Source organism: Azospirillum agricola (genome assembly GCF_020005195.1).
GTDB lineage: Bacteria > Pseudomonadota > Alphaproteobacteria > Azospirillales > Azospirillaceae > Azospirillum > Azospirillum agricola.
The window spans coordinates 111,338-554,822 of the sequence record NZ_JAIFZR010000005.1; the positions used below are offsets into that span (position 1 = coordinate 111,338).

At 69.5% G+C, this 443,485-nt stretch carries 433 protein-coding genes, 7 tRNA genes, 2 other RNA genes and 1 pseudogene (1 of these 443 only partly in view); 204 read left to right on the forward strand and 239 right to left on the reverse strand.

Going from position 1 to position 443,485, the window contains the following annotated elements; translation table 11 throughout:
- Positions 1-36 precede the first annotated feature (36 nt).
- The 23 genes from proS to JN22_RS15445 form a co-directional block, all read right to left on the reverse strand.
- Complete coding sequence (gene proS / locus JN22_RS15335) at positions 37-1,350, reverse strand: proline--tRNA ligase (RefSeq protein ID WP_085554806.1); 1,314 nt, start codon at positions 1,348-1,350, stop codon at positions 37-39.
- Between the two features lie 125 nt (positions 1,351-1,475).
- Positions 1,476-1,913, reverse strand: coding sequence for a hypothetical protein (locus JN22_RS15340; protein WP_085554807.1), 438 nt, complete (start codon positions 1,911-1,913; stop codon positions 1,476-1,478).
- 12 nt (positions 1,914-1,925) lie between these two features.
- Entirely contained in the window at positions 1,926-2,825 is a 900-nt protein-coding gene (locus tag JN22_RS15345) for a hypothetical protein (RefSeq protein WP_085554808.1), read from the reverse strand.
- Between the two features lie 421 nt (positions 2,826-3,246).
- Entirely contained in the window at positions 3,247-3,816 is a 570-nt protein-coding gene (locus JN22_RS15350; RefSeq protein ID WP_085554809.1) for a DNA-3-methyladenine glycosylase I, read from the reverse strand.
- A 13-nt stretch (positions 3,817-3,829) separates the two neighbouring features.
- Positions 3,830-4,081: a DUF1467 family protein gene (locus tag JN22_RS15355; RefSeq protein WP_085554810.1), complete on the reverse strand. Its 252-nt coding sequence runs from the start codon at positions 4,079-4,081 to the stop codon at positions 3,830-3,832.
- A gap of 75 nt (positions 4,082-4,156) precedes the next feature.
- Positions 4,157-4,561: a methylmalonyl-CoA epimerase gene (gene mce, locus JN22_RS15360; RefSeq protein ID WP_085554811.1), complete on the reverse strand. Its 405-nt coding sequence runs from the start codon at positions 4,559-4,561 to the stop codon at positions 4,157-4,159.
- A gap of 90 nt (positions 4,562-4,651) precedes the next feature.
- Entirely contained in the window at positions 4,652-6,328 is a 1,677-nt protein-coding gene (locus JN22_RS15365) for a ribonuclease J (protein WP_223677746.1), read from the reverse strand.
- A gap of 35 nt (positions 6,329-6,363) precedes the next feature.
- Complete coding sequence (locus tag JN22_RS15370; protein ID WP_085554813.1) at positions 6,364-7,137, reverse strand: type III pantothenate kinase; 774 nt, start codon at positions 7,135-7,137, stop codon at positions 6,364-6,366.
- Between the two features lie 15 nt (positions 7,138-7,152).
- Positions 7,153-7,950 carry a biotin--[acetyl-CoA-carboxylase] ligase gene (locus JN22_RS15375; protein ID WP_085554814.1) on the reverse strand — a complete coding sequence of 266 codons (798 nt, stop codon included), beginning with the start codon at positions 7,948-7,950 and terminating at the stop codon, positions 7,153-7,155.
- Complete coding sequence (nuoN, locus tag JN22_RS15380) at positions 7,947-9,395, reverse strand: NADH-quinone oxidoreductase subunit NuoN (protein WP_085554815.1); 1,449 nt, start codon at positions 9,393-9,395, stop codon at positions 7,947-7,949. The genes JN22_RS15375 and nuoN overlap by 4 nt, the downstream gene beginning before the upstream one ends.
- A 13-nt stretch (positions 9,396-9,408) precedes the next feature.
- Positions 9,409-10,935, reverse strand: a complete 1,527-nt coding sequence (locus JN22_RS15385) for an NADH-quinone oxidoreductase subunit M (protein WP_085554816.1) — start codon at positions 10,933-10,935, stop codon at positions 9,409-9,411.
- Positions 10,936-10,958: 23 nt separating this feature from the next.
- Entirely contained in the window at positions 10,959-13,052 is a 2,094-nt protein-coding gene (nuoL, locus tag JN22_RS15390; RefSeq protein WP_085554817.1) for an NADH-quinone oxidoreductase subunit L, read from the reverse strand.
- Positions 13,053-13,061: 9 nt separating this feature from the next.
- Complete coding sequence (gene nuoK / locus JN22_RS15395; RefSeq protein WP_085554818.1) at positions 13,062-13,370, reverse strand: NADH-quinone oxidoreductase subunit NuoK; 309 nt, start codon at positions 13,368-13,370, stop codon at positions 13,062-13,064.
- Between the two features lies 1 nt (position 13,371).
- On the reverse strand, positions 13,372-13,986 hold the full coding sequence (locus JN22_RS15400) for an NADH-quinone oxidoreductase subunit J (protein WP_085554819.1): 615 nt from the start codon (positions 13,984-13,986) through the stop codon (positions 13,372-13,374).
- A gap of 18 nt (positions 13,987-14,004) precedes the next feature.
- Positions 14,005-14,493 carry an NADH-quinone oxidoreductase subunit NuoI gene (gene nuoI / locus JN22_RS15405; RefSeq protein WP_085554820.1) on the reverse strand — a complete coding sequence of 163 codons (489 nt, stop codon included), beginning with the start codon at positions 14,491-14,493 and terminating at the stop codon, positions 14,005-14,007.
- A 95-nt stretch (positions 14,494-14,588) separates the two neighbouring features.
- On the reverse strand, positions 14,589-15,599 hold the full coding sequence (gene nuoH, locus JN22_RS15410) for an NADH-quinone oxidoreductase subunit NuoH (protein WP_085554821.1): 1,011 nt from the start codon (positions 15,597-15,599) through the stop codon (positions 14,589-14,591).
- Positions 15,592-17,655, reverse strand: a complete 2,064-nt coding sequence (nuoG, locus tag JN22_RS15415; protein ID WP_085554822.1) for an NADH-quinone oxidoreductase subunit NuoG — start codon at positions 17,653-17,655, stop codon at positions 15,592-15,594. The genes nuoH and nuoG overlap by 8 nt, the downstream gene beginning before the upstream one ends.
- 15 nt (positions 17,656-17,670) lie before the next feature.
- Positions 17,671-18,960: an NADH-quinone oxidoreductase subunit NuoF gene (gene nuoF / locus JN22_RS15420; RefSeq protein ID WP_085554823.1), complete on the reverse strand. Its 1,290-nt coding sequence runs from the start codon at positions 18,958-18,960 to the stop codon at positions 17,671-17,673.
- A 14-nt stretch (positions 18,961-18,974) separates the two neighbouring features.
- Positions 18,975-19,610, reverse strand: a complete 636-nt coding sequence (gene nuoE / locus JN22_RS15425) for an NADH-quinone oxidoreductase subunit NuoE (protein WP_085554824.1) — start codon at positions 19,608-19,610, stop codon at positions 18,975-18,977.
- Positions 19,607-20,755, reverse strand: a complete 1,149-nt coding sequence (locus tag JN22_RS15430) for an NADH-quinone oxidoreductase subunit D (RefSeq protein ID WP_247877523.1) — start codon at positions 20,753-20,755, stop codon at positions 19,607-19,609. Before JN22_RS15430 ends, nuoE begins: the two co-directional genes overlap by 4 nt.
- Before the next feature lie 116 nt (positions 20,756-20,871).
- A complete protein-coding gene (locus JN22_RS15435; RefSeq protein ID WP_085554826.1) occupies positions 20,872-21,501 on the reverse strand; it encodes an NADH-quinone oxidoreductase subunit C in 630 nt (209 codons plus the stop codon).
- Between the two features lie 27 nt (positions 21,502-21,528).
- Positions 21,529-22,074 carry a NuoB/complex I 20 kDa subunit family protein gene (locus JN22_RS15440; RefSeq protein ID WP_179166169.1) on the reverse strand — a complete coding sequence of 182 codons (546 nt, stop codon included), beginning with the start codon at positions 22,072-22,074 and terminating at the stop codon, positions 21,529-21,531.
- Positions 22,065-22,433 carry an NADH-quinone oxidoreductase subunit A gene (locus JN22_RS15445; protein ID WP_085554828.1) on the reverse strand — a complete coding sequence of 123 codons (369 nt, stop codon included), beginning with the start codon at positions 22,431-22,433 and terminating at the stop codon, positions 22,065-22,067. Before JN22_RS15445 ends, JN22_RS15440 begins: the two co-directional genes overlap by 10 nt.
- A gap of 183 nt (positions 22,434-22,616) precedes the next feature.
- Here JN22_RS15445 and JN22_RS15450 point away from each other — a divergent pair, with 183 nt between their 5' ends.
- Positions 22,617-22,757 (forward strand): hypothetical protein, encoded by a 141-nt coding sequence (locus JN22_RS15450; protein WP_179166170.1) that lies wholly within the window; start codon positions 22,617-22,619, stop codon positions 22,755-22,757.
- Here the strand turns inward: JN22_RS15450 and JN22_RS15455 are convergent.
- A tRNA-Asp gene (locus JN22_RS15455) sits at positions 22,746-22,822 on the reverse strand. The two genes, JN22_RS15450 and JN22_RS15455, sit on opposite strands and share 12 nt — an antisense overlap.
- A 145-nt stretch (positions 22,823-22,967) precedes the next feature.
- Complete coding sequence (locus tag JN22_RS15460; RefSeq protein WP_223677747.1) at positions 22,968-23,252, reverse strand: hypothetical protein; 285 nt, start codon at positions 23,250-23,252, stop codon at positions 22,968-22,970.
- Positions 23,253-23,485: 233 nt separating this feature from the next.
- Between JN22_RS15460 and JN22_RS15465 the strand changes: the two genes are divergently transcribed.
- Positions 23,486-23,704, forward strand: coding sequence for a hypothetical protein (locus JN22_RS15465; RefSeq protein WP_085557180.1), 219 nt, complete (start codon positions 23,486-23,488; stop codon positions 23,702-23,704).
- 217 nt (positions 23,705-23,921) lie between these two features.
- Entirely contained in the window at positions 23,922-24,221 is a 300-nt protein-coding gene (locus JN22_RS15470) for a hypothetical protein (RefSeq protein ID WP_223677748.1), read from the forward strand.
- 30 nt (positions 24,222-24,251) lie between these two features.
- On the opposite strand, the gene JN22_RS15475 is transcribed toward JN22_RS15470, so the two are convergent.
- Entirely contained in the window at positions 24,252-24,734 is a 483-nt protein-coding gene (locus tag JN22_RS15475) for a hypothetical protein (protein WP_085554829.1), read from the reverse strand.
- A 138-nt stretch (positions 24,735-24,872) separates the two neighbouring features.
- Here JN22_RS15475 and JN22_RS15480 point away from each other — a divergent pair, with 138 nt between their 5' ends.
- Complete coding sequence (locus JN22_RS15480) at positions 24,873-25,526, forward strand: DsbA family oxidoreductase (protein WP_085554830.1); 654 nt, start codon at positions 24,873-24,875, stop codon at positions 25,524-25,526.
- 115 nt (positions 25,527-25,641) lie between these two features.
- Here JN22_RS15480 and JN22_RS15485 read toward each other — a convergent pair.
- The 4 genes from JN22_RS15485 to JN22_RS15500 form a co-directional block, all read right to left on the reverse strand.
- Positions 25,642-25,717, reverse strand: a tRNA-Glu gene (locus JN22_RS15485).
- Between the two features lie 103 nt (positions 25,718-25,820).
- On the reverse strand, positions 25,821-27,620 hold the full coding sequence (gene recJ / locus JN22_RS15490; protein WP_085554831.1) for a single-stranded-DNA-specific exonuclease RecJ: 1,800 nt from the start codon (positions 27,618-27,620) through the stop codon (positions 25,821-25,823).
- Between the two features lie 121 nt (positions 27,621-27,741).
- Positions 27,742-29,019, reverse strand: coding sequence for a DUF5666 domain-containing protein (locus tag JN22_RS15495; RefSeq protein ID WP_085554832.1), 1,278 nt, complete (start codon positions 29,017-29,019; stop codon positions 27,742-27,744).
- Complete coding sequence (locus JN22_RS15500) at positions 29,016-30,005, reverse strand: DUF6502 family protein (RefSeq protein WP_179166172.1); 990 nt, start codon at positions 30,003-30,005, stop codon at positions 29,016-29,018. The genes JN22_RS15495 and JN22_RS15500 overlap by 4 nt, the downstream gene beginning before the upstream one ends.
- Positions 30,006-30,191: 186 nt before the next feature.
- Here JN22_RS15500 and JN22_RS15505 point away from each other — a divergent pair, with 186 nt between their 5' ends.
- The gene (locus tag JN22_RS15505; protein ID WP_085554833.1) at positions 30,192-30,389 is read left to right on the forward strand and encodes a hypothetical protein; all 198 of its coding nucleotides are present in this window, start codon (positions 30,192-30,194) and stop codon (positions 30,387-30,389) included.
- 89 nt (positions 30,390-30,478) lie between these two features.
- Entirely contained in the window at positions 30,479-31,117 is a 639-nt protein-coding gene (locus JN22_RS15510) for a hypothetical protein (protein ID WP_085554834.1), read from the forward strand.
- A 10-nt stretch (positions 31,118-31,127) separates the two neighbouring features.
- Here JN22_RS15510 and JN22_RS15515 read toward each other — a convergent pair whose 3' ends face one another.
- The 6 genes from JN22_RS15515 to hflK form a co-directional block, all read right to left on the reverse strand.
- Entirely contained in the window at positions 31,128-31,898 is a 771-nt protein-coding gene (locus JN22_RS15515; protein WP_085554835.1) for a hypothetical protein, read from the reverse strand.
- Positions 31,899-32,038: 140 nt separating this feature from the next.
- Positions 32,039-32,530 carry a copper chaperone PCu(A)C gene (locus JN22_RS15520; protein ID WP_085554836.1) on the reverse strand — a complete coding sequence of 164 codons (492 nt, stop codon included), beginning with the start codon at positions 32,528-32,530 and terminating at the stop codon, positions 32,039-32,041.
- A gap of 79 nt (positions 32,531-32,609) precedes the next feature.
- Positions 32,610-33,017 carry a DUF2946 family protein gene (locus tag JN22_RS15525; protein ID WP_085554837.1) on the reverse strand — a complete coding sequence of 136 codons (408 nt, stop codon included), beginning with the start codon at positions 33,015-33,017 and terminating at the stop codon, positions 32,610-32,612.
- Between the two features lie 222 nt (positions 33,018-33,239).
- On the reverse strand, positions 33,240-34,814 hold the full coding sequence (locus JN22_RS15530; RefSeq protein WP_396021935.1) for a DegQ family serine endoprotease: 1,575 nt from the start codon (positions 34,812-34,814) through the stop codon (positions 33,240-33,242).
- Positions 34,815-35,021: 207 nt separating this feature from the next.
- The gene (gene hflC / locus JN22_RS15535; protein WP_085554838.1) at positions 35,022-35,897 is read right to left on the reverse strand and encodes a protease modulator HflC; all 876 of its coding nucleotides are present in this window, start codon (positions 35,895-35,897) and stop codon (positions 35,022-35,024) included.
- 13 nt (positions 35,898-35,910) lie between these two features.
- Positions 35,911-37,113 (reverse strand): FtsH protease activity modulator HflK, encoded by a 1,203-nt coding sequence (hflK, locus tag JN22_RS15540; protein WP_085554839.1) that lies wholly within the window; start codon positions 37,111-37,113, stop codon positions 35,911-35,913.
- A 166-nt stretch (positions 37,114-37,279) separates the two neighbouring features.
- Here hflK and apbC point away from each other — a divergent pair, with 166 nt between their 5' ends.
- Complete coding sequence (gene apbC / locus JN22_RS15545) at positions 37,280-38,449, forward strand: iron-sulfur cluster carrier protein ApbC (RefSeq protein ID WP_085554840.1); 1,170 nt, start codon at positions 37,280-37,282, stop codon at positions 38,447-38,449.
- 210 nt (positions 38,450-38,659) lie between these two features.
- Here the strand turns inward: apbC and JN22_RS15550 are convergent, their stop codons facing one another.
- Positions 38,660-39,037: a DUF983 domain-containing protein gene (locus JN22_RS15550; protein WP_085554841.1), complete on the reverse strand. Its 378-nt coding sequence runs from the start codon at positions 39,035-39,037 to the stop codon at positions 38,660-38,662.
- 187 nt (positions 39,038-39,224) lie between these two features.
- On the opposite strand from JN22_RS15550, the gene JN22_RS15555 reads away from it, so the two are divergent.
- Genes JN22_RS15555 through JN22_RS15565 form a run of 3 tightly spaced genes read left to right on the forward strand, consistent with a single transcriptional unit; the run spans position 39,225 to position 41,954 of the window.
- On the forward strand, positions 39,225-40,205 hold the full coding sequence (locus JN22_RS15555; protein WP_085554842.1) for an ABC transporter substrate-binding protein: 981 nt from the start codon (positions 39,225-39,227) through the stop codon (positions 40,203-40,205).
- A 31-nt stretch (positions 40,206-40,236) separates the two neighbouring features.
- Positions 40,237-41,160, forward strand: a complete 924-nt coding sequence (locus tag JN22_RS15560) for an ABC transporter permease (RefSeq protein WP_085554843.1) — start codon at positions 40,237-40,239, stop codon at positions 41,158-41,160.
- A complete protein-coding gene (locus tag JN22_RS15565) occupies positions 41,157-41,954 on the forward strand; it encodes an ABC transporter ATP-binding protein (protein WP_085554844.1) in 798 nt (265 codons plus the stop codon). Before JN22_RS15560 ends, JN22_RS15565 begins: the two co-directional genes overlap by 4 nt.
- A 15-nt stretch (positions 41,955-41,969) precedes the next feature.
- Here JN22_RS15565 and JN22_RS15570 read toward each other — a convergent pair whose 3' ends face one another.
- The 3 genes from JN22_RS15570 to thyX all read right to left on the reverse strand — a co-directional run bounded on the left by JN22_RS15570 (position 41,970) and on the right by thyX (position 46,478).
- Positions 41,970-43,745, reverse strand: coding sequence for a monovalent cation:proton antiporter-2 (CPA2) family protein (locus JN22_RS15570; RefSeq protein ID WP_223677749.1), 1,776 nt, complete (start codon positions 43,743-43,745; stop codon positions 41,970-41,972).
- A 79-nt stretch (positions 43,746-43,824) separates the two neighbouring features.
- Positions 43,825-45,504: an O-linked N-acetylglucosamine transferase, SPINDLY family protein gene (locus JN22_RS15575; protein ID WP_085554845.1), complete on the reverse strand. Its 1,680-nt coding sequence runs from the start codon at positions 45,502-45,504 to the stop codon at positions 43,825-43,827.
- A gap of 32 nt (positions 45,505-45,536) precedes the next feature.
- The gene (gene thyX, locus JN22_RS15580) at positions 45,537-46,478 is read right to left on the reverse strand and encodes an FAD-dependent thymidylate synthase (RefSeq protein WP_085554846.1); all 942 of its coding nucleotides are present in this window, start codon (positions 46,476-46,478) and stop codon (positions 45,537-45,539) included.
- Between the two features lie 96 nt (positions 46,479-46,574).
- On the opposite strand from thyX, the gene ssrA reads away from it, so the two are divergent.
- From ssrA to JN22_RS15595, 3 genes are all read left to right on the forward strand, one after another.
- Positions 46,575-46,935, forward strand: a transfer-messenger RNA (tmRNA) gene (ssrA, locus tag JN22_RS15585).
- A gap of 47 nt (positions 46,936-46,982) precedes the next feature.
- The gene (locus tag JN22_RS15590; protein WP_085554847.1) at positions 46,983-47,480 is read left to right on the forward strand and encodes an SspB family protein; all 498 of its coding nucleotides are present in this window, start codon (positions 46,983-46,985) and stop codon (positions 47,478-47,480) included.
- Between the two features lie 7 nt (positions 47,481-47,487).
- Complete coding sequence (locus tag JN22_RS15595) at positions 47,488-47,874, forward strand: TfoX/Sxy family protein (RefSeq protein ID WP_085554848.1); 387 nt, start codon at positions 47,488-47,490, stop codon at positions 47,872-47,874.
- 180 nt (positions 47,875-48,054) lie between these two features.
- Here JN22_RS15595 and JN22_RS15600 read toward each other — a convergent pair whose 3' ends face one another.
- Positions 48,055-48,762, reverse strand: coding sequence for a COQ9 family protein (locus JN22_RS15600; protein ID WP_085554849.1), 708 nt, complete (start codon positions 48,760-48,762; stop codon positions 48,055-48,057).
- 9 nt (positions 48,763-48,771) lie between these two features.
- A complete protein-coding gene (gene def / locus JN22_RS15605) occupies positions 48,772-49,299 on the reverse strand; it encodes a peptide deformylase (RefSeq protein WP_085554850.1) in 528 nt (175 codons plus the stop codon).
- 230 nt (positions 49,300-49,529) lie between these two features.
- Between def and rpsU the strand changes: the two genes are divergently transcribed.
- Positions 49,530-49,733 carry a 30S ribosomal protein S21 gene (gene rpsU, locus JN22_RS15610; RefSeq protein ID WP_012974546.1) on the forward strand — a complete coding sequence of 68 codons (204 nt, stop codon included), beginning with the start codon at positions 49,530-49,532 and terminating at the stop codon, positions 49,731-49,733.
- Positions 49,734-49,977: 244 nt separating this feature from the next.
- The gene (gene panB / locus JN22_RS15615; protein ID WP_085554851.1) at positions 49,978-50,814 is read left to right on the forward strand and encodes a 3-methyl-2-oxobutanoate hydroxymethyltransferase; all 837 of its coding nucleotides are present in this window, start codon (positions 49,978-49,980) and stop codon (positions 50,812-50,814) included.
- A 9-nt stretch (positions 50,815-50,823) separates the two neighbouring features.
- Here the strand turns inward: panB and JN22_RS15620 are convergent, their stop codons facing one another.
- From JN22_RS15620 to JN22_RS15635, 4 genes are all read right to left on the reverse strand, one after another.
- The gene (locus tag JN22_RS15620) at positions 50,824-50,997 is read right to left on the reverse strand and encodes a hypothetical protein (RefSeq protein ID WP_179166173.1); all 174 of its coding nucleotides are present in this window, start codon (positions 50,995-50,997) and stop codon (positions 50,824-50,826) included.
- Positions 50,998-51,250: 253 nt separating this feature from the next.
- Complete coding sequence (locus tag JN22_RS15625) at positions 51,251-52,645, reverse strand: NAD(P)(+) transhydrogenase (Re/Si-specific) subunit beta (protein ID WP_085554852.1); 1,395 nt, start codon at positions 52,643-52,645, stop codon at positions 51,251-51,253.
- 3 nt (positions 52,646-52,648) lie between these two features.
- Positions 52,649-53,068, reverse strand: a complete 420-nt coding sequence (locus JN22_RS15630) for an NAD(P) transhydrogenase subunit alpha (RefSeq protein ID WP_085554853.1) — start codon at positions 53,066-53,068, stop codon at positions 52,649-52,651.
- Positions 53,069-53,090: 22 nt separating this feature from the next.
- Positions 53,091-54,257 (reverse strand): Re/Si-specific NAD(P)(+) transhydrogenase subunit alpha, encoded by a 1,167-nt coding sequence (locus JN22_RS15635; RefSeq protein WP_085554854.1) that lies wholly within the window; start codon positions 54,255-54,257, stop codon positions 53,091-53,093.
- A gap of 373 nt (positions 54,258-54,630) precedes the next feature.
- Between JN22_RS15635 and JN22_RS15640 the strand changes: the two genes are divergently transcribed.
- Positions 54,631-54,879, forward strand: a complete 249-nt coding sequence (locus JN22_RS15640) for a DUF2312 domain-containing protein (RefSeq protein ID WP_085554855.1) — start codon at positions 54,631-54,633, stop codon at positions 54,877-54,879.
- Between the two features lie 59 nt (positions 54,880-54,938).
- Here the strand turns inward: JN22_RS15640 and JN22_RS15645 are convergent, their stop codons facing one another.
- The gene (locus tag JN22_RS15645; RefSeq protein ID WP_085554856.1) at positions 54,939-57,185 is read right to left on the reverse strand and encodes an anthranilate synthase; all 2,247 of its coding nucleotides are present in this window, start codon (positions 57,183-57,185) and stop codon (positions 54,939-54,941) included.
- 279 nt (positions 57,186-57,464) lie between these two features.
- A complete protein-coding gene (locus tag JN22_RS15650; protein ID WP_085554857.1) occupies positions 57,465-58,190 on the reverse strand; it encodes a hypothetical protein in 726 nt (241 codons plus the stop codon).
- A 331-nt stretch (positions 58,191-58,521) separates the two neighbouring features.
- Here JN22_RS15650 and JN22_RS15655 point away from each other — a divergent pair, with 331 nt between their 5' ends.
- On the forward strand, positions 58,522-59,496 hold the full coding sequence (locus JN22_RS15655) for a response regulator (RefSeq protein WP_085554858.1): 975 nt from the start codon (positions 58,522-58,524) through the stop codon (positions 59,494-59,496).
- 250 nt (positions 59,497-59,746) lie between these two features.
- On the forward strand, positions 59,747-63,247 hold the full coding sequence (locus tag JN22_RS15660; protein ID WP_085554859.1) for an indolepyruvate ferredoxin oxidoreductase family protein: 3,501 nt from the start codon (positions 59,747-59,749) through the stop codon (positions 63,245-63,247).
- A gap of 172 nt (positions 63,248-63,419) precedes the next feature.
- On the opposite strand, the gene JN22_RS15665 is transcribed toward JN22_RS15660, so the two are convergent.
- The 3 genes from JN22_RS15665 to JN22_RS15675 form a co-directional block, all read right to left on the reverse strand.
- Positions 63,420-64,541, reverse strand: a complete 1,122-nt coding sequence (locus JN22_RS15665) for a hypothetical protein (RefSeq protein WP_143268334.1) — start codon at positions 64,539-64,541, stop codon at positions 63,420-63,422.
- Between the two features lies 1 nt (position 64,542).
- Positions 64,543-66,063: an AAA family ATPase gene (locus JN22_RS15670; RefSeq protein WP_143268335.1), complete on the reverse strand. Its 1,521-nt coding sequence runs from the start codon at positions 66,061-66,063 to the stop codon at positions 64,543-64,545.
- Between the two features lie 145 nt (positions 66,064-66,208).
- Positions 66,209-66,430 carry a helix-turn-helix domain-containing protein gene (locus tag JN22_RS15675; RefSeq protein WP_085554861.1) on the reverse strand — a complete coding sequence of 74 codons (222 nt, stop codon included), beginning with the start codon at positions 66,428-66,430 and terminating at the stop codon, positions 66,209-66,211.
- Between the two features lie 260 nt (positions 66,431-66,690).
- Between JN22_RS15675 and JN22_RS15680 the strand changes: the two genes are divergently transcribed.
- Entirely contained in the window at positions 66,691-67,164 is a 474-nt protein-coding gene (locus JN22_RS15680; RefSeq protein WP_085554862.1) for a thermonuclease family protein, read from the forward strand.
- Between the two features lie 199 nt (positions 67,165-67,363).
- Positions 67,364-67,834: a hypothetical protein gene (locus JN22_RS15685; RefSeq protein ID WP_085557185.1), complete on the forward strand. Its 471-nt coding sequence runs from the start codon at positions 67,364-67,366 to the stop codon at positions 67,832-67,834.
- Positions 67,835-67,992: 158 nt separating this feature from the next.
- On the opposite strand, the gene JN22_RS15690 is transcribed toward JN22_RS15685, so the two are convergent.
- The 14 genes from JN22_RS15690 to JN22_RS15755 form a co-directional block, all read right to left on the reverse strand.
- Positions 67,993-71,109 (reverse strand): efflux RND transporter permease subunit, encoded by a 3,117-nt coding sequence (locus tag JN22_RS15690; RefSeq protein WP_085554863.1) that lies wholly within the window; start codon positions 71,107-71,109, stop codon positions 67,993-67,995.
- Positions 71,106-72,323, reverse strand: coding sequence for an efflux RND transporter periplasmic adaptor subunit (locus JN22_RS15695; protein ID WP_085554864.1), 1,218 nt, complete (start codon positions 72,321-72,323; stop codon positions 71,106-71,108). The genes JN22_RS15690 and JN22_RS15695 overlap by 4 nt, the downstream gene beginning before the upstream one ends.
- The gene (locus JN22_RS15700) at positions 72,320-73,000 is read right to left on the reverse strand and encodes a TetR/AcrR family transcriptional regulator (protein ID WP_085554865.1); all 681 of its coding nucleotides are present in this window, start codon (positions 72,998-73,000) and stop codon (positions 72,320-72,322) included. Before JN22_RS15700 ends, JN22_RS15695 begins: the two co-directional genes overlap by 4 nt.
- A 185-nt stretch (positions 73,001-73,185) precedes the next feature.
- Complete coding sequence (locus JN22_RS15705; RefSeq protein WP_085554866.1) at positions 73,186-74,430, reverse strand: BON domain-containing protein; 1,245 nt, start codon at positions 74,428-74,430, stop codon at positions 73,186-73,188.
- A 269-nt stretch (positions 74,431-74,699) separates the two neighbouring features.
- Entirely contained in the window at positions 74,700-75,095 is a 396-nt protein-coding gene (locus JN22_RS15710; protein ID WP_085554867.1) for a response regulator, read from the reverse strand.
- Between the two features lie 36 nt (positions 75,096-75,131).
- Positions 75,132-75,470: an STAS domain-containing protein gene (locus JN22_RS15715; RefSeq protein WP_085554868.1), complete on the reverse strand. Its 339-nt coding sequence runs from the start codon at positions 75,468-75,470 to the stop codon at positions 75,132-75,134.
- Between the two features lie 56 nt (positions 75,471-75,526).
- Positions 75,527-77,692, reverse strand: coding sequence for a PP2C family protein-serine/threonine phosphatase (locus tag JN22_RS15720; RefSeq protein WP_085554869.1), 2,166 nt, complete (start codon positions 77,690-77,692; stop codon positions 75,527-75,529).
- 12 nt (positions 77,693-77,704) lie between these two features.
- A complete protein-coding gene (locus JN22_RS15725; protein WP_085554870.1) occupies positions 77,705-79,129 on the reverse strand; it encodes a HAMP domain-containing protein in 1,425 nt (474 codons plus the stop codon).
- A complete protein-coding gene (locus JN22_RS15730; protein ID WP_085554871.1) occupies positions 79,126-79,926 on the reverse strand; it encodes a hypothetical protein in 801 nt (266 codons plus the stop codon). The genes JN22_RS15725 and JN22_RS15730 overlap by 4 nt, the downstream gene beginning before the upstream one ends.
- A gap of 148 nt (positions 79,927-80,074) precedes the next feature.
- Positions 80,075-80,857, reverse strand: a complete 783-nt coding sequence (locus JN22_RS15735; RefSeq protein ID WP_085554872.1) for a GNAT family N-acetyltransferase — start codon at positions 80,855-80,857, stop codon at positions 80,075-80,077.
- Positions 80,854-81,918: an ABC transporter substrate-binding protein gene (locus JN22_RS15740; protein ID WP_085554873.1), complete on the reverse strand. Its 1,065-nt coding sequence runs from the start codon at positions 81,916-81,918 to the stop codon at positions 80,854-80,856. Before JN22_RS15740 ends, JN22_RS15735 begins: the two co-directional genes overlap by 4 nt.
- 3 nt (positions 81,919-81,921) lie before the next feature.
- Positions 81,922-84,006 (reverse strand): MFS transporter, encoded by a 2,085-nt coding sequence (locus JN22_RS15745; protein ID WP_085554874.1) that lies wholly within the window; start codon positions 84,004-84,006, stop codon positions 81,922-81,924.
- Positions 84,003-84,767: a hypothetical protein gene (locus tag JN22_RS15750; protein ID WP_085554875.1), complete on the reverse strand. Its 765-nt coding sequence runs from the start codon at positions 84,765-84,767 to the stop codon at positions 84,003-84,005. The genes JN22_RS15745 and JN22_RS15750 overlap by 4 nt, the downstream gene beginning before the upstream one ends.
- A 196-nt stretch (positions 84,768-84,963) precedes the next feature.
- A complete protein-coding gene (locus JN22_RS15755) occupies positions 84,964-85,779 on the reverse strand; it encodes a tetratricopeptide repeat protein (RefSeq protein ID WP_085554876.1) in 816 nt (271 codons plus the stop codon).
- Between the two features lie 290 nt (positions 85,780-86,069).
- On the opposite strand from JN22_RS15755, the gene JN22_RS15760 reads away from it, so the two are divergent.
- From JN22_RS15760 to JN22_RS15770, 3 genes are all read left to right on the forward strand, one after another.
- On the forward strand, positions 86,070-86,501 hold the full coding sequence (locus tag JN22_RS15760; RefSeq protein WP_085554877.1) for an ATP-binding protein: 432 nt from the start codon (positions 86,070-86,072) through the stop codon (positions 86,499-86,501).
- On the forward strand, positions 86,498-87,652 hold the full coding sequence (locus tag JN22_RS15765) for a hypothetical protein (RefSeq protein WP_085554878.1): 1,155 nt from the start codon (positions 86,498-86,500) through the stop codon (positions 87,650-87,652). Before JN22_RS15760 ends, JN22_RS15765 begins: the two co-directional genes overlap by 4 nt.
- Positions 87,653-87,888: 236 nt before the next feature.
- A complete protein-coding gene (locus JN22_RS15770) occupies positions 87,889-88,074 on the forward strand; it encodes a hypothetical protein (protein ID WP_143268337.1) in 186 nt (61 codons plus the stop codon).
- Positions 88,075-88,168: 94 nt separating this feature from the next.
- On the opposite strand, the gene JN22_RS15775 is transcribed toward JN22_RS15770, so the two are convergent.
- The 7 genes from JN22_RS15775 to JN22_RS15805 form a co-directional block, all read right to left on the reverse strand.
- Entirely contained in the window at positions 88,169-88,618 is a 450-nt protein-coding gene (locus JN22_RS15775) for a MerR family transcriptional regulator (RefSeq protein ID WP_085554879.1), read from the reverse strand.
- Between the two features lie 86 nt (positions 88,619-88,704).
- Positions 88,705-89,052, reverse strand: coding sequence for an integration host factor subunit alpha (locus tag JN22_RS15780; RefSeq protein ID WP_085554880.1), 348 nt, complete (start codon positions 89,050-89,052; stop codon positions 88,705-88,707).
- A gap of 151 nt (positions 89,053-89,203) precedes the next feature.
- Positions 89,204-90,175 carry a beta-ketoacyl-ACP synthase III gene (locus JN22_RS15785; protein ID WP_085554881.1) on the reverse strand — a complete coding sequence of 324 codons (972 nt, stop codon included), beginning with the start codon at positions 90,173-90,175 and terminating at the stop codon, positions 89,204-89,206.
- A gap of 3 nt (positions 90,176-90,178) precedes the next feature.
- Positions 90,179-91,231 (reverse strand): phosphate acyltransferase PlsX, encoded by a 1,053-nt coding sequence (plsX, locus tag JN22_RS15790; protein WP_085554882.1) that lies wholly within the window; start codon positions 91,229-91,231, stop codon positions 90,179-90,181.
- A 55-nt stretch (positions 91,232-91,286) separates the two neighbouring features.
- Positions 91,287-91,475, reverse strand: coding sequence for a 50S ribosomal protein L32 (gene rpmF / locus JN22_RS15795; protein WP_085554883.1), 189 nt, complete (start codon positions 91,473-91,475; stop codon positions 91,287-91,289).
- 141 nt (positions 91,476-91,616) lie between these two features.
- Positions 91,617-92,213, reverse strand: a complete 597-nt coding sequence (locus JN22_RS15800; protein ID WP_085554884.1) for a YceD family protein — start codon at positions 92,211-92,213, stop codon at positions 91,617-91,619.
- 305 nt (positions 92,214-92,518) lie between these two features.
- Positions 92,519-93,112 (reverse strand): ubiquinol-cytochrome C chaperone family protein, encoded by a 594-nt coding sequence (locus JN22_RS15805; RefSeq protein ID WP_223677750.1) that lies wholly within the window; start codon positions 93,110-93,112, stop codon positions 92,519-92,521.
- Positions 93,113-93,242: 130 nt separating this feature from the next.
- Here JN22_RS15805 and JN22_RS15810 point away from each other — a divergent pair, with 130 nt between their 5' ends.
- Positions 93,243-93,728, forward strand: coding sequence for an outer membrane protein assembly factor BamE (locus JN22_RS15810; RefSeq protein WP_085554885.1), 486 nt, complete (start codon positions 93,243-93,245; stop codon positions 93,726-93,728).
- A gap of 78 nt (positions 93,729-93,806) precedes the next feature.
- On the opposite strand, the gene JN22_RS15815 is transcribed toward JN22_RS15810, so the two are convergent.
- From JN22_RS15815 to rpiB, 11 genes are all read right to left on the reverse strand, one after another.
- A complete protein-coding gene (locus JN22_RS15815) occupies positions 93,807-95,909 on the reverse strand; it encodes a sodium-translocating pyrophosphatase (protein WP_085554886.1) in 2,103 nt (700 codons plus the stop codon).
- Positions 95,910-96,125: 216 nt separating this feature from the next.
- Positions 96,126-96,584, reverse strand: a complete 459-nt coding sequence (locus JN22_RS15820; protein WP_085554887.1) for a hypothetical protein — start codon at positions 96,582-96,584, stop codon at positions 96,126-96,128.
- 63 nt (positions 96,585-96,647) lie between these two features.
- Positions 96,648-97,652 carry a thiamine-phosphate kinase gene (thiL, locus tag JN22_RS15825; RefSeq protein ID WP_085554888.1) on the reverse strand — a complete coding sequence of 335 codons (1,005 nt, stop codon included), beginning with the start codon at positions 97,650-97,652 and terminating at the stop codon, positions 96,648-96,650.
- A gap of 216 nt (positions 97,653-97,868) precedes the next feature.
- Complete coding sequence (gene nusB, locus JN22_RS15830) at positions 97,869-98,435, reverse strand: transcription antitermination factor NusB (protein WP_085554889.1); 567 nt, start codon at positions 98,433-98,435, stop codon at positions 97,869-97,871.
- Between the two features lie 36 nt (positions 98,436-98,471).
- A complete protein-coding gene (locus JN22_RS15835; RefSeq protein ID WP_085554890.1) occupies positions 98,472-98,936 on the reverse strand; it encodes a 6,7-dimethyl-8-ribityllumazine synthase in 465 nt (154 codons plus the stop codon).
- 19 nt (positions 98,937-98,955) lie between these two features.
- Positions 98,956-100,095: a 3,4-dihydroxy-2-butanone-4-phosphate synthase gene (gene ribB, locus JN22_RS15840; RefSeq protein WP_085554891.1), complete on the reverse strand. Its 1,140-nt coding sequence runs from the start codon at positions 100,093-100,095 to the stop codon at positions 98,956-98,958.
- The gene (locus JN22_RS15845; RefSeq protein ID WP_085554892.1) at positions 100,092-100,679 is read right to left on the reverse strand and encodes a riboflavin synthase; all 588 of its coding nucleotides are present in this window, start codon (positions 100,677-100,679) and stop codon (positions 100,092-100,094) included. Before JN22_RS15845 ends, ribB begins: the two co-directional genes overlap by 4 nt.
- Positions 100,680-100,951: 272 nt before the next feature.
- Complete coding sequence (ribD, locus tag JN22_RS15850; protein WP_223677751.1) at positions 100,952-102,055, reverse strand: bifunctional diaminohydroxyphosphoribosylaminopyrimidine deaminase/5-amino-6-(5-phosphoribosylamino)uracil reductase RibD; 1,104 nt, start codon at positions 102,053-102,055, stop codon at positions 100,952-100,954.
- A 1-nt stretch (position 102,056) separates the two neighbouring features.
- Positions 102,057-102,521, reverse strand: a complete 465-nt coding sequence (gene nrdR, locus JN22_RS15855; RefSeq protein ID WP_085554893.1) for a transcriptional regulator NrdR — start codon at positions 102,519-102,521, stop codon at positions 102,057-102,059.
- Positions 102,522-102,555: 34 nt separating this feature from the next.
- Positions 102,556-103,857: a serine hydroxymethyltransferase gene (gene glyA / locus JN22_RS15860; protein ID WP_085554894.1), complete on the reverse strand. Its 1,302-nt coding sequence runs from the start codon at positions 103,855-103,857 to the stop codon at positions 102,556-102,558.
- Between the two features lie 160 nt (positions 103,858-104,017).
- Positions 104,018-104,455, reverse strand: a complete 438-nt coding sequence (rpiB, locus tag JN22_RS15865; protein ID WP_085557188.1) for a ribose 5-phosphate isomerase B — start codon at positions 104,453-104,455, stop codon at positions 104,018-104,020.
- A gap of 534 nt (positions 104,456-104,989) precedes the next feature.
- On the opposite strand from rpiB, the gene JN22_RS15870 reads away from it, so the two are divergent.
- Complete coding sequence (locus JN22_RS15870; protein WP_085554895.1) at positions 104,990-105,433, forward strand: MucR family transcriptional regulator; 444 nt, start codon at positions 104,990-104,992, stop codon at positions 105,431-105,433.
- A 198-nt stretch (positions 105,434-105,631) separates the two neighbouring features.
- On the opposite strand, the gene JN22_RS15875 is transcribed toward JN22_RS15870, so the two are convergent.
- Positions 105,632-105,991, reverse strand: coding sequence for a hypothetical protein (locus JN22_RS15875; RefSeq protein WP_085554896.1), 360 nt, complete (start codon positions 105,989-105,991; stop codon positions 105,632-105,634).
- A gap of 304 nt (positions 105,992-106,295) precedes the next feature.
- Positions 106,296-106,508: a DUF6898 family protein gene (locus tag JN22_RS15880; protein ID WP_085554897.1), complete on the reverse strand. Its 213-nt coding sequence runs from the start codon at positions 106,506-106,508 to the stop codon at positions 106,296-106,298.
- Positions 106,509-106,735: 227 nt separating this feature from the next.
- Between JN22_RS15880 and JN22_RS15885 the strand changes: the two genes are divergently transcribed.
- The 5 genes from JN22_RS15885 (at position 106,736) to JN22_RS15905 (ending at position 109,284) form a co-directional block, all read left to right on the forward strand.
- The gene (locus tag JN22_RS15885) at positions 106,736-107,248 is read left to right on the forward strand and encodes a YciE/YciF ferroxidase family protein (RefSeq protein ID WP_085554898.1); all 513 of its coding nucleotides are present in this window, start codon (positions 106,736-106,738) and stop codon (positions 107,246-107,248) included.
- A 169-nt stretch (positions 107,249-107,417) separates the two neighbouring features.
- Entirely contained in the window at positions 107,418-107,834 is a 417-nt protein-coding gene (locus tag JN22_RS15890) for a hypothetical protein (protein ID WP_085554899.1), read from the forward strand.
- 62 nt (positions 107,835-107,896) lie between these two features.
- A complete protein-coding gene (locus tag JN22_RS15895) occupies positions 107,897-108,307 on the forward strand; it encodes a hypothetical protein (protein WP_085554900.1) in 411 nt (136 codons plus the stop codon).
- The gene (locus JN22_RS15900; protein WP_085554901.1) at positions 108,307-108,792 is read left to right on the forward strand and encodes a DUF488 domain-containing protein; all 486 of its coding nucleotides are present in this window, start codon (positions 108,307-108,309) and stop codon (positions 108,790-108,792) included. Before JN22_RS15895 ends, JN22_RS15900 begins: the two co-directional genes overlap by 1 nt.
- A 24-nt stretch (positions 108,793-108,816) precedes the next feature.
- Positions 108,817-109,284, forward strand: coding sequence for a GNAT family N-acetyltransferase (locus JN22_RS15905; protein ID WP_085554902.1), 468 nt, complete (start codon positions 108,817-108,819; stop codon positions 109,282-109,284).
- A gap of 27 nt (positions 109,285-109,311) precedes the next feature.
- Here the strand turns inward: JN22_RS15905 and JN22_RS15910 are convergent, their stop codons facing one another.
- Together JN22_RS15910 and JN22_RS15915 are read right to left on the reverse strand one after the other, a co-directional pair.
- Positions 109,312-110,196 carry an S-methyl-5'-thioadenosine phosphorylase gene (locus tag JN22_RS15910; RefSeq protein ID WP_085554903.1) on the reverse strand — a complete coding sequence of 295 codons (885 nt, stop codon included), beginning with the start codon at positions 110,194-110,196 and terminating at the stop codon, positions 109,312-109,314.
- Between the two features lie 79 nt (positions 110,197-110,275).
- Positions 110,276-110,932, reverse strand: coding sequence for a rhomboid family intramembrane serine protease (locus JN22_RS15915; RefSeq protein ID WP_085554904.1), 657 nt, complete (start codon positions 110,930-110,932; stop codon positions 110,276-110,278).
- A 205-nt stretch (positions 110,933-111,137) separates the two neighbouring features.
- Between JN22_RS15915 and JN22_RS15920 the strand changes: the two genes are divergently transcribed.
- The 3 genes from JN22_RS15920 (at position 111,138) to topA (ending at position 116,389) form a co-directional block, all read left to right on the forward strand.
- Complete coding sequence (locus JN22_RS15920; RefSeq protein WP_085554905.1) at positions 111,138-111,956, forward strand: oxepin-CoA hydrolase, alternative type; 819 nt, start codon at positions 111,138-111,140, stop codon at positions 111,954-111,956.
- 414 nt (positions 111,957-112,370) lie between these two features.
- On the forward strand, positions 112,371-113,492 hold the full coding sequence (dprA, locus tag JN22_RS15925) for a DNA-processing protein DprA (RefSeq protein WP_085554906.1): 1,122 nt from the start codon (positions 112,371-112,373) through the stop codon (positions 113,490-113,492).
- A gap of 47 nt (positions 113,493-113,539) precedes the next feature.
- The gene (gene topA, locus JN22_RS15930; RefSeq protein ID WP_085554907.1) at positions 113,540-116,389 is read left to right on the forward strand and encodes a type I DNA topoisomerase; all 2,850 of its coding nucleotides are present in this window, start codon (positions 113,540-113,542) and stop codon (positions 116,387-116,389) included.
- A 172-nt stretch (positions 116,390-116,561) separates the two neighbouring features.
- On the opposite strand, the gene lpdA is transcribed toward topA, so the two are convergent.
- Complete coding sequence (lpdA, locus tag JN22_RS15935) at positions 116,562-117,962, reverse strand: dihydrolipoyl dehydrogenase (RefSeq protein WP_085554908.1); 1,401 nt, start codon at positions 117,960-117,962, stop codon at positions 116,562-116,564.
- A 154-nt stretch (positions 117,963-118,116) separates the two neighbouring features.
- Positions 118,117-118,704 carry a Uma2 family endonuclease gene (locus JN22_RS15940; protein ID WP_085554910.1) on the reverse strand — a complete coding sequence of 196 codons (588 nt, stop codon included), beginning with the start codon at positions 118,702-118,704 and terminating at the stop codon, positions 118,117-118,119.
- Positions 118,705-118,868: 164 nt separating this feature from the next.
- On the opposite strand from JN22_RS15940, the gene JN22_RS15945 reads away from it, so the two are divergent.
- On the forward strand, positions 118,869-119,027 hold the full coding sequence (locus JN22_RS15945) for an entericidin A/B family lipoprotein (protein WP_085554911.1): 159 nt from the start codon (positions 118,869-118,871) through the stop codon (positions 119,025-119,027).
- Between the two features lie 25 nt (positions 119,028-119,052).
- Here the strand turns inward: JN22_RS15945 and rfaE1 are convergent, their stop codons facing one another.
- Together rfaE1 and JN22_RS15955 are read right to left on the reverse strand one after the other, a co-directional pair.
- The gene (gene rfaE1, locus JN22_RS15950; RefSeq protein ID WP_085554912.1) at positions 119,053-120,501 is read right to left on the reverse strand and encodes a D-glycero-beta-D-manno-heptose-7-phosphate kinase; all 1,449 of its coding nucleotides are present in this window, start codon (positions 120,499-120,501) and stop codon (positions 119,053-119,055) included.
- A gap of 79 nt (positions 120,502-120,580) precedes the next feature.
- On the reverse strand, positions 120,581-120,904 hold the full coding sequence (locus JN22_RS15955) for a hypothetical protein (RefSeq protein ID WP_085554913.1): 324 nt from the start codon (positions 120,902-120,904) through the stop codon (positions 120,581-120,583).
- 120 nt (positions 120,905-121,024) lie between these two features.
- Here JN22_RS15955 and JN22_RS15960 point away from each other — a divergent pair, with 120 nt between their 5' ends.
- Both JN22_RS15960 and JN22_RS15965 read left to right on the forward strand, forming a co-directional pair.
- Positions 121,025-122,485, forward strand: a complete 1,461-nt coding sequence (locus tag JN22_RS15960; RefSeq protein ID WP_085554914.1) for a sensor histidine kinase — start codon at positions 121,025-121,027, stop codon at positions 122,483-122,485.
- A gap of 124 nt (positions 122,486-122,609) precedes the next feature.
- On the forward strand, positions 122,610-122,798 hold the full coding sequence (locus tag JN22_RS15965; protein WP_085554915.1) for a hypothetical protein: 189 nt from the start codon (positions 122,610-122,612) through the stop codon (positions 122,796-122,798).
- Positions 122,799-122,971: 173 nt separating this feature from the next.
- Here the strand turns inward: JN22_RS15965 and JN22_RS15970 are convergent, their stop codons facing one another.
- A complete protein-coding gene (locus JN22_RS15970) occupies positions 122,972-123,595 on the reverse strand; it encodes a ParA family protein (protein WP_085554916.1) in 624 nt (207 codons plus the stop codon).
- Between the two features lie 10 nt (positions 123,596-123,605).
- Positions 123,606-125,213, reverse strand: a complete 1,608-nt coding sequence (locus tag JN22_RS15975) for a CYTH and CHAD domain-containing protein (protein ID WP_085554917.1) — start codon at positions 125,211-125,213, stop codon at positions 123,606-123,608.
- A 270-nt stretch (positions 125,214-125,483) separates the two neighbouring features.
- On the opposite strand from JN22_RS15975, the gene JN22_RS15980 reads away from it, so the two are divergent.
- The 5 genes from JN22_RS15980 to recR all read left to right on the forward strand — a co-directional run bounded on the left by JN22_RS15980 (position 125,484) and on the right by recR (position 130,422).
- Positions 125,484-126,677, forward strand: coding sequence for a phosphoglycerate kinase (locus JN22_RS15980; RefSeq protein WP_085554918.1), 1,194 nt, complete (start codon positions 125,484-125,486; stop codon positions 126,675-126,677).
- A 498-nt stretch (positions 126,678-127,175) separates the two neighbouring features.
- Positions 127,176-127,273: signal recognition particle sRNA small type (gene ffs, locus JN22_RS15985), an RNA gene on the forward strand.
- 120 nt (positions 127,274-127,393) lie between these two features.
- On the forward strand, positions 127,394-129,307 hold the full coding sequence (locus JN22_RS15990) for a DNA polymerase III subunit gamma/tau (RefSeq protein ID WP_085554919.1): 1,914 nt from the start codon (positions 127,394-127,396) through the stop codon (positions 129,305-129,307).
- A gap of 3 nt (positions 129,308-129,310) precedes the next feature.
- A complete protein-coding gene (locus tag JN22_RS15995; RefSeq protein WP_085554920.1) occupies positions 129,311-129,634 on the forward strand; it encodes a YbaB/EbfC family nucleoid-associated protein in 324 nt (107 codons plus the stop codon).
- 194 nt (positions 129,635-129,828) lie between these two features.
- Complete coding sequence (gene recR / locus JN22_RS16000; RefSeq protein WP_085554921.1) at positions 129,829-130,422, forward strand: recombination mediator RecR; 594 nt, start codon at positions 129,829-129,831, stop codon at positions 130,420-130,422.
- 114 nt (positions 130,423-130,536) lie between these two features.
- Here recR and JN22_RS16005 read toward each other — a convergent pair whose 3' ends face one another.
- A complete protein-coding gene (locus tag JN22_RS16005; RefSeq protein WP_085554922.1) occupies positions 130,537-131,079 on the reverse strand; it encodes a c-type cytochrome in 543 nt (180 codons plus the stop codon).
- Positions 131,080-131,289: 210 nt separating this feature from the next.
- Here JN22_RS16005 and JN22_RS16010 point away from each other — a divergent pair, with 210 nt between their 5' ends.
- Positions 131,290-132,081 (forward strand): 3-deoxy-manno-octulosonate cytidylyltransferase, encoded by a 792-nt coding sequence (locus JN22_RS16010; protein ID WP_085554923.1) that lies wholly within the window; start codon positions 131,290-131,292, stop codon positions 132,079-132,081.
- A 53-nt stretch (positions 132,082-132,134) separates the two neighbouring features.
- Positions 132,135-133,001 (forward strand): prephenate dehydratase, encoded by an 867-nt coding sequence (locus JN22_RS16015; RefSeq protein WP_085554924.1) that lies wholly within the window; start codon positions 132,135-132,137, stop codon positions 132,999-133,001.
- A 42-nt stretch (positions 133,002-133,043) separates the two neighbouring features.
- On the opposite strand, the gene nudC is transcribed toward JN22_RS16015, so the two are convergent.
- Positions 133,044-133,952 carry an NAD(+) diphosphatase gene (nudC, locus tag JN22_RS16020; protein ID WP_085554925.1) on the reverse strand — a complete coding sequence of 303 codons (909 nt, stop codon included), beginning with the start codon at positions 133,950-133,952 and terminating at the stop codon, positions 133,044-133,046.
- A gap of 182 nt (positions 133,953-134,134) precedes the next feature.
- Here nudC and hisN point away from each other — a divergent pair, with 182 nt between their 5' ends.
- From hisN to JN22_RS16055, 7 genes are all read left to right on the forward strand, one after another.
- Entirely contained in the window at positions 134,135-134,917 is a 783-nt protein-coding gene (hisN, locus tag JN22_RS16025) for a histidinol-phosphatase (protein WP_085554926.1), read from the forward strand.
- 30 nt (positions 134,918-134,947) lie between these two features.
- Positions 134,948-135,478, forward strand: a complete 531-nt coding sequence (locus JN22_RS16030; protein WP_085557189.1) for a hypothetical protein — start codon at positions 134,948-134,950, stop codon at positions 135,476-135,478.
- A gap of 87 nt (positions 135,479-135,565) precedes the next feature.
- The gene (locus JN22_RS16035) at positions 135,566-137,419 is read left to right on the forward strand and encodes an extracellular solute-binding protein (RefSeq protein ID WP_085554927.1); all 1,854 of its coding nucleotides are present in this window, start codon (positions 135,566-135,568) and stop codon (positions 137,417-137,419) included.
- Positions 137,420-137,480: 61 nt separating this feature from the next.
- Complete coding sequence (locus JN22_RS16040) at positions 137,481-139,340, forward strand: extracellular solute-binding protein (RefSeq protein WP_223677752.1); 1,860 nt, start codon at positions 137,481-137,483, stop codon at positions 139,338-139,340.
- A 37-nt stretch (positions 139,341-139,377) separates the two neighbouring features.
- Positions 139,378-140,490 carry a microcin C ABC transporter permease YejB gene (locus JN22_RS16045; protein WP_085554929.1) on the forward strand — a complete coding sequence of 371 codons (1,113 nt, stop codon included), beginning with the start codon at positions 139,378-139,380 and terminating at the stop codon, positions 140,488-140,490.
- Positions 140,490-141,578: an ABC transporter permease gene (locus JN22_RS16050; RefSeq protein WP_085554930.1), complete on the forward strand. Its 1,089-nt coding sequence runs from the start codon at positions 140,490-140,492 to the stop codon at positions 141,576-141,578. Before JN22_RS16045 ends, JN22_RS16050 begins: the two co-directional genes overlap by 1 nt.
- A gap of 58 nt (positions 141,579-141,636) precedes the next feature.
- The gene (locus tag JN22_RS16055) at positions 141,637-143,268 is read left to right on the forward strand and encodes an ABC transporter ATP-binding protein (RefSeq protein ID WP_085554931.1); all 1,632 of its coding nucleotides are present in this window, start codon (positions 141,637-141,639) and stop codon (positions 143,266-143,268) included.
- Here JN22_RS16055 and JN22_RS16060 read toward each other — a convergent pair.
- Positions 143,265-143,837 carry a pseudouridine synthase gene (locus JN22_RS16060; protein WP_085554932.1) on the reverse strand — a complete coding sequence of 191 codons (573 nt, stop codon included), beginning with the start codon at positions 143,835-143,837 and terminating at the stop codon, positions 143,265-143,267. The two genes, JN22_RS16055 and JN22_RS16060, sit on opposite strands and share 4 nt — an antisense overlap.
- Before the next feature lie 117 nt (positions 143,838-143,954).
- Between JN22_RS16060 and JN22_RS16065 the strand changes: the two genes are divergently transcribed.
- Positions 143,955-144,881 carry a 2-hydroxyacid dehydrogenase gene (locus JN22_RS16065; protein ID WP_085554933.1) on the forward strand — a complete coding sequence of 309 codons (927 nt, stop codon included), beginning with the start codon at positions 143,955-143,957 and terminating at the stop codon, positions 144,879-144,881.
- 37 nt (positions 144,882-144,918) lie between these two features.
- Here the strand turns inward: JN22_RS16065 and JN22_RS16070 are convergent, their stop codons facing one another.
- The 5 genes from JN22_RS16070 to JN22_RS16090 all read right to left on the reverse strand — a co-directional run bounded on the left by JN22_RS16070 (position 144,919) and on the right by JN22_RS16090 (position 148,681).
- A complete protein-coding gene (locus JN22_RS16070) occupies positions 144,919-145,395 on the reverse strand; it encodes a MarR family transcriptional regulator (protein ID WP_085554934.1) in 477 nt (158 codons plus the stop codon).
- 106 nt (positions 145,396-145,501) lie between these two features.
- Positions 145,502-145,783 (reverse strand): DUF2442 domain-containing protein, encoded by a 282-nt coding sequence (locus JN22_RS16075; RefSeq protein WP_085554935.1) that lies wholly within the window; start codon positions 145,781-145,783, stop codon positions 145,502-145,504.
- Positions 145,758-146,000 (reverse strand): DUF4160 domain-containing protein, encoded by a 243-nt coding sequence (locus JN22_RS16080; RefSeq protein WP_085554936.1) that lies wholly within the window; start codon positions 145,998-146,000, stop codon positions 145,758-145,760. The genes JN22_RS16075 and JN22_RS16080 overlap by 26 nt, the downstream gene beginning before the upstream one ends.
- A 108-nt stretch (positions 146,001-146,108) precedes the next feature.
- On the reverse strand, positions 146,109-147,131 hold the full coding sequence (gene fliG / locus JN22_RS16085) for a flagellar motor switch protein FliG (protein WP_085554937.1): 1,023 nt from the start codon (positions 147,129-147,131) through the stop codon (positions 146,109-146,111).
- Between the two features lie 173 nt (positions 147,132-147,304).
- Positions 147,305-148,681 (reverse strand): leucyl aminopeptidase family protein, encoded by a 1,377-nt coding sequence (locus JN22_RS16090; protein WP_085554938.1) that lies wholly within the window; start codon positions 148,679-148,681, stop codon positions 147,305-147,307.
- A gap of 161 nt (positions 148,682-148,842) precedes the next feature.
- Here JN22_RS16090 and JN22_RS16095 point away from each other — a divergent pair, with 161 nt between their 5' ends.
- Complete coding sequence (locus tag JN22_RS16095) at positions 148,843-149,487, forward strand: glutathione S-transferase family protein (RefSeq protein ID WP_085554939.1); 645 nt, start codon at positions 148,843-148,845, stop codon at positions 149,485-149,487.
- Between the two features lie 22 nt (positions 149,488-149,509).
- Here JN22_RS16095 and JN22_RS16100 read toward each other — a convergent pair whose 3' ends face one another.
- From JN22_RS16100 to JN22_RS16110, 3 genes are all read right to left on the reverse strand, one after another.
- Positions 149,510-150,571, reverse strand: a complete 1,062-nt coding sequence (locus tag JN22_RS16100) for a TAXI family TRAP transporter solute-binding subunit (RefSeq protein ID WP_143268338.1) — start codon at positions 150,569-150,571, stop codon at positions 149,510-149,512.
- 161 nt (positions 150,572-150,732) lie between these two features.
- A complete protein-coding gene (locus JN22_RS16105) occupies positions 150,733-151,227 on the reverse strand; it encodes a HupE/UreJ family protein (RefSeq protein ID WP_085557190.1) in 495 nt (164 codons plus the stop codon).
- Positions 151,228-151,348: 121 nt separating this feature from the next.
- On the reverse strand, positions 151,349-151,852 hold the full coding sequence (locus tag JN22_RS16110) for a hypothetical protein (protein WP_085554941.1): 504 nt from the start codon (positions 151,850-151,852) through the stop codon (positions 151,349-151,351).
- A gap of 162 nt (positions 151,853-152,014) precedes the next feature.
- Here JN22_RS16110 and JN22_RS16115 point away from each other — a divergent pair, with 162 nt between their 5' ends.
- Together JN22_RS16115 and JN22_RS16120 are read left to right on the forward strand one after the other, a co-directional pair.
- The gene (locus JN22_RS16115) at positions 152,015-153,592 is read left to right on the forward strand and encodes a Y-family DNA polymerase (protein WP_085554942.1); all 1,578 of its coding nucleotides are present in this window, start codon (positions 152,015-152,017) and stop codon (positions 153,590-153,592) included.
- A 46-nt stretch (positions 153,593-153,638) separates the two neighbouring features.
- A complete protein-coding gene (locus JN22_RS16120) occupies positions 153,639-156,836 on the forward strand; it encodes an error-prone DNA polymerase (RefSeq protein WP_085554943.1) in 3,198 nt (1,065 codons plus the stop codon).
- A gap of 8 nt (positions 156,837-156,844) precedes the next feature.
- On the opposite strand, the gene JN22_RS16125 is transcribed toward JN22_RS16120, so the two are convergent.
- On the reverse strand, positions 156,845-157,276 hold the full coding sequence (locus JN22_RS16125; protein WP_085554944.1) for a DUF29 domain-containing protein: 432 nt from the start codon (positions 157,274-157,276) through the stop codon (positions 156,845-156,847).
- Between the two features lie 58 nt (positions 157,277-157,334).
- Complete coding sequence (locus JN22_RS16130; RefSeq protein WP_085554945.1) at positions 157,335-158,072, reverse strand: SDR family NAD(P)-dependent oxidoreductase; 738 nt, start codon at positions 158,070-158,072, stop codon at positions 157,335-157,337.
- A 57-nt stretch (positions 158,073-158,129) separates the two neighbouring features.
- Between JN22_RS16130 and JN22_RS16135 the strand changes: the two genes are divergently transcribed.
- Together JN22_RS16135 and JN22_RS16140 are read left to right on the forward strand one after the other, a co-directional pair.
- Positions 158,130-158,366 (forward strand): hypothetical protein, encoded by a 237-nt coding sequence (locus JN22_RS16135; RefSeq protein ID WP_143268339.1) that lies wholly within the window; start codon positions 158,130-158,132, stop codon positions 158,364-158,366.
- A 222-nt stretch (positions 158,367-158,588) separates the two neighbouring features.
- A complete protein-coding gene (locus tag JN22_RS16140; protein WP_223677753.1) occupies positions 158,589-159,728 on the forward strand; it encodes a ChaN family lipoprotein in 1,140 nt (379 codons plus the stop codon).
- Positions 159,729-159,741: 13 nt separating this feature from the next.
- Here the strand turns inward: JN22_RS16140 and JN22_RS16145 are convergent, their stop codons facing one another.
- Entirely contained in the window at positions 159,742-160,305 is a 564-nt protein-coding gene (locus JN22_RS16145) for an NUDIX hydrolase (protein ID WP_085554946.1), read from the reverse strand.
- A 146-nt stretch (positions 160,306-160,451) separates the two neighbouring features.
- On the opposite strand from JN22_RS16145, the gene JN22_RS16150 reads away from it, so the two are divergent.
- From JN22_RS16150 to JN22_RS16165, 4 genes are all read left to right on the forward strand, one after another.
- Positions 160,452-161,942: a DNA recombination protein RmuC gene (locus JN22_RS16150; RefSeq protein WP_085554947.1), complete on the forward strand. Its 1,491-nt coding sequence runs from the start codon at positions 160,452-160,454 to the stop codon at positions 161,940-161,942.
- A 265-nt stretch (positions 161,943-162,207) separates the two neighbouring features.
- Positions 162,208-162,306, forward strand: a complete 99-nt coding sequence (locus JN22_RS35230; protein WP_396022001.1) for a helix-turn-helix domain-containing protein — start codon at positions 162,208-162,210, stop codon at positions 162,304-162,306.
- Positions 162,307-162,386: 80 nt separating this feature from the next.
- The gene (locus JN22_RS16160) at positions 162,387-162,560 is read left to right on the forward strand and encodes a hypothetical protein (protein WP_179166175.1); all 174 of its coding nucleotides are present in this window, start codon (positions 162,387-162,389) and stop codon (positions 162,558-162,560) included.
- Between the two features lie 153 nt (positions 162,561-162,713).
- Positions 162,714-162,917: a hypothetical protein gene (locus tag JN22_RS16165; protein WP_085554948.1), complete on the forward strand. Its 204-nt coding sequence runs from the start codon at positions 162,714-162,716 to the stop codon at positions 162,915-162,917.
- Positions 162,918-162,937: 20 nt separating this feature from the next.
- On the opposite strand, the gene JN22_RS16170 is transcribed toward JN22_RS16165, so the two are convergent.
- A complete protein-coding gene (locus tag JN22_RS16170) occupies positions 162,938-163,846 on the reverse strand; it encodes a dienelactone hydrolase family protein (protein ID WP_085554949.1) in 909 nt (302 codons plus the stop codon).
- 319 nt (positions 163,847-164,165) lie between these two features.
- Here JN22_RS16170 and chrA point away from each other — a divergent pair, with 319 nt between their 5' ends.
- Positions 164,166-165,452, forward strand: coding sequence for a chromate efflux transporter (gene chrA, locus JN22_RS16175; RefSeq protein WP_085554950.1), 1,287 nt, complete (start codon positions 164,166-164,168; stop codon positions 165,450-165,452).
- A gap of 4 nt (positions 165,453-165,456) precedes the next feature.
- Here the strand turns inward: chrA and JN22_RS16180 are convergent, their stop codons facing one another.
- Positions 165,457-166,017: an Lrp/AsnC family transcriptional regulator gene (locus JN22_RS16180; RefSeq protein ID WP_085554951.1), complete on the reverse strand. Its 561-nt coding sequence runs from the start codon at positions 166,015-166,017 to the stop codon at positions 165,457-165,459.
- A 146-nt stretch (positions 166,018-166,163) separates the two neighbouring features.
- Between JN22_RS16180 and JN22_RS16185 the strand changes: the two genes are divergently transcribed.
- The 3 genes from JN22_RS16185 (at position 166,164) to JN22_RS16195 (ending at position 168,643) form a co-directional block, all read left to right on the forward strand.
- Positions 166,164-167,144 (forward strand): mitochondrial fission ELM1 family protein, encoded by a 981-nt coding sequence (locus tag JN22_RS16185; RefSeq protein ID WP_143268340.1) that lies wholly within the window; start codon positions 166,164-166,166, stop codon positions 167,142-167,144.
- A gap of 151 nt (positions 167,145-167,295) precedes the next feature.
- Positions 167,296-167,952: a 2OG-Fe(II) oxygenase gene (locus JN22_RS16190; protein ID WP_085557193.1), complete on the forward strand. Its 657-nt coding sequence runs from the start codon at positions 167,296-167,298 to the stop codon at positions 167,950-167,952.
- Positions 167,953-168,010: 58 nt separating this feature from the next.
- Positions 168,011-168,643 (forward strand): 2OG-Fe(II) oxygenase, encoded by a 633-nt coding sequence (locus JN22_RS16195; protein ID WP_085554952.1) that lies wholly within the window; start codon positions 168,011-168,013, stop codon positions 168,641-168,643.
- Between the two features lie 93 nt (positions 168,644-168,736).
- Here JN22_RS16195 and JN22_RS16200 read toward each other — a convergent pair whose 3' ends face one another.
- On the reverse strand, positions 168,737-169,030 hold the full coding sequence (locus JN22_RS16200) for a DUF2218 domain-containing protein (protein ID WP_085557194.1): 294 nt from the start codon (positions 169,028-169,030) through the stop codon (positions 168,737-168,739).
- 35 nt (positions 169,031-169,065) lie between these two features.
- Positions 169,066-169,674, reverse strand: coding sequence for a PadR family transcriptional regulator (locus tag JN22_RS16205; RefSeq protein ID WP_085554953.1), 609 nt, complete (start codon positions 169,672-169,674; stop codon positions 169,066-169,068).
- 187 nt (positions 169,675-169,861) lie between these two features.
- Between JN22_RS16205 and JN22_RS16210 the strand changes: the two genes are divergently transcribed.
- The 3 genes from JN22_RS16210 to JN22_RS16220 all read left to right on the forward strand — a co-directional run bounded on the left by JN22_RS16210 (position 169,862) and on the right by JN22_RS16220 (position 173,151).
- Positions 169,862-171,772: a hypothetical protein gene (locus tag JN22_RS16210; protein ID WP_085554954.1), complete on the forward strand. Its 1,911-nt coding sequence runs from the start codon at positions 169,862-169,864 to the stop codon at positions 171,770-171,772.
- Between the two features lie 40 nt (positions 171,773-171,812).
- Positions 171,813-172,817, forward strand: a complete 1,005-nt coding sequence (gene trxB, locus JN22_RS16215; protein WP_179166176.1) for a thioredoxin-disulfide reductase — start codon at positions 171,813-171,815, stop codon at positions 172,815-172,817.
- Between the two features lie 64 nt (positions 172,818-172,881).
- On the forward strand, positions 172,882-173,151 hold the full coding sequence (locus JN22_RS16220; RefSeq protein WP_085554956.1) for a hypothetical protein: 270 nt from the start codon (positions 172,882-172,884) through the stop codon (positions 173,149-173,151).
- 15 nt (positions 173,152-173,166) lie between these two features.
- Here the strand turns inward: JN22_RS16220 and JN22_RS16225 are convergent, their stop codons facing one another.
- The 11 genes from JN22_RS16225 to JN22_RS16275 all read right to left on the reverse strand — a co-directional run bounded on the left by JN22_RS16225 (position 173,167) and on the right by JN22_RS16275 (position 188,518).
- The gene (locus JN22_RS16225) at positions 173,167-175,140 is read right to left on the reverse strand and encodes a molybdopterin biosynthesis protein (protein ID WP_085554957.1); all 1,974 of its coding nucleotides are present in this window, start codon (positions 175,138-175,140) and stop codon (positions 173,167-173,169) included.
- A 17-nt stretch (positions 175,141-175,157) separates the two neighbouring features.
- The gene (locus JN22_RS16230) at positions 175,158-176,420 is read right to left on the reverse strand and encodes a molybdopterin-binding protein (protein ID WP_085554958.1); all 1,263 of its coding nucleotides are present in this window, start codon (positions 176,418-176,420) and stop codon (positions 175,158-175,160) included.
- Complete coding sequence (locus JN22_RS16235; protein WP_085554959.1) at positions 176,417-177,334, reverse strand: diguanylate cyclase domain-containing protein; 918 nt, start codon at positions 177,332-177,334, stop codon at positions 176,417-176,419. The genes JN22_RS16230 and JN22_RS16235 overlap by 4 nt, the downstream gene beginning before the upstream one ends.
- A gap of 7 nt (positions 177,335-177,341) precedes the next feature.
- Complete coding sequence (locus JN22_RS16240) at positions 177,342-181,154, reverse strand: response regulator (RefSeq protein ID WP_085554960.1); 3,813 nt, start codon at positions 181,152-181,154, stop codon at positions 177,342-177,344.
- Between the two features lie 191 nt (positions 181,155-181,345).
- On the reverse strand, positions 181,346-181,642 hold the full coding sequence (gene cowN, locus JN22_RS16245) for a N(2)-fixation sustaining protein CowN (RefSeq protein WP_085554961.1): 297 nt from the start codon (positions 181,640-181,642) through the stop codon (positions 181,346-181,348).
- 155 nt (positions 181,643-181,797) lie between these two features.
- The gene (locus JN22_RS16250) at positions 181,798-182,508 is read right to left on the reverse strand and encodes a LytTR family DNA-binding domain-containing protein (RefSeq protein ID WP_085554962.1); all 711 of its coding nucleotides are present in this window, start codon (positions 182,506-182,508) and stop codon (positions 181,798-181,800) included.
- 93 nt (positions 182,509-182,601) lie between these two features.
- A complete protein-coding gene (locus JN22_RS16255) occupies positions 182,602-184,650 on the reverse strand; it encodes a BsuBI/PstI family type II restriction endonuclease (protein ID WP_085554963.1) in 2,049 nt (682 codons plus the stop codon).
- 130 nt (positions 184,651-184,780) lie between these two features.
- Complete coding sequence (locus JN22_RS16260; RefSeq protein ID WP_085554964.1) at positions 184,781-185,551, reverse strand: RNA methyltransferase; 771 nt, start codon at positions 185,549-185,551, stop codon at positions 184,781-184,783.
- A gap of 80 nt (positions 185,552-185,631) precedes the next feature.
- Positions 185,632-186,750: a UDP-3-O-(3-hydroxymyristoyl)glucosamine N-acyltransferase gene (gene lpxD, locus JN22_RS16265; protein WP_085554965.1), complete on the reverse strand. Its 1,119-nt coding sequence runs from the start codon at positions 186,748-186,750 to the stop codon at positions 185,632-185,634.
- A 90-nt stretch (positions 186,751-186,840) separates the two neighbouring features.
- A complete protein-coding gene (locus JN22_RS16270) occupies positions 186,841-187,695 on the reverse strand; it encodes an ABC transporter permease (protein ID WP_085554966.1) in 855 nt (284 codons plus the stop codon).
- The gene (locus tag JN22_RS16275) at positions 187,682-188,518 is read right to left on the reverse strand and encodes an ABC transporter ATP-binding protein (RefSeq protein WP_085554967.1); all 837 of its coding nucleotides are present in this window, start codon (positions 188,516-188,518) and stop codon (positions 187,682-187,684) included. Before JN22_RS16275 ends, JN22_RS16270 begins: the two co-directional genes overlap by 14 nt.
- Positions 188,519-188,632: 114 nt before the next feature.
- Here JN22_RS16275 and JN22_RS16280 point away from each other — a divergent pair, with 114 nt between their 5' ends.
- The 10 genes from JN22_RS16280 (at position 188,633) to JN22_RS16325 (ending at position 202,490) form a co-directional block, all read left to right on the forward strand.
- On the forward strand, positions 188,633-189,952 hold the full coding sequence (locus JN22_RS16280) for an ActS/PrrB/RegB family redox-sensitive histidine kinase (protein WP_223677754.1): 1,320 nt from the start codon (positions 188,633-188,635) through the stop codon (positions 189,950-189,952).
- A gap of 2 nt (positions 189,953-189,954) precedes the next feature.
- Positions 189,955-190,551 carry an ActR/PrrA/RegA family redox response regulator transcription factor gene (locus tag JN22_RS16285; RefSeq protein ID WP_085554968.1) on the forward strand — a complete coding sequence of 199 codons (597 nt, stop codon included), beginning with the start codon at positions 189,955-189,957 and terminating at the stop codon, positions 190,549-190,551.
- Positions 190,552-191,063: 512 nt separating this feature from the next.
- On the forward strand, positions 191,064-193,334 hold the full coding sequence (locus JN22_RS16290; protein ID WP_085554969.1) for a GumC family protein: 2,271 nt from the start codon (positions 191,064-191,066) through the stop codon (positions 193,332-193,334).
- A gap of 260 nt (positions 193,335-193,594) precedes the next feature.
- Positions 193,595-195,040, forward strand: coding sequence for a flippase (locus JN22_RS16295; RefSeq protein ID WP_085554970.1), 1,446 nt, complete (start codon positions 193,595-193,597; stop codon positions 195,038-195,040).
- 278 nt (positions 195,041-195,318) lie between these two features.
- Entirely contained in the window at positions 195,319-196,674 is a 1,356-nt protein-coding gene (locus tag JN22_RS16300) for a nucleotide sugar dehydrogenase (RefSeq protein WP_085554971.1), read from the forward strand.
- 54 nt (positions 196,675-196,728) lie between these two features.
- Entirely contained in the window at positions 196,729-197,730 is a 1,002-nt protein-coding gene (locus JN22_RS16305; protein WP_085554972.1) for an NAD-dependent epimerase/dehydratase family protein, read from the forward strand.
- Positions 197,731-197,887: 157 nt separating this feature from the next.
- A complete protein-coding gene (locus tag JN22_RS16310) occupies positions 197,888-198,856 on the forward strand; it encodes a GDP-L-fucose synthase family protein (protein WP_085554973.1) in 969 nt (322 codons plus the stop codon).
- 5 nt (positions 198,857-198,861) lie between these two features.
- On the forward strand, positions 198,862-200,118 hold the full coding sequence (locus JN22_RS16315; RefSeq protein WP_085554974.1) for a glycosyltransferase family 4 protein: 1,257 nt from the start codon (positions 198,862-198,864) through the stop codon (positions 200,116-200,118).
- Positions 200,119-200,121: 3 nt separating this feature from the next.
- The gene (locus JN22_RS16320) at positions 200,122-201,336 is read left to right on the forward strand and encodes a glycosyltransferase family 4 protein (RefSeq protein ID WP_085554975.1); all 1,215 of its coding nucleotides are present in this window, start codon (positions 200,122-200,124) and stop codon (positions 201,334-201,336) included.
- The gene (locus JN22_RS16325; protein WP_223677755.1) at positions 201,333-202,490 is read left to right on the forward strand and encodes a glycosyltransferase family 4 protein; all 1,158 of its coding nucleotides are present in this window, start codon (positions 201,333-201,335) and stop codon (positions 202,488-202,490) included. Before JN22_RS16320 ends, JN22_RS16325 begins: the two co-directional genes overlap by 4 nt.
- An 87-nt stretch (positions 202,491-202,577) precedes the next feature.
- Here JN22_RS16325 and JN22_RS16330 read toward each other — a convergent pair whose 3' ends face one another.
- Complete coding sequence (locus JN22_RS16330; protein ID WP_085554976.1) at positions 202,578-204,419, reverse strand: right-handed parallel beta-helix repeat-containing protein; 1,842 nt, start codon at positions 204,417-204,419, stop codon at positions 202,578-202,580.
- A 206-nt stretch (positions 204,420-204,625) separates the two neighbouring features.
- Here JN22_RS16330 and JN22_RS16335 point away from each other — a divergent pair, with 206 nt between their 5' ends.
- Entirely contained in the window at positions 204,626-206,023 is a 1,398-nt protein-coding gene (locus tag JN22_RS16335) for a hypothetical protein (protein ID WP_085554977.1), read from the forward strand.
- Positions 206,024-206,033: 10 nt separating this feature from the next.
- Entirely contained in the window at positions 206,034-206,984 is a 951-nt protein-coding gene (locus tag JN22_RS16340; RefSeq protein WP_085554978.1) for a glycosyltransferase family 2 protein, read from the forward strand.
- Here the strand turns inward: JN22_RS16340 and JN22_RS16345 are convergent.
- Both JN22_RS16345 and JN22_RS16350 read right to left on the reverse strand, forming a co-directional pair.
- A complete protein-coding gene (locus JN22_RS16345; RefSeq protein WP_085554979.1) occupies positions 206,938-207,465 on the reverse strand; it encodes an MAPEG family protein in 528 nt (175 codons plus the stop codon). The two genes, JN22_RS16340 and JN22_RS16345, sit on opposite strands and share 47 nt — an antisense overlap.
- Positions 207,466-207,495: 30 nt before the next feature.
- Entirely contained in the window at positions 207,496-208,452 is a 957-nt protein-coding gene (locus tag JN22_RS16350) for an acetyl-CoA carboxylase carboxyltransferase subunit alpha (RefSeq protein ID WP_085554980.1), read from the reverse strand.
- 156 nt (positions 208,453-208,608) lie between these two features.
- Here JN22_RS16350 and JN22_RS16355 point away from each other — a divergent pair, with 156 nt between their 5' ends.
- Positions 208,609-209,355 carry a class I SAM-dependent methyltransferase gene (locus JN22_RS16355; RefSeq protein ID WP_085554981.1) on the forward strand — a complete coding sequence of 249 codons (747 nt, stop codon included), beginning with the start codon at positions 208,609-208,611 and terminating at the stop codon, positions 209,353-209,355.
- An 18-nt stretch (positions 209,356-209,373) separates the two neighbouring features.
- Here the strand turns inward: JN22_RS16355 and JN22_RS16360 are convergent, their stop codons facing one another.
- The 5 genes from JN22_RS16360 to JN22_RS16380 all read right to left on the reverse strand — a co-directional run bounded on the left by JN22_RS16360 (position 209,374) and on the right by JN22_RS16380 (position 215,467).
- Positions 209,374-210,294, reverse strand: a complete 921-nt coding sequence (locus tag JN22_RS16360) for a DMT family transporter (protein ID WP_179166177.1) — start codon at positions 210,292-210,294, stop codon at positions 209,374-209,376.
- A 144-nt stretch (positions 210,295-210,438) separates the two neighbouring features.
- Complete coding sequence (gene aceB, locus JN22_RS16365; protein ID WP_085554983.1) at positions 210,439-212,043, reverse strand: malate synthase A; 1,605 nt, start codon at positions 212,041-212,043, stop codon at positions 210,439-210,441.
- A 302-nt stretch (positions 212,044-212,345) separates the two neighbouring features.
- On the reverse strand, positions 212,346-213,347 hold the full coding sequence (locus JN22_RS16370; RefSeq protein WP_085554984.1) for a site-specific tyrosine recombinase XerD: 1,002 nt from the start codon (positions 213,345-213,347) through the stop codon (positions 212,346-212,348).
- A gap of 4 nt (positions 213,348-213,351) precedes the next feature.
- Positions 213,352-215,346 carry a hypothetical protein gene (locus JN22_RS16375; RefSeq protein WP_085554985.1) on the reverse strand — a complete coding sequence of 665 codons (1,995 nt, stop codon included), beginning with the start codon at positions 215,344-215,346 and terminating at the stop codon, positions 213,352-213,354.
- Positions 215,327-215,467, reverse strand: coding sequence for a hypothetical protein (locus JN22_RS16380; RefSeq protein ID WP_179166178.1), 141 nt, complete (start codon positions 215,465-215,467; stop codon positions 215,327-215,329). The genes JN22_RS16375 and JN22_RS16380 overlap by 20 nt, the downstream gene beginning before the upstream one ends.
- Positions 215,468-215,839: 372 nt before the next feature.
- Between JN22_RS16380 and JN22_RS16385 the strand changes: the two genes are divergently transcribed.
- Positions 215,840-216,532: a shikimate kinase gene (locus tag JN22_RS16385; protein WP_085557197.1), complete on the forward strand. Its 693-nt coding sequence runs from the start codon at positions 215,840-215,842 to the stop codon at positions 216,530-216,532.
- Positions 216,532-217,656 (forward strand): 3-dehydroquinate synthase, encoded by a 1,125-nt coding sequence (aroB, locus tag JN22_RS16390; RefSeq protein ID WP_085554986.1) that lies wholly within the window; start codon positions 216,532-216,534, stop codon positions 217,654-217,656. Before JN22_RS16385 ends, aroB begins: the two co-directional genes overlap by 1 nt.
- Before the next feature lie 54 nt (positions 217,657-217,710).
- On the opposite strand, the pseudogene JN22_RS16395 reads toward aroB, so the two are convergent.
- Together JN22_RS16395 and JN22_RS16400 are read right to left on the reverse strand one after the other, a co-directional pair.
- Positions 217,711-217,923: pseudogene (locus tag JN22_RS16395) on the reverse strand (hypothetical protein); the annotation flags it as partial.
- 466 nt (positions 217,924-218,389) lie between these two features.
- A complete protein-coding gene (locus JN22_RS16400; RefSeq protein WP_143268341.1) occupies positions 218,390-219,538 on the reverse strand; it encodes a hypothetical protein in 1,149 nt (382 codons plus the stop codon).
- Positions 219,539-219,884: 346 nt separating this feature from the next.
- On the opposite strand from JN22_RS16400, the gene JN22_RS16405 reads away from it, so the two are divergent.
- From JN22_RS16405 to JN22_RS16415, 3 genes are all read left to right on the forward strand, one after another.
- Positions 219,885-220,370 carry an SRPBCC family protein gene (locus JN22_RS16405; protein ID WP_085554987.1) on the forward strand — a complete coding sequence of 162 codons (486 nt, stop codon included), beginning with the start codon at positions 219,885-219,887 and terminating at the stop codon, positions 220,368-220,370.
- Positions 220,371-220,526: 156 nt separating this feature from the next.
- The gene (locus JN22_RS16410) at positions 220,527-220,985 is read left to right on the forward strand and encodes a CBS domain-containing protein (protein ID WP_085554988.1); all 459 of its coding nucleotides are present in this window, start codon (positions 220,527-220,529) and stop codon (positions 220,983-220,985) included.
- A gap of 198 nt (positions 220,986-221,183) precedes the next feature.
- Positions 221,184-221,813: a DUF2889 domain-containing protein gene (locus JN22_RS16415; RefSeq protein WP_085554989.1), complete on the forward strand. Its 630-nt coding sequence runs from the start codon at positions 221,184-221,186 to the stop codon at positions 221,811-221,813.
- A 19-nt stretch (positions 221,814-221,832) separates the two neighbouring features.
- Here the strand turns inward: JN22_RS16415 and JN22_RS16420 are convergent, their stop codons facing one another.
- Together JN22_RS16420 and JN22_RS16425 are read right to left on the reverse strand one after the other, a co-directional pair.
- Positions 221,833-222,321, reverse strand: coding sequence for a ribbon-helix-helix domain-containing protein (locus JN22_RS16420; RefSeq protein WP_085554990.1), 489 nt, complete (start codon positions 222,319-222,321; stop codon positions 221,833-221,835).
- A 202-nt stretch (positions 222,322-222,523) separates the two neighbouring features.
- Positions 222,524-222,796, reverse strand: a complete 273-nt coding sequence (locus tag JN22_RS16425; protein WP_085554991.1) for a BolA family protein — start codon at positions 222,794-222,796, stop codon at positions 222,524-222,526.
- A gap of 166 nt (positions 222,797-222,962) precedes the next feature.
- Between JN22_RS16425 and JN22_RS16430 the strand changes: the two genes are divergently transcribed.
- The 8 genes from JN22_RS16430 (at position 222,963) to JN22_RS16465 (ending at position 233,100) form a co-directional block, all read left to right on the forward strand.
- Positions 222,963-223,547 carry a DnaJ domain-containing protein gene (locus tag JN22_RS16430; protein ID WP_085554992.1) on the forward strand — a complete coding sequence of 195 codons (585 nt, stop codon included), beginning with the start codon at positions 222,963-222,965 and terminating at the stop codon, positions 223,545-223,547.
- Between the two features lie 74 nt (positions 223,548-223,621).
- Positions 223,622-224,626 carry a cobaltochelatase subunit CobS gene (cobS, locus tag JN22_RS16435; RefSeq protein WP_085554993.1) on the forward strand — a complete coding sequence of 335 codons (1,005 nt, stop codon included), beginning with the start codon at positions 223,622-223,624 and terminating at the stop codon, positions 224,624-224,626.
- A 35-nt stretch (positions 224,627-224,661) separates the two neighbouring features.
- Positions 224,662-225,282 (forward strand): ribbon-helix-helix domain-containing protein, encoded by a 621-nt coding sequence (locus JN22_RS16440; protein WP_211099669.1) that lies wholly within the window; start codon positions 224,662-224,664, stop codon positions 225,280-225,282.
- Positions 225,279-225,689: a type II toxin-antitoxin system VapC family toxin gene (locus tag JN22_RS16445; RefSeq protein WP_085554994.1), complete on the forward strand. Its 411-nt coding sequence runs from the start codon at positions 225,279-225,281 to the stop codon at positions 225,687-225,689. The genes JN22_RS16440 and JN22_RS16445 overlap by 4 nt, the downstream gene beginning before the upstream one ends.
- On the forward strand, positions 225,686-227,554 hold the full coding sequence (cobT, locus tag JN22_RS16450) for a cobaltochelatase subunit CobT (RefSeq protein WP_085554995.1): 1,869 nt from the start codon (positions 225,686-225,688) through the stop codon (positions 227,552-227,554). Before JN22_RS16445 ends, cobT begins: the two co-directional genes overlap by 4 nt.
- A gap of 198 nt (positions 227,555-227,752) precedes the next feature.
- Positions 227,753-231,445 (forward strand): P-loop NTPase, encoded by a 3,693-nt coding sequence (locus tag JN22_RS16455; protein WP_085554996.1) that lies wholly within the window; start codon positions 227,753-227,755, stop codon positions 231,443-231,445.
- A gap of 141 nt (positions 231,446-231,586) precedes the next feature.
- Entirely contained in the window at positions 231,587-232,165 is a 579-nt protein-coding gene (locus JN22_RS16460; protein WP_085554997.1) for a YqaA family protein, read from the forward strand.
- Positions 232,166-232,290: 125 nt separating this feature from the next.
- Positions 232,291-233,100: a TrmH family RNA methyltransferase gene (locus JN22_RS16465; protein ID WP_085554998.1), complete on the forward strand. Its 810-nt coding sequence runs from the start codon at positions 232,291-232,293 to the stop codon at positions 233,098-233,100.
- A 21-nt stretch (positions 233,101-233,121) separates the two neighbouring features.
- Here JN22_RS16465 and JN22_RS16470 read toward each other — a convergent pair whose 3' ends face one another.
- Positions 233,122-233,586: an RNA polymerase sigma factor region1.1 domain-containing protein gene (locus JN22_RS16470; protein ID WP_085557199.1), complete on the reverse strand. Its 465-nt coding sequence runs from the start codon at positions 233,584-233,586 to the stop codon at positions 233,122-233,124.
- A gap of 163 nt (positions 233,587-233,749) precedes the next feature.
- On the opposite strand from JN22_RS16470, the gene msrA reads away from it, so the two are divergent.
- The 6 genes from msrA to JN22_RS16500 all read left to right on the forward strand — a co-directional run bounded on the left by msrA (position 233,750) and on the right by JN22_RS16500 (position 238,735).
- Positions 233,750-234,391, forward strand: coding sequence for a peptide-methionine (S)-S-oxide reductase MsrA (gene msrA, locus JN22_RS16475; protein WP_085554999.1), 642 nt, complete (start codon positions 233,750-233,752; stop codon positions 234,389-234,391).
- A gap of 184 nt (positions 234,392-234,575) precedes the next feature.
- Positions 234,576-235,193: a PAS domain-containing protein gene (locus JN22_RS16480; RefSeq protein ID WP_085555000.1), complete on the forward strand. Its 618-nt coding sequence runs from the start codon at positions 234,576-234,578 to the stop codon at positions 235,191-235,193.
- Entirely contained in the window at positions 235,190-237,205 is a 2,016-nt protein-coding gene (locus JN22_RS16485; protein WP_085555001.1) for a DNA translocase FtsK, read from the forward strand. Before JN22_RS16480 ends, JN22_RS16485 begins: the two co-directional genes overlap by 4 nt.
- Before the next feature lie 12 nt (positions 237,206-237,217).
- On the forward strand, positions 237,218-237,586 hold the full coding sequence (locus JN22_RS16490; protein WP_085555002.1) for a DUF1801 domain-containing protein: 369 nt from the start codon (positions 237,218-237,220) through the stop codon (positions 237,584-237,586).
- 22 nt (positions 237,587-237,608) lie between these two features.
- Positions 237,609-238,106 (forward strand): DinB family protein, encoded by a 498-nt coding sequence (locus JN22_RS16495; RefSeq protein ID WP_085555003.1) that lies wholly within the window; start codon positions 237,609-237,611, stop codon positions 238,104-238,106.
- Positions 238,107-238,120: 14 nt separating this feature from the next.
- A complete protein-coding gene (locus JN22_RS16500; RefSeq protein ID WP_085555004.1) occupies positions 238,121-238,735 on the forward strand; it encodes a pyridoxamine 5'-phosphate oxidase family protein in 615 nt (204 codons plus the stop codon).
- On the opposite strand, the gene JN22_RS16505 is transcribed toward JN22_RS16500, so the two are convergent.
- Positions 238,729-240,798 (reverse strand): sensor histidine kinase, encoded by a 2,070-nt coding sequence (locus tag JN22_RS16505; protein WP_085555005.1) that lies wholly within the window; start codon positions 240,796-240,798, stop codon positions 238,729-238,731. The genes JN22_RS16500 and JN22_RS16505 overlap by 7 nt on opposite strands.
- Before the next feature lie 102 nt (positions 240,799-240,900).
- The gene (locus tag JN22_RS16510; RefSeq protein ID WP_085555006.1) at positions 240,901-241,632 is read right to left on the reverse strand and encodes an MgtC/SapB family protein; all 732 of its coding nucleotides are present in this window, start codon (positions 241,630-241,632) and stop codon (positions 240,901-240,903) included.
- Positions 241,633-241,834: 202 nt separating this feature from the next.
- Between JN22_RS16510 and JN22_RS16515 the strand changes: the two genes are divergently transcribed.
- The 5 genes from JN22_RS16515 (at position 241,835) to JN22_RS16535 (ending at position 246,029) form a co-directional block, all read left to right on the forward strand.
- Positions 241,835-241,984: a periplasmic nitrate reductase, NapE protein gene (locus JN22_RS16515; RefSeq protein ID WP_085555007.1), complete on the forward strand. Its 150-nt coding sequence runs from the start codon at positions 241,835-241,837 to the stop codon at positions 241,982-241,984.
- A gap of 9 nt (positions 241,985-241,993) precedes the next feature.
- Positions 241,994-242,245 (forward strand): chaperone NapD, encoded by a 252-nt coding sequence (locus tag JN22_RS16520; RefSeq protein ID WP_085555008.1) that lies wholly within the window; start codon positions 241,994-241,996, stop codon positions 242,243-242,245.
- Positions 242,246-242,409: 164 nt separating this feature from the next.
- Entirely contained in the window at positions 242,410-244,911 is a 2,502-nt protein-coding gene (gene napA, locus JN22_RS16525) for a nitrate reductase catalytic subunit NapA (RefSeq protein ID WP_085555009.1), read from the forward strand.
- 14 nt (positions 244,912-244,925) lie between these two features.
- On the forward strand, positions 244,926-245,411 hold the full coding sequence (locus JN22_RS16530; protein ID WP_085555010.1) for a nitrate reductase cytochrome c-type subunit: 486 nt from the start codon (positions 244,926-244,928) through the stop codon (positions 245,409-245,411).
- Complete coding sequence (locus tag JN22_RS16535) at positions 245,412-246,029, forward strand: cytochrome c3 family protein (RefSeq protein ID WP_085555011.1); 618 nt, start codon at positions 245,412-245,414, stop codon at positions 246,027-246,029. It begins immediately after the preceding gene.
- A 148-nt stretch (positions 246,030-246,177) separates the two neighbouring features.
- Here JN22_RS16535 and greA read toward each other — a convergent pair whose 3' ends face one another.
- Complete coding sequence (greA, locus tag JN22_RS16540) at positions 246,178-246,636, reverse strand: transcription elongation factor GreA (protein ID WP_223677756.1); 459 nt, start codon at positions 246,634-246,636, stop codon at positions 246,178-246,180.
- On the opposite strand from greA, the gene JN22_RS16545 reads away from it, so the two are divergent.
- Entirely contained in the window at positions 246,535-246,753 is a 219-nt protein-coding gene (locus JN22_RS16545) for a hypothetical protein (RefSeq protein ID WP_223677962.1), read from the forward strand. The two genes, greA and JN22_RS16545, sit on opposite strands and share 102 nt — an antisense overlap.
- Here the strand turns inward: JN22_RS16545 and carB are convergent.
- Positions 246,750-249,995 carry a carbamoyl-phosphate synthase large subunit gene (gene carB, locus JN22_RS16550; protein ID WP_085555013.1) on the reverse strand — a complete coding sequence of 1,082 codons (3,246 nt, stop codon included), beginning with the start codon at positions 249,993-249,995 and terminating at the stop codon, positions 246,750-246,752. The two genes, JN22_RS16545 and carB, sit on opposite strands and share 4 nt — an antisense overlap.
- A gap of 243 nt (positions 249,996-250,238) precedes the next feature.
- On the opposite strand from carB, the gene JN22_RS16555 reads away from it, so the two are divergent.
- On the forward strand, positions 250,239-251,042 hold the full coding sequence (locus tag JN22_RS16555; protein ID WP_085555014.1) for a PAS domain-containing protein: 804 nt from the start codon (positions 250,239-250,241) through the stop codon (positions 251,040-251,042).
- Between the two features lie 34 nt (positions 251,043-251,076).
- A complete protein-coding gene (locus JN22_RS16560) occupies positions 251,077-251,451 on the forward strand; it encodes a hypothetical protein (RefSeq protein WP_085555015.1) in 375 nt (124 codons plus the stop codon).
- A 15-nt stretch (positions 251,452-251,466) separates the two neighbouring features.
- Here the strand turns inward: JN22_RS16560 and JN22_RS16565 are convergent, their stop codons facing one another.
- Positions 251,467-252,588, reverse strand: a complete 1,122-nt coding sequence (locus JN22_RS16565) for a response regulator (protein ID WP_223677757.1) — start codon at positions 252,586-252,588, stop codon at positions 251,467-251,469.
- 194 nt (positions 252,589-252,782) lie between these two features.
- On the opposite strand from JN22_RS16565, the gene JN22_RS16570 reads away from it, so the two are divergent.
- Together JN22_RS16570 and sppA are read left to right on the forward strand one after the other, a co-directional pair.
- Entirely contained in the window at positions 252,783-253,355 is a 573-nt protein-coding gene (locus JN22_RS16570) for a peroxidase-related enzyme (RefSeq protein ID WP_085555017.1), read from the forward strand.
- A gap of 36 nt (positions 253,356-253,391) precedes the next feature.
- Entirely contained in the window at positions 253,392-255,128 is a 1,737-nt protein-coding gene (sppA, locus tag JN22_RS16575) for a signal peptide peptidase SppA (RefSeq protein ID WP_085555018.1), read from the forward strand.
- A gap of 146 nt (positions 255,129-255,274) precedes the next feature.
- Here sppA and JN22_RS16580 read toward each other — a convergent pair whose 3' ends face one another.
- The 5 genes from JN22_RS16580 to JN22_RS16605 all read right to left on the reverse strand — a co-directional run bounded on the left by JN22_RS16580 (position 255,275) and on the right by JN22_RS16605 (position 259,600).
- The gene (locus tag JN22_RS16580) at positions 255,275-255,952 is read right to left on the reverse strand and encodes an MT-A70 family methyltransferase (protein ID WP_085555019.1); all 678 of its coding nucleotides are present in this window, start codon (positions 255,950-255,952) and stop codon (positions 255,275-255,277) included.
- Between the two features lie 187 nt (positions 255,953-256,139).
- A complete protein-coding gene (locus tag JN22_RS16585) occupies positions 256,140-256,868 on the reverse strand; it encodes a Crp/Fnr family transcriptional regulator (protein ID WP_085555020.1) in 729 nt (242 codons plus the stop codon).
- The gene (locus JN22_RS16590; protein WP_085555021.1) at positions 256,865-257,428 is read right to left on the reverse strand and encodes a YgjV family protein; all 564 of its coding nucleotides are present in this window, start codon (positions 257,426-257,428) and stop codon (positions 256,865-256,867) included. Before JN22_RS16590 ends, JN22_RS16585 begins: the two co-directional genes overlap by 4 nt.
- Before the next feature lie 272 nt (positions 257,429-257,700).
- Positions 257,701-258,282, reverse strand: a complete 582-nt coding sequence (locus JN22_RS34920) for a cold-shock protein (RefSeq protein ID WP_085555022.1) — start codon at positions 258,280-258,282, stop codon at positions 257,701-257,703.
- Positions 258,283-258,502: 220 nt separating this feature from the next.
- Positions 258,503-259,600, reverse strand: a complete 1,098-nt coding sequence (locus JN22_RS16605) for an alkene reductase (protein ID WP_085555023.1) — start codon at positions 259,598-259,600, stop codon at positions 258,503-258,505.
- 193 nt (positions 259,601-259,793) lie between these two features.
- Here JN22_RS16605 and JN22_RS16610 point away from each other — a divergent pair, with 193 nt between their 5' ends.
- Positions 259,794-260,558, forward strand: coding sequence for a histidine phosphatase family protein (locus tag JN22_RS16610; RefSeq protein ID WP_085555024.1), 765 nt, complete (start codon positions 259,794-259,796; stop codon positions 260,556-260,558).
- A gap of 11 nt (positions 260,559-260,569) precedes the next feature.
- Positions 260,570-261,469: an NAD(P)H-hydrate dehydratase gene (locus JN22_RS16615; RefSeq protein WP_085555025.1), complete on the forward strand. Its 900-nt coding sequence runs from the start codon at positions 260,570-260,572 to the stop codon at positions 261,467-261,469.
- 6 nt (positions 261,470-261,475) lie between these two features.
- Here JN22_RS16615 and JN22_RS16620 read toward each other — a convergent pair whose 3' ends face one another.
- Positions 261,476-262,222: a ribonuclease T2 family protein gene (locus tag JN22_RS16620; protein WP_085555026.1), complete on the reverse strand. Its 747-nt coding sequence runs from the start codon at positions 262,220-262,222 to the stop codon at positions 261,476-261,478.
- 138 nt (positions 262,223-262,360) lie between these two features.
- On the opposite strand from JN22_RS16620, the gene aat reads away from it, so the two are divergent.
- Positions 262,361-262,999 carry a leucyl/phenylalanyl-tRNA--protein transferase gene (aat, locus tag JN22_RS16625; RefSeq protein ID WP_085555027.1) on the forward strand — a complete coding sequence of 213 codons (639 nt, stop codon included), beginning with the start codon at positions 262,361-262,363 and terminating at the stop codon, positions 262,997-262,999.
- 19 nt (positions 263,000-263,018) lie between these two features.
- Here the strand turns inward: aat and JN22_RS16630 are convergent, their stop codons facing one another.
- From JN22_RS16630 to JN22_RS16645, 4 genes are all read right to left on the reverse strand, one after another.
- The gene (locus JN22_RS16630; protein ID WP_085557200.1) at positions 263,019-264,080 is read right to left on the reverse strand and encodes an anhydro-N-acetylmuramic acid kinase; all 1,062 of its coding nucleotides are present in this window, start codon (positions 264,078-264,080) and stop codon (positions 263,019-263,021) included.
- A gap of 238 nt (positions 264,081-264,318) precedes the next feature.
- Positions 264,319-264,747 (reverse strand): ArsC/Spx/MgsR family protein, encoded by a 429-nt coding sequence (locus tag JN22_RS16635; RefSeq protein WP_085555028.1) that lies wholly within the window; start codon positions 264,745-264,747, stop codon positions 264,319-264,321.
- 6 nt (positions 264,748-264,753) lie between these two features.
- On the reverse strand, positions 264,754-265,647 hold the full coding sequence (gene draG / locus JN22_RS16640; RefSeq protein WP_085555029.1) for an ADP-ribosyl-[dinitrogen reductase] hydrolase: 894 nt from the start codon (positions 265,645-265,647) through the stop codon (positions 264,754-264,756).
- An 86-nt stretch (positions 265,648-265,733) separates the two neighbouring features.
- Positions 265,734-266,615 (reverse strand): NAD(+)--dinitrogen-reductase ADP-D-ribosyltransferase, encoded by an 882-nt coding sequence (locus tag JN22_RS16645; protein ID WP_085555030.1) that lies wholly within the window; start codon positions 266,613-266,615, stop codon positions 265,734-265,736.
- A gap of 190 nt (positions 266,616-266,805) precedes the next feature.
- Here JN22_RS16645 and JN22_RS16650 point away from each other — a divergent pair, with 190 nt between their 5' ends.
- The 4 genes from JN22_RS16650 to nifK all read left to right on the forward strand — a co-directional run bounded on the left by JN22_RS16650 (position 266,806) and on the right by nifK (position 272,515).
- Positions 266,806-268,134 carry a hypothetical protein gene (locus JN22_RS16650; protein WP_085555031.1) on the forward strand — a complete coding sequence of 443 codons (1,329 nt, stop codon included), beginning with the start codon at positions 266,806-266,808 and terminating at the stop codon, positions 268,132-268,134.
- A 266-nt stretch (positions 268,135-268,400) separates the two neighbouring features.
- Positions 268,401-269,303, forward strand: coding sequence for a nitrogenase iron protein (gene nifH, locus JN22_RS16655; RefSeq protein ID WP_085555032.1), 903 nt, complete (start codon positions 268,401-268,403; stop codon positions 269,301-269,303).
- A 181-nt stretch (positions 269,304-269,484) separates the two neighbouring features.
- Entirely contained in the window at positions 269,485-270,924 is a 1,440-nt protein-coding gene (gene nifD, locus JN22_RS16660; RefSeq protein ID WP_085555033.1) for a nitrogenase molybdenum-iron protein alpha chain, read from the forward strand.
- A gap of 31 nt (positions 270,925-270,955) precedes the next feature.
- A complete protein-coding gene (nifK, locus tag JN22_RS16665) occupies positions 270,956-272,515 on the forward strand; it encodes a nitrogenase molybdenum-iron protein subunit beta (RefSeq protein WP_085555034.1) in 1,560 nt (519 codons plus the stop codon).
- A 325-nt stretch (positions 272,516-272,840) separates the two neighbouring features.
- On the opposite strand, the gene JN22_RS16670 is transcribed toward nifK, so the two are convergent.
- Positions 272,841-273,350: a hypothetical protein gene (locus JN22_RS16670; protein WP_143268342.1), complete on the reverse strand. Its 510-nt coding sequence runs from the start codon at positions 273,348-273,350 to the stop codon at positions 272,841-272,843.
- A 287-nt stretch (positions 273,351-273,637) separates the two neighbouring features.
- On the opposite strand from JN22_RS16670, the gene nifE reads away from it, so the two are divergent.
- The 6 genes from nifE to fdxB all read left to right on the forward strand — a co-directional run bounded on the left by nifE (position 273,638) and on the right by fdxB (position 277,948).
- Positions 273,638-275,047 (forward strand): nitrogenase iron-molybdenum cofactor biosynthesis protein NifE, encoded by a 1,410-nt coding sequence (gene nifE / locus JN22_RS16675; RefSeq protein WP_085555036.1) that lies wholly within the window; start codon positions 273,638-273,640, stop codon positions 275,045-275,047.
- A gap of 5 nt (positions 275,048-275,052) precedes the next feature.
- Positions 275,053-276,447 (forward strand): nitrogenase iron-molybdenum cofactor biosynthesis protein NifN, encoded by a 1,395-nt coding sequence (nifN, locus tag JN22_RS16680; RefSeq protein WP_085555037.1) that lies wholly within the window; start codon positions 275,053-275,055, stop codon positions 276,445-276,447.
- Complete coding sequence (gene nifX, locus JN22_RS16685) at positions 276,426-276,887, forward strand: nitrogen fixation protein NifX (RefSeq protein WP_223677758.1); 462 nt, start codon at positions 276,426-276,428, stop codon at positions 276,885-276,887. Before nifN ends, nifX begins: the two co-directional genes overlap by 22 nt.
- Before the next feature lie 3 nt (positions 276,888-276,890).
- Complete coding sequence (locus JN22_RS16690) at positions 276,891-277,361, forward strand: NifX-associated nitrogen fixation protein (protein WP_085555038.1); 471 nt, start codon at positions 276,891-276,893, stop codon at positions 277,359-277,361.
- A 16-nt stretch (positions 277,362-277,377) separates the two neighbouring features.
- Entirely contained in the window at positions 277,378-277,578 is a 201-nt protein-coding gene (locus JN22_RS16695; protein WP_085555039.1) for a CCE_0567 family metalloprotein, read from the forward strand.
- 76 nt (positions 277,579-277,654) lie between these two features.
- The gene (fdxB, locus tag JN22_RS16700) at positions 277,655-277,948 is read left to right on the forward strand and encodes a ferredoxin III, nif-specific (RefSeq protein ID WP_085555040.1); all 294 of its coding nucleotides are present in this window, start codon (positions 277,655-277,657) and stop codon (positions 277,946-277,948) included.
- A gap of 156 nt (positions 277,949-278,104) precedes the next feature.
- On the opposite strand, the gene JN22_RS16705 is transcribed toward fdxB, so the two are convergent.
- Positions 278,105-278,614: a hypothetical protein gene (locus JN22_RS16705; protein WP_223677759.1), complete on the reverse strand. Its 510-nt coding sequence runs from the start codon at positions 278,612-278,614 to the stop codon at positions 278,105-278,107.
- A 304-nt stretch (positions 278,615-278,918) separates the two neighbouring features.
- Between JN22_RS16705 and JN22_RS16710 the strand changes: the two genes are divergently transcribed.
- The 6 genes from JN22_RS16710 to nifW all read left to right on the forward strand — a co-directional run bounded on the left by JN22_RS16710 (position 278,919) and on the right by nifW (position 284,090).
- Entirely contained in the window at positions 278,919-279,305 is a 387-nt protein-coding gene (locus JN22_RS16710) for a HesB/IscA family protein (RefSeq protein WP_085555041.1), read from the forward strand.
- A 42-nt stretch (positions 279,306-279,347) separates the two neighbouring features.
- Entirely contained in the window at positions 279,348-280,292 is a 945-nt protein-coding gene (gene nifU / locus JN22_RS16715; protein WP_085555042.1) for a Fe-S cluster assembly protein NifU, read from the forward strand.
- Positions 280,293-280,306: 14 nt separating this feature from the next.
- Entirely contained in the window at positions 280,307-281,521 is a 1,215-nt protein-coding gene (gene nifS, locus JN22_RS16720) for a cysteine desulfurase NifS (protein WP_085555043.1), read from the forward strand.
- Positions 281,522-281,706: 185 nt separating this feature from the next.
- The gene (gene nifV / locus JN22_RS16725) at positions 281,707-282,834 is read left to right on the forward strand and encodes a homocitrate synthase (protein WP_085555044.1); all 1,128 of its coding nucleotides are present in this window, start codon (positions 281,707-281,709) and stop codon (positions 282,832-282,834) included.
- Positions 282,835-282,872: 38 nt separating this feature from the next.
- Positions 282,873-283,742 carry a serine O-acetyltransferase gene (cysE, locus tag JN22_RS16730; protein WP_179166179.1) on the forward strand — a complete coding sequence of 290 codons (870 nt, stop codon included), beginning with the start codon at positions 282,873-282,875 and terminating at the stop codon, positions 283,740-283,742.
- Between the two features lie 12 nt (positions 283,743-283,754).
- Complete coding sequence (gene nifW, locus JN22_RS16735) at positions 283,755-284,090, forward strand: nitrogenase-stabilizing/protective protein NifW (protein WP_085555045.1); 336 nt, start codon at positions 283,755-283,757, stop codon at positions 284,088-284,090.
- Positions 284,091-284,164: 74 nt separating this feature from the next.
- Here the strand turns inward: nifW and JN22_RS16740 are convergent, their stop codons facing one another.
- Complete coding sequence (locus JN22_RS16740; protein WP_085555046.1) at positions 284,165-284,464, reverse strand: hypothetical protein; 300 nt, start codon at positions 284,462-284,464, stop codon at positions 284,165-284,167.
- A gap of 212 nt (positions 284,465-284,676) precedes the next feature.
- Here JN22_RS16740 and JN22_RS16745 point away from each other — a divergent pair, with 212 nt between their 5' ends.
- Entirely contained in the window at positions 284,677-285,087 is a 411-nt protein-coding gene (locus tag JN22_RS16745; RefSeq protein WP_223677760.1) for a response regulator, read from the forward strand.
- Between the two features lie 85 nt (positions 285,088-285,172).
- Here JN22_RS16745 and JN22_RS16750 read toward each other — a convergent pair whose 3' ends face one another.
- From JN22_RS16750 to JN22_RS16770, 5 genes are all read right to left on the reverse strand, one after another.
- Positions 285,173-285,466 (reverse strand): ferredoxin family protein, encoded by a 294-nt coding sequence (locus tag JN22_RS16750; RefSeq protein WP_209780157.1) that lies wholly within the window; start codon positions 285,464-285,466, stop codon positions 285,173-285,175.
- The gene (locus JN22_RS16755) at positions 285,463-286,764 is read right to left on the reverse strand and encodes an FAD-dependent monooxygenase (RefSeq protein WP_085555047.1); all 1,302 of its coding nucleotides are present in this window, start codon (positions 286,762-286,764) and stop codon (positions 285,463-285,465) included. Before JN22_RS16755 ends, JN22_RS16750 begins: the two co-directional genes overlap by 4 nt.
- Positions 286,765-286,793: 29 nt before the next feature.
- Complete coding sequence (locus JN22_RS16760; RefSeq protein ID WP_085555048.1) at positions 286,794-287,873, reverse strand: electron transfer flavoprotein subunit alpha/FixB family protein; 1,080 nt, start codon at positions 287,871-287,873, stop codon at positions 286,794-286,796.
- A 25-nt stretch (positions 287,874-287,898) separates the two neighbouring features.
- Complete coding sequence (locus JN22_RS16765; RefSeq protein ID WP_085555049.1) at positions 287,899-288,750, reverse strand: electron transfer flavoprotein subunit beta/FixA family protein; 852 nt, start codon at positions 288,748-288,750, stop codon at positions 287,899-287,901.
- A gap of 238 nt (positions 288,751-288,988) precedes the next feature.
- Positions 288,989-291,991 (reverse strand): hybrid sensor histidine kinase/response regulator, encoded by a 3,003-nt coding sequence (locus JN22_RS16770; protein ID WP_085555050.1) that lies wholly within the window; start codon positions 291,989-291,991, stop codon positions 288,989-288,991.
- A 190-nt stretch (positions 291,992-292,181) separates the two neighbouring features.
- On the opposite strand from JN22_RS16770, the gene JN22_RS16775 reads away from it, so the two are divergent.
- A complete protein-coding gene (locus JN22_RS16775; protein WP_085557206.1) occupies positions 292,182-293,027 on the forward strand; it encodes a BglII/BstYI family type II restriction endonuclease in 846 nt (281 codons plus the stop codon).
- A gap of 489 nt (positions 293,028-293,516) precedes the next feature.
- Here JN22_RS16775 and JN22_RS16780 read toward each other — a convergent pair whose 3' ends face one another.
- The 3 genes from JN22_RS16780 to JN22_RS16790 all read right to left on the reverse strand — a co-directional run bounded on the left by JN22_RS16780 (position 293,517) and on the right by JN22_RS16790 (position 296,202).
- Positions 293,517-294,881, reverse strand: a complete 1,365-nt coding sequence (locus tag JN22_RS16780; RefSeq protein ID WP_085555051.1) for a glutamate--cysteine ligase — start codon at positions 294,879-294,881, stop codon at positions 293,517-293,519.
- A gap of 45 nt (positions 294,882-294,926) precedes the next feature.
- The gene (locus tag JN22_RS16785; RefSeq protein ID WP_085555052.1) at positions 294,927-295,715 is read right to left on the reverse strand and encodes a 16S rRNA (uracil(1498)-N(3))-methyltransferase; all 789 of its coding nucleotides are present in this window, start codon (positions 295,713-295,715) and stop codon (positions 294,927-294,929) included.
- An 85-nt stretch (positions 295,716-295,800) separates the two neighbouring features.
- Positions 295,801-296,202 (reverse strand): response regulator, encoded by a 402-nt coding sequence (locus tag JN22_RS16790; RefSeq protein WP_085555053.1) that lies wholly within the window; start codon positions 296,200-296,202, stop codon positions 295,801-295,803.
- A gap of 237 nt (positions 296,203-296,439) precedes the next feature.
- On the opposite strand from JN22_RS16790, the gene ubiA reads away from it, so the two are divergent.
- Positions 296,440-297,363 carry a 4-hydroxybenzoate octaprenyltransferase gene (gene ubiA, locus JN22_RS16795; protein ID WP_085555054.1) on the forward strand — a complete coding sequence of 308 codons (924 nt, stop codon included), beginning with the start codon at positions 296,440-296,442 and terminating at the stop codon, positions 297,361-297,363.
- Between the two features lie 234 nt (positions 297,364-297,597).
- On the opposite strand, the gene JN22_RS16800 is transcribed toward ubiA, so the two are convergent.
- Positions 297,598-298,365, reverse strand: coding sequence for a CHAP domain-containing protein (locus JN22_RS16800; protein WP_223677761.1), 768 nt, complete (start codon positions 298,363-298,365; stop codon positions 297,598-297,600).
- A 191-nt stretch (positions 298,366-298,556) separates the two neighbouring features.
- Between JN22_RS16800 and JN22_RS16805 the strand changes: the two genes are divergently transcribed.
- The 4 genes from JN22_RS16805 (at position 298,557) to JN22_RS16820 (ending at position 302,867) form a co-directional block, all read left to right on the forward strand.
- On the forward strand, positions 298,557-299,213 hold the full coding sequence (locus tag JN22_RS16805) for a class I SAM-dependent methyltransferase (protein WP_085555056.1): 657 nt from the start codon (positions 298,557-298,559) through the stop codon (positions 299,211-299,213).
- An 81-nt stretch (positions 299,214-299,294) separates the two neighbouring features.
- On the forward strand, positions 299,295-300,806 hold the full coding sequence (locus JN22_RS16810; RefSeq protein ID WP_085555057.1) for a UbiD family decarboxylase: 1,512 nt from the start codon (positions 299,295-299,297) through the stop codon (positions 300,804-300,806).
- Between the two features lie 133 nt (positions 300,807-300,939).
- The gene (locus tag JN22_RS16815) at positions 300,940-301,401 is read left to right on the forward strand and encodes a DoxX family protein (RefSeq protein WP_085555058.1); all 462 of its coding nucleotides are present in this window, start codon (positions 300,940-300,942) and stop codon (positions 301,399-301,401) included.
- 110 nt (positions 301,402-301,511) lie between these two features.
- Positions 301,512-302,867, forward strand: a complete 1,356-nt coding sequence (locus tag JN22_RS16820) for a TldD/PmbA family protein (protein ID WP_085555059.1) — start codon at positions 301,512-301,514, stop codon at positions 302,865-302,867.
- Positions 302,868-302,939: 72 nt separating this feature from the next.
- On the opposite strand, the gene JN22_RS16825 is transcribed toward JN22_RS16820, so the two are convergent.
- A complete protein-coding gene (locus JN22_RS16825; RefSeq protein WP_223677762.1) occupies positions 302,940-303,872 on the reverse strand; it encodes a diacylglycerol/lipid kinase family protein in 933 nt (310 codons plus the stop codon).
- 213 nt (positions 303,873-304,085) lie between these two features.
- Between JN22_RS16825 and JN22_RS16830 the strand changes: the two genes are divergently transcribed.
- Positions 304,086-305,003 (forward strand): UDP-2,3-diacylglucosamine diphosphatase, encoded by a 918-nt coding sequence (locus JN22_RS16830; RefSeq protein ID WP_223677763.1) that lies wholly within the window; start codon positions 304,086-304,088, stop codon positions 305,001-305,003.
- Positions 305,000-305,998 (forward strand): glycosyltransferase family 4 protein, encoded by a 999-nt coding sequence (locus JN22_RS16835; RefSeq protein WP_085555061.1) that lies wholly within the window; start codon positions 305,000-305,002, stop codon positions 305,996-305,998. The genes JN22_RS16830 and JN22_RS16835 overlap by 4 nt, the downstream gene beginning before the upstream one ends.
- A gap of 13 nt (positions 305,999-306,011) precedes the next feature.
- On the opposite strand, the gene JN22_RS16840 is transcribed toward JN22_RS16835, so the two are convergent.
- Entirely contained in the window at positions 306,012-306,626 is a 615-nt protein-coding gene (locus JN22_RS16840; RefSeq protein ID WP_085555062.1) for a DUF2239 family protein, read from the reverse strand.
- A 101-nt stretch (positions 306,627-306,727) separates the two neighbouring features.
- On the opposite strand from JN22_RS16840, the gene JN22_RS16845 reads away from it, so the two are divergent.
- The 11 genes from JN22_RS16845 (at position 306,728) to JN22_RS16895 (ending at position 314,986) form a co-directional block, all read left to right on the forward strand.
- Positions 306,728-307,063: a GIY-YIG nuclease family protein gene (locus JN22_RS16845; protein WP_085555063.1), complete on the forward strand. Its 336-nt coding sequence runs from the start codon at positions 306,728-306,730 to the stop codon at positions 307,061-307,063.
- Between the two features lie 120 nt (positions 307,064-307,183).
- Entirely contained in the window at positions 307,184-308,467 is a 1,284-nt protein-coding gene (locus JN22_RS16850) for a 3-deoxy-D-manno-octulosonic acid transferase (RefSeq protein ID WP_085555064.1), read from the forward strand.
- A gap of 40 nt (positions 308,468-308,507) precedes the next feature.
- Positions 308,508-309,530 carry a tetraacyldisaccharide 4'-kinase gene (gene lpxK / locus JN22_RS16855; protein ID WP_085555065.1) on the forward strand — a complete coding sequence of 341 codons (1,023 nt, stop codon included), beginning with the start codon at positions 308,508-308,510 and terminating at the stop codon, positions 309,528-309,530.
- The gene (locus JN22_RS16860; protein ID WP_085555066.1) at positions 309,514-310,410 is read left to right on the forward strand and encodes an LpxL/LpxP family acyltransferase; all 897 of its coding nucleotides are present in this window, start codon (positions 309,514-309,516) and stop codon (positions 310,408-310,410) included. Before lpxK ends, JN22_RS16860 begins: the two co-directional genes overlap by 17 nt.
- Before the next feature lie 38 nt (positions 310,411-310,448).
- On the forward strand, positions 310,449-311,111 hold the full coding sequence (locus tag JN22_RS16865) for a LysE family translocator (RefSeq protein ID WP_085555067.1): 663 nt from the start codon (positions 310,449-310,451) through the stop codon (positions 311,109-311,111).
- Positions 311,112-311,252: 141 nt separating this feature from the next.
- Complete coding sequence (locus JN22_RS16870; RefSeq protein ID WP_085555068.1) at positions 311,253-311,648, forward strand: NADH:ubiquinone oxidoreductase subunit NDUFA12; 396 nt, start codon at positions 311,253-311,255, stop codon at positions 311,646-311,648.
- Between the two features lie 29 nt (positions 311,649-311,677).
- Complete coding sequence (mlaD, locus tag JN22_RS16875; RefSeq protein ID WP_085555069.1) at positions 311,678-312,169, forward strand: outer membrane lipid asymmetry maintenance protein MlaD; 492 nt, start codon at positions 311,678-311,680, stop codon at positions 312,167-312,169.
- A gap of 127 nt (positions 312,170-312,296) precedes the next feature.
- A complete protein-coding gene (locus tag JN22_RS16880; protein ID WP_085555070.1) occupies positions 312,297-313,055 on the forward strand; it encodes a class I SAM-dependent methyltransferase in 759 nt (252 codons plus the stop codon).
- Between the two features lie 71 nt (positions 313,056-313,126).
- Positions 313,127-313,561 (forward strand): hypothetical protein, encoded by a 435-nt coding sequence (locus JN22_RS16885; protein WP_143268343.1) that lies wholly within the window; start codon positions 313,127-313,129, stop codon positions 313,559-313,561.
- Positions 313,562-313,634: 73 nt separating this feature from the next.
- The gene (locus JN22_RS16890; protein ID WP_223677764.1) at positions 313,635-314,087 is read left to right on the forward strand and encodes a DUF2155 domain-containing protein; all 453 of its coding nucleotides are present in this window, start codon (positions 313,635-313,637) and stop codon (positions 314,085-314,087) included.
- A 731-nt stretch (positions 314,088-314,818) separates the two neighbouring features.
- Positions 314,819-314,986 carry a hypothetical protein gene (locus JN22_RS16895; RefSeq protein ID WP_179166180.1) on the forward strand — a complete coding sequence of 56 codons (168 nt, stop codon included), beginning with the start codon at positions 314,819-314,821 and terminating at the stop codon, positions 314,984-314,986.
- Here the strand turns inward: JN22_RS16895 and JN22_RS16900 are convergent.
- Together JN22_RS16900 and JN22_RS16905 are read right to left on the reverse strand one after the other, a co-directional pair.
- Positions 314,983-315,228, reverse strand: a complete 246-nt coding sequence (locus JN22_RS16900; protein ID WP_085555071.1) for a hypothetical protein — start codon at positions 315,226-315,228, stop codon at positions 314,983-314,985. The genes JN22_RS16895 and JN22_RS16900 overlap by 4 nt on opposite strands.
- An 81-nt stretch (positions 315,229-315,309) precedes the next feature.
- A complete protein-coding gene (locus JN22_RS16905; protein ID WP_085555072.1) occupies positions 315,310-316,065 on the reverse strand; it encodes a competence/damage-inducible protein A in 756 nt (251 codons plus the stop codon).
- 57 nt (positions 316,066-316,122) lie between these two features.
- On the opposite strand from JN22_RS16905, the gene sfsA reads away from it, so the two are divergent.
- From sfsA to radC, 3 genes are all read left to right on the forward strand, one after another.
- Positions 316,123-316,845, forward strand: a complete 723-nt coding sequence (gene sfsA, locus JN22_RS16910; protein WP_085555073.1) for a DNA/RNA nuclease SfsA — start codon at positions 316,123-316,125, stop codon at positions 316,843-316,845.
- A gap of 64 nt (positions 316,846-316,909) precedes the next feature.
- Positions 316,910-317,725, forward strand: a complete 816-nt coding sequence (map, locus tag JN22_RS16915; protein ID WP_085555074.1) for a type I methionyl aminopeptidase — start codon at positions 316,910-316,912, stop codon at positions 317,723-317,725.
- Positions 317,726-317,816: 91 nt separating this feature from the next.
- Complete coding sequence (gene radC / locus JN22_RS16920; protein WP_085555075.1) at positions 317,817-318,662, forward strand: RadC family protein; 846 nt, start codon at positions 317,817-317,819, stop codon at positions 318,660-318,662.
- A gap of 33 nt (positions 318,663-318,695) precedes the next feature.
- On the opposite strand, the gene JN22_RS16925 is transcribed toward radC, so the two are convergent.
- Complete coding sequence (locus JN22_RS16925) at positions 318,696-321,938, reverse strand: bifunctional diguanylate cyclase/phosphodiesterase (RefSeq protein WP_085555076.1); 3,243 nt, start codon at positions 321,936-321,938, stop codon at positions 318,696-318,698.
- Between the two features lie 412 nt (positions 321,939-322,350).
- Here JN22_RS16925 and purB point away from each other — a divergent pair, with 412 nt between their 5' ends.
- Positions 322,351-323,646, forward strand: coding sequence for an adenylosuccinate lyase (gene purB, locus JN22_RS16930; protein ID WP_085555077.1), 1,296 nt, complete (start codon positions 322,351-322,353; stop codon positions 323,644-323,646).
- 160 nt (positions 323,647-323,806) lie between these two features.
- Here the strand turns inward: purB and JN22_RS16935 are convergent, their stop codons facing one another.
- Both JN22_RS16935 and JN22_RS16940 read right to left on the reverse strand, forming a co-directional pair.
- On the reverse strand, positions 323,807-324,094 hold the full coding sequence (locus JN22_RS16935) for a GIY-YIG nuclease family protein (protein WP_085555078.1): 288 nt from the start codon (positions 324,092-324,094) through the stop codon (positions 323,807-323,809).
- A 176-nt stretch (positions 324,095-324,270) separates the two neighbouring features.
- Positions 324,271-324,591 (reverse strand): DUF1476 domain-containing protein, encoded by a 321-nt coding sequence (locus JN22_RS16940; RefSeq protein ID WP_085555079.1) that lies wholly within the window; start codon positions 324,589-324,591, stop codon positions 324,271-324,273.
- A 166-nt stretch (positions 324,592-324,757) separates the two neighbouring features.
- On the opposite strand from JN22_RS16940, the gene JN22_RS16945 reads away from it, so the two are divergent.
- The 11 genes from JN22_RS16945 (at position 324,758) to rarD (ending at position 334,682) form a co-directional block, all read left to right on the forward strand.
- Positions 324,758-325,537 carry an NRDE family protein gene (locus tag JN22_RS16945; RefSeq protein WP_085555080.1) on the forward strand — a complete coding sequence of 260 codons (780 nt, stop codon included), beginning with the start codon at positions 324,758-324,760 and terminating at the stop codon, positions 325,535-325,537.
- Positions 325,538-325,659: 122 nt separating this feature from the next.
- Positions 325,660-326,424 carry a phosphoribosylaminoimidazolesuccinocarboxamide synthase gene (gene purC, locus JN22_RS16950; protein ID WP_085555081.1) on the forward strand — a complete coding sequence of 255 codons (765 nt, stop codon included), beginning with the start codon at positions 325,660-325,662 and terminating at the stop codon, positions 326,422-326,424.
- A gap of 47 nt (positions 326,425-326,471) precedes the next feature.
- Positions 326,472-326,714 carry a phosphoribosylformylglycinamidine synthase subunit PurS gene (gene purS / locus JN22_RS16955; protein WP_085555082.1) on the forward strand — a complete coding sequence of 81 codons (243 nt, stop codon included), beginning with the start codon at positions 326,472-326,474 and terminating at the stop codon, positions 326,712-326,714.
- 149 nt (positions 326,715-326,863) lie between these two features.
- Positions 326,864-327,490 (forward strand): DNA-3-methyladenine glycosylase family protein, encoded by a 627-nt coding sequence (locus JN22_RS16960; RefSeq protein WP_085555083.1) that lies wholly within the window; start codon positions 326,864-326,866, stop codon positions 327,488-327,490.
- Positions 327,487-328,176, forward strand: a complete 690-nt coding sequence (locus JN22_RS16965; RefSeq protein ID WP_085555084.1) for an MOSC domain-containing protein — start codon at positions 327,487-327,489, stop codon at positions 328,174-328,176. The genes JN22_RS16960 and JN22_RS16965 overlap by 4 nt, the downstream gene beginning before the upstream one ends.
- A 271-nt stretch (positions 328,177-328,447) precedes the next feature.
- Positions 328,448-329,674 carry an ammonium transporter gene (locus JN22_RS16970; RefSeq protein WP_085555085.1) on the forward strand — a complete coding sequence of 409 codons (1,227 nt, stop codon included), beginning with the start codon at positions 328,448-328,450 and terminating at the stop codon, positions 329,672-329,674.
- 111 nt (positions 329,675-329,785) lie between these two features.
- The gene (purQ, locus tag JN22_RS16975) at positions 329,786-330,475 is read left to right on the forward strand and encodes a phosphoribosylformylglycinamidine synthase subunit PurQ (RefSeq protein ID WP_085555086.1); all 690 of its coding nucleotides are present in this window, start codon (positions 329,786-329,788) and stop codon (positions 330,473-330,475) included.
- Positions 330,476-330,489: 14 nt separating this feature from the next.
- On the forward strand, positions 330,490-332,724 hold the full coding sequence (purL, locus tag JN22_RS16980; RefSeq protein WP_085555087.1) for a phosphoribosylformylglycinamidine synthase subunit PurL: 2,235 nt from the start codon (positions 330,490-330,492) through the stop codon (positions 332,722-332,724).
- A gap of 195 nt (positions 332,725-332,919) precedes the next feature.
- Complete coding sequence (locus tag JN22_RS16985; RefSeq protein ID WP_085555088.1) at positions 332,920-333,159, forward strand: BolA family protein; 240 nt, start codon at positions 332,920-332,922, stop codon at positions 333,157-333,159.
- A 69-nt stretch (positions 333,160-333,228) separates the two neighbouring features.
- Entirely contained in the window at positions 333,229-333,570 is a 342-nt protein-coding gene (grxD, locus tag JN22_RS16990) for a Grx4 family monothiol glutaredoxin (protein ID WP_085555089.1), read from the forward strand.
- Positions 333,571-333,761: 191 nt separating this feature from the next.
- Complete coding sequence (gene rarD / locus JN22_RS16995; RefSeq protein ID WP_085555090.1) at positions 333,762-334,682, forward strand: EamA family transporter RarD; 921 nt, start codon at positions 333,762-333,764, stop codon at positions 334,680-334,682.
- Between the two features lie 15 nt (positions 334,683-334,697).
- Here the strand turns inward: rarD and JN22_RS17000 are convergent, their stop codons facing one another.
- The gene (locus JN22_RS17000; protein WP_223677765.1) at positions 334,698-335,342 is read right to left on the reverse strand and encodes a TetR/AcrR family transcriptional regulator; all 645 of its coding nucleotides are present in this window, start codon (positions 335,340-335,342) and stop codon (positions 334,698-334,700) included.
- Positions 335,343-335,519: 177 nt separating this feature from the next.
- Here JN22_RS17000 and JN22_RS17005 point away from each other — a divergent pair, with 177 nt between their 5' ends.
- Positions 335,520-336,638, forward strand: coding sequence for an alkene reductase (locus JN22_RS17005; RefSeq protein ID WP_085555092.1), 1,119 nt, complete (start codon positions 335,520-335,522; stop codon positions 336,636-336,638).
- 93 nt (positions 336,639-336,731) lie between these two features.
- Here JN22_RS17005 and JN22_RS17010 read toward each other — a convergent pair whose 3' ends face one another.
- Positions 336,732-336,977, reverse strand: coding sequence for a hypothetical protein (locus tag JN22_RS17010; protein ID WP_085555093.1), 246 nt, complete (start codon positions 336,975-336,977; stop codon positions 336,732-336,734).
- 98 nt (positions 336,978-337,075) lie between these two features.
- The gene (locus JN22_RS17015) at positions 337,076-337,744 is read right to left on the reverse strand and encodes an XRE family transcriptional regulator (RefSeq protein WP_085555094.1); all 669 of its coding nucleotides are present in this window, start codon (positions 337,742-337,744) and stop codon (positions 337,076-337,078) included.
- 92 nt (positions 337,745-337,836) lie between these two features.
- Between JN22_RS17015 and JN22_RS17020 the strand changes: the two genes are divergently transcribed.
- Both JN22_RS17020 and JN22_RS17025 read left to right on the forward strand, forming a co-directional pair.
- Complete coding sequence (locus tag JN22_RS17020; protein ID WP_223677766.1) at positions 337,837-338,124, forward strand: helix-turn-helix domain-containing protein; 288 nt, start codon at positions 337,837-337,839, stop codon at positions 338,122-338,124.
- 32 nt (positions 338,125-338,156) lie between these two features.
- Complete coding sequence (locus tag JN22_RS17025; protein ID WP_223677767.1) at positions 338,157-338,981, forward strand: hypothetical protein; 825 nt, start codon at positions 338,157-338,159, stop codon at positions 338,979-338,981.
- A 99-nt stretch (positions 338,982-339,080) separates the two neighbouring features.
- Here JN22_RS17025 and JN22_RS17030 read toward each other — a convergent pair.
- Together JN22_RS17030 and JN22_RS17035 are read right to left on the reverse strand one after the other, a co-directional pair.
- Positions 339,081-339,157 (reverse strand) — tRNA-Pro (locus JN22_RS17030).
- Between the two features lie 110 nt (positions 339,158-339,267).
- A complete protein-coding gene (locus JN22_RS17035; protein ID WP_085557209.1) occupies positions 339,268-340,284 on the reverse strand; it encodes a polyprenyl synthetase family protein in 1,017 nt (338 codons plus the stop codon).
- A gap of 100 nt (positions 340,285-340,384) precedes the next feature.
- On the opposite strand from JN22_RS17035, the gene JN22_RS17040 reads away from it, so the two are divergent.
- From JN22_RS17040 to JN22_RS17065, 6 genes are all read left to right on the forward strand, one after another.
- Positions 340,385-340,591, forward strand: a complete 207-nt coding sequence (locus tag JN22_RS17040) for a putative signal transducing protein (protein ID WP_085555096.1) — start codon at positions 340,385-340,387, stop codon at positions 340,589-340,591.
- Positions 340,592-340,644: 53 nt separating this feature from the next.
- Positions 340,645-341,385, forward strand: a complete 741-nt coding sequence (locus JN22_RS17045) for a tRNA1(Val) (adenine(37)-N6)-methyltransferase (RefSeq protein WP_085557210.1) — start codon at positions 340,645-340,647, stop codon at positions 341,383-341,385.
- 32 nt (positions 341,386-341,417) lie between these two features.
- Positions 341,418-342,281, forward strand: coding sequence for a S49 family peptidase (locus tag JN22_RS17050; protein ID WP_085555097.1), 864 nt, complete (start codon positions 341,418-341,420; stop codon positions 342,279-342,281).
- Positions 342,282-342,360: 79 nt separating this feature from the next.
- Positions 342,361-343,152, forward strand: a complete 792-nt coding sequence (locus JN22_RS17055) for a sulfite exporter TauE/SafE family protein (RefSeq protein WP_085555098.1) — start codon at positions 342,361-342,363, stop codon at positions 343,150-343,152.
- Positions 343,153-343,425: 273 nt separating this feature from the next.
- Complete coding sequence (locus tag JN22_RS17060; RefSeq protein WP_143268344.1) at positions 343,426-344,160, forward strand: TorD/DmsD family molecular chaperone; 735 nt, start codon at positions 343,426-343,428, stop codon at positions 344,158-344,160.
- A 144-nt stretch (positions 344,161-344,304) separates the two neighbouring features.
- Entirely contained in the window at positions 344,305-346,473 is a 2,169-nt protein-coding gene (locus tag JN22_RS17065; protein WP_085555100.1) for a hybrid sensor histidine kinase/response regulator, read from the forward strand.
- Here the strand turns inward: JN22_RS17065 and JN22_RS17070 are convergent.
- A complete protein-coding gene (locus JN22_RS17070; RefSeq protein WP_085555101.1) occupies positions 346,457-346,693 on the reverse strand; it encodes a hypothetical protein in 237 nt (78 codons plus the stop codon). The genes JN22_RS17065 and JN22_RS17070 overlap by 17 nt on opposite strands.
- 125 nt (positions 346,694-346,818) lie before the next feature.
- A complete protein-coding gene (locus JN22_RS17075) occupies positions 346,819-347,052 on the reverse strand; it encodes an SMc00767 family acetate metabolism repressor (protein ID WP_085555102.1) in 234 nt (77 codons plus the stop codon).
- A gap of 201 nt (positions 347,053-347,253) precedes the next feature.
- On the opposite strand from JN22_RS17075, the gene JN22_RS17080 reads away from it, so the two are divergent.
- Positions 347,254-348,138, forward strand: a complete 885-nt coding sequence (locus tag JN22_RS17080; RefSeq protein WP_085555103.1) for an NAD(P)-dependent oxidoreductase — start codon at positions 347,254-347,256, stop codon at positions 348,136-348,138.
- Between the two features lie 25 nt (positions 348,139-348,163).
- On the opposite strand, the gene JN22_RS17085 is transcribed toward JN22_RS17080, so the two are convergent.
- Positions 348,164-349,975, reverse strand: a complete 1,812-nt coding sequence (locus JN22_RS17085) for an ABC transporter transmembrane domain-containing protein (protein WP_143268345.1) — start codon at positions 349,973-349,975, stop codon at positions 348,164-348,166.
- A 198-nt stretch (positions 349,976-350,173) separates the two neighbouring features.
- Between JN22_RS17085 and rpmE the strand changes: the two genes are divergently transcribed.
- The gene (rpmE, locus tag JN22_RS17090; protein ID WP_085555105.1) at positions 350,174-350,398 is read left to right on the forward strand and encodes a 50S ribosomal protein L31; all 225 of its coding nucleotides are present in this window, start codon (positions 350,174-350,176) and stop codon (positions 350,396-350,398) included.
- A gap of 85 nt (positions 350,399-350,483) precedes the next feature.
- On the opposite strand, the gene JN22_RS17095 is transcribed toward rpmE, so the two are convergent.
- Positions 350,484-350,915: a DUF1465 family protein gene (locus JN22_RS17095; RefSeq protein WP_085555106.1), complete on the reverse strand. Its 432-nt coding sequence runs from the start codon at positions 350,913-350,915 to the stop codon at positions 350,484-350,486.
- 269 nt (positions 350,916-351,184) lie between these two features.
- Between JN22_RS17095 and JN22_RS17100 the strand changes: the two genes are divergently transcribed.
- Complete coding sequence (locus tag JN22_RS17100) at positions 351,185-351,673, forward strand: Hsp20 family protein (RefSeq protein WP_085555107.1); 489 nt, start codon at positions 351,185-351,187, stop codon at positions 351,671-351,673.
- Between the two features lie 91 nt (positions 351,674-351,764).
- Here JN22_RS17100 and JN22_RS17105 read toward each other — a convergent pair whose 3' ends face one another.
- The 5 genes from JN22_RS17105 to JN22_RS17125 all read right to left on the reverse strand — a co-directional run bounded on the left by JN22_RS17105 (position 351,765) and on the right by JN22_RS17125 (position 358,249).
- Positions 351,765-353,693 carry a sensor histidine kinase gene (locus tag JN22_RS17105; RefSeq protein WP_223677768.1) on the reverse strand — a complete coding sequence of 643 codons (1,929 nt, stop codon included), beginning with the start codon at positions 353,691-353,693 and terminating at the stop codon, positions 351,765-351,767.
- A 163-nt stretch (positions 353,694-353,856) separates the two neighbouring features.
- Positions 353,857-354,660: an alpha/beta fold hydrolase gene (locus JN22_RS17110; RefSeq protein WP_085555109.1), complete on the reverse strand. Its 804-nt coding sequence runs from the start codon at positions 354,658-354,660 to the stop codon at positions 353,857-353,859.
- Positions 354,661-354,668: 8 nt separating this feature from the next.
- Positions 354,669-355,994, reverse strand: a complete 1,326-nt coding sequence (locus JN22_RS17115) for an O-acetylhomoserine aminocarboxypropyltransferase (protein ID WP_085555110.1) — start codon at positions 355,992-355,994, stop codon at positions 354,669-354,671.
- Positions 355,995-356,175: 181 nt separating this feature from the next.
- The gene (locus tag JN22_RS17120) at positions 356,176-357,327 is read right to left on the reverse strand and encodes a carboxylate-amine ligase (RefSeq protein ID WP_085555111.1); all 1,152 of its coding nucleotides are present in this window, start codon (positions 357,325-357,327) and stop codon (positions 356,176-356,178) included.
- Between the two features lie 4 nt (positions 357,328-357,331).
- Complete coding sequence (locus JN22_RS17125; protein WP_085555112.1) at positions 357,332-358,249, reverse strand: N-formylglutamate amidohydrolase; 918 nt, start codon at positions 358,247-358,249, stop codon at positions 357,332-357,334.
- Between the two features lie 106 nt (positions 358,250-358,355).
- Between JN22_RS17125 and JN22_RS17130 the strand changes: the two genes are divergently transcribed.
- Both JN22_RS17130 and JN22_RS35235 read left to right on the forward strand, forming a co-directional pair.
- The gene (locus tag JN22_RS17130; RefSeq protein ID WP_085555113.1) at positions 358,356-359,036 is read left to right on the forward strand and encodes an MBT domain-containing protein; all 681 of its coding nucleotides are present in this window, start codon (positions 358,356-358,358) and stop codon (positions 359,034-359,036) included.
- Between the two features lie 196 nt (positions 359,037-359,232).
- Positions 359,233-359,988: a FadR/GntR family transcriptional regulator gene (locus JN22_RS35235; RefSeq protein ID WP_085555114.1), complete on the forward strand. Its 756-nt coding sequence runs from the start codon at positions 359,233-359,235 to the stop codon at positions 359,986-359,988.
- A gap of 105 nt (positions 359,989-360,093) precedes the next feature.
- On the opposite strand, the gene JN22_RS17140 is transcribed toward JN22_RS35235, so the two are convergent.
- From JN22_RS17140 to JN22_RS17330, 39 genes are all read right to left on the reverse strand, one after another.
- The gene (locus JN22_RS17140; RefSeq protein WP_085555115.1) at positions 360,094-360,741 is read right to left on the reverse strand and encodes an adenylate kinase; all 648 of its coding nucleotides are present in this window, start codon (positions 360,739-360,741) and stop codon (positions 360,094-360,096) included.
- Entirely contained in the window at positions 360,741-362,081 is a 1,341-nt protein-coding gene (secY, locus tag JN22_RS17145; protein ID WP_085555116.1) for a preprotein translocase subunit SecY, read from the reverse strand. The genes JN22_RS17140 and secY overlap by 1 nt, the downstream gene beginning before the upstream one ends.
- A 138-nt stretch (positions 362,082-362,219) precedes the next feature.
- On the reverse strand, positions 362,220-362,708 hold the full coding sequence (gene rplO / locus JN22_RS17150) for a 50S ribosomal protein L15 (RefSeq protein WP_085555117.1): 489 nt from the start codon (positions 362,706-362,708) through the stop codon (positions 362,220-362,222).
- 4 nt (positions 362,709-362,712) lie between these two features.
- Positions 362,713-362,904 (reverse strand): 50S ribosomal protein L30, encoded by a 192-nt coding sequence (gene rpmD, locus JN22_RS17155; RefSeq protein WP_085555118.1) that lies wholly within the window; start codon positions 362,902-362,904, stop codon positions 362,713-362,715.
- Between the two features lie 2 nt (positions 362,905-362,906).
- Positions 362,907-363,476: a 30S ribosomal protein S5 gene (gene rpsE / locus JN22_RS17160; protein ID WP_085555119.1), complete on the reverse strand. Its 570-nt coding sequence runs from the start codon at positions 363,474-363,476 to the stop codon at positions 362,907-362,909.
- Positions 363,477-363,488: 12 nt separating this feature from the next.
- Complete coding sequence (gene rplR, locus JN22_RS17165) at positions 363,489-363,851, reverse strand: 50S ribosomal protein L18 (protein ID WP_085555120.1); 363 nt, start codon at positions 363,849-363,851, stop codon at positions 363,489-363,491.
- Between the two features lie 5 nt (positions 363,852-363,856).
- Positions 363,857-364,390 (reverse strand): 50S ribosomal protein L6, encoded by a 534-nt coding sequence (gene rplF / locus JN22_RS17170; RefSeq protein WP_085555121.1) that lies wholly within the window; start codon positions 364,388-364,390, stop codon positions 363,857-363,859.
- A 12-nt stretch (positions 364,391-364,402) separates the two neighbouring features.
- Entirely contained in the window at positions 364,403-364,801 is a 399-nt protein-coding gene (gene rpsH, locus JN22_RS17175; protein ID WP_085555122.1) for a 30S ribosomal protein S8, read from the reverse strand.
- 13 nt (positions 364,802-364,814) lie between these two features.
- Positions 364,815-365,120: a 30S ribosomal protein S14 gene (gene rpsN / locus JN22_RS17180; protein ID WP_085555123.1), complete on the reverse strand. Its 306-nt coding sequence runs from the start codon at positions 365,118-365,120 to the stop codon at positions 364,815-364,817.
- Between the two features lie 15 nt (positions 365,121-365,135).
- Positions 365,136-365,678, reverse strand: a complete 543-nt coding sequence (gene rplE, locus JN22_RS17185) for a 50S ribosomal protein L5 (protein WP_085555124.1) — start codon at positions 365,676-365,678, stop codon at positions 365,136-365,138.
- Positions 365,679-365,688: 10 nt separating this feature from the next.
- The gene (gene rplX, locus JN22_RS17190) at positions 365,689-366,006 is read right to left on the reverse strand and encodes a 50S ribosomal protein L24 (protein WP_085555125.1); all 318 of its coding nucleotides are present in this window, start codon (positions 366,004-366,006) and stop codon (positions 365,689-365,691) included.
- Entirely contained in the window at positions 366,006-366,374 is a 369-nt protein-coding gene (gene rplN / locus JN22_RS17195) for a 50S ribosomal protein L14 (RefSeq protein WP_085555126.1), read from the reverse strand. Before rplN ends, rplX begins: the two co-directional genes overlap by 1 nt.
- A 19-nt stretch (positions 366,375-366,393) precedes the next feature.
- Positions 366,394-366,648 carry a 30S ribosomal protein S17 gene (gene rpsQ / locus JN22_RS17200; protein ID WP_085555127.1) on the reverse strand — a complete coding sequence of 85 codons (255 nt, stop codon included), beginning with the start codon at positions 366,646-366,648 and terminating at the stop codon, positions 366,394-366,396.
- Between the two features lie 13 nt (positions 366,649-366,661).
- Positions 366,662-366,868, reverse strand: coding sequence for a 50S ribosomal protein L29 (gene rpmC / locus JN22_RS17205; RefSeq protein WP_085555128.1), 207 nt, complete (start codon positions 366,866-366,868; stop codon positions 366,662-366,664).
- Positions 366,865-367,296 (reverse strand): 50S ribosomal protein L16, encoded by a 432-nt coding sequence (gene rplP, locus JN22_RS17210; protein WP_085555129.1) that lies wholly within the window; start codon positions 367,294-367,296, stop codon positions 366,865-366,867. Before rplP ends, rpmC begins: the two co-directional genes overlap by 4 nt.
- Before the next feature lie 12 nt (positions 367,297-367,308).
- A complete protein-coding gene (gene rpsC, locus JN22_RS17215; protein WP_085555130.1) occupies positions 367,309-368,058 on the reverse strand; it encodes a 30S ribosomal protein S3 in 750 nt (249 codons plus the stop codon).
- Positions 368,058-368,453, reverse strand: coding sequence for a 50S ribosomal protein L22 (rplV, locus tag JN22_RS17220; protein WP_085555131.1), 396 nt, complete (start codon positions 368,451-368,453; stop codon positions 368,058-368,060). Before rplV ends, rpsC begins: the two co-directional genes overlap by 1 nt.
- A 3-nt stretch (positions 368,454-368,456) precedes the next feature.
- Positions 368,457-368,735: a 30S ribosomal protein S19 gene (gene rpsS / locus JN22_RS17225; RefSeq protein ID WP_012973209.1), complete on the reverse strand. Its 279-nt coding sequence runs from the start codon at positions 368,733-368,735 to the stop codon at positions 368,457-368,459.
- 12 nt (positions 368,736-368,747) lie between these two features.
- Positions 368,748-369,575: a 50S ribosomal protein L2 gene (gene rplB / locus JN22_RS17230; RefSeq protein ID WP_085555132.1), complete on the reverse strand. Its 828-nt coding sequence runs from the start codon at positions 369,573-369,575 to the stop codon at positions 368,748-368,750.
- 16 nt (positions 369,576-369,591) lie between these two features.
- Positions 369,592-369,909 (reverse strand): 50S ribosomal protein L23, encoded by a 318-nt coding sequence (locus JN22_RS17235; RefSeq protein ID WP_085555133.1) that lies wholly within the window; start codon positions 369,907-369,909, stop codon positions 369,592-369,594.
- On the reverse strand, positions 369,906-370,526 hold the full coding sequence (gene rplD, locus JN22_RS17240; RefSeq protein WP_085555134.1) for a 50S ribosomal protein L4: 621 nt from the start codon (positions 370,524-370,526) through the stop codon (positions 369,906-369,908). The genes JN22_RS17235 and rplD overlap by 4 nt, the downstream gene beginning before the upstream one ends.
- A 5-nt stretch (positions 370,527-370,531) precedes the next feature.
- Positions 370,532-371,242 carry a 50S ribosomal protein L3 gene (gene rplC / locus JN22_RS17245; RefSeq protein WP_085555135.1) on the reverse strand — a complete coding sequence of 237 codons (711 nt, stop codon included), beginning with the start codon at positions 371,240-371,242 and terminating at the stop codon, positions 370,532-370,534.
- 68 nt (positions 371,243-371,310) lie between these two features.
- A complete protein-coding gene (gene rpsJ, locus JN22_RS17250) occupies positions 371,311-371,619 on the reverse strand; it encodes a 30S ribosomal protein S10 (RefSeq protein WP_085555136.1) in 309 nt (102 codons plus the stop codon).
- Positions 371,620-372,093: 474 nt separating this feature from the next.
- Entirely contained in the window at positions 372,094-373,284 is a 1,191-nt protein-coding gene (gene tuf, locus JN22_RS17255) for an elongation factor Tu (RefSeq protein ID WP_085555137.1), read from the reverse strand.
- 37 nt (positions 373,285-373,321) lie between these two features.
- On the reverse strand, positions 373,322-375,400 hold the full coding sequence (gene fusA, locus JN22_RS17260) for an elongation factor G (RefSeq protein WP_085555138.1): 2,079 nt from the start codon (positions 375,398-375,400) through the stop codon (positions 373,322-373,324).
- A gap of 27 nt (positions 375,401-375,427) precedes the next feature.
- Positions 375,428-375,898, reverse strand: a complete 471-nt coding sequence (gene rpsG / locus JN22_RS17265) for a 30S ribosomal protein S7 (protein ID WP_085555139.1) — start codon at positions 375,896-375,898, stop codon at positions 375,428-375,430.
- A 12-nt stretch (positions 375,899-375,910) separates the two neighbouring features.
- A complete protein-coding gene (gene rpsL, locus JN22_RS17270) occupies positions 375,911-376,282 on the reverse strand; it encodes a 30S ribosomal protein S12 (protein ID WP_012973201.1) in 372 nt (123 codons plus the stop codon).
- 339 nt (positions 376,283-376,621) lie between these two features.
- Complete coding sequence (rpoC, locus tag JN22_RS17275) at positions 376,622-380,794, reverse strand: DNA-directed RNA polymerase subunit beta' (protein WP_085555140.1); 4,173 nt, start codon at positions 380,792-380,794, stop codon at positions 376,622-376,624.
- A gap of 100 nt (positions 380,795-380,894) precedes the next feature.
- Entirely contained in the window at positions 380,895-385,088 is a 4,194-nt protein-coding gene (gene rpoB / locus JN22_RS17280) for a DNA-directed RNA polymerase subunit beta (protein ID WP_085555141.1), read from the reverse strand.
- 247 nt (positions 385,089-385,335) lie between these two features.
- A complete protein-coding gene (rplL, locus tag JN22_RS17285) occupies positions 385,336-385,710 on the reverse strand; it encodes a 50S ribosomal protein L7/L12 (protein ID WP_085555142.1) in 375 nt (124 codons plus the stop codon).
- 73 nt (positions 385,711-385,783) lie between these two features.
- The gene (rplJ, locus tag JN22_RS17290) at positions 385,784-386,305 is read right to left on the reverse strand and encodes a 50S ribosomal protein L10 (protein WP_085555143.1); all 522 of its coding nucleotides are present in this window, start codon (positions 386,303-386,305) and stop codon (positions 385,784-385,786) included.
- A 276-nt stretch (positions 386,306-386,581) separates the two neighbouring features.
- Complete coding sequence (rplA, locus tag JN22_RS17295; RefSeq protein WP_085555144.1) at positions 386,582-387,295, reverse strand: 50S ribosomal protein L1; 714 nt, start codon at positions 387,293-387,295, stop codon at positions 386,582-386,584.
- A gap of 3 nt (positions 387,296-387,298) precedes the next feature.
- Complete coding sequence (gene rplK / locus JN22_RS17300) at positions 387,299-387,733, reverse strand: 50S ribosomal protein L11 (protein WP_085555145.1); 435 nt, start codon at positions 387,731-387,733, stop codon at positions 387,299-387,301.
- Between the two features lie 145 nt (positions 387,734-387,878).
- Positions 387,879-388,409, reverse strand: coding sequence for a transcription termination/antitermination protein NusG (gene nusG, locus JN22_RS17305; RefSeq protein WP_085555146.1), 531 nt, complete (start codon positions 388,407-388,409; stop codon positions 387,879-387,881).
- Positions 388,410-388,411: 2 nt separating this feature from the next.
- Positions 388,412-388,609 carry a preprotein translocase subunit SecE gene (gene secE / locus JN22_RS17310; protein WP_085555147.1) on the reverse strand — a complete coding sequence of 66 codons (198 nt, stop codon included), beginning with the start codon at positions 388,607-388,609 and terminating at the stop codon, positions 388,412-388,414.
- A gap of 70 nt (positions 388,610-388,679) precedes the next feature.
- A tRNA-Trp gene (locus JN22_RS17315) sits at positions 388,680-388,755 on the reverse strand.
- A gap of 126 nt (positions 388,756-388,881) precedes the next feature.
- Positions 388,882-390,072, reverse strand: a complete 1,191-nt coding sequence (tuf, locus tag JN22_RS17320; RefSeq protein ID WP_085555137.1) for an elongation factor Tu — start codon at positions 390,070-390,072, stop codon at positions 388,882-388,884.
- 80 nt (positions 390,073-390,152) lie between these two features.
- Positions 390,153-390,226 (reverse strand) — tRNA-Gly (locus tag JN22_RS17325).
- A 66-nt stretch (positions 390,227-390,292) separates the two neighbouring features.
- Positions 390,293-390,378: transfer RNA gene (locus tag JN22_RS17330), tRNA-Tyr, on the reverse strand.
- A gap of 140 nt (positions 390,379-390,518) precedes the next feature.
- Here JN22_RS17330 and rlmB point away from each other — a divergent pair.
- The 3 genes from rlmB (at position 390,519) to JN22_RS17345 (ending at position 391,901) form a co-directional block, all read left to right on the forward strand.
- Positions 390,519-391,370, forward strand: a complete 852-nt coding sequence (gene rlmB / locus JN22_RS17335) for a 23S rRNA (guanosine(2251)-2'-O)-methyltransferase RlmB (RefSeq protein ID WP_085555148.1) — start codon at positions 390,519-390,521, stop codon at positions 391,368-391,370.
- A gap of 69 nt (positions 391,371-391,439) precedes the next feature.
- Positions 391,440-391,514 (forward strand) — tRNA-Thr (locus JN22_RS17340).
- Between the two features lie 123 nt (positions 391,515-391,637).
- Positions 391,638-391,901, forward strand: a complete 264-nt coding sequence (locus JN22_RS17345) for a hypothetical protein (RefSeq protein WP_223677769.1) — start codon at positions 391,638-391,640, stop codon at positions 391,899-391,901.
- Between the two features lie 61 nt (positions 391,902-391,962).
- Here JN22_RS17345 and JN22_RS17350 read toward each other — a convergent pair whose 3' ends face one another.
- Both JN22_RS17350 and JN22_RS17355 read right to left on the reverse strand, forming a co-directional pair.
- On the reverse strand, positions 391,963-392,544 hold the full coding sequence (locus tag JN22_RS17350) for a polysaccharide biosynthesis/export family protein (protein WP_085555149.1): 582 nt from the start codon (positions 392,542-392,544) through the stop codon (positions 391,963-391,965).
- Positions 392,545-392,820: 276 nt separating this feature from the next.
- Entirely contained in the window at positions 392,821-394,098 is a 1,278-nt protein-coding gene (locus tag JN22_RS17355; protein WP_085557211.1) for an outer membrane beta-barrel protein, read from the reverse strand.
- Between the two features lie 919 nt (positions 394,099-395,017).
- Here JN22_RS17355 and JN22_RS17360 point away from each other — a divergent pair.
- The 5 genes from JN22_RS17360 to JN22_RS17380 all read left to right on the forward strand — a co-directional run bounded on the left by JN22_RS17360 (position 395,018) and on the right by JN22_RS17380 (position 400,248).
- Positions 395,018-395,461, forward strand: a complete 444-nt coding sequence (locus tag JN22_RS17360; protein WP_085555150.1) for a MarR family winged helix-turn-helix transcriptional regulator — start codon at positions 395,018-395,020, stop codon at positions 395,459-395,461.
- A gap of 183 nt (positions 395,462-395,644) precedes the next feature.
- Positions 395,645-396,886: an ABC transporter substrate-binding protein gene (locus JN22_RS17365; RefSeq protein ID WP_396021950.1), complete on the forward strand. Its 1,242-nt coding sequence runs from the start codon at positions 395,645-395,647 to the stop codon at positions 396,884-396,886.
- A gap of 43 nt (positions 396,887-396,929) precedes the next feature.
- Positions 396,930-398,774 carry an ABC transporter permease gene (locus JN22_RS17370; RefSeq protein WP_085555151.1) on the forward strand — a complete coding sequence of 615 codons (1,845 nt, stop codon included), beginning with the start codon at positions 396,930-396,932 and terminating at the stop codon, positions 398,772-398,774.
- Positions 398,771-399,523 (forward strand): ABC transporter ATP-binding protein, encoded by a 753-nt coding sequence (locus JN22_RS17375; protein ID WP_085555152.1) that lies wholly within the window; start codon positions 398,771-398,773, stop codon positions 399,521-399,523. Before JN22_RS17370 ends, JN22_RS17375 begins: the two co-directional genes overlap by 4 nt.
- Positions 399,520-400,248 carry an ABC transporter ATP-binding protein gene (locus JN22_RS17380; RefSeq protein ID WP_085555153.1) on the forward strand — a complete coding sequence of 243 codons (729 nt, stop codon included), beginning with the start codon at positions 399,520-399,522 and terminating at the stop codon, positions 400,246-400,248. The genes JN22_RS17375 and JN22_RS17380 overlap by 4 nt, the downstream gene beginning before the upstream one ends.
- 16 nt (positions 400,249-400,264) lie before the next feature.
- On the opposite strand, the gene JN22_RS17385 is transcribed toward JN22_RS17380, so the two are convergent.
- From JN22_RS17385 to JN22_RS17400, 4 genes are all read right to left on the reverse strand, one after another.
- Positions 400,265-400,504 (reverse strand): hypothetical protein, encoded by a 240-nt coding sequence (locus tag JN22_RS17385; RefSeq protein ID WP_085555154.1) that lies wholly within the window; start codon positions 400,502-400,504, stop codon positions 400,265-400,267.
- Positions 400,505-400,588: 84 nt separating this feature from the next.
- A complete protein-coding gene (gene otsB, locus JN22_RS17390; protein ID WP_085555155.1) occupies positions 400,589-401,383 on the reverse strand; it encodes a trehalose-phosphatase in 795 nt (264 codons plus the stop codon).
- A gap of 937 nt (positions 401,384-402,320) precedes the next feature.
- Positions 402,321-402,635: a hypothetical protein gene (locus JN22_RS17395; RefSeq protein WP_085555156.1), complete on the reverse strand. Its 315-nt coding sequence runs from the start codon at positions 402,633-402,635 to the stop codon at positions 402,321-402,323.
- 103 nt (positions 402,636-402,738) lie between these two features.
- Positions 402,739-403,629, reverse strand: coding sequence for an ROK family protein (locus tag JN22_RS17400; protein WP_085555157.1), 891 nt, complete (start codon positions 403,627-403,629; stop codon positions 402,739-402,741).
- Between the two features lie 235 nt (positions 403,630-403,864).
- Between JN22_RS17400 and JN22_RS17405 the strand changes: the two genes are divergently transcribed.
- Positions 403,865-406,285, forward strand: coding sequence for an ankyrin repeat domain-containing protein (locus JN22_RS17405; RefSeq protein ID WP_223677770.1), 2,421 nt, complete (start codon positions 403,865-403,867; stop codon positions 406,283-406,285).
- Positions 406,286-406,378: 93 nt separating this feature from the next.
- Here the strand turns inward: JN22_RS17405 and JN22_RS17410 are convergent, their stop codons facing one another.
- Positions 406,379-408,016, reverse strand: coding sequence for a caspase family protein (locus tag JN22_RS17410; protein WP_223677771.1), 1,638 nt, complete (start codon positions 408,014-408,016; stop codon positions 406,379-406,381).
- Between the two features lie 201 nt (positions 408,017-408,217).
- Between JN22_RS17410 and JN22_RS17415 the strand changes: the two genes are divergently transcribed.
- Positions 408,218-408,487 carry a DUF3126 family protein gene (locus JN22_RS17415; protein ID WP_085555160.1) on the forward strand — a complete coding sequence of 90 codons (270 nt, stop codon included), beginning with the start codon at positions 408,218-408,220 and terminating at the stop codon, positions 408,485-408,487.
- Positions 408,488-408,508: 21 nt separating this feature from the next.
- Here the strand turns inward: JN22_RS17415 and JN22_RS17420 are convergent, their stop codons facing one another.
- A complete protein-coding gene (locus tag JN22_RS17420) occupies positions 408,509-409,150 on the reverse strand; it encodes a hypothetical protein (RefSeq protein ID WP_085555161.1) in 642 nt (213 codons plus the stop codon).
- 211 nt (positions 409,151-409,361) lie between these two features.
- Between JN22_RS17420 and JN22_RS17425 the strand changes: the two genes are divergently transcribed.
- The 7 genes from JN22_RS17425 (at position 409,362) to JN22_RS17455 (ending at position 415,782) form a co-directional block, all read left to right on the forward strand.
- Positions 409,362-410,204 carry an ABC transporter ATP-binding protein gene (locus JN22_RS17425; protein ID WP_085555162.1) on the forward strand — a complete coding sequence of 281 codons (843 nt, stop codon included), beginning with the start codon at positions 409,362-409,364 and terminating at the stop codon, positions 410,202-410,204.
- Positions 410,194-411,072: an ABC transporter permease gene (locus tag JN22_RS17430; RefSeq protein ID WP_085555163.1), complete on the forward strand. Its 879-nt coding sequence runs from the start codon at positions 410,194-410,196 to the stop codon at positions 411,070-411,072. The genes JN22_RS17425 and JN22_RS17430 overlap by 11 nt, the downstream gene beginning before the upstream one ends.
- Positions 411,069-412,205: an ABC transporter permease gene (locus JN22_RS17435; protein ID WP_085555164.1), complete on the forward strand. Its 1,137-nt coding sequence runs from the start codon at positions 411,069-411,071 to the stop codon at positions 412,203-412,205. Before JN22_RS17430 ends, JN22_RS17435 begins: the two co-directional genes overlap by 4 nt.
- Before the next feature lie 337 nt (positions 412,206-412,542).
- Entirely contained in the window at positions 412,543-412,872 is a 330-nt protein-coding gene (locus JN22_RS17440) for a hypothetical protein (protein WP_085555165.1), read from the forward strand.
- A gap of 250 nt (positions 412,873-413,122) precedes the next feature.
- The gene (locus JN22_RS17445; protein WP_085555166.1) at positions 413,123-413,896 is read left to right on the forward strand and encodes an ABC transporter ATP-binding protein; all 774 of its coding nucleotides are present in this window, start codon (positions 413,123-413,125) and stop codon (positions 413,894-413,896) included.
- Complete coding sequence (locus JN22_RS17450) at positions 413,889-414,716, forward strand: ABC transporter permease (protein WP_085555167.1); 828 nt, start codon at positions 413,889-413,891, stop codon at positions 414,714-414,716. Before JN22_RS17445 ends, JN22_RS17450 begins: the two co-directional genes overlap by 8 nt.
- Positions 414,717-414,750: 34 nt before the next feature.
- Positions 414,751-415,782, forward strand: a complete 1,032-nt coding sequence (locus JN22_RS17455) for an ABC transporter substrate-binding protein (protein ID WP_085555168.1) — start codon at positions 414,751-414,753, stop codon at positions 415,780-415,782.
- Positions 415,783-415,821: 39 nt separating this feature from the next.
- Here the strand turns inward: JN22_RS17455 and JN22_RS17460 are convergent, their stop codons facing one another.
- Together JN22_RS17460 and prfB are read right to left on the reverse strand one after the other, a co-directional pair.
- Complete coding sequence (locus tag JN22_RS17460; RefSeq protein ID WP_085555169.1) at positions 415,822-416,130, reverse strand: peptidoglycan-binding domain-containing protein; 309 nt, start codon at positions 416,128-416,130, stop codon at positions 415,822-415,824.
- Between the two features lie 94 nt (positions 416,131-416,224).
- Positions 416,225-417,350, reverse strand: a protein-coding gene (gene prfB / locus JN22_RS17465; RefSeq protein WP_143268346.1) for a peptide chain release factor 2 whose coding sequence is annotated in 2 segments (ribosomal slippage) — positions 416,225-417,280 and positions 417,282-417,350 — 1,125 coding nt in all. Because the reading frame shifts where the segments join, the coding sequence is not laid out codon by codon here.
- A gap of 280 nt (positions 417,351-417,630) precedes the next feature.
- Between prfB and JN22_RS17470 the strand changes: the two genes are divergently transcribed.
- Both JN22_RS17470 and JN22_RS17475 read left to right on the forward strand, forming a co-directional pair.
- Entirely contained in the window at positions 417,631-419,067 is a 1,437-nt protein-coding gene (locus tag JN22_RS17470) for an MBOAT family O-acyltransferase (protein ID WP_085555172.1), read from the forward strand.
- Positions 419,068-419,083: 16 nt separating this feature from the next.
- Positions 419,084-420,037: a hypothetical protein gene (locus tag JN22_RS17475; RefSeq protein WP_085555173.1), complete on the forward strand. Its 954-nt coding sequence runs from the start codon at positions 419,084-419,086 to the stop codon at positions 420,035-420,037.
- A 166-nt stretch (positions 420,038-420,203) separates the two neighbouring features.
- Here JN22_RS17475 and JN22_RS17480 read toward each other — a convergent pair whose 3' ends face one another.
- Positions 420,204-422,699, reverse strand: coding sequence for a penicillin-binding protein 1A (locus tag JN22_RS17480; RefSeq protein ID WP_143268347.1), 2,496 nt, complete (start codon positions 422,697-422,699; stop codon positions 420,204-420,206).
- A gap of 151 nt (positions 422,700-422,850) precedes the next feature.
- Positions 422,851-424,200, reverse strand: a complete 1,350-nt coding sequence (locus JN22_RS17485; RefSeq protein WP_223677772.1) for an N-acetylmuramoyl-L-alanine amidase — start codon at positions 424,198-424,200, stop codon at positions 422,851-422,853.
- A 607-nt stretch (positions 424,201-424,807) separates the two neighbouring features.
- Between JN22_RS17485 and JN22_RS17490 the strand changes: the two genes are divergently transcribed.
- The 3 genes from JN22_RS17490 to greB all read left to right on the forward strand — a co-directional run bounded on the left by JN22_RS17490 (position 424,808) and on the right by greB (position 429,704).
- A complete protein-coding gene (locus tag JN22_RS17490; protein WP_085555175.1) occupies positions 424,808-427,861 on the forward strand; it encodes an Rne/Rng family ribonuclease in 3,054 nt (1,017 codons plus the stop codon).
- A 191-nt stretch (positions 427,862-428,052) separates the two neighbouring features.
- Entirely contained in the window at positions 428,053-429,006 is a 954-nt protein-coding gene (locus JN22_RS17495) for a hypothetical protein (protein WP_085555176.1), read from the forward strand.
- A gap of 146 nt (positions 429,007-429,152) precedes the next feature.
- Positions 429,153-429,704: a transcription elongation factor GreB gene (gene greB, locus JN22_RS17500; RefSeq protein WP_085557214.1), complete on the forward strand. Its 552-nt coding sequence runs from the start codon at positions 429,153-429,155 to the stop codon at positions 429,702-429,704.
- A gap of 43 nt (positions 429,705-429,747) precedes the next feature.
- Here the strand turns inward: greB and JN22_RS17505 are convergent, their stop codons facing one another.
- Positions 429,748-430,626 (reverse strand): N-formylglutamate amidohydrolase, encoded by an 879-nt coding sequence (locus JN22_RS17505; protein WP_085555177.1) that lies wholly within the window; start codon positions 430,624-430,626, stop codon positions 429,748-429,750.
- 252 nt (positions 430,627-430,878) lie between these two features.
- Between JN22_RS17505 and JN22_RS17510 the strand changes: the two genes are divergently transcribed.
- Positions 430,879-431,832 (forward strand): M14 family metallopeptidase, encoded by a 954-nt coding sequence (locus JN22_RS17510; RefSeq protein ID WP_085555178.1) that lies wholly within the window; start codon positions 430,879-430,881, stop codon positions 431,830-431,832.
- 36 nt (positions 431,833-431,868) lie between these two features.
- On the opposite strand, the gene JN22_RS17515 is transcribed toward JN22_RS17510, so the two are convergent.
- Positions 431,869-432,399 carry a CreA family protein gene (locus JN22_RS17515; RefSeq protein ID WP_085555179.1) on the reverse strand — a complete coding sequence of 177 codons (531 nt, stop codon included), beginning with the start codon at positions 432,397-432,399 and terminating at the stop codon, positions 431,869-431,871.
- Positions 432,400-432,521: 122 nt separating this feature from the next.
- On the opposite strand from JN22_RS17515, the gene JN22_RS17520 reads away from it, so the two are divergent.
- Complete coding sequence (locus tag JN22_RS17520; RefSeq protein WP_085555180.1) at positions 432,522-433,712, forward strand: AI-2E family transporter; 1,191 nt, start codon at positions 432,522-432,524, stop codon at positions 433,710-433,712.
- A 47-nt stretch (positions 433,713-433,759) separates the two neighbouring features.
- Here JN22_RS17520 and JN22_RS17525 read toward each other — a convergent pair whose 3' ends face one another.
- A complete protein-coding gene (locus JN22_RS17525) occupies positions 433,760-434,647 on the reverse strand; it encodes an alpha/beta fold hydrolase (protein ID WP_247877513.1) in 888 nt (295 codons plus the stop codon).
- A 219-nt stretch (positions 434,648-434,866) separates the two neighbouring features.
- Here JN22_RS17525 and JN22_RS17530 point away from each other — a divergent pair, with 219 nt between their 5' ends.
- From JN22_RS17530 to JN22_RS17540, 3 genes are all read left to right on the forward strand, one after another.
- A complete protein-coding gene (locus JN22_RS17530; protein ID WP_085555182.1) occupies positions 434,867-435,466 on the forward strand; it encodes a septal ring lytic transglycosylase RlpA family protein in 600 nt (199 codons plus the stop codon).
- 474 nt (positions 435,467-435,940) lie between these two features.
- Positions 435,941-436,390 (forward strand): MaoC family dehydratase, encoded by a 450-nt coding sequence (locus JN22_RS17535; RefSeq protein ID WP_085555183.1) that lies wholly within the window; start codon positions 435,941-435,943, stop codon positions 436,388-436,390.
- 159 nt (positions 436,391-436,549) lie between these two features.
- Positions 436,550-437,491, forward strand: a complete 942-nt coding sequence (locus tag JN22_RS17540; protein ID WP_085555184.1) for a bifunctional riboflavin kinase/FAD synthetase — start codon at positions 436,550-436,552, stop codon at positions 437,489-437,491.
- A gap of 122 nt (positions 437,492-437,613) precedes the next feature.
- Here the strand turns inward: JN22_RS17540 and JN22_RS17545 are convergent, their stop codons facing one another.
- The gene (locus tag JN22_RS17545) at positions 437,614-439,881 is read right to left on the reverse strand and encodes a putative bifunctional diguanylate cyclase/phosphodiesterase (protein ID WP_085555185.1); all 2,268 of its coding nucleotides are present in this window, start codon (positions 439,879-439,881) and stop codon (positions 437,614-437,616) included.
- A 232-nt stretch (positions 439,882-440,113) separates the two neighbouring features.
- Positions 440,114-443,485, reverse strand: partial view of a vitamin B12-dependent ribonucleotide reductase gene (locus JN22_RS17550; RefSeq protein WP_085555186.1) — the 3' portion only. It continues 387 nt past the right edge of the window; 3,372 of the gene's 3,759 nt are visible here — the last part of the coding sequence; its start codon lies off the right edge, out of view; it ends in the stop codon at positions 440,114-440,116.

Here is a 443,485-nt window from a genome sequence, read left to right on the forward strand (position 1 = left end):
GAGCCGGCGCTTTCTCCCGACTGGCGGATACGATCGTCAGGGCAGCAGCTTGGCCAGAGCGCTATCGACCGAAAGTTCCTCCTTCACGCCGGTGGCGCGGCGCTTCAGCTCGACGACGCCGCTCTTCAGCCCGCGCGGACCGACGACGAGCTGCCACGGCACGCCGATCAGGTCCATGTCGGCGAACTTGGCGCCCGGACGCTCGTCGCGGTCGTCGTAGGCGACGTCCAGCCCGGCGGCCTGGAGCTTGGCGTAGAGGTCCTGGCAGACCCGGTCGGTCTCGGCGTCGCCGACCTTCAGGTTGATCAGGCCGACGTTGAAGGGCGCCACGGAATCCGGCCAGACGATGCCGTTGTCGTCGTGGCTCGCCTCGATGATGGCGCCCATCAGGCGCGACACGCCGATGCCGTAGGAGCCCATCTCGACCGGCACCGATTCACCGTTGGGGCCGGCGACCACCGCGTTCATCGGCTTGGAATATTTGGTGCCGAAGTTGAAGATGTGGCCGACCTCGATGCCGCGCGCCGAGACCAGATCGGAGTCCGGCACCGGGCTGTTGGCCGGGTCGTGCTTCTCGTCGGTCGCGGCGTAGATGCCGGTGACGCGATCGAAGAAGGGCTGGAGGTCGTCGTCGAAGCCCGGCGCGTTCGTCAGGACGTCGAGGTTCATCCAGTCCTTGTGGCAGAAGACTCCGCTCTCGCCGGTCTCGGCCAGGATGATGAACTCGTGGCTGAGGTCGCCGCCGATCGGGCCGGTGTCGGCGCGCATCGGGATCGCCTTCAGGCCCATGCGGGCGAAGGTGCGCAGATAGGCCAGGAACATCTTCTGGTAGGCGCGGCGCGCGCTGGCCGGGTCGATGTCGAAGGAATAGGCGTCCTTCATCAGGAACTCGCGCCCGCGCATCACGCCGAAGCGCGGCCGGATCTCGTCCCGGAACTTCCACTGGATGTGGTAGAGGTTCAGCGGCAGTTGCCGGTAGCTCTTCACGAAGGTGCGGAAGATGTCGGTGATCATCTCCTCGTTCGTCGGGCCGAACAGCATGTCGCGGTCGTGGCGGTCGGTGATGCGCAGCATCTCCTTGCCGTAATCGTCGTAGCGGCCGCTCTCGCGCCACAGGTCGGCCGACTGGATGGTCGGCATCAGCAGTTCCTGGGCGCCCGCCGCGTTCTGCTCCTCGCGGACGATCTGCTCGATCTTCTTCAGCACCCGGTGGCCCAGCGGCAGCCAGGCGTAGATGCCGGCGCTGGTCTGGCGGATCATCCCGGCCCGCAGCATCAGGCGGTGCGAGACGATCTGCGCCTCGTTCGGGGTCTCCTTGAGGGTCGGCATGAAGAAGCTGGACAGCCGCATGGCTTGGATCTCGTGTGCGGGGTGTGCGGGGACGCGCCGCTCCGTCGGCGGAGCGGAGGCCCTGTCGGGAGTGCGACTTTAAGGAAGGACGCCCCGGCTTGTCCACCCGGCTTGTCCGCCGGCCCTCAGCGGGCCCGGCAATAGGCGTAGAGTTCGCCCTGGGCGGCGTCGCCGACCGGCTGGCCGTTGAAGAACAGGCGGTTGCCGTCCATCGTCAGCCAGCCGATCTGGGTGTCGCCGCGCAATCCCCCGGTGGGAACATGCAGCCCCATCCGCCTCGCCAGATTCAGGGTCACCGGAATGTCGAAGCGGTCGATGGCGGGAGCGGCCGAGCCCGGCAGGTCGGCCGGAGCCACCGGACGGCCGCGCACGTCGACCCCCGGCTTGTATTCGACGTCGGGCGCCGGGCGATGGCGGGTCAGCGTCTGGCAGGCCGACAGGTCGATGGGCGCCGGGCGCCCCTGCTGCATGCCTTGATGGCCCCCCTGCTGCGCCCCCTGCTGCGCCATGGCCGGTCCCGCCGTCGCCAGGATCAGGAAGGCCGCCGCCAAGGTCCCGCGCATCGCCGTCACTCCCTACAGGCTGTGCTGTTGCTGGACGATCACCGGATTCGACATCGCCTTCCAGTAGACCGACAGATAGGGCATGCCTTTCTCGGCCTCCTCCTGGGTGCGGGCGGACTGGCGGATGTACTTGCCGATGAAGGGCTTGGTCACATGCTCCAGATCGACCGCGGCCTTGATGACCAGGAACTCGCCGATCTTGTCCGGCAGGTTGTAATGCCATTTCTGCAGGCAGTCGGAGGTGACGCCGGGCTTCGCCTGCTCCTTCTCCGACAGGTAGAATTCCTGGTGATGGTACTGGGAAATCTCTTTCCAGGCCTGGGCCAGCCGCCCCGGCTTGACGCGGGGCATGCCCTTCAGGATGCGCACGTCGTCGTGGAACAGCGGCAGGAAACCGCGCCGCCCGGCCAGTTCGGTCAGCATGCTGTGCAGGCCGGCCATCACCCCGCCCTCACCCTCCTCCGCCGGACGGCTGTCCGGCTTGGGCGCGCTCTTGCGGCCGAACAGGGAGCTGAGGAACCCCTTCTTGGGCTTGGCGGCGTTCGCCGCCGCGCTGTCGGCGCCGACCTTGCGCTCGTCCCACAGGGAATCCCAGGCGTAGTCCCAGGCGGTGAACACGGCGTTGGAGCGGTCGTCGAGGACGGTCAGCAGATACTCGCGCCCCTCCCGGCTCCAGTCGACGTCGCCGACGATCGCCCGCACCGGCCGGCGGCTGAGCATGACCGGCAGGATGCCGACCCGCACCAGCTCGGCGTAGAATTCGACGAAGGAGGGTGTCTGGACAAAGGGCAGCCTGGAGCAGGGCTGCTGCTCCGGCGCCAGCAGCTCCATGCTTTTCCTGGTCCGCTCCAACAGTTCGGTCATCAGAACCGCGGCGAACTGATCGAACCGCTCGTTTTCGTTCGCGGCCATCGATGCCCCGACTGTCCTTCCTTCCGCACCCGACATGACCGAGGCGCCGCCGAAAACCGTCCGGCCATCCCGATATGTGGTAATGGAAGCAACATTACCAAGTAAACCGTTAACGCTTTTTGCAACGCGAACGAAAAGAACCGATCCCTTCCCCCGCGCCCTCCGCCCCGCCCTTCCCCGGCCGGCACAAAGAAAGGCCGCGCGGCGGATGCGGCGCGGCCTGACGAGTTTAGGGAGGAATCGCCACCAGGCGTCGGAAAAGGGGAACATGCATCCCCCTCGTCACACCAAAAGTCTGGACCCGCGCGGCGGCACTGGCAAGCCCAAAACACAGGCAACCAGGATGTCTGCTCAAAATTTTTGCTGTTTTGCCTGAAGCTTGGCCCTTTGCCCGCCGAAAAGGCGCTTCATTGCCTATTTCTTACTCATCGTATCCGGCGAAGCCGGCGTCCACGGCGCTCTTCCAGGGCGGCGCCTGGGCGATCACCACCCCGTGGACCGGGCAATCCGGCTGGTGGGCGCCGGGCAGATAGCCCAGACTCATCAGGAACTCGCCGACGATCTCGCCGCCGGTGAAGCGGAAGGTCTTGCGGAACAGCGCGACCCATTGCGCCTTGCCCAGCGGATGGTGGGCACGCAGCCAGCCGTCGAAGGATCCGTGGCTGTCCCGCAGGGCGACGATGCGCCGGGCGTTCTCGATGGCGGCGTCCACCTTCAGCCGGTTGCGCACGATGCCGGCGTCGGCCAGCAGGCGGGCGCGCTCCGCCTCGCCGTAGGCGGCGACGCGATCGACGTCGAAGCCGTCGAAGGCGGCGCGGAAGGCGTCGCGCTTCTTCAGGATGGTCAGCCAGGACAGGCCGGCCTGGTTGATCTCCAGCACCAGCCGCTCGAACAGCACGCGCTCGTCGGTGCTGGGAAAGCCGTATTCGGATTCGTGGTACGGCCCATGATAGGGATGGCCGGGGGCGGCCGCGCAGTAGGTCAGGCTCACCGGCTCGGCTCCCTCACATGTCCTTGATCATGTCGCGGAAGGACACCAGCCCGGACTGGGCGATGGCGTAGATCACCAGCCAGACGACCAGCGCGACGATGGAGGTGGCCACGAACTTGCGCAGGATGTGCGGTTCGACCGGCGCGCCGTTGGCCATGCCCGGCTCCGGATTCTCCGGCGTCCGCACGCCCCAGGGCAGCACCGCGAACAGCACCACCCACCAGACGATGATGTAGACGAAGATTCCCGTTACCCAACCGTCCATGACACCCTCCCAGCACCGGCCGTCCCGCCCTCACCCGATCCGCCCTATCGAATTTGGCCTATCGGATTTGGACGGTCACGCCTGTTCCAGCTCCACCAGCGTGCCGCAGAAATCCTTCGGGTGCAGGAACAGCACCGGCTTGTCGTGGGCGCCGATCTTCGGCTCGCCGTCGCCCAGCACGCGGGCGCCCTGCGCCTTCAGCTGGTCGCGGGCGGCCAGGATGTCCTCCACCTCGTAGCAGATGTGGTGGATGCCGCCGGACGGGTTCTTGGCGAGGAAGGGCGCGATGGTCGACCCTTCGCCGAAGGGATGCAGCAGCTCGATCTTGGTGTTGGGCAGGGTCACGAAGACCACGGTGACACCATGCGCCGGCAGATCGACCGGATCGGACACCGTGGCGCCCAGCGTGTCGCGGTAGAGCGCGGTCGCCGCCGGCAGATCCGGAACGACGATGGCGACATGGTTCAGCTTTCCGATCATGGTGTCCTCGCGATGCCTGGGAGACGGAATGTCCGTGGTCTCCGCCCTTATACACGGCCCCCGAACACGGGCAAGCCAGACGCGGACAAGCTAGACACGGACAAGGTGGACCTCCGTCACCGGCTTCTTGCCATGGGACGCGTTGAAGCAGCGGCGCACGGCGACGCGCGCCGCCTCCTTCACCTGGGCGTCGTCGGCCCGCGCCGTCCTGGACAGGCCGGCGACCGCCTCGCGCACGGCGTCGACCACGTCCAGCACCATGTCGCGGTCGGCGACCTCGTCGACCAGCCCCATCAGCGCCACCTGCGGCGCCGTCAGCAGCTCGCCGCGCGCGGACATCACCAGCGTGACCACGGAGGCGCCGTTGTTGACCATGCGGTTGCGCGTGCGCATCAGCCCGGCGTCGAGCGGCACCAGCCGCTTGCCGTCGAGCGCCATGCGGCCGGCCTTCACATGGGCGACGACCCGCGGCGGCGTGTCCGGACCGAGCCGGATCAGCTCGCCGTTGGCCGGGACGATCTGCTCGGGAATCTGGCAGTCCTGCGCCAGGGCGGCGTGGGCCTGCTGGTGGCGCTGCTCGCCATGCACCGGCACGGCGATGCGCGGGCGCACCCACTGGTACATGCGCACCAGCTCGTCGCGCGCCGGGTGGCCGGACACATGGACCGGAGCCTCGTCGGCGGTCACCAGCTCGACCCCCTGGGCGACGAGCTGGTTCTGCATGCGGCCGATGTCGCGCTCGTTGCCGGGGATCTCGCGGGAGGAAAAGACCACCACGTCGCCGCGCGCCAGCGTGATCTGCGGATGATCGTCGGCCGCGATGCGGGCGAGCGCCGAGCGCGGCTCGCCCTGGCTTCCGGTGCAGATCAGCACCAGCTTCTCGCGCGGCAGATAGGCCGCGTCATGCTCGGTCAGGAATTTCGGCACGTCGGCCAGGTAGCCGTTGGCCCGCGCCGCCTCGTTGATCCGCCACAGCGAGCGGCCGACCAGCGCCACATGGCGGTCGTGCGCCGCCGCGGCGACGGCGATGCTCTCCAGCCGGGCGACGTTGGTGGCGAAGCAGCTCACCGCGACCCGCACGTCGGGGTAGCGCCCGATCAGATCGATCAGCGTTTCGCGGACCGTCGCCTCCGACCCGGTGGTGCCCGGCACCAGCGCGTTGGTGCTGTCGCCGACCAGCGCCAGCACGCCCTCGTCGCCGATCTCGCGCAGCCGCTTCTCGTCGGCGACGCCGCCGACCTGCGGTTCGGGGTCGAGCTTCCAGTCGCCGGTGTGCAGCACGGTCCCGGCGGAGGTGCGGATGGCGAGCGCGTTCGGCTCCGGGATCGAATGGGTCATCGTGACGTATTCGACGGCGAAGGGACCGGCCTCCAGCGAGCCGCCGAGCGGCACCTCGTGGATCGGCACGACGCCGCTCAGGCCCCGCTCGTGCAGCTTGGCGCGCAGCACCGACGCGGTGAACGGCGTGCAGTAGACCGGGCAGCGCAGCTCCGGCCACAGATACTGGATGGCCCCCAGATGATCCTCGTGCGCGTGCGTCACCACCAGCCCGACCAGATCCGCCCGCCGCTCCACGATGAAGGCCGGGTCGGGCATGATCACGTCGAGTCCCGGCATCGAATCGTCGGCGAAGGAGATGCCGAGATCGACCATCAACCACTTGCCGCGATGGCCGTAGAGGTTGAGGTTCATGCCGATTTCGCCGGAGCCGCCAAGCGGCAGGAAATACAGCGCGTCATCCTCCGGAACGAAGGGGTCCGCCGGCATCGGTGCGGCTCCGGCGGCGGTCTTGGAGGATTGGGTCATTTGCTCGTGTTGCGCTTGTGGATCAGGAGGAGACCGCGAAGCGTCAGCTCGCCGTCGGTGTGTTCGATGACATGGGTCGCCTTGGCGAAAAGAACAGCCAGCCCGCCGGTGGCGACCACCGACATCGGCTCGCCATACTCAGCCTTGATGCGGGCGACCAGCCCCTCGATGAGGCCGACATAGCCCCAGAAGATGCCGGACTGCATGCAGGCCACCGTGTTGCGGCCGATCACGGCGGCCGGCGGCTGGATCTCGACGCGCGGCAGCTTGGAGGCCGCCATCTGCAACGCCTCCAGCGACAGGTTCAGGCCGGGCGCGATGACTCCGCCGCGGTAGTTGCCGTCGGAATCCACCACGTCGAAGGTGGTCGCGGTGCCGAAATCGATGACGATCAGCGGGGTCTTGTAGGTGGCCGCCGCCGCCACCGTGTTGACGAGGCGGTCGGCGCCGACCTCCTCCGGCCGGTCGACCAGCGCCTTGGTGCCGAGATCGACCTCGGGCTGGCCGACGATCACCGGCTCGCAGCCGAAATGGTCCTTGCACAGCCGCTTCAGGTTGAAGGTGGCGCCGGGAACCACGCTGGCGATGATGGTGCCGAGGATGTCGACCGGCTTCAGCCCCTTCAGCGCCATCAGGTGGGTCAGCCACACCATGTACTCGTCGGAGGTCCGCTTCGGGTCGCTGGCCGTGCGCCAGATGCCGCGCTGTCGGTCGCCGTCGTAGATGGCGAAGACCACGTTGGTGTTACCGGCGTCGATGGCGAGCAGCATGGGCTGGCGTCCGTGTCAGGAAGCGGGCGGAGGGGCGAAGAAGACGTCACCGGCGGCGATGCGCTGTCGCGGACCACCGTCCGCTGGATCAAGCAACAGAACGCCGTCGCTGTCCAGATCGGCGAAGGTTCCGGGGATGGTGCGGTCGGCCAGCCGAACCAGGATCGGCCCGCCGAGCCCGCGCGCCCGCGCCAGCCAGGCGTCGCGCACCGGGCCGAAGCCGAACGCGCGCCAGCGGCCGTACCAGGCCGCGAGATGCCCGGCGTAGATCTCCAGCAGGGCGGACGGCGCCATCACCGGGGCGCCCTCGGCGGTCAGCGAGGTTGCGGCGTAGCCGGCGTCGTCGGGGAAATGACGCAGGTTGATGCCGACGCCGAGCACGAGCCAGCCGACCGCGCCGTCCGCGCCGGGCTCCGACTCCAGCAGGATGCCGGAGAGCTTGCGGTCACGGACCAGGACGTCGTTGGGCCATTTGCAGCGCACGCCCGACGGGTCGGGCAGCACCGATTCGGCGGTTTCGGCGATGGCGAGCGCGGCGACGAACGAAATCTGCGCCGCCTCGGCCGGCGAGCCGCCGGGCCGCAGGATGGTCGAGCTGTAGAGGTTGCCCTCGGGCGAGGTCCAGGCCCGCCCGCGCCGGCCGCGCCCGCTCTCCTGCCGGCGCGCCCAGACGATGGTGCCTTCGCCTGCCCCCGCACGCGCCAAAGCCTTCGCCTCGTCGTTCGTGCTGCCGACGGAGGCGAAGGCTTTGACCTGGAAGCCCGGAGGCAGGCGCAGACGCGCCGCCTCCGACTCGGGTAACGCTGCGGTCATCCGGCGAAGAGTGCCGCGGCCGCGGCGGCGGCCCCGTTCAGGATCGGCGCCGGAGCCACGAAGAACAGCAGGGTGAACAGGCTGGTGGCGACCAGGATGCCCGTCATGCCGTCGTCATCGACCTTGTCGACCACCACCACCGGCTCGTCGAAATACATGATCTTGATGATGCGCAGGTAGTAGTAGGCGCCCACCACGCTGGTCAGCACGCCGATCACGGCGAGCGCGTAGTCCTGCGCGGCGACGGCGGCGAGGAAGACGTAGAGCTTGCCGAAGAAGCCGGCCATCGGCGGAATGCCGGCCATGGAGAACATGAAGATCGCCATGGTCGCCGCCAGCAGCGGGTTGGTCTTCGACAGGCCGGCGAAGTCCTTGATCTCCTCCAGCATGACGCCCTTGGCCTTCATCGACAGGATGACGGCGAAGGCGCCGATGTTCATGGCGATGTAGAGCGCCATGTAGATCAGCACGCCGCGCACGCCGTCCTGGGTTCCGGCGGCCAGACCGACCATCGCGTAGCCGATGTGGCCGATCGAGCTGTAGGCCATCAGCCGCTTGATGTTGGTCTGCATGATGGCGACGAAGGAACCGATGACCATCGACAGGATGGCCGTCGCCACCAGCACCTGGTGCCACTGGGCGGTCAGGTGGCCGAACGGCTCGATCAGCACGCGGGTGAACAGCGCGATGGCGGCCACCTTGGGTGCTGCGGCGAAGAAGGCGGTGACCGGGGTCGGCGCGCCCTCGTAGACGTCGGGCGTCCACATGTGGAAGGGGGCGGCCGACACCTTGAAGGCCAGGCCGGCCAGCACGAAGACCAGACCGATCACCACGCCCGTCGACACATGGGCGCCGCCGGCGAAGAGGGCGGCGATCTTGTCGAAGGAGGTCGTGCCGGCGAAGCCGTAGACCAGCGAGGCGCCGTACAGCAGCATGCCGGACGACAGGGCGCCGAGGACGAAATACTTCAGGCCGGCTTCCGACGACTTGGCGCTGTCGCGGCGGAAGGCCGCGATGACGTAGAGCGCCAGGCTCTGCGTCTCCAGACCGACATACAGAGAGATGAGATCGTTGGCCGAAATCATCATCAGCATGCCGAGCGTGGCGAGCAGCATCAGCACCGGGAACTCGAAGCGGGCCATCTCCTCCCGCTCGTTGAAGCCGAGCGAGAGGATGACCGAGGCGGCGGCGGCCACCAGCACCAGCACCTTCATGAAGACGCCGAAGGCGTCCATCACGAACAGGCCGTTGAAGGTGACGACGCGGCCGGTGCCGTAGCCCATCGTCAGGACGGCGGCCAGCAGCATGACCACGACGGTCAGGTAGGAGACGGGACGGGTGAAGCCGTCGCCGCGGAAGACGCCGAGCATCAGCAGGGCCATCGCCGCCGCCGCGAGGAAAATCTCCGGCAGGGCCGGCCAGATGTCGGGAAACACTGCGGTCATGTCGAGGAACCCCTTAGCGCGCGGCGACCGACAGGCCGGACGCGGCGTGCGACGCGGCCAGCTTGGTCTGGTAGGTCTGGATCAGCTGCTCGACCGACGCCGAGGTCACGTTCAGGAAGCTGCTCGGGTAGACGCCCATCCACAGCACCACCAGGACCAGCGGGATGAAGACCGCGATCTCGCGGGCGTTCATGTCGAACATCGCCTTGACGTCCGGCTTGACCAGCTTGCCGTACACGACGCGGCGGTACAGCCACAGCGCGTAGGCGGCGCCCAGCACCATGCCGGTGGCGGCCAGCGCCGCGACCCAGGTGTTGTCGCGGAAGACGCCGAGCAGCACCAGGAACTCGCCGACGAAGCCGGCGGTGCCCGGCAGGCCGACCGACGCCATGGTCATGAACAGGAAGACCACCGCGTATTTCGGCATGTTCTTCACCAGACCGCCGTAACGGGTGATCTCGCGGGTGTGCAGCCGGTCATAGACGACGCCGACGCAGAGGAACAAGGCGCCCGAGACGACGCCGTGCGACAGCATCTGGAAGATCGAGCCCTCGATGCCCTGCTGGTTCAGCGCGAACATGCCGATGGTGACGAAGCCCATGTGGGCGACCGAGGAGTAGGCGATCAGCTTCTTCATGTCCTCCTGGGCGAGAGCGACCAGCGAGGTGTAGATCACGGCGACGACCGACAGCGTGTAGATCAGCGGCGCGAAATACTCGGTGGCCTCCGGCAGGATCGGAATGTTGAAGCGCAGGAAGCCGTAGCCGCCCATCTTCAGCAGCACGCCGGCCAGGATGACCGACCCGGCGGTCGGCGCCTCGACGTGGGCGTCCGGCAACCAGGTGTGGACCGGCCACATCGGCACCTTCACGGCGAAGGAGGCGAAGAAGGCCAGCCACAGCCAGAGCTGCATGCCGCGCGGGAACTGGGTGGCGGTGATGGTCGGGATGTCGGTGGTGCCGGCCACATAGTACATGGCCAGGATCGCCAGCAGCATCAGCACCGAGCCGAGCAGCGTGTAGAGGAAGAACTTGAACGCCGCATAGACCCGGCGAGGACCGCCCCAGATGCCGATGATCAGGAACATCGGGATGAGGACGCCCTCGAAGAACATGTAGAACAGCACGAAGTCCAGCGCGCAGAACATCCCGATCATCAGGGTTTCCAGCGCGAGGAAGGCGATCATGTACTCCTTGACCCGGGTCTGCACCGACTCCCAGCCGGCCAGGATGCACAGCGGCATCAGGAAGCCGGAGAGCACGACGAACAGCACCGAGATGCCGTCGACGCCCATGTGGTAGGAGATGCCGAAATCGGGGATCCACGCCGCCTTCTCGACCATCTGGTAGCCGGGATTGCGCGGGTCGAAGTTGATCCAGATGAACAGCGTCAGCACGAAGGTGACGAGTGTCGTCCACAGCGCGATGTAGCGGACGTTCCGCACCACATCCGGCGACGTGCCCCTGCAAAAGAGCAGGATCAGCGCCACACCGACGAGCGGCAGGAAGGTCGTGAACGACAGGAGCGGCCAGCTAGCCATTTTTGTTGTTCCCCCTCAACCGCTCAACCGAAGGCCGCAAGCCAGGCGACGAGCAGGACGACCCCGATCACCATGGCGAAGGCGTAGTGATAGACATACCCCGACTGCAACCGGCTGGCGCGGGCCGCGACGTCGCGGGTCGCGGCGGCGACGCCGTCCGGACCGACGCCGTCGATCAGCGCGCCGTCACCCGACTTCCACAGCCCGTAGCCCAGCGACTTGGCGGGACGGGTGAAGAGGCGGTCGTACAGCTCGTCGAAGTACCATTTGTTGTAGAAGAAGGCGTGCAGGCGCGGCAGCGCCTTGGCCGCCTTGGCCGGCAGGCCGGGCATCTGGATGTAGGCGATGTAGGCGGCGGCGATGCCGAGCAGACCGACGACCAGCGGCGCCAGCTTCACCCAGCCGGGCGTGTGATGGTGCGCGGCCTCGATGCTGTCGGTGTCGTGCAGCGCCAGGATGGCCTTACCCCAGAACGCGGCGCGGTCGTGGCCGATGAACCACTCGTGGAAGCCGACGCCGGCGAACAGCGCGCCAAGCGCCAGGACGCCCAGCGGGATCAGCATGACGAAGGGCGATTCATGGGCGTGGTCGTAGACCGACTTCTCCATGCGCGGCTTGCCGTGGAAGGTCATGAACAGCAGACGCCAGGAGTAGAAGGCGGTCAGCAGGGCCGCGGCGATGCCGAGCGCGAAGGCGAAGCGGCCGATCGGGCTGGCCGAGGCGTAGGCCGCCTCCAGGATCATGTCCTTGGAGTAGTAGCCGGCGAAGAAGGGCAGACCGGCCAGCGCCAGGTTGCCGATCCACATCACCGCGTAGGTGAAGGGGATCTTGCGCCAGACGCCGCCCATGTTGCGCATGTCCTGCTCGTGATGCAGGGCATGGATCACCGAGCCGGCGGCAAGGAACAGCAGCGCCTTGAAGAAGGCGTGCGTGAACAGGTGGAACATGGCCGCGCCGTAGGCCGAGACGCCGGCGGCGAAGAACATGTAGCCGAGCTGCGACATCGTCGAATAGGCGATGACGCGCTTGATGTCGAACTGGGTGAAGCCGATGGTCGCGGCGACGAAGGCGGTCAGGGCGCCGACGACGGCCACCACCTCCAGCGCGGTCGGCGCGTATTCGAAGACCGGCGACAGGCGGCACAGCATGAACACGCCGGCGGTCACCATGGTGGCCGCGTGGATGAGCGCCGACACCGGGGTCGGGCCCTCCATGGCGTCCGGCAGCCAGGTGTGCAGGCCGAGCTGCGCCGACTTGCCCATGGCGCCCATGAACAGCAGCAGGCAGGCGATGGTCAGGCCGTTGAAGTCCCAGCTGAGGAAATGCAGCGACTGGCCGGTGATGGTCGGGGCCTTGGCGAAGATCGCGTCGAACTGGACCGAGCCGGTCAGCACGAAGATCGCGAAGATGCCGAGCGCGAAGCCGAAGTCGCCGACGCGGTTGACCAGGAAGGCCTTCATGGCGGCGGCGTTGGCCGACGGCTTCTCGTACCAGAAGTTGATCAGCAGGTAGGAGGCGAGACCGACGCCCTCCCAGCCGAAGAAGAGCTGCACGAGGTTGTCGGCCGTCACCAGCATCAGCATGGCGAAGGTGAACAGCGACAGGTAGCCCATGAAGCGCGGCTTCTGCGGGTCGTCGGCCATGTAGCCGATCGAGTAGAGATGCACGCAGGCCGAGACGGTGTTGACGACGATCAGCATCACCGCGGTGAGCTGGTCGACGCGCAGCGCCCACTTGACGTCGAGCGTGCCGCTCTGGATCCAGGTCATCAGCTCGACCGTGCGCGGGTGACCGCCGACGGCGACGTCGAAGAACAGGATCCAGGAGAGCAGCGCCGACACCAGGACGGCGCCGGTCGTCACGAACTGCGCCGCGCGGTCGCCCGCCGTCGGCGGCCCGGCGACCACATGGTGGTCGTCGTGCGCGTCGTCATGACCATGATCGTCATGGGCGTGGGCGTGGGCGGCGTGCGCATGATCGTCGTGACCGTGCGCATCGTGATGATGATCGTGTCCGTGACCGGCAGCCGCCGGCGCGGCCTTCGGCCCGCCGAACAGCGCGATCGATCCGGCGATGAGGAACGCCAGAAGCGGAAGGAATACGACAAGCACTTCCATGGCGCCGCCTCAACCCTTCATCATGTTGATGTCTTCGACTCGGATCGAGCCGCGATTGCGGAAGTAGACCACCAGGATGGCGAGGCCGATGGCCGCCTCGGCGGCCGCCACGGTCAGGATGATCATGGCGAAGATCTGGCCGACCAGATCGTGCAGATGCGTCGAGAAGGCCACCAGGTTCAGGTTCACCGCCAGCAGCATCATCTCGATCGACATCAGGATGATGATGACGTTCTTCCGGTTCAGGAAGATGCCGAGGACGCCGAGCGTGAAGACGATGGCCGAGACCGTCAGATAATGCCCGAGACCGATCTCCATATCACACGCCCTCCCCGGTCGTGACCTTGCGGATGACGACCACATCGTCCCGGTGACGGGCGATCTGGGCGCCGACATTCTGCTTCCGGACGCCGGCGCGGTGGCGCAGCGTCAGCACGATGGCGCCGATCATGGCGATCAGCAGGACGATGCCGCAGGCTTGGAACAGATAGACATACTGGGTGTACATCAGGCGGCCGAGCGCCTCGGTGTTCGACACGGCGTCGATCGCCGGGGTCGGCGCCGCGGCCAGCTTGTCGACGCCGGGGGCGACGATCCAGCCACCCAGCACCGCCGCCAGCTCGGCCAGCAGGATCAGCCCGATCAGCGCGCCGAGCGGCAGCACCTCCATGGCGCCCTGCCGCAGCTCGCGGAAGTTGATGTCCAGCATCATGACCACGAACAGGAACAGCACCGCGACCGCGCCGACATACACGATGACCAGGATCATCGCGACGAACTCGGCGCCCATCAGCAGGCACAGGCCGGCCGCCTGGAAGAAGGCGAGGATCAGATACAGGACCGAATGGACGGGGTTGCGCGCCGAGATGACCATCACACCGGAGGCCACCAGCAGCGCCGCGAACACGTAGAAGGCGATGCCTTGGATAATCATCGTTTTTCTCGCTTCCGCTTACCGGTAAGGAGCCTCGGCCGCGAGGTTCTGGGCGATCTCCGCCTCCCAGCGGTCGCCGTTCGCCAGCAGCTTCTGCTTGTTGTAGAAAAGCTCTTCACGGTTCTCGGTGGAGAACTCGAAGTTCGGCCCCATGACCACGGCGTCGACCGGGCAGGCCTCCTGGCACAGGCCGCAGTAGATGCACTTGGTCATGTCGATGTCGTAGCGCGTCGTGCGGCGGCTGCCGTCGTCGCGCGGTTCGGCCTCGATGGTGATGGCGAGCGCCGGGCACACCGCCTCGCAGAGCTTGCAGGCGATGCAGCGCTCCTCGCCGTTCGCGTAGCGGCGCAGCACGTGCTCGCCACGGAAGCGGGAGCTGATCGGCCCCTTCTCATACGGGTAGTTCAGCGTGACCTTGGGCTTGAACATGTAGCGCAGGGTCAGCGCAAGGCCGCCCACCAGCTCGGTCAGGAACAGGCTGCGCGCCGCGCGGTCGAGGAACGCCATGGCCTCTTCGTCTCCTTCCTTGCCGGCGGACCCCTCCTGGAGTCTCCGCCGGCGCTCTCAACGAAATTCAGTAATGGGCTTTCGGTTCGGACCGCTTACTTGGGCAGCCAGCCGAAGGTCACGAGCACGCCGGCCGTCAGCACGACCCAGAACAGCGAGAAGGGCAGGAACACCTTCCAGCCCAGCCGCATCAGCTGGTCGTAGCGGTAGCGCGGCATGGTGGCGCGGACCCAGACGAAGGTGAACAGGCACAGCGCGATCTTCAGGGCGAACCACACCACGCCCGGGATCCAGGTGAAGGGCGCGAAGGGCAGCGGCGACAGCCAGCCACCCAGGAACAGGATGGTGGTCATCGCGCTCATCAGGATCATGTTGGCGTATTCGCCAAGGAAGAAGAGCGCGAAGGGGGCCGAGCTGTATTCCACCATGAAGCCGGCAACCAGCTCCGACTCGCCTTCCGGAAGGTCGAAGGGCGAGCGGTTCGTCTCGGCCAGCGCCGAGATGAAGAACATGATGAACATCGGGAAGAGCGGAATGGCGAACCAGATGGTCTCCTGCGCCCGCACGATCTCCGTCAGGTTCAGCGAGCCGACGCAGAGCAGCACCGAGATGATGATGAGGCCCATCGAGACCTCGTAGGACACCATCTGCGCCGCCGAGCGCAGCGCGCCGAGGAAGGCGTAGCGCGAGTTCGACGCCCAGCCCGCCATCACGATGCCGTACACGCCCAGCGACGAGATCGCGAACAGGTACAGGACGCCGACGTTGATGTTCGACAGCACGACGCCGTAGTCGAACGGGATGACCGCCCAGGCGACCAGCGCCAGGAAGAAGGTGATCATCGGCGCGATGTAGAAGACGACGCGGTTGGCGCCCTCGGGAAGGATCTGCTCCTTGGCGAACAGCTTCAGGCCGTCGGCGAAGGGTTGCAGCAGGCCGAAGGGACCGACGATGGCCGGCCCCTGGCGGAGCTGCATCGCGCCCATGATCTTGCGCTCGGCGTAGGTCATGAAGGCCACGGCGACCAGCAGCGGCACCGTGATCGCCAGGATCTTCAGAACGATGATGATGAGCGGCAGCAGGAAGCCGCTGAAGAACTCAGCCATGGGTGCCAGTCCTCTCCTGGGCGGGGCCGACAAGCGCTTCCGTGCAGTTGGCCATCGTCACCGAAGCCCGGCTGATCGGGTCGGTCATGTAGAAGTTCGCGACCGGCGACACGAAGGGCGCCGCGTCGACCGGCCCCTGCGCGCCGAAGGGCGCCCAGGCGGCCGGGGTGGTCTGGCCGACCGCCGCGAAGATCGGGTTCGCCGCCATCAGGCGCTGGCGGAGCTGCGTCTGCGTGTCGTAGGGCAGCGTCGCGCCGACCGCTTCCGACAGGGCGCGGACGATCTTCCAGTCCTCGCGGGCCTCGCCCGGCGGGAAGGTCGCCAGACGGGCGAGCTGCGGACGGCCCTCGGTGTTGACGTAGACCGCGTTCTTCTCGGTGTAGGCGGCACCCGGCAGGATCACGTCGGCGCGGTGGGCGCCGGCGTCGCCATGGTGGCCCTGGTAGACCACGAAGGCCTTGCCGAGCTTGGCGGTGTCGATCTCGTCGGCGCCGAGCAGATAGACGAATTCGATCTCGCCCTTCGACGCGCCGTCGAGGATGCCGTGGATGTCGCGGCCGCCCTCGCCCGGCAGGAAGCCGGCCTCGATGCCGCCGACGCGGCCGGCGGCGGTGTGCAGCACGTTGAAGCCGGCCCAGTCGTCGCGGAACATGCCGTAGACCTCGCCGACGATGCGGGCGGCGGCCTGGACGGCGAGGCCGTCGGCGCGCTGGAAGGCGCCCATGCCGACGATGATCAGCGGGTTCTTGGCGTTGCGCAGCGTCTCGGCGAAGGCGTGGCTGCCGTCGCTGAGCTGCTGGAGCGTTTCCGGCCCCGTGCCGATGTGGGCGTAGGGGTAGGTCAGGTCCTTCTGCTCGCCGATCAGCGCGATCTTGACGTTGCCGGCCAGATAGCGCTTGCGGATGCGGGCGTTGACCAGCGTGCCTTCCCAGCGCGGGTTGGTGCCGACCAGCAGGATGACGTCGGCCTTCTCGATCCCGGCGATGCCGGAATTGAACAGGTAGCCGGCGCGCACCGAGGTGTCGAACCGCGCGCCGTCCTGGCGGCAATCGAGGTTCGCCGAGCCCAGGCGGCCCATCAGCTCCTTCAGCGCGAACTGCGCCTCGACGTCGGCCAGATCGCCGGAGATGGCGGCGACGCGGTTGCCGGGCAGGCCCTTCAGCTTGGCGGCGACGGCGGCGAACGCCTCGTGCCAGCTGACCGGAACCAGCTTGCCGTTCTTGCGGACATAGGGGCGGTCGAGGCGCTGGCGCTTCAGCCCGTCATAGGCGTAGCGGCTCTTGTCGCTCAGCCATTCCTCGTTGATGTCGTCGTTGACGCGCGGCAGGACGCGCATCACTTCCGACCCGCGCGTGTCGACGCGGATGTTGCAGCCGACGGCGTCGAGCACGTCGATCGTCTCGGTCTTGCGCAACTCCCACGGCCGCGCCGTAAAGGCGTAGGGCTTGTGGGTCAGGGCACCCACCGGGCAGACGTCGGCGAGGTTGCCCGACAATTCCGAGCCGATGGCCTTTTCGACGAAGGTGGTGATCTCCATATGCTCGCCACGGTTCACGGCGCCCACATCGGGGACGCCGGCCACCTCGTTGATGAAGCGGACGCAGCGGGTGCAATGGATGCAGCGGGTCATGATCGTCTTGATCACGGGACCCATATACTTGTCCTGGACGGCGCGCTTGTTCTCCAGGTAGCGGCCGCGGTCGAAGCCGTAGGCCATCGCCTGGTCCTGGAGGTCGCACTCGCCGCCCTGGTCGCAGATCGGGCAATCCAGCGGATGGTTGATCAGCAGGAATTCCATGACGCCCTTGCGGGCCTTGAGCACGGTCTCGCTGTTGGTCCTGACGACCATCCCGTCGCCGCAGGGCATGGCGCAGGAGGCGACCGGCTTGGGCGCGCGCTCCATCTCCACCAGGCACATGCGGCAGTTGGCCGGCACGCTGAGGCGCTCGTGGTAGCAGAAGCGCGGAATCTCGATCCCCAGCTGCTCGCAAGCCTGGAGGATCGAGGTGCCCGGCTCGACCTCGATCTCGATCCCGTCGATGGTGAGTTTCGGCATGGGAACGGGAACTCCTTACTCGGCCGCCAGCGGCGCAGCGTTGCGGTAGGCCTGGATGCGCCGCTCGACTTCCGGGCGGAAGTGGCGGAACAGGCCCTGGATGGGCCAGGCGGCGGCGTCGCCGAGCGCGCAGATGGTGTGGCCTTCGATCTGCTTGGTGACCTGGAGCAGGAGATCGATCTCCTCGACCCGGGCGTTGCCCGTCACCATGCGCTGCATGATGCGGCTCATCCAGCCGGTGCCCTCGCGGCACGGCGTGCACTGGCCGCAGGATTCATGCGCGTAGAAGCTCGACAGCCGGGCGATCGCCTTCACGACGTCGGTCGACTTGTCCATGACGATGACCGCCGCCGTGCCGAGGCCGGAGCGGACCTCGCGCAGGCTGTCGAAGTCCATCAGGACGGTGTCGCAGGTCTCCTTGGGCATCAGCGGCACCGAGGAGCCGCCGGGGATGACCGCCAGCAGGTTGTCCCAGCCGCCGCGCACGCCGCCGGCGTGACGCTCGATCAGTTCCCGGAGCGGGATGCCCATCTCCTCCTCGACGTTGCACGGCTTGTTGACGTGCCCGGAGATGCAGAAGAGCTTGGTGCCGGTGTTCTTCGGACGGCCGATGCCGGCGAACCAGCCGGCGCCGCGGCGCAGGATGGTCGGGACGACGGCGATCGACTCGACGTTGTTCACCGTGGTCGGGCAGGAGTAAAGGCCGGCCTGGGCCGGGAATGGCGGCTTGTTGCGCGGCTGGCCCTTCTTGCCCTCGATCGACTCGATGAGCGCGGTCTCCTCGCCGCAGATGTAGGCGCCCGCACCCCGGTGGATGTAGACGTCGTAGCTGTAGCCGGTGCCGCAGGCGTTCTTGCCGATCAGCCCCGCCGCGTACGCCTCGTCGATGGCGCGCTGGACGTTGGAGCCCTCGTTGTAGAACTCGCCGCGGATGTAGATGTAGCAGGCGCTCGCACCGATGGCGAAACCGGCGATCAGGCAGCCTTCGATCAGCTTGTGCGGATCGTGGCGCAGGATGTCGCGGTCCTTGCAGGTGCCCGGCTCGCCCTCGTCGGCGTTGATGACGAGGTAGACCGGCTTGTCGACGACGTTCTTCGGCATGAAGGACCACTTCATGCCGGTCGAGAAGCCGGCGCCGCCGCGCCCGCGCAGGCCCGATTCCTTGACCTGCTCGATGATCCATTCGCGGCCGTTCTGTAGGATGGCGGCCGTGTTGTCCCAGTCACCACGCTTGCGGGCGGCGTCAAGACCGAAGTCCTGGAACCCGTAGAGGTTGGTGAAGATGCGGTCCTCGTCGCGAAGCATCGCGGTCTCCCCCCTCAGTCGTCGGCTTGGGTCGTGGTGAAGGCGGCCAGCGTCGTCGGCCCGCCAACGGGCTCCGACGACCGGCGGCCGATCTGCGACCCTGGCTTGGGCGTCTCGCCGCGCTTCAGCGCCTCGACGATGCCGTCGATGTGCTCCGGCGCCACGTCCTCGTAGTAGTCGTCGCCGATCTGCACAACCGGCGCGTTGACGCAGGCGCCCGAGCATTCCACTTCGCCGAGCGTGAACTGGCCGTCCGCCGTCGTCTCGCCGAGCCCGATGCCGAGCTTGTTCTTGCAGGCGTGGACGATGTCGTCCGAGCCGCGCAGCCAGCAGGGGGTCGTCGTGCAGACCTGGATGTGGTGCTTGCCGACCGGATTCTTGTTGTACATCGTGTAGAAGGTCGCGACCTCGTACACGCGGATGCGCGGCATGCCCAGCAGGTCGGCCACGGCGTCCATGGCGACGCGCGGCAGCCAGCCGCCGTTCTGGCGCTGCGCCACGTCCAGCAGCGGCATGCAGGCGCTGGCCTGCTTGCCTTCCGGATATTTGGCGATGATCCGCTTGGCCAGCTCCAGGTTCTCCTGGGTGAAGGCGAAGCTGGTCGGCTCGTGGCCATGCTGGTGGCCGTGATCGGAAGCGGGCGCGCTCATCGATCGATCTCTCCGAAAACGATGTCCATCGAGGCGATGTTGGCGACGGCGTCGGCCAGCATGTAGCCCTTCGACATGAAGTCCAGGCCCTGAAGATGGGCGAAGCCCGGCGCGCGGATCTTGCAGCGGTAGGGCTTGTTGGTGCCGTCGGAGACCAGATACACGCCGAACTCGCCCTTGGGCGCCTCGATGGCGGTGTAGGTCTCGCCGGCCGGGACGTGGAAGCCCTCGGTGAAGAGCTTGAAATGGTGGATCAGCGCCTCCATCGAGCGCTTCATCTCGCCGCGCGGCGGCGGCGAGACCTTGCGGTCCTCGATCTTGTAGGGGCCGTCCGGCATCTCCTTGCAGCACTGGCGGATGATGCGCAGCGACTGCCGCATCTCCTCCATGCGGACCAGATAGCGCGCCCAGCAGTCGCCGGTCAGGCCGACCGGGACGTCGAAGTCCATGCGGTCGTAGACCTCGTAGGGCTGCGACTTGCGCAGGTCCCAGGCGACGCCGGAGCCGCGCAGCATCGGGCCGGTGAAGGCCCAGTCGTAGGCCTCCTCCTTCGTCACCACGCCGATGTCGACGGTCCGCTGCTTGAAGATGCGGTTGTCGGTCAGCAGGTTGTCGAGGTCTTCCATGAACTTGGGGAAGCGCTCGGTGAAGGCCCAGATGTCGTCGAGCAGGCCGGCCGGCAGGTCCCAGGCGACGCCGCCGGGACGGAAATAGTTGGCGTGCAGCCGGGCGCCCGACACGCGCTCGTAGAACTCCATGAGGATTTCGCGTTCCTCGAAGCCCCACAGCGCCGGCGTGATGGCGCCGACGTCGAGCGCGCCCGTCGTGATCGACAGGATGTGGTTGAGGATGCGCGTGATCTCGGAGAACAGGACGCGGATGTACTGGGCGCGCAGCGGCGCCTTGATCTGCAACAGGTTCTCGATGCCGAGCACATAGGCGTGCTCCATGCACATCGGGCTGACATAGTCGAGACGGTCGAAATAGGGGACCGCCTGGACGTAGGTCTTGTACTCGATCAGCTTCTCGGTGCCGCGGTGCAGCAGCCCGATGTGCGGGTCGCAGCGCTCCACCACCTCGCCGTTCAGCTCCATCACCAGACGGAGCACGCCGTGGGCGGCCGGGTGCTGCGGCCCGAAATTCATCGTGTAGGGCTTGATCTGCGTCTTGGTCGCAGGGCCCCCAACAGGATTGCTGGCGGGTCCGCCGGGGCCGGCCACGACGACGCCGGTCGCCGATTCGGTGGAAACGGTGGTCATGGTCACGGCGTCTTGCTCCCGTCCTGGAGGGCCGCCTTCTCGTCGCCCGGAAGCATGACGTTGGTCATGCCTTCCCACGGGCTGAGGAAGTCGAAGCTGCGGAAATCCTGCGTCAGGCGGACCGGCTCGTAGACCACGCGCTTCTGGTCCTCGTCGTAGCGGGCCTCGACATAGCCGGTCAGCGGGAAGTCCTTGCGGAAGGGGTGCCCCTCGAACCCATAGTCGGTCAGGATGCGGCGCAGGTCCGGATGACCGTCGAAGAACACGCCGTACAGGTCCCAGACCTCGCGCTCGAACCAGTTCGCCGCGCTGTAGGCGGGAACGGCCGACGGGACGGGCGTGTCCTCGTCGGTGGTCAGCTTCACGCGCATACGGCGGTTGTGGGTGTAGCTGAGCAGCTGGTAGATGACCTCGAAGCGCTCGACGCGCTCCGGGAAATCGACCGCCGTGACGTCGGTGAGCTGCTCGAACCGGAAGGCCGGCTCGTCGCGCAGCGCCGTCAGCACCGCGACGATGGCCGGACGCTTGACCGTCACCATCAGCTCGCCGAGCTTGACCTCGACCGTCAGGACGTCGCCGCCGAGCTTCGCGGCGATGGCGTCCCCAAGTTCCTTCAACGCCTGTTCGGACATGGGTGGGACTTGCCTTCCTACTCGTCTTTAGCGGGCGATGCGGTTGCCGCGCCGGATCTTCTTCTGGAGCTGGAGGATGCCGTAGACCAGCGCCTCCGCCGTCGGCGGGCAGCCCGGAACGTAGATGTCGACCGGAACGATCCGGTCGCAGCCACGCACGACCGCGTAGGAGTAATGGTAATAGCCGCCGCCGTTGGCGCAGGACCCCATCGAGATCACCCAGCGCGGCTCCGGCATCTGGTCGTAGACCTTGCGGAGCGCGGGGGCCATCTTGTTGGTCAGCGTGCCGGCGACGATCATGCAGTCGGACTGGCGCGGGCTGGGACGCGGAATGACGCCGAAACGGTCGAGATCGTAGCGGCTCATGTAGGCGTGGATCATCTCCACCGCGCAGCAGGCCAGACCGAAGGTCATCGGCCACAGCGACCCCGTGCGGGCCCAGGCGAGCAGATCCTCGTACTTGGCGAGAACGAAGCCCTTGTCCTGGATCTCATCGGAAACGGCGCGGATGTAGGCGTCCTGTTCCGGTCCGGGCGGAATCGGCGCCAGCGGCTTGGCCACCTCTACTCCCATTCCAGAGCTCCTTTCTTCCACTCGTAAATGAAGCCGATGGTCAGGATCCCGAGGAACAGCATCATCGACCAGAAGCCGAACAGCCCGATGTCGCCCAGGGCGACGGCCCACGGGAACAGGAAGGCGACCTCAAGGTCGAAGATGATGAAGAGGATCGAGACCAGGTAGAACCGCACGTCGAACTTGGTGCGGGCGTCCTCGAACGGCTCGAAGCCGCATTCGTAGGGGGAGACCTTTTCGGCGTCCGGGTTCTTCGGGCTGATGACGTAGGACGCGCCCACCATCACCACCGCCAGCGCGATACCGATCAGCAGGAACACCAGGATCGGAAGATACTCAATGATCAGCGGAGTCGACACCGCGTTCCTCCCATAAGCCCACGGCCACGGGCGCCGTTCCGGCCGGTAAATCGGCGGAAGCGCGAGCCGTGGCAGGTATGCCTTGGATTAGCCCATCAGACGGGCCGGAATATATGCCGACTGAGTGACCAAGGAAAGCGCTTTGAATCGCTTTCCACCAAGCGGAAGGACCTATTCAAACGCATGGCTAGCCTTGGTAATACCACGCTTTTAAAGCCGGTGGAAGCCAAGACGACTGCAAAGCAAAAAAGACCCGCAAAACGCGAGTCTTTGGTCGTTTTTGACGATCTTCAGCAAATTTCAAAAGGAAAGTGGCGCGAGTGACGGGACTTGAACCCGCGGCCTCCGGCGTGACAGGCCGGCGCTCTAACCAACTGAGCTACACCCGCGCAGAGCGACGTTTGAAACCGGCTAACACCTTGAGGCGCTTGTCGTTTTCGAGGTCCGTGTCGGCCCCCGTCGTTCGGTGGGCGGTTTGTAGTCGGCCAGGGCACCCCCTGTCAACAGCCATTTTTCAAAAAAAAGCGGAAGGGGCTATTTTCCCTGCCCGCCCTCCCCCGCCCCGCCCGCCGCCGGCACGGCCAGACCGGCCCCGGAGCGGTCGAGCGTGGTCCGCCGCAACGCTTCGAGCCGCTCGAAAGCGGTGACCATGCCGGCCGGCAACTGGCGGTGCTCGACCGCGCTGGGGCCGCCGAAGCGGGTGAGGGTCCCTTCCAGGGCGCGGGCGAGATGCTCGGCCACGTCGAGATGCTGCTGGTCCAGCGCCAGCTCCAGCGCGGACAGGATGCGGTCGCCCAACCGGCGCTCGTTCAAGCTCATGCCACCTCCAGGAATGTCGGCGTCTCGCCGGCGTCAGGATAGCAGATGACCGACCGTTCCGCCGGGGCTTTGCGAGGCTGCGACACTCTTGCGGCGTCATCGGACGGGGCGCCATCGAGCGGGATGCGTCCGGCGCGCCCGCGTGGCATAGTCGGGGCATGCACCGGCACCGATTCCCGACGCTCCTTCGCCTCCGGTCCCTTCCGTGGATCGTCCCGCCCCTGGTCGCCGCCATGGCGTCCCCTGCCCTCGGGGCCAGCGTCTCGGCCGGACAGGCCGAGGCCAAGGAGGTCGCGAAGTCGCAGGGCAACTGCACCCCGGCCAAGGTCGAGGTGATGCGCTACACGATGGGCCGCGAGGGGCAGACCGTCTTCAAGGTCGGCTGCACCGAGGACAAGGAGGCCTTCGTCCTGGTCCAGTGCCGCGCCCGGATCTGCACACTTCTCCGATAGGAGAATTCACCGGTTGTTAAGGACGTTGGCGCGCAATAGCCGGGATCGCGCGGCGGGCGGGATCGCGCATCGGCGCAGCCACAGGGGGCGGAACGTGAACGGGGCAACGGCAGGACACCGGCGAAACGCGGGGCGACCGTTCCGGTCGGCGCCGATTCTCGCTTTCGCCGCCCTCGCCGCCGTGGCGGTCGGCGGATGCTCCTCGCCGCCTCCCTTGGTGCCCTCCCTGATCGGCGCGGACATCATCACGCTCAACGCGACCAAGAAGACCATCGGCGACCACATCGTGTCGGCCGCCACCGGGCGCGACTGCTCGGTGATCTCCTTCACGGAAACCGGCGACTATTGCCCCGACAAGGTGGTGGTCGACCGTTCGCGCGTTTATTGTTACCGGACGCTGGCCGACGTGGAATGCCACCACATCCCCGACCCCTACAAGAACGGCCACACCGCGCTCGCCAGCCCACCGCCGGACATCCGGACGGTGCCCCGCAGGAAGGGCTGGTTCGACGAGTGAGGGCGGCCGCGCCGTCCTGCGGTTCCGGCGTCAGCGGACCTTCTTCGCCACGAACGCCTTGGCGATGGCCATCATCGCCTTCTCATGGGTGACGCCGCCCTGGCCACTCCCCTGCCCGCTCCCCTGACCACCGGAAGCGCGCGCGGCGCCGCCCGGCTGGGCCCCGGCCTGACGGGCGGCGGGCGCCTGCGGCGCGCCCCCGTCATCCTCGCGCCCCAGCCGGTCGAGCAGGCTTTCCAGCGCGTCGCGGCTGAGGCCGGAGGCCGACGGGCGGGCTCCACCCGCCGCGGCCCCGCCCCGAGCCCGCGAGGCTCCGCCGCCCGAAGCCGCCGGACGGGCCGCCCTCTCGATGGCGGCGGCGGCGATGGCTTTCAAAAAGGGCTGGGCGATGCCGCGCAGCAGGTCGGGATCCTCCGCCGCCCACGCCATCAGAAGCTTCTGCGCGTTGGTCCGGCTGCCCCTGGCCGCCATGATCGCCTCGCGCACCTTGCCGTCGACATAGGAATTGCTCATCGTCCGTCCGTCTCCGCCAAAAAGCCGCTTCACGAATCGCTGGAGGCCGCGAATCCGGCGCCGCGATCAAGGCGACTGTCCGTCCGTATCGGTTAACAAAGAGTTGCCCGAAAAAGATCCCTCGGAGATAGTGTGGGAATGCTGATCGAAACCTTCGCCGATCTGACCTGCCCCTGGTGCTACATCGGCAAGCGCCGGCTGGCCCGCGCGCTGGACCAGCGGCCGGGGCTTCGCGCCGACATCCGCTGGCAGCCCTTTCAGCTCAACCCGGACATGCCCCCCGGCGGCATGGCGCGCGCCGACTACCTCGCCGCCAAGTTCGGCGGCGCCGAGCGCGCCCGGCAGATCTACCGGGTGGTCGAGGAGACGGCGGAGCGCGACGGCCTGCCCCTGGCGCTCGACCGCATCCAGCGGACCCCCAACAGCTTCGACGCCCACCGGCTGATCCGCATCGCCGGACGGCGCGGCCTGGGCAACCCGATGGCCGACACGCTGTTCGCGGCCTACTTCATGGAAGGCGTGGACATCGGCGACCGCGACGCGCTGGCGGCGACGGCGGAACGGCTCGGGCTGGACGGCGCCGAGATCCGGCATCTGCTCGGCACCGACGCGGAGGCCGCGTCGGTCCACGCCGCCGACTCCCTGGCGCGCCAGATGGGGTTGCAGGCGGTGCCCTGCTACATCTTCAACCGGCGCTACGCCCTGTCGGGCGCGCAGGAGCCGGCGAGCTTCCTGCCGCTTCTCGACCTCGGCAACGAGGAACCGGAGAATCTGTCGGTGGTGGCCGGCTGAGGGCGGTCGCCTCCCCACGGCGGATCGGCGGGTGGATCGGCGAGTCGGGCTGCCGTCCCGGTGCCCGAAAACGACTAAGCCCCGCACGAGGCGGGGCTTAAGTCATTGTACCGGTTGGCGTCCCCGACGGGATTCGAACCCGTGTCGCCGCCGTGAAAGGGCGGTGTCCTAGGCCTCTAGACGACGGGGACGTCGTTCGCGGTGACGCGCTTTCTAAAGATCATGGCCCGGTCGCGCAAGCGCTTTTTTGCACGAACGGTTTCTTTTTTCGGCAGCCCGCCCGAACGCCTCCGGTCAGGCCGAGCGGGCCGGCGCCGCGTCGTCGATCAGGAGCTGGACGCCCTCCGATCCGTTCCAGCGGTCGATGCGCAGGATGCCGGCGATGTGGAACGGCGTGCCGCGCCCGTTCAGCAGCCCCTGCCCCAGCTCGTTGTCCAGCGCCCGGAAGGCGATGGCCTTCAGGCGGCCCCCGTCGTTGCCCTGGAGGATGCAGCGCACATGGTTGGCGCCCACCACGTCGGCCCGCACCACGCGGGCGTCGGCGATGGCGAAGCGCGGCTCGGCGTTGCCCGTCCCGTAGGGGCCGAGCGTGTTCAGCGTGCCCACCAGGGCGGGCGTCGCCGCCCCCACCGACAGCGCCCCGTCCAGCTCCAGCGTCGGGACCAGCGGCGCCGCCGCGAGCTGCTCGGCGACCCTTGCGGTCAGAAAGTCGCGCAGCGCTTCCAGCCGGTCGCCCGCCACGGTGAAGCCGGCCGCCATCCGGTGGCCGCCGCCGCCGATCAGCAGCCCCTCCTGCCGGGCGGCGATCACCGCCGCCCCGAGATCGACCCCGCGCACCGAACGGCCCGACGCCTTGCCGATCACCGTGCCGTCGGCCTGCTCCTCCAGCGCGACGACACAGGCCGGGCGGCTGTAACGCTCCTTCAGGCGGGCGGCGACGATGCCGATCACGCCGGGGTGCCACCCCTCCCCGGCGACGAAGACCAGTTCCGCCGCGCGGCCCGATTCCGCCGCCACCCGCTCCAGGGCGTCCTCCAGCACCGCCTGTTCGACGGCGCGGCGCTCGGCGTTGTGCGCCTCCAGCTTCTGGGCCAGTTCCATGGCCTCGATCGGGTCGTCGGTGGACAGCAGGCGGGCGCCGAGATCCGAGGCGCCGACCCGCCCGCCGGCGTTGACCCGTGGCCCCAGCACGAAGCCGGCCTGATAGGCGTCCGGCTTCTCCTTCACGCCCGCCACGTCGGCCAGCGCCGCGAGGCCGGGATTGCCGCGCCGCGCCATCACCTTCAGCCCCTGCGCCACCAGCGCGCGGTTCAGCCCGGTCAGCGGCACCACGTCGCACACCGTTCCCAGCGCCACGAGGTCCAGCCAGTCCATCAGCTTCGGTTCGTCCCGCCCCTGGTAGAAGCCGGACTGGCGCAGGGCGCGGTTCACCGCGACGATGGTGATGAAGGTGACCCCGGCGGCGCAGAGCGTGCGGTAGGCGCCGTCCTCGTCCAGCCGGTTGGGGTTGACCAGCGCCACCGCCGGGGGCAGGCGCGGCTCGGCGGCGTGGTGGTCGAGCACCACCACGTCGAGGCCCGCCCCGGCCGCCGCCTCCAGCGCCGCGAAGGCGGAAATGCCGCAATCGACCGTCACCGCCAGCCGGATGCCCTCCGCCTTCAGGCGCAGCAGGGCCGGCGCGTTGGGGCCGTAGCCCTCCTTGATGCGGTCGGGAACATAGACCCGCAACTCCGCCCCGACCGAACGGAAGAAGCGGCGCAGCAGCGCGGCGGAGGTGGCGCCGTCGACGTCGTAGTCGCCGAACACGGCGACCGGCTCCCCCGTGCGGATGGCGTGGGCGATGCGCTCCGCCGCCGGGTCCATGTCGCGGAAACGCGAGGGATCGGGCAGCAGCGCCTTCAGGGTCGGGTTGAGGAAACCGTCGCAGACCTCCTCCGTCACCCCGCGCGCGGTCAGAATGCGGCCGACGATCTCCGGCAGGCCGCGCGTCTGCGCCAGGGCCAGGGCCAGCCGTTCGTCGCAGGGCCGCGCCTGCCAGCGCTTGCCGGACAGGGAGTGGGCGACGTTCAGGAAAGCGGCGGCGGTGTCGGTCATGATCGGAGAGGACTCGGCTGCTTGAACGGCCCCAAGCCATAGCAGAGAAGCGCCCGCCGCGCCCAGCCCCGGGGGCGCCCGGCCAGCCCGGCGCGGGACAGCCACCCCTCCGCGCCACCTCTCAGCGGACGCCCCCGGCTCCGCCGCCCCGCCCACCCGGCGGGCCGCCGCCACGGGAACCGAAGCCCCTTCCGCCGCGCGGCCCGCCACCATGGCCCCAGCCGCTGGAAAGGCCCGGCCCCGCCGGGCCGCCGCGGGCGCCGTCACGGTCGCCCCCTCCCGCCGGTTTGCCGTGTCCGCCGCCAAGGGGAGCGCCAAAGGGCCCATCCGGCCCGCGCCCCATGCCGCGCGGCCCATCCCGGCGGTCCATGTCGCCCCAATTCGTTCCCTCCGGGGGTCCGAAGCCCGACACCCCGTTTCCTGGCGGACCATCCCGCCGCATGCCCTCGCGCGCCAGCCCGGCGGCGCGGGCGGACGGATCCGCTCCGGGCGCCGCGGTGCCGCCCAGGGCCGGGGCACGGAAGGACCGGGAGTCGCGCAGACCGCCGCCCGCCCCCACCCCGCTGTCGATCACCACGCGGCGGCCCTCCGACGCTCCCGCGCGCACCTCGTCCCCATCCCCGTCGGCCACGCGCCCGTCGTCGTCGACGAAGGTCTCGACCGACAGGGCGTCGACGCTGTCGCCGAAGGGATTGAAGGGATCCGGCGCGACCGACAGCGCCAGGGTGGGGACCGCGCCCGGCCCGGCAACGCGGACCATGCTGCCGGCGGGCGGCGGCGCGGCGTCCGTCACGGTCCGCGACAGGGTGAGCCCGGCGACCGTCAGCGCCGTCGGCGACACGGCGTCGAGCCGGCCGCGCAGCAGCCAGCCATGCGCGTCGCTCCAGCCGTCGACCCGGCTGGCGTCGATGGCACCGTCGGCCCGGCGCAGCCCCGACACGGCGACCCAGGCGCCGGGGCGCAGGGCGTCGCGCCCCTCCGCGTCCGCCGCGTCGATCCGCTGCCCGAGCACGGTGGCCGTCGTCCCCTCCAGCCGTTCGACCGGCCCGGCGACGGCGTAGCGCACGTCGAGGCTGCGCGCCTCCAGCCCCGTCGGCCCGCCGGCCGCCGCCTTCATCGCCACCAGATGGCCGATCCGGACGGCCGCCGTGTCCACCGCCCGCCCCTCGATCCTCACGACGGCGCCCGCCGGCAGATCGACCCGCAGGCCGTTGACCCACACGCTGCCGAAGGCGGTGACGGTGCCGACGATTCCGGTGCCGCCGATGCCGCGATCGCTCACCGCGATCCCGGTGCCGCCGATGCCGCGGTCGGCGAGGCCCGCCTCGCGGCCCCCGCCGGCGCAGGCCGCGATCAGCAGGAGAAGGGACAGGATCAGGGAGCGGCGGCCGGTGATCACGGCGCGGCCCCATCTTCCCCGCAACCATCTTCCCCGCCCCCATCTTCCCCGCCCTCGTCTTCCCCGCCCTCACCGGAACCGCCTTCGGGCGCGTGACGGGCGCCGGGGGGGGCGCCGGGGATGCCGTCCGGAGCGTCGTAGGCGTAGAGACCGGCGGTGAAACGGTGATGGGCGTCCGCCCTGCCCTCGTCGCGGTCGGCCAGTTCCATGGCGAAGCGGTTCAGACGGACCAGCATGTCCATCCCCGCCCGCTCCGCCTCGATCCGCAGGGCCGCCACCGATGCAGGGGTCAACCCGTCATGAAACATGGCCCGCTCCAGGAAGGGCGGCGCGCCGCCCGCCAGATTGTGCCCGGCCGCGGCGACATGGTCGGCCAGATTGCGGCCGAAATAATAAGCCAGCTTGTCGACATCGCCACGCGGCAAATGGGCCGACACCACAAGGTGCAGCAGCCCGTCGCTCCGCTCCTCCACCAGCCCCGCATGGAGCAGCTCGTCGAGCAGCGCGCGGGGTCGGATGTCCTTGCTGACCCCGGTCACCAGCGTCTCGAAAGCCGCCTCACCCTCCGCCGAACCGGCGCGCGGCAAGGGGCGCGGCCAGCCATCGGCGTCCCGGTAGCCGTCATGGCCGAGCCAGCGCCCGAGAACCTGGGCGCCCAGCGACGGCGACGACGAGGCCACGGATTCGGCCGACGGGGCCTTGCCGCGCAACTGGCTGACATCCTTGCGGTGGACCCCGGTCAACAGGGTGATGCGGCTGTCGGTCATCGGCTTGTCGGGCAGCGCGAAGTCGCGTTCCGCCACCTCGACATACACCCCCTTCATCAGACCCGACAGCATCGGCCACGGGATCCCGAAATGGATCAGCGCCCGCACCAGCGGCGCCAGCACCCGCCTGAGCGCCACCAACACCGTCGGCGGCGGCGACGCGAGCGGAGTGGCGCCCCTTCCGGACGGGCGGTGGAGATCGGGGCTGCGGGTCGGCACGAACCAGGCACTCCGGGCAGGCGCCACGGCGGCGATGACCGTGGGAGATTTGCCCACAATAACGCGGATCCCCCAAAAGTGAACGGCGATTCCGCTTGATGTGGGATTTTTTCCCACGCATCATGATCAAACAGACCGGGCCATGCCCCACGCCGCCTGAACAACCGAGTCCAAGGAGAAACCTGGATGGGCCGTGACGACACCGCCGTCCCGCCGGGCGCGCTTTCGCCCTGCGACGCCGCCGCGCCGACATCGACCGTGGCGCTGCTGCGCGACCGTCTGGGCGACCAGCTGGTGTCCCTGTCGGCCGACCGCGGCGTGGACGGGACGGCGCCGCGCCGGGCGGGCTTCGGAGGGACGGGATTCTCGTCGTTGCAGTCGTGAGGGCGGCGCCGAACCGCCGCGGGGCCGGACCGGCCGAAGCCACGTCCCCGCCCCGTTCTTCCCCTTCCACCGGACAGCGAGCCCTTGCCATGGCGCCGCAGCTTTCCCCCAAGGCCACGCCGTCGCCCCCTTTCCTGGCCGGGGCCGGCGCGGTCGGCGTGCTCGCCAACGGTCTGGTCCTCTGCGCCCCGCTCTACGCCGCGCCGATGTACGACTGGCTGCGCGAGGACCGGAGCAGCGCCGGCCCGCTGGTCCTCGCGGCGGCCACGCTGGGTCTCTTCGGCCTCCACACGCTGCTGAACGCCATGCGCGCGAGACGGGACGCGGCGTGGCGGTTCGATGCCCTGTGGATACCGCCCTATCTGCTGGCTCTCGCCATCCTCCACCCGATCCTGGGCGCGATGGCGGTGGCCGGCGTGGCCGCGCTCGCCGCGCTGATCGCGGCCGACGAACTGAGCGCCCCATCGCCCTGGAGCGCGGGCGGGCGGGAGAGCCGGCCATGGACCGCCGATCCCTTCGGTCCGGCCGACGCCTTCCACACCGGGCTGCGCTTCTGCGGCGTGGTGTATCAGGCCCTGATCCTGGGCGCCGGGGCGGCGCTGGTGCTCCACGACACGCTGGCACCCGGGCCGTTCGCCGGAGCCGCGCTGATCGCCGTCGCGACGATGCGGACCGCGGTGCGGGTGACCGCCGCGTGGCGGACCCGGCCGGCCGCCGGCACCGTCTGATCCGGCCCCGTCACAGGCATTTCGACAGGACCAGCGGCTTTTCCGGGGAATAGGGCGGGCGCTCCGCGCGGGTCAGGATGGCGTCGGTGAAACGGTCCTCCAGGAACAGGACCAGACCGTCGGACCGGAGCTGCGTCGAGGCCGAATCGCCAGACGGGCCCGTGTTGACCAGCAGCCGGTTGCCGACGGCGAGCACCCAGTTGACCGGCGAACCGAACAGGGTGCGCGGCCCCACCCGCATCAGGCGCCCGCCGCCGAGCCGCAAGGCGCTGCAATCCGCCGCCCAGTCGCCCTGGAACAGCCAGGGAATCTCCGGCTGGGACCGCGCCGCCACCCAGTCGCGCGGCAGGGTCCGCGAGGCCGGCGGCAACGCCGCCCCGGCGGCGGGCGGCGGAGCCGGGTTGGAGAACGGCGGCCGCGCCGCCGTCAGCGTGTGCAGACCGACCAGCGCCAGCCCCATCACCGGCAGGACCACCGCCGCAACGGCAAGCTTGGCCGCCATGGGAAGACGGCCCAGCTCCCGGCCCAGCGGCTTGAAGGCGGCGGGACCCGACGGCGAGGGCTGCGGACGCCCGGCGAAGCTCAGGAAATCCTTGCGTTCGTAAACATTCTTGATCGGGTCGTAGATCTCGACCGCGACCTTGACCTCTTCCCTGCCGCCGGCGATCCGCGCCACCACGGCGGCGGCGGCGGCCATCGACGGCAAGCCGACCGTCAGGCGCCAGCGGTTGTTCCGCACCTGGAGGGCGAAATCGAGAGGGGGGTCTTGCGGGTCGCTCACGGCGGCTTCGAGAAAGGATGCGACGCTTGCGGAACGCGCCCGGCACGGCGGCCGGGCGCGGGAGCGAGCCTACATCAGGAGGCGATTCGCCGGACACTCTTTTCCCCGGAGACAGCCGGGGAGGACGGCCGGATACGGCGTCACGGCTTGTGGCCGCCCGCATCCGGGGCGCGGTGGGCGGGGGCCGCCTCGCCGGCTCCCTGGACATCGACCTGCACCGTGGCCGCGCCGGCCTTCTCGAAGACGAGCGTCAACGGGAAGCTCCTGCCCTTGACCAGGGGCTGCTTCAGACCGAGCAGCATGACGTGGAGACCGCCGGGCGCCAGCGCGGCCGGCGAACCGGGCGTCACCTCGATGGCGTTCACCGGACGCATCTTCATGACCCCGTTGTCCATCAGGTGGGTGTGCAGTTCCGCCTTCTCGGCGACCGGGGTGGAGGCGGACAGCAGGCGGTCGCCGTCCGGGCCGACGCTGTTCAGCACGAAATAAGCGGCCCCGTTGGGCGCGGACGGAGCGGTGGCGCGCGCCCAGGGGTGGTCGATCGCGATGGGGCCGGCCTTGTAGTCGTGCGCCAGGGCGCCGCCGGTCCCGAACAGGAACAGGGCGGCGGTAACGCGAAGCAGGCGGTTCATGGTGTTTTCCTCGGATACGGATCTCGGACAGGCGCGGACAAGCCGGACGGGACGCCGATACCGGCGCCGGTCGGCACGGTCAGGCGGTTGCCGGAGGCGCCCGCGCCCGGAGCGTGAACAGGAACCGGCCGGTGGCCACCGGCTCGCCGCCCCGCTCCCCGGTCCCGCAAGACACGGGATCGGCCGGCACGGACAAGGCGGCCGGCGCCGCCACGGCCAGAGCGCCGGCCAGCGGGCAGAGCGAGCAGGACGGCGCCGCCCTGCCGGTCCCGGAATCGGTCGGATCGTGGGGAGCCTTGCGGCCGTCCAGCGCCACGCTCCGGAAGCCGTCCGGCGTGCAGATGACGATCTCGGCGGCGTCGGCGGTGGAAGGCGCCATCCAGACCGGCATCCAGGCCCAGGCGACGAGCTGGAGCAGCAGCGCGGCCGCACCGGCCAGAAGGCCGGCCGGGCGTGCCCGCCGCGTCGCGTTCCGATGCCCGACCATGCCGCCCCTCACCTCGCCACCGCCCGCCTTCCCGCCATCGCCCCGACGACGCGCCGGAGAATACCCCAGAGCCGCGCACGGAGAACGCGGCATTTTCACCGGCCCGCCACGCCGCGGAAGAAATATGCGGGCGTGAAAAGCGGGTGGTCATGGAAAGGGCGCCGGCGGAAGGACCGCCGGCGCCCCGTCACACCACTGCGGGTGGCACCCGCTCCCCGCCGATCAGCTCAGCGGGATCGCCACGAAGCGGAGGTCGCCCTTGCGGTCGACCAGCAGCAGCACCGACTTGCGGCTCTGCTCCTTGGCCTTCTGCACCTTGGCGGTCACGTCCTCGGGCTTGCGGACCTCTTCCTGGCCGACTTCGAGGATGACGTCGCCGGCCTTCAGGCCCTTCTCGGCGGCCGTGGAGTTGCCCGTCACCTCGGTGATGACCACGCCCTTCAGCTCGGGCTTGATCTCGTGCTGCTGGCGCAGCTCCGGGGTGATGTTGGTCAGCTTCATGCCCAGCGTCTCGGTCGGCTTCTGCGCCGGGGCCTTGTCCTTGGGAGCCTGCTTGTCCTCCGGACCGGCGGCGAGCAGCCCCTGCTCCTCGGCGGCCTCCAGCTCGCCGACCTTGACCTGGATGGTCTGGGTCTTGCCCTTGCGCCACACCTCGACCGGGACGGCCTTGTCGATGGAGGTCTCGGCGACGACGCGCGGCAGGCGGCGCATCTCGTTGATTTCCTTGCCGTCGAACTTGATGACCACATCGCCGGCCTGGATGCCCGACTTGGCGGCCGGGCCGTCCGGCGTGACCGAGGCGACGAGCGCGCCCTTGTGGGCCGGCAGGCCGAGGCTCTCGGCGATCTCCGGCGTCACCGCCTGGATGCGCACGCCCAGCCAGCCGCGGCGGGTCTTGCCGTACTCCTTGAGCTGCGCGACGACCTGCTTGGCGAGGTTCGACGGGATGGCGAAGCCGATGCCGACCGAGCCGCCCGACGGCGAGAAGATCGCCGTGTTGATGCCGATGACCTCGCCGTTCAGGTTGAACATCGGGCCGCCGGAATTGCCGCGGTTGATCGAGGCGTCGGTTTGCAGGAAATCGTCATACGGGCCGGCGTCGATGTTGCGCTGGCGGGCCGAGATGATGCCGGCCGTCACCGAGCCGCCCAGCCCGAACGGGTTGCCGATCGCCAGCACCCAGTCGCCGACGCGCATGGCGTCGCTGTCGCCGAAGGGGACGGCGACCAGCGGGTGGCTGGTCTTGATCTTCAGCAGGGCGAGGTCGGTCTTGGCGTCGCGGCCGACCAGCTCCGCCTTGATGTTGGTGTCGTCCTGGAGGATGACGGTGATCTCGTCGGCGTCCTGGACGACGTGGTTGTTGGTGACGACGTAGCCGTTCTTGGCGTCGATGACGAAGCCCGAGCCGAGCGAGGTCGCCTTGCGCTGCGGCTGGTCCTGCTGCTGCTGGCGGTCGAAGAAGTCGCGGAAGAAATCCTCGAAGGGCGAGCCGGGCGGGAACTGCGGCATCTCCGGACGCTGGCCCGGCTGGCGCTGCGGCGCCGCCTGGCTGGTCGAGATGTTGACGACCGCCGGCAGCAGCTTCTCCGCCAGATCGGCGAAGCTGCCGGGGGCGGAGCGCGGCGCCGCCGCCTGCGCCAGCGCCGCGGCGGGCGCGCCGGCCACCACGGTCGAGGCGGCGGTCACCGCCAGCAGGAGAGCGGCGATCATGGGACGGACGCCCGCCTTCCGGCCGCCCGCGCGACCGTGAGCGCGGTCGAAGGCCGCCGCGGCGGGTTCGGTGTTGTGGGTGCTCATCGACTCTGCTCTCCCTGCCGGATCGCCGGCCTTAGGCTTGGGCGGCGGAGTCCGGATCTGTGTAGACCGGTCCAGTGTTGGGCCAGGAGTATGGCCGCAAAATGGCGCGCCGGTCCAGACGACGCGTGAGGAACTTTTGGTCGCGGACGTCATAGGCCGGGCCATGCAGGCACCCTGTGCTGCATCGGCCCGGCCGAACGCTTCACATCAGCGGGCCGGCTGGGCCGCCGGCGCTCCGAAATAACGGAAGAACTCGCCGTTGGGCGACAGCACCATGGTGGTGTCGTCCTTGTTCAGCGCCTTCCGGTAGGCTTCCAGCGAGCGGTAGAACCCGTAGAACTCGGGGTCCGCCCCGGTCGCCTCGGCGATCAGCTTCAGCGCGGTGTTGTCGCCCTCGCCGCGCAGGATCTGCGCGTCGCGCTGCGCCTCGGCGACGATGACCGTGCGTTCGCGCTCGGCGCGCGAGCGGATCTGCTGCGCCTGCTCCTGACCCTGCGCGCGGGCCTCGGCGGCCTCGCGCTCGCGCTCGGAACGCATGCGGGAGAAGATCGACTGGCTGGTTTCCTCCGGCAGATCGGCGCGGCGGATGCGGACGTCGACGATCTCGATGCCGAAGCGCTGCGCCTCGCCGTTCACCTGCACCTTGATGTCGTTCATGATCTTGGCGCGCTCGTCGGACAGCACGGCCAGCACCGTGACGTTGCCGAGCACGCGGCGCAGCGCCGAGTTGACGGTGGCGTTCATGCGGGTCTCCGCAACCGCCTCCGTCCCCGCCGTCTGGTAGAAGCGCAGCGGGTCGTGGATGCGGTAGCGGGCGAAGGCGTCGACGTCGAGGCGCTTCTGGTCGGCCAGGATGACCTGCTCGACCGGCGGGTCGAGGTCGAGCACCCGGCGGTCGAGGATCCGGACCTCCTGGATGAAGGGGACCTTGAACTTCAGGCCGGGCTCGCGGATGACGCGGCGCGGCTCGCCGAACTGGAGGACCAGCGCCTGCTGCGCCTCGTTCACCGTGAAGACGGACGAGCTGATGAGGACGCCCAGGACGACGACGCCGAGGCCGATGGCGGTGAGAGTGCGGTTCATGGTGCGTCCCTCCTCACCGGTTGGTCTGCTGGGGGGCGGTCTGCGTCCCCGCCTGCGGGGCCGCCGGACGCGCCGGAACGGATTGGGCGGGAGCCGCCGGATTCGGGGTGAGCTGGTTCAGCGGCAGGTAGGGCACGACGCCCTGCGCCGCGCTGTCGACGATGATCTTGTTCCGGCCGCGCAGGATCTCCTCCATCGTCTCCAGATACATGCGCTTGGCGACGACGTCCTTGGACAGCGCGTAGGCCTCGTACACCTTGCGGAAGCGGTCGGCGTCGCCCTGGGCCAGGCTGACGACCTGCTCGCGGTAGGCGGAGGCTTCCTGCACCAGCCGCTCGACCTCGCCGCGGGCGCGCGGGATGATGTCGTTGCGGTAGGTCTCGGCCTCGTTGCGGGCGCGCTCGCGGTCGGCGCGGGCGCGCTGCACGTCGTTGAAGGCGTCGATGACCGGGGCCGGGGGGTCGGCCTTCTGCAACTGCACCTGGGTGATCTGGATGCCCGACTGGTACTCGTCCAGCATGGCCTGGAGGAGCTGGGTGGTCGAGGTCTCGATCTGCTGGCGCGCCTCGGTCAGGGCGGGTTGCAGGTCGGTGCGGCCGATCACCTCGCGCATCGCGCTCTCGGCGGCCTTCTTCACCGTCGATTCCGGATCGCGGATCTTGAACAGGAAGTTGCCGGCGTCCTTGATGACCCAGAAGACCGTGAAGTCGATGTCGACGATGTTCTCGTCGCCGGTCAGCATCAGCGATTCGTCGGGCACGTCGCGGTCGCCGCGGCGCCCGTCGCCGGCCGAGCGGTAGCCGACCTCGATGCGGTTGACGCGCGTCACCTTGGGCAGCAGCACCGTCTCGATCGGCGACGGCAGCCGGTAGCGCAGGCCGGGCTGCTCGGTGCGGGTCCATTCGCCGAAGCGCATGACGACGCCCTGCTCGTCGGCCTCGACGCGGTAGATGCCGCTGGCCAGCCAGATCAGCGCCAGCACGCCGACGACCAGCGCGACGCCGCGCCCGCTGCCGAAACCGCCGGGCATGGCGCGGCGCAGGCGGTCCTGGCTGCGCCGCAGCAGATCCTCAAGGTCGGGAGGCGTGGGGCCACCGCCGCCACCGCCGCCGCCGCCGGGGGGACGCCCCCAGGGGTTGTTCGGGCCGTTGTTGCCGCCCGGCGGAGGCCCCCAGGGGCCGCCACCGCCGCCCCCGCCTTGATTGTTCCACGGCATACGCTTCGATCCCCCTTATGTCGTGCTCACTGTTTCGGGATGCGGGATGCTAGGCCCCCTTCCCTTGTCCATTCTCGACGAACGGTCCTATAGTGCCCCTCCCTTCGGAGAGGATTCCACCATTGGATATCCGCCCAATATCGGGAAGGCAGCGGAGTTTTCAACCATGGCGCAGATCGGCGAAGCTCAAGTGATGGCGGCGCTGAAGTCCGTCATCGACCCCGACCGGGGCGGCGACATCGTCAGCCTCGGCATGTTGTCGGGTCTGGTGGTGCGCGACGGGCACGTCGCCTTTTCCATCGAGGTCGACCCCAGGCGCGGCGCCCAGGCCGAGCCGGTGCGCCACGCCGCCGAGAAGGCGGTGGAGGCCCTGCCCGGCGTCCTGTCGGTCACCGCCGTGCTCACCGCCCACCGCAGCGGCCCGCAGGCGGCGCCCAAGCCGGCGCCCCAGCAGGGCCACGGGCACAGCCACGGCCCCGGCGGTCACGGCCACGCCCATGGCGCGCCCCATGGCGCCCAGGAGCAGAAGCCGCTGGTCCCCGGCGTGAAGGCGATCGTCGCGGTCGCGTCCGGCAAGGGCGGCGTCGGCAAATCGACCACCTCGGTCAATCTGGCGCTGGCGCTGGCCGCCAACGGGCAGAAGGTCGGGCTGCTCGACGCCGACATCTACGGGCCGTCGATGCCGCGCATGATGGGCATCTCCGGCCGCCCCAACAGCCCGGACGGCAAGCGCCTGGAGCCGATGGAGAATTACGGCGTCAAGGTGATGTCCATGGGCTTCCTGGTCGCCGAGGACACGCCGATGATCTGGCGCGGGCCGATGGTGATGAGCGCGCTCCAGCAGATGCTGCGCGACGTGAACTGGGGCGATCTCGACGTGCTGGTGGTCGACATGCCGCCGGGCACCGGCGACGCGCAGCTCACCATGGCGCAGCAGGTGCCGCTGGCCGGCGCCGTGATCGTCTCGACGCCGCAGGACATCGCCCTGCTCGACGCCCGCAAGGGGCTGAACATGTTCCGCCGGGTCGACGTGCCGGTGCTCGGCATCATCGAGAACATGAGCTATTTCTGCTGCCCGAACTGCAACCACCGCACCGACATCTTCAGCCATGGCGGCGCCCGCAAGGAAGCGGCCGATCTGGGGATGGAGTTCCTCGGCGAGATGCCGCTGCACCTGTCGATCCGCGAGACCTCCGACCAGGGCCAGCCGATCGTCGTGTCGCAGCCCGATTCAGAGCACGCGCAGACCTACCGCCGCATCGCCGCCCGCCTGTGGGAGAAGATCGGCGGGCCGGGCGCCGGCGGCCGCGCCGCGCCGCGAATCGTGGTGCAGTGAGGGCAAGCGGCCGCTCCGCGTGCCCCTTGCATCAGGCACGCGGAGACGCCCCTCTCCCTCAGGGAGAGGGGTTGGGGTGAGGGGGCGAAGCAAACTCTTCCGCCTTCGGCGGAATCCCCCTCATCCCAACCCGCGAACCCATCGGACGCCTCTGGCGTCCTCCGGGATTCGCCCCGCAAGGGGAGAAGGGCTCTGAGCGGGCGTCTTTCCCTACCGCTCCGACCCCGGCGCCCCGGTGCTCCACAGCAGGCCCAGCACCAGCCCCTTGCAGCGCGGCAGCAGGACCAGCGTCATCAGCAGCGACAGCAGCGGCCAGACCGCCATGTGCACCCAGGTCGGCGGCTCGTAGGTCTGTTCGACGCTGAGCAGCGCCGGGATCACGACGTGGCCGACGATCAGGATCGTCATCCAGGGCGGCGCGTCGTCGGCGCGCAGGTGGCCGTAGGCCTCGCCGCAGGCCGAACACGCCTCCACCGGCTTCAGGTAGTTGCGCAGCAGGCGCCCCTGCCCGCAGTTGGGGCAGCGGCCAATCAGACCGCGCAGCGACGCGACGAATTTCGAGGGTGCCGGCGTGGTGCTCGCGATCATGCCCTATCCTTCCGTGTTGCCCGCAATATAGGCTCTTTCCAATCCGGCGCCAACCCGACGGGCCATTCGCCGCGGGCTTTCCTGCGCCGCACGACCTTTTCCTGCGCTGCGCGGCTGGCGCGCCGTTGACGGCGGCGCGGCCCCGGTCTAGGGGATGGCTTTGCCGTTCCGCAGGAGAGACGACGCCATGACCTTCCCCCGCCTGTTGTGCGCCGCGGTCGCGCTGGCCGCGCTCTCGGCCCCTGTCGCCGCCCCGACCGCCGCCTGGGCGCAGACCAGGACCGTCGCCATCACCGCCATCGTCCAGCATCCGGCGCTCGACGCCACCCGCGACGGCGTGGTCGAGGCGCTGAAGGCCGCCGGCTTCACCCCCGGCGAAAACCTGAAGGTCGAATACCAGAGCGCGCAGGGCAACCCGGCCACCGCCGCGCAGATCGCCCGCCAGTTCGCCGGATCGAAGCCGGACGTCATCGTGCCGATCTCCACCCCCTCGGCCCAGGCGGTGGCGGCTGCGACGCGCGACATCCCGGTGGTCTTCACCGCCGTGACCGACCCGGCCGGCGCGCAGCTCGTCAAGAACCTCGACAAGCCCGGCGGCAACATCACCGGCCTGTCCGACCTGTCGCCGATCGCCGCCCATGTCGGGCTGATCCGCGAGGTCCTGCCGGCGGCCAAGCGGCTCGGCGTGCTCTACAACCCCGGCGAACCGAACTCGGTGACGCTGGTCAAGCTGTTCAAGGAGGAGGCCGCCAAGGCCGGCTTCTCGGTGGTCGAGGCGTCGGTGCCGAAATCGTCCGACGCCCAGCCGGCGGCGCGCAGCCTCGTCGGCAAGGTGGACGCGGTCTACATCCCGCTCGACAACACGGTGGTGTCGGCGCTGGAGAGCGTGATCGCGGTCGGCCAGCAGGCCAAGCTGCCGGTCTTCTCGGGCGACACCGACAGCGTCGGGCGCGGCACGGCGGCGTCGATCGGTTTCGATTATCTCCAGGTCGGCAAGCAGACCGGCGAGATCGTCGCCCGCGTGCTGAAGGGCGAGAAGCCGGGCGACATCCCGGTCGGCAACGCCAAGGGCACCGATCTGGTGGTGAACCCGAAGTCGGCGGCGGCGATGGGGCTGACCCTGCCCGATGATCTGGTCAAGCGGGCGACGAAGGTCGTCGGGCAGTAACGTCAACCCCCACGCCAAGCGCCGCCCCCCCATGAGTGAAATCGCCCTCTTCGGCGCCGTCGAGATCGGACTCGTCTACGCGCTGGTCGCCATCGGCGTGTTCCTGTCCTTCCGCATCCTCGACTTCCCCGATCTGACCGTCGACGGCAGCTTCCCGCTGGGGGCCGCCGTCTGCGCCGTGCTGCTGATCGCCGGGGTCAACCCCTGGCTGGCCAGCCTCGCGGCGGCGCTGGCCGGGGCGGCGGCCGGGCTGGTCACGGCGCTGCTGAACGTGCGCTTCAAGATCCTGCACCTGCTCGCCAGCATCCTGACGATGATCGCGCTGTTCTCGGTCAACCTGCGGGTGATGGGGCGGCCGAACGTGGCGCTGCTGATGCAGGACACGGTGCTGACGCCCTTCTACGGGCTGGGAATCCCCGACCACGTCGTGCGGCCGCTGGTGGTGCTGGTCATCGTCGCGGTGGTGGCGGCACTGCTGGCCCGCTTCCTCGCCAGCGAGTTCGGGCTGGCGATGCGGGCGACCGGGGTCAACGCGCGGATGGCCCGCGCCCAGGGCATCGACACCGACGCCCATGTCTACGCCGGCATCGCGCTGTCCAACGCGCTGTGCGGGCTGGCCGGCGCGCTGTTCGCCCAGACCAACGGCTTCGCCGACGTCACCACCGGCATCGGCACCATCGTCGTCGGGCTGGCCGCCGTCATCGTCGGCGAGACGGTGCTGCCGGCCCGCAGGCTGGCGCTGATGCTGGTCGGCTGCGTCGCCGGCTCGATCCTCTACCGGCTGGCGGTGCAGTTCGCGCTGTCGGCCGACGCCATCGGGTTGCAGGCTTCCGACCTCAACCTCGTCACGGCGCTGCTGGTCGCCGTCGCGCTGATCCTGCCGCGCCTGAAAGCGAAGGCCGGCGCCCGGAAAACCGGCGGGAGCGTCGCGCCCAGCGGGAGGGCCGCAAAATGATCGCCGTCCAGGACATCCACGTCACCTTCGGGCGCGGCACGCCGCTGGAGAAGCACGCGCTGCGCGGCATCGACCTGACCATCCCGGAGGGCCAGTTCGTCACGGTGATCGGCTCCAACGGGGCGGGCAAATCGACCTTCCTCGGCGCGCTGGCCGGCGACGTGCTGGCCGAACAGGGCCGCATCGCCATCGACGACACCGACGTCACCCGCTGGGACACGCCGCGCCGCGCCGGGCTCGTCGCCCGTGTCTTCCAGGACCCGATGGCCGGAAGCTGCGCCGCGCTGACCATCGAGGAGAACATGGCGCTGGCCGCCGCGCGCGGGCGACGGCGCGGGCTGGCCCTGGCGCTGGGCGGCGACCGGCGGCGCGGCTTCCAGGAGCGCATCGCCGCGCTCGGGCTCGGGCTGGAGACCCGCTTGCAGGACCGCATGGGCCTGCTGTCGGGCGGGCAGCGGCAGGCGGTCAGCCTGCTGATGGCGGCGCTGGCCGGCTCGAAGATCCTGCTGCTCGACGAGCACACGGCGGCGCTCGACCCGGCCACCGCCGACTTCGTGCTCGACCTCACCCGGCGGATCGTCCGCGAGAGCCGGCTGACCACGCTGATGGTCACCCATTCGATGCGGCAGGCGCTCGATTACGGCGACCGCACGCTGATGCTGCACGAGGGCCGGATCGTGCTCGACGTGGCGGGGGAGGAGCGCGCCGGGCTCGACGTGCCGCATCTGCTGGCGCTGTTCGCCCGGCAGCGCGGCGGGGCGGAGATCAGCGACGACAGCCTGTTGATCGGCTGACCGCCGCGCGCCGGATCACCGCTCCGCGCGGTCGGCCTCGAAGAGGGATTGCAGTTCCTCGGCCGCCTGCCGCGTGGTCTGGATCAGGCGTCCCTCGTCGTGATGGACGGCGTGCTGACGGACCAGCGTGCGCTCGTCGTGGGCGCGGAAGGTGTCGATCGTCCGCGCCACCTCATCATCCGCCACGCCAAGCTCGCGCAGCACGTCGGCGGTCAGGCGCAGGCTCGAATCGAAGGTCTCGCGCACCGGGTTTTCGACGCCCCGGTCCATCAGCTGGTGGACGTGCCAGCGGTTGCGGGCGCGCACGAACAGGGTCAGGTTGGGGAAATGGCGCCGCGCCACCTCGACGACGCGCAGCGATTCCTCGGTCTCGGCCAGGGCGACGACCAGCACGCGCGCCTTCTCCGCCCCGGCGGCGCGCAGCAGTTCCACGCGGGTCGGGTCGCCGTAATAGACCTTGTTGCCGAACTTCCGCACGAAATCGACCTGGGCGGCGTTCTTCTCCAGCGCGGTGAAGGGGATGCCGCGCATCCGCAGCACGCGCCCGACCACCTGCCCGACCCGGCCGAAGCCGCAGATGATGACCGGCGAGCCGTCCTCGGCGATGGAATCGAAGGGCCGCCTGGGCTTGGCGAGCAGGCGCGGCACCAGCCAGCGCTCCGCCGCGGCGAAGACGAAGGGGGTGGCGATCATCGACAGCGTCACCACCAGCATCGCCGCCGACGCCTGCTCCTGCGCCATCGAGCCGCCGGCCACCGCCAGCCCGAACAGCACGAATCCGAACTCGCCGCCCTGGCTCAGCACCGCGCCCATGCGGATGGCGCCGGCGACCGGCACCCCGGCGATTCGCGCCAGCACCACCATCACCAGCGCCTTGGCCGCCATCACGCCGAGCGCCAGCGCGACGAAGCGCAGCGGCTGCGCCATCAGCGCCGGCAAATCCGCCCCCATCCCGACCGAGACGAAGAACAGCCCGAGCAGCAGCCCCTCGAAGGGCTGGATGTCGGCCTGCACCTCGTGCCGGTACTCCGAGTCGGAGAGCAGGACGCCGGCCATGAAGGCGCCGAGCGACATGGACAGCCCGGCCTCCTCGACCAGCACCGCCGTGCCGATGACGACCAGCAGGGCGGTCGCCGTGAAGATCTCCGGACTCCCGGCGCGGTCGACGACGCGGAACAGCGGCCGCAGCAGGAAGCGCCCGCCGACCAGCACGACGGCGACGGCCGCCGCCGCCTTGGCGACCGCGACCCAGGCGCCGTCGGCGTCGGGAACCGAACCGTTGCCGAGCAGCGGCAGCAGCGCCACCGCCGGGATGATCGCCAGATCCTGGAACAGCAGCACGGAGAAGGCGTTGCGCCCGGACTGGTTGGCGAGCAGCCCGCGCTCGGCCAGCATCGGCAGCGCCATGGCGGTGGAGGACAGCGCCAGCCCGAAGCCGATCACCAGGGCGGCGGGCACCGGCAGGCCGAGCAGCACGATCCCCAGCCCGGCGACCAGCGCCGCCGTGACGCCGACCTGCGCGCCACCCAGCCCCAGCACCGACTTGCGCATGACCCACAGGCGGGCCGGCCGCAGCTCCAGCCCGATCAGGAACAGCAGCATCACCACGCCGAGTTCGGAGGCGTGCCCGATGGCCTCGACGTTGGTGACCAGCCCGAGCCCCGCCGGCCCCACCGCCAGCCCGGCGGCGAGATAGCCGAGCGGCGCCCCGAATCCGAACCGCTTCGCCACCGGCACGGCGACGACCATCGCCACCAGCAGCACCACCACCGTCACCAGACCCGCCATCATCCCCCGCCCGACCCGGTTCTGTTCAGACTATGGACGGAAAGCGGAGACGGGCGGGAGGCTTTTCCGACGGATCGGCCGGTCAGCCGAGATCGAAGGAGAAGGAGGCGCGCCCCTGCCCGGCCGCCGCGCGCTGCCACATCGCGCCGAACGCCGCCTCCAACGCGCGGGTGAAGCGCACCCCGTCCAGAGCGGGAGAGGCCGTCAGCCGGTCGCGCAGCCCGGCGCGCAGCCCGGCGAGCGCCGTGGAATCGGAAACCAGCGCCGCCGCCATGGCGACGTAGGCGTCCTCGTCCTCAACCGCCAGGGCCGACAGCCCGGCCGAGGCGAGGTGCGTCGCCGCGCGGCGCGCGCCGAAGCGGTCGCCGGCCAGCGTCACCACCGGCACGCCCATCCACAGCGACTCCAGCGTCGCCACCCCGCCGGACCAGGGAAAGGGGTCGAGCGCCACATCGACCGCGCCATAACCGGCCAGGATGTCCTGGTGCGACTCCCCGCCCCGCAGGTCGAGTCGCGCCGGATCGAGTCCGGCGGCGGCGAACAGGGCGCCCGTGCGCGCCCGCTGCTCCACACCCTCCAGCCCCGCCGCGCGCAGCATCAGCCGCGCCCCCGGCACCGCCGCCAGCACGCGCGCCCACAGGGCGGCGACCGCCGGATTCAGCGAGGACAGCGCGTTGAAGGAGCCGAAGGTCGGATGGCCGCGCTCCAGCATGGGAAGCGGCGCCACCGCCGGCGCATCCTCCGGCGGCTCCCAGGGAACATGGGCGTCGGGCATGCGGACGATGCCCTCGATGGCCCAGCCGTCGGCGCCCTCGGGACTCAGCCGGTGGTCGGAGATCAGGTAGTCCATCGCCGGCAGGCCGGTGGTCCCGGCGTAGCCGGCCCAGGTCACCTGAACCGGCGCCGCGCGCCGGGCGAAGACTCCCAGCCGGTTGCCGGGGCCGTGACCGGCCATGTCGACGAGGATGTGGATGTTGTCAGCACGGATCCGCGCCAGCAGAGCGTCGTCGCCCATCCCGGCGGTTTCCACCCAGGCGTCGGCGTGCGCCTTCAATCGCTCGGTCGTTCCGCGCGGGTGGGCGACGTCGGCGTAGCACACGGTTTCCACCGCGTCGCGGTCGTGCGCGGCCAGCACCACGCCCAGCGGCTGTGCGGACCGGTTCGGCAGGACGTAGCCGATCCTCAGCTTCGGCGCCGGAGGCGTCACGGCGGGGGCCGGACGGTCGGGGTGGCGGGCTCCCCAGTCGGCGTGGGCCTGCGCCACCCGCGCCATGGTCGGGCCGGGATCGTGCTGCATCAGGAAAAGCCGCGCCCCATGCGGCGAATCGGCCTCGGGCTCCAGGCGCAAGGCGCGCTCCACCCCGGCCCGCGCCTCGGCCGGACGGCCCTGCGCCAGCAGCGCGCGGGTGGCGTGGAGGCACCAGACCTCCGCCCAGGCCGGATCGAGGACGAGCGCCCGCCGCAGGCAACCCTCGGCCAGCGCGGCGGGGGCGGCGTCGCACAGGCCGCGCAGCACCACGAGCAGCCCGTTTCCGGCGATCGCCAGCCCACCATCGAGATTCAGCGCCCCGGCGTAGGCCTGGACGGCTCCCAGCGCGTCGCCCGCGCTCTCCAGCACCAACCCGTAATGAGCCCACCATGCGGCGACTCCGGGACGGGCGGCGATCGCCTGGGCGATGAGGTCCAGCGCCTCGTCGAGACGCCCCGCCTGCGCCGCGATCAGGCCCTGGCGATGGCAGCCCTCGGCCTGTTCCGGCGTCATGGCGATGCTTCTCCGATCAGGATCAGGGCCGCTCAGGAATCGGCGCGGCCGAGCTGGTCCATCAGTTCGCGCCATTCGCGCTTGGTCAGGCCGCTGGTCTCCTGCGTCACCGGCTCGCCGGCCAACAGGCGCTTGACGACCTCCAGGCCGGTCTTCGACAGGTGGCCGCCGCCCAGCCGGTACTCGCTGAACGCCTCGTACACCGCCGGGACCCAGCGGCGGACGATGTCGAGCATCGCCTCGGCGTAGACGCGGATCTCGTACTGGGCGTGGCTGTCGGCGCGCAGCGACAGGAAATGCAGCAGATTCTGGAGGTCCACCTTCCAGTACCACTGGGTGTAGTAGTTCAGCGGCAGGTTCATGCGCGCCAGCTCGCGCGCCAGCCCCTGGCGGGACGGGTCGATGACGCTGCCGTCCTCGCGGTGGTTCAGCATCTCCTCGTAGCTGTCGTAGGCGCGCTCGGAATCGGCGCGCAGCAGCGCCAGCACCGAGGCGGCCTCCTCGCCCTCCAGCACGTCGCCCCGGCCCTGGCGGTTGACCACCGCCTGGGCGCCGAGCTGTTCCGGCGCCGGGATGTAGAACTCGCGGTCGAGGATCGAGTAGCGCGCCGAATACTCGTTCACGTTGGCCGTGCGGTGGCGGATCCACTGGCGGGCGACGAAGATCGGCAGCTTCACATGGAACTTGATCTCGCACATCTCGAACGGGGTCGAGTGGCGGTGGCGCATCAGGTACTTGATGAGGCCGGCGTCCTCGCTGACCTTCTTGGTGCCCTTGCCGTAGGAGACGCGCGCCGCCTGGACGACGGCGGAATCGTCGCCCATGTAGTCGATGACCCGGACGAAGCCATGGTCGAGAACCTCGACCGGCTGGTAGAGGATCTCCTCCAGCGCCGGAACGGTGGCGCGGCGGGTGGTGGCGGTGACGGCGCGCAGGCGATCGATTTCGTCGCGCTGCTCGGGCGTGATCGGCATGGTGACTCCGGGGCTTCGATGGCCGGCACTCTACCCCGTGGGCCTCGCCCGTTCCAAGCACGCTATGGTGACGCAATCGGCCGCATCGCCACACACCCCCTTCCCTTGCGGGCCGGGAGTGCCTATATTCCGTCCGTCGGTTCGCCGACTATGGCGATAAACGCCTTGTGGAATAAGCGTTGTGGACCCGGGGGCGGTACCCGGCGCCTCCACCAACCATCATCCGGACTCGTTGACCGGGGTCGTTGGGGGCGAAATAGGATCGACACGCGTGGTAAAGGCATGGTTTTCGCTCGGCATGGTTCCGCCGTTATCGGGCCGTTGCAATAGTTGCCAACGACAACGTTGCTCAGGCTCGCCTCGCTGCCTAACGGCGGCTGGTAGCCTAAACCTAATCCCCGATGGTTAGCGCCTGAGGGTGGGGCCGTGGGCCGCCTAGCAACAGAAGGCCCACACCTTATCTCTCCAAGCTTCACCAAGCGATTTCCAGGGACCCGCCCAAGCATGCCGAAAGAGCAGCTTCGCTATGACCGGATGGTCGAAACCGCGCTGCGCGGTGTCGTCCGCGACGCTCTGACCGATGTGGCCGAGCGTGGGCTTCCCGGAAACCACCATTTCTACCTGACCTTCCGCACCGGCTATCCGGGGATCGACATCCCGGACTACCTGACGGCGCAGTATCCCAACGAGATGACCATCGTCCTCCAGTTCCAGTATTACGGGCTGGAGGTGCACGACGATCATTTCGAGGTGACGCTGAGCTTCAACAACGTGCATGAGCGTCTGGTGATCCCCTTCGCCGCGATCACCACCTTCGCCGATCCGTCGGTGAATTTCGCCCTGCAATTCCAGCCGCTGGCGCCCGCCGAGTCGGGGGATGTCGCGGCGATGCCGGCCCGCCCGGTCATGGTCGAGCGCAAGGACGAGCCCAAGGACGCCGCTCCGGCCGAGGAGCCGAAGCGCGGCGAGGTCGTCGCCCTGGACGCCTTCCGCAAGAAGTGACCCCTCCATGCCCGCCCGCCCGCCGAGCGAGTTCGTCTCCAACATCTGCGAGACGCTGGCTCGGCTCGGCGATGTGCGGGCGCGCCGCATGTTCGGCGGCTACGGCATCAGCTGCGACGGGCTGACCTTCGCGCTGGTGGCCGACGAGACGCTTTATTTCAAGGTCGACGCCACCAACCGGGCCGCCCACGAGGCGCTCGGGCTGGAGCCCTTCCGTCCCTTCGCCGACAAGCCGACCGCCCTGTCCTACCGCCCTCCGCCCGACTCGGCGCTCGACGATCCCGACGAGCTGCTGGACTGGGCGCGCCCGGCGCTGGAGGCGGCGCTGCGGGCGGCGGCCGCCAAGCGGTCGAAGGGAAGGAAGAAAGCCGTCTCCGCCAGCCGAGCGGCGTGACCGGCGCGGGTCGGCTCTTCCGACACCCTACGGACCGCCCTCCCCTCCTGCCGTCATGCCCGGCCTTGTGACAGGCGCCCACGACGTGACAGGCGCCCACGGCCGCAAATCGCCGGGCGAAGGTCGCGCCGTGGATGACGGGTCAAGTCCGGTCATGACGAATGGCAGGCGCCGAAACCCTCAGATGTTCTCCGCCATGTGCGCGGCCGCCGCGTCGGTCCTGGCCTCCGCCTTGGCGTCGCCGGTGCGCCGCCGCACCTGACGCGCGAAGCGCACCGGGTTCGGCAGATAGGACAGCAGCGAGCCGACCTTGCCGAGCGACGCGGTCGCCTTGCCGACAGTCATCACGTCGGCCAGACGGCGGTCGACGAAGGCCCAGGTCTCCGCATGGTCCTCCGACTGGTCGTCGAGCCAGTAGAAGGTCGAGGAGCTGACCACCGCCGCCAGCAGGGCGCGCTTGGTGTAGTGGTTGTAGTCGGTCGAGGTGTCGCCGGCCGCGAACCACATCGAATCGACGGTGCGGTACAGCAGCTTCAGCCCCAGCCCGACATTCTGCGGCAGCGCCAGATAGGAGAGCTGCCGCCGCTTGGCCTCGCGGTGGGGGGCCAGCACCTCGAAATGGGTGCGGATGGCCAGCGCGATCTTCTCGCGGACCTTCATGGTCTCCAGCGGCTGGGTGTCCAGCCGGTTCAGCGTCTCGCGGTCGGTCCAGTCGGCGAAATGCCCGATGGCGTCGGCGACGCCGCCGGGAAAGGCGCGCAGCAGGGCCGACGGCTCATGCCCCGCCATGTCCGTGCCGTCGCGCAGCGCCTGGAGGCTCCAGCCGTCGAAGACGACGTTGGGCAGCGTCGCCAGGATAATCTCGTCGCGCAGCCGGTCGATGCTCATCGGTGTCTCCTACCCCTTGCGGGCGTCGGTGATGTGGTGGGCCTCATCGGTGAAGGCCAGAAGCGTCAGGTCGTCCATGCGGTCGATGTAGAGGACGCCGTCGAGATGGTCGATTTCGTGCTGGAGGACGCGGGCGTGGAAGCCGCTCGCCTCGCGTTCGATCGGCGCGCCGTCCAGCCCGATCCCACGGTAGCGGATGCGGCTGTGGCGCGGCACCAGCCCGCGCAGGCCGGGAATCGACAGGCAGCCCTCCCAGCCCAGTTCGGTCCCGCCGTCCAGCGGCTCGATCACCGGGTTGACCAGCACGGTGGTCGCCACCGTCTCGCCCTCCCCCCGGTCGGCGGGCACGCGGAAGACGACGATCCGCCGCGCCACGGCGACCTGCGGCGCCGCCAGCCCCACGCCGGGCGCGTCCATCATCGTCTCGATCATGTCGGCGGCCAGCCGCGCGACCTCGGGATCGGTCGGATCCGCGATCGGTTCGGCGACGGCGCGCAGCACCGGGTTGCCCATGCGGGCGATCGTCAACACAGCCATGGCTTATTATCTGTGACCGGACCGGGTCCCGGCAACCGTTTCACGGTCCGGACGGCGGCTTTCCCGGCGAAAGGCGTCCGCCCCGGAGGCATCGGGAGCAAACACAAGACTCCGCTTCACAAGAAGGACGCACCGTGCTACACACTCATCCACACAAGGGGTGCGCCCGCCGCGCATGCCTGCTTGTTGCTTAACTGCAACACGGCTCACTTGGAAGGGTGACGGTTAACGTGCAAGTTCTGGTCCGAGACAACAACGTCGATCAGGCCCTCCGCGCGCTCAAGAAGAAGATGCAGCGCGAGGGTATTTTCCGTGAAATGAAGCTGCGCCGCAATTACGAGAAGCCCTCGGAAAAGCGCGCTCGCGAGAAGGCGGAAGCGGTGCGTCGCACCCGCAAGCTCCTCCGCAAGCGGATGGAACGCGAGGGCTATTGATCGACGGGCGCCGTTCGGCGCCTGCGATTTCGGGCGCGCCCGGTTCCCGCCGGAAGACGCGCCCAAGACCCCTTTGTGTCTTGCACCCGACCGTCCCGTGATTTTTCGCGTGGGCGGTTTTGGTGTATCCGGACCTCCCTGCCCTGATTGTGCGTGGGGCGCGCGTATTGCTGCGCCACCGAAGCCTCGGGCCGAAGCCACGCGCCGAAGCCACGCGCCAACATCTTCCGGTGGAAGGATCGCCATGAGCGCCTCGAAATCCAACGCCCGCGTCTCGGTTCCGGCGCTCCGCGCCCGCAAGGGCGGCGATCCCATCGTCTGCCTGACCGCCTACACCGCCCCGGTCGCCCGCCTGCTCGACCCGCACGTCGACCTGCTGCTGGTCGGCGATTCGCTGGGCATGGTGGTCTATGGGCTGGACAGCACGCTGCCGGTCACGCTGGACATGATGATCGCCCATGGCGCCGCCGTGGTGCGCGCGTCGGAGCGGGCCTGCGTGGTGGTCGACCTGCCCTTCGGCAGCTACCAGGAGAGCCCGCAGGCCGCCTTCCGCGCCTCGGCCCGCGTGATGGCGGAGACCGGCGCCCAGGCGGTGAAGCTGGAGGGCGGGCTGGAGATGGCCGAGACGGTGGCCTTCCTCGCCGCGCGCGGCATCCCGGTGATGGGCCATGTCGGGCTGACGCCGCAGTCGGTCAACACGCTGGGCGGCTACAAGGCGGTCGGCCGCGACGCCGAGGCCGCCGAGCGGATCGCCGCCGACGCCCGCGCCATCGCCGAGGCCGGCGCCTTCTCGCTGGTGATCGAGGGCACGATGGAGTCGCTGGCCCGCCGCATCACGCAGGAGGTCGCCATCCCGACCATCGGCATCGGCGGTTCGCCGGCCTGCGACGGGCAGGTTCTGGTGACCGACGACATGCTCGGCCTGTTCGGCGCCTTCCAGCCGAAATTCGTCAAGCGCTACGCCGAGCTGGGCGCGGCGGTCGGCGAGGCCGCCGCCGCCTACGCCGCCGAGGTGAAGGCGCGCAGCTTCCCCGGTCCCGAGCATTGCTTCGGCGTCAAGAAGGCCACGGCGCCGGTCTGAGCGCTCCCCTCACGGCTCGGTCAGCGGATGGATCGAGGTGGCGCACAGCCGGAGCCCGGCGATGAGCAGACCGGCAAGATTTTTGCTCGGCGCTTGAAAGTCGTCGGCTGCTGCCTTTCGCGGGTTTCGATGGGCCGGCATCTCTCCTTTTTCGTCATGCCCGGCTTTATGCCGGGCATCCACGGCCGCAAATCATCATGGACAAGGTTGCAGGTGGATGACCGGGACGAGCCCGGTCATGACGAAAGGCGCGGCTGCTTCCTCACACCCCGTCGACGATGATCATGTCGAATAACGCTCGTAGGCGACGGTATCGGTCACCGCGACGTCGGCGATGACATAGGCGGTCATGGGTGGCCCCCTTGTTTTCCAGCATGGAAAAGGCGCGGGAAGCCTAGCTCCCCGCGCCCGTTCCATCAAACCGAACAAGAGCCTATCAGGCTTCCATCGCCTTCACGACCTCTTCGGTGACCTTCTTCGCGTCGCCGAACAGCATCATGGTGTTGGGGCGGAAGAACAGCTCGTTCTCGACGCCGGCGTAGCCGGCGGCCATGCCGCGCTTGATGAAGAACACCGTCTTGGCCTTCTCCACGTCCAGGATCGGCATGCCGTAGATCGGGCTGGCCGGGTCGGTCTTGGCCGCCGGGTTGGTCACGTCGTTGGCGCCGATGACGAAGGCGACGTCCGCCGTGCCGAAGTCGCGGTTGATGTCCTCCAGCTCGAACACCTCGTCGTAGGGCACGTTGGCCTCGGCCAGCAGCACGTTCATGTGGCCCGGCATGCGCCCCGCCACCGGGTGGATGGCGTACTTCACGTCGACGCCCTCGTGCTTGAGCGTGTCGGCCATCTCGCGCAGCGCGTGCTGCGCCTGCGCCACCGCCATGCCGTAGCCCGGCACGATGATCACCGACTGGGCGTTCTTCATGATGTAGGCGGCGTCCTCGGCCGAGCCGGCCTTCACCGAGCCCTGCGGACCCTTGGCCGCGCCGCCGGCCGCCGCCGCCTCGCCGCCGAAGCCGCCGAGGATGACGTTGAAGATCGAGCGGTTCATGCCCTTGCACATGATGTAGGACAGGATCGCGCCCGAGGAGCCGACCAAGGCACCCGTGATGATCAGCAGGTTGTTCTGGAGCGTGAAGCCGATGCCGCAGGCCGCCCAGCCCGAGTAGCTGTTCAGCATCGAGATGACCACCGGCATGTCGGCGCCGCCGATCGGCAGGATCAGCAGGAAGCCGAGCGCCAGCGCGACGATGACGATCAGCCACATCGCGGTGGTGGAGTTCGACTGCACCAGCCAGACGATCAGCAGCAGCGTCAGCACGCCGAGTGCCGCGTTGAGCGGGTGCTGCATCGGGAAGACCAGCGGCTTGCCGGTGACCAGCCCCTGGAGCTTGGCGAAGGCGACGATCGAGCCGGTGAAGGTGATGGCGCCGATGGCGGTGCCGAGCGCCATCTCGACCAGCGAGCCCTTGGCGATGGCGCCGGGCAGGCCGATGCCGTAGGCCGCGGGCGAGTAGAAGGCGGCGAGCGCCACGAAGACGGCGGCCAGACCGACCAGCGAGTGGAAGGCGGCGACGAGCTGCGGCAGGGCCGTCATCTCGATCTTCTTGGCGACGACGTAGCCGATGCCGCCGCCGATGGCGATGCCGAGCACGATCATCCAGTAGGACTGGACGATGGGCGAGGCCAGCGTGGTGAGGATGGCGATGGTCATGCCGACCATGCCGTAGATGTTGCCCTGGCGCGAGGTCTCCGGGCTGGACAGGCCGCGCAGCGCCATGACGAAGCAGACCGAGGCGACGAGGTAGAGAAGGGCGGACAAGGTTTCCATGGTTTACTTGCCCTTCTTCTTGAACATGGAGAGCATGCGCTGGGTCACCAGGAAGCCGCCGAAGATGTTGACGGAGGCGAGGATGACGGCGAGGAAGCCAAGGATCTTGGAGAAGTCGACGCCGGCCGGGCCGGCGGCGACCAGCGCGCCGACGATGATGACCGAGGAGACGGCGTTGGTGACGGCCATCAGCGGCGAGTGCAGGGCCGGCGTGACGCGCCAGACCACGTAGTAGCCGACGAAGCAGGCCAGCACGAGAACCGTCAGGCCGGTCACGAAGAAGCTGCCATGGCCGCCGGCGGCCTCGGCCGCCGGTTGCGCGCTGCTCGCCACCTGGGCGGCCAGCAGATCGGCCTGCTGGCCGAGGGCCGCGAGATTCGCCTTCAATTCGGCGATGCGGGCGGACAGTTGAGTCTGATCCATAAGGGGTCTCTCCTCGGGCGCGTCAGCCGGCGAAGGCGGGGTGGACGACGGCGCCGTCGCGGGTCAGCGCGATGGCCTTGACGATCTCGTCGTCCCAGTTGACCGCGACGCCCTTGTCCTTGTCGTGCAGCACCGTCAGCAGGGCCAGCAGGTTCTTGGCGTAGAGCAGCGAGGCGGACTCGGCGATGCGGCTCGGGTAGTTGGCGTGGCCGACGATCTTGACGCCGTTGGCGGTGACGACCACCTCGCCCAGCTTGGAGCCCTCGACGTTGCCGCCCTGCTCGACCGCCAGATCGATCAGCACCGAACCGGGCTTCATCGAGGCGACATGCTCGGCCGTCACCAGGATCGGCGCCTTGCGGCCGGGGATCAGCGCCGTGGTGATGACGATGTCCTGCTTCTTGATGTGCTCGGCCACCAGCGCCGCCTGCTGGCGCTTGTAGTCGTCGCTCATCTCCTTGGCGTAGCCGCCGGCGGTCTCGGCCTGCTTGAACTCGTCGTTCTCCACCGCGACGAAGCTGCCGCCGAGCGACTGCACCTGCTCCTTGACCGCCGGGCGCACGTCGGTGGCCGAGACGATGGCGCCCAGACGCTTGGCCGTCGCGATGGCCTGGAGGCCGGCGACGCCGACGCCCATGATGAAGGCGCGGGCCGGCGGCACGGTGCCGGCGGCGGTCATCATCATCGGGAAGGCGCGGCCGTACTCGCTGGCCGCGTCCACCACCGCCTTGTAGCCGGCGAGGTTCGCCTGGCTCGACAGCACGTCCATGACCTGGGCGCGGGTGATGCGCGGCATGAACTCCATGGCGAAGGCGTTCACGCCGGCCTCGGCGTAGGCCTTCACATGCTCCCGGCTGTTGTGCGGGTTCAGGATCGCGAACAGCAGCGCGCCCTTCTTCAGCAGCGCCAGCTCGTTCGTGTCACCGGCCGCCCCCGCCTGCCCTTCCCCCGAAAGGAGCGGACGCTGGACCTTCAGCACGATGTCGGCATCGCCGAGCGCCGACGCGGCGTCGGCCGCGATGGTCGCGCCGGCGGCCGCGAACGCGGCGTCGGGAATGCTCGAACCGAGACCGGCCCCGCTTTCCACCACCACGTCGAGGCCGAGCCCCTTCAGCTTCTTCACCGTCTCCGGTGACGCCGCAACGCGAAGTTCGCCCGCACGTCGCTCCTTGGGTATGGCGACTTTCATTGTTCCAACTCCCCTGCCTCAAAACACGCCGATCCCGCGAAATCGGCCTAGACGACACGGCATACATGCCGGATCCGTGTGACTTTGTGAAGCCAAACACATCGATGGTAATACCAGCCTGATCGCCGTGCCGCAACAAAGGGTATAGCAGCCCTGTTCGTTCGTATCATTGTTTCAGCGGAAACGAGAAAAGGCGAAACACATGAAACGGCGCCCGTTTCATGCGCCAGGACATGGGGCCCTGCCCGCGACGCTGCGCCGCAGGGGAAGGGCCGGCGGGGGCGCCGCCGCGCAACGGCCGCTTGCCATTCCCACCGCCCGCCGATATCGTCCGGCCCCGTTTCCGGTAGTCTGAAAGTTGCGAGGTTTCTTCATGTCCGATGTCGGCGGCATTGCGGCGGATCGCCTGAAATCCTTCGTCGAGCGCATCGAGCGCCTGGAGGAGGAGAAGAAGGGTCTCCAGGAGGACGTCAAGGAGGTCTACGCCGAAGCCAAGGGCACCGGTTTCGACACCAAGATCATCCGCCAGATCATCCGCCTGCGGAAGATGGACAAGGCCGACCGCCAGGAGCAGGAGGCCATCCTCGAGCTGTACAAGGAAGCCCTGGGGATGGTGGAGTAACGGCGCCCTCCCCTTGTCGAGGAAGGCGCCTTCTGATTTCTTGAACGTCCGGCCGGGGCTCACGCCGCCTCGGCCAGGGCCCGCCCGGCCAGCCGGGCCATGACGGTTCCGATCAGCGTCAGGCCGTGCCCCCCGTCGAGCGTCAGGATCGATTCGGGGTGGAACTGCACCGCCGCCAGCGGCAGGCTCCGGTGCTCCAGCGCCATCACCTGCCCGTCGTCGGTTTCCGCCGTGACCTGAAGCTCCGGCGGCAGGGAGTCGCGGCGGGCCACCAGCGAATGGTAGCGGCCGACGCGCAGGCGCTCGGGCAACCCGTCGAACAGCTCCCCTCCCAGCACGCGGATCTCCGACCCCTTGCCGTGCATCGGCTCCGGCAGCAGGCCAAGGCTGCCGCCGAAGCGTTCCGCCATGCCCTGCAAGCCCAGGCACACGCCGAACACCGGCACCCCCAGGGCCAGCGCCGCGTCGATGGTGCCGGCGACGTCGAAGTCGGCCGGCCTTCCCGGTCCCGGCGACAGCACCAGCAGGTCGGGCGGATCGGCCTGGAGGGCGGCGCGCGCGTGGACATGGCGCAGGGTCGTCACCACCGCCCCGGTCTGCCGGAAATAATCCCCCAGCGTGTGGACGAAGCTGTCGTCGTGATCGACCAGCAGGACCCGCTTGCCGCGTCCCGGCCGCGCCGCCGGCGCCACCCGCGCCGGATTCGGCGGCGCGACGCCCCGGATGGCGTCGCGGAAGGCGGCGGCCTTCAGCCGGCATTCGGCGTCCTCGGCGTCCGGGTCGCTGTCGGACAGCAGGGTCGCCCCGGCGCGGACGGTGGCGACGCCGTCCTTCAGGCGGATGGTGCGCAGGGTCAGCCCGGTGTCCATGCCGCCGTCGAAGCCGATGCGCCCGAAGGCACCGCCGTACCAGCGGCGCGGCGACTTCTCGGTGTCCTCCAGGAACTGCATGGCCCGGTGTTTCGGCGCGCCGGTGACGGTGACCGCCCAACTGTGGGTGAGGAAGGCGTCGAGCGCGTCGAAGCCGTCGCGCAGCCGGCCCTCGACATGATCCACCGTGTGGATGAGGCGGGAATACAGCTCGATCATCCGGCGGCCGGCGACGCGCACCGAGCCGGGCTCGCAGATCCGCGCCTTGTCGTTGCGGTCGACGTCGGTGCACATGGTCAGCTCCGCCGCGTCCTTGGCCGAGTTCAGCAGCGTCAGGATCTGCGCGGCGTCGCCCAGCGGGTCGGCCCCGCGCGCCACGGTGCCGGAGATCGGGCAGGTCTCGACCCGCCGCCCGCCCACCGGATGGCCAATGCCCGGATGCCCAATGCCCGGATGACCGCCGACGCGCACGTACATCTCCGGGCTGGCGGCGACCAGGAACTCTCCGTCGCCCAGGTTGATCAGCGCCTCGTAGGGGGCCGGGTTGGCCGCCCGCAGCCGGCGGAACACGGCCGACGGGCTGTCGGCGCAGGGCTCGGCGAAGGTCTGGCCGGGCACCACCTCGAACAGGTCGCCACGGCGGAAAGCGGCCTTGGCGGCCTCGACCACCTGCTGGTACTCGCCGGGAGCGTGGTCGCCCTCGGCCGCCGCGTTGGTGTCGGGGCGGTAGGGATGGGCGCGGCCGGTGCGGGGCATGCCGTCGGTGGTCCGGTCGCCAACGGTGAACTCATAGGTGAAGCGGCGCGCCACGCCGGCCGCCGGATCGACCGCGACGATCGCGTCCGGCACATAGAGAACGAGGTCGCGCTGGTCGTCCGGCCGTTCCAGCCGCCGCCGGACCGGCTCGAACTGGAAGGCGAGGTCGTAGGCGAAAGCGCCGTAGAGGCCGAGGAACGGGTCGCCGTCGGCCGCGAACAGGCCCATCAGCGCCCGCAGCACCGAAAAGACCGAGGGCTGACGGCTGCGCTCCTCCTCGGCGAAGACACGGCCGGGCCGGCACACCAGGGCGGTGACGCGGGACGGCGCGACCTCCAGCCCGGCCAGCGTGTCGAGGCCGCGCAGGGCTCCGGCCACCGCCGGCAGCAGCAGCCGGCCCCGCCGGTTCAGCGCGTCGATGCGCACCGTGCGCCCGCGCGCCGTCACCGCGAGCGGCGGATCGACGAAGCCGAGCGCGTAGCGGCGGTAACGGCCCGGCGCCTCGACTCCGCCGGCCAGCAGCAGCCCGCGCCGCTCGTCGAGGGCCGCGACCAACGGGTCGAGCGCGCTGTCCGGCGCCAGCGGCTGGGCGCTGCGGCGGATGGTCAGGCCGCCGCCGGTCCGCCGGTCCAGCGGATCGAGATGGCGGGGATCGGCGAGGAAGAAATCGGGGGGAAGCATCGGGGCGGTCTCCGGTCGGTCGGTTGTCGCCGTCCGGATGGTCCGCTCGCACCTTCGGTTTCCGCATGTCACGAAAAAGGCCGCTCCGGACGATCCGGGCGGCCTTCGATTCCTGGTGCGCTCAACGCGCGTCGCTTGGGCCAGCCCGATTTAAGCGGGCCACCACCAACGACGCGACAGGAGGAGCGACTGCGTGTTCATGACGGCCAGTCCGCCACAGGGAGGGCTGCCCTGTCAAGGCCCGCCTTCCACGCGCCGCGGAATGTCGCGCGGCATGCGTCAACGCGGCCGCGCCGCTCCCGGTCCGGCCGCCAGGGATGCCGCCCCCGTCCGCGCCGCCGCCCACGCATCGGGCAGCAGCGTCGCCGCCACCAGGGCCGCCACCGCCGCGTCAGGCCAACCCTGCCCCAGCACCGCGACGCCGGCCACGCCCAACAGGGCGGCGCCCAGCGGCAGCAGGTCGGCGCGGGAGCACAGCCAGACACTGCGCGGGGTCGGCCGGCCACGCCGCCCGGCGAACAGAAGGGTCGCCATCGCCAGGGTGACTCCACCCGCCAGCAGCAGGGCGAGCCCGGCCAGCGGCGCCTCGGGCACCCCACCCACCACCAGCACGCCATCCCCGAGCAGACCGCCATCGATCAGCCGGCGCCCGGCGGCAACGATCACCCACGCCACCCCGGCGCCGAGCAGCAGGCCCCGGAGCAGCGACAGCCCGGCGCGAGCCTCCAGGGAGCGCCCCGGCACCGGCGCCATCGGCCGCCGGGCCATCGGCTCTCCGGCCGTCCACAGCCCGACGCCATGGGTTGCCGCGCGGTTCAGGAAGAGAAGCGCGACGGCCCACAGCGCCACCGCCCGCGTCTCCGTTCCGGCGGACAGCAGCACAAAGCCCAGCAGGGCGTTGACCATCAGGCCGGTGCGCAAAATCCTCCGGTAATCCGACGGGCCGGAACCACCGCCGGAGCGCCCGCCACCGCCGCCACAGGCTCCGCCACCGCAACCGCTCATATCCCTCGCCCCCCTGCCCGGCCGCCCTTCGCGGCGGATCGCCATTGGTCCGATGATGCGGGATATAGGCCTCATCCTGTCCAGCGTCCATATGCATCAGGATTTTCTGATGGAAAACCCCGCCGTTTGATCGCGCAAACCGGGTGGATGCCTGCCTCGAACGGGGAAGCCAACCCCGGAACCACCCCCTTCGATCGGAAGGTCGGATGGGTCCCGCCTCTCCGGCCGGGGCAGCGGACCGGCCCATCGGGCGTTCCCCCTTCCCCGCGCCGTGAAAAGGGCACGGGCGGTGCGGATATCGGTAAGGCAGCCCACGAACCGGAAGCGGTCCATGACGAAGCGCCCCTCCTCCCAGATCAAAATCCTCATCGTCGACGACAACCCGCTGCTCCAGCGGGCGCTGAAGGACATGCTGGGCCTGTGGGGCGTCGGCCAGATCACCACCGTCGCCAACGGCCAGGACGCCAAGGAGGCGCTGCGCCGCGAGGCCTTCGACCTGATGGTCACCGACTGGGTGATGGAGCCGGTGGGCGGAGCCCAGTTGATCCAGTGGATCCGCCAGTCGCCGGGCTGCCTGCGCCCCGACCTGCCGATCATCGTGCTGACCGCCAACGCCGACCTGTCCACCGTCCGCTGCGCCTGGGATTCGGGGGCCGATTCCGTGCTTGCCAAGCCGGTGCCGGCGGCGACGCTCGCCCGCCGCATCGACGCGGTGCTGAACCGGCGCGACAGCGGCGTGAAGGCCGGCGGCCAGCAGCAGCGCCCCTCCACCACCGAAACGCCCGTCACTCCGCCCCAGCCCTCGGCCCAGCCCGCCACGGCGCCGCGACTGCCGCCCCCGGACACCCCCGCCTTCCCGCCGGCCTCCGCCCCGTCGGCGGCCCAGCGCGGCGGCGATCCGAAGCGGGTGCGGCTGATGCTGGCGCTCGACCGGCTGGAGGCGGCGATCGACCGCCCCGACCCCATCGGCAGCCGCTTGCGCCACGCCGTGTCCGACTTGCAGATCGTCACCAACGGCGAGCACGCCCTGTCCTCGATGGTCGCCTCGCTGTCGACCTGCGTCACCTGGGTCGAGCCCGACACCGAGGGCTTCGTCGACGCGCTCCAGGCCCACGCCGCCGCCCTGCGCTGGGCGGCGGGCAGCGACGGCAGCGCCCAGTCGATGGCGGTGGCGCTCTGCCTGATCCGCACGCTGCGGGCCACCGTCCGTTCGCTGGCGGCGCGCGGCCAGACCGATTTCGGCGGCTGGCCCGACAACGGGGCCGGAACCGCCCCGCCCCCGAAATCCCCCCTGCCGCCCCGCTGAGTCCCACCCCATATCCCTTCAAGAGCGGTGGGCGGCGAGACAGGACGGAGCGGGAATTTCCGCAAGGCGGACGATTCCATACGCTCCGTTACGGATCACCGCCGGTTGCCGGCCGTTCCTTGCTTTTTGCGGAACGGGCGGCGACCGGCGTTGCGATATACGGCAGCCATCATTACCTTTTCGTCCATCGAACAAAACGGCGATCCAGCAATAAAGCCCGACCGCCGGCGCTTTGGGGAGGATGGGACCGATGGCTCTCGCGACCGTTTCACTGGACGACAAATACGCGCTCGAACAGGGCCGCGTGTACCTCACCGGGACCCAGGCGCTGGTGCGCCTGCCGATGATGCAGCGCCAGCGCGACCTCGCCGCGGGGCTGAACACCGGCTGCTTCATCTCCGGCTACCGTGGGTCGCCGCTCGGCGGCTTCGACCAGAATCTGTGGAACGCCCGCAAGTTCCTGGAGAAGAACCACATCCAGTTCCAACCCGGCGTCAACGAGGAGCTGGGCGCCACCGCCGTCTGGGGCAGCCAGCAGGTCGGCATGTTCAAGGGCGCCAAATACGACGGCGTCTTCGCCATGTGGTACGGCAAGGGGCCGGGCGTCGACCGCTCCGGCGACGTCTTCAAGCACGCCAACGGCGCCGGCACCTCGAAGCACGGCGGCGTGCTGGTGCTGACCGGCGACGACCACAACTCCAAGTCCTCGACCTTCCCGCACCAGTCCGAACACGCCTACATGCACGCGATGATCCCGGTGCTGAACCCGTCGGGCGTGCAGGAGATCCTGGATTACGGCCTGATCGGCTGGGCGATGAGCCGCTATTCCGGCTGCTGGATCGCCATGAAGACGATCGCCGAGACGGTCGACACCTCGGCGTCGGTGTACATCGACCCGCACCGCGTCAGCCCGGTGATCCCGACCGACTTCCCGATGCCGCCCGGCGGCCTGAACATCCGCTGGCCCGACCCGCCGCTGGAGCAGGAACACCGGCTGATGAAGCACAAGCTCTACGCCGCCCTGGCGTTCGCGCGCGCGAACAAGCTGGACCAGGTGATCATGTCCAGCCCCCGCCCCCGCTTTGGCATCGTCACCACCGGCAAGAGCTACCTCGACGTCCGCCAGGCCTTCGACGAGCTGGGCATCACCGAGGAGATGGCGTCCGACTGGGGCATCACCGTCTACAAGGTCGGCATGCCCTGGCCGCTGGAGCGCGACGGCGTCCGCCACTTCGCCGAGGGTCTGGAGGAGATCGTCGTCGTCGAGGAGAAGCGCGCGGTCATCGAGAACCAGCTCAAGGAGCAGCTCTACAACTGGAATCCCGACGTCCGCCCCAAGGTCGTCGGCAAGTTCGACGAGCAGGGCGAGTGGATCCTCCCCTCGGCCGGCGAGCTCTCCCCCGCCCAGATCGCCGTGGTCATCGGCCGCCGGCTGGAGCGCTTCGTCGACAACGAGAACCTGAAGCGCCGCATCGCCTTCCTCGACGCGCAGGAGAAGCAGAAGGCCCACGTCGCCCGCGTCGTCCGCAAGCCGACCTTCTGCTCCGGCTGCCCGCACAACACCTCGACCGTGGTGCCGGAAGGCAGCCGCGCGCTGGGCGGCATCGGCTGCCACTACATGGCGACCTGGCTCGACCGCAGCACCGACACCTTCACCCAGATGGGCGGCGAGGGCGTTCCCTGGGTCGGCCAGGCCCCCTTCACCGACGAGACGCACATCTTCGCCAACCTCGGCGACGGCACCTACTTCCACTCCGGCATCCTGGCGATCCGCCAGTCGATCGCCGCCAAGGTGAACATCACCTACAAGATCCTGTTCAACGACGCCGTCGCCATGACCGGCGGCCAGCCCTTCGACGGCACCCAGACCGTGCAGTCGATCGCCCAGACCCTGCGCGCCGAGGGCGTCACCCGCATCACCGTCGTCACCGACGAGCCCGAAAAATACGGCATCAACAACGGCCTGCCGCAATTCACCACGGTGGAGCACCGCGACGACCTCGACCGCGTCCAGAAGGAGATGCGCGAGGTCACCGGCACCAGCGTCCTGATCTACGACCAGACCTGCGCCACCGAGAAGCGCCGCCGCCGCAAGCGCGGCAAGATGGTGGACCCGGCCAAGCGCGTCGTCATCAACGAGCTGGTCTGCGAGGGCTGCGGCGACTGCTCGGCCAAATCCTCCTGCGTCTCCGTCGTCCCGCAGGAGACCGAGTTCGGCCGCAAGCGCCAGATCGACCAGTCCTCCTGCAACAAGGACTATTCCTGCACCAAGGGCTTCTGCCCCAGCTTCGTGACCGTCGAGGGCGGCCAGCTCCGCAAGCCCAAGCCCGCCGCCGCCAAAGCGGTTGACGCCGCGCCGCTGCCCGCCCCCGCCCTGCCCGTCTTCGACAAGACCTGGGGCCTCTACGTCACCGGCGTCGGCGGCACCGGCGTGGTGACCATCGGCGCCCTGCTCGGCATGGCCGCCCACATCGAGGGCAAGGGGGTCGGCGTGCTCGACATGACCGGCCTCGCCCAGAAGGGCGGCGCCGTCACCAGCCACATCCGCATCGCCCACACGCCCGAGGACATCCACTCCGTCCGCATCGCGGCGGGCGGCGCCGACGCGGTGCTCGGCTGCGACATCGTCGTCGCGGCGGCCGGCGACGGGCTGTCCAAGATGCGCTCGGGCCACACCCGCGCCGTCATCAACACCCACGACGCCATCACCGCCGACTTCATCAAGAAGCCGGACATGGTGATCCCGGTCCGCGACCTCGTCGGCGACATCCGCCGGGCCTGCGGCGGCGAGGCGATGGTCGACGCGCTCGACGCCCACCGGCTCGCCACCGGGCTGCTCGGCGACAGCCTCTACGCCAACCCCTTCCTGATGGGCTATGCGTGGCAGAAGGGCCTGATCCCGCTGTCCGAGGAGTCGATCCTCAAGGCCATCGCGCTGAACGGCGTCGCCGTCACGCTCAACGCCGACGCCTTCCAGTGGGGCCGCCGCGCCGCCGTGGACCTCAAGGCCGTCGAGGCCGCCGCCACGCCCGCCACCCCGGTGGAGGCCGGCTCCAGCCTTCTGATCGACCAGCGCCGCCCGTCCGCCAGCCTGGAGGAGGTGATCGAGCGCCGCACCCGCTTCCTGACCGACTACCAGGACAGCGCCTACGCCGCCCGCTTCCACGCGCTGGTCGACTGGACCCGCCGGGTCGAGGGGCAGAAGATCCCCGGCTCCACCGCCCTGACCGAGGCCGTCGCCCGCGCCCTCTTCAAGCTGATGGCCTACAAGGACGAGTACGAGGTCGCCCGCCTCTACACCGACAGCGGCTTCGTCGAGAGCGTGTCGCGCATGTTCGAGGGCGACTGGAAGCTGACCTTCCACATGGCCCCGCCAGTGCTGGGCGAAACCGCCGAGGACGGCGGCGAGCCCAGGAAGAAGACCTTCGGCCCCTGGATGCTGCCGGTCCTGCGCCTGCTGGCCAAGGGGAAGCGCCTGCGCGGCACCCGCCTCGACCCGTTCGGCCGCACCGCCGAGCGCCGCCAGGAGCGCGCCCTGATCGCCGAGTACGAATCGGTGATGGGCGAGGTCCTGCACGGCCTGACCCGCGACACCCTCGCGCTCGCGCTGGAGATCGCCGCCTTGCCGATGGAGATGCGCGGCTACGGCCCGGTCAAGGCCCGCAACGTCGCCGCCGCCAAGGCGAAGGAGGCCACGCTGCTGGCCGCCTTCCGCGCCCCGGCCCAGCCGCAGCCGATGGCGGCAGAGTGAGGGTTCCGTGACGGACGGGTGCGAGAGGCGTCGCCTCTCGCGCTCTCCACCAAGGGCCGGTCGGCCCTTGGAACCCGCTTTGGGGATAGGTACGTCGGCACAGCTACTGCGGAAGGAAGGATCAATTTTCACTCAATAGCAGGGGAAAACAACCTTTCAATTGCTTTGCCATCTACGCAAAATTCATTTGAGAGTCCGCAGCCAAGGATATTAACGCTTGCCTAGCTAAGACATATACAGCCTTCTTATAAATTTCATTTTCCAGATCTCGCTCTAGCGCACCGACTAACGCTCGATGAAAGCGCCCCGCTCGAGAAAAACGAGCAATAAAAGGTATAACGCTTTCAGGAATCGAGAGAATAGAAAGCGCATCACATCTATCATTTATAATTTCTTCCCGAGAAAAACGTTCTTTCAGGCCTTGCCTTACGGAAAAAGGTAGCTGTCTCCCTGACTTTAAATTAATGGTCCACCACTCCTCCATTTCTTCGTTATTTAATTGAGGGAAATTCGGGAAAACGTCTATGAAGTTACCTCGCTGACCACAAGCCTCTTGATTATTATCAAAGAACACCTCCAACATATGAGGCCCAATATAATTCTCTACACCCCAACCTTCTGTAATATGAAAGTTGAAGAAAGGATTTCTTGCCTCACTAACTCCCTCTCTATTAACAACACGCATCCTGAAAAGCGCATCATGTGCCTTCTCACTCGTGCTATCTCGCACGAATGGAGGAACTATAGTTGCCACATCTCGGTCACAAATGCAGATGCCCTGAATTTTTTCACCCACGAGTTCTTCCATCACGGAACCAAGTGGATTCCCGCCTCCATGATAGCGTCGGACATATATATTATTAATTGAACCACCGAGCGCACCTACAGCACGGGACATTAGAAAAGTGTAAACCGCCCCATCAGATATAGCATTCTCTACATACAAAGCTGGTGGATGCTCTAACCACCAATGAAGCTCCTCTGAGCGCACATAGCATTCCGCTCCAAGTGGCGCTCTTTCATTTGAAGAAAGAGGTAAAACAACTAGATGCCGAGGGGATGCTCGCAAAGAAGCAGCATAATCTTGAGCACGCCGTAGAATGGTATCCAGTGTTCTGGCCGCCTGAGGCCCAAATTGAATTGAACGCCTTAGCTTGACCACCTCCGCGGGAGACAGGCAAAGTAAATGATTACGCTGAAGATGGACGTGCAGAAGCCTATCGATCAGCGCATCATGAGCCCGCAGATCTAATTCTGATAAATTAGAGAATTCTCTTGACAATCTAATATGCATGTCAAAGCGCCGAAAAGAAGCCAGACGGCCAGTCTAGAATTACACCATCTTCGTTAAATTTGACCTCTTGCAAATTTGATTGCCCAGTTATTTCATCTTTATTTACAAAATATATGGCAATATCATCTTGAGATACCTGCTTTTCAGCAATAAGTACGCCCAACTGAGAAACTAACGTTTCGCTATGTGTTTCAACCAATATTTTAGTCGAACGCCCACCTTTACTTCCCGATGTAACTGCCCCCACAAAAAGATCTGCCAAATTCGATTGCATAGCGGGGTGAAGGTGTAGCTCTGGCTGCTCCACTGCAAACAATGCCTCACCAGCACCAAAAAAATCGCCATTTGGATTACGCTCTCGCACAGCATGCAATTGAGCAATAACTGGTACAAGCTGAGAGAATCCAAATCCAACATCAGCAATATTTTCAAATTGATTCTGCCCCTGACGGCCAATCTTTACACTTACATGTCCTGGCCCTGATTCTTCCACTGAGATTGTATGACCACATGCGCGAACAAGAAGGTCGTTAAACGACCTTCTCTCTTCCTCATTCAGAGAATAAACATACATAGCAGTATTTTCACCGCTAGAATCAAGTCTATCCACAGCCAACTCTTGCAATCGAGCAAATCTTTTTCCGCTAGCACGCGAAGGGCCGATATAGGCTGATCCCAGAAAAATTGGTTCAACCACAAAACTTAAGTACCGTATCATTTGAGGAAGATCATTAATCATCGAAAGATTTGATATCAATCGAACACTCTCATCAGTCAATTTCTTTTGAACAACGTTAGGAAAACTCAACAACGCTTCCCGTGCCCTCTTTCTTGGCAAGAAAGGTATAGATCTGGCGAAAAAATCAATTTTCTCTGCTGCCGTACGCCCATGGATGATGCCAGCGAGCGCACCACGAATTGGTTCATAGAATACCGGACCTCTGCTAGAGCGCGCAATTTCCTCTTTTACCACAACTCTCGAAATTTCAGGAAAAAGAGATTTAGTATCAACTGAGTATGCAGCTCCACCCAATTCATAATTTCTCTTATCTATTCGCAAAGCGGTTAGCTGGCCAGCTTGATCCCAATCAACTTCTAGCGTCTGATCTCCATAACGAATTTCTATACCATTAAATTTTGTTCGAATCCCTTCTGCACTTAAGCGCATTATATATTCAAACTCAGCGTGCGCCTCATCAAATGACTGGAGAAACGTGTATCGCATTCTGCGTGAGAAATTATGAAAATGAGGCGCGACAACCCGAATACCTATTCGGAGTTCAGAGCCCACTCCGCTATGAGTCACCACATCGGATATGTTTCCAAGATCAACAGAATCTGAACTCCACAGAAGCGGAGACGAGCTTTGCCGCTCTAACGATTGCTGAAGCAGTGGAATCAGTCGGGTAAGCGAACTTTTCCCCGAGCTATTTTTCCCCAGAAGAATAGTCAACGGCCGAAACTGAAGCTTAGCTTCAGTACGGAAACTCCGATAGTTTTCAACTGTAATTGATTTCAGCATGTGATCTTCATAGTAAAATCCATCCGATGCCTATTATACTACACACTCGAAGAGTGCAGTTCTACAGATAATACAACATCAAGGCTGGAACGCCTAAACGAAATAGGCGAAAATCGAACAGCCAGAACATCAAAGCCATGACAGCTTATGGCCTCATACGTACCCCATCGTCACCCCGGTTGGAAAATTCCACACCAGCGGCTTCGAGCGCCTTCCGCACATTCTCAAGCGAACTCACGCGAATATCAATCCCGCCCTCCTCAATACGCCGGACGGTGCTGAGGGAGATGAGGGCGCGGTCGGCAAGCTCTTGCTTCGACCAGTCGAGCAAGGCACGCGCCGCACGGACTTGACGCGAGGTGATCATGTAGGACCACCTGTCGCATCGGGACAAAATCCGCTAGCAAATGAACATTATCGGTCTTAAAAGAGCAAAAAACGCTCTTTTCTGCGAACCGATGCGGGAGCTTCCTCGACGTCCCGCAAACGATGGTCATTGCAAGGGGATACACGATGGCGAGAAAGACGTGCCGTGCCTGTGATCCAAAATCCCGTTCCGCCAGACTCGGGGCATGGCCCCGGCATCCCGCCGGCTACGGCATACCAATCCTCGTGATAATCGCGTGCTTGAGCGGAGCGACCAGCGCCCCCGCCTTCCCCTCCGACAGCGTCACCGGCTTCGTCCAGTCCGTGGACACGGGCAGCCGCCTGACCATCGACGAGCAGCGGATCCGGCTGTGGGGGATCGACGCCCCCGACCGCGATCAAGCCTGTCTCGACGGCGAGGGGCAGGCGCAGCGCTGCGGCGAGATCGCGCGCATCGCGCTGGACGTCATCACCAGGGAGCGCCGGGTGACCTGCCATCCCGTCACCTCCGTGCTCACCGTCGATCCGGCGGAGGCGGCGCCGATGCGCTGCACGCTCGACGGCTACGATCTGAACGGGCGCATGGTGATGATCGGCTACGCCCTCAACCGGGCGGAAAGCGCCGGGCTCTACACCGCCACCGAGGCGCAGGCCAGGGACCGCCAGATGGGCCTGTGGGGCGGCGTGTTCGTGCCGCCCGCCGTCTGGCGCGAGCGCAAGCTCGGCCGCCGCTGAGCCGCCCCGCCCCCGCCCGCGCGGGCGGCCCTCCCGCGCGGCGGCTCCCCGGCGGCGGTGCCGGCGGAGCCCCGGTGGAGCCCCAGGGGAGGCGGGAGGACATTCGGCGGACATTTTAAGATTTCGGGAACGCTTGCCTTGCTAGGCTGTTCGGAATCGGGAATCCTCCGACCGTCCCCCCTTGGGTGTCCGTCCCGCCGTGTCCAGCATCTCCGCCCTTCCCGCACCGTCCAGCGCGCAGCCCCCCTCCGGGCTGGCGAAGCTGCGGCAGATGCTGGCGAGCGAGGCGGCGGCGATCCAGCCGATCCGCCGGATTCCGGGCGAGGAGGAGCGCAAGCGCTCCGAAGCCGAGGCAAAGCTCGACGCGACCGACGACGCGCTGAAGGGCAGCGGCCGGGCGGAAACCGACGAAACCCGCGCGCGGGCGCGCTCGGCCGGCCGCTCGGCGGGCGGCTTCTCGATCGGCGGCACGGCGGCGGACGGACGGCCCGTCACCGGCGCGCCGCTGCCGCAGACCGCCCTGCCCAACGCCGGCTTCGTCACCCAGAGCATCCACCAGGAAGCCATGGGCGACGGCCTGACCATCGAGCCCTGGTCCGACGCCATCGCCGCCTACCGCCGCGCCGACGCCGGGGTGAACACCCCGATGCTGACCCAGGTCGCGGTGTAGGAAGCCCCTCTGCCTTGCAGAGCCCCTCTCCCTGAGGGAGAGGGGTTGGGGTGAGGGGGCAACGCAAACCGATCTTTCGCCTGCGGCGAATCCCCCTTATCCCAACCCTTCTCCCTCAGGGAGAAGGGCTTTTCAGTAGGGGGAAAGGGCTTTGAGGCTCAATCCCCCTCCGCCGGCATGGTTCCGGCGGGGACGTCGTGCTTGCGGCCGTGGATCAGGCGGCCGACGGCGTTGCCCAGATCCTCCATGTACAGATACAGCGACGGCGTGATGTAGAGCGTCAGGATCTGCGAGACGCACAACCCGCCGACCACCGCGAGGCCGAGCGGCTGGCGCAGTTCCGCCGCAGCACCATGGGCCATGGCGATGGGCAGCGTGCCCATGATCGCCGCCATCGTCGTCATCATGATCGGGCGGAAGCGCAGCACGCAGGCCTGCTCGATGGCGTCGTGGGCGGTCATGCCGTTGCGCCGGGCATCGACCGCGAAGTCGATCATCATGATCGCGTTCTTCTTCACGATGCCGATCAGCATCAGGATGCCGATGATCGCGATGACGCTCAGCTCCTGGCCGAAGACCATCAGCGTCGCCAGCGCGCCGATCGCCGCCGAGGGCAGGCCCGACAGGATGGTCAGCGGGTGGACGAAGCTCTCGTACAGCACCCCCAGCACGATGTAGATCACCAGCACCGCCGCCGTCAGCAGCAGCGCCTGCCCCGCCTGGGCGTCCTGGAACACCTGCGCGGTGCCGGCGAAGCCGGTGCTCACGCTGGGCGGCAGCCCGAGCCGCAGCTCCGACGCATGGATGACCGACACCGCGTCGCCCAGCGAGGCGCCGGGCGCCACGTTGAAGGACAGGGTGACCGCCGGCAACTGCCCCTGGTGGTTGACCGCCAGCGGCCCGGCGGTGCGCTCCACCCGCGCGAAGGCGTCGAGCGGCACCAGCTTGCCCGAGGCGGAACGGACATAGATGCGCGACAGCGACGAATCGTCCTGCTGGAACTTCGGCAGCAGCTCGATCAGCACCTGATAGTCGTTGGTCGGCGTGTAGATGGTCGAGACCTGCCGCTGCCCGAAGGCGCTGTAGAGCGTCGAGCGCACCTGATCGACGCCGACGCCCAGCGTCGCCGCCTTCTCGCGGTCGATGTGGATGTAGGCCTGCGGGTTGTTGAGCTGGAGGTCGCTGGTGACGTCCTGGAGGATCGGCAGGCCGCGCAGCTCGGCCTCCAGCTTGCCGGCCCACTGGTACAGCTCGTCGGTGTCGATCGCCTGGATGGTGTACTGGTACTGGCTCTTGGACGAACGGCCGCCGATGCGCAGGTTCTGCACCGGCTGCATGTAGACCGCCATGCCGGGGATGTTGTTCACCTGCCGGCGGAGCTGCTGGATGATCTCGGGCGCCGGCGGGCGCTGGTCGCGCGGCTTCAGCACCAGGAACATGCGGCCCTGGTTGCCGGTGCTGCCGCCGACGCCGACCGAGGAGGTCACGTCCGCCACCGCCGGATGGGCCTGCATGATGGCGGCGACCCGCTGCTGGCGCTCGGCCATCGACGGGAAGGCGATGTCGGGCGACGCCTCGGTCGTCACCTGGATCTGGCCGATGTCCTCGGTCGGGAAGAAGCCCTTGGGGATCGCCTGGTAGAGCAGGACCGAGCCGACCACCGTGCCGATCATCACCAGCCCCATCAGCGGCCGGTGGCGCAGCGTCCAGCGCAGCGTGCGGGCGTAGCCGTTCAGCAGCGCGGAGAAGCCGCCCTCCAGCACGCGGCCGAACAGGTTCTCCTTCCCGCCATGGGCGTGGTGGGCGAGGAAGCGCGAGCACATCATCGGCGTCAGCGTCAGCGACACGAAGGCCGAGGCGGCGATCGCCATGGTGACGACCATCGCGAACTCGTGGAACAGCCGGCCGACGACGCCGCCCATCAGCAGGATCGGGATGAAGACCGCGACCAGCGACAGGGTGATCGACAGGATGGTGAAGCCGATCTCGCGGGCGCCCTTGATGGCGGCCTCGAAGGGCTTCATGCCCTCCTCGACGTAGCGGACGATGTTCTCCATCATCACGATGGCGTCGTCCACCACCAGACCCACCGCCAGCGTCAGCGCCATCAGCGAGATGTTGTCGATGGAGAAGTTCAGCAGATGCATGCCGCCGGCCGTCGCGATCAGCGAGATCGGCACGGCCAGCGCCGGGATCAGGGTTGCCGACAGCCGGCGCAGGAACAGGAAGATCACCATCACCACCAGCGCGATGGTGAGGCCCAGCGTGAACTGCACGTCCTCCACCGCCTCGCGGATCGAGGTCGAGCGGTCGTTGACGATCTTGATGGCCGCCGCCGCCGGAAGCTGCGCCTGGAAGGTCGGGATCAGGGCGCGGACACGGTCCACCACCTCCACCGTGTTGGCGTCGGGCTGGCGCTGGACCGCCAGCATGATGCTGCGGGTGCCGTTCAGCCAGCTCGCCGTGCGGTTGTTCTCGACGCTGTCCTGAACCTGCGCCACGTCGCCGAGCCGCACGGGTGCGTTGTTGCGGTAGGCGACGATCAGCTCGCGGAAGGCGGCGGCGTTGGGAAGCTGCGGGTTGGCGGCGATGACCAGCTGCTGGCGGTCGCCGGTCAGCGTGCCGACGGGCGTGTTGGCGTTGGCGGCGGCCATCGCCTTCTGAAGCTCGTCGATGCCGATGCCGCGCACCGCCAGCGCGTTGGGGTCGATCTGGGCGCGCACCGCGTATTTCTGCGAGCCGTAGATCTGCACCTGGGCGACGCCGGGCAGGGTCGCGACCTTGGGCTGGACGATGGTCTCGGCGATGTCGTTGAGCGCCGAGAGCTGGAGCGTCGGCGAGTTCAGCGAGATGAACAGGATCGGCTGGTCGGCCGGGTTGACCTTGCGGTAGCTGGGCGGCGTGGTCATCTCGGCCGGCAGGCGGCGCAGCGTGCGGGCGATGGCCGCCTGCACGTCGGCGGCGGCCGCGTCGATGTCGCGCTCCAGCACGAACTGGATGGTGATCGAGCTGTTGCCGAGCGTGCTCGACGAGGTCAGCGTGTCGATGCCGGCGATGGTGGAGAACTCGCGCTCCAGCGGGCTGGCGACCGAGGCGGCCATCGTCTCCGGCGAGGCGCCCGGCAGGGTGGCGGTGACGCTGACCACCGGAAAGTCGACGCGCGGCAGCGCCGCCGTGGGAAGCTGGCGGTAGGCCGCCAGACCGCCCAGCACCAGCGCCGCCGTCAGCAGGATGGTCATCACCGGACGGCGGATGCAGAGTTCGGAGAGGTTCATGAAGCGCCTCCGGCGGCGGTCGGGGCCGCGATGGCCGGCGCCTCGCTGCGCTTCCTCGTCGCCCCGGCCTCGCCCGGCGTGTCGGGCGCGCGCTCGGCCACCCTGGCGCCGGGATAGAGGCGCGACTGGCCATCGACCACCACCCGGTCGCCGGCGGCAACGCCCGACGCGATGACGCTCAGCCCATCCTGGCTGCGGGCGACCGAGACCGCGCGGATCTCCACCGTCTCGTCCGGCTTCACGACATAGACGAAGCGGCCCTGCTGGCCGATCTGCACCGCCGCCTCCGGCACCGTCACCGCGTGGGGATCGACCCGCAGGGTCAGCACCGTGTCGACGAACTGGCCCGGCCACAGGCGGGTGTCGGCGTTGGCGAACTCGCCCTTGACCAGGATGGTGCCGCTCTGCTGGTCGACCTGGCTGTCGACGAAGGTCAGGTGCCCCTCGGCGGGGGCGCCCGGCTGGCCGGGGATGCCGGCGGTGACCTTCAGCGTGCCCTCGCCCATCGCGCGGCGGATCACCGGCAGATGCTTCTCGGGCACGTTGAACGAGACGTTGATCGGGCGGAGCTGGGTCAGCGTCACCAGCGGCGTGGCGTCGGCGGCGCGCACCATGGTGCCGGGCTTGGCGTTGACGGTGCCGGTGCGGCCGTCCATCGGCGCCTCGATCCGGGTGAAGCTGAGCGACACCTTGGCCGCCTCGATGGCGGCGAGGTCGGCCTTGACCGTGCCCTCCAGCGCGTCGGCGGTGCCGACGGCGGCGTCGTACTGGGTGCGCGAGATGGCGCTGGTGCGGACCAGCTCCGCGTAGCGCTTGACGTCGTTCTTGGCCTTTTCCAGGCTGGCGCGGTCGCGCTCCAGGTTGGCCTGGGCCTGGCGGAGCTGGGCCTCCAGCGCGCGGGCGTCGAGGGTGAAGAGCGGATCGCCGGCCTTGACCTCCTGCCCCTCGGTGAAGTGGACGGTCTCGACCACCGTGTCGACGCGCGCCTTGATGGCGATGGCGGCGATCGGCTGGACCGAACCGATGGTGCCGATGCGCTCGGGCACGGCGCGGACCTCCACCGGGCGGGTCACCACCGGGATGCCGCGCGCCGCGGGCGGGGTCGCCGCCTTGGCGGTCTGCGCCTCGCCGCCGGCGCGCTGGGCGTACCAGTAGCCCCCGCCGCCAAGCGCGGCCAGAACCGGAAGCAGAAGGAGGATCCGTCTCGTCGTCACGTCGAACTCCCGGCGGGCACGAAGGAAGGGGCAGGCACGAAGGCGGAACGGGTGCTGGTGGAATGGGTGCTGGCGGGATGGCCCCGGGCGGGGGCCGTCGCCGTCAGCACCAGATCGAGAACGGCCTGCTCCAGCGCCTCGCGCGGGCGGTCGCCCAGCAGCATGATCCCGCCGCGCACCATGCCGATGATGAGCAGCGAGGTCATGTCGCCGTCGAGCGGCCGGAACTCGCCGGTGGCTACACCGTCATCCAGCACCTTGCGGAGCGCGACGGCGATGCGGGCGCTGCGGCGGCGCAGGATGCGGCGCATCCGGTCGGCCAGATCGGACTGGTCGCCGCCCAGCAGCTTCAGCGTCGGCAGCTGCTCGCTCAGCGTGTCGATCAGGGCGGACACCATGGCCGTCAATCGTGTCACCGCCGTGACGTCGGGGGCGAGATGCGCGTCGAGCCTCTGTTCCAAACCGCCGAGTGCGCGCTCCAGCGTTTCAAGATAGAGTTCTTCCTTGGACGGGAAATAGCGGTACAGGGTGGCCTTGCCGACCCCGGCCTTTTTCGCCACCTCGTCCACCTGCACATCGGCGTAATCGCGCCCGGCGAACAGGTCGGCGGCGGCGGTCAGGATCGTTTCCCGCCGCCTGGCCCGCCAGTCCGGCACGTCATCCAGATCAAGAGGCATGAATGGAACTCGTCGGTTTCAAAAACCGACCTTAACCGAGCGCCGTGCGCTGTCAAGCGGGAGCTTTCGTAGGCACATGATATGCCCACGAAACATCCTCCAGCAAAAAAGCCCCCTCCCGGATGGAAGGGGGCTTTCCGTGTCGCCCGGTCTCATTCCGGACGGCCGTCAGGCCGGGCGGCGCCTCAGGTCCGGCGGATGCCCGCGGCAGTTCCGGCGGCGGTCCCGGCGGCGGTCCCGGACGTCGTTCCGGCCGCCGTTCCGGACGTGGTCGCACCGACGCTGCCGGTTGCGCTGCCGCTGGTGCCCGTCATGGCGCCGCCGGTCCCGGTTCCGGCCCCGGCCATCGCCGAGGCGCCCGCCCCGGTGCTGCTGCCCATGCCGGTCCCGGTCTGCTGGCGGACCCGCAGGTTGTTCTGGACATGGGTCACGCCCGACACCGCCTCGGCGATGTCCTCGGCCCGGCGCTTGGCCGAGCGGTGGGTCACGGTGCCGGTCAGCGTCACCTCGCCCTTGCTCACCGACACGTCGATCTCGGACGCGTCGACGTAGGGGTCGTCGGTCAGGCGGTCGTTGACGTCCTCGCGCACCCGGTCGTCGGAGCGGCTGTAGCCGCGCGGGCCACGGCCACGGTTCTGGGCGGCGCGCATCTCGTCCTGGTGGCGGCGGCGCTCGGCGTCGTCATCGCCGAACCAGGAGGCGATCTCGTCGCCGGCCTGCTCCCAGAAGCCGCGCTCCTCCACCCGGCCGCGGCGGGCGTCGTAATGGCCCCAGTCGCGATGGCTCATGTCGCGGCTGCCCATGTCGCGATTGCCCATGTCGCGGCCGCGCCAATCCCCGGAGCCGCCATAGCCCCGCTCGCCATAGCCGGCGCCCTGGTTGCGGCCGGCGTCGCCGCCATACTCGCGGCGCTGGTCGCGCCCGTAATCCCGCCCATAGTCCCGCTGGGCCTGCTGGCTGCCGTAGTAATTGCGGCCGAGATCGCGCTCGCCATAGCCGGCGCCGTAGCCCCGGCTGTAATCGGCATCGTTCCAGTCGCCGCGCTCGTCGCGCCCGGTGCCGCCCTGGCCGCCGCCGCCGTAGCCCCCATAGCCGCTGGATCCCGACCGGCCGCCGTAACCGCCGCCGTACCCGCCGTAGCCGGAGCGGCTTTCGTCACGGCCGCCGCCGAAGGTCCGGCCATAGACCCGCTCCGACTCGCGCGCGGTGTCGCGGCCTTGGGTGTCGCGGCCGAAGCCGCCCGATTCGTTGCCGGTGTAGCCGCGATAGACCTCGCGGCCGCCCTGCCAGTCGGGACGCCCACCGGCCGAGCGCTCGCCGTACCCGTGATCGTCGCGGTCGCCACCGTAACGGCGGCCCTCGCCCCGCCAGCGATCCTCGTCCCGCCAGTCGCGACCCTCGTCCCTCCAACGGTTTTCGTACTGCGCCATGGTGGTCGGCTCCCTTGATCGATTTTGGGGCGGCGACGCCGACGCGCCGCCGCTGGTTCCCGATCAACAGGACTCGCCAGACCGCGTTCCCGATTTTCCCAAGGCCGCCGCCGACGGCCTCCAAGCATCGGAAGCACATCTTCCGCACATGGCACGAGATTTGCCAGGAAGGACGCGGTTGGTTCCACGCATCACTTGAGGCTCCGGCGTTCGCGCGCCGGAGCCTTTCTTTTTGACAGCCCTTTTCTTGGGCAAAAAGGCAGCGCCGCTCAATTCGGCGGCAGTCTTCCCAACAGACGCTCCACCGCCGCCTCCAGTTCCTCGTTGCGGAACGGCTTGTAGAGGATGGCGTCGGCGGCGAACATCTCGGTCATCTTCAGGAGGAAGCCGGCCGGCAGGCCCGGCGCCCCGCCGGACATCGCCAGGATCTTGGCCTCGGGCCGGCTGGCGCGCACCGCCTTGATCAGCTCGATCCCGTCCATCTCCGGCATCAGCACGTCGGTGACGATCAGGTCGAAGCCGCGCCGGTCGAGCGCGCGGACGGCGCCCCGGCCGTTCTCGGCCTCGGTCACCGAGAAGCCGCGGGATTCCAGAAAGGCGGCCACCGACAGGCGGATGGCGGCGGTGTCCTCGACCACCAGGATGCTCGGACGGCGAGCCGCCATGCGCGTACCTCCCGTGGAGTGGTGTCCCGCGTCCGCTCAGGCCCCGCCGAGCGCCGCGACCGCCGCGGCGGCGTCGCCGTGAATCTCGAACAGGGAGGAGAAGCCGCTGAGGTCGAAGACCTCGCGGATGTGCGGAGCCATCGCCGACAGGGCGATGCGGCCGCCGCTGGGGCGCGCCTTCTTGGCGGCGATCAGCAGCGAGCGCAGGCCGGCCGAGCTGATGTAGGAGAGCTTCGCCATGTCCACGACCAGCCGGTTGGACTCGCCGACCGCCTTGACGAGATGGCCTTCGAACTCGGCGGCGTTGCCGCTGTCGATGCGCCCTTCGGTCCGCAGGACGGTGACGCCGTTGACGGCTTCCTCGGTGATGTTCATCCCTGCCCTCATGGAACACGTTGCGGCGACGTGTATAGCATGGGTGGGGAGGAAGACTAAACCGCCGCCTCGACCATGCCCGGAGCAGCGTCCATGGAGGCGGCGTCCTTGGAGGCGGCAGCCGCCGAGGCGCCGTCCGGGGCCGCCCCGCGCCAGCGCAGGACCAGGCAGGTGATGTCGTCGGACTGCGGCGCCCCGGCGGTGAAGCCGGCGACGTCGGCCAGCACCCCGTCCAGCCCGCCGCGCGCCGTCGCCGACGCCTGCCGCCCCACCGCCTCGACCAGCCGGGCGTCGCCGTACATCGCCTCGCTGTCGTTGAACGCCTCGGTCACGCCGTCGGTGAACAGCACCACCATGTCGCCGGCCTCCAGCGCCAGCGAGCGCTCGGCGTAGGGCATGTCGGGCATCGCCGCCAGCGCCATGCCGGGAACCCGCTCCAATTCGCGCACCGACCCGTCGCGGGCGATGCGCAGCGGCGGGTTGTGGCCGCCGTTGGAGAAGGCCAGCACGCCGGTGCGCAGGTCCAGCTCGCCGTAAAAGACCGTGACGAACATCATCTGCTCGTTCTCGGCCGCCAGCAGGTTGTTGACCCGCCGCATCGTCTCGGCCGGGCCGACGCCGGATTCGGCGATGGCGCGCAGCATCGTCCGGGTGATCAGCATGAAGAAGGCGGCCGGAATGCCCTTGCCCGACACGTCGGCGATGACGAAGGCGACCTTGGTCTCCGAAATCGGGAAGAAGTCGTAGAAATCGCCGCCGACCTCTTTGGCCGGGATCATGCGCGCGGCGATGTCCAGCTCGGCCAGATCGGGGAAGACCTGCGGCAGGATGGTGAGCTGCATGGTGCGGGCGATCTCCAGCTCCTGCTGGAGGCTGATCAGCCGGCGCTTGTCGGCCAGCGCGTCGCGCAGGTCGCGCACCATCTGGGTCAGCTGCACCTGCTGGGTGCTGACCCGAGTCGCCAGCCGCGAGAAGCCCAGCGCCAGCAGCCCCAACTCGTCGCCGACGCCCTTCGACTGGGCGGACTGGGCGTCGTGGGTCTCCGCCTCGATCTGGCGCAGCTCGTCGAGCAGGCTCTGCCGCGCCTCCTCCTCCAGCGTGACGGCCAGCGCCTCCATCTGGCGGCGGATGAAGCGCTGCTGGCGGCGCAGGCGGCGCTCGCGCTGGCCGGCGCTGCGCTCGATGTCGCGCATGACGCCGCGGAAGACCTCCACCGCCCCGGCGATGCGGCCGATCTCGTCGTTGCCGGCGGGAAGCTCGACATAGCCCATGGCGCGCCCGCGCGCGAGATCCTGCAAGGCGCCGACCGCGCTGTCGAGCACGGCGAAGCTGCGCCGCAGATAGCCGTAGAGCAGCCCCAGCGCGCCCAGCAGCACCAGACCGACCGCCGCGATGTAGGCGACCGACCACAGGGTCCGCTCCTCCACCGCCTGGGTGACGTCGCTGGCGATCAGCACGGTGGCGACCCGTCCGCCGGCCAGATCGGCGACTGGCAGGCTGGCCAGCGCGTAGCGGTGTCCGGACGCCGTGAACTCGGCGATTCCGCGCTCCGCCGGCCGGACCAGCGGCGCCACCGCCGGCCACAGCGGATCCTGGATGTCGTTGGCGGCCCCGTCCAACGGCGCGCCGTCGCGCCCCACCGCGAAGACCCGGCCGCCGACGCTCTGCCGCAGCGCCTCCAGCGCCGCCGGGAAGCCGAGCCCGGCGACCGCCGCCCCGGCGACCTCGGCGCCGGCGTAGAGCGGCGCGCCGGTGACCACCAGCAGGCGCTGCCCGTCGACCAGCCGCACGCCGCGCGCCAGCCGCCGGCCCGACAGGATGGGGTCGAGAGCGGCGCGGCCGAGCAGCGGCGACGGATCGAGCGACGGGTCGGTGCTGAACAGCAGGTCGCCGTTGCCGGCGACCAGATTGAGATCGGTGATGCCGCCGTCCCCGCCGGTCAGCCCGAGCACGGCGACGCGGATGCCGAGCCCGCCGCGATCGCCGGCCGCCAGCGCCTGGGCGATCTCGGGATCGCCGGCCAGCCGCCCCAGGGTCCGGTCGATGCGGCCGGCGGCTCCGGCGACGGCGAGTTGCCACGCGGTGTCGAGCCGCGCCAGCTCAAGCTCGCGGGCGCGGTGGTCGGCGGCGTCCTCGCGCAGGCTGGAGAAGCCGGTCAGCAGACCGGCGACCACCGTCAGCGTGGCGAGGACGAACAGGATGATGCGGGTCTGAAGCTGCATGGAACCGGCCTCTCAGCGCCGCGGGACGACGAAGGAGCGGGCCATCGGCACCGCCAGCAGGGCCGGGACCAGCGCGGAGCCGGCGAGCGCCGCCGCGTCCCAGCCCAGCGCCGCCGACCACAGCAGCGCCGCCGCCACCCCGGTGGCGATCGAACGCAGGACGAGCGGAGTCCCCTCCCCCGCCTGACGGCGGGCGTAGGCCAGCGCCAGCCCGGCGGCCAACCCGCCGCAGAATCCGCCGACAAGCCCGCCGGACAGTCCGCCGGACAGGGGTTCCAGCCCGGCCGGACTCCCGCCGCCCAGCAGCGGCAGCGCGGCAAGGACCGTCGCGGCCGCCACCGCCAGGGCGGCCAGCCGCCGCCACCCCGCATCGACCCGGAAGGCAAGAGCCGAGCCGAGCAGAACCGGCAGGGCGGCCAGCGGCCCGACTCCACCGGCCAGCGTCAGCAGCGTGGCGGCGGCGGCCGCCAGGGCGGCGAAGGCGCGGGCGTCGACGGCGCGGGCGTCGGCCACCCGGCGCGGGGCGGTCTCCAGACCCGGCCCGAGGGCGGCCAGCGCGTCCCGCCGCGTGGTTTCGACGGCGCGGGCGACCTCCGGATCGAAGACGGCGGCGCGCACCTCCTCGGCGTGGGCGGCGAAACGCTGGCGGCGGTCGTGCAGACGGAACACGGCGGCGTTGAAGGCGAACAGCGCGCGGCCGAGCTGGTCGCGCGGGCGCCGGCCGATCAGCGTGCCGAAATCCCCGGCGGCGGCGGCCCGCATCACCCGCGCCAGCCGGTCGAGCGGCGCGCGGACGCTGGCCTGCGCCATCGCCCCGGCGATCTCGGCCAGCAGCAGCAGGATCGCGGCGCCCCCCATCCCGACCACCGCCAGTTCCCCGGCGATCTGCCCGCGCACCTGTTCGGGCTCGACGCCGACCAGCACATGGCCCACCACCGGCGCGGCCATGCCGGCCGCCGGGGCGGCGGCGCGCAGGGGGAGCCGCACGACCAGCCGGTCGTCGCGGGCGATGGGCTGGATCGCCGCCTCGCGGCTGGCGGGCGGGGCAAGGCCGCGCAGGCTGGCGGCCAGCGCGTCGAAGCGCGCCGCGTCCAGCCGGGAGGCGTCCGGCAGCGCGGCGTGCAGCCGCCCGCCGTCCGCCCCGGTGACGGCGAGGAAGCCGAGATCCGGGTTGCGGCCGGCGATGCCCTGGAGATAGGCGTCGACCCCCTCCATCCGGTCCAGCGGGATGCCGTGGCCGATGGCGCGTTGCAGATCATGCTGGACCGCCTCGGCGACGGCGGCGGCCTTGGCGGCGCGCGCCTCGCCCAACTGCTCCTGGGCCAGCAGGGTGCCGAGCAGACCGACCCCGGCCATGGTCAGCAGCGCGGCGAGCAGGAGCACGGCGGGCAGGCCGAGCGAGAACAGCCGGTCACGGCGCGGGGGCGAGGCGGTCATGCCAGCTCGTCCAGACGGGAGACGTCGCGCTCCGCCGCGTCGAGCAGGGCCAGCCGGTGGCGCACCGTGGCGGCGAAGGCCGACAGCGGCAGGCCGAAGGGATCGGCGGCGGGCCGGACCGGCGCAAGGGATGGGGCAAGGGATGGCGCGCGGGCCGCCGCGGGCCGGGAATCGTCCAGCTCCTCCAGCGCGTCGGCCAAGGCCGACAGCTCGCGGCGCGGCCCGCTGGCGAGGCGCAGCCCGGCCAGCCACGCCAGGACCCCCACCGGCGCGGCGATCAGCAGGGCGCCGATGCCGAGGCTCAACGCGTAGCGCCGAACCGGCTCCGCCATCGCGCCGGCGGGCAGGCGCAGCAGGATGGTGCCGGCCACGGTGTCGAAGCTGGTGGTCAGGCCGATGCCGTACACCCGCTCCCCCTCATGCGCGGCGGACCAGACGAGGCCGGACTCGCCTGGCGGAACCGGGATCCGCTCGCCGACCTCCACCGTGCTGGTCGAGAACAGGACCGTTCCGGCCTCGTCGAGCACGGCGACCGAGCGGATGGCGGGCAACGCGGCGCGCGCGGTGCCGAGCTGGTCGTCGACGCGCGGCAGGTCGGCCAGGGCGAGCCCGAGATTGAGCTGGGTCTCCAGCGCCGCCTTGGCCTCGCTCAGCACGAAATTGACCTGGGAGGCCACCGCCTCGTCGAGCCGGCGGGCCTGTTCGCGCGTCCACACGGTGACGGCCGCCAGCGCGGCGACGAACACCGTCACCGCGAGAAAGGCCCCCAGACGCGCTCCGAAACCGCCCGTTCCCATCCCCGACCTTTCCCCTTCTCCCGCGCCACGCCTCAGCATTTCCCGGCAACGTCACCCATGCAAGGCCGTGGACGCCCGGCACGGGGCCGGACATGACGATGCCTGGAAAAAGCACGCACCCCTTGTCAATTCCGCGTCAATTCCGTCCTCAAACCGGAAGGCCGCAGAGCGCGAACCAGCGCCGTTCCGCGCCCTCGCCCGCCGCGACGCGCGCCCACACCCGCCCGCCGCGCTCGAACAGGTCGGGCCGGCCGGCCAATTCCTCGACCGCGACCAGGGCGGCGGTGCCGGTGTCGAAGACCGGCGTCCGGGCGAGGTCGCGGTGCACCAGCAGCCGCACCAGATCGCCGCCCGCCCGCACCAGCCGGCGCGGGTGCAGCCCGTGACCGGCGAGATGCCCCCAGCTCCGGTGGTTGCGCGGGCTGACCGTGGTCAGCAGATGACGGCGGCCGAGCGCCTCGGCCACCTCCAGCCGCCAGCCGATCAGCCGGTGGTGCAGGCCGCGCCCGCGCTCGGCCGGATCGACCATGGCCGACGACATATGGGCGACCAGCGCCAGCGCGTCCTCCGGCAGGTCGAGGTCGCGCCCCCGGTTGGGATCCTCCGGCCCCGGCAGGCCGAGCGCGCCGTAGGCGACCAGCCGCCCGCCGTGGAAGATCCCGGCGGTGACGCCGCGCTCGCCCAGATGGTCGGCGACGAAGTTCCCGACCTCGCCGGCCATCCGGTAATGGTCGGGGTCGTCGAGCGTCGCCACCACGCGGACGCGGAAATCGGCCAGCCGGTCGTGGTCGTCGGGGTCCAGCATGCGGACGGTCAGATCGTCCGGCAGTTCCGCGGCGAGCGCCGGCAGCCGCGCCCCGGCGATGGCGCGGGCGGCGGCGCCCCGCGGCAGCGGGCCGGCGAGGACCATGGCGTGGGTGCTGTGGCTCATGACGGGGTGCCCTCGACGATTTCCGCGAAGTTCAGCAGGCCGACCGGCGGGTAATGCTCCAGCGCGCGGGCGGTCGCCATGTTGATGATGACGGAGAAGCGCTTCAGCGTTTCCACCGGGATGTCGGCCGGACGGACGCCGTCCAGCAGGATCTGCGCCGCCTTGAAGGCGGTGAAGCGGCCGATGCCGTAGGCGCTGCTCGCCAGCGCCAGCAGCGCCTTGTCGGTGCGCACGATCAGCTCGGTCGCCGAGAAGGTCGGCAGCCGGTGGCGCAGCGCCTCCGCCGCGACGACGCCGCGGTTGTGGAAGGCGATGAAGGTGTCGGGGCCGATGTAGAGCACCTCCGCCCCGCGCGCCGCGAGGCGGGCGATGCAGTCCGGCACGGCGGCGGCCACCGGCTCCCCCCGGTCGTCGAGCGGCACCGGCTCCTCCAGCAGCTCCAGCCCGCGCGGGCCGCACTCGGCGCGCAGCCCCTCCAGCGTCAGGATCGAGTTGCGTTCCCTGGGGTTGTAGGCGACGCCGACTCGCCGGACCGGCCGGTAGGCCAGGATGGTGTTGAGCTGCACCGCGATGGGGGCGATGTGGACGGTTCCCGTCACGTTGCGCCCCGGCCGCGCCAGATCGGGCACGATGCGGGCGTCGATCGGGGCGGCGACGAAGGTGAAGACGACCGGGATGTCGGTGACGTGGAGCCTCGGATCGGCCTCGTCGTAGGGGCCGACCAGCGCGCGGGTCTGCGGCGTGCCCCAGCTGTAGATCAGGTCGGGCCGGGTGTCCTTGATCTCCTCGACGATCGCCGGCAGCTTCGACACGTCGCCGCCGGTGTTGCGGATGGTGAAGTCCGCCCGCACGCCGCGCCGGGCCAGATAGTCCTTGAAGCCGAACTCGTTGTCGCTCTCGCCGCGGCCCAGCACCATGGTGATGCGGAAATTGCGGCCGGGCTCCGCCGCCAGCGCGCGCCCCGGCAGGACGGCGCCGGCGGCGGCCAGCTTCAGCAGCGTGCGGCGGTCCAGGGCGGGACGGCCAGGCATCGGACGAACGGACATCGGACGAACGGACATCGGTCAGGCCTCCTGCGGGCGGACGGCGGGGGCCGTTGGGCGCGCGGTGCGGAACAGGAACCAGAAGAGCAGCGCGCTCGCCCCGCACAGCAGGCCGATGCCGAGCATCGCCTCGCGGTAGGAGGTGACGACCGCGACCGCCATCGCCGCGACGGGGCCGAGCGCCCCGCCCAGCCGCTCGATCAGCCGGTACCAGCCGATCGCCGAGGTCTCCGGCAGGCCGCCCTCCCGCGCGATCTGCGAGACCAGTGTCAGCTGCGGGGCGCCGACCAGCGCCTGCGACAGGCCGAACAGGGCGATGGCCAGCGGCGGCCCCCACAGGGCGTGGGTCATCAGGATCGGCAGGCAGCTCGCCAGCGTGCCGATGCCGCCGAGCGCGATGAAGCCGCGCCGCGCCTGCCAGCGGTCGGACAGGCTGGCGGCCAGCGGCGACACCAGGATGAAGGCGACGAAATACATCATCTGCACCCGCCCGACCTCCGCCTTGCTGGCGCCGTCGGCGGTCAGCAGCAGCGGCACGAGGCAGAACAGGAAGGCGGTCGAGGCGATCTTGGTCGGCACGGCGCTGAGCAGCATCAGCGCGGAGAAGCGCGCGTCGCGGAACAGCGGCAAGGCGCCGCCCAGCGCCGGCCGCGCCGCCGGGGGAGCGTCGGCGGCGCGCGTCCGCAACAGCAGCAGCGACACCCCCAGCCCGGCGGCCAGCGCCAGCGCCGCCCCCAGCAGGAAGGTGGCGCGGAATCCCGCCTGGTCGGCGATGATGCCGCCGCTGACCGGCCCGCAGACCCCGGCGGCCAGCAGCGCGCCGATGAACATCGCCATGCCGCCGGCCCGGTTGCGCGGCGTCGTGTGGTCGACGACGATCCCCTGCGCGGTGATCAGCACCAGCCCGTAGCCGAGCGCGGTCAGGCAGCGCCACAGCATCAGGTCGAACAGCGAGGTGGCGAAGGCGGTCATGGCGAGGCTGAGCGAGCCGAGCAGCGCCCCGGCCATGAAGGCCCGTCCCCGCCCCCAGCGCTCGGAGAAGCGCGCGCCGCCCGGCTGCGACAGCGCCCAGATCAGCATGAACATGGTGATCGGCAGGCTGACCACGACGTCCGGCGTCAACCAGGGGATTTCGGTCGCGAAGGATTTGGCGTAGGCCGGCAGGAAGGGCCGCGACAGCTCCTCCGACAGGCAGAACAGGAAGACCGGCAGGCGCAGGAAGACGAGGTTGAGCGGCGCCGGCGGCGCCCCGGACGCATCGCGGAAGCGGAAGCGCCGGCCCAGCGCCGCCAGCCCCTGCTCCGCCCGCCGCACCGCCGCCTCTCCGGGGCCGTCGCCGGGCCTGAGCCGCGCGCGCAGCGCCGCCACCCGCGCCGACAGCGCCGCGTGGCGGGCGTTCACCCCGTCGAGGCGGGCGCGGATCGCCTCGTCGCCATCGGCCCCTTCCCCGGCCGGCAGCCCGGCGCGGAAATCGCCCTCCTCCGCGCGGTCGGCCAGCAGCCGCAGCGTCAGCCCCCGCCGCATCGCCAGATTCACGACGAGTTGCAGCACCTCGAAGACCAGCAGCACGGAGACGATGACGACCGACAGCACGTCCAGCATCAGGTCGGTGGAGGCCTTGGCGAGGAAGGCGCTGTCGACGCCGACATGCAGCCGCCCCGCCGGGCCGGCCGGGTCGCCGAGCGGCCGGTCGGTGTCGATGAAGCCGCGCGCCAGCCGTCCGTCGGCGCCGCCGCCCAGCCGTTCCGGCGCGACGGCGGCCAGCCCGGCGACGGGCGCCCCGGCCGAGGCGAGAATCCGGCCGGCCGGGTCGGTCAGCGCGACGTAGGCGATGTCCGGGTGGCGCCCGGCCTCGTCGGCGAACAGCCGCTCCAGCCCCGGCATGCGGTGCAGGGGGATGCCGACGCCGAGCCCCCGGTCGATCTGGGTCGCCAGCAGCTCGTTGACCGTCTGCGCCTTGCGCGCCAGCTCGGGCCTGAACAGCGGGTCGAAGCCGCGCAGCGACAGCCAGGACGCCGCCGCGGCCGCCAGCAGCAGGACGCCGACCGTGACGATGGTCAGCCGCAGGACCAGCGCGCCGATCGGGTCGCGGGCCGCCCGGCTCACGACGTCACCCCACGGGGGGAGCCGCCGGGGGAGAGGGCGTCGAGATCCCGCTCCAGCGCGTCGAACGCCGCGTCGGCCTCGCCGGCCGCCCGGTCGATGCGCTGGCGCGCCGCGCCCAGGGGCTCGGCGAGGGGCTCGGCGCCGGCGGCCAGACCATGACGGCCGCCGCCATGGCGCACCACCAGGAACACGGCGGCCATCGTCACCGCCGCCACGACGGCGAGCAGCAGCATGGTCCCGGCGGCGAGTTCGCTCTCCACCCGCGCGATGCGGCCGCGCAGGCCCCCGAGCGACGAGCGCAGGATCACCGCGCCCACCGGCTGGCCGAAACTGTCGCGCAGCCCGGCCGCCAGGATCAGGGCGTCGCCGGCCACCTGCTGGCGGATGCCGGTGACGGCCGGCGCCGTCGCGGCGTCCCAGCGCACGGGCGAGGGCCGGCCGACGGCGGCGCGGTCGGCGGCGAACAGCACGGTTCCGCGCTCGTCCACCACCTCGACCCCGAGAATCTCCTCGCCCGAGGCCGCGCGCTCGACCAGCGCCTGGACATCCACCAGCTCCGACAGGTCGAGCCCCAGCGTCAGGCCGAACTCGACCCGGCGGCGCAGCTCGTCGGCGACGACCGACAGGCGGGAGCTGGTGACGTCCCGCAATTTCTGTTCGAACTTCAGGCCGGACAGGACGACCGACAGCAGCACGGCCAGCGCCACCGTCGCGGCGACCACCGCGCCGGTGCGCAGGGCGAGCGCGCCGCCGACCCTCACGCCGTCACCGCGCGCGGAGCCGCCGCATCCGGAGGCATCGCGCCAGGAAACAGCGCCGTTGGACGTTGGGTCGAATCAGCCACGGACCGCCAAAGGCTCCATCACCACACGGGGGTAGTCCCCATACGATGAACAGAAACCATCGAGATGTTGCAAGCTGAATCCGGCGTGCCCCGCCCGGTCCCCACCGATGGTTTCAGCCGGGCGGCGCCCGGCCGGTGTCCACGGGCGGCGGGTCGAACACGAACGCGGCGGGCGCCTGCGACAGCGGCCAGCCCGAGTCCCAGCCGTCCACGCCATCCCCCCCGCTGCCATCCCCTTCGCCATCCCCCTCGCCGCCGCCCTTGGCCCCACCGCCGGACACCCCGTGCGGAGCGGAAGGCCGTCCCTCCACCGGCGGCGGCCCGCTCCGGCGCGGAGCCGCCAGCACCGCCTGCGCGTCGCGGTCGCCGCGCTCGGCCGCGGCCCGCAGCCACTCCTCCGCGGCGGCCGGATCGCGCTCGACGCCGACCCCCTCGCGCAGGCACAGGCCGAGCCGGAACTGGGCGGCGGGATGGTCGCGCATGGCGGCCTCGCCGAGCCAGCGCACCGCCTGCGCCTCGTCGCGCTCCACGCCGCGCCCGTCGAGCAGCAGCAGCGCCAGATTGACCTGCGCGGTGGCCGAGCCCTGGAGGGCCGCCAGCCGGTACCACAGCGCCGCCTTGGCGGCGTCGCGCTCGACGCCGGCCCCCTGCTCGTGCATGTAGCCCAGATTGTTCTGGGCGCCGACGTCGCCCTGCATGGCGGCGCGACGGTACCAGCCGATGGCGGCGCGCGGGTTGGCACGCACCCCGATTCCGTTGGCGAGCAGGAAGGCCAGCATCGTCTGCGCCGCGACATGGCCGCCGCGCGCGGCCCGGCGGTACCAGGGCACCGCCGCCGCGACGTCGGCGACGCGGAGGGTCTCGGCAAGCGCGTGCTGCGCCTCGACGTCCCCCATCTCGGCCTTCATCCGTGTCCAGAGAGTCGGCATCGCTGCCCCCTTTCCCGCTGCTCCGCCCCGCCGTTCACCGGCGTGAACACCTCGCCCCGTCCCATCATTCCACCGCCGCCGCCAGCGGGAGGGGGAAGTCTGTCGCGCTTCCGCTTTCCGTTCAACCGCCCCGGCGTCACCCGGGCCCCGGTCGAGGATTTGTCACTGTGCGCCGTTTCGGCGATGATGACCATCGATGCAAGCCCCATCCGTCACATCCCTTCCGGATGAGCCGGCCTGGGACACGGGCTTGGGACACGGGCTTGGGACGCGACGGAGGATGTCAGCGAATGGGCGACCGGCTCGATCTGGTTCTGCGCAACGATCTGGGCGAGTTGGAGCGGCTCGCCGCCGCCGTCGACGCTTTCGCCGAACGCAACGGCCTGTCCCCGGCCCTCGCCTTCGCGCTGAATCTCTGCCTCGACGAACTCGTCACCAACACGGTGTCCTATGGCTACGGCGCGGACGGCGCCGACGGGCGGCGCAGCATCCGCCTGCGGGTGGAGTGCGACGAGGCCGAGCTGCGGGCCGAGCTGGAGGACGACGCCGCCGCCTTCGATCCCTTCCACGAGGCGCCCCCGCCCGACCTGGAGGGCGACATCGACGAGCGCCGAGTCGGCGGGCTCGGCGTGTTCCTGGTCCGGCAGAGCATGGACCGCGTCGCCTACCGCCGCGCGGGCGACCGCAACATCGTCACCCTGGCGAAAGCCCGGACGGCATGAGCGGGGCGGCGTCCGCCACGGCCGGGGACGCCTCCCGGACCGCCGCCTTCGCCGCGCTGACGCGCGCCATCGACCGCGCCGCCACGGCGGGCGATGCCGCCGCCATCCGCGACCGCGCGGCGGCCCTGGGCTTGCCGCCCGGCCCGGAACCGCCCCTGCCGCCCGACGTGCTGGCCCGCTTCGCGCCCGCCGACCTGCGCGCCCATCTGTGGGCGCAGTTCGGCGCCGCGCTGGACGGCGCCGCCGCTCCGATCCTTTGCGACCATCTGCTGGCGGTGCTCGCCGACCCGGCGGCCGGGCCGCCCGACGCGGTGGCGGCGGCGGACACCCTGGCCGCCCTCGCCCGACGTCACGGCCCACGGCGCACCCCGCTGCACGAGCGGATCGACCGCACCGCCACCCGCCTGACCGATCAGGCGCGCCGCTCCACCGACCATCTGCGCGAACTGCTCGACGCCCCGGACTTTCCCGACCTGCGGGCCCTCTCGCTGGATCTGCTGCGGATCGAGGGGGCGCGCTGGGTGCTGGAGATCCTGGGCCACCGCCCCGCCCTGGCGGCGCTGTCCGACCATGGCCGCCGGTTGAGCCGGCTGACGTTGCGGCGGGCGGCGGCGAGCATCCGCGCCTTCATCGGCAAGCCCGACCTGCTGGCGCTCTACGACACCCTCGCCATCGTCTCGCAGACCGACAATCTGCTGACCGTCGCCGCACGCCTGCTCGACGCGCTGCGGGACGGCGAGGAGGAGCGCACCCATTTCGTGACGCCCGACGACGAATCGGCGCTGCGCGGCTTCGGCGCCGCGCTGACCGAACTGGCGGATCTGCTCGGCCGGATCGCCCTCAAGGCGGCGGGGCGCGCCGACGTCCCTCCCGCGCTGGCGGTGTCGGCGCTCGAACAGCTTCGCTTCCTGCACCGCTTCTCCAAGCGACTCGGCCCCGGCCGGCCGTCGGAATACATCGCCCTGGAGCGGATCCTGCAACGCCACGCCCTGGCCATCGCGGCGCGCTTCAAGGCCGGGGCGGACGCCGGCGCCAGCGCCGGCGCCGCGACGCCGGGAACGCCGCACCCCCTGGAACCGCAGGCCCGCGCCCTCTCGTCTTTGCTGGCCGCCCTGGAGCCGGATGGCCCGGCGGGGCCCATGTCACGCTGAGACGGGCCGCTTCCGAAGGAATGCGGCCGTTTATCCGAAAAATTCGATGCGCTTTCATAACTATGACGGCGGCTCAAGCCAGGGCACGCGCGAATGCAACAATCCGTCACATGACAAAGGGTGCGACTTTCTGCATTCTTGTCTTATGACCGGTGCTTGACGGTGGGCCGAACGCGATGATGCACAGCCTGTCGCCACACAGAATGGGAACCGCGCAAGCTGTGGAGTCGACGAGGATGACCGGGTCGCAGTGCCAAGCGGCACGTCTGCGCCTTGGCTGGTCGACACGGATGCTGGCGAGCAAGGCCGGTGTTCCGTGGTACGCCGTGATCAATTTCGATTACGGAACGGGCGAGGTCGACCCCGACGTGGTCGCCGCCCTCACCCGCACCTTCCGGCAGGCCGGGATCGAGCTGCGCTGAGCAGCGCCTCGAAGTCTCCCGAGATCTCCGCGTCCCCCGTTTGGCCCGGGTCCGGCCTCCCTCCGCAACATCACGCGGCAATTTGCAAGGCGCATTATCCGCCCTTTCTGCCAAACTGTCCAGACAGGCGCGACAACACGCCACGCAGGGACTTCAACTCGTCCAGCACCATCGTCAGTTCGTGGCGCAGGTCGCCGGGCAGACCGGCCGGTTCGGACAGATCGGCCTGATCCTCCAGCGCCGGCCCGCCCGGCGGCGTGTCCTCGTCCTCGGCATCCTCGGGAAGGGGCGGAGTCGGGTCGGCCGTGCGCCCCTCCTTCAGCAGGCGCTGGACACCCTTGATGGTGTAGCGCTCCTCGTAGAGCAGGGCCTGGATGCGGCGCAAAAGCTCGACGTCCTCGGGCCGGTAATAGCGCCGGCCGCCGCCGCGCTTGAGCGGCCTGATCTGGGGAAACTTGGATTCCCAGAAGCGCAGGACATGCTGCGGCACGTTCAGGTCGGTGGACACCTCGCTGATCGTGCGGAACGCCGTGGCCGACTTCATGGCACAGGCATCATGACCGCCGCGTCACGGCAGGTCGGCATCGGACACGGCGGCATCGCAGACGGCACGGCGACCGGGAACCGGCTTCAGGACGCCGCGCGGGCGTGGGCGGCGGCGGCCTCGGCGGCGTCGGCCGCGTCCTGGATCTCGTTGATGCGGTTCTTCAGCACATGGCTGGCGCGGAAGACCAGGACCCGGCGCGGCAGGATCGGCACCTCCTCCCCGGTCTTCGGGTTGCGGCCGATGCGCTCGCCCTTCTGGCGGACCTGGAAGCTGCCGAAGGAGGAGATCTTCACCATCTCCCCGCGCGCCAGCGCGTCGGAGATCTCATCCAGCACGGTTTCCACAAGATCGGCCGACTCGTTGCGCGACAGCCCAACCTCCTGATAGACGGCTTCGCTGAGCTGGGCGCGCGTGACGGTGTTCTGGGTCATGTTCGTCTTCCCCCCGCAACCATTGGGAAGACGGTAATCCGGCCGAAGAAGGTCCGTCAATTCAAAAGCTTGGCGGCGGCTTAGCAGCCGCCGACGCTGCACTGCGGCAATGCGCCGGCGTATGTTCGCGCTGCGGGAAAGCCTAGGCGGCTCACCAGCGGATCAGGGCGGACCCCCAGGTCAGGCCGCCGCCGATCGCCTCCATCAGGATCAGGTCGCCGCGCTTGACCCGGCCGTCGGCCACCGCCTCGCCCAGCGCCAGCGGGATCGAGGCGGCCGAGGTGTTGCCATGGCGGTCGACGGTCAGCACGACCTTCTCCGGAGCCAGCTTCATCTTGCGGGCCAGCCCGTCGATGATGCGGCGGTTCGCCTGGTGCGGCACCATCCAGTCGATGTCGGACGCCTCCAGCCCGTTGGCGGCCAGCGCCTCCTCGACCACCGAGGACAGCTTGCTGACGGCGTGGCGGAAGATCTCCTGGCCGTGCATCCGGACATGGCCGATGGTGCCGGTCGACGACGCGCCGCCGTCGACGTAGAGCAGGTCGTACTGGGTGCCGTCGGAATGCAGATGGGTGGACAGAACGCCACGGTCGTCCGAGTCGCCCTTGGCGTCGTAGCCCTCCAGCACCACGGCGCCGGCGCCGTCGCCGAACAGCACGCAGGTGGTGCGGTCGTTCCAGTCGAGCAGGCGCGAGAAGGTCTCGGCCCCGATCACCAGGGCGCGGCGGGCCTGGCCGGCGCGGATGAAGTTGTCGGCGACCGACAGACCGTAGACGAAGCCGGCGCAGACCGCCTGGATGTCCATGGCGAAGCCGGTGGTTCCCAGCGCCGCCTGCACCTTGGTGGCCGTGGCCGGGAAGGTGTTGTCCGGCGTGGTGGTCGCCAGCACGATGCAGTCGATGCTGGAGGCCGGGACGCCGGCATGCTCCAGCGCGCGGGTCGCCGCGGCGATGGCGAGGTCGGAGGTCTTCTCCCCCTCCGCCGCGATGTGGCGCGACAGGATGCCGGTGCGCTGGACGATCCACTCGTCGGTGGTGTCCACCCGCTGTTCCAGGTCACGGTTGGTGACGACGTTGGCCGGCAGGTAGGTGCCGCAGCCCAGAACTCGGGAACGCTTGACCATGATTCAGCCCGCCGCCGCCTTCGTGTCGGGAAGAGGGTTCGCATCGGCGATGCGGCTCATCTCTTCCTTGATGCGCTCGTTGAAACCGTGCGCCGCCAGATTGATCGCGACGGCGATGGCGTTGGCGAAGCCGACGGCGTCGGTGCCGCCATGGCTCTTCACGCAGACGCCGCGCAAGCCCAGGAACATCGCGCCGTTGTAGCGGCGCGGGTCGATGCGCTGCTTGAAGCGCTTGAACGCCCCGCGCGCCAGCAGGTAGCCGAGCCGCGCCAGGAAGGACGACTCGAAGGTGCGCCGCAGGAACTCGGCGAACAGCTTGGCGGTGCCCTCGGCGGTCTTCAGCGCGACGTTGCCGGTGAAGCCGTCGGTGACGATGACGTCCACCGTGCCGAGCCCGATGTCGTTGCCCTCCACGAAGCCGTGGAAGCGGCCGGGCAGCGGCATCTCGCGCAGGCTGGCCGCGGCGGCGCGCACCACCTCGTTGCCCTTCACGTCCTCCGAGCCGATGTTCAGCACGCCGATGGTCGGTTCCGGCAGCCCGAGGACGGCGCGGGCGAAGACCGCCCCCATCACCGCGAACTGGACGAGATTCTCCGGCTGGCATTCGGCGTTGGCGCCGAGATCCAGCATGATGCTCTCGCCGCGCTGGGTCGGGAAGAACGACGCGATCGCCGGCCGGTCGATGCCGGGCAGCGTCTTCAGCACGAACTTCGCCATCGCCATCAGGGCGCCGGTGTTGCCGGCCGAGACGACGCAGGCGGCCTCGCTGGCCGCCACCGCGTCGATGGCCAGCCGCATGCTGGACCGGCGTCCGGCCCGCAAGGCGACCGCCGGCTTGGCGTCGCCGGCGACCGCGTCGGGCGTGTGACGGATCTCCGCCACGGCCTTCAGCGCCGGCCGCCCGTTGAGCAGCGGCTCGATGCGCTGGGAGTCGCCGTACAGCAGGAAACGCACGTCGGGATGACGTTCCCGCGCGATGTCCGCCCCGGCGACCACCATGTCGGGACCGAGGTCCCCACCCATGGCGTCGAGGGCGATGGTCAGGCGCTGGCTCACCGCGAACAGGCTCCCCGGCTAGGACGGCGCGCGTCCCCGAACAACGAGAGGCGAATCAAGCGGTGGCGGTGCCGCTCTGGATCACTTCGCGCTTGTCGTACTGGCCGCAAGACCCGCAGATGTTGTGCGGACGCTTCAGCTCGCCGCAGCTCGGGCACTCGTTGTAGGCCGCGGTGGGCAGAGCGTGGTGCGAACGACGCATGTTGCGCCGCGACTTGGAGGTCTTCTTCTTCGGAACAGCCATGACCGTGAACTCTCTTGATTGTAAAAGGCGGCCCGAACAGGGGCCGCCCAACGCGAGCGGCATTCAATAAGGCAATTGCCCCCGGAGGGCAAGCCCGAACAGCCCTGTCGGCCATGATCGCGCCCCGCCCCGCCAAAAGGGTCACGAGCGGTTCTTCAACTGCCCGAGGACCGCGAAAGGGTTGGGCTTCTGCGGCTCCTCCGGCTCGGCGGCGGCGGCGCCCTCCGCTCCCTCGCCCCCGGCGTCCTCGTCATACCCCGCGAAATCGGCGCCCCCGGCGCGCGGGTAGGGATCGAGCCCGAGCGACAGGTGCTGCGCCGTCAGCTCACCGATGTCGATGCGGTTGTTGATCATCGGCTCCGGCGCGTCCTCGTCGGATTCGTAGGGGTCGATGTCGATCTCGGCGCCCGGATCCTCGATCAGCGATTCCGGGGCGAACAGCGCCTCGAAGCGTTCGTCGACATGGGCCGGCACCGGGTCGAGCGAGACGACGCAAGTCTGCACGACGTCGGCCTCCAGCCGGCCCGACACGCGGATCATCTGGCCGCCGCGCACCGCGCGCAGGCGGATGGTGGCGGTCAGCCGGTCGATCGACTCCAGCTCAAGCCGTTCGGCGAGCCTCCGCCGCTCCGATTCGGTCGCCTCGATGGTCTCGGTCAGGTCGGCGCGGCGCACCGCGTCGGCGCTGACGAAGCGCGAGAATTCCGGCGCGGGAAGGGAGCCGGGATGGTCGGTCATAACGAGTCGTCCTCAAGAAACATCGCAGAAAACATCGCCCAGGGCGCGCAGGGAATCACATGCAACCGGGCCGGCCAAAAGGCAAGGCCCTCCTCGATCCCTTCACAGCGGCTAGCGGAGCCATGGCATCCTGTCAGCCCGGAGGGTGGGATAATCTCGATGAAGAAATATCAGACACAGATGAACACAGATAGACACAGATGAACAACGATGCCCAATAGGCCGCAGCATGCCCGCCTACCGGCACGCTGACATCATAAATTCATCTGTGTTTATCTGTGTTCATCTGTGTCCGAGATCAACTCTTACCCCCGCCGAACCTCCGGAAGAGCCGCAAACGCGACCTCTCCCCGCAGCAACGCCTCCAACGGCTGCGCGTCGAGCGCATCGGCGCTGGCCCGGACATAGACGGTCAGCGCCGCCAGCGCCGCCGGATCGACGCCCTCCACCACCGTGCCGTAGACGTTGTTGTCGAGCGCCACCTCCAGCCGGCGGTCGTCGGGCTCGGCCAGCGCCTCGTCGTAGGCGCGGATGCGGCCGGCCAGCGCGCGGGCCATCGTCTTGACCCGCCGGCCGATGCCGCTGTCGCCGACGCCCATCTCCAGCAGCGACTTCTCGAAATTGTCGATCATCGTCTCGTAGAGCCGCCGCGACAGGGCGCCGGCCTCGGCCCCCCGCCCCTTCAGCCGGCGCATCACCAGGAAGCAATGCAGCGCCACCAGATCGAAACGGCCGTCGAGCGTGTCGGGCACGCCGAGGTCGCGGTAGAACACCGGCTCCCGCGCGCGGGTCACGACGGCGGTGTACAGGTCGCCGACCGGACCGGAGCCCAGGCGCCCGCCGGACAGCCGGGCGAACAGGCCCCCGGAAAACAGACGGCCAAGAAGATTGTCTGACACGGAAAGGTCACTCTCGCGAAATTCGGAGTCTCGTTGACAGGAAGAAGGCCCCAATGCGATTGTCCCGCACTGTGGAAGGGGGACCGCGCCTTTTGCGCCCCTTCGCTGGCTCCATCATAGCCCGAGCACCATGACGAGATCGATTCCTTCCGCGCTTCGCACCGTCGCCTTGCTGGGCGCCGTCCTGTCCACCGGGCTCGTCGCGGCGGGCTGCTCGCCGGTCGTCGCCACGCGCGGCAACCTGACCGATCCCGAGCTGGTGGCCGAGCTTCAGCCGGGCCAGAGCCGGCGCGACGACGTCGCCGCGGTCCTCGGCACGCCGACCTCGGTCGGCACCTTCGACCCGAACGTCTGGTACTACATCGGGCAGAAGACGGAGAAGACCGCCTTCTTCCAGCCGGAGGTCGTCGACCGCCGCGTCGTCATCGTCCGCTTCGACGAGGCCGGCACGGTGCGCGAGATCAGGAAGCTCGACCAGAGCAACGGCCAGGACATCGAGATGGTCGACCGCAGCACGCCGACCGCCGGCCGCGAGATGGGCTTCCTCGAACAGATGATGGGCAACGTCGGCCGCTTCTCGGCCAAGGACGCCAAGGGCAAGGGCCCCGGCTCCTGACCGCTTCCAGCGGTTCCGAATGACGAAGGGCGGGAACCGGACGGTCCCGCCCTTTTTCGTGCCGGGTCGCGGCCACTCCTACGAGAATTGCGCCAGGATCGCCAGCAGCAGGATCGCCACGATGTTGGTGATCTTGATCATCGGGTTGACCGCCGGGCCGGCGGTGTCCTTGTAGGGGTCGCCGACCGTGTCGCCGGTCACCGCCGCCTTGTGGGCGTCGGACCCCTTGCCGCCGTGGTTGCCCTCCTCGATGTATTTCTTGGCGTTGTCCCAGGCGCCGCCGCCCGAGGTCATCGAGATGGCGACGAAGATGCCGGTCACGATGGTGCCGAGCAACATGGCGCCGAGCGCCGCGAAGCCGGCCGCCTGCCCGCCGATGGCGGCGATGACCAGATAGAGCACCACCGGGGCCAGCACCGGCAGCAGCGACGGGATCACCATCTCGCGGATCGCCGCCTTGGTCAGCATGTCGACCGCGCGGCCGTAGTCGGGCTTGGCGGTGCCCTCCATGATGCCGGGGATCTCACGGAACTGGCGCCGCACCTCGACCACCACCGAGCCGGCGGCGCGGCCGACCGCGGTCATGCCCATCGAGCCGAACAGGTAGGGCAGCAGCCCGCCGATCAGCAGCCCGACGACGACGTAGGGGTCGTTCAGCCGGAACTCGACGGCGACGTTCGGGAAATAGTGCCCGAGATCCTGGACGTAGGCGGCGAACAGCACCAGCGCCGCCAGACCGGCCGAGCCGATGGCGTAGCCCTTGGTCACCGCCTTGGTGGTGTTGCCGACGGCGTCGAGCGCGTCGGTGGTGACGCGGATGTCCTTCGGCATCTCCGACATCTCGGCGATGCCGCCGGCGTTGTCGGTCACCGGCCCGTAGGCGTCGAGCGCCACCACCATGCCGGCCAACGCCAGCATCGTCGTCGCGGCGATGCCGATGCCGAAGATGCCAGCCTGCCCGTAGGCGATCAGGATGCCGGCGCAGATCACCAGCACCGGCAGGGCGGTCGCCTCCATCGACACCGCCAGCCCCTGGATGACGTTGGTGCCGTGCCCGGTCTCCGACGATTTGGCGATGCTGCGCACCGGCCGGAACGCCGTCGAGGTGTAGAACTCGGTGATCCACACCAGGAGCCCGGTGACGCCGAGCCCGACCAGCGAGGAGACGAACAGGTTCAGCCCGGTGATGGAAAGGCCGTTGGTCATCACCAGCGCGCGGTTGAAGCCGAACATGATGGCGGTGACGATCAGGATCAGCACCAGCGAGATGCCGGCGGTCGCCGCCAGCCCCTTGTAGAGCGCCGCCATGATGTTGTTGCTGGCGCCCAGCTTGACCGCGAAGGTCCCGGCGACCGAGGCGACGATGCACACCGCGCCGATCACCAGCGGGTAGACCAGCAGCAGCCGCACGACCTCGCCGGAAAAGAAAATCGCCGCCAGCAGCATGGTGGCGACGATGGTGACGGCGTAGGTCTCGAACAGGTCGGCGGCCATCCCGGCGCAGTCGCCGACGTTGTCGCCGACATTGTCGGCGATGACCGCCGGGTTGCGGGGATCGTCCTCCGGGATGCCGGCCTCGACCTTGCCGACCAGATCGGCGCCGACGTCGGCCCCCTTGGTGAAGATGCCGCCGCCGAGCCGCGCGAAGATCGAGATCAGCGAGGCGCCGAAGCTCAGCGCCACCAGCGCCTCCAGCACGGTGCGGACCTGCACCGGGTCGGTGACGCGGTAGATGGTGGTCAGGATCCCGTAATAGACGCCGACTCCGAGCAGCCCGAGCCCGACCACCAGCATGCCGGTGATGGCGCCGGCCTTGAAGGCGATGTCGAGCGCCGGGGCCAGCCCCTGGGTCGCCGCCTGCGCGGTGCGGACGTTGGCCCGCACCGACACGTTCATGCCGATGTAGCCGGCCGCCCCCGACAGCAGCGCGCCGATCAGGAAACCGACCGCCACCGGCAGCCCCAGGGTCAGTCCCAGGATCAGCAGCAGCACGACGCCGGCCACGGCGATGGTGGTGTACTGGCGGTTCAGGTAGGCGCGCGCGCCCTCCTGGACCGCGGCGGCGATGGCCTGCATCCGCTCCGACCCCGGCGACGCGGCCATGACCTCTTTTCCGGCACGATAACCGTAGGCCAGCGCAAGAAGCCCGCTGGCAATGATGACGATGAACGCTAAAGCCATCGCATCCCCCGATTTTTATGGGTCCGCCCGCGAAAGCCGACTCCCGAAAGTAAGGGGAGAAGTCGGGCGCAAGTATTCTCCACAAAAGCATGCCGAAGGATCAGCGGCTTGGCAACCGCCACCATGTCGCCGCCGGCGCGGCGAATTGGCCAAGCCTTTCTCCTTGGTCATAGCTGACTTTCGGCCAGACCCCATTTGATGCGGCGCGAAAGAGCGTCAAAGATTGCGCTGCGTCACCGCCTGGATCAGGACATTCTGCACCACGCCGGGGCCAAGAACCTTGGTGCCGGCCTCGGCGAGTTTTTCTTTTATGGCAGGGAGGTTGACCAAGCCGCCATTCATCATCGACTTGTCGGCGACCCCGCCATAGAGCGCCGTCAGGAAGGCGTCGGTCATGCGGGTCTGGTTGGCCTGGACCATCGGCTGCTTCTCCAGCAGCACCTCCACCGTCACGACGACGGTGACGAACTGCTCGACTCGGGAGGCGCCCAGCATCGGGACGACCAGCGGCGGCAGGCGCACGAAGCCGGTCGGCGGCTTGGGCGGCGGCTCGACCTTCTTCGGCTCGGCCCCCTCCTGGGGGACGAGGTACTTGTTGTAGACGAACCAGCCGCCGAAGCCGGCGCCGCCCAGCAGCACGATGCCCAGCACCAGCACGATCAGGGCCTTGACCATGGGCGGCGTCCTCGTGGGGGAAGGAAGGTCGGCGGTTGCGGCGGACGGGCGGAAATCAGGCGGTCAGAAATGGTCCCAGCCCGGCCGGCGGATCGGCAGAGGGTCGCCCTGCCCGTCCAGCACGGCGACGGTTCCGGCGGCGCCCTCGGTCAAACGGCCGATCGCGGTGATCGGCACGCCGGTGTCGCGCGCCAGCGCGGCCAGCGCCTCGCCCGCCGAATCGGGGGCGGAGAAGAGCAGCTCGTAATCGTCGCCGCCGGTCAGCGCCAGCACCAGCCGCTCGGGGTCGCCGTCGATGGCGCCGCGCGCGGCGTCGGACAGCGGCACCAGGGCCGACTCCAGAAGCGCGGCGCAGCCGGATTCCTCGCAGAGATGGCCGAGGTCGGCGACCAGCCCATCCGAGACGTCGAGCGCGCCGCCCGCCAGACCGATCAGGCGCGGGCCGATGGTGGTGCGCGGGTCCGGCCGGCGCAGGCGGCGCAGCAGGTGGCCGCGCGTGCCCTCGTCGGGAATGTCGAGCTTGCCGAGGGCGACCTGGAGGCCGAGCGCCGCGTCGCCGATGGAGCCGGTGACGTAGAGCCCGTCGCCGGGGCGCCCGCCCCAGCGCGGCAGCGCGCGGCCGGCCGGCACCAGGCCGAAGGCGGTCACCGACAGGGTGACCGGGCCGCTGGTGGACACCGAATCGCCGCCGGTCAGCGTGATGCCGAAACGCTCCTGGTCCTCGCCGAGGCTGGCCGCGAAGGCGGTCAGCCACGCCTCGTCGATGCCGCGCGGCAGGGCGGTGACCAGCGAATAGGCCAGCGGCTCGGCGCCCATGGCGGCGAGGTCGGACAGGTTGGTGCGCAGCAGCTTGGCGGCGATGTCGCCGGGATGGTCGTCGGGAAAGAAATGCACGCCGGCGACCAGGGCGTCGGTGGTGACGACCAGTTCGCGCCCCTGCGGCACCGCGAAGACGGCGGCGTCGTCGCGCAGCCCCCGCGCGCCGGGAAAGCCGGCGGCGAGCGGCTTGAAGAAACGGGTGATGCGGCCGAACTCGCCGAGCGGTCGGGAGGTGTCCGGGTTGGTCATTGGGCGCTTCCCCCGTCATTCCTCCCGGTAGGCCCCCTCTCCCCCCCGGGGAGAGGGTTGGGGTGAGGGGGATGCGGAGCGGAGCCTGCCGGGATGGCAGGGAACGCCCCGCCCAATCCCAATTCCCGCCGCCACGCGCCCCCCTCACCCCGGCCCTCTCCCCGCGGGGGAGAGGGGGAGAAATCCAGGGAGGGAGCAAGCGCGTCCGGCACGCCGTTACCCCTCGGAGGGGGTGCGGGACGGATCGGGCCTGGCCAGATCCTCGGCGCGCAGCGCGCGGGCGACATGATCCAGCACGCCGTTGACCATCGCCGGCTCGCGGCCGGCGAAGAAGGCGTGGGCGACGTCGACATACTCGCTGATCAGGATGCGCGGGTGGGTGTCGAGATGGACCGCGATCTCGTAGGCGCCGGCGCGCAGGATGGCGCGCAGCAGCAGCTCCAGCCGGTCGAGCGGGAAACGCGGGTCGAGCGCCGCCGTCAGCACGCTGTCGACCTCGGCCCGGCGGTGGATGGCGCCGCGCACGATGTCGGCGAAGAGCTGCGGGTCGCCGGCCACGAACTTGGCGCCGTCGATCTCCTCGCCCAGGCGATGGGCGACGAACTCGCCGACCACGGTTTCGACGGGGGTGCCGGTCAGGTCGATCTGGTACAGCGCCTGGACGGCGCCCAGACGGCCAGCCTTGCGCCGGGCCTTGGCGGACCCGCCGCCGGTCTTGCGGCCCCCGGATTTGCCGTTGGCGCGCTTGGGTTTCGCGGGGGGGGCCGCGTCGTCGTTGCTCATGGTCGTTTTGCAGTCGCTAAAGAGGAAATATCGGGATCAGCGCGGATAGAGGCGGAATTTGCGCTTCAGGTCAATCATGTCAAGGCAGGCCCGCGCCGCGACCCCGCCCATGTTCTTCGATCCGACGGTGGCGCGGACCCAGGCCTGCTCGCGATTCTCGACGGTCAGGATGCCGTTGCCGACCGCCAGGGCGTAGCGCAGCGCCAGCTCCTGGAGGCCGCGCGCGCTTTCCGCGCAGATGGTGTCGTAGCGCGTCGTCTCGCCGCGGATCACGCAGCCGAGCGCGACATAGCCGTCGAAACGCTTGCGCGCCGTGAAGAAATCCATCGAGCGGATGGCGTAGAGGATCGCCGCCGGAATCTCCAGACAGCCGGGCACGCCGTAGCGGATGTGGGTGGCGCCGGCGCGGTCCAGTTCCGCGACGGCGCCGCGCGCCAGCTCCTCGGCGATGTCCTCGTGGACGCGGGCGTCCACGACCATGATGTGGGGCGTGTCGGTCATCCGGCGGCGCGCGCGTCCATCAGTCGGCGCCCTTTTCGGCGCAGGCCGGGTGGATGGCGCGGTGGCCGACCACCGTCAGGCCGTAGCCCTCCAGCCCGATGATCGACTTCTTGCGGTTGGACAGCAGGACCATCGAGCGGACGCCGAGATCCAGCAGGATCTGCGCGCCGACCCCGTAGTCGCGCAGCTCGGGCGCGCTGCCCGCCTGCCCTTCCAGCCGGGCCTTGAGGACCGACGACAGGCCGTTCGGCTGCGGCTCGCGCAGCAGCACGATGACGCCGCGGTTCTCCTTGGCGATCAGCTCCATCGACGCCTGCAACTCGTCGGCGCGGCCGGAGTTGCGGTCGCCCAGCACGTCGTCGAGCACCGACAGGGCGTGCATGCGGACCAGCACCGGCTCGTCGCCGGAGATGTCGCCGCGCACCAGGGCGATGTGCTCCGCGTAATGGATCTTGTTGGTGTAGACGTAGGTCTGGAACCGGCCGCCGAAACGGCTGTCCAGCGTGCCGGCCAGACGCTGCTCGACGATGGTCTCGGTGCGGCGGCGGTAGGCGATCAGGTCGGCGATGGTGCCGACCTTCAGCCCGTGGAACTGGGCGAACTGCACGAGGTCCGGCAGGCGGGCCATGGTGCCGTCGTCGTTCATGATCTCGCAGATCACGGCGGCCGGGGAATGGCCGGACAGGCGGGCGATGTCGACCGACGCCTCGGTGTGGCCGGCGCGGACCAGCACGCCGCCGTCGCGCGCCAGCAGCGGGAAGATGTGGCCCGGCGTGGCGATGTCGTGTGGCCCGGATTTCGGGTCGATGGCGACCTCGATGGTGCGGGCGCGGTCGGCGGCCGAGATGCCGGTGGTGACACCCTCGCGCGCCTCGATCGAGACGGTGAAGGCGGTCTGGTGGCGGGACGCGTTCTGCTGGGCCATCAGCGGCAGGCGCAGCCGCTCGATGTTCGGCTGGTCCATGGTCAGGCAGATCAGGCCGCGCCCGTGCTTGGCCATGAAGTTGACCGCTTCCGGCGTGGCGCAGGAGGCGGGGATGACGAGGTCGCCCTCGTTCTCGCGGTCCTCGTCGTCGACCAGGATGAACATCCGGCCCTGCCGCGCCTCTTCGAGGATCTCCTCGGCCGACGACAGATACTTGTGGAATTCGGACGTCATTCCTGCCCCGCGAGCCGCGCGACGTAGCGCGCGAGCATGTCGATTTCCAGATTGACCGCGTCGCCTTCCCGCAGGCCACCGAAGGTGGTCGCGGTCTGGGTGTGCGGGATGATGTTCACGCCGAAGCGCGCGCCCTCGACCTCGTTGACGGTCAGCGACACGCCGTCGATGGCGACCGAGCCCTTGGAGGCGATGTATTTCGCCAGGCTTTCCGGCGCCTCGAAGGTCAGGCGGATGGACTCGCCCTCCGGCAGCAAGCCGACCAGCCGGCCGACGCCGTCGACATGGCCGGACACGATGTGCCCGCCCAGCTCGTCGCCGACCTTCAGCGCGCGCTCCAGGTTGACGCGGGTGCCGGCTTCCCAGCCGCCGAGCGTCGTCTTGGACAGCGTCTCGCCGGACGCCTGGATGACGTACCACCCCGGCCCCTTCTCGATGACCGTCAGGCAAACGCCGTTGTGGGCGATGGACGCCCCGATCGCGATCGTCTCCGTGTCGAAGGCGGTCTCGATGGTGAACCGGGTATCGCCCTGCCGTTCCACGGCTTGGACGCGCCCGACATCGGTGATGATTCCGGTGAACATGGCGGCGAATTTAGCAGGTTTCGCGCCGAGGGGAAGCGCGGACGACGACGCGGGCGCCGCAACGGACTGTTGCGCGGCATGCGGCCTTGGGTGATCGCAGGCGATTCACAGCCGAAGCCGTGTGAAAGAACCATGAGAGACACGGATGAACACGGATGGGATCGGATGAACACGGATACCCGTTCATCCCATCTCATCCGTGCGCGGGCGAAGCCCGCATCCGTGTTCATCCGTGTTCAGCCGCCCTCCGCAAGACGAAAAGGCGTGAGCGCTCAAAGGCGCCGGTAGCTCTCCGCCAGATCGCTCCCGGCGACGCGGACGGCGGTGCGCTCGAAGCGCGCCATGCCGTCGAGCCGGTCGACGCCGAAGCCGGCGACGGCCGACAGCCCGTCGCCGCCGATCAGCGAGGCGGTGCGGAACCATTCCAGCCGGTCGACCAGCCCGGCCCCCATCAGCGCGCCGGCCAGGGTGGCGCCGCCCTCGACCAGCAAACGGGTGACGCCGCGCCCGGCCAGAGCCGCCAGCGCGGCGGCCGGATCCGGACGGCCGGCGGGACCGGCGGTCACCGGCAGGATCTCGACGCCTTGGGCGGTGAGCGCTGCGGCCCTCGCCGGATCGTGATCGTCGCGCGTCACCACCCAGGTCGGCAGCGTCCGCGCCGTCGCCGCCAGCTTCGAGTCCGGGGACAGGCGCAGATGGCTGTCGAGCACGATCCGGACCGGGCTGCGCTCCTCCAGCCCCGGCAGGCGGCAGGTCAGTTCGGGATCGTCGGCCAAGGCGGTGCCGATCCCGACCATGATCGCGTCGTGGGTCGCCCGCAGCCGGTGTCCCCAGGCGCGCGCGGTCGGGCCGGTGATCCACTGCGAATGGCCGGTGCGCGTCGCGATGCGGCCGTCGAGCGTCGTCGCCAGCTTCAGCGTGACCAGCGGGCGGGCGTGCTGGATGCGGTTGAAGAAGCCTTCGTTGAGGGCAAGCGCCTCGGCCTCGCACACACCGAAGGTCACGGCGACGCCGGCATCCCTCAGACGCGCCAGCCCGCCGCCGGCGACGCGCGGGTCGGGGTCCTGGCAGGCGACGACGACGCGGGCGACCCCGGCGCCGATCAACGCAAGGCTGCAAGGCGGCGTCTTGCCGTAATGGTTGCAGGGTTCCAGCGTGACGTAGGCGGTGGCGCCCTTCGCCAGGGCGCCGGCGCGGGCGAGCGCCTCGGTCTCCGCGTGGGGCCGTCCGCCGGGCTGGGTCCAGCCGCGGCCGACCACGGCGCCGTCGCGCACCAGCGCGCAGCCGACCGCCGGGTTGGGCCAGGTCCGCCCGAGCCCGCGCGCGGCGAGCGACAGGGCGGCCCGCATGTGACGGAGGTCGCTGTCGCTGGTCATCTCAGCCCGGCTGGGCTTCCGGCGCCAGCTGTTCGACGAACTCGTTGAAGTCCGACGCCTCGCGGAAGTCCTTGTAGACCGAGGCGTAGCGGATGTAGGCGACCTGGTCGAGCGTCTGCAACGCCTCCATGATCCGCTCGCCGATCTGCTTGGAGGGGATCTCGCTCTCGCCGGAGGATTCGAGCTGGCGGACCAGGCTGTTCACCACCCGGTCGATGCGGTCGGCGTCGATCGGGCGCTTGCGCAGCGCGATCTTCATCGACCGCAGCAGCTTGTCGCGGTCGAAGGGCTCGCGCTGCCCGGTGCTCTTCACCACCGTCAGCTCGCGCAGCTGCACGCGCTCGAAGGTGGTGAAGCGCGCGCTGCAACTGGGACAGAAGCGCCGCCGCCGGATGGCCGAGTTGTCCTCCGTCGGTCGCGAGTCCTTGACCTGGGTGTCCTCGTTTCCACAGAACGGGCAGCGCATTCCTTGTCCCCTCCCCTTCTTCTTTAAGGGCGCGTCAGAGCGTCGGGTAGATCGGGAACTGGCGGCACAGGCCGCGCACGCGCTCGCGCATCGCCGCCTCCACCGCCGAATTGTCGCCCGAGTTGCTGGCGGCCAGACCGTCCAGCGTCTCGACGATCATCTCGCCGACCTGCTTGAACTCGGCGGTGCCGAAGCCACGCGTGGTCGCCGCCGGGCTGCCGAGGCGGACGCCCGAGGTGATCATCGGCTTCTGCGGGTCGAACGGCACGCCGTTCTTGTTGCAGGTCATGCCGGCGTGCTCCAGGCTGGCTTCCGCCGCCTTGCCGGTCAGGTTCTTCGGCCGCAGGTCGACCAGCACGATGTGGCTGTCGGTGCCGCCCGACACGATGTCGAGGCCGCCGTCGATCAGCGTCTTCGACAGCACGCGGGCGTTGTCGAGCACCGCCTGGGCGTAGGTCTTGAACTCCGGACGCAGCGCCTCGGCGAAGGCGACGGCCTTGGCGGCGATGACGTGCATCAGCGGGCCGCCCTGGAGGCCGGGGAAGACCGCCGAGTTGATCTTCTTGGCGATGTCCTCGCGGTTGGTCATCACCATGCCGCCGCGCGGGCCGCGCAGCGTCTTGTGGGTGGTGGTGGTGGCGACGTCGGCGTAGGGGAACGGGTTCGGGTAGACGCCGCCGGCGATCAGCCCGGCGTAGTGGGCGATGTCGACCATGAAGTAGGCGCCGACCTCGTCCGCGATGGCGCGGAAGCGCTCATAGTCGAGGACGCGCGGGTAGGCGGAGCCGCCGGCGATGATCAGCTTCGGCTTGTGCTCGCGGGCCAGCGCCTCGACCTGGTCGAAGTCGATCAGGTGGTCGTCCTTGCGCACGCCGTACTGCACGGACTTGAACCACTTGCCGGACATGTTGGGGGCGGCGCCGTGGGTCAGGTGGCCGCCGGCGGCCAGCGACATGCCGAGCACGCAGTCGCCCGGCTGGAGCAGGGCCAGCAGCACCGCCTGGTTGGCCTGGGAACCGGAGTTCGGCTGGACGTTGGCGAACTCGCAGCCGAACAGCTTGCAGGCGCGCTCGATGGCGAGATTCTCCGCCACGTCGACGAACTCGCAGCCGCCATAGTAGCGCTTGCCGGGATAGCCTTCCGCGTACTTGTTGGTGAGGACCGAGCCCTGGGCCTCCAGCACCGCCTGGGAGACGATGTTCTCGGAGGCGATCAGCTCGATCTGCTCCTGCTGGCGGACCAGCTCGTCGCGCACCGCGCGGGCCAGTTCGGGATCGGTCTCGGCGAGCGAGGCGGCGAAGAAGCGGCCGATCTCGGCGGCGTTGGTGCTGGTCATGGCGGAAGGCTCCTCAAATCGTCGAATGCTTGCTCGTCCGGCCGGAGACGGGACGGTCCCCGGCCGGCTGGCCTTGATCAGGCCCAATTCCTCGAAGGCCGCAGGCCTTCAGCCCATCCTGGGGCCGCAGGCCTTCAGCCCATCCTGGGGCCGCGGGCCTTCAGCCCATCTTGGCGATGCGGCGGCTGTGCCGCTCCCCGCCCTCGAACACCGTGTTCAGGAAGGTGGTCACGCAATCCTTGGCGATCTCCGGCCCGACGATGCGGGCGCCCAGCGCGATGACGTTGGCGTCGTTGTGCTCGCGGCTGAGGCGCGCGGTGGTCACGTCGTGGACCAGCGCCGCGCGGACGCCCGGATGGCGGTTGGCCGCGATGCTGATGCCGATGCCGCTGCCGCAGACCAGCACGCCGCGCTCGGCCCGGCCGTCGGTGACGGCGGCGGCGACGGCGGCGGCGAAGTCCGGATAGTCGACCGAGGCCGGACCGTCGGTGCCGAAATCGAGGACGGTGTAGCCGGCGTCCGCCAGCGACTTGGCGATCTGAGCCTTCAGCTCGTAACCGGCATGGTCGGAGGCGAGCGCTACGGTGCGGGCGGTCATGGCGACGGAAAACTCCAGTGCGGCGGAAAGCGGCCGCACCCTACCAGATATCGACGCCAGCCGCCACCACCACACCATGACGGGGACGCATGGCGTCCAGCGACGGAACGGGGCGGAGCCGCCGGGCCCGCCCCGGAATCCGTCCCCGCGCGGGGCGCGGGAATCGCAGCCTCACGTCGCGGCGCCCGCCGGAAACCCACCAAATGCTTGAAAGTTCGCGGGCGCATTTCGCCTCATCGTTGTCCTTTCCATCAAGCAAGGGAGTTAGCCGATTCGTTATAGGCGCCCGGCCCGGCGCAATTGCCGCAACCAAGTCCGACGTCGATTTAAAGCTGGACCTTACTAGACGATCCTTAAAGCCGGGTGTCGGCAGCAGCCTGGAAACGATTTTCAGCGTTGCCTGATTTAAGCCGGCGTCATCAGTTCTGACGGCCAAAAGCAACTAATTTGCTTCTTGCCGAAATTATATTGACACCCAAATCACGGTATGCAACTTGGTTGCTACGGACAAATGAAAAGCCAGGACACTGTGCAATGAGCGACCAGCTTCGCGCCGATGTACCCGACAACGCGCTGCTGCGGATGACGGCCGACATCGTATCGGCGTATGTCAGCAAGAATGTTTTGCCCGCTCAGCAAATCCCCGAGGTGATCAATACGGTCTACTCGTCGCTGACCGGACTTAACGGCCAGCCCCGCGAAACCCCGGCGGAGCCGCTGAAGCCGGCGGTGCCGATCCGCAAGTCGGTCACTCCCGAATACATCGTCTGCCTGGAAGACGGGAAGAAGTTGAAGATGCTCAAGCGGCACCTTCGCTCGACCTACAACATGTCGCCGGACGAATACCGGGCGCGCTGGGGCCTTCCGCCCGACTACCCGATGGTCGCACCGAACTACGCGGCGCAACGTTCTGAATTCGCCAAGCGAATCGGGCTGGGGCGCAGCTCCGGCCGGCAGACCCGCCGCAAGGTCGGTTGATCGCACAGTGTCCGTGGCGTAAAGCGGGCCGTCCCGAAGGGAGCCGGCCCGCGCGCGTTTCTTCGACGGACGACATTTCCTTTTGATTGCATGGCACGCCCCATGGTTGAAACCATCGGCGGCCGCCCGGCCCCTTCCGGTCCGGGCCCTCGCGTCAACCGGCCGCGCGCCGCGACCGGACCAGGCAGGCGCTGACGATCAGCAGCCCTTGCGCCCAGACAGTCGGCAGTTGAAACGCTCGACGTTGCGCGTCAGATCCTGCCCGGTCGCGATGTTCTCGTCGTTCAGGCATTTCAAATACGCCATCGTCTTGTCGACGTACTCCTTCACCTCGAACTGGCAGCCGGACATCTTGTCGGCGCTGACGAAGGTCGTCCCGTCGTCCATGCACAGCGGCACGCCCGGCTTGAAGCAGCCGGAGGCCGGGTTCGCCGGAACGCTCATCGGCGGCTGCCCGCCCGCTTGGGGCGAGGCCGGAGCGGCGGCCAGGACCGGCGTTCCCGCCAGGATGCCCAGGGCGGCGATGGCCGCGCGCAGGCAGGACGTCATACGAAACATGCTGCAATCCCCGATTGGGCGGCGGTTGCGATCCGCCGCGCTCTCCCGCCGGCGTCCCGGCCCGTCGTTCGTTCGTCGAGCGCGTTTCTACAAGCGTTACACCCCCTGCACCAGTGCCAACGGGCATGCATAGGTCTACAGTCCGGGTTGAGCGGTTCGCTCTACGACCGGCAGCCAGGCGTGCCGCAAGGCCGCCGGTCGGGCGTGCCAGCGCTCACCATCAGCAAAAGCCAGACTTCCGAGCGCGCCGCCGGCACTCCCCGACGGCGCGTTTTCTTGTCCGCCCCTCCCGCCGGGCGGCGCGTCAGCGGCCGGGCTTGGCGCCGGGCTTGGGCGCGTCGCGGGTCTGGACGTAGCGCAGCTTGTTCATCGCCGTGCGCTTGAGCAGCTCGACGCTGCCGCTGGCCGGGCCGGCCACCGACACCTCGACACCTGTCTGCGCGTCGATGGCCGTCACCTTCATGTAACTCCCGACGCGGTGGAACTCGAACAACACCTCGCCGCCAGGACCGGTCATGCGGCACCCCTCCCGATGATTGAACCCAAAGGATCGCGCATGGGACGCCGCGCGAACCGCCACCCGTTCCAGAGGGTCATCACCCTATGGCCAGGGCACGCGCCGTGGAACACCGGCGGCGCGCCCCTGTTCTGATGGGCACCGTTCCACTCTGCCCGGAACGCCATCGACATCCAACCGTCAAAACCACCCCAAAACCCATCGTGTGGAAGAAGGAAGCATCCATCATGGCTGCCAAGACGATGCAGGATCTGCTGGTCGAGGACATCCGCGACATCTACCACGCGGAAAAGCAGATCACGAAGGCCCTGCCCAAGCTGGCGAAGGCCGCCCATTCCCCCCAGCTCCGCCAGGCCTTCGAACGTCATCTGGAGGAGACCAACGGCCAGATCGAGCGGCTGGAGCAGGTCTTCGATGAGCTGGACGTGGTCAAGCGCGGCAAGCGCTGCGACGCGATGGAAGGGCTGATCAGCGAAGCCCACGAAATACTGGAGATGGGCCTCGCCCCCGAAGTCCAGGACGCCGCGCTCATCGCCGCCGCGCAGAAGGTGGAGCATTACGAGATCGCCAGCTACGGCACCGTGCACGCCTACGCCACGGCCTGCGGCCTGACCAAGGTCGCCCAGCTTCTGGAGGAGACCCTGAAGGAAGAGAAGGAGACCGACCTGAAGCTGAACCAGCTCGCCATCGGCGACGTGAACAAGAAGGCCATCGCCGCCAGCGGCCGCAAGGCGGCATAGCGGCCGGAGGCCGCAAGGCGGCGCAAGAGGCCGGCAAGGAAAGGCCGATGACGAACCCGGCGCCGTGACCGTTTCGGCACCCGGGTTTCCCCTGAGGGGGACAGTGTTGAAAGCACCGCGACGAACCGGGTAGGCTTCCCGTCCCGACCGGTTCTCGCGGTGTTCCTTCATGCGCGGCCCTTTGCTGGCACTCTGTCTTCTCGTCGGCCTCGCCATGGCCCATCCGGCCGCCGCGGCGGAAGGCGCGCCCGGCGCCCTGCCGCCCTCGGTCCGCATCCGGCCGCTGATGGTCCCGGTGGTGAACACCCAGGGCCGCATCGAGAAATACACGCAGATCGAGGTCAATCTGGAGGTCGGCGACGCCCTGCGGCTCGGCGAGGTGCAGCTCAGCATCCCCCGCCTGCACGACGCCATCCTGACCGCCGTCTACAAGGGCATCGACGAGGGCTGGATCGTCCGCGGCAACATCGCCAACATCCCGGCCCTGCGCCGGCGGATCGACGACGCCGCCAGCGCCCTGTTCGGCAAGAACGTCATCACCCGCATCCTGATCACGCCGCTGGCGCGCCAATCCTCGTTCCAATAGGCGCCCGCGTTCCGGTAGAGTCCCCCCGAAGGCTCCGTGCCGGCAGAGGGAGGGCAAGGCCGATGGCCGTGATCTATGTGGCGCGCAGCGCCGCCCTGACGAAATGGGCGTCCGACGTCGGGCAGGGCAAGCACACCTACAAGCTGGGCGTCGCCGATGACGCCGCCGCCGCGAAGGCCGCCGCCGAGGCCGGCTGGGGCGGCGAGACCGACTGGAAGCTGGTCCATTCCCAGGAGGTCGAGGGGCTGGACGAGGAACAGGCGCTGGCCCGGCTCGGCCGCCGCGAGAAGACCATCGACCCGACCTACTACCCCCGCCTGAAGGGCGCCGCCGGAATCTTCCGCATCGCCCTGACCAACGTGCAGAACAGCCTGCTGGTCGCCAAGGCGATGACCGCCGACGAGCCGCTGGTCGAGGTCAAGGTCAAGCCCAAGGACATCGCCGACTACATGATCCGCAACGCGGTCGCGTGATGACTCCGCCGCCCCGCACCGCGCCGCTCTTCACCATCGGCTACGAGCGCGCCTCGCTCGACGCGGTGATCGCGGCGCTGAGGGCGCGCGGCGTCGCCACCGTGCTGGACGTGCGCGAGCTGCCGCTGTCGCGGCGGGCCGGCTTTTCCAAGACGCCGCTGTCGGCCGGGCTGGCCGAGGCCGGGATCGGCTACGTCCATCTCAAGGGGCTCGGCACGCCCAAGGAGGGCCGGGTCGCCGCGCATCTCGGCCGGATGGACCGCTTCTGGACCATCGTCGCCGAGAAGATGGCGACGCCGGAGGCCGAGCATGATCTGGTGCGCGCCGCCGGGATCGCCGCCCCGGCGCCCGCTTGCCTGCTCTGCTTCGAGGCCGAGCCCCATGTCTGCCACCGCCTGCGCGTCGCCGAGGCGCTGACCGCCCGCTTCGGCTTCACGGTGGAGCATCTGCGCGCCGCGCCGCCCGGCGGCGCCGCTTCCTTCTGACACCCGTCCCGACGAGTCCATCCGATGCCGATCCGCCTTGCCCGCTTCGACGAACTGACGACCCGCGAGTTGCACGCCCTGCTCCACATGCGGCAGAGCGTGCTGATCGTCGAGCAGGCCTCGCCCTACCCCGACCTCGACGGCCGCGATCCCGAGGCGCTCCACCTGATCGCCACCCGGCCGGAGGATGCGAATTCGGAGCGCCCGGCGCCGGTCGGCTGCGCCCGCTGCTTCGGACCCGGCGCGGAGCCCGGCGCCACGACCGCCTTCGGCCGGCTGGCGGTTCTGCCCGCCGAACGCGGCACCGGCCTGGGCCGCGAACTGGTCGCCGCCTCGCTGGCCCTGCTGACCGAACGGTGGCCGGACCACGACGTCGTCATCGGCGCCCAGCTCTATCTGGAGCGTTTCTATGGAAGCTTCGGCTTCCGGCGGGACAGCGACGTCTACGACGACGTCGGCATCCCGCACATCGACATGCGGCTCAGCCGCTGAACGCGGCGGGGCAGCACCGCCGCGCCGTCAGCCCAGCACCCGCTTCACGATGACCTCCAGCTTGGCCAGCATCGCCGGGTCGCGGCGGTCCGGGGCGGTCATGATCGCGTTGTCCAGCGCGGTGTGGCAGCCCTGGGCGCAGGCGTCGCCGCGCCCGGCGACCTTCGGGGCCAGCGCCGACACCAGCGAGCGCGCCTTGCCGGCGTTGGCGACCACCACCTTGATGACCGCGTCCACCGTCACATGGGCGTGGTCGGTGTGCCAGCAGTCGTAGTCCGTCACCATGGCGACGGTCGCGTAGCAGATCTCCGCCTCGCGGGCGAGCTTGGCCTCCGGCATGTTGGTCATGCCGATGACGTCGCAGCCCCAGCTCCGGTACAGCTCGGACTCGGCGATGGTGGAGAATTGCGGGCCCTCCATCACCATGTAGGTGCCGCGCCGCCGGTGCGGGACGTCGAGTTCGCGCAGCGCCTCCTCGATTAGGTCGCCCAGCCGGTTGCACACCGGGTGGCCGAGTGCCACGTGCGCCACCAGCCCGGTCCCGAAGAAGCTCTTCTCGCGGGCGAAGGTGCGGTCGATGAACTGGTCGATCACCACGAAGGTGCCGGGCGGCAGATCCTCCTTCAGCGAGCCGACCGCCGACACCGACAGGATCTCGGTGACGCCGAGCTGCTTCAGCGCGTGGATGTTGGCGCGGAAGTTCAGCTCCGACGGCGGGATGCGGTGGCCGCGCCCATGACGCGGCAGGAAGACCAGCCTCTGCCCGTCGAGGTCGCCGGTCAGCAGCTGGTCCGACGGCTCGCCGAACGGGGTGTCGACCGTCACCCAGCGCTTGTTCGCCAACCCGTCGATGTCGTAGACGCCGCTGCCGCCGATCACGCCCAGCACCGCCGCCGTTCCGCCGCCCGCCATGTTCCGAAGCTCCGTTGCATAAAAACCGGCCGCAGTATCCCGGCGTCCCACGGCAAAGGCAACGCCCGTCGCCGGCGGGTCAGCGGCGCCGGGGGCGCCGGGGGCGCAGCAGCGGAGCCAGCAGCACCCCGGCGAGCAGCCCGCCGACATGGGCGCCCCAGCCGACCTCGGCCAAGGGCGAGTCCGGGGCCGGCGGCACCACCACCATCGCGAGGTTCAGCGCGGCGAACAGCGCCACCGCCACCCGCAGTGTCCGGTCCAGCCAGCGCCGCAGGGGCGAGCGCTCCGGCGGGCGCAGCCACAGCCAGGCCCCCATCAGGGCGCAGATCGCCCCGCTCGCCCCGACCAGCGGCGCCATGCGGTCGGCCGCCAGCGCGCCCTCGGTCAGGGCCCCGGCGACGGTCCCGGCAGCGAACAGCAGCGCGAAGCGTCCATGCCCGACCACCCGCTCCACCGAGGCGCCCAGCGGCCAGAGCACCGCCATGTTGGTCAGCAGATGCACGGGGTCGCCATGGATCAGCACATGGCCGAACAGCCCGCGCCACAGCGCCGATGTCGGCAGCGGCCCGGCCAGCTCGACCGTTCCGAAGAAGTAGGCCGGCACGAAGGCGAAGGATTCCGGCGGCAACTGAAAGACGAAGGCGAACACGCAGGCGAGGATCACCGCGCGGGTGACGTGGGCCGGCGCGCCGGCCACCGCCGTCCGCCCCCTTCCCTCTCCCAGCGCGAGCGCCATGCCGCCCCTTTCCCCGCGTCGATCCGTCCCACTCCAATGTGGGTGCGGCAATCCCCGAAGTCAGCCTTTTGAGCGTGCCCTATGCCCCTCGGACGGATTGGAGCGCAAGCCGGCGGCTGGCACACTGCCTCCACCATTCGGCGAGACTTCGCCCCACCGCACAACAAGGGGCGGCAGCCGAAACCTCCGGGGGAGCAAACGACCAATGACCGAATCCCAAAATACCGCCCACAACTCCGCCCAGGACACCCCCATGCGGGTCGAGCGGCAGGGCCGCGTGATGGTGATGACCATGAGCGACCCGGCGACCCGCAACGCGCTCAGCCTGCCGATGATGGCGCGCGGCCGCGACGCGCTCGACGAGGCCGTCCACGACAGCGGCATCGGCGCCATCGTGCTGGCCGGCGACGGCCGGGCCTTCAGCTCGGGCGGGCACCTGACCAACCTCTACCACCACGGCAGCAAGTCGCGCTCGGAGAACCGCGACGGGATCGAGCGCTTCCACGGCTGGGTGCGGGCGATGCGCGAATGCCCCAAGCCGATCGTCGCCGCCGTCGAGGGGCCGGCGGCCGGGGCCGGCTTCTCGCTGGCGCTGGCCTGCGACCTGATCGTCGCGGCGGAGGACGCCTCCTTCCTGACCGCCTACGTGAAGGTCGGCCTGACGGCCGATGGAGGCGCCTCGGCCTCGCTGGCCCGCGCGCTGCCGCCGCAGCTCTACGCCGAGCTGATGCTGACCGGCGGCCCGGTCGACCCGCAACGCCTGCACATGGCGGGCGTGGTGAACCGCGTGACCGCCCCCGGCCGGGCGCTGGCCGAGGCCGTCGCCTGGGCGCAGACCATCGCCGACGGCCCGAGCGGCGCCATGGGCCGGGCGAAGAAGCTGATGGAGCTGGCCTATGGCAGCTTCGCGACGCAGCTCGCCCGCGAAAGCGACCTGTTCGTCGAGGCCCTGCACCATGGCGAGGCCAAGGAGGGCATCACCGCCTTCTTCGACAAGCGCCCGCCGGTCTTCCACAAGCGTTGAGACAACTTTCGGCTGCGTCTTGATGAAGCGTTTTTGCCGCGGCGTGCAGCGCCACGCTTTCTTGAGCCCGTTCCGCGAATTTGCTGAATTGTCCGGGCGGTCGGGGCGGTGGAGAGGCCACCGCCCGCGCCGCATTACCGGAGGGCAAGAGGATGGACAAAATCCTCACTCTCCTGATCCTGGTGCTGGAGATCGTCAAGCGGCTGCTTGACCTTCTTCTGCGCTAGGATCGGGTGGGCGTGCCGAGGTGATCAGCCCTTGGCACGCCTTCCCCGAAGATAGGACACAACCGCCCTCCCGGCAACCACCCCGGATGCCCCGGAACCACCATGCCGGGCAGTCCCCCATCCTCACGCGCCCCGCCTACGATTGCGTGTTGAACAAAGATCGCCATCGGTTGTAAAACACTGCGGCATGACACAACCGCGCCGCATCCTTTCCGACGCCGAACGGCTCGACTGGCTTCGTCTGATCCGCACCGAGAATGTCGGGCCGATCACCTTCCACCGCCTGCTCGACCAGTATGGCGGCGCCCGCGAGGCGCTCGACATGCTGCCGGAGCTGGCCCGGCGCGGCGGGCGGGTCAAGCCGCTCCGCGTCGCCTCCAAGGCCGAGGCCGAGCGCGAGCTGGCGGCCAACCGCAGGCTCGGCGCCCGGCTGCTCTGCGCCTGCGAGCCCGACTATCCCGAACCGCTCGCCGCTGTGGACGACGCGCCGCCGGTCGTCTCGGTCCTCGGCCACGCGCATCTGCTCCAGAAGCGCGCCGTCGCCATCGTCGGGGCGCGCAACGCCTCGCTGAACGGCAAGAAATTCGCCGAATCGCTGGCCCGCGACCTGGGGGCCGCCGGGCTGCTGGTCGTCTCCGGGCTGGCGCGCGGCATCGACACCGCCGCCCACCGGGGATCGCTCGCCAGCGGCACCGCCGCCGTGGTGGCCGGCGGCATCGACGTCGTCTACCCGCCGGAGAACGAGGATCTGTACCGCGACATCGTGGCGCAGGGCGTGGTGGTGGCGGAAAGCCCGATCGGCACCCAGCCGCAGGCCCGGCATTTCCCGCGCCGCAACCGGCTGATCTCCGGCCTGTCGCTCGGCATCCTGGTGGTGGAGGCGGCGCTGCGGTCGGGCTCGCTGATCACCGCCCGCATGGCGCTGGAACAGGGGCGCGAGGTGATGGCGGTGCCGGGCTCGCCGCTCGACCCGCGCTGCCACGGCACCAACAACCTGATCCGCCAGGGCGCCGCGCTGGTGGAGAGCGCCGACGACGTGCTGCGCGCCCTGGAGAGCCTGCGCCCTCCCTCCCTGGCGGAGCGCCGGCGCGACCTGTTCGAGACCCGCAAGCCGGCCGAACCCGACGAATCCGACCTCGCCCGCGCCCGCGCCGTGGTTCTGGAAAACCTCGGCCCCTCCCCCGTCACCATTGACGAACTCGTCCGCGGGTGCCAATTGTCCGCTCCGGTGGTGCTGACCGTGGTGTTGGAACTCGAGCTTGCCGGCCGAGTCCAGCGGCATCCCGGTCATCAGGTCTCTCTCGCCTGATCGGCACATTCCGGTTTCGGGTATAGGCACACGCGAAGGGCAGTCTCTTGCCGGGCAGCAACGTCGTCATCGTCGAATCGCCGGCCAAGGCGAAGACCATCAACAAATACCTGGGCGACGATTACACCGTCATCGCCAGCTTCGGCCATGTGCGCGACCTTCCGGCGCGCGACGGGTCGGTGCGCCCCGACGAGGATTTCGCGATGGAGTGGGAGCTGGGCGACCGCTCCAAGCGCCACATCGACGAGATCGCCAAGGCGGTGAAGACGGCCGACCGCATCTACCTCGCAACCGATCCGGATCGCGAGGGGGAGGCCATCGCCTGGCATTTGTCCGAGCTGCTGCGCGAAAAGCATCTGTCCGACAACCGCGACGTCCAGCGCGTCACCTTCAACGAGATCACCAAGTCGGCCGTCCAGACCGCCATGGCCAACCCGCGCGCCGTGTCGCAGGAGCTGGTCGACGCCTATCTGGCGCGCCGGGCGCTCGACTATCTGGTCGGCTTCACCCTGTCGCCGGTGCTGTGGCGCAAGCTGCCGGGCTCCAAATCGGCCGGCCGCGTCCAGTCGGTGGCGCTGCGCCTGATCTGCGAGCGCGAATCCGAGATCGAGATCTTCAAGCCGCAGGAATACTGGTCGATCGGCGTCGGCTTCACCACGCCGGGCGGGGCCGCCTTCACCGCCTCGCTGACCCAGCTCGACGGCAAGAAGCTCGACAAGTTCGGCCTGCCGAACCGCGAGGCCGCCGAGGCCGCCGTCGCCCGGATCCGCCCGCAGGCCTTCGCCGTCGCCTCGGTCGAGCGCAAGCAGAGCCGCCGCAACCCGTCGCCGCCCTTCACCACCTCGACCCTCCAGCAGGAGGCCTCGCGCAAGCTGGGCTTCGGCGCCACCCGCACCATGCGCACCGCGCAGCGGCTGTACGAGGGCGTCGACATCGGCGGCGAGACGGTCGGCCTCATCACCTACATGCGTACCGACGGCGTCAGCCTGTCGCAGGAGGCCATCGAGTCGGCGCGCGGCCTGATCGGCTCGCATTACGGCGAGCGCTACGTGCCGGAGCAGCCGCGCGTCTACAAGACCGCCGCCAAGAACGCCCAGGAGGCCCACGAGGCCATCCGGCCGACCGACCTGCACCGCCGCCCGGAAAGCGTCGCCTCCCATCTGGAGCCGGACGAGCTACGGCTCTACGAGCTGGTCTGGAAGCGCACGCTGGCCAGCCAGATGGAAAGCGCCGTGCTGGATCAGGTCGCGGTCGACATCGCCAGCCCGTCGAAGGACGTGGTGCTGCGCGCCACCGGCTCGGTGGTCGTGTTCGACGGCTTCCTGAAGGTCTACCAGGAGGGGCGCGACGACGCCGAGGACGACCAGCAGGACCGCCGCCTCCCCGCCATGGAGGAAGGCAACGATCTCACCCAGGGCGAGATCGCGCCGGAGCAGCATTTCACACAGCCGCCGCCGCGCTACTCCGAAGCCAGCCTCGTCAAGCGGCTGGAGGAGCTGGGCATCGGCCGGCCCTCCACCTACGCCTCGATCCTCCAGGTGCTCCAGGACCGCAACTACGTGCGGCTCGACAAGCGGCGCTTCATTCCCGAGGATCGCGGCCGGCTGGTGACGGCCTTCCTGGAGAATTTCTTCCACCGCTACGTCGAGTACAACTTCACGGCCGAGCTTGAGAACCAGCTCGACGAGATCTCCGACGGCAAGATCGACTGGAAGACGGTGCTGCGCGACTTCTGGACCGCCTTCGACGTCGCCGTCAATGGCACCAAGGACCTGACGATCACCCAGGTGCTGACCACGCTGGACGAGGAACTCGGCTCCCACTTCTTCCCGGCGCCGGTCGAGGGCGGGCACGACCCGCGCGTCTGCCCGGTCTGCCGCGAGGGCCGGCTCGGGCTGAAGCTGGGCAAGATGGGCGCCTTCATCGGCTGCTCGCGCTACCCGGAATGCCGCTACACCCGTCCGCTCGCCGTCGCCAACGACGAGAACGGCGAGGTCCAGGAGGGCCCGCGCGAACTCGGCAACGATCCCGAGACCGGCCTGCCGGTGAGCGTGCGGCGCGGCCCCTACGGCGCCTACATCCAGCTCGGCCCGGCTCCGGCGACCGCCGCCCCGCCTCCCCCGCCGCCGGTCGAGGAACCGCCGGCTGACGATAAGGCTGGCGGCAAGAAGGCCAAGGCCAAGAAGAAGCCCAAGGACGACACGCCCAAGCCCAAGCGGGTGTCGCTGCCCAAGGGCATGGCGGCGGCCGACGTCGATCTCGACACCGCGCTGCGGCTGCTGGCGCTGCCGCGCGCCATCGGCAACCACCCGGAAACCAACGAGGAAATCAGCGCCGGCATCGGCCGCTTCGGTCCCTACCTGAAGCACGGCAGCGTCTACAAGTCGCTGACGCCCGACGACGACGTGCTGACCATCGGCATCAACCGGGCCGTCGACCTGCTGGCGGGTGCGGCCAAGAAGGCGTCGGCCCCGGCCAAGACGCTGGGCGACCACCCCAAGACCGGCAAGCCGATCACCATGGGCTCGGGCCGCTTCGGCCCCTACGTGAAGCACGGCAGCGTCTACGCCTCGATCCCCAAGGCGACCGAGCCGGACAGCGTGACGCTGGAGCAGGCGCTGGAGCTGATCGAGGCGAAGGTCGCCAAGGACGCCGCCAAGAAGGGCAAGGCCCCGAAGGAGGCCGAGCCGGCCGCCGCCGAGGCCGGCGACGACGCCGTGAAGGAGAAGAAGGCGCCGGCGAAGAAGACGGCCGCCAAGGCTCCGGCGAAGGCGGCCGCGACCAAGACCGCCGCCGCCGCCAAGTCCACCAAGACCACCAAGGCGAAGGACGCGGCCGAAGCCAAGGCGGAGGACGCCAAGCCGGAGAAGACCGCGGCGCGCAAGAAGGCGTCGTAAACCCTTCCGCAAGGCATCGCGCTGACATAAGCCCTTCTCCCGCAAGGGGAGAAGGGCTTATGTCAGCGCCTCGAACATCCTGATGCATCCCCGTTCGCTTCACAGCGACGAGCGCACGGCAAAACGCCGCCCCTTCCGGTCCGGAGGGGGCGGCGTTTTCTTGTTCAGGCGATCAGATGTGCAGCGGACGGCCGTCCACCGCCAGCGCCGCTTCCTTGGTCGCCTCCGACAGGGTCGGGTGGGCGTGGCAGGTGCGGGCGATGTCCTCGGCGGACGCGCTGAACTCCATGGCGAGCACCAGCTCGGCCACCATCTCCGACACGTTCGGACCCAGCAGATGGACGCCCAGCACCTTGTCGGTGGTGGCGTCGGCCAGGATCTTCACGAAGCCGTCGGTGGTGCCGCTGGCCCGCGCGCGGCCGTTGGCGGTGAAGGGGAACTTGCCGGTCTTGTAGGCGACGCCCGCGGCCTTCAGCTCCTCTTCCGTCTTGCCGACGGCGGCCACTTCCGGCCAGGTGTAGACGACGCCGGGGACGAGGTCGTAGTTGACGTGCCCCTTCTGGCCGGCCAGCAGCTCGGCCAGCGCGACGCCGTCCTCTTCCGCCTTGTGGGCCAGCATCGGGCCTTCGATCACGTCGCCGATGGCGTAGATGCCCGGCACGTTGGTCTCGAAACGATGGCCAACCTTGACCCGGCCGCGCTCGTCCAGCGCCACGCCGACCGCGTCGAGCCCGAGGCCCTGGGTGTAGGCGCGCCGCCCGATGGCGACCAGCACGACGTCGGCCTCCACCGTCTCGGCGGCGCCGCCGGCGGCGGGCTCGACCGACAGCGACACGCCGGTCTCCGAGACGTTGGCGCCGGTCACCTTGGCGCCCAGCTTGAAGGTCATGCCCTGCTTGGCGAAGATGCGCTGGGCCTGCTTGGAGATCTCGCCGTCCATCGTCGGCAGGACGCGGTCGAGATACTCGATCACCGTGACCTGGGCGCCCAGCCGGCCCCAGACCGAGCCCAGCTCCAGGCCGATGACGCCGCCGCCGATGACGACGAGGCGCTTGGGCACCTCCGGCAGCTCCAGGGCGCCGGTGGAGGAAACGACCCGCTTCTCGTCGATGGTCAGGCCGGGCAGCGGCGTGACGTCCGAGCCGGTGGCGATGACGATGGCCTTCGACGCGGTGACGGCGCCGACACCCTCGACCTCGACGGTGGTGCCGGAGGTGATGGTGCCGGCGCCCTTCAGCCAGGTGATCTTGTTCTTCTTGAACAGGAACTCGATGCCGCCGACGTTGTCTTTGACGACCTTGTCCTTGTGGGCGAGCATGCCCGGCAGGTCCAGTTCGACGTTGCCGACCTTGATGCCGAACTTGGCGAGGCCGTGCGCGGCCTCCTCGTACTTCTCCGACGCCGCCAGCAGGGCCTTGGAGGGGATGCAGCCGACGTTCAGGCAGGTGCCGCCGAGCGTGCCGCGCTTCTCCACGCAGGCGACCTTGAAGCCGAGCTGCGCCGCACGGATCGCGCAGACATACCCGCCGGGACCGCCGCCGACCACGACGACGTCAAAAGTGCTTTCAGCCATGAGAGGCTTTCCTTCCGCCATTCTTGCTCGTTGCCAAAAGCCGTCCCGTCCAGCGGGGAGGGCCGCGCGGCGATTTATGCCCGCGCTTCAGCCGGCTGGCAACGAGACACTTCGTCCGGACCGGGTTGCGGGCGGAGGGGCTTGCCGGCCGGGGTCAGAAGCCGAGATCGCGGTAGAGCCCGGCCAGCGGCAGCTCCAGCCCGGCCGTCTCCAGGGTGAGAACGGCGTCGCCCTCCAGCACCTGCGGGGCGGCCGGCCACCGATCGTCGGCGTCGCGGCGGTGCAGCTCGGCGCGGACGGTCCGCGAATCGAGGAACAGGATCTCCCGCACCGACGGCATGGCGGCGTAGACGTGCAGCTTGGCCCGCTGGGCCTTCTCCTCGGTCGGCGAGAGGATCTCGACCAGCAGGGACGGCGCCGTGGTGTAGGGGATGTCCGGGTCGAAGGGCTCGCAGGTCACCGCCAGATCGGCGACCCGGTAATTGTGCGTCGGGTCGAAATGCGGGCGGATGCCGGCCTCGGTCAGGGCGGCGCAGGACTGGCCGTTGCGCCGGTTCCGCTCCGCCAGCGCGTTGCCGAGGTGCCGGGCCAAGCTCCCCTGAAGGGTGCTGTGGGCACGGCTGGGATGCGCCTGGGCGACGACCTCGCCATCGACCAGCTCGTATTGACTGTCCCCGCCGAACGGCATGGCGAGGAATTCGTCCACCGTCACCATTGGCGTGATGCGCAGGGCCCGCGACATGACAACCTCCCGATCCGACCATCGCCCTGGAATGTAAGGGATGTGACCCCGCTTGCGAAGGGCACCCCTTTTGCGCAGCGCGAAATCCAACCGGGTTGGGAAACCTTCACGGCCCCGCTTGCGTTCTTTCAGCCATCGGACCGCACCGCAACGGGAGAGACCCAATGACCAGCATCAAGAAATTCGCCCTGTTCGCCATCCTCGGCACGCTGCTCGGCACCACCCTGACCGCCTGCAACACCTTCGAGGGCGCCGGCCAGGACGTGCAGGCCGGCGGCCGCGCCATCGAGCGTTCGGCCGACAACGTCCAGAAGAAGATGTGAGGCGCGGGGGGCCCTCCGGCCCCCGTCAGCCCTTCAAGCGCTTGATGGTGTTGGTCGTGCTCTGTCCCTGGACCAGCTCGGCCAGCACCACCTTGCCGCCGTAGCCCATCACGAACTCCGCCCCGACCACCGTCGCGACGGTGTAGTCGGCGCCCTTGACCAGCGTGTCGGGCCTGAGCGCGTGGATCAGCGTCTCCGGCGTGTCCTCGCCGAAGATCACCACCAGATCGACGCAGCCGAGCGACGCCAGCACCGTGGCGCGCGCCGTCTCGTTCTGCACCGGGCGGGAATCGCCCTTCAGCCGCTTCACCGATTCGTCGCTGTTCAGCCCGACCACCAGCACGTCGCACGCCGCGCGCGCCTGTTTCAGCAGCGCGATGTGGCCGGGGTGCAGCAGGTCGAAGCAGCCGTTGGTGAAGCCGACGCGCTTGCCGCGCAGCCGCCAGCGCTCCGCCCGCTCCGCCGCCTCGTCGCGGGTCGCGACCTTCTCCTCGCCGTGGCGCCACTCCTGCTCGTGCAGGGCCGACAGCAGCTCGGCGGTGCGGACGACGGCGGTGCCGACCTTCCCCACCACGATGCCGGCCGCGAGGTTGGCCAGCCGCGCCGCGTCGGCCAGCCCGACCCCGACCGCCAGCGCGGCGGCCAGAGTCGCCACCACGGTGTCGCCGGCGCCCGACACGTCGAACACCTCGCGCGCCTCGGCCGGCAGATGCACCACGCCGTCGCGGGTGACCACCGACAGGCCCTGCTCGCTGCGGGTGGCGACGACCGCGCCGATGCCGCAGCTTTCGATCAGGTGGCGGGCGGCGGTCACGACCTCCGCGTCGGTGCGGGCGGGAAGGCCGGTCGCCTCCATCAGCTCCTTGCGGTTGGGGGTGACGATGTCGGCGCCGCGGTAGCGGCGGTAGTCGCGCCCCTTGGGATCGACGACGACCGGCTTGCCGGCCGCGCTGGCCGCCGCGATGACCTGGGCGACCAGCTCGTCGGTCAGCACGCCCTTGCCATAGTCGGACAGGATGACGCCGCCGACCTCGGGCAGGTCGCGGCGGACCTGCTCCAGCACGCGCCCGGCGACGGTGATCGGCGCGACCGTCTCGACGTCGGTGCGCAGAAGCTGCTGCTGGCCGGCGATGAAGCGGGTCTTGACCGTGGTCTGGCGCCCGGCCTCGACAACGATGGAGGCGCCGTCGCTGACCCCCTCCCGCTTCAGCAGGGCCAGCAGGTCGTTGCCCACCCCGTCGCCGCCGACCACCGAAACGAAGCGGCAGGCGGCGTCGAGCGCCACCAGATTGGCCGCCACGTTGCCGGCGCCGCCCAGCTTGGGAAGCTCGCGCTCGATGCGCAGCACGGGGATCGGCGCCTCGGGCGACACCCGTTCCACCGAGCCATAGACGAAACGGTCAAGCATCACGTCGCCAAGGCACAGCACGTTGGCGCGGGACAGGGTGTCGATGTGACGGGCAAGGTCGCTCATGGCGCCTGTCATACCAATCCGCGTGCGTGGACGCCAGAGCCCAGAGCCCAGGGCCGGCGGCCGGCCCTGCGCCGGAGGCTCAGGAAAAGGCCGGCACCGCCCGGCGCAGGTCGCCGGTTCCCCGGCTGAAGGTCAGCGTGAGCTGGCCGGACAGTTCCGCGCCGGAGACCGCCGCCACCGACGCGACCGGCGGGTCCAGGACCAGGCCGGCGGCGGCGAGCGCGCGGCCGAGATCGCCGAGCCGGTCGCCGGGCAGGGAAAAGCGGACCACCGCCATGACGTCCGAAAACAGGGTGTGGTCCTCGATCCAGCCGCCCGACGCGCCGAGCGCGTCGGCGACCGCCATCAGGGCCTGGTTGCGATCCGTCGCGACGACGGCGTCGAATCTGACAAACGAGCGCATGGGACCTCCGGGCAACGTCCGACGCCCCATCCTAGAGGATCCGTAGGCAACCCGCACTGCGGCGGATAAGCTGTCCGTCCGCTCCTCCGCCCTTCCGCCCCTCCCTCCGCCCGCCGCGAGATGCCCGTCCCCGCCATCGTCCCCTCCGCCGCGAACAGCCTGTCGGCCAAGCTGCTGGTGCTCACGATCCTGTTCGTGCTGCTGGCCGAGGTGCTGATCTACACGCCCTCCATCGCGCGCTTCCGCATGACCTACCTGGAGGAGCGGCTGGCCGCCGCCCACATCGCGGCGCTGTCGGTGGAGGCCGCCCCCGACCTCATGGTCACCAGGCAGCTCCAGGCCAAGCTGCTGGCCTACGCCGGCGCCCACGTCATCGACCTGATCCAGCCCGACGCGCGGGTCTACATGCTGTCGCGGCCGATGCCGCCGGAGGTGGACGAGACCTTCGACCTGCGCGCCGCCGGCAACTGGGCGCTGGTGCGCGACGCCTTCCGCGCGCTGACCGAGCCGCGCGACCGGGTGATCCGCGTCATCGACCGCTCGCCCAAGGACCGCGCCCAGCGGGTCGAGGTGACGATGGACGAGCGGCCGATGATCGACGCGATGCTGGATTTCTCGCGCAGCATCCTGGCGGTGTCGGTGGCGATCTCGCTGATCGCCGCCGGGCTGGTGTTCGTGACGCTGCACGCCCTTCTGGTCCGCCCGATGCGGCGGCTGACCGCCGGGGTCGTCGCCTTCCGCCGCGACCCCGACGGCGCCCCGCCGCTGGTGCCGGAGACGCGCGGCGACGAGATCGGCGTCGCCGGGCGCGAGCTGGCCGCCATGCAGGGCACCGTGCGCGCCGCGCTGCGCCAGCGCGAGCGGCTGGCGGCCTTGGGCACCGCCGTCGCCAAGATCAACCACGACCTGCGCGGCATCCTGTCCACCGCGTCGCTGCTGTCGGAGCGGTTGGGCGAGAGCGCCGACCCGGAGGTGCGGCGGGTGACGCCGCGCCTGATGGCCTCGCTCGACCGCGCGGTCGAGCTGTGCGGGCAGACCCTGTCCTTCACCCGCGACGGCGCCCTGCCCCTGCGGCTCGGCCCAATCGACCTGCGCGCCCTCGCCGAGGAGGCCGGCGCGCAGGCGCTCGACACGCTGCGGCCGGACGGCGAGCGCGTCGAGGCGCGCTGGATCAACGACGTTCCGGCGGGGACCGTCGTCCAGGCCGACGCCGTGCAACTGTCGCGCGCCTTGGCCAATCTCACCCGGAACGCCGTGCAGGCCGGGGCCGACGAGCTGCGGATCGCCATCGCGCCGCGCGCCGGAACGGCGGACGCCCCGCTGACCGTCACCGTCGCCGACAACGGACCGGGCCTGCCGCCACGGGCGCGCGACCATCTGTTCCAACCCTTCGCCGGGTCGGCGCGGGCCGGCGGCATCGGACTCGGACTCGCCATCGCGCGCGAGGTGCTGCGCGCCCATGGCGGCGAGCTGCGGCTGGTGGAGAGCACCGGCGAGGGCAGCGTCTTCGCCCTCGACCTGCCCGTGGCGGGTCCCGGCGCGACGTCCCCGGCACCGCGAAAGTCATTCGTGCCGCATTGATCTGCCGCATTGATTTTCACGCTGCGCTGCCGCAAAGTCCCGGCAAATCGCAAGCGTTTGTCCTATCCCGTTCGGAATAGCCCGGAGCGCTTGGCGCGGCTTTCTTTTCGAAAGGACCTTTGACGTGAAAGCACTCGGCAACTGGACGTCGCCCATCCTCGCCGGAATCATGGCCTTCATCGGGCTGCTCGCCTCCTCGCGCGCCGCCGACAGCGCCTTCGAGGTGGGCGGGCTGCTCGTGTTCCTGGGCTGCGTCGTCTACATCTTCGCGGCCATCGGCCGTCATTTCGACCAGGCGGGCGCCACCCACTGAGGACCGGCGCGGCGGCCGTTGCGCCGCCGACGTCCTTCGTCATGACCGGGCTTGGCCCGGCCATCCATGTGGAACCTTGAGATTCGCCCGTGGATGCCCGTGCCGAGCACGGGCATGACGAAGAGACAGCCCGACAGGGAAAGGAAAAGCCGCTTCCTGCGCCGCGTCGATGCCTATACAGCGTCGATGTAGGCGAGCAGCGGCGCCCAGTCGCCGCGATGCTCGCCGGCACGCTTGCCGGGCATGTCGAACAGACTGAGGCCGGTCGCCGCCGCGTCGGCGTAGATCTGGCTGTCGCGCAGCCGCGTCACCACCCGGTGCCCGATCCCGCCCAGGAACTGGTCCAGCCGGTCGGCCGCCTTGGTGCGCGCCCGCATCCGGTTGCCGACCACCGCCACCGCCTTCCGGTGCCTGGCGATCGACTTCAGCTCCTCCAGCTTGCCGAGGAAGCGCTGGGTCGCCTGCTCGTCGAAGGCGCCGGGCAGCACCGGCAGGACGACGACGTCCGCCATCTTCACCAGATCCTCGATCTGCTTCGTCTTCAGGGCGGCCGGCGCGTCGATCACCAGCCGCTTGGTGCCGCGCGGCGCGCTGTCGAACTCCTTCGCCCAATCCATGCCGATCAGCGACGGCGCCTTTTCCGGACGCCGCTCCAGCCAGCCGAGCGACGAGCGCTGGCGGTCGACGTCGGCGAGGACGGTGGGCAGCCCGGCCACGGCGGAGGCGGCGGCAAGGTGGGTGGCGATCGTGGTCTTGCCACAACCGCCCTTGATGTTGGCGACGAGGATCGTGAGCATGCGGTCGAGTCTACACCACGCCGTCGTGCTTCGACCAGAAGCGCTTGGTGTCGAGGAAATCGTGCCAGCGGGCGACGAGATCCGCCTCGCCGTCCGACACGCCGCGGGCGTGCCAGCCGATGACGATGCCGGCGGCGCGCGGCTCGCCGGGGGCGGAACGGCTGCCGTCCTCGTGCAGCTCGTGCAGCAGCCGGGTCGCCGTCGCCACGTCGTTCAGATGGCCGAGCGCGTCCTGGAAACCCGCCAGCTCCTGAAGATAGCGGCGCACCGGCTTGTCGTCGTAGAGGCTGCGGAAGAACTCGGCGGCGTAGCGCAGCTTCTTCAGGGCGATGCGGAGCTGGTGGCGCTGCGCCACCGGCAGATGGGCGAAGCCGTGGCCGGCCCGTCTGGCCTTCTTGTGGCGCTTCTCCAGCAGATGGTCGGCCAGGCCGGTGACCGGCCCGAACAGCCGCACCGAATCCTCGCTGACCGGCTGGTCGCGCCAGCCGCGCTTCTCCACCCAGGCGCCGAGCCCGAGCAGGAAGGCGGTGTAGCGCTCCGACCCGATGGCGGCGCGGACGGTCTCGTAGGCGCGCAGGCGGCGCGCCTCGGCGGCGGCGGCCAGCGCGTCGATGTCCTCGACCGCCGAGCGGCCGTGCCCGTCGGCGCGGTGGAAGGCGTCGCGCACCGGGGCCAGCAGCTCGGTCGCGAAGACGTCCCAGTCGCGCGCCGGCCCGAGGCTGCCGGCCAGCCATTTGATCTCGCCGACCAGCCAGAGATACTGCGGGCCCGGCACGAAGGGCCGGAACAGCGCGATGGCCGAGCGCAGGCGGCGCAGCGCCACCCGCATCTGATGAACGCCTTCGGGATCGTCGCCGTTCAGCGTCGCCGCCTCGTTGGCGGCGAGGTGGGCGAGGCAGGCGCGCATGATGCGGCCGACCGCGCCCTCGACCGTTGTGTCGGAATCGAGCCGCAGCTTGTCGGCCTTCACCGCCGCGTCGGCCCCCCCGGCGGCCAGCGCGTAGCCGCGCGCCGCCTTGGTCCTGATCTCCAGCCGCAGCGGCGCCAGCTTCGCCAATTCCAGCGCCAGATCGTAGAGGGCGGCGGGCGAACCGCTCTTCAGTTCGAGCTCGACCTCCGACAGCGGGGTGGTGGCGCCGCCGCCGGGCAGCCGCACCTCGCCCCGGTCGAAGGCGATCTCGATGGAGGAGGCGCCGTCGCCCTCGCCGAACGCGACGTCGAGGCTGGTGCGCTCGACGACCGAGGTGAAGACCGGCCGCAGCTCCGATTCGGTGAGCGGGCCGAGCAGATCCAGCGCCTCGCCGTCGGTGATCAGCGTCAGGTCGGGTTCGGCGGCGGTCACCGCGCATTCCCATTCGCCACGGCCGAGCCCGTCGCCGTCCGGCGCCGACTTCACGGTCTGGACGAATCCGTCGCCGGTCCGGCGCACCCGCAGGGTGACGCGGCGGTCGGCCAGACGCCCATCCTCCGTGTCGTAATAGGTGCTTTCCAGGGTCCGCGTCACCGCCGGGGCGGTGGCCCGCGCGGCGATGGACGGGGCGGCACGCAGGGTTTCCAGATCCTCCGGCCTCGCGGCCAGCTTCAGTTCCGTCTCGCGGTTGGTGTCCGCCTCAGCCATCGCTTGCGCCTCGAACCCCCGTTCCACGGCCACACAGGCCCACAAGGTGGGTGTTTGCACAGCCCCCCACCAGGGTCAAGTTACGGTAAAAAGACTATCATTGCGGTTGTGGAACCCGGACGGAGCGCGACCGGCCCGCCTATGGCCGATTCGCCGCTGCCCCCACCCGGTTGGAGGCGTTGCAAAGCGGCAGGCGCTGTGCTTGGGTGCGCTCAAAATCTCCACACCCTGCCAAAGCATTGGCTTGTCATACATTGGGGAAGCGCGACGATGACCGATTTCAACACGATCGACGACCTTGAGGTGAGCGGGAAGACGGTGCTGGTGCGCGCCGACCTGAACGTGCCGATGCAGGATGGCAAGGTGTCCGACACCACCCGCATCGACCGTCTGGCCCCGACTCTGAAGGAGCTGTCGCAGAAGGGCGCCAAGGTCGTCGTGCTGTCGCATTTCGGCCGCCCGAAGAACGGTCCGGACGCCAAGAACTCGCTGCGCAACGTGCTGGACGCGCTGAGCGCCGCCGTCGGCCAGAAGGTCGCCTTCGCCGAGGATTGCGTCGGCCAGCCCGCCAAGGACGCCATCGCCAAGGTGCATGAGGGCGCCATCGTCCTGCTGGAGAACACCCGTTTCCACGCGGAGGAGGAGAAGAACGACCCCGCCTTCGCGAAGCGGATCGCCGAGCTGGGCGACCTCTACGTCAACGACGCCTTCTCCGCCGCGCACCGCGCCCACGCCTCGACCGAGGGCGTCGCCCGGCTGCTGCCCAGCGCCGCCGGCCGCCTGATGGAGGCCGAGTTGAAGGCGCTGACGCTGGCGCTGGAGAAGCCGGAGCGTCCGGTCGCCGCCGTCGTCGGCGGGGCCAAGATCTCGACCAAGCTGGAGCTGCTCGGCAACATGGTCCGCAAGGTGGACCTGCTGGCGCTGGGCGGCGGCATGGCCAACACCTTCCTGTTCGCGCAGGGCGTCGATGTCGGCGCCTCGCTGTGCGAGAAGGACATGGCCGACCAGGCCCGCGCCATCATGGCGACCGCCAAGGAGAGCAACTGCGAGATCCTGCTGCCCAAGGATTTCGTCGTCGCCAAGGAGTTCAAGGCGGGCGCCGAGAACCGCGTGGTGGCCTTCGACGCCATCGGCGCGGACGAGATGGCGCTGGACGTCGGCCCGGCCACGGTGGAGTTCCTGGGGCTGAAGCTCCAGGGCGCCAAGACCATCGTGTGGAACGGCCCGCTCGGCGCCTTCGAGATCGCGCCCTTCGACGCCGGCACCAACGCGGTCGCCGGCCTCGTCGCCGCGCGCACCGAGGCGGGCGGGCTGCTGTCGGTGGCCGGCGGCGGCGACACGGTGGCGGCGCTGGCCCACGCCGGGGCCGAGGAGAAGTTCACCTACGTGTCGGCCGCCGGCGGCGCCTTCCTGGAATGGCTGGAAGGCAAGGAGCTGCCGGGCGTCGCGGCGCTGAAGAAGTGACGATTCGGCGACGTTGAGGAAACGACGAGGGGAGGCACGCCGCCTCCCCTTTTTTGTTTGCGGCACCGCGCCGCTCGAAGCCATAGGTCGGAACAAGCCATAGAGCCCTCTCCCGCCCCGCGAGAGGGAAATTTTGCGGCGCCCCGAGATGTGCGCATACCGTAGCGCGCCGGCGGGGGTCCATCGGGCCCGAGTCCACCGGATTCGCGGATTGCGCCGAAACCTCCGCAGACGGGAACGCTTTTGCTTATCATGGGCCGACCGTTCCCGCCGCCCACGGAGCCCCGCCATGGCCCTCGACACCTTCTCATCCCGGACCCGTCGCTGCGCATGAACCAATGGAACATGGAACAGGAGCGGGAATCCTGTTCCACGGTGTTTCAAACGTTCCAAACGTTCCATTCCCCGTCCCGCGCGGACGCTGCCGCCACGGGCGATTGCCCCGCGCCTGTCGGAATCGGCTTGCATCCCGGCGCGCCAGGCGCCATAACAGCGGTGGGAGACTGGCGTCGGACGAGTCCCTCGCCAACCCGGTCAGGTCCGGAAGGAAGCAGCCGCAACGAGTTACGGCTCGGGTCGTTCGTCCAGTCTCCTACCTTATTCCCCTTCAAAAGAACGCCAGCGAAGACAGACGGCGACAGCACGGCGCCGGGACGCTATTCTGCGCCCCGATCATCATCCGCCGTCCTTCCCTCGTCGTCTTACGGGCCAGCCGCGTGACCGATACCACCGATACCCTGGACCATCCGCCGACCGCCCCCGCGACCGGGCTGGCCTACCGGGTGCTCGCGCGCAAATACCGCCCGAAGACCTTCGACGAGCTGATCGGCCAGGACGCGCTGGTCCGCACGCTGACCAACGCCATCCATTCCGGCCGCATCGCCCAGGCCTTCATGCTGACCGGGGTGCGCGGCGTCGGCAAGACCACCACCGCCCGCATCATCGCCCGCGCGCTGAACTGCACCGGGCCGGACGGCAGCGGCGGGCCGACCGTCACCCCCTGCGGCGTCTGCGACAATTGCCGCGCCATCGCCGAGGACCGCCACGTCGACGTGATGGAGATGGACGCCGCCAGCCACACCGGCGTCGACGACATCCGCGAGATCATCGACGGCGTGCGCTACGCGCCCGTCTCGGCGCGCTACAAGCTCTACATCATCGACGAGGTCCACATGCTGTCCAAGAGCGCGTTCAACGCGCTCCTGAAGACGCTGGAGGAACCGCCGAGCCATGTGAAGTTCGTCTTCGCCACCACCGAGATCCGCAAGGTGCCGGTCACGGTGCTGTCGCGCTGCCAGCGCTTCGACCTGCGCCGCGTCGACGCCCAGGTGCTGAAGGACCATTTCACCCGCGTCACCGCGCTGGAGGGTGCGGCGATCGAGCCGGACGCGGCGGCGCTGGTCGCGCGGGCCGCCGACGGGTCGGTGCGCGACGGGCTGTCGCTGCTCGACCAGGCGATCGCGCTGGCCAACGGGACGGTGACGGCGCAGCAGGTCCGCGACATGCTGGGGCTGGCCGACCGCACCCGCGTGATCGACCTGTTCGAAGCCGCTTTGTCGGCCCGCCCGGCCGAGGCGATGGACATCCTGTCCGACCTGCACCGGGTCGGCGCCGATCCGGTGGTCATCCTCCAGGATCTGCTCGACCTCGTGCACAACCTGACCCGGCTGAAGGTGGTGCCCGACACCGCCAACGACCCTTCCCTGCCGGAGGCCGAGCGCACGCGCGGCGCCACCCTGTCCGGCCGGCTCGGCATGCCGGCGCTGACCCGCGCGTGGCAGCTGCTGCTGAAGGGGCTGGGCGAGGTGCAGGCGGCCCCCGTGCCGCAGCAGGCGCTGGAGATGGTCATCGTGCGGCTGTCCTACGCCGCCGACCTGCCGACTCCGGGCGAGCTGATCCGCCAGTTCCAGGCCCAGCAGGCCGGCGGCGGGAATGGCAGCGGGAATGGCGGTGCCAGCGGCGGTGCCCCGATGCGCGGCCCCGGCGGGACTGGCGGCGGCCCCGTCGCGGTGGCGTCGAACGGCGCGCTCGCGGTGGCCCGGCCGCTGGAGGCGGTGCAGGCCCACGCCCAGCCCGCGCAGGCCGTCCAGGCACAGGCACAGCCGAGGCCCGCCCCGGCCCCCCTGCCCGTTCCGGCCGGCGAGGAGCTGTCCCCCATGCCGCGCGACTTCCGCGCGCTGGCCCAGCTCTTCTCCGAACGGCGCGAGGGCGCGCTCTACGGCTATCTGGTGGAGACGGTGCATCTGGTCCGGCTGGAGCCGGGCCGGCTGGAGCTGCGGCTGAAGCCGTCGGCCCCGTCCACCCTGCCGGCCAAGGTCGGGCAGTTCCTGACCGAATGGACCGGCCAGCGCTGGATCGTGGCGCTCTCCGACAGCCCCGGCCAGCCGACTCTGGCCGAGCAGGACCAGGCCGACAAGCGCCGCGCCCAGTCGGAGGCGGAGGCCAACCCGGTGGTGCGCGCCGTGCTCGACGCCTTCAGCGGCGCGAGGATCATCGACATCCGCGACCTCGCCGCCATCGCCGCGGCGGAGAGTGCCGAGGTTGCCGATGACGGCGAGACACCCGATTTCATGGTTCAGCAGCAGGACGACGGGATCTATTACCCGCTCGACGACGAAGGAGAGTACTGACCGATGAAGAATATCGGCAACATGATGAAGCAGGCCCAGCAGATGCAGGCCAAGATGCAGGAGATGCAGGCCAGCCTCGACCAGGTCGAGATGTCCGGCCAGAGCGGCGCCGGCATGGTCTCCGTGACCGTCAACGGCAAGGGCGAGATGAAGAAGATCAAGCTCGACAAGTCCGTCGTCGATCCGGAAGACACCGAGGTGCTGGAGGACCTGATCCTCGCCGCCTTCAACGACGCCAAGAAGAAGGTCGAGGCCCACGTCGCCGAGGAGACCTCCAAGCTGATGGGCGGGCTGAAGCTGCCGCCGGGCATCAAGCTGCCGTTCTGAGGTTAAATCCCTCTCCCGCCCCGGGAGAGGGAGGGGATCCGCGGCACCAGCCGTGGGGAGGGTGAGGGGTGATCCGGACATGGATCCCCCTCGATCCTTGCATCACCCCTCACCCTTCCCACCGCTTCGCGGTGGGCCCCTTCCCTCTCCCGGGGCGGGAGAGGGAGACGCACGCGTCGGCATCCAATTTCCCCATGATCGGACCTGAAATCGAACGCCTGATCCAGCTGCTGTCCAAGCTGCCGGGGCTGGGGCCCCGGTCGGCGCGGCGGGCGGCGCTGCATCTGATGAAGCGGCGGGACAGCCTGCTGGTTCCGCTGTCCGAAGCCATGGCGCTGGCCGGCGAATCGATCCGCGCCTGCTCGGTCTGCGGCAACCTGGACAGCCGCGATCCCTGCACCGTCTGTTCCGACCCCAGCCGCGACCGCTCGGTGATCTGCGTGGTCGAGGACGCCGGCGACCTGTGGGCGCTGGAACGCACCCGCGCCTTCCGCGGCACCTACCATGTGCTGGGCGGGCTGCTCTCGGCGTTGCAGGGCGTCGGGCCCGACGACCTCAACCTCGCCGCCCTGGCCGAACGCGCCAAGGACCCGGCGGTGCGCGAGGTCATCCTGGCGCTGAACGCCACCGTGGACGGGCAGACCACCGCCCATGTCGTGACCGACCGGCTGGCCGGCGCCGAGGTGGCGGTGTCGCGGCTGGCGCACGGCGTGCCGGTCGGCGGCGAACTCGACTATCTCGACGACGGCACGCTGACCGCCGCGCTGAAGGCCCGCCGGCCGCTCTGAGGGAAGCAAACCCCTCCGCTGAGGCCACGAAAAAGGCCCCGTCCCTTTCCGGGACGGGGCCTTTCTCACAGCGGAATGCCTGGGGACGTCGCCGGCCCGGCGCCGCCGCCGGCGTTACTGCGGCAGCGGCTGCGGGCTGTCGGACAGCGAACGGAGATAGGCGATGACGTTGGCGCGGTCGTTGTCCTTCTTCAGACCGGCAAAGCTCATCTTGGTGCCCGGCGCGTAGGCCTTCGGGTCGTAGAGGAACTTGTTCAGCTCGTCGTAGCTCCACTGGCCGCCGGTCTTGACCAGCGCGTCGGAATAGCCGAAGCCGGCCATGTGCCCCTTCGGACCGCCGAGGACGTTGAACAGGTTCGGGCCGACCTTGTTGGCGCCGCCCTTGTCGAAGCTGTGGCAGGCCGCGCAGGCCTTGGCCGCGTTCTGGCCGGCGGCCGGGTCGGCCGAGGCCATCAGCGGAGCGATGGGGGCCGGGCCGGCGGGAGCGCCGCCCTTCGGAGCGCCGCCCGCGCTCTGGCCTTCCGGCGTCGCGACCACGAAGGCGTTCTTTTCCGTCTTCTTCGGGTGGACGAGCACCTCGGAGGCAAAGCCGGTCAGCATGGCGATCAACCCCGCCAGCAGCACAGCACCGAAAATCTTGTTCAACTCCATGCTCATGTGAGTCACTCAGTCCTTATCTCGGTTCCCTGGGGTTTGCTCCCGCCCTTGGCAGAGGTGCCGGGTCGCACAATACCGTGCGGACACAGGCTTGTCACCGGCCGGCACAACCGAATCGCACCCTGCGGAAAGCGGGGATGCTTGACGCCGCCAACGGATCCGTGTTTCACCCGCCCCATCCTCGAAGCCGTCATCCCGAGCGCCCGCGCCATGACCGATCCGACCCTTCCGCCGCCGTCCAACCCCATCGTGGTGATCCCGGCGCGCATGGCGTCCACCCGGCTGCCCGGAAAGCCGCTGGCCGACATCCTCGGCGTGCCGATGATCGTCCATGTCCTGCGCCGCGCGGTCGAGGCCGGCATCGGCCCGGTCGTCGTCGCCTGCGCCGAGCCCGAGATCGCCCGCGCGGTCGAGGCCGCCGGCGGCACCGCGGTGCTGACCCGGCCCGACCACCCGTCGGGCTCCGACCGCATCTTCGAGGCGGTCGGCCTGATCGACCCGGAGGGCCGGCACGACGCGATCGTGAACGTGCAGGGCGACCTGCCGACCGTCGAGGCCGCCGCCGTGCGCGCCGCCTTCGCGACCCTGTCCGATCCGGCGGTCGACATCGCCACGCTGGTCGTGCCGATCACCCGGGAGGCGGAGCGCGCGGATCCCAACGTCGTCAAGGCGGTGCTGGAACTGCGGCCCGGTGCGGCAAAGGGACGCGCGCTCTATTTCACCCGCGCCACCGCGCCGTGGGGCGAGGGCGAGTTGTTCCACCACATCGGGCTCTACGCCTACCGGCGCGCGGCGCTGGAACGCTTCGTCAGCCTGCCCCCCTCGATGCTGGAACAGCGCGAGCGGCTGGAGCAGCTGCGGGCGCTGTCGAACGGCATGCGGATCGACGCGGCGGTCGTTGACGCGGTTCCGCTCGGCGTCGATACTCCGGACGACCTGGAGCGCGCCCGCGCGCTGCTGTCGGGCCGATCCTCCCACATTTCCCCCTCCCCTGCCCCTTGACGTCCGCGCGACGAACGCCCCACCCACGCACGCCAGCGGAGCCGGTCATCACCATGTCGAATTCGAACGTCATCGCCTTCCAGGGCTTCCCGGGAGCCTATTCCGATCTGGCCTGCCGCAACGCGCGGCCGACCATGACGACGCTGCCCTGCCCGACCTTCGACGCCGCCTTCGCCGCCGTGCGCGACGGCCGCGCCTCGCTGGCGATGATCCCGGTGGAGAACTCCATCGCTGGCCGCGTCGCCGACAACCACCATCTGCTGCCCGAGGGCGGCCTGCACATCATCGGCGAGCATTTCCAGCGCGTGAACCACATGCTGCTGGCGCCGAAGGGGGCGACGCTCGACGGGCTCAGGACGGTGCGCAGCCACATCCAGGCGCTGTCGCAATGCCAGACGATGACCCGCTCGCTCGGGCTGGAGGCAATCAACCACGCCGACACGGCGGGCGCGGCCCGCGAGATCGCCGCGCTGAACGACCCGGCCCACGCCGCCATCGCCTCGTCGCTGGCCGCCGAGATCTACAACCTTGACATCCTGAAGAGCGGCATCGAGGACGCGACGCACAACACCACCCGCTTCCTCATCATGGCGCGCGAGCCGAAGCTGCCGGCGCTGGATTCCTGCAAGACCATCACCACCTTCGTGTTCAGCGTCCGCAGCGTCCCGGCGGCGCTGTACAAGGCGCTGGGCGGCTTCGCCACCAACGGCGTCAACATGACCAAGCTGGAAAGCTACATGGTCGGCGGCCGCTTCACCCAGACCCAGTTCTACGCCGACGTCGAGGGCCACCCCGACGAGCGCCCGCTGCGCCTCGCCCTGGAGGAGTTGGACTTTTTCGCCCGCGAGGTGAAGATCCTCGGCGTCTACCCGGCCAACCCCTTCCGCTACCAGGAAAGCCAACGCATCGGCGAGGATTGAGGGCGGAAGCCCCAGGGACGGCGCAACGGGCGCCGTCCGCCCTCACCCGCCGGCGATCCACTCCATGACCAGACGGTGGGCGATCGAGTCGCGGCGGGGCAGACGGAACTCCTCGCTGGGAACATGATCGCGCAGGCTCGCCCGATCGTACCAGCGGGCGCTCTCCAGCTCGTCCTGCCCGGTCTCGATGTCGAAGCTGGTGGCGCGCGCCGTGAAACCCAGCATCAGCGACGAGGGAAAGGGCCAGGGCTGCGAGGACTGGTAGCGGACGTCGGTCACGGACAGGCCGACCTCCTCCCGCACCTCGCGGACGACCGCCTCCTCCAGGCTCTCGCCCGGTTCGACGAAGCCGGCCAGCACCGAATGCATGCCGGGCGGGAAGCGCGACTGCCGGCCCAGCACCACCCGGTCGCCGCCGTCATGCACCAGCATGATGACCGCCGGGTCGGTGCGCGGGAAATGGTGGGTGGCGCAGGCCGGGTCGGTGCAGACGCGGACATGCCCGGCCTCCGCACTTGCCGCCGGGGCGCCGCAGACGCCGCAGAAGCGGTGACGGGCGTTCCACCACGCCATCCCGCGCGCGTAGGCGCAGAGCGCCGCCTCGCCCTCCGGCATCAGCGGGCCGACGGCGCGCAGATCCTCGAAGCGCCCGAGATCCTGGAGCGCCGGCAGGGTTTCCGGCGACTCGAGGATGGACAGGTCGACGGCGAAGATCGGCGCCTCGTCCAGCAGGCCGAGGAAGATCGGCACCGCCTCCAGCGCGGCACCCGCCGGCACCAGCACCACGCGGGCGGCGTCGGCCGGGCCGGTGACGAAGCTGCGGGACTGCCAGACCGGCAGGGCACGGGCGTCGGGCGAGTGCCACGCCTCGGTCAGCCAGGCCTCGTTCTTGCGGCGGAGCGCGGCGCGGTCCAGCGGAACGCCCGCGTAAACATTGGGTCGGTCGGACATGGCACGCAGGCTGCCACAAGCCCGGCCCGCCGCAAAGCCCCACCATCGGCCCCAAGGCGTCGGCCCCAGGGCATCAGGACATTCCGCCATGACCTTTCGGGTTTGCGCGGGCGGCCCACCCCGTTAGGATGCGGCGCAATCGCAATTCCATGACGTCAGAGTACCACAACCAAGGAGCGACCATGACCGAGACCTGCCCCGCCCATCTGGTGGCGCTTGCCCAACGGTTGGCCGACTCCAGCGCCAGCGTGATCCGCCGTTACTTCCGCACCCCCTTCTCCATCGACGACAAGGCCGACGCCTCCCCCGTGACCATCGCCGACCGCGAGGCCGAGCGCATCATCCGCACCATCATCGAGGCCCAGCGGCCCGACGACGGCATCCACGGCGAGGAGTACGGCACCAAAAATCTCGACGCCGAATGGGTGTGGGTGATCGACCCGATCGACGGCACCAAGTCCTTCATCGCCGGCCGCCCGATCTTCGGCACGCTGATCGCCCTGCTGCGCCACGGCCGCCCGGTGCTGGGCGTGATCGACCAGCCGATCGTCGGCGACCGCTGGGTCGGCGTCGCCGGCCGCCCGACGACGCACAACGGCCAGACGGTCCGCGTCCGCCCCTGCCCCGGCGGGCTGGCGGCGTCGATGTTCGGCACCACCTCGCCCGACCTGTTTCCCGGCGCGGATTACGAGGCCTACCGCCGCGTCGCGGCCCAGGTGAAGACCTCCGCCTATGGCGGCGACTGCTACACCTACGGGCTGCTGGCGTCCGGCTATTACGACCTCGTCGTCGAGTCGGGGTTGAAGCTGTACGACTTCGCGGCGCTGGTGCCGGTGGTGACCGGGGCCGGCGGGCTGATGACCGACTGGCGGGGCAACCCGCTCGACGCCAACTCGACGGGCCAGGTCGTCGCCGCCGGCGACCCGCGCACCCACCGCGAGGCCCTGGCCGCGCTCGCCGGCTGACCGCCGCCCGACGATCGTTTGGACACCGACATGACCGCCACCGTGACCCCCATCGACAAGCCCGCCCGTTCCGTCTTCGAAACCTCGCCCGACAAGCTGCGGCCCTTCCTGGAGGGGCTGGCGGCGCGGGTGGCCGGCGGCGCCAACTGGATGGTGCGCAAGAAGACGGTCTGCGACCTTCTGCTCGGGCTCGATGCCTTCTTCGCGCTGCCGGCGGCGGATCGGCAGGCGCTGCTGGCCGACGGCGGCGCGCCCGAAACGGAGGGCGACGGCGGTCCGGCCGACTTCCGCAAGGTCCTGCCGCTCTATGTCGGCGCCATCCTGGAGGGGCTGGACGAGGCGGAGATGACGGGGCCGGAGCAGGCCGCGATCTATCTGCTGTCGATCCATCCGGAGCATCAGGCGGCGGCCGAGCGCTGGATGCTGGCCGACCCGCGTCACGGCAAGGCGGTGCGCAAGCTGATGCGCGCCGACCGCCGCTATCGCCAGTTGATGGACCGCATGGCCGACCACTGGCGCCAGGGACGCCAAGCCTCCCCCGTTGCGGGAAACATCGCCTAACCTGTTGCCGGGGCGCGATTAAACCTTGACCCCGGCGTGAGCGTGGCAATCTATCGAAGGCACCTCGACCAGCCACAGGCCCCGCCGATGCGCCGAGTTCTCGCTGTCGCCGCCACGCTCGTCACCCTCGCCGTCCCGGCCCTCTCCCCGGCCTGGGCCGCCAGCGTGAGCGGTCCGGCCCTGAAACAGTTCGGCGAGCCGCAGTTCAAGCCGGGCTTCACCCATTTTCCGCACGCCAACCCTGACGCTCCCAAGGGCGGCGGCGTGACGCTGGCCGAGCCGGGCAGCTTCGACAGCCTGAACGGGCTGATCCTGCGCGGTGTCAAGCCGCGCACGCTCGGGCTGATCTCCGACACGCTGATGGTCGGGTCGGGTTGGGAGCTGGACGCCGCCTACGGCGCGCTGGCCGAGAGCGTCGAGGTCGCCGACGACCAGAGCTGGGCCGTCTTCACCCTGCGGCCGGAGGCGCGCTGGCACGACGGCGTGCCGGTGACGGCGCAGGATTTCGCTTTCACCTGGGACATGCTCCAGGCGCACGGCTCGCCCTTCCTGAAATCCTTCCTCGACCAGATCGCCAAGGTCGAGGCGACCGACGACCGCCATGTCCGCATCACCCTGGCCGGCAGCGGCGAGATCAAGCCGATCATCGACTTCGCCGTCTCCCTGACGCCGCAGCCCAGGCACTGGTGGACGGCGAACGGCCGAGACATCTCCAAGACGACGCTGGAACCGCCGCTCGGCAACGGCCCCTACCGGATCAAGGCGGTGGACGCCGGACGCTCGATCGCCTACGAGCGGGTCGCCGACTGGTGGGGCAAGGATCTGCCGGTCCATCGCGGCTTCTTCAACTTCGACGGCGTGAAGATCGACTTTTTCCGCGACGACGACGTGATGTTCGAGGCGTTCAAGGCCGGCGGCTACGACTTCCGGGGCGAGTACCGGGCGCAGCGCTGGACCACCGGCTACGACTTCCCCGCCGTCAAGGACGGGCGAATCGCCAAGATGGAGGTGCCGAGCGAACTGCCGCTGGGCGCCCAGGGCTTCCGCCTGAACACCCGGCGCGCCAAGTTCGCCGACCCCAAGGTGCGCGAGGCGCTGGCCCAGCTCTACGACTTCGAGTGGATCCGCAAGAACATCCTGTACGGCCAGTACCACCGCACGACCTCGAACTTCCCCAACTCCGATTTCGGGGCCAAGGGGCTGCCCACCCCGGCCGAACTGGCTCTGCTGGAGCCCCACCGCGGCCGCATCCCGGAGCGCGTCTTCACCAGCCCCTACGAGCCGCCGAAGACCGACGGCAGCGGCAACAACCGTGCCCAGGTCCGCGAGGCCACCCGCCTGTTCAAGGAGGCCGGCTGGGAAACCCGCAACGGCAAGCTGACCAACGTGAGGACCGGTGAGGTGCTGACCGTCGAGTTCCTCGACGGCACCGGCTCGCTGTCCCGCGTGATCCAGCCCTACGTCGAGGCGCTGCGCCGGATCGGCGTCGACGCCAGCCTGCGCATCGTCGACACCGCCCAGTACCAGGCGCGCATCGACGAGTTCGACTTCGACGTCGTCATCACCAACATGAACTTCTTCACCCCGCCGGGCAGCGAGCTGCGCGGCTATTTCGGCTCCGCCGCCGCCAGGACGCAGGGCTCGGCGAACTACGCCGGCATCCAGGATCCGGTGGCCGACGAATTGATCGAGAAGGCGCTGGCCGCCAGGGATCTGGAGACCGTGCAGGCGGCGACCCGCGCGCTCGACCGCGTGCTGCTGTGGGGCTTCTACATGGTCCCGCAATGGTACAACCCGGAGAACTGGGTCGCCTACAAGACCCGGCTGGCCTTCCCCGCCACCCCGCCGAAATACGACCAGGACTACCGCAACACCAATTTCCCGGCCTCCTGGTGGGTGGATCCGGCGAAGGACGGCCCGAGGGACGGGGCCCGGCCTTGATGTCGACTCATTGCCGGTCTACTTCCGACAGACCGGCTCACGAAGCAAGAAAGGATCGGGCATGAGGGGACGCACGAAAGGAAGCGCACGGATCCTGCTGGCCGGGATGGCCGGATTGGTCGGGGCGCTGCTGCTGACGGGTCCGCTCGCCGCGCAGGAAGGCGGCTCGCACGCCATCGCGCTCCATGGAAAGCCGAAATACGGGCCGGACTTCCAGCATCTCGACCACGCCGATCCGAACGCCCCCAAGGGCGGCGAGGTCAAGCTGATGGCCTTCGGCGGCTTCGACAACCTGAACCCCTTCATCCTGCGCGGCCAGACCGCCGCCGGGGCCGGTCTGGTGTTCGAGACCCTGACCACGTCGAGCGGCGACGAGGCGATCACCGAATACGGCCTGCTCGCCGAGAGCATCGCGCTGGCCGACGACCGCAGCTGGGTGTCCTTCACCCTGCGCCCGCAGGCCCGCTTCAGCGACGGCAAGCCGGTCACCGCCGACGACGTGCTGTGGAGCTTCCAGACGTTGAAGGAGAAGGGCCACCCGCACTACCGGACCTACTACGCCGACGTGGTGAAGGCCGAGAAGATCGGCGAGCGCACGGTGAAATTCACCTTCCGGTCCACCGACAACGCCGAGCTTCCGATCATCATGGGCCAGCTCCCGGTGCTGCCCAAGCACATCTTCGACAGCCGCCCCTTCGAATCGACGACGCTGGAGCCGCTGGTCGGCAGCGGTCCCTACACGGTGGTCGAGGTGCAGCCCGGCCGCTCCATCACCTACCAGCGGGTCGCCGACTGGTGGGGCAAGGATCTGCCGATCAACCGGGGCCGCTACAATTTCGACCGGCTGCGCTACGACTATTACCGCGACCTCGACGTCGCCTTCGAGGCGTTCAAGGCCGGCGCCTTCGATTTCCGGCTGGAGAATTCGTCGAAGAACTGGACCACGGGCTACAACGTTCCGGCGGTCAAGGATGGCCAGATCGTCCGCGAGGAGCTGAAGCACGAGGATCCGCAGGGCATGCAGGCCTTCGTCTTCAACATCCGCCGTCCGGTCTTCCAGGACCGGCGCGTGCGCGAGGGGCTGAACTACCTGTTCGACTACGAATGGACCCGCGCCAACATCTCCTACGGGCTGTTCCAGCGGACCAAGAGCTACTTCGCCAACTCCGAGCTGGCGGCGACCGGCCTGCCCTCCCCGGCCGAGCTGGCGCTGCTGGAGCCGCTGCGCGGCAAGATCCCCGACGAGGTCTTCTCCAAGCCCTACGAACCGCCCAAGACCGACGGCAGCGGCAACATCCGCGCCAACCTGCGCACCGCGCTGGGCCTGTTCAAGGAGGCCGGCTGGGATCTCAAGAACAACAAGCTGGTCAACGCCAAGGGGGAGCCGCTGCGCTTCGAGATCCTGCTGGTGCAGGCCGACATGGAGCGCATCGTCCAGCCCTTCCTGCGCAACCTGGAGCGCGCCGGCATCGAGGCGTCGATCCGCGTGGTCGACACCGCGCAGTACCAGAACCGCACCGACAACTTCGATTACGACATGATCATCGAGCGTTTCCCGCAGTCGCTGTCGCCCGGCAACGAGCAGCGCGACTACTGGGAATCCTCCCGCGCCGACCTGCCCGGCAGCCGCAACAGCATCGGCATCAAGGATCCGGCGGTCGACACGCTGGTCGAAAAGCTGATCGCCGCCCCCGACCGCGAGGCGCTGATCGCCGCCACCCGCGCGCTCGACCGCGTGCTGCTGTGGAGCTGGTACGTCATCCCGCACTGGCACGACAATGTTTACCGGGTCGCCTACTGGAACCGTTTCTCCCATCCGCCGGTTGCCCCGAAGTATGGGCTGGGATTCCCCGACGCTTGGTGGGTCGATCCGGAGAAGAACGCCCGGCTTGCCTCCAGCGCCCGCCGTACGGCACCCTGATACCGTGTTGGGATAGAGGAGGGTCGGGACGACCGCGATGCTGGCCTACATCATCCGCCGACTGCTGCTGATCATCCCGACGCTGTTCGGGATCATGGTCATCAATTTCCTGATCGTGCAGATCGCCCCCGGCGGCCCGATCGAGCAGATGATCGCCCGCGTGCAGGGCACGGCGGTGGAGGCGACGTCGCGCATCGGCGGCACCGCCGGCGGCGATACCGGGGCCGGCCCCCAGACCCAGGCGCAGGCCGGCGGCGACACCGGCAGCCGCTACCACGGCGCCCAGGGGCTCGACCCGGCCTTCATCAAGCAGCTCGAGAAGGAGTTCGGCTTCGACAAGCCGCTGCCCGAGCGCTTCGTCCACATGATGTCGAACTACATCATGTTCGATTTCGGCAACAGCTACTTCCGCGACCAGCGGGTGGTCGATCTGGTGATCCAGAAGATGCCGGTGTCGATCTCGCTCGGCATCTGGACGACGCTGATCGTCTATCTGGTCTCGATCCCGCTCGGCATCGCCAAGGCGGTGCGCGACGGCCAACCCTTCGACGTGTGGACGTCGGGCGTCGTCATCGTCGGCTACGCCATCCCCAGCTTCCTGTTCGCGGTGCTGCTGATCGTCGTCTTCGCCGGCGGCCGCTATCTCGACTGGTTCCCCTTGCGCGGGCTGGTGTCGGACAACTGGTCCGACCTGCCCTGGTACAGGCAGATCCTCGATTATGTCTGGCACATGGCGCTGCCGGTGATGTCGATGGTGATCGGCGGCTTCGCCGGACTGACCATGCTGACCAAGAACTCCTTCCTGGAGGAGATCGGCAAGCAGTATGTCGTGACCGCGAGAGCCAAGGGGCTGGCCGAGCGCCGGGTGCTCTACGGCCACGTCTTCCGCAACGCCATGCTGATCGTCATCGCCGGCTTCCCCGGCGCCTTCATCGGCATCCTGTTCACCGGCGCCCTGCTGATCGAGGTGATCTTCTCGCTCGACGGTTTGGGGCTGCTGGGCTTCGAGGCGGCGATCAACCGCGACTATCCGGTGATGTTCGGGACGCTGTATTTCTTCACCCTGCTGGGGCTGGTGATGAATCTGGTCGGGGACGTCACCTACGTGATGGTCGATCCCCGCATCGACTTCGACTCGCGGAGGGTGTGATGGCGCTTTCCCCCATCACCCGGCGGCGTCTGGCGAATTTCCGGGCCAACCGGCGCGGCTTCTGGTCCTTCTGGATCTTCCTGGTGCTGTTCGTCGTCTCGCTGGGGGCGGAGTTCGTCGCCAACGACAAGCCGCTGGTGATCCGCTACGACGACGCGCTCTACTGGCCGGTCTTCAACGCCTATCCGGAGACGACCTTCGGCGGCGAGTTCGAGACGGAGACCGATTACCGCGATCCCTTCGTGCGCGGGCTGATCGAGGAGAAGGGGTGGATGGTCTGGGCGCCCATCCCCTACAGCTACCGCACCATCAACTACAATCTGCCGGTTCCCGCCCCGGCCCCGCCGTCCGCCGACAACTGGCTCGGCACCGACGACCAGGGGCGCGACGTGGTGGCGCGACTGATCTACGGCTTCCGCATCTCGGTGCTGTTCGGGCTGGTGCTGACCGCCTTCTCCTCGGTCATCGGGGTGATGGCGGGGGCGGTCCAGGGTTATTTCGGTGGGCTGACCGACCTGCTGTTCCAGCGCTTCATCGAGATCTGGCAGGGGCTGCCCACCCTGTTCCTGCTGATCATCCTGGCCAGCGTGGTCACGCCGACCTTCTGGTGGCTGCTGGGCCTGCTGCTGCTGTTCTCCTGGACGGCGCTGGTCCATGTCGTGCGCGCCGAGTTCCTGCGGGCTCGCAACCTCGACTATGTGCGGGCGGCCAAGGCGCTGGGGGCGACCGACACCACCATCATGGTGCGGCACGTCCTGCCCAACGCCATGGTGGCGACGCTGACCTTCATGCCCTTCATCCTCAACGGCTCGATCACCACGCTGACGGCGCTGGACTTCCTCGGCTTCGGCCTGCCGCCGGGCTCGCCCTCGCTGGGCGAACTGCTGGCCCAGGGCAAGGCCAACCTCCAGGCGCCCTGGCTGGGCCTGACCGCCTTCTTCGTGCTGGCGATCATGCTGAGCCTGCTGATCTTCATCGGCGAGGCGGTGCGCGACGCCTTCGACCCGCGCAAGACCATCGCCCAGATGTCCACCGCCACGCTGGGCGAGCCGGCGGCGGGGGCCGCGCGCAAGGAGGCGGCGGAATGATGAGCGGGCGTCCTCCACCGCGTGACCACGCCCGCCCATCCAGAAGGCCGAAACGCCCATGAGCCAGAACCCCGACCTTCTCTCCGTCCGCGGCCTCCAGGTCGAGTTCCGCTCGCCCGGCGGGTCGATGCTGGCGGTCAAGGGCGTGTCCTTCGACATCGCGAAGGGCGAGACCGTGGCGCTGGTCGGCGAATCGGGATCCGGCAAGTCGGTCACCGCGCTGTCGGTGCTGCAACTGCTGCCCTACCCGATGGCGCACCACCCGGCCGGCTCGATCCGCTTCCGCGACACCGAGCTGATCCGCGCCGAGGAGAAAACCCTGCGCGACGTGCGCGGCAACCGCATCGCCATGATCTTCCAGGAGCCGATGACCTCGCTGAACCCGCTCCACTCGATCGAGCGGCAGATCAACGAGACCCTGTTCCTGCACAAGGGCCTGTCGCGCAGCGCAGCCCGCGCGCGGACGCTGGAGCTGCTGCGGCTGGTCGGCCTGCCCGACCCGGAGAAGCGGCTGACCGCCTATCCGCACGAGCTGTCGGGCGGCCAGCGCCAGCGCGTGATGATCGCCATGGCGCTCGCCAACGAGCCCGACCTGCTGATCGCCGACGAGCCGACCACCGCGCTCGACGTCACCATCCAGGCGCAGATCCTGGAACTGCTGAAGGATCTGCAACGCCGCTTCGGCATGGCGCTGCTGCTGATCACCCACGATCTCGGCGTCGTGCGCAAGATGGCCGACCGTGTCTGCGTGATGAACAAGGGCGAGATCGTCGAGCAGGCCACCGTCGCCGACCTGTTCGTCCGCCCCAAGCACCCCTACACCCAGAAGCTGCTGTCGGCCGAGCCGCGCGGCAACCCGCTCGCCCCGCCCGAGAACGCGGCCGAGGTGATGGCCGCCGACCAGCTGAAGGTGCATTTCCCGATCAAGAAGGGGCTGCTGCGCCGCACCGTCGACCATGTCCGCGCGGTGGACGGCGTGTCGGTCTCGGTCCGCCAGGGCCACACGGTCGGGGTGGTCGGCGAATCGGGATCGGGCAAGACCACGCTGGGGCTGGCGCTGCTGCGGCTGCACGCCAGCGAGGGCGCCATCCGCTTCGACGGCACCGACATCCAGGGTTGGCAGGCCAAGCGCCTGCGCCCGCTGCGCCGCCAGATGCAAGTGGTCTTCCAAGACCCCTACGGCAGCCTGTCGCCCCGCCTGTCGGTCGGCCAGATCATCGGCGAGGGGCTGGGCATCCACGGCATCGGCGACCAGAAGGAGCGCGACACATTGGTCGCCAAGGCGCTGGAGGAGGTCGGGCTGGAGCCGGGCAGCCGCCACCGCTACCCGCACGAGTTCTCCGGCGGCCAGCGCCAGCGCATCGCCATCGCCCGTGCCCTGGTTCTGAAGCCGAAATTCGTCGTGCTCGACGAGCCGACCTCGGCGCTCGACATGTCGGTGCAGGCGCAGATCGTCGACCTGCTGCGCGACATCCAGGCCCGCCACAACCTCGCCTACCTGTTCATCAGCCACGATCTGCGGGTGGTGCGGGCGTTGTCCAGCCACGTCATGGTGATGAAGGACGGCAAGGTCGTCGAGCAGGGCCCGACCCAGCGCATCTTCGAGGAGCCGCGCGAGGCCTACACCCGCGCCCTGCTCGCCGCCGCGCTGAACCTGGAGGCGGTCCGCTCGTCCGAGGTGAGGACCTAACGCCGGCCTTTCGCCGCCTTGCCGGCCCGGACCGGCGCCTCCCGCCATTGGCCGGGCGCCAGCCCGTCGAGCGTCCAGTCGCCGATCGACCAGCGGATCAGCCGCAGCGTCGGGAAGCCGACCGCCGCCGTCATCCGGCGGACCTGACGGTTACGGCCCTCGCGCAGGGTCAGCGCGATCCAACTCGTCGGGATGGCGGCGCGGAAGCGCACCGGCGGGTCGCGCGGCCACAGGGCGTCGGGCTCCCCCATGCGGCGGGCCTCGGCGGGAAGCGTCGGACCATCCTTCAGCGTCACGCCGGCGCGCAGGGCCGCCAACGCCTCGTCGGTCGGAATCCCCTCCACCTGCACCCAGTAGGTCTTCGGCATCTTGTTCTTCGGCGCCGCGATGCGGGCGATCAGGGCGCCGTCGTCGCTGAGCGCCAGCAGCCCCTCGCTGTCGCGGTCCAGCCGGCCGGCGGCGTAGACGTCGCACACCGGCACATGGGCCGCCAGCGTCGGCCGCCCCTGGTCGTCGGTGAATTGCGGCAGCACGCCGTAGGGCTTGTTCAGCAGGATCAGGCGCGACACGGGTGAATAATCCTTGGGAAAATAAGGGTTGTTCGACGCTTCACGCGGGAATCGGAAAGGCGCTATGGTCGGCGCCCTCGCTCCACCATACCATCCACCATAACAGGGTGACGGACCGTGACGCTTCTGTTCTGCTCCTCCAGCGACAACGCCAACGTCTGGCGCGCCGAGATCGCCAAGCGCCTGCCTGGCCTGGAGATGCGCGTCTGGCCCGACGTCGGCGATCCCGCCGACATCCGCATGGCGCTGGTGTGGAAGCCGCCGGCCGGTATGCTCGCCAGCCTGCCCAACCTGTCGCTGATCGTCTCGCTCGGCGCCGGGGTGGAGCCGCTGCTGGAGGACCCCACCCTGCCCGACGTCCCGCTGGTCCGCATGGTGTCGGACGGGCTGACGCTGGACATGGCCGGCTATATCGCCTTCCAGGTCCTGCGCTGGCACCGGCAGATGGACGATTACGCCGCCCTCCAGGCGCAGGCGCGCTGGGAACCGCTCGACCACGGCCCGGCCTCGGCGGTGACGGTGGGCATCCTCGGCCTCGGCGAGCTGGGTACGGCGGCGGCCCGCACGCTGCGGACCATGGATTACCGCGTGCTGGGCTGGAGCCGCAGCCCCAAGCAGGTCGAGGGGGTGGAGAGCTTCTCCGGCCCCGACGGGCTGGCGGCGATGCTGGCCCAGACCAACACGCTGGTCTGCCTGCTGCCGCTGACGCCGGACACCCAGGGCATCCTGAACGCCGCGCTGTTCGCCGCCCTGCCGGCGGGCGCCGTCGTCGTCAACGCGGCGCGCGGCCGGCATCTGGTGGAAGCGGATCTGCTGGCAGCGCTCGACAGCGGCCATCTGCGCGGGGCCAGCCTGGACGTGACCGTCACCGAGCCGCTGCCCCCCGAGCATCCCTTCTGGCGCCACCCGAAGATCCGCATCACCCCGCACGTCGCGGCGGTCACCCACCCGTCGCTGTCGGCGGCGCAGGTGGCCGAGGCGGTGCGCGCCTTCCGCGCCGGGGAGCCGCTGCCCAATCTGGTGGACCGCAAGCGGGGCTATTGAGGCGTAGTCAAGGCGGGAGGAGGCAAGGCCGGATGGATCAGGCCGGCACCCCGGCCAGGGGACCATCGGCGGAAGGCTCCACCGGGGCCGCCGCCTTGCCGGACAGCAGATCGGCCTCCAGGCGGGATTTGGCGGAAGCGGCCATCGCCTCGTCGGCGCGGACCTTCGCCATGTCCTCCTCGGTGACGGCGCCGGCGGCGATCACCAGTTCGGCGAAGTCGGAGAGGAAGACGCTGCCCTTGACGGTGCGCTGGACCAGCACGTTGCGCTTGTCGTCGAGGTCGCGCTTGCGCTTGACGAAACTCAGCACCGACAGCCGGTCGAGCGCGCGGGTCACGGCGGGCTTGGAGATGTTCAGCGTCGCGGCGAGGCCGCGCACGGTGTGGGGCGGGTCGGTCAGATAGACCTGGAGGAGAATCGCCAGCTGGCGGGCCGACAGGTCGGGCCCGTCCTGCCGGACGCTGGCGACCAGCGCGGTCCGCCACAACCCGAGCGCCTTGAGGTTCCGTGCCATGCCTCCCCCCAGCCAAGCCGTGCCCGGACCCGCAACCGGAACACGCGCGCCGAGTGTCGCTTAAGCCGCCCCATGCAGGCAAGCCTTTCGCGGCCGCATCATGCGGTCAGGCCGGCCGTGCTGAAGGAAACTGCGATTTCGGAGCGGCAGCGCCACGCAGAAGCCCTTCGACGCTCAGATCCTCATCCAGATCGGGCCAATGGATTCCATAACCACCGCCGGCAAGCTCCCAGTGCCCGCGCTGCTTGGACGTGGCGTCGAACAGGCGGGGATACCAAGCCAGCGGAACGGCGATGGAGCGGCCATCCATCAATTCGACCGTCAGGCGATGCTCGTCGCAGACAACAGACTTGATGCGGAGGTCAGTCTTGGGAATCGAAAAAGCCATGCCACTCCTCCAGGAAGCGGACACGATGCTCGCGCACGATCCGCAACAGTTCGGCCAAGTCCTTCGCCGAGTGGCCCATATCATGCGCAACGGACACCGAGGTCAGCCACACTTTCACCGAAGCCCCGCTGCGATCCCCATGAACGTGGGCGGGTTCGTTGGGTTCGTGGCTGTAGAAGTAGAACCGAAAACCGTCTTGGCGATGGATGGTCGGCATGAGGTCGTCCTTGGATCGGAGGGCGATACCCCACTAAGCACACGTCAAGACATGCATCACCGGGATTATCTGCGCCTAAATCCCGTTGCATGAGACAGATTGCACTGATCAGTAGATCAGTTCGTTCTCGCCGCCGCCCTCGGAGATGACGATCTCGCCGCGCGCCGCCAGATCCTTGGCGAGCTGCACCATGTACATCTGCGATTCGTCCACCTCGCGGACACGGACCGGGCCCATCGCCGCCATGTCCTCGCGCAGGATCTTCGCCGCGCGCTCCGACATGTTGGAGAAGAACAGGTCCTTCAGCGTCTCCGACGCGCCCTTCAGCGCGGTGCCGAGCTTCTGCTTGTCGACGCTGCGCAACAGGGTCTGCACGCCGCTCGGGTCCATCTTCGACAGATCCTCGAAGGTGAACATCAGCGACTTGATGCGCTCGGCGCTGTCGCGGTTGCGCTCCTCCAGGGCCGCCATGAAGCGGTGCTCGGTGGTGCGGTCGAGGCCGTTGAAGATTTCCGCCAGCATCTCGTGGCTGTCGCGGCGGCTGGTGCGGGCGAGGTTGGTCATGAACTCGGTGCGCAGCGTGCGCTCGACGTCGTCCAGAACCTCCTTCTGCACGGCCTCCATGCGCAGCATGCGCATGATGACCTCCATCGCGAAGCTCTCCGGCAACTGGGTCAGCACGCGGCCGGCGTGTTCGGGACGGATCTTGGAGAGCACCACCGCGACGGTCTGCGGGTATTCGTTCTTCAGGTAGTTGGACAGGACCGACTCGTTGACGTTGGCCAGCTTGTCCCACATGGTGCGGCCGGCGGGACCACGGATTTCCTCCATGATCTGGTCGACCTTGTCCTTGGGCAAGGTCTTCATCAGCAGCCGCTCGGTCGAATCGAAGGAGCCGACCAGCGAGCCGGTCGCCGACATCTGCTCGGCGAACTCGACGAACAACCGCTCGATGATGTTGGCGGACACGGTGCCCAGGTTGGCCATCACCTGGGACAGCTCCTTGATCTCCTCGTCGTCCATCATCGAGAAGAGCTTGGTCGAGTGCTCCTCGCCCAGCGCGAGCATCAGGATGGCGGCCTTCTCCGGGCCGGTCAGGGTCCGGTAGTCCTCGCGAACCTTGAGCGCCATGTGTCCGTCTCCGCCAATCCATCAGGCCGGCCGAACCGGCCGCCACTCACCCACCCCTTATGTTGTAATACGATCCGATTCGCCGTGCCATCCCTTCGGCGGGCCAAAGAAGAGACAATTTTAACCAAAACCCTTCATTTCGCCCCGGCCCGCCGTGCAGTTGGCCTTTGCCGTCAGCCGAAGCGCTTGGCGATCACCGCGTAGGCGGCGCGCAGGCCCAGCGCCTCGCCGCCCTCCGGACGGCCGGGACGGGCCGAGCCGTTCCAGGCGTAGGTGTCGAGATGCGCCCAGGGCGTCTCCTTCGACACGAACTCCTGGAGGAACAGGCCGGCGGTGATCGCCCCGGCGAAGCCGTGGGTGGTGACGTTGTTGATGTCGGCGACCTTGCTGTCGAGTCCCTTGCGGTAGGGCGCCCACAGCGGCAGGCGCCACAGCGGATCATCGACCTCGCCCCCAGCCGCCTGGAGGTCGGCGGCGAGAGCGTCGTCGTTGCACAGCAGCGCCGGCAGTTCCGGACCCAGCGCGACGCGGGCCGCACCCGTCAGGGTGGCGAAGTCGATCAGCAGGGCCGGCTTCTCCGAATCCGCCTCGGCCAGCGCGTCGCACAGGATCAGGCGGCCCTCGGCGTCGGTGTTGCCGACCTCCACGGTCAGGCCCTTGCGGGTGTTCAGCACGTCGAGTGGCTTGAAGGCGTCGCCCGACACGACGTTCTCGACCGCCGGCACCAGCACGCGCAGCCGCACCGGCAGCCCGGCCATCATCACCATGCGGCCGAGCGCCAGGGCGTGCGCGGCGCCGCCCATGTCCTTCTTCATCATCAGCATGGCCGAGGACGGCTTGAGGTCCAGACCGCCGGTGTCGAAGCAGACGCCCTTGCCGACGATGGTGACCTTCGGATGCTCCGGGTTGCCCCAGCGCAGGTCGATCAGGCGCGGCGCGCGCGGGCTGGCGCGGCCGACCGCGTGGATCGCCGGGTAATCGCGGTCGAGCAGATCGGTGCCGACGATCACGTCCAGCCCGGCCTGGAACTCGTCGGCCAGGGCCTGCGCCGCCTCGGCCAGTTCGGCCGGGCCCAGGTCGCAGGCCGGGGTGTTGACGAGGTCGCGGACCAGGAAGGTCGCGGTCGCCGCGCGCTCCACCTCACCGCGGTCGGCCTCGGCGGGCCAGACCAGACCAGCGAAGCTCTTGTCAGATTTCCTGTAGCGCCCGAAGCGGTAGCTGCCAAGCGCCCAGCCCAGCGCCGCGCGGGTCGCCGTCCGCCGGTCGAAAGCCGCGTCGATGCGGTAAGAGCCGGCCGGCAGCGAGGCCGGCAGCCCGGCGAAAGCCCACAGATCGTCGAGCGCCGACACGCCGACCAGCACGCGGGCGACGGCGCCGTCGTCCCCCGGCAGGAAGGCGGTGGAGCCGGCGTCGCCGGTGAAGCCCACGGCCTTGACCCAGGTGGCGACGGCGGCCGGCTGGCCGGCAAGCCAGTCCGGCAGGCCTGCCTTGGTCATGGGAGTAAGGGCAACGGTGTCCGGGGCCGCGACGGCGAGCAGGGTGGCGAGCAAGACGGGCGTTCCTTATGACGGGACCAACGGGTGTTCCCGTAAGGATGGCGCGCGGCGGCGTGGCTGGGAAGGGGGGCATGCGTGCCCTGCGCGACAGTCGGGTGGACGGACCGCGCGTGCCCCGGCATGGTCGGCGTCCCTTCCCTTGCACGGAGTCCGCCATGACCGACCTGACGCTGCTGATCGGCAACAAGGCCTATTCCTCCTGGTCGCTGCGGCCGTGGCTGGTGCTGAAGCAGGCCGGGCTGCCGTTCGCGGAGAGCTTGGTCCCGCTGCGCCAGCCCGACACGGCCGAGCGCATCCGCGCGCTCTCGCCCTCGGGCCGGGTGCCCTGCCTGCTCCACGGCGAGCGGATCATCTGGGATTCGCTGGCGATCTGCGAGTATGTGGCGGAACTCGCCCCTGCCGCCGGGCTGTGGCCGGACGAGTCCCACGCCCGCGCCGTCGCCCGCTCGGTGTCGGCGGAGATGCATTCGGGCTTCGCCGCGCTGCGCACCACCATGTCGATGGACTTGAAGCGGGACCGCAACGGCGAGGGCATGACCCCGGAGACGGCGGCCGACATCGCCCGCATCCAGTCCCTGTGGACCGACGCCCGCGCCCGCTTCGGGCAGGCGGGGCCGTTCCTGTTCGGACGCTTCACCATCGCCGACGCGATGTTCGCCCCGGTGATCACCCGCTTCGCCACCTACGGGGTCGCGGTGGAACCGGAGGCGCGCGCCTACATGGACGCGGTGCTGGCCCTGCCGGCGATGCGGGACTGGACCGCCGCCTCCAAGGCCGAGCCCTGGACCCTGGACCTCTGACGCGACGGCGGCCGGCCGGGCGTCACGGCTTGGCCGGCGGCGGCTCCAGGACGGGGGCGCGGGCGTCCGTCTCGTTCGCCGCGTTGCCGAGCAGCCCGGCCTCGCGGTAGTAGCGCTCGGCCCCCGGATGCAGCGGGATCGACACGTTCACCGCCGCCTTGGCCGGGTCGAAGCTGCGGCCCTTGGGGTGGCCCTCGGCCAGGACGCGGCGGGTGTTCTCGTGCCACAGCGCTTTGACCACGCCGTGGATCAGGTCGGGGTCGCGGTCGGCGCGGGTCAGCAGCTCGGCCCCCAGGCTGAGCGTCGGGGTCGGGGCGGTGCCGGGGTAGGCCTCGGCCGGGATTTCCGTCTCGATGTAGAAGCGCAGGGAGCGGCGCAGCCGTTCCGCCGGTTCGCCGTCGATCGGGATCAGGCGGATCGGCACCCGCGCCGCCACGTCGCTGACCGCCGCGACCGGAAAGCCGCCGACCATGAAGAAGCCGTCGAGCTCCCCCTTCGCCAGCCGGTCGGCCGCCGTGCCCGGCTTCAGATAGGCGGGTGTGATGGTGGTTTCCGACAGGCCGAAGGCGTCGAGGATCAGCCGCGCCTCCACCAGCGTGCCGGACCCCTCCTCGCCCAGCGAGATGGCCCGCCCCTTCAGGTCGGCCATGCGGTCGATGAAGCCGTCGGAGCGGACGACGACCTGGATCGCCTCGGAATAGAGCATGCCGAGCGAACGCAGCCCCTCGAAGGCCGGCTTGCCGGTGAAGCTGCCGGTGCCGCTGTAGGCCCAATAGGCGACGTCGGCCTGGGCGAAGCCGGCCTCCACCGCGCCGGAGCGCAGCAGCTCGATGTTCTCGACCGAGCCGTTCGACGCCTGCGCCACCACGATCAGGCCGGGAATGCCGCAACTGCCGCCCTTGTCGCACGGGCGCGAGCCCGGCGGGTTGGAGACGGCGTTGGCGATCAGCCCGCCAATCGGGAAATAGGTGCCCGAGGTCGTGCCGGTGGCGAGGCGGAAATAGCGCAGCTCCTGCGCCGCCGCCGTCCCGGCGGACAGGGGCAGGACGGGCATCAGGCCGAGCGCCGCGGCGCCGGCAAGCATGTGGCGACGCGAACAGGCCGCCGCCGGCGGATGGCCGGGGGGCTCGGAACGGGTCTTGTCTCCTGCGCGGGGCACGGCTTATCCCGTTCTTGGTCGGGGGGAAGGAACGTCTCGTCAGGCAAAGATCTCTGCGCAACGGCGGCTTTTCAAGCCGTGAACGGTTAAATCACGCCGACGAGGTCAAGAACGCCTCCGACGGCCACCGCCCCGCCACAGATTTGCACGGCACGGGCAGACTCCGCCTGGGTCACCGCGATCGACAGCCCCAGCCCGGCGCAGGAGACCAGCAGCATCCCGGTGGCGAAGCCGCTCCAGAACAGCGGCGACCCCTGGTGCGGGTGGCCGTGGAAAACCGCCGCGACGGCGGCGGCCAGGACCGCCAGCGCCACCGGCGCCTTCACCCCCAGCGCCACCAGCCCGCCGGTGACGATCAGCGCCCCGGCGAGGCCCGGCGCGGCGTAGGGCAGACGCAACCCCATCTGCGCGGCGATGCCGGCGGCCAGCGCCGCGGTGACGGCGGCGGCCGGCACCTGCCAGACGGCGGTACCGCCGGTCTGCCCGGCCCACATCCCGATGGCGAGAAAGCCCAGCAGATGCTGGAGCACCCACACCGGCTCGGTCAGCCCGGTGCCGAAGGCGCCCGTCACCGTCGTCATGCCCATTCCCCCCTCCGGCGTCGATCCGGGGGCCGGTATGGCGGGGCGGCATCGGGTGGTCAAGCTCCAGTTGGCAAGCTCAGGTTGGCTGGCCCCAGCCGGCGGAACCTGACGCGCGCTCCTAGCGCGCCAGCGGGTCGCCCAACTGGCGCAGGTCGTTCTCGCGCCGCATCAGGTCGCGCTGGCCCAGCGGGTCGAGGCGGCCCATCGCGTCGTCTGTGCGCATGCGGTCGACCTCCGGTCGGATCAGGTCGCGCTTGAAGGCGTCGGTGGCGCCCTGGGTCGAGGGAACCGGCGGCAAGGGGACCGGGCGCGGCGGCTGCGGCAGCACCGACGGGTCGGGCGGCGGCGAGGAACTGCCGCGCCGGCGCTTGGGCGGCTGGTCGCCCGGCCCCGCCCGGCCCTGCTCCGCCTGGACTTGGCTCCAGCGCCGGGTCGGCTGCGGGGACAGGTCGGCGCCGGGCGCCGTCCCTCCGGGCCGCAGCGTCTGGGTGTGGATCGGCGGGAAGCCCTGGGCGCGGCCCGGCATGTCGTCGCGCAGGTCGGACGGCGCGCAGGCGGCGAGCGCCAACAGGGCGGTCAACGGAAGAAGCCAGCGATGGCGGGCCAGGAACGGTGTGGTCATTCCTGGAATGTCGGTGCTTCCTATCGTTTCGACAAGACAACCCCAAAGGAGGCCCCAAGGAGGCCCCGAAAGAGGGACTCCCCCTGCGTGAGCTTTGCCGTTAGAATGTTCACGATTTGTTCGATTTGAAGAGTGAGCGACGCTTTGAGAAGTGAGCGACGCATGGCCCGCCGCATTCTGGCGCTGTGGCTGCCCCGCCTGCCGACCGACGCGCGCACGCGCGGTCCGGCGGCGGATCGGCGCGCGCTCCCGCTGGCGCTGCTGCGGACCGAGCGCGGGCGCCGGCTGGTCGTTGCCGTCAACCGGGTGGCGGAGACCGCCGGCATCCTCCCCGGCCTGACGCTGGCCGACGCCCGCGCCCTGCTTCCCGGACTCGACGTCGCCGACGCAACGCCCGAGGACGACGCCCGGCTGCTCGACCGCATCGCCGGCTGGTGCCGGCGCTACAGCCCATGGACCGCGCCCGACGGGACCGACGGGGTGATGATCGACATCACCGGCTGCGCCCATCTGTTCGGCGGCGAGGCGGCGCTGCTCGCCGACCTGCACCGCCGCCTGCGGGACGCCGGCTTCGCCGCCCGCGCCGCGATCGCCGCCACCCCGGCCGCCGCCTGGGGGCTGGCGCGCTTCGGCGACGCCGACAGCCGGCGACGCGAGGCACTCGACGCGCTGCCCATGGCGGCGCTGCGCCTGCCGGTGGCGACCCTCGACGGGCTGGCCGCCGTCGGCCTGCGCCGGATCGGCGACCTGCACGCCCTGCCCCGCGCGGCGCTGGCGACCCGCTTCGGCGACGGCCTGCTGCGGCGTTTCGACCAAGCGCTGGGGCGGCTCGACGAACCGGTTTCGCCGCACCGGCCGGTGGAGCCGCATGAGGCGCGACTCGCCTTCGCCGAGCCGATCGCCACCGCCGACACCATCGCGGCGGCGATGCGTCATCTGCTCGGCACCCTCTGCGCCGGGCTGGAGGCGGCCGGGCACGGCGCCCGGCGGCTGGTGCTGGAGGCTCACCGCACCGACCGGCGTCTGGACGACGCGCCACAGCGGCTGACGCTCGGCGCCAGCCGCCCGACCCGCGACCCGGCGGTGCTGGCCCGCCTGTTCGGGCAGATCCTGGAACAGGTCGAGCCGGGGCCGGGGATCGAGACGATGATCCTCGCCGCCACCGAGACGGCGCCGCTCGGCGCCATCCAGGCCGCGCTTGATGGCGAGGGCGACGACAGCGGGCTGGGCGAACTGGTCGACCGGCTCGGCACGCGGCTCGGCGAGCGGGCGGTGCTGCGGCTGGTGCCCCGCGAGAGCTGGCTGCCGGAGCGCAGCGTCGCCCCCGCCCGGCCGCTCGGCCACCCGCCCCCCAACCATCCGTCCCTCGGCCACCCGTCCCTCGGCTGCCCGCCGGCCGCAGGGGACTCCATCGCCCGCTGGCCGGACGACCGCCCCCGCCCGGTCCGGCTGTTCAGCCCGCCCGAGCCGGTCGAGGCGACCGCTCCGGTCCCCGACGACCCGCCGCTGCAATTCCGCTGGCGCGGCGTCCTGCACCGCGTCCGCCGCGCCGACGGGCCGGAGCGGATCGAAACCGAATGGTGGCGTCCTGGAGCGGGACGGGGCGGAAACCCGCGCGACTATTACCGGGTGGAGGACCGTGACGGCCGGCGCTTCTGGCTGTTCCGCGACGGGCTCTACCGGCCGGACACGCCGCCGGATGCCGCGCCGCGCTGGTACCTGCACGGATTCTTCGGATGAGGGCTGGCCGGCTCTCCCTCTCCCGCCCCGGAAGAGGGCACTTTCCATGACCCCCTACGCCGAGCTTCAGGTCGCCACCAGCTTCTCCTTTCTGGAGGGCGCCTCCCATCCCAACGAACTGGCCGCGACGGCGGCGCGGCTCGGCCACGCCGCCATCGGCGTCGCCGACCGCAACACGCTGGCCGGCGTCGTCCAGATGCACGCCGCCGCGAAGGCGGCCGGCATCCGGCCGGTGATCGGCTGCCGGCTCGACCTGACCGACGCCGACAGCCTGCTCGCCTACCCGACCGACCGCGCCGCCTACGCCCGGCTGTCGCGCCTGCTGACCCTCGGCAAGATGCGGGCGCCCAAGGGGGAGTGCTTCCTCGCGCGCACCGACGTGCTGGCCCACGCCGAGGGCATGCTGCTCCTGCTGCTGCCGCCCGACCGCCGCGACCCGTCCTTCGTCCACGAGTTGCGGGCGTGGCGCGGCGGGCTGGCGCGTGGACAGCTTCACCTCGCCGCCAGCCACCGCTACCGGGGCGACGACGCCCGGCGGCTGCACTGGCTGGCCGGGCTGGCGGCGGCCGAGCGCGTGCCGCTGGTCGCCACCAACGACGTGCTGTGCCATCACCCGTCGCGCCGGGCGCTGGCCGACGTGCTGACCTGCATCCGCCACCACGCCACCATCGACACGGCCGGTTGGCGGCTCGCCGCCAACGTCGAGCGCCACCTGAAGGCCGGCGTCGAGATGGCCCGCCTGTTCCGCGACCATCCCGACGCCGTTGCCCGCACGGTGGAGATCGCCGACGCCTGCCGCTTCTCGCTGGACGAACTGCGCTACGAGTACCCCGACGAGGTGGCCGAAGGACGCGACCCGCAGGAGACGCTGGTCGCGCTGACCTGGGAGGGGGCGAGGGAACGCTACCCCGGCGGCATCCCCGACCCGGTGCGGAACACGGTGGAGCGCGAGCTGGCGCTGATCGGGCAGCTCCGCTACGCGCCCTATTTCCTGACCGTCCACGACATCGTGCGCTTCGCCAGGGCGCAGGATATCCTCTGCCAGGGCCGGGGCAGCGCCGCCAATTCGGCGGTCTGCTACTGCCTGGGCATCACCGCCGTCGACCCGACCGAGGTCGAGCTGCTGTTCGAGCGCTTCATCTCCACCGCCCGCAACGAGCCGCCCGACATCGACGTCGATTTCGAGCATGAGCGGCGCGAGGAGGTCATCCAGCACATCTACGGAAAATACGGGCGCCACCGCGCCGGGCTGACCGCGACCGTCATCCGCTACCGCGCGCGCGGAGCGCTGCGGGACGTCGGCAAGGCGATGGGGCTGTCGGCCGATCTGGTGGCGCGGCTGACCGGCTCGATCTGGGGCTGGAGTTCGAAAGGCGTCGACGCGGAGCGCGCCCGGCGCTGCGGCGTCGATCCCGACGACCCGCGCCTCCGGCAAACGCTGGAGCTGGCGGAGGAGCTGATCGGCTTTCCCCGCCACCTGTCGCAGCATGTCGGCGGCTTCGTCATCACGCGCGGGCCGCTGTCGGACCTCTGCCCGGTCGCCAACGCCGCCATGGAGGACCGCACCACCATCGAGTGGGACAAGGACGACATCGACGCGCTGGGCATCCTGAAGGTCGACGTGCTGGCGCTCGGCATGCTGACCTGCGTGCGCAAGGCGTTCGACCTGATCGAGCGGCACCATGGCGGGCCGCGCCTGACGCTCGCCAGCCTGCCGCCGGACGACCGGCGCGTCTACGCCATGCTGGGGCGGGCCGACAGCCTGGGGGTGTTCCAGGTGGAGAGCCGGGCGCAGATGTCGATGCTGCCGCGCCTGAAGCCGGAAAATTTCTACGACCTGGTCGTCGAGGTCGCCATCGTCCGCCCCGGCCCGATCCAGGGCGGCATGGTCCACCCCTACCTGCGCCGCCGCCGCGGGGAGGAGGAGGTCACCCACCCGATGCCGCAGTTGGAGCCGGTGCTGCGCAGGACCTACGGCGTGCCGCTGTTCCAGGAACAGGCGATGAAGATCGCCATGGTCGGCGCCGGCTTCAGCGCGGCGGAAGCCGACCGGTTGCGCCGGGCCATGGCCTCCTTCCGCAAGAGCGGAGACGTCCACCGCTTCCGCGAAAAATTCATCGCCGGCATGCTCGCCAACGGCTGCCCGCCCGACTTTGCCGAACGCTGCTTCCGGCAGATCGAGGGGTTCGGCGAGTACGGCTTCCCCGAGAGCCACGCGGCGAGCTTCGCCCTGCTGGTCTATGTGTCGGCCTGGCTCAAGTGCCACCACCCGGCGGTGTTCGCGGCGGCGCTGCTGAACAGCCAGCCGATGGGCTTCTACGCCCCGGCCCAGATCGTCCGCGACGCCCGCGGGCACGGCGTGACCGTGCTGCCGCCGGACGTGAACCGCTCGGACTGGGACTGCGTGCTGGAACCGGTCCAGCCCGACGCCCCGCCCCCTCTCCCCGGAGCGGAAAGCGGGACGAAGGCGGAAAGGCTCGGATTGAGGTTGGGCTTCCGCCTGATCAAGGGCTTCACCGAACCCGACGCCAAGGCGCTCGTCCTGTCGCGCGCCGGCGGCTACCGCGACGCCTACGACCTGTGGCGGCGCTCCCGGCTGCCGGCCGCCGCCCTGGAACGGCTTGCCAGGGCGGACGCCTTCCGCTCGGTCGGGCTGGACCGGCGGGCGGCGCTGTGGACGGTGCGGGCGCTGGGCGACTCACCCCTGCCGCTGTTCGCCCGGCTCGACGGCAACGCGGCGGACGAGCCCGACGCCCCCCTGCCCGCCATGCCGCTGGGCGAGCATGTGGTGATGGATTACGGCAGCCTGTCGTTGTCGCTGAAGGCCCACCCGCTGGCGCTGCTGCGCGACGGGCTGCCCGGCATCACCCCGTCCGAGCGGCTGGCCGCCACCCGCGACGGCCGGCGGCTGACGGTGGCCGGGCTGGTGCTGGTGCGCCAGCGGCCGGGCAGCGCCGAGGGCGTCGTCTTCCTGACGCTGGAGGACGAGACCGGCGTCGCCAACCTCGTCGTCCTGCCCGACCTGTTCGAGACCTTCCGCCGCCCGATCATGACCGCCCGCCTGCTGGCCGCCACCGGCCGGGTGCAGAACCACGAGGGCGTGGTGCATCTGCGGGTCGAGACGCTGGTCGACCTGACCCACCGGCTGGGCGAACTGATGGGCGATTTCACCCCCGGCCAGCGGACCGGCGCGCTCGCCCCGGCGGAGCAAGGAGTCTTCCCCTCGGGCCGGAACTTTCATTGAGCTGGCCGTCACTCCGGCCAGAAATCCTGAGCCATCAAGGTTTTGAAGGACCAGGGGCAGTCGGACGGGAAAATGTCCTCCGGCAATCCGGATTCCGCCGACGCCTCGCGTCGGGCGTAGCGGTAGGCCGATGCCGTCGCGTCCGGCAGCTTGGCCTTCAGGCTTGGGTTGTCGTCGAGATGATCGACAAGCCGGTCGCGGGCGTTGGCGACCGACAGGCGCCAGGAATTGCCGCGCAGCGCCGGCTGGAATTGCCACTTCAAAAGATGGAGCAGCAGCACGGTCAGCCGGCTGACGAGTTCGCGCTTCTCGCTCCGCCCCATGCTCTCGATCTCCTCGGCGATGTGCGCGACGTCGGCGGCCGACCATTGCCCCGCCCGCAGCAGCGCCGCCTGCTCGTTGGCCCACGCGTAGAAATCACGATCGTAGAGACTGCTCATCGCTGCGATCCCTGTGCCCCTCATACGGGAGGCGCCGTCCGGCGGTAGCGGAGCCTTCTCAGAACAGGTGCTGGCCGCCGGTGATGAAGGTTTCGGTTCCGGTGATATAGGCCGAATCGGGACCGCACAGGTAGAAGATCACCGCCGCGACGTCCTCCGGCGTGCCCATGCGCTTCAGCGGGATGCGCGGGATCAGCACGTCGTATTCCGGGCCGGTCATCGCCGTCTCGATCTCGCCGGGGGCCACCGCGTTGACGCGGACGCCGATCTCGGCGAACTCCACTGCCATCTCGCGCGTCAGGCCCGACAGCGCCGCCTTGGAGGTCGAATAGGCCGAGCCGGCGAAGGGATGCACCGAATGGCCGGCGATGGAGGTGACGTTGACGATCGCCCCCTTGGCCCGCGACAGCGGTGCCGCGAAGCCGCGCGCCAGGACCAGGGTGGCGAAGAAGTTCAGCTCGAAGACCCGGTGCCAGCCCTCCAGCGAGCCGTTCAGGCAGCCGAGCCGCTCCCTGATCGGCGTCTTGGGCGAGATGCCGGCGTTGTTGATCAGCGCGTGCAGCGGCGCGCCGTCGAGGGCGTCGTTGGCCTCCTCGACGAAGGCGGCGCGGCTGGCCGGATCGGACAGGTCGGTCGGGATGTGGTGGGTCCAGTTGGGATCGCGCCGGCAATGCGCCGGGACGTCCTCGCGCGAGCAGGAGATCACGCGCCAGCCCTCGGCGCTGAAGCGCGCGACGGTGGCGTGTCCGATACCCCGGCTGGCGCCGGTCAGGATGACGGTCTTACGGTGCGGCATAACGCCATGCTAGCGCGGTCCGGGCCGTTGCGGAAGAGTCGCGAGCGGTCCACGCGCATGGCCGGCAACACCCCGCCGGCCCCACGGCTCGGCCCGGAAACGGGTTTCCTCCCACGGGAAAAGCTCCAAAAGCGTGCGTTGCACCGGATGGCGAACGCCTTGGGACCGCTCCTCTCCAAGCGGCGCAGGGCACATGCAATTTCCACGAGAAATTTTAACGCCGCCGATCACGCGATGGGTATCGTCGCAGAATACTTCTGGATGCGAAAATACGTCACCATCTTTTTAAAATAGTTATTTCAGCGCCCGGCTGTCGCAGGGATCGGCCATGCTCGCGGCCGGCGGCTGGTAGCCGCCCACCGGAGCCGCGTCGCCACCCCGGCCCCGGCGGCGCCGCTCCGGGCTCCGATCCTGAACGCGGCTTCATCAACCCGGCGGCGCCACCCCGACGGCGCCGTTGACGCCGTGCCGGCCATGCCCAACCTTGGGGCCATGCCTTCACGACGGAGCTGCCCCGTGCGCCGCCTTCCCCTGCTCGCCCTGCTACTGCTGACCGCCCTTCCGCTGCGCGCGGAGGAGACGGCGCCCGCCTGCGTTCCGCCGGGCGTCTGGGCCGACGGCACCGGCCGGCGCCAGGAGACGGCGCCGCTGCTGCGCCGGGTCGCCGAACAGCCGGCCGTCCTGCTGGGCGAGCAGCACGACAAGGCCGAGCACCACCGCTGGCAGCTCCACGCGCTGGCCGGCCTGCACGCGCTGAACCCCGATCTGGCGGTCGGGCTGGAGATGATGCCGCGCCGGCTCCAGCCGCTGCTCGACCGCTGGTCGGCCGGTGGGCTGGACGAGGCCACCTTCCTGAAGGAGAGCGACTGGCGCAACGTCTGGGGCTTCGACCCGGCCTTCTACATGCCGATCCTGCATTTCGCCCGCATGCACCGGCTGCCGGTGGTCGGGCTGAACGTCGAGCGCACGCTGATCTCCCGCATCGCCCGCGAGGGCTGGGCCGCCGTCCCCGAAGCGGACCGGGAGGGCGTCGGCAACCCCGCCCCGCCGACCGCCGCCTACCGCGAACGGCTGCTGGAGACGCTGGCCGCCCACAACCGGCCGGACTCGCCGCCCGAGGCGGCGGAGCGCTTCATCGAGGCGCAGAGCATCTGGGACCGCGCGATGGCCGAGCGCATCGCCGACACCCGCCGCGCCACCGGCCGCGGCGTCGTCGCCATCCTCGGCGCCGGCCACGCCGAGCAGCGCAACGGCGTGCCGCACCAGCTCGCCGACCTCGGCATTCCCGACTCGGCAGTCCTGCTGCCCTGGGACGCCGACCGCCCCTGCGCCGATCTCGACGGCCGCGTCGCCGACGCGGTGTTCGGACTCGGCCCGTCGAAAGAGCCCGCCGAGCCGCCGCGCCCACGGCTGGGCGTGCAGCTCGACCCGGCGCCCGACGGGGTGAGGATCGGCTCGGTGCTCGACAACAGCGTCGCCGCCGCCGCCGGCCTGGCCGCCGGGGACCGGCTGGTCAGCGCCGCCGGCAACCCGATCCGCAAGCCCGCCGACCTGACCGCCATCGTCCAGCGGCAGGCCCCCGGCACCTGGCTGCCGATCACCGTGCGCCGGGGCGAGGCGACGCAGGACGTGGTGGCGAAATTCCCCGCCGAGTGACGCGGGCGGCGCGCTACAGCATGGTCGCCCAGCGGGCCAGCGCGTCGGGGGTCGGGTTGACCGCCGGGGCGCAGCCGCCGCGCCCCAGCCGCTCGCGGTGCTCGCGCAGCGCCCAATGGACGGTCGGAAAAGCCAGCTCGCCCCACGGGATCTCCTCCCAGGCGAACAGCCCGACCTCCTCGCTCTCCGGGCCGGCGGCGATGTCGTCGGACAGCAGCCGGGCGTGGAAGATCAACTGCACCTGGCTGATGCGCGGGATGTCGTAGATCGCCAGCAGCGGGCCGGTGGCGATGCGCGCCCGCGCCTCCTCCCAGGCTTCGCGGGCGGCGCCGTCGGCCGTGCTCTCGCGCTCCTCCATGTAGCCGGCGGGCAGCGTCCAGAAGCCCTTGCGCGGCTCGATGGCGCGGCGGCACAGCAGGATGCGCCCATCCTCCCAGGTGGCGACCGAGCCCACCACGATCAGCGGATTCTGGTAGGCGATGTAGCCGCAGTCGGGGCACAGCAGCCGCTCGCGATCCTCGCCGGGCGGGATGGCGCGCACACGGGGACCGCCGGGGGAAAGGGTATCGTCGGACATGGCCTCCGATATGGCGCGGAGCCCTCCGTTGGACAAGCGGAGAAGCGGCGCTTGCGCGTCTGTTCGCGCCCCGTTCCAATTCGCGATTCGTTCCTGTAGGCTGCACCCCTTCGGTTTCGCGTGACGACGGTCGGTCGAGGGGTTGCATGCAGGTCGCGGTGGACACCGTATCGCTGGCGCTGGGTGGATTCGCCGGACTCTGCCTGGGAGGTGGCTTGGTCTGGGCGATCCTGGGCGCCGCGTCCGCCCGCGCCGAGGCCGCCGCCGCGGCGCTGCACGCCGAACTGGCCACCCGGCTCGACCTTGCCGAACGGGTCGAGGACGACCTGCGCGAAGAGGTCGAGGCGCGCGACCACCAGATCGCCCGCCTCCAGAGCGAGATCGCGGCGGCCCGCCAGCGCCAGGGCGAGCTGGCCACCAGCCTGGAGGCCGAGCGCGCCGCCGCCGCCGAGAAGCTGGCCCTGCTGGAGCGTGCCCAGGCCACCCTGTCCGACAGCTTCAAGGCGCTGTCGGCCGAGGCGCTGCGCCACAACAACCGCAGCTTCCTCGACCTGGCGCGCGAGACGCTGAGCGGCTTCCAGGAGCAGGCCAGGGGCGACCTCGACAAGCGGCAGACCGCCATCGCCGCCATCGTCGATCCGGTGCGTCAGACGCTGGAGACCATGGACCGCCAGATCCGCGAGATGGAGACCACCCGCGCCGGCGCCTACGAAGGGCTGCGGCAGCAGGTGCTGTCGCTGGTCGAGACGCAGAGCCAGCTCCGTTCCGAGACCGGCAACCTCGTCCGCGCCCTGCGCAGCCCAGCCGCGCGCGGCCGCTGGGGCGAGATCCAGCTCCGCCGGGTCTGTGAGATGGCCGGCATGCTCGACCATTGCGACTTCCTCGAACAGGCGACGGTGGACAGCGCAAACGGCCGGCTGCGCCCCGATCTGGTCGTCACCCTGCCCGGCCGCAAGACCATCGTCGTCGACGCCAAGACCCCGCTGGAGGGCTATCTCGACGCCCTCCAGGCGGCCGACGAGGCCGGGCGCCGCGACGGCATGGCCCGCCACGCCCGCCATGTGCGCGAGCACATGAGGCAGCTCGGCACCAAGGCCTATTGGGACCAGTTCCAGGACAGCCCGGAATTCGTCGTGCTGTTCCTGCCGGGCGAGAATTTCTTCTCCGCCGCGCTGGAGCAGGATCCGGCGCTGATCGAGGCCGGCATCGACCACCGGGTGATCCTGTCCACGCCCACCACCCTGATCGCGCTGCTGCGCGCCGTCGCCTATGGCTGGCGGCAGGAACGGCTGGCGGACAACGCCCGCGAGATCAGCGCGCTGGGCGGCGAACTGTACAAGCGGCTGTCCGACCTGGGCGGCCATCTGGAGCGGCTGGGCTCGCAGCTCGACAAGGCGGTCGGCTGCTACAACGGCGCGGTCGGCACGCTGGAATCGCGCGTGCTGGTCACCGCGCGGCGCTTCCGCGACCTGCACGCCGCCCCCGAGGGCGCCGAGCTGCCGCTGCTGGAGCCGCTCGACCACAGCCCGCGCCGCCTCCAGGCGGCGGAGCTGCGGGCCTCCGATCTTCGGCCCTCCGACTTGCGGACAGCCGAATTCCAGGTGGAGCCGGTCATTCCGTCCTCGGCGGCGGACTGAAGGCGACCTTGATCGGCGTGCCGTCGTTGAGGCGACCGGTGCCCGTGCCGCTCATCAGGTCCGAAGTCCGCCGCCCTGGCCGATGAGAATGCCGGCTTCATCCACCCCCGGCTTCGTCCAACCCAATGTTCGTCCGACTCAAAGCCCATTCGCGCACGCTCGACCAGATGCTCGCCCGCCGCAGGATGAAGGCCAAGGAGCTGGCCCAGCGCATCGGCATCACCAAGGCCGACCTGTCGCTGCCGCGCACCGGAAAGGTGAAGGGCTGCGGTTCGAGACGCTGGCCCGGATCTGCGCCGTGGCGGAGTGCCAGCCCGCCGACCTGGACGCCGGTTCCGGAGCCGGCGGCGGCGATGCGGACTGAGAGCGCCTGTGCTAGCGTACGCCGCGCCGCCCGCCCTGGCGGTGACCTTCCCAACCTTCCGTTCCCCCACGAGGATTGCCATGACGGACCCGACCGTCCGCTGCGAGCGCTGCCACAAGACCTACCCGGCGGAGGAGAGCGGCTGCCCGAACTGCCTTTCGATTCGCCGCACCAACGCGGTGATCGGCACGACGCTGGTGCTGCTGGCGATCCTGGCGCTGGGAGGCTGGGTCGGCGCCATGGCGCTGCTCTGAGCACGCCACGTCTGGACGGCCGCCGGACGGGACCGGGGCGCGGATGACAGGGATTTCATGACGGACGGCGGCGGGATTGGCCCACAATGCGGCCAATCCTACGCCCATGGCCCCGAGCCCGTGGTGGGGACGCCTGGGAAAGACCGATCGATCATGAGCGACACCACCGCCTGCCCCTATTGCGGTTCCGACTATGGGCACGGCCCCGACGACTGCCCGCTGTGCCGGTCGGCCCGCCGCAAGGATCTGCTGATCCGCTGCGTCATCGGCCTGATGTTCCTGGTGCCGATCCTGACGCTGTTCGCGACGGTGCTGCTCGACAACGGAGTCGGGGCGAAGATCTTCTCGCTGGACTGACGGGCGGCGGACCGGGGACGTCAGCCGCCGGCGCGCAGCCGCTCGTTCAGGAAACTCGTCACCCGCGCGATGGCGTCGTTGCGCGCGTCCTCGTCGGTGCCGACATGCGCGGTGCCGCCGGGAACCGTCGCCAGATCCTTGCGCTTGCGCACCGGCGCGTCGGGCGCGTCGAAGCCGTGGTAGGCGTTGGGGTAGACGACCAGCTCCATCCGTTCCTTCACCACGTCGCGCTTGGACAGCTCGACGCAGCTCTGCGGCGGGTTCCAGTCGTCCTTCTCGCCGACCAGCATCAGCAGCGGGCCGTCGGGCTGCCAGTCCTCGTCGCCCAGCGGGGTCTTGCAGCCGGGGTAGAAGGCGATGGCGGCGCGGAAGCCGCCCTCCTCCGACCCCGCCGGCCCATCCTCGCCGGCGCCGAAGGCGGCCAACACCGTGCCAGCGCCCTGCGACCAGCCCATGACCGCGATCCGGCCGCGATCCACCTCGGGGCGGTGGCGCAGATAGGCCAGCGCCGCCCAGGCGTCGCGCTTGCGCTCGACCGAGGCGCGGACCGGACGCTCCTTGGCGGTGCAGAGGTCGGACACGCCGCGCGGGCCGAAGCTGTCGACCATCAGCACCTCGTAGCCCTGGCGCTGGAGCGTCGTCGCCCACCAGACATGGCGCGGGGACACCCGCCCGGTGCTCTTGGCGTAGAGACCGCCGCAGCCGTGCAGCAGCACCACCGACGGGTGCGGACCGCTGCCGGCGGGACGCAGCAGGCGCCCGGTCAGGGTGGTGGGGGCGCCGCCGGTCAGGTCGGCGTCCTGCGAGGGAAAGCGCACGATCTCCTCGGCGTGCACGCCCGACGCGGCCCGCGCGGCGGACGGCGCGACCGTCCACGCCGCCATCGCCATTCCCGCCACCACCGCAAGACGCAGGGTAGAAGCCATCATTCTCGCAGGTCCCCGGCACCCGGCGCGCCACCCCGTCGGCGGCGCTCGCGATTGCAATATTAGCACCGCTTCGCCGGAAAACCACCGGGCCTCGGGATTGAGCCCGAACGGCGGGCGGTGCGAATTTTGCGGCGTGCGGACGGGGCGGGTCTGCGGTAAGCAGGGATCACGGTTCGGACACGGCCCGCATCCCGGCCCTCCCCTGCTCCCGGTGGCCCGACGGTCCGCCGGGAGCGTCGGCGCGAGCGAAGCTTGCGCGTGAGCGGGAAGGGTCGGGGTGGGGCCGTGTTTCACGTCCTGCCCCCAACCACCGGCCGCCATGACCACCCCCACCCCAGCCTTCCTGCCTTTCTGCCTCTACTGGCTGCGCCTCGGCCTCACCAGCTTCGGCGGCCCCGCCGGGCAGATCGCCATGATGCAGAGCGAACTCGTCGACCGGCGGCGCTGGATCGACCAGACGCGGTTCCTGCACGCGCTGAACTTCTGCATGCTGCTGCCGGGGCCGGAGGCTCAGCAGCTCGCCACCTATGTCGGCTGGCGGCTGCACGGGGTGCGCGGCGGGCTGGTGGCCGGCGTGCTGTTCCTGCTGCCCGGCGCCCTCGTGCTGTTCGCCCTGTCCTGGCTGGCGGCGGCGCATGGCGACACCGGAATGGTCGGCGCGGTCTTCGACGGGATCAAGCCGGCGGTGGTCGCCATCGTGCTCGCCGCCGTCTGGCGCATGGGCCGGCGCACGCTGAAGGGACCGGCGGCGGTCGCCCTGGCGGCGGCGGCCTTCCTGGGGCTGTTCGCCTTCGGCCTGCCCTTCCCGCTGGTGATCGGCATCGCCGCGCTGACCGGCGGGATCGCCGCGTGGAGCGGCCGGCACTGGTTCGCCCACCCCCACCCGGCCGACTCGGCCATCCTTCCCGAGGCCGCCCCCCGGCCGGGGCGGCTGGCGGCGCTGGCCCTTCTGTTCGCTCTGCTGTGGGCGGTGCCGGTGGGAACGGTGCTGGCGCTCTTCGGGACCGAGCCCTGGGGCGGCGTCGCGGCGCTGTTCACCAAGGCGGCCTTCGTCACCTTCGGCGGCGCCTACGCCGTGCTTCCCTACATCGCGCAGCAGGCGGTGGAGATCCAGGGCTGGCTGTCGCCGCGCGAGATGGTCGACGGGCTGGCGCTGGCCGAGACGACTCCGGGGCCGCTGATCCTGGTCACTCAGTATGTCGGTTTCTTCGCCGGCTGGAACCATCCCGGCGCGCTGACGCCGCTCCAGGCCGGGCTTCTGGGGGCGGCGCTGACGACCTACGTCACCTTCCTGCCCTGCTTCCTGTTCATCTTCGCCGGCGCCCCCTATGTCGAGCGGCTGATCCACAACCGCATGGCGGCGGGCGCGCTCGCGGCCATCGCCGCGGCGGTGGTCGGGGTGATCCTGAATCTGGGCGTCTATCTGGGAGTGGCCGTGCTGCTGCCGGATGGAGGGGCCGGCGGCTGGAGCGGAACGCTCTGGGCCTGGGCGGTCATGGCGGCGGCGCTCGCGGCGCTGGTGCGCTGGAACGCCGCCATCCATTGGGTGGTGCTGGCCGCGGCGGCGGCGGGCCTCGTCCGGGCCTTCGCCGCCACGATCCTCTAGCCCGTCAGCGCCGGGTGACGCGGGCGGGCGCCTCGTCCTCGGCGAAATCCTCGTCCTCCTCGTCCTCGGTCCCCTCGGGGATGTCGGGCGAATCGACGTCGATGGGAACGCCGGGGTTGTGCTTGGAGGTGCGGATCGACAGGGCCGACTTCACATGGGCGACGTTGGGCGCCGCCGTCAGCTTGGTCGTCAGGAAGCGCTGGTAGTCGTCCCAGTCCTCCGCGACGATCTTCAGCACGAAGTCGTACTCGCCGGCCAGCATGTTGCACTCGCGCACCAGCGGCCAGCTGTTGACGAGCTCCTCGAATTTCTTTAGGTCCGCTTCGGCCTGGCTGCTCAAGCCCACCTGAGCGAACACGGTCACGCCGAACCCCAGCGCGTCGGGGTTGACGTCCGCGTGATAGCCGCGGATGAATCCCGCCTCTTCCAGCGCGCGGACGCGGCGCAGGCAGGGCGGGGCGGAGATGCCGGCACGCCGGGCAAGCTCCACGTTGGTCATCCGACCGTCGTTCTGCAGGTCGCGCAGAATACGCCGGTCAATTCGGTCGAGTTTGACCCGCCGCATGGTTTACTCGGTCGCTCCGGGGGTGATTTGGAGAAAGGATATTACACGGTGATGGTGTCTACGCCAAGACCGAAACCCCTGCAAGAGCGGTCGCCCCTGATGCCGCGCTTTGCTCTCCTCCCTTCGCTCCCACAACAATCCGAGATATGATGCAGCTCCTGACCTGCTGGGTGGTGTCCGACGGCAAGCCGGGCATGGAGAACCAGTGCATCGGCCTGGCCGAGGCGCTGGGCCTGACGCCCGTCGTCAAGCGCGTGTCGCTGCGCTCCCCCTGGCGCCAGCTCAGCCCCTACCTGCGCGTCGGCAACCGCTTCGCCGCCGGGCCGGGCGGCGACCCGATCCAGGCGCCCTGGCCCGACCTGCTGATCGGCACCGGGCGGCAGAGCATCGCGCCGTCGCTGGCGGTGCGCCGGCAGTCGCGCGGCCGCACCTTCACCGTGCAGATCCAGGATCCGCAGATTTCGCCGCGCCATTTCGATCTCGTCGTGGTGCCGCGCCACGACAAGCTGCGCGGCGACAACGTGCTGGTGACACGCGGCGCCCTGCACCGGGTGACGCCCGCGATTTTGGCCGAGGCGGCGGCCCGCTTCGCTCCCCGCCTCGCCCATCTGCCGCACCCGCGCGTCGCCGTGCTGATCGGCGGCAACAACGGCGTCTACAGCCTGACCCCGGCGATCATGGGCGAGGTGGCCGAGAAGCTGGTCAACCTGACGCGCAGCCACGGCGCCGGGCTGATGGTGACGCCGTCGCGCCGCACCGGGGCCGACAACGAGGCGATCCTGCGCGCCCGCCTGTCCGGCCTGCCGGCCGAGGTGTGGGACGGCACCGGCGAGAACCCCTATTTCGGCTATCTCGGCCTCGCCGACGCCGTGGTCGTCACCTGCGACAGCGTGTCGATGACGTCGGAGGCCTGCTCGACCGGCAAGCCGACCTACGTCATCGAGCTGGACGGCGGCTCGCCCAAGTTCCGCGCCTTCCACGACGGGCTCTACAAGGACGGCATCACCCGGCGCTTCGACGGCACGCTCGGCACATGGGACCACCAGCTGCTGAACGACACCCGGGGCGTCGCCGACGAGCTGCGCCACCGCCTTGCGGTGCACCGGGCGCGGCATCACACGCAATGATCTTGCGACGAAACCGCACACCCACCGGCAGGGCCGGTTTTGCGGCGGCCCGGCGGCGGGCTCCGTGCCATAAACGCGCAGCCTCGATCGCAGGCAGATGCCCAAAGCTTCGCCGATCCGCCAAAGTTTCGTCGATCCGGATGACCACACCATGACCACCCCTGCCGCCGTCTCCCAGAGCTTCCTGCGCTGCCTGGAGGGCAGCCGGCTGTCCTCCCAGCCCTACCGGCACTGGCTGCTGACCGAGGCGCTGCCGGAGGATTCCGCCGACGCCATCGCCGCCCTGCCCTGGGGTCCGCCGCGGGTGTCCGACACCTACGGCAAGCGCGAGACCAACAACGCGTCGCGCACCTATTTCGGGGCGGAGAACCGCGCGAAGCATCCGGTGTGCGAGACGGTCGCCCAGGCCTTCCAGAGCCGGGAGGTCACCGACGCCATCCAGCGCACCTGCGACGTCGACCTGTCGGGCACCAGCCTGCGCATCGAGTATTGCCAGGACACCGACGGCTTCTGGCTGGAGCCACACACCGACATCGGCGTGAAGAAATACACGATGCTGGTGTATCTCTCAAAGGGGCCGAACTGTGCCGACTGGGGGACCGACGTTCTGGATTCGACGAAGACCATCGTCGCCCGCGCGCCCTACGCCTTCAACGAGGGGCTGATCTTCATCCCCGGCGCCGACACGTGGCACGGCTTCGCCAAGCGGCCGATCGAAGGCGTGCGCAAGTCGATCATCGTCAACTATGTCTCGCCGGAATGGCGGGCGCGCCACGAGCTGTGCTTCCCCGATCAGCCCATTGCGTGATTAATAGCCGCCGATAGCGACGGTCGCCGACCGTCATTCCGCCTGGAGACCTCCTGCGATGTCCATGCTCGATCTGGACAAGTTCCGCGCCACGCCCCTGCAACACGATCCGTACGACTTCCTGTGCGTGCCCGGTTTCGTGAAGAAGGAGCATCTGGAGGCGCTGCACCGCGATTACCCGAAGGTGGACAAGCCGGGCTCCATCCCGCTCGGCGTCTTCCCGCAGGGGCCGGCCTTCGACGCGATGATCAAGGAACTGAAGGGGCCGGAGGTCTGCAAGGCCTTCTCCGAGAAGTTCGACCTCGACCTGTCGCAGTACCCAACCATGTTCACCGCGCGCGGCATGTGCCGGGCGACGGACGGCAAGATCCATCCGGATTCGGCGAGCAAGGTCATCACCGTGCTGATCTACATGAACCCGCCCTGGGAAGCGGCGGGCGGGCGCCTGCGCATCCTGCGCTCGCAGAACCTGGAAGACTACGCCGCCGAGGTTCCGCCGGAGGAAGGCACCCTGATGTGCTTCCGCCGCAGCGACACCTCCTGGCACGGCCACCACCCCTTCGAGGGCCAGCGCCGGGCCATCCAGATGAACTGGGTCAAGGGCAGCGTCTACATCTGGCACGAGCAGTGGCGCCACCGCGTCGGCGCCTGGGCCAAGGGCGTGTTCGGGGGCCAGTCCAAGGGGTATTGAAGCTCCTTCACCCCTTGCCCCACCCGGCCGCTCCCCGCCCAGCGGGGGGAGCGGCCGGGGCGCGGCCCGTGTCTCGAAACACGCTCCCTCCCCTCACCCCACCGGCGTCCACACCGGCTCGCCCAACTCCTCGCGGAAGGCGAAGCGCTTCAGGTGGTCGATCACCACCTGCTGGAGTTGCGGCAACCCCGCCGCGTCCGCCACCTCGATGGTGATGTCCAGCCCCGTGTCGTCGGCGGCCAGCCGGCACAGGCGATCCTCGCTGAAGGGCACGGCGCCTTGGTTCTCGTCGTAGGTCACCGCGAATTTGTGCGCCCAATGCTTGCAGAGCTGGGTCATGTAGCGGCGTGCGTTCGCCGTCGCGATGCGCGTGGTCGATGCGGCCATGATGTGGTTCTCCTCCGTTTCCATGAAACCGCCGCTCAGGCGCGCTCGACCGCCAGGGCGGCGGCGTCGACGGCCTCGGCGATGGCCTGAATCTGTTCGGGCGTCAGTTCGCCACGCGACAGCCGCAACCGCAAGGCCAGCTTGAAATTTTCCACCGCCCGGACGATCTGCGGCGCGGGCTCCCGGCCATGGTGGGCGCGGACATGGGCGATGCGCTCGCGGATCGCGGCGATGGTCGCGGCGTTGGCCTTCAGCGCATCGGCGCCCTCGGGCGTGATCTCGTAGAGCTTCTTGGAGCCCTCGCTCGACGCCACCCGGATGTGGCCCTGCTCCTCCAGCAGGGTCAGCGTCGGGTAGACGACGCCAGGACTCGGGCTGTAGGCGCCGCCGACCAGTTCCTCAATCGACTTGATCAAGTCGTAGCCGGAGCGCGGCTTCTCTTCGATCAGCCAGAGCAGGACGAGACGCAGGTCGCCCTGGCCGAAGACGCGGCCCTCGCCGCGTTCGCGGCCACCGCCCCAGCCGCCCCAGCCGCCGCGATGACCGTGCCGGCCGCCCCGGCCGAAGCCGCGACCGCCGCCCTCCTCCTCGGAATCCGGTCGGGAAAAGCGATGGCTGCCCTTGTGAAACAGATGCCGAAACATCAGACCCTCTCTTGATATAGTTTCGATATATCGAAAAATTAGATATATCGAAACCGTGCCGGCGACAAGGGGGAAATGCGGCGATGACATCCAGGAGGACATCCACGGGCGTTCGGACAAAGGGCTGTCGCGCCCCCTACCGACGGGCTATAACCGACGCCTTCGGTTGCTCTTTCGCGTGTGTCCCATGCCTCTTCGGATCGAGACCTTCTCCAACGTCACCGGCGGCTCCAGCTTCTTCAAGGCGGTGGGCCACCCGCTGGCGGCGCCCAAGGCGGCCATCCTGATGGCGCGTCTGGCGTCCTACGGTCCGGTCGCCATCTACGATCCGCTGGGGCTGCTGTCGGGTCTGGCCGAGTTCTACGACCTGTCGGCCATCCCGGTGGCCGGGGTCTATGTGCAGAATGTCGAGCTGGTCGGCACCGAGATCTTCGGCCACACCGCCCGCGCGGTGACGGAGCTGCCGGACAGCGGCGCCCGCACCGTCTTCGTCGTTGCCTTCGATTCCCAGCGCTGCGAAGGGCACATCGCCCACCTGATCCCGAAGGACGCCGGCGTCGTTTCGCTGGACGCCATGCGCGTTCCCGAGGACATGCTGAACGACCCCGGCCATTACCTGTCCAAGTTCAACTGGGCGACCAACTTCGCCTGGTTCCGAGACGAGGCCGGGCAGCACACCCGCATCGTCTCGGCCAACTACTGGCCGCGCTACGGCGCCAAGGGCACCCGGCTGTGGGCCTGCCTGTTCGACGGCAACGGCCGCCCGATCGCCGAATGGACCGAGGCGATGCCGCCCAGCGACGGCACGGTGGTGATCGACAGCCGGCAGGTGCGCGAGCGGCTCGGGCTGGACGACTTCTGCGGCACGCTGTTCCTGCACGTCATCGGCGCCGCCGGGCACGACGTGGTGAAATACGCGCTCGACACCTACGGCGATGACGACACCGTTCTTTCCTGCACCCACGACGCCAACGCTTGGCCGGCCGAGCGCTACGCCGGCCTGCCCGCCCCGCGCGAGGACGAGCGGGTGTCGTTGTGGATCCAGAACAGCCACCCGACGCCGATCCCGGCGGGCGCCGTTGGCCTCAACCTGATGGGCTCCGACGAGATTCGCGCCCTCGACCGCGAGATCGCCCCCTTCGCCACCCTGGCGCTCGACACCCGCGAGCTGTTCCCCGACGCGCGCTGGCCCCTCCAGTTCGAGATCCAGGCCGGCAAGCATTTCGTCCGGCCGCGTTACGAAATCGTCGCTGAAAACGGCCGCCGCCGCGTCGCCCACGCCAACGTCGAGCGCACCGACCTCAAGCCCGACCCCAAGCTGCCCAGGCTGACCGGCGGCTCCATCGGCAAGGGCCACATCCTGCCGGCTCCGCTGCTGCCGATGGGGCGCTGGCGCACCATTCTGCTGCCGACCCCGATGAGCACGGCGCAGACCGAGCTGCCAGTCAAGGCAGTGGTCTACGACCGCAACGGCGCGGCGCTGGCCGAGCACCGCTTCGGCAACCTCAAGCGCTCCGACAGCGTGGCGCTCGACGTCACCGGGCTGGTCGCCGGCACCGCCGTCCCGGACGGCTGGGGCCATGTCGAGCTGGTCTATGATTTCGAAGCCGGAACGGTCGCCGACGGCTGGCTGCACGCGCTGGTCCGTTACGAGGACGTAAACACCGGCCATATGGCGGAAACCAGCTTCGGCAGCCACATCTTCAACACGGCGATGGTCTACCGCGACGAGCCGCAGAGCTACCATGGGCGGCCGCCCGGCCTGTCAACGCGGCTGTTCCTGCGGCTGGGCACGGCGCCGTGGGACACGCTCTGCCATCTCGTCTACCCTGCCTCGACACCCTGGCATGCCACCTCCGACACCAGCCTGGTCCTGACCCGGCGCGATGGCGTCGAGGTTGCCCGCCGGAAGGTCGCCATCCCCTGCGGCGGCTCGCTCTATTGGCGGTCCTCCGAGATGTTCACGGAAGCGGAACGGACCGCCGCGGGCGAGCACGGCTATGTGCTGATCCGCGACACGACCTGCCGGCTGTTCGGCTACCACGGCTGCCTGCACGGTGACAGCGCCTTCAGCCTCGACCATATGTTCGGATTCTGACGCTCCCTCTTTGGAGCCCCCTTTCGTTCGGGACGACCCCATGCCCAGCACCCATCACAGCAAGGTCCTCATCATCGGTGCCGGCCCGGCCGGCTACACGGCGGCGATCTACGCCGCCCGCGCCAATCTGGAGCCGCTCATGGTCCAGGGCATGCAGCCGGGCGGCCAGCTGATGATCACCACCGACGTGGAGAATTTCCCCGGCTTCGCCGACCCCATCCAGGGTCCGTGGCTGATGGAGCAGATGCAGAAGCAGGCCGAGCATGTCGGCACGAAGATGGTGTTCGACCTCATCACCGAGGTCGACTTCACCGTGCGGCCCTTCGTCTGCAAGGGCGACGGCGGCGACACCTACACCGCCGACAGCGTCATCATCGCGACCGGCGCCCAGGCCCGCTGGCTCGGCATCTCCAGCGAGGAGATCTACCGCGGCGCCGGCGTGTCGGCCTGCGCCACCTGCGACGGCTTCTTCTTCCGCGGCAAGGAGGTCGCGGTGATCGGCGGCGGCAACTCGGCGGTCGAGGAGGCGCTCTACCTGACCAACCACGCCACCAAGGTGACGGTCATCCACCGCCGCGACAGCTTCCGCGCCGAGCGCATCATGCAGGACCGGCTGTTCCGCCACCCGAAGATCGAGGTGGTGTGGGACAGCGCGGTCGAGGAGATCGTCGGCGAGGGCGACGGCAGCCTGGGCAACCCGCGCGGCGTCACCGGCGTGCGCGTGAGGAACGTGAAGACCGGCGAGACCCGGACCATCCCGGCGGCCGGCGTCTTCGTCGCCATCGGCCACGAGCCGGCGACCGCCGTGTTCAAGGGAAAGGTCGCGATGGACGAGGCCGGCTACATCGTCACCGCTCCCGATTCGACGGCGACCGACGTGGCCGGCGTCTTCGCGGCCGGCGACGTGAAGGACAAGGTCTACCGGCAGGCGGTGACGGCGGCCGGCATGGGCTGCATGGCCGCGCTGGAGGCCGAGCGCTGGCTGGCCCACCACGAGCCGGCGGCCGGCGCCCACGGCGACCCGAGCCCGGCCGGGACGTGGTAACCTCCCAAAGCCCCTCTCCCCTTGTGGGAGAGGGACATCCCACCGCTTTCAAGGATGCGCTCCCATGAGCCTCGACGTCACCGCCGACACCAGCCTCGCCGCCCTCGACGCGCACGACCCGGTGGCGCGGCGGCGGCTGGCGATGCTGCACCCGGCCTTCGGTCCCGAGGCCGGCCTGCCGGGCGAGGCCAGCCTGGGCGCCGTCGCCGAGGCGACCGGCCTGCCGCTGGCCGCCGTGCTGGCGACGGCCGGCGGCGCCATTCGGGTGGTGGCGCCGGAAGGAGGCTGCGGTTGCGGCGGCGGCTCCTGTGGAACCAGCGCCACGACCCACTGAGGCGACGGCGCGGGCTCAGCGCGCGAAACCCATTCCCCTCAGGGAATCCGCCACTTCGACCGATTCGAGCGCCTCGACGAACCGGCGGACCGCCGGGCGGTCCCGGCGGGCGGCGGGAATCACGAAGTCGTAATGCTCCTCGCGCAGGGGCAGGAAACCCAGCCCGTAGAGCGACGCGGCGGTCTCGATCGCCAGTCCCCAGTCGGCGCGGCCCTGCGCCACCGCGACCGCCACCGCGTTGTGCGATTTTGCCTGGGTCCAGTAGCCGGTCGGGCGCGCCGCCCCCAGCAGGCGGTCGGCCAGGATGCGCGTGCCGCTGCCGGCGTTGCGGTTGATCAGGATGCAGTCCGGCCGCTCAGCCGCCGCCCGCGCGGCCTCCGCCGCCGCCCTGCCTTCGAAGCGCGGATCGCCGCGCCGGAAGACGATGCCCTGCATGCGGCGGTAGCCGGCGACCAGCTCCAGGCCCGGCGCCAGGAAGGGCGTGTTGTAGGCCTCCGTCTCCGGATCCATCAGATGGATGGGCGCCACGTCGCACTCGCCGCGCCGCGCCGCCGCCAGACCGCCCATCGAGCCGACATTGAGCGCCTTCACCGTCATCCCCCCGGCGATCAACCCGCCAAGCACGGCGTTCAGGCCGAGGCACTGGCTGCCGACCACGATCAGGTCGGCCGGCGCCAGCGAACGGCCGAGCCGTTGCACCGACACCGGCGTGCCGGCCTCCACCATTTCCGCCTGGGCGTCGATGGCAAGAAAGCCGTCGGCGTGGCTGAAGGCGGTCACCGCCCCCGAACCCTTGGAGAGCGGATAGGCGGCGAGCGCGCCCTCCTCCGCCCCCTGCACCAGCGAGACCATCACATATTCGGTGCGCCCGCGCTCCGAACCCAGCCGGACCGGCAGGGTCGCCGGCACCGTCTCCACCGCCGCCGGCGGCAGTCCGGCGAGCGCGCGGATCACCGGCGCCACGAAGCTGTGGAAAGTGAACATCGCCGAGGTCGGGAAGCCCGGCAGGATCACCACCGGCTTGCCGCGCGTCACCGCCAGACAGAGCGGCTTGCCCGGCTTCAACGCCACGCCATGGGCGACGATGCCGGGATCGCGCAATCGGGCGACGACCCGGTGCGAGCGGTCGCCCGCCCCCTTGGAGGTTCCACCCGACAGCAGCAGCGCGTCGCATTCCAGCCCCTGGGCGACCAGCGCCTCCAGCGCCGAATCCTCGTCGGCGGCGATGCCCAGCGGCACCGGCTCGCCGCCCGACTCGGCGACGGCGGCGGCGAGGATCGCGGCGTTGCTGTCATAGACGGCGCCGGTCCGCATCGGCTGGCCGGGGGCGACGATCTCGTCGCCGGTGGACAGGATGGCGACGCGCGGCCGGCGGACCACCGCGACCTCGGCCTGCCCGATGGCGGCGAGCACGCCGATCTCCCGCGAGGTCAGCACCTGCCCGCGCCACAGCACCACCTCGCCGCGCCCGATGTCGGACCCGGCGGCGGCGACGAAGGCGCCGGGGGTCGACGGTCTCGACAGGGCGATGAAAAGGCCGCCGCCGCTCCCGTCCGGCGTCTCGACCGGCTCGGTGTGTTCGACCATCGCCACCGCGTCGGCCCCGCGCGGCAGCATGCCGCCGGTGGCGATCACCGTGGCGGTGCCCGGCTCCACCGTCAGGGCCGGGGCACGGCCGGCGGCCAGCACCTCGTCGTTGAGACGCAGGCGGATCGGGTTGTCCTCGGCCGCACCGAGGCTGTCGGCGGCGCGCAGGGCGAAGCCGTCCACCACCGAGCGGTCGAAGCCCGGCACGTCCACCCCGGCAACCACGTCGGTCGCCAGCACCCGACCGAGCGCCCCGGCGAGGGTCACGCTCTCCGCCCCACGCGGCGTGAGATCGAGGTGGCGGTGGAAGCGGGCGCGCGCCTCCTCGCCGCTGACGACGTCGAGAAACTGCTCCTGGCGCGCGGCCTGGGCGACGAAACGGCGGACGTCCTCGGTGGCCACGCGGAATTTCCTCTTCGTCAGGCCGGCGGATCGAAGAGGTAGATGGTGACGGGCGCCCCTTCGGGCACACCCTCACTTTCGGCCGGGATCAGGAGGAAGCCGTCGGCACGGGCCGCCGCCGCCAACCCCGGCAGCGAGGGCGAGGCCACCGGCTCGACACGGCCATCGGCCATCAGCCGCACCCGGTGCAGGTCGACGCAGCCGATCTCGGACACCAGCTTGCGGCTGGTCACGGCGGGCAGCGCCCGCAGGGGCAGCGCCGCCGGGCACCCGGCCATCCGCCGCACCGCCCGCCCGCCGAGCAGCTCGTAGGTGGCAAGGCAGGCCATCGGCTCGCCGGGCAGCAGAACCACCGGGCCCCCGCCCGCGAGGCCCAGCCCGGCGCTGTCGCCGGGACGCACGGCAATGCCATGGATCGACAGCTCGCCGGCGCGGGCCAGAGCCGGCGGCATAAGGTCGTCATGCCCCAGCCCGGTGCGCCCGGCGCCCAGGACCAGATCGGCCCCCGGCCGCAGCAGAGCGCCGCACAGGGCATCCCGGTCGGCGGGCAGCGGACCGACCAGTTCGGGAACGCCGCCGTCGCGGCGGACCAGCGCGGTCAGCAGAGCGCCCAGCCCCTCGGTTCCGGTGCGCGGGCCGCCGGCCAGCAGGATGCGGACGCGCGGGCGCGGCGTGACGGCGATTCCGGCCAGCCCCAGCACGGCGAGCAGGCCGAGATCGGACGGGCGCAGCCGGCGCCCGGTCTCCAGCACCGGCGTGCCGGCCTTCAGCGCCGCGCCGCGCCGCTCCACTCCGGCGCCGGGGGCAACGGCGTCGAGCGCCTCCACCAGAACGCCCAAGGCCTGCACGAACTCGAAGGGCAGCACGGCATCGGCGCCCGGCGGCAGCGCCTCTCCGGCGGAGACCGGACGGACGGACGGGAGCGGGACCGGGTTGTAGGAGCCGGCCCCCAGCGTGTCCACGGAGGCCACGGCGTAGCCGTCCCGCAGGGCGCGGTCACGGTCGGGAAGATCGCAGGGGGAGAGGATCGGCGCGGCCAGCGCGAGGCCGGCGGCGTCGGCCAGCGTCACCCGGCGCGGCGCGGAGGGGAGGCAATGGCGGTCGATCCAGCCCTGCGCCGCCGCCAGCGGCGCGCGGGAGGGAAAGCCGCGCTCCCGGACGTCATGAAAGGGGACGGTCCTGGCGACGGTGCAGGGGGCGCACGGCGACCGCTCCCTTCCCCGCCGGAGGGAGGAAGGTTGGGACGGGAGGGATGGCGTCGGCTCGTTTGCGAAGGTCACAAAGCTGGAACGCTGACACCCTGCACCCGGTTCCGTCCGGCCCGCTTGGCCTGGTACAGCATCTGGTCGGCGGTCTGCGCCAGCCGGTCGGGCACGCTGCCGACCTCCGGGGTCATGGTGGCGACGCCCAGGCTGATGGTGATGTGCGGCGCCACCGGCGACTGGGCATGCGGGATGCCGCAATCGGCAACGGCGGCGCGCAGCCGCTCGGCGACCTGCCCGGCCCCCGCGCTCGACGTCTCGGGAAGCAGGCAGACGAACTCCTCGCCGCCGTAGCGGGCGACGAGGTCGCAGGGACGCTGCACCCGCTCGGCCAGCAGTTCGGCAACCGCACGCAGGCATTCGTCGCCGGCCTGATGGCCGTAATGGTCGTTGTAGGCCTTGAAATGATCGACATCGAGCAGGATCAGCGACATCGGCTGCTGCGCCCGCCCGCAGCGCCGCCATTCCCGCGCCATCGCCTCGTCGAAGCGGCGGCGGTTGGCGATGCCGGTCAGCCCGTCGAGGAAGGACAGGCTGCGCAGCAGGTCGGCCTGCCGCTTCAGCAACAGATGGTTGCGCACCCGCGCCTTCACGATCGGCGGGCTGATCGGCTTGGTGATGAAGTCGATCGCCCCGACCTCCAGCCCCCTGGTCTCGTCCTCGACCTCGCTCTTGGCGGAGATGAAGATGACCGGAATGTCGTGGGTCGCCGGGTCGGACTTGATGCGGGTGCAGACCTCGTAGCCATCCATGCCCGGCATCATGATGTCCAGAAGGACGAGGTCGGGAAGCCGCGTCTGCACCAGATCCAGGGCACGTTCGCCGTCGGTGGCGAAATAGATGTCGTAATCCTCCTTCAGGATCCGGCTGAGAACGTGGATGTTGGAAGGAATGTCGTCCACGACCAGGATCTTGGGGCGCACATCGGCCATGGGCGGCTCAAACCGTCGGTGTCGAGAGGCCCAACTCCCGTGCGATCCGCTGCACGATGCCGAGCGCCTTGGTGAAATCCAGACTGTCGATGGCGGACGACAGACCCTTCATGGTGGAAGGATCGACCCAATCCGCCAGAAGAGGCGACAGGATAGCGAATTCCTCCGCCGCTGCGAAGTTGCTGTCTTGCAGCAAAGTCGCAAATTGCGGCAAGGCGGCTTCCAGGGCGCCCCGGTCCAAGGCGGTCCGCCCCGCGCCATCTCCCCCCGGGGTTGCGGATGACGGCGTGGCGTCGAGCAGCCGCGCCGATTCGAGGATGGCCGACAGCTCGGCGCGCAGCACGGGAAGCTGCCCGGCCACCGCCGCCGCATCGCCCTGGAAGGCGGCCACCTGCATGGCGTCGGCGGTGGCGGACAGGCGGCGGGCGCCGACATTGCCGGCCACGCTCTTCAGTTCATGGCTGAGTGACTTGACGCGGGGCAGGTCGCCACCGTCCAGCGCCGTGGCGATGGCGTCGGCCACCCCGCCGTAGCTGCGCGCGAACTCCGTGACGAAACGGCGCAGCAGGTCGGCGTCGCCGTCCAGGCGGTTCAGCGCGTCGGTCAGGTCGATGCCGGGCAGACGGTCCGGCAGCCCGTCGGAGCGAAGGGCGGCGGCCCCCGCCGGCGGCGGTCCGGATAGTGGCGATCCGGATGGCGGCGGTCCGGGTGGCGTCGATCCGCCAAGGGACGCGCCGGCCGGCGCCGCCGTCAGCAGGGGCGGACCGACCCAGCGGGCGAGCACCTCGAAAAGCTGCTGGAGATCGAAGGGCTTGGGCACATGGTCGTTCATGCCGTGGTCGAGGCAGCGCTGGCGGTCGACCGGCAGGGCGCTGGCGGTCATGGCGATGATCGGCAGATCGCTCCCGCCGGGCAGGGCGCGGATCGCCGCCGTCGCCTCGAACCCGTCCATGTCCGGCATCTGCACGTCCATCAGCACAGCGTCGAAGCCCTGCGCCGACTGACGGAGACGGTCGAGCGCCTGCCGTCCGTCGTTGGCCGTGGTGACGCGCCCACCCGCCCGCTCCAGGATTTCGCGCGCGACCTCCTGGCTGATGACGTTGTCCTCGACCAGCAGCAGCCGGCGGCCGCGCAGCACGCGGCTGGCGCCCCAGCCCGGTCCCGACAGGGCCGGGCCCGAGCCGGCGGCCGGCGCCGTCAGGGTCGGGAGGTCCGTCCCGGCCTTGCCGGCGGGCTCGGCGTAGGCGACCGTCACCGCGTCCAGCAGGGTGGAGGGGGTGACCGGCTTGACCAGGAAGCCGGCGATGCCGATCTCCTCGAACCGCGCCCCGACCCGCTCGCGCCCATAGCCGCTGATGACGATGATCATCGGTGCGCCGACGCTGGAATCGGCGCGGATGCGGCGCGCCGCCTCCATCCCGTCCATCCCCGGCATCTTCCAGTCCATCAGCACGACGTCGTAAGGCGCGCCGCCGGCCGCCGCCCGCTCCAACTCCTCCAGCGCGGCCGGAGCATCGCGGCAGGCGGTGACCGACCAGCCGAAGGTCCCGGCGATCTCCGCCAGCACCGCGCGCGCGGTCGCGTTGTCGTCGACCACCAGCACCGACAGGTCGCGCGGCAGCGGGCGCATCGCCGGCGGACGGACGGCGGCGTCGGGACGGCGGTCGAACCGCGCGTCGAAATGGAAATCGCTGCCCTGCCCCGGCGCGCTGTCCACGTCCATCGTGCCGCCCATCAGCCCGACCAGCCGGGTGCAGATCGCCAGCCCCAGCCCGGTCCCGCCGAAGCGCCGGGTGGTGGAGCTGTCGCCCTGGCTGAAGGCCTGGAACAGCCGCTCACGCTGTTCCGGGGCGATGCCGATGCCGGTGTCGCGCACCGAGAAGGTGAGGACCGCGTGGTCGGCGGCCACCAGCTTCGGCCGCACCGAGACCACCACCTCGCCGGCGTCGGTGAACTTGATGGCGTTGCCGGCCAGGTTGATCAGCACCTGCTGGAGCCGCAGCGGGTCGCCGACCAAGTCGAGCGGCACGTCGGGCGCCACCGCGAACAGCACCTCGATGTCCTTTTCCTGGGCGGCGGAGCCGATGATGACGGCCAGATTCTGCAACAGCTCGTCGAGCCGGAAATCGACGCGCTCCAGCTCCATCTTTCCGGCCTCGACCTTCGAGAAGTCGAGGATGTCGTTGAGGATGCCGAGCAGCGACTGCGCCGACACCCGCACCTTCTGCACGTAATCGGCCTGCCGCGCCGACAGCTCGGTCTGCCGCAGCAGATGGATCAGCCCGAGGATCGCGTTCATCGGGGTGCGGATCTCGTGGCTCATGTTGGCCAGGAACTCGCTCTTCGAGCGGCTGGCCAGCTCGGCGGCAAGGCGCGCGCTCTGCATCGCCTCCTCCGCCTTCTTGCGCTCGGCGATCTCGTGGAAGACGACGACGGCGCCCTCGACCCGGCCGCCCTCCAGCATCGGCGAGGCGGTGAACTCCACCGTCACCGGCTGGCCCGACCTCGTCCAGTAGGTATCCTCCAGCCCGCGCCGGGTCTCGCCGCTGTGCAGCACCTCGGTCACCGGGGATTCGGCCGCCGGGTAGGGGCTGCCGTCGGCCCGCGAATGATGGATCAGCGCGTGCAGGCTGCGCCCCAGCATCTCATCCTTGCCGTAGCCGGTCAGCGCGCAGGCCGCCGGGTTGGCGAAGGTGATCTGGCCGGCGCGGTCGACGCCGCAGATGCTGTCGGAGGCCGATTGCAGGATCAGGTTCATCCGCCGGTTGGCGGTGGCGAAGGCGCGGTTGGCCTCCTCCAGGCGGCGGGCTGTGGCGTCGAGGTCGGCGTTGGCCTCGGCCAGACGGCGCAGCCCGACGCTCTCGCGCCCCAGGCTGCGGGCCGCGGCGTAGGCCAGCCCGGCGCAGGCCAGCACCGCCAGCGCCACGAGGACGCCGCTGCGGACCGTCCGTTCAAGCCACGCCGCCAGTTCGGTGTCCTTCGACAACCCGACCACCGCGACCAGCGGCAGCGACGGGACGCGCTGGTAGGAGACGACGCGAAGGCCGCCCGCCACCGGGGCGGCGACCTCGAACGTCTCGGTCGCGGCCTGGGTGGCGCGGCGCAACGCCTCGCGGCCGTCCTCGCCTTCCAGCGGCTCGCCGGCCGGGAGGCGCAGCACCGGCGTGCCATCGGAACGGAACAGCGCGATGCTGGCGCCGGCGCCGAGGTCAAGGCTTTCGAAAAGCTGGCGGTAATAGTCGATCTCGACGTTGGCGTGGATGACGCCCCGGAACCGCCCGTCCATCATGATCCGGCGGCTGACGGTGAAGGAGAGCTGGCCGCTGTGGCGGCCGACGATGCGCTCCCCGACATGGAAATCCGCTCCCGCCGCATGGGCCTGGAAATAGGCGCGGTCTGAGACGTTGACCGAAGGCGTCGGGTACCGCCGGCTGGTCAGCAGACTGCCGCCGTCGGCGCCATGGACCCAGACCGCCGCGATCTCCGGCAGATTCTCCACCATCTCGTGGGTGGTTTCCCACACGGCGCGGTTGGTCGCGAGGCCGTCGATGCCGTGCGTGCGGATCTGGTCCAGCACGCGGGCCAGCGCCAGATCGCCGGTGTTGACCGAACGGCGCACATGCTCCTGCAACAGGCGGGCCGTGCCCTGGGCCTGCTCGCGGGCGTGGTGGAGGGTTTCCCTGCGGTCGCTCCAGGCGACGAAGCCCCAGAAACCGACGGCGAACAGCACGATCAGCCCGAAGGTGGCGAGCAGAAGAGGCCGCAGCCGGGACGGCGAAAGCGCCGCCGGCTCCGCCATGGTCGGAGTCGCATCCATCATCGCCGCTGCCCGCCAGACCTTCTCGCCAGACCTTTTGGCCGAAGTATGGGCTTCGGCCGTCGGCGCCCGCAAGTGACTTGATCGGGGCGGAGCCGGCGCGCTGCGGGCCGGTGTCCGGCGCCGGAAAGAGGGGTCGGGGGAGACGGCCGCGGGGCGGGACGAAGACGCCCCGCCCCGTCAGGCGGGTGCCCTCAACAACACTCGTCCTCCAGCTGGCGCAGCATCGCCAGCCCTTCCTCGTCGTCATGCTCCTCGAACAGGTCGGCGATGTAATAGACGTTGGAGCAGAGCAGGCACAGCCCGTCGGCCTGCCGCTTCAGCACGTCGTCGGCGACCGCCAGCTTCTCCTTGAAGCGCTCCCAGAAGGCGTTGGTCTTGGCCGGGTCGTCGATGTGCGAACGCAGCCGGGCGATGATCTGACGGGAATTGCCGTCGCAGTCGATTCCCTTGAAGGAAACATAGCGGTCGGGAGCGTCGACACTGTCCATAAAAGCGGCCTCCTGGGCGAAGCGGGGGATGTTGCACCGCAGCCTGCCGAGAGAGGCCGGAGCGTTCAACGGCGCGCGCACCAACCGCCGCACGCCCGCACGAACGGCACCGCAGCCGCATGAACGGCCGGAAGCGCTTCGAAAGGAAAGGGAATCTACAGCGCCAGCCGCTTCTTCAGCGCCTCGCCGCGCGCGCGGCTGACCGGGACGCGCGGGGCGCCGGGGGCAGCCATGACGAAGGCGGCGCGGCCGTCGCGCCGTTCCACCGCCTGGGCGTGGCGCAGGTTGACGATGTAGCCGCGGTGGGTCCGCACGAAGCTGCGCGGGTCGAGACGGGATTCCAGCTCCGACAGCGGCAGCCCGCAGAAGAAGGCGCCCTCGGCGGTGTGGACCGTCGTATAGTGGCCGTCGGCCTGGAGATAGACCGCGTCGGCCGGATCGAGCAGCACCAGCCCCTGCCCCTTCTCGACCGGCAGCTTGACCAGCGGCTCGGCCGGCGCGGGGGGCGCGACGGCGGGCGGGGCGGCAACGGCGGCGGGCTTTGCCGCCTCCATCAGCATCAGGGCGGTGACCGGCGGCCCGTCGCCAAGCGTCAGGGCCGACGCCTTGACCACCAGCACCCGGCCCGGCAGCGCGATCATCATCGAACAGGCCGAGGCCGGGGCCGCCGGGTCGGTGGCGGCGGCGAGCAGCAGTTCGACCTTGGCCCGGTGCGAGGGCGGGTGCAGGTCGTGCAGAAAGGCACCGACCAGCCCGGCGGCGCGGTCGCCCAGCATGCGCACCGCCGCCGGATTGAGCGCGGTCACCCGCCGCCCGGCATCCAGCAGCACCAACCCGACGTCCATGTTCTGCAACGCGTATTCCATGGACGGCGAGTATAGCCGGACGCGCGGCTCAGGGCGCGCCTTTCCGCTTGCCGGTCAGCGCTGCTCCACCGGAAGCGAGGCCATGACGCCCGTTCACGTCCGCTCATGCGGCCCCATGAAACGGTCGCCGTTGAAATGGATCATGTGGCCAGGGTTGTCCGCCACCCAAACTTCCGTTTCCCAGCCGATCTCCTTGGCAAACCTGGCGAAGGTCTTCAGGCTCTCGAACGCGCTGACATACACGCACCCCGCCGTGCAGCCCTGCGTGAGCTCCTGGAGTTTCATATGGCGCAACTCGCTGATCGGGTTCGAGGAATGGACGGCCTCGATCAGGAACAGCCAGTTGCGCTCGGCCTCGTACGCCAGGATGTCCGGCAACATTGCCCGCGATGGCTTCGGCAGCCCGAGCCTCAGGATGGCGTCCTCATCGACGTGCAGAATCTTTTTCTCGGTGTCGCCGAGGTAAAGGACCTGGGCGCCTTTCGAGAATCGCGGCAGGAAATCCTCGATGACGGCCTTCTGAATGAGGTTGTGCGGCCCTGGCGACAGCTTGAAAGCCTTGCCGTCGGGCAGGGTCACGGGAACCATCCGGTACTCCCGGGCCTTGCTGAGGCGATCGCTCAACGAGGCGAACTTGCTCCGGAACCTGACCAGCTCATTCTCCCACGACTCCGCGCCATAGCTTCGCAGCAGCGCAATCGCGTCTTCGTGCACGGAATAGCCCCTGGTGCCGTCGTTGGTATCGGCCGCCGGGTTGGCTGCGCTCTTCGCCACGAGACCAGCCTCGACCAGAAAGACAAGATCCTTCCGCACACCGTCATACGACGAGTCGGCGATCTGCTGCCCGTAATGGCGATTCCAGAGCCCGATGATCTGGCGTGAGGTGACCGGTTTGGGACCACCGTCAAAGAAGCACCGCGCTTCCACCCACTCGCCGGCCGGCGGCACATGGGCCACGGCGAGCAGCGCCAGCGCCACCCTCTCGCGACGGCGTGGCGTCATGTCGCGAACCGGCACACCCACGGCACGCATGATGTTGAGTGCCTGCTCAACCTTGATAGACACCGGGTCGGCTTCCAGAAGCGATCCCTGCTGCATCCCTCCCCCCTTTGAAGGCGACCGAACCGTTCCGTTCGGCGCCCGATCGATGAACTTTTTGACTTGGCCGGCCACCGCCAGCGCGAGAAGCGGAGGAACGGCGTTTCCGATCTGCTCATGCTGATCGTACTCCGTGCCCTCGAACCGGAACCAATCCGGGAAGCTTTGAAGACGCGCCGCCTCGCGAACGGTGAGCATCCGCCGACGTCCGTCGGGCAGACGGATGCGGAGCATGTCCGAAGTCGCCCCACCAAGGTTCCGGCAGGTCACGGTGCGGGAGGGCTGGTCGAGACGAAGGTCACGCGGCCGGACGCAATGGCTCTTTTCCTCGTACGCCGCGATGTAGCGATCCATGCTCGGCGTCAGGAAACGGCTGCCGGCATCGTGCGCACGGGCGAGAGGCCCCAGCGCCACACCCGCCGTCACCGCCGTTGAGACGACCGGCTCGGGCCACTCCCAGCCCACCTTCGACGCCACCACCACCACCCGCTCCCGCTTCTGCGGAACACCGTAATCGGCGGCGTTGAGAAGCCGGGCATCCACCGTGTAACCGAATCTCTCGAGCTCCCTCACCGCCTGATGCAGGTAGTCCTTGTTTCGGAAGAGCAGCCCCCGGACATTCTCGATGATGGCGATCTTCGGGCGGACCCGGTTGACGGCATCCAGAAACACCGGAAAGCCATCGCGCTTGTCCCCTTTCCCGCGCTGGTACCCAATCTGGCTGAACGGCTGGCACGGCGGGCCGCCGATCACGACATCGGCCCGCCCTTCGGGCATTCCCACCGTCAGGAACATCTCCTCGCACCGGCCGCCGAGGTTGGCGTTGTAGGTCGCGACGGGAGCGGGCTTCATCTCGTACCCGCTCGTCAGGAAACCCTTCGCCTCAAACCCCAGGGCCAAGCCGCCGCATCCGGCAAACAGGTCCATGACCACGGCACCGGTGGCGGCGTGCTGCGGTTCGGGCATGACATCGTGCAGCCACGAGAGCCAGCTCCGGGTATCGCCGAACGCCTTCGATGCGGGCAGGTCGTGCAAGCGCTTCATGCGGGTTTCCACCAGACGATGCTTGGCGCCAGCAATTGGTCACCAGAATACAGAAGCATGGAGCAGTCGCCCCGGAAACACCGCAAGGCTTGCAGGCCCGTTGACCCGCCATCAGCCAACCCAATACCGATCAGGACTGATTTTTCCTTTTTCCCGTCAGCGCGGCGATGACCCCGTGGAAGGTGCGGACCTCCTGCTCGGTCATGTCCATGCGCTCCAGCGCGTTGCGCAGGGTGCGGACCATCGAGGGACGCTTCTCCGGGCTGGTGAAGAAGCCGGTGCGGTCCAGCGCCCCTTCCAGATGCTCGAAGAAGTTCACCAGTTCGGCCTTGGTCGCCGGGCGGGTCTGGCCGGTGTGCAGGAAGCGCTCCGGCGGCAGATCGCCGGTCTGGAACCATTCATAGCCGACCAGCAGCACCGCCTGCCCCAGGTTCAGCGAGGCGAAGGCCGGGTTCAGCGGCACGGTGATCAGGGTCTGGGCCAGGGTCAGGTCGTCGTTGACCAGCCCGGTGCGCTCCGGCCCGAACATCACGCCGACGCGGTGGCCGGCGTTGTGGCGGTCGCGCATCTCCTCCGCCGCGACGCGCGGGGTGACGAAGCGCTGGATCATGTCGCGGCTGCGCGCCGTGGTGGCGAAGACGGCCTCCAGGTCGGCGACCGCCTCGGCGGTGGTCTCGAAGACGCGGGCGTTGTCGATCACGAGGTCGGCGCCCGACGCGTTGGCAATTGCCTTCTCGTTCGGCCAGCCGTCGCGCGGGCGGACCAGCCGCAGGTCGGTCAGGCCGCAATTCAGCATGGCCCGCGCGCACGCGCCGATGTTCTCGCCCATCTGCGGCTGCACCAGGATGATCGCGGGACCGCCGAGGACGGAGGGAAGGGTGGGATTCTGGCCGGAGGTCATGGGATTCGGTGCTGAGGGTTGAATGTTCGAGAGGGCTGCAAGGAGAGGAAAGGAACGTGGGGACATAGGCGCCGGGGGCGTCAGTCCCGCTCGGTCTCGGCCGCCGCCGGAACCGCCGCCCCACCCTGCCCGTCCAGCGCGCGCAGCCGGGTCTTCAGGTCGGCGACGTCGGCGAACAGGCGCTTCAGCCGGGCAAGGCCCTTGTACTGCTCGAAGGCGCGGGTGCGGGGGACGGCGGGATAGCCCATGTAGACCGACTTGGGCGGGATGTCGGTGCCGACGCCGGAGTTGGCGGCGACCACCGCGTCGCTGCCGATCTTCACATGGTCGGCCACCCCGACCTTGCCGGCCAGCACCACCCGGTCGCCGATGATCGTGCTGCCGGCGATGCCGACATGCCCGCACAGCATGCAGTTGGTGCCGACCTGCACGTTGTGGCCGATCTGCACGAGGTTGTCGATCTTGGTGCCGTTGCCGATGCGGGTCGCCGTCACCGTCCCGCGGTCGATGGTCGCCCCGGCGCCGACCTCGACGTCGTCGCCGAGCACCACCGTGCCGATCGAGTTGACCCGGCGGATCAGCACGTTGGTGCCGACGACGCGGCCAGTCGTCTTGGCCGACTCGACGCTGCCCGGCTCGGGCGTCACGAAGCTGAAGCCGTCGTTGCCGACGGCGGCGTTGGGATGGATGATGCAGCGCGCGCCCAGCACCACCCGCTCGCCGATGCGGGCACCGGGGTGCAGCAGGCTGCCCTCGCCGATCACCGCGTCGGCGCCGACCGTGACGTGCGGCAGCACGACCGCCCCGGCCCCGACGCGGGCGCGCGGCCCGACATAGGCGAAGGGGGCGATCGAGGCGTCGTCCGCCACCACCGCGTCGGGCGCGACGTAGGCCTGCGGGTGGATTCCGGGCTCGGCGTGGACCGGGCGCTCGAAGACGTCGAGCAGCCCGGCCATGGCGTAGCGCGGGCGCTTGACCACGATGCGGCCCTGGATGCCGTCCGGCACCTCCGCGCCTTCCGCCACGACGGCGGCAACGGCCTTGCTACCGGGCAGCAGCGCCAGCAGCTCCTTGTCCATGGCGAGCGCCAAATCCTCCGGCCCCTCGGCCTCGGAGGGATGGACGGCGCGCCGGATCACGAGGGATGCGTCGCCCTCGACATGGGCATCCAGGGCGGCGGCGATCTCGGACAGCTTCATGGCGGGCACCGGGTCTGGGTCGAAAAACGGCGGCGACCCTAGCACGGCCCGGCAGCGACTGCGAGGATGACCGGTGGGGTCCTCCGGAACCTATTCCCCGGTTTGCAGCAGGGCGCCGCGCACCCGCGCCCGGTGGAAGCCGTAGAGGAAGACACCGACGCTGAGCGCCATGTAGAGCGCGTTCAGCCCGGTCGCCCAGGCCAGATGGTCCCAGCGCATCGCACCCTCGTAGAGCAGCGCCCGCATCCCCTCGAACACATGGGAGGACGGCAGCGCCCAGGAGACCGCCTGAAGCCAGCCGGGCAGCACGCTCATCGGGTAGTAGACGGCGCTGACCGGCGCCAGCATGAAGACGACGATCCAGGCCAGCCCCTCCGCCCCCATGCCGTAGCGCAGGATCAGCGCGACGATCAGCAGGCCCAGCGACCAGCCCAGCACGATCAGGTTGATGAAGAAGGCCACCAGCGGCAGGCCGAGCCCGAACACCGAATAGCCGAAGAAGGGGATCGCCAGCAGCGCGGCCGGCAGCACGCCGATCAGCGTGCGCAGCAGGCTTATCACCATCAGCGACACCACCCACTCGGTCGGCCGCAACGGGCTGACGAAGAGATGGCCGAGGTTGCGCGACCACATCTCCTCCAGGAAGGAGACCGACACGCCGAGCTGCCCGCGGAACAGCACGTCCCACAGCAGCACGGCACTGACCAGCACGCCGGCCCCCTGCGCCACCCAGCCGCTGCCCCCGCCGCTGCCCGACGCCATGAACTGGTTGATGTAGCCCCACAGGATCATCTGCATGGTCGGCCAGTAGGCCAGTTCCAGGATGCGCGGCCAGGACCCGCGCAGCAGGTACCAGTAGCGCAGCACCATGGCGCCGACCCGGCGCAGGGAGAAATCGGCGGCGGGGTGCGGGATCGGGTGGGTCGTCGGTTCACTCCGCCGCATCGGCCGCCTCCGCCGCGCCGGCGGTGCCGCGCGCGCGGGCGATGTCGAGGAACACCTCCTCCAGCGAGGTCCGGCCGTAGCGCGCCAGCAGCGCCGACGGCGCCCCCCGGTCGACGATGCGGCCCTGGCGCATCATCAGCACGTCGTCACACAGCCGCTCCACCTCCAGCATGTTGTGGGAGGCCAGCAGGATCGTCGCGCCGGTGCGGGCGCGGTAGCGCTCCAGATAGGTGCGGATCCAGTCCGCCGTGTCGGGATCGAGCGAGGCGGTCGGCTCGTCGAGAAGCAAAAGCTCGGGATCGTTGAGCAGGGCCTTAGCCAGCGCAACCCTCGTTTTCTGGCCGGCCGACAGTCCGCCGGACGGACGGTTGAGAAACCGGGTCAGGTCAAGCTGCTCGGCCAGTTCTTGGACGCGCTTTTTGACGCAGGTCAAACCGTAGAGGTGCCCATAGACGGTAAGGTTCTCCCGCACCGTCAACCGATGGGGCAGTTCGACGTAGGGAGAGGAGAAGTTCATGCGCGGAAGCACGGCATGCCGGTGGCGCGCCATGTCGACGCCGAGAATCTCCACCCGGCCCGACGTCGGCAGCAGCACCCCCAGCAGCATGGAGATGGTCGTCGTCTTTCCCGCACCGTTGCCGCCGAGCAGGCCGGTCACGCCGCCGCGCGCCACGGTGAAGGACAGCGCGTCCACGGCCGTCACCGCGCCGCCGCCCGGCGTCGGAAAGCGCTTGGTCAACCCCTCGGCCAATATGGCGGCCGGGATGGCCGGCAGAGCATCGGGCGTGTCGGCGACGCGGGGATAAGGGGTGCGCTGGGTCATGGGCACAGAATATGGCTACCCGCGGTGGAAACGCCAGGGCGGGGGCCGCGACACAAGAACGTCAGAGCCGCGGACCACGCGGCCGACATCGGGATTATCCGGGGGAACGCCGTCGTGATCGCCTTCGCCTCCAGCCTGCCGGCCATGGCGCCGCCACCGCAAGGGACCCAGCCCGACGGGCGGATCACCCTGCGCACGCTGATCCTGATCCGCTGGGTCGCGGTGGCGGGCCAGATGGCGACGGTCGCCTTCGTCGATCTGGTGCTGGGCTTCCCGCTGCCGCTCGGGCCGGTGCTGGCCGCCGTCAGCGCCTCGGCGGTGCTGAACGTCATCGCCATGGCCCAGGGCGGCGGGCGGCTGCGGCTGGCCGACCGCGACGCGGCGCTGTATCTCAGCTACGACATGCTTCAGCTCACGCTGCTGCTCTACCTGACCGGCGGGCTGACCAACCCCTTCGCCATCCTGCTGCTGGCGCCGATGACGGTGGGTGCCGCCATCCTGTCGCGCTACAGCACGGTGCTGCTGACCGGGCTGAACCTGCTCTGCCTGACCGCGCTGGCCCTGTGGCACTTCCCGCTGCCGTGGGAGGAGCCGGTGCGCCACATGGCGCCGCTCTACGCCTTCGGGGTGTGGCTGTCCCTGTCGGTCTCGGCGATCTTCATCGCCGGCTACGTCTTCCGTGTCGCCGCCGAGGCGCGGCGCTTCGCCGACGCGCTCGCCGCCTCGCAGGTGGCGCTGGCGCGCGAGCAGCGGCTGTCGTCGCTGGGCGCGCTCGCCGCCGCCGCCGCGCACGAGCTGGGCTCGCCGCTCGGCACCATCGCCGTGGTGGCGAAGGAGCTGGCGCGCGACCTGCCCGCCGGCAGCCCCTACGGCGAGGACGTCGAGCTGCTGCAAAGCCAGGTCATGCGCTGCCGCGAGATCCTCGCCGATCTGGCGCGCAAGCCCGAGGCCGACGGCGGCGACCCGTTCGAGCGGCTGCCGCTGACCGCCCTGATCGAGGCGGCGGCCGGCCCGCACCGTCTGGGCCACGTCACGCTCGCCGTCGAACCCCATCCGGCCGGGGACACCGAGGAGCCGGTGCTGCGCCGCAGCCCGGAGATCATCCACGGGCTGGGCAACTTCATCCAGAACGCCCACCAGTTCGCGCGCCGGCGCGTGACGGTCGCGGCGGCCTGGGACAAGACGACCGTCACCGTCACGGTGATGGACGACGGGCCCGGCTTTCCGCCGCATCTGCTGGGGCGGATCGGCGAGCCCTATCTGTCGGTCCGCGGCGAGCGGTCCGGCCAGGGCAGCCACATGGGGCTGGGAATCTTCATCGCGCAGACGCTCCTGGAAAAGACCGGGGCGTCCGTCATGTACGGAAACAACAAGGGCGGCGGCGCCCGGATCTCCGTGCGCTGGAAACGCATCAACATCAGGAAAGAGGACTAGCGGTGGACAACGTCAAGATTTCCGACGAGCTGCTGTCGGGCGAAGCCGTCAAGCTCACCTTCACCGGCGACGTGACCCGCAGCCTCCTGATCGTGGACGACGACGCCCCCTTCCGCACGCGGCTGGCCCGCGCGATGGAAAAGCGTGGCTTCAACGTCGTCGCCGTGGACAGCGTCCAGCTCGGCATCGAGGTTGCCCAGGAATCGGCCCCCGCCTTCGCGGTGGTCGATCTGAGGCTGGGCGACGGCAGCGGGCTGGACGTGGTGGCGGCGCTGCGCGACGCCCGGCCCGACGCCCGCATCGTCATGCTGACCGGCTACGGCAACATCGCCACGGCGGTGGCGGCGGTGAAGGCCGGCGCGGTCGATTATCTGCCCAAGCCGGCCGACGCCGACGCCGTCGAATCGGCGCTGCTGGCCGACGGGCGCCCCCTGCCCCAGCCGCCCGACAACCCGATGTCGGCCGACCGCGTGCGGTGGGAGCACATCCAGCGCGTCTTCGAGCAGTGCGACCGCAACGTGTCGGAGACCGCCCGCCGGCTGAAGATGCACCGCCGGACCCTCCAGCGCATCCTGAACAAGCACGCCCCGCGCGCCTGATCTCCCGACGCCACGGCGCCGCGAAACCGATGGCCCGTCCCCGGAACCGGGGGCGGGCCGTTTGCGTTTCTGATGATAAGATCCCTAAGGAAATTGCCTCGCCGCGCCCACACCGCAGCCCAGCCATGCGGAGAGCCGACGGTCGCGTCGGGCCGCCGCCGGCACGCCATCGCCACCGCTGATCCCGCCCCCTCCCTCCTTCGTCCGTTCGGACGAGCGCCCAAACCTCTCCTTTCGAAGAACCCCCTTATCGCCGCCAACCGGAGAAACCGCCCGCCCTGTACGCAATAGGGGCAGGGAGGCTACCCAGGCCGCGCCCCGACCTCGCCGCATGCACTGGTCGGCCTATGCAACGGCTGGCCTAACACTGCGTTTCAGGCAACCGGACGAACCGCCGACCCTGCCCACAGGGTGTCGGGCGCATGGCCGGTCCTATGGCCTGTCCCTTCGGACCGGCCAGCGCCCCGGCGCCGGTTGCCCCGCCCGTTGGCCGCTATGCGAGGAGGATCCCTTTGGCGACCCAGGACATCCAGGAACAGCCGCCTCACCAGCCGGTCGGACGACGAAACGCCGGCTCCGTGTCGCTCGACCTGTCGGCCAGCGCCGCCACCGCGGTGCGCCGGACCACCGGCCTGCTGAGGCGCCACAAGCTTCTGATCGGCACCGCGATCGTGCTGGGCACCGGCCTGGCGGCGCTGGTGGCACTGCGGATGACGCCGCTCTACACCGCCGAAACCCTGATCATGGTGGAGCACCGCAAGAACACCGTCCTGGCCTTCCAGGAGGTGATGTCCGAGATGACCCCCGACATCAGCGCCTTGCAAAGCGAGGTGGCGATCCTGAAATCGCCGGCCTTCGCCGAGAAGCTGGTCAAGCGGCTGGGGCTGATGAACGACCCCGAGTTCAACGCCTCGCTGAGGCCCGAGCCGACCGGCTTCTGGGCGGCGCTCAACCCGCGAAACTGGATTCCCGCCGGGTGGATCGACGCCCTGCGCGGCACCCGCAGCGACCTGCCGCTGTCGCCGGAGGAAACCGCCCGCAACCAGACCACCGCCGTGGTCAACGCGGTGCTCGACAACGTTGCGGTGCGGCCGCAGGGCCGCTCCTACGTCATCGCCGTCAGCTTCGACAGCGAGGATCCGCGCAAGGCGTCGCTGGTCGCCAACACCATGGCCGAGCTGTACCTCGTCGACCAGCTCGACGAGAAGTTCAAGGCGTCTCAGCGCGCCACCCGCTGGCTGGAGGAGCGCATCGCCGATCTGCGCAAGGAGGCGCAGACCACCGGCGACGCGGTGGAGAAGTACCGCGCCCAGAACGGCCTGACCGCATCGAGCGGCGAGAACACGGTCGTCACGCAGCAGCTCGGCGCCCTCAACACCGACTACATGCTGGCCCGCACCAAGCGGCAGGAGGCCGAGGCCCGGCTGCGCGAGGTGACGGCGCTCGCCGAGTCGCCGCGCGGCGTGTCGGCGGTCGGCGAGGTGCTGGGATCGCCGCTGATCCAGTCGCTGCGCCAGCGCGAGGTCGACATCCAGCGCCGCATCGCCGACGCCAGCAACCGCTACGGCTCCCGCCATCCGGCGTTGCAGGCGTTGCAGAGCGAGCTGCGCGACCTCCAGGGCCAGATGCGGACCGACGTCGCTAAGATCGTCGCCAACCTCGGCAACGAGGTCGAGCTGGCCAAGAGCCGCGAGGCCGGGCTGAAGCAGAGCCTCGACCAGCTGGAGGCCAAGCAGAACGAGCAGCAGCAGTCCACCGTCGGCCTGCGCACGCTGGAGCGCGACGCCAGCACCGCCCAGGCGATGTACGAGGCACTGCTGACCCGCTCGCAGGAGATCGCCTCGCAGGGCAACATCCAGCAGCCCGACGCCCGCATCGTGTCGGAGGCGGCGATCCCGCTCGACCCCTCGCAGCCCAACCGCAAGATCATCATCCTGCTGGCGCTGATCGCGTCGGGCACGCTGGGCGTTCTGCTGGCGATGCTGCGCGAGCGGGCCGACAGCGGCTTCCGCAGCCCGCACCAGTTCGAGACGGCGACCGGCGTGCGCAGCCTCGGCATCGTGCCGCGCATCCCGCGCTTCGGCGGCTCGCCCGCCTCCTACGTGCTCGACAAGCCGGTTTCGGCCTTCGCCGAATCGATGCAGAACCTGCGCACCTCGCTGCTGCTCGCCAACCCGGACGGGCGGCAGAAGGTGATCCTGTTCAGCTCGTCGGTGCCGGGCGAGGGCAAGAGCTCGGTCGCCGCCGCCTTCGCCCGCACCTGCGCCAACGCCGGCCAGCGCACCATCCTGATCGACTGCGACCTGCGGCGGAAATGCCTGCACGACATGCTGGGCCTGGCCAACCCGCGCGGCCTGACCGAGGTGCTGACCGGCGCCTGCACCCCGGACGAGGTCATCCAGACGGATCCCCGGACGGGGCTCGCCTTCATTGCCGCCGGCCATGGGTCGAGCCTGCCGCAGGACATGCTGGGGTCGTCGCGCATGCATCAGCTGTTGACGCGGCTGTCGATGGAATACGACCGGGTGGTGCTCGATTCGCCGCCCGTGCTGGCGGTGTCGGAGGGCAAGCTCCTGGCGGCGCTGGCCGACCAGACGGTGTTCATCGTCCGCTGGGGCCTGACCAAGCGCGGCACCGCGATGGCCGGCCTGAAGGAGCTGGTCGAGGCCGGCGGCGAGGTGGTCGGCGTGCTGTTCAGCCAGGTCGATACCCGCCGCCACGCCCAGTACGAGTTCCCGGACAGCGGACGCTACCACGGCTACCGGCGCTACTACGCGAACTGACCCTCCCTCTCCCGCCCCCGGAGAGGGCATGGAACCGACGGCCGCAGGCCGGACGAGCGCCGAAGGCGATCGTAGGTGCAATGCGGTCGCGAGATTTACGAGCGACCTCGGGGCTCATGCGCAGCATGGGAAGGGTGAGGGGCGATCGGGCGTGCGATGTGAATCCATGCCCCGACAGCCCCTCACCCTCCCCGCTTCGCGGGTCCCCTTCCTCTCCCGCGGCGGGAGAGGGCCTTGGCTCCACCACCGGAAAGCTTCGCATGACCGCCGGACGCCGCATCTTCCAGAACATCCGCGCCCTGGCCGCCGCCAAGGCCGCGACGATGGCGAGCGGACTCGTCACCGCGGCCTGGACCGCCCGCGTGCTGGGTCCGGACAGCTTCGGCGTGCTGGGGTTCGGCACCTCGCTGATGGCCTACGCGGCGCTGTTCGTCAATCTGGGGCTGTCCACCTACGCCGTCCGCGAGATCGCCCGCGACCGCGACGAGGCCGGCCCGCTGTCGGAGCATGTGCTGACGCTGCGCACCGTGCTGGCGCTGGTGGTCGGCGCGCTCTACGCCGCCTTCGTGCTGTCGCTCGACAAGCCGATGGCGGTCAAGGCGGTGCTTCTGGTGCAGGCGGTCCAGCTTCTCGGCAACGCGCTGGTGCTCGACTTCGTCTATCAGGCGACCGAGCGGATGGGGGTGATCGCGACCCGCGAGATCGGCACCTCGATCGGCTCGATGCTGCTGGTCTTCCTGCTGGTGCGCGGGCCCGACGACGCGATCGTCGCCGCCGCCATCACCGGCGGGGCGATCACCGTCAACGCGCTGATCATGATCGGCCGCTTCCGCCGCGACTTCGGCCGCTTGCGCCCGCGCATCGACCTGAGGGTGTGGCGGGAGATCCTGACGGCGGCGACTCCGATGGCGGTCGGCGTCTTCGCCTGGGCGATCTTCACCCATCTCGACGTCGTCATGCTGGGATTCATGGCGCCGCACGCCGAGGTCGGCTGGTACAGCGCCGCGGTGAAGGTGCAGACGCTGGCCAACCTCGCCGGCAACATCGTGATGAACGCCTTCCTGCCGCAGCTCGCCGCGTCCTACGGCGACCTCGACCACATGCGCGAGCGGATGCGCGCCTACGCCACCGTGATGCTGACCGTCGGCGCGCTGGTGGTGGCCGGCGGGCTGGCGCTGGCGCCGTCGATCCTGGCGACGCTGTTCGGCGGCGCCTACGACCCGGCGGCCCTGCCGCTGCGCATCCTGATGGTGGCGTCGGCGGTGGTCTACGCGAACATGATCCTCGGCAACCCGCTGCTCGTCTGGCACCGGCAGACCGGCTACATGATCGCCATGCTGGCCGGCGGCGCGCTGAACGCCGTGCTGAACGTCTGGTGGATCCCTCGCTACGGCATCCAGGGCGCCGCCATGGCGACCCTGACCGCCGAGCTGGCGGCGACCGTCGCCATCGCCTGGCTGCACCGCAAGGTGGTGGGCGAGCTGTATGGCGGTCTCGCCGCGCGTGCGGCGCTGTGCGGCGCGCTGGCCATCGCGGCGGCGCTGGCGCTGCAACGTTTCGCCGCCCCGCTGTTGGAGAAGACACCGGCCATCGTCGATTTCCTGGCCGGCGGCGCCGTGGTGGTCGGGGTCTTCACGGCGGCGACGCTGCTGACGGGCCTCGTGCAGCCAACCCGGTTGCGCCGCCTGACGGGAGTCGTCGCATGATCCCGATTACCACGTTCGAAAGTGACGGTTTGTCATCCCAAGCATTCATTCGTGTTCGGCCGGTGTTAACCCCAATAACTCCAGACGTCTCAGCAATCATAGGCTTTTCAAGCGGCTAGGTTTTCTGGAACATTTCGCGCTGCACCATGTTCGATGAGGAAGGTCATCGCTCGAATGGCGAAATTTCATCTTTGAACTATTTCCGAAGCGTATATCCCCTCTCGACCGACCATGGCTCACCGGCGACGGCGGGCCTTCCCGCAACGGCAGGAGCGACGATGCTTCCCAACAGTTTTTCCGACCGCAATGTCTGCGTCCTCGGCCTCGGCTATGTCGGGCTGACGCTGGCCGTGGCGATGGCCGACGCCGGGTTCCGGGTGCATGGGGTCGAGGTGCGCCGCGACGTGCTCGACAAGCTCGGCAACGGCGATCCCCACTTCTACGAACCCGGCCTGACCGAAAAGCTGCGCCATGTGATGGCGCGCGGCCGCTTCACCTTCAGCCAGTCGCACGACGGCTGCGACGCCGCCAGCGTCTTCATCATCACGGTCGGCACGCCGCTCGGAAAGAACGGCCAGGTCCGCACCGACATGATCGAGGCGGCGACCCGGCAGGTCGCCGACTGCCTGCACGACGGCGATCTGGTCATCCTCCGCTCCACCGTGAAGCTGGGGACGACCCGCAACGTGGTGGCGCCGATCCTGCGCGCCACCGGCAAGCAATTCGACATCGCCTTCTGCCCGGAGCGCACGCTGGAGGGGCAGGCGCTGGTCGAACTCAACCAGCTTCCGCAGATCATCGGGGCCGAGAGCCTGGAGGTGGCGACCCGCGCCGCCCAGATCTTCGGCTTCCTGACGCCGACGACGGTCAAGGTCTCGACGCTGGAGACGGCCGAACTGATCAAGCTGGTCGACAACACCTACCGCGACGTGACCTTCGCCTTCTCCAACGAGATCGCCAAGCTGTGCAACGCCATGGAGATCTCGGCGGTCGAGGTGGCGCGCGCCGGCAAGCTCGGCTACCCGCGCACCAACCTGCCGCTGCCCGGCCCGGTCGGCGGCCCCTGCCTGGAGAAGGATCCCCACATCCTGATCGAGGCGGCGCGCGAGGCCGGGGTCGAGATGGCGATCACCGCCGCCGGCCGCCGGGTGAACGAGAGCCAGCCGGTCGAGGTCGCCGACTTCCTCGGCCGCCTCGCCCACTCGATGCAGGGCTTCCCGACGGAGCCGACCATCAGCCTGATGGGTCTCGCCTTCAAGGGCCGGCCGGCGACCGACGACCTGCGCGGCACCATGGCCAAGCCGGTGCTCGACGAGCTGCGCCAGCGCTTCCCCACCGCCCGCCTGCGCGGCTTCGACGCGGTGGTGCGGCCCGATGACATCCGCAGCTTCGGTCTGGAGCCGGCGGCCAACATGGCCGACGCGGTGCGCGGCGCCAACCTCGCCGTCATCCTGAACAATCACCCGGTCTTCACCTCGATGCCGCTGCCCGATCTGGCGGGACGGATGGACCGGCCGGGGGTGATCTACGACTTCTGGAACAACTTCAACAGCCGCGACGTCGACCTGCCGGAGGGCACCGCCTACGTCGCGCTGGGCAGCCATGGCGCCGCGCGCTACGCGCACGTGGCCTGAGATTTGGCCTGAGACGACTTGGCCTGAGACGACTTGGCCTGAGGGGAACTGAGGATGACGCATTATCTCGTCACCGGCGGCAGCGGCTTCATCGGCGCGGCGCTGGTCCGGCGGCTGGTCCGCGACGGCCACACGGTCCGCGTGCTGGACGACAACTCGCGCGGCCACACCGGCCGGCTGCATGGCGTGCTCGACGATGTCGAGTTCGTCCAGGGCGACATCCGCGACGCCGACGCGGTGACGCGGGCGGTGAAGGGAGTCGACGGCGTGCTGCATCTGGCCGCCGTCAACGGCACCAAGCATTTCTACGAGAAGCCGGAGGTGGTGCTCGACGTCGGCGTGCGCGGCATGCTGAACGTGCTGGACGCCTGCCGGGCGAACGGGGTCGGCGATCTGGTCGTCGCCTCCTCGTCGGAAGCCTACCAGACGCCGCCGCAGGTGCCGACCCCGGAGGATGTGCCGCTGGTCGTGCCGGACGTGCTGAACGCGCGCTACAGCTACGGCGGCTCGAAGCTGATCTCGGAGCTGCTGGCGGTCAACTGGGGCCGCACCGGCTTCGACCGGGTGGCGATCTTCCGGCCGCACAACGTCTACGGCGCCGACATGGGGTGGGAGCATGTCATCCCCGAATTCGTCCGGCGCGGGGTGGAGGCGGTGGACGGCAGCCCCGGCGGCGGCCCGGTCGCCTTCCCGATCCAGGGCGACGGCCGCCAGACCCGCGCCTTCGTCCACATCGACGACGCCATCGACGGCATCGTCACGGTGATCGGGCGCGGCGACCATCTCGGCATCTACCATGTCGGGAACCCGGAGGAGGTGTCGATCGCCGACCTCGCCCGCCGGACCATCGCCTGCCTGGGCCGCGAGGCGGAGATCGTCCCCGGCCCGGCCGCCCCCGGCGGCACCGACCGGCGCAGCCCGGACATTTCCCGCCTGACGGCGCTCGGCTACACGCCGCGCATCCCGTTGGCGCAGGGCCTGCCGGGGGTGGTGGACTGGTACGCCGCGCGGACTCGGGCCGACGCCGGACGGTTCGGGCGTCAGGCGGCCGAGTAGGCGCCGACGCTTTCAAAGCCCCTCTCCCCGAGGGAGAGGGGTTGGGGCGAGGGGGCGCAACTCTTCCGCCTCCGGCGGAATCCCCCTCATCCCAACCCTTTTCCCACAAGGGGAGAAGGGCTTCGAGACAAACAGAGCCATAGAGGAGACGGCGCGCATGGACCGCAACAGCCGTATTTTCGTCGCCGGCCACCGGGGCCTCGTCGGCTCGGCCATCCTGCGGCGGCTGACGGAGGCCGGGTACACCGACCTCGTGCTCCGCGACCGCTCGCAGCTCGACCTCACCGACCAGGCCGCCGTGCGCGCCTACTTCGACCGCGAGGGGATCGACCACGTCATCCTCGCCGCCGCCAAGGTCGGCGGCATCCTCGCCAACGAACGCAGCGGGGCCGAGTTCATCCGCGACAATCTGCTGATCCAGACCAACGTCATCGACGCCGCGTGGCGCGCCGGCGTGAAGAAGCTGCTGTTTCTCGGTTCCTCCTGCCTCTACCCCAAGCACGCCGAGCAGCCGATCAGGGAGGAGGCGCTGCTGTCCGGCCCGATGGAGCCGAGCAACAAGCCCTACGCCGTCGCCAAGATCGCCGGCATCACCATGTGCCAGGCCTACCGCAAGCAGTATGGCTTCAACGCCATCTGCGCGATGCCGTCCAACCTCTACGGCCCCGGCGACCATTTCGAGCCGGAAACCTCGCACGCGCTGCCCGGCATGATCCGCCGCTTCCACGACGCCAAGATGGCGGGCAACCCGACGGTGACGCTGTGGGGCACCGGCACGCCGCGCCGCGAGTTCCTCTACGTCGACGACATGGCCGACGCCTGCCTGCATCTGATGGAGCATTACGACTCCGGGGAGATCGTCAATGTCGGCCCCGGCGAGGACATCGCCATCGGCGACCTCGCCTGCCTGATCCGCGAGACCGTCGGCTACCCCGGCACGCTCGGCCACGACCTCGACAAGCCGGACGGCCACCCGCGCAAGCTGATGGACGTGTCGCGCCTGTTCGCCACCGGCTGGCGCCCCAAGGTCGGGCTGGAGGAAGGGCTCAGGCGGACCTACGACTGGTTCCTGGAGCACGCCGCTCCCCCGGCTCCCGCCCCCTCCGTCACCCAGGCGGCGGAGTGAGACCGATGCCGGACGAGTCCTCGCTCCTCCGCCAGCCGCGCCTCGCGGCGGCGGTGCCGCCGAAGCTGTTGCTGGTCGCCCAGAGCTATTGGCCGGAACCGGCGGGCAGCGCGCCGATGATGACCGACCTCGCCACCGCCTTCGCGGCGGCCGGCTGCGACACCACGGTGCTGACCGCGCGCCCCAACTACCCGGGCAACCAGGTCTATGACGGCTACGCCGACGGCGCCCGGGACAGCACGACCGTGGACGGCGTGCGCATCGAGCGGCTGACCACCATCCCGCCGGCCGGCGGCGGCATGAAGGCGCGGCTGCTGCACGAGGGCGTGCTGCACGCCGGCTTCGCGTCGGCGCTCGCCAAGGGCCGTGTCGGCCGGCACGACGCCGTGCTGTCGCTCTGCCCGTCGATCCTCAGCGTCGCGCTGGCCGACCGCTTCACCGCCCCCGGCGGACGGCACGTCGCCATCGTCCACGACATCCAGTCGGGGCTGGCCGGGGCGCTCGGGATGGGCGGCAAGGCGGCGGTCAAGGCGATCCGCGCCCTGGAGCGCACCGCGCTGAACCGCGCCGACGCCATCGTCGTGCTGTCGGACCCGATGCGCGCGGTGCTGCGCGAACTGGGCGTGACCCGGCCGATCACCGTCATCCCGCCCCATGTCGACGCCGACGCGGTGCACCCCCTGCCCCGTCCCGACCAGCCGCCGACCGCGCTCTACAGCGGCGCCTTCGCCCGCAAGCAGGGGCTGGAGCAGCTGCTCGACATGGCCCGCCATCTGGCGGCGCTGATGCCCGAGGCGCGCGTGCTGCTGCGCGGGCAGGGCGGGCTGGAGGAGGAGCTGAAGGCCCAGGCCGCCGCCATGGCCCTGACCAACCTCCAGTTCTCCCCCCTGGCCCCCAAGGACCGGCTGAACGAGGCGCTGGCCGAGGGCGATGTCCATCTCGTGCCGCAGCGGCCGGAGGGGGCGGCCTTCGCCATGCCCGGCAAGGCGGTGACGATCCTGGCGTCGGGGCGGCCCTTCGTCGCCACCTGCCTGCCCGGTTCCGCCCTGTCGGCGCTGGAGGCGGAGATCGGCGCCTTCCTCTGCACCCCGCCCGACGAGCCGCTGGCGCTGGCGCAGGCGGTGGCGCGGCTGCTCAAGGACCGCGCGCTCGCCACCGCCATGGGGCGCCGCGGCCGCGCCTGGGTGGAAGGCAACGCCACCCGTGCGGTGGCGCTCGACCGCTACGCCACGCTTCTCACCCAACCGTCCCACGGAGAATGAGCCATGACGAAACCCGCGCTCGTCTTCAGTTGGGAGATGTTCGGTCCCTACCACATGGACCGGCTGGAGGCGGTCGGCCGCCGGCTCGGCCACCTCTACGACGTGGTCGGGCTTGAGGTCGGGTCGAAGTCCCACACCTACGCCTGGGATTCGACCGGCGGGGGCCAGAATTTCCGCAAGATCACGCTGTTTCCCGGCCAGTCGAAGGCCGACCTGTCCAAGGCCGCGGTCTACCGCGCCCTGCTGCGCGAATGCCGCAAGGCCGACGCCCGCTACGTCTTCCTCTGCCATTACGAGGACGCCGACGTCTTCGCGCTGGCCACGACGCTGCGGCTGATGGGCCGCAAGGTCATCAACATGAACGCGTCGAAATACGACGACAAGCCGCGTATCCTGTGGCGCGAGCTGGTCAAGAGCGTCTTCTACGCCCCCTATCAGGCGGGCATCGGCGGCAGCCACCGCACGGTCGATTATTTCCGCCTGCTGGGCCTGCCCAAGGACCGGCTGTTCATCGGCTACGACACGCTGTCGCTCGACCGCATCCGCCGGCTGTCGGGGATGGAGCCGGCGCCGGGCGGCGTGCCCTTCGCCGACCGCCACTTCACCATCATCGCCCGCTTCGTGCCGAAGAAGAACCTGTTCCGCGCGGTCGAGGCCTACGACCTCTACCGCAACCTCGCCGGTGCCGCCGCACGCCCGCTGCACCTGTGCGGCTCCGGCCCGCTGGAGGCGGAGCTGCGCGCCGCGGTCACCCGGCGCGGGCTGGACGGCCACATCCTCTTCCGCGGCTTCCTCCAGGAAAAGGGCATCGCCGAGACGCTCGGCTCGACGCTCTGCCTGCTGCTGCCCTCGCTGGAGGAGCAGTTCGGGCTGGTGGTGAACGAGGCGCTGGCGATGGGGGTGCCGACCATCCTGTCCGACCAGTGCGGCGCCCGCGACGTGCTGATCCGCAGCGGGCTGAACGGCCACATCGTCGAGCCCGACAACCCGGAGGGGCTGGCCCGCTACATGCTGTCGGTCGCCGGCAGCGAGGAGGAATGGCGGCGCCTGAGCCTGAACGGCCGCCCCTTCCAGGCGCTGGCCGACTCCGACTTCTTCGCCGAATCGGTCGAGCGGGCGGTGGCGGCGTTGGGCGGCTCCAAAGGCGACCCCAAAAGGGCTCCGGCAACGGAGCGTGAGCCCCAGCCCTCCGGCCAACTGAGCGGGAGCCAGGGATGAGCGCGCCGGACCGTTTCCCCGACCCGGCGACGCCCCACGTCGTCGTGTCGGGCCGCCTGCCGCCGCCGGTGGACGGCATGAGCCGGGTCACCGCCCTGGTGCTCGACCGGCTGCGGGAGCGCTTGCGCGGGCGCGTCGAGGTCGCCGACCTGTCGCCCGGCTGGAACGGCGGCGGCTTCGGCTACCACCGGCGCAAGATCGGGCGGGTGCTCGGGACCATGGGCCGGCTCGCCGCCGGGGTGCGGCGGGCGGACCGGCGCTTCTACATGCCGGTCGATGCCGGCTGGGGGGCGCTCTACACGGCGGCGCTGGCCGGCGCGGCGCGGCTGCTCGGCTATGAGCGCACCCTGCATCACCATTCCTTCGCCACCATCGCCAAGCCGACCTGGCGGATGCGGCTGCTGACGCGGGTCGCCGGACCGGATTGCACCCATGTGCTGCTGTGCCCGGCCATGCAGCTGCGCTTCCAGCGGACCTACCCGGCGGCGCGGACCTGCACGACCATGTCCAACGCCATCTTCACGCCGCCCGCCCCGGCGCCCCGGCCGCCGCGCGTCGGCCCGCTGCGCATCGGCCACCTGTCGAACCTGTGCGCCGACAAGGGGCTGGACACGCTGTTCGCCCTGCTGCGCGCGCTCCAGCTCGCCGGGGTCGACGCCCGGCTGGTGCTGGCCGGGCCCGGACTGAGCCAGCGCGACAACGCGCTGGTCGCCGCCGGCCTGCTGGCCTTCGACGGCGCCGTCGAGTATCGCGGCCCGGTGAGCGGCGCCGACAAGGACGCCTTCTACCGCGACATCGACGTCTTCGCCTTCCCCACCCGCTACCGCAACGAGGCGCAACCGCTGGTGCTGTTCGAGGCGATGGCCGCCGGCGTGCCGGTGCTGGCCCATGAACGGGGCTGCATCGGCTCCGACATCCCGCACGAGGGGCTGGTGCCGCAGGATGGCGATTTCGTCGCCACGGCGCTGCCGATCCTCGACACCTGGAACGCCGACCGCGAGGCGCTGGCGGCGGCCTCGGAACAGGCGCTGACCCGCGCCCGCGTCGCCTTCGAAGCGGGACGCTCCGGGCTGGACGCGCTGCTCGACCGCATCGCCGGCCCCCTGCCGCTCCCGGCCGCCGCCGTCCGCGCCAAGCGGCGCGTGGCGGGATAGAGCTTTTCAAGCGACAGCCCGTGCTCCCACCCGACCCCTCCCCGCCCAGCGGGGAAGGCCCAGCGGGGAAGGGTTGGGGGAAGGTCGTCACCTCATCCCTTCCGGTCCGATCCGGTCGCGCGGGATTGCCGCGCCGCGCAGCGGCTCGCCGACCTGCCCGGTCACCGTCCCTTCGATCCGGTACTCGCCGCCGCTCAGGCTGTTGACCAGCTGGTCCTTCGCCGCCGGCCCATGGACGCCCTGGACGATGTTGCCGGTCGCCACGTTGTCGCGCATGAATCCGGCCTTGCCGGCGCTCGGCACCCATTCCAGCCGCAGGAAGCGGTCCTTCGGGTCGGTCAGCAGGGCGACGTTGTTGGTCACCCGATTGCCGTCGCCGCCGTGCAGGAAGATGGCCGCCATGCCGGTGTTCTCCAGCAGGTTGCCCTCCACCGTCACCCCGTCGGTCAGGTCGTCGAGATAGATGCCGAAGCCCTTGTAACGAACCAGCCACTGGCCCTGGGCGTCGGTGGCGATGCCGCCGGTGTCGCGGATGTCGTTGAAGCGGATCACCGTGCGCGTGTCGATGTCGCTGCGGCCCAGCGTCTCGATCGCCCCGGCGTCGGCGGTCTGGCGGGCGGTGTCGCGGATCCGGTTGTACTCGACGGTGTTGTCGACGTTCTTCGTCTGCTCGTTCCAGTTCTTGATCGAGATTCCGTAGCGGGCGGCGTGGCGGATGTCGTTGTGGGCGATCAGCGTGTTGCGCACCCCCGCCGCCATCACCCCGCCGCCGAAGAAGCGCACCTCGCCGATGTTCGCCATGCGGTTGCCGACGATGCGGTTGCCGTCGCTGCCGGGCATCAGCTGCACGCCCGACCGCCCGAGATGGTCCATGCGGTTGCCGGCGATCTCGCTGCGGTCAGCCCCGTCGAGCGTGACGGCGGTCCCGACCAGCGCGAAACGGTTGCCGACGACGCGGTGCCCGCCGCCGCCCTTCAGCAGGATGGCGGTTCCGTCCTGCGGCACGTCGGCGAAGCCGAGCCCCTCGATGGCGACGTCGCGGGCGCCCTCGACACGGAGCAGCACGCCGAGCCGCGCCACCACCAGCTCGCCCCGCCCGTCGGCGCGCTCCCTCGGTGGCAGGACCATGAGCCGCTTGGCCTTCGCGTCCCAGGCGAACTGGCCGGGGTGCTTCAGGAAGTCCGGATGCCCGAGCAGCCGGACGGTCGAGCCGTCGCGGTAGGGGTATTGTCCGTCCCGGTCGAAGGTCAGCAGGCCGCGCGGGTCGGCTGAGGCGACGCCGAGCAGGTCGTCGGACAGCCGCTCGCGGTCGAGCGCCTGCGCCCGCACTCCCGGTCCGGCCCAGCCGGCGCGCAGCGTGCCGGGCGGCACGAGCAGCTTGCGCTTGCTGCCGGGCGATTTGGGATCGTCCTTGCTGGCCTTCGCCAGGAACCAGCCGCTGCGGACCGGATCGGCGGGATCGAAATCGCCGCTGCGGGCGGCGTCGAGCCGGACGCCGGCCAGCGCGACGTCGAGGCCGGGGTCGCGCGCCAGCGGCACCGACAAGAGGCCCCTGTCGTCGACCGACGCGCCGCCGATCCGCTCGCCACCGGACAAAAGGGGAGTTTCCTTGAGATAGGGCGCGATGCGCAGCCCCGACAGGTTCGGGCCGACCGCCAGCGGCTCCGTCAGCGCGTAGGTACCGGCGCGCAGCCGGATGGTCTTCGGCCCGCCGCGCCGCGCCTCCTCCAGCGCGCGGCCCGGCGTCGCGAAGGGACCGTCGCGCCCGTCCGGCGCCGGGTCGGCAAGCCGGCCCGACCATTGGTCGCTTCCCTGGGGCGAGACGACGCTCTCCGCATCCTCCGCCCGCAGCGGGGCGCCCAGGGAAAGGAACGCGACCAGCGCCAGGACCGTCCGGCGGGCCATCCGACGTGCCATCCAATGCGTCATGGGGTGTCTCCCGAGCAGGAGGGCCGAGCAGAAGGGAGAAAGCTGCCCCATCCCCCGAAGAGGCGCAAAAGCGCGAAGGGAGTGACGCGGGTGCGAAGGGCGCACACCCTCTGCACCCCTCCGGCCCCGGACCCTGGCGTATAGGCTGGCCGTTCCTCCTATCCGGACCGTCCCGCTCCTCACCGTCAATCAAGGACCGACGCGGCATGATCGAAATCGCGTTGATCGCGCAAACGCTGGTGCTGCTGCTGGTCGCCGTGGCGTTCCTCAGCACCGGCAGCGCGTCGATGTTCCACCCGCTGACGCTCTATCTGGTGTTCCACGGGCTGGTCTTCGTCCTGCGGCCGATCCTGGTCCACACCGCCAATTTCGATCAGGTGTGGCTGTTCATCGGCTTCTGGCCCGACGCGCAGCAGTTCGTCTTCACGCTGATGGTCAGCTCGGTGGCGCTGGTCGCCTTCGCGCTGGCCTGCGGCTGGGCCGGCAACGTCCGGCCCGACCTGTCGCGGACGCCCGATTTCCGCTTCGACAAGGTGGACATCGTCGCCTTCGTCACCACGGCGGCGCTGCTCGCCCCGCTGGCGGTCTATTCGGCGATCCAGCGGCAGCAGGGCGCCAGCTTCACCGGCAGCGGCGACGTGCAGATGGAGCGCGACCCGCTGACCGGCCAGCCGATCTACACCAACACCACCGGCTACATCGCCGAGGCGCATTCGATGGGCCTGCCGCTGACGCTGGGGGTGATCTGGGTCTGCCGCTTCCACCCGCTGTCCTTCATCCCCTTCGGCGCCTTCGTCGCCTACCGCGCCTATCTCGGCTGGGGGCGCTGGGCGATCATCATGGGCATCCTCGGGCTGGTGCTGCTGGTGCTGTACCGGACGCGCACCCGCTGGTTCCGCCTGTGGCACCTCGCCGTCGCCCTGCCGGTGCTGGCGCTGTTCAACATCCTGGGCAACAACCGCGGCGCGCTGCGCGACATCCTGGCCGGCGACGCCGGCTGGTCGAGCCTGTTCCGCGCCACCGCCGGCGACGGCGGCCGCGCCATCGACGCGCTGGCCAACCAGGATCTGGCGAACTTCGACTTCCTCGCCTTCATCCTGTGGGTGGTGCCGGAGCAGTCAGGGACCTACACTTGGTTCACCCAATATCTCCAGCTCTTCACCGAGCCGATCCCGCGCGTGCTGTGGCCCGACAAGCCGGTCGGCGACCCGCTGAAATGGGTGTCGCTGCACGATTACGGCAATTTCGCCAACCTGACCACCTCGCTGCCCGGCGACGGCTGGATGAGCGGGGGGTGGATCGGCATGCTCGTCACCATGGCGGCGGTCGGGCTGATCCTGGGGCGGCTGCACCGCTGGTTCTGGACCAGCGGCTTCCTCAACCGCTACGCGGTGCTGTTCTACTGCGCCTTCCTGCCGCTGTCGCTGCAATGGTTCCGCGACGGCAACATCACCATCGTGAAGTTCGGCTTCTTCTCGCTGCTGCCGATCCTGCTGTGGATCGGGCTGACGCGGGCGCTGCGCGCCTGGGGCATCCTGGACGACGACCCGCTGAGCCCTCACACCCGTCCCGGCGCCCCGTCGAATTTCGCTTCCGACGCTTGAGGACGCTTCCATGACGCTCACCGTCAGCGCGGTCATCGCCACCTACAACCGCGCCCCGGAATTGCGCATCGCGCTGGCCCGGCTGATGGCGCAGACCACGCCGCCGGTCGAGATCCTGGTGATCGACGACGGGTCCAGCGACGGCACCGACGCGATGATGCGGAGCGAGTTCGCCCCAAGCCGCTTCCCGATGATCCGCTACGTCCGCCAGCCGCACAATGGCGGGCTGATCCTGGCGCGCAACTTCGGCTTCGTGAACACGACCGGGGACTGCGTGCTGTCGGTGGACGACGACAGCTGGTTCGTCGAGCCCGACGGGCTGGAGCGCTGCGTCGCCTATCTGGAGGCCAACCCGGACGTCGCCGCCGTCGCCTGCAACATCGAGACGCGCGACGGGCAGGTCTATTTCCCCAAGGGGGTGGCGCCGTTCGACGCGCCCTGGTACGTCGGCTGCGGCCATCTGCTGCGGCGCGACGCGGTGGCGGCGGTCGGGCTCTACATGCCCGAGCTGTACCGCCAGGGCGAGGAGAAGGACCGCTGCCTGCGCCTGCTCGGCGCCGGCCACCGGGTGGTCGCCCTGCCCGGCATCATGGTCTATCACGACAAGAGCGAGAAGGGCCGCAAGCCGGGGCTGGAACGTTTCTACAACCACCGCAACGACCTGATCCGCGAGGTGGCGCGCTGCCCGGCCGGGATGCTGCCCTGGCGGTTCCTGCGGAGCTGGGTCGGCAACAGCTGGAAGAACCTGCGGCACGGCCCGCGCCTGACCGACCTGAAGGTGCTGCTGGCGCTGCCGGAGATTCTCCGCATCGGGCTGAAGCACCGCGCCCCGGTCGGCGAGGCGGCCTACCGGCGCTGGCTGGATCTGGCGGCGACGGCGGCACCGGCGAGCGCGCCGCAGGCCCGGCACAGGGCTACGCCAGCGCCCGCAGGAACGCCCAGCCCAGCACGACCAGATTGACCGACAGGGTCATCGCCATCCCCGGCGCCCGCGCGAAGGGGTGGACGAGATAGCCGCCCCAAAACAGCAGCCGACCGATCACGAACAGCCACGTCGCCACCACCGGCACGCCCAGATCCGGCAAGGGCAGCGTCGCCACCAGCGCGGCCAGCGCCGGGACGAAGATCAGCGTCTGCTCGACGCTGTTGGCCAGCACCCGCTGGCTGACGCGCTGGAGCCGCGATTCGGGATCCTCGATGGGGTTGAAGGCGCGTCCCAAGGCGCGCGCCAGCATGACGCCGCCGGCCATGGCGAACAGGACCAGCGCCGGCCACAGGACCAGCCGCCCCCAGAAGGCCATGCGGGCGCCCGGATCGGCGATGCCCACCGGGGCCGCCACCACCGACACCAGAAACGCGAAGAGCAGCAGCGTCGCCGCTGCCGCTCCCGCATTCACCAAAGCTGCCCGCATCGTCAGGGAGGAGGATCGCCGTTCGGCCATGGAAACCCTTCCTCCTTTTTGGACGCCGGGTCAGCCGAGACCCTTCTGGCCCATGTCCAGGAACTTCTCGCGGCGCTTGGCGCGCAGAGCGGCGCCGTCCAGCCCGTCCAGCTCACCCAGCGACTGCTCGATGGCGTCGCCCAGCGCCTTGACCATTTCGGCCGGGTCGCGGTGGGCGCCGCCGATCGGCTCCGAGACAACGCGGTCGATGACGCCGAGTTCCTTCAGATCCTGGCTGATCAGGCGCAGCGCGATGGCCGCCTCACCCGCCATGTCGGAGCTGCGCCACAGGATCGAGGCGCAGCCCTCCGGCGAGATCACCGAATAGATCGCATGCTCCAGCATCAGCACCCGGTCGGCGGTGGCGATGGCGATGGCACCGCCCGAGCCGCCCTCGCCGATGACCGAGGCGACCATCGGCACCTTCAGCCGCAGGCAGCGGGCGATGCTCGACGCGATGGCCTCGGCCTGCCCGCGCTCCTCCGCCTGGACGCCGGGGAAGGCGCCGGCGGTGTCGACCAGCGAGACCACCGGCAGATCGAATCGGTCGGCCAGATCCATCAGACGCTGGGCCTTGCGGTAGCCCTCGGGCTTGGCCATGCCGAAATTGTGGCGGACGCGCGACTCGGTGTCGTGGCCCTTCTCCTGCCCGATGACCACGACCGAGCGGCCGCGGAAGCGCCCGAGGCCGCCGATGATCGCGCGATCCTCGGCGAAGAAACGGTCGCCGGCCAGCGGCGTGAAGTCCTCGATCAGCCCCTGGACGTAATCCAGGCAATGCGGGCGGTTGGGGTGGCGCGCCACCTGAACCTTCTGCGCGGGCGTGAGCTTGGCGTAGGTCTGCCGCAGGAGCTTGTCGACCTTGGCTTGCAGCTTGGCGACCTCGTCGGCGATGTTGATGTCGCCGGCGTTGGTCAGATGCCGCAATTCCTCGATCTTGCCTTCAAGCTCGGCGATCGGCTTTTCGAATTCCAGGAAGGTCTGCATGCCGGACACGGGTGTTTCAACGAGGCGCGCGCTTGGTTAGCACGCTCGGGACGGACAGGCCACTGCATAAAGAGCCGGCACCGCCCAGGAAAGGCCGACAAGGGATCCACGAAGGGGGATTCCAAGCCGGCCGCATTCCCTTTATCCTGTCCGGCCATGGGATTCCAGGATCATTTCTCCGCCCATGCGGGCGATTACCGGGCCTTCCGCCCCACCTATCCCGCCGCCCTGCCCGATCTGCTGGCCGGGGCGGCGCCCGCGCGCGGGCTGGCCTGGGACGTCGGCTGCGGCAACGGGCAGCTCTCCACGGCGCTGGCCGGGCGCTTCGCGGCGGTGGCGGCGACCGACGCCAGCGCCGAGCAGATCGCCAACGCCGACCCCCGCCCCAACATCCGCTACGCCGTCGCCCCCGCCGAATCCAGCGGGCTGGATGGGTCCTCCTGCGACCTGATCGTCGCGGCGCAGGCGGCGCACTGGTTCGACCTCGACCGCTTCTACGCCGAGGTGCGGCGGGTGGCCCGGCCGGGTGCCGCGCTGGCGCTGGTCAGCTACGGGCTGCTGCTGGTCGATCCGATGCTCGATCCGTTGATCGAGCGTTTCCACAACCACACGCTGGGGCCGTACTGGCCGGCCGACCGTTGGAAGGTGGTCGACGGCTACCGCGACCTGCCCTTCCCCTTCGAGGAGCAGACCACGCCGCGGGTGGCGATGGAGGCCGAGTGGACGCTGCCGCGCCTGCTGCACTACATGAACACTTGGTCGGGAGTGAAGGCGGCGGCCAAGGCGACGGGCGCCAACCCGCTGGACGGCTTCGCCGACGCCATCGCCCCGCTGTGGGGCGATCCGGAGCGGGAACGGACCATCCGCTGGCCGCTGGGGATCCGGCTGGGCCGGGTCGGCTGAGAAAGGACGGCCGGCGCCTCAGCCGGCCTTGCGGCGCCCGGTGCTCACCAGCAGCACGCCGGCCACGATCACCGCCGCGCCGCCCCAGACCCAGGGCGAGTAGGTTTCGCCGAAGGCGAGCGCGCCGCTCGCCAGCCCAACCGCCGTGGCGACGTAGCCGATCTGGCTGAGATAGACCGGCCCGGCCACGACCTGGAGCCGGAAATACAGCACATAGGTCAGCGCCGTCAGCGCGATCTGGACCAGCGCCAAGCCCGGCGCCAGAGCCAGCCCGCCAAGGTCGCCGACCCCGCCGCTCGCCAGCAGGGCCAGCGCCACCCAGGCCGCCCCGCCGAACATGGTGCCGGTGGCGAGCGCCAGCGGATGGGCACCCGGCGGCCAGGCCCGCGTGCGGTAGACGTTGCCGGCGGCGACCGACAGCGGCGCCAGGAAGGCGAAGAGCATCCAGCCGGCGAGGTCGGGCGACGGCAGGCTGCCGCGCGGCCCGACGATCATCAGCGCGCCGAGCAGCCCGACGCCGATGCCGACCACCCGGCGCCGGTTGGGCCGTTCGAGGCGGACCGCCGTCGCCATCAGCAGCGTCAGGATCGGCGGCAGCGTGTAGACCACCGCCGTCAGCCCGGCCCCCAGCCTGGGCATCACCAGGAACACCACGACGTTGGACAGCGCCATCGACAGGAATCCCGACACCGCGTAATAGCGCAGATAGCGCCCGCTCCACGGCAGGCGGCCGCCCCGCGCGCGGGTCAGCGCGGCGAGGATGATCCCCGCCCCGACCATCATCGACAGCGCCCAGGGCAGCGGCGCCACCCCGGCGGTCTGCGCCAGCTTGGTGATGGGAAACAGCGTGCCGATCAGCCCGCCGGTGGCGAGCAGAAGGGCCAGCGGCTCCCACCGGCGGGAGGGGACGAGAGCCGGAGCGGCGGACGAGGCGGACATGGGCGGACTCCGGGACAGGCGCCGGCGGAACAGGACGGATCGGACGACAGACATCGGCCGATCCGCGCCCGAAGGCCAGCCCTTCCCCCGGCATCCCACCCGTGCGGGGGGCGCAAAGCCCTAGCTTCGCTCAGGACACGGGCATCACACCTCGCCGGCGACCAGACGGTCGTAGGCCGGCAAGGTCAGGAACTCCACGAAGTCGCCGCGCGCCACCAGATCGCGGAACAGAGCGGCGGCCTCCTCGTAAGCACCGGCCCCATACGTCTCGGCACCGACGCGGGATGCCCAACCGGCCAGCTCCCCGGCGATGACCGAATCGACGAGGTCGAGCGTCACCGCGCGACCGTCGTCCAGGCTCACCCCGTGATGGAGCCATTGCCAGACCTGGGCGCGGCTGATCTCGGCGGTGGCCGCGTCCTCCATCAGGTTGAACAGCGGGACGCAGCCCTGGCCGCGCAGCCACGCCGCGATGTAGCCGATGCCGACCGCGACGTTGTTGCGCAGGCCCGCCTCGGTCTTCGGGCCGGCTGGAATCGCCAGCAGGTCGGCGGCGGTCACCGCCACGTCGGCGCGCTTGCGGGCGATCTGGTTGGGGGTGGGCATGTAGGTGTCGAACACCGCCAGCGCCACCGGCACCAGCCCCGGATGCGCCACCCAGGTGCCGTCATGGCCGTTCGACGCCTCGCGCTCCTTGTCGGCGCGGACGCGGGAGAAGGCGACCTCGTTGGCGGCCGGGTCGTCCTTCACCGGGATGAAGGCGGCCATGCCGCCGATGGCCGGCGCGTTGCGGCGATGGCAGGTCTTGATCGCCAATTGGCTGTAGGCGGACAGGAAGGGGGTCGCCATCGTCACCTCCGCCCGGTCGGGCAGGACGGCGGCGGGATCGGCGCGGAACTTCTTGATGACGCTGAAGATGTAGTCCCAGCGCCCGCAGTTCAGCCCGGCGGAATGGTCGCGCAGCTCGTAGAGGATCTCGTCCATCTCGAAGGCGGCGAGGATCGTCTCGATCAGCACCGTCGCCTTGATGCTGCCGTGCGGCAGATGCAGGTACTCCTCGGCGACGGTGAAGACCTCGCGCCACAGCCGCGCCTCGAAATGGCTTTCCAGCTTCGGCAGGTAAAAATAAGGGCCGCTGCCGCGCGCCAGCAGCTCGCGCGCGTTGTGGAAGACGTAGAGGCCGAAGTCGAACAGGGCGGCAGAGACCGGCTCGCCCTCCATCCGGACGTGGCGCTCCTCCAGATGCCAGCCGCGCGGGCGGACCTTCAGCACGGCGGTCCGGTCGTCCAGCCGGTATTTGCGGCCGGTCGCCGGATCCTCGTGGGAGATGGTGCGATGGACGGCGTCGCGCAGATTGATCTGGCCCTCGATCAGGTTGGCCCAGGTCGGGCAGTTGGCGTCCTCGAAATCGGCCATGAAGATCTTCGCGCCGGAGTTCAGCGCGTTGATGACCATCTTGCGGTCGACCGGCCCGGTGATCTCCACCCGGCGGTCGAGCAGATCGACCGGCAGCGGGGCGATGCTCCAGTCGGCCTCGCGGATGGCGCGGGTCTCGGGCAGGAAATCGGGCTTCACCCCCCGGTCGAGCAGGGCCTGGCGCTGGACGCGCACGTCGAGCAGCCGCAGACGCTCCGCCCCGAACCGCCCTTCCAGTTCGGCGATGAAGGCGAGCGCCTCCGGCGTCAGGATTGCGTCGAAACCGGGGGACAGCGGACCCAGGATGTCGAGGCCGGAGATGGTGGTGGACATGACGCGCTCCCCTTCCCTTATCGAAAGAACCGCTCTGCGGCGGTTGAGGAAACGGTATAGCACGGCACGCGCGGACTCCAGGGACGGCCGAACGTCGCAGGAGCGAGCCTGTCCTTGCAGCCGGATGGATGTCGAAAGAGCCGCATTTTTTCGGACACGGATGAACACAGCCAGGCACAGATGGACAAAATAAGAATTTCCCACATTTCAAAACATGGGAGGGACGGCAGAAACCCATCCCAATTCATCTGTGTCTATCTGTGTTCATCCGTGTCCGAAAAATTCGACCCACGCCGCGGCCGTCACTCCGTGGAAGGCTCGACGACCTTCTTCCGCGCCAGCGGGTGATGCTCGTGCATGACCTTCCTCAGCCGCTCGGTCACCACATGGGTGTAGATCTGCGTCGTCGCGATGTCGGCGTGACCCAGCATCTTCTGGACCGAGCGCAGGTCGGCCCCGTGATCCAGCAGATGCGTCGCGAAGGCGTGGCGCAGGACATGCGGACTGACCTTCTCGGGGTCGATGTTGGACTCGACCGCCAGCTCCTTCAGCAACTGGGCGAAGCGCTGCCGCGTCAGATGGCCGCCCAGCGAGCTGCGCGACGGGAACAGGAAGGGCGTCTGCACCGCCTCCCGTCCGGCCACCAGGAAATGGGCGCGCAGCGGCAGATAGGCCGCCAGCGCCGCCAGCGCCGGATCCGACAGCGGAACCATCCGGTCCTTGCCGCCCTTGCCGCGCACGAGAAGGCCGCGCCCCTCGCGCAGGATCGCCGTCATCGGCAGGCCGACCAGCTCAGACACGCGCAGGCCGGTGGCGTAGAGCACCTCAAGCAGCGCCACCAGACGCAGCCCGTCCGGCCCGCCGCGCGCCTCGGCGGTGGCGAGCATGGCGCCGACCTCGGCCTCGGTCAGGATCTTGGGCAGCGAGCGCCCCTGCTTCGGGCTGTCGAGGGCCGAGGCCGGGTCGTCGGCCCGCCGCCCCTCCGACACCAGGAAGCGGTAGAACTGCCGCATCGCCGACAGCCGCCGGGCGACGGTGCGCGGGGCGGCCGGCCCGCCGCCGGCCCCACCGCCGGCCTGGAAGGCGAGATAGGCGCGCAGGTCGTCCGTCCCGGCGCTCTCCAGCGGCAGGCCGCGCTGCGCCAGCCAGCGGCCGAGGTCGGCGAGGTCGCGCTCGTAGGCCATCCGCGTGTTGAGCGCCGCCCCGCGCTCGCCCGTCAGCATGTCGAGGAAGGCGTCCACATGCGGCGAGGCCGCCAGGGGGCGTGGTTTGCAGGGGCGTCCGCGACGCTTGGGTTCGCTCATGGCCTCAGGGTCCCGCAAGGTTCGGCCCGGCCAGCGCCGCCATGGCCTCGCGGGCCAGGGCGCGGCCGTCCGGCTCCAGCCCGACCGCCCGCAGGTTGGCCGCCACCCGCGCGGTGACCAGCGGCGACACCGCGGCCGGCCCGCCCTCGCCGAGCAGCAGAAGCGCCGTCACCACCGTCTCGCCGACACGGCCGCCGCCGGCCGCGTCGCCCAGTCGCTGCCACAGCGCCGGATCGACACCGCCCTGGCCGCCAGGCGGGCCGGCGCCGTCGGTCGCCGCCATCCACGCCTCGTCGGGCACCGCGACGCCCACCGCCTGGAGCAGCGCGAGTTGCCCGGTGATCCGCACCCGGTCGGCGGCCCCGGCGCCGCGCAGCGCCTCGTCGAGCCAGCCGCGCAGATCGACCGACTCGGGGCCGCGCCCGGTGGCGACGGTCGCCAGCGGCCACAGCCACGCGACGTCGGCGCTCCGCCCGGTGCGGAAGGCGAGATCCTGCCAGCGCTTCGCCGCGTCGGGCCGGCCGAGCGCGTAGAGAAGCCTCGCCGCCGCCGGGGCCAGCGCCGCCGCGTCGCTGGTCGGCGACACGCCGTCGAGCAGGCTGGCCGCCGCCGCGCCGACCGGGCCGGCGCGCAGCGGCGCCTCCACCAGATCGACCGCCAGCAGGGCCAGACCGACCCGGCGGGTTCCGTCCATCGCCCCGGCCATCGCCTGATGCACCAGCGCGCGGCTGCGGGCGGAGCGGTCGCGGCCGGCGATGTCCTTGACGCGCAGCAGCTCGTCGCCGCGCGCCGGCACCACGCCGTAGAGGTCGAGCAGTTGCCGGCCGTCGAGATAGAGCGCCGCCGCCGCCCGCTCCGCCGCCGTCACACGGGTCGCCGGATCGGTCGAGGGGTTGGTGGCGACCGCCGCCAGCGCCGCCGGGTCGCTCAAACCCAGCAGGTCCGGCGGCACGCCGACCCGCGCGGCGCGCAGGGCGGCCAGCGTCAGCGCCCCGTCGGCGCCGAGCGCCCCGTCGCGCAGCGTCCGCATCGCCGGGGACGGCCCGCCGGTCAGCGCCTCGGCGACAGGCAGGAAGGGGTCGGTGCGCGGCGCCCGCTCGCGCAGCAGGGCGAGCGTCAGGTCGGCCCCCGCCTGGTCGCCGGAGCGGGCGCGGCAGAACAGCTCCAGCTTGCGCCAGTAGAGGCCGTCGAAACCCTGCCCGCGCGTCCGCGCGCGCGGGCAATCGATGGAGCCGCGCAGAAGCTCGGCGTCGGTCAGGGCGCGGGCGGCGGCCTCGTCGGCGGCCAGCGCGTCGGGCAGGCGCGCGGCGAGGTCGGCCGCGCCCTGCGGGTCGCCGAGGGCGGCCAGCTTGGCGATCCGCAGGGCGCCGAAACGGCGGGCGGGGGGCGTTTCGCCCGCTTGCCCTCCCGCCTGGGCCTCCTCCGGCTGGGCGGCGGGCGAACCGGCGCTGAGCAGCAACCGGCGCGCCAGCGCCTTGGCGGCGGGGGACGGGGTGGAGACCGGCAGGGCGGCGATCAGCGGCAGCAGTTCCGCCCGGCCGATGCCGCGCCACGGGTCGCCGCCGAGCCCCCGCGCGCCCTCCAGCAGGCCGGCGCCGTCGGGATCGGGAGGGCCGAGCGGCTCGCCGCGGATCACGGCGGGCGACAGCACGGTCGGGATCACCGCCAGCGATGGCGGAGCGGGAGCCGGCAGCAGCGGAGTCGGCCCGCCCATGGTCGGCGCGCCCATGGCGCCCGCCACCCCACTGGCCGCGCCGGCGGTGCCGGCCGGCTGTGCGGGCGCCTCCGGATCGGCCGGAAGGCGGAAGGCATCGGCGGAGCCGCCACCCTGCACCGCCCCGCCGGGGGGCGCCTCCATGGAAGGCGAAATCAGGCGGACGGGCGGACCGATGACGCCCTGGGCCGGGGCGGAGACCGCCCAGCCCGCGACGGCCAGCGCCAGCGCGGCCGCCAGCGTCCGGCCGCCTCCCGGATCGGCGTCAGCGCGGGAAGCGCTCATCCGGGAGGACTTTCTCCACCGTCTTCGATGGAACCGGCATGTCCCAGGATGCGAGGAACGCCATGCCGCCGCCGATGACCAGCAGCAGCAGAATGACGAGGACGGAGACGAACCGGCTCATGGCACCAAGGCGTGTTGTGTCTGGGAACGGCGAAACGCAGCGGAGCTATCATGCCCCGCGACCGCGCGGCTTGGGACAAGGAATGGCTTTTCTGCTAAAGCAGTCGCCCGTCCGCCCGGTCGCCACCGGACGGGCGGACCGCCGCTGGCTGGCGCGCAGTGTAGCCTCAGGATGCACCGCCGCGCAACAGAAGGCCCGGACCTGCGGCGTCACAGCTTGCGGAGCCCGCCGCGCGGCGCGGTCCCGCCATGCCTCTCCTGCGCGCGCTTGTGTCGGGGTGGGTCGGACGGGTATGACGGATCGGCGACGGGGACGGGATTTGCACGGGCGGGGTTTGCAGATGGGTGGGGTGAGATGGGACTGCGCAAGGCGATGACCGCCCAGCTTCCGCGACCGGCGGAGACCGCGCCGCCGCTCCTGCCCCGCACCGTGGTCCTGGTCGGGCTGATGGGCGCCGGGAAGAGCGCCATCGGGCGCCGTCTGGCCGCGCGCCTGAACATGACCTTCCGCGACGCCGACACCGAGATCGAGGCCGCCGCCGGCTGCACCATCGCCGAGATCTTCGCCCGCGACGGCGAGACCGTCTTCCGCACGGTCGAGCGCAAGATCATCACCCGGCTGCTGACCGAGGAGCCGCCGCACATCCTGGCGACCGGCGGCGGCGCCTTCATGGACGCCGACACCCGCGCCGCCACCCACGCGCACGGCGTGTCGGTGTGGCTGCGCGCCGAGCTGGACGTGCTGATCGCCCGCACCGCGCGGCGCACCCACCGGCCGCTGCTGAACCAGGGCGACCCGCGCGACGTGCTGGGCCGGCTGATGGCCCAGCGCTACCCGGTCTACGCCGAGGCCGACCTGACGGTGGTCAGCGACGAGCGCCCGCCCGACACCACGGTTGAGCTGGTGATCGACGCGCTGGAGGCGCATTTCGGCGTGCGCCTGCCCCACCGCGCGCCGTCGGCGCACCATCACGGTTCCGGCCACGGTTCCGGCCACGGTTCCGGCCACGCCCCCTCCGGCAAGCCCCTCCCCAAGACCCCAGACAAGAGCGTCGAGAAGCCCTGATGACCGCCACGCCCGACACCGTCCGCCTCGACCTCGGCCCGCGCAGCTACGACATCCTGGTCGGCGACGGCGTGCTGGCCGACGCCGGCGAGCGCATCGCCGCGATCACGCGGGGCCGCGCGCCCATCGTGGTGACCGACGCCAACGTCGGCCCGCTGCATCTCGACACGCTGAACGCCGCGATGGTGGGGGCCGGCATCGCCCCCTCCCCCGCCATCACCCTGCCGGCCGGCGAGAAGACCAAGGATTTCGGCCATTTCCAGACGCTGATGGACGGCATCCTCGGGCGCGGGATCGAACGCTCCACGGTGCTGCTGGCCCTGGGCGGCGGGGTGATCGGCGACATCACCGGCTTCGCCGCCGCTTCGGCCCTGCGCGGCATCGACTTCATCCAGGTGCCGACGACGCTGCTGAGCCAGGTGGACAGCTCGGTCGGCGGCAAGACCGGCATCAACAGCCCGCACGGCAAGAACCTGATCGGCGCCTTCCACCAGCCGCGCCTCGTCATCGCCGACACCGCCACGCTCGACACGCTGCCGCGCCGCGAGGTGCTGGCCGGCTACGCCGAGGTCGTGAAATACGGGCTGATCCGCCTGCCCGGCTTCTTCGCCTGGCTGGAGGAGAACGGCCGCCGCGTGGTGGACGGCGACAGCGCCGCCCGCCGCCACGCCGTCACCGTGAGCTGCCGCGCCAAGGCCGACATCGTCGGGGTCGACGAGCGCGAGAGCGGCGACCGCGCCCTGCTCAACCTCGGCCACACCTTCGGCCACGCGCTGGAGGCGGCGACCGGCTTCGGCCAGACCCTGCTGCACGGCGAGGGCGTCGCCATCGGCATGGTGATGGCCTTCGACCTGTCGGTGCGGCTCGGCCTCTGCCCGGCCGAGGACGCCCGGCGCGCCCGCGCCCATCTGGCCACCGTCGGCCTGCCGGTGCGCGCCGCCGACGTGGCCGGGGTGGAGTGGGACGTCGACGGGCTGCTGCGCTCGATGGCCAAGGACAAGAAGGTCCTGGACGGCCGCATCACCTTCATCCTGGCCGAGGGCATCGGCAAGGCCTTCACCCGCCGCGACGTCGACGCCGACGCGGTGCGCGCCGTGCTGGCGGACTCGGTGACGCCCGCCTAGAGTGCCTATCAAAAACCCGGTCCGATGCGCTGAAGTCGTTGATTCTCCTCAACCTCAGACCGGTTCTGATCCGCACTCTGAACAGAACCATTTCTGGACGAAGCGCCAGCGGATGAGACTGGCGGCGATCTGATGGACGGCGGTGAAGATGTCGGCGCGTCCCCGGGGGCGGCCGACGCACTGGCGGATCGCCGGCACGGCATCGACCACATCCTCCAGCAACTTGCTGTCACGCCGGTTGGCCGGAAAAGCCCGCGACCGGGATGGTGCGGGCTGATGGGTGGGATTGTCGGTTTGATGACGCGGGCGCATGCTGGCCGCCCATGGATCGGCCATGGAGGCCAGCATGCCAAAACCGCAGTACAGCGCCCGCATCCACATCCAGGCGATGCTGACGCGTGATCAATCCTCTGCCTGCTGACGGCCGATCCGGACACGGGAGAGGTTGCCGAGGTCGATGAGGTGGCGCCGCCCGACCACTCGATGCTGGTGAGCTTGTGCTCCAGCCCGCCGGCCTGGATTCGGGACTGGTAGGCGATCCAGCGGTTCAGGCCGGGGCGGCTTGGCGTGAGCAATGCCCGCAACGACCGGCCCGACTTGGTCGAGCCGGTCAACCCAGCCTGATGTGAGGATCAAGCATGGTTGTAGCCAAGGGGGTGCGGGCGCCAGCACGGCGTTGGGCTTCCTGACTTCTGCCGCAACGCGCCAGAAGTAGACGCTGCAAAATCACATTTTAATTAGAGTAGTTCGCTCCAGTTGTAATTCTATATCTAATGCCGCCAGATCCCATCGATGAATTGCAGCTTCTGCAAACCGTTACATGATTCGATTCATCTGTATACCACGTGGTTCTTGTGGATCTATTCGAATTGTATCCAACATCATTCCAGTGTTTGGCAACGGGATCAACGTGATCAATTGATGCATCGCTATTCAAAGCGACGTGACCGACTCCAACTGGACAGATCCACGTATTTGGAAGTACACCTGGATTATTTTTAACGTAATCAGTCATTTTCTTTTTTGCTGTACTATTATAATAGTTACCGTAATTTGTTTCTCTAATTGAGTTATTAAGATTTTTAGGATTACTCAACCAATCAATAAGATTCTTCATAGTTCCTTGCGGATTTGGTCCAACTTCTTTTTTTATTTCCGCAATTACCGACGATTTATTTGATCCTGAATCAAATAAATTAAATATTTTATTTAGCAATACATAATTATCACCAGTATCTCCCGCGCACTCCATCTCAGTTAATAGATCCTGTATTTGATCTTCAAGAGCAACCGTTGTTTTTGTATTGAAATTCATGCGCTGAATCACCAGTCGACCGGGATGCTTGACGATTGCGGGATCTGCCCTAACAACGGTCGCGGGTTGAATCGCTAGCCCCATCGGTTGCCATCGGGCGGGTGGCGGTTCAATGGTAACCGGCCGCCACGCAGGACGCTGCGTCGCTGGCTGAACCGTCGGCTGGCTCGGTCGGACCGGATTGGCTGGCGATATCCTGGCAGTATGCGGTTGCGAATGAATATGAGCACTGTGATCCACAGGCAGATTGAGAACCGATGGGGTTGCCCAAGATTTAGGGGATGAGGCCAAGTTGGGAACAATGGTGGGTGGATGCGGCACTGTTACAGCCAACTTTGGCAAAATCGTCGCAGACGAGGCGGGCGGCGCGATATTGTGTTTTACTGCGGATGGGACAGACGGTGGCGCAAAAACACCCTTTCTGGAAGATGCCGGAGGAGAGGTCGGTGTGGGTGAAAACGGACGCTTGGCAGACATCGGACCCCTCTCTTCCATCCAGTTGACTGTCAGCTCAGCAATGACGCGGCGGACAGGAAAAACACTGCTCCAAAACGGTTCATCACGCACCCCAGGATGTCCGTGTGCCTGTGAGCGCAACCTGAGTATCTCCATCCAGGGCATGTGTGTCTATCGCGTTTGGGCAGGCTGACAACCTCGGTGGACGCGCTCGCCGGCTTCAAGGCGCTGGATAAGAGTGCGGATCAGAACCGGTCCGAGGGTGAGGGAGGTCAACGGCTTCAACACGCCAGATCGGGGTTTTGATAGGCGCTCTTAGCGCCATCGGCTTCCGGAACCCCTGCCTCTCCGTCCATCGTCTCATTGCGGGGGTCACGGACCGTTTTCCATACTTCCCCCGACAGCACCGCGCCCGGCCGGACGATCCGGCGGCGGTGCCCACCGGGGAGGAAAAACCATGAGGATTCTATTCGCCGCCGCGACCCTCGCGCTGTTGGCACAGCCGGCCCTTGCGCTCGACGTGCGGGAGTCGGCGCGGATCGCCGCCCCCATCGGCAAGGTGTGGGAACAGGTCGCCGCCTTCTGCGCCATCGCCAACTGGCACCCGGCGGTGGAGGGCTGCACCCTGCGGCAGGGCGGCGCAGTCGAACGCGAACTCGCCCTCAAGGGCGGCGGCGCCATCGAGGAGCGGCTGATAGCCAGCTCCGACCGGAAGCACCGGCTCCGCTACACCCTGCTGACCGGGCCGCTGCCGGTCGCGGACTATATCTCCACCATCCGCCTGAGCGCGGTGGACGCCAACACCACCCGCGTCGTCTGGTCGTCCCGCTTCAAGGCGAAGGGCGCCTCCGACGCCGAAGCCCGCAAGGCCATCGCCGGCATCTACACCGCCGGTTTCGACGGTCTGCGCAAGACGCTGGCCGGTCAGCCGCCGTCGCACTGAGGGGGCCAGGCGGCTCCACGGAAGCGCGCAATCAGCGATCATCCATTCTATTGACTGTTTCTATCGCCAACTGTCAGGATCAATCTCCGGTGACGCCACCGCGCGCCGACAGAGCATCGCTTGTCCACGACATCGACCACCGAGGGAGACGGACACATGCCCACCCGGAGACTGATGCCGGATGTCATCAAACACCAGGACCTGTCCTGCCTGCCGCCCGACGCCACCGCGCGGGACGCCGCCCTGCTGATGGCCGAGCGGCGCATCGCCGCCGTGCTGGTCACGACCGGGCGGACGTTGAAGGGCATCGTCACCGAGCGCGACATCACCGTCCGCGTGGTGGCTGCCGGACTGGATCCGGCGGCGACGCCGCTCTCGACGGTGATGACCGCCGACCCCGACACGCTGGAGCCGGCGGCCTCGGCGCTGGCGGCGTTGGAGCTGATGGAACGCCACCATTACCGCCACCTGCCGGTCGCCGTGGACGGCGAGGCGGTCGGCATGGTGTCGATCCGCGACTTGTTCGCGGTGGTCCGCACCCATCTGGAGGACGAGATCCGCGACCGCGAAGCGTTCATGTTCGGCTCCGCCTATTCGGCGGAGGCCACGACCTAAGGGAAAGGGCGCCGGTCGGCCGGGCGCCCAGGTCGGGCGCTTGGTTGACGCAACGGTAACGCTGCATTGCGGTGGGGTCGGGTTGACCGGACGGCTCACCCCACCGATAGTTCACCCTGTCACAGGTCGCCCCCGCCGCAGCCGGCCGTCCGCCGGCCGCCGGGCGGGTTCCCCCGACACGATGAACCGAAGGTCCCGATGCCCCTGTCCGCCCCCGCCGCGCGCGAACCGATCCACACCCGTCGGGTCACGTGCCAAGGCTACCGCCGCGCCGACGGGCTGTGGGACATCGAGGGTCACCTGACCGATATCAAAAGCTACGGCTTCGACACCGAGGAGCGTGGACGGCTGGAGCCCGGCGATCCCATCCACCAGATGTGGATGCGGCTGACCGTGGACAACCAGTTGACCGTCCGGGCGGTGGAGGCGGTGACCGACGACAGCCCCTACGGCGCCTGCGGGTCGATCACCCCCGCCTTCCAGACGCTGGTCGGCCTGCGGATCGGCGCCGGCTGGACCAAGGCGGTCAAGACGCGGCTCGGCGGGCCGAAGGGCTGCACCCATCTGGTGGAGCTGCTGGGGCCGCTGGCGACGACCGCCTTCCAGACCGTCTTCCCCATCCTGGCCCGCGAGGCGGCGCGGAAGGCCAGGGCCGAAGGGCGCGACCCGCGGGACTCCAGCGATCCTCCGGTCCTGCTGAACATGTGCCACATCCTCGCCAGCGACGGCGATGTGGCGCGGCGCAACTGGCCCCGTCACTACACCGGCGCCGACCGCGATGCGGACGGTCTGGATTCGAAGGAGGGGAACCGCGCGGCGGCGGATTGATCGCGGACCGGGCCGGCTCTCACACCTCCGCGAAGGGCAGGCCCACGGCGGGTGGCGGCTTGCCGCCCGGCGCCGAGAAGGCCGGATCGCCCGACCCGCCGGAACCGCCCACACGCTCCCCCTCGTCGGCCACGGGCAGTTCGAACGGCGTCCCCAGGAAGGGATCGCTGCCGCCATGGCCGGCGCGGATATGCCCGTCCTCGGTGCAGGCCCGGCGGTAGTAGGCGGCGATGAACACGCGCACGGCGGACGTCAGCGTCACCTCAGCCTCGTCCGGCGGCACGCCGCGGCGGCGCGCCTGCTCCTCGATCCGTTCCTTGATCGAGGTGCACAGCCTGTTGACGGTGAGCCCTTCCCGGCGGCCGATGTCCTCCAGAGCGTCCCACATCGACGGTTCCAGCCGCATGCTCGTGCGGTGGCCGCCGATCATGATGTTCTGGCTCTTCAACGGTTCCACCCCATGCTTGGGGTTGTCCGCCTGCTTCTTCTTCGGCCCACGCTTCGCCATCCGCAGCCCCTTCCACGAAGCCGCCGGTGGACACGCGCGATCTGCGGCCACCCCGGCGCGATAAATGGTTGCATGTCCGGCACTTTACTAAACGATGCGAGAATTGCAACCTCAGTCATGTAGAGATTTATTTCATATCCCGAATATATCTCTCAATGGTTGCATGCGTATGTATGCGTATCCATCACGGAAACGGGTGCCGTCAGGCGACCTCGGCCGGGGTGCGGGTGGTCAGGGCGAGCGCGTGGACACGTTCCGCCAGCTCGTCGGCGAGCAGGGCGTAGACCATGCGCTGGCGTTCGACCCGCGAGCGGCCGACGAAGGCGGACGAGACGACGGTGACGTGGAAATGCGTCTCGCCCTTGGCGTCGGCGCCGGCATGGCCGGCGTGACGATGCGACTCGTCGATCACCTCCAAGGTGTCGGGGGCGAGGCCGGCGGCCAGTTTCTCACGGATGCGGGTGGCGTATTCCATGGGGTCCTCAGGAGGGGCCATCCGGGGCCGGGCTTCGGCCACCGGAGAATACACAAGTGAGTGCGCCGTCAAGCCTCTGTCAAGGTGCGCGCGCCACTCTTTGCGGAGGGCGGAAGCCCTCTCCGGCGCGCTTGCCAGAGCGGACGGCTGTTCCCATACTTGCCCGATGAGCAAGCACCGCGCCCGATCCTACGCCGACACCCACACCGCTGCGCGCGGCGCGACCCGCGTCTGCGACCATCCCGAATGCGTCGCCGCAGGCGAATACCGCGCACCCAAGAGTCGCGGCTCGCTCAACGAATACTGGTGGTTCTGCCTCGACCATGTCCGGGAATACAACCGCGCCTGGGACTATTACGCCGGCATGTCCACCGACCAGATCGAGGCCGAGGTCCGCCGCGACACCACCTGGCAGCGCCCGAGCTGGCCGATGGGCAAATGGGCGGCGCAGGAGAAGTACCTGCGCGACCGGGTGCTGCACGGCTTCAGCTTCGAGTTCGGCCACAACCCCGGCAAGGACCGCGACGAGGAGAAGGCGCACCGCCGCCAGCACGCCCGCTCGGTGGAGGAGGAGGCGCTGGCGGTGCTGGATCTCGTCCCGCCGGTGGACTTCCCGACGATCAAGGCGCGCTACCGCGAGCTGGCGAAACGGCACCACCCCGACGCCAACGGCGGCGACAAGGCGGCCGAAGAAAAATTGAAAGAGATCAATCTGGCCTACAACACGCTGAAAGCCTGTTATGCTGCCTGAACCCGCGATGGCGCACCGGGTTTCCCCCGCGACCGCCGGACAACCGACACTTGCTGGAACGTAAGACCCCAACCATGCCTTCCCAAGGAGCCACGCAGGCCAGCTCGGCCCTGTTCGACCACAAGCCCGACACGACCGTCTCGGTGCGCGAGGTTTTCGGAATCGACAGCGACATGCGGGTGCCGGCCTTCAGCCAGCGCACCGAGCATGTGCCCGACCTCGACGAGGCGTACCGCTTCGATCGCGACACGACGCTGGCGATCCTCGCCGGCTTCGCGTTCAACCGCCGCGTCATGGTGCAGGGCTATCACGGCACCGGCAAGTCGACGCACATCGAGCAGGTCGCCGCGCGCCTGAACTGGCCCTGCATCCGCGTCAACCTGGACAGCCACATCAGCCGCATCGACCTGATGGGCAAGGACGCCATCGTTCTGCGCGACGGCGTGCAGGTGACCGAATACCGCGAGGGCATCCTGCCCTGGGCCCTGCAGCACGCCTGCGCCCTGGTGTTCGACGAGTACGACGCCGGCCGCCCCGACGTGATGTTCGTGATCCAGCGCGTGCTGGAGGTGGAAGGCAAGCTGACGCTGCTCGACCAGAACCGCGTCATCCGCCCGCACCCGGCCTTCCGCCTGTTCTCCACCGCCAACACGGTGGGCCTGGGCGACACGACCGGCCTCTACCACGGCACGCAGCAGATCAACCAGGGCCAGATGGACCGCTGGAACATCGTGGCGACGCTGAACTACCTGCCGGTCGACGCCGAGGTGAAGATCGTCGCCGCCAAGGTGAAGGACTACGACGACGCCAAGGGCCGCGAGACGGTGGCCTCGATGGTGCGTCTGGCCGACCTGACGCGCTCGGGCTTCATCAACGGCGACATCTCCACCGTGATGAGCCCGCGCACGGTCATCACCTGGGCCGAGAACGCGCGCATCTTCAACGACGTGGCCTTCGCCTTCCGCATCACCTTCCTCAACAAGTGCGACGAGGTGGAGCGGCCGACGGTGGCCGAATACTACCAGCGCTGCTTCGGCGTCGAACTGCCGGAGACGGGGGTCCAGGCGAACCTCGTGTAAGCGGCGGGTGGAGGACGGAGGAGACGATGGGCCACATGGTGATCGGACCGGACGACAGCTTGTCGCTGCCGAAGGTTCTGCGTGACCAGCTCGGCCTCAAGCCGGGCGATCCGGTGCGGATCGACGTGGATGCGGCCCATCACTCCATAACCGTGAGCGAAGGCAGCGGCACCACGGTCGGTGCCGAACCCTTGCGCGCCAGGAATCCCCTGGTCGCCGGCCGCAGGACAAGCCTGAGGCTGGAAGCGTCCGTGTGGGAGGCGCTGGAAGACATCGGCCAGCGTGAAGGTCTTTCGCTCAACGCGCTCTGCACCCAAATAGACCGGAGGATCGCGGAGCGGGCACGCCGTCATGGCACCGGAGACGGCGAGGCGAGCGTATCCTTGGCCTTGGCCATTCGTACGTTCGTGCTTGGCTATTACCGGCACGCCATCACCAAGGCCGGACGGCCGCGCTCCGACACCGGCGAGGATCTCTTCGCCGGCACGCCGCTCGCGCTGCCGCCGACCGACGAGCCCCCCGAAGACCGCACCCCGATCCGGAAGTCCATCGACTCCCTCATCGGCATCGGTGGCACCTTCCATCGCCCCGTACCGTCCGAGGACATGGACGACGCCATCCGCAAGCGGGCCGCCGCGAGGTTCCTCGGAGAATGATCGGCCTCGACACCAATGTCCTGGTCCGCCTGATCATCGAGGACGACAAGGCGCAGGCGGCGTTGGCACGGACCGCCGTCCGCAATGCCGTGGCCTCCGGTAAACGCTGCTTCGTCAGCCACGTCGTGCTCGTCGAGTTCGCCTGGGTGATGGAAAGCGTGTTCGAGCGGACACGGCCGGACATCTGCCGCTTTCTGGACGCGATCCTCGACAGCGAGGATTTGTGCGTCAAGGATGAGGATGTCGTTTCCGCAGCCCTCGACCATTACCGAACCGGCTCCTTCGACTTTGCCGACGCGTTGATCGCGCTCGGCAACCACGCCAGGGGTTGCACCACCACCCTGACCTTCGACCGCAAGGCCGCGCGCCTGCCCGAATTCCAACATCTGGCCCAGACCTCCCCATGACGACCCAGAACGACACCCCCGTCGAGGCCTTCAAGCGGTCCACCACCGCCACGGTGCGCGCCCTGTCCCATCGGGCGGAGGTGCAGGTCGCCTTTTCCGCCGACCCGCCCGGTCTCGCCGGCCAGCGCGTGCGGGTGCCTCAGCCGGCGCGCGACCTCAACCCGGTGGACGTCGCCAAGCTGCGCGGGGCGGCCGACGCCGTGGCGCTGCGGCTGCGCCACCACGACCCGCTGGTCCACGCCCACCGCCTGCCGCTCGGCGATTCCGCCCGGCAGGCCTTCGACGCCATGGAGCAGGCGCGCTGCGAGGCGCTGGGCTCGCAGCACATGGCCGGGGTCGCCCGCAACCTGGAGGCGGCGCTCGACGACAAATACAGCCGCCAGGGCTTCGACCGTTTCGAGGACCGCGGGCAGGTTCCGCTCGCCGAGGCGCTGCGCATGATCGCGCGCGAGGCGATGACCGGCGCTGCCCCGCCCCCCGCCGCCGCCCACGCCGTCGATCTCTGGCGCCCGTGGATCGAGGAGAAGCTGGGCAAGGACCTGCGCGGTCTCGCCAGGCACGCCGCCGACCAGGATTCCTACGCCCGCGCCGTCCGCCGGCTGCTGACCGACCTCGACATGGAGGTCGGCCAGGAGGCCGACCAGGAAGAGGAGGAGCAGGAGTCCAAGGAGTCCGCCGAGAGCGCCGAATCGCCCGAGCATGGCCAGACGCGCGGCCAGGACGACCAGGACAGCGACTCCGAATCCATGGCCTCGTCGGAGATGCAGGACAGCTCCGAAATGGGCGAGAGCGCCGAGGAAGGCGCCGGCGAGGAAGGCGACATGGAGATGGGCGAGGGCGAGGGGGCCGAGGAGCCCGCCGGCCCCGGCCAGCCCTGGCGCAACGACGCCAACCGCCGCAACGAGGCCGACCCCAACGCCTACAAGGCCTTCACCACCCGCTTCGACGAGGTGGTCGACGCCGCCGACCTCTGCGACCCGGCGGAGCTGGAACGGCTGCGCCACCTGCTCGACCAGCAGCTCCAGCACCTTCAGGGCGTGATCTCCAAGCTCGCCAACCGGCTGCAACGCCGGCTGATGGCCAAGCAACAGCGCTCCTGGAGCTTCGACCTGGAGGAAGGCATCCTCGACGCCGCCCGTCTGGCCCGCGTCGTCGCCAACCCGGTGCTGCCGCTCTCCTTCAAGAAGGAGAAGGAGACGGACTTCCGCGACACGGTGGTGTCGCTGCTGATCGACAATTCCGGCTCGATGCGCGGCCGGCCGATCTCCATCGCTGCGATCAGCGCCGACATCCTCGCCCGCACGCTGGAGCGCTGCGCGGTGAAGGTGGAGGTGCTGGGCTTCACCACCCGCGCCTGGAAGGGCGGGCAGGCGCGCGAGCATTGGGTGGCGTCGGGCAAGCCGGCCCACCCCGGCCGGCTGAACGACCTGCGCCACATCGTCTACAAGTCGGCGGACATGCCGTGGCGCCGCGCCCGCAAGAATCTCGGCCTGATGCTGCGCGAGGGCATCCTCAAGGAGAACATCGACGGCGAGGCGCTGCAATGGGCCTACACCCGCCTGCTCGGCCGGCCGGAACAGCGCCGCATCCTGATGGTGATCTCCGACGGCGCGCCGGTCGATGATTCCACCCTGTCGGTCAACGCCGGCAACTATCTGGAGCGGCATCTGCGGCAGGTGATCGAGCAGATCGAGACCCGCTCCCCGGTGGAGCTGGTGGCGATCGGCATCGGGCACGACGTGACCCGCTACTACCGCCGCGCCGTCACCATCGTCGACGCCGAGCAGCTGGGCGGCACGATGATGAACAAGCTGGCCGAGCTGTTCGACGAGGACGACCGCCGGGGCGGCCGGCGCTGGCGCTGATCCGGCGGGGCCAGCGCCCCGCCCCCCCATGACCACCCGCCGTGACAGGGGCGGCGGGAGGGGCCGGCGCAATCGGCATCCCTTGCGGACGGGCCGTCTCCATGCCGACTCGCCTTTTTCTCTTTTTCCGCCCCCTCCACTTCCGGCTTGCTACCCATGATGCCCCTCGTCCATCTTCCACGATGAACGAGGGACGCAATGCTGAAGTCGCTGTCGACGCTCCACAGGACCTGGACCGAGAAGCATCGGTCCTCCGCCGAAGGCGGCCGCAACGCCCTGCAAGGGTTTCGCTACCAGACGCTGCTGGCCATCGCGAAGGCCCTGGACATCCACCGGGCCAAGGCGCGCGACCGGATCCGCGCCGACGTTCTCACGGAACATTTGTCCGACCTATGCGTCATCGCCGACAAGCCATCCATCGTGCAGGTCAAGCGCACGCTCGACGCCACGAAGCTGAAGAAAGCGCTGCGGGAGCTTTGGACGATCCACGAGGTCGCCAGCGATTCGACCCCGGAATTGCTGGAGGCCGCCGTCGGCCTGACCTACGGCGTGTCCGCCCGCTTCGACAGATGCGGCGACCCCCGGGCCACCATTGATGGCTGGACGCCGGACACCGCCGCGTCGCAGGAACGCATCGACGATTTCAAGCGGCGCTTGACGGTCCGCTTCGAGGTCGACCCGGAAAACGAGATCTTCGAACGGCTGGCCAACGACTTCCACGACCCGTTCCCGCGCCGCACCCTGAATGTCTGGCTGGGAGAGGAGTTCAATGGCAGCGAGACGGAGGTCGGCCGCCTGATGCAGCGCGTCACCGACAAGCTGGTGGAGCTGCGGCAGGCACGGGCGGAGGAACGCCGCCCCGCCGAGCTGATGCTTGTCCGCGAGGCGGACGAACCGCCGCCCGACACTCTCCGCCATGACGGGGTCGGCCGCGCGGTGCTGACCGGCGAGGCGCCGAAGCTGGATCATCTGCGGCGCGGCTTCTTCGCGCCGCGCGCGGTCTACCGGGACCTCGTCGACCAGGCGGAGTCCTGGATCGAAACGCGGACGGAGCGTTGGGATCCGACCGACGGCACGCTGCGGATGCTGTGGCTGCAAGGCCGGTCGGGAACCGGCAAGAGCGTCGCCCTTCTGCACATGATGACCGCGCTCCGCAAGCGCCGGCATGGCCCGGTCCTGTGGATCGGCAACACCATCCGGCAGCTTCCCACGGCGATGCGGATCGCGCTCGACCTCGCCGCCGCCCAGGATGTCCAGCCGATCATCGTCGTCGACGATCCCTACGCCCCCAACGCGGTCGATGCGCCCTTCACCTTCTGGGACGAGGCCTATTCCCTGCTGGAGGCGCGCGAGAACGGCGCGCGGCTTCCCCTGATCCTCGCCTGCGGGCCGGGCGAGCAGATCGACGTGTGCGAAGGCGATCTGACCGCCGACCGCATCGCCATCGACCGCCTCCCGCTTCCGCTGGAGGATGCGGCGGAACGGCAGAGCCTGCGCCTCTGGTACCGTGACCGCACCGGCGAAGACCCGCCCCGCTACGCCGAGGGCGAGGATGTTCTCCTGGTCCAGCTGTTCCACGACTGGGCCCACCGGGAACGCCTGGACCATTTCGCCGACCGTTTCCGCAACCGCATCCGCGCCATGGCGGCGGTCGGCCTGGAGGATCTGTTCAGCCAGATCATCGCCCTCAACCGCCTCTATGTCGGTTATCCCGACGCCGCGCTCGAACGGCTCGACGACCGCATCCAGGGGTGCATCGCCCAACTGACCGAGGAATTCCACCTCGCGATCCATGACGGCGAGGACGGCACGGCGCTCGGGCGTCCGGGCGTGTGGCTGAAGCACCCCCATCTCAGCAACGTGATCTACGATCGTTGGTTCAACCCGGACTCGCCCAGCCAGCGCCCGGTCCGCAACGGCCATCTGCGGGACGCGACGCTCGCCGCGCAGCAGCATGGACGGACCCCGCAGCAGCGGACCGCCCCCTTGTGGACCATCAGCCGCGGCTCCAGTCTGGAGGGGGTCGACCTGACCGGGCGGCTGTCCGTCAAGGACGCTCTCGACGTGCTGCTCCAGGTCTACAGGCGGTTGGACGACACCCGGAACGACCTGTCCCGCCTGCCGGTGTGGATCGAGATCGAACGGCGCTTTCCCGAACTGAGGCTGGATCCGTCGCCATGGCGGACCGCGCTTGGGCAACTGGCCGGCGCGACGCCGGCCGACAAGGGGCTCCGTCTTACCGCACGCCATCTGCTCAAGACGGCGAAGGGGCTCGGGGACGCCGAGCGGCGCCAGATCGAAACAGCGGTCGGGGATCTGCTGGAGCGCTTCGCCGACACGGGATGGCATGACTGGCGCCCCCTGGCCATCGAGGCGACCTTCACGACGGGCAATCCGCGTTTCGCGCGCCTCCTCGCCCGGATGTTTGGAAGTCAAGGCTCCGCGTCGGTCAGCCTCGAAGTGTCCATTCTTCTCGACCGTTGGCCTGATGATCCAGACGTGACCGCCGCCGCCATCCAATGGTTGGACCGCGTCCCCACCACCAGCATCGGCTGGTCATGGATATGGGAGAAGGTTTGGAGCCGCGCCTCCCATGACGCCGCGCTGCAACGTCTTTCCCACCGTATCGCCGACGCTTGGCACACGCCACCGACCTTCTGGAGCTTCATCTGGGAGCGCTTGTGGGAGCTGTCGGGCGGTACGCCCAATTTGAAGCTTTGCGCCCTTGGTTGGCTTGGCCACATCGAACCGGGCCATGGCTCCTGGAAGTATGTCTGGGAGAAGCTCTGGGAGGCTGCGCCGGGCGACAGGGAACTGGACCGGCAGGCCAGGGAATGGCTCGGACGCGTCCAACCGGACCATGGCTCCTGGGGATTTGTCTGGATCAAGCTCTGGGGCACCACGCCGAGCGATCGAGAGCTGGGCCGGCAGGCCAGGGAATGGCTCGGACGCGTCCAACCGGACCATGGTTCCTGGAATTATGTCTGGGTCAAGCTCTGGGAGGCCGCACCGGGCGACAGGGAACTGGACCGGCAGGCCAGGGAATGGCTCGGACGCGTCGAGCCAAACCATGGCTCCTGGTATTATGTCTGGAGCAAGCTCTGGGACACCACGCCGGGCGATCGAGAACTGGGCCGGCAGGCCAGGGAATGGCTCGGACGCGTCGAGCCAAACCATGGCTCCTGGAAGTATGTCTGGGAGAGGCTCTGGGACGCCGCGCCGGGCAACGCGGAGTTGGAGCGCCAAGCCAGGGAATGGCTCGGTCACGTCGAACTGGACCATGGTTCCTGGGGATTTGTCTGGATCAAGCTCTGGGGGGCCGCGCCGGACAACGCGGAGTTGGAGCGACAAGCCAGAGAATGGCTCGGACGCGTCCAACCGGACCATGGCTCCTGGGGATTTGTCTGGATCAAGCTCTGGGACGTCGCACCGGGCGACGGAGAACTGGAGCAGCAGGCCAGGGAATGGCTCGCCACCGTTCGACCACAACATGGTTCCTGGAATTATGTCTGGGAGAAATTGTGGTGTGCTTCGCCCGATCATGACTTGGAGAGACTGGCCCGTGCTTGGCTGAGCAAAGCCTCCTACAATCATGGATCGTGGAAGTATGTCTGGCGGGCGCTTTGGAAAGCACATCCGGGAGATCGCGACCTGACGAGCGCAGGGCGGGACGCGCTTGCGGCCACAGCCGGGCAGGACCACAAATGGGACATGATCTTCCTTCCGATGGCCGAGGTCCTGGCCGCTTCCGGCGTCCTGCCCGACAGCGGGATGGCCGAATGGGCAAGGCGGTGGCTGGCGCGCTTCCCCGATCATCCTCAATGCAAAACCGTACGGCGGAGCCTGGGCGGAACCGGCGAAGCCGTACCGGCAAAGGCGCCGCCGTCATAAGCAGCCTCGCCTCGGCGAAAGGGGTAACGCGCCCGTCGGCGCCTCCCCATCGGGGAGCGATCGTTTTGGAGGCTGGCGCCGCCGCCCCGCCGCCGCTACAAGAAGCCTTGATCGGTCCACCACCCGAAGGCGGTCTCCCGCATGCTGAAGCGCCTGTACGACTGGACGATGGCCAAGGCCGCCTCGAAGGACTCCACCAAGTGGCTGGCCGCCGTGTCCTTCGCCGAAAGCTCGTTCTTTCCGCTGCCGCCCGACCTTCTGCTGGTGCCGATGGTCATCGCCAACCGGCGAGCATGGTGGAAGCTGGCGACCATCTGCACGCTGGCCTCGGTGGTCGGCGGCATCGCCGGCTACATGATCGGCTATTTCCTGTACGAGACGCTCGGCCGCTGGGTCATTGACTTCTACCACCTTGCCGACAAGTTCGACGCGCTGCGCCAGACCTTCGTCGAGTATGGGGCCGAGATCCTGATCATCAAGGGCATGACGCCCATCCCCTACAAGCTGCTGACCATCACCGCCGGGGTGGCGCACCTGAACCTGTGGGTGTTCATCGGGGCGTCGATCATCTCGCGGTCCATGCGCTTCTTCCTGGTGGCGGCGCTGCTGTACTTCTTCGGCGAGCCGATCCGCGCCTTCATCGAGAAGCGGCTGACGCTGGTCACCAGCGTCTTCGCGGCGGCGCTGATCGGCGGCTTCCTGGTGGTGAAGCTGCTGTAGGCCGCCCCTCCCCGCGACGCCCGCGCGACGGCGTCTTGGCGGCGGCCTCGTGAAAGTCTTTGTGTCCGTCGTGTCTTCGTGGTGAAACGCGCGGACCACCGCCGCAACGACCCGACAGGACCGACATGCCCCCGCGCGGGCGCCCGCCCCTTCCCCAACGTCCCCGCCCCCAGCAGACGCCCTTCCAGGAGGAGCCGCGCGCCAAGCTGTTCCGCGTCGCCGGCCTCGCCGCCGTCTCGGCCCTGTTCGAGCATGAGCCGGCCCGCGTCGAGCGTCTGTTCTTCGACGAGCGGCTGAAGCCGGCGGTGAGCGGCTTCTGCAAGACCATGGCCGCCGCCCACAAGCCCTACCGCATGGTCGAGGGCGACGAACTGGCGAAGGTCGCCGGCACGGTGCTGCACGGCGGGGTGGTGGCGCTGATGGCGCCGCGCGCGCTGCCCGCCCTCGACGGCGAGGCGGCGCGGCGCTGGAACGAGCCGCTGCTGATCCTCGACGGGGTCGGCAACCCGCACAATCTCGGCGCCATCCTGCGCACCGCCGCCTTCTTCGGCCTGCCGCGGGTCGTGCTGTCCGACCATCCGGGACAGGCCCAGCCGTCGGAGGCCGCCTACCGCGTCGCCGAGGGCGGCTTCGAATGGGTCGAGCTGTTCAAGGCCGCCAACCTGCCGGCGCTGCTGAAACGGCTGCGCGCGACCCACCGGGTCGTCGGGACCGCGCTCGATCCCAAGCGGGTCTCGATCGATGTCGGCGGGCTGACGGCGGGCGGGGCTAAGCCCCTTGCCCTGGTGATGGGCAACGAGGAGGACGGCATCCCGCCCGCCACGCTGGCCGCCTGCGACACGGTGCTGACCATTCCCGGCAGCGGCCGGGTGCAGTCGCTCAACGTCGCCGCCACCGCCGCCATCCTCATCCACGCGCTGGCGGCGAGGCCCTGAGCGGCGGCCCCATCGGAACGGTCAGTGGCCGCCCAACGCGATGAGCAGCACGATCGCCACCCCGGCGAGGCTCGCCAGCGGCAGCATCTCCACCCCGTCGCGCGTCCAGGTCGGCGAGGCGCCATGACCATGGACGCCATTCGGCGCGCCGGCGGCGATGTCGTCGGCCCAGCCATGGCGCGACGGCACCGCGCCGGGGGCCGACACCGCCGGGGCGGCCGGGCTGGCGATGCCCACCACGCCGTCCCCGCGCCGGTAGTCGCCGGACGCCGCGCCGCGCGAGCGCATCAGACGGGAATCGTCCAGTTCGACCTCGACCCCGGCGGCCTCGATGCGCTCGACGGCGGCGGCGATCTCCTCCGGGGTCATCGTCTCGATCGGCAGGGCGGCGCCGAGCGCCTCGGCGCCCAGGCGGTTGCCGGAACGGCGGCCCTGCTCGATCAGGGATTGGATGGTCGCGTCGCTGACGGGCTGGGTGGTGGCCATGATCATCGTCTCCGCAAAGAAAGATGTTTCCAGATGAACAGCCGGACCCGGCCCCAAGGTTCCCAGCCGATTCCCGACCGCCCCGCTCGGGCTTGCTTCCGGGTTGCGGCGATCCGACATTAGGGGTCATCCCATCGCACCATCCATCGGAACGGAGACCAGCATGCTGGGGCAGTTTCTGCGCAAGCCGGCCACCCTGCCGGGACCGGACGAGGCGCTTCCCGGCCGAAGCGAACCGATCCCGGTTCCCGACCGCCACGCGATCAACGGCAACCCGCTGAAACCGCCCTACCCCGCCGGGCTGGAGGTGGTGGATGTCGGGCTCGGCTGCTTCTGGGGGGCGGAGCGCAAGTTCTGGCAGATCCCCGGCGTCTGGGTGACGGCGGTCGGCTACCAGGGCGGCCACACGCCCAACCCGACCTACGAGGAGGTCTGCTCCGGCCGCACCGGCCACACCGAGGCGGTGCGCGTCGTCTACGACCCGGCCAAGGTGAGCCTCGACACGCTGCTGCGCGCCTTCTGGGAGGCGCACGACCCGACCCAGGGCATGCGCCAGGGCAACGACGTCGGCACCCAGTACCGCTCGGCGATCTACACCCACACGGCGGCCCAGCTGGAAGCGGCCCAGGCGACGCGCGACGCCTACCAGCAGCGGCTGAAGGCGGCCGGCTACGGCCCCGTCACCACGGAGATCCGCGAAGCGCCGCCCTTCTACCACGCCGAGGGCTATCACCAGCAGTATCTCCACAAGAACCCCGGCGGCTATTGCGGCCTGGGCGGCACCGGGGTGAGCTGCGCCGCATAAGGGGATGCACCCCGCAGGGTGCGGCATAAAGGCCGCGGCCCGGCGGACACCCGCCGGGCCGCCCGTCCGGGGTAAGCCCTTGCGGTTGCGTGGCGGGGTTCCTTGCGGGTATGGTTCGGGCGGTCCATGAAAGCTCCCGCGGCGTCACGCACCCGGGGCGCCGCCCGTCCTGCTGCGATCATCGATGACAAAGGAAAGAACCGAGCTGGCGACGCCGTATCTCAGCGGCCTGCTCGATTTCTGGCTTACCAAATCCACCGGCGGCCGGCCTCCGTCGCCGACCAGCATCGCCCCGGCCGACCTGCGTCCGTGGAAGGACAACATCGTCGTCTTCGAGGTGATCGGCGACGACGCCGGCGACGGCGGGGCCTTCGTCTATTCCTATTACGGCAAGGCGCTGGCCGCCGCCTTCGGCCATTCGCGCCTGGGGGCGACGGTGGACGTCCTGCCGGCGGAGCAGCGCGCCATCCTGCAACCCGAATACGACACGGTGCGGCGGGAACGGCGGCCGGTGGCCCGCGTCTACACCGCCGAATTCGCCGGCCGGACCCGGAGTTGGGAACGGCTGGTGCTGCCGATGTCGAGCGACGGCGCCATCATCGACAAGCTGCTGGTCGCCGCCTACGAGGTGACCGCCCGCCCGGCCGCGGCCTCGCCGGGTGCCAACCTTCCGGCCGACAGCCCCCCGGCCGGCGGCTCTCCCTCGCCGGAGATGGCGCCCGATGCGGCGGTCGACCAGCCGCCCGCCGCCGATCAAGACACCGACCAGAACACCGAACAGAAGCCGGGAGCCTCGGCATGACGCCGCGTATGCCGCACCTCGCCGCCCCCCCGACCCAATCCGGCGTCGTCACCGCCGACGAGTTCAACCTGTGGTGCGCGCTGAACGGCCGCCCCTTCAACCTCGTTCCCAACGCGCGCGGCGAAGGCCGCGTGATGTGGGACGTCGAGGTTCTGCCGGGCACGCCACGCGCCGGCACCGTCTATTCCACCAACCTGTCCGACGAGGCGCTGGCGGTGGTCGCCGGCTTCGCCTTCCTGTCAGGGGTCGAGTGGGCCTACGAGGCGCGCGAGCCGACCGAGGCAGCGGTCGCCCCGGCCACGGCGACCCCAGCGCCGGAGAGCGCCGACGCCGCGGCGGAGCCGGACATCGCGGAGACCGAGGCGGCGGAGCCCGAAGCCGCTGGGGACGCCGCCGGGGACGCCGACATGGTGGCGGACCCGGACACCGCCGACGCCGGCATCGAGACCGACACCGCGCCGGAAGCCCCGGAGGATGCGGACGGCTACCCGACGGTCTATTCGCTGCCAGCGGTGACGCTGCTTCAGAGCCCGCCGCCGCGCCCGCCGCAGCAGCATGACGAGGCGCTGCTGGCCCGCAACGCGCGGATGCTGGAAACCGTCCTGAAGAATTTCCGCGTGCGCGGCGAAATCATGGACGTCCGCCCCGGCCCGGTGGTGACGCTCTACGAGTTCGAGCCGGCGCCCGGCACCAAGTCCGCCACCGTCATCAACCTGACCGACGACATCGCCCGCTCGATGAGCGTCGTCACCGCCCGCATCGCCATCGTTCCCGGCCGCAGCGTCATCGGCGTCGAGCTGCCGAACCCGGTGCGCGAGATGGTCTATCTGCGCGAGAGCTTCGACCACGACGCCTTCCGCAACACCAACGCCCAGCTCGCCATCGGGCTTGGCAAGGACATCAGCGGCGAGCCGATCGTCGCCGACCTCGCCCGCATGCCGCACCTGCTGGTCGCCGGCACGACCGGCTCGGGCAAGTCGGTGGCGATCAACACGATGATTCTGTCGCTGCTCTACCGGCTGCCGCCGGAGCGCTGCCGCTTCATCATGGTCGATCCCAAGATGCTGGAGCTGTCGGTCTATGACGGCATCCCGCACCTGCTGACGCCGGTCGTCACCGACCCGAAGAAGGCCGTCGTGGCGCTGCGCTGGGCCGTGCGCGAGATGGAGAGCCGCTACGAGGCGATGTCCAAGCTCGGCGTGCGCAACATCGAGGGCTACAACGCCCGGATGACCGAGATGATCGCGGCCGGCGAGAAGATGCCGCGCCGCGCGACGCCGGCCGGCGAGCCGGAAAACGTCTTCGACATGACCCCGCAGGAGCCGACGCCGCTTCCCTACATCGTGGTCATCGTCGACGAGATGGCCGACCTGATGCTGGTGGCCGGCAAGGAGATCGAGGCGGCGATCCAGCGTCTCGCCCAGATGGCGCGCGCCGCCGGCATCCACCTGATCATGGCGACCCAGCGCCCCTCGGTCGACGTCATCACCGGCACCATCAAGGCCAACTTCCCGACCCGCATCAGCTTCCAGGTGACGTCGAAGATCGACAGCCGCACCATCCTCGGCGAGGCCGGGGCGGAGCAGCTTCTGGGCCAGGGCGACATGCTCTACATGCAGGGTGGCGGGCGCATCACCCGTGTCCACGGCCCCTTCGTCTCCGACGCCGAGGTCGAGGAGATCGTCCAGTACGTCAAGGCGCAGGGCGCCCCCAACTACGTCACCGCCATCACCGAGGAAGAGGAGGAGGCGGCGGCCGTCGAGGACGACGAGGGCGGCGGCGCCGGCCTGTCGGGCGACGACCTCTACATGCAGGCGGTCAACCTCGTGGTGCGCGAGGGCAAGGTGTCGGTCAGCTTCATCCAGCGCCAGCTCCAGATCGGCTACAACCGCGCCGCCCGTCTGGTCGAGCGCATGGAGACGGAGCGCGTCGTCGGCCCGGCCAACCACCAGGGCAAGCGCGAGGTCCTGCTGTCCAGCGCCGGCCTGTCGGCCAAGCGCGCCGGCGTCTAGGGCGGAAGCGGCATGGCGGGCAGCGGGGACGCCGTCGAGGCGCTGGTCGCGCGCATCGGCGAAAACGATGCGCTGCTTCACGCCGTCGTGCAGGCCGTGCGTCAGGCCGTCCGCGCGGCGGTCCCCGGCGTCACGGAAAGCGTGAAGTACGGCGGCGTGATGTTCGAAGGCTCCGCTCCGTTCGGCGGCGTGTTCGCCTACAAGGGGCACGTCTCGCTGGAGTTCAGCCGGGGATGCGACCTCGACGACCCACGGGGCGTGCTGGAAGGCAGCGGGAAGTTCCGCCGCCACATCAAGCTCCAAAGCGTCGCGGACGTGGAAGCCAAGCATCTCCGGGACTATGCCGCCCGGGCCGCCGCCAACGCCCGGGCCCCCGCCTGACACCGCAAGGACGAGCCCCAGCATGAACGCCAAGGCCCATTTCGACCGCCTCGCCCTCTACAACCGCTGGGCCAACCGGCGGCTCTACGAGACGGCGGCGCAGCTCGCCGACGCGCAGGTCCGCGAGGATCGCGGCGCCTTCTTCGGCTCGGTCCTCGGCACGCTGAACCACATCCTGGTCGCCGACCGCATCTGGCTGGAGCGCATCGAGGGCGGCGGCCCGAAGCCGTCGGCGCTCGACGAGATCCTGCACGACCGCCTCGCCGACCTGCGCGCCGCCCGCGAGGCCGAGGACGAGCGCATCATCCGCGTCGTCGCGGGACAGCCGGAAGAGCGCTTCGAGGCGCCCCTCGCCTACCGCAACATCGCCGGCACCGCCTACGAGCTGCCGTTCGGCGAGGTGCTGACCCACATCTTCAACCACCAGACCCATCATCGCGGCCAGGCGCACGGCCTGCTCAGCCAGTTCGGGCTGAAGGCGCCGGTCATCGACTTCGTCTATTTCCGGCTGAACCCCTAACCATTCCGGTCCCGATGCCCCGCCCGATCACCGACCTCGCCACGCTGGAGGCGCTCTATGGCGAACCCGGCGCCCCGTCGATCGCCAAGGAGGTCCCGCGCCTCACCCCCGGCTACCGCGCGCTGATCGAGGCCTCGCCCTTCCTGGTGCTGGCGACCAGCGGGCCGGAGGGGCTCGACGCCTCGCCGCGCGGCGACGGCCCGGGCTTCGTCCGCGTGGCGGACGAGCGCACGCTGCTGCTGCCCGACCGGCGCGGCAACAACCGCATCGACAGCTTGCGCAACATCCTGCACGACCCGCGCGTCGGGCTGCTGTTCCTGGTGCCGGGCGTCAACGAGACGCTGCGGGTCAACGGCCGCGCCGTGATCGACGCCGACCCGGACCTCTGCGGCTCCTTCGCGGTGGACGGCAAGGCGCCGAAATCGGTGCTGGTCGTCACCATCGACTCGGTGTTCTTCCAGTGCGCCCGCGCCCTGCTGCGCTCCCACCTGTGGGATCCGGTGGCGCAGGTGCCGCGCGCCAGCCTGCCCTCGACCGGCACGCTGCTCGCCGAGGCCAGCGCCGGGCGCGAGGGTGGCGAGGCCTATGAGCGGTCGCTCGCCGAGCGGATCCCGAAGACACTCTACTGAGCGGCCAGCGGCAGCCCCGCATCGCCGCCCTCCAGCCCCTTCGCGCCCAGGACGTCGTCGCGCAGCCGGATGGTGAAGACCGAGCCGGAGCCCTTCACGCTGTCCACCGTCAGCGTCCCGCCATGGGCGGCGACGATCTTGTGCGTCATGTAGAGGCCGATTCCCGACCCCTTGGTCCCCCGCGAGGATGCGGCGCGGAAATAGATGGTGCCGATGCGCGCGACCTCCTCCGCGCTCATGCCGCGCCCATGGTCGGTGACGCGGATGGCGACACCGCCCTCCTCCTCCCGCGCCTCGACGAAGACGGTGGTGTCGGGCGGCGAGTAGCGCAGCGCGTTCTGCACGAGGTTGGTCACCGCCACGCCGAGAAACTGCGAATCGACCCGCAGCGGCCGGTTCGGCGCCTCCACCGTCACCGTCAGCCGCGCCTCGCCCCCCGGCACCGCCAGCCCGTCGAGCGCCTGCCCGATCACCGTCCCCAGCGCCACCGGCTCCGGGTTCAGCGCCAGCGCGCCCTGGTCGAGCGCCTGCGACGACAGGAACATCTCCACCAGATCGGCGAGCTTGCGCGTGGTGGCGCGGACGCGGTCCAGCCGCTTCAGGGCGCCCGGATCCTCGATGCCGCCGGTCAGCGCGATCATCTGCGCCGCGCCGTCGATCGAGGCCAGCGGGGTGCGGAACTCGTGCGACAGCATGGCGATGAAGGTGCGCTGCTCCTCCGCCCGCGTGGTGGCGAAGAGGGTCTCCTGCTCGGCGCGGACCCGCTCGGTCTGGAGACGGCGGATGCGCAGGGTCAGGCCGGCGCCGAGGATCAGGAAGGCGACGATCGAGCCGAGCTGGTAGGGATCGACGATCAGCCAGTCGAGCGGGATGCCGCCGCGCAGCGCCACCTGCGCCACCGAGATGCCGATCACGGCAGTCAGGGTGCTCGCCAGATAGAAGCGCAGGATCACGTCGCGGGGGTTGCGCCGGATCAGCAGGACGATCAGCACCAGGCTGATCGCGGTGAGGATGGCGGCGACGAGCGACACCAGCGGATTGGCGATCATGAAGAACGACGGCATCACCGACGTCACGGACAGCAGCGCGGCGAACAGCGCGGCTCCGAGGTAGACCCGGTGCAGGCGCGGGAAATTCCGCCGCAGGTCGAGCAGGCGGTCCCACAGGATCAAGGCCATCGCGCTGCCGAGCAGCCCGGTGCCGCCAACCTCCAGATTCATCAGCCAGCCCGGCGCGTCCGGTTGCAGGGCCGCGGCGATGCCGTTGGCGAACAGATAGTACAGCAGGGCCGAGGCGATGTGGCCGGTGTAGGCGAGAAGCGCCGTGTCCTGCAACATGACGCCCAGCGCCCCGTAGCCCAGCACCAGGATCGCCAGCACCCCGAGAAACATCCCCTGGAACAGCAGGGTGCGGGTCTGCTGGCCGACGAAGGCCTTGGACGTCCACAAGGTGCCGTACAGAGTGATGGCGCTGACCGAATCGACGCGCAGATAGACGGTGACGACCCGTCCTTCCGGCAGGTCCAGCGGGGTGGCGTGCAGGCGGCTCTGCATCGGGCGCTGGCTGTAGGGAACGAAATCCCCCATGCGGATCACCCGGAAATCCTCGGCGCTCGTGGCGGGCCGGGCCGGGTCGATCGGAACATGCAGGTCGAGATGGTCGATGTAAGCCTCGCCCAGCTCCATGATCCAGGTGGCGGGCGCGCCGGGTTCGCGCAGCAGGTCGAAGCGGTACCAGTGGATGTCGCGGGTCTGCCCGGCCCCCCGGAAGGCCGTGCGGGGAACGAAGCCTCCCCCTTCCCCCTTGCCCTGCCCCTTGGCGTCGGCGCGCAGGACATCCTCGAAAGTCAGGGAGCGCCCAGGGTCGACCAGCTGGCCGAAATGGCTGGACAGCGACACCCCCTTGGTTTCGGACGTCAGGCGCAGGACGCCGACGCCGTCGGCCAGCGCGCTCGCGCCGCTCCCCAGCGCCGGCAGGAGAACAAGGAGCAACAGAAAGGCCAAGCGGCGCAGCGCCACCGCCACCGCTCGCCCCTCACCCTCCCCGCCCGACCTCCGGCCCATCGCCGTCCGCCCTCCCCAGGCCACGTTGCATGGTTGACATAGACGCCCGTTCCCTAGGATTTTCTTAAATTTATATGAAATTCGCGTCCATCTCCGCGACACCTATATCCGCGACGGGGACAGGCGGAATTCGATCACCGCGTCGGTCGTGCTCAAGGCGCTGACCAGCCTCATCGGATCGCACGCCCCCATCGCCTGGAGCACGAGCTGGTATTCGAACTGGCCGCTGCCGTTCCTCAGATGGAAGGCCCAGTCGATGACCTCGAAGCCCTGCTCCTTGGCGCGGGCGCGCAGTTCCTCGGCCGGCGGCGCCTTGTCACGGGTGAAGACCAGGGTCAGGTGCATCACCGTCTGGTGGGGCAGCGCCGTCTCCAGGCGGCGGAACGCGCTCATGATGAAGGCGCTGAGCAGCGCCGCCCCGATGGCGACGAGGTAGAAGCCGAGGCCGATGGTCACGCCGATCGCCGCCGTGCACCAGATGGAGGCGGCGGTGGACAGGCCGCGGATCGACAGCCCCTCCCGCATGATCACCCCGGCGCCGAGAAAGCCGATGCCGGTGACGATGCCCTGGATGACGCGGGTCGCGTCGCCCGCCCCGGCCCCGACCGGCGGGCCCATGCCGCCGTACCACATGCCCGGATAGGCGTTGACCACCGTCAGCGCGGTCGAGGCGAGGCAGACCAGCCCGTAGGTCCTCATCCCCGCCGCCCGCCCGTGGTAGCTGCGCTCGTAGCCGAGCAGCATCCCCACCCCCAGCGCGCCCACGAGGTGGAGCAGGATCAGGCCGTTGGTCAGCAGTTCGGCGCGGGACCAGTAGGCGAGCAGGACATCCATCGGCAGTGGTCCGGAAGCGGGTGCGACAAGTTCGCCCAACCTTACATCCCGCTGATTATCAAAAGATTTTCACAAGCGCCAGGACCGTGAAAAAGACCCCATTTGACCTGAGTCAATTCCAAGCCCAGCCAAAGGACCAATACTAAGGGATGAAACGGTCTCATCCCTCGGGACCGCCTTCCTCGACGGATCGAGACAGATCATGACGCCTTCCGCATCCCCCGGTTCCTCGCGTCGCTCGGAAACCCTGATGTTCCTCGCGTTGTCGGTCCTCGTCTGGCCGGTGGTCGCCGTCGGCTCGGTCGGGGCCTACGGCTTCGCCATCTGGATGTACCAAATCCTGACGCATTGAGTGCCCGCCATGACCGCCACGCCAGAGACCCACATCTCAAGCCTCGTCATCCAGCACAGCCCCGACCGCACCGAGGCGGTCCGCGCGGCGGCCTCGTCCATCGCCGGTCTCGACTGGTGCGCCTCGGAGAACGGCAAGGCCGTGGTGACGCTGGTCACCGCCAGCGCCGGCGCCGTCATCGACCACATCGCCACGCTGAACGCCGTCCCCGGCGTCCACACCACGACGATGGTCTTCCATCACTACGAACCGGCGGACTGAGGGACGACCCGAGCCCCACCCGAGCCCTCCCCCGCCTCGGCGGAGGAGAGAGCTCCGCCGCACTTCCGCCAAGCTCCTGCACGAATCCCCTCCCCGCTGAACCGGAGGAGGGTCGGGGTGGGGGCAAGCCATGAGAGCCCGCCCGAGGGCCAGGAGACACCCGCATGAACCTGTCACGCCGCGATTACCTGAAGGCGCAAGCCGCCGCTGCCGCCGCCGCGGCGGCGGGAATCAGCCTGCCGGCCTCCGCCGCCCCCCTGCTGACCGGCGAGGGCGCCAAGCTGAACTGGTCCAAGGCCCCCTGCCGCTTCTGCGGCACCGGCTGCGGCGTGATGGTCGGGGTGAAGGACGGCCGCGTGGTCGCCACCCACGGCGACGTGAAGGCCGAGGTCAACCGCGGCCTGAACTGCGTGAAGGGCTATTTCCTCTCCAAGATCATGTATGGCGAGGACCGGCTGACCCAGCCGCTGCTGCGCATGAAGGACGGCAAGTTCGACAAGGAGGGCGAGTTCACGCCGATCTCCTGGGACGCCGCCTTCGACATCATGGCCGAGAAATGGAAGGAGACCCTGAAGAAGAAGGGTCCGACCGCCGTCGGCATGTTCGGCTCCGGCCAGTGGACCATCTACGAGGGCTACGCCGCCTCCAAGTTCATGAAGGCCGGCCTGCGCTCCAACAACCTCGACCCGAACGCGCGCCACTGCATGGCGTCGGCGGTGGCCGGCTTCATGCGGACCTTCGGCATGGACGAGCCGATGGGCTGCTACGACGACATGGAGCAGGCCGACGCCTTCGTGCTGTGGGGCTCCAACATGGCGGAGATGCACCCCATCCTGTGGACCCGCGTCACCGACCGCAAGCTCAGCCACGCCGACTGCAAGGTCGCGGTGCTGTCCACCTTCGAGCACCGCAGCTTCGACCTCGCCGACATCGGCATGGTGTTCACGCCGGGCTCCGATCTGGCGATCCTCAACTACATCGCCAACCACATCATCAAGACCGGCCGGGTCAACCAGGACTTCATCACGAAGCACTGCAACTTCAAGCGCGGCCGCGACGACATCGGCTACGGCCTGCGGCCCGAGCACGCGCTGGAGAAGAAGGCGAAGAACGCCGACAAGGCCAACGACTCCGACCCGATCAGCTTCGAGGAGTTCGCCAGGTTCGTCGAGCCCTACACGCTGGACAAGGCGCACGAGCTGTCGGGCGTGCCGAAGAACCGGCTGGAGGCGTTGGCCGAGCTGTACGCCGACCCCAAGGTGAAGGTCATGTCCTTCTGGACCATGGGCTTCAACCAGCATGTGCGCGGCGTCTGGGCCAACAACCTCGTCTACAACATCCATCTGCTGACGGGGAAGATCTCGCAGCCCGGCTGCGGCCCCTTCTCGCTGACCGGCCAGCCGTCGGCCTGCGGCACGGCGCGCGAGGTCGGCACCTTCTCGCACCGGCTGCCCGCCGACATGGTGGTGAACAACCCGGAGCACCGCCGCATCGCCGAGGAGATCTGGAAGCTGCCGGCGGGAACCATTCCCGAGAAGCCGGGCTACCACGCCGTCCAGCAGGACCGCATGCTGAGGGACGGCAAGCTCAACGTCTATTGGGTGCAGTGCAACAACAACATGCAGACGGCGCCGAACACGGCGAAGGAGACCTTCCCGGGCTACCGCAACCCGGAGAACTTCATCGTCGTCTCGGACCCCTACCCGACGGTGACGGCGCTGGCCGCCGACCTGATTCTGCCGACCGCCATGTGGGTCGAGAAGGAAGGCGGCTACGGCAACGCCGAACGCCGCACCCAGCTCTGGCGCCAGCTCGTCACCGCGCCGGGCGGGGCACGCTCCGACCTCTGGCAGATCATGGAGTTCTCCAAGCGCTTCCAGATCGAGGATGTCTGGCCCGAGGAGCTGCTGAGCAAGAAGCCGGAGCTGCGCGGCAAGTCGCTCTATGACGTGCTGTTCCGCAACGGGCAGGTCGACCGCTTCCCGCTGACCGATCTCGACCCGAACTACGAGAATGTCGAGGCCCGCCAAGCCGGCTTCTACGTGCAGAAGGGGCTGTTCGAGGAGTACGCCGCCTTCGGGCGCGGCCACGGCCACGATCTGGCGCCCTTCGACCAGTACCACCAGGAGCGCGGCCTGCGCTGGCCGGTGGTCGACGGCAAGGAGACCAAGTGGCGCTACCGCGAGGGCACCGACCCGTACGTCAAGGCCGGCGAGGGCATGCGCTTCTACGGCAACAAGGACGGCAAGGCCAACATCTTCGCCCTGCCCTACGAGCCGCCGGCCGAGGCGCCCGACGCCGACTACCCGTTCTGGCTCAGCACGGGACGCGTTCTGGAGCACTGGCACAGCGGCTCGATGACGCTGCGGGTGCCGGAGCTGCGCAAGGCGGTTCCCAACGCCGTGGTGTACATGCACCCCGACGACGCCAAGCAGCTCAACGTCCGGCGCGGGCAGGAGGTGCGCGTCACCTCGCGGCGCGGCGAGGTGCGGGTGCGGGTGGAGACGCGCGGGCGCAACAAGCCGCCGCGTGGCCTCGTCTTCGTTCCCTTCTTCGACCACACCGTGCTGATCAACAAGGTGACGATGGACGCCACCGACCCGATCAGCAAGCAGACCGACTACAAGAAGTGCGCGGTCAAGATCACGCCCGTCCTGAGCGCGTGAGGAGGAACCCTGCCATGAAGACCCGCATCCTCATCGCCGCCCTGGCCTTCCTCGCCGCCGCCCCCGCCTTCGTCACCGGGGTGGTCGCGGCGGACGGCCCGGCCGGTCCCAAGCTGCCCTCCGGCCCCCACCCGATCACGCTGGACGTCCAGGCGGAGAGCACCCACCGCGAGATCGTCGACGACGTGAAGAACATGCGGAACTACGCCGACCAGCCGCCGCTGATCCCGCACGCCATCCGCGACTACCAGATCGACCTGAACATCAACAAGTGCATGACCTGCCACGACCGCCGCAACACGCAGGGGTCGCAGGCGCCGATGGTCTCGGTCACCCATTTCCAGGACCGCGACGGGCAGACGCTCGGCACCGTGTCGGCGCGCCGCTACTTCTGCACCCAGTGCCATGTGCCGCAGACCGACGCCAAGCCCATCGTCGGCAACAGCTTCCGCGACTTCGACGCGGTGCTGGGAACGGCGGGCCGGGAAGGCGGGAAGTAAATGGCGATCAAGACTTTCCTGCTGCAATGCTGGCGCGTGTTCGCGCGCCCCAGCGTGCATTTCAGCCTCGGCTTCCTGACGCTGGGCGGCTTCATCGCCGGCGTCGTCTTCTGGGGCGGCTTCAACACCGCCCTGGAGGCCACCAACAAGGAGGCCTTCTGCATCAGCTGCCACGAGATGCGCGACAACCCCTACGAGGAGCTGAAGCAGACCATCCACTTCACCAACCGCTCGGGCGTGCGGGCGAGCTGCCCCGACTGTCACGTCCCGCACGAGTGGACCGACAAGATCGCCCGCAAGATGCAGGCCTCGAAGGAGGTCTGGGGCAAGATCTTCGGCACCATCGACACCCGCGAGAAGTTCCTCGACAAGCGCCGCGAGCTGGCCGAGCACGAATGGAGCCGGCTGAAGGCGAACAACTCGCTGGAATGCCGCAACTGCCACAGCGCCGAGTCGATGGACATCACCAAGCAGAACCCGCGCGCGGCGAACATGCACGAGACCTACCTGTTCACCGGCCAGAACACCTGCATCGACTGCCACAAGGGCATCGCCCACCGCCTGCCCGATATGCACGGCATCGATCCCGGCTGGAGCATGAAGACCAGCGCGAAGTAATCGCCCGCCCCTCTCCGCCGCCGTCCGGCCTGCCCTTCGGGCAAGGCCGGACGGCGCGGCTCCCGACGCGGAGCGGAACCGGCCCAAAGAAAAAAGGCCCTTCCTCCACCAGGAGGAAGGGCCTTTTTTCTTGGAAAGCGTTCCCGGCTCAGCGGAACTCGACCGTCACGATCTCGTACAGCTTGGAACCACCGGGGGTGGAAACCTCCACGCTGTCGCCGACCGACTTGTTGATCAGCGCGCGGGCCAGCGGCGCCTGGATCGACAGCAGGCGCTGCTTGATGTCGCTCTCGTCCTGGCCGACGATCTGGTAGGTCGTCTCCTCGTCCGTGTCCTGGTCGGCCAGGGTCACGGTGGCGCCGAACTTCACGGTATCGCCCGACAGCTTGGCCGGGTCGATGACCTCGGCCCGGCTGATCTTGTCCTCAAGCTCCAGCACGCGGCCTTCGATGAAGCTCTGCCGTTCGCGCGCGGCGTGGTATTCGGCGTTTTCCGACAAGTCCCCATGTTCGCGCGCTTCGGCAATGGCCTTGATGACCGCCGGACGCTCGGTGATTTTAAGGTGCTTCAATTCCTCCTGGAGGCGGTTGAAGCCCGCCGCTGTCATCGGAACTTTTTCCATCTGTTCGGTCCATCACCGCTTGCAGTCGTTCGACTTGTCCAAAGCGACATCAAGGACGAAGACGGCGCGGAGGAGGTCCGCCGCGCCGTCGTCCGTCCTTAATACGATCCGCTAAGGTACGACTGCAACGGGGCGACTTCAAGGCTGCCGTTCCGGAGTGCGGCAATTGCTTCCACCGCCGCGCGCGCGCCGGCCACCGTGGTGTAGTACGGAACATTGTAGGTCAGCGCGGTTCGCCGCAGGCTGAAGCTGTCGGACAGCGCCTGGGCGCCCTCCGTCGTGTTGATGACCAGATGAACGTCGCCGTTGATCATCGCGTCGACGATGTGCGGCTGGCCCTCGGCGACCTTGTTGATCGATTCGGCCGGGACGCCGGCGTCGGCGAACACCTTGGCGGTGCCCGACGTCGCCAGCACGCGGAAGCCCATCTCGTGCAGCTTCTTGGCGATGACGGCGAGCGCCGGCTTGTCGCGGTCCTTGACCGAGACGAAGACCGTGCCCTTGACCGGCAGGTTGACGCCGGCGCCGAGCTGCGCCTTGGCGAAGGCCAGGGCGAAGTTGTGGTCGAGCCCCATCACCTCGCCCGTCGACTTCATCTCCGGGCCGAGCACGATGTCGACGCCGGGGAAGCGCGCGAACGGGAAGACGGCCTCCTTCACGGCGGTGTGCGGCGGGGTCGGGCCGGTCAGCGTGAAGGCCGAGAGCTTCTCGCCGGCCATGACGCGGGCGGCGATCTTGGCGATGGCGGTGCCGGTGGCCTTGGCGACGAAGGGCACCGTGCGCGAGGCGCGCGGGTTGACCTCCAGGATGTAGACCATGCCGTCCTTGACCGCGAACTGCACGTTCATCAGCCCGACGACCTTGAGGGCGTGGGCGAGCAGGTCGGACTGGCGGTTGATCTCGGCGATGGTCTCGGCCGGCAGCGAGTAGGGCGGCAGGGCGCAGGCGCTGTCGCCCGAATGGATGCCGGCCTCCTCGATGTGCTCCATGACGCCGGCGACATAGACGTCGGTGCCGTCGCAGACCACGTCGACGTCGACCTCGATGGCGTCCTGGAGGTAGCTGTCGATCAGCACCGGGTTCTTGCCCGACACCTGCACGGCGGTCGCCATGTAGCGCTGGAGACCGGCCATGTCGTGGACGATCTCCATCGCGCGACCGCCCAGCACGTAGGACGGACGGATGACGACCGGGAAGCCGATGCGCTGGGCGACCAGTTCGGCCTCCTCCAGCGAGCGGGCGAGCCCGTTGGCCGGCTGCTTGAGGTTCAGCTCGTGCAGCAGGCGCTGGAAGCGCTCGCGGTCCTCGGCGAGGTCGATGGCGTCCGGCGAGGTGCCGAGGATCGGGATCCCGGCGGTCTCCAGCGCGGCGGCGAGCTTCAGCGGGGTCTGGCCGCCGAACTGCACGATGCAGCCCAGAACCGTGCCCTTGCGCTGCTCGACGCGCACCAGCTCGACCACGTCCTCGGCGGTCAGCGGCTCGAAATAGAGGCGGTCGGCGGTGTCGTAGTCGGTCGAGACCGTCTCCGGGTTGCAGTTGACCATGATGGTCTCGATGCCGGCCTCCTGGAGGGCGTAGACGGCATGGACGCAGCAATAGTCGAATTCGATGCCTTGGCCGATGCGGTTCGGACCGCCGCCGAGGATGACGACCTTGCGCTTGTCGGTCGGATCCGACTCGCACTCCGCCTCGCCCGACCCGTCCGTTTCATAGGTCGAGTACATGTAGGGCGTGGCCGAGGCGAATTCGGCGGCGCAGGTGTCGATGCGCTTGAAGACCGGGGTGACGCCGGCCATGCGGCGCGAGGCGGCGACCGCCAGTTCGGTGGTCCGGGCCAGTTCGGCCAGACGCGCGTCGGAGAAGCCCATCTGCTTGAGCGCCAGCCAGCCGGCCTTGGTCGAAGGCAGGCCGTCGGCGCGGATCGCCGCCTCGCGGTCGACGATGGCCTTGATCTGCTCCAGGAACCACGGGTCGTACTTGGAGGCGCTCTGCACCTCGGCGACGGTGAAGCCGTGGCGGAAGGCCTGGGCGATCACCAGCAGCCGGTCGGGCGTCGGCTTGGCCAGCGCGCCGCGGATGGTCGAGCGGTCGGGGTTGCCGTCACCGATGATCACCTCGTTGAAGCCGGTCAGGCCGGTCTCCATCGAGCGCAGCGCCTTCTGCACCGATTCCTGGAAGGTGCGGCCGATCGACATCGCCTCGCCGACCGACTTCATCGAGGTGGTCAGCAGCGGCTCGGCGCCCTTGAACTTCTCGAAGGTGAAGCGCGGCATCTTGGTGACGACGTAGTCGATCGTCGGCTCGAAGCTGGCCGGCGTGGTGCCGGTGATGTCGTTGGTCAGCTCGTCGAGACGGTAACCGACCGCCAGCTTCGCGGCGATCTTGGCGATCGGGAAGCCGGTGGCCTTGGAGGCCAGCGCCGAGCTGCGCGAGACGCGCGGGTTCATCTCGATGACGATCAGGCGGCCGTTGGCCGGGTTGACGGCGAACTGCACGTTCGACCCGCCGGTGTCGACGCCGATCTCGCGCAGCACCGCGATCGAGGCGTTGCGCATGATCTGGTATTCTTTGTCGGTCAGCGTCAGCGCCGGGGCGACGGTGATCGAATCGCCGGTGTGGACGCCCATCGGGTCGATGTTCTCGATGGCGCAGATGATGATGCAGTTGTCGGCGCCGTCGCGCACGACCTCCATCTCATACTCCTTCCAGCCCAGCACCGATTCCTCGATCAGCACCTCGCCGACCGGGCTGGCGCGCAGGCCGCCGCGCACGATGTCCTCGAACTCCGCCCGGTTGTAGGCGATGCCGCCGCCGGTGCCGGCCAGCGTGAAGCTGGGGCGGATGATGGCCGGCAGCCCGACCAGCTCCAGGGCCTCCATCGCCTCGTTCAGCGTCTTGACCATGCGCGACTTGGGCGATTCCAGCCCGAGCTTGTCCATGGCGTCGCGGAACAGGATGCGGTCCTCGGCCTTGGCGATGACGTCGCGCTTGGCGCCGATCATCTCCACGCCCAGCCGCTCCAGCGTGCCGTCGTCGGACAGCGCCATCGCCGTGTTCAGCGCGGTCTGGCCGCCCATCGTCGGCAGCAGGGCGTCGGGGCGCTCCTTCTCCAGGATGCGGGCGACCACCGCCGGGGTGATCGGCTCGATGTAGGTGGCGTCGGCCAGACCGGGGTCGGTCATGATGGTGGCCGGGTTGGAGTTGACGAGGATGACCCGGTAGCCTTCCTCGCGCAGCGCCTTGCACGCCTGGACGCCGGAATAGTCGAACTCGCAAGCCTGTCCGATGACGATCGGACCCGCGCCGATGATGCAGATGGATTTGATGTCGGTGCGTTTGGGCATGGGTCCGCTTCTCGAAGTTTGGTCAGCCGAAAGCCCCCCAGGCGCCGGGAGGAACCGGAGACGGGGAGACGGGGGTGAGCATGTCGTGCAAGGCCCCCTTATAGGGGGTTCGGGTCCGGGGGGGAAGGGGTGGCATGGATGCCACCCTCGCATGACTGGATCCCGCGTCCCGCGCCGCCGCCCTTGAACCCTGCCGCAAAGCTGGGCATCAATCCATGCACCCCTCTTTGGAGTTACGCCCCCATGAGCCACGCCTTCGCCAAGGACAGCCGCGCCTGCGCCGCCTGCGTCTCGTGGGGTGGCGATCGTGCGCTGTCGGGCGACAACACGCTGGTCCTGGTCGCCCGCCACGGGGTGGAGGGCGAATGCCGCACCGCCAGCAGCCAGGACTACCGCAAGGTCACCAAGGGCTATCACACCTGCGCCACCTGGGCGCCGCTGCCGATGCTGAAGAAGCACGGCGGGCGCATCGGCCACCAGCCGGTGACCGCCGCCGCGTCCCGCCCGCAGCCGCCGCTGCCGGCCGCCACACCGGCCGCCCCGCCCCCGCCGGCGGCGGGCGCCGCCCCGGCGGAGGCCGAGCCGCCGCCGCCCTGCCGGGCCGACCCGCTCGACGTCGAGCAGACGCCGCAGGTCCGCGTCCTCTACACCCACTGGTTGCGGTTGAAGCGCCGGCGCGCCATCCCGCTGGCGGCCGAGATCGACACCGCCCAGGTGCGCGAGACGGTGCCGCGCACCTGCCTGATGGAGCCGACGGCGGACGGCCGCGATTTCGTGTATAAATCCTGCGGGCGGGCGTTGCAGCGCCGGCTCGCCATGCGGCCGACGACGCTGCGGGTGACGGAATGCCACCCGGAACAGGCGGCGCAGCGCTGGCTGGCCGATCTGCGGGCCTGCCTGGACAGCGGGGAGCCGCGCTGCCTGATGGTGCGCGACGACCCGATGCTGCCGGGGCTGAAGTTCGTGGAGCTGCTGCTGCCCCTGGCCGACGTCGAGGGCGGCCGGGCGACCCGCGTGCTGGCCTACCGCCATGTTCCCGGCGGCTGAAGGCCAGGAAACACCGAGAGCGGAGAGACGGGCGATGGTGGAGAACGGAGCGCGGCGCCTTCTTCCCAAGCCGGAGATCGGTCCGGAGATGGTCGGCGTCTGGCCGGCGGCGGTGTGGATTCTCGTCGGCACGCTGGTGTGGCTCGGCGACCCCGACCATTTCGCCGGCTGGAAGGGCGGTGTCTATTACGTGCTGGGCACGGGGATCGTGGCGCTGGTCGGCGGGCTGATCGGCCGCTCCGCCCGGCTGGCGGTCGGCGGCATCCAGGAGCGCCTGCTGAAGGAGGTCCGCCACCGCCGGGACATGGCGACCTGGGCGGTGTCGATCGGCATGCGGATGATGGTGATGCTGGCCGAGGCGGTCGCCGTGACGCTGCTGTCCCTGTCGGCGGTGGACGTGCTCTGGTGAGCCGGCGCCGGGCCGCTACGCCCCGGCGTCCCCCTCCGCCGTCTTGGCGTATTTCCGCTTCGCCACGTCGAGCGACGCCAGGAGCTGCTGGCCCGTCGCGCCGCCGTCGCCGCTGACGCGGGCGTTCATCACCGCGCGGATGGCGTCGGCGTGGGCCTTGAACAGCAGGCGCTCGTTTTCCGTCACCGTCCTGCCCCCGGCCCCGGCCCCGCCGCGCGTCGCCTCGTAGAGCGATTTGGCGATCTGCGTGATCAGCGGGTAGCCGAAGATCCCGCCCTGCCCACGCATCTCGTGCGCCGCGCGGTTGACCTGGGCGATCAGCCCCGGCACGGCGTCGGGCTCGCGGTCCAGCCGCTCGATGCGGCGGCTCATCTCATCGACCTCCCCGGCGATCCAGGTGGCGTAGTCGCCGGCTCGGTTCTGGATCTCCTCCTCGGCGGCGGCCAGAACCTCGGCCGGCAGGGTCGGCACCGGCCCCTTGGGCGCGATGCCGACCTTCACGGCCAGCCGGTTGGGAAGGTCGAAATAGATCACCGGAAAGCGGTCGATGCCCGCCGCCCGCGAGGCGCTGTGCACCACCAGGATTTCCGAGCCGCCGGTCATCCGGCAATCCATGGCGACCGGCTTGTCGGTCCGCCGCCGGTCGGGGCCGAAATAGCCCTTGGCCAGCACGAAGCGGCGCGGCCGGGCGACGGCGAACAGCAGGCGGCTGGCGATGGTCTGGGCCGAGAAGGGCTTGGCGATGAAGTCGGTGGCGCCGAGGTCGCGGGCCTGCTCGACATACTGGCGGTCGGCGGCGCCGGACAGCATCAGGACGGGAAGGAACTTGTCGGGACTCCGCGGGCTGTAGCGCAGCCAGCGCAGCAGCATCAGCCCGTCCACCTCCGGCATCACCAGATCGGAGATGACGAGATCGACCGGCGCCGCCCCCGCCGGCAGGGCGGCGCGGCGCGCCTCCAGCCAGCGGATGGCGTCGGCCCCGCTCGCCACCGCCTGGACCAGGCCGACGCCGATGGCGCGCAGCGTGGCGGTCAGGACGGCGCGGATGAAGCCGCTGTCCTCCACCACCAGCACGGACAGACGGCCGAGCTTCGGCCCGCCCCACCCCGTCACCGGATTTGCCGCCATCGAAGTCATGGTCGACGCCCTAGCCCCGCAACCGCCCAGCGGATCCGCCCAACGGAATCATCACGCAGTCTTGGCACGTCCGCCGCCGCTTGGCGAGAGTCAACGGGAGGCGTTTCGCCGCAAGGGGGCTTTCCGCCGCCGCCCGGCGCGGCTAGGCTCACCGCCAAACAATCAGCCGTCAATCAACCGGAGGAAACCGAGACATGCCGCAACCCGATCACGTCATGGCCCTGCCCGTCCCCGACGCGTCCGGCCTGGACGCCGACATGGCCGCCCTGTTCGACAAATGCACCGAGAAGCTGGGCTTCGTGCCCAACGTCCTGCAGGCCTACAGCCTGCGCCAGAAGAAGCTGCGCAATTTCGCCCTGCTCTACAACGAGCTGATGCTGGGCGAGAGCGGCCTGTCGAAGCTGGAGCGCGAGATGATCGCGGTCGTCGTCTCCTCGGCCAACCATTGCTACTACTGCCTCGTCGCCCACGGTCAGGCGGTGCGCAAGCTGTCCGGCGACCCGGAGCTGGGCGAGATGCTGGTCGCCAACTACCGCGTCGCCCCGCTGGAGCCGCGCCAGCGCGCCATGCTCGACTTCGCGTGGAAGATGACGAAGGAGCCATGGACGGTGGGCGAGCCCGACCGCGAGGCGCTGCGCGCCGTCGGATTCTCCAACGAGGACATCTTCGACATCGCCGACACGGCGGGCTTCTACAACATGTCCAACCGGGTTGCGACCGCGGTGGACATGATCCCCAACCGCGAGTACCACAAGCTGGACCGTTGACGGTCCGCCCCCGCGCAACCGACCGGAGCCGCCGGAATGCTGAGGTTCTTCGTCCGCCTGTTCGCCACCATCGGCCTGTTGGTGGTGGCCGCCCTGGTCGGGGCCGTGGTGCTGCTGGTCCGCTACCAGCCGAGCCTGCCCGACGCGGTGGTGCTCGACCTCGACCTGACGCGCACGCTGGCGGAAGGCGGGTCGGACCGGCTGGGCGGGCTGCTCGGCCATGACGCCAGCCTGCGCGAGGTGCTCGACGCGCTGGAGCGCGGCCGGAACGACCCGAAGGTGAAGGGCGTGCTGGCCCGGCTGGGCGGCGACGACATCGGCTTCGCCCAGGCGCAGGAGCTGCGCGCGGCGGTCGAGCGTTTCCGCGCCTCCGGCCGCTTCGCCGTCGCCTTCTCGGAAAGCTACGGCGAGGGCGGGGCCGGCAACCGTGCCTATCTGCTGGCCAGCGCCTTCGACGAGGTGTGGCTCCAGCCGCTCGGCATGGTCGGGCTGACCGGACTCTCGGCCGAGGTGCCCTTCGCCCGCGCCGCGCTCGACACGCTGGGGGTCCAGCCGCAGCTCATGCAGCGCGAGGAGTACAAGAGCTTCGCCGACACCTTCACCCGCAGCGAACTGACCCCGGCCAACCGCGAGATGCTGCAAGGGCTGGTCGGCGACCTGACCAACCAGTTGGTGGACGGCATCGCCAAGAGCCGGCGCGTGCCGCCGGCCTCGGTGCGGACAGCGCTCGACCGCGCGCCGCTGCTCGACCGCGAGGCGCTGGAGCTGAAGCTGATCGACCGCGTCGGCTACGCCGACGAGGCGCGGGACGCCGCGTTGCAGCGCGCCGGCGGCGGAGCGGAGCTGGTCGAGGCCGCCGACTACCGGGCGGTCGCCGGCGGCGCCCACGACAGCGGGCCGACGGTGGCGCTGATCCACGCGGTCGGCACCATCACCGGCGGCAAGAGCGACCGGCCGGCGCTGGGCGAACTCACCGCCGGGTCGGAGACCATCGTCCAGGCCATCGAGGAGGCGGTCGACGACCCCGACGTGAAGGCCATCCTGTTCCGCATCGACAGCGGCGGCGGCTCGGTCTCGGCCTCCGAGGCGATCCGCCGGGCGCTGGAGAAGGCGCGCCAGCGCGGCAAGCCGGTGATCGCCAGCATGGGCGACGCCGCCGCCTCGGGCGGCTATTGGATCGCGCTGGCGGCCGACCGCATCGTCGCCTCGCCGGCCACCATCACCGGCTCGATCGGGGTCGTCGCCGGCAAGATGAGCTTCGCCGGGCTGTCGGAGAAGCTGGGCGTGCAGTGGGGCCGGGTCCCGGCCGCGCGCAACGCCGGCATGTGGTCGCCGATGCACCCCTTCTCGCCCAGCGAGGAGGAGCGGCTGACCGCCATCATCGACACCACCTACGCCACCTTCCTGGAACGGGTGGCCCAGGCCCGCCGGCTGACGCCGGAGCAGGCGCGCGCCGCCGCCAAGGGCCGCGTGTGGACCGGCGCGCAGGCGCGCGAGCTCGGGCTGATCGACGAGTTCGGCGGGCAGGAGGAGGCGCTGACCCTGGCGCGCGCCGCCGCCGGGCTGGCCGCCGACGCGCCGGTGACGCTGGCCCCCTTCCCCGCGCCGAAATCGGTCACGGAGGAACTGCTGAGCCTGCTGTCCAACAGGGGCGAGCTGGTCGGCGCGCTGTCGGCGGTCGCGGCACTGAAGCCGCTGCTGGCGCAGTTCCGGCCGCTGCTGGCCACCGAGGGCGTGCGGGCCACGCTGCCGGCGATCGATCTGGGGCGGTGAGGATCACACGGAGACAAACACGTCCCCACCGCCTTCCGTCATGACCGGGCTTGGCCCGGTCATCCAGGTGGACGCTTGAGGTTCGCTTGGGGATGCCCGTGCCAAGCACGGGCATGACAGGAAAGGAATGGGAAGGAAACCCGCCCCTACTCGGCGGCCTCTTCGGCGGCCTCGCGGTCGACGGCGGAGTTGTAGGCGTAGGTCTTCCAGGTCGGCTCGTAGCTGTCGTCCGCCTGGTTCCCCCACACCGCCCAGTTCGGGCGGGCGCCGCGCGCGAACATCTCCAGATAGGGGCCGGGGCTGCACGCCTCGATCAGCTCGTACTGCTCGTCGGGCTTGCGGCTGTGCTCGCGCTTGCGGGTGCCGATGTAGTTGACCTGGGTGCGGCCCGGCGGCAGCGTCCGCGCGTTCTTGCCGCGCACGCCGAACAGGATCAGCTCGGTGACGTTGCGGAAGTAGAAGCCCACCCCGCGCCCGTCCGACCCGCCATCCTTGCGCACCTTGTGCCAGACGAGGTTGGTCTTGTACTCGAACCCCCAGGCGTTCAGCACCTGGATGCCTTCCGGCAGCAGGGCGTTCGGCACCCAGAGATAGAGATGCGCGGTCGGCGCCGCGATGTCGGCCACCGGCAGCGCGCAGATGTCCTCGATCGTCATCGTCCCGTAGCGGGACAGCCGGCGGTGCTCCGGGGCCATCTTGCCGGTCCGGTTCACGAACCGCCAGGGAGGATCCGCCATCACGGTGGCGAAGCGCCGGTCCCCGGCGAACGCCGCGAGATCCCGCACCGGATCCATCGCAGGTTCCACCGTCGTGGTGTCGCCCATCGCTTCCTCGAACTCCCCTGGAACCCCTTGGACCGGGACGGGCGCGGGGGTCGAAACCTTCCCGTCGGCGCCTCCCCCGAAGGGGTGCAAGCTCGCACGCGGGCGCCGTCCGCGTCAACCGTCGGGTACGAAACCGCAACGCCCGGCCACCGATGTTTCAGGCCGCCCCGCTCCGGGCCGCCCCGGCTCAGTCCGACGCCGTGTCCACGAAGCCGCGCAAGGCGGCGCGGTCGGCGACCGACACCACCAGCCCCTGGGTGTCGACCCCCACCGGCCGCAGCTTGGCCAGCGCGCGCGAGAAGGTTTCCGGCTGCATGCCGAGGCGCCGCGCCGCCAGCGCCTTGTCGAAGGGCAGCGCGAAGCTGGTCGGGCCGTCCCCCGCCGGGCAGAAGCGCAGCAGGAAGGCGGCGACGCGCTGGGGCGCCGGCTGGACCTGGAGCTGCTCGATCTGGGTGACCAGATGGCGCAGCCGCATCGACAGCGAGCCCAGCATGCCGAAGGCGATGCGGTCGTCCTCGCGCAGGCAGCGGGCGAAGCCCTCCGCCGTCAGGGTCATGACGCGGGCGTCGGTCACCGCCTCGGCGCAGACCGGAAACTTGCCGTCGGCGAACATGGCGGCCTCGGCGAAGCTCTCGGCCGGGCCGATGACGTGGACCACCGCCTCCGCCCCGTCGCGGGTCAGGCGGAACAGCTTCACCCAGCCGTCGAGCAGCACGAAGAAGCGGTCGGCGACCTCGTCCTGAAGGAACAGCGTGGTCCCGCGCGGAACCGTCCGCACCAGCGCCACGCCGCCGAGCAGGGCCAGCGCACGGTCGGTCAGCTTGCCGAACAGCGGAATGGCGCGGATCGCCGCCACGTCCTGCGGCGACAGGTGCGGGATCGTGGGGTGGGACGGAACGGGTGAACCCGTGGTCATGACCGGCAACTCCTCGGTGATTTCCAGAACCGGCCGATCCACAGCCGCTCGAAGGCGCCGGCCTGCCCCAGCCGCCACAGGTTGACGGCACTGCCGATGATATCCGACAGCATGGCCGGCAGCGACCCGGCCAGCGCGTTGTGCGCCAGCCAGCAGGGCAGCCCCAGCGCCAGGAAGCCCCGGAAGCGGACGACGTCGGTCTGGTAGCGGCCGACGCTCATCAGCGCCATGGCGGCGGCGGCGAAAAGGGATTGCACGCCGCCCCAGGTCGCCGCCATCAGGACGGCGATGGCCGGCAGGAGCATCAGATAGACGACGCGGAAGCCGGGGCGGGTGCCGAGCGGAATCGCCACCAGCACCTGGAGGGCGGTCAGCAGGTTCAGCGCCGCCCCCGTCGCGGCGCCGAGCAGCGCCATGTGGATGGCGAAACACAGAACGGTCGCCAACTGCACCAGCAGCATGGCGACCCGCCCCCGGCAGAAGGGCCAGAGCATCCCGCCCACTGTGCCGCAATAGCCGATCAGTTGGACCGGAGACACGTCGGTCGGGACGTCGATCATGCGAATCGGCCTTGCGCTGCCAGCGATGCCGGCGCCGGAAAGCCCCGCCCCGGGAAACGGTGCCGAACAAGGGCTGGAAAGACTGGGCTTGAAGACACGGGAAGCGACGAAGGAAGCAGCGTCGCTTCACAGACAAAAACGCACGGCGTACCCCTGCGGGACACCGTGCGATAAGACCGGCGCGGAGAACGCCGGTTTAACGGCGGTCCGTCGAAGGGACCCGCCTTCCCGGAGGAAGGCCGGCCCCGCCGACCGCAACTCGGAGCCGAAGCTCAGAGATACTCGACCTTGCCCGCCTCGGGACCCTTCTGGCCCTGGCGAACGGTGACGCGCACCTGATCGCCTTCCTGAAGGGTCTGCATGCCCGAGCGACGCAGAACGTTGACGTGGACGAACACGTCCTTGCCGCCAGTGCTCGGCGTGATGAAGCCAAAGCCCTTGTCGGCGTTGAACCACTTCACGGTGCCGCTGACTTCTTCGCCGCCGCCGGCGTCGTAGCCACCGCGGTCGTAACCGCCGCGGTCGTAGCCGCCACGATCAAAGCCGCCGCCGCCGCCCGAACGGGACGGACGGGGAGAGCTCTGCGCCGTGGAGGCGTCGACCGAGTGGATGGAAGCAACCTGCGGCCCCTTCGGACCACGGGCCAGATCGCAAGTGATGGTCGTGCCTTCATCGAGCGCGTCGTAGCCGGCGGCCTGGACCGCGGAAACGTGCAGGAAGGCGTCGGGCGAACCGTCCTCGGGCGACACGAAGCCAAACCCCTTGGTGGGGTTGAACCACTTCACGGTGGCGGTGACGTTGGACTTGGTGATCTCGGGAGCGCGGAAGCCCTGGCGGGGCGGGCGGTCGAACATGTGTCTTCAAGCTCATAGGAGTGTACCGAGTGTCCTTTGTCACAGGGTTCGGACCATCCGTCAAGCCTGCCAAAGGAAAGGGGCCTGATTCTCCTAAATTTCGCCCAGCCTTGCGCCCGCTTTGCGGAAGGACCGGCACCGAAGTGCCGGTTCCGGCACTCCGGTCGCGGCGACGCCCGCCGCGTGTGCCGCGACTCGGGGTCTTCCCGCGATGCGGGTCCTACTCAGCCGCCGCGCTCAACGCCGGGTAATCGGTGTAGCCGCGCCGGTCGCCGCCGTAGAAGGTCGCGGCGTCGGGCTCGGCGAGCGGCGCGTCGAGGCGCAGCCGCTCGACCAGATCGGGGTTGGCGATCCACGGACGGCCGAAGGCGACCAGATCGGCGTGGCCGTTCGACAGCGCCTCGATCGCCATGGCGCGGGTGTAGACGTTGTTGGCGACGTAGCGGCCCTTGCAGAGCCCGCGCAATTCGCCCAGCAGGCCGCCGAAGCCGGGGTGCGGGCCGCGCGTCACCCCCTCGATCATGTGGAGGTAGGCGAGGTTGTAGCCGTTGAGCCGCTCGATCACCGGACCGAAGGTGGCGCGCGGGTCGCTGTCGTGGGCGTCGTTGCTCGGGCTGAGCGGCGACAGGCGGATGCCGACGCGATCGGCCCCGGCCTCCGCCACCACGGCGTCGAGCACCTCGAACAGGAAGCGGGCGCGGTTCTCCACCGAACCGCCATAGGCGTCGGTCCGCTTGTTGGTGCCGTCGCGCAGGAACTGGTCGATCAGGTAGCCGTTGGCGGCGTGGACCTCCACCGCGTCGAAGCCGGCGGCCAGCGCGTTGCGGGTGGCGATCCGGTAATCCTCGACGATCCCCGGCAGTTCGCCGATCTCCAGCGCGCGCGGCGCCGGGATCTCCTTGAAGCCGCCGGCGGTGAAGGCCTTGACGTTGGGGGCCACGGCGGACGGCGCGACCGGCAGCGCGCCGCCCGGCTGGAGGTCGGGGTGCGAGATGCGCCCGACGTGCCAGAGCTGCATCGCCAGATGGCCGCCGCGCGCGTGCACCGCGTCGGTCACCAGCCGCCAGCCGGCGACCTGCTCGGCGCTGTGGATGCCGGGGGTGAAGGCGTAGCCCTTGCCCTGCGGCGAGATCTGGGTCGCCTCGCTGATGATCAGCCCGGCGGCGGCGCGCTGGGCGTAATACTCGGCGTTCATCGCGGTGGGGACGCCGGTTGCGTCGTCGGTCCGGCTGCGCGTCAGCGGGGCCATGGCGATGCGGTTGGGAAGGCTCATCCGGCCGAGCGTCACCGGCTGGAACAGGGGGGCTGCGTCGGTCATGTCCGATCCATCGAAGACGTTGCACCGGCTGAAGAGAGTGTGACGAGCCACCGGCCGGGGCAATGGGTTGCCGCACCGCAACACGCGCGGGCGGGGCATGGCTGCCATTCGACGCCGCGCGCCGCGCGGGACCTTTCCGCGCGCTCGCCGGTTATCGCGGTAAGCCTTTGTTCTCAGGGATGCGAGACCGCCGATGCAACAACGCTGGCCCGAACGGCTCTGGATCGTCCGCCACGGCGAAAGCGCCGGCAACGTCGCCCGCGACGCCGCCCAGGCCGCCCGCCTGCCGCGCATCGCCATCACCGAGCGCGACGTCGACGTGCCGCTCAGCCGGCTCGGCGAGCGCCAGTCGGACGCGCTCGGCCGCTGGTTCGCCGCGATGCGGCCGGAGGACCGCCCCGAGGTGATGCTGACCTCGCCCTATCTGCGAGCGCGCAGCACCGCCGAGCGGATCCACGCCGGGGGCGGGCTGCCGCTCGATCCCGCCGACTTCGTGGTCGACGAGCGGCTGCGGGAGAAGGAGTTCGGCGTGCTCGACCGCCTGACCCGCTACGGCATCGCCGAGGAGTTCCCCGAGCAGGCCGAGTTCCGCCGCATCCTCGGGAAATTCTATCACCGGCCGCCGGGCGGCGAGAGCTGGTGCGACGTGATCCTGCGGCTGCGCAGCGCGCTCGACACCATCAGCCTGCATCATGGCGGGCGCCGCGTGCTGATCGTCGGGCATCAGGTGGTGGTGCTGTGCCTGCGCTACCTGCTGGAGAACCTGACGGAGCCGGAGATCCTCGCCATCGACGCGGCGGGCGACGTAGCGAACTGCGCCGTCACCGAATACCGGTTCGATCCGGACGCCGGGCCGCGCGGCGGGCTCGCCCTGCATTCCTACAACTTCGTCGCCCCGCTGGAGGAGGCCGGCGCCCCGGTCACCGCCGAGCCCGACGTCAGCGTCGCGGCGCGGTGAGGGCCGGCGGAATGGGAACCGACACCCCGATCACCCGCGAATTGCTGCGCTCCATGCCGCTGCCCCAGCCGGACGGCGACGGCGACAAGGAGCATCGCGGCCGCGTCCTGGTCGTCGCCGGCAGCGTCGAGGTGCCGGGCGGCGCCCTGCTGGCCGGCATCGGCGCGCTCCGCGCCGGGGCCGGCAAGCTCCAGGTCGCCACCGCCGCCAGCGTGGCGCCCCATCTGGGCCTGGCCCTGCCCGAGGCGCTGGTCGCCGGGCTGCCGGAGACGCCGGACGGCGGCATCGCTCCCGATTCGGCCAAGCGGCTGACGGCGCGCGCCACGCGCTGCGACGCCGTGCTGATCGGCCCCGGCATGATGGACGAGCCGGCGGTCGCCGCCCTGACCGCCGCCCTGCTGACCGGGCTGGACGGGCCGAGCTTCGTGCTGGACGCCGCGGCGCTGGCCGGTCTGGGCCGGGGGACGGACGGAACGCCGTCGCCGCTGCATCGCCATGGCGGCCGGATCGTGCTGACCCCGCACGCCGGCGAGATGGCGGCGCTGCTCGGCTGCGACCGCGACCAGGTGCTGGCCGATCCGCTCGACGCCGCGCGCCGGGCGGCGGCGCGGCTGCGGGCGGTGGTGGTGCTGAAGGGAGGGCGCACCCGCATCGTCACGCCGCAGGGGGAGGCCTGGACCTACCGGGACGGCGCGGTCGGGCTGGCCACTTCCGGATCGGGCGACACGCTGGCCGGCATCCTGACCGGCCTGCTGGCGCGCGGCGCCACCCCGCTCCAGGCGGCGGTCTGGAGCGTCTGGCTGCACGGCGAGGCCGGCAACCGGCTGACCCGGCGCCACGGCCCGCTGGGCTTCCTGGCACGCGAACTGCTGGCCGAGATCCCCGCCGCCATGGCCGAGCTGTCGGGCTGAGCCGCCTTACGGCTTGCCGGCGGCCGGCGCCGCCGGGATGGCGGGCGCCGGAACGGTGGGCGCCGCCGGGGCCGGAACGGACATCGCCGGCTTGGACAGCGGGGCCACCGACGCCGACAGCACGGCGCTGTGGTCACGGCAGCGGTCGACCACCTTCTGGCCGCAGGCCTTGAAGCCGAGATCCTTGTCCAGGCAGATCCGCACCTCCGACACGTCGCGCTTGGAGCAGACCACCGCCACCCCTTCCGGCGTCAGGCCGGGGTTGGCCTCCAGGAACAGGCGCTCGACCTGCATCGCCGGCACGGTGGCGCCGGGGGTCTTCAGCCCCTCCGGCACCGCCACCTTGGCGTGGGCGGCGCGCAGCTTGGCGAAATAGTCGGTGACGCTCAGGCCGGAGCAGGTACCGTGCTTGCTCCATTGATGAACCATCAGGCCGACGCTGGGCATGATCGGCATGGTCTCGTCGACCACCGCCTTGGGCACCATGCGGTCGCGGGTGCAGGTCGCCGGCCAGCCGCCGTTGGTGTATTGCGGCCACAGCCCGTGGACGACGAAGCCGAACTTGCGCTCGATCCCGCACTGGTCGGGATCGGGCGTGCCCTTGGCCCGCGCGCAGTGGGTCGGCGACCAGGAGAGCGACAGCACGTAGTAATCGAAGGATCCGGGCTCGGCCCGCTTCTGCGCCCAGGACGGGGCCGGCAGAAGCAGAACCGCAACCAGGGCGGACAAGAAGGCGGCGGCAGCAGTGCGCATGACGATATTCCCCAACGGCGATGCGTCCGAGCGTTGCATACCATGGAAGGTGGTTGCTGTCGCGCGGAAGTGTCGTTCACCGCGAGGAACCTCCTTCGCCCCGTCGCGGGAACTCTCCGCGCAAGCTATACTCGACGGATGTTCACGCTGTCCGCCCCGATGCTGCTGCGCGCCTACGCCGCCGGAATCTTCCCGATGGCCGAAAGCGCCGAGTCCAAGGAACTCCACTGGTTCGACCCGGAACGGCGCGGCATCCTGCCGCTGGACCGCTTCCACGTCGCGCGCAGCCTGCGCAAGACGGTGCGGCGCGGCGTGTTCGAGGTGCGCTGCGACAGCGCCTTCCGCCGGGTGATCGAATCCTGCGCCGAAACCACCGAGGACCGCCCGAAGACCTGGATCAACGACGACATCGTCACCCTCTACACCCAACTCTTCGAGGCCGGTTTCGCCCACAGCGTCGAATGCTGGCGCGACGGACGGCTGGTCGGCGGGCTGTACGGCGTGTCGATCGGCGGCGCCTATTTCGGCGAGAGCATGTTCAGCCGCGAGACCGACGCCAGCAAGGTGGCGCTGGTCCATCTGGTGGCGCGGCTTCGGGCGGCCGGCTTCACGCTGCTCGACACCCAGTTCGTCACCGGGCATCTCGGCCATTTCGGGGCGGAAGAGATCCCGCGCGCCGAATACCGCCGCCGCCTGAACCGGGCGCTGGAGATCAAGACCGATTTCGCCGCCGTCGATCAGGCCCGCGCGGTGGCGGCGCTGCTGGAAGGGGCGTGAGCGGGGCGCGTGGCTGCGCTCACGCCGGATGGAACCGCCCGCCCGTGGTCGGCACCGGAACGCCGGTGGTCGCCGGCTCGCTGAGCGGCAGCCCCAGCCGGCTGCGCACCGCCAGATAGCCGAAGGCCTGCGCTTCCAGCGCGTCGCCGTCCCAGCCGACCGTCTCCACCGCCGCCACCGGCACGCCCAGCCGTTCGCCCAGCATCGCCATCAGCGTGGCGTTGTGGCGGCCGCCGCCGCAGACCAGCCAGCGCCGAGGCGCGGCCGGCAGATGCGGCACGATGCGGACGACCGACTCGGCGGTGAAGGCGGTCAGCGTCGCCGCCCCGTCCGCCACCGCCAGCCCGGCCACCGGGGCCGGGTCGAAGGCGTCGCGGTCGAGCGACTTGGGCGCCGGGCGGTCGAAATAGGGGTGGCGCAGCAGGGCGGCGAGCGCCGCCGCGTCCACCCGGCCCGACCCGGCCAGCGCGCCGCCGTCGTCGTAGCGGCCGGCGCCGTGGCGCAGCACCCAGTCGTCGACCAGCGCGTTGCCCGGCCCGGTGTCGCAGGCGACGACCGAGCCGTCGGCGCCGATCCAGCTCACGTTGGCGACGCCGCCGATGTTGAGGACACCGAGCGGGCGCGGCAGATCCTCCGCCAGCGCGCGGTGGAACAGCGGCACCAGCGGCGCCCCCTGCCCGCCCGCCGCGACGTCGGCGCTGCGGAAATCGTCGACCACGGCGATGCCGGTCGCCGCCGCCAGCCGCGCGCCGTCGCCGATCTGCCAGGTCCGCCGTTCGTCCGGCGCGTGGAGGATGGTGTGGCCGTGGAAACCGATCAGGTCGACGGCGGCGGGCGCCACGCCAGCCTTGTCGAGAAGGCGACGCGCCGCGTCGGCGTGGGCGTCGGTCAGGGCGCGCTCGACCGCCGCCACCGGCCCCTTGCCGCCAAGACAGCCGCGCAGCCCAGCGCGGAAACCGTCCTCGTAGGGGATGGTGACGAAGGCGAGCGGCTCCACCCGAGCGATCCCGTCGGTGCGCAGCAGGGCCGCGTCGATGCCGTCCATCGAGGTTCCGCTCATCAACCCGATGACCGTCCGCATGGTCATGTTGCCCGCCTTCCGTGCCACGCTGGAACCGGGGAACGGCGCCCAATCCATTCCGTCATGCCCGTGCTTGACACGGGCATCCACGGGCGCATCTGAGATTTGCGCGTGGATGCCCGGCTCAAGGCCGGGCATGACGGGACAGCGGGGCGTGGGTCCGCCGACCGATTTCCCTTCGAGGCTTTGTAGCCGAAGAGACGCGCGGCCGGCACCGACAAAAGGCGGAGGCGCCGCGTCAGTCCCGGCGCGGCGGTGGACAGGGCGCCATGCCGGGACGCAGGCAGCCCTCCAGCGTTCCGTCGGGCACCCCCTCGGCCAGCCCGATCCAGGCATCCACCCGTTCGGTCTCGAAGCCGCACTCCCGACGGTCGCCCACCCGCATCAGCGGGCGGCGGATCAGCAGCGGCTGGGCGAGCATCGCGGCCAGCGCCGCCGCCTCGTCCATCGCCTCGGGCACGACCGCGCCGGACTTCACCGCCGGGGCGGCGCGGTTGAACCAGTCGGCCACCGGGCGGTCGCCGAAATAGGGGCGCAGGCTGTCGGCGGTCCAGGGCTCGGCCAGCAGGTCGCGGGCGAGCACGCGGTGCCCGGCCTTTTCCAGCAGGGCCTTCTGGCGGGCGTTGCCGCCGCAGCCGGGTTTCTCGAAGAAGATCACGTCGGCCATGGATCGTCACTCCGTTCGGAACTGCGGCGCGCGGGCGAGCAGCGCGTCGGTTTGCTGACAAATCTCGTCGTACACTTTGCGGTCGAGCTTGCGCAGCCAGCGCGCCGGGATGTCCTCCACCCCGTAGGTGGCGCCGGCCAGCATGCCGGCGATGGCGCCGGTGGTGTCGGCGTCACCGCCCTGGTTGACCGTCTCGACCACGCAGGCCTCCACCGAATCGGTCTGGAAGTAGTAGTGGAAGACCGTTTGCAAGGTGTCGACGATGAAGGCGGTGGACAGGCCCCGGTAGGGCTCGAACTTGAACTGGCGGTGCGTGGCGATCAGCGCGTTCGCTTCCTCCCGCGCGGCGCGGACACCGCCGCCCAGCACCAGCCGCTGCACCATCCGCCCGAGCGCCAGCACCGCCGAATCCGACAGCGCGTTGCAGTGGGTGATGCGCGACTGCTCGCGCGACCAGCGTTCCAGCGCCGAATCGTCGCCGATGGTCGCCAGCGCCACCGGCAGGTTGCGCATCGCCGCCCCGTTGCCGGCGTGGTACTCCGACTCCGGCTCCTCCAGCGTGCCGTGCATGATGAAGCGGCGGATGCCGCGCCGGGTCGTGTCGCCGACATCGACGGGAACGCCCTTCAGCCAGGCGGCGAACTCCCCGGCGGCGCGGCGGACGTCCCACTCCGGCCCGGAGAGGATGGCGCGGCCGAGATGCAGCGCCATCTCGGTGTCGTCGGTCACCTGCCCGGCCGCCAGCTTCAGCCAGCCGCCGCCCTTGATGTGCTTGTGGACGCCGTACTGGTGGGCGATCTCGCCCTTGGTCAGGAACTCGACTGTGGCGCCCAGCGCGTCGCCGCAGGCCAGCCCGAGATAGGCGCCCAGCGCGCGCGATCGGATCGTCGGATCGGTCATGTCCCGAGCGGCCGGAGCCGCCCTTTCCTGGTGCGCCGGAAGCGCCTCGCCGGGCCGTGCCGTCGAAACGCTTCGGGCGTTGGTTGTCAGAGAAGCGACACCCTCACCCGATAATCCCCGCCCACCACCAGATACTCCCCTTCGCCCTGGAAGGGATAGCGCGGCAGGATGTCGCGGAAGAAGACCACCTTGGGCAGAGGCACCCAGGCTTCTAGGATGTGGTCGCCGAACTGGCCGGCGATGTCGCGGTCGATGGAGAAGGAGCAGAGGTTGTTCAGCCGCAGCACCGCCGTCCGCTTGTCGGGGCGGGCGACGACGTGGTGCTCGGCGAAATCGTTGACGCCACGGTAGAGCCGGATGTGCGAGGCCCAGGCCGGCATCGGCGCGTCGGGCCAGCCGCGGCGGATCGTCCACTGGCAATATTCGTAGAGCAGGTCGAGCTGCAAATGGATGTGGTTGTTGTGGAAGCGGGTCGAGCCCTTCTCCTCGCCGTAGGCCCTCCAGGCGGAGGACGCGAAGCGGCGCAGCGGTTCCTTGTGGAAGGTCGGCAGCAGGCCGAACCGGCTCTCCACCCAGCCCTTGAGGACGGCGCCCTCCGCCCGGTTGCTGTCGAACATCCAGCCCTTCAGCAGGCGCAGGTAGCTGGCGCGGAAGCGGCGCCGGCCGTCCGACCCCGCCGAGCCCGAGAAATCCGGGTTGACCCCGAACACCGCCGCCATGTGGCGCTGGAAGAGATCCGACGCGGTCAGCGCGTCCGGGCTTTCGTCGAGCGCCTCGAACAGCGCGGCGTGCTCGCTGCGGGTGGCGCCGATGCGCAGGCGGCGCGGCTCGTCGTTGTAGGCTTCGCCGCACAGGGTCGCGGCCGGGATGTTCAGCAGGTTGGCGCGGTGCGCGCGCAGGGCCAAGGGCGAATCGGGGTCGACCGCGCGACCATTCCCATCCCGGATCACCGCACCGTCCGCCGCCACGCCGCCCTGCCCCCGCCGCTCTGTCCGGATCGAAAGACACCAATTTCTTTATGGATAATCCCGAACCGCCGCCGCGCCAAGGCCCGCGTTCCCCCTGTGACCGGGCTTGTCACGATTTTGTCGGTTTGAAGCCACAGCCGGCAGTCCCCATACTCGGGAATGGCAACGCTCACGATGCGGCGGACCGGGCATGGCCGTTTGGCCGACCAAATACGACGACAGCCACCGCCCGGACCGCCAGCGTCCGGGGGGTAACCGTCCGCGCGGCACCGCCCTGCCGGTGCTGCCGAAGCCGGTCCCGCCCACCCCGGCCCCCGCCTTCCCCGCCGCCGACACCCCGCCGCGCGGCATCGACGAGGCGCGCACCGCCGTCCGCCTCGCCAAGCTGCTGCGCGGCACCATCACGCCGATGCGCGCCGACGACGTGCTGGCCCTGCTGGAGCCGCACCGGCCGCGCCTCGTGCCCAAGCCGGTCAACCCGCTGGCCGGTCTGGCCGGACAGCCGCAGGGGCGGATGCTCGACGCGCTGCTGCGGCCGATCGGGCAGATCATCACCGACGTGTTGCTGCCCGGCGTGCGCGACCATCTGATCGACCGGCTGGTCGCCGGCCGCACCCTCCAGGAGGACAGCCTGCCGAGCGCCGTGGACCTCGCCGAGGCGATGCGGGCGCTGATCGGTCGGATGCACGGCGGCGGACGCGGCCATCTGTTGGCGGTGGTGACGGCGATCCAGAGCGACGCCCGCGCCACCGCCGACCGCATGACGCGCGAGACGGCCCCCATCGACGCCGGCGGCATCGACCGGCTGGCCCGCGCCCTGCTGCGCTTCGAGGTGCGGCGGATGGTGCTGGACACGCTGGGGGGCGGCGCCGCCCTTCAGGACAGCGTCTACCAGTCGCGCCGGCTCGCCCGCTATTCGCTGCGCCGGGCCACCGAGGCGATCAACGGCTTCGTCGTCGACCGGGGGCTGAAGAGCTTGCACGCCAGCCTCGCCACGCTCGCCCAGGCCGACGGGCTGATCGTCATCGCGCTGCGCAACCTCGACGACCAGGAGGAGACGCAGGAGGAATCCGGCCCCTTCGTCGAACCGGCCGACCGCAAGGCGATGACCGACTGGCTGTCGGCGGCGTGGCGGCTTTCCGACACGCTGTTCGATCTGGTCGGAAAGGCGGCGGCCGGCGGCGAGCTGGCCGACCTGCTGTTCGAGGCGCTGCTGCGCCAGCTGCGCAGCCTCCACCATTTCTGCGCCGACCTGACCCACGCCGGGCGCCCGGCGGCGGTGGACACGCTGAAGCGGCGGCTGGTCGAGCGCAGCGACGCGCTGGCCCACCTGACCGGCGAGCGGCTGACCGCGGCGCTGCTCGCCCGCCCGGCCGATCCGGCGATGGCCCGGCGGCTGCTGACGCGCGGGCGTTTCCTGGCGCAGCTGCTCTACGACATGGGCCGCGACGAGGCGGTGGAGGGCCTGGCGCTGCGTCTGGTCATCGCCGCCGAGGCGCTGGGGCCGGACGGGCGGTAGCCTTCCGTCGCCGCGAACGAAGCCCGCCCCGGCCGTTTCCTCGCGAAAGACCCGACAAAATGTCGGGCTTTGTCGTGTGTGTCGGGACCCCGACAAACCGCCGCCGTCACCCGGCCTCATATATTATAATTCAAAATCAATAACTTAAGAATTTTTCGCGCTTTGGCACGGGCCATGCAATCCGGGATGTACGAAGCGGCCGACGATGGGGCCGCCCCGAAATCCAGGCCCACCCATTACAGTCCAAAGCACAGGAGCGACACCCCATGAGCAAAGCGCCTCTGCGTCAGATCGCCTTTTACGGCAAGGGCGGTATCGGCAAGTCCACCACCTCGCAGAACACGCTGGCCGCGCTGGTCGAGCTGGATCAGAAGATCCTGATCGTCGGCTGCGACCCGAAGGCCGACTCGACCCGCCTCATCCTGCACGCAAAGGCCCAGGACACCGTGCTGCACCTGGCCGCCGAGGCCGGTTCGGTCGAGGACCTGGAGCTTGAGGACGTCCTCAAGATCGGCTACCAGGGCATCAAGTGCGTCGAGTCGGGCGGCCCGGAGCCGGGGGTCGGCTGCGCCGGCCGCGGCGTCATCACCTCGATCAACTTCCTGGAGGAGAACGGCGCCTACGACGACGTGGACTACGTGTCCTACGACGTGCTGGGCGACGTGGTGTGCGGCGGCTTCGCCATGCCCATCCGCGAGAACAAGGCCCAGGAAATCTACATCGTCATGTCCGGCGAGATGATGGCGCTCTACGCTGCCAACAACATCGCCAAGGGCATCCTGAAGTACGCGCACAGCGGCGGCGTCCGCCTCGGCGGCCTGATCTGCAACGAGCGCCAGACGGACAAGGAATGGGATCTGGCCGACGCCCTGGCCAAGCGCCTGGGCTCCAAGCTGATCCACTTCGTGCCGCGCGACAACATCGTCCAGCACGCCGAGCTGCGCCGCATGACGGTCATCGAGTACGCCCCGGACAGCAAGCAGGCCGGTGAGTACCGCGCGCTCGCCAACAAGGTGCACGCGAACTCGGGCCAGGGCTGCATCCCGACCCCGATCACCATGGAAGAGCTGGAAGACATGCTGATGGACTTCGGCATCATGAAGACCGAGGAGCAGCAGCTGGCCGAGCTGGCCGCCAAGGAAGCCAAGGCCGCCGCCGCCGGCGCCTGATCACGGCTCCTTGTTCAGGACCGCGTACCCCCGCCCCCCTTTTCCGGGGGCGGGGCTTGAACACTGACCCTATCCCCAGCCCCGCACAACGTCGACCCAACACCCACAGGGGCGTCCGCGAGGGAGGGAGGGGCTCGGTCCCGCGCTGTAGGGGCGCGACGAATCAAGCAGGAGGCTGGCCATGAGCCTGTCCGAGAACACTCCGGTCGATGTGAAGTCCGTCATCAACGACGTCCTCGAAGCCTATCCCGAAAAGTCCCGCAAGCGCCGCGCCAAGCACCTGAACGTGCTGGAGGCCGAGGCGAAGGACTGCGGCGTCAAGTCCAACATCAAGTCGATCCCCGGCGTCATGACCATCCGTGGCTGCGCCTACGCCGGTTCCAAGGGCGTGGTGTGGGGTCCGATCAAGGACATGATCCACATCTCGCACGGTCCCGTGGGCTGCGGCTACTATTCGTGGTCGGGCCGCCGCAACTACTACATCGGCGACACCGGCATCGACAGCTGGGGCACGATGCACTTCACCTCGGACTTCCAGGAGAAGGACATCGTCTTCGGCGGCGACAAGAAGCTGCACAAGGTCATCGAGGAGATCAACGACCTCTTCCCGCTGGTGAACGGCATCTCGATCCAGTCGGAATGCCCGATCGGCCTGATCGGCGACGACATCGAGGCGGTCGCCCGCGCCAAGTCGGCGGAAATCGGCAAGCCGGTCATCCCGGTGCGTTGCGAGGGCTTCCGCGGCGTGTCGCAGTCGCTCGGCCACCACATCGCCAACGACGTGATCCGCGACTGGGTGTTCGACAAGACCGAGCCGAAGGCCGGCTTCGTCTCCACCCCCTATGACGTCACCATCATCGGCGACTACAACATCGGCGGCGACGCCTGGTCGAGCCGCATCCTGCTGGAGGAGATCGGCCTGCGCGTGATCGCCCAGTGGTCGGGCGACGGCACGCTGGCCGAGCTGGAGAACACGCCCAAGGCCAAGGTCAACCTGATCCACTGCTACCGCTCGATGAACTACATCGCGCGCCACATGGAAGAGAAGTACAACATCCCCTGGATGGAGTATAATTTCTTCGGCCCGTCGCAGATCGCCGAGTCGCTGCGCAAGATCGCCGCCCTGTTCGACGACAGCATCAAGGAAAAGGCCGAGGCGGTCATCGCCCGCTACCAGCCGATGGTCGACGCGGTCATCGCCAAGTACCGGCCGCGCCTGGAAGGCAAGAAGGTGATGATCTATGTCGGCGGCCTGCGCCCCCGCCACGTCGCCGACGCCTACCACGACCTGGGCATGGAGATCATCGGCACCGGCTACGAGTTCGCCCACAACGACGACTACCAGCGCACCGCCCACTATGTGAAGGAAGGCACGCTGATCTACGACGACGTGACCGCGTTCGAACTGGAGAAGTTCGTCGAGGCGCTGCGTCCCGACCTCGTCGCCTCGGGCATCAAGGAAAAATACGTGTTCCAGAAGATGGGCCTGCCGTTCCGCCAGATGCACTCGTGGGACTACTCGGGCCCGTACCATGGCTACGACGGTTTCGCGATCTTCGCGCGCGACATGGATCTGGCCATCAACAACCCCGTCTGGGGCGTGATGAAGGCCCCGTTCTGACCGACGGCCTCTGGAACTGGAGAATTTGACGATGTCCGATAAGCTTTCTCAGAGCGCCGACAAGGTTCTCGACCACTTCACCCTCTTCCGTCAGCCCGAATACAAGGCGATGTTCGAGAAGAAGAAGGCCGAGTTCGAATACGGTCATTCCGACGAGGAGGTCGCCCGGGTCTCCGAGTGGACCAAGACGGAAGAGTACAAGGAAAAGAACTTCGCCCGCGAGGCGGTCGTCATCAACCCGACCAAGGCCTGCCAGCCAATCGGCGCGATGTTCGCGGCCCAGGGCTTCGAAGGCACGCTGCCGCTGGTCCACGGCTCGCAGGGCTGCGTCGCCTACTACCGCACCCACCTGACCCGCCACTTCAAGGAGCCCAACTCGGCGGTCTCCTCGTCGATGACGGAGGACGCGGCGGTGTTCGGCGGCCTGAACAACATGATCGACGGCTTGGCGAACGCCTATTCGCTCTACAAGCCGAAGATGATCGCCGTGCTGACCACCTGCATGGCCGAAGTCATCGGCGACGACCTCCAGGGCTTCATCGCCAACGCGAAGAAGAAGGAGAGCGTTCCGGAGGACTTCCCGGTTCCCTTCGCCCACACCCCGGCCTTCGTCGGCAGCCACATCGTCGGCTACGACAACATGATCAAGGGTGTGCTGACCTACTTCTGGGGCAATTCGGAGAATTTCGACACGCCGAAGAACGAGACGATCAACCTGATCCCCGGCTTCGACGGCTTCGCGGTCGGCAACAACCGCGAACTGAAGAAGATCGCCGATCAGTTCGGCATCAAGCTGCAAATCCTGTCGGACGTCTCCGACAACTTCGACACGCCGATGGACGGCGAGTACCGCATGTACGACGGCGGCACGAAGATCGAGGACGTGAAAGCGGCGGTCCACTCCAAGGCCACCATCTCCATGCAGGAGTACAACACCACCCAATCCTTGCAGTTCATCAAGGAGAAGGGCCAGGAAGTCGCCAAGTTCAACTACCCGATGGGCGTCACCGCCACCGACGAGCTGGTCGTGAAGCTCGCCGAACTGTCGGGCAAGGCGGTTCCGGACTCTCTGCGTCTGGAGCGCGGCCGTCTGGTCGACGCCATCGCCGACAGCCACACCCACCTGCACGGCAAGCGCTTCGCGGTCTACGGCGACCCGGACTTCTGCATCGGCATGACCCGCTTCCTGCTGGAGCTGGGTGCGGAGCCGGTGCACATCCTGTCGACCTCCGGCTCGAAGAAGTGGGAGAAGCAGGTCCAGAAGGTGCTGGACGGCTCGCCCTTCGGCAAGTCGGGCAAGGCCTACGGCGGCAAGGATCTGTGGCACCTGCGCTCGCTGATCTTCACCGACAAGGTCGACTACATCATCGGCAACAGCTACGGCAAGTATCTGGAGCGTGACACCAAGACGCCCCTGATCCGCCTGACCTACCCGATCTTCGACCGCCACCACCACCACCGCTACCCGACCTGGGGCTATCAGGGCGCGCTGAACGTGCTGGTGCGCATCCTCGACCGCATCTTCGAGGACATCGACGCCAACACCAACACCGTCGGCCAGACCGACTACTCGTTCGATCTGGTTCGCTGACCGGCCCTGCGCCGTTCCCTTCGCAAAACCGGCGGGACGGGGTGTCCATCCCCCTGCCCCGCCGGCCAACTCCCGACACCGGAGAGCGCCCGCGACAGCGCTCTCCGGTCTTTTTGTGCCTGCGGGACAAAGCCCGAAGCTTGTCCGATTTGGACAGCGCAGCAGAACGACCCAGCTCTTTGACGACGACCTCCCGGTTCGTCATGACCGGGCTTGTCCCGGTCATCCACGCCCGGTCTCTGTCCGATCGTTTGCGGCCGTGGATGCCCGGCTCAAGGCCGGGCATGACGGGACAGCGGTGTGTCAGGACTTTCGCTCGACGGTATCAGCGGTCGCGCAGGATGAAGTCGATCATCCGCCGCAGGGCCTGCCGGGCGCGTTCCTCCCAGCCGACTCCGTCCAGTTCGACCGGAAGCGGCGGCAGGCCGACGCTGGGGGCGACCAAGCCGTCGCGGACCGCCATGGTCCGCAGCAGCACGCGGGGATGGACGCCGCCGGCCCAGGCCGGGCGGGACTCCATGGCGATCAGGATGATCGGCCCGTCGACCGCGCCCGGCGGGTCGTCGGCGATTCCAAGGCGGACAAGCGACCTCCGCCCCGCCAGACGCTGCTCAACGATGTCGCCGGCCGCCGCGCACAGCGCCGTCATGGTCGCCGAGGCGCCCTTCCCATCCTCGTCGAACACCCGGCACAGCACGCCGATCTGCGCACCCTCCTCCACCGACAAGCTGATCGGCTTGGCGAGGCATGGCCCCGCCGCCATCGCGGCGGACAGGGCGCCCGTCCCCAGCCCCGCCGCTAGCCTTGCCCCCAGCCTTGCCGTCCGCCCCTCCATCCGCCCGCCATTCGTCCCGTCCCCCCTTCGAGGCGCGGCGTCCGTCGCCGCGCGGCACCGGCTGATACGGCCGGACCAACGCCCCTCCAGCGGCCCGACCCGCCCCTTCCCTCGTGTGGGACTCCCGACAATCACCGCGGCGCCCGCCGCCCCGCCCCGCCGATTGTCGGGTATCGGACAGCCGCGCCAAAACGAACAATCTTTGTTTTTCAATGCATTGCCCATTGGCACACCCCCTGCATTCCCTCTTCCCCGAGCCATTTCGGCGTCAAGCTGGGAGAGCGGGCATGCTCCAGGACAAGATCCAGGACGTCTTCAACGAACCGGGTTGCGCGACCAACCAGGCCAAGTCGGCCAAGGAGAAGAAGAAGGGCTGCACCAAGTCCCTGAAGCCGGGGGCCGCCGCCGGCGGCTGCGCCTATGACGGCGCGATGATCGTGCTCCAGCCCATCGCCGACGCCGCCCATCTGGTGCACGGCCCGATCGCCTGCCTCGGCAACGCCTGGGACAACCGGGGCACCCGTTCATCCGGATCGCAGCTCTACCGCACCGGCTTCACCACCGACCTGTCGGAGCTGGACGTCATCGGCGGCGGCGAGAAGAAGCTCTACCGCGCCATCAAGGAGATCGTGCAGCAGTACGACCCGCCGGCCGTCTTCGTCTACCAGACCTGCGTGCCCGCCATGACCGGCGACGACATCGCCGCCGTCTGCAAGTTCGCCGCGAAGAAGCTCGGCAAGCCGGTGATCCCGGTCGACGCGCCGGGCTTCGTCGGCTCCAAGAATCTCGGCAACAAGCTGGCCGGCGAGACGCTGCTCGACCACGTCATCGGCACGGTGGAGCCAGAGCACACCACCCCGACCGACGTCTGCATCGTCGGCGAGTACAACCTCGCCGGCGAGCTGTGGCTGGTCAAGCCGCTGCTCGACGAGATCGGCATCCGCCTGCTCTCCTGCATCTCCGGCGACGGCCGCTACAACGAGGTCGCCCAGGCCCACCGGGCGCGCGTCACCATGATGGTGTGCAGCCAGGCGCTGGTGAATGTCGGCCGCAAGATGGAGGAGCGCTACGGCATCCCCTATTTCGAGGGCTCCTTCTACGGCGTGTCGGACATGTCGGACACGCTGCGCACCATGGCCCGCATGCTGGTGGAGCGCGGCGCCGACAGGGGGTTGATCGACCGCGCCGAGGGCGTCATCGCCCGCGAGGAGAGCCGCGTCTGGCGCCGGCTGGAACCCTACAAGCCGCGCTTCGACGGCAAGCGCGTGCTGCTGTTCACCGGCGGCGTCAAGAGCTGGTCGATGGTCAGCGCGCTGGAAGGCGCCGGCCTGACCATCCTCGGCACCTCGACCAAGAAGTCGACGCCGCAGGACAAGGAACGCATCAAGAAGATGAAGGGCGACGAGTTCCACCAGTGGGACGACCTGAAGCCGCGCGAGATTTACAAGATGCTGGCCGAGGACAAGGCCGACATCATGATGTCGGGCGGGCGGTCGCAGTTCATCTCGCTGAAGGCGAAGGTTCCCTGGCTCGACATCAACCAGGAGCGCCACCACGCCTACGCCGGCTACGACGGCATCGTCAATCTCTGCGAGGAGATCGACAAGACGCTGTCCAACCCGATCTGGCGCCAGGTCCGCCTGCCCGCCCCGTGGGAGCCGGCTCCCGCGCGATCGCTGCTGGCCGCCGCGGAGTGACGCCGATGTCCCACATTCAACGCACCACCGGCCAGCGCTTCCCCAACGCCGCCAAGGCCGCCTCGACCAACCCCTTGAAGATGAGCCAGCCGCTCGGCGCCGCGCTCGCCTATCTCGGGGTCGACCGCTGCCTGCCGCTGTTCCACGGCTCGCAGGGCTGCACCGCCTTCGGGCTGGTCCTGCTGGTCCGCCATTTCCGCGAGGCGATCCCGCTCCAGACCACGGCGATGGATCAGGTCTCCACCATCCTGGGCGGCTACGACAACCTCGAACAGGCGCTGCGCACCATCGTCGAGCGCAACGCCCCGGCGATGATCGGCGTCGCCACCACCGGCGTCACCGAGACCAAGGGCGAGGACATGGGCGGGCAGTACAGCCTGTTCCGCCAGCGCAACCCCGACCTGGCCGGCACGGCGCTGGTCTTCGCCAACACGCCCGACTTCGCCGGCGGCTTCGAGGAGGGCTTCGGCAAGGCGGTGACCGCCATCCTCGAGCGGCTGGTCGAGCCGTCGCCGACCACGGTGAAGACCCAGCTCAACGTGCTGGCCGGCAGCCACCTGTCGCCGGGCGACGTCGAGGAACTGCGCGACATCATCGAATCCTTCGGGCTGTCGCCGATCTTCCTGCCCGACCTGTCGCTGTCCATGTCGGGCCGCCAGCCATCCGACTTCACCGCCACCTCGCTGGGCGGGGTCACGGTGGAGCAGATCCGCTCGATGGGCGCCTCGGTGGCGACGCTGGTGATCGGCGAGCACATGCGCATCGCCGGCGCGGCGCTGGAGCTGAAGACCGACGTGCCCAGCCATTTCTTCAGCCGGCTAACCGGGCTGGAGGCGTCGGACCGGCTGATCCGCACGCTCGCCGAGATCTCCGGCCGCCCGGTGGCGGCGAAGCTGCGGCGCCAGCGCGAGAGCCTGGTCGACGGTATGCTCGACGGGCATTTCTTCTACAGCCGCAAGCGCATCGCCGTGGCGCTGGAGCCGGACCTGCTCTACGCGGTCACCAGCTTCCTGGCCGACATGGGCGCCGAGGTGGTCGCCGCCGTGTCGCCGACCCAGAACGCGGTGCTGGAGAGGCTGAAGGCGGCGACCGTGATGGTCGGCGACCATTCCGACGTCGAGACGCTGGCGCGCGACGCCGACCTGATCGTCTCGAACTCGCACGGGCGGCAGGGGGCGGCCCGGCTCGGCGTGCCGCTGCACCGCATGGGGCTTCCGATGTTCGACCGGCTCGGCGCCGGGCTGAAGGTCAGCGTCGGCTATCGCGGCACACGCGAGCTGATGTTCGAGATCGGCAACCTGTTCCTGTCCCGCGAGATGGACCACGACGCCCATCCCACCCCCCAGGGCGGGGACGGTCACGCCTGTGGAGGCGGATCATGCGGATGCAGCGCCGTCTGAGCGTGGTGAGCTTCGAGGCTCGCCCGACCAATGGAGGATCGATGAAGGTCGCTTTCTGCACCCAGGACATGCAGCACGTCGACGCGCATTTCGGCTGGGCCAAGAACATCGCCGTCTACCGGGTGGACAAGGCGGGCCACGCCTTCCTGGAGACCTTCCAGTTCGGCGGCTCGATGTTCGAGGACGGCAACGAGGACAAGCTGGTGCCGAAGCTCGACGCGCTGGCCGACGTCTCCATCGTCTACCTGTCGGCGATCGGCGCCTCGGCGGCGGCCCGCGTGGTGGCGAAGAAGATCCACCCGGTGAAGGTCGAGGCGACCGACACCATCCCGGCCCTGCTCGACAAGCTGGTGGCGACGCTGAACGGCAACCCGCCGCCCTGGCTGCGCAAGGCGCTGGGCGAAACCCAAGAACTCAATTTCGACGATGAGGAGGACTGACCCATGACGGACATTGCCGCCGCCCCGGCTGCCGAGGTCGATGTCGCCGACCAGTTCCTGAAGACGCTGGTGCTGCTGTTCCGCGCCGAGGACAGCTACGGCGCCTGGGAGGGCAAGGCCGACGAGCTGCTGCTCGCCCCCTTCATCCTGGACAAGGAGGCCCGCGCCGCCATCCCGATCATGGGCGATCCCGATCCGGACACGCTGTGGCGGCTGGAGCTGTTCTACAAGGCGGTCGGCATCACCATCGAGAAGCAGACCGGCCTGATGGCCTCGCCGATGATGAAGATCAGCCACGAGGGCTTCGGCCGCATGATCCTCACCACCGGCCGTCTGGTGGTGATCTCCAAGAGCCTGCGCGACGTCCACCGCTTCGGCTTCCCCAGCCAGGAGAAGCTGGCCGCCGACGGCGCCAAGCTGGTCGCCGACGCGGTCGCGCTGATCCGGAAATACCCGGACGTCGCCAATCTCTGACAGGGGAGAGCCCATCATGAGCGACATCGACGCCCTGAAGGACGAGATCAAGAAACTGAACGCCCGCGCGACGAAGATGAAGATGGATCTGCACGACCTGTCGGAGGAGTTGCCGCAGAACTGGCAATCCATCCTGACCGTCGCGCAGGAGACCCACGACGCTTATCGGGCGCTGACCGAGAAGCGCGCCGCCCTGAAGGCCCTGGAAAAGGCCTGATCCCCATCATCGTCCCACAAACCCGCAAAGCTTAGGCGCCCCTCCCCATCCCCGCGCCTTTCGAGAGGAGCATCCCATGGCTGAGTTCGTGACCGGCACCACCCGCGGTGGCCAGAGCTGGACACCGAAGTTCGTCGACGCCATCGACCAGAAGCAGTGCATCGGCTGCGGCCGCTGCTTCAAGGTCTGCGGACGCGGCGTGCTGGACATGATCGGCATCACCGAGGACGGCGACATCGTCGACGCCTTCGACGACGAGGCCGAGAAGAAGGTCATGACCGTCAAGGAGGCCGCCAACTGCATCGGCTGCGAAAGCTGCTCCAAGGTCTGCTCGAAGAGCTGCATCACCCACAGCGCGGTGGCGGCCTGACGGGTCATTCCGCTTCCTGGAAACAAAAAGCCCGGCGCCGCAAGGCGGCCGGGCTTTTTGCTGGGGTGGCTGTCGCCTTGTCCCCGCACCGAAAGCCCTTCTCCCGCAAGGGGAAAAGGGCTTCTCAACGGGCATGGAAAGGCTAGGCAAGCCCCCCTACTCCCCCAGCCCCTTCGCCAGCGCCGCGATGGTGCCGTAGCCGACCTGGTCCACCGGGTCGATCTCCGCCATCTTCGCCAGGATCGCCAAGGATTTCTCCCGGTTGTGCCGGCGCAGCTCGATGAAGGCCAGCGCCTTCATGGTGAACAGGAAGAAGCGCGGCGCCCCCAGCGCCGTCCAGTCGGTGGTCTGCGCCGTCAGCCGGCTCCAGTCCGCCGGGAAGCCGCCCTCGCGCGCCGCCGCGTCCAGCCCGATCCGGGCGACCCGCTCGGCGTCGGCGAGGCGCTTGCGGTTGAAGTAGAATTTGTACAGCGCGTAATAGACCGGCAGCACGCGCGGCGCCGCCCGATGGGCGTCCCACAGGATCGCCTCGCAGCGGTCGGGGATATCGCGCGCCCTCACCGCCTCCTGCAACAGCTCGTCGATGTGTTCGGGCACATCCCCGAAGGCCATGCGGCCGTTGGACATGCGCAGCTCGATCGGCTGGTCCATCTCGTCACCCTCCATTTTTCTTCCGGCCGTTTCCCGGCCGAACCATCCGGTGCACCGACGACGGCCCCATCCTGCGCCGCGCGTGCGCGCGGCGAAAGACCACAATATTTTTGTGCGGCGAAGTGTCGCGGCTGTCGCGAACCCGACACGCCCCAAACCCGACAAAACCGTTCGCGAGCGAAACTTTGTCGGAATCTTGCCAGCCCGCCCCACCATGACAATCACATAGAATCAATAGTTTACCAGTTGGCACACCACTTGCTTTATCCAATCGCAGACGGCCGGCACCCCCCGGCGGTGCGGTTGGAGGAGGCGGGACATGGTGACTCTGACGGATGCGGCGGTTTCCACCCTGGAACGGGTTCTTGCGAAGTCGGGCGGTGCCGCCGCCGGCTTGCGGATCGCGGTGACCGACGGCGGCTGCGCTGGCATGAAGTACCAGATGGGCCTGGAGGCCGCGGCGGGCGACGACGACGCCGTGCTCAGCTTCGGCCCGGTGACGATCTTCGTGGATGCCGGCAGCCAGCCCTACCTCGACGGCGTGGTGGTCGATTTCGTCGAGGGCATCGAAGGCGCCGGCTTCAAGTTCGACAACCCCAACGCCACCGGCAGCTGCGGCTGCGGCAAGTCCTTTTCGGCCGGCGGGGCGGGCGGCTCCTGCTCCACCGCATCCTCGGGCTGCGGCCCTTCTTCGGCCACGCACTGAACGCTCCTCACGGCGCTTACCCAGAGAAAAGGCAGCAGCGACATGTGGAACTACACCGACAAGGTCAAGGAACACTTCTTCAACCCGAAGAATTCCGGCGTCCTTGAGACCGCCAACGCGGTGGGCGAGGTCGGCTCCATCACCTGCGGCGACGCGCTGCGCCTGATGCTGAAGGTCGATCCCGACACGCAGATCATCCAGGACGCGAAGTTCCAGACCTTCGGCTGCGGCTCGGCCATCGCGTCCTCGTCGGCGCTGACCGAGATGATCATCGGCAAGACGGTGGACGAGGCGCTGGCCCTGACCAACCGCGACATCGCCGACTATCTCGGCGGACTGCCGCCGGAGAAGATGCACTGCTCGGTCATGGGCGCCGAGGCGCTGCGCGCCGCCATCGCCAACTTCAAGGGCGAGGCGTGGGAGGACGACCACGAGGAAGGCGAGCTGGTCTGCAAGTGCTTCGGCATCGACGCCGCGATGATCGAGCGCGCGGTGACGGTGAACGGCCTGACCACGCTGGAGGAGGTCACCCACTACACCAAGGCCGGCGGCTCCTGCCAGACCTGCCACGAGAAGATCGAGGAGGTGCTGGAGGCCGTGATGGCCAGGACCGGCGCCCTCAAGCCCGCCGCCAAGCACGCGCCGGCCGACATGGTCGGCCTCGACGCCATCCAGCCCCTGGCCCAGCCGCTCGCCGCCAAGCCGGCCGAAGCGGCGGCCGCCGCGCCGAAGCTGACCAACGTCCAGCGCATGCAGACCATCATGGCCGCCATCGAGAGCATGCGCCCGCAGATCCAGCGCGACGGCGGCGACGTCGAGCTGGTCGACATCGACGGCAAGGACATCTACGTGCGGCTGACCGGCGCCTGCTCCGGCTGCTCGCAGTCGGCCGGCACCATGATGGGGGTGCAGATGAAGCTGGTCGAGGCGCTGGGCGAGTTCGTCCGCGTCAAGCCGGCCTCCCTGCTGCCCGCCCACGCCCACTGAGGGGAGCCACCGCCATGAGCATTCCCAACAGCGGCATCTACCTCGACAACAACGCGACGACCCGCGTCGATCCCGAGGTGCTGGCCGAGATGCTGCCGCTCTTCACCGAGCATTTCGGCAACCCCTCCTCGATGCACGGCTTCGGCGCCGCGGTCGGCGGCAAGATCGAGTGGGCGCGCAAGCAGGTGCAGGCGCTGCTCGGCGCCGGTTACGACAGCGAGATCGTCTTCACCTCCGGCGGCACGGAAAGCGACAACACCGCGATCCTCTCGACCATCGAAGCCTACCCGAAGAAGACGGAGATCGTCACCAGCGTGGTCGAGCACCCCGCCGTGCTGGCGCTGTGCGATTACCTGGAGAAGAAGCGCGGCTACACGATCCACCGCATCGGCGTGGACAACAGGGGCAACCTCGACATGGACGCCTACAAGGCCGCCCTGTCGGACCGGGTCGCCATCGTCTCCATCATGTGGGCCAACAACGAGACCGGGACGATCTTCCCGGTCGAGGAGCTGGCGCGGATGGCCAAGGCGGTCGGCGCCATCTTCCACACCGACGCGGTGCAGGCGGTCGGCAAGATCCCGATGAAGCTCGCCGACAGCGCCATCGACCTGCTGTCGCTGTCCGGCCACAAGCTGCACGCGCCCAAGGGCATCGGCGCGCTCTACGTCAAGCGCGGCCTGCGCTTCCGCCCGATGATGCGCGGCGGCCACCAGGAGCGCTCGCGCCGCGCCGGCACCGAGAACGCGCCGGCCATCGTGGGCTTGGGCGCCGCCGCCCACCTCGCCCTGACCCACATGGCCGAGGAGAACACGCGGGTGAAGGCGCAGCGCGACCGGCTGGAGCAGGCGATCCTCGCCGCCGTGCCGGCCTGCTTCGTCACCGGCAACCCGGAGAACCGGCTGCCCAACACCTGCAACATCGCCTTCGAGTACATCGAGGGCGAGGCGATCCTGCTGCTGCTGAACGAGCAGGGCATCGCCGCCTCGTCGGGGTCGGCCTGCACCTCGGGGTCGCTGGAGCCGAGCCACGTCATGCGCGCCATGGGGGTTCCCTACACGGCGGCGCACGGGGCGACCCGCTTCTCGCTGTCGCGCGACACCACCGACGCCGAGATCGACCATGTGATCGCCGTGGTCCCCGGCATCATCGCCAAGCTGCGCAGCCTGTCGCCCTATTGGGAACAGGCGGCCGGCAAGGCCAAGGAGTTCGCGCCGGTCTATTCCTAACACCGGGATCGCAGACCGGGTCGGGGGGCCGCCTCCGACACCCCGCCCGACGACACCCCGTCGGGGCGGTGTCCCGGCCCGGTCTGCGACACTTGTCGGGGGCATGCCCATCCACCGTGCCCCTACCCCAACCCTCCCCTGCCTTCGCGGGGGAGGGGGCAAGGTTCCACACAGGGACGACGCCCATGCCCTCTCCCGCCGCCACCATCATCAACGACACGACGCTGCGCGACGGCGAGCAGACCGCCGGGGTGGCCTTCACGCTCGACGAGAAGATCGCCATCGCCCGCGCGCTCGACGCGGCCGGCGTGCCCGAGCAGGAGATCGGCATCCCCGCCATGGGCGAGGAGGAGCGGGACGGCATCCGCGCCGTGGCGTCGCTCGGCCTCAGGGGCCGGCTGATGGTGTGGTGCCGCATGCACGACACCGACCTGAAGGCGGCGCTGTCCTGCGGCGTCGGCTTCGTCAACCTGTCCATGCCCGTCTCCGACATCCACATCACCAGGAAGCTCAAGCGCAGCCGCGCCTGGGCACTGGCCGAGATCGACCGCAAGGTCCGGCAGGCCCGCGACCATGGGCTGGAGGTCAGCCTCGGCGGCGAGGATTCCTCCCGCGCCGACATGGATTTCCTGGTCGAGGCCGTCACCGTGGCGCAGGCCGCCGGGGCCCGCCGCTTCCGCTTCGCCGACACGCTCGGCGTGCTCGACCCCTTCCAGACGCGCGCCTGCATCGAACGGCTGCGCCGGGCCACCGACCTGGAGATCGAGATCCATTCTCACGACGACCTCGGCCTCGCCAACGCCAACTCGCTGGCCGCCGTGCTGGGCGGCGCCACCCACGTCAACACCACGGTGAACGGCTTGGGCGAGCGCGCCGGCAACGCCCCGCTGGAGGAGGTGGTGGTATCGCTGAAGCACCTCTACGGCCGCGACACCGGCATCGACACCCGCGCGCTCGCCAGCATCTCCGACTTGGTCGAGCGCGCCTCCAACCGGCCGGTGGCGGTGAACAAGTCGATCGTCGGCGACGCGGTCTTCACCCACGAGGCCGGCATCCACGTCGACGGGCTGCTGCGCGACCGCGCCACCTACCAGAATCTCGACCCGGCCGAGGTCGGGCGCGAGCACCGCATCGTGCTCGGCAAGCATTCCGGCACGGCGGCGGTGAAGATGGCCTATGACGGGCTTGGCCTCGCCTGCGACGACGCCACCGCCCGGGCGGTGCTGCCGCAGGTCCGCGCGCTCGCCACCCGCGCCAAGCGGGCGCCGACCCCCGACGAGCTGCGCGCCTTCCACGCCGCCGTCCGGCATTGACACCGCCTTCACCGCATTCCGATGAGGGAACCCCGCCCATGGCCGCCATCGACGCCGACACGGACCGCCGCATGACGCCCCCGGCCGCCACTCCCGGCATTCTGGCCCTGCTGCGCGAGGACGTCGCCTGCGTCTTCGACCGCGACCCGGCGGCGCGCAACGTCCTCGACGTGCTGACCTGCTATCCGGGCATCCACGCGCTGGCGGCGCACCGGATCGCCAACGCGGCGTGGCGGCGCGGCCTGCGCTGGCCGGCGCGCTTCCTGTCCTATCTCGGGCGCTGGTTGACCAACATCGACATCCATCCCGGCGCCACCATCGGCCGCCGCTTCTTCATCGACCATGGCGCCGGAGTCGTCATCGGCGAGACGGCGGAAGTCGGCGACGACGTGACGCTCTATCACGGGGTGACGCTGGGCGGCACCTCCTGGACCAAGGGCAAGCGCCACCCGACGCTGGAGGACGGCGTGCTGGTCGGGGCGGGGGCGAAGGTCCTGGGACCGATCACCGTCGGCCCCAACGCGCGTGTCGGCGCCAACTCGGTCGTCACCAAGAGCGTGCCCGGCGGCATGACCGTCGTCGGCATCCCCGGCCGCATCGTCCGCCCCGAGACCCAGAGCCAACCCCAAAGCCAGTTGGGCGCCCACGGCATCGACCTGGAGCATCACCTGATGCCCGACCCGGTCGGCAAGGCGATCGCCTGCCTGATCGACCACATCAACCGCATCGAGGAGCGGCTGGAAGCCCACACCGCCGCCGAACAGGCCCGCGCGCCGCTCTCGAAGATTCCACTGGGGGATCTCCGGCTCGCCGACATCCGGCTCGACGGCGTGGCCTGCGACTCCTGCGGCAATCTCTGCGACCAGGAGGGCCGCGCGCCCTCCCCCTCCACCCAGCAGCACGCCTGAGGAGCGACCACGATGAGCGATTTCACCGACGATCTCGACGATTTGGAAACCGCCGAGGACTTCCTGCGCTTCTTCCAGGTCACCTACGACCAGCGGGTGGTCAACGTGAACCGCCTGCACATCCTGCAACGTTTCCACGACTATCTGTCGGCCGACAGCGGGATGGAGGGGCTGGACGACGAGGGCATGGCGTCCCGCTACCGCGTGCATCTCCAGCGGGCCTACCAGGACTTCGTGCTGTCCAACGCCATCGCCGAGAAGACCTTCAAGGTCCACAAGGAGGAGGCGCGCAAGATGGCCGACCGCTTCGTGCCGCTGGACAGCCTGCTCGGCGCGCCGGTCGGCTGACGGAAACCGGCGCCTCATTCACCCGGACGCGTGTGAACCGCGAAGGCCGGACGGCCCTTCGCGGTTCTTTCCGTTCAGTGGATCTTCCGTTCGTTCCCGGTGTCGCGGCGATAGACGTGGACGTGGTAGGCGGCCATCGGGTTTTCGTCGAGATAGTCCAGAAGCGCGCGCTCCGTCTTCGCCGTGACGTTGCGGATCAGCACCTGCCAGGCCGGCTCCATCGTCGCGCGGCTGGTCTCGTTGTGGGGCAGCATGATGAAACCCGCCCATTCGGGATTGAAATCCGCCAGATAGCTCTTGGCGTAATGCTCCATCATCGCCGCGTCGTTGACGTTGACGGTTTCCATGTTTTCAAAACAGACACGCAGATCCATGGCCAGTCTCCCTCAAGGCTGCTGGGGTGCCGGCGGCTGACCGGGCAACGCCCCTGGTCCGGAAACAGAGCTGCCTCAGAGATGGTGCGCCCCACCCCCCAACGACAAGGCCCGCCACTCTTCGCACCCACCGTTGGTCATAGAGGCGCGAATCATCCTGTCCGGGCACCCTGTTCCACCTGTAGACTCGGTGTGACACCCATCAGGCAGTCATGATGACCGACGACCCGCCCACCTTGCCCCATACGCCGCGCGTCCTGATCGTCGAGGACGAGAGCCTCGCCGCCATGGCGCTGGAGGAGATCCTGGGCATGCTGGGCTACGAGGTCTGCGGCACCGCCGACAACGCCGAGGACGCCATCATGGCGGCCGAGCGGCAGCGCCCCGACATCGTCATGATGGACATCCGGCTGCACGGCCCCCGCGACGGCATCGAGACGGCGGCGGCGATCCGCGCCCGTTTCGGCATCCGCAGCATCTTCATGTCGGCCTTCGGCGACCCGGACACCCGCCGCCGCGCCGAGGATTGCCAGCCCTTCGGCTTCGTGAAGAAGCCCTATTTCCCCAACCAGCTCGACCGCGTCCTCGCCGACGCCACCCAGCAGCTCGCCTTGGTCCGCTGAGGCCGGAACCGAAAAAACCCCTCCGCCGGAGCGGAGGGGCTGGATGCGTCTTGCGGTCCGGGTCTTGCGGTCCGTGGAACCCGGCTCAGCCGAACTTGTAGCTGATGCCGTAGCCGCCCCGCGGGTAGTTCCATTCGATGTTGCCGCTGTCCTGGCAGATCACCCGGCAGGTGCCGCATTCCAGGCAGCCGTCGGTCGCCAGCGTCACGCCCCCCGCCTCGTTGGTCGAGTAACAGCCGGCCGGGCAGCAGACGGTGCAGGCCTTGCTGGTGCAGGCGGCGCAGTGCGCCTCGTCCTTGATCGTGATGTGCGGACGGTTCTCGTCGACGATGTAGCGGTTCTGGTACAGCTTCTCTTCGATCTTCACCATCATGTTCATCGCATCGCCCTCACCAGCTTGATTGCGTCACCGACCAGACCGAACACCGAACGGCGCTTGACGAAGGACTTCATGATCGCCTTCTCCTTCGTGCGCTTGTCGACGCTGTCCACGGTGAACCAGTTGTGCGCCGCCTGGGTGATCTCGTCCGGGTAGGCGCCGAAGAACTGCTTGTTGGAATGCATGATCCCCGGCAGTTCGCGATACTTCTTCAGATCCTTGATGATGAAGCTCTCGTCGAGCTTCGCCTTGTAGCCGGCGAGGTTGCCGGCGCTGAACTCCTTGCCGGCGGCCTTCAGCTCGATCACCGTCTCCGCCGCCATGCGGCCGGACGCCATGGCGAGGTTGGAGCCCTCGCGGTGCGCCGCGTTGTTGAAATGGGCGGCGTCGCCGACCACCATCCAGCCGTCGCCGTAGAGCTGCGGGATCGCCTTGAAACCGCCCTCCGGGATCAGGTGGGCGCAATACTCCTTCATCTCGGCGCCTTCGATCAGCGGCTTGATGACGGGGTGGTTCTTCAGGTCCTCCAGCATCTTGTAGGGCGGGCAGTCACCCTTCTTGAAGTCGGAGACCAGGCAGCCGATGCCGATCGTCAGCGATTCCTTGTTGGTGTAGAGGAAGGCGGTGCCGACCATCCCCTTGGTCACCTTGCCCATGATCTCGATGACGACGCCCTCGTCGTCCTTGATGCCGAAGCGCTGCTGGATCAGCTCGGGATCGATGAACAGGATCTCCTTGACCGCCAGCGCGACGTTCTCCGGCGCCGCCTCCTTCTGGTAGCCGGAGCGGCGCGCCAGCAGGGCGTTGACGCCGTCGGCCATGATCACGACGTCGGCGTGGATCTCGCCGCCCTCGCGGTCGGTGCGCACGCCGATCACCTTGCCCAACGGATCGCGGATCAGCTCCGTCACCGTCGTCTCGCAGATCTGGAGACCGCCGACCGCGCGGATCTTCTCGGCGAACCACTTGTCGATGTTGGCGCGGATGATGGTGTAGCGGTTCGGCGTGTCGCTGTTGTACGCCTCGGACCGGTAGTTGGTGCCGATGTAGTTGTCGTCGCCGAGCAGCCAGATGCGCTGTTCGATGATGTGGCGTTCGGTCGGGCAGTCGTCCCGGAAGTCCGGGATGATCTTCTCCAGCTCGTGGGCGTACATGATGCCGCCCTGGACGTTCTTGGCGCCGGCATACTCGCCGCGCTCCAGCTGGAGCACCTTCAGCCCCTGCTTGGCCAGCGTGTAGGTGGCGGCGTTGCCGGACGGGCCGGCACCGATGACGATGGCGTCGAACTTTTCGACCATGTCGGAAGGCTCCTTTCTCGTCCGTAAGGTCAGCCGGCCAGCCGGTTGACCGACAGGCGGCGGCCGAAGGCGTCGGTCAGCGCGGGCAGGATGGTCAGCGCGTCGCCGACCAGACCCAGATGGGCGAAGTCGAAGATCGTCGCGTTGGGGTCGGTGTTGATCGCCAGGATCAGGTCGGACTTCTCCATGCCGACGCGATGCTGGATGGCGCCGGAGATGCCGGCGGCGATGTAGAGCTTGGGGCGCACGGTCTTGCCGGTCTGGCCGACCTGCCGGTCGCTGCCGGCCCAGCCGGCCTGGACCAGCGGGCGGGTCACCCCGACCTCGGCGCCCAGCACCTTGGCGAGGTCGAAGACCAGCTTCATGTTCTCCGCCTTGCCCAGCCCCTTGCCGGCCGAGACGATGACGTCGGCGAAGGCGAGCTGCGCCTCGTTCTGCTCGCGGTCGGCGATGAAGTTGAGCACCTTGGTGACGACGCTCTCCTCCTGGAGGTTGGGGAAGACCTCCTCGACGCGGCCGGTTCGGCTGTCGTCGCGCTCGGGCATCGCCATCACGCGGGGACGCACGGTCGCCATCTGCGGCCGGTAGGCCAAGGTCTGGATGGTGCAGAGCAGCGTGCCGCCGAAGGTCGGCCGCGTCGCCGCCAGCGAGCGGTTGTCGGCGTAGATGTCCAGCTCGGTGCAGTCGGCGGTCAGGCCGGTCGCCAGCGTGGTGGCGATGGCGCCGGCCAGATCGCGGCCCAGCGTGGTGGCGCCGAGCAGCACGATCTCCGGCTTGTAGGCGTTGACCACGTCGGTCATCACCCGGCAGTAGGGATCGGTGCGGTAGTCGGCCAGCACCGGGTCGGTCACCTTGTAGACGATGTCGGCGCCGTAGCTGATGGCGTCGCCGCAGATGCGGTTCAGGTCGGGGCCCTCGGCGCCCAGCACCACGGCGCCGACCTCGACGCCCAGCTTGTCGGCCAGCTTGCGGGCCTCGCCCAGCAGCTCCAGCGAGACGGAATGGACGATGCCGCGCTCCTGCTCGACGATCACCCAGACGTTCTTGTAGACCTTGAGGTGTTCGGGAAGCTGGAACTTGCGGCCCTGGGGCTTGCTCGGTTCGCTCATCGTCGGGTCTCCGGCGGAAGGATCGTCAAAGCCCGGCCGCGGCGCGGGCGAGCAGATCGTCGGCCAGCTTGGGCTGGGCGGCGAAGATGGCGTCGAGGGCGGCGGCGGCCAGCGCGTCCGGCGAGGAGCCGTCAGCCTTGATCATCTTGGCCTTCTCGGCGCGCGGCTTGGGCACGAAGACCTTCGACACCACGGTGGGCGAGCCCTTGAGGCCGACCTTGGCCTCCTCGGCGCCGGTGAAGTCGCGGCTCCAGGTCTTCAGCTCGTAGCGCGCGGCGCGGAACATGTCGTCCATCTTGCCGAAGCGCATCGTGTTGGTGCCCTCCAGCATGGTGATCATGCAGGGCAGCCGGGTCTTCAGCACCTGCACGCCGCCTTCGGAGCGGCGCTGCACCACGATCTCCTTGGCGGACTCGTTCAGCTCCTCGATCCTGGTGATGTAGGTGAGCTGCTCGAAGCCGAGGCGGGTGGCGATGCCGGGGCCGACCTGGGCGGTGTCGCCGTCGACCGTCTGCTTGCCGCAGAACACGATGTCGACCGGGTCCTCCTCCGACAGCTTGAGGATCGCCGAGGTCAGCGCGTAGGAGGTGGCCAGCGTGTCGGAGCCGGCGAACTTGCGGTCGGTCAGCAGCACGGCGTCGTCGGCGCCCAGCGACAGGGCCTTGCGCAGCGAGGCTTCCGCCATCGGCGGGCCCATGGTCAGCACGGTGACGCGCGCCCCCACCTTGTCCTTCAGCCGCAGCGCCTCCTCCAGCGAGAACAGGTCGAAGGGGTTGATGATGGCGGGGACGCCCTGCCGCATGATCGTGTTGGTCACGGGATGGATGCGGATCTGGGCGCTGTCGGGCACCTGTTTGATACAGACGACGATGTGCATCCCGGTCTCCTTGAGAACGCTGGGGATAACGCTGGGCCGAAGCGCGAGGGGGTGCCGGCTGACAACCGGCGCACCCTCCCAACAGCAAGCCCCGTGCCAGCCGGGATGCGGTTCGAAAATGCTTTAATTTACAATTACTTGGAAGACATGACCGGACACCGCAAGGTTGTCGCAAAGGCGACAAACCCCACGCGTGTCGGGTTCTTTACAGCTTGGCGGCGGGGCGGCGACGTCCCGCTCAGGCGGCGGCGATGCAGGCGACGACACGGTCCAGCTCGCGGCCGACCCGCTCGACCATTGCGTCGATGCCGTCGAGCCGCCGGTCGAGCGCCGCAAGCTCGACGGCGTCCGCCGCCGCCGCCAGATCGCGGGCGCCGACGGTGCGCGACGACCCGGCCAGCTTGTGCGCCGCCTGCCGCACCTCGTCCCAGGCGGCGCCGGCGAGGGAATCGACCAGCCAGCGGTGCGACGCGGTGTTCGACGTCACGAACTCGCCGAGGAGTTGGCGGACGAAGTCGGTGTCGCCGTCGAACAGCCCGGCCAGCGCGCCGATGTCGAGCGGCGGCAGGGCGGAGGGTGCCGGGGCGGGTGGGGAAGGCAACGGAGGGGCCGGTGCGGGCGTCTCCTCCACAGCGGCATCCGGCGGCAGGAAACGGTCGAGCACCCGGCGCAGCTGCCCGAGATCCACCGGCTTGGACACGCTGTCATCCATGCCGGCGGCGAAGCAGGTCTGCACCTCCCCCTCCAGCGCGTTGGCGGTGATGGCGACGATCGGCAGGCGGGCTCCGATCCCCGACGCGGCCTCCGCCGCGCGGATGGCGCGGGCCAGCTCCAGCCCGTCCATCTCCGGCATCTGGCAATCGGTCAGCAGCAGCGCGTAGCGGCCCGTGCGCCACATCGCCAGCGCCTGGACGCCGTCCTCCGCCATCTCCATCGCGTGCCCGAGCAGGGCGAGCTGGCGCTGGATGACATGCCGGTTGGTCGGATGATCCTCCGCCACCAGGATCAGGCGGTCGCGCGCCATGGCCTCCTCCACCGAAGGCGGCCGCCGCGCCGCCGAGAGTGCGGAATCGCTCGGGCAATCGGCGGCGAGCGATTCGACCGGCGCCCCCCTCCCCGCCGCCGCCAGCACCGCCCGCACCAGATGGGACCGGCGCAGCGGCCGCGCGACCGCGACCGTTCCATTGGGTGGCAACGATCCGGCAGGCGGCGTCCGATCGTTCGGTCCGCAGAGCCTCACCCGCCCGCGCACCCGCCCGCGCGGATCGGCGTCGAGCGCCGCCGTCTCGACCTCCGGCGCCACCACCAGCACGTCGCAGGCGGCGGTCGGCAGCAGCGTGCGCAGGGCCGTGGCGCTGTCCGGAGCGTCGACCACCAGGGCGCCGTCACTGTTCAGGTAGCGCGCAAGGAAGCCGCGCTCGGCCTCGTCGGGGGCCAGCAGCAGGACGGTGACGCCGGCCAGAGGCGCCGCCGGCTCCGCCACGGCGTCCGGCTCCGCCGCCAGATCGGCGGCGAAGGTGAACCAGAAGGTCGATCCCATCCCCGGCGCGCTGGTGACGCCGATCTCGCCGCCCATCAGTTCGGCCAGGCGGCGGCAGATCGACAGGCCGAGCCCGGTGCCGCCGAAACGGCGGGTGGTCGACGCCTCGGCCTGGGTGAAGGGGCGGAACAGGCGGGCCTGGTTCTCCGCCGAGATGCCGATGCCGGTGTCGGTGACGGCGATGCGGATGGTGACGCGATCGCCGTCGAAGCGGGCCAGCTCGGCCTTCACCGTCACCGACCCGCCCTGGGTGAACTTCACCGCGTTTCCGGCGATGTTGAACAGCACCTGCCGGATGCGCACCGGATCGCCCAGCACGGTCGCCGGCAGGTCGGGGTCGACGAAGGTGATCAGCGACAGCCCCTTGGCGCGGGCGCCGGGGGCCAGCGTGTCGGCCACCCCCTCGACCACGGCGGGCAGCGAGACGGGGACCCGCTCCAGATCCAGCCGTCCGGCCTCGATCTTCGAGAAGTCCAGAATGTCGTTGATGATGGTCAGCAGGGAGCCGGCCGAATCGCGCACCACCTCCACCAGCTCGCGCTGGTCGGCGGTCAGGCTGGTGTGCTCCAGCAGCTCCAGCATGCCCTGCACCCCGTTCATCGGCGTGCGGATCTCATGGCTCATGGTGGCCAGGAACAGCGACTTCGCCCGGTTGGCGGCCTCCGCCGCCTCGGTCGCGGCAACGAGGTCGCGGGTGCGCTCCGCGACCTGCCGCTCCAGGCTGCGGTTCAGCTCGGTCAGCTCCTCGTAGAGATGGACGTTGTCGAAGCCGATCGCCACCTTGGCGCAGAAGACCTCCAGCAGCCGCCGCTCGTCGGCCGTCAGCGACCGCGCGTGGGTCAGGTAGAAGGCGGTCTCGTGATGGCGCGAGGCGGAGCGGAAGACCAGCACGCTGTGGGTCCGCTCGTACCGATTGCGGCCGTCGCCCAGCGCCGCGGTCACGGCGAAAACCGCCTCGGGCGGCAGGGTGGTGCGCAGCGGCCGGCCCTCCCCGCCCGCGTAGACGCCGTTGCCGCCGAGCAACAGCGGCTCGCCCAAGGCGGCGCCGTCCTGGGTCAGGCGGCTGACCAGCGCCACCCCGTCGCCGGGCGGACAGACGCCGACGATCTGCGCCACCGCGTCGCCGACGAACTCGGCCATCGTCCGCTTGTCGAGCAGGGAGGAGGAGGCGTCGAGGATGCGCTCCAGCCCCTCGCGGTGGTCCTCGATGGCGGTGATGTCCTGATAGCCGCGCAGCGCCGCGACCACCGAGGTGAACAGCTTCTGCGCCGTCAGCTCGGTCTTCGACTTGTAGTCGTTGATGTCGTAGCTGAGGATGACGTCGCGTTCCGGCGCCTGCCCCGGCTGGCCGGTGCGCAGGATGATGCGGACGCGGCGGTTCCTCATCTCGCTGCGGATGTGGCGGACCAGCCGCAGGCCGGCGTCGTCGGATTCCATCACCACATCGAGCAGGATCACGGCGATGGCCGGATTGGCGCGCAGCACGGCGCGCGCCTCCGTCGCCGTGCCGGCCGAGAGGAACTGCGCCGGCCGCCCTTCGAAGGTGAAGCCGCGCAGCACCATCTTGGTGGTGGCGTGGATGGCGGGATCGTCGTCGACGATCAGGATCACCCAGGGCTCGACCGGCTCGGGCGGGACCGGCGGGAGCAAGGCGGCCTCGGCCGCCGGGTCCTCGTCGGCGAACAGAAACTCGTCGCTCATCCCCCGCCCCCAGTCCCAAGGCCGCCGCCAACCGCGCTTTTTGCGCGCGCGACGATAGCACAACCCGCCGAGCGCCTGCCAGACGGCCCCGGCCGGCGCGCCGGCCGCCGTCAACCGATGGAAGGGGTGGATTTGCCGGTCCGCAACCGCCATGGTGGCGGCCCCGCCCTTTCCTGCCGCGATGCCGTCCATGAACCTGCTGAGTTGCGTCCATGACACCGCCCCGATCATCGAGGCCAGGGACGCCGATCTGGGCGACCTGTTCCCGCCCGGCTTCCTCGATCTGTACGAGGTCCACAGCTACCGCAACGCCGCCCGCATCCTGGCCCATGCCTGCACCGCCGAGTTCCAGGAGATCGTCGCCCGGCTGATGGAGTTCCGCATCCGCACCGAGGACATCGTGGCGTCGGGCGGCAACAAATCGCAGATCGCCAAGTCGATGGAGCTGATGCTGAACCCGCTCGGCTGGCACGAGACGCGGATCCGCGGCGACCTCTTCATCACCAAGATGATCGTCACGCACGAGGAGAAGCGCCGCATCTCCGGCAAGAACCGTGGCCAGACCGTGGTCGAGCACCGCCAGCGCGACGAGATCTACAAGGTCAAGGGCTTCATCGACGGCCACAAGATCGACTTCGTGAAGGGGCGCGTCTCCTTCGACCTGGAATGGAACAGCAAGGACCAGACCTTCGACCGCGACCTCTACGCGGCGCGGACCTTCTACGAGTGCGGCATCATCAGCGCCGGCGTGCTTCTGACCCGCAGCGCCGAGTTGGCCCCGCTGTTCACCGAGGTGGCGCGGCGGGTCGAGATGAAGAATTTCCAGAACAAGTACGGCGCCAGCACGACCTGGATGAAGAAGCTGCTCTACCGTCTGGACGCCGGGCGCGGCGGCGGCTGCCCGATCCTGGCGCTCGGCATCCGCCCGGCGCTGGTGTCGGACTTCGAGGACTGGAAGGAGCGCCACCCGGTCATCCGGCAGGTCGCCGCCCTCGACGTCGACGCGGCGTCGGAGGACGAGGACGATCTGGGGTGACGGGAACGTGGCTTCATTGGGTTGGTCGGGGTTTGGACACAGATGAACACAGATAGACACAGATGAAAATAAACACAGATTAAATTTTCGTGCGTTTAATAAGAAACGCACGAAAATTTAGCCTTTTGATGACGAGCGGATTCACGCTCCAAACCGATTCCGGTTTTACGCGATCCGCTCTAATACCAGAGCCAGAAAGTTTTGACTTCTGGCTCTGGTATCGGCCGCGACTGCGGCCGCGCGGGCCCATGCCCGCGAAGCCAAGGCCCGCGGAGGCGGGCCGCCCGGCGTTTGAGGGACCGGAAAGTTCCGACCACAGGTCGGAACTTTCCGGTACTGGTATAAATAGAATGTTTTGGCTCGAAAACTCCGCACGAAGCCTGCCGCGCATTCCCGTTCATCTGTGTCTATCTGTGTTCATCTGTGTCAAAAATAAAAACGCCGCCCACGCACAGGAACGTGAGCGGCGCCAAACCAACAAATCCAATCTCAGTACGCGCAGTCCTTGAACACCGGATCGACGCTGCCGCCCCATTCGCCGTTGAACTTGGCGAGCAGTTCGTCCGCCGGGCTGCGGTTGCTCTCGGCGATGGCCTGGAGCGTGTCGAGGAAGTGGGTCTCGTCGTCGCCCCAATTGTCGTTGCGGGCGCGGCGCGCCAGACCGTCGCGGGCGATGGCCAGCGCCTCAAGCGCGACGTCCCGCACGCTGCGGCCGCGGAACGGCGTGCGCAGGCCGGAGCGCGGAACCTCGGCGCGCAGATGCGCCCGCTCCTCCGTCGTCCAGTCCTTCACAAGGTCCCAGGCCGCGTCCAGCGCCTGGCTGTCGTACAGCAGCCCGACCCACAGGGCCGGCAACGCGCACAGGCTGCGCCACGGACCGCCGTCGGCGCCGCGCATCTCCAGATACTTCTTGAGCCGGACCTCCGGGAAGGCGGTCGTCGTGTGGTCGGCCCAGTCGGTCAGCAGCGGGACCTCGCCCGGCAGGGCCGGCAACTTGCCCTCCAGGAAGTCGCGGAAGGACTGGCCGGCCGCGTCGATGTAGGTCCCGTCGCGGTAGACGAAATACATCGGCGTCTGCAACAGATAGTCCACATAGCGTTCGAAGCCGAAGCCGTCCTCGAAGACGAAGGGGATGTCGCCGGTGCGGTCGGGATCGGTGTCGGTCCAGATGTGGCTGCGGAAGCTCTGGAAGCCGTTCGGCTTGCCCTCGGTGAAGGGCGAATTGGCGAACAGAGCCGTGGCGATCGGCTGGAGCGCCAGCGACACCCGGAACTTCTTCACCATGTCGGCTTCGGACGCGAAGTCCAGATTGACCTGCACGGTGCAGGTCCGCAGCATCATGTCGAGCCCGAGCCCGCCGACCTTGGGCATGTAGTCGCCCATGATCTTGTAGCGGCCCTTGGGCATCCACGGGATCTCGTCGCGCGCCCATTTCGGCTGGAAGCCCAGCCCCATCATGGCGATCCCCAGCTCGCCGCCGACCTCCTTGACCTGACGCAGGTGGCGGTGCACCTCGGCGCAGGTCTGGTGCAGGGTCTCCAGCGGCGCGCCCGACAGCTCGACCTGCCCGCCCGGCTCCAGCGTGATGTTCGCCATGCCCTGAACCAGCGCGATGACGTTGCCCTTCTCCTCCACCGGCTGCCAGCCGAAGCGGGTCAGGCGCGTCAGCAGTTCCCGGATGCCGTCCGGCCCGTCATAGGGCAGCGGGCGCAGGTCGGACGCGCGGTAGGCGAATTTCTCGTGCTCCGTCCCGATGCGCCAGGCCTCGGCCGGCTTGCAGCCCGATTCCAGATAGGCGACCAGTTGGCGGCGGTCGGTGATCGGTTCGCCGCGCGTTGTCGGGGGTGCGGACATGAAGGCTCCCGCGGGTGGGTTGCAATGGCGTGTTCAGCAACATGTTCAGTCGATGGAAGCGACCGGTGAGCGGAAGGGCGGCCGGGTGTCGCCGCCGTCGGCCGTCCAGTCCCCGGCGAGGGACTGCCAGCAGGCCAGTGCCGCCACAACCGCCGTGTCGGCCCGCAGGATGCGCGGCCCCAAACCCACCGGGACAACAAAGGGGAGTTTGATCAGTTCGTCAAGTTCCGACTGGTCGAAGCCCCCCTCCGGCCCGACCAGCAGCGCGGCGGGGCTGGACCCCGCCGAACGCATGGCTTCGGCGATCGGCCGCGCCGCCCCGGCCTCGGCGCAGAGATAGAGCGTGCGCCCCTCCGGCCAGGCGGCCAGCGCGCGGTCGAGCGGCAGCGGGTCGGCAACCTCGGGCACGCTCAGCCGCTCGCACTGTTCGGCGGCCTCGACGGCGTTGGCGCGCAGCCGGTCGGTGTTCACCCGGTTGGGGTCGGTGCGGCGGGTGAAGACCGGGCACAGGCGCGAGACGCCCATCTCCGTCGCCTTCTCCGCCACGAAATCGATGCGCCCCTTCTTCAGCGGCGCGAAGACCAGCCAGAGGTCGGGGGTGCCCGTCTGCGGCCGGCGCCGCGCCCGCACCGTCAGCGAGCACCAGCCCTTGCCGAAGCCGTCGATGACGGCGCCCCATTCGCCGTCGCGCCCGTTGAACACCGCCACCGGGTCGCCGCGGTCGAGCCGCAGGACATGGCGCAGGAAATGGGCGCGCTCATGGTCGAGCCCGACCGATTGCCCTTCGGTCAGCGGGCTGTCGACGTAGAGGCGGGTCTTGGGCTGTTCGGCCATGGTGTCGGATCTCCGCGAAACGGAGCCGACTATAGCTCTCCGCGCGGGAATCCGTCAGCCTTTCGGCGAACAGGGAGGCGCCCCTTCAGGCCGCCTCGACCAGCCGGTCGATCTGGCGGCGCAGTTCGGCGGGCTGAACCGGCTTGTGCAGGACGAGGAAGTCCTCGCGCTGGGCGGCGGCGGCCAGCGCGGCGCCGGTGTCGCCGGTCAGGATGATCGCCGGCACCGCGGCCCCGGCGGCCTCGCGCACGGCGCGCACGGCGTCGACGCCCGACACGCCGTTGCGCAGCCGGTAGTCCGAGACGATCACCGATGGCGGCGGCGCTTCGGGCGGAGCCTCGGCCAGAGCCGCCAGCGCCGAAGCGGCGTCCTCGACCGCGACGACACGGTAACCCCAGGTTTCCAGCATGATCTCCATGCCTGCCAGGATGATCGCTTCGTCATCGATGATGACGGCGAGCCGGTCGGAGCACTCGGTCGAATCCATTTTAAATGGCAAGCCGGTTCGGTTGATCGTGAAAAACAGTATCGACCGGCGCGCGGCAAGAGCAAGCTCTTTTCTTCCAGGACAGCGCAATCATACAGGCGCAACTCCTTTTTGGGAGAGCTTCCGCCCGAAGGGATGAGGCCGGGGCCCTTGCTCCTTGCCCTCCCACAAAGCGCCCGATACCTTGCCGCCCGGCTTCACCGACATTCGCCACGAGAGCGGAAGCGATTCCCCGCCATGACCAGCACCGATCAGCCCGGCCCGGCCGGCTTCACCGACATTCGCCAGGACGGCTGGATCGGCCGCTGGGCTCCCGCCCCGCTGCGTCCCTACCTGACCCTGGCCCGGCTTGACCGGCCGATCGGCACCTGGCTGCTGCTGTTCCCCTGCTGGTGGGGCGTGGCGCTCGCCGCCCCGCGCTGGCCCGACCTGTGGATGATGCTCCTGTTCGCCGTCGGCGCCATCGTCATGCGCGGGGCCGGCTGCACCGTCAACGACATCCTCGACCGCGATTTCGACGCGAAGGTCGAGCGCACCCGCTCGCGCCCGATCCCGTCGGGTCAGGTGTCGGTTCGCCAGGCCGTCGCCTTCCTGGTCGCGCAGCTGCTGCTGGGGCTGCTGGTGCTGGTGCAGCTCTCCCCGGCCGCCATCGGTCTGGGCGTGCTGTCGCTGGCGCTGGTCTTCACCTACCCGTTGATGAAGCGCATCACCTGGTGGCCGCAGGCCTTCCTCGGCCTGACCTTCAACTGGGGCGCGCTGATGGGGTGGGCGGCGGTGCGCGGCGACCTCGACTGGCCGGCGGTGGCCATGTACGTCACCGGGGTCGCCTGGACGCTGGGCTACGACACCATCTACGCCCACCAGGACAAGGAGGACGACGCCCGCATCGGCGTGAAGTCCACCGCGCTGCGGCTGGGCGACACCAGCAAGATCTGGATCTACGGCTTCTACACCCTGACCTATGTCGGGCTGGGGATCGCCGGCCGTCTGGCAGGCCTGGGCGGGCTGTTCCTGCCGCTGCTGTCGGTGGCCGCCCTGCATCTGGCGTGGCAGGTGGCGACGTGGCGCCCCGACGATCAGAACGACTGTCTGGCGAAGTTCAAGTCGAACCGCTGGTTCGGCTGGCTCGTGCTGGCGGCGATCCTCGCCGGGAAGCTGTGAGGCCGGGAAGCCGTGAGCCGGGAAAGCTTCGATCCGGCCGGCGCCGCTCCGCCGATTCGCCAAGAAATGTCATCCCCGCGACGGGGCGCGAATCGGTAAGGTGAACGGGTGATGTCGAGCCGATGCCGTCAACCCGCCCTGGGGGCTTCCCCTGATTGCCTGGGGCGCCGGGCCGGGAGAGCATGGATGTAAGAAGAGCCCCGCCGGACGCGACGGAGCGCCGAAACGCCCCTCCTACCGCTCCAGATCGTCCACCAGCTGGGCGACGGCGTTGGAGCCGGGCTTGCGGCCGGGCATTTGGGTGCGCAGACCGTCCACCGAGGCGACCAGCCCCTTGGCGGCACCGTCGGTGACGCTGGCCGGCTTGCGGGCCGGCAGGACGGCGACGTCGAGCCGCTCCGGCTTCTGCGGAGCGGTCAGCGCGGCGGTGAGAAGCTGCGGCTTGCGGCCGGGCACGCCGACGGTGTGGCCCTTCGCCAGCGACGCCTGGACGATGCGCGGCTCGCCGCGCTTGGCGCCACGGCCCTGCGGCGAGACGGTGAAGCCGCTGTCCATGCCGCGATCGCCGGCGTCGAGCACGCGGCCGCGCTTCGGTGCCTCCTCGCCTTCCGGCAGGATGAAGCCGTAGGCGGTGTAGACGCGCAGGCCGAGTTGGTCGGTCGGCTCGTGCCAGACGCGCACGGCGGACCAGTCGTTGCCCTTCGACACGTCGACGACGCGCATGCCGCGGCGCAGGCCGTCGCCGTCGATCCAGGTGTGGTCGACCTCGATGGTGCGACGGTCGATCACCGCGCTGACCAGCGAGACGTGGCCGCGGCGCATGTGGCCGGTCTTCTTGAAGACCAGGACGGAGCCGACGGCGGGATGGTTGTCGCGGTCATACTGCCCGGCGGCGTGGTTCCACCACGTCCAGGCGTCGCCGCGAATCGTGAAGTCGGAGATCGCCCGCACGGTGCGCACGCAATCCGATGCGGCGGCCGGCGCGACGGCAAGGGGGCTCAACGCGATCAAAGCCGCAAACGAAAGGCTGATGGCGGTTCCCCTGGCCCGCATGACTCCCCCATTCCCTTTGTCTTTCCCCTTACGAACGGGTAACACGGGTTCCAGGCTCTGTCTACACCGTTTGAATTATGTAACCGTGATGGACGCCGGCGCCTTCGCCCAAACCAGCGGAACATCGTGAGAATCCAGGCATGAACAACCCGTCTCCGCTCGACTTCGTCCGCGACAACACGACGCTGGCGACCACCCCGCTGCTGCCGGAACTTCAACTTCATCTTGCCACCGAGGTCACTCCCCTGTGGCAGGCCACCGAAGAGACCTTGGCCGAGAAAAATCTCCCACCTCCTTACTGGGCCTTTGCGTGGCCGGGCGGCCAGGCGGTGGCCCGCCTGCTGCTCGACCGGCCCGATCTGGTGGCCGGAAAGTCGGTGCTGGATTTCGCCGCTGGAACCGGAATCGTCGGCATCGCGGCGATGAAGGCGGGCGCGGCGCGGGTGCAGGCCTGCGACATCGACCGCTTCGCCCTGGCCGCCATCGCGGCGAACGCCGAAGCCAACGGGGTGGACATCAAGGCGGTCAGCGTCGATCTCGTCGGGCGCGAGCTGCCGGGCATCGACGTCGTGCTGGCCGGCGACGTCTGCTATGAGAAGCCGATGGCGGAGCGGGTGACGGCGTGGCTGCGTGGGGTGGCGGCGACCGGCACGCTGGTGGTGCTGGGCGATCCCGGCCGCGCCTACGTCCCGACCAGCGGGCTGGAGCGGGTGGCGACCTACACGGTGCCGACCTCGCTGGAGCTGGAGGACCGCGAGACGCGCGAGACGACGATCTGGCGGCTGCTGGCGGAGTGACAAGGCCCCTGCCCCCTTGACGCCCATGCCTCCACGGGGAACCTTACGCGCCCTCGAAGAGCCCTGACGGAAGCCCATCCCATGCCCTACACCTCGTTGCGCGATTTCATGGACCGGCTGGAGAAGGCGGGGCGGCTGGTGGTGGTGAAGGAGCCGGTCTCCACCCATCTGGAGATGACCGAGATCCAGACCCGCCTGCTCGCCGAGGGCGGCCCGGCGGTGCTGTTCGAGAACGTCGTCAAGGCCGACGGCACGCGCTCCGAGATGCCGGTGCTGGTCAACCTGTTCGGCACGGTGGAGCGGGTCGCCTGGGGCATGGACCGCGAGCCGCACCAGCTCCGCGCGGTCGGCGAGACGCTGGCCTTCCTCAAGCAGCCGGAGCCGCCCGGTGGTTTCCGCGAGGCGATGGAGCTGATCCCGCTCGCCAAGACCGTGATGTCGATGAAGCCCAAGACCGTCGGCTCCGCCCCCTGCCAGGAGGTGGTGCTGACCGGCGACCGGATCGACCTCGGCCGCCTGCCGGTGCAGGGCTGCTGGCCGGGCGAGCCGGCCCCGCTCATCACCTGGCCGCTGGTGGTCACCAAGGGGCCGACCGGCAAGCGTGAGGACGACTTCAACCTCGGCATCTACCGCATGCAGATGCTGGGCAAGAACAAGACCATCATGCGCTGGCTGAAGCACCGCGGCGGCGCCCAGCACCACCACCGCTGGGCCGCCAGCGGCAAGCGCGAGCCGCTGCCCTGCGCGGTCGTGCTCGGCGCAGACCCCGGCACCATCCTCGCCGCCGTGACGCCGGTCCCCGACACCCTGTCGGAGTACCAGTTCGCCGGGCTGCTGCGCGGCAAGAAGGTCGAGCTGGTCGATTGCAAGACCGTGCCGCTGAAGGTCCCCGCCCAGGCCGAGATCGTGCTGGAGGGCCATGTCAGCCTCGACGAGTACGCCGACGAGGGGCCCTACGGCGACCACACCGGCTACTACAACTCGGTCGAGTCCTTCCCGGTCTTCACCGTTACCGCCATGACGATGCGGCGCAACCCGATCTACCTCTCCACCTTCACCGGCCGGCCGCCCGACGAGCCCTCGGTGCTGGGCGAGGCGCTGAACGAGGTGTTCATCCCGCTGCTGATCCAGCAGTTCCCGGAGATCGTCGATTTCTGGCTCCCGCCGGAGGGATGCTCCTACCGCATCGCCGTGGTCAGCATGAAGAAGGCCTATCCGGGCCATGCCAAGCGGGTGATGATGGGCGTCTGGTCCTTCCTGCGCCAGTTCATGTACACGAAATGGGTGATCGTCGTGGACGACGACATCGACGCGCGCAGCTGGAAGGACGTGATGTGGGCGATGTCGACCCGCATGGACCCGGCGCGCGACATCACGGTGATCGAAGGCACGCCGATCGACTATCTCGACTTCGCCAGTCCCGAGTCGGGCCTCGGCGGCAAGGTCGGGCTCGACGCCACCAACAAATGGCCGCCCGAGACCAAGCGCGAGTGGGGCCAGAAGATCGCCATGGACCAGGAGGTCGTCGAGCGGGTCAGCCGCAAATGGGACCTCTACGGCCTGCCCGGCAGCGGCACGCCGATCTGGAAGTGAGCGGCGGATCGTTCTTTCATCGACAACAATCCATCGCCGAAAGAGCGGATTATCGCGATCAGGGAAACGCGTAATCTCCTCGTCAGACGAACCGCCCACCAACGGGCTCACCTGAGACGAGGAGATCACGATCATGAGCAACACCGCCGCCAACGGCATCGACAGCCGCACCGCCCCCTACGCCGCGCTGGTCCTGCGAGTCGGCCTCGGCCTGCTGTTCCTGGCCCACGGCCTGCTGCTGAAGGTGCTGACCTTCGGCTTCGCCGGCACCGTCGGCTTCTTCGAGAGCCTGGGATATCCCGGCTTCTTCGCCTATCTGGTCATCCTCGGCGAGATCGGCGGCGGCCTGTTGCTGATCGCCGGCGCGTACACCCGCTGGATTTCGCTCGCCCTGCTGCCGATCATGATCGGCGCCACCCTCCAGCATGTCGGCAACGGCTGGCTGTTCACCGCGCCGAACGGCGGCTGGGAGTTCCCCGCCTTCTGGACCGCGCTGCTGGCGGTGCAGGCCCTGCTGGGCGACGGCGCCTTCGCGGTGAAGGTCCCGGCCCTGACCGCTGGCTCGACCGCCGCCGGCCGTTCGCAGACGGCCTGACCGACCGCGAACACAACCCAAGCGGAACGGGGGAGGGGCAGAACGCCTCTTCCCCGTTCCGCGTCGGCGCCCCATTTGCTAGACAGGACGGAGACCAACCGGAGTTCCTGATGCCCGTTTCGCCGAACGACCAGCCCGAGGTCCTGAACCTGCTGGATGACCTGATCGCCAAGGCCCGCGCCGCCGGGGCGGACGCCGCCGACGCCGTTCTCTTCGACAGCGCGTCCGTGTCGCTCAGCCAGCGCCTCGGCAAGCCGGAGAAGCTGGAGCGGTCGGAGTCGGGCGATCTCGGCCTGCGGGTCTTCATCGGCAAGCGCCAGGCCATCGTCTCCTCCACCGACCGCAGCGCCACGGCGTTAGCCGAACTGGTGGAGCGCGCCGTCGCCATGGCCCGTGTCGTCCCGGAGGATCCCTTCACCGGCCTCGCCGATCCCGAACAGCTCGCCACCAGCCTGCCGACGCTCGACATCCTCGACCCCGACGAGCCGGCGACCGACATCCTGATCGAGCGCGCCCGCCGGGCCGAGGAGGCGGCGCTGGCGGTGGCCGGCGTCACCAACTCCGAGGGCGCCGACGCCGGCTGGAGCCGCTCGACCATCGCCATCGCCGCCTCGAACGGCTTCGCCGGCAGCTACGGCGTGTCGCGCCAGTCGCTGTCGGTGTCGGTGCTGGCCGGGACCGGCACGGGCATGGAGCGCGACTACGACTACGACAGCAAGGTCTACGGCAGCGACCTGCGCGACGCCGGGGAGATCGGCCGCGAGGCCGGGGAGCGGGCGGTCCGCCGCCTGAACCCGCGCCGCATGAAGAGCGGACGCTTCCCGGTGGTGTTCGACCCGCGCGCCTCGCGCGGGCTGCTCGGCCATCTGACCGGCGCCATCAGCGGGCCGAGCATCGCGCGCGGCACCAGCTTCCTGAAGGACAAGATGGGCGAGCGCATCTTCGCCGAAGGCATCACCATCGTCGACGACCCGCACGTCAAGCGCGGCCTGCGCTCCCGCCCCTTCGACGCCGAGGGCGTGGCGGTCAGCCGCCGCACCCTGATCGAGGACGGGCGGCTGACGACCTGGCTGCTCGACCTGCGCTCCGCCCGCCAGCTCGGGCTCCAGACGACCGGCCACGCCGCGCGCGGCACCTCCGGCCCGCCCGGCCCGGCCCCGGCCAACGTCTACATGACCGCCGGCACGCGCAGCCGCGCCGACATCCTGGGCGAGATCGAGGAGGGCTTCTACGTCACCGACCTGATGGGCATGGGCGTCAACGGCGTGACCGGCGACTACAGCCGGGGGGCCGGCGGCTTTTGGATCGAGAAGGGCCAGATCGCCTTCCCCGTCAACGAGATGACCATCGCCGGCAACCTCAAGGAGATGTTCCTGAACATCGAGGCCGCCGACGATCTGGAGCTGCGCTTCGGCATGGACGCGCCGACCGTGCGCATCGACGGCATGACCATCGCCGGACTGTAAACCCCCGGCATCCATGCCCCCACCCCGGCCCTCCCCCGCTTCGCAGCGGGGGTTAGGGTGGGGCAAAAATACTCAAGGCACCAGCACCGGCAGGGTCCAGCCGGCCAGCGCGATCTCCGCCGGCAGACGCGCCACGACGTCGCCGTCGCCCTGCACCGCGTCATCCGCCGGCCCCTCGATCACCACCCGCCGCGCCGTCGCCACCCGGTAATCCGGGAAACGATGCAGCCGCCCGGCGGTGACGCCCCAGACATAGCGCAGCGCGTTCCACCGTCCGCCCTTCGGGAACAGGCAGACATGCAGCTCCGGCTCGGTCAGCCGGGCGTCGGGCGCGCAGACGAAGCGCCCGCCGTAGAAATGCCCCTTGGCGACGATCACCGCCGCCACCTCCTCCGCCGCACCGCCGTCCAGCGCCACGCGGTAGCGGTGGTCCGGCCGCACCGCCAGTTGCACCAGCGTTTCCGCCACATAGGCGCCCTTGCCGACCAAGCGCTTCAGCCTCGTGTCGACGCGCTCGACCACCCGCGCGTCAAGCCCGACTCCGGCCATCATCGAAAAGACCCGTCCGTTGGCGACCGCCGGGTGAATCTCCGCCGTCCGGCCGCCGGCCAGCACTCGCGCGATCCCCTCCGCATCGGCCGGCAAGCCCAGTTCGCCGGCCAGCACGTTGGCGGTCCCCATCGCCACGATGCCGAGCGGCACCGGCCGGCCGGCGGCGGCATGGACCGCCAGCCCGTTGATCACCTCGTTGATGGTGCCGTCGCCGCCGGCCGCCACCACCGCGTCGACGCTGCCCGGCTCGACCGCGCGGGCGAAGGCCTCGGCGTCGTCGCGCCCGCCGGTGGAGCGCACCAGCACGGCGGCACCGTGCGCGCCCTCCAGCCGCTCGACCACCGCGCGCAGCCGGCGCGCGCGCCGGCCGCCGGCGACCGGGTTGTGGATCACCAGAAGCCGCCGCGCCGTCGCCGGCCGACCGAGCACACCCACCCCATCGACTGAATCCAACAACGATTCGCTCCCGTACGGCGGCGCGCAGGCGCCCTTTGTTGCAGCAACGTGACGATTCCGCGAAGAACAGATTTCAGAAATCGGACAGTTTTGTTTTTCACTGGGACAAATCAATTCCGTCCCAGATGTGGGAACCCCCAGGCATTGTCAAGACAATCGATTGCGATTATACCCGCTTCGTCTTTGAAAGACTCTGTGACGACCTGTGTCATGGCGACGACGGAGCGGATGATGGACGGCGCATACGCGGGCGGCGCGATCCTGGGCGGCGCAATTCCGGACGAGGCGGCTCCGGACGAGCCGCCGGCGGCCAAACGCTACCGCAGCATCTGGATCTCCGACGTTCATCTGGGAACGCGCGGCTGCCAGGCAGAACTTCTGCTCGATTTTCTCAAGCACAACGAGTCCGACCATCTGTTCCTGGTCGGCGACATCGTCGACGGCTGGCGGCTGAAGAAGACCTGGTACTGGCCGCAGGCGCACAACGACGTCGTGCAGAAGATCCTGCGCCGGGCGCGCAAGGGCGTCGAGGTTTATTACATCCCCGGCAACCACGACGAGGCGGCGCGCGACTATGTCGGCCTCCAGTTCGGCGGCGTGCATGTGGTGGACGAATGGATCCACACCACCGCCGACGGCCGCCGCCTGCTGATCACCCACGGCGACCGCTTCGACGCGGTGGTGCGCTACGCCAAGTGGCTGGCCCTGCTGGGCGACCACGCCTACGTCGTGCTGCTCCAGGTCAACACGGCCTTCAACTGGGCGCGGCGCAAGCTCGGTTTCCGCTACTGGTCGCTGTCGGCCTACCTGAAGCACAAGGCCAAGACCGCCGTCGAGTTCATCGGCAAGTACGAGGAAGCTCTGGGCGAGGAGGCGCGGCGCCGCAAGGTCGATGGCGTCGTCTGCGGCCACATCCACACCGCCGAAATGCGCGACATCGAAGGAATCCTCTATTGCAACGACGGCGATTGGGTCGAGTCCTGCACCGCCTTGGTCGAGCACGACAGCGGGGCACTGGAGATCATCCACTGGGCGGACGCCATGGCGCGGCGCAGCACCGCACCGAAGGCCCTGCCGGATACGGCAGCGAAGGCCCTGACGAAGGCGGCGGCGAAGGCGGCGGCGTGAACATCCTGATCGTCAGCGACGCGTGGCACCCCCAGGTCAACGGAGTCGTCCGCACCATCGGCACCGTCCGCCAGGAACTGGAGGCCATGGGCCACAGCGTCGAGGTGATCGGTCCCGACCGTTTCCGCACCCTGCCGATGCCGACATACCCGGAGATCCGGCTGGCCATCGGCGCCAGGCGGCGGCTGTGGGCGATGATCGAGGCGATGCGCCCCGACTGCATCCACATCGCCACCGAGGGGCCGCTGGGTTTCGCCGCCCGCTCCTACTGCCTGAAGCACGGCAAGCCCTTCACCACCGCCTACCACACGCGCTTCCCCGAATATCTGCGCGACCGCGCGCCGGTTCCGCTGGCGCTGTCCTACGCGGTGGTCCGCCGCTTCCACAAGCCGTCCTCGGCGGTGATGGTGGCGACCCAGACCATCGAGGACGCGCTGACCGGGCGCGGTTTCGCCAACATCCGGCGCTGGACGCGCGGCGTCGACACCACCCTGTTCCGCCCGCGCGACAAGGCGTTCCTCGACCTGCCCCGCCCGGTGTCGCTGTATGTCGGCCGCGTCGCCGTGGAGAAGAACCTGGAGGAGTTCCTCAGGCTCGACCTTCCCGGCACCAAGCTGGTGGTCGGCGACGGCCCGGCCCGCGAGGAACTCCAGCGCAAATACCCGGATGTTCACTGGGTCGGCGCCAAGCACGGCGAGGAACTGGCGCAGCACTACGCGGCGGCCGACGTCTTCGTCTTCCCGTCGCGCACCGACACCTTCGGGCTGGTTCTGCTGGAGGCGCTGGCCTCGGGTGTGCCGGTGGCCGCCTACCCGGTGCCGGGGCCGCTCGACGTGGTGAACGGCTCGGGCGCCGGCTGCCTCGACGAGGATCTCAAGCGCGCGGTGGAGACGGCGCTGACCATCCCGGCGGAGATCTGCCGCGACTACGCGCTCGGCTATTCCTGGCGCCGCTCGGCCGAGCAGTTCCTCTCCAACCTGCGGCCGTTTTCCTGAAAGGCGACGGCCTTCACTCAACCGGGCCGTCACCGCCCGGCGCGAGCCGGAGCGCATGATCCCGCACATCGGCCGGCCACCCCGCCATGTGCCGTTCCAGCCCGGCGCGGTCGCCGGCGAACAGGGCGCGCGACGCCTCCTCGAAGCCGGGCCGGTCGCCGGCCATCGCCGACAGGAATCGGTAGGCCGCCTCCCGCCGCCCGCGCGTCCGGGTCTGGCCGCCGTCGCGCCGCGACGCCTCCTCGACCAGCTTGCGCAGAGCCACCGAGGCGCCGCCTGGCTGCGCCGCCAGCCAGCCCCAATGGCGGGGCAGCAGAGTCACCTCGCGCGCGACCACCCCCAGCCGGGGCCGCCCCCGCCCGCGCGGCGCGTCCGGCGCTCCCTCCGCCGGCCCAGCCCCTGCCGCCGGGGCCGCCGGTTCGGACAGGCGCGCGAGAATGTCGGCCTCGCCGCCGCGCAGATCGAGATCGACCACGCGGCCCGTCGCGTCGTCGAACACCAGCACCGCCCCATCGGCGGCTTCCCCGGCGTGACGGTGCACGGCAACCGCCACCTTGCCCAGCGGACCGGCGGACAGGAGGCGGTCGCCGACGAAGGCGGCGCAGGGTTTGAGCAGGGCATCGGGCATGAACAGGGTTCCTTCGGTAAGTGAGCGTCCATTTATACCCGGATAATATTGACAGCGCAATTATCATCCGGGTATAAATCCGCCGTACCCTGGAGGATTGGATGAACAACGATGACAGGAAGGCCGCGGTGGCGGCCTACAAGGAACGCACCGCCGTCGCCGGCATCTACGCCCTGCGCTGCGCCGCATCGGGGCAGGTCTGGGTCGGCCACGCCCCCGACCTCGCGACCATCGGGAACCGCCTGTGGTTCACGCTGCGGACCGGAACCGCCCCTCACCGCGACCTGCAAGCGGCCTGGACCGCACACGGCGCCGACAGCTTTTCCCTGGAAACGCTGGAACGGCTGGAGGAGGAGGAGCTGCCCTTCGCCCGCAAGGCCCTGATCAGGAGGCGGTTGGCGCATTGGCGGGACCATCTGGGAGCGGCGGCGCTCTGATCACGCACCCGGCGCTGCGTTTCCGCCTCACACGCATCAAGGCGCCGTGCTAAGGTGCGGCCGGCCGCGCGGCCGGGACTCCGGCGGCGCTCTCTTTGTCACGTTCCTGTTCCGAGCCGCATGCTGCACACCCTCTACCGTGGCCTGACGACCATCGCCGGGCCGGCGGTGCGCCTCTACCTCGACCGCCGCAGCACCGACGGCAAGGAAGACCCCGCCCGCCAGGCGGAGCGGTTCGGCACGGCCTCGCGCGCGCGGCCCGGCGGAAGGCTGGCCTGGATCCACGCGGCCAGCGTCGGCGAGGCGAATTCGGTCCTCGTGCTGGTCGGCCGGCTGCTGGCCGACGCGCCCGGCCTGACCGTGCTGATGACCACCGGCACCGTCACCTCGGCGGAGCTGATGGCCCGGCGCCTGCCGGCCGGCGCCATCCACCAGTATGTGCCGGTCGACCTGCCGGCGGCGGTCGACCGTTTCCTGGACCATTGGCGCCCCGACGCGGTGCTGTGGACGGAATCGGAGATCTGGCCGAACCTGCTGGCCGGCATCCGCGCCCGCGCCATCCCGGCGGCGCTGGTCAACGCGCGGATGTCCGAACGTTCCTTCGGGCGCTGGCGCAACGCGCCGGGGCTGATCGGCTCGCTGCTCTCGACCTTCCAGGTGACGCTGGCGCAGACCGAGGGCGACGCCGACCGCCTGCGCCGGCTGGGGGCCTCCGGAGTCGCGAGCGTCGGCAACCTGAAATTCTCCGCCGAGCCCCCCCCGGCGCCGGACGCGGCGATGAACGCGCTCAGCGGCGCGCTGGACGGACGGCCGGTCTGGCTGCTCGCCAGCTCCCACCCCGGCGAGGACGAGATCGCCGCCGCCGTCCACGCGGCGCTCGTCCCCGTCCTGCCCAGCCTGCTGACCGTCGTCGTCCCCCGCCACGCCCACCGCGGCGAGGCGATCGCCGAGCTGATGCGCGCGCGCGGCCTGACGGTCGCCCGGCGAGCCGGCGGTGTCCTGCCGCGGCCGGAGGATTCCGTCTACGTCGCCGACACCATGGGCGAGCTGGGCCTGTTCTACCGCGCCGCGCCGGTGGTCTGCATGGGCGGTTCCTTCATTCCACACGGCGGGCAGAATCCGGTGGAGCCGGCGCAGCTCGGCTGCGCGGTGCTCTACGGCCCGCACATGTTCAATTTCGGCGAGATCACCCACAAGCTGGAGGCGGCCGGCGGCGCCCTGCCCGTCGCCGACGGCCCGGCCCTGATGCTGGCCGCCCGGCGGCTGCTGACCGACGACGGCGCCCGCGCCCGCATCGTCGCCGGGGCCGCCCGCGTGACCGAGGACAACCGGCGCATCGTCGACCGCGCCCTGGGCGCGCTCGCCCCGGTGCTGGGCGCCGCCGGCATCCGCACGGCCACCTGATGGGGCGGCCGACGGGATTGCCCGGCCGGGGAGCGGTGGCGTGAGGACTCCCGGCTTCTGGTATGGCCCGCCGGGGCTGGCGGCGGCGCTGCTGGCGCCGCTGGGCGCGCTGTACGGCGCGGCCGGGCGGCGCCGGATGGCGGGGACGGTCCCGCACCGCGCGGCCGCACCCGTGATCTGCATCGGCAATCTGGTGGCCGGCGGCGCCGGCAAGACCCCCGTCGGGCTGGCGGTCGCCGCCGCCCTGGCGCGGCGCGGCGTCGCCGCCCACGCGCTGACGCGCGGGCATGGCGGGCGCGAACCCGGCCCCCTGCGCGTCGATCCCGCCCGGCATGGCGCGGCGGATGTCGGCGACGAGGCGCTGCTGCTGGCGGCGGCCGGCCCCTGCTGGGTGGCGCGCGACCGCGCCGCCGGGGCCGACGCGGCGGTCGCGGCCGGCGCCCGGGCCATCGTCATGGACGACGGCTTCCAGAATCCGGGCCTCGCCAAGGATCTGTCGTTGCTGGTCGCCGACGGCGCGGTCGGCTTCGGCAACGGCCGCCTGATTCCCGCCGGCCCCCTGCGCGAGCGCGTCGCCGACGGCCTGCGCCGCGCCGACGCGCTGGTCGTGCTGGGCGAGGACCGCGCCGGAGTCGCGGCCCAGGTGGCGGCGCGGACACCCGGCCTTCCCGTGCTGCACGCCCGGCTGGAGCCGGCGGCGGCGGACGCCGCCGACCTGCGCGGCCGGCGCCTGCTGGCCTTCGCCGGGATCGGCCGGCCGGAGAAGTTCTTCGCGACGTTGGAAGCGCTGGGCGCCGAGCTGGTGCAGCGGGTTCCCTTCGCCGACCACCACCCCTTCCGCCCGGCCGAGATCGCGGCCCTGATCGATCGGGCGGCGACGCTGGGCGCCCTGCCCGTCACCACCGCCAAGGACGCCGTCCGCCTGCCGCCCGGCCTGCGCGCCCGCCTGCGCGTGCTGCCGGTCGCGGTGGCCTGGGACGATCCGGGAGCGCTCGACGCCCTGCTCGACCGGCTGCCCCTCACTCCACGACCGAACGGAGGCCCGCATGGCGAAGCCGCGTAGCCCGCTGGCCAGATGGCTGACCCGCAACCTCGCCCATCCGCTGGAGGCCGCCCTCGTCCATGGCGTCAACGCCCTGTTCCGCGCGCTGCCGCTCGACCGCGCCTCGGCGCTCGGCGGCTGGATCGGGCGGACGGTGGGGCCGCGGCTGCCGGGCAACCGGACGGCGCGCCGCAACCTCACCCGCGCCTTCCCGGAGAAGCCCGTGGCCGAGATCGATTCGATCCTGCGCGGCATGTGGGACAATCTCGGCCGCACCATCGCCGAATACCCCCACCTCGACCGGATCGGCGCCGAGCGGGTCGAGGTGACCGGCGGCGAACACGCCGTCGCCATGCGCGAGGACGGCAAGGGCGGCATCCTGGTGTCCGGCCATCTCGCCAACTGGGAGATCCTGTCGGTCGCCGCGCGCAAGCTCGGCCTGGAACTGGCGGTTGTCTACCGCGCCCCCAACAACCCCTATGTCGGCAAGCTGCTGGTGAGCTTGCGCGGCGCCGCGAGCGCCACCCAGATCCCCAAGGGCGCGGAGGGCGCCCGCGCCCTGCTGCGCGTGCTGGCCACAGGCGGGCATGTCGGGATGCTGATCGACCAGAAGATGAACGACGGCATCCCCGTCCCCTTCTTCGGCCGCGACGCCATGACGGTGACCGCCGCCGCCCAGCTCGGCATGCGGTTCGGCGTCCCACTGTGCGCGGCGCGGACGGAGCGGCTGGAGGGCGCCAATTTCCGCGTCACCGTCCTGCCGCCCGAGGCATACCCGACCAGCGGCGACCGCAACGCCGACAGCCGGATTCTGATGGAACGCCTGAACCGTCTGTTGGAGGATTGGATCCGCGAGCGCCCGGCCCAGTGGCTGTGGCTGCACCGGCGCTGGCCCGACTGACCCACACGCGCTCCCCCGCCCCCCACGAGTTTCCCGCAATGTCCCTGCCGCTCGATCCCCATCTGGTCCAGCTCTATCTGGTCGCCGTCGGCGTCCTGATCCTGGCGCCCGGCCCCGATTTCCTGCTGGTCCTGACCCGCAGCATCGCCGACGGGCGCCGGACGGGGATCATCGCCATGCTCGGGATCTCTCTCGGCAACCTCATCCACACGCTGCTCGCCGCCGCCGGCATCTCGGCCCTGATCGCCGCGTCGCCGGCCCTGTTCGACGTGCTGCGCTACGCGGGCGGCGGCTATCTCGCCTGGATCGGCGCGCGCGCCCTGTGGAGCGCCTGGACCAGCCGGGGCCAGGACGCGGAGGCTCCGGTCCCGGCGGCCGACTCGGCGCCGCCGACGGCCGTGTTCCTCCAGGCGCTGCTGACCAACCTGCTGAATCCCAAGGTCATCCTGTTCCAGCTCGCCTTCGTTCCGCAGTTCATCGCCCCGGCGCTCGGCCATGTGGCGGTGCAGATCTTCATCCTCGGCAACATCATCACCGTGCTGGGCGGGATCTATCTCGCCGGGGTCGCGGCGCTGAGCGCCGGCGCGGCGCGGCGCGTGCTGGCCAGCGCGCGGGTGCGGACGGCGCTCGACGGCCTCGCCGGGGTGCTGTTCCTCGGCTTCGCCGTGCGCCTGCTGCTGACCGACCGCCGGTTCGCCTGACCCCCCAAGTGTCGGCAAACGCGGGTGATCGGGCATGGACGGCGGGTGTGGACGGCGGGGAGTTGCGGTGTCATAGTGCGGCCCGCATTCCAACGGCCCCTTTCGAACGGGGCGGTCCAGCCCCCGAATTCGTGAGCGACGATGAGCGAGCCTCTCTCCCTGTTCACCAAACTGGCGAACATTCACATCCGGTACGTGACGTGGCGCCGGGGCGCCAAGGTCGGCAGCGACCGCTTCGGCAATGTCTATTACCGTAGCAAGGACGCGCCGCAGCGCGGCGTCCGCGAGCGCCGCTGGGTGATCTACGCCGGCGAGCCGGACGCGTCGAAGATTCCGCCGGAATGGCACGCCTGGCTGCACCACACCACCAAGGACCCGCTGCCCGAGGGCAACAGCGCCTTCCACAAGCCGTGGCAGAAGGAGCATCTGCCCAACCTGTCCGGCTCGACGCAGGCCTACCGGCCGCCCGGCCACGCCCTGGCGGGCGGGCAGCGCGTTGCCGCGACCGGCGATTACGAGCCCTGGACTCCGGCCTGATCGGCCGGCAGTCGGACTAGGATCATCCCATGCGCCGGAACGTGATCGAAACCGTGCTGGGCGGCGTCGTGCTCGCCGCGGCCGCCGTCTTCCTCGCCTTCGCCTACAAGAGCGCCGACCTGCGCAAGGTGCAGGGCTACGAGCTGACCGCGAACTTCTCCAGCATCACCGGGCTGCAAAGCGGCGCCGACGTGCGGATCAGCGGGGTCAAGGTCGGCTCCGTCTCCGCCCTGACGCTCGACCCCAAGAGCTATCAGGCGGTCGTCCACCTGTCGCTCGACAACACGGTCAAGCTGCCTAAGGACACGGCGGCGGTGATCGCCTCGGAAAGCCTGCTGGGCGGCAAGTTCCTGTCGCTGGAGCCGGGTGGCGACCCCGACACGATCCAGCCGAACGGCCGCATCGAGTACACCCAGAGCACGCCGGGGCTGGAGCAGCTTCTTGGGCAGGTCATCTTCTCGCTGCAAAGCATGAGCAAGCCGGCCGACCAGGCCGCCGGCGCACAGCCGCCGAAGATGTAGCCGCCGAAGATGTGAACCCCCGGCATCGCCGGATCGATGTTCATACGAAGGGGGCCGTCCGGCCCCCTTCGTCGTTTCGGAACCGGATCAGCCGGTTCGATCATTCCGCCAGGGAAAGGACTCCGCCATGACCACCACCGCTCAACGCTGGGAAGCCGGCGGCTACAAGCACCACGCCGGCTTCGTGCCGGAGTTGGGCATGCCGGTGGTGGAACTGCTCGACCCGCGTCCGGGCGAGCGCATCCTCGACCTCGGCTGCGGCGAGGGCACGCTGACCGAGCGGCTGGCGGCGCTGGGCTGCGTGGTGGTCGGCGCCGATTCCAGCCCCGAGTTCGTCGCCTCGGCCAAGGCGCGCGGGCTCGACGCGCGGGTGGTGGACGGCCATGCCCTGCCCTTCGCGGCGGAGTTCGACGCCGTTTTCTCCAACGCGGCTCTGCATTGGATGACGCGGCCGGACGCGGTGGTCGCCGGGGTGGCGCGGGCGCTGAAGCCCGGCGGGCGTTTCGTCGGCGAGTTCGGCGGGGCCGGCAACGTCGGCCGCATCGTCACGGCGCTGGAAGCGGCGCTCGATCGCCGGGGGCTGGACGGCCGCGCCGCCAACCCCTGGTATTTCCCGACGCCGGAGGAGTACCGCGAAAAGCTGGAGGCCGCCGGCTTCGCCGTCCGCTCGATCGCGCTGATCCCGCGCCCGACGCCGCTGCCGACCGACATGGCCGGCTGGCTCGCCACCTTCGCGCAAAGCTTTCTCAATCGTGTTTCGGAAGCGGAACGACCGGCGCTGGTCGCCGAGGTCCTCGACGCGGTGGCGCCGGAGCTGCGGGACTCGGAGGGACGCTGGACCGCCGATTACGTCCGCCTGCGCTTCGCCGCCGACGCCTCGGCGTAAGGGTCCGGAACCAAAGGTCACGCTTGCCCGTTTCCCCTGCAACGGATGTCAAGAACGCAGGAGGATGTGCGATGCGCGTGTCTGTTCTGGCCGTATTGGGCCTGGGCTTGCTGACCACCGCGTGCGGCAACACCATGGAGGAGAAGGCGTCGACGGGCGCCCTGAGCGGGGTGGCCGCCGGCGCGGTGGTCGGCGGCCCGGTGGGGGCCGTGGTCGGCGGCGTGGCCGGGGCGGGTGCCGGCGCCACGACCCAGAAGGTCGAGGAGCGCAACGGCACCGCCGGGTCGGGCAGCTCGGCCACGAAGTCGTCCGCCCACCATCGCGAGGCCGTGAAGCGGAAGCCGGCGGCGACCGGCACCTCGGGCACGAACTGGTCGACGCCGAGCAACAGCTCCACCACCAGCGGCACCTCCGGCAGCAGCAACAGCACGACCACCACGTCGCCGGACGGCAGCACGACCACGACCACCACGACGACCACCCCGTCGGGAACCTCCGCGCAGTAGACGGCGGCGGCGTTCCGGGATAGAAGGCGGAGCCTGTCTCAAGCGCCGTCCGAAACCACGGAAGCGACCCGACGTGACGAAGTTCCAAACGCCGACGAAGCCGCAAGCTCCGTCGTCCGCCCGGTTGAAGAGCGCGGCCCTCGCGGCCGCGCTTCTGCTTGCGCCCGCCGCCGTCGTGCTTGGCGCCCTTCCCGCCGCCGCCGCCCCGGCGCCCGAGCAGATGCTCGCCCGGTCCAGCGCCAAGCTGCAATGGCTGGACAAGGTGACGGCCCGCACCTCCACCTTCACCATCGCGGTGGGGGAGACCAGGACGATGGGCAGCCTGCGCATCACCCTGCGCGCCTGCAAGGAGAACCCGCCGATCGAGCCGCCGGAATCCGCCGCCTTCCTGGAGGTGGTCGAGATGAAACCCGGCGAGCAGGCCGAGCCGGTGTTCAGCGGCTGGATGTTCGCGTCCAGCCCCGCCCTGTCGGCGATGGAGCACGCCATCTACGATGTGTGGGTGCTGTCCTGCGGAAACGCCTGACGGGGCACGGCCACCGGTCCGGGATGGAAGTCCCGGCGTGGAAGCCCCGATGTGGCGGCTCTGACGCGGAAGCCGTTGGTGTGGAGGTTTTTGGTGCGGACGGGGGGACTCGAACCCCCACTCTCAGAAAGAAACAGATTTTCTTACCAGCTTCGGCTTTCGCCGCCGCCCGGACCGGCGTCCCCCGGCCGGGCGTTCGTGGTCTGGACTATCCCTTCACCCTCGCCTTCCGGCCTTAGGTGCCGCCCGTCTAGTCTCTACACCTTCCCCGGAACCGGGGCTTGGCTCGGGATTGGCCTGGGCGGATGCCGTTAGCGTTCCCCGAATTTGAGCGGTTCTACGTCCCGGATTTCCCCAGGCGCACTCCAATTAAAGTCTGCTGCGTCTACCGGTTTCGCCACGTCCGCACGGGGCGCCCCTGAGATAGCGCGTTTCCTTGCCAAAGGGAATAAAAATTGGCCTTTCGCCATAACCGACCGGGCCCAGCCGCCTTTGCGGGGGCCGGCGGCGAGGGTTGCGTGGCAAAGCGGCAAATGCAGGGGGGCTTCGGCGTGCGGCCTTTTGTCCCGTCGTCTCGGCCGTCATCCGGCAATTCTTGGAAAACTGGCCGGGAAGGCGGCCCTCCACCCATGAAAAGCATACGCAAGTATGCTGATGATTGTGAATGGCGCGTCCCGCCCCATATGGAAGGGGCCGCTCGGCAGGCGGCGCAACCGGGAGAGTGAGCACGCATGGACACCGCGGACTGGATGTCGCTGATCGCGCTGGCGATGGTCGCCATTCTGGTGGTGCCGGGAGCGCTGCGGCGCAACCGGGGCACGGCGCTGCGCAACGCCGCCATCTGGCTGGCGGTCGTGGTGGCCCTGGTCTGGGCCTATGACCGTTTCGGTCCCTTCTAGGGGCGCGTGTCCTCGTTCAGCGCCATGATGCCGATGCCCATGGCGACGCTGCCGAAGGTCAGCATCAGGCTGCCGTAGAGCATCACGATGGCCACGAGGCCATATTCGCTGTTGCCGATCAGCGTCGCCAGCCGGGCGACGTCGAACCACAGAAGCCCCGTGCCGAGCACCACGGCGCCGGCGACGCCGGACAGCAGATGCTTCAGCAGGAACAGGATGGCCGCTTTTTCAAAAGGTTTCATGGCGGGATTCTTCACGTCGAATGCCCTTGTACCCTGACGGATATGGAGCGGGGGCCGGCCCGGGCAATTGATCGGAACGGCCTAGCCTTTCGTACCAACCGTCACGTTGGGCGTCCCGCCGAGCCGCCGGACGATGCCGGCCAGTTCGTCGGCGGTCGCGGCCACCTCGGCCTCGTCGGTGCCGCGCAGGACGAGGCTGACCCCGAAGAAACCGTTGCGGAAATAGGGATAGCTGCCGATCTCCAGCTCCGGATGGCGGCCCTGCAACGCGCCGAGCTCGGCGGCGATCACCCCTTCCGCCAGTTCGCAGGCGACCGTGCGGGCGTGCAGCTCCGGCCCGCCGGCCAGACGCGGCAGCAGCCCGTCCAGCATCGCCTGCATGATGTTCGGCACCCCCGCCAGCACGAACACGTTGCCGAGCTGGAAGCCGGGCGCCTGGCTGATCGGGTTGTCGATCAGGATGCCGCCGGCCGGAATGTTGGCCATGCGCAAGCGCGCCTCGTTGAGGTGCTGGGCCGAACCGTAATGCCGCTCCAGCCGGGCGACCGCCTCCGGGTTGCGCTCCAGGGCGACGCCGAACGCCTTGGCGACGCAGGCCGAGGTGATGTCGTCGTGGGTCGGCCCGATGCCGCCGGTGGTGAAGACATAGGTGTAGCGGGCGCGCAGCGCGTTGACCGCCGCGACGATCTCCTCCTCGACGTCGGCGACGACGCGGGCCTCGCGCAGCCGGACGCCGATGCCCGACAGCACCTCCGCGATGTGGCCGAGATTGGCGTCCTTGGTGCGGCCGGACAGGATCTCGTTGCCGATGACGAGCACGGCGGCGGTGGGGTTCATCGCGGGGAAACTCCGGGCTGGCGCGGCGGCCGGTGGCGGGTTAGCGTCGCGCCCAACATGCGCTTTCCCACCCCTCTTCTTCAAGGCCGGCTGATCCGCCGCTACAAGCGCTTCCTCGCCGACGTCGATCTCGGCGGGGAGGTCGTGACCGTCCATGTCCCCAACTCCGGAAGCATGATCGGACTGGACACGCCCGGCTCCCCGGTCTGGCTGTCGCGCTCCGGCAACCCGAAACGCAAGCTCGCCCACACGCTGGAGCTGGTCGAGCCCGCCGCCGCCTGGGGCAAGGGGCTGGTCGGCGTCAACACCGGCCACCCCAACGCGCTGGCCGCCGCCGCCATCGCCGCCGGCACCATCCCGGAGCTGGCCGGCTACGGCCGGCTGCGGCGCGAGGTGAAATACGGCAGGAACTCCCGCATCGACGTGCTGCTGGAGGATGATTCCCGTCCGCCGGCCTATGTCGAGGTCAAGAACGTGCATCTGCGCCGGCCCGGCCAGGGCGACGGGCTGGCCGCCGAGTTCCCCGACTGCGTCACCGCGCGCGGCGCCAAGCATCTGGAGGAGATGGCCGCGATGGTGGCGCAAGGCTGCCGCGCGGTGATGCTGTATCTTGTCCAGCGCACCGACTGCACCCATTTCCGGACGGCGGCCGATCTCGATCCGGCCTATGATTCCGGGCTGCGCCGCGCGCTCGAATCGGGCGTCGAGGCGCTCTGCTGGTCTTGCGCGATCACGCCCGAATCGATTGAATTGGACCGTCCGCTGCCGCTGCGTCTTTGAGGGCGCCGCGTCACGCGTCGCCGCCTGTCCCGTACCGCCTGTTCTGCTTTGGGGGCTTACCGTCTTGGAACACAACCACGTCGAATCCAACCGTGTGCGGCTGCATGGGCCGGAGGGATTCGAAGGCATGCGCAAGGCCGGCCGCCTGGCCGCCATGACCCTCGACTTCATCGGCCCCTATGTGCAGCCGGGCGTCACCACCGGCGAGCTCGACCGCCTGCTGGAACAATTCATCCGCGACCACGGCGCGGTTCCGGCGCCGCTCGGCTACCGGGGCTTCCCGCGCGCCAACTGCATCTCGGTCAACCACGTCGTCTGCCACGGCATCCCCGGCGACAAGCGGCTGGTCGACGGCGACATCCTGAACATCGACGTCACCCCGATCGTCGACGGCTGGTACGGCGATTCCAGCCGCATGTATCTGTGCGGCAACGTCGGCGTGAAGGCGCGCAAGCTGATCGACGTCACCTACGAGGCGCTGATGCTCGGCATCTCGGTGGTGAAGCCGGGCGCCACCCTGGGCGACATCGGCCACGCCATCCAGACCTTCGCCGAGGGCCAGCGCTATTCGGTGGTTCGCGACTTCTGCGGGCACGGGCTGGGCCGGACCTTTCACGAGCCGCCGTCGGTCCTGCATTTCGGCAAGCCCGGCGAGGGCATGGTGCTGCGCGAGGGCATGATCTTCACCATCGAGCCGATGCTGAACGCCGGCCGCGCCGACGTGAAGATCCTGGGCGACGGCTGGACCGCCGTGACCAAGGACAAGTCGCTGTCCGCCCAGTTCGAGCATTCCCTCGGCGTCACCGCCGACGGGGCGGAGATCTTCACCCTCTCGCCCGAGGGGCACACCAGACCGCCCTACCCCGAGGCGTCCGTCTGACCATTTTTACCCGCGCCGCGGGCAAGTTGCCTGTGCCCGCGCGCGGGAAGACGGTATAGTCGTCGCCATACGAAGGAATGGCGGCGCGACGATGGCTGCGGGAAAGACCGGGAAGAGCAAGGACGGCCGGCAAGGGACCGGCGGCGGGCTGGACGATTCCGGCGCCCCGTCCGCCGACCTGCTGGCGGCGGTGGAGCCGGCCGGCGCCACATCGGTGCCCGCACCCGCCGCCGATCCGGCGGACGACGATCCCCACTACACCAACCACCGCGACCGGCTGCGCCGCCGCTTCCTCGACAAGGGCGGCGACGCGCTGGAGGATTACGAGCTGCTGGAGATGGTGCTGTTCGCCGTCAACCCGCGGCGCGACGTGAAGCCGCTGGCCAAGGCGCTGATCCGGGCCTTCGGCGACCTGTGGGGGGTGGTCAACGCGCCGGCCGAGCGGCTGCGCGGCTTCAAGGCGGACGGCGTGTCGCTCGGCACCGACAACGCGGTCGCCACCGTGCGGGTGGTGGGGGCGGCGGCGCTGCGGGCGATGCAGAAGCGGGTGATCGACCGGCCGGTGCTGGCCTCCTGGCAGGCGCTGCTGGATTACTGCGCGGCGGCAATGGCGCACGAGCCGACCGAGCAGTTCCGCCTGCTGTTCCTCGACCGCAAGAACATCCTGATCGCCGACGAGGTGCAGCAGCGCGGCACCGTCGACCACACCCCGGTCTACCCGCGCGAGGTCGCCAAGCGCGCGCTGGAGCTGGCGGCCAGCGCGGTGATCCTGGTCCACAACCACCCCTCCGGCGACCCGACGCCGAGCCGCGCCGACATCGAGATGACCAAGGAGATCGTCCGCGCCGCCAACGCGGTGGGGCTGGCGGTGCACGACCACCTGATCATCGGCAAGGGCGGCAAGCACACCAGCTTCAAGGCGCAGCGGCTGCTGTGAGGTCCCTGAACGGATTTGGGCGCGAGCGCCCGATCAGTTCACCGATTCCGGCATCCGCGCCTGCTGCTGCACGAAGGCGACGAACTCGTCGAAGGGCATCGGGCGGCCCAGCAGATAGCCCTGTATCTGGTCGCAGCCGAGCCCGGCGAGGCAGTGGAACTGCTCCTCCGTCTCCACCCCCTCGGCCAAGGTCTGCATCCGCAAGCTGCGCGCCATGCCGATGATCGCCTCGGCGATGGCGCCGCTGTCGGGATCGTCGAAACGCAGCTCGCTGACGAAGGAGCGGTCGATCTTCAGCTTGTCCACCCGGAAGCGCTTGAGATAGCTGAGGCTGGAATAGCCGGTGCCGAAATCGTCGATCGCCAGCGGCACCCCCATGGCGCGCAGCCGGGCGAAGGTGTCGGCCACCACGTCCGAATCGTCCATCAGGACGCTCTCCGTCACCTCCAGCTCCAGCGATTCCGCCGGCACGCCGTAGGTCGACAGCCAGCCGGCGACCCGCTCCGCCAGCCCCGGACGCCGCACCTGCACCGCCGACAGGTTGATGGCGATCAGCAGTTCCCGGTGCTTGCGCAGCTGTGCCGCCCGCCGGCACGCCTCGCCGAGCACCCAGTCGCCGAGCGGCAGGATCAGGCCGGTGTCCTCGGCCACCGGAATGAACTGGCCGGGCATGATCAGCGAGCCGTCCGGCTGGCGCCAGCGCACCAGCGCCTCGGCCCCGACCAGACGGCGGCCGGCGGCCGCGAACTGCGGCTGGAAGAACAGCTCCAGCTCGTTGTTGGCCAGCGCCCGGCGCAAATTGTTCTCGGTCCACATCCGGTCCGACGCGCGGCGGTTCAGCTCCGGCGTGAAGACATGGTAGGTGGCGCGCCCGGCCTCCTTGGCGGCGTACATCGCCATGTCGGCGTTCTTCATCAGCGCGTCGATGGTCGTGCCGTCGTCGGGATAGACGGCGACGCCGATGGAGGGCGTGACCAGCAGTTCGTGCCCGTCGATGAGGAAGGGCTCGGACAACGCCCGCAGCACCTTGCGCGCCACCGTGCCGGCGTCGTCGGGCGTGTCCACGTCGTTGATCAGGATGATGAACTCGTCGCCGCCCTGGCGGCTGACGGTGTCGCTGGCCCGCACCGTGCCGAGCAGCCGGGCGCCGACCCCGCGCAGCAGCGTGTCGCCCACCGGGTGGCCCAGGCTGTCGTTGATCGTCTTGAAGCGGTCGAGGTCGATGAACAGCAGCCCGACCTTGGTGCCGTGGCGGCTGGCCGCCAGCATCGCGCGCTCCAGCCGGTCGCGCAGCAGGAAGCGGTTCGGCAGGTCGGTCAGGAAATCATACTGCGCCAGATGGCGGATGCGCTCCTCCTGGGCGCGGGTCTCGGTGATGTCGGTGAAGGCGGCGATGTGGTTGACCACGGCGCCGGCCTCGCTGTGCACCACCTTGATGCTCAGCCACTCCGGAAACACCTCGCCGTTCTTGCGGGTGTTCCAGACCTCGCCGGCCCAATGGCCGTTCTCGCGGAGTTGCGCCCACAGATCGTCGAAGAAGCGGGCGTCGTGGCGGTCGGATTTCAGGAATTTCGGATCGCGGCCGACCGCCTCCTCCCGGCTGTAGCCGGTGATGCGGGTGAAGGCGTCGTTGACGGCGACGATCAGATTGCGCTCGTTGGTGACGAACATGCCCTCGGCGGCGTTGTCGAACACCTTGGCCGACAGCCGCAGCTCCCATTCGGCCCGCTTGCGCTCGGAGATGTCGCGGGCGATGGCGGAATAGTAGGTCTCGCCCTCGTAGGCGATGCGGCTGGCGGTGACCTCCAGCTCCAGGGCGCGGCCGTCGGCGGTGGTGTAGACCGTCTCGTAATGGCCGGCGGCGCCCTCCCCTTCGGCGGCGAAGCGCTGCAACAGGTCGGCCTGCCCCTTGACCAGATCCTCCAGCCGGCCGCCGAGCGCCCGGCAGCCGAAGGGGTTGACGTAGGCGATGCGCAGCTGCGCGTCGGCCAGCACGACGATCTCCGACACATGGTCGACGAAGAAGTTGGCGAGGTAGAGCTGCCTCGCCCGCTCGCGCAGCATGCTGTCGCTGCGCCGCATGCGCAGCTGGTAGGCGCCGACGATGCGGCGGATCCAGCCGGTCACCAGCCAGGACACGCCGACCGAGGCGAGCAGCGCCAGCCCGAGGATGCCGACCGTCGTCCACACGCGCTGGTCGACGCCCCGCCGCATCTCGGCCCGCCGCTCCGCCATCGCCGCGTCGAGATCGTCGATGTAGAAGCCGGCGACCAGCACCCAGCCCCAGATCCCCGGCGACGACACATAGGCCATCTTCGGCGTCGGCCGCCCGGTGACCGGGTGCACCCAGTCGTAGCGCAGCTCGCCGCCGCCCTGCCGACCGATCTCCAGCAGGCGGGTCACCAGATCGCGCTCGGTCGCCCAGGGCAGGTCGCGCGCGTTCATGCCCTCCGACGCCGGGGCGGTGGGCGACAGCAGAACCTGCCCGTCCTCGCGCAGCACGCCGATGTAGCCGGTCTCGCCGAACCGGGAGGAGCGCAGCCGTTCCAGCGATTCCCGTTGCAGCCGCGCCTCGACCGCCACGACGGAATCGGCGGCGCCGATCAGCCAGTCGTAGGGCTCGAAGCGGCGGACATAGGCCAGCTTCTCCACCGCCCGGTCGGGATCGTCGGGCATGCGCCAGCGGTAGCGGGCGAAGCCCCGCGCGGTCGGATCCTGGGCCGCCCGCAGCAGCTCGCGCGTCACCCCGGCGGCGGCCGGATCGGGATCGGCGAAGGGCGAGCGGCCCTCGCGCGCCGGCTCCGTCGGTTGCAGCACCGTGCCGCCGGCGAGGTCGGTGATGAAATAGTAGCCGCGCCCGTTGGCGAAGCGGAGGGGACGCAGGGTCTCCTTGATCGATTCACGGACCGATTCGGCCGGCAGGATGTCCTTCTCCCGCTCGTAAACGGAGCGGGCGATGGCGTAGGCCTCGTCCACCTGCCCACGGATCTGCTCCTTCAGCGCCGGTTCCGTGCGCGAGCGCATGTAGGCGAGGTAGGAGCGGGCGTTCTCCACCTCCTGCTCCAGCGCCTGGCGCTGCTCGCGCAGATAGCGCGCCTCCGACTGCCGCAGGTTGTTCTCGAAATCCAGCCAGTGCTGCCAGACGAAGTAGAAGCCGAGCCCAAGGACGAGGGCGGTCACCAGCGTCAGCGAGGCGAGGAATTGCAGACGGTACAGGCGGGCCTCGTCGGACGGGCGAGACGGCTCGCGCACCAACTCGGCGACGGGATCGGACAACGGGGAACCCTCCTCAGGCGCGGATCGGGGCTTCCTCCAGCGCGCGCCGCAATTCTTGCTTAATGCTCGCAAGACTGCAACTGCCAGCGCGCGAGCACGACCGGCGCGCGATTTTCCGACCGAATTCCTCGCGTCGTTCCGCGCCGCACCGAAAATCTCGCGGCACGATGGCGTCATGCCGGTTTCCGCTTCGCCTGTCGATAGGCGCTTATTCCCTTCGATCGGAAAGAAGCTGTTTTGGAAATTTAACCAAATTTGCGCAAAATCGTCCGAACCCCGGCATCGACCTGGCGGGGCTTTGCAACGGGGCGCTCCACGGTTATGGTCCGCGCGCGCGTGACCCTGCGTCCGTCCCCCAAGCCTGTCGTTCCCGAACCTGTCGCGTCAGGTCCGCATCCTTCGGAGAGTGCCGATGATCCCCCGCTACACCCGCCCCGAAATGGCCCGCATCTGGGAGCCCGAGAACCGCTTCCGCATCTGGTTCGAGATCGAGGCGCACGCCTGCGACGCGCAGGCCGAGCTGGGCGTCATCCCCAAGGAGGCGGCGGCCGCCGTCTGGGAACGCGGCAAGTGGGAGATCGACCGCATCGACGAGATCGAGCGGGAGACCCGGCACGACGTCATCGCCTTCCTGACCAACCTCGCGGAGCATGTCGGGCCGGAGGCGCGCTTCGTCCACCAGGGCATGACCTCGTCGGACGTGCTGGACACCTGCCTCGCGGTGCAGATGACGCAGGCCGCCGACCTGCTGCTCGAGGACATGGACAAGCTGCTGGCCGCGCTGAAGCGCCGCGCCTTTGAACACAAGAACACCGTCACCATCGGCCGCAGCCACGGCATCCACGCCGAGCCGACGACCTTCGGCCTGAAGCTGGCCGGCCATTACGCCGCCTTCGCGCGCGGCCGCGAGCGTCTGGTCCAGGCGCGCAAGGACATCGCCACCTGCGCCATCTCGGGCGCGGTCGGCACCTTCGCCAACATCGACCCGCGCGTCGAGGAACATGTCGCCGCCAAGCTGGGTCTGGCGGTGGAGCCGGTTTCCACCCAGGTGATCCCGCGCGACCGCCACGCCTTCTACTTCTCGGTGCTGGGCGTCATCGCGTCGAGCGTCGAGAATCTGGCGACCGAGATCCGCCACCTGCAACGCACCGAGGTGCGCGAGGCCGAGGAGTATTTCCACCCCGGCCAGAAGGGCTCGTCGGCGATGCCGCACAAGCGCAACCCGGTGCTGTCGGAGAACCTGACCGGGCTCACCCGCATCGTCCGCGCCGCCGTCGTCCCGGCGCTGGAGAACGTCGCGCTGTGGCACGAGCGCGACATCTCGCACAGCTCGGTCGAGCGCATGATCGGCCCCGACGCGACGGTGACCCTCGACTTCGCCCTGATGCGCCTGACCGGCATGATGGAGAAGCTGGTGGTCTATCCGGAGCGCATGCAGAAGAACCTGGACGACCTGGGCGGGCTGGTCTTCTCGCAGCGTGTCCTGCTGGCCCTGACCCAGGCCGGGATGAGCCGCGAGGACAGCTACAAGGCGGTGCAGCGCAACGCCATGCAGGTGTGGGAGCATGGCGGCAACTTCCTGGAGCTGCTCTCGAACGACGCCGACGTCGCCAAGCACATCGGCCGCGACAAGTTGGAGCCGATGTTCGACATGACCTACCACACCAAGCACGTCGACACGGTGTTCAAGCGCGTCTTCGGAGAGTAAGGGGCTGACCGGCGGCTGCTCGTCGCCGTTCGATCGTCATGGCCGGGCTTGACCCGGCCATCCACGCTGTGAGGGTTTGCCAAGCTTGCGGCCGTGGATGCCCGGATCAAGTCCGGGCATGACGCTCCGTAATTCAGAGCGGATTTTTTTCGAACCGGTCTCAAGCAAGTCCATCGTACAAATCCGCCCATTCCGGATTGTTTTCCAGAATCAACTGGACTTTCCAGGCACGCGGCCAGCGCTTCATGGTCTTCTCACGCTGGATCGCAGTCCGGATCTCCGGATAAGGCTCGACATACACCAAGCGCTTGAGGCCGTACCTCTTGGTGAAGCCATCGATGGCTCCCTCCCGGTGCTCCCAGATGCGGCGGGCGAGGTTGCCGGTGACGCCGACGTACAAGGTCCCGTTCGGACGGTTGGTCAGAATATAGACCCAGCCCCCACGCATGCCATGCCTCACCACTTCGGCAACGCATCTTATGCGTGTTTTGGCATGCGGAAAATCCCTCCTTGTCATGCCCGGCCTTGTGCCGGGCATCCACGGCCGCAAATTCCAACAAAAAGGCCCGGTGCGTCCTCCGCACCGGGCCTTTCACGTTCAGGCGCGCGTCACGCGTCCGCCGCCTACTCCGCGTTGACCTGCTGGCGGGCGAGGTCCAGCAGATGCCCCATCTCGCGCTCGACCCGGTGGTCGGAGATGTCGACGCCCCTGGCGTGCAGGTCGGCGGCCAGCCGGTCGCGGATGTCGTGCGGGCCCGGCGTGCCGATGTCCACCTCGACGATCTGCCGGGCGTAGGCCTCGGCCTCGGCTCCGCCCAGCCCCATCAGGCCGGCGGCCCACAGGCCGGCCAGCTTGTCGCGCCGCATGCGGATGCGAAAGAGCAGGTCCTCGTCGTGCTGGAACTTGTTCTCGAAAGCCTTTTCACGATCGTCGAAGGTCGTCATGGGGACCCGGGCTCCTTGGATTGGTTTTCGCTCCCGTATAAGGATTATATAGCCGGGATGGCCCCGCCGTCACCGTTCCGCCGCACCCCTGCTGCGGAGATTCCGTCGAGCGGCGCCATACCCTTGGGGAAAACGCCCTCGGGAACCATGAAGGACAAGGTGCGACATGTGCAGCGTCATCCTCCTGCGGCGGCCCGGCGCGACCTGGCCGCTGGTCGTCGGCGCCAACCGCGACGAGATGGCCGGCCGGCCCTGGAAGGCCCCGGCGCGCCACTGGCCGGACCGCCCGAACCTCGTCGCCGGGCTGGACGAGCTGGCCGGCGGCTCCTGGCTCGGGCTGAACGACGAGGGGCTGGTCGCCGGCATCCTCAACCGTCACGGCACGCTGGGGCCGGAGACCGGCAAGCGGTCGCGCGGCGAGCTGGTGCTCGACGCGCTCGACCACGCCGACGCCGGCGAGGCCGCCCGCTCGCTGGCCGACCTCGACACCCGCGCCTACCGGCCCTTCAACCTCGTGCTGGCCGACAACCGCGACGCCTATCTGCTGAGCCATCGCGGCCCCTCCGCGCGCAACCGGCCGGAGGTGATCGCGATCCCGGAGGGCGTCCATATGATCACCGCCTTCGACCTCGACGACGACGCCGGGGATTCGCGCATCGCCCTCTACCGCCCGCTGTTCGAGCACGCCGTCGCGCCGACGACCGGCGCCGACGACGCGGCCGCCTTCGGCTGGGGCGGCTGGCCGGAGCTGCTCGGCAGCCGCATCTGGGAGGGCGGGCGCGGCGAGCGCGGCGCCATGGATTTCCGCCTGCCCATGGGGTTCGGCACGGTGTCGAGCGCGCTGATCGCCCTGCCCTCGGTCGAGCGGCCGGAGTTGAAGCCGGTCTGGCATTTCGCCGCCGGCCGGCCGCACGAAACCCCCTTCGTTCCCGTGGCGCTGGACTGACCGTCGTCCCGCGGGGAACGGGTGTCGTTGTGTTCCCCCGGCCGGCTTGCTATATCACAAGGGCACATTCCTGGACCGGCAAGCTCACTTGTCCGGTCCGCTCGTATTTGGACGAACACACGATGACACGACGCCGGCGCATCTACGAAGGCAAGGCGAAGGTCCTGTTCGAGGGACCGGAACCCGGCACCTTGGTGCAGTACTTCAAGGACGACGCGAGCGCCTTCAACAACCAGAAGAAGGGCGTCATCACCGGCAAGGGGGTGCTGAACAACCGCATCTCCGAATATCTGATGAGCCGCCTGTCGGAAATCGGCGTGCCGACGCATTTCGTGCGCCGCCTGAACATGCGCGAGCAGCTCGTCCGCGAGGTCGAGATCATCCCCATCGAGCTGGTCGTGCGCAACGTCGCCGCCGGCTCGCTGTCGCAGCGCTTCGGCATCCCGGAAGGCACGCCGCTGCCGCGCTCGATCATCGAGTACTACTACAAGTCGGACGAACTCCACGATCCGATGGTCTCGGAGGAGCACATCACCGCCTTCGGCTGGGCGGCTCCCCAGGATCTCGACGACATGGTGGCGCTGTCGCTCCGCGTGAACGACTATCTCTCGGGCCTCTTCCTCGGCATCGGGCTGAAGCTGGTGGACTTCAAGCTGGAGTTCGGCCGGCTGTGGGAGAACGAGGAGATGCGCATCGTCCTGGCCGACGAGATCAGCCCGGACAATTGCCGCCTGTGGGACGTCAAGACCAACGAGAAGCTCGACAAGGACCGGTTCCGCCAGGATCTCGGCCGCGTCGAGGAGGCCTACCAGGAGGTCGCGCGGCGCCTCGGCATCCTGCCGGAAGGCGGGCCGAGCGACGTCAAGGGCCCCAAGACCCTGCAATAATCCCCCCTTCAGCAACCCCTTATCTCACCAAGCGAGCGGACAATCCGATGAAGGCCAAGGTTCACGTCACCCTCAAGCGCGGCGTTCTGGATCCCCAGGGCAAGGCCATCGCGCACGCGCTGCACACGCTGGGCTTCGAGGGCGTCGAGGACGTCCGCGCCGGCAAGGTGATCGAGCTCACCCTCAGCAGCACCGACGAGGCGGCCGCCCGCAAGGAGGTCGAAGCGATGTGCGGCAAGCTGCTCGCCAACACCGTGATCGAGGATTACGCCATCGAGCTGGTGGCCTGATCCGGGCCTGCCCGCCTTGGTGATCTGTCACCACGACGACGCGAAGGCACGAAGGGGGTCGTGAGGACGGCCGATGGGCGCCATGCCCGGCGGCACCGGTCCTTGCGGTCCTCTCCGTGCCTTTTTCGCTTCGTGAGGGTCTTCTTTCCATGTCCGTCGACCATCTCGCCACCCTCGATCCGATCTTCGCCGAATGCCTGCGCGTCGGCGGGCCGACCGTGCGCGACTTCTCGCGCCCCGGCGGCTTTCCCGGCCTGCTGCGCATGGTGATGGAGCAGCAGCTCTCCACCAGGGTTGCGGCCGTCCTGTGGGCGAAGCTGGAGACGAGGCTTGGCGGCGCCGTCACCCCGGACGCCGTCCTGGCGCTGGACGACGACACGCTGCGGGCCTGCGGCTTCTCGCGCCAGAAGATCGGCTACGCACGCGGGCTGGCCGAGGCGGTGACGGACGGGCGCCTTGATTTCGACGCCGTCCACGCCTTGCCGGACGAGGAGGCGATCGCCACGCTGGTCGCCCTGAAGGGGATCGGCCGCTGGACCGCCGAGGTCTATCTGATGGCGGCGCAGGACCGGCCGGACATCTGGCCGATCGGCGATCTGGCGATCCAGCTCGGCGTGCAGCGGCTGAAGGGCTGGCCCGACAAGCCGACGGCCAAGCAACTGCTGGCGGTCGCCGAGCCCTGGCGCCCCCACCGGACCATCGCCGCCCGGCTGGTCTGGCACCATTACGTCGCCTTGCAGGAGCAGGCGCGGGAACAAGCGCGGAAGCCACGATGATCGACCTGACCATTTCGACCGTCCTGCTCGGCAAGGCCGTGCCCTTCGGGCCACCCGGCCGCACCAGCGCCATCGGCAAGACGCCGGTGGACGGCCCGCGCGCCGTCGGCGTCAACGGCTTCCTCGACGACGAGCAGGCCGACCGCCGGGTCCATGGCGGGCCGGACAAGGCGATCCACCATTACCCGCTCGACCACCACGCCGCGTGGCGGGACGATCTCGGCGCGGATCTGCCGCTGCTCGGCACGCCTGGCGCCTTCGGCGAGAACCTCTCGACGCGGGGCGTCACCGAAGCCGATATCTGCCTGGGCGACCGGCTGCGCGCCGGCACCGCCCTGCTGGAGGTGGCGCAGGCCCGCCAGCCCTGCTGGAAGCTCAACCACCGCTTCGGCGTGCCGGACATGGCCAGGCGCGTGCAGACCACGGCGCGCACCGGCTGGTACTATCGCGTCATCGAGGACGGCACCATCGGCCCCGGCGACCGGTTGACCCTGGTCGAGCGCCCTTGCCCCGGCTGGCCGCTCGCCCGGCTGCTGCGGGTGCTGTACGTCGACACGATGGACCGCGCGGCGCTGGCCGAGATGGCCGCCCTGCCGGCCCTGGCGCGGAGCTGGAAGACGCTCGCCGAACGCCGGCTGGAGCGGAGCGCGGTCGAGGATTGGGCCGGCCGGCTGAACGGCGACTGAGCGGCCTTCCCACTCCTCCCGGAACGAAAAGCCCCTCTCCCGCAAGGGGAGAGGGGCTTCTTGGTGTCTACGCCCCCTTCCCCCGCCCACGCTTTCACCACTTGGCATTCTTCTTGCGCAAGGAACGGACAGCCCCACACGGGTTTGCCCGCGCTTTGCGCTGCCTTTCCGCAGCCTGCCCAGCCCGGAGGCAATTCCGCGCTTGCACGCATTCGCCCAATCTGTTAGCAGATTGCCTGAAATTTAGGCAAAATGCTGAAAGTTTGCGCATATGGACACAGCAAGAACCGGGGGCGACGTTCTGTTCGTCCTGATCGGCGCGGTGATGGTGCTGGCGATGCATTGCGGCTTCGCCCTGCTGGAGGTCGGCACGGTCCGCCGCAAGAATCAGGTCAACGCGCTGGTGAAGATCCTCTCCGACTTCGCCATGTCGACGCTCGCCTATTTCCTGGTCGGCTACACCGTCGCCTATGGCGTGGATTTCTTCGCCGACGCGAAGACGCTGGTCGGCAAGGGCGGCGCCGGCTTCGCCGCCTACGGCTACGATCTGGTGAAGTTCTTCTTCCTGGCGACCTTCGCCGCCGCCGTACCGGCCATCGTCTCGGGCGGCATCGCCGAGCGCGCCCGCTTCTGGCCGCAGATGGGCGCCACCGTCGCGCTGATCGCGCTGTTCTACCCGCTGCTGGAAGGCACCGTCTGGGGCAGCCGCTTCGGCCTGCAAGCCTGGATGGCGCAGAGCTTCGGCCAGCCCTTCCACGATTTCGCCGGGTCGGTTGTGGTTCATGCCTTCGGCGGCTGGGTGGCGCTCGGCGCCGTGCTGCATCTCGGCAACCGGCGCGGCCGCTACCGGGCCAACGGCTCGCTGATCGCCATCCCGCCTTCGAACATCCCCTTCCTGGCGCTCGGCGCCTGGGTGCTGTGCGTCGGCTGGTTCGGCTTCAACGTGATGAGCGCCCAGGCGCTCGACGGCGTGTCGGGTCTGGTCGCGCTCAACTCGCTGATGGCGATGGTCGGCGGCATCGTCACCTCGCTGGTCATCAGCCGCACCGATCCGGGCTTCGTCCACAACGGGGCGCTGGCCGGGCTGGTCGCGGTCTGCGCCGGGTCGGACGTCATGCACCCGCTGGGCGCGCTGGTCACCGGCGGCGTCGCCGGGCTGCTGTTCGTCTGGGCCTTCAACAAGTGCCAGATCGACTGGAAGATCGACGACGTGCTGGGCGTCTGGCCGCTGCACGGGCTTTGCGGCCTGACCGGCGGGCTGCTGGCCGGCGTCTTCGGGCAGGAGGCGCTGGGCGGGCTCGGCGGCGTGTCGCTCGCCTCGCAGGTGATCGGCACGCTGGGCGGCGCCGGCTTCGGCTTCGCCGCCGGCCTCGCGGTCTACGGGCTGCTGAAGGCGGTCGTCGGCATCCGCATGGACCAGGAGCAGGAGTACCGCGGCGCCGACCTGTCGTTGCACCACATCACCGCCTACCCGGAAGAGGACGCGCCGACCCAATGACATGGCCGATTCGCGGCCCTTGCGGGGCCCGCCGCCCTTGCTTTGCCGGGGCGGCGGCCTTAGTGTCCGGCCCGAACAACTCCCCCCACGACGCCGGATTTTGACCGCCCCATGAAGGCCGCCATCGTCGTTTTCCCCGGCTCCAACCGCGAACGCGACGCCGTCGCCGCGCTGGAGGCCGCCAGCGGAACCAAGCCGCATCTGGTCTGGCACCGCGACACCGAACTGCCCAAGGTCGACCTGATCGTCGTGCCCGGCGGCTTCTCCTATGGCGATTACCTGCGCTCCGGCGCCATGGCGGCGCACTCGCCGATCATGCGCGAGGTGAAGGCGCGGGCCGATCAGGGCGTGCGGGTGCTCGGCGTCTGCAACGGCTTCCAGATCATCACCGAGGCCGGGCTGCTGCCGGGTGCTTTGATGCGCAACGGCGGGCTGAAGTTCGTCTGCCGCGTCCAGCATCTGCGGGTGGAGAACACCGACAGCCCATTCACGGCGAAATACGCCAAGGGGCAGATCGTGCGCTACCCGGTCGCCCACGGCGACGGCAACTACTGGGCCGACGCCGAGACGGTCAGGCGGCTCGACGGCGAGGGGCAGGTGGCCTTCCGCTACGTCGCCGATGACGCCCGCGCCGACCCGCGCGGCAACCCGAACCACTCGGTGTCCGACATCGCCGGCATCTTCAACGCCAAGCGCACCGTGCTGGGCCTGATGCCGCACCCGGAAGACGCGGTGGAGGGCCTGCACGGCAACACCGACGGCAAGCCGATGTTCGATGGTCTGGTGGAGGCCCTGTCGTGAGCGCAACCCATCCTTTGGCTGTGGCAACCCGCGCCCAAGAGCGCCCCGTCACCCTGGAGCTGGCCCGCGAATTCGGCCTGTCCGAGGCGGAATACAACAACGCGCTGGAGATCCTGGGCCGCGTCCCGACCTTCACCGAGATGGGCATCATCTCGGTCATGTGGTCGGAGCACTGCTCGTACAAATCCTCCAAGCTGTGGCTGAAGACGCTGCCGACCACCGGCCCGCAGGTCATCTGCGGCCCCGGCGAGAACGCCGGCGTGGTCGACATCGGTGACGGCGACACCGTCATCTTCAAGATGGAGAGCCACAACCACCCATCCTACATCGAGCCCTACCAGGGTGCGGCGACCGGCGTCGGCGGCATCCTGCGCGACGTGTTCACCATGGGCGCCCGGCCCATCGCCAACATGAACGCGCTGCGCTTCGGCTCGCCCGACCACCCGAAGACCCGCCATCTGGTGTCCGGCGTCGTGTCGGGCATCGGCGGCTACGGCAACTGCGTCGGCGTCCCCACCGTCGGCGGCGAGACCAACTTCCACCCGGCCTACAACGGCAACATCCTGGTCAACGCGATGACCGTGGGCGTCGCCAAGGCCGACCGGATCTTCTATTCGGCCGCCGCCGGCATCGGCAACCCGGTCGTCTATGTCGGTTCCAAGACCGGCCGCGACGGCATCCACGGCGCCACCATGGCGTCGGCCGAATTCACCGAGGATTCGGAGGAGAAGCGCCCGACCGTGCAGGTCGGCGACCCCTTCACCGAGAAGCTGCTGATCGAGGCCTGCCTGGAGCTGATGGAGACCGACGCCATCGTCGCCATCCAGGACATGGGCGCCGCCGGCCTGACCTCCTCCTCGGTCGAGATGGCCGGCAAGGGCGGTCTGGGCATCGAGCTGGCGCTCGACAGCCTGCCGATGCGCGAAGAGGCGATGACGCCCTACGAGATCATGCTCTCCGAAAGCCAGGAGCGCATGCTGATCATCCTGAAGCCCGGCCGCGAGGAGGTGGCGAAGGCCATCTTCGACAAGTGGGAGCTGGACTTCGCCGTCATCGGCCATCTGACCGACACCGGCAACCTCGTCATCAAGATGTATGGCGAGACCTGGTGCGACATGCCGATCGCCCCGGTGTCCAACGCCGCCCCCGAATACGACCGCCCGTGGGAACCGACCCCGGCCGCCGCGGAGGTGCCGGACAGCGTGTTCGACGGCTACGACGCCCCGCTCGGCGACACGCTGGCCAAGCTCTTCGCCTGCCCCGACCTCGCCTCCAAGCGCTGGATCTGGGAGCAGTATGACAGCCTCGTCGGCGGCGACACCCGCTTCATGTCGGGCCAGGCCGACGCGGCGGTCGTCCGCGTGCCGGGCCAGACCAAGGCGGTGGCGATCACCACCGACTGCACGCCGCGCTACTGCCTCGCCGACCCGGTCGAGGGCGGCAAGCAGGCGGTGGCCGAGGCGTGGCGCAACCTGTCGGCGGTGGGCGCGCTGCCGCTCGCCATCACCGACAACATGAACTTCGGCAACCCCGAGAAGCCGCGGATCATGGGCCAGTTCGTCGGCGCCGTCCAAGGCATCGGCGCGGCCTGCAAGGCGCTCGACTTCCCGGTCGTGTCGGGCAACGTCTCGCTCTACAACGAGACCAACGGCGAGGCGATCCTCCCCACCCCGGCCATCGGCGGCGTCGGCACTCTGCCCGACGCGATGATCGCGGTCGGCATCGCCTTCCAGAACGAGGGCGACGTCATCCTCGGCATCGGCGAGGCGACGAACGCCCAGGGCGGCCACATCGGCCAGTCGCTGTTCCTGCGCGAGATCCTCGGCCGCGAAGAAGGCCCGCCCCCGCCGGTCGATCTGGCCGTCGAGCGCCGCAACGGCGACTTCGTGCGCGGCCTGATCCGCGAGGGTCTGGTGGTGTCGAGCCACGACGTGGCCGACGGCGGCCTGCTCGTCACCATCGCCGAGATGGCGCTGGCCGGCGGCATCGGCGCCCACCTGACCGGCCTGGACGGCGCCCACCCGCGCGCCCTGTTCGGCGAGGACCAGGGCCGCTACGTGCTGGCGGTCCGTCCGGACGTCGCGGCCACGGTGCAGGAGAAGGCGAAGGCGGCCGGCGTGCCGGTGGCGGTGCTGGGCGAGACGCGCGGCGCCTCGCTGTCGGACCGCGGCGGCGACATCGTTTCGCTGAAGCGCCTGAAGACCGTCAACGAGAGCTGGCTGCCCGACTACATGTCGGCCGAGCTGTAAGCCGACCGGGGATTTGCCCCCACGTTCAGGCCGCCATGCCCGCGTCGAACCGGGCATGGCGGCCTTTTGCGTAACGCAAGCCTGCCGAGCCGTGGAAAACCGACGCGGGCAGGTGACAAACGCGTGCCCCCACCCTACTCTCTTTGCCCAGAACGGCCCGGGCGGGGCGCATCCCGAACAGAGCGAGGACACAGCATGGCGATGGAAGCCGCCACGATCGAACAGCTCATCAAGGAAGGCATCCCCGACGCGGCGGTCGAGATCGCCGACCTGCGCGGCGACGGCGACCACTACGCCGCCCTCGTCACCTCGGCGGCCTTCAAGGGCAAGAGCCGGGTGCAGCAGCACCAGATGGTCTACGCGGCGTTGCAGGGGAAGATGGGCGGCGAGTTGCACGCGCTCGCCCTGACCACCGCCGTGCCGGACAACGCGTGAGACATCACACGACAAGCGCCCACGACCTGTTGCATCGTCGTCGGCATCATTCAGAGAGGGTTTGAAGTCATGGTCGATCAGAACGTCGTCGAGCGCATCAAGCAGGATCTCGGCAGCAGCGATGTCGTGCTCTACATGAAGGGCACCCCGGTGTTCCCGCAGTGCGGCTTCTCCGCCGCCGTCGTCCAGGTGCTGAGCCATGTGGGCGTCAAGTTCAAGGGCATCAACATCCTGGAGGATCCGGGCCTGCGCCAGGGCCTGAAGGAATACTCGAACTGGCCGACCTTCCCGCAGCTCTACGTCAAGGGCGAGCTGGTCGGCGGCTGCGACATCGTCCGCGAGATGTACGAGAGCGGCGAGCTGCAAAGCCTGCTGAGCGAGAAGGGCATCACGACCGGCGTCGCCGCCTGATCGTCGCATTCCGCTCTAGAGAAACGGAAAGCCCCGCTTCGGCGGGGCTTTTTGCTGGGCGGGCGCCGGCGCGAGCGACGCGCACAGACCTCCGCCGACTCGCGTCCCGCGAGCGATATACCCGCCACGCAGCCCGGCCATGCCCGGCACCGCGCTGCCGGCCTGCCCAAATTGTGTGCTACACGGACGGCATGGCCAACTCCCCCACCGCCCCGGCGACCGAAACCTCGACGGCGTCCGCCTTCACGGCGGTGCTCGTCTCCTTCCTGATCTGGGGGCTGGCCAACCCGATCTATTTCAAGCTGCTGGGCGACACCGGCCCGGTGGAGATCGTCGCCCACCGCGTCGTCTGGACCGTCGTGCTGGTCGGCTTCGGCGTGCTCGCCCTCAAGGGACCAAGAGCCATCGCCGCCGCTGTGGGAAGCTGGCGACGGCTTGGCATCTTCCTGGTCAGCACGCTGCTGGTCACCACCAACTGGACCACCTTCATCTGGGCGATCGGTGAGAACCGTCTGGTCGAGGCCAGCCTCGGCTACTACATCAACCCGCTGGTCAACGTGCTGCTTGGCGTGGTCTTCCTGGGCGAGCGGCTGAACCGGCGCCAGCTCGCCGCCGTCGCCATCGCCGGGCTGGCCGTCGCCATCCTGGTGGCCGCCCATGGCGCGGTGCCCTGGGTCGCGCTGGCCCTGGCGCTGTCCTTCGGCTTCTACGCGCTGGTCCGCAAGAAGGCGGCGATCGACCCGGTGATCGGGCTGCTGGTGGAGACCCTGCTGCTGCTGCCGGCGGCGCTGGCCTATCTGCTGTGGCTGGGCGGCGGCGGGTCCTTCGGCCACACGGCCGGCGGCAGCCTGCTGCTGGTTCTGGCCGGGCCGGTGACCGCCGTGCCGCTGGTGCTGTTCATGATCGGCGCCGCGAAGCTGAAGCTGTCCACCGTCGGGGTGCTGCAATATCTCAGCCCGACCTGTCAGCTTCTGCTGGGCGTGCTGGTCTATGGCGAGCCCTTCACCACCACCCACGCGCTGGCCTTCGGCTGCATCTGGCTGGCGCTGCTGGTCTTCTCGGCCGACGCCCTCAGCACCCACCGGGCCGCCGCCCGCGCCGCCGCCGAATAGCGCGCCCGCCCCACCTCAATTGCGGGGCGTCAGCCCGTGCGCGATGGTGTGGGCCAGCGTGCGGACGATGGCGCAGACCCGCTCGCCGTCGCGGCCGAACACGACCTGATCGAGAAAACCCAATCCGAAGCTGAGCGTCGCGATGCCGGCCGCCACGTTGGCAAGGTCGGCGTCGGCGGCGATGGCGCCACGGTCGCGCAGCGTTTCGAGCCGCTTCAGCAAGCAGGGGATGCGGCTTTGCGACAGGGTGCGCGCCATCTCGTCGGCGATGGCCGGATCGACCAGCGCGCGCGCCAGCACCACCCGCGTGAAGTCGCGGCACTGCCAGCTGTGCTTCAACTGCGCGTGCAGGAAATGGGCGAGGTCGGTCTCGATGTCGTCGGCCGGCGGCGGCAGGTCGCAACCGCCCGCCTCTTCCCGCCAGTAATGCTCGACCACCGCCAGCAGCAGGCCGCTCTTGCCGGAGAAATAGCGCTGGATGAGCTGTTCGTTGACGCCCGCCCGCCCGGCGATCTCGCGGGTCGTCGCCGCGTCGAAGCCGCGCTCGGCGAACACCATCTTGGCGGCGTCGAGCAGCGCGCCCTTCGTCGCCTCGCGGTCGCGCTTGCGCGAGCCGCTCTCGCCGCAACAGGGATCGGTCGTCGAATCAGTCCCGTCCAAAACACCCACCCTCCAGCCCCTCCGGGGCCGTCCTTCAAGAAACCGGCCCGGAGGGCTGGCCGGGGAACCGGAAGCGTCCCCGCTGTCTTGATAATAAGTACGCAGGCGCATACTTGACAAGGGCGAGCGAGTCAGGCATGTATGTACCCACATACATACAAGAGCGAGCACGCCGCCATGTCCCAGTCCGCGACCGACACCCCCGACCTGTTCACGCCCCTGCGCCTGGGCGCCATCGAGCTGCCGAACCGGGTCATCATGGCCCCGATGACCCGCAGCCGCGCCGGCGCCGGCAACTGCCCGACCGCGCTGACCGCCGAGTATTACGCGCAGCGCGCCTCGGCCGGCCTGATCATCACCGAGGCCACCCAGGTCTGCGACACCGCCCAGGGCTACCCCAACACCCCCGGCATCCACACCGACGCGCAGACCCTGGCATGGCGCGCGGTGTCGGAGGCGGTGCACGCCGCCGGCGGCCGCATCGTGACCCAGCTCTGGCATGTCGGGCGCATCTCGCACCCGCTGTTCCAGCCGAACGGCGCCGCCCCGCTGGCGCCCTCGGCGGTGGCCGCGAAGGGCGAGCTGTACACCGGCCAGGGCATGCAGCCCTTCCCGGTGCCGCGCGCCTTGGAAACCGACGAGATCCCGGTGCTGGTCCGCCACTTCGCCGACGCCGCCAAGCGCGCGGTGTTCGACGCCGGGCTGGACGGCGTCGAGATCCACGCCGCCAACGGCTATCTGATCGACCAGTTCCTGCGCGACCGCACCAACCGGCGGACCGACCGCTACGGTGGCAGCGTCGAGAACCGCGCCCGCTTCCTGCTGGAAATCCTGGAGGCCACGGCGCACGCCATCGGCGCCGACCGCATCGGCGTGCGCCTGTCGCCGACCGGCGTCTTCAACGACATGGGCGACAGCGACCCGGCGGCGCATTTCCTCAGCGTCGCCAAGGCGCTCAACCCGTTCGGCCTCGCCTACCTGCACGTCATCGAAGGCCGGCCCGGCCACCACATGGCCCCGCCCGACGGCGCCCCGCACGTCGCGGCGGCCCTGCGCGCGGCCTACAAGGGCCCCTTCATCCTGAACGGCGGCTACAGCCGCGCCGACGCCGACGCGGCGCTGGCGGCGGGTGCCGCGGACGCCATCAGCTTCGGCGAGGCGTTCATCTCCAACCCGGACCTGCCGGTCCGCTTCCAGCGTGACGCCGCCCTGAACGAGCCGGACCGCGGCAGCTACTACGGCGGCGACGCCAAGGGCTACACGGATTATCCGGCGCTGGAGTCGGTGGCCGCGTAAGGGCTAAGGGCAGAGCGGTTGCCCCGGCGGGGAATCACGCCCCCGATTCCCCGCAGCATGGCCGGACGCCTCACCCCGGGCGTCCGGCCTTTTTTACGCCCCCAGACGGCGCTGGGCCATGCCGTTGACCAGATCGCTGCGCACGGTGAAATGGGCCACGCTGCGGCCGTCGCCGATCTCCTCGCTGGAGATGCGCTCGACGCGGACCTCCACATCCCAGCCGGCCTTCTCCCAGGCGGAGCGGATGCGCCGCGCGATCTCCCGCGCGCCCCGTTCGGTGAAGCTGTCCAGACGGCCGCGCATGGGGCCGGGAAAGAAGCGCGGGTGGGGTTGGGCCATGTCGGTATCTCCTTGGCTCTCGTTGTGTGCGACGCCCAAGGATTAATCCAAAATGGATTTTTAAATCCAGAACAACCCTATACCGAAACGGTGTCCGATCACGGCTCCTGGAGCCCGACGACCGTGTGGATGGTGTCCAGCTCGGTGTCGGCGACGGTGAATTCGCGGTCGTCCGGCTGGTACTCGCGCAGAACGATGCCGTCGGGCACCCGGCGCACGAACTCCTTCACCAGCACCGCCTTGCTGCGCTTGACCACCACCACCCCGGATCCGGCCGCCGGCGGCTTGTGTGGGTTGACGTGCAGAAGCTGGGCCGGCCGGAAGCGCGGCATCATCGACTCGCCCACCACATACATCGCGTAGGGATCACGCGCGTTCTTCAGATAGTCCGGCTTGGCGACCCAGTCGATCGGGCCATCCTCCAGGAACATCTCCTGATCCACCCCGCCGCGCGCCGCCGCGCGCACCGGCATCGGCTCGGCGACGGCCGCCGGACTGGACAGGGATGGGGACGGGACCGGCCGGAGCAGCGGCGGCGGACCGCCGCGCGGGCGCGCCGGGGCGGGGGCCGGCGGCGCCGGGTCGAGCCCGAGCAGCACGGTCGGCTCGACGCCCAGCGGCTGGGCGAGCTTGACCGCCCAGTCGACGGTCATCTTGCGCTGGCCGGTCTCCAGCTTGTTGATCTGCGGCTGCGAGGTTCCCGCCAGCTCGGCCAGCTTTTCCTGGCTCAGCCCGGCGGCCTGCCGCAATTCGCGCATCGTGGACATGGCTCCTTCATACCGGATCGGTTTGAAAAAGTCCAATCCACCATGCCAATCCGCTTGCGTGCAAAAACCGGCATGGGTTAAACCGTTGCGGCATGACGCTCGACGACTGGCTCACCCGCACCGTCACCAAGGAAGAGGCCTTCGCCGCCCTGATCGGCACCAGCCAGGCGGCGGTCAACCGCTACCGCCACGGCCAGCGCGTGCCGCGCCCCCGCGTGATGGCCCGCATCGCCGAGGCGACCGGCGGGGCGGTGACGGCCAACGACTTCCACGCCCTGCCCAACGGCCCGGCCAGCCAGGGCCGCGGGGCGGTTTCCCCCGGCCACCGCCCGCCCTATGATGAGGCGCCCCCGCCCCTTCCCGACGCCGGTGACCGATGACGCCTCCGCTGCTGCCTCAGGAAATCGCCCCGGTGACGGCGCATCAGGCGGCGCTGACCGACCGCTTCCTGAGCTTCCGCACCGACCGGCTGATGCGTTACTTCCTGGCGCTGCGGGCGGAGACCGACGCGGCGCTGGCCCCCCGCCTGCCGAAGGCGGCCGGCCAACCCTACCCCTACGGCCGCTGCGAGGAGATCAACAACGACCTGTTCGTGCGGCTGGCCGGACGGGCGGCGCGGCCGGCCAACGCCATGGACCGCGCGATCCGCGATTTCGTCGCGGCCGGCGGGGTGGTCCGCACCGTCTGGGGCGTGCTGCGCGGGCGCTATTTCCAGAACGCGCTCCAGTTCGGCGGACTCTACGTCGACGTCTCCAACGACACGGTCGTCGCGACCAAGCCCAAGGTCGAGATCCTGCCGATCGCCGAGTCCGGCCTGGTCCCGGTGCGCGACCTCGCCCATTTCCGCGAGACCGCCGCGCTCTATTGGGGCGCCACGGTCTACGCCAACCATCTGGCGCCGTCGCTGGCGCCGCTGCTGCCGATGGTGTCGGCCAGTCCCGGCCGGCTGCTGCCCGCCTTCCAGTCGGCCTGCGACTACATGATCGCGCTGATGGGCCGCGACGGCTTCCAGGAGGCCGAGGCGTGGCTGCGCGACGGGCCGGCACCGCCGGCCGAGGTGGCGGATGCCCTGCTGGCCACCCTGCCCGACGATCTGCGTCCGCAAGCCGACGGCCGCGCCGAGGCGGTCGCCGCCTGCCGGCTGGCGCGGGCGGAAGGACGGGCGATGGACACCGCGTGGCGGGATGGGCGCGTGCGGGACTATCTGCGGGCGATGCGGGCGCGCGCCGCGGCCTGACGGAACAGCCGCCCGGCACGGGCCTCCGGCCCGCGTCCGGAATCGCGACCCGGAAACGACGAAGGGCTTCTGGATTTCTCCAGAAGCCCTTGTCCTTGCTGGTCGGAGTGAGAGGATTCGAACCTCCGGCCCCTGCCTCCCGAAAGCAGTGCTCTACCAGGCTGAGCTACACTCCGTTCAGGTCACCGGCGGGCTTGGTGTCGTCCGCCGGTGGCCGGGTTTATAGGCGGTCCCGCCGAGGGGCGCAACGCAAAAAAGCGTCACGCGGCGAAAAAATATGCGTGCCTCAGAAATCCCGGTCGATCACGAAATCAATGACTTCCAGAAGGGCGCGCTTGATCGGGCTGTCGGCGAACAGACCGAGGCTGTCGCGGGCGATCGAGCCGTAGTGGCGCGCGCGCTCCACCGTGTCCTTCAGCGCGTTGTGGCGGGCCATCAGCTCCTGCGCGCGCTCCAGGTCGCCGTCCTTCTGGTCCAGCTCCTCCATGGTGCGGCGCCAGAAGGCCCGCTCCTCGTCGTTGCCGCGCCGGAAGGCGAGCACGACCGGCAGGGTGATCTTGCCCTCGCGGAAATCGTCGCCGACCGTCTTGCCCAGCTTGGCCTGGAGCGCCGAGTAATCCAGCACGTCGTCGACGAGCTGGAAGGCGATGCCCAGATTCATGCCGTAGTCGTAGAGCGCCAGCTCCTCCGCCTGCGGACGCTCGGCGACGACGGCGCCGACGCGGCAGGCGGCGGCGAACAGCTCGGCCGTCTTGCCCTTGATGACCTCCAGATAGGCCTGCTCGCTGGTCTCGGTGTCGTTGGTGGTGCGCAGTTGCAGCACCTCGCCCTCGGCGATGATGGCCGAGGCGCCCGACAGGATGCGCAGCACGTCGAGCGACTTCACCTCCACCATCATCTCGAAGGCGCGGGAGAAGAGGAAGTCGCCGACCAGCACGCTGGCCTTGTTGCCGAACACCGCGTTGGCCGAGGCCAGCCCGCGCCGCAGGTCGCTCTCGTCGACCACGTCGTCGTGCAGCAGGGTGGCGCTGTGGATGAACTCCACCACCGCCGCCAGCAGGCGGTGGTGCTCGCCGCCGTAGCCGCACAGGTTGGCCGCCGCCAGCGTCAGCACGGGCCGCAGCCGCTTGCCGCCCGCCGCGATCAGGTAGCCGGCGAGCTGCGGAATCAGCTCGACCTGCGACTGCATGCGCTGGAGGATGATGTCGTTGACGGCGCTGAGGTCCTCGGCCACCAGAGCGGTCAGGTCGTCGAGCGGGGTAGACTTGCGCCGTTTCGGCTCGAAGTTGGTCACGACCGCCAAGGTCGACTCCACAGGTGATTGACGCCAGGAATTGCGGTAGGGAGCATAACGGCCTAGCCTCTTCGGTCAAGCCCGCAAGCCCCCGCTTTTTGTCACGTCGATGAGAGAAATCCTGCGCACAACCGATCCCGTGCGGCTGTCCTGGCTGACGGCGCTGCTCGCCGACGCCGGAATCGCGGCGGTGGTGCTCGACACCCACACCAGCGTGCTGGAGGGCTCGATCGGCGCCATCCCCCGCCGCCTGATGGTCGCCGAGGAAAATCTGGCCCAGGCGCTGCGCGTCCTGCGCGAGGCGGGCGAGGCGTGAGCGGCGGCCTGGAGACGGATGGCGCGGAGACGGGCGGCGCGGAGACGGAAGGCATGGGGATCGGCGGCCCCGCCGACTTCCTGCTGGGCGGGCGCGTCCGGCTGCTCCAGCCCGAGGACGGCTACCGCGCCGCCATCGATCCGGTGTTTCTGGCCGCCGTCACCGCCGCGCGGCCCGGCGAGCGGGTGCTGGATGTCGGCACCGGCACCGGGGCCGCCGCCCTGTGTCTGGCGGCGCGCGTGCCGGAAGCGGCGGTGGTCGGGCTGGAACAGCGCGCCGACGCCGCCGGCTTCGCCCGCCGCAACGCCGCGCTGAACGGGCTGGAGAGCCGCGTCGCCATCGTCGAGGGCGACCTTCTGGCCCCGCCGGAGGCGCTGCGCCCCGGCTCCTTCGACCGTGTGATGATGAATCCGCCCTATCTGCGCGCCGACGCCGCCAGCCGACCGCCCGACGCCTGGAAGGCCGCCGCCAACGTCGAGGGCGCGGCGCGGCTGCCCGACTGGCTGCGCTTCGCCGACGCCATGCTCAAGCCGCGCGGCACCGTCACGCTGGTCCACCGCGCCGACCGGCTCGACGACATCCTGGAGGCGCTGCGCCCGCGCTTCGGCGCGCTGGCCGTCGTGCCGCTGTGGCCGAAGGCCGGACAGGAGGCCAGGCGGGTGCTGGTCGCCGCCCGCAAGGGCCTGCGGTCTCCGGCCCGGCTGACCGCGGGGGTCGTCATCCACGAGGCCGACGGGCGCTACACCGCCGCCGCCGAGCGGATTCTGCGCGACGCCGCCGCGCTGGAGCTTTGACAGAGCGACGGCGCAACCCCATCTGTCGCGGCATGAGCCTGAAACCGCTTCTCGCGAAACTCCCCTTCGGCCCCTGGCGCAACGCCGGGCCGCTGGTGTCCGTCGTCCGCCTGTCCGGCGTCATCGGCCAGGGCGGCGCCTTCCGCCCCGGCCTGACGCTGGCCGGAATCGCCCCGATCCTGGAACGCGCCTTCGCGCCCAAGGGGCAGGCGGCGGTGGCGCTGATCGTCAACTCGCCGGGCGGGTCACCGGTGCAGTCGGCGCTGATCGCCAAGCGCATCCGCGACCTCGCCGAGGAGAAGACGCTTCCGGTGCTGGCCTTCTGCGAGGACGCGGCGGCCTCCGGCGGCTATTGGCTGGCCTGCGCCGCCGACGAGATCTGGGCGGACGAAAGCTCGGTCGTCGGTTCGATCGGCGTCGTCTCCGCCGGCTTCGGCCTGCACGAGCTGCTCGGGCGGTACGGCATCGAGCGGCGGCTCTACACCGCCGGCGACAAGAAGGCGCTGCTCGACCCCTTCTCGCCGGAGCAGGAGGATGGGGTCGCCCATCTGAAGACGATCCAGGCCGACATCCACGACGCCTTCAAGGCGATGGTGCGAAACCGGCGCGGCGCCCGCCTGACCGGGCCGGAGGAGGTCCTGTTCTCCGGCTCCTTCTGGGCTGGGCGGCAGGCGAGGGACCTCGGGCTGATCGACGGGCTGGGCGACCTGCGCGCCGTGCTGCGCGGCCGTTTCGGCGAGAAGGTCCGGCTGCGCGTGGTGCAGGAGGAGCGCGGCTGGATGCGCAAGCTGGGCTTCCGCGCCGGCTTCGATGGGCGGGCGATGGCCGAGGCGCTGCCGGCCGCCGCCGTCGCGGCGGTGGAGGACCGGGCGCTGTGGGCGCGGCTGGGGCTGTAGCCGGAGCGATTCCGCCATGGGTGGCGCTCCCGGTATTTTCCGCTAAGCTGCCGCTCCCGACGCGGTGAGGGCGGCTGTGATGACCGGTGCGTTGATCTTCCTGGCTGGCGGCGCGCTGGGCGGCCTGATGCTGGGCGCGCTCGGGGTGGGCACGGCGCTGATCGCGGTGCCGCTGCTGACGCTGGTGCTGCCCTGGCTGGGGGTGCCGGCCGATTCCGCGCCGCTGACCGCGCTGGCCACCTCGATGGCGGTGGTCGCCGTCACCTCGGTGTCGTCGGTGCTGTCGCACCACCGGCTCGGCAACGTCGACTGGGCGGTCTTCCGCACCACCATCCTCGCCAGCCTGGCCGGCGTCGCGCTGGGCAGCGCGGTCGCCACCCATCTGCCGGCGGCGGCCCTGCGGCTGGCGGTCGGCGGCTTCCTGCTCTACACGGCCTGGCGGATGATCGCCGGGGGTGCGGCGAAAGGCAGCAGGGCGGTGGACGGCTCGCCGAACCGTTACCGGCTGGGCGGCGCGCTGATCGGCGTGGCGGGCAGCTTCATCGGGGCCGGCGGCGGCGTGCTGATGGTCCCCTTCCTCAGCGGGCGCGGCCACGCGATGGCCCGCGCGGTCGCCACATCGACCGCCATCGGCCTGCCGGTGACGCTGTTCGGCGCCGTCCTCTACACCGGACTCGGCCTGCGCGAGGGCCTGCATCTGCCTGGGCAGTTCGGCTATCTGCACCTGTCGGCCCTGCTGGAGATCGGCGCCGCCAGCGCCCTGACCGCCCCGCTCGGCGCGCGCCTCGCCGCGCGGCTGCCGGCGCCGCTGCTGAAGCGGGCCTTCGCCATCCTGCTGGTGCCGCTGGCGCTGAAGATCGCGGCCGGATGATCCTGCCCATGGCCCGGCTCATGGCCCGGCCCTGGATTCGGGGTGGGGTTCCGCTGCAACCGTGGGCCGTTTTCCGAAGGGTCCAGTCTCCGGCAAAGTTGACCAAATCTTCATCGTCCTGGTAGTAGAAACACAACAGAAGATCGCCCACGGACGCCGCCCCCCGGCGCCACCCGGACAGGCGATGCGAAGAACACGCGAAAACACGCGTGCGACGTTCTGATTGCGGCCCGACACCGGCTCCATTCCGGACCGGCCGCCGGGAGGAAGAGCGTGAACGGATCGCTTTTGGAACATGCCCCCCCGCCGCCCGCCGCGCCCTTCGCACCGGCCGCCGCGGCGTTGCGCCGGCTCGCCGCCTTCCACGCCATGGCTCCGACCGCGGAGTTCCTGACCGGGCTGCGCGCGGCGCCGCTGCATGGCGGCTTCGGCATCGCGTTCGACCGCGACGACGCGCTCCAGGCCATGGCGCTGATCGACGAGGTGGTCAGCGACCTGCCCGATCCGATCGACCCCGACTCCGTCGCCCCGCTGCTCGCCGATTTCACGGCGATCCACCGCACCCTCGCCTACCGGGCCAGCCCGCTCGAAAGCGATTGGGCCGCCGAGGCGGGCCAGCCCGACCCCGGCCTCGCGGCCGCGCTGCGCCGCTGGCAGCAGCAGGCCGGGCTGGTCGCCGATGCGGGATTTCCGCCCGACCACCTCGTGTCCGAGCTGACGCTGCTGGCGGCGCTGCTGGAGCGCGGGCAGGCGTCCGACGCCACCCGCTTCCTCGACCAGCACCCGCTGCGCTGGATCCCAGCCCTGTGCAGCCGGGTGGCGACGCGTTGCCGCGAACCCTTCTACGCCGGCGTCGCCATCCTGACCGCCGCCCATCTCGACCATCTGCGCGACCTGCTGGCCGGGGCCTGCGGCCTGCCCCGCCCGCCTGACGACGACAGCGCCGACATCCGCCGCCGCCGCTGGGCCGAGGGCCGGCTGCCGCGCACCTGCGGGTGCGATGGCTGACACCTGTACCTTTGCCATGGCGGCAATCCCCGGAAAGTTGGAATTGCCTCCCTCCACAGGCGTCGTTCAAGGTGGCGCGGGAATCGACGGCCCGAGGCGTCGATTCCCTTCGCTCCGCCCCGCCCCCCCGATCGATGGACGGTGATGCCTTTCCCCATGCTCGACAGCCTGGCCGGCCGCACCGGGTCGCTGCGCCTTCTCCGCCTGCTGCTCGCGGTGTCGGTGTCGCTGCCCCTGGTGCTGTTCGCCGGCATCGGCTGGCGCGAGGAGCGTGAAACCTGGGCGGAGGCCGAGCGCAACAGCCGCAAGACCGCGTTGATCCTGCACGAGCATGTGCTGAAGGTGTTCGACACCATCGAGCAGGTGCTCGACCGGGTGAACGAGCGCATCGACGGCATGGCCTGGAACGAGATCACCGGGTCCGAGCCGCTGCACCGCTATCTGAAGATCCTGGACGAGGATCTGGAGCAGGTCGGCGTCATCGCCGTGACCGACCCCGACGGGGTGATCCGCGCCGCCAGCAACCGCTTTCCCACCCGCAACGCCTACATCGGCGGCCGGGCCTATTTCCGCACCCAGAAGGAACGGGACGCCGGTCTGCTGGTCGGCGAATCGATGATCAGCCAGGCCACCGGCCGCCGCAGCTTCGGGCTCAGCCGGCGGCGCGGCGCCCTGGGCGCGACCGATGGCGCCTTCGACGGGCTGGTCCACGCCACCCTCGATCCGGATTACTTCACCCACTTCTACCAGCGGGTCCTGGCCGACCGGGGCGAGACGGTCAGCCTGGTCCGCGCCGACGGCCAGGTGCTGCTGCGCTACCCGGCCTACGACGACAACCGGACGGTGATTCTGCCGCCGAACCGCGGCCTGCTGAAGGCCATTCTGAGCCAGCCCGACGAGGGGAGCTTCGCCGGCATCAGCTATTCCAAGGGGATCGAGCGCTTCTACGCCTACAAGAAGGTCGGCGACTTCCCGGTCTACGTCGTCTACGCGATCGATTCCGCGATGGTGGGCGCCATCTGGTGGCGCAACATGGCGCTCGACGCCGCCTTCGCCGCTCCGGCGACGCTGGCGCTGGCGCTGATCGCCTGGCTCGCCTACTCCCGCGCCCGCTCCGAGTCGCAGGCCGTGCGGCGCTGGGCCGAGGAGGTGCGCAACCGCCAGCGCCTGGAGGAGACGCTCCGCCAGTCGCAGAAGATGGAGGCGCTGGGCCAGCTGACCGGCGGCGTCGCCCACGACTTCAACAACCTGCTGACCGCCGCGCTCGCCAACCTGCATCTGCTGGCCCGCCACCTGCCCGACGAGGCGCGGCGCTTCCTGAACGGCGCCAACACCGCGCTGGAGCGGGCGGAGAAGCTGACCCGGCAGCTGCTGTCCTTCTCCCGCCAGGAGGCGGTCAACCCGACTGTGGTCGATTTCGCCGACAGCCTGCGCCAGATGGGCGATCTGCTGGAGCGCTCGATCCGCGCCGACATCGCGCTGGACTGGGACCTGACGCCCACCCCGCTGCCCATCGCCGTCGATCCGGTACAGCTGGAGCTGGCGATCCTCAACCTCGTCCTGAACGCGCGCGACGCCATGCCCCAGGGCGGCCGCGTCCGCCTGTCGCTGCACCCCGGCCCGGCGCCGCTCACCGCCCGGCTGGAGATCGCCGACACCGGGGCGGGCATGACCCCGGAGGTGCAGGCCCGCGCCTTCGAACCCTTCTTCACCACCAAGGAGACGGGCAAGGGCACCGGGCTCGGCCTGTCGATGGTGTATGGTTTCGCCCGGCAGTCCGGCGGCAGCGCCGCCATCGACAGCCGGCCCGGCGAGGGCACCCGCGTCCGCATCGACCTGCCCCTGTCGGCGCCGCCGCCGCCCGCCCCGCCGCCGCTTCCGGCGGAAACCGCCGCCCGGCCCGACCGGCCGCCGCGGGTGCTGGTGGTCGAGGACAACGCCCTGGTGCTGCTGGCGACGGTCGAGGGGCTGGCGCAGGAGGGCTTCACCGTGGAGACCGCCGACCATGGCGTCGCCGCGCTGGAGATTCTGGAGACCGATCAGGCCTTCGACATCGTGGTGTCCGACGTCGTCATGCCGCACGGGGTGTCGGGAATCGATCTGGCCCGGCGCATCCGCGAGCGCTGGCCGCATCTGCGCGTGCTGCTGGCCTCGGGCTACAGCCCGGAATCGCTCGCCACCATGGGCGCCGACACCGCCGCCGTGCTCGCCAAGCCCTTCACGCCCGACCAGCTCGCCGCGCGGATCCGCGCGATCCTGGCAACCCCGGCAACCCCAGGAGCCGGGGCGGCCCCGGTCACGACAGAGCGCTGAGGAACATCGGCGTCCACAGCGCCATGCACCACAGCAGGCCCAGGCACAGCCCCTTGGTCAGGTCGTCGAAGGTCGGCGCCTGGAGCCGGTGCAGGCTCCACATGGCGTTCAGGTCGCGGGGGGATGGCTGGTTCCTGTCGGAATCCTGCGGGTCGGACATGGCGGGCCTCTCGCTGACGATGCGGTGGGGCGATGCGGTGGACACCGGAGTCGTGCCCATCAAGCTTGTGCCTCGCCCGCCATTCCGCCAGCCTGCCTTCCGTAAATCCCGCAATACGAAAAAAGGCCGCCGTCCTATGGGGACGGCGGCCTTCTTTCCGCTGTTCGGCGAAAGCGCGCCCGGCGTTACTTGCCGGGACGGATCACCGGGGTGAGCTGGTCGCCCCAGTTGCCGGCCTCGTTGTGGTAACGGGCGGTGCGCATCAGCTCGACCGTGATGCCGGCCTCGACCGCCTTGACGACGGCGTCGTTCAGGCGGTGCAGGTTGTTGGCGACGATGCGGATGGCGCTTTCCTGTTCCGGAGTCAGCTCCGAACGGTCATCCGGCGGCGCGTCCTGAAATCCCGACTTGTTCGGCATACGGTGGTTCCTTCCCCTGGTTCCGACCGGCGTCTTCGACCGGTTCCCATGATTTAGCACATCGCGCGTCCGGGACAAACATCCCGACGCGCCAACCGCTTGCGACCTTTGGCGCAGTCCGGATTTGATCCGGGCGCGCCGCCGCCCTACCCTGTCGGCGAAAGAATCAAACACCTCACCACCGAGACGAGCCGAAGCATCATGTCCGATTCCGCCACCGCACCGCGCAACGTCGCCTTCCTCGGCCTGGGCACCATGGGCTTTCCCATGGCCGGCCATCTCGCCGGGGCCGGCCACGGCGTCACCGTCTACAACCGCACCGCCGCCAAGGCCGAGGCCTGGGTCGCCGCCCATGGCGGCCGCAGCGCCCCCACGGTGGAGGAGGCGGTCGCCGGGGCCGACACCGTGTTCCTGTGCGTCGGCGGCGACGACGACGTTCGCGAGGTGACCGCCAAGGCGCTGGGCGCGCTGGCCCCCGGCGCCGTCATCGCCGACCACTCCACCGTCTCCGCCGCCGTGTCGCGCGAGATGGACGCGCTGGCCGCCGCCCGTCAGGTTTCCTTCCTCGACGCGCCGGTGTCGGGTGGGCAGGCCGGGGCGGAGAAGGGCATCCTGACCGTGATGGTCGGCGGCGACGCCGAGGCCTTCGCCCGCGCCCAGCCGCTGATGGCCGCCTTCGGCCGCTCGGTCGTCCATATGGGGCCGTCGGGGGCGGGACAGCTCACCAAGATGGTCAACCAGATCTGCATCGCCGGGCTGGTCCAGGCGCTGGCCGAGGGGCTGAGCTTCGCGCAGCGCGCCGGGCTCGACGGGCACAAGGTGGTTGACGTGATCTCCAAGGGCGCCGCCCAGTCCTGGCAGATGGAGAATCGCGGCCACACCATGCTCGACGGCAAGTTCGACTTCGGCTTCGCGGTGGACTGGATGCGCAAGGATCTGGGCATCGTGCTGGACGAGGCGCGGCGCAACGGCGCCACGCTGCCGGTGACCGCCGTGGTCGACCAGTTCTACGCCGACGTCCAGGCCATGGGCGGCAACCGGCTGGACACGTCGAGCCTGATGAAGCGGCTGACCGCCAAGGGGTAAGGAGACGGAAGGGCGTTGCGGAGGCTCACGCCTCCGCCCGGTCGAATTGCAGGGCGGCGAGGCGGGCGTAGAGCCCCCCCTGGGCCACCAGCTCCGCATGGGTGCCGGTCTCGACGACGCGGCCCTGGTCCATGACGACGATGCGGTCGGCGGTCAGCACGGTCGCCAGACGGTGCGCCACGATCAGCGTGGTGCGTCCGGTCATCAGCCGGTCGAGCGCGTCCTGCACCATGCGCTCGCTCTCGGCGTCGAGCGCGCTGGTCGCCTCGTCGAGCAGCAGCACCGGCGGGTCGCGCAGGATCGCCCGCGCGATGGCCAGCCGCTGGCGCTGGCCGCCCGACAGCCGCACGCCCTTCTCGCCGAGGAAGGTGTCGAACCCCTCGGGCAGCGCGTCGAGGAACTCCAGCGCGTGCGCCGCCTGCGCCGCCGCGCGCACCTCGGCGTCGCTCGCGTCGGGCCGGCCGTAGCGGATGTTCTCCCAGGCGTTGGCCGAGAAGATCACCGGATCCTGCGCCACCAGCCCCAGACGCCGCCGCACCTCCACCGGATCGGCGGCGCGGACGTCCACACCGTCGAGCCGCACCGATCCCGCCTGCGGGTCGTAGAAGCGCAGCAGAAGCTGGAACACCGTGGATTTGCCGGCGCCGGACGGGCCGACCAGCGCCACCCGCTCGCCCGGACGGACGTCCAGCGAGAACTTCTCCAGCGCCGCCCAGTCGGGGCGCGACGGGTAGTGGAAACGCACCGACTCGAAGGACAGCGCGCCCCTGGCCGGGGACGGCAGGGCCAGCGGGGCGGCGGGCGGACGGATCTCCGACTCGACGGCGAGCAGGCCGAACAGCCGCTCGGTGGCCCCGGCGGCGCGCTGGAGGTCGCCGATCACCTCGCTGATCGCGCCGACCGAGCCGGCGACCACCACCGAATAGATGACGAAGGCGGACAGCTCGCCCGGAGTCAGCCGTCCCGACACCACATCGTGCCCGCCGATCCACAGGATGATGCCGACCGCGCCGAACACCAGCACGATGACGATCACCGTCATCAGCGCCCGCACCCGCACGCGGTGGATGGCGACGTCGAACGCCTCCTCGACCCGCCGGCCGAACAGGGCCCGGTCGATCGCCTCGTGGGTGTAGGCCTGGACGGTGCGGATCGCCGCCAGCGTCTCCTCGACGAAGGAACCGACGTCGGCGATGCGGTCCTGGCTGTCGCGCGACAGCTTGCGGACCTGGCGGCCGAACAGCACGATGGGGGCCACCACCAGCGGCACCACCAGCGCCACCAGCCCGGTCAGCTTGGGCGAGGTGACCAGCAGCATGCCGGTGCCGCCCAGGAACATCAGCAGGTTGCGCAGCGCGATCGAGGCCGAGGAGCCCACCACCACCTGCAACAGCGTGGTGTCGGTGGTCAGGCGCGACAGGATCTCGCCGGTCTTGGTCGTCTCGAAGAAGCCGGGCGACAGCGTCAGCACATGGTCGTAGACGGCGCGCCGGATGTCGGCGACCACCCGCTCGCCGATCCAGCTCACCAGATAGAAGCGGCTGTAGGTGGCCGCCGCCATCAGGGCGATGACGCCCAGCAGCACCAGCAGCGCGCGGTCGAGCAGCGTCGTGTCGCCGGCCGCGAAGCCCTGGTCGACCAGCACCCGCATGCCCTGCCCCATGCCCAGCACGGTGCCGGCGGCGACCGTCAGCGCCACCAGCGCCCCGGCGATCCGCCATTTGTAGGGCAGCAGGAAGGGGATCAGCCGGCGCAGAGGACCGAGATCGCGCCGGCGGCCATCGGCCGGGGCGTCTTGCGTGTCGCCGTTCGCGGCGGAGGAGGATCGACGAGACACCGGATTTCCCGTAGGGCGATGGGAGGAAGCGACGCGCGGCATGGACGCGGACCGCTGGCATATAGCAAGGGGTGTATCCCCCAACAAGCCAAGGCGCGCCGAAACGCCCGCCCGCGCGCGCGAAACCGCGGCGGATCGGGGTTGCATCGGCGGGGCCGTTTTGCTATAGACCGCGCTCGTTTAGCAGGAAACCCGGCCATGAAGACTGACATTCACCCCGATTACCACGAGATCAACGTCGTCATGACCGACGGCACCTCGTTCAAGACCCGTTCGACCATGGGCAAGCCGGGCGACACGCTGCGCCTCGACATCGACCCGAAGTCGCACCCGGCCTGGACCGGCGTCCAGAAGCTGCTGGACACCGGCGGGCAGATCGCCAAGTTCAACAAGCGCTTCGCCGGTTTCGGCCTCAAGAAGTAAGCTTGTTCGACGCACACGAAAAGGGCGCCCGAATCCGTCGGGCGCCCTTTTCGTGTTCGAGCCGCCTGTCCAAGCCGGCGGCGGCTCAGCCGACCGCGGCCTCCGCCTCGGCGGCGCGCTGAACGTCGGCGCGCAGCATGCTGTCCAGGCGGTCGATCCGCATGTAGAGATTGTGGCTGCGCTCCAGCAGGCTGCGCAGCCCGGCCGGCAGATCCTCGTTGTCCGGGCCGGACGGGTCGGAGCAGATCTCGCCGCCGGTCAGCGAGAAGTCGCCGCCCGCCACCTGCTCCCGCGTGATCTCCCCGGCGTGCACCGCCTTCTGCGCCAACAGCCACGCCATCACCTGGGTCAGCCGGCTGGTCACCCGCATCGATTCGTAGGAAATCTGCAATCGCACCTGGGGCGACAGCTTCCGATGCTCCGACACATCGTAATAGGCGATGTAGTTCCGGGCCTCGATCAGAAGCGCCATGGTCTCGTCGTACGGACCATTGAAGAAGAAGGTGTGCGAAACCATCACAGCCGTACCCCTCCTGCGGACGCCCGGCTCACGCGCGAGCCTCGCCGCGACTGTTTAAGAATGGGTGGGCGACCGACGCCTCACAACCCCGCCCACATCCCCGGACGGACCGTTCGGCATTTTTCGCCCCCCTCTTGAACCCCAAAAGCGGGATCTTATCTCTCGCTCATCGGCGGGCGCCCATACGGGGTCCACCGTATTTCGCAACGGGACCCGACCATTTTGGTGGTTCCCACACGCTGTATCGCTCTTTCGGAGGATATGTCATGCGCAGCTACGACCTTTCGCCGCTGTTCCGTTCCACCGTCGGTTTCGACCGCCTGTCGCGTCTGCTGGAGACCGCGACCACCGGCGACGAGGCCGCCGCGTCCTACCCGCCCTACAACATCGAGAAGATGGGCGAGGATTCGTACCGGATCACGATGGCCGTCGCCGGTTTCGGCCTGGACGACCTCACCATCACCGCCCATCAGAACTCGTTGACCGTTACTGGGAAAGCTAAGAAGGAGGAGGCGACCGGCCAATTCCTCTACCGAGGTATCGCCGGGCGCGCGTTCGAGCGCCGCTTCCAGCTGGCCGACTTCATCAAAGTGTCGAGCGCGTCGCTTCTGAACGGCCTTCTGCACATCGAGCTGGCGCGCGAGGTACCCGAAACGATGAAGCCGCGCACCATCCGCATCGACACGGCCCAGGCCGCGCCGGCCCGGATCGAGGCGAACGAGGCGGCTCCGGCGCTGACCCAGCAGGCGGCGTAACGCACGCGCACAGGGTTTGCCGACACAACGACGGCGCCCCGGATCACCGGGGCGCCGCTTTTTGCATTTGTAAGAACCAGCCGAACCGCGCTCACCCCCCGGCCAGCAGCTCGTCCAGCGTCATGATCCGCGAGGCCGGCAGACGGATCGTCGCGGTGCAGCCCTCCCCCGGACGGCTGTCGAGCGTCAGCGTGCCGCCATGCGCCTCGATCAGGCGCTGACTCAGCGGCAGCCCCAGCCCCAGCCCCTCGTAGCGCCGGGTCATCGACTGGTCGAGCTGGACGAAGGCGGCCAACGCCTTGGGAATATCGCCGGGCTCCAGCCCGATGCCATGGTCGCGCACCACCAGTTCCACCCCGCCATCCGCCGCGAGGCCGGCCGACACCGTCACGACTCCGTCGGGATGGCTGAACTTGATGGCGTTGGACAGCAGGTTGCACAGGGCCTGGCGCAGGCGCCGCTCGTCGCCGCGGATCGGCGGCAGGTCGCCGTCGCAGCGCTGCTCCACCGCGACGGACACCCGCGCCGCCTGGAACTCCATCTGCGCCACCGTCTGGGTCACCAGGGCCGAAAGGTCGACCGGCCCCGCCGCCAGCACCAGCCCGCCGGCCTCGACCCGCGCCATGTCGAGGATGTCGTCGATGATCGCCAGCAACTGCTCGCCCGACTGGCGGATCGAGCTGGTGTATTCGATGCAGCGGTCGAGCGAGGCCGGGTCGCGCAGCCGCATCTCCATCAACTGGGCGAAGCCGATCACCGCGTTCAGCGGGGTGCGCAGCTCGTGGCTCATCGTCGCGACGAAGACCGACTTGGCGCGGTCGGCCGCCTCCGCCGCCTCCTTGGCGGCGATGATCTCGGCCTCGATCCGGCGGCGCTCGGTCACGTCGCGGATGATGCCGGTGTAGAGGCGGCGGCCGTCGATCTCGCTGGCGCTGACCGACAGCTCGACCGGGAAGGGGGTGCCGTCGGCGCGCTGGACCGTGACGCAGCGCGCCCGCGCGATCACCGCCGTGGTCTGGCCGGGAGCGAAGGCGGCGCGCTGCCCATCCTCCTCCAGCAGATGCACCGCCGGCATCAGGGCGTCGAGCGGTCGCCACAGCATGTCGGCCGCCGGGACGCCGAACATCTCCTCCGCCGCCCGGTTGAAGCTGCGGACGATGCCGTTCTCGTCCATGGTCAGGATGGCGTCGGCGGCGGCGTCGAGGATGGCCTTGGTCCGCGCCTCCGACACCAGCAGGGCGTTGGCGGTGCGGACATACTCGCTGACGTCGGTGACGGTGCCGATGAAGCCGCTGCCGTCCCCCAGCCGGACCCGCTGGCAGAGGACCGGCATGTCGACCGCCGCGCGGGGATCGTGGAAGCGGAAATCCAGAAGGAGCGTCGCGAGCGCCTCGCCCCCTTCCCCCCCCTCGGCCCCCTGCCCCGTCAGGCCGCGCCGCCAGTCGGCCTCGACCAGCGCCCGGTCGTCGGAATGGACGGCGGACAGCCAGCCGTCGCCCAGCACGCCGTCCGGCGTCAGGCCGGTGATGGAGACGAAGCGGGCGTTGGCGAAGACGATGCCGCCGGCCGCGTCGGTCTGGAAGATGCCGACCGGCGCCGATTCGGCCAGCGTCTGATAGCGGGCCTCGCTGGCGCGCAGCCGGTCGGCGGTGTCGAGCTGTTCGGTGACGTCGCGGACGTTGAGCACCAGACCGCGGATCGCCGGCTCGTCGAGCTGGTTGTAGCCGACGGCCTCGACCCGGAGCCAGCGGCCGTCGGCGTGGCGGAAACGGAAGACGGCGCTGCCGGAGCTGCCGGCCGGCCCTTCCAGCCGCGCCGTCATCCGGCGCAGCACCTCGGCCCGGTCGTCGGGATGGGCGTGATCGATCAGGAAGGTACCAACCAGCCGGTCCGCCGGATAGCCGAGCACCCGCATCGCCGCATCGCTGGCGTAGAGCACGACCCCGGCGGGCGACACCACGGCCGCCACGTCACGGGCGTTGCGCATCAGGGCGCGAACCGATTGCTCGTTGACTTGCACGACACGCACTCCGGGTTGGCAACGTCTGGAAGCCCCGCCCTGCCCGGCGCCGCACCGCCGTCCCGATGGTCCGGAACGGCCCCGGAAGAGCCATGTCCAGACTAACCCGGCAAAGATTAACGGTTCATGTCACCGCTGACATTCCCGCTCACGGAAAAAACGGTCACCCCCGCCGCAACCCGAGGAAAGGTGTCAGCGCGTCGATCGTCGCATCGGGTGCTTCGGTCATCACCATGTGACCTACGGCCGGAATGGTGACGACTTGTGACGACTTGACGCGGGAAGCCAGTGACCGGCCGGCCTTGGCCGGCGTCATGCGGTCGAGCGCGCCCAACAGGAACAGAGCCGGGCAGGACAGCCGCTCCGCCGCCTCCGAACCCTGCACGTAAGCATTGCAGGCGGCGAGATCGACGCCGAGCACGCCGGGGGTCACGCTCCCCATCAGGCGGCGGCTTCCGGGGATCAGCGCCAGACCCGGCGTCGGGTTGCCGCCGGTATGGCCGCGCGGGCCATGGCCCCAGCCGATCACCAGCTCGACGGCCGACGGTTCCCCGGCGGAGGCCGCCGCCAGCAGGTCGGGATGGACCGGCATGCGCTCGGCGACGCCGAGCAGGGCGACCGCCTCGACCCGGTCGGCGTGGCGGGCGGCGGCGTCGAGCGCCACCAGGGCGCCCATCGAATGGCCGACCAGCGCCGCCTTCGACACCCCGGCGGCGTCGAGCAGGGCCGGCAGCCAGTCGGCCAGTTCGGCGATGCCGCCCAGCGCCTCGCCGCGGGAGCGGCCATGGCCCGGCAGATCGACCGCCAGCACCGAGCGCCCGTGGTGGGCGAGGAAGCGGCTTTGCAGGCTCCACACCGTGTGATCCATGCCGGCGCCGTGGATCAGCACCACCACCGGGCGTGCCGGATCGAAGGGACGCCCGCCGGTGTGGGCGAAGACGGAATGTCCGTTGACGGTCAGCTCCATGGTCCGGCTCAGCCCTTGGTCGCGGCGCGCAGCGCCTGTTTCAGGTCGTCGATCAGGTCGTCGCAATCCTCCAGCCCGATGGACATGCGGATCATGTCCTCGCCGACGCCCGACGCCGCGAGCGCCGCCGCGTCGAGCTGGGCGTGGGTGGTGCTGGCCGGATGGATGACCAGCGACTTGGCGTCGCCGACGTTGGCGAGGTGGGAGAAGAGCGTCAGCGCCTCGATGAAGCGGCGGCCGGCCTCGCGCCCGCCCCCGGAGCCATGGCTGCGGATGCCGAAGGCGATCATCGAGCCGGCGCCCTTGGGCAGCAGCCGCGCGGCGAGCGCGTGGTCGGGATGGTCGACCAGCTCCGGGTAGGACACCCAGGCGACGGCCCCCTTCTCCGAACCCAGCTCGGTCTCCAGGAAGCCGACCACCTTGCGGGCGTTGTGGATGTGCCCCTTCATGCGCAGCGGCAGCGTCTCGACGCCTTGCAGGATCTGGAAGGCGTTCATCGGGCTGAGGCAGGCGCCGAAGTCACGCAGCCCCTCGGCGCGGGCGCGCATGACGAAGGCCGACGGGCCGTATTCCTCGGCGAAGTCGATGCCGTGATAGCCGGCGTAGGGCTCGGTCAGGGTCGGGAACTTGCCCGACGCCTCCCAGTCGAAGGTACCGCCGTCGACGATCACGCCGCCGATGGCGACACCGTGGCCGCCCAGCCACTTGGTGCAGGAATGCATGACCAGATCGGCGCCATGCTTCAGGGGCTGGCAGAGATACGGGGTGGTGAAGGTCGAATCGATCAGCAGCGGCACCCCGGCGTCGTGCGCGATGGCGGCGACGGCCGGGACGTCCAGCACCTCCAGCCCCGGGTTGCCCAGCACCTCGCCGAAGACCAGCCGGGTCTCTGGGCGGATCGCCGCGCGGATGCCGTCGAGGTCGCGCGGACTGACGAAGGTGGTGGTGATGCCGAAGCGCGGCAGCGTGTAGGCCAGCAGGTTGCGGCTGCCGCCGTAGATCGAGGAGGAGGCGACGATGTGCCCGCCGGCGTCCATCAGCGTCATGATGGCCAGCGTGAGCGCCGCCTGGCCGCTCGCCGTGCAGACGGCGCCGACGCCGCCCTCCAGCGTCGCCAGCCGCTCCTCCAGCACCGCGACGGTGGGGTTGGAGATGCGCGAATAGATGTGGCCGGGCCGCTCCAGGTTGAACAGGGCGGCGGCGTGATCGACGTCCTGGAAGACGTAGGAGGTGGTCAAATGGATCGGCACCGCCCGCGCCCCGGTGGCGGGATCGGGCCGTTGTCCGGCGTGCAGGCTCTGCGTGTCGAATTTCAGGAACTTGGCGTCGGCCATGCTCGCTCCCCCTCCCCTTCGTCGATTGGGCCAAACAAATGAGGGCCGCTTGCGATGAGCGACCCTCTTCTTGTTTGCCTGCCCTGTTCAACCCGCTTTGGACGGTGTTGACGGTGCGGGAGCGTATGGAGACATGACGCGCGCGTCAAGCGAAGCGAGCGGCGCGGCGGCCGGAGACGCGTCAGGAGGGCTGCCCCACCCCCGCGTCGACCCCGACCATCGTCTCCTCGACCAGCCAGTCGACGACGCTCTGCAAGGCCTCGGCCTCGGTGGCGCCGGACTCCAGGGCGGCGCGGTAGGTGGCGATCTGCCGGTGGGCGCTGGTGCCGCGCGCCAGGATGTCCCGCGCCCGCCCGACCTCGGCGACGCAGCCGAAATGCTCGGCGTCCTCGCGGGTCAGCTCGATGATCTCCTCCAGCAGGTCGGGGTACGGCACGATGCGTCCCTGGCCGAAATCGACCAGCCCGCTGTCGAGCCCGTAGCGCTGCGCCCGCCAGCGGTTCTCCTCGATCAGCATGTTCTTGTAGGGCCGCCACGTCGCGTTGCGCAGCTTCAGCCGCCACAGCATGCGCAGCAGGCAGCGGTAGAGCGCCGCCACCGTCACCGCGTCGTCCAGCCGGGTGCAGATGTCGGTGATCCGCATCTCCAGCGTCGGGAAGCGCGACGAGGGCCGGATGTCCCACCACAGCTTGCTGGCGTCCTCGATGACCCCGGCGTTCACCAGCGCCGCGACGTGGCTCTGGTACTCGCCGTAGCTCTGGAAGCCGGCCGGCATGCCGGTGCGCGGCAGTTCGTGCCACACCGACAGCCGGTAGGAGCGCCGCTCCATGTCGCGCCCGCGCCAGAAGGGGGAGGAGGTCGACAGCGCCAGCAGATGCGGCAGGAAATAGCGGACCTGGTTCATCAGGTCGACGCGCAGGTCGTCGTCCTCGATGCCGATGTGGACGTGCATGCCGCAGATCATCAGCCGCCGCGCCGGGGCGCCGAGATCGCGCGCCAGCATGTTGTAGCGATCGCGGTTGGTGTGCTTCTGCGGCTCCCAGGCGGCGAAGGGGTGGGTCGAGGCGGCGATCGGCGCCAGACCATGCCGGCCGGCCACCCCGGCCACCGTGGCGCGCAGCGCCGCCAGTTCGGAGCGCGCCTCCGCCAGGGTGGCGCAGACCGGGGTGCCGACCTCGATCTGGCAGCGCAGGAATTCGGGGTGGATGCGGCCGGGGGCCTGCTCCTGGCAGGCTTCCAGCATCTCGTCGGGCGGGCTGGGCACGATGTCGCGCGTGCGCCGGTCGACCAGCAGATACTCTTCTTCCAGCCCCAGGGTGAAGGACGGTTCCATCTGGTCAGGCCCGCGGGTAATGACGGATCGAGGCGAGGGACGGCAGCGACAGCAACGGCTCCAGCGCGTCGCCGAGAACCCGCGCCCAGAGATCGACGCCCTCCAGGGTGGCGATCAGATCCTGCCGCACCTCCAGCAGCGCGTTGGGGTAGCCGGCCGGGGTGGCGTGCGTCTCCACCGTTCCGCCCAGCGTGCCACGGCCGGAATAGGGCTCGTTGTCGCCGACCACCCAGCGCCCGTCGGCGCGCAGGGCCTCGAGCAGCGGCAGCGGCAGGCGCGGGTCGCGGTCCCACAGCACGCCGATGTGCCAGGGCCGGGCGACGCCGCGCATCGCCGGCGTGAAGCTGTGGACCGACAGCAGCACCGGCACCTGCCCGCGTTCCCGGATCGTCGACACGGCGGCGGCCACGGCGTCGTGGTAGGGCCGGAAGATCGCGTCGATCCGCCGGGCCTGCGCCGCGGCGTCGAGCGCGCGGTTGCCGGGAATCACCACGTCGTCGCTGACCACCGGAATCGCGGTGGCGTCCTCCAGATGCCGGTTGGGATCGACGACCAGCCGCGAATAGCCCGACAGCACCGCCATCGCCCCAAAGCGCTCCGCCAGCCGCCGGGTCAGTTCCGCCGCGCCGATGTCGTAGGCGATGTGGCGGCAGAGCTGCTCCTCCGGCAGCCCGAGATCGCCGAGCGCCTGCGGAATGGCGCGCGACGCGTGGTCGCAGACCAGCAGCAGCGGCCCGCGCGCGTCGGCGTTGAGCACGGTCGCCGGCGGCGGGTCGCCGGGGCCGAGCAGCGGCGCCGCCGGCGCGGCGCGCGGCGGGGTCGGCGCCGTCACCGGATGGGCGTGGGCGGCGGGGCCAGGGGTGGTGTCGGGGCTGGCGGGACCCTGCCCGGCCTCGGCCCCGTGAGGAAAGGAGGAAGCCATGCGCCAGCCTAGCGCAACCCGCAACGGGAGCGGAAGCGCGGGCAAAGGTGGTAGGCCGGACGGCGAGCTGCTACTGTCGTCCCACACCTTCGGGAGTCCTCCCTCGATGCGCCGCCTGCTGCTTCTGTGCCTTGGTCTTCTGGCGCTGCTCACCGCCTGCGGCCCTATCTACGACACCCAGTACAGCCTGATCCCGCCGACCTCGATCGAGGGGCGCAACTGCGTCGGCCAGTGCCAGCAGAACCGCAGCATCTGCCGCCAGACCTGCACCATCGGCCAGCAATCCTGCCTGAACGAAGCCCGTTCCCGCGCGCTCTACGAATACCAGGCCTATGTGGAGCGGCAGACGGCGGAAAAGAAACCGATCAAGCGGAGCATCAGCAGCTTCGAGAACACCTACGCCTGCGGCGCCAACAGTTGCGAGCAGCGGTGCGACGCCGACTACCGCGATTGCTTCGGCAGCGTCTGCGGCGGTCAGGTGATCGCCCAGAAGGTCTGCACCGCCTTCTGCGACCAGCCGCCGGCCGCCACCGCCCCGGCGCTCGCCGCCGCGCCGCCCGCCGCCATGACCGGCGGTCCGATGTCGGTGCCGGCGGCACCGGCCGCCCCGGACGACCGGTCGCTCTGCCGCCGCGGCATGCGGGTCGAGGTGCAGTGGAAGGGCGACTGGTACCCGGCGACGGTCAAGGGGCCCCTCCGCGGCGACGGCCGATGCCCCATCCATTACGACGAGTACGGCAGCGAGGACGACGAGGCCGTGTCGCTCCAGCGCATCCGGCCGCGCTGACGCCGCGGCCGTCGAACCCTCTGGAGACCTCCCTCCGGCCGATGCCGGAACGATCCACCGGGCATGCCGACGGCCCGACGGCGGCCCTCGAAGCCCTGCGAATCGGCGACCGAGATCTTCCGGTTCAACGGTTGACCCCGCCCCTGCGGACCGCTACGGGTACCGTCTTTGGCTTATGAAGTAAGGGGATGATTCCGTGCCCGGCACCGACGACAGCGCTCACGTCCCCTCCTCCTCGCAACGCATTTCGGAATGGGTGGCGCAGCAGCTGCTCGACCGCATCGCGCGCGGCGAGCTGGTGCCGGGCGAGCGCCTGCCCGGCGAGCGCCAACTGGCCGAGCAGCTCCATGTCAGCCGCGTCTCGGTGCGCGCGGCGCTGCAAAAGCTGAAGACCCAGGGCTTCCTGACCGCCGTCCAGGGCGGCGGTACGCGGGTGGTTTCGTCGGCCGGGGTGATGGACGGCGCGCTGACCACCATGGTGCGCAGCAAGCACGACAATCTCTGCGATCTCGTCGAGATGCGGATGGCGCTGGAAAGCTGGGCCGCGCGCCGCGCCGCCGAACGCGCGACACCGGAGCAGATCGCCAACATCGGCCGCATCCTCGCGGCGATGGGCGAGACCGGCGGCGACGGCGGCCGGGCCGCCGACGACATGGACTTCCACCTCGCGGTCGCCCAGGCGTCGGGCAGCCCGGTCTATCTGCACCTGCTCTCCACCATCCGCGACATCCTCGGCAACATGGTCGAGCTGAACCACACCGAGCCTTACATGGAGAACCACGAGGCGCTGATGATCGACCATCACCGCGCCATCCACGACGCCATCGCCCGCCGCGACGCCGAGGCGGCGGCGGCGGCCGTCACCGCCCATCTCGGCTGGGTGCTCGCCCGCTACCACGCGATGACCGGCAATCCGACGGCCGACGGCCTCCCGACGCCCGGCGCCGACTGATCCGCCGACCGCCCCCCGGCCGGCGCGGTTTCCCGCAAACGAAAAGGCCGCAGTCCCGGCAAGGGACTGCGGCCTTTTCTCATGCCGGACCGGCGATCCGCCCCGTCAGGGGGCGAGGATCGCCTCGATCTGTCGCGTCACCTCGTCGATGTCGGCCATGCCGTCCACCGTCTTCAGCACGCCCCGCTCCTGGTAATAGGGCAGGATGGGCGCGGTCTGCTGGTGATACTGCCCGAGCCGGGTCGTCACCGTCTCGGCGTTGTCGTCGGCCCGGCGCTTGAACTCGGTGCCGCCGCAGCTGTCGCAGACGCCCGCCACCTTCGGCTTCTCGAAGACGTCGTGATAGCCCTTGCCGCACTTGGCGCAGGTGTAGCGGCCGGTGACGCGCTCGACCAGGACCGCGTCGACGACGCGCATCTCGATCACATGGTCGAGCTTCAGCCCCTTCTCCGCCAGCATGGCGTCGAGCGCCTCGGCCTGGGCCACGGTGCGCGGGAAACCGTCGAGGATGAAACCGTTGGTGACGTCCGGCTTGGAAATCCGCTCGCCGATCATGCTGACCATCAGGTCGTCCGGCATCAGCTTGCCGGCCGACATGATCTCCTTGGCCTGCTGGCCGAGCGGCCCACCCTCCGCGACCATCGCGCGGAGCATATCGCCGGTCGACAACTGGATCAGTCCGCGGCTGTCCTCCAGACGGCGCGCCTGGGTCCCCTTCCCGGCGCCCGGCGGACCGAGCAGTATCAGGTTCATTACTTTCTCCCCCGAAGCTTCGATTTCTTGATCAGACCCTCATACTGGTGCGCCAGCAGGTGGGAATGAATCTGCGCAACCGTGTCCATCGTGACCGTGACCACGATCAGCAGGCTGGTGCCGCCAAAATAGAACGGAACGGAGTGCTGGGAAATCAAGATTTCGGGCAGGAGACAAACCGCCACAAGGTAGGCCGAACCGATCACCGTCAGGCGCGTCAGCACGTAGTCGATGTGGTCGGCGGTGTTCTTGCCAGGGCGGATGCCGGGGATGAAGCCGCCATACTTGCGCAGGTTGTCGGCCGTTTCGCCCGGATTGAACACAATGGCCGTGTAGAAGAAGCAGAAGAACACGATCATCGCGGCGTAGAGCGCCATGTAGAGCGGCGTTCCGTGCGCCAGATAGCGCGACACCGCCTGGAGCCATTCCGGACCCTCGCCACCGGCGAAGCCGACGGCGGTCAGCGGCAGCAGCAGCAGCGACGACGCGAAGATCGGCGGAATGACGCCGGCCGTGTTCAGCTTCAGCGGCAGATGCGAAGCCTCGCCGCCGAACACCCGGTTGCCGACCTGGCGCTTGGGGTACTGCACCAGCAGACGGCGCTGGGCGCGCTCCATGAAGACGATGAAGAACACCACGCCGACCGCCATCAGCAGCATGATGATGATGAAGATCGTCGACAGCGCGCCCTGGCGGCCAAGTTCCAGCGTGTTCACCAGCGCGCGCGGCAGTTCCGCGACGATGCCGGCGAAGATGATCAGCGAGATGCCGTTGCCGATGCCGCGCGCGGTGATCTGCTCGCCCAGCCACATCAGGAACATGGTGCCGCCGACCAGCGTGATGACGGTGGCGATGCGGAAGAAGAGGCCGGGATCGAGGACCGCCGCGCCGGTCGAGCCGCGCATCGCCTCGATGCCGACCGCCAGCCCGTAGGCCTGAACCGTGGCGAGCGCCACCGTGCCGAAGCGGGTGTACTGGTTCAGCTTCTTGCGCCCGGACTCGCCTTCCTTCTTCATCGCCTCGAGCTGCGGCGACACGGCGGTCAGCAGCTGCACGATGATGGAGGCCGAGATGTAGGGCATGATGTTGAGCGCGAAGATGGTCATGCGGCTCAGCGCGCCACCCGCCAGCATGTCGAACATGCCGAGGATGCCGCCGCCCTGCTGCTTGAACACATCCTGCAAAACCTGCGGGTCGATGCCCGGAATCGGGATGTAGGTGCCCAGCCGGTAGACGATCAGGGCCGCCAAGGTGAACCAAATCCGCTTTTTCAGCTCGGTCGCCTTGGAGAACGCCCCGAAATTGATGTTGGCGGCAAGCTGCTCGGCCGCTGATGCCATGGTGCGATCCCTGTCCCGTGTGTGCGAGCCCATACGTGCAAAGAGGCGGCACTGCATGACGCAGGCCGCCCCTCGCGACTTCGCTTCTTTTAGTGCCGCCCGGGCCGCCGCGCAAGAGCGGTAGCCCGAGCGGGCACCTTACTCGGCGGCTTCGTCGGCGGCGGGCGCGGGCAGCGTGACGCTGCCACCCGCCTTCTCGACCGCTTCGATGGCCGACTTGGACGCGCCGGCGACGACGAAGGCAACCTTCGTGGTCAGCGCGCCCTTGCCGAGCAGACGGACACCGTCCTTCTTCACCCGGCCGGTGACACCGGCGGCCTGGAGGGCCGCGGCGTCCACGGTCTCGCCGGCGTTCAGCTTGCCGGCGTCGATGGCCTTCTGGACCAGGCCCAGATTCACCACCGAATATTCCTTGGCGAAGATGTTCCGGAAGCCGCGCTTCGGCAGGCGGCGGTGCAGAGGCATCTGCCCGCCTTCGAAGCCGTTGATCGCGACGCCGGTGCGCGAGGTCTGACCCTTCACGCCGCGGCCCGCGGTCTTGCCCTTGCCGGAGCCGATGCCGCGACCGACGCGCATGCGCGCCTTGCGGGCACCGGCGTTGTCACGCAGATCGTTGAGCTTGGTCATGGCATCAGCCCTCGTTCTCGACGCGGACCAGGTGCGCGACCTTGGCGATCATGCCCCGCACGGCCGGAGTGTCCTCCAGCTCGCGGGTCCGGTGCAGCTTGTTGAGACCCAGGCCGACCAGCGTCTCGCGCTGATCGTGCTTGCGCCCGATCGGGCTGCCGGTCTGGGTGATGACGACGGTCTTCTTCTCGGTCATGATCAGGCCTCCTGACCGGCGCCCGCCTCGCGACGGCCGAGGATGTCGCTCACACGACGACCACGGCGCGCCGCGACGGAACGCGGGCTGGTGACCTGGGTCAGGGCGTCGAAGGTCGCCTTGATCATGTTGTGCGGGTTCGACGTGCCGATCGACTTGGTCACGACGTCCTGGACGCCGAGAGCCTCGAAGATCGCGCGCATCGGACCGCCGGCGATGATGCCGGTACCCGCCGGGGCGGCGCGCAGCACAACCTTGCCGGCACCGAAGTGGCCGTTGGAGTCGTGGTGCAGGGTGCGGCCTTCGCGCAGCGGAACGCGGATCATGCCGCGCTTCGCCTGGTCGGTCGCCTTGCGGATCGCTTCCGGCACTTCACGGGCCTTGCCCGATCCGACGCCGACGCGGCCCTTGCCGTCACCAACCACGACCAGAGCGGCGAAGCCGAAGCGACGGCCACCCTTCACCACCTTGGCGACGCGGTTGATCCCGACGAGCTTTTCGATCAGCTCGCTTTCTTCCCGCTCGCGCGGCTGACGGTCACGGTTGTCCCGACCGCCTTGTTCACGTGCCATATCCGGGGCTCCTTAGAACGACAGCCCGCCCTCGCGGGCGGCGTCGGCCAGGGCCTTGACCCGGCCATGGTAGATGTAGCCGCCGCGGTCGAAGACGACCTCGGAGACGCCCGCCGCCTTCGCGCGCTCGGCGATCAGGCCGCCGATGCGCTTGGCCGCCTCGACGTTGCCGCCGTGCTTGAGCTGCTCGCGCAGATCCTTCTCGGCCGACGAGGCCGACGCCAGCGTGCGACCGCTGGCATCGTCGATGAGCTGGGCATAGATGTGCAGATTCGACCGGAAGACCGAGAGGCGAACGCGCCCGCCGGCCTTCTTGGCAATCTGCGTGCGAACGCGCTGCTTGCGACGCTCGTTGAGTTGCTTTGGCTTCAGCATGGCGGTTACTTCTTCTTGCCTTCCTTGCGCAGGACGGTCTCGGTCTCGTACTTGATGCCCTTGCCCTTGTAGGGCTCGGGCTTCTTCCAACCGCGGATCTCCGCGGCGACCTGACCGACCTTGTGCTTGTCGTAGCCCGACACCGAGATCGCGGTCGGCTTGTCGCACTTGATGGCGATGCCTTCCGGGATCGGGTACTTCACGTCGTGCGAGAAGCCGAGCTGCATGACCAGCTCCTTGCCCTGCACGGACGCGCGGTAACCGACGCCGTTGATCTCGAGGTTGATCGTGTAGCCCTGGCTGACACCGGTGACCATGTTGTTGATCAGGGTGCGCGAGGTGGCCCACATGGTGCGGGCCCGCTTGCTGTCGTTTGCCGGCTTCACCACGACCTTGCCGTCTTCCAGCGAGGCCGAGATGTCGTCGATCAGGGTCAGGCTGAGCGAACCCAGCTTGCCCTTGGCCGTCACCAGCTGGCCGTTGACGCTCACGTCAACGCCGGCCGGGACCGCCACAGGATGCTTGCCAATGCGCGACATCGCGAATCCCCCTTAGAACACGCGGCAGAGGACTTCGCCGCCGACGTTGGCAGCGCGGGCCTCGTTGTCCGACATCACGCCGCGCGGAGTCGACAGGATCGACAGACCGAGCCCGTTGAACACGCGGGGCAGGTCGGCGATCTTCGAATAGACGCGGCGGCCGGGCTTGGACACACGGGCGATCTGCTTAATGACAGGCTCGCCTTCGTGGTACTTCAGCTCGATCTTCAGGTTCTTCACGCCGGGGCGCAGCTCTTCCTCGGAATAACCGCGGATGAAACCCTCGCGCTTCAGCACTTCGAGAACATTGGTGCGCAGCTTGGACGCCGGGGACACCACAACGGACATGCGGGCGTGCTGACCGTTGCGGATGCGGGTCAGCATATCGCCGAGCGGATCGCTCAAAGACATTCCTCGACCCTCCTTACCAGCTAGACTTGGTCATGCCCGGGATCTGGCCGGTCGAGGCCAGTTCGCGGAGCATGACGCGGCACAGCTTGAACTTCCGGTAGAACGCGCGCGGGCGGCCGGTGAGTTCGCAGCGGTTACGCAGACGCGTCTTCGACGAGTTGCGCGGCAGTTCGGCCAGCTTGAGGCGGGCGGCGAACTGCTCTTCCGGCGGGAGGGTCTTGTCGCTGGCGATGGCCTTCAGCTTGGCACGCTTGTTGGCGTACTGCTTGGCCAGCTGGGCGCGACGCTTGTTCTTTTCGATGGAACTGGTCTTAGCCATGGTCGTGCTCCAGCCTCAGCTCACGAACGGCATGTCGAAGGCCTTGAGGAGAGCCTTGGCCTCCTTGTCGGTCTTCGCCGAGGTGACGATGATGATGTCCATTCCGCGGATCTGATCGATCTTGTCGTAATCGATTTCCGGGAAAATGATCTGCTCCTTGACGCCCATGGCATAGTTGCCACGACCATCGAAGCTGTTGCCGGGAATGCCGCGGAAGTCGCGGACACGCGGCAGAGCGATCGTCACCAGACGGTCCAGAAACTCGTACATGCGGTCGCGGCGGAGCGTGACCTTGCAGCCGATCGCCATGCCTTCGCGCAGCTTGAACTGGGCGATGGACTTGCGGGACTTGGTCACCACCGGCTTCTGGCCGGCGATGGCGGTCATCTCGGCGACGGCCAGCTGGATCTTCTTGGAGTCGGCAACAGCCTCGCCGACACCCATGTTGATCACGATCTTCTCGATCCGCGGGATCTCCATGTCGTTCTTGTAGCCGAATTCCGACTTCAGAGCGGCGCGGATCTTGGAATCGTAAACTTCTTTGAGACGTGCGGTCATGCCCGGGTCCTCACAGGTCGATGACTTCGCCGGACCGCTTGGCGACACGCACCTTGCGGCCATCCTCAAGGACCTTGAAGCCGACGCGGGTCGGCTTCCCATCCTTGGGATCGGCATGGGCCAGGTTCGAGGCGTGGATCGGTGCTTCGAACTCGACGATACCGCCCTGCGAGCGGGCGCTGGGACGCTGGTGCTTCTTGACCAGGTTCACGCCCTGCACGACGACGCGGTCCTCCTTGGGGAGGACCTTGATCACTTCGCCGGTCTTGCCCTTGTCGCGGCCGGCCAGGACGACGACCTTGTCCTTGGTCTTGATCTTGGCAGCCATCACAGCACCTCCGGCGCCAGCGAGATGATCTTCATGAACTTCTTGCCGCGCAGCTCGCGAGTGACCGGCCCGAAGATACGGGTGCCGATCGGCTCGCCCTGCTTGTTGATCAGCACGGCGGCGTTCCGGTCGAAACGGATCGCCGAGCCGTCGTCACGGCGCAGTTCCTTGGCGGTGCGGACGATGACGGCACGATGCACGTCGCCCTTCTTGACGCGACCCTTCGGAATGGCTTCCTTGACCGAGACGACGATGACGTCGCCCACGGTCGCAACCTTCCGCTTGGACCCGCCAAGCACTTTGATGCACTGCACCCGGCGCGCCCCACTGTTGTCGGCGACTTCCAGGTTGGTTTGCATCTGGATCATGGTTTATGACCTTTCGTTATCACGCGGCGCCGGTGTCGGCGGCCGCTTCGATCACGACCGTCCAACGCTTGCGCTTGGAGATCGGACGGCATTCGATGATCGAAACCGTATCGCCGACCTTGAACTGGTTGCCCTCGTCGTGGGCGGCGTACTTCTTCGACTGGCGAATGAACTTCTTGTACACGGGGTGCATGACGCGGCGCTCGACGAGAACCGTGACGGTCTTGTCGCCCTTGTCGCTGACCACCGTGCCCTGCATAACGCGGCGAGGCATTGAAATTACCCCCTTACTTGCCGGCGTCGGCGGCGCGGGCGCGCTCGCCGATGATGGTCTTGATGCGGGCGATGTCGCGACGCACCACGTTCACCCGCGCCGTGTTCTCCAGCTGGCCGGAGGCCTTCTGGAAACGCAGGTTGAACTGTTCCTTCTTGAGCTGGATGAGCTGATCGTTCAGCTCATCCGCGCTCTTCGTACGAATGTCTACGGCCTTCATGCCGCGCCCTCCTCGACACCGCCGAGGCGGGTCACCAGCTTGACCTTGATCGGCAGCTTCGCAGCCGCCAAAGCGAAGGCGGTTTTTGCCACATCCGCCGGCACGCCGTCCAGCTCAAACAGGATGCGGCCCGGCTTGACGCGCGCCGCCCAGTATTCCGGCGTGCCCTTACCGGAGCCCATGCGGACTTCGGCGGGCTTCGTCGACACCGGCAGGTCCGGGAACACCCGGATCCAGACGCGGCCCTGACGCTTCATCGCACGGGTGATCGCGCGGCGGGCCGCCTCGATCTGGCGGGCGGTGATGCGCTCCGGCTCCAGGGCCTTCAGGCCGAAGGCGCCGAAGTTCAGGTCGGTGCCACCCTTGGCGTTGCCATGGATGCGGCCCTTGTGGGCCTTGCGGTATTTCGTGCGCTTGGGAGAAAGCATCGCTCGGCCCCTTTACTCGCGTTCGGAGCGCTCGGAGCGCTCGCGGCGGTCGCGACGATCATGACGATCGCGGCGCGGCTCGCCATCGGTCGACACCGGCTCGGAGCCCATGCGCTTGTCCTGCGCCATCGGGTCGTGAGCCATGATCTCGCCCTTGAACACCCAGACCTTGACACCGCAGGTGCCGTAGGTGGTCTTGGCGGTGCCCACACCGTAGTCGATGTCGGCGCGCAGGGTGTGCAGCGGAACGCGGCCCTCGCGGTACCACTCCATGCGGGCGATCTCCGCCCCGCCCAGACGGCCGGAGCAGTTGATCCGGATGCCCTGGGCACCGAGGCGCATCGCGGACTGCACGGCGCGCTTCATGGCGCGACGGAAGGCCACGCGGCGCTCCAGCTGGCTGGCGATGTTCTCGGCGATGAGACGGGCGTCGATCTCCGGCTTGCGGATCTCGACGATGTTCAGGCTCACCTCGCTGCCGGTCATCTTCGACAGCTCGAGACGCAGCTTCTCGATGTCCGCGCCCTTCTTGCCGATCACCACGCCCGGACGGGCCGAGTGGATGGTGATGCGGGCCTTCTTGGCCGGACGCTCGATGATGACGCGCGACACGCCGGCCTGCTGCAGGCGACCCTGCAGGTAACCGCGCAGCTTCAGGTCCTGATGCAGCAGGTTGGAGTAGTCGCGCTTGGCGAACCACCGGCTGTCCCAGGTGCGGTTGATGCCGACGCGCAGCCCGATCGGATTGACTTTCTGACCCATTACTCGGCCCCTTCGGCAACGGCGGCGTCACGCTCGCGGACGATGATCGTCAGGTTGCTGAACAGCTTCTCGACCCGGGCGCCACGGCCGCGGGCACGGGCGTGGAAGCGCTTCATCACCAGAGCGCGACCGACCGTCGCCGACGACACGTAGAGACGGTCGACGTCGAGCTGGTGGTTGTTCTCGGCGTTCGCGATCGCGGCCTGTAGGACCTTCTTCACCTCGCCGGCGATGCGGCGCTTGGAGAAGGTCAACTCGGCCACGGCGCGGCTGGCGTCCATGTTCCGGATCAGCTGGGCGACGAGGTTGAGCTTCCGCGGGCTGGTGCGGATCATCGGATTGCGGGCCAGAGCCTCGTTCTCCTCGACCCGGCTGGGATTGGCAGACTTGCCCATGGGTTACTTCCTCTTCGCCTTCTTGTCCGCCGCGTGACCGTAGAAGGTCCGCGTCGGAGCGAACTCGCCGAACTTGTGACCGATCATGTGCTCGGTGACGAGAACCGGCAGGAACTTGTGGCCGTTGTAGACGCCGAACGTCAGACCCACGAACTGCGGCAGGATGGTCGAGCGACGCGACCAGATCTTGATGATCTCGTTGCGACCCGAAGCCCGGCTCTTGTCCGCCTTCTTGAGCAGATAGCCGTCGACGAACGGGCCTTTCCAAACGGAGCGTGCCATCGTTCGACCTCCTTACTTCGAATGACGGCGGCGCAGGATCAGGCCATCCGTCTTCTTGTTGTGACGCGTCTTCTTGCCCTTGGTCGGCTTGCCCCACGGGGTGACCGGATGACGGCCGCCCGAGGTGCGGCCTTCACCACCGCCGTGCGGGTGGTCGATCGGGTTCATGGCGACGCCACGGACCGACGGACGGACACCCAGCCAGCGCTTGCGGCCGGCCTTGCCGAGGTTGGTGTTCATCTGGTCGGGGTTCGACACAGCACCCAGGGTCGCCATGCACTCGCCGCGCACCACGCGAAGCTCGCCCGAGGGCAGCTTCAGCTGGGCGTAGCCGCCGTCACGGCCGACGAGCTGGAGGTAGGTGCCCGCGGAGCGCGCGACCTGACCGCCCTTGCCGGGCTTCAGCTCGACGTTGTGGACGATGGAGCCGACCGGGATGCTCTTGAGGGGCATCGCGTTGCCGGGCTTCACGTCGACCTTCTCGCCCGAGATGACCGTGTCGCCGACCTTCAGGCGCTGCGGCGCCAGGATGTAGGACAGCGTCCCATCCTGGTACTTGATCAGCGCGATGAAGGCGGTGCGGTTCGGGTCGTATTCCAGCCGCTCGACGGTGGCCGGAACGTCGAACTTGCGACGCTTGAAGTCCACCAGACGGTAGACGCGCTTGTGACCGCCACCCATCCGGCGCGCGGTGATGCGGCCGGTGTTGTTGCGGCCGCCGGACTTGGTCAGGCCCTCGGTGAGGGACTTGACCGGCTTGCCCTTCCACAGCTCCGAGCGGTCGACGATGACCAGCTGGCGGAGCGAGGGAGTAATCGGGCGGTATTGCTTCAGAGCCATCGGATCACACTCCCGCTCAGATGCCCGTGGTCACGTCGATCTTGTTGCCCTCGGCGAGGGTAACAATGGCCTTCTTGAAGTCCGACCGACGGCCCATGATGCCGCGGAACCGCTTGGTCTTGCCCTTGGAGATCAGGGTGTTGACCGCGGTCACCTTGACGTTGAAGAGGCCTTCAACGGCGGCCTTGATCTCCGGCTTGGTGGCCGTGAGCGGCACGCGGAAGGTGACCTGGTTGTGCTCCGACACCAGCGTCGACTTCTCGGTGATGACCGGAGCGAGGATGAGATCGTACATCCGCTCCTGGCTAACCGAAGGTTTCGACCGATTGCTCATTTCAGGCGAGCCTCCAGTTGCTCGACCGCGTTGCGGGTCAGGACCAGCGTGTCGCGGCGGAGGATGTCGTAGACGTTCGCGCCCTGCTCCGGGAGCAGGTCGATCAGCGGGATGTTGCGCGACGCCTTGGCGAAATTCTCGTCCAGGTTCGAGCCATCGATGATCAGCGCCGAGGTCAGGCCGAGGGTGGCGAGACGAACTGCCAACTCCTTGGTCTTGTGGCTGTCGGAGGAAGCGGCGTCGAGGACGACCAGCTTGCCTTCGGCGGCCTTGGCCGACAGGGCGGTCTTCAGGGCCAGCTTGCGGACCTTCTTGGTCAGGTCATGCTCGTGCGAGCGGACGACCGGGCCGAAGATGGTGGCGCCGCCGCGGAACTGCGCGGAACGGATGGAACCCTGACGAGCGCGGCCGGTGCCCTTCTGCCCGTAGGGCTTCTTGGTCGTGCCGGAGATCTCGCTGATGCCCTTGGTCTTGTGGTTGCCGGAGCGGCGCTTGGCCAGCTGCCAGTTCACCATGCGGGCCAGCAGGTCGGTGCGGGCCGGCAGACCGAACACGGCGTCCGACAGCTCGATCTCGCCGACGGCTTCGTTGTTCAGATTCTTGATCGTGGCCTTCATGGCGCTCACTCCTGCGACTCGGCCGGGGCTTCCGCCGCCGGAGCCGACTTGACGGCCGCCGGGAAGGGCAGGCCTTCCGGCGCCTTCTTCTTCACGGCGTCGCGGATGCGCAGCCAGCCGCCCTCGGCGCCGGGGACGGCACCCTTCAGCAGGATCAGACCACGGGCCTCGTCGACCGACACGACCTGTAGGTTCAGGACCGTGACCTTCTCGTCGCCGAGATGGCCGGCCATCTTCTTGTTCTTGAAGACCTTGCCGGGATCCTGACGGTTGCCCGTCGAACCGTGCGAGCGGTGCGACACCGACACGCCGTGCGTGGCGCGCAGACCACCGAAGTTCCAGCGCTTCATCGCACCGGCAAAGCCCTTGCCGATGGAGGTGCCGGTGACGTCGACATACTGGCCGGCGACGAAGTGGCTGACCGAGATCTCGGCGCCGACTTCGATCAGGGCATCGGCGTCGACGCGGAACTCGGCGAGCTTGCGCTTCGGTTCCACACGCGCCTTGGCGAAATGCCCACGCTCAGGCTTGTTGACGTTCTTGACCTTGATGGCACCCGCGCCGAGCTGGACGGCGGTGTAGCCATCCTTGTCCTCGGTGCGAACGGCGACGACCTGGCAGTTGTCGACTTTCAGCACAGTGACCGGAACATGCTGGCCGTCGTCCGTGAAGACGCGGGTCATGCCGACCTTCTGCGCGATCAAACCGGATCGCATTGTTCTTTATCTCCTGACCAGGGACATCCGCTTTACCGGAGAGGTCCCTCACCAAACCGGAAAAAAACTCAGAGCTTGATCTCGACATCCACGCCGGCGGCGAGGTCGAGCTTCATCAGCGCGTCCACCGTCTGCGGCGTCGGATCGACGATGTCGAGCAGACGCTTGTGGGTGCGGATCTCGAACTGCTCGCGCGACTTCTTGTCGATGTGCGGCGAGCGGTTCACGGTAAACTTCTCGATTTGCGTCGGCAGCGGGATCGGGCCCCGCACGCGCGCGCCGGTCCGCTTGGCGGTGTTGACGATCTCGCTGGTCGACTGGTCGAGCACGCGATGATCGAACGCCTTCAGGCGGATGCGGATGTTCTGGCTGTCCATGTCCAAACGTCCCTTGCACCTCGTAGCGGTGACGCGGACGCGCCACCGGAACCTCTTCACAAACTTCCGCGAACCGCAGGCGACGAGACGCCGCGCGCCGTTCCACCGAAGCGGGCGACGGGCGACTCTTCCGACCGATGCGACGGGCCGATACGAAAAAGAACATCCCCCGCGCGGCAAGGCGCGGAAGGGATGTTCCGGTCGGCGGATGCGCGCCCCAACCCATCGTCGGGGCGCGCCTTGCCGTTCGTCATCGGGCTGCGTCTAGGCCGAACCTGCCTACCACCAACCCAAAATCCAGAGGGCGTAATCTCTATGTTGTCGCAGCCCCCGTGTCAATCCTGATTCTCCCCGCTGCGGGAAGAAGAGGATCGGCACGGGGGCTGCTGGGAAGAGACGGCGCCCGATGGCTAGAACCCTGCGAGCAGGGGCGGGCCGGCGAACCGATCCACCCCAAACCGCGATACCGAAAGCTTACTCGACGATCTTGGCAACGACGCCGGCGCCGACGGTGCGACCACCCTCACGGATGGCGAAACGCAGGCCCTCGTCCATGGCGATCGGGGCGATCAGCGCCACGTCCATGGCGATGTTGTCGCCCGGCATCACCATCTCGACGCCTTCCGGCAGCGACACCATCCCCGTCACGTCGGTCGTGCGGAAATAGAACTGCGGACGGTAGTTGGTGAAGAACGGCGTGTGGCGGCCGCCCTCTTCCTTCGTCAGGATGTAGGCCTCGGCCTTGAACTTGGTGTGCGGGGTGATCGAGCCCGGCTTGGCCAGGACCTGGCCGCGCTCGACGTCCTCGCGCTTGGTGCCGCGCAGCAGCGCGCCGATGTTGTCGCCCGCCTGGCCCGACTCGAGCAGCTTGCGGAACATCTCGACGCCGGTCACCGTCGTCTTCACCGTCGCCTTCAGGCCGACGATCTCGACTTCCTCGCCGACCTTGACGATGCCGCGCTCGACGCGGCCGGTCACCACGGTGCCGCGGCCCGAGATCGAGAACACGTCCTCGATCGGCATCAGGAACGGACGGTCGACCGGACGCTCCGGCTGCGGGATGTACTCATCCACCGTCTTCATCAGGGCGAGAACGGCGTCACGGCCGATCTCCGGCGAACGGTCTTCCAGCGCGCACAGGGCCGAGCCCTTGGTGATCGGAATGTCGTCGCCCGGGAACTGGTAGGACGAGAGCAGCTCGCGCACTTCCAGCTCGACCAGCTCCAGCAGCTCCGGATCGTCGACCATGTCGACCTTGTTCATGAACACCACCAGCGCCGGCACGCCGACCTGGCGGGCCAGCAGGATGTGCTCGCGGGTCTGCGGCATCGGGCCGTCGGCGGCCGACACGACCAGGATCGCGCCGTCCATCTGGGCGGCGCCGGTGATCATGTTCTTCACATAGTCGGCGTGGCCGGGGCAGTCGACGTGCGCGTAGTGGCGGTTGGTCGTCTCGTACTCGACGTGGGCGGTCGAGATCGTGATACCGCGCGCCTTCTCTTCCGGCGCCTTGTCGATCTGATCGTAGGCGGTGAAGGTCGCGCCGCCGGACTCCGCCAGCACCTTCGTGATCGCCGCCGTCAGCGACGTCTTGCCGTGGTCGACGTGGCCGATCGTGCCAACGTTGCAGTGCGGCTTGTTCCGCTCGAACTTTGCCTTAGCCATGGTCGGTCTCTCCGTTTCTCAATCGTTCCAGCGGTTTTCAGGCCACCTTGGCGCGGACGCCGTCCGCGATGGCCTGTGGCACCGGCTCATAATGGTCGAACTGCATGCTGTACTGCGCGCGGCCCTGGCTCATCGAGCGCAGGGAGTTCACATAACCGAACATGGACGCCAGGGGAACCAACCCCGTGACGACCTGCGCGTTGCCGCGCAGGTCCATGCCGGTGATCTGCCCCCGGCGGCCGTTCAGGTCGCCGATCACGTCACCCATATAGTCTTCCGGCGTGATGATTTCGACCCGCATCAGCGGCTCCAGCAGCACCGGCGCGGCCTTCGCCAGCCCGTCGCGGGCGGCGGCGCGGGTCGCCAGCTCGAAAGCCAGGGTCGAGGAATCGACGTCGTGGAAGGCGCCGTCGGTCAGCGTCGCCTTGACGTCCACCGTCGGGAAGCCGGCAACGACACCGCCATCGCGCAGCGCCTCGAGCCCCTTCTGCACCCCGGCGACGAACTCCTTGGGCACCGCGGCCGCGGCGGCACGGTTCTCGAACACGAAGCCCGACCCCGGCGCCAGCGGCTCGAAGGCGAGGGCGACACGGGCGAACTGCGCACGGTCGCCGGTCTGCCGGCGGTGCGTGTGGTCGATCTCGGCCTTGCGGGTGATCGTCTCGCGGTAGGCGACCTTCGGCGTTCCGACCGCCGCGTCGACGCGGAATTCGCGCTTCATGCGGTCGACGACGATTTCCAGATGCAGCTCGCCCATGCCGCGGAGGATGGTCTGGCCGTTCTCGCGGTCCACCGACACCTGCAGCGACGGATCCTCCTGGATCAGCTTGCCGAGCGCGGCACTCATCCGGTCATGGTCGGAGTCGGTGCGCGGCTCGACCACCACCTCGATGACCGGCTCCGGAACGTCCATCCGCTCCAGCACGATCGGCTTGGCCGGGTCGCACAGCGTGTCGCCGGTGCCGGTGAACTCCAGCCCGGCGAAGGCGACGATGTCGCCGGTGTGGGCGCGCTCGATGTCCTCGCGGCTGTTGGCGTGCATCAGCAGCATGCGGCCGATCTTCTCGCGCTCGCCCTTCACCGGGTTGACCACGGTGTCACCGACGCCGACCGTGCCGGAATAGACCCGGAAGAAGGTCAGCGGCCCGACATAGGGGTCGTTCATCACCTTGAAGGCGAGGCCGGAAAAGGGCGCGTCGTCATTGGCCGCGCGCTCGTCCGTTCCGGCGCCGCCGACATGGTGGCCCTTGATGGCACCGATGTCGACCGGGGCCGGCAGGTAATCGACCACGGCGTCCAGCATCGGCTGGATGCCCTTGTTGCGGAAGGCGGAGCCGCAGAGAACCGGAACGAAGGCGCCGGCGATCGTGCCCTTGCGGATGCAGGCGCGCAACGTCTCGGGCGAGGGTTCCGCGCCGCTTTCCAGATAGGCGGACGTGGCCGCCTCGTCGAGGTCGAGCACGGCGTCGAGCAGCGCCTGGCGCGCCTGGTCCGCCGCCGCCCTCAGATCCTCGGGAATTTCAGTGTGGTAGAATTCCGCGCCCAGCGTCTCGGTCTTCCAGACGGTGGCGCGCATCTCCACCAGATCGACGACGCCGACGAAGGCGGCCTCGGATCCGATGGGCAGTTGCAGGACCAGCGGGACCACGCCCAGCCGCTCCCTCATCATCGCGACGCAGCCGTCGAAATCAGCGCCGACGCGGTCCATCTTGTTGATGAAGCCCATGCGCGGCACGCCGTACTTGTCGGCCTGCCGCCACACGGTTTCCGTCTGGGGCTCCACCCCCGCCACCGAATCGAAAATGGCGACGGCACCATCAAGCACGCGCAGCGACCGTTCGACCTCGATGGTGAAGTCGACGTGGCCGGGCGTGTCGATGATGTTGATGCGGTGGTCGCGCCAGAAGCAGGTCGTCGCCGCCGAGGTGATCGTGATTCCCCGCTCCTGCTCCTGCTCCATCCAGTCCATGACGGCGGTGCCGTCATTGACCTCGCCCATCCGATAGGATTTGCCGGTGTAGAACAGGATGCGCTCGGTCGTCGTCGTCTTCCCGGCATCGATGTGGGCCATGATGCCGATGTTGCGGTAACGGTCGAGAGCGTGCGAGCGGGGCATGAACGATCACCCGGAGCGACGGTGGCCTTACCAGCGGTAGTGCGAGAACGCCTTGTTGGCTTCCGCCATGCGGTGCGTGTCTTCGCGCTTCTTGACGGCGGTGCCGCGCTGGTTGGCGGCATCGAGCAGCTCACCCGACAGACGCTCGGTCATGGTGTTTTCCGAGCGGGCGCGGGCGGCGCTGATCAGCCAGCGGATGGCCAGGGCCTGGGCGCGGTCCGAGCGAACCTCGACCGGAACCTGGTAGGTCGCACCGCCGACGCGGCGCGAGCGAACTTCCAGGTGCGGCTTCACGTTGGCGAGCGCGTCGTGGAAGACCTGAACGGGATCGTTCTTGGTCTTGACCTCGATGCGGCCGAGCGCGCCGTAGACGATGCCTTCGGCGGCCGACTTCTTGCCGTCCAGCATCAGGCAGTTCATGAACTTGGTCAGAACACGGTCGCCGTACTTGGCGTCCGGCAGGACTTCACGCTTCTCGGCGCGATGACGACGGGACATCGTGAGTTCTCCTTACTTCGGACGCTTCGCGCCGTACTTCGACCGGCGCTGCTTACGATCCTTGACGCCCTGGGTATCCAGCGTGCCGCGAATGATGTGGTAGCGCACGCCGGGAAGATCCTTCACACGGCCGCCACGGATCATGACCACCGAGTGTTCCTGAAGGTTGTGGCCTTCACCCGGGATGTAGCTGGTCACCTCGAAGCCGTTCGTCAGACGAACGCGGGCGACCTTACGAAGGGCCGAGTTCGGCTTCTTCGGCGTGGTGGTGTAGACACGGGTGCACACGCCGCGCTTCTGCGGGCAGGCCTCCATGGCCGGAACCTTGTTGCGCGCGGCCAACGGCTCGCGCGGCTTACGGATCAACTGGTTGATCGTCGGCATAGCTGCCCTTTATCCCTTCAAGACGATTCGTCCGGCGGAGCCGGACGATGCAAAAGCCCGCCTGCGAAGCGTTGCCGCTTCGAGCGGGCCGAATGAGCAAACGCCGACCAAATCGCTTCGACCGGCTATGTCGATGGGTTCATCCGGATGGCCATGAGCGGATACACTCCGCCCCAGGGTCCCTTTGAAGTTCGCGGACTATAGGGAAGCGGCCAAGGGGCGTCAAGCAAGCATTTCAGCGGATTGCGCCGTGATTTGCGGGTTTTCCGGCGCTCCGAAAGCGAAGGGGCGCGTCCCTCGCGGAACGCGCCCCCTGCCCTACCCTTATGACGGAGGCCGTCAGGCCGCCGTGCTTTCCTCACCGGGCTGCGGCAGGGCCGGAGTGTCCTCCGCGATGCCGCTTTCCAGCTCCGCCTCGCGGTCGCGCTCGGCGGCGATCTGCTTCAGGCGGTTCACCACGGAGCCGGTGCCGGCCGGGATCAGGCGGCCGACGATGACGTTCTCCTTCAGGCCTTCCAGATTGTCGACCTTGCCGCCGACGGCCGCTTCCGTGAGGACGCGGGTGGTTTCCTGGAACGACGCGGCCGAGATGAAGGAACGCGTCTGTAGGCTGGCCTTGGTGATGCCCTGTAGCACCGGGTGGCCTGCGGCGATCTGCAGGCCTTCGGCGGCGGTCTTCTCGTTCTCCTCGTCGAACTCCTGACGGTCCACCTGCTCGCCCACCAGGAAGGTGGTCTCGCCGGCGTCGGTGATCTCGACCTTCTGCAGCATCTGGCGGACGATCACCTCGATGTGCTTGTCGTTGATCTTCACGCCCTGCAACCGGTAGACGTCCTGGATCTCGTTGATGAGGTAGTTGGCCAGAGCCTCCACGCCCATCACCGCCAGGATGTCGTGCGGCACCGGGTTGCCGTCCATCAGCAGGTCGCCGCGCTCGACGTAATCGCCCTCCTGCACCGAGATGTGCTTGCCCTTCGGGATCAGATACTCCTTCTCGTCCCCCGATTCGTCGTTGCGGACGACGATGCGGCGCTTGGTCTTGTAGTCCTTCCCGAACTCGACGCGGCCGCTCATCTCCGAGATGATCGCGAAGTCCTTCGGACGGCGCGCCTCGAACAGCTCGGCCACGCGCGGCAGACCGCCCGTGATGTCGCGGGTCTTCGACGATTCGCGCGGGATACGGGCCAGCACGTCGCCGGCCTGGACCTCGGCGCCGTTCTCCACCGAGAGGATGGCGTCCACCGACATGAAGTAGCGGGCTTCCAGGCCGTTCGGCAGGGTGATCAGCTCACCCCGGTCGTCGACCAGCGCGATGCGCGGCTTCAGATCGGCACCGCGCGGCTGCTGGCGCCAATCCACCACCACCTTCGAGCTGATGCCCGTCGCCTCGTCCATCACCTCGCGCATGGAGATGCCTTCCACGAGGTCGATGTAGCGGGCGGTGCCGGCGCGCTCGGTGATGATCGGCAGGGTGTAGGGGTCCCACTCGGCCAGCTTCTGGCCACGCTCGACCTTGACGTCGTCGTCGGCCAGCAGCTTGGCGCCGTAGGGCACGCGGTGACGCGCCCGCTCACGGCCCTGCTCGTCGAGCAGGACGACCTCGGTGCTGCGGCCCATGACCACCGGGATGCCGGACGAGTTGATGACGACGTTGCGGTTGTTGATCCGCACCGTACCGTCGAACACCGCCTCGACCTGGCTCTGCTCCGCGCCGCGCTGCGCCGCACCACCGATGTGGAAGGTGCGCATCGTCAGCTGGGTGCCGGGCTCGCCGATCGACTGCGCCGCGATGACGCCGACCGCCTCGCCGGTGTTCACCAGCGTGCCACGGGCCAGATCGCGGCCGTAGCACTTGGCGCAGACGCCGTCCTTGGTCTCGCAGGTCAGCACCGAGCGGATGAACACGCTGTCGATGCCTGAGCGCTCGACGCGGTCGACCGTCGGCTCGTCGATCAGGCCGCCGTCCTCGATGATCAGCTCGCCGTTCAGCGGGTCGATCACGTCGCCGACCGCGGTGCGGCCGAGGATGCGGTCGCCCAGCGGCGAGATGACCTCGCCGCCGTCGATCACCGCCTTGACGGTGATGCCCTTGGTCGTGCCGCAGTCATGCTCGACGATGATGGCGTCCTGCGCCACGTCGACGAGACGGCGGGTGAGGTAACCGGAGTTCGCCGTCTTCAAGGCGGTATCGGCCAGACCCTTGCGGGCGCCGTGGGTGGAGTTGAAGTACTCCAGCACGGTCAGGCCTTCCTTGAAGTTCGAGATGATCGGCGTCTCGATGATCTCGCCCGACGGCTTGGCCATCAGGCCGCGCATGCCGGCGAGCTGGCGGATCTGCGCGGCGGAACCGCGGGCGCCGGAGTGGGCCATCATGTACACCGAGTTGACCGGCTTGCCGGCCTCGGTGGTCGAGATGGCCTTCATCATCTCGGAGGCGACCTTCTCGGTGCACTCCGACCAGACGTCGACGACCTTGTTGTACTTCTCGCCCTGGGTGATCAGGCCGTCGAGATACTGCTGCTCGAACTCCTTCACCCGCTCCTTCGACTCGTTGACCAGACGGGTCTTGGCCTCGGGGATGACCATGTCGTCCTTGCCGAACGAGATGCCGGCGCGGCAGGCGTGGCCGAAGCCCAGCTTCATCAGCCGGTCGGCGAAGATCACCGTCTCCTTCTGGCCGCAATGGCGGTAGACGGCGTCGATGACGTTGCCGACGTCCTTCTTGGTCAGCACGCGGTTGATCAGCGAGAACGGCACGTTGGGATGACGCGGCAGGATCTCCGACATCAGCATGCGGCCGGGGGTCGTCTCGACGATCGAGATCTTCTCGTTGCCCTCGTCGTCGACGCCGACGTAGCGCGCCTTGATCTTGGCGTGGATCGACAGGACCTTGGCGTTCAGCGCCTGCTCGATCTCCGAGACGTTGGCGAACACCATGTTCTCGCCCCGCTCACCGGGGCGGTCCATCGAAATGTAGTAGATGCCGAGCACGATGTCCTGCGACGGCACGATGATCGGCTTGCCGTTGGCGGGCGACAGGATGTTGTTGGTCGACATCATCAGGACGCGCGCTTCCAGCTGCGCTTCGAGCGACAGCGGGACGTGCACGGCCATCTGGTCGCCGTCGAAGTCGGCGTTGAAGGCGGTGCAGACCAGCGGGTGCAGCTGGATCGCCTTGCCCTCGATCAGCGTCGGCTCGAAGGCCTGGATGCCCAGACGGTGCAGGGTCGGCGCGCGGTTCAGCATCACCGGATGCTCGCGGATGACCTCCTCCAGGATGTCCCAGACCTCGGGACGCTCCTTCTCCACCATCCGCTTGGCGGCCTTGATGGTCGAGGCCAACCCGTACAGCTCCAGCTTGGCGTAGATGAAGGGCTTGAACAGCTCCAGCGCCATCTTCTTCGGCAGGCCGCACTGGTGCAGCTTCAGCTCCGGACCGACGACGATGACCGAACGGCCCGAGTAATCGACGCGCTTGCCGAGCAGGTTCTGACGGAAGCGGCCCTGCTTGCCCTTGAGCATGTCGGATAGCGACTTCAGCGGACGCTTGTTGGCGCCGGTGATGACGCGGCCACGGCGGCCGTTGTCGAACAGCGCATCAACCGCTTCCTGAAGCATGCGCTTCTCGTTGCGGACGATGATGTCCGGCGCCTTCAGCTCGATCAGCCGCTTGAGGCGGTTGTTGCGGTTGATGACGCGGCGGTACAGGTCGTTCAGATCCGAGGTGGCGAAGCGGCCGCCGTCGAGCGGGACCAGCGGACGCAGCTCGGGCGGGATCACCGGAACGACTTCCAGGATCATCCACTCGGGCCGCGACTGCGAGGCCATGAAGGCGTCGATCAGCTTGAGGCGCTTGACCAGCTTCTTGCGCTTGGCTTCGGAGTTGGTGTCGCGCAGCTCCTCGCGGCAGGTCTTCTTCTCTTCCTCGAGGTCGAGCGCGGACAGCATGATGCGCAGCGCCTCCGCCCCGATCGAGGCGGTGAAGGCGTCCTCGCCATACTCGTCCTGGGCGTTCATGAAGTCTTCCTCGCTGAGCAGCGAATGCAGCTTCAGCGGGGTCAGGCCCGGCTCGATGACGACGTAGTTCTCGAAATAGAGGATGCGCTCCAGATCCTTGAGCGTCATGTCGAGCAGCAGGCCGATGCGGCTCGGCAGCGACTTCAGGAACCAGATGTGCGCGACCGGCGAGGCCAGCTCGATGTGGCCCATGCGCTCGCGCCGGACCTTCGACAGCGTGACCTCGACGCCGCACTTCTCGCAGATGATGCCGCGGTACTTCATGCGCTTGTACTTGCCGCACAAGCACTCGTAGTCCTTGATCGGGCCGAAGATCCGCGCGCAGAACAGACCGTCGCGCTCCGGCTTGAAGGTGCGGTAGTTGATGGTTTCCGGCTTCTTGATCTCGCCGAACGACCAGGAGCGGATGCGCTCGGGGCTGGCGATCTGGATGCGGATCTGGTCGAAGCTCTGGGGGCCCTGGACCTGGCCGAAAATATTCATCAACTCGTTCATGACCGTCTCCCGCTGGCAGCGCCGCGTTGTCGGTTAAGGGCAGTGCGTGGCCCCGGAGCGGCGATCGGCCGTTCCGGGGCTTTGGTCACGTCAAACGGACTCAGTAGGACCGCTGGTTCAGTTCGACGTTCAGGCCAAGGGAGCGCAGCTCCTTGACCAGCACGTTGAACGACTCCGGAATGCCGGCCTCGAAGTTGTCGTCGCCGCGGACGATCGCCTCGTAGACCTTGGTGCGGCCGGACACGTCGTCCGACTTCACCGTCAGCATTTCCTGCAGCGTGTAGGCGGCGCCGTAGGCCTCCAGCGCCCAGACCTCCATCTCACCGAAGCGCTGGCCGCCGAACTGGGCCTTGCCGCCCAGCGGCTGCTGCGTGACCAGCGAGTAGGGGCCGATCGAGCGGGCGTGGATCTTGTCGTCCACCAGATGGTGCAGCTTCAGCATGTAGATGTAGCCGACCGTGACCTTGCGGTCGAAGGTCTCGCCGGTGCGCCCGTCGGTCAGCGTCGACTGGCCCGAACGGTCGAAGCCGGCGCGCTCCAGATGGACGCAGATGTCCTCCTCGCGGGCGCCGTCGAAGACCGGGGTCGCGAAGGGCACGCCCTTGCGCAGATTGCCCGACAGCTCCAGGATCTCGCCGTCGGTCATGTCGGCGATGTCCTCGGCGTAGGTCGCTTCGCCGTAGGAGGTCTTGAGCGTCGAGCGCAAGGCCTCCAGCTGCGGCGCCCCGTCCGCCTTCTGGCGGATGGCGAGCCGGTACTGGTCGACCGCGCGGCCGATCTGCTTGCCGAGGCCCGACGCGGCCCAGCCCAGATGCGTCTCGAGGATCTGACCGACGTTCATGCGCGAGGGCACGCCCAGCGGGTTCAGCACGAGATCGACGGGGGTGCCGTCCTCCAGGTAGGGCATGTCCTCCTGCGGGATGATGCGCGACACGACGCCCTTGTTGCCGTGACGGCCGGCCATCTTGTCGCCCGGTTGCAGCTTGCGCTTCACCGCGACGAAGACCTTGACCATCTTCATCACGCCCGGCGGCAGCTCGTCGCCGCGCTGGAGCTTGTCGACCTTGTTCTCGAAGCGGTCCTGGAGCGCCTTGATTGAGTCGTCGAACACCTTGGCAAGGTTCTCGACATTCTCCATCACCGTCTCGTCGGCGATGGAGATCTGGCGCCACAGGCCCTTCGACAGGCCGCCCAGCACCTCGTCGGTGAGGACCGTGCCGCCCTTCATGCCCTTCGGGCCGGCCTGCGCCGTCTGGCCGATCAGCACTTCCTTGAGGCGGGTGTAGAAGCTGCGCTCCAGGATGCCGCGCTCGTCGTCGCGGTCCTTGGCCAGCTTCTCGATCTCGGCGCGTTCGATGGCGAGCGCGCGCTCGTCCTTGTCGACGCCGCGGCGGCTGAAGACGCGGACCTCGACGATGGTGCCGACGACGCCCGGCGGCAGGCGCAGCGAGGTGTCGCGGACGTCGGACGCCTTCTCGCCGAAGATGGCGCGCAGCAGCTTCTCTTCCGGCGTCATCGGGCTTTCGCCCTTCGGCGTCACCTTGCCGACCAGGATGTCGCCCGGACGGACCTCGGCGCCGATGTAGACGATGCCGGCCTCGTCGAGGTTCTTGAGGGCTTCCTCGCCGACATTCGGGATGTCGCGGGTGATTTCCTCCTGGCCCAGCTTGGTGTCGCGGGCCATGACCTCGAACTCCTCGATGTGGATCGAGGTGAAGACGTCGTCCTTGACGATGCGCTCGTTGATGAGGATCGAGTCCTCGAAGTTGTAGCCGTTCCACGGCATGAACGCGACGAGCACGTTGCGGCCGAGCGCCAGCTCGCCCAGATCGGTCGACGGGCCGTCGGCGATGATGTCGCCGGCCTTCACCCGGTCGCCCACCTTCACCAGCGGACGCTGGGTGATGCAGGTGTTCTGGTTGGAGCGCTGGAACTTCAGCAGGTTGTAGATGTCGACGCCCGGCGCCGTGCTGTCCGAGCTGTCGGTGGCGCGGACGACGATGCGGGTCGCGTCGATCTGGTCGATGACGCCGGAGCGCTTGGCGACGATGGTCACGCCGCTGTCGCGGGCGACGGTCGCCTCCATGCCGGTGCCGACCAGCGGAGCGTCGGCCTTGACCAGCGGCACCGCCTGACGCTGCATGTTCGAGCCCATCAGCGCGCGGTTCGCGTCGTCGTTCTCCAGGAACGGGATCAGCGCGGCGGCGACGGAGACGAGCTGCTTGGGCGAGACGTCGATCAGGTCGATCGCCTCGGGCCGGAACATCAGGTACTCGCCGCCCTGGCGGCACGACACGAGATCGTTGGCGAAGGTGTTGTCCGCGTTCAGCTCGGCGTTCGCCTGGGCGACGACGTAGCGGCCCTCCTCCATCGCCGAGAGATAGACGACGTCGTTGGTGACGCGGCCGTCCACCACCTTGCGGTAGGGGCTCTCGATGAAGCCGTACTGGTTCACGCGGGCATAGGTCGCCAGCGAGTTGATCAGACCGATGTTCGGGCCTTCCGGCGTCTCAATCGGGCAGATGCGGCCATAGTGGGTCGGGTGCACGTCGCGCACCTCGAAGCCGGCGCGCTCGCGGGTCAGACCGCCCGGGCCGAGAGCCGAGAGACGACGCTTGTGCGTGATCTCGGACAGCGGGTTGGTCTGGTCCATGAACTGCGAGAGCTGCGACGAGCCGAAGAACTCGCGCACGGCCGCCGCCGCCGGCTTGGCGTTGATCAGGTCGTGCGGCATGACCGTGTCGATCTCGACCGAGCTCATGCGCTCGCGGATCGCGCGCTCCATGCGCAGCAGGCCGACGCGGTACTGGTTCTCCATCAGCTCGCCGACCGAGCGGACGCGGCGGTTGCCGAGATGGTCGATGTCGTCGATCTCGCCGCGGCCGTCCTTCAGGTTCACCAGAACCTTCAAGATCTCCAGGATGTCCTCCTTGCGGAGCACGCGCATCTGGTCGTCGGTCTTGAAGTTCAGGCGCGCGTTCATCTTCACGCGGCCGACGGCCGAGAGGTCGTAGCGCTCGCTGTCGAAGAACAGGCCGGAGAACAGCGCCTCGGCCGATTCCAGGGTCGGCGGCTCGCCCGGACGCATGACGCGGTAGATGTCGATCAGCGCGTCTTCGCGGCTGGCGTTGCGGTCCGCGTTCATCGTGTTGCGGATGTAGGCGCCGACGTTCAGGTGGTCGATCGCCAGCACCGGCAGCTCGTCGACGCCGGTCTTCTCCAGCTTGTCGAGATCGCTGGCCGACAGCTCGTCGCCCGCCTCGAACAGCACCTCGCCGGTGCGCTCGTTGATGATGTCGACGGCCAGATAGCGGCCGGTCAGCTCCTCGGTGGAGACCTGCTGCTCGGTCAGGCCGGCCTCGACCAGCTTCTTGATGACGCGCGGCGTCATCTTGGCGCCGGCCTCGGCGACCACGGCGCCGGTGGCGGCGTCGATCAGGTCGGAGACGAGCTTCACGCCCTTCATGCGGTCGACGTTGAACGGGGTCTTCCAACCGCCGGCCGAGCGCGTGTAGGTGATCGTCTCGTAGAAGTAGTTGAGGATCTCTTCCTTGGCCATGCCCTGCGCCTCGTAGGGCAGCAGGTCCTTGCGGTTGGCCTTGCGCTCGGCGCGCAGCGCCTCGGTCTCCGCGCCGTCGAGCGCGAAGAGCAGGGTCGTGGCGGGCAGCTTGCGGCGGCGGTCGATGCGGACGTAGACGAGATCCTTGGCGTCGAACTCGAAGTCCAGCCAGGAGCCGCGGTAGGGAATGACGCGGGCGGCGAACAGATACTTGCCCGACGAATGGGTCTTGCCCTTGTCATGGTCGAAGAAGACGCCCGGCGAGCGGTGCATCTGCGAGACGATGACGCGTTCGGTGCCGTTGATGACGAAGGTGCCGTTGGCCGTCATCAGGGGCATGTCGCCCATGTAGACGTCCTGCTCCTTGATGTCGCGGATGGAGCGCAGCCCGGTGTCTTCCTCGATGTCGAAGACCGACAGGCGCAGCGTCACTTTCAGCGGGGCGGCGAAGGTCATGCCGCGCTGCTGGCACTCCTCGACGTCATATTTCGGCTGTTCCAGCTCATACTTCACGAAGTCGAGCACGGCGCGGTCGGAGAAGTCCTTGATCGGGAACACCGACTTGAACACTTCCTGAAGGCCGAGGTTCGCCCGCTTCTCCGGGGCGATGTCCATCTGCAGGAAGTGGTCGTAGGAGCTGCGCTGCACCTCGATGAGGTTAGGCATCTGGGTGACTTCCGGGATGCGCCCGAAGCTCTTCCGAACACGTTTACGACCCGTAAAGGATTTGGCCATGGATGTCCCCAAACGTCTGCTACGTGATGCGCTTCAACCGACCGACAACCGTTCCCAAGGGGGCAGGCCCCCATTGGGTCACCCCGGCGGGCGACCGCGCGGGCCGTCCCGAAAACCGGGACGGAAAGAACCGCACCGGGACGAACCCGGTACGGCGAAAGGCAGAAAACGCCGCACAGCGGCCGGCCCCCTTGGGAGCCGACCGCCGTCCGACGTGGAACTGTATGAACCGTAACGCAACAAGGTCTTACTTAATATCGACCTTGGCGCCGGCCTCTTCAAGCTGCTTCTTGATCTTGGCGGCCTCGTCCTTCGTGGCGCCTTCCTTGACCGGCTTGGGCGCGCCCTCGACCAGGTCCTTGGCTTCCTTCAGGCCCAGGCCGGTGATGGCGCGGACTTCCTTAATCACGTTGATCTTCTTGTCGCCGGCGTCGGCGAGGATCACCGTGAACTCGGTCTGCTCTTCGACCGGAGCGGCGGCAGCGGCCGGGCCGGCGGCGGCGACGGCCACCGGAGCGGCGGCGGAGACGCCCCACTTCTCTTCGAGCAGCTTGGACAGCTCGGCGGCTTCCAGGACGGTCAGGGCCGACAGGTCGTCGACGAGCTTCTGCAGATCAGCCATGGTACTACTCCAAACGACTTGAGTTCTGGGTATGGAAAAAACGGGTGACTAAGAGACCGGCTGGAAAACCAGCTCAGGCCGCCTCGTCGTCCTTCTTCGCGTAGGCCGCCAGCACGCGGGCGACCTGGCCGCCCGGAGCCTGGAGGACACCGGCGATGCGGGTCGCCGGGGTCTGGATCATGCCCACGAGCTTGCCGCGCAGTTCGTCCAGCGACGGGAGCGAGGCGAGGGCCTTGACCCCCTCCGCGTCCAGCAGCTGGGTGCCGAGGCTGGCGCCGACGATCTTGAGCTTCTCGTTGGTCTTCGCGTAGTCGGCCACCACCTTGGCGGCCGCAACGGGATCCTTCGAGAAGGCGATCGCCGTCGGTCCCTTGAAGAGACCGTCCAGACCTTCGAACTGCGTCCCCTGAAGGGAACGACGGGCGAGCCGGTTCTTCGTCACTTTGAAGCTGGCGCCAGCAGCCCGAACCTTCGCACGCAGGTCGGTGACTTCCTTCACCGTCAGGCCCAGATGGTGGGTGACCACCACCAGGCCCGTGTCCTGGAGCTTCGATTGCAGAGCCGCGATCGTCGCTTCTTTTTGTGTACGATCCACGGATCGCCTCCTTGCACAGAGGTGTACATGGAGCCCCTCCCCCTTGGCAGGGATCGGAACTCCGGCGAACCTGTCCCAGAAGTTCAAGCCGTTCCTGTTCCGACTTTCATCGGAGTGGTGAACGGGTTCAACTCCCGTCTGCGCCGGTGAATTTTAAGCCCTTCCGTCTTGCGGACGGTCGGGCACCAGCGGTCTCGGACAGGGTGGGCAGTCGCCCGGAGGGAGACCACCCGATCCCCCCGGCCTCCGGAGAGGCCGGGGGGAAAACTCGGAAATTTACGCCGAGGCGCCGGCCGGGGCCGACACGGTGGCGAGGTCCAGCTTCAGGCCGGGGCCCATGGTCGAGGACAGCGAGACCTTCTCGATGTACTGGCCCTTGGCGCCGGTCGGCTTGGCGCGGCTGATCGCGTCGACGAAGGCGCGGATGTTCTGGACCAGCGCCTCTTCCGAGAAGCTGGCCTTGCCCACGCCGGCGTGCACGATGCCGGTCTTCTCGGCGCGGAACTCGACCGCACCGGCCTTGGCGGCCTTGACGGCGCCGGCGACGTCCGGGGTCACGGTGCCGAGCTTCGGGTTCGGCATCAGGCCGCGCGGGCCGAGCACCTTGCCGAGCTTGCCGACGACGCCCATCATGTCCGGGGACGCGATGCAGCGGTCGAAGTCGATGTTGCCGGCCAGGATCTTCTCGGCCAGATCGTCGCCGCCGACCACGTCGGCGCCGGCGGCCAGGGCCTCGTCGACCTTGGCGCCGCGGGCGAACACCGCGACGCGGACGGTCTTGCCGGTGCCGTTCGGCAGGTTCACGACGCCGCGGACCATCTGGTCGGCGTGGCGCGGATCGATGCCGAGATTCATCGCGATCTCGATGGTCTCGTCGAACTTGGTCTTCGACGTGCTCTTCAGCAGCGCGACGGCGGCCTCGAGGTTGTAGAAGCTGTCACGGTTGACGTTCTTGTAGGCGTCGGTCAGACGCTTGCCCAGCTTGGCCATGGATCAGCCCTCCACCACTTCGAGGCCCATCGAGCGGGCGGAGCCGGCGATCATGGTCGCGGCGGCGTCGACGTCGTGCGCGTTCAGATCGACCATCTTCTTCTGGGCGATCTCGCGGATCTGCGACGTGGTGACCGAGCCGACGAAACCGCCCTTGCCGGGGGTCGTCGAACCCTTGTCCTTGCCCGAGGCCTTCTTCAGGAAGTAGCTGACCGGCGGGGTCTTGGTCACGAAGGTGAAGGTGCGGTCGCCGTAGGCGGTGATGACCACGGGAATCGGCATGCCGACTTCCAGGTCCGCCGTCTTGGCGTTGAACGCCTTGCAGAACTCCATGATGTTCAGGCCGCGCTGGCCGAGCGCCGGGCCGATGGGCGGCGACGGGTTCGCCTTGCCGGCCGGGACCTGCAGCTTGATGTAACCGACGATCTTCTTCGCCATGGGACAACCTCCAGAGACGGCGCCTTGCGGAACGGCTCGGCGCCGCGGGGTTTCGCGGTACGGCTATGGCGGGCCTACCGCAACAGAAGGAGCCACCGACGGCCAGGCCGACGGCAGCTCCGGGAAACAGGATGAAACGCGGACCTCAGACCTTTTCGACCTGGGTGTATTCCAGCTCCACCGGGGTCGAACGACCGAAGATCGACACCGCCACCTTGAGGCGGGACTTCTCCTCGTCGACTTCCTCGACGACACCGTTGAAGGAGGTGAAGGGACCGTCGCTCACACGAACCTGCTCGCCCACCTCGAAGGTGATCGACGGCTTGGGGCGCTCGAAGCCTTCCTGCACCTGATGGATGATCCGCTCGGCCTCGCGCTGCGAGATCGGCTGCGGCTTGCCGCCGCCACCCAGGAAGTCCGTGACCTTCGGCGTGTTCTTCACCAGCGACCACGTCTCGTCGATCAGGTCCATCTTGACCAGGACGTAGCCGGGGAAGAACTTGCGCTCGCTGTTGACCTTGGAACCCCGGCGAACCTCGACCACTTCCTCGGTCGGAACCAGGATTTCCTCGAACTTGTCGGCCAACCCCTTCTGCTCCGCCTTCTCGCGGATCGCCTGGGAGACTTTTTTCTCGAAACCCGAATACACATGCACGACGTACCAGCGCGCGGCCATGCTCAGCCTCCCAGTCCAAGGATCAAGCGAACGGCGAACGCCAGCACCTGATCGACGACGAGGAAGAACAGGGCGGCTAGCACGACCATGACGAAAACCATGGCGGTCGTGATGCCGGTTTCCTTGCGGGTCGGCCAGGTGACCCTGGCAACCTCGCGGCGGACCTCGCGCGCGAATTCTGCGGGATTGACTTTAGCCATCGTGCGAACCGTGCGAGCTCCGGAGCGACTGTAGGGTGCCGCTTCTACCCAATTCGTTATCTGGACGGGATGGCAGGAGCGGAGGGGCTCGAACCCGCAACCCCCGGTTTTGGAGACCGGTGCTCTACCAATTGAGCTACGCTCCTATCGCCGTCCGGCCGAGACCTCCGGAGAGATCAAGGCGTTTTACCGGAAGCACTTACCATAAGCAACCTGCCCTTTGAACCACCCCCGCCGGGCTTCCGTCCGGCGGGGGAGGCAGGCTTATAGCATCACTCGACGATCTTGGCAACAACGCCGGCGCCGACGGTGCGACCACCCTCGCGGATGGCGAAGCGCAGGCCCTCGTCCATGGCGATCGGGGCGATCAGCGCCACGTCCATGGCGATGTTGTCGCCCGGCATGACCATCTCGACGCCTTCCGGCAGCGACACCATGCCCGTCACGTCGGTCGTGCGGAAATAGAACTGCGGACGGTAGTTGGTGAAGAACGGCGTGTGGCGGCCGCCCTCTTCCTTCGTCAGGATGTAGGCCTCGGCCTTGAACTTGGTGTGCGGGGTGATCGAGCCCGGCTTGGCCAGAACCTGGCCGCGCTCGACGTCCTCGCGCTTGGTGCCGCGCAGCAGCGCGCCGATGTTGTCGCCCGCCTGGCCCGACTCGAGCAGCTTGCGGAACATCTCGACGCCGGTCACCGTCGTCTTCACCGTCGCCTTCAGGCCGACGATCTCGACTTCCTCGCCGACCTTGACGATGCCGCGCTCGACGCGGCCGGTCACCACGGTGCCGCGGCCCGAGATCGAGAACACGTCCTCGATCGGCATCAGGAACGGACGGTCGACCGGACGCTCCGGCTGCGGGATGTACTCATCCACCGTCTTCATCAGGGCGAGAACGGCGTCACGGCCGATCTCCGGCGAACGGTCTTCCAGCGCGCACAGGGCCGAGCCCTTGGTGATCGGAATGTCGTCGCCCGGGAACTGGTAGGACGAGAGCAGCTCGCGCACTTCCAGCTCGACCAGCTCCAGCAGCTCCGGATCGTCGACCATGTCGACCTTGTTCATGAACACCACCAGCGCCGGCACGCCGACCTGGCGGGCCAGCAGGATGTGCTCGCGGGTCTGCGGCATCGGGCCGTCGGCGGCCGACACGACCAGGATCGCGCCGTCCATCTGGGCGGCGCCGGTGATCATGTTCTTCACGTAGTCGGCGTGGCCGGGGCAGTCGACGTGCGCGTAGTGGCGGTTGGTCGTCTCGTACTCGACGTGGGCGGTCGAGATCGTGATGCCGCGCGCCTTCTCTTCCGGCGCCTTGTCGATCTGATCGTAGGCGGTGAAGGTCGCGCCGCCGGACTCCGCCAGCACCTTCGTGATCGCCGCCGTCAGCGACGTCTTGCCGTGGTCGACGTGGCCGATCGTGCCAACGTTGCAGTGCGGCTTATTCCGCTCGAACTTTGCCTTCGCCATCGCTTTGATCTCTCGTTCCCGACGTTCCGGACGCACAACATGGCCCGGCCGGGATCGGTTCAGCCGGGGCGCGCGCGGGTTGGAGCGGGTGAGGGGAATCGAACCCCCGTCGTAAGCTTGGAAGGCTTCTGCTCTACCATTGAGCTACACCCGCCTCGCCATCCCGCCGGCGCGACCGTCCGGGGCAAAACCAGATCACGGACAAGCCGTGGAATGTAAGTGGTGGAAGGGACTGGATTTGAACCAGTGTACGCTTACGCGGGCAGATTTACAGTCTGCTGCCTTTAACCACTCGGCCACCCTTCCGTTCCGCTTCGGGCTGAGCCCGTCGCGGAGTTCGGCACTATCCCCATTTTTTGGGCCTTGTCAACACGACGTCGGCGGTTCACACAAAAAAACTTCGCTACGCCGTTCCGGCGGGCTCCTCCCTCCTCTTTGCGGGTACCATGACGCGCTCCAAGCCCCCCTCCTCCGGCCATCCCGGCAACCGTTCCTCCGGCAAGCCCCAGCACACGCCCCGGGAGACGTCCAAGGGCGGCGGCGGCCCCCGGGGCGCCCAGGGCGCCTGGCTCTATGGCCTGCACCCGGTGACGGCGGCCTGGACGAATCCCGAGCGGCGCGTCCACCGGCTGCTGGCGACCGAGGCGGGGCGGGCGGCGCTCGACGGCGCGCTCGCCACGGCGCGGACCGCCGGACTGAGCCGCCCCGGCCTCACCATCGTCGACAAGACCGAACTGGACCGGCTGATGCCGCCGGGGGCGGTGCACCAGGGAGTCGCGGCCGACGTCGCCCCGCTGCCCGACGTCGGGATCGACGACCTCTGCAACGAGCTGGCCGGCGAATCGCAGGCCGTCATCGTCGTGCTCGATCAGGTGACCGATCCCCACAATGTCGGGGCCATCCTGCGCTCCGCCGCCGCCTTCGGCGCCCGCGCCGTGGTGGTGACCGAGCGGCACGCCCCGGAAACCACCGGGGTGCTCGCCAAGAGCGCGTCCGGCGCGCTGGAGGCGGTTCCGCTGGTGCGGGTGACCAACCTCGCCCGCAGCCTCGCGGAGTTGCAGCAGGCGGGCTTCTGGAGCGTCGGGCTGGCCGAGTCGGGAAAGGGCACGCTGGCCCAGCTCGACCTGACCGGCAAGACGGTGCTGGTGATGGGGGCGGAGGGCAGCGGGCTGCGCCGCCTGACCATGGAGCGCTGCGACGTCATCGCCCGCCTGCCGACCGGCGGCCCCGTCGGCAGCCTGAACGTGTCCAACGCGGCGGCGGTCGCCCTGTACGAGGTTGCGCGGCTGCGTGCGTGAGGCCACGAGCGTAAGGCTTGTTCCGGAAGCGGGAGGACGCTAGTGTAGGCCCGCCTCAGCGACGGGCTTGCCGGATTAGCACAGCGGTAGTGCAGCGGTTTTGTAAACCGAAGGTCACGGGTTCAAATCCTGTATCCGGCACCACTCCCCTCCCCCGCCGCCGTCCTCACCGTCGTCCCCGAATCGGGAACCGATGTCCTCGCAGCCCGGTTGGACCGATACGGGCGCGCGGCGGTCGCGCCGTCCGATCCGTTCGACGCGAGGCCGATGATGACGCTTCCCAAGCCCGACGCCGGTCACGGCGCCCCCGCTCCCCACACCGCCGAGCCGCACCGCCTGCGCGACGCCATCGACCGCGGCCTGACCGGCGACAAGGTGCCGGCGACCGATCCGGCGGCGGCGCCGCTCGGCACCGACGACGAGGCCGCCGGGACGACGGCGCCCCTCTTCGACGCGCGGGACTCGGTGGTTCCGAAGAACCAGCGCATCCCGCCGGGTCAGAAGAAGGGCGGCGACACCTTGGACACCTGAGCCCCCCCCCCGGAGACCGTGATGGCCCCGGGGGCGACCGATTGGACGCGGGAACGGCCGATCAGAAATAGCGCTCCGGAATGCGGACCACGTCGTCCGGCATCACCGTCGTGGTGATCGGCGCCTTGCGCAGCTGCTTCTTGGGGTCGTTGCCGCGGGTGATCAGGACAAAATCCTCCTTGGCGCGGTAGGTGTATCCGCCGGCCATCGCCACCGCCGACAGCGCCGTCATGCCGTTCTGGAACTGGTACTGGCCGGGGTTGCGCACCTCGCCCAGGATGAAGAAGGGCCGGTGGTTCATGACCTCGACGCTGACCTTGGCGTCGCGCACGTAGCCCTGCGACAGCTTGGAAGAGATTTCCTTCTCCACCTCGCCGGTGGTGCGGTTCTTGGCCGTCACGTCGCCGATCAGCGGCATGGCGACCTTGCCGGTGCCGTCGACCCGGAACTCGCCGGAGAGCTGCTCCTCGCCGAAGACGATCACGCGCAGCGCGTCGCCCGACCCCAGACGGTAGTCGGTGGACTGGACGGCCTCCGACGTCTCCATCGGCGCGTCGACCCCGGCGCAGCCCACCATGGCGACGGCGAGCGCGGCCAGCCCCACGGTGCGGCCGAGCGCGCGGAACACATGATGTCGATTCATCCCTAAACCCCTTCCCTGGCTCGTGGAGGCCGGATCGGCACCCTTCCGGGCGGCGCGACCCGGCTTCCGGTGGTCACGCAATCCTGAACTCGGGTGGAGCCTAGCGTCTCGCAAGCGCTTGGGAAAAAGTGGAGAGGAATTACCGCCTTCGGGTCAAGGAAACCGAGTCCGCCGGATGAGGCCGTGAACGCAGGAGGGGCGCCCATCGCAAGACGGACGCCCCTCGTCAACCATGCCCTTCGGCCTGTGCTTTTGCCGGGTACTTGGCGAAACGAACTACATCTGAGCGCCGAGGCGCAGATACACGAGGTTGTCCGAGTAATCGAGGCCGGACACGTTCGAATCGCGCTTCTCGTAGGTGTAGCCGCCGGTCAAATAGAGGTTGCGGCTGAACTGGTAGGTGGCGCCGGCGCCCAGCGTGGCGATGTTGTCCTTGCGGTTGTTGCCGTTGAAGTCGTCGCGGCGGTACTGGGCCCGGCCGTTCAGCAGCAGCGTGCGCAGCAGCTCGTGGTCGACGCCGACCGCCAGGATGGTGCGCTCGTAGCTCGACGCGGTGCCGAGGCCGAGGCTGCTGGTGGTCTCGCGGATCTGGCGGCTGAGCGAGCCGGTGACCGTGGTGAGCTGGGTGACCGACCAGTTGATCCGGCCGCCGAGCGCCAGGCCGCCGAAATCCTCCAGCCGCGAATCGTCGTAGTTGCGGGCGAGGTAGCCGGCGTAGAACTCGCCGGTGATCAGGCTGGTCAGCTCGCTGGCGATGCCGCCGACGACCTCGTAGCCGTCCGAGTCGCGCTTGACGCCGTTGAAGTCGCGGTCGCGGCGGTGGCGGGTCCAGGAATAGGTGCCCTGGACGAAGGCCTCGTAGCCCTCGATGAACTCGTAGCCGACGCGGGCGGTGGTGCCGTACTGCCAGCGGTCGCGGTCACCCTGGAGGGCGACGCCGCCACCACGGATGCCGACGTCGTCGTATTCGGAGTATTGCGCGGTGCCGGACAGGCGGGCGCGCAGGCGGTTGAAACGCTGGGTGTAGCCGACCTCGCCGCCGCTCTCGGTGTATTTCACCGGCTCGGCGTAACCGGAGAGGCTGTCGATGTCGCCGCGGCCCTCGTGCCGGCGGCGGTGGTAGAGCTGGCCGTCGACAGCGCCGCTCTTGGTCACGTCGTAGCGGCCGTCGGCCTGGACGGTGTAGTCGGTGTAGTTCTCGCTGGAGTAGTCCGAGTAGCGCCCGACGTCGGCCGAGGCCGTGAAGTTCAGCGCGTGGGCGGAGAAGTCCGAGCGGATGTCGAGGCGCGGCTGCACGGTCCAGATGTAGTCGTGCTTCCTGTCGTTCTCGGTCGCGAAGACGTTGCTGTCGTAGGTGGCGCCGGCCTCGACGCGGGGCAGGAAGCGGAAGGATCCGGCGCGGATGCCAAGCTGCTCGACCTCCGGACGGCGGCGCTCCAGCACCGTCTCGCCGCGCTGGAGGTCGTCGTCCCGCTGCTGGGCCATGGCCGTAAGCGAGGTCAGCCCGGTGGAGGCGAACGCCAGGGCGAGAAGGGACAGGGTGCTGGTCTTCATGGGATCACCGCGCATGGCTGGAATCGGTCGGCTCGAACATCGGTCGGCTTTTTCCGTCGAAAGCGCCCGCCGATCGGAAGACCGGCCGGAGCCCTGGAGCAGAGCGCCTCAATCTTGTGTGGAGCGCCGCACCCGTCCGGATGCGGCCCCGTCCCGCAAAGACACAACAAGGCGTGCTTATGGTGCAACAGTGAAGCCGACGCCGGCCGGTTTTTGCCGAGGCCTGTGGTGTGAGGGCAACAAGACGGCGGTCATGCGGCAAGGAAACGATTCCGCGACCGCGAAATCCTCGGCGTTCCGGAAAAACGACCTAAGACCAAAGCCATAGAAATATGGGTCATGGCCTGGAGAAGCCGCGCGCTCCTCTTGGAACCCGGCCTTGGAGCGGACGGTTGTTCAACGGTGCGCCGCATGGCGCGCCGCAAGGGAGACTCTTCGTCATGACCCGCCCAATCGACACCCGGCCGCCGAAGCCCACCAAACGCCCGTCCGATGATCGCATGCCACCCTACACACCGGGCGGAATTCCCCAGCCGGAAGGGCAACCTCCTGATTCCCCTGCGGAAAAAAGTGCGCCCGCAAACACTTACCCACCGAAGCAAAAACCATGAGAAGGCCGTGGCCGATCCGGAAATCGCAGCGGATCCCCCGCCTTTTCCAGGAATCGCCATTACCGGAACGGCCGGCGTTGTCTTTGAGACGCCGCATGGCGAAGACCACGCGACTGTGGCTCTATGCCGCATCCGCGAAGGTTGCTCCGGGCCTGTTGTCTTTCTACGCTTTGGGTCAAGGAACGCACTGAACGACGCAACGCATTCGAAACAAGGAATCGGCGTCTTCGCAGCCGGGAGCCGCGCTCCGTGCCCGCTTCGCCTTCGCCCCCGGATCGAAGGTGGGCGCGTTTTATTGGCGTATGCCCATGGACGACTTCGGCCGACCGCCGCCCCGGGACGACTACCAGCTGGCCGTCCAGGTGCATCACCGTCTCCGCCGCGCCCACCAGCGGGCGTCGGCGATCTTTCTCGACACCATCGGCGATTCCCAGCTGACCCCGACGCAATGGTCGGCGCTCGCCACCCTGTACAGCGAAGGGGTGCTGTCGCAGAACCAGCTCGGCCGGCTCACCTTCATGGATCCGGCGACCACCCAGGGCGTGATCCTGCGGCTGGTGGAGCGCAGTCTGGTCGAACGCCATCCCGACCCGCAGGACCGGCGGCGCACCAGCGTGCGGCTGACCCGAATCGGCGAGGCGCTGGTCGTCGACCTGATGGCCAACGCCGCCACCGCCCATGACCGGACCCTGGAGCCGCTGTCGGCGGAGGAGCGCGCCCAGTTCCTGCGCCTGCTTGCCCGGCTGATGTGATTTCCGGCCGACGAAGGGAGTCGGGCGGACGGCTCCGGGCAGCCAGCTTTGGGCGGACGGCTTTGAAACGGTGACATTTGCGTGGGGTTTGCTATGAACGCGGGGCGGCTCCCGGATGGGGCCGTCTCCGTCCGCAAGTCCGCCTTGCCGCAACGCCACCTTCAACGCCGGGACGCCCGCAGGATGATGAACCGCCGTCAGACCCTTTCGCTGCTGGGCGCCGCCGCGCTGCTCGCGCCACTGGCCGGGCACGCTCCCGCCGCCCTCGCCCAGGCGGCCGCCCAGAGCAGCGCCGGCCCGATCCGCGTCGGCGAGATCAACAGCTACACCGGCCTGCCCGCCTTCACGATTCCCTACCGCCAGGGCTGGCAGCTCGCGGTCGAGGAGGTCAACGCCCGGGGCGGCCTGCTCGGCGGGCGCAAGCTGGAGGTCGTCTCGCGCGACGACGCCGGCAAGCCCGACGACGCCGTGCGCGTCGCGCAGGAGCTGCTGAGCAACGAGAAGGTCGAGCTGCTGGCCGGCACCTACTTCTCGCACATCGGGCTGGCGGTGGCCGACTTCGCCGCGCGCAACAAGGTGCCCTTCGTCGCCGCCGAGCCGCTGACCGACGCCATCACCTGGTCCAAGGGCAACCGCTACACCTTCCGCCTGCGCCCCAGCACCTACATGCAGGCGTCGATGCTGGTGGAGGAGGCGGCCAAGCTGCCGGCCAGGCGCTGGGCCACCGTGGCGCCCAACTACGAGTACGGCCAGTCGGCGGTGACGTGGTTCAAGCAGCTCCTCAAGGAGAAGCGCCCCGACGTCGAGTTCGTCGCCGAGCAATGGCCGGCGCAGGGCAAGCTGGAGGCCGGACCGACCGTGCAGGCGCTGGCGGCCGCCAACCCCGAGGCGATCTTCAACGTCACCTTCGGCGCCGACCTCGCCAAGCTGGTGCGCGAGGGCGAGGGGCGCGGCCTGTTCCGGAACCGCAAGGTGGTCAGCCTGCTGACCGGCGAGCCGGAGTATCTCGACCCGATGAAGGACGAGGCGCCGGAGGGCTGGATCGTCACCGGCTACCCGCAGGAACAGATCGACACGCCGGAGCACAAGGCCTTCCGCGACGCCTACACCGCGCGCTTCAAGGAAACGCCGCGCCAGGGCTCGGTGGTCGGCTACGCGACGCTGGTGGCGATCGCCGGCGCCGTCGAGAAGGCCGGCTCGACCGATCCGGAGAAGCTGGTCGACGCGCTGAGCGGCCTGTCGATCTCCAGCCCCTTCGGCCCGGTGGTGTTCCGCGCCTCGGACCATCAGGCGACGATGGGCGCCTATGTCGGCACCACCACGGTGAAGGACGGGCGCGGCACGATGAAGGACTGGCGCTACGCCGACGGCGCCGCCTATCTGCCGGGCGACGAGGCGGTGCGCGCGCTGCGGCCGGCGAACTGACCGGCGGCGCCAGCGGCCGGCCCATCCTCCCCCGGGAGCCTCCATGTCCTTCCTGCTCGTCCAGGCCCTGAGCGGCCTCGCCACCGCCGCGACCCTGTTCCTGGTGTCGTCGGGGCTGACCATCGTCTTCGGGGTGACGCGGATCGTCAATTTCGCGCACGGCTCCTTCTACATGCTCGGCGCCTATCTCGGCTGGTCGCTGGTCGAGCGGTTCGGGACCGGCGTGGGCGGCTTCTGGGCCAGCGTCGCGGCGGCGGCGCTGGGGGCCGGCGCGCTGGGCGCCCTGATGGAGGTCGCGCTGCTGCGGCGGCTCTACCGCTCGCCGGAGCTGTTCCAGCTTCTCGGCACCTTCGGAGTCGTCCTGGTGTTGCAGGACGCCGCCTCCTGGATCTGGGGCTCCGAGGATCTGCTGGGCCGGCGGGCGCCAGGGTTGAAGGGATCGGTCGAGATCCTCGGCCAGCCCTTCCCGCTCTACGACCTGATGCTGATCGGGCTGGGACCGCTGGTGCTGGGGCTGCTCTGGCTGCTGTTCAACCGCACCCGCTGGGGCACGCTGGTCCGCGCCGCCACCCAGGACCGCGACATGGCCTCGGCGCTGGGCGTCGACCCGGCGCGGCTGTTCACCGGCGTGCTGTTCCTCGGCTCGGCGCTGGCCGGGCTGGGCGGCGCGCTCCAGGTCCCGCGCGAGGCGGTCAACCTGCACATGGACATGGCCATCGTCGTCGAGGCCTTCGTCGTCGTCGTGGTCGGCGGCATGGGCAGCCTGACCGGCGCCTTCCTCGCCTCGCTGCTGATCGGCCAGTTGCAGGCCTTCGGCATCCTGGTCTTCCCGCAGATCACGCTGGTGCTGGTCTTCCTGTTCATGGCGGTGGTGCTGGTGCTGCGCCCGCACGGGCTGATGGGCCGGGCGGAGGAAACCCCGCCGACCGCCTCCGCCGCCCTGGCGCCGCCGCTGACCGCCGGGCGCGGCGCCGGCTGGGGCGCCGCGCTGCTGCTCGCCGCGCTGGCGCTGGCGCCGCTGGCCGCCGGCGACTACGCGCTGATCGTGCTGACCGAGATGGTCATCCTCGCCCTGCTGGCGGCGAGCCTGCATCTGCTCATCGGGCTGGGCGGGCTGGTCTCCTTCGGCCACGCCGCCTGGTTCGGGCTGGGGGCCTACGGCGCCGCGCTGCTGGTCAAGCATCTGGGCGCGCCGATGCCGCTGGCGCTGGCGGCGGCACCGCTCGTCGCCGGGGCCGGGGCGCTCATCGCCGGCTGGTTCTGCGTGCGGCGGTCGGGGCTGTATTTCGCCATGCTGACGCTGGCCTTCGCCCAGATCGTCTGGTCGGTCACCTTCCAATGGTACGGCTTCACCGGCGGCGACAACGGCATCGTCGGCGTCTGGCCGCCGCCCTGGGCCGCCGGCAAGGCTGCCTATTATTGGCTGACGCTGGGGCTCTGCGCCGGGGCGCTGGCGCTGCTGCGCCGCGCCGCCTTCGCTCCCTTCGGCTACGCCCTGCGCGCCGGCCGCGACTCGGCCCTGCGCGCCGAATCGGTGGGTATCGACGTCCGGCGGCACCAGTGGCTGGCCTTCGCGCTGGCCGGCTCGGCGGCCGGGCTGGCCGGCGGGCTCTACGCCTTTTCCAAGGGCAGCGTCTTCCCCACCCTGATGGCGGTGCCGGTGTCGGTCGACGCGCTGGTGATGGTGCTGATGGGCGGCATCCAGACCGTCGCCGGCCCGCTGGCCGGGGCGGCGGTCTTCCACCTGCTGGAGTCCGAGGTGATGCGGATGACCGAGCTGTGGCGGCTGGCGCTCGGCCTTGTCATCGTCGCGCTGGTGCTGCTGTTCCCCAAGGGCATCGTCGGCTTCCTGGCGGATGTCCTGGCCGACCGGCGGAGGCGGACGTGAGCGCGGCGAATCGCCTGGAGGTGCGCGACCTCCACCGCTCCTTCGGCGGGGTCCGGGCGCTGAGCGGCGTGTCCTTCACGCTCGAATCGGGCGACCTGCTGGCGCTGATCGGCCCGAACGGCGCCGGCAAGAGCACCTGCTTCAACCTGCTGAACGGCCAGTTGCGCCCCGACGCGGGATCGGTCCGGCTCGACGGCGCCGAGCTGGTCGGGTTGCCGCCGCGCCGCATCTGGGCGCTGGGCGTCGGGCGTACCTTCCAGATCACCGCCACCTTCGCCTCGATGACGGTGGCGGAGAATGTGCAGATGGTCCTCCTGTCGCGGGCGCGCCGGCTGTTCGGCCTGTGGCGCCCGGCGTCGGCCTGCTTCCGCGACGAGGCACTGGCCCTGCTCACCCGCGTCGGCATGGACGCCCAGGCCGACCGCCCCTGCGGCGTTCTGGCCTACGGCGACCTGAAGCGGGTGGAGCTGGCGATGGCGCTGGCGAGCGACCCGAAGATCCTGCTGATGGACGAGCCGACCGCCGGCATGGCGCCGTTCGAGCGGCTGGAGCTGATGGCGCTGACCGCGTCGCTGGTGCGCGAGCGCGGCCTCGCCGTGCTGTTTACCGAGCATGACATGGACGTGGTGTTCGGCCACGCCACCCGCGTGCTGGTGCTCGACCGTGGCCGGCCGATCGCCGAGGGCTCCCCGGAGTCGGTGCGCGCCGACGCCCGCGTGCAGTCCGTCTATCTCGGAGACGAGGCATGAGCGCTACCCGGCCCACCGCCCCCCTTCTCGAGGTCGCCGGGTTGGAGGCGTGGTACGGCCGCGCCCACATCCTGACCGGCGTCGACCTCACCGTCGGGCGCGGCGAGGTCGTCGCCCTGATGGGCCGCAACGGCGCCGGCAAGACCACCACCCTGAAGGCGGTCATGGGCTTGGTCGGGCAGCGCGCCGGCCGGGTCGCCTTCGAGGGCCGCGCCATCGCCACCCTGCCCCCGCACCGCATCGCCAGGCTCGGCGTCGGCTATGTGCCGGAGGATCGGCGCATCTTCGCCGACCTGACGGTCGAGGAGAATCTGGAGGTCGGCCGCCAGCCGCCCCGCCCCGGCGCTCCGGCCTGGACGCCCGAGCGTCTCTTCGCCCTCTTCCCCAATTTGGCGGAGATGCGCGGCCGGCGCGGCACGCGGATGAGCGGCGGCGAGCAGCAGATGCTGACGCTGGCCCGCACGCTGATGGGCAACCCGTCGCTGCTGCTGCTCGACGAGCCGTCGGAAGGGCTGGCGCCGATCATCGTCCGCCAGATGGCCGAGGCGGTGCGCCGCCTGAAGGTGGAGGGGCTGTCGGTGCTGGTGTCGGAGCAGAACCTGTCCTTCGCCGCCGCCGTCGCCGACCGCGCCAGCGTCATCGAGAAGGGCCGCGTCCGCTGGACCGGCACGATGGCGGAGCTGATGGCCGACGAAGCGGCGCGGCGGGCCTATCTGGCGCTGTGACCTGGAGAGTCTGCCGTCAGGCCAGCATGTCGAGCAGCCGCCTGGTGTTTTCCTGGGTGGTTTCCAGCACCTTGGCGTTGGCGGCGAAATCGATCTGCGCCGAGGTCACGTCGACGATCACCGCCGGATCGAGGTTGCCCGCCGCCAGCTGCTCCGACGCGTCGGCGACGCGCGCCTGCGCGTCCTGCAAGCCGCCGAGCGCGGTCGCCTGCGGCTGGAGGAGCGAGGGCGCGGTGGTGGTGGAACCGATGTCCATGATGGCGGGCTTTCGCGGCGGCGCTGGCTCGAGCCTAACGCCGCCTTCGTGAATTCTTCCTGAATGCCGGTCGCGGCGGGCCGCTCACCCCTTCGCCAGCCGGTCGGCCAGCCGCCCGAGGAAGGCGGCGGCCTCCGCCGGATCGCGCAGGCTCCAGGTCGCGGCGGTGGGCGCCGGCGGGTCCATCACGCGGATGCCCAGCCCGAAACCGGCCAGCGCCCGGAAGGCGTCCTCGTCGGTCTCGTCGTCGCCGAGATAGAGGGGCAGCGTGCCGGCCTCGCGCAGCCCCAGCGCGTCGAGCAGCGCCAGCACCGCCCGCCCCTTGTCCCAGGGCAGGTTCGGCCGCAGCTCCAGCAGCTCCTTGCCGCCGGTGACGCGCAGGCGCGGCCGTTCGGCCGCCAGTGCCCGCACCGTGTCGGCCACCCGTGGCTTGACCGCCGGATCGGCCTGACGGGTGTGGATGGCGATGGCGAAACGCTTGCGCTCGATCAGCACGCCGGCGGCGAGCGTCTCGCCCAGCCGGGAGCGCAACCCGCTCTCCGCCGCGTCGAGGTCGGGCAGATACTCCAGCCCCACCTGGGTGCGCAGCTCCGGCCCACGGATGTCGAAGCCGTGGCTGCCGGCATAGACCAGCCCTTCCACCCCGACCATCGCGGCGAGATCGTCGAGATCGCGGCCGCTGACAAAGGCGACCGTGCAGAGCGCCGACAGCCGCCGCACCACCGCGCGGGCCTCCCCGTCGAACACCGCCAGTTCGGGCCGTGGCGCGATCGGCGCCAGCGTGCCGTCGTAATCGAGGAAGAGGGCCGGGCGTCGGTCGCCCAGAACCGCGAGGAACGCGTCGAACTCCGCGAGCGCGGACGGGGGGGCTGATTGCAAGGGATCATCCTCATGCCGTTGCCGGAAGGCTCGTGCCGTTGCCGGACGGGCCGTCAGGCCCGCGAACAGGCCGCGTCACGCGCCGGCCATGTCCGGGAAACACCGGGAAGGTCCGGCGGAACTGCCCAAATCCACGGCATTCTCCGGGTCGCAGCGGGCATCTTGTGGCGGATCGGCAACAGAAACCCCCCAAAAACTTCGGCCCCTGCGAGGGGCCGTTGCTTTGGGGTTGCGGGCCCCCGTGGTTTTGTTATTTTTGCAGTGCAGCAAGCGATTGCTGCTTCGCCCTTCTTGGGCGTTTCCTCCCTAAACTCCAAGGCCGCTGTGTTCAGCGGCCTTTTTTCTGCCAGAAAGCCTGGGGGGAGCGCAACCCCTCACAAAAGTCATAAGGCTGGGGTCCTTTCTCGCGAATCCGCGCAACTTGTCAGACGGCTTGTCACCCCGTCGCGCCGCCGCCGCCGGCCATACGGCGCCGCAACGCTTTGGATATCGAACAAACCGTTGATCTCCTACCCTTTTCAGTCCGCCACCGACGCTCCGGACAAGCGGGGTGGAAAACCGCCGGTCTGACGACCGCATAGGATCGGCGCCCATGGCGCCGCAGACCGTCGCGGAAAAAATTTCGTACACGCACCGTCCTTATCCCGCGAGGGGAGAAAAAAGGCCGCAGGCGCACGGAAGCCCTGCCCCCGCCCCGCGATCTGTCGTATAGAAACGGCCGAACCTCGCCCCCACCCCGATTCCAGGAGTTTCCCCCATGGACATCGCCATCATGGTTCTGGCCGTCGTGTTCTTCTTCTGGCAGACCATCACCGACTGACCCGGCTTGCGGTTCATCGCGAACCGTGCAACGCGAAAGGGCGGCTTCGATCTCCGAAGCCGCCCTTTCGCGCATCCGGGGCCTGCGCCCGCGATATGGATTCCTGGGAGCGCCCGCTCATTCCGCCGCGGCGGCCGGCACCAGACGCGCGTGCGTCGCGGTGATCAACTGCATCGTCTCCATGATCGCCCCGATGGCCTCGTGCAGGTCGGCCTGCTCGTCCGGCCTCCGCAGCCGCGCGAGAACCGTTTCCAACTCCTCCGCCGCATCCTGAAGGCTGGCGCAGGCCTGCTCCAGGCCACGCCCGGCCTCCCTTCTGTTTGCAAAATGCAAACGCCTTTCGGCGTCATCAGCCTTCGTTGCGTTCCGGTTTGCAAAATGCAAAGAGATCCGGGCCGCCACGCCTCGTGTTTCCAGTTTCTTCCGCATCATGGGCTCGCTCCCGTTCCATCCGCCGGAAGCGGAAGCAAGACCCGCGCCATGCGCATGAACGCTTTCAAAACAAAGTGTTCCGCCGGAAAGCCGACCGCGACCGTCACGCCGGCCACAGCCAGGCGGCGCCGCGCATGCCGCTTTCCCCGCCATGGCGCGCGACCGCCAGACGGGTGCGCGGCGCGGCGGCGAGAGTCCAGCGCCCCCAGCGCTCCCGCACCGTGTCGCACAGGCCCGGCAGCGCGGACAGCCCGCCACCGACGACAACCGCGTCGGGGTCGAGCAGGTTCAGCACCGGCGCCAGCGCGCGGGCCAGCGCGTCGGCGTGGACCGCCAGCGTGGCCGCCGCCGCCGGATCGCCGGACTGCGCGCGCGCCGCGATGTCCGGCGGCGCCAGCGTCCCGCCGGTCCGCCACGCGTGCAGGCGGGTCAGGCCGGCGCCGCACAGCATGGTTTCGGTGCAGCCCTGCCGGCCGCAGCCGCAGGGAACCGGCGGCCCGTCGGTTTCCGTCCGCCAGGGCAGCGGGTTGTGCCCCCATTCCCCGGCCATGGCGTTGGCGCCGGGCAGGATGCGGCCGTCGACGACGATGCCGCCGCCGACCCCGGTGCCGAGGATGATCCCGAACACCACCGCCGCGCCCGCCGCGGCGCCGTCGACCGCCTCGGACAGGGCGAAACAATTGCCGTCGTTGGCGATCCGCACCGGCCGGCCGAGCGCCCGCGCCGCGTCGTCGGCGAAGGGCCGGCCGTCGAGCCAGGGCAGGTTGGCGGCGCGCACCCGCCCCGCCGCCGGATCGACGATGCCCGGCAGGCTGATGCCGACGCCGGCGACGCCGGCTTGGGGTCCCAGCGCCGCCACCGTCTCGGCGAGGGCCGCGAGCGTCCCGTCATAGTCGCGTGGAGTCGGCCGGCGGTGGCGCGCCCGTTCGGCCCCGCCCGCATCCAGGGCGATGGCGGCGATCTTGGTTCCGCCGAGGTCGATTCCGATTCGCATGGGGTCCGATTCGCATGGGGGCCGGTCCGTGTGGGGCCGTGCCGGTGGGCCGCCTCTTTCTGGGCAACCCTATACCGCCCCCTCTCCGGCCGGCCAATCCCCGAACGCGCCACCCGATGGAGGGAGCCCACCCCAGAAGAGAGAGGCCCACCGCCCTTTGCTCCGTCCGGCCGCGCCGCGCGCATCACTAGAGTCAAGGCAGCGTCCCTCTCATTGATCGGCGTGTGCGATGCCCATGGACCGTTCTGCCCCGAAACACACCCCGAATCCCTCATCCCCGGCGGATCGCGGCGCGTCGGAGATCCGCGACGGGCTCGTCCTCGCCTTCCTCGCCCGCAAGCGCCTGCTGGTGCTGGTGGGCGAGGCCGGATCGGGCCGGACCGCCGTCTACCGTCAACTGGTGGAGCATGTCGATTCGGACGGCGCCATGGCGCTGCCGGTCACCGCGACGGTGGGCGCCGACGTCGAGGAGCTGATCCTGGCCGCGGGCGAGGGCGCCCTGCCTGACACCGGCGACGGCGGCGAACCCGATTTCGACACGCTGATCGGCGCGCTGGAGGAACGGCTGGATCTGGCCGGCTCCGGCCTGCTGGCGGTGGAGGACGCCAGCCTGCTGGCCCCGCCGGTGCTGGCCGATCTGGTCGAGCTGACCCGGTCGGAGACGGCGGCAGGGCGCTTCCTCCAGGTCCTGCTCTGCGGCACGCCCGACCTGGAGCGTGCGCTGACCCGCGCCGGACTGGCCGATTCACTGCGGGAACTGGGCGTCATCTACCGGATGGCGCCGGGCGCCGCCCCCTCCGTCACGCCGATGGCGGTGTCGGCCGCCGACGGCGCCGCGCCCAAGCCGGCCGCGGCCAAAGCCGCCGCCAAGCCGAAGGCGGTCACGTCGGCGCCGATCCTGGCCGCCCCGGAACCGGCACCGCCCGAACCGCCGCGCCGCGCCCGCCCCTCCCACCAGCCAGCCCCCCACCAGTCCGCCGGCCATCAGCCCGCCAACGACTGGAACGGCGGGTTCGACTGGAGCGGCCGTGGGGCCGAAGGGGAGGCCGCCACCGGCGCCACGGTGATGCCCGGCCCGCCGGACAATCCCGACATCCTCCACCCGGAGGCGCATCGCCCGCCGCGCCGCGCCGCGCTCTACGCCGGAGCGGCGCTGACCACCCTGGTGCTGCTCGCCGCCGCCGGAGCGGCCGTGCTGACCAGCGTGCCCGGCATCCTCCCCGATTCCGCCAGGGCGGGCCTGGAGCGCGGCTGGAGCGACGCCCGCTCCTTCGTCGAGCGGAATCTCCAGGGACTGCCCGGCCAGGGGCCGACGGGCCATCGGGCGACGGGCCAGGGGGCGACGGGCGGCAGCCAGGAAGGCGACGCCCTCGCTCTGGGCGCGCCGCGCACCGCGCAGGCGGAGACGCCCGCCGCCCGGCCGCCGTCGCCGGGCACCCCGCAGCCGCCAGGCATGCCGGCCACGGCGCCGCCCACCACGCCGACCGCCCTGTCGATCGCGGACCACACGCCGCCGGCCGCGCAGCCGCCGGTTTCGTCGATCCAGACCGCGGCCCTGCCGCCACCGGCCAACACCCCGGCCGCGCCGCCCTTCATGCCGGCATCCCCGCCCGCCGTCCTGGCGCCGCCGCCGGCGACCAGCGAGGCCCCGCCCGGCACCGCGGCCCTGCCGCCGCTGGAGGAACCGTCGCACGCCGCCAGCGCTCCGGCCGTTCAGCCGCCCTTCGAGAGCGAGGCCGTCCTGACGCAGCGCACGCGCGCCCTGGTCGATCAGGCCCGCCGCCAGCTCGCCGGGAAGCGCCTGACCACGCCGCCCGGCGACAACGCCTACGAGACGGTCCAGCGCCTGCGCCTCGTGGCACCCCACGCGCCCGAGGCGGCGGAACTGGTCGCCACCATGGAGGACACCTACCGCCGCTGGGCGATGGCGGCGGAGCGCGAGGGCGACTGGAACGAGGCCCGCCGCTTCTACGAGCGCGCGCTGATGGTCTCGCCCGAGAATCCCGACCTGCGCGAGCGGGTCAAGGCGGCGGGCGAGCGGCGCAGCCTGGGTCCGGCCGCTCCCGCCCCGGCGACCGTCACCCCCGGCCTGAACAGCCGCGAGTCGGTGCTCGCCCTGCTGCGCAACCCGACCGAGCTGAGCCGCAGCCTGCAATCCGGCACCGCGCCGGACACGCGCCTCGACAACGGCAAGACCCTGCTGATGATCGCCGCCGAACAGGGGCTGACCGACGCGGTCCGCATCCTGCTGGAACGCCACGCCAACACCGGCCTGCGGACCTCCGACGGCGCCACCGCCGTCATGTACGCCGCCTGGGGCGGCTACGAGAGCGTGGTGGGGGCGCTGGCCGACGGCGGCGCCGAACTCGACGCCACCAACGACGACGGCAAGACCGCCCTGATGGCGGCGGCGGCGCGCGGGCATGTGGGCGTGGCGCAGGTCCTGCTCCAGCGCGGTGTGGCGGTGGACCGGACGACGGCGAACGGCTGGTCGGCGCTGATGTACGCCGCCAACAACGGGCATGACCGGGTGGCCAAGCTGCTGCTCGACCGTGGCGCCAACCCCTACCGCATGGACACCAACGGCAACTCGGCCCTGACGCTGGGCGCGTTGCAGGGCCATGTCCAGGTGGTCGAGGCGCTGAAGCCGCGCTGACCGGCGGAGGCGCGCCGGGACATCCCATGGGACCGCCCATGGGATGTCCCGCAGGCATCCCACCCCCGCCAGGGGCGCTTCACTCGTCCGGCCTCACTCGTCGAGCCTCACCGGCCCACGCCACAGGCCGGCGCTCTGGCTGCCGTCGCCGTAACGGAAGACGCCCGGCCCGTCGGGCTGGCCGTCGCGGAACCGCCCGGCGAATCGGCTGCCGTCGAGGAAGGTCATGATGCCATAGCCCGACATCACGTCGCGCGCCCATTCCCCCTCATAGAACTGGCCGTTGGTAAAGCGGTAGACGCCGAAGCCCTGCCGGGTCGGGCGGCCGAAGTCGCCGGCCCCTCCCTGCCGGCTCCACTCCCCCTCGTAGCGGTCGCCGTTGGGGAACTGGTGGGTCCAGTAGCCGTCGCGGCCGGCGCGCGCCCGCTCCGCCGCCGTCCGCGCGCTGCCCAGCGCCCGCATCGCCCGCTGCTCCGCCGCCATCGCCGGGCTGTCGCCCGGCACGCCCTGCGGATCCGACGCGCCGGACGGCGGCAGCGCGGCGACCGAGGGGCCGGCCCCGGAAGACGGCTCGGCCGGCGGCCCGGATTCGGACGGCCCGGATTCGATGGCGCCGCGCGGCAGGGCCGCGACCGGCGGCGGCGGCTCGCCCCAGCGCTCCGACAGGGTGCCGGCGGTGACGTAGCCGGCGCGGCCCGCCGAGTCGCGGACCCGCAGCCAGCTTCCCTGCGGCACCGCTCCGATCACCGTCACCGCGTCGCCCGGCGCCAGCGGCGCCACGCCGCGCGCCCCCACCGCCGGCCGCTCGAACATCATGCCGCTGCGCACCGCCTCGTAGCGGCCGGGCGGCAGGGAGGCCGGCGCAGCGGCCGGAGGAAGGGCGGCCGGAGGAGGGGCGGCCGGAGGGGCCGGCGGCGCGTCCGGCGCGGGCGGCTCCTTCGCCGGAGCCTTCACCGGCGGCTTGGCCGCCGCGACCACCGCCGGCACCAGCACGAGGTCGCCGCCCAGCCGGTCCTGCAACCAGGGCAACTGCCGGCCGCCGCTGCGGGTGGCAACGGAGCGGGCGACCTCGGCCAGCGCGTCGCGCAGGGGAACGCCGGGCTTGACGATCTCGCGCGCCAGCGCGGCGGTGAAGGGATCCACCCCCTTCCGGCCCGTGGCGGCGACCGGCGGCACGCCGGGCCGGTGGGCGTAGATCACGAACAGCCCGTCGGCCTCCAGCGGGGCGCCGAGCGCACCGCCGCCGACCCGGTCGGCCAGCGGGTTGTCCGCGGCCGGATCGAGGGCCACGACGGTCTTGCGCCCGGCCGCGCGCAGATCGCCGAGAACGCCGTCGAGATCCAGCGCCTCGCGCGACAGGTCGCCCTCCATGGCGGGGGCGGCGTCGACCGGCAGCAGATACTCGCGCTCGCCGACGCCGACCGCCAGCCCGCTGTAATAGACGAATCCCAGATCGGCCCCGGCCAGCGACTCGCGGAAGCGCTCCAGCGCCGATTCCAGCGCGGCGCGGCCGAGGTTGTCGGCCCGCGTCACCGCGAAGCCTGCCTTGCGCAGCGCGGCCTCCATCGCCGCCGCGTTGCCGCCGACTCCGGCGACCTCGCCGGCCGCCGCGTAGCGGGCGTTGCCCAGGACCAGCGCCACGCGCTTTTCCGGCGCCGCCAGCGCCGGGCCGGCGGCCAGCAGCAGCGCTCCGGCGATTCCGGCGAACAGCCTTCTCCACACGGTCTTCACCCTTCGGCACCCGTTCCCACCCAGTACAACGAGGCGGGAGCATAGCCGTTCCGGAGGAGCCGGATCCGACGTTCTTTCGAGGCCGTCCCGCGGCGGACCGCTACCCCGCGCGAAAGGGGCAGGCGGCGAGGTTGCGCTTTTCCTTTGCGGGAAAGCCGCCTATATCACGCGCGTTCCGCTCCGATCTTTTGAGGACCCATCATGCCGCCCGCCAAGCCGACCGCCGCCGCTGCCCGGATGTCCGACACCGAAATCGCCCGCGTCCAGGCCTATCTGCGCAAGACGCTCGGCAACCCCAAGATCATGATCGAGGCCCCGGCCAAGCCCGGCCAGTCGGCCGAGGTCACGCTGGACGGCGAGTTCTTCGGCACGCTGAACCGCGACATCGACGAGGGCGAGGTGTCCTACGCCCTGCATGTCGTGATCCTCGAGGAGGATCTGCCGGAGCCGCCGGCGCTCCCGCGCCGCTGATTTCCAGCTTGTTCCGGCTCCCTAGCGGCTGTGGGCGCGAAGCTCCGCCGCCAGGGCCGCCAGCAGCGTCTCCCCGCTGGACAGGGTCAGTCCGCGCACCAGCACGATGGCCGGCCGGCCGTCGCGCCGGTGCATCACCAGCCGCACGCCGCGCCCGCCCGCCGCCCGCAGCGCCTCCTTCACGGCGTCGTTGGGCGCCACGCCGCCGGTGACCAGCGCCAGTTCCGCCTTGTGCCCATGCTCGCGGCCGGGCTCGATCCAGGCGACGAACAGCGGCCGCCCGCCGACCAGCGGATAGAGGGTCAGGTCGCGGATCGTCTCGTGCGGGTAGATGCGCCCGCCGTCCACCGTCAGCCCGACCCGCGTCACGCCGAGCCGCACCGCGCGTCGCCGCACCGCCTCGGTCAGCATCACCACCCACAGCAGCAGGACCGGCGCGGCGCAGAAGACCGCGAGCCATTGCAGCATGTTGGCGATGTAGTCGGGCGCCAGCCCGGCCCCGGCGATGAAGCCGGTCGCCAGCAGTCCGGCGATCAGCAGGTAGCGCGTGCGGATGCGCGGGCTGGTCGCCGGGGTGGCCACGAAAACGGCCCCGCCGGCGGTCTCCTCGCGCGAGACCTCGACCGGCGGCGGGGGGGACTTGGACGGGTGGGCGCTGGGCATGATGGCCCGATCCTGGCGCGGGCAACCCTGCGGCGTCCAGCCTTTTCCGCCCCGCACCTCCGGCCGCCGCCGCCCGGCCCCCGCGGCTCTGGCTTCGCCGCCGGGTCGATGCTAGCGTGACCGCATCCCCGCCCACACGCGATCCGCGCCGGAAGGATGCCCAGCCTTGCCCACGCCGCCGCCGCTCCCGTCCGACGGGGCGCCCGCCCCCATGCCCGCTCCCCAGCCCGCTCCGGCCCCCTCTGCTGCCCCCTCCGCGGTCCCGGCGGCCGGCGGCCGGCCGATCGTCGAGTTGCGGGGCGTGTCGCTGGTCTACCCGACCGCCGACAGGCCGGTGACGGCGCTGAGCGACGTTGCCCTGACGATCGCCAAGGGCGATTTCGTCTCGCTGATCGGGCCGAGCGGCTGCGGCAAGACCACCCTGCTGCGGGTCATCGCCGACCTGGAACGCCCGACCGCCGGCCACATCGCGGTGGAGGGGATGACGCCCGAACAGGCGCGGCTGAAGCGGCTCTACGGCTACGTCTTCCAGGCCCCGGCGCTCTACCCGTGGCGCACGGTCGAACGCAACGTGATGCTGCCGCTGGAGATCATGGGACTGCCCGCCGCCGAACGGCGGAGCCGCGCCCGCGAGCAGCTGGAGCGCGTCGGGCTGTCCGGCTTCGAGCGGAAATTCCCCTGGCAGCTCTCCGGCGGCATGCAGCAGCGCGTGTCGATCGCCCGCGCCCTGGCCCTCCAGCCCGACCTGCTGCTGATGGACGAACCCTTCGGCGCGCTCGACGAGATCACCCGCGACCATCTGAACCTGCACTTGACGCAACTGTGGCGGGACACCGGCAAGACCTGCGTCTTCGTCACCCATTCGATCGCCGAGGCGGTCTTCCTCTCCACCCGCATCGTGGTGATGAGCCCGCGCCCCGGCCGCATCCTCGACGTCATCGACTGCGACCTGCCGCGCGAGCGCACGCTGGACATCCGCGAGACCCCGGCCTTCGCCGCCATCGCCCACCGCGTGCGCCAGGGGCTGAAGGAAGGCCACAGCTATGACGATTGAGCGTCCGGCCATCCGCGTCCCCCCCGTCGCGGCGATGACCCTGCTGCTGGTCGCCGTCTGGTACGTGGGCGCCTTCTGGCTCAACGCGCCGCAGGCGGAAGAGGCGCTGGTCCGCGCCGGCAAGCCCTGGGGCTGGAGCGAACTGCTGGCCCAGGCCTACGCCATGAAGCGGCCGATCCTGCCCACCCCGGACCAGGTGGCCATGGAGCTGTGGTCGTCGCTGACCGGCTACCCCCCGACCAGCCCGCGCAACCTGCTGTTCCACGCCTGGGTGACGGCGGAGGCGGCGCTGGCCGGGCTGGCGATGGGGCTGGCGCTCGGCACCCTGCTCGCCGTCGGCATCGTCCACACCCGGACGCTGGAGTTCAGCCTGCTGCCCTGGGTGATCGCCTCGCAGACCATCCCGATCCTCGCCATCGCGCCGATGATCGTCGTCATCCTCGGCAACCTCGGCCTGACCGGGCTGCTGCCCAAGGCGGTGATCTGCATGTATCTCTGCTTCTTCCCGATCACGGTGGGGATGGTGAAGGGGCTGCGCGCCGCCGACCCGCTGTGGCTCGACCTGATGCGGACCTATTCGGCGGGGGGCCCGCGGACCTTCTGGTCGCTGCGGCTGCCGGCCTCGCTGCCCTTCCTGTTCGCCAGCCTCAAGGTGTCGGTCGCCGTCAGCGTCGTCGGCGCCATCGTCGGCGAGTTGCCGACCGGCGGTCAGGCCGGGCTGGGGGCTCGGCTGCTGTCCGGTTCCTACTACGGCCAGACCACCCAGATCTGGAGCGCGCTGGTCATGGCCTCGCTGCTCTCCGTCCTGCTGATCGGCGTGGTCCGCGCCGTCGAGCGGGCCCTGCTCGGCCGTGGGGGCGCGCGATGAGCGACGCCTACGGCACCTCGCTGCGCACCGCCGCCGACTGGGGGCTGGTGCTGCTGGCCGCGATCACGCTGGCGGCGCTCGCCCTGCCGCTGGGCGCGAGGGATGGCGCCGCCGTCGGCTGGTTCGCCGAGCCGCTGGCGCCGCTGTTCCTGGCGGGCACGGTGCTGGCGGTCATCGGCGGACGCACCGCGCCGTCGCCGCGCAAAGGCGCCTGGGTCGAACTGGCCGCCGTCGCGCTGGCGTGGCTGCTGCCGATGCATCTGCTGGACCGGGGAATCGACCTGTCGGCCGGCTGGGGGCTGTGGCTGTTCCTGGTCGCGGCGACTCTGCTGCTGTGGCGGGTGCTGGGGGCGCTGGCCGCCGTTCCCGGCTGGACGCGGTCGGTGCTGGTGCCCGGCCTCTTCGGGCTGGGGCTCCTGGCCGGCTGGGAGGTGCTGGTGCGCGGCTTCGGCGTGCCGGCCATCCTGCTACCGACGCCGAGCCGCATCGCCGCCGCGCTCGCCGCCAACGCGCCGGTGCTGTGGGACGGTTTCCGCCAGACGGTGCTGACCTCGGTCGTGCGCGGCTACCTGATGGGCTGCGGCGCCGGCTTCGCGGTGGCGATCCTCGCCGACCGGGTGCCGTTCCTGGCGCGCGGCCTGCTGCCGCTCGGCAACCTCGCCAGCGCCATCCCGGTGGTCGGCGTCGCGCCGATCATGGTGATGTGGTTCGGCTTCGACTGGCCGTCCAAGGCGGCGGTCATCGTCGTCATGACCTTCTTTCCGATGCTGATCAACACGCTGGCCGGGCTGGGAAGCGCGGAGCGCATCCAGCTCGACCTGATGCGCTCCTACGCCGCCGGCTACGGCCGCACCCTGGTCAAGCTGCGGCTGCCCAACGCCCTGCCCTTCCTGTTCAACGGCCTGAAGATCAACTCGACGCTGGCGCTGATCGGCGCCATCGTCGCCGAATTCTTCGGGACGCCGGTGGTCGGCATGGGATTCCGCATCTCCACCGAGGTGGCGCGGATGAATCTCGACGTCGTCTGGGCGACCATCGCGGTGGCGGCGCTGACCGGCTCCGGCTTCTACGGCGGGCTCGCCCTGCTGGAGCGGCTGACGACCGGCTGGCACCCGTCGATGCGCGGGCGGTGACGCGGCGCATGGAAATTGCGGACGGCTCGTCGCAAAATGCCGGGCGATTCGCAAAATGACGGTCAATCCGCCCCGTTTCCCCGGCTCGTCTCCGGCGCCGTGCGTCGTGAAGGATGCCGGAACGTCCGGTTGTGGATCACTTCGCACCCTTTTCAGGGCATATTCCGATATTCGACCAGTCTCCGGGTGTCTGGCACGGTCGTTGCTTTCATGAGATCCGCCGACGGCCTGCGGTGGCTGCGCCGCCGGCATGTTTCTCTCCGGGGACTAGGGCCGGCCGCGACAGCATCCCCGTCGCGGGCCGGCCACTTTCCGGCCTTGAGCGGGAGTGACGGCCATGGGCCAAGTGATCGTTCTGAAGCATGTCCGGCTGACCCGGGCGTTCCAGGTCATCGAATCGGCGGCGCTGTCGCTCGACAGCGAGCTGCGGGGCCTGCGCGCCGTCGCCGGCACCGGCCTCGCTGATTTCCCGGAGGAGGTCGCCATGCTGCGGACCTACGTCCGCACCCTTTCGGTTCTGCTGCAATCCATGGCGCCCGACGAGATCGCCGAGGCCGGGCTCGAAGACCGCCACACCGTGGCCGAAACGGCGGTCCGGCACTGCGCCGCCGCCCTCAAGACGATCGACGCGCCGCAGGCGCTGGCCGCCATCAGCGACATCGCCTGAGCCCCCCATCGCGTCCGGCTCCTGTCCGGAACCCCACAGCCTCTCCGCCTCCTTTCCGGATCGCTGGCGGCTTTCCGCCAATTCCTCCGGTCGCGCCGCGCACGGCACCCCCCAGGGACGAACACTCGACAGCCGCCCCCGCGTGCGACAGAGTGCCGCCCTCCGCCCGTCGCGGCGGGCAATGGCACGTTGCGGCGTGCCGGGCGCGACACATGCGGGTGCGGCATAAGCGGGGTGCGACAAGGGCGCGATGAGGCTTCTGGTTTCCAACCTGACCCACCGGTACGAGGATCTGACGGTCCTGGAGGGCATCGACCTCGACCTCGCCGAGGGCGAGATCCTGGCGGTGATCGGCCCCAGCGGCTGCGGCAAATCCACCCTTCTCGGCATCGCCGGCGGCATCGTCGCCCCCACGGCCGGCCGGGTGACGATGGAGGGGCCCGTCCCCGACGGCTGCCTGAACCCGGTCACCTTCATCTTCCAGGACTTCGCCCTGCTGCCCTGGCGCAGCGTCGAGGACAACGTCGCCCTGGTGCTGGAGCACCATCCCCTGCCCGAGACCGAGCGGCGCCAGCGCGTCGAGACCGGCCTGCGCCGCATGGGGCTGTGGGAGTTCCGCAAGGCCCTGCCCAAGCAGCTGTCCGGCGGCATGCGCCAGCGCGTCGGCATCGCCCGTGCGCTCGCCGTGCGCCCGGCGGTGCTGCTGCTGGACGAACCGCTGTCGGCGCTCGACGCCCAGACCCGCGAGCTGCTGATGGACGATTTCCTCGACCTGTGGCGGCGCGAGCGGACGACGGCGCTCTACGTCACCCACAATCTCGACGAGGCGCTGCGGCTGGCCGACCGCATCGCCGTGCTAAGCCGCCGCCCCGGCCGCATCCGCGAGATCGTCACCGTCGAGGAACCGCGCGAGCGCCGGCAGGAGCCTTCCGCCCAGGCGCATCTCGCCGAGGTGCGCGACCGGCTGTGGCACCTGATGAAGGCGGAGGCCCAGATGGCCGACCGGGAGATCGCCCGTGCCTGACAGCCTGCCGCTCGCCGCCCCGGACACCCCGCCCTCCGCCCCGCGGCCGGTCCGCTTCCGCGGCGGCGGCTTCACCGTGCGGCGCCACCCGCTGGCGGCGCTGGCCGCCTTCGCGATTCTCGTCGGCGTCTGGGAGGGGGCGAGCCGGCTCGGACTCGCCAGCCCGCTGTTCCTGCCGCCGCCGAGCGCGGTCGGCGCGGCGCTGGCCGGCATGGTCGCCGACGGCTCGCTGTGGCTGAACCTGAAGGCGTCGCTGATGCGCATCGGGGTCGGCTGGACGCTGGGCACGCTGGGCGGGATGCTGGTCGGCTTCGCCATGGGCATCGGCTCGCTGGCCCGCGCGGTCGGCGTGCCGCTGGTGTCGGCCTTCTTCCCGATCCCGAAGATCGCGCTGCTGCCGCTGTTCATCCTGTGGTTCGGCATCGGCGAACCGTCGAAATTCGCCACCATCGGCTTCGGCGTCTTCTTCCCCACCGTGATCGCCACCTACAGCGCCATCGACGCGGTGCCGCGCAACCTGATCCGCATGGCGCAGAGCTTCGGCCTGCCCTGGCGGTCGATCCTGCGCTCCATCGTGCTGCCGGGGGCGCTGCCGGGCATCCTGGCCGGCTTCCGCATCACCGCCTCGATCGCGCTGATCCTGGTGGTCGCCGCCGAGATGATCGGCGCCGAATACGGCATCGGCGCCTTCGTGCTGATGGCCGGCAACCTGATGCAGACCGACACGCTGCTGGCCGGCGTGCTGGTGCTGTCCCTGATGGGGCTGACCATCGGCACCGTGCTGTCGGTGCTGGAGCGGCGCCTGCTGAAATGGCGCTAACCAAGAACCGTTCTTTCGGGAGGATCACCCAATCATGAGCTTCACCCGCTGGACCCGGCGCGCCCTGCTGGGCTGCCTGACCGCAACCCTGGCGGCCACGGTCGCGGCCACCACGCCGCCGGCGCTGGCGCAGACGGCCGACAAGGCGTCGGTCGGCGTGCTGGCGCTGTCCTCCTCCGGCCCGATCTTCATCGCCAAGGCCAAGGGCTATTTCGCCAGGGAAGGGCTCGACGTCGACCTCAAGATGTTCACCTCGGCCCAGCAGGTTCCGGTCGCGGTGGCCTCGGGCGACGTCGATTTCGGCGTCACCGGGCTGACCGCCGGCTTCTACAACCTCGCCGCCAAGGGGGCCGTCACCATCATCGCGGCGCAGAGCCGAGACGAGCCGGGCTTCCCCTTGAGCGCCTATGTGGCGACCAACGCCGCCTATGAGGCCGGGCTGACCAGGCCGGCCGACCTGAAGGGCAAGCGCATCGCCATCACCACGGTCGGCTCGACCTTCCATTACATGATCGGCATCCTCGGCCAGAAGCACGGCTTCACGGTCAAGGACGTGACCATGGTGCCGCTTCAGGACGTGCCGAAGATGGTCGCCGCCTTCAAGGGCGGGCAGGTCGACGCCATCCTGGCGCCCTCGACCGTCGCGCGGCAGGTGGTGGCGGACGGCGCCGGCAGGATCGTCGGCTGGGCCGGCGACGAGACGCCCTGGCAGCTCGGCGCCCTGTTCACCGGGCCGAAGACCATCCAGCAGCGCCGCCCGGTGGTGGAGAAGTTCGTCCGTGCCTACAGGACGGCGCTGGCCGAATACCACGCCGCCTTCAACGGCAAGGATTCCTCGGGCGCGCTGGTGAAGGGGCCGGGCTACGACGAGCTGCTGGCGATCATCGCCGAGGCGACCAAGCAGAAGCCGGAGATCGTGACCGCCGGCCTGCCCTACGCCGACCCGCAGGCCCGCCTGCTGGTGGACGACGTGGTCAACCAGGTGAGGTTCTGGCAGTCGGAAGGCCAGGTCGACAAGACGCTCGACCCGAAGTCGGTGATGGATCTGAGCTTCATCGGGCAGTGAAAAAAGTCCCTCTCCCTGGGCGGGAGAGGGGAGCCTCCATCACGGCCGCTTGGCGCCCGGTGCGTAGACCTTCGGCTGGGCGAAGTTCAGGTGGTCGAGAAGCTCCTGGCTGACGCAGCCGTCCACCGGGAGCTTGGCGGCGCGCTGGTAGGCGCGAACCGCCGACTGGGTGCGCGATCCCATCTTGCCGTCGACGATGCCGGCCTTGAAGCCGTGCTCGTTCAGCGCCTCCTGCGTGCCGGTGACGAAGGCCTTGAACATCTCCGGCGGCATGCCGGCGGACCCGCAGGCGGCGAAGGCCGGGGACGCGGCGGTGACGAGAAGCGCGGCGCACAGGAAACGCATCATGTCGGAAACTCCGGGTCGCTGGTGTCACCGGATGAAACAGCGCCGGCTCCCGTCCCATTCCCGAAAAAGAGGGAACGGGACGGGATGACCGGACTCAGCCCGCGCTGTCCTCGTCGCTCTGCCCCTTGATCCGGGCGGCCAGCGCCGCCTCCAGGAAGGGATCGAGCGCGCCGTCCAGAACCGCCTGGCTCTGCGAGGTCTCCACGTCCGTCCGCAGGTCCTTCACCATCTGGTAGGGGTGCAGGACGTAGGAGCGGATCTGGTGGCCCCAGCCGATGTCGGTCTTGGTCGCCTCCAGCGCGGCGGCGGCGTCCTCGCGGATCTTCAGCTCCCGCTCGTACAGGCGGGCGCGCAGCATGTCCCACGCCTTGGCGCGGTTCTTGTGCTGCGACCGTTCCTGCTGGCAGCTCACCACGATGTTCGTCGGCAGGTGGGTGATGCGCACCGCCGAGTCGGTCTTGTTGATGTGCTGGCCGCCGGCGCCCGACGCCCGGTAGGTGTCGATGCGGCAATCCTTCTCGTTGATCTCGATGTCGATCTTGTCGTCGATCACCGGAGACACCGAGACGGCCGAGAAGCTGGTCTGGCGCCGCGCCTGGCTGTCGAACGGGCTGATGCGCACCAGACGGTGCACCCCGGCCTCGGTCTTCAGCCAGCCATAGGCGTTGTGGCCCTTGATCTGGATGGTGGCGGACTTGATGCCGGCCTCTTCACCGGCGCTCTCCTCCAGCCACTCCGTCTTGAAGCCGTGCTGCTCGGCCCAGCGGGTGTACATGCGGACCAGCATCAGCGCCCAGTCCTGCGCCTCGGTGCCGCCGGCGCCGGCGTTCACCTCGACGTAGCAGTCGTTGGCGTCGGCCTCGCCCGACAGCAGGCTCTCGAGCTGGAGCTTGGCGGCGCGTTCGCGCAGCGCGTAGAGCTGGGCCTCGGCGTCGGCGACCACCGTGGCGTCGCCCTCCTCCTCGCCCATCTCGATCAGCTCCAGGCTGTCGGCCAGATCCCGTTCCAGCGCGCGGTAGCCCGACACCGAGGTGTCGAGCTGCGTGCGCTCGCGCATGATGGTCTGCGCGCGGGTGGGATCGTCCCAGAGCTTGGGATCCTCCGCGAGGTTGTTCAGTTCGTCGAGACGACGCAGCGCGTTATCCCAGTCAAAGATGCCTCCTCAGCAGCGCCAGCGATTCTCTGATCTCGCCGGCGGCCGCTTCGATCTCGGCCCGCATGGCGGTGCCTCCTCGTCAGCCAGAGTTAAAAAGAATGGTCGGCTGAATATGTAGCGGCTCGCCTCCCCGCTTGCACCCTTTATCGGCCCGTTTCCCCCACCGGCTTAGGTCCCGCGGCCTAGCCGGTCCGAATCATCGGCCGACCGCATTTCTGAGTACGCCGCTTATCCGCCGCCGCAACCCCATGGCGCGCCGCGCGGATCCTCCCAATTGGAATTATGTTCGGGTCCGGGTTCGCCATTCTTGCGTGCTCCCGCAACCCATTTTCGCGCGGTGCCTCATGAGCTTCACCAGCCTGAACTTCCTGCTGTTCATCACCCTGTTCAGCGCCGGCTTCATGGCGCTGGCGCGGACACGGGTGTTCACACCCTTCCTGCTGGTCGCCAGCTATCTGTTCTACGGCTACTGGGATTACCGCTTCTGCGGCCTGCTGGCCTTCAGCACGCTGGTCGACTTCTATTGCGGGCTGAAGATCGCCGACGCGACCGACCGCCACACCAAGAAGATGTATCTGTTCATCAGCCTGGGCATCAACCTGGGCATGCTGTTCTTCTTCAAATACTATAACTTCTTCATCGACAGCGCCGAGGTCGCCCTGGCCTCGCTGGGGGTCGAGATCGGGCAGCGGACGCTCAGCATCATCCTGCCGATCGGCATCTCCTTCTACACCTTCCAGAATCTCAGCTACGGCATCGATCTCTACAGCGGCGACCTGAAGCAGCCGGAGCGCTCGCTGATGCGCTACGCCACCTTCGTCGCCTTCTTCCCGCAGCTCGTCGCCGGCCCGATCGTGCGGGCGCGCGACCTGCTGCCGCAGATCCAGGCGGGCCCGCGCGAGATCCCGTTCCAGGAGCGCTTCGCCGGGCTGGAAAAGGTGGTCTGGGGCTATTTCCTCAAGCTCGGGCTGGCCGACAACGCGGCCGCGGTGGTCGACGCCCGCTTCCACCAGCCGGAATTCTACAACGCCCTTCAGCATGTGCTGGGATTGGTCTGCTTCTCGCTGCAAATCTACGGCGACTTCGCCGGCTATTCGCTGATCGCCATCGGGCTGGCGCAGATCTTCGGCTACACCATGTGCCAGAACTTCGCCCGCCCCTACTTCGCCACCGGCATGCGCGATTTCTGGCGGCGCTGGCACATCTCGCTGTCCACCTGGTTCCGCGACTACGTCTATGTGCCGATGGGCGGCAACCGCACGCGCTGGCTGCGCACCCGCAACATCGTCATCACCATGCTGATCTCCGGCCTGTGGCATGGCGCCAACTGGACCTTCGTCCTGTGGGGCGTGCTGCACGGCGCGCTGATGGTGGCGGAGGACGCGCTGCGCTGGCTGGGCGCCCGCAGCCCGGTGCGGCTGAGCGGCCTGCCGCTCGCCGTGGGCAAGCTGGCGCTGGTGGTCGGAGTCTTCGCCATCGTCACGCTGACCTGGCTGCCCTTCCGCGCCGACAACCTTCAGACCGTCTGGACCATCCTGGGGATCATCGGCAACGGCGACTTCAGCCTGCCGCGCGGCATGCAGCAGGCCAGTTCCCTGATCCGCGTCGCCATCCTCGGCCTGATCGTGCTGGCGGTGGACGCGGCGATCGAGCGCGGCGGCGGGAGGCGCTACGCCGGGACCAACGTCGTCGCCCGCTCGATGGCCTGCTCGCTGCTGATCGTGACGCTGCTGCTGTTCGGCAGCTTCGAGAACCACGCCTTCATCTACTTCCAGTTCTGATACGGGAGTCCGTCCGATGATCCGCCTTCTGTCCTGCATCGCGTTGATCGTCGCCATGGTGGCGACCATGGACCGGGTCCTGGCCTCGGCGCTGGGCGACCTGCTGCTGCGGTCGGACGACCGCTTCATGGCGGTCTACCGCCCGCCGGCTCCCGACGACAGGCCGGCGGACGTGGTGGTTCTCGGCAACTCGCGCGCCGACAACCATTTCCCGACGGAGGCGATGGGGAACCTCGCCTGCGGCTCGGCGATCAACCTCGGCATGGGCGGGGCGCCGACCACCATCTCCGCCCTGCTGTGGGAGGATTACGTCGAGCGCCATGGCGCGCCGCGCCTGCTGCTCCTGGAGCCGACCGGCGTGGTCGACGATCCGCGCACGCTGGCCGACGTGCCGCTGCTGTCGCACTATTCGCCACGGGTCGACGACTTCGTGCGGCGGACCGACCACGGCCTGTGGCTGTCGAACCAGGCGTTCCACCTCATGGCCTTCAACAGCAACCAGACGATCCGGCTGGCGGCGGGGCTGGTCCGGCCGTCCGGCGACCGCACCCTGTCGGGCGTCGTGCCGGCGCCGCTGCGCGCCCAGCTCGCCAGCGCCCCGGAGGAAAGGATGGAGGGTTTCCAGCCGAACTGGGAGGCGATGAGCCGGATCATCGAGTCGGCGCGGGCCCATGGCACGCGGGTGGCGGTGGTGGTCACCCCCTACTACCCGATCCACAGCGCCAAGCTGACCAACTTCGACGCCTTCTTCGCGGAGCTGAAAAGCCGCCTGCCGGCCGACGTGACCTTCATCGACGGCCGCCGCACGGTGCAGAGGGAGGAGCTGTTCATGGACGCCCTCCACATCAACCAGGACGGCGTGCAGGCGATGTTCACGGCGCTGGAGCCCGAGCTGCGCCCGCTCGGGAACTGCCCCCCGACCGACGCCATCGCGTCGCTGTCCGGCTCGCTGGAGACCAGCCGGCACTGATCTGGAAAGCCCTCTCCCGCCCCGGGAGAGGGAGGGGACCCGCCGCGCAGCGGTGGGGAGGGTGAGGGGATATCCGAACATGGATAAAGCCGCACGACCAATAGCCCCTCACCCTTCCCGCTTCGCGGGCCCCTTCCCTCTCCCGGGGCGGGAGAGGGAAACCCTCTCAGTACAGCCCGCCGGTCCCCAGCGTCGCCGCCGCCGGCGGGGTCGCCATGGTCGAGGGGTCGCCCGCCGCCGGGTAGGCGTTCGGGTCGCCGGGCATCCCGAAGCCGCCGTTGGCCGAGCCGTCGAGCACGATCTGCGGCCGGTCCGGGTTCGGCTCGGTGCCCGGCAGGAAGGCCTCCCAGATCGCCCGGCGGTCGCCCGGCTGGGCCAGCTCGCCGGTCGCCGGGTTGACGCGGACCAGACGCAGGCCGGGCGGCACGCGGAACGGCGTCGCCGGCTTGTCCTTCAGCGCCTCGGCCATCACCTCCTTGAAGATCGGCACGGCGGCCGAGCCGCCGGTCTCCCGCGCGCCCAGCGAGCGCGGCTGGTCGAAGCCGATGTAGGTGCCGACCACCAGATCGGGCGAGAAGCCCATGAACCAGGCGTCGTTGCTGTCGTTGGTGGTGCCGGTCTTGCCGGCCAGCGGCTTGCCGAGCGACAGCAGCGTGGTCGCCGTGCCGCGCTGGACCACGCCCTCCAGGATCGAGACGATCTGGTAGGTGGTGCGCGGGTCGTTGATCTGCTCGCGGTTGTCCGGCACGCGCGGCACCGCCAGCCCGTCGCGCCATTCCGGCGCGGCGCAGCTGTCGCAGGCGCGGTCGTCGTGGCGGAAGATGGTCTTGCCGGTGCGGTCCTGGATGCGGTCGATGAAGGTCGGCACCACCTTCTTGCCGCCGTTGGCCAGCATCGCGTAGGCGGTCGCCATGCGCAGCACCGTGGTCTCGCCCGCCCCCAGCGCCATCGGCAGGTAGGGTTGCAGGTTGTCCATGATGCCGAACTTCTCGACCAGCGCCTTCACCTTGTCCATGCCGATCTGCTGGGCCAGCCGCACGGTCATGACGTTGCGCGACTTCTCGATGCCGACGCGCAGCGGGGTCGGACCGTAGAACTCGTGGCTGAAATTCTCCGGCCGCCACACCGGCTGCCCGCCGCCGGGGTCGTAGGCGAAGGGCGCGTCCATCACCAGCGACGAGGGCGTGAAGCCCTGGTTCAGCGCCGTCAGATAGACGAAGGGCTTGAAGGAGGAGCCCGGCTGCCGCATCGCCTGGGTGGCGCGGTTGAAGACGCTGATGTGCGGCGAGAAGCCGCCGACCATCGCCAGCACGCGGCCGGTGTGGGGGTCGAGCGCCACCATGCCGCCCTGCACCGCCGGGATCTGGCGCAGCGCGTAGCTGCCGGCCGGCAGTTCCTTGCCCTTCTCGTCCTTGCCCGTCGCCGGCTCGACCAGCAGCAGGTCGCCCAGCTTGGCGACGTCGGACGGCTTGCGGATGGCGGGCCCGAGGCTCTCGCCCTCCTTCCAGGCGCGCGCCCAGCGCAGCTCCGACAGCGGGATGCGCCCGCGCGCGCCGTCGGCCAGACCGATGTCGAGCGCGTCGGCGAGGTCGTCCTTCAGCACCACCGCCAGCTTCCAGCCGTCGGCGCCGGGCGGGTGCGTGGTGGCGGCGAGCTTCTTGGGCCAGCCGTCGAAATTCTCCATCCGGCCGACCGGGCCGCGCCAGCCGTGGCGGCGGTCGTAGGCGACCAGCCCGTCGCGCAGCGCCTTGGTCGCCGCCGCCTGGATGCGCGGGTCGAGCGAGGAGCGCACCGACAGGCCGCCCTCGTAGAGCGCCTGCTCGCCGTAGAGCTTCACCAGCTCGCGGCGGATCTCCTCGGCGAAATACTCCGAGGTGACCATCTCCTGCTCGTCGCGCTTGCGCACGACCAGCGGCTTGGCCTGGGCGGCGCGGGCCTCCTCCGGCGTGATGTGGCCGTCCTCGGCCATGCGGCCGATCACCCAGTTGCGCCGGGCCAGCGCCGCGTCGCGCTGGCGCTCCGGATGGTAGTTGCTGGGCGCCTTGGGCAGGGCCGCGAGGTAGGCGACCTCCTCGATGTCCAGCTCGTCCAGCGCCTTGTTGAAGTAGTTCAACGATGCCGCCGCCACGCCGTAGGAACGGAAGCCGAGGAAGATCTCGTTGAGGTACAGCTCCATGATGCGGTCCTTGGAGAAGGCCCGCTCGATGCGCACCGCCAGGATCGCTTCCTTGATCTTGCGGGCGAAGGACACCTCGTTGGTCAGCAGCATGTTCTTGGCGACCTGCTGCGTGATCGTGCTGGCGCCGACCGGCCGGCGGTCGCGGCCGAAATTCTCGATGTTCACCAGGATGGCGCGGGCGATGCCGATGGGATCGACGCCCTTGTGCTCGTAGAAATTCTTGTCCTCGGCCGCCATGAAGGCGTTGATGACGCGCTTGGGCATGGCGTCGATCGGCACGAACACCCGGCGTTCCGAGGCGAATTCGGCGAGCAGCCGCCCGTCGCCGGCGTGGACGCGGGTGGTCACCGGCGGCTGGTAGTTGGCCAGCTTGGTGTAGTCGGGCAGATCCTGGTTGTAGTGGTCGAGCATGTAGACCAGACCGCCGGCGCCGGCCAGCGCCACCATCACCAGGGCCATCAGAAGAGACAGAATAAGGCGCATGACCGATCCTGAAAACAGACGACGCCGGGCGCGCCGCCAAAGCGGCCCCCGTCGGATGGGGCGCATCCTACACCGCGAGGGCGGGGCGCGCCGACTGATTAGGACGCATGTCAGAAAATTGTGACGCGCCGAGTGCGTTGCCGCGCCGGCGTCAGTCGCGCGCCATGCCGCCCAGCCACTTGAAATAGGCGTCGATGGTCCGCGCCAGCGAGCGGCCGAGCTTCTCGCGGTGGGTGGCGGTGGTCAGCAGGTTGGCGTCCTGCTTGCTCGACAGATAGCCCATCTCGATCAGCGCCGACGGCACGTCGGGCGCCGTCAGCACGGCGAAGCCGGCCTGCCGGTGCGGCTTGCTGGGGATCAGCTTCACGTCGCGCCCGAGATGGTCCAGCGCGATCTTCGCGAAGCGCTTGGAATGGTTCATGGTGTCGCGCTGCGCCAGATCGATCAGGATGCTGGCGACCAGCGAGTTCTCGCCGGACAGATCCATGCCGGCGATGGCGTCGGCGCGGTTCTCCTTGGCGGCGAGCATCTCGGCCTCGCGGTCCGACGCCTTGTCCGACAGGGTGTAGATCGACAGCCCGCGCATGTCGCCGCTGCCGATGCTGTCGGCGTGCAGCGAGATGAACAGGTCGGCGTTCGCCTCGCGGGCGATGGCGACGCGGTCGCGCAGCCGGATGAACACGTCGCTGTCGCGGGTCAGCCGCACGCGGTAGCGGCCGGTCGCCTCGAGCTGGCGCTTGGCCTCCCTGGCGGCGGCCAGCGTGATGTCCTTCTCGTGCAGACCGCCGACGCCGACCGCGCCGGGATCGGCGCCGCCATGGCCGGGATCGAGCACGACCAGCGGCTTCTCCACCACCGACGGCGCCTTGGGCGCGGCGGGCGGCGGCGAGACGACCGGGGGAGCGGCCGGAACGGCGGCCGGCACGACCTGGGCCGGCGGCACCGTGGGCAGCGGGGCGAAGGGCGCCGCGGTCTTGACCACGCCCTTGGCCCCGCGCTTGGCCTCGGCCGGGGGCGAAGCGGCGGCGAGGCGCTGGAACTCGGCCGGCGTCACCCGCTCGATGTCGAGGACGAGGCGCGGCTGGCGGCCGTCGCGCGCCAGAATCGTGTAGGCTTCCCGCAGCTTGGCCGGGCCGACCGTCTCGAAGGTGAGGCGCAGCGTTCCCGGCGCCGTCACCCCGTAGCGGTAGCGGGCGACCAGCCCCTTGCCCTCCATCGCCACGCCGCCGCCGGGCCACACCAGCTCCGGCAGATCGACCATGATCCGGTAGGGGTTGGCGGCCAGCGTCACCGTGAAGGGCACGGCGTCGCTCACCTCCAGCACGAAGCGCGTCTTGTCCGGGTGCAGACCGAGCCGGGCGTCGACCACCGCCGGCTTGGGCGGCGGGGCCGGCAGCGCCGCCGTGGTCTGCGCCGCGGCACCACCGACGGTCTCCAGCGCCGCCGCGACCAGCAGCGCCGCGACGAACGCGCGCGAACCGGCTCCGCGCCGGGCGGGCATGAACCGTCGGAGAAGGGGCGGTCGCCGCATGGAGTCCACTCGGCAGCGTGAAGGACCAGTCACGCCCAACCTATAGCCCGGCCAAATCAGGCGGTTCAACGCGAAGGTCGGGATGGCGGCCGGAATCCGCGCGGTGGTGCCGTTCCTGCAACACCGCGCGGCGTGACGCCGCCACCGCGCGGCGTGACGCCGCGGCGCGACTCGGCGCATTTCCGCGTTGTGCAAGCGAAAGCGCTTGTCTATGGTATGGTTGCGACAGACCGCAATTCGCCAGTGTCCCGCCGGACCGCCCCCGACTCACCCGTCGAGGCCCCGGACGTGGGGGCTGCGGCGTCGCCCACGTCACGCCTGTCCGGCCATCCGCGCCGGCAAGGATGCCGCCGGGTGGCGCGTTCGGGTTGCCGGTGAGAGGACGAAACCTCGAAGCTGGCTGCGACCGCAAGGCCGCATCCCGGCGCTTGTCGACCGACCCGTCCTGGCTGCTTTGATCAGCGCCGTTCGACGATGCCGGTCCCCGCGCCGCACGCTTCGCCCACAACAGACGATGCGTCCGGGCGACCCTGTCGGTCGCGCGGGTCCGCCCGGATTGCGTCGTTGAGGAACGTGTATGGCCAAGCGCATGCTGGTGGACGCCACGCACCCGGAGGAAACCCGGGTCGCCGTGGTCAATGGCAACCGGCTGGAGGAGCTCGATTTCGAGATCGCCAGCCGCAAGCAACTGAAGGGCAACATCTACCTCGCGAAAGTCACGCGGGTCGAGCCCTCGCTTCAGGCGGCCTTCGTGGAGTATGGCGGGAACCGCCACGGCTTCCTCGCCTTCTCCGAAATCCATCCCGACTATTACCGCATCCCGGTCGCCGACCGCGAGGCGCTTCTGGCCGAAGAGCGCCGCCTGGACGAACAGGCCGAGGCGCGCGCCGAAGCCGCCGCCGACGGCGCCGTGATGGCCGAGCCGGTCCGTCCGGAGCAGGTCGTCGAGGAATGGTCGCCGATGCCCTCCCCCATCGTTCCGGAGGCCGGCGAGAGCGAGGCGCCGGGCGCCGAGGGCAACGGCGAGAGCGACCAGGCGCCGGCCGCCGAGCCGGCCGCCGAGGACGTCCCCGCGCCGGAGAACCCCGACGTCCTGGGCGGCGACGAGGAGGAAGAGGCTGAGGAGGTGCAGCGCCGCCGCACCCGCCCGCTGCGCAGCTACAAGATCCAGGAGGTCGTCAAGCGCCGGCAGGTCATGCTGGTGCAGGTGACCAAGGAGGAGCGCGGCAACAAGGGCGCGGCGCTGACCACCTACCTGTCGCTGCCCGGCCGCTACTGCGTGCTGATGCCCAACACCGGGCGCGGCGGCGGGATCTCCCGCAAGATCACCAACCCGGCCGACCGCAAGCGCCTGAAGGAGATCCTGTCGGATCTCGACATTCCGGACGGCATGGCGGTCATCCTGCGCACCGCCGGGCTGGAGCGCTCCAAGCCCGAGATCAAGCGCGACCTGGAATATCTCCTGCGCCTGTGGGACGACATCCGCGAGCAGACGCTGAAGTCGTCGGCCCCCTGCCTCATCTATGAGGAGGCCAACCTCATCAAGCGCTCGATCCGCGACCTCTACTCGTCCGACATCGACGAGATCTGGGTCGAGGGCGACGCCGGCCTGCGCACCGCGCGCGAGTTCATGGGCATGCTGATGCCCGGCCACACCAAGCGCGTCCAGCAGTACCGCGACGACACCATCCCGCTGTTCCACCGCTACCAGGTGGAGACGCAGATCGACGCGATCCACAGCCCGGTGGTGCAGCTCCGCTCCGGCGGCTACATCGTCATCAACCCGACCGAGGCGCTGGTCTCCATCGACGTCAACTCCGGGAAGTCCACCCGCGAGCGCAACATCGAGGAAACCGCCTACAAGACCAACCTGGAGGCCGCCGACGAGGTGGCGCGCCAGCTGCGTCTGCGCGATCTGGCCGGCCTGATCGTCATCGACTTCATCGACATGGAGGAGCCGCGGAACAACGCCGCCGTCGAGCGCCGCATGAAGGAGGCGATGAAGAACGACCGGGCGCGCATCCAGCTCGGCCGCATCTCCGCCTTCGGCCTGCTGGAGCTGTCGCGCCAGCGTCTGCGCCCGTCGCTGCTGGAGACCAACTTCGAGCGCTGCCCGCACTGCTCGGGCACCGGCGTCATCCGCTCGGTCGAATCGGCGTCGCTGCACATCCTGCGCGCCATCGAGGAGGAGGGCATCCGCAAGCGCTCGGCCGAGATCACCATCTACGTGCCGACGCAGATCGCCCTCTACATCCTCAACCAGAAGCGCGGCGAGCTGGCCAAGATCGAGGAGCGTCACGGCTTCCACGTCATGGTGCAGGCCGACGATTCGCTGATCGCCCCGGACCACCGTCTGGAGCGCAACCGCGCCCGCCTGCCCGACGAGGAAGGCCCGCTGGTCAGCGCCGACCGCGTGATGGCCGAGACCGACCGCGCGCTGGCCGCCGAGCCGGCCGAGGACACGGTCGAGGAGATCGAGTCCGAGGAGACCGCCGAGGGCGAGGAGGACGCCGCCGAGGCCGAGCGCGCCGAGACCAACGGCGAGGCCGGTGGCGAGGACCGCCGTCGCCGTCGCCGTCGCCGTCGCGGCCGTGGCCGTGGCGAGCGCGAGGACGGCCGTGGTGAGGGCGCCGAAGGCGAGGGCGAGGGCCAGGACGAAGGCCAGGATGGGGAGACGGTCGAAATCGCCCTGCCCGTCGCGGCGCTCGACACCGGCGCCACCGCGACCGTCAGCGAGCCGACCGGCGAGGCCGAGGCCGACGACGGCGAGGAGGACGAGGAGGACGGCGGCGAGGAGACCGGCGAGCGCGGTGCCGACGGGCGCAAGAAGCGCCGCCGCGGCAAGCGTGGCGGTCGCCGGCGCACCCGCCGCGATGGCGTCGAAGGCTCCGATGAGGCTGTCGCGGCCGAGTCGGACGCCGAAGCCGCTCCCGTCGCGGAGACGCCGGCCCCGACTCCGGCCGCGCCCGCCGAGGCGATCGACCTCGACTGGATCCTGACGGGCGAAACCCCGGCGGTGGTCGAGGAGACGGCTGCCCAGGAGACGGTCGTGACGGAAGCTCCGGTCGCCGCTCCGGTCGCCGAGGAGGCCAAGCCGGCCCCGAAGAGCCGCCGCAAGGCCGCCGCCAAGACCGCAGCCGCCGTCGAGGCGCCGCCCGCTCCGGCCACCGAGGAGGCCAAGCCGGCCCCGAAGAGCCGCCGCAAGGCCGCCGCCAAGACCGCAGCCGCCGTCGAGGCGCCGCCCGCCCCGGTGGTGACCGAGGAGGCCAAGCCGGCTCCCAAGAGCCGCCGCAAGGCCGCCGCCAAGACCGCAGCCGTCGTCGAGGCGCCGCCCGCCCCGGTGGTGACCGAGGAGGCCAAGCCGGCTCCCAAGAGCCGCCGCAAGGCCGCCGCCAAGACCGCAGCCGCCGTCGAGGCGCCGCCCGCTCCGGTGGTGACCGAGGAGGCCGCTCCGGCCAAGAAGCCGGCGCGCAAGCGCAAGACCGCGGCCGAAGCGCCGGTCGAGGCGCCGCCCGCCCCGGCTCCGGTCGTGGTCGAGGAAACCGCCGCTCCGGCCGCGGAGACTCCGGCCCCCGAAGCCGCCCCGGACGCGTCCACCGAAAAGCCCCGCCGGGGTTGGTGGCGCCGCTAAGCGCACCGGGCAGTTCGAGACAGGGAAAGGCGCCGAAAGGCGCCTTTTTCTGTTTCGGAGCGCCACCACAAGCGCAGCGTCCCGCTCGTCCGCAACGGGCAGACCCTTGGCAATCGAAGAATTAATAAAAAATTAACATCATCAACCCGAGGCTGTATCCAAAAGTGGAGCTCACTCGGAGGAACGACACCATGGGGATTTCGGCTTCGGCGGGCTACACGCCGCAACTGAACAGCGCCGCGCTGGCTTCGGCTCAGAAACCGGCATCCGCCGCCCCGGCGAAGGCCGCTCCCTCCCCGCAGGCCGCGTCCTCCGTGGAGGTGTCCGTCGTCGTCAGCCTGTCCGTCCAGGCCCAGGCGATGATGAGCAGCCGGGAGCCGGCCGCAGCCTCCTCGTCCCCCTACGCCCGCTATTTCCCCACGCGCGACGGCAAGCCCGCCACCGCGCTCGCCCGCGCCGTGTCCGATCCGGGCGCCGAATCCCTTTCCGCCGGCAAGAGCCTCGCCGATGTCGCCAAGAGCGCGCGGGCCAGCATGGACGCCCAGTACGACGCGATGGAGAAGGAAGGCAAACCGTTCGACTACAACAGTTTCGAGGGCAAGGACTGGTATTCCCTGATGGGGGATCTCGACCGCCGCGCGCTCCACGCGGTCAGCAGCAACGCCGACGGCCTGTTCAGCAAACAGGAGCAGGACATGGCCCAATCCATCATGTCCCAGCAGCAGGGTTTGGCGATGGGGCTCTACAACGGCCCGATCAGTCAGGAGGGAAGTTTCGTCGACCCCCACGGGGGCGACAACGCCGCGCGCATGAAGGCCGGCGTCGCCTTCCTCGACAAGGTCAGCGCCGACGAGAAGACGTCGGTCCCCTGGGCGGTGAATCGCGCGTCGGCCCAGACCTCCTACGAATGGATCATGTCGGACCGGGACGAGCCCACGGAGAATCTGGACAGCGACGTCCCCCTGGCCAAGCTTCTGAAGAGCGCCATGGCCACGATGAAGGGCGATTCCGAGCGCGGCATCTCCTCGGGCCGCATCGAAACCATCGAGGACATAAAGCAGCAGGCCTGGTTCAAGGGCTTCGAGGATCGGCTCGGACCGGCCATTCAGGCGACGCGGAAGCAACTGCTGCCCGACGCCGCCTGATCGGGCCTTGCCGGGCCAGGCCGGTTGCGAATCGGCGCGGAACCGGTAAAAGTCGATCCGTGCAAACCGGATGGGGCGCCTCCTGGCGCCCTTTTCCTTTTGGGCGCGTTGTTCCTGCGACCCCGCCCGATCCCACAGGTTCCATGATGAGCAAAGCCTTCACCCGCGAGAACGACTCGCCCGACGACGACGAACTCGACGATCCCGAGCCCTTGCCGAGAGGGCTGAAGAACTACATGACCCCGCCGGGCTTCCAGAAGATGCAGGAGGAGCTGCGCCACCTCCTGCGCGTCGAGCGCCCGAAGGTGGTCGAGGTGGTGTCCTGGGCCGCCGGCAACGGCGACCGCTCGGAGAACGGCGATTACCTCTACGGCAAGAAACGCCTGCGCGAGATCGACCGCCGCATCCGCTTCCTGAACAAGCGGCTGGAATCGGCGACGGTGGTCAACCCGCAGGACCAGAAGAACCGCGAGCAGGTCTTCTTCGGCGCGACCGTCACCTACGAACGCGGCGACGGCACGGAGAACACCATCACCATCGTCGGCGTCGACGAGGTCGATTCCGACCGCGGGCATGTCAGCTGGATTTCACCCATCGCCCGCGCCCTGCTGAAGGCGCGCGAGGGCGATCTGGTGGAGGTGCGCACCCCCGCCGGGCTGGAGCGCATCGAGGTGGTGGAGATCCGCTACGCCGGATGACGGCGCTGGCCGTTCCGACAGCCGTCCCGCCGGCGGGCTGCGGTCACTCGGCCGCCCGCTGGAGGGGGCCGAGGCCGGTGTGATGGGCGGCGTGGTCGGCGATGCGGCGGACCAGCGCGCCGATCTCGCCCTTCAGCCGGTCGAAGCCGTCGTGACGCTCCAGCGTCTCCTCGTTCATGTAGAGGCGCCGGTTGATCTCGAGCTGGACCGAATGGCGCCCGCGCGCCGGATCGCCGTAGCGGCCGATCAGCTCGACGCCCTTGTAGGGATCGTTGATCGCCACCCGGTAGCCGAAACCGCGCAGGCTCTCCGCCAGCATCCGCACGAACCCCGGCTCGCTGGTGGTGCCGTCGCGGTCGCCGATGACGAAATCCGCCGCCAGCGGATCGCTCGCGTTCGGCCCCAGGGTCGAGGGCATGGAATGGCAGTTGACGTGCCAGACCGACCCGAACCGCTCGGCCAGCCCGTCCAGCACGCTGCGCATCTGGTGATGGTAGGGGCGGTAGTAGCGGTCGATCCGCTCCGCCACCACGGACACCGGCAGCTTGCCGTCGTAGAGCGGCTGGCCGGGGCGCAGCATGCTGCGGATCAGCCCCATGCCCATGGCGCTGCGGCCGGTCGGGCGCAGCGGCGTCGGCCAGACGCCGTCGATCTGGCCGGGGTCGATGTCGTCCGCCGCCCGGTTCACGTCGATGCAGGTGCGCGGGAACAGCGCGCAGAGCAGCGTCGCCCCATGCTCGGGAGCGGCGGCGAACAGCTCCTCGACGTGGGTGTCCTCGGCCTGGCGCAGGACCGGCAGCGGGCAGACGAAGTGGAAATCCCGTGGGTAGACGCTGCCGCTGTGCGGCGAATCGAACAGGACCGGCAAGCGCGGCCCGACCGGATCGTTGCGGACGAGCACGTCCTCGATCACGAAACTCATCGGCGGCTCCCGTCCGGCCTGTGGCATCGTGCCGCAACGCGGCCCGCCGATCCTATAACCGATGCGTCAAGCGGCCGTCGACCGGAAAAGCGTCACGGGACCGCAACGCAACCTCCACATCCCGGCTCCGCAATGGGGCTGTGGAAAGGGGCTCCGCAAGGGCGCCCTCGAAGGGCGGGCTTCGGCACTGGCGCGGCGGCGATTGGTTCGTCATACTGACGGGGAACGGCCCACCGCTGTTGAGCCCGCCGCTTGACCGACCCCCTCTTCGCCCCCGTCGAACTCACCCCGCCGGACATCGCCCCCTACCGGCGCGGCAACACCGGCATCGACCACGTCACCAGCCTGACGGCGGACGAACCGGGGCCGCACGTCGTGCTGAACGCGCTGGTCCACGGCAACGAAATCTCCGGCGCCATCGCGCTCGACGCGCTGTTCCGCATGGGCGTGCGCCCGCGCCGGGGGCGGCTCAGCCTGGTCTTCGCCAACACCGCCGCCTACCGGCTGTTCGACCGGCAGAATCCCTACGCCTCGCGCTTCATCGACGAGGATTTCAACCGCATCTGGTCGCCGGAGCTTCTCGACGGCCGGCGCGACAGCGTCGAGCTGCGCCGCGCCCGGCAATTGCGGCCGGTCTACGAATCGGCCGACCTGCTGCTCGACCTGCATTCGATGACCGCCGACACCGCGCCGCTGACCCTGTGCGGGCAGACCGGCCGGGGCCGCGACCTGGCGCTCGGCCTGCGCTACCCGGCCTGGATCGTCGCCGACGGCGGGCACGCCGGCGGGCGCCGGCTGATCGATTACGGCGCCTTCGCCGAGACGGAGGGCTGCCGCACCGCCATCCTGGTCGAATGCGGCCAGCACTGGCGGGCGGAGACGGCGGCGGTGGCGCTGGAAAGCTGCCTGCGCCTGCTGCTGGGGTTGGAGATACTGGATCCGGACCTCGCCGGGCCACGTCTGAAGACGCGCACCGATCCCCAGCGCATCGTCGCCGTGACCGACGCGGTCACCGCCGACAGCGAGCATTTCCGCTTCACCGCCCCCTTCGTCGGCATGGAGGTGATCGGGCGCGCCGGCACCACCATCGGCTGGGACGGCGACCGTTCGATCCGCACCCCCTACGACGATTGCGTGCTGATCATGCCGGCCCGCCGGGTGAAGGCCGGGCAGACCGCCGTCCGGCTCGGCCGCATCGTCGGCTGAGTCCGGAACGGCCCGGGGAACGGCCCGGTCCGGCGGCTATTTCGCCGCCGGCTTGCCCTTGGCCCACTGGGCGTTGGCGCTGAACAGCGGCACGGTCGAGATCGACATCTTGGCCGAGGCGTCCTTCACCTGACGGCTGTACACGATGTAGACCAGCGTGTCGTTCAAACGGTCGTAGATGCGCCGGATGGCGATCGACTTGAAGATCAGGCTCTTCCGTTCGGAGAAGACCTCCTCCCCCTTCGCCGACAGCTCGATGTCGCCGACGGAGACCGGCCCGGTCTGGCGGCAGGCGATCGAGGCGTTCGACGGGTCCTCGAACCAGTTTCCCTTGGTCAGACGGTCGATCATGCTGCGGTCGAAATCGACCAGATGGCAGGTCACGCCCTTGACCTTCGGATCCTCGACGGCCTGGACCTCCAGCCCGTTGCCGGTCCAGTCGTTGGAAAAGCGGCCGACCACGGCGTCGGCGGCGGCCGGGCGGGCGGCGACCAGCGCCGGCACCAGCGCAAGGGCGAGAACCAAAAGGCCGCGACGAACGTTCATCGGGGGAAACGGGCTGCGCATCGCGACGGGGTCTCCGGCAAGGACGGGCCGGGACCGCAGGGCGCCGTCCCGGAAAGCACTCCCCTAGATCGGAGGACCGCGCCCCGCCGTCAAGCGCCGTCCCCCGGAGTCCCGGCCCCGCGATGAACGACCGCACCCCCGCCACCTCCCGCCTGTCCACCATCCCCGGCGGCGCGCCCGCAGGCTCCCCCGGCGCGTCCGACAACCTGCCCCCGGCCCCCGGCACGCCGGAGCCGGCGGCCGATCCGGTGCCGCCGCCGAAGACGCCGCGCGATCCGGCCGCCATCGCGCTCGTCGGGCTGTTCGTGATCGCCCTGCTCTTCACGCTGTATTTCGGGCGCGACGTGCTGTTGCCGATCATGCTGGCGCTGATCCTCAGCTTCCTGCTGCGGCCGCTGGTCCGCGCGCTCTACCGCATCGGCATCCCCGAGGGGCTGGGGGCGGCGGTGATGGTGCTGCTGGTCTTCGGCGGCGGGGCTCTGGCGGTCTACACCCTGTCGGGGCCGGCGGCGGACTGGATCAACCGCATGCCGCGCGTCCTGCACGAGCTGGAGTTCAAGCTGGGCGACGTCCGCGCCGGCATCGAGCGCGCCCGCGAGGCCTCGCGCCAGATCGAGCAGATCACCAGCAGCTCCGCCGACCCCAACGGCCCCGTCCGCGAGGTGGTGGTGCGCGGCCCGACCCTGATGGAGCAGGCGGCCAACCAGGTGGAGGGCTTCATCGCCAACGTCGTCATCCTGCTGGTGCTGCTGTATTTCTTCCTGGCGCGCGGGCGCAACAGCCTGGAGGCGCTGATCGGCACCATGCGCAGCGTCGACGACCGCGTCCATTACGCGATGGTGGCGGCGACGCTGCAACAGAACATCGCCGTCTATCTGCTGACCATCACCGTCATCAACGCCATGCTGGGGGTGGCGACCGGTGTCGTGATGTGGATGTGGGGCCTGCCCAACCCGGCGCTGTGGGGGGTCCTGGTGGCGGTGGCGAACTACATCCCCTTCATCGGGCCGGCGGTGATGACCGGGGTGCTGTTCCTGGTGTCGGTGCTGACCTTCGACGGCCTCGGCACCATCATCCTGCCGCCGCTGTCCTTCGTGGCGATCACGACGATCGAGGGGAATTTTCTGACGCCGATGATCGTCGGCCGCCGGCTGTCGCTGAACCCCATCGCGGTGTTCGTGTCGATCCTGTTCTGGGGCTGGCTGTGGGGGATCCCCGGCGCGCTGCTGGCGGTGCCGATCCTCGCCATCCTGAAGATCCTGTTCGACGCGCACGAGCCGATGAAGCCCGTCGGCGCCCTGCTGGGGGAGTGAGCCCGGAGCGCCGCGGAAGCGCCGCCCGGCCGCCGGCCGCCGGCCGCCTATCCGGCGACGGGGGCGGCTTCCTTCGCAAGAACCCTGTCGAGGAAGCCGTCGATGTCCGCCCACACCCGGTCGCGGATGGCGTCGCGCTCCATCAGCAGCTCGTGCCCGGCCTCCGGATGCTCGACCAGCGTCGCGTTGCCGAGGCGGTTCGCCACCTCCCGCTGGGCGTCGGCACGGACGATGCGGTCGCCGGGCGCGCAGAGCAGCAGCACCGGCGTGCGCACGCGCTCCAGCGGCAGCGTCCGCCGCACCGCCGCCGACGCGCGCAGCGCCGCCGCCACCCAGCCGAAACTGACGCCGCCGACCCGCAGTTCCGGCCGCGCCGCGTAGGGGCCGTGGAAGGCCGCGTAGCGCGCCGGATCGGAGGTGATGGGGTTGTCCGGCCGGAACACCCCTTCGGCCGGGTCGTAGTCGTGCTGCCCGAAGGCGTAGCGTTCCCCCCAGCCCAGCGCGAGGCCGAGCGCCGCCAGCCCGGCGACCAGCGGGCGCGGCAGCCAGCCGGTGTTGATGGCGTGCATCGGCGCCGACAGGATGGCGGCGGCGTAGCGTTGCGGATCGCCTTCCCTTTCCCCGCCTTCCAGCCCCCCGGCCGCGTGCCGGGCCAGCGCCAGCGTCGCCACCAGCCCGCCCATCGAATGGGCCATCAGCAGCACCGGACCGCTGCCGGCCAGCGGCCGCACCACCGCCTCGTGCACGGCGTCGAGGTCGTCGGCCAGCGTGGCGAAATCGCGAAGATGGTGGATTTGCCGGTTGGCGAGCGGCCGGTCCGACAGTCCCTGGTTGCGCCAGTCGAAGGTGACGACCTGAAAGCCCCGCGCCACCAGCGCCTCGGCGGTTTCCGTGTATTTCTCAATGAATTCCGCGCGCCCGGAAAGCAAAAGCACGGTTCCCCGCAAGGTCCCAAACGAAGACCAGCGCGCGGTCCGCAAACGTACCCCGTCCCGCAAACTCAACCATTCATAAGTCGGGTCAGACACTGCACGCTCCACCCTCGATTCCCTGCCAGGGGATTGAAACAGGCGGTTTCCGTTTCGTCCACCACGAAGATTTTCGGGAACTCTTTTCCCGTTTCCTCGTTGGGAGCGACCGTTGGAGGTGAAAGAATGATCGCATTACGCACAGCCGCCCTGGCTCTCGGAACCGCCCTGCTCCTGGGAAGCGTCCTGCTCCTGGGAACCGGCCTGTCCGCGCCCGCGCTGGCCAAGGACAAGGTCCCGCCGGTCAGCGTCGAACGCACCGACGAGGGGGAACCCGTCCTGGTCCATGAGGGGGAGGCGTCCTTCTACGGCGGCAAGTTCCATGGCCGCAAGACCGCCAGCGGCGAGACCATGAACCAGAACAAGCCGACCGCCGCCTCGCGCGCCCTGCCGCTCGGCACCAAGGCGACGGTGACCAACCAGGACAACGGCAAGAGCGTCGACGTCATCGTCAACGACCGTGGTCCCTACATCGACGGCCGCGTCATCGACCTGTCGAAGAGCGCCGCCCGCAAGCTCGACATGATCGAGGACGGCACCGCCCCCGTCCGGGTCGAGGTCAAGCCGTCCGAACAGCCGACCGACACCGCCAAGGAGAAGGTCGAGGCGCGGGCCGAGCAGGCCGAGAAGGCGGAAGCCGGAAGCTCGGGCAAGGATGCCGCCAAGCCGACGCAGGCGGGCGGAAGCGGCAGCGACACGCTGTCGCAATCCGGCTCCGGCAAGTAATCGCCGGCTTGTCCGAAAGTTATCACCCGAGTCGTGGGAAATCGCGGCGGCGCAGCGACGATTATGATGCGCCGCCGAACAAACGGTCACAACGCCGACCATTTGTTGCAAGAAACCGTTCATTGGCGACCACGACCCCATGGGAAACGGATTGTCGGCCCCCACCGCGGCGCCTCCGCCGCCGCCTGCCGCAGGTTCCACGCTAAGCCACTGGACAATATGATGTTCTTCGGACAACTCCGGAATCCGAAGTAACGCGTCCGGCCCGACTGCCCCTCCATTGCGCCCGCGCCTTCCGCGCGCTTTTGCCGCAGGCTGAAGACCCCCCTCGATTCTCCGACGACGGCGTTAGAGTTTTTTTTGCTTTTTAGGGGGACTCATGGTGGCATTTCCCGCGTTGCGACGCACATGATGCGTTGCACCATGGCTGTTCCACGCCGCTTGCCGGCGCCGAGAGAAAAAAGGAAGTGCGTGATGGACGATGTGCGTCAGGTCCAGAAGGACACCGAGGGTTACTGCATCGAGGACCTTGCCGTCGGCATGACGGCGTCGTTCGCCAAGACCGTGACGGAAGCGGACATCATCCTGTTCGCCGGCATTTCGGGCGACACCAACCCGGTCCACCTCAACCAGGAATACGCCGCCGGCACCATGTTCCAGGGCCGCATCGCCCACGGCATGCTGACGGTCGGCTTCATCTCCGCCGTGCTCGGCACCAAGCTGCCGGGGCCGGGGGCGATCTACATGTCGCAGAACCTGAAGTTCAAGGCGCCGGTGCGCGCCGGCGACACGGTGACCGCCCGCGCCACCATCACCGAACTGATCCCGGAAAAGCGCCGCGTCGCCATGCGCACCGTCTGCACCGTCGGCGAGACGGTGGTGGTCGAGGGCGAGGCGCTGCTGATGGTCCCGTCGCGCGGCTGACCGCCAGCCGCTGACGGCCCGCCGTTGGCCTGCCGCTGACGGAGCCTTGCGGTTCCGATCCGACGCCGGCGCGTTTACCCCGCGCCGGCGTCGTTCTATATAGACGCCCTAGGCGGCGGGACCGGTTCCCGGTTCCCACCCACAGCCATCGGGGCGCGCATGCGACTGTACAGACACACCACCGACCTGCCCGCCGGGGAGCGCGGCGCCGTCGTGGCGCTCGGCAACTTCGACGGCGTGCACCGGGGGCATCAGACGGTCATCGGCACCGCCCAGCGGCTGGCCGCCGAACTGGGCGCGCCGTCCGCCGTGCTGACCTTCGAACCGCACCCGCGCTCGGTCTTCCGCCCCGGCGACCCGCCCTTCCGCCTGACCCCCTTCCGCGTCAAGGCCCGCCACATCGAGGCGCTGGGAGTCGACCAGCTCATCGTCTGCCATTTCGACGACGGGCTGCTGCACAAGACCGCCGAGGCCTTCGTCGAGGAGGTGCTGGTGGCCGGGCTCGGCGTGCGGCACGTCGTCTGCGGCTACGACTTCCTGTTCGGGCACAGGCGCGGCGGCACCCCCGCCTTCCTGCTGGAGGCCGGACGCGCCCGCGGCTTCGGCACGACGGAGGTCGGGCCGGTGTCCGATCCGGAGGGCGGCGTCTATTCCTCGACCCGCGTGCGCGACGCGCTGGTCGCCGGCCGCGTGGCCGAGGCGACCCATGTGCTGGGCAGCCCGTGGGAGATCGAAGGCCGCGTCGCCCATGGCGACAAGCGCGGCCGCACCATCGGCTTCCCCACCGCCAACATCGAACTGGACGAGTATCTGCGCCCGGCCTTCGGCGTCTACGCCGTGCGGGCCGGAATCGACCAGGGTCCCGCCACCGTCTGGCACAAGGGAGTCGCCAACCTCGGCGCCCGCCCGACCGTCGGCGGCACGGTGGAACGGCTGGAGGTCCATCTGTTCGACATGGACGCGGATCTCTACGGCCAGCATCTGCGCGTGCAGTTGATCGACTTCCTGCGTCCGGAACGGAAATTCGCCAGCTTCGACGCGCTGAAGGAGCAGATCCGGTGCGACACCGCCGCCGCGCGCGCGCTGCTGGCGGAGGGGTGAGCTGGACGCTCTTCCAGCTCCTTTCCCCCTGTGGGAGAGGGGGGTGAGGGGCGCAAATCCCTTCCGCCTGCGGCGGAATCCCCCTCATCCCAACCCTTCTCCCTCAGGGAGAAGGGCTCGAGTCAGACCGGAACCTCGCGGCCAGCCGCCTGCACACCCTCCTCGGCCAGCCAGCGCTCGAAGGCGTCGGGGGCCATCGGCCGGCCGAAGCGGTAGCCCTGGCCGATTCCGCAGCCCTCCGCCTCCAGCATGCGGTGTTGGGCCTCGCGCTCGACCCCCTCGGCGACGACCGCCAGCCCCAGCGCCTCGCCGATCTGGATCATCGCCCGCACCAACGGCCGGTTGGCGGCGTCGATGTCCAACTCCTTGACGAAGCTGCGGTCGATTTTCAGCTCCCGCACCGGGAAGCGCTTCAGGTAGCTGAGGCTGGAATAGCCGGTGCCGAAATCATCGATCGACAGCGTCACGCCGAGCGCGTGCAGCGCGTCGAGCGCGTCGTGAACGATGGTTTCCTCGCTCATCACCAGCCGCTCGGTGATCTCCAGCGTCAGCTCGTCGGGCGGCACGCCGTGGGCCGCCAGCACGGCGCGCACATGGTCCGGCAGCCCGGTATCGGCGAAACGGACGGAGGACATGTTGACCGCCATGCCCGGCACCTCCAGCCCGACCGCCCGCCAGCGCGCCAGCTGGGCCACGGCGCTGTCCAGCACCCAGGTGTCGATGGCGTGGATCAGCCCGCACTCCTCGGCCAGCGGGATGAACTCCATCGGCGACACGACGCCCCAGCGCGGGTGGGTCCAGCGGATCAGCGCCTCCACCCGGTGGAGCTGGCTCTGCCCCGGCTCGCGGCCCAGCCGCATCTGCGGCTGGTAATGCAGCGTGAACTCGCCACCCGCCAGCGCCTCGCGCAGCGACGCCTCCATCTCCAGCCGGCGGACGGCCTGGTCGTTCATGTCGCGGCGGTAGAAGTGGCAGCGGTTGCGCCCGGCCTCCTTGGCCCGGTACATCGCCGAATCGGCCTGCCGCAGCAACGTGTCGAAATCGGTCCCGTCGTCGGGATGGATGGCGATGCCGAGGCTGGCCGTCGGTGTCAGGGTCAGGTCGGCGACGGTCATCGGGACCGACAGGGCGGCCAGCACGCGCTCGGCGGTCAGCGCCGCGCGCGCCGCGTCGCAGCCGGGCAGCAGCGCCACGAACTCGTCGCCGCCCAGCCGGGCCAGCGTGTCGCCGTCGGGGAACAGACGCTTCAGGCGGTCCGCCACCTCGACCAACAGCCGGTCGCCGACCGCGTGGCCGAGCGAGTCGTTGACGGTCTTGAAGCGGTCGACGTCGAGGAACATCAGCGTCACCGGCTGCCGCGTGCGCGCCGCCAGGGTCAGCGCCGCGGTGGCGCGGTCCTTCAGGAGCTGGCGGTTCGGCAGGCCGGTCAGCGTGTCGTGGAAGGCCAGCCGGTTGACCTCCGCCCGCACCCGGTCATGCTCGATGGCGAAGGCGCAGAGATGGACGCAGGCCGCCACCAGCCGCCGATGGAAGGGCGCCGCCTCGCGCCGCTCCCGGTAATAGAGCGCGAAGGTGCCGAGCACGCGGGCGTCGCGCCCCTTGATCGGACTCGACCAGCAGGCGGCCAGCCCGTGCGGCAGGGCGGCGTCGCGGTAGCCGGCCCACAGCGGATCGCCGGCGATGTCGGTGACCTCGACCGTCTCGCCGCACCAGGCCGACGTCCCGCAGGATCCGGCGGCCGGGCCGATCTCCTTCCCGTCGATGGCGGCGATGTAGGCGGCGGGCAGCGACGGGCCGGCGACGAAGCGCAGGAACCGTTCCCCCTCCAGCAGCAGGACCGAACAGAGGAGTTCCGGCGCGCAGGTCTCGACCTGCCGGCACAGGAAGTCGAGCACGAGCTTCAGCGACCGCCCGGCGGCGACCAGCTCCAGCACATCCTGCTGGAGCCGGGCGACGGCGTCGGCGCGCTCGCGCTCGTCGAAGGTCTGCGCCTGGCAGAGCACCAGCGGCCCGGCCGGCCCGGCCAGGCTCTGCCAGCGCAGATCGACCGCGACCGGCTCGGCCCGCGGCGGCGCGATGGAACCGGAGCCGGGCGACGTGCCGGAGGCGAGTCCGTCCCGCACCGCCGACCAGTCGCGCCCGCCGAGGTCGAGCAGGGACAGCAGCGGGCGCCCGACCAGGGTGTCGGCCCAGCGGCCGGCCCAGCGGACGAAGCTGGGGTTGGCGCCGACGATCATGCCGCCCGCGTCGGTCCAGCACAACCCCAGGTCCCATTGGTCGACGGTCGCCCGCAACAGGCCATCGGAGGGGGCGGGGGCGTCCGCCGCCAGAGCATCCGTCGCCAGCCCCCCCGTCGCCAGACCCCCCGTCGCCAGACCCGCAGAATCCATGCCCCACGCCTCCCAGGGTGCCGGTTCGGCCCCATCCCCTGCGTCCTCTGCGGCCCCACAGGCGGATCGCGCCCGTCACCACGTCACGCTTGGGGAAAGGCTATCACGGATACAGCCTTGCCGGTCAAGCTTCGGCACAACGTGTACAAAACGTTCACGAGGCCACAAGAAAGGGGAGGGAGCGGCATGCCGCTCCCTCCCCTTTTTCAGTCATAGTCCGATACGCAGAGGCTCAGCTGCAACCCGTCGTGGAACCGCAGCTGTCGCACTTCAGGCAGGTGCCGTTGCGGACCAGGGTCATGTTGCCGCACTCGCCGCAGGGGTCGCCCTCGTAGCCGCGGGCGCGGGCCTCGCGGATGCGGTCGAAGCGCTGGTCGCTGGTGCTGCCGCCATAGGCCGTGCCGGTCGCCGCCGAGGCCGCGACATGGCCATGGGCGGTGGCCGCCGCGACCGCCGGGCTGGCGGCCACCGCCGTCTGCGCGGCCGTCTGGGTGGCCTGTGCGGTGGCCTGGACCGTAGCGGTGGCGGTGGCGGCACGCCCACCGTCGGTGCCGGTCGCCGCCAGGGCCGCCGCGGCGCTGGCCCGCTGGGTCTGGCCGCCATGCAGGACGCGCAGGTTGTTGCGGACATAGCCGGTCGAGGCGACGCGGCGGACGAAGTCCGACGGCTGCGGGTTGCTCTCCGGCAGGTCGCCCTGCTTGTCGCCGCTGCCGACCGTGAAGGGCACCAGATCCTCCGGCGTGGCGTGGGCCAGGTCGGTGCGGCCCAGATAGGAGATCGCCACCTCGCGGAAGATGTAGTCGATGACCGAGGTCGCCATCTTGATGGTGTCGTTGCCGGTCACCATGCCCGACGGCTCGAAGCGAGTGAAGGTGAAGGCCTCGACGAACTCCTCGAGCGGCACGCCGTATTGCAGGCCGATCGACACCGCGATGGCGAAATTGTTCATCAGCGACCGGAAGGCGGCGCCTTCCTTGTGCATGTCGATGAAGATCTCGCCGATGCGGCCGTCCTCATACTCGCCGGTGCGCAGGTAGATCTTGTGGCCGCCGACGTTGGCCTTCTGGGTGTAGCCCTTGCGGCGGTGCGGCAGGCGCTCGCGGGCGGAGATCTTCCGCTCGACGATCTTCTCGACCACCTTTTCGACGATGCGCTCGGTGACCATCTGGGCGCGGGCGGCGTTGGGGGCGTCGATGACCGCCTCGACCGCCTCGCCGTCCTCCTCGTCCTCCAGCACGGCGGCCTGGAGCGGCTGGCTCAGCTTGGAGCCGTCGCGGTAGAGCGCGTTGGCCTTCAGACCCAGGCGCCAGGACAGCAGGTAGGCGTCCTTGCACTCCTCCACCGTCGCCGTGTTCGGCATGTTGATGGTCTTGGAGATGGCGCCGGAGATGAAGGGCTGCGAGGCCGCCATCATGGTGATGTGGGCGTCCCAGCCGAGGAAGCGCTTGCCGATGCGGCCGCAGGGGTTGGCGCAGTCGAAGACCGGCAGATGCTCGTCCTTCAGGAAGGGCGCGCCCTCCAGCGTCATGGCACCGCAGCAGTAGGTGTTCGCCGCCTCGATGTCGGCCTTGCTGAAGCCCAGATGGGTCAGCAGGTCGAAGCCCTGGGCGTCGAGCACCTCGAAGGGGACGCCCAGCGTCTCGACGCAGAACTCGGCGCCGACGGTCCAGCGGTTGAAGACGAACTTGATGTCGAAGGCGGTGGCGAGGTTGCCCTCCAGCTTCTCCAGCAGCGCGTCGGTGAAGCCCTTGGCCTTCAGCGACTCGTGGTTCACGCCCGGCGCCGTCTTCAGCGTGCCGTGGCCGACCGCGTAGCGCTCCATCTCGGCGATCTGGTCAGGGCTGTAGCCGAGCGTCTTCAGCGCCTCCGGCACCAGCCGGTTGACGATCTTGAAGTAGCCGCCGCCGGCCAGCTTCTTGAACTTCACGAGCGCGAAGTCGGGCTCGATGCCGGTGGTGTCGCAATCCATCACCAGACCGATGGTGCCGGTCGGGGCGACCACCGTGGCCTGGGCGTTGCGGAAGCCGTGGACCTCGCCCAGCTCCAGCGCCTCGTCCCACACCCGCACGGCGGCCAGCGCCAGCTCCTGGTCGGGGCAGAGGTCGGCGACGAAGGGAACCGGCGTGACCGCCAGCCCCTCGTAGCCGTCCATCGCGCCGTTGGCGGCGCGGCGGTGGTTGCGGATGACCCGCAGCATGTGGTCGCGGTTGGCCTCATAGCCGGGGAAGGCGCCCAGCTCCTGCGCCATCTCGGCCGAGGTGGCGTAGGCGACGCCGGTCATCACGGCGGAGATGCCGGCGCAGTAGGCGCGGCCCTCGTCCGAGTCGTAGGACAGGCCCGAGGCCATCAGCAGGCCGCCGAGGTTGGCGAAGCCGAGGCCGAGCGTGCGGAACTCGTAGGAAAGCTGGGCGATCTCCTTGGAGGGGAACTGCGCCATCAGCACCGAGATTTCCAGCACGATGGTCCACAGGCGGCAGGCGTGCTCGAAGGCGTCGGTGTCGAAGCTGCCGTCCTTCAGGCGGAACGACATCAGGTTCAGCGACGCCAGATTGCAGGCCGTGTCGTCGAGGAACATGTACTCCGAGCAGGGGTTCGAGGCGTTGATGCGCCCCGAGGCCGGGCAGGTGTGCCACTCGTTGATGGTGCTGTCGAACTGCACGCCGGGGTCGGCGCAGGCCCAGGCGGCGTAGCCGACCTTGTCCCACAGGTCGCGGGCGCGCAGCGTCTTGACGATTTTGCCGTTGGTGCGGCCGATCAGGTTCCAGTCGCTGTCGTCCAGCACCGCCTGGACGAACTCGTTGGAGATGCGCACCGAGTTGTTGGAGTTCTGGCCGGCCACCGTCAGGTAGGCCTCCGAATCCCAGTCGGTGTTGTAGGTCTTGAACTCGATCGTCGTGAAGCCCTGGCCGGCGAACTGGATCACGCGCTGGATGTAGTTCTCCGAGACCTGATCCTTGCGGGCGGCGAGGATGGCCTTCTTGAGCTCCTTGTTCTCCTTCGGATCCAGGCCGTTCTGGGCGGCGGCCATCACCAGGGTCAGGTGCTTCTGGCAGATCTTGGAGCCGGTGACCAGCGCGGCGACCTTCTGCTCCTCGTTGACCTTCCAGTCGATGTAGCCCTCGATGTCCGGGTGGTCCATGTCCACCGTGACCATCTTGGCCGCGCGGCGCGTCGTGCCGCCCGACTTGATGGCGCCCGCCGCGCGGTCGCCGATCTTCAGGAAGCTCATCAGGCCCGACGACTTGCCGCCACCGGCCAGACGCTCGCCCTCGCCGCGCAGCTTGGAGAAGTTGGAGCCGGTACCCGAGCCGTACTTGAACAGGCGCGCCTCGCGCACCCACAGATCCATGATGCCGCCCTCGTTGACGAGGTCGTCGGCGACCGACTGGATGAAGCAGGCGTGCGGCTGCGGGTGCTCATAGGCCGAGGCGGACGAGGTCAGCAGGCCGGTCTTGAAATCGACGTAGAAATGGCCCTGGCTCGGGCCGTCGATGCCGTAGGCCCAGTGCAGGCCGGTGTTGAACCATTGCGGGCTGTTGGGCGCCGCCATCTGGGCGGCCAGCATGAAGCGCATCTCGTCGAAGAAGGCGCGGGCGTCGGCCTC

What these genes read in the sequence shown, in the direction of transcription:
- JN22_RS16485 (WP_085555001.1), top strand. Translation starts at nt 235,190, where the DNA reads ATGACGCCGCGTATGCCGCACCTCGCCGCCCCCCCGACCCAATCCGGC.
- JN22_RS16275 (WP_085554967.1), bottom strand. Translation starts at nt 188,518, where the DNA reads ATGACCCAGCGCACCCCTTATCCCCGCGTCGCCGACACGCCCGATGCT.
- JN22_RS15995 (WP_085554920.1), top strand. Translation starts at nt 129,311, where the DNA reads ATGAAGAATATCGGCAACATGATGAAGCAGGCCCAGCAGATGCAGGCC.
- nuoI (WP_085554820.1), bottom strand. Translation starts at nt 14,493, where the DNA reads ATGGCGTTCCTCGACCGCGCGGCGCGCAGCCTGTTCCTGACCGAGCTG.
- JN22_RS17040 (WP_085555096.1), top strand. Translation starts at nt 340,385, where the DNA reads ATGAGAGAAATCCTGCGCACAACCGATCCCGTGCGGCTGTCCTGGCTG.
- JN22_RS17235 (WP_085555133.1), bottom strand. Translation starts at nt 369,909, where the DNA reads ATGAGCAATCGGTCGAAACCTTCGGTTAGCCAGGAGCGGATGTACGAT.
- JN22_RS16095 (WP_085554939.1), top strand. Translation starts at nt 148,843, where the DNA reads ATGACCGACCTGACGCTGCTGATCGGCAACAAGGCCTATTCCTCCTGG.
- JN22_RS17485 (WP_223677772.1), bottom strand. Translation starts at nt 424,200, where the DNA reads ATGCCCGCCCGGCGCGGAGCCGGTTCGCGCGCGTTCGTCGCGGCGCTG.
- nifH (WP_085555032.1), top strand. Translation starts at nt 268,401, where the DNA reads ATGAGCAAAGCGCCTCTGCGTCAGATCGCCTTTTACGGCAAGGGCGGT.
- JN22_RS17435 (WP_085555164.1), top strand. Translation starts at nt 411,069, where the DNA reads ATGAGCGACGCCTACGGCACCTCGCTGCGCACCGCCGCCGACTGGGGG.
- JN22_RS16615 (WP_085555025.1), top strand. Translation starts at nt 260,570, where the DNA reads ATGGGAACCGACACCCCGATCACCCGCGAATTGCTGCGCTCCATGCCG.
- JN22_RS17070 (WP_085555101.1), bottom strand. Translation starts at nt 346,693, where the DNA reads ATGGGCACGACTCCGGTGTCCACCGCATCGCCCCACCGCATCGTCAGC.
- JN22_RS16360 (WP_179166177.1), bottom strand. Translation starts at nt 210,294, where the DNA reads ATGTCCGCCTCGTCCGCCGCTCCGGCTCTCGTCCCCTCCCGCCGGTGG.
- nifN (WP_085555037.1), top strand. Translation starts at nt 275,053, where the DNA reads ATGTCCCACATTCAACGCACCACCGGCCAGCGCTTCCCCAACGCCGCC.
- nifW (WP_085555045.1), top strand. Translation starts at nt 283,755, where the DNA reads ATGAGCGATTTCACCGACGATCTCGACGATTTGGAAACCGCCGAGGAC.
- greA (WP_223677756.1), bottom strand. Translation starts at nt 246,636, where the DNA reads ATGACAGCGGCGGGCTTCAACCGCCTCCAGGAGGAATTGAAGCACCTT.
- JN22_RS15400 (WP_085554819.1), bottom strand. Translation starts at nt 13,986, where the DNA reads ATGATTATCCAAGGCATCGCCTTCTACGTGTTCGCGGCGCTGCTGGTG.
- JN22_RS15520 (WP_085554836.1), bottom strand. Translation starts at nt 32,530, where the DNA reads ATGAACCGCCTGCTTCGCGTTACCGCCGCCCTGTTCCTGTTCGGGACC.
- tuf (WP_085555137.1), bottom strand. Translation starts at nt 373,284, where the DNA reads ATGGCTAAGGCAAAGTTCGAGCGGAACAAGCCGCACTGCAACGTTGGC.
- JN22_RS16370 (WP_085554984.1), bottom strand. Translation starts at nt 213,347, where the DNA reads ATGAGCGAACCCAAGCGTCGCGGACGCCCCTGCAAACCACGCCCCCTG.
- JN22_RS16045 (WP_085554929.1), top strand. Translation starts at nt 139,378, where the DNA reads ATGCTGGCCTACATCATCCGCCGACTGCTGCTGATCATCCCGACGCTG.
- rpsH (WP_085555122.1), bottom strand. Translation starts at nt 364,801, where the DNA reads ATGTCTTTGAGCGATCCGCTCGGCGATATGCTGACCCGCATCCGCAAC.
- purQ (WP_085555086.1), top strand. Translation starts at nt 329,786, where the DNA reads ATGAAGGCCGCCATCGTCGTTTTCCCCGGCTCCAACCGCGAACGCGAC.
- nuoG (WP_085554822.1), bottom strand. Translation starts at nt 17,655, where the DNA reads ATGCCGAAACTCACCATCGACGGGATCGAGATCGAGGTCGAGCCGGGC.
- rplX (WP_085555125.1), bottom strand. Translation starts at nt 366,006, where the DNA reads ATGGCTGCCAAGATCAAGACCAAGGACAAGGTCGTCGTCCTGGCCGGC.
- JN22_RS17495 (WP_085555176.1), top strand. Translation starts at nt 428,053, where the DNA reads ATGGGGATTTCGGCTTCGGCGGGCTACACGCCGCAACTGAACAGCGCC.
- JN22_RS15505 (WP_085554833.1), top strand. Translation starts at nt 30,192, where the DNA reads ATGGGCCGTGACGACACCGCCGTCCCGCCGGGCGCGCTTTCGCCCTGC.
- rpmF (WP_085554883.1), bottom strand. Translation starts at nt 91,475, where the DNA reads ATGGCTGTTCCGAAGAAGAAGACCTCCAAGTCGCGGCGCAACATGCGT.
- JN22_RS16160 (WP_179166175.1), top strand. Translation starts at nt 162,387, where the DNA reads ATGACGGACCCGACCGTCCGCTGCGAGCGCTGCCACAAGACCTACCCG.
- JN22_RS17125 (WP_085555112.1), bottom strand. Translation starts at nt 358,249, where the DNA reads ATGGCTTCCTCCTTTCCTCACGGGGCCGAGGCCGGGCAGGGTCCCGCC.
- JN22_RS15675 (WP_085554861.1), bottom strand. Translation starts at nt 66,430, where the DNA reads ATGATCACCTCGCGTCAAGTCCGTGCGGCGCGTGCCTTGCTCGACTGG.
- JN22_RS16705 (WP_223677759.1), bottom strand. Translation starts at nt 278,614, where the DNA reads ATGGAGGGTGACGAGATGGACCAGCCGATCGAGCTGCGCATGTCCAAC.
- JN22_RS17050 (WP_085555097.1), top strand. Translation starts at nt 341,418, where the DNA reads ATGAGCCTGAAACCGCTTCTCGCGAAACTCCCCTTCGGCCCCTGGCGC.
- JN22_RS16115 (WP_085554942.1), top strand. Translation starts at nt 152,015, where the DNA reads ATGGCCCGCCGCATTCTGGCGCTGTGGCTGCCCCGCCTGCCGACCGAC.
- JN22_RS15920 (WP_085554905.1), top strand. Translation starts at nt 111,138, where the DNA reads ATGACCGAATCCCAAAATACCGCCCACAACTCCGCCCAGGACACCCCC.
- JN22_RS15775 (WP_085554879.1), bottom strand. Translation starts at nt 88,618, where the DNA reads ATGAAGTCGGCCACGGCGTTCCGCACGATCAGCGAGGTGTCCACCGAC.
- napA (WP_085555009.1), top strand. Translation starts at nt 242,410, where the DNA reads ATGAACCTGTCACGCCGCGATTACCTGAAGGCGCAAGCCGCCGCTGCC.
- cobS (WP_085554993.1), top strand. Translation starts at nt 223,622, where the DNA reads ATGCCTTCCCAAGGAGCCACGCAGGCCAGCTCGGCCCTGTTCGACCAC.
- JN22_RS16100 (WP_143268338.1), bottom strand. Translation starts at nt 150,571, where the DNA reads ATGCTTGCCGGCGCCGCGGCGCTCGGCCTGATGCCCGTCCTGCCCCTG.
- JN22_RS16710 (WP_085555041.1), top strand. Translation starts at nt 278,919, where the DNA reads ATGGTGACTCTGACGGATGCGGCGGTTTCCACCCTGGAACGGGTTCTT.
- JN22_RS15800 (WP_085554884.1), bottom strand. Translation starts at nt 92,213, where the DNA reads ATGACCGACCATCCCGGCTCCCTTCCCGCGCCGGAATTCTCGCGCTTC.
- JN22_RS17140 (WP_085555115.1), bottom strand. Translation starts at nt 360,741, where the DNA reads ATGAACCTGATACTGCTCGGTCCGCCGGGCGCCGGGAAGGGGACCCAG.
- JN22_RS15900 (WP_085554901.1), top strand. Translation starts at nt 108,307, where the DNA reads ATGACTCCGCCGCCCCGCACCGCGCCGCTCTTCACCATCGGCTACGAG.
- JN22_RS16940 (WP_085555079.1), bottom strand. Translation starts at nt 324,591, where the DNA reads ATGACGACCTTCGACGATCGTGAAAAGGCTTTCGAGAACAAGTTCCAG.
- dprA (WP_085554906.1), top strand. Translation starts at nt 112,371, where the DNA reads ATGACACAACCGCGCCGCATCCTTTCCGACGCCGAACGGCTCGACTGG.
- grxD (WP_085555089.1), top strand. Translation starts at nt 333,229, where the DNA reads ATGGTCGATCAGAACGTCGTCGAGCGCATCAAGCAGGATCTCGGCAGC.
- JN22_RS15670 (WP_143268335.1), bottom strand. Translation starts at nt 66,063, where the DNA reads ATGCTGAAATCAATTACAGTTGAAAACTATCGGAGTTTCCGTACTGAA.
- JN22_RS16480 (WP_085555000.1), top strand. Translation starts at nt 234,576, where the DNA reads ATGACAAAGGAAAGAACCGAGCTGGCGACGCCGTATCTCAGCGGCCTG.
- JN22_RS16530 (WP_085555010.1), top strand. Translation starts at nt 244,926, where the DNA reads ATGAAGACCCGCATCCTCATCGCCGCCCTGGCCTTCCTCGCCGCCGCC.
- JN22_RS17400 (WP_085555157.1), bottom strand. Translation starts at nt 403,629, where the DNA reads ATGCGAATCGGAATCGACCTCGGCGGAACCAAGATCGCCGCCATCGCC.
- JN22_RS17480 (WP_143268347.1), bottom strand. Translation starts at nt 422,699, where the DNA reads ATGCGCCTTATTCTGTCTCTTCTGATGGCCCTGGTGATGGTGGCGCTG.
- JN22_RS15435 (WP_085554826.1), bottom strand. Translation starts at nt 21,501, where the DNA reads ATGTCCGAACAGGCGTTGAAGGAACTTGGGGACGCCATCGCCGCGAAG.
- JN22_RS15510 (WP_085554834.1), top strand. Translation starts at nt 30,479, where the DNA reads ATGGCGCCGCAGCTTTCCCCCAAGGCCACGCCGTCGCCCCCTTTCCTG.
- nifX (WP_223677758.1), top strand. Translation starts at nt 276,426, where the DNA reads ATGCGGATGCAGCGCCGTCTGAGCGTGGTGAGCTTCGAGGCTCGCCCG.
- rplD (WP_085555134.1), bottom strand. Translation starts at nt 370,526, where the DNA reads ATGAAGGCCACGATCAAGAATCTGAACAACGAAGCCGTCGGCGAGATC.
- rpsQ (WP_085555127.1), bottom strand. Translation starts at nt 366,648, where the DNA reads ATGCCTCGCCGCGTTATGCAGGGCACGGTGGTCAGCGACAAGGGCGAC.
- JN22_RS17540 (WP_085555184.1), top strand. Translation starts at nt 436,550, where the DNA reads ATGCGACTGTACAGACACACCACCGACCTGCCCGCCGGGGAGCGCGGC.
- JN22_RS16055 (WP_085554931.1), top strand. Translation starts at nt 141,637, where the DNA reads ATGAGCCAGAACCCCGACCTTCTCTCCGTCCGCGGCCTCCAGGTCGAG.
- JN22_RS16355 (WP_085554981.1), top strand. Translation starts at nt 208,609, where the DNA reads ATGGGATTCCAGGATCATTTCTCCGCCCATGCGGGCGATTACCGGGCC.
- JN22_RS16745 (WP_223677760.1), top strand. Translation starts at nt 284,677, where the DNA reads ATGATGACCGACGACCCGCCCACCTTGCCCCATACGCCGCGCGTCCTG.
- JN22_RS17415 (WP_085555160.1), top strand. Translation starts at nt 408,218, where the DNA reads ATGCCGCCCGCCAAGCCGACCGCCGCCGCTGCCCGGATGTCCGACACC.
- JN22_RS15640 (WP_085554855.1), top strand. Translation starts at nt 54,631, where the DNA reads ATGTCCGATGTCGGCGGCATTGCGGCGGATCGCCTGAAATCCTTCGTC.
- JN22_RS16515 (WP_085555007.1), top strand. Translation starts at nt 241,835, where the DNA reads ATGACGCCTTCCGCATCCCCCGGTTCCTCGCGTCGCTCGGAAACCCTG.
- sfsA (WP_085555073.1), top strand. Translation starts at nt 316,123, where the DNA reads ATGCGCTTTCCCACCCCTCTTCTTCAAGGCCGGCTGATCCGCCGCTAC.
- JN22_RS16445 (WP_085554994.1), top strand. Translation starts at nt 225,279, where the DNA reads ATGATCGGCCTCGACACCAATGTCCTGGTCCGCCTGATCATCGAGGAC.
- JN22_RS17365 (WP_396021950.1), top strand. Translation starts at nt 395,645, where the DNA reads ATGATGAACCGCCGTCAGACCCTTTCGCTGCTGGGCGCCGCCGCGCTG.
- JN22_RS15945 (WP_085554911.1), top strand. Translation starts at nt 118,869, where the DNA reads ATGACCAGCATCAAGAAATTCGCCCTGTTCGCCATCCTCGGCACGCTG.
- JN22_RS16150 (WP_085554947.1), top strand. Translation starts at nt 160,452, where the DNA reads ATGCAGGTCGCGGTGGACACCGTATCGCTGGCGCTGGGTGGATTCGCC.
- JN22_RS16935 (WP_085555078.1), bottom strand. Translation starts at nt 324,094, where the DNA reads ATGCGTGGGGGCTGGGTCTATATTCTGACCAACCGTCCGAACGGGACC.
- JN22_RS16040 (WP_223677752.1), top strand. Translation starts at nt 137,481, where the DNA reads ATGAGGGGACGCACGAAAGGAAGCGCACGGATCCTGCTGGCCGGGATG.
- purC (WP_085555081.1), top strand. Translation starts at nt 325,660, where the DNA reads ATGACACGACGCCGGCGCATCTACGAAGGCAAGGCGAAGGTCCTGTTC.
- JN22_RS15735 (WP_085554872.1), bottom strand. Translation starts at nt 80,857, where the DNA reads ATGAGCCACAGCACCCACGCCATGGTCCTCGCCGGCCCGCTGCCGCGG.
- JN22_RS16200 (WP_085557194.1), bottom strand. Translation starts at nt 169,030, where the DNA reads ATGGCCGCATCGACCACGCGCATCGCGACGGCGAACGCACGCCGCTAC.
- JN22_RS15895 (WP_085554900.1), top strand. Translation starts at nt 107,897, where the DNA reads ATGGCCGTGATCTATGTGGCGCGCAGCGCCGCCCTGACGAAATGGGCG.
- JN22_RS15955 (WP_085554913.1), bottom strand. Translation starts at nt 120,904, where the DNA reads ATGCGCTCGTTTGTCAGATTCGACGCCGTCGTCGCGACGGATCGCAAC.
- JN22_RS16780 (WP_085555051.1), bottom strand. Translation starts at nt 294,881, where the DNA reads ATGTCCGCACCCCCGACAACGCGCGGCGAACCGATCACCGACCGCCGC.
- ubiA (WP_085555054.1), top strand. Translation starts at nt 296,440, where the DNA reads ATGACCAGCACCGATCAGCCCGGCCCGGCCGGCTTCACCGACATTCGC.
- JN22_RS17055 (WP_085555098.1), top strand. Translation starts at nt 342,361, where the DNA reads ATGACCGGTGCGTTGATCTTCCTGGCTGGCGGCGCGCTGGGCGGCCTG.
- JN22_RS15365 (WP_223677746.1), bottom strand. Translation starts at nt 6,328, where the DNA reads ATGCCGGCGGACCCCTTCGTTCCGGAGGATGACGCGCTGTATTTCCTG.
- JN22_RS15565 (WP_085554844.1), top strand. Translation starts at nt 41,157, where the DNA reads ATGATCGCCGTCCAGGACATCCACGTCACCTTCGGGCGCGGCACGCCG.
- JN22_RS15715 (WP_085554868.1), bottom strand. Translation starts at nt 75,470, where the DNA reads ATGAACATCACCGAGGAAGCCGTCAACGGCGTCACCGTCCTGCGGACC.
- JN22_RS15880 (WP_085554897.1), bottom strand. Translation starts at nt 106,508, where the DNA reads ATGACCGGTCCTGGCGGCGAGGTGTTGTTCGAGTTCCACCGCGTCGGG.
- JN22_RS15560 (WP_085554843.1), top strand. Translation starts at nt 40,237, where the DNA reads ATGAGTGAAATCGCCCTCTTCGGCGCCGTCGAGATCGGACTCGTCTAC.
- JN22_RS16555 (WP_085555014.1), top strand. Translation starts at nt 250,239, where the DNA reads ATGAGCCACGCCTTCGCCAAGGACAGCCGCGCCTGCGCCGCCTGCGTC.
- JN22_RS15550 (WP_085554841.1), bottom strand. Translation starts at nt 39,037, where the DNA reads ATGATCGCGAGCACCACGCCGGCACCCTCGAAATTCGTCGCGTCGCTG.
- JN22_RS17420 (WP_085555161.1), bottom strand. Translation starts at nt 409,150, where the DNA reads ATGCCCAGCGCCCACCCGTCCAAGTCCCCCCCGCCGCCGGTCGAGGTC.
- JN22_RS16760 (WP_085555048.1), bottom strand. Translation starts at nt 287,873, where the DNA reads ATGAGCGAACCGAGCAAGCCCCAGGGCCGCAAGTTCCAGCTTCCCGAA.
- JN22_RS17065 (WP_085555100.1), top strand. Translation starts at nt 344,305, where the DNA reads ATGCCTTTCCCCATGCTCGACAGCCTGGCCGGCCGCACCGGGTCGCTG.
- JN22_RS16610 (WP_085555024.1), top strand. Translation starts at nt 259,794, where the DNA reads ATGCAACAACGCTGGCCCGAACGGCTCTGGATCGTCCGCCACGGCGAA.
- purS (WP_085555082.1), top strand. Translation starts at nt 326,472, where the DNA reads ATGAAGGCCAAGGTTCACGTCACCCTCAAGCGCGGCGTTCTGGATCCC.
- secE (WP_085555147.1), bottom strand. Translation starts at nt 388,609, where the DNA reads ATGGCTAAAGTCAATCCCGCAGAATTCGCGCGCGAGGTCCGCCGCGAG.
- JN22_RS15815 (WP_085554886.1), bottom strand. Translation starts at nt 95,909, where the DNA reads ATGGCTTTAGCGTTCATCGTCATCATTGCCAGCGGGCTTCTTGCGCTG.
- JN22_RS16330 (WP_085554976.1), bottom strand. Translation starts at nt 204,419, where the DNA reads ATGACGCATTGGATGGCACGTCGGATGGCCCGCCGGACGGTCCTGGCG.
- JN22_RS16235 (WP_085554959.1), bottom strand. Translation starts at nt 177,334, where the DNA reads ATGGCCGATGTGCGCCCCAAGATCCTGGTCGTGGACGACATTCCTTCC.
- JN22_RS16430 (WP_085554992.1), top strand. Translation starts at nt 222,963, where the DNA reads ATGAGCAAGCACCGCGCCCGATCCTACGCCGACACCCACACCGCTGCG.
- JN22_RS17355 (WP_085557211.1), bottom strand. Translation starts at nt 394,098, where the DNA reads ATGAAGACCAGCACCCTGTCCCTTCTCGCCCTGGCGTTCGCCTCCACC.
- proS (WP_085554806.1), bottom strand. Translation starts at nt 1,350, where the DNA reads ATGCGGCTGTCCAGCTTCTTCATGCCGACCCTCAAGGAGACCCCGAAC.
- JN22_RS16050 (WP_085554930.1), top strand. Translation starts at nt 140,490, where the DNA reads ATGGCGCTTTCCCCCATCACCCGGCGGCGTCTGGCGAATTTCCGGGCC.
- cobT (WP_085554995.1), top strand. Translation starts at nt 225,686, where the DNA reads ATGACGACCCAGAACGACACCCCCGTCGAGGCCTTCAAGCGGTCCACC.
- JN22_RS16960 (WP_085555083.1), top strand. Translation starts at nt 326,864, where the DNA reads ATGTCCGTCGACCATCTCGCCACCCTCGATCCGATCTTCGCCGAATGC.
- sppA (WP_085555018.1), top strand. Translation starts at nt 253,392, where the DNA reads ATGCTGAGGTTCTTCGTCCGCCTGTTCGCCACCATCGGCCTGTTGGTG.
- JN22_RS16905 (WP_085555072.1), bottom strand. Translation starts at nt 316,065, where the DNA reads ATGAACCCCACCGCCGCCGTGCTCGTCATCGGCAACGAGATCCTGTCC.
- JN22_RS15355 (WP_085554810.1), bottom strand. Translation starts at nt 4,081, where the DNA reads ATGGACGGTTGGGTAACGGGAATCTTCGTCTACATCATCGTCTGGTGG.
- JN22_RS16415 (WP_085554989.1), top strand. Translation starts at nt 221,184, where the DNA reads ATGCCCCTGTCCGCCCCCGCCGCGCGCGAACCGATCCACACCCGTCGG.
- JN22_RS16845 (WP_085555063.1), top strand. Translation starts at nt 306,728, where the DNA reads ATGAACAACGATGACAGGAAGGCCGCGGTGGCGGCCTACAAGGAACGC.
- JN22_RS15625 (WP_085554852.1), bottom strand. Translation starts at nt 52,645, where the DNA reads ATGGAAACCTTGTCCGCCCTTCTCTACCTCGTCGCCTCGGTCTGCTTC.
- JN22_RS16270 (WP_085554966.1), bottom strand. Translation starts at nt 187,695, where the DNA reads ATGCGGCGGAGTGAACCGACGACCCACCCGATCCCGCACCCCGCCGCC.
- JN22_RS15590 (WP_085554847.1), top strand. Translation starts at nt 46,983, where the DNA reads ATGCCGAAAGAGCAGCTTCGCTATGACCGGATGGTCGAAACCGCGCTG.
- JN22_RS15635 (WP_085554854.1), bottom strand. Translation starts at nt 54,257, where the DNA reads ATGAAAGTCGCCATACCCAAGGAGCGACGTGCGGGCGAACTTCGCGTT.
- JN22_RS16340 (WP_085554978.1), top strand. Translation starts at nt 206,034, where the DNA reads ATGACGCTCACCGTCAGCGCGGTCATCGCCACCTACAACCGCGCCCCG.
- JN22_RS16350 (WP_085554980.1), bottom strand. Translation starts at nt 208,452, where the DNA reads ATGCAGACCTTCCTGGAATTCGAAAAGCCGATCGCCGAGCTTGAAGGC.
- JN22_RS15705 (WP_085554866.1), bottom strand. Translation starts at nt 74,430, where the DNA reads ATGGCGCAGTACGAAAACCGTTGGAGGGACGAGGGTCGCGACTGGCGG.
- JN22_RS17530 (WP_085555182.1), top strand. Translation starts at nt 434,867, where the DNA reads ATGATCGCATTACGCACAGCCGCCCTGGCTCTCGGAACCGCCCTGCTC.
- JN22_RS15710 (WP_085554867.1), bottom strand. Translation starts at nt 75,095, where the DNA reads ATGGCGGCTCGCCGTCCGAGCATCCTGGTGGTCGAGGACACCGCCGCC.
- hflC (WP_085554838.1), bottom strand. Translation starts at nt 35,897, where the DNA reads ATGAACCGCACTCTCACCGCCATCGGCCTCGGCGTCGTCGTCCTGGGC.
- nifV (WP_085555044.1), top strand. Translation starts at nt 281,707, where the DNA reads ATGCCCTCTCCCGCCGCCACCATCATCAACGACACGACGCTGCGCGAC.
- JN22_RS16585 (WP_085555020.1), bottom strand. Translation starts at nt 256,868, where the DNA reads ATGACCACGGGTTCACCCGTTCCGTCCCACCCCACGATCCCGCACCTG.
- rpsE (WP_085555119.1), bottom strand. Translation starts at nt 363,476, where the DNA reads ATGGCACGTGAACAAGGCGGTCGGGACAACCGTGACCGTCAGCCGCGC.
- JN22_RS16695 (WP_085555039.1), top strand. Translation starts at nt 277,378, where the DNA reads ATGAGCGACATCGACGCCCTGAAGGACGAGATCAAGAAACTGAACGCC.
- JN22_RS16195 (WP_085554952.1), top strand. Translation starts at nt 168,011, where the DNA reads ATGTCCATGCTCGATCTGGACAAGTTCCGCGCCACGCCCCTGCAACAC.
- JN22_RS16495 (WP_085555003.1), top strand. Translation starts at nt 237,609, where the DNA reads ATGAACGCCAAGGCCCATTTCGACCGCCTCGCCCTCTACAACCGCTGG.
- nuoE (WP_085554824.1), bottom strand. Translation starts at nt 19,610, where the DNA reads ATGAGCGCGCCCGCTTCCGATCACGGCCACCAGCATGGCCACGAGCCG.
- mce (WP_085554811.1), bottom strand. Translation starts at nt 4,561, where the DNA reads ATGATCGGAAAGCTGAACCATGTCGCCATCGTCGTTCCGGATCTGCCG.
- JN22_RS15720 (WP_085554869.1), bottom strand. Translation starts at nt 77,692, where the DNA reads ATGCAGCTTCAGACCCGCATCATCCTGTTCGTCCTCGCCACGCTGACG.
- JN22_RS15650 (WP_085554857.1), bottom strand. Translation starts at nt 58,190, where the DNA reads ATGAGCGGTTGCGGTGGCGGAGCCTGTGGCGGCGGTGGCGGGCGCTCC.
- lpdA (WP_085554908.1), bottom strand. Translation starts at nt 117,962, where the DNA reads ATGGCTGAAAGCACTTTTGACGTCGTCGTGGTCGGCGGCGGTCCCGGC.
- JN22_RS16130 (WP_085554945.1), bottom strand. Translation starts at nt 158,072, where the DNA reads ATGCCGCACCGTAAGACCGTCATCCTGACCGGCGCCAGCCGGGGTATC.
- glyA (WP_085554894.1), bottom strand. Translation starts at nt 103,857, where the DNA reads ATGACCAGCACCAACGCCGCCGAGATCGGCCGCTTCTTCGCCGCCTCG.
- JN22_RS15905 (WP_085554902.1), top strand. Translation starts at nt 108,817, where the DNA reads ATGCCGATCCGCCTTGCCCGCTTCGACGAACTGACGACCCGCGAGTTG.
- JN22_RS15440 (WP_179166169.1), bottom strand. Translation starts at nt 22,074, where the DNA reads ATGGGAGTAGAGGTGGCCAAGCCGCTGGCGCCGATTCCGCCCGGACCG.
- JN22_RS17080 (WP_085555103.1), top strand. Translation starts at nt 347,254, where the DNA reads ATGTCCGATTCCGCCACCGCACCGCGCAACGTCGCCTTCCTCGGCCTG.
- JN22_RS16210 (WP_085554954.1), top strand. Translation starts at nt 169,862, where the DNA reads ATGCCTCTTCGGATCGAGACCTTCTCCAACGTCACCGGCGGCTCCAGC.
- JN22_RS15570 (WP_223677749.1), bottom strand. Translation starts at nt 43,745, where the DNA reads ATGATGGCGGGTCTGGTGACGGTGGTGGTGCTGCTGGTGGCGATGGTC.
- JN22_RS15845 (WP_085554892.1), bottom strand. Translation starts at nt 100,679, where the DNA reads ATGTTCACCGGAATCATCACCGATGTCGGGCGCGTCCAAGCCGTGGAA.
- JN22_RS17015 (WP_085555094.1), bottom strand. Translation starts at nt 337,744, where the DNA reads ATGTCCACGATGCGCGAATTGCGGCAGGCCGCCGGGCTGAGCCAGGAA.
- draG (WP_085555029.1), bottom strand. Translation starts at nt 265,647, where the DNA reads ATGACCGATCCGACGATCCGATCGCGCGCGCTGGGCGCCTATCTCGGG.
- rpsL (WP_012973201.1), bottom strand. Translation starts at nt 376,282, where the DNA reads ATGCCGACGATCAACCAGTTGATCCGTAAGCCGCGCGAGCCGTTGGCC.
- cowN (WP_085554961.1), bottom strand. Translation starts at nt 181,642, where the DNA reads ATGGACAGTGTCGACGCTCCCGACCGCTATGTTTCCTTCAAGGGAATC.
- nifK (WP_085555034.1), top strand. Translation starts at nt 270,956, where the DNA reads ATGTCCGATAAGCTTTCTCAGAGCGCCGACAAGGTTCTCGACCACTTC.
- JN22_RS15730 (WP_085554871.1), bottom strand. Translation starts at nt 79,926, where the DNA reads ATGGGAACGGGCGGTTTCGGAGCGCGTCTGGGGGCCTTTCTCGCGGTG.
- JN22_RS16145 (WP_085554946.1), bottom strand. Translation starts at nt 160,305, where the DNA reads ATGTCCGACGATACCCTTTCCCCCGGCGGTCCCCGTGTGCGCGCCATC.
- JN22_RS16260 (WP_085554964.1), bottom strand. Translation starts at nt 185,551, where the DNA reads ATGACCTCCGGCCAGAATCCCACCCTTCCCTCCGTCCTCGGCGGTCCC.
- rlmB (WP_085555148.1), top strand. Translation starts at nt 390,519, where the DNA reads ATGACGCGCTCCAAGCCCCCCTCCTCCGGCCATCCCGGCAACCGTTCC.
- JN22_RS16380 (WP_179166178.1), bottom strand. Translation starts at nt 215,467, where the DNA reads ATGAGCCGGTTCGTCTCCGTCCTCGTCATTCTGCTGCTGCTGGTCATC.
- JN22_RS15385 (WP_085554816.1), bottom strand. Translation starts at nt 10,935, where the DNA reads ATGGCTAGCTGGCCGCTCCTGTCGTTCACGACCTTCCTGCCGCTCGTC.
- JN22_RS15555 (WP_085554842.1), top strand. Translation starts at nt 39,225, where the DNA reads ATGACCTTCCCCCGCCTGTTGTGCGCCGCGGTCGCGCTGGCCGCGCTC.
- JN22_RS16070 (WP_085554934.1), bottom strand. Translation starts at nt 145,395, where the DNA reads ATGGCACGGAACCTCAAGGCGCTCGGGTTGTGGCGGACCGCGCTGGTC.
- rpsN (WP_085555123.1), bottom strand. Translation starts at nt 365,120, where the DNA reads ATGGCTAAGACCAGTTCCATCGAAAAGAACAAGCGTCGCGCCCAGCTG.
- nifE (WP_085555036.1), top strand. Translation starts at nt 273,638, where the DNA reads ATGCTCCAGGACAAGATCCAGGACGTCTTCAACGAACCGGGTTGCGCG.
- JN22_RS15340 (WP_085554807.1), bottom strand. Translation starts at nt 1,913, where the DNA reads ATGCGCGGGACCTTGGCGGCGGCCTTCCTGATCCTGGCGACGGCGGGA.
- JN22_RS16185 (WP_143268340.1), top strand. Translation starts at nt 166,164, where the DNA reads ATGATGCAGCTCCTGACCTGCTGGGTGGTGTCCGACGGCAAGCCGGGC.
- JN22_RS16775 (WP_085557206.1), top strand. Translation starts at nt 292,182, where the DNA reads ATGAACCTGCTGAGTTGCGTCCATGACACCGCCCCGATCATCGAGGCC.
- JN22_RS17115 (WP_085555110.1), bottom strand. Translation starts at nt 355,994, where the DNA reads ATGGCCGACGCCAAGTTCCTGAAATTCGACACGCAGAGCCTGCACGCC.
- JN22_RS17120 (WP_085555111.1), bottom strand. Translation starts at nt 357,327, where the DNA reads ATGGAACCGTCCTTCACCCTGGGGCTGGAAGAAGAGTATCTGCTGGTC.
- JN22_RS15345 (WP_085554808.1), bottom strand. Translation starts at nt 2,825, where the DNA reads ATGGCCGCGAACGAAAACGAGCGGTTCGATCAGTTCGCCGCGGTTCTG.
- nuoH (WP_085554821.1), bottom strand. Translation starts at nt 15,599, where the DNA reads ATGGCTGAGTTCTTCAGCGGCTTCCTGCTGCCGCTCATCATCATCGTT.
- JN22_RS15575 (WP_085554845.1), bottom strand. Translation starts at nt 45,504, where the DNA reads ATGACGCCGGAACAGGCCGAGGGCTGCCATCGCCAGGGCCTGATCGCG.
- JN22_RS16535 (WP_085555011.1), top strand. Translation starts at nt 245,412, where the DNA reads ATGGCGATCAAGACTTTCCTGCTGCAATGCTGGCGCGTGTTCGCGCGC.
- JN22_RS17425 (WP_085555162.1), top strand. Translation starts at nt 409,362, where the DNA reads ATGCCCGCTCCCCAGCCCGCTCCGGCCCCCTCTGCTGCCCCCTCCGCG.
- rpoB (WP_085555141.1), bottom strand. Translation starts at nt 385,088, where the DNA reads ATGGCCAAATCCTTTACGGGTCGTAAACGTGTTCGGAAGAGCTTCGGG.
- JN22_RS16750 (WP_209780157.1), bottom strand. Translation starts at nt 285,466, where the DNA reads ATGAACATGATGGTGAAGATCGAAGAGAAGCTGTACCAGAACCGCTAC.
- JN22_RS16005 (WP_085554922.1), bottom strand. Translation starts at nt 131,079, where the DNA reads ATGAGCATGGAGTTGAACAAGATTTTCGGTGCTGTGCTGCTGGCGGGG.
- JN22_RS15600 (WP_085554849.1), bottom strand. Translation starts at nt 48,762, where the DNA reads ATGAGCATCGACCGGCTGCGCGACGAGATTATCCTGGCGACGCTGCCC.
- JN22_RS16505 (WP_085555005.1), bottom strand. Translation starts at nt 240,798, where the DNA reads ATGGGCCGGAGGTCGGGCGGGGAGGGTGAGGGGCGAGCGGTGGCGGTG.
- JN22_RS16420 (WP_085554990.1), bottom strand. Translation starts at nt 222,321, where the DNA reads ATGGCGAAGCGTGGGCCGAAGAAGAAGCAGGCGGACAACCCCAAGCAT.
- JN22_RS16410 (WP_085554988.1), top strand. Translation starts at nt 220,527, where the DNA reads ATGCCCACCCGGAGACTGATGCCGGATGTCATCAAACACCAGGACCTG.
- JN22_RS15780 (WP_085554880.1), bottom strand. Translation starts at nt 89,052, where the DNA reads ATGACCCAGAACACCGTCACGCGCGCCCAGCTCAGCGAAGCCGTCTAT.
- JN22_RS16970 (WP_085555085.1), top strand. Translation starts at nt 328,448, where the DNA reads ATGGACACAGCAAGAACCGGGGGCGACGTTCTGTTCGTCCTGATCGGC.
- JN22_RS17405 (WP_223677770.1), top strand. Translation starts at nt 403,865, where the DNA reads ATGGACCGTTCTGCCCCGAAACACACCCCGAATCCCTCATCCCCGGCG.
- JN22_RS16190 (WP_085557193.1), top strand. Translation starts at nt 167,296, where the DNA reads ATGACCACCCCTGCCGCCGTCTCCCAGAGCTTCCTGCGCTGCCTGGAG.
- JN22_RS16830 (WP_223677763.1), top strand. Translation starts at nt 304,086, where the DNA reads ATGGCGACGACGGAGCGGATGATGGACGGCGCATACGCGGGCGGCGCG.
- JN22_RS16030 (WP_085557189.1), top strand. Translation starts at nt 134,948, where the DNA reads ATGACCGCCACCGTGACCCCCATCGACAAGCCCGCCCGTTCCGTCTTC.
- JN22_RS34920 (WP_085555022.1), bottom strand. Translation starts at nt 258,282, where the DNA reads ATGTTCGACCGCCCGCCCCGCCAGGGCTTCCGCGCTCCCGAGATCACC.
- rplB (WP_085555132.1), bottom strand. Translation starts at nt 369,575, where the DNA reads ATGGCTCTGAAGCAATACCGCCCGATTACTCCCTCGCTCCGCCAGCTG.
- rplL (WP_085555142.1), bottom strand. Translation starts at nt 385,710, where the DNA reads ATGGCTGATCTGCAGAAGCTCGTCGACGACCTGTCGGCCCTGACCGTC.
- JN22_RS16840 (WP_085555062.1), bottom strand. Translation starts at nt 306,626, where the DNA reads ATGCCCGATGCCCTGCTCAAACCCTGCGCCGCCTTCGTCGGCGACCGC.
- JN22_RS16455 (WP_085554996.1), top strand. Translation starts at nt 227,753, where the DNA reads ATGCTGAAGTCGCTGTCGACGCTCCACAGGACCTGGACCGAGAAGCAT.
- JN22_RS16620 (WP_085555026.1), bottom strand. Translation starts at nt 262,222, where the DNA reads ATGCGCACTGCTGCCGCCGCCTTCTTGTCCGCCCTGGTTGCGGTTCTG.
- JN22_RS15375 (WP_085554814.1), bottom strand. Translation starts at nt 7,950, where the DNA reads ATGACCGCAGCGTTACCCGAGTCGGAGGCGGCGCGTCTGCGCCTGCCT.
- ribB (WP_085554891.1), bottom strand. Translation starts at nt 100,095, where the DNA reads ATGACGTCCGAATTCCACAAGTATCTGTCGTCGGCCGAGGAGATCCTC.
- JN22_RS15970 (WP_085554916.1), bottom strand. Translation starts at nt 123,595, where the DNA reads ATGCTCACGATCCTCGTCGCCAACATCAAGGGCGGTTGTGGCAAGACC.
- JN22_RS15915 (WP_085554904.1), bottom strand. Translation starts at nt 110,932, where the DNA reads ATGGCGCTCGCGCTGGGAGAGGGAAGGGGGCGGACGGCGGTGGCCGGC.
- JN22_RS16120 (WP_085554943.1), top strand. Translation starts at nt 153,639, where the DNA reads ATGACCCCCTACGCCGAGCTTCAGGTCGCCACCAGCTTCTCCTTTCTG.
- rplN (WP_085555126.1), bottom strand. Translation starts at nt 366,374, where the DNA reads ATGATCCAGATGCAAACCAACCTGGAAGTCGCCGACAACAGTGGGGCG.
- JN22_RS15450 (WP_179166170.1), top strand. Translation starts at nt 22,617, where the DNA reads ATGGCTAGCCTTGGTAATACCACGCTTTTAAAGCCGGTGGAAGCCAAG.
- JN22_RS17440 (WP_085555165.1), top strand. Translation starts at nt 412,543, where the DNA reads ATGGGCCAAGTGATCGTTCTGAAGCATGTCCGGCTGACCCGGGCGTTC.
- JN22_RS15760 (WP_085554877.1), top strand. Translation starts at nt 86,070, where the DNA reads ATGGGCGACCGGCTCGATCTGGTTCTGCGCAACGATCTGGGCGAGTTG.
- JN22_RS16300 (WP_085554971.1), top strand. Translation starts at nt 195,319, where the DNA reads ATGCTTCCCAACAGTTTTTCCGACCGCAATGTCTGCGTCCTCGGCCTC.
- nrdR (WP_085554893.1), bottom strand. Translation starts at nt 102,521, where the DNA reads ATGCGCTGCCCGTTCTGTGGAAACGAGGACACCCAGGTCAAGGACTCG.
- JN22_RS17020 (WP_223677766.1), top strand. Translation starts at nt 337,837, where the DNA reads ATGACGCTCGACGACTGGCTCACCCGCACCGTCACCAAGGAAGAGGCC.
- JN22_RS17445 (WP_085555166.1), top strand. Translation starts at nt 413,123, where the DNA reads ATGAGGCTTCTGGTTTCCAACCTGACCCACCGGTACGAGGATCTGACG.
- JN22_RS15890 (WP_085554899.1), top strand. Translation starts at nt 107,418, where the DNA reads ATGCGCGGCCCTTTGCTGGCACTCTGTCTTCTCGTCGGCCTCGCCATG.
- fusA (WP_085555138.1), bottom strand. Translation starts at nt 375,400, where the DNA reads ATGCCCCGCTCGCACGCTCTCGACCGTTACCGCAACATCGGCATCATG.
- JN22_RS16135 (WP_143268339.1), top strand. Translation starts at nt 158,130, where the DNA reads ATGGCCGGCAACACCCCGCCGGCCCCACGGCTCGGCCCGGAAACGGGT.
- JN22_RS16375 (WP_085554985.1), bottom strand. Translation starts at nt 215,346, where the DNA reads ATGAGCGCTTCCCGCGCTGACGCCGATCCGGGAGGCGGCCGGACGCTG.
- JN22_RS17360 (WP_085555150.1), top strand. Translation starts at nt 395,018, where the DNA reads ATGGACGACTTCGGCCGACCGCCGCCCCGGGACGACTACCAGCTGGCC.
- JN22_RS15910 (WP_085554903.1), bottom strand. Translation starts at nt 110,196, where the DNA reads ATGGCGGGCGGCGGAACGGCGGCGGTGCTGGGCGTGATCGGCGGCAGC.
- JN22_RS16770 (WP_085555050.1), bottom strand. Translation starts at nt 291,991, where the DNA reads ATGAGCGACGAGTTTCTGTTCGCCGACGAGGACCCGGCGGCCGAGGCC.
- JN22_RS17515 (WP_085555179.1), bottom strand. Translation starts at nt 432,399, where the DNA reads ATGCGCAGCCCGTTTCCCCCGATGAACGTTCGTCGCGGCCTTTTGGTT.
- JN22_RS16785 (WP_085555052.1), bottom strand. Translation starts at nt 295,715, where the DNA reads ATGGCCGAACAGCCCAAGACCCGCCTCTACGTCGACAGCCCGCTGACC.
- JN22_RS17505 (WP_085555177.1), bottom strand. Translation starts at nt 430,626, where the DNA reads ATGAGTTTCGTGATCGAGGACGTGCTCGTCCGCAACGATCCGGTCGGG.
- JN22_RS16240 (WP_085554960.1), bottom strand. Translation starts at nt 181,154, where the DNA reads ATGATGGATGCGACTCCGACCATGGCGGAGCCGGCGGCGCTTTCGCCG.
- JN22_RS16110 (WP_085554941.1), bottom strand. Translation starts at nt 151,852, where the DNA reads ATGACCACACCGTTCCTGGCCCGCCATCGCTGGCTTCTTCCGTTGACC.
- rplR (WP_085555120.1), bottom strand. Translation starts at nt 363,851, where the DNA reads ATGCTGAAGCCAAAGCAACTCAACGAGCGTCGCAAGCAGCGCGTTCGC.
- JN22_RS16440 (WP_211099669.1), top strand. Translation starts at nt 224,662, where the DNA reads ATGGTGATCGGACCGGACGACAGCTTGTCGCTGCCGAAGGTTCTGCGT.
- rpmE (WP_085555105.1), top strand. Translation starts at nt 350,174, where the DNA reads ATGAAGACTGACATTCACCCCGATTACCACGAGATCAACGTCGTCATG.
- JN22_RS16650 (WP_085555031.1), top strand. Translation starts at nt 266,806, where the DNA reads ATGGCCGTTTGGCCGACCAAATACGACGACAGCCACCGCCCGGACCGC.
- JN22_RS17345 (WP_223677769.1), top strand. Translation starts at nt 391,638, where the DNA reads ATGATGACGCTTCCCAAGCCCGACGCCGGTCACGGCGCCCCCGCTCCC.
- JN22_RS15690 (WP_085554863.1), bottom strand. Translation starts at nt 71,109, where the DNA reads ATGAACCTCTCCGAACTCTGCATCCGCCGTCCGGTGATGACCATCCTG.
- rpmC (WP_085555128.1), bottom strand. Translation starts at nt 366,868, where the DNA reads ATGAAGGCCGTAGACATTCGTACGAAGAGCGCGGATGAGCTGAACGAT.
- JN22_RS17475 (WP_085555173.1), top strand. Translation starts at nt 419,084, where the DNA reads ATGATCCGCCTTCTGTCCTGCATCGCGTTGATCGTCGCCATGGTGGCG.
- JN22_RS16035 (WP_085554927.1), top strand. Translation starts at nt 135,566, where the DNA reads ATGCGCCGAGTTCTCGCTGTCGCCGCCACGCTCGTCACCCTCGCCGTC.
- JN22_RS15875 (WP_085554896.1), bottom strand. Translation starts at nt 105,991, where the DNA reads ATGTTTCGTATGACGTCCTGCCTGCGCGCGGCCATCGCCGCCCTGGGC.
- JN22_RS16465 (WP_085554998.1), top strand. Translation starts at nt 232,291, where the DNA reads ATGCCCCCGCGCGGGCGCCCGCCCCTTCCCCAACGTCCCCGCCCCCAG.
- JN22_RS15630 (WP_085554853.1), bottom strand. Translation starts at nt 53,068, where the DNA reads ATGGATCAGACTCAACTGTCCGCCCGCATCGCCGAATTGAAGGCGAAT.
- JN22_RS16165 (WP_085554948.1), top strand. Translation starts at nt 162,714, where the DNA reads ATGAGCGACACCACCGCCTGCCCCTATTGCGGTTCCGACTATGGGCAC.
- JN22_RS16255 (WP_085554963.1), bottom strand. Translation starts at nt 184,650, where the DNA reads ATGAAGCGCTTGCACGACCTGCCCGCATCGAAGGCGTTCGGCGATACC.
- JN22_RS16635 (WP_085555028.1), bottom strand. Translation starts at nt 264,747, where the DNA reads ATGGCCGACGTGATCTTCTTCGAGAAACCCGGCTGCGGCGGCAACGCC.
- JN22_RS16900 (WP_085555071.1), bottom strand. Translation starts at nt 315,228, where the DNA reads ATGAAACCTTTTGAAAAAGCGGCCATCCTGTTCCTGCTGAAGCATCTG.
- JN22_RS16790 (WP_085555053.1), bottom strand. Translation starts at nt 296,202, where the DNA reads ATGGATTCGACCGAGTGCTCCGACCGGCTCGCCGTCATCATCGATGAC.
- recJ (WP_085554831.1), bottom strand. Translation starts at nt 27,620, where the DNA reads ATGACCGACACCGCCGCCGCTTTCCTGAACGTCGCCCACTCCCTGTCC.
- aat (WP_085555027.1), top strand. Translation starts at nt 262,361, where the DNA reads ATGTTCACGCTGTCCGCCCCGATGCTGCTGCGCGCCTACGCCGCCGGA.
- JN22_RS15430 (WP_247877523.1), bottom strand. Translation starts at nt 20,755, where the DNA reads ATGAATTTCGGGCCGCAGCACCCGGCCGCCCACGGCGTGCTCCGTCTG.
- JN22_RS16315 (WP_085554974.1), top strand. Translation starts at nt 198,862, where the DNA reads ATGCCGGACGAGTCCTCGCTCCTCCGCCAGCCGCGCCTCGCGGCGGCG.
- nusB (WP_085554889.1), bottom strand. Translation starts at nt 98,435, where the DNA reads ATGAGCAACGACGACGCGGCCCCCCCCGCGAAACCCAAGCGCGCCAAC.
- hflK (WP_085554839.1), bottom strand. Translation starts at nt 37,113, where the DNA reads ATGCCGTGGAACAATCAAGGCGGGGGCGGCGGTGGCGGCCCCTGGGGG.
- JN22_RS16520 (WP_085555008.1), top strand. Translation starts at nt 241,994, where the DNA reads ATGACCGCCACGCCAGAGACCCACATCTCAAGCCTCGTCATCCAGCAC.
- JN22_RS17100 (WP_085555107.1), top strand. Translation starts at nt 351,185, where the DNA reads ATGCGCAGCTACGACCTTTCGCCGCTGTTCCGTTCCACCGTCGGTTTC.
- rpmD (WP_085555118.1), bottom strand. Translation starts at nt 362,904, where the DNA reads ATGACCGAGAAGAAGACCGTCGTCATCACCCAGACCGGCAGCCCGATC.
- JN22_RS16490 (WP_085555002.1), top strand. Translation starts at nt 237,218, where the DNA reads ATGGCGGGCAGCGGGGACGCCGTCGAGGCGCTGGTCGCGCGCATCGGC.
- rpsG (WP_085555139.1), bottom strand. Translation starts at nt 375,898, where the DNA reads ATGTCCCGTCGTCATCGCGCCGAGAAGCGTGAAGTCCTGCCGGACGCC.
- JN22_RS15770 (WP_143268337.1), top strand. Translation starts at nt 87,889, where the DNA reads ATGACCGGGTCGCAGTGCCAAGCGGCACGTCTGCGCCTTGGCTGGTCG.
- purB (WP_085555077.1), top strand. Translation starts at nt 322,351, where the DNA reads ATGATCCCCCGCTACACCCGCCCCGAAATGGCCCGCATCTGGGAGCCC.
- JN22_RS16945 (WP_085555080.1), top strand. Translation starts at nt 324,758, where the DNA reads ATGTGCAGCGTCATCCTCCTGCGGCGGCCCGGCGCGACCTGGCCGCTG.
- JN22_RS17385 (WP_085555154.1), bottom strand. Translation starts at nt 400,504, where the DNA reads ATGGACATCGGTTCCACCACCACCGCGCCCTCGCTCCTCCAGCCGCAG.
- JN22_RS16630 (WP_085557200.1), bottom strand. Translation starts at nt 264,080, where the DNA reads ATGCGGACGGTCATCGGGTTGATGAGCGGAACCTCGATGGACGGCATC.
- JN22_RS15980 (WP_085554918.1), top strand. Translation starts at nt 125,484, where the DNA reads ATGACCGATTTCAACACGATCGACGACCTTGAGGTGAGCGGGAAGACG.
- nuoF (WP_085554823.1), bottom strand. Translation starts at nt 18,960, where the DNA reads ATGCTTCGCGACGAGGACCGCATCTTCACCAACCTCTACGGGTTCCAG.
- JN22_RS15870 (WP_085554895.1), top strand. Translation starts at nt 104,990, where the DNA reads ATGAGCGACCAGCTTCGCGCCGATGTACCCGACAACGCGCTGCTGCGG.
- JN22_RS17380 (WP_085555153.1), top strand. Translation starts at nt 399,520, where the DNA reads ATGAGCGCTACCCGGCCCACCGCCCCCCTTCTCGAGGTCGCCGGGTTG.
- rplF (WP_085555121.1), bottom strand. Translation starts at nt 364,390, where the DNA reads ATGTCGCGCATTGGCAAGCATCCTGTGGCGGTCCCGGCCGGCGTTGAC.
- JN22_RS15785 (WP_085554881.1), bottom strand. Translation starts at nt 90,175, where the DNA reads ATGGTCAAGCGTTCCCGAGTTCTGGGCTGCGGCACCTACCTGCCGGCC.
- JN22_RS15975 (WP_085554917.1), bottom strand. Translation starts at nt 125,213, where the DNA reads ATGGCTGAGGCGGACACCAACCGCGAGACGGAACTGAAGCTGGCCGCG.
- JN22_RS17455 (WP_085555168.1), top strand. Translation starts at nt 414,751, where the DNA reads ATGAGCTTCACCCGCTGGACCCGGCGCGCCCTGCTGGGCTGCCTGACC.
- JN22_RS16565 (WP_223677757.1), bottom strand. Translation starts at nt 252,588, where the DNA reads ATGACTTCGATGGCGGCAAATCCGGTGACGGGGTGGGGCGGGCCGAAG.
- JN22_RS17395 (WP_085555156.1), bottom strand. Translation starts at nt 402,635, where the DNA reads ATGATGCGGAAGAAACTGGAAACACGAGGCGTGGCGGCCCGGATCTCT.
- JN22_RS17470 (WP_085555172.1), top strand. Translation starts at nt 417,631, where the DNA reads ATGAGCTTCACCAGCCTGAACTTCCTGCTGTTCATCACCCTGTTCAGC.
- JN22_RS16740 (WP_085555046.1), bottom strand. Translation starts at nt 284,464, where the DNA reads ATGGATCTGCGTGTCTGTTTTGAAAACATGGAAACCGTCAACGTCAAC.
- JN22_RS16170 (WP_085554949.1), bottom strand. Translation starts at nt 163,846, where the DNA reads ATGATGGCTTCTACCCTGCGTCTTGCGGTGGTGGCGGGAATGGCGATG.
- JN22_RS16015 (WP_085554924.1), top strand. Translation starts at nt 132,135, where the DNA reads ATGTCGAATTCGAACGTCATCGCCTTCCAGGGCTTCCCGGGAGCCTAT.
- JN22_RS15370 (WP_085554813.1), bottom strand. Translation starts at nt 7,137, where the DNA reads ATGCTGCTCGCCATCGACGCCGGTAACACCAACGTGGTCTTCGCCATC.
- JN22_RS16310 (WP_085554973.1), top strand. Translation starts at nt 197,888, where the DNA reads ATGGACCGCAACAGCCGTATTTTCGTCGCCGGCCACCGGGGCCTCGTC.
- JN22_RS17045 (WP_085557210.1), top strand. Translation starts at nt 340,645, where the DNA reads ATGGGGATCGGCGGCCCCGCCGACTTCCTGCTGGGCGGGCGCGTCCGG.
- apbC (WP_085554840.1), top strand. Translation starts at nt 37,280, where the DNA reads ATGGCGCAGATCGGCGAAGCTCAAGTGATGGCGGCGCTGAAGTCCGTC.
- JN22_RS16810 (WP_085555057.1), top strand. Translation starts at nt 299,295, where the DNA reads ATGCCCTACACCTCGTTGCGCGATTTCATGGACCGGCTGGAGAAGGCG.
- JN22_RS15765 (WP_085554878.1), top strand. Translation starts at nt 86,498, where the DNA reads ATGAGCGGGGCGGCGTCCGCCACGGCCGGGGACGCCTCCCGGACCGCC.
- def (WP_085554850.1), bottom strand. Translation starts at nt 49,299, where the DNA reads ATGGCTGTGTTGACGATCGCCCGCATGGGCAACCCGGTGCTGCGCGCC.
- JN22_RS16205 (WP_085554953.1), bottom strand. Translation starts at nt 169,674, where the DNA reads ATGTTTCGGCATCTGTTTCACAAGGGCAGCCATCGCTTTTCCCGACCG.
- JN22_RS16500 (WP_085555004.1), top strand. Translation starts at nt 238,121, where the DNA reads ATGCCCCGCCCGATCACCGACCTCGCCACGCTGGAGGCGCTCTATGGC.
- JN22_RS17370 (WP_085555151.1), top strand. Translation starts at nt 396,930, where the DNA reads ATGTCCTTCCTGCTCGTCCAGGCCCTGAGCGGCCTCGCCACCGCCGCG.
- JN22_RS17460 (WP_085555169.1), bottom strand. Translation starts at nt 416,130, where the DNA reads ATGATGCGTTTCCTGTGCGCCGCGCTTCTCGTCACCGCCGCGTCCCCG.
- JN22_RS16560 (WP_085555015.1), top strand. Translation starts at nt 251,077, where the DNA reads ATGGTGGAGAACGGAGCGCGGCGCCTTCTTCCCAAGCCGGAGATCGGT.
- JN22_RS15810 (WP_085554885.1), top strand. Translation starts at nt 93,243, where the DNA reads ATGACGAGATCGATTCCTTCCGCGCTTCGCACCGTCGCCTTGCTGGGC.
- JN22_RS17110 (WP_085555109.1), bottom strand. Translation starts at nt 354,660, where the DNA reads ATGGAGCTGACCGTCAACGGACATTCCGTCTTCGCCCACACCGGCGGG.
- JN22_RS15725 (WP_085554870.1), bottom strand. Translation starts at nt 79,129, where the DNA reads ATGACCGCCTCGCCCCCGCGCCGTGACCGGCTGTTCTCGCTCGGCCTG.
- JN22_RS16470 (WP_085557199.1), bottom strand. Translation starts at nt 233,586, where the DNA reads ATGGCCACCACCCAGCCCGTCAGCGACGCGACCATCCAATCCCTGATC.
- JN22_RS17350 (WP_085555149.1), bottom strand. Translation starts at nt 392,544, where the DNA reads ATGAATCGACATCATGTGTTCCGCGCGCTCGGCCGCACCGTGGGGCTG.
- JN22_RS15835 (WP_085554890.1), bottom strand. Translation starts at nt 98,936, where the DNA reads ATGACCGACACGCCCCACATCATGGTCGTGGACGCCCGCGTCCACGAG.
- JN22_RS15655 (WP_085554858.1), top strand. Translation starts at nt 58,522, where the DNA reads ATGACGAAGCGCCCCTCCTCCCAGATCAAAATCCTCATCGTCGACGAC.
- aroB (WP_085554986.1), top strand. Translation starts at nt 216,532, where the DNA reads ATGACCGCCACGCCCGACACCGTCCGCCTCGACCTCGGCCCGCGCAGC.
- JN22_RS15645 (WP_085554856.1), bottom strand. Translation starts at nt 57,185, where the DNA reads ATGCTTCCCCCCGATTTCTTCCTCGCCGATCCCCGCCATCTCGATCCG.
- JN22_RS16895 (WP_179166180.1), top strand. Translation starts at nt 314,819, where the DNA reads ATGGACACCGCGGACTGGATGTCGCTGATCGCGCTGGCGATGGTCGCC.
- JN22_RS15595 (WP_085554848.1), top strand. Translation starts at nt 47,488, where the DNA reads ATGCCCGCCCGCCCGCCGAGCGAGTTCGTCTCCAACATCTGCGAGACG.
- JN22_RS15700 (WP_085554865.1), bottom strand. Translation starts at nt 73,000, where the DNA reads ATGCCTCTTGATCTGGATGACGTGCCGGACTGGCGGGCCAGGCGGCGG.
- JN22_RS16580 (WP_085555019.1), bottom strand. Translation starts at nt 255,952, where the DNA reads ATGGGCGACACCACGACGGTGGAACCTGCGATGGATCCGGTGCGGGAT.
- JN22_RS16865 (WP_085555067.1), top strand. Translation starts at nt 310,449, where the DNA reads ATGTCCCTGCCGCTCGATCCCCATCTGGTCCAGCTCTATCTGGTCGCC.
- JN22_RS17535 (WP_085555183.1), top strand. Translation starts at nt 435,941, where the DNA reads ATGGACGATGTGCGTCAGGTCCAGAAGGACACCGAGGGTTACTGCATC.
- rplO (WP_085555117.1), bottom strand. Translation starts at nt 362,708, where the DNA reads ATGACCAAGCTCAACGATCTGCGTGACAACGCCGGTGCCCGCAAGGCG.
- JN22_RS16590 (WP_085555021.1), bottom strand. Translation starts at nt 257,428, where the DNA reads ATGATCGACGTCCCGACCGACGTGTCTCCGGTCCAACTGATCGGCTAT.
- JN22_RS15665 (WP_143268334.1), bottom strand. Translation starts at nt 64,541, where the DNA reads ATGCATATTAGATTGTCAAGAGAATTCTCTAATTTATCAGAATTAGAT.
- greB (WP_085557214.1), top strand. Translation starts at nt 429,153, where the DNA reads ATGAGCAAAGCCTTCACCCGCGAGAACGACTCGCCCGACGACGACGAA.
- thiL (WP_085554888.1), bottom strand. Translation starts at nt 97,652, where the DNA reads ATGACCAACCCGGACACCTCCCGACCGCTCGGCGAGTTCGGCCGCATC.
- JN22_RS16690 (WP_085555038.1), top strand. Translation starts at nt 276,891, where the DNA reads ATGACGGACATTGCCGCCGCCCCGGCTGCCGAGGTCGATGTCGCCGAC.
- panB (WP_085554851.1), top strand. Translation starts at nt 49,978, where the DNA reads ATGAGCGCCTCGAAATCCAACGCCCGCGTCTCGGTTCCGGCGCTCCGC.
- JN22_RS16860 (WP_085555066.1), top strand. Translation starts at nt 309,514, where the DNA reads ATGGCGAAGCCGCGTAGCCCGCTGGCCAGATGGCTGACCCGCAACCTC.
- JN22_RS16105 (WP_085557190.1), bottom strand. Translation starts at nt 151,227, where the DNA reads ATGACGACGGTGACGGGCGCCTTCGGCACCGGGCTGACCGAGCCGGTG.
- JN22_RS16765 (WP_085555049.1), bottom strand. Translation starts at nt 288,750, where the DNA reads ATGCACATCGTCGTCTGTATCAAACAGGTGCCCGACAGCGCCCAGATC.
- mlaD (WP_085555069.1), top strand. Translation starts at nt 311,678, where the DNA reads ATGCGCCGGAACGTGATCGAAACCGTGCTGGGCGGCGTCGTGCTCGCC.
- JN22_RS15740 (WP_085554873.1), bottom strand. Translation starts at nt 81,918, where the DNA reads ATGTCCGTTCGTCCGATGTCCGTTCGTCCGATGCCTGGCCGTCCCGCC.
- JN22_RS16180 (WP_085554951.1), bottom strand. Translation starts at nt 166,017, where the DNA reads ATGCGGCGGGTCAAACTCGACCGAATTGACCGGCGTATTCTGCGCGAC.
- JN22_RS16510 (WP_085555006.1), bottom strand. Translation starts at nt 241,632, where the DNA reads ATGGATGTCCTGCTCGCCTACTGGTCCCGCGCCGAACTGCTGACCAAC.
- chrA (WP_085554950.1), top strand. Translation starts at nt 164,166, where the DNA reads ATGACCACCCCCACCCCAGCCTTCCTGCCTTTCTGCCTCTACTGGCTG.
- JN22_RS15820 (WP_085554887.1), bottom strand. Translation starts at nt 96,584, where the DNA reads ATGGTCAAGGCCCTGATCGTGCTGGTGCTGGGCATCGTGCTGCTGGGC.
- JN22_RS16220 (WP_085554956.1), top strand. Translation starts at nt 172,882, where the DNA reads ATGAGCCTCGACGTCACCGCCGACACCAGCCTCGCCGCCCTCGACGCG.
- JN22_RS17095 (WP_085555106.1), bottom strand. Translation starts at nt 350,915, where the DNA reads ATGGTTTCGCACACCTTCTTCTTCAATGGTCCGTACGACGAGACCATG.
- JN22_RS17545 (WP_085555185.1), bottom strand. Translation starts at nt 439,881, where the DNA reads ATGGATTCTGCGGGTCTGGCGACGGGGGGTCTGGCGACGGGGGGGCTG.
- JN22_RS16075 (WP_085554935.1), bottom strand. Translation starts at nt 145,783, where the DNA reads ATGGCTTTTTCGATTCCCAAGACTGACCTCCGCATCAAGTCTGTTGTC.
- JN22_RS15475 (WP_085554829.1), bottom strand. Translation starts at nt 24,734, where the DNA reads ATGAGCAATTCCTATGTCGACGGCAAGGTGCGCGAGGCGATCATGGCG.
- rpiB (WP_085557188.1), bottom strand. Translation starts at nt 104,455, where the DNA reads ATGACCGCCCGCACCGTAGCGCTCGCCTCCGACCATGCCGGTTACGAG.
- nudC (WP_085554925.1), bottom strand. Translation starts at nt 133,952, where the DNA reads ATGTCCGACCGACCCAATGTTTACGCGGGCGTTCCGCTGGACCGCGCC.
- JN22_RS16880 (WP_085555070.1), top strand. Translation starts at nt 312,297, where the DNA reads ATGACCACCACCGCTCAACGCTGGGAAGCCGGCGGCTACAAGCACCAC.
- rfaE1 (WP_085554912.1), bottom strand. Translation starts at nt 120,501, where the DNA reads ATGAGCGACCTTGCCCGTCACATCGACACCCTGTCCCGCGCCAACGTG.
- rplV (WP_085555131.1), bottom strand. Translation starts at nt 368,453, where the DNA reads ATGGGCAAGTCTGCCAATCCCAGCCGGGTCGAGGAGAACGAGGCTCTG.
- JN22_RS15960 (WP_085554914.1), top strand. Translation starts at nt 121,025, where the DNA reads ATGCCCGTCCCCGCCATCGTCCCCTCCGCCGCGAACAGCCTGTCGGCC.
- secY (WP_085555116.1), bottom strand. Translation starts at nt 362,081, where the DNA reads ATGGCATCAGCGGCCGAGCAGCTTGCCGCCAACATCAATTTCGGGGCG.
- JN22_RS15465 (WP_085557180.1), top strand. Translation starts at nt 23,486, where the DNA reads ATGGCGTCCCCTGCCCTCGGGGCCAGCGTCTCGGCCGGACAGGCCGAG.
- JN22_RS16305 (WP_085554972.1), top strand. Translation starts at nt 196,729, where the DNA reads ATGACGCATTATCTCGTCACCGGCGGCAGCGGCTTCATCGGCGCGGCG.
- rpsS (WP_012973209.1), bottom strand. Translation starts at nt 368,735, where the DNA reads ATGGCACGCTCCGTTTGGAAAGGCCCGTTCGTCGACGGCTATCTGCTC.
- radC (WP_085555075.1), top strand. Translation starts at nt 317,817, where the DNA reads ATGGCTGCGGGAAAGACCGGGAAGAGCAAGGACGGCCGGCAAGGGACC.
- hisN (WP_085554926.1), top strand. Translation starts at nt 134,135, where the DNA reads ATGACCGAGACCTGCCCCGCCCATCTGGTGGCGCTTGCCCAACGGTTG.
- JN22_RS16605 (WP_085555023.1), bottom strand. Translation starts at nt 259,600, where the DNA reads ATGACCGACGCAGCCCCCCTGTTCCAGCCGGTGACGCTCGGCCGGATG.
- JN22_RS17490 (WP_085555175.1), top strand. Translation starts at nt 424,808, where the DNA reads ATGGCCAAGCGCATGCTGGTGGACGCCACGCACCCGGAGGAAACCCGG.
- JN22_RS17010 (WP_085555093.1), bottom strand. Translation starts at nt 336,977, where the DNA reads ATGGCCCAACCCCACCCGCGCTTCTTTCCCGGCCCCATGCGCGGCCGT.
- JN22_RS16405 (WP_085554987.1), top strand. Translation starts at nt 219,885, where the DNA reads ATGAGGATTCTATTCGCCGCCGCGACCCTCGCGCTGTTGGCACAGCCG.
- msrA (WP_085554999.1), top strand. Translation starts at nt 233,750, where the DNA reads ATGCTGGGGCAGTTTCTGCGCAAGCCGGCCACCCTGCCGGGACCGGAC.
- lpxD (WP_085554965.1), bottom strand. Translation starts at nt 186,750, where the DNA reads ATGAAGCTGTCCGAGATCGCCGCCGCCCTGGATGCCCATGTCGAGGGC.
- rplE (WP_085555124.1), bottom strand. Translation starts at nt 365,678, where the DNA reads ATGACCGCACGTCTCAAAGAAGTTTACGATTCCAAGATCCGCGCCGCT.
- JN22_RS16885 (WP_143268343.1), top strand. Translation starts at nt 313,127, where the DNA reads ATGCGCGTGTCTGTTCTGGCCGTATTGGGCCTGGGCTTGCTGACCACC.
- JN22_RS16755 (WP_085555047.1), bottom strand. Translation starts at nt 286,764, where the DNA reads ATGGTCGAAAAGTTCGACGCCATCGTCATCGGTGCCGGCCCGTCCGGC.
- rplP (WP_085555129.1), bottom strand. Translation starts at nt 367,296, where the DNA reads ATGCTTTCTCCCAAGCGCACGAAATACCGCAAGGCCCACAAGGGCCGC.
- JN22_RS15660 (WP_085554859.1), top strand. Translation starts at nt 59,747, where the DNA reads ATGGCTCTCGCGACCGTTTCACTGGACGACAAATACGCGCTCGAACAG.
- JN22_RS16250 (WP_085554962.1), bottom strand. Translation starts at nt 182,508, where the DNA reads ATGGAATACGCGTTGCAGAACATGGACGTCGGGTTGGTGCTGCTGGAT.
- rplA (WP_085555144.1), bottom strand. Translation starts at nt 387,295, where the DNA reads ATGGCCAAGCTGGGCAAGCGTCTGACCGACGCCTACAAGAACGTCAAC.
- JN22_RS16460 (WP_085554997.1), top strand. Translation starts at nt 231,587, where the DNA reads ATGCTGAAGCGCCTGTACGACTGGACGATGGCCAAGGCCGCCTCGAAG.
- JN22_RS15480 (WP_085554830.1), top strand. Translation starts at nt 24,873, where the DNA reads ATGCTGATCGAAACCTTCGCCGATCTGACCTGCCCCTGGTGCTACATC.
- JN22_RS16345 (WP_085554979.1), bottom strand. Translation starts at nt 207,465, where the DNA reads ATGGCCGAACGGCGATCCTCCTCCCTGACGATGCGGGCAGCTTTGGTG.
- JN22_RS16335 (WP_085554977.1), top strand. Translation starts at nt 204,626, where the DNA reads ATGATCGAAATCGCGTTGATCGCGCAAACGCTGGTGCTGCTGCTGGTC.
- nuoK (WP_085554818.1), bottom strand. Translation starts at nt 13,370, where the DNA reads ATGGAGATCGGTCTCGGGCATTATCTGACGGTCTCGGCCATCGTCTTC.
- fliG (WP_085554937.1), bottom strand. Translation starts at nt 147,131, where the DNA reads ATGGCGCTCAAGGTTCGCGAGGACTACCGGACCCTGACCGGCCCGGAG.
- JN22_RS16965 (WP_085555084.1), top strand. Translation starts at nt 327,487, where the DNA reads ATGATCGACCTGACCATTTCGACCGTCCTGCTCGGCAAGGCCGTGCCC.
- rpoC (WP_085555140.1), bottom strand. Translation starts at nt 380,794, where the DNA reads ATGAACGAGTTGATGAATATTTTCGGCCAGGTCCAGGGCCCCCAGAGC.
- JN22_RS16325 (WP_223677755.1), top strand. Translation starts at nt 201,333, where the DNA reads ATGAGCGCGCCGGACCGTTTCCCCGACCCGGCGACGCCCCACGTCGTC.
- JN22_RS15755 (WP_085554876.1), bottom strand. Translation starts at nt 85,779, where the DNA reads ATGCCGACTCTCTGGACACGGATGAAGGCCGAGATGGGGGACGTCGAG.
- nusG (WP_085555146.1), bottom strand. Translation starts at nt 388,409, where the DNA reads ATGGCCGCGCGCTGGTACGTCGTGCATGTGTATTCGGGTTTCGAGAAA.
- JN22_RS16850 (WP_085555064.1), top strand. Translation starts at nt 307,184, where the DNA reads ATGCTGCACACCCTCTACCGTGGCCTGACGACCATCGCCGGGCCGGCG.
- JN22_RS16425 (WP_085554991.1), bottom strand. Translation starts at nt 222,796, where the DNA reads ATGGAATACGCCACCCGCATCCGTGAGAAACTGGCCGCCGGCCTCGCC.
- JN22_RS16010 (WP_085554923.1), top strand. Translation starts at nt 131,290, where the DNA reads ATGACCGATCCGACCCTTCCGCCGCCGTCCAACCCCATCGTGGTGATC.
- thyX (WP_085554846.1), bottom strand. Translation starts at nt 46,478, where the DNA reads ATGCCGATCACGCCCGAGCAGCGCGACGAAATCGATCGCCTGCGCGCC.
- ribD (WP_223677751.1), bottom strand. Translation starts at nt 102,055, where the DNA reads ATGACCAGCGACAGCGACCTCCGTCACATGCGGGCCGCCCTGTCGCTC.
- rpsJ (WP_085555136.1), bottom strand. Translation starts at nt 371,619, where the DNA reads ATGGACAGCCAGAACATCCGCATCCGCCTGAAGGCGTTCGATCATCGC.
- JN22_RS15940 (WP_085554910.1), bottom strand. Translation starts at nt 118,704, where the DNA reads ATGTCGCGGGCCCTGCGCATCACGCCAATGGTGACGGTGGACGAATTC.
- JN22_RS16815 (WP_085555058.1), top strand. Translation starts at nt 300,940, where the DNA reads ATGAGCAACACCGCCGCCAACGGCATCGACAGCCGCACCGCCCCCTAC.
- JN22_RS16545 (WP_223677962.1), top strand. Translation starts at nt 246,535, where the DNA reads ATGTTCGCGCGCTTCGGCAATGGCCTTGATGACCGCCGGACGCTCGGT.
- JN22_RS17520 (WP_085555180.1), top strand. Translation starts at nt 432,522, where the DNA reads ATGAACGACCGCACCCCCGCCACCTCCCGCCTGTCCACCATCCCCGGC.
- recR (WP_085554921.1), top strand. Translation starts at nt 129,829, where the DNA reads ATGATCGGACCTGAAATCGAACGCCTGATCCAGCTGCTGTCCAAGCTG.
- JN22_RS16125 (WP_085554944.1), bottom strand. Translation starts at nt 157,276, where the DNA reads ATGAGCAGTCTCTACGATCGTGATTTCTACGCGTGGGCCAACGAGCAG.
- carB (WP_085555013.1), bottom strand. Translation starts at nt 249,995, where the DNA reads ATGCCCAAACGCACCGACATCAAATCCATCTGCATCATCGGCGCGGGT.
- nuoL (WP_085554817.1), bottom strand. Translation starts at nt 13,052, where the DNA reads ATGGAAGTGCTTGTCGTATTCCTTCCGCTTCTGGCGTTCCTCATCGCC.
- JN22_RS17130 (WP_085555113.1), top strand. Translation starts at nt 358,356, where the DNA reads ATGCGCCGCCTGCTGCTTCTGTGCCTTGGTCTTCTGGCGCTGCTCACC.
- rpsC (WP_085555130.1), bottom strand. Translation starts at nt 368,058, where the DNA reads ATGGGTCAGAAAGTCAATCCGATCGGGCTGCGCGTCGGCATCAACCGC.
- tuf (WP_085555137.1), bottom strand. Translation starts at nt 390,072, where the DNA reads ATGGCGAAGGCAAAGTTCGAGCGGAATAAGCCGCACTGCAACGTTGGC.
- cysE (WP_179166179.1), top strand. Translation starts at nt 282,873, where the DNA reads ATGGCCGCCATCGACGCCGACACGGACCGCCGCATGACGCCCCCGGCC.
- nifU (WP_085555042.1), top strand. Translation starts at nt 279,348, where the DNA reads ATGTGGAACTACACCGACAAGGTCAAGGAACACTTCTTCAACCCGAAG.
- JN22_RS15530 (WP_396021935.1), bottom strand. Translation starts at nt 34,814, where the DNA reads ATGAGCACCCACAACACCGAACCCGCCGCGGCGGCCTTCGACCGCGCT.
- rplC (WP_085555135.1), bottom strand. Translation starts at nt 371,242, where the DNA reads ATGCGATCCGGTTTGATCGCGCAGAAGGTCGGCATGACCCGCGTCTTC.
- nifD (WP_085555033.1), top strand. Translation starts at nt 269,485, where the DNA reads ATGAGCCTGTCCGAGAACACTCCGGTCGATGTGAAGTCCGTCATCAAC.
- JN22_RS16080 (WP_085554936.1), bottom strand. Translation starts at nt 146,000, where the DNA reads ATGCCGACCATCCATCGCCAAGACGGTTTTCGGTTCTACTTCTACAGC.
- JN22_RS17075 (WP_085555102.1), bottom strand. Translation starts at nt 347,052, where the DNA reads ATGCCGAACAAGTCGGGATTTCAGGACGCGCCGCCGGATGACCGTTCG.
- JN22_RS17430 (WP_085555163.1), top strand. Translation starts at nt 410,194, where the DNA reads ATGACGATTGAGCGTCCGGCCATCCGCGTCCCCCCCGTCGCGGCGATG.
- rplK (WP_085555145.1), bottom strand. Translation starts at nt 387,733, where the DNA reads ATGGCGAAGAAGATCGTCGGTTACATCAAGCTGCAGGTCCCGGCCGGC.
- JN22_RS16805 (WP_085555056.1), top strand. Translation starts at nt 298,557, where the DNA reads ATGAACAACCCGTCTCCGCTCGACTTCGTCCGCGACAACACGACGCTG.
- nuoN (WP_085554815.1), bottom strand. Translation starts at nt 9,395, where the DNA reads ATGACCGCAGTGTTTCCCGACATCTGGCCGGCCCTGCCGGAGATTTTC.
- JN22_RS15885 (WP_085554898.1), top strand. Translation starts at nt 106,736, where the DNA reads ATGGCTGCCAAGACGATGCAGGATCTGCTGGTCGAGGACATCCGCGAC.
- fdxB (WP_085555040.1), top strand. Translation starts at nt 277,655, where the DNA reads ATGGCTGAGTTCGTGACCGGCACCACCCGCGGTGGCCAGAGCTGGACA.
- JN22_RS16320 (WP_085554975.1), top strand. Translation starts at nt 200,122, where the DNA reads ATGACGAAACCCGCGCTCGTCTTCAGTTGGGAGATGTTCGGTCCCTAC.
- JN22_RS15525 (WP_085554837.1), bottom strand. Translation starts at nt 33,017, where the DNA reads ATGGTCGGGCATCGGAACGCGACGCGGCGGGCACGCCCGGCCGGCCTT.
- JN22_RS16385 (WP_085557197.1), top strand. Translation starts at nt 215,840, where the DNA reads ATGACCGCCCAGCTTCCGCGACCGGCGGAGACCGCGCCGCCGCTCCTG.
- trxB (WP_179166176.1), top strand. Translation starts at nt 171,813, where the DNA reads ATGCCCAGCACCCATCACAGCAAGGTCCTCATCATCGGTGCCGGCCCG.
- aceB (WP_085554983.1), bottom strand. Translation starts at nt 212,043, where the DNA reads ATGTCCACCACCATCTCCGGCCTCGACATCCTGGGTCCGCTGTCCCCC.
- JN22_RS16295 (WP_085554970.1), top strand. Translation starts at nt 193,595, where the DNA reads ATGACCGCCGGACGCCGCATCTTCCAGAACATCCGCGCCCTGGCCGCC.
- JN22_RS16670 (WP_143268342.1), bottom strand. Translation starts at nt 273,350, where the DNA reads ATGGAGGGGCGGACGGCAAGGCTGGGGGCAAGGCTAGCGGCGGGGCTG.
- nifS (WP_085555043.1), top strand. Translation starts at nt 280,307, where the DNA reads ATGAGCATTCCCAACAGCGGCATCTACCTCGACAACAACGCGACGACC.
- JN22_RS16985 (WP_085555088.1), top strand. Translation starts at nt 332,920, where the DNA reads ATGGCGATGGAAGCCGCCACGATCGAACAGCTCATCAAGGAAGGCATC.
- rarD (WP_085555090.1), top strand. Translation starts at nt 333,762, where the DNA reads ATGGCCAACTCCCCCACCGCCCCGGCGACCGAAACCTCGACGGCGTCC.
- JN22_RS16570 (WP_085555017.1), top strand. Translation starts at nt 252,783, where the DNA reads ATGCCGCAACCCGATCACGTCATGGCCCTGCCCGTCCCCGACGCGTCC.
- JN22_RS15460 (WP_223677747.1), bottom strand. Translation starts at nt 23,252, where the DNA reads ATGAGCTTGAACGAGCGCCGGTTGGGCGACCGCATCCTGTCCGCGCTG.
- JN22_RS16870 (WP_085555068.1), top strand. Translation starts at nt 311,253, where the DNA reads ATGAGCGAGCCTCTCTCCCTGTTCACCAAACTGGCGAACATTCACATC.
- JN22_RS17005 (WP_085555092.1), top strand. Translation starts at nt 335,520, where the DNA reads ATGTCCCAGTCCGCGACCGACACCCCCGACCTGTTCACGCCCCTGCGC.
- JN22_RS16820 (WP_085555059.1), top strand. Translation starts at nt 301,512, where the DNA reads ATGCCCGTTTCGCCGAACGACCAGCCCGAGGTCCTGAACCTGCTGGAT.